General features: G+C 27.6%; 328 protein-coding genes, 20 tRNA genes, 3 rRNA genes, 1 other RNA gene, 25 pseudogenes and 1 riboswitch. Of the genes and pseudogenes, 177 read left to right on the forward strand and 200 right to left on the reverse strand.

Going from position 1 to position 370,606, the window contains the following annotated elements; all coding sequences use genetic code 11:
- Positions 1-18: 18 nt before the first annotated feature.
- Both QN326_RS02210 and QN326_RS02215 read right to left on the reverse strand, forming a co-directional pair.
- On the reverse strand, positions 19-1,233 hold the full coding sequence (locus QN326_RS02210; RefSeq protein WP_342386358.1) for a hypothetical protein: 1,215 nt from the start codon (positions 1,231-1,233) through the stop codon (positions 19-21).
- A gap of 92 nt (positions 1,234-1,325) precedes the next feature.
- Positions 1,326-2,270 carry a hypothetical protein gene (locus tag QN326_RS02215; protein ID WP_342386359.1) on the reverse strand — a complete coding sequence of 315 codons (945 nt, stop codon included), beginning with the start codon at positions 2,268-2,270 and terminating at the stop codon, positions 1,326-1,328.
- 621 nt (positions 2,271-2,891) lie between these two features.
- On the opposite strand from QN326_RS02215, the gene pepV reads away from it, so the two are divergent.
- The 7 genes from pepV (at position 2,892) to QN326_RS02250 (ending at position 7,986) form a co-directional block, all read left to right on the forward strand.
- Positions 2,892-4,268 (forward strand): dipeptidase PepV, encoded by a 1,377-nt coding sequence (gene pepV / locus QN326_RS02220; protein ID WP_034172418.1) that lies wholly within the window; start codon positions 2,892-2,894, stop codon positions 4,266-4,268.
- Between the two features lie 33 nt (positions 4,269-4,301).
- Positions 4,302-4,763, forward strand: coding sequence for a hypothetical protein (locus QN326_RS02225; protein WP_342386360.1), 462 nt, complete (start codon positions 4,302-4,304; stop codon positions 4,761-4,763).
- 49 nt (positions 4,764-4,812) lie between these two features.
- Positions 4,813-5,253, forward strand: coding sequence for a hypothetical protein (locus QN326_RS02230; RefSeq protein ID WP_342386361.1), 441 nt, complete (start codon positions 4,813-4,815; stop codon positions 5,251-5,253).
- 47 nt (positions 5,254-5,300) lie between these two features.
- Entirely contained in the window at positions 5,301-6,167 is an 867-nt protein-coding gene (locus QN326_RS02235) for a thymidylate synthase (protein WP_034172298.1), read from the forward strand.
- The gene (locus tag QN326_RS02240) at positions 6,164-6,655 is read left to right on the forward strand and encodes a dihydrofolate reductase (RefSeq protein WP_011160668.1); all 492 of its coding nucleotides are present in this window, start codon (positions 6,164-6,166) and stop codon (positions 6,653-6,655) included. The genes QN326_RS02235 and QN326_RS02240 overlap by 4 nt, the downstream gene beginning before the upstream one ends.
- Entirely contained in the window at positions 6,649-7,458 is an 810-nt protein-coding gene (locus tag QN326_RS02245; RefSeq protein WP_342386362.1) for a lysophospholipid acyltransferase family protein, read from the forward strand. The genes QN326_RS02240 and QN326_RS02245 overlap by 7 nt, the downstream gene beginning before the upstream one ends.
- A 99-nt stretch (positions 7,459-7,557) precedes the next feature.
- Positions 7,558-7,986, forward strand: a complete 429-nt coding sequence (locus QN326_RS02250) for an OsmC family protein (RefSeq protein WP_034172296.1) — start codon at positions 7,558-7,560, stop codon at positions 7,984-7,986.
- Between the two features lie 88 nt (positions 7,987-8,074).
- On the opposite strand, the gene QN326_RS02255 is transcribed toward QN326_RS02250, so the two are convergent.
- The 10 genes from QN326_RS02255 to alaS all read right to left on the reverse strand — a co-directional run bounded on the left by QN326_RS02255 (position 8,075) and on the right by alaS (position 14,903).
- Positions 8,075-8,422: a super-infection exclusion protein B gene (locus QN326_RS02255; protein WP_011160671.1), complete on the reverse strand. Its 348-nt coding sequence runs from the start codon at positions 8,420-8,422 to the stop codon at positions 8,075-8,077.
- A gap of 4 nt (positions 8,423-8,426) precedes the next feature.
- Positions 8,427-8,642, reverse strand: coding sequence for a YneF family protein (locus tag QN326_RS02260; RefSeq protein WP_011160672.1), 216 nt, complete (start codon positions 8,640-8,642; stop codon positions 8,427-8,429).
- 53 nt (positions 8,643-8,695) lie between these two features.
- The gene (gene rsmD / locus QN326_RS02265) at positions 8,696-9,256 is read right to left on the reverse strand and encodes a 16S rRNA (guanine(966)-N(2))-methyltransferase RsmD (protein WP_342386363.1); all 561 of its coding nucleotides are present in this window, start codon (positions 9,254-9,256) and stop codon (positions 8,696-8,698) included.
- Positions 9,253-9,831, reverse strand: coding sequence for a bis(5'-nucleosyl)-tetraphosphatase (symmetrical) YqeK (gene yqeK / locus QN326_RS02270; RefSeq protein WP_034172294.1), 579 nt, complete (start codon positions 9,829-9,831; stop codon positions 9,253-9,255). Before yqeK ends, rsmD begins: the two co-directional genes overlap by 4 nt.
- A 7-nt stretch (positions 9,832-9,838) precedes the next feature.
- Positions 9,839-10,408, reverse strand: coding sequence for a YqeG family HAD IIIA-type phosphatase (locus tag QN326_RS02275; protein WP_011160675.1), 570 nt, complete (start codon positions 10,406-10,408; stop codon positions 9,839-9,841).
- Complete coding sequence (greA, locus tag QN326_RS02280; protein ID WP_034172300.1) at positions 10,398-10,868, reverse strand: transcription elongation factor GreA; 471 nt, start codon at positions 10,866-10,868, stop codon at positions 10,398-10,400. The genes QN326_RS02275 and greA overlap by 11 nt, the downstream gene beginning before the upstream one ends.
- A gap of 52 nt (positions 10,869-10,920) precedes the next feature.
- Positions 10,921-11,505 (reverse strand): O-methyltransferase, encoded by a 585-nt coding sequence (locus QN326_RS02285; protein WP_034172293.1) that lies wholly within the window; start codon positions 11,503-11,505, stop codon positions 10,921-10,923.
- A gap of 1 nt (position 11,506) precedes the next feature.
- Positions 11,507-11,962 carry a Holliday junction resolvase RuvX gene (gene ruvX / locus QN326_RS02290; RefSeq protein WP_011160678.1) on the reverse strand — a complete coding sequence of 152 codons (456 nt, stop codon included), beginning with the start codon at positions 11,960-11,962 and terminating at the stop codon, positions 11,507-11,509.
- Complete coding sequence (locus QN326_RS02295) at positions 11,956-12,198, reverse strand: hypothetical protein (protein ID WP_034172292.1); 243 nt, start codon at positions 12,196-12,198, stop codon at positions 11,956-11,958. The genes ruvX and QN326_RS02295 overlap by 7 nt, the downstream gene beginning before the upstream one ends.
- Before the next feature lie 110 nt (positions 12,199-12,308).
- Complete coding sequence (gene alaS / locus QN326_RS02300; RefSeq protein WP_342386364.1) at positions 12,309-14,903, reverse strand: alanine--tRNA ligase; 2,595 nt, start codon at positions 14,901-14,903, stop codon at positions 12,309-12,311.
- A 618-nt stretch (positions 14,904-15,521) separates the two neighbouring features.
- Here alaS and QN326_RS02305 point away from each other — a divergent pair.
- Positions 15,522-16,733 carry a methyltransferase domain-containing protein gene (locus QN326_RS02305; RefSeq protein WP_342386365.1) on the forward strand — a complete coding sequence of 404 codons (1,212 nt, stop codon included), beginning with the start codon at positions 15,522-15,524 and terminating at the stop codon, positions 16,731-16,733.
- A 71-nt stretch (positions 16,734-16,804) separates the two neighbouring features.
- Here the strand turns inward: QN326_RS02305 and QN326_RS02310 are convergent, their stop codons facing one another.
- From QN326_RS02310 to QN326_RS02320, 3 genes are all read right to left on the reverse strand, one after another.
- Positions 16,805-18,058: an AAA family ATPase gene (locus QN326_RS02310; protein WP_342386366.1), complete on the reverse strand. Its 1,254-nt coding sequence runs from the start codon at positions 18,056-18,058 to the stop codon at positions 16,805-16,807.
- Positions 18,059-18,203: 145 nt separating this feature from the next.
- Complete coding sequence (locus QN326_RS02315) at positions 18,204-18,887, reverse strand: ECF transporter S component (protein ID WP_034172407.1); 684 nt, start codon at positions 18,885-18,887, stop codon at positions 18,204-18,206.
- 125 nt (positions 18,888-19,012) lie between these two features.
- Positions 19,013-20,029: a lipoate--protein ligase gene (locus QN326_RS02320; protein ID WP_034172406.1), complete on the reverse strand. Its 1,017-nt coding sequence runs from the start codon at positions 20,027-20,029 to the stop codon at positions 19,013-19,015.
- A 701-nt stretch (positions 20,030-20,730) separates the two neighbouring features.
- On the opposite strand from QN326_RS02320, the gene QN326_RS02325 reads away from it, so the two are divergent.
- From QN326_RS02325 to QN326_RS02340, 4 genes are all read left to right on the forward strand, one after another.
- On the forward strand, positions 20,731-21,291 hold the full coding sequence (locus tag QN326_RS02325) for a hypothetical protein (protein ID WP_342386367.1): 561 nt from the start codon (positions 20,731-20,733) through the stop codon (positions 21,289-21,291).
- A gap of 34 nt (positions 21,292-21,325) precedes the next feature.
- Complete coding sequence (locus tag QN326_RS02330) at positions 21,326-23,629, forward strand: hypothetical protein (RefSeq protein WP_342386368.1); 2,304 nt, start codon at positions 21,326-21,328, stop codon at positions 23,627-23,629.
- A gap of 83 nt (positions 23,630-23,712) precedes the next feature.
- On the forward strand, positions 23,713-24,615 hold the full coding sequence (locus QN326_RS02335; protein WP_342386369.1) for a hypothetical protein: 903 nt from the start codon (positions 23,713-23,715) through the stop codon (positions 24,613-24,615).
- Positions 24,616-24,746: 131 nt separating this feature from the next.
- Complete coding sequence (locus QN326_RS02340) at positions 24,747-25,991, forward strand: replication-associated recombination protein A (protein ID WP_425323424.1); 1,245 nt, start codon at positions 24,747-24,749, stop codon at positions 25,989-25,991.
- A gap of 734 nt (positions 25,992-26,725) precedes the next feature.
- Here QN326_RS02340 and QN326_RS02345 read toward each other — a convergent pair.
- The 23 genes from QN326_RS02345 to QN326_RS02455 form a co-directional block, all read right to left on the reverse strand.
- The gene (locus QN326_RS02345) at positions 26,726-27,691 is read right to left on the reverse strand and encodes an IS3 family transposase (RefSeq protein ID WP_342386371.1); all 966 of its coding nucleotides are present in this window, start codon (positions 27,689-27,691) and stop codon (positions 26,726-26,728) included.
- Positions 27,692-28,188: 497 nt separating this feature from the next.
- Positions 28,189-28,827 carry a hypothetical protein gene (locus tag QN326_RS02350; protein WP_342386372.1) on the reverse strand — a complete coding sequence of 213 codons (639 nt, stop codon included), beginning with the start codon at positions 28,825-28,827 and terminating at the stop codon, positions 28,189-28,191.
- Positions 28,828-28,985: 158 nt separating this feature from the next.
- A complete protein-coding gene (locus tag QN326_RS02355) occupies positions 28,986-30,311 on the reverse strand; it encodes a toprim domain-containing protein (protein WP_342386373.1) in 1,326 nt (441 codons plus the stop codon).
- 406 nt (positions 30,312-30,717) lie between these two features.
- The gene (locus QN326_RS02360) at positions 30,718-31,131 is read right to left on the reverse strand and encodes a hypothetical protein (protein ID WP_342386374.1); all 414 of its coding nucleotides are present in this window, start codon (positions 31,129-31,131) and stop codon (positions 30,718-30,720) included.
- A gap of 242 nt (positions 31,132-31,373) precedes the next feature.
- Positions 31,374-31,520 carry a hypothetical protein gene (locus QN326_RS02365; protein WP_342386375.1) on the reverse strand — a complete coding sequence of 49 codons (147 nt, stop codon included), beginning with the start codon at positions 31,518-31,520 and terminating at the stop codon, positions 31,374-31,376.
- Positions 31,521-31,675: 155 nt separating this feature from the next.
- Positions 31,676-32,437, reverse strand: coding sequence for a hypothetical protein (locus QN326_RS02370; protein ID WP_342386376.1), 762 nt, complete (start codon positions 32,435-32,437; stop codon positions 31,676-31,678).
- Positions 32,438-32,721: 284 nt separating this feature from the next.
- On the reverse strand, positions 32,722-34,218 hold the full coding sequence (locus tag QN326_RS02375) for a replicative DNA helicase (RefSeq protein WP_342386377.1): 1,497 nt from the start codon (positions 34,216-34,218) through the stop codon (positions 32,722-32,724).
- 19 nt (positions 34,219-34,237) lie between these two features.
- A complete protein-coding gene (locus tag QN326_RS02380) occupies positions 34,238-34,849 on the reverse strand; it encodes a hypothetical protein (RefSeq protein WP_024563623.1) in 612 nt (203 codons plus the stop codon).
- 32 nt (positions 34,850-34,881) lie between these two features.
- Positions 34,882-35,028, reverse strand: coding sequence for a hypothetical protein (locus QN326_RS02385; protein ID WP_342386378.1), 147 nt, complete (start codon positions 35,026-35,028; stop codon positions 34,882-34,884).
- 1 nt (position 35,029) lies between these two features.
- Positions 35,030-35,644 carry a dTMP kinase gene (gene tmk / locus QN326_RS02390; protein ID WP_342386379.1) on the reverse strand — a complete coding sequence of 205 codons (615 nt, stop codon included), beginning with the start codon at positions 35,642-35,644 and terminating at the stop codon, positions 35,030-35,032.
- 56 nt (positions 35,645-35,700) lie between these two features.
- On the reverse strand, positions 35,701-36,339 hold the full coding sequence (locus tag QN326_RS02395; RefSeq protein ID WP_342386380.1) for a YqaJ viral recombinase family protein: 639 nt from the start codon (positions 36,337-36,339) through the stop codon (positions 35,701-35,703).
- Between the two features lie 218 nt (positions 36,340-36,557).
- A complete protein-coding gene (locus QN326_RS02400; protein WP_342386381.1) occupies positions 36,558-37,463 on the reverse strand; it encodes a hypothetical protein in 906 nt (301 codons plus the stop codon).
- A gap of 83 nt (positions 37,464-37,546) precedes the next feature.
- Entirely contained in the window at positions 37,547-39,802 is a 2,256-nt protein-coding gene (locus QN326_RS02405; protein ID WP_342386382.1) for a hypothetical protein, read from the reverse strand.
- A gap of 65 nt (positions 39,803-39,867) precedes the next feature.
- Entirely contained in the window at positions 39,868-40,725 is an 858-nt protein-coding gene (locus QN326_RS02410) for a hypothetical protein (protein ID WP_342386383.1), read from the reverse strand.
- Positions 40,726-40,731: 6 nt separating this feature from the next.
- Positions 40,732-40,995: a hypothetical protein gene (locus QN326_RS02415; RefSeq protein ID WP_342386384.1), complete on the reverse strand. Its 264-nt coding sequence runs from the start codon at positions 40,993-40,995 to the stop codon at positions 40,732-40,734.
- 109 nt (positions 40,996-41,104) lie between these two features.
- On the reverse strand, positions 41,105-43,207 hold the full coding sequence (locus QN326_RS02420; protein WP_342386385.1) for an ATP-binding protein: 2,103 nt from the start codon (positions 43,205-43,207) through the stop codon (positions 41,105-41,107).
- Positions 43,208-43,231: 24 nt separating this feature from the next.
- The gene (locus QN326_RS02425) at positions 43,232-44,014 is read right to left on the reverse strand and encodes a hypothetical protein (protein ID WP_342386386.1); all 783 of its coding nucleotides are present in this window, start codon (positions 44,012-44,014) and stop codon (positions 43,232-43,234) included.
- Positions 44,015-44,162: 148 nt separating this feature from the next.
- On the reverse strand, positions 44,163-44,975 hold the full coding sequence (locus QN326_RS02430) for a hypothetical protein (RefSeq protein ID WP_342386387.1): 813 nt from the start codon (positions 44,973-44,975) through the stop codon (positions 44,163-44,165).
- Positions 44,976-45,272: 297 nt separating this feature from the next.
- Complete coding sequence (locus QN326_RS02435) at positions 45,273-45,713, reverse strand: hypothetical protein (protein WP_342386388.1); 441 nt, start codon at positions 45,711-45,713, stop codon at positions 45,273-45,275.
- Positions 45,714-45,750: 37 nt separating this feature from the next.
- Positions 45,751-45,894 carry a hypothetical protein gene (locus QN326_RS02440; RefSeq protein ID WP_172642356.1) on the reverse strand — a complete coding sequence of 48 codons (144 nt, stop codon included), beginning with the start codon at positions 45,892-45,894 and terminating at the stop codon, positions 45,751-45,753.
- Positions 45,895-45,907: 13 nt separating this feature from the next.
- Complete coding sequence (locus tag QN326_RS02445) at positions 45,908-46,240, reverse strand: HU family DNA-binding protein (RefSeq protein ID WP_342386389.1); 333 nt, start codon at positions 46,238-46,240, stop codon at positions 45,908-45,910.
- A 60-nt stretch (positions 46,241-46,300) separates the two neighbouring features.
- Positions 46,301-46,615 (reverse strand): single-stranded DNA-binding protein, encoded by a 315-nt coding sequence (locus QN326_RS02450; protein ID WP_342386390.1) that lies wholly within the window; start codon positions 46,613-46,615, stop codon positions 46,301-46,303.
- Position 46,616: 1 nt separating this feature from the next.
- The gene (locus QN326_RS02455; RefSeq protein ID WP_342386391.1) at positions 46,617-47,243 is read right to left on the reverse strand and encodes a sigma-70 family RNA polymerase sigma factor; all 627 of its coding nucleotides are present in this window, start codon (positions 47,241-47,243) and stop codon (positions 46,617-46,619) included.
- A 141-nt stretch (positions 47,244-47,384) separates the two neighbouring features.
- On the opposite strand from QN326_RS02455, the gene QN326_RS02460 reads away from it, so the two are divergent.
- Positions 47,385-47,672, forward strand: a complete 288-nt coding sequence (locus QN326_RS02460) for a hypothetical protein (protein ID WP_342386392.1) — start codon at positions 47,385-47,387, stop codon at positions 47,670-47,672.
- A gap of 468 nt (positions 47,673-48,140) precedes the next feature.
- Here QN326_RS02460 and uvrB read toward each other — a convergent pair whose 3' ends face one another.
- Together uvrB and uvrC are read right to left on the reverse strand one after the other, a co-directional pair.
- Complete coding sequence (gene uvrB / locus QN326_RS02465) at positions 48,141-50,159, reverse strand: excinuclease ABC subunit UvrB (protein WP_342386393.1); 2,019 nt, start codon at positions 50,157-50,159, stop codon at positions 48,141-48,143.
- Between the two features lie 143 nt (positions 50,160-50,302).
- On the reverse strand, positions 50,303-52,072 hold the full coding sequence (uvrC, locus tag QN326_RS02470; protein ID WP_342386394.1) for an excinuclease ABC subunit UvrC: 1,770 nt from the start codon (positions 52,070-52,072) through the stop codon (positions 50,303-50,305).
- A 407-nt stretch (positions 52,073-52,479) separates the two neighbouring features.
- Between uvrC and pdxY the strand changes: the two genes are divergently transcribed.
- On the forward strand, positions 52,480-53,346 hold the full coding sequence (gene pdxY / locus QN326_RS02475) for a pyridoxal kinase (protein ID WP_011160784.1): 867 nt from the start codon (positions 52,480-52,482) through the stop codon (positions 53,344-53,346).
- Between the two features lie 123 nt (positions 53,347-53,469).
- Here the strand turns inward: pdxY and QN326_RS02480 are convergent, their stop codons facing one another.
- A complete protein-coding gene (locus QN326_RS02480) occupies positions 53,470-54,075 on the reverse strand; it encodes a nitroreductase family protein (protein ID WP_342386395.1) in 606 nt (201 codons plus the stop codon).
- 645 nt (positions 54,076-54,720) lie between these two features.
- Here QN326_RS02480 and plsY point away from each other — a divergent pair.
- The 9 genes from plsY (at position 54,721) to lepA (ending at position 65,394) form a co-directional block, all read left to right on the forward strand.
- Positions 54,721-55,476, forward strand: coding sequence for a glycerol-3-phosphate 1-O-acyltransferase PlsY (plsY, locus tag QN326_RS02485; RefSeq protein ID WP_342386396.1), 756 nt, complete (start codon positions 54,721-54,723; stop codon positions 55,474-55,476).
- Positions 55,477-55,560: 84 nt separating this feature from the next.
- Complete coding sequence (gene ligA, locus QN326_RS02490; protein ID WP_342386397.1) at positions 55,561-57,576, forward strand: NAD-dependent DNA ligase LigA; 2,016 nt, start codon at positions 55,561-55,563, stop codon at positions 57,574-57,576.
- A gap of 80 nt (positions 57,577-57,656) precedes the next feature.
- Positions 57,657-58,721, forward strand: coding sequence for a DNA-binding protein WhiA (whiA, locus tag QN326_RS02495; RefSeq protein WP_342386398.1), 1,065 nt, complete (start codon positions 57,657-57,659; stop codon positions 58,719-58,721).
- Positions 58,693-59,076 carry a holo-ACP synthase gene (gene acpS / locus QN326_RS02500; protein ID WP_011160790.1) on the forward strand — a complete coding sequence of 128 codons (384 nt, stop codon included), beginning with the start codon at positions 58,693-58,695 and terminating at the stop codon, positions 59,074-59,076. The genes whiA and acpS overlap by 29 nt, the downstream gene beginning before the upstream one ends.
- Positions 59,077-59,220: 144 nt before the next feature.
- Entirely contained in the window at positions 59,221-60,564 is a 1,344-nt protein-coding gene (locus tag QN326_RS02505) for an FAD-dependent oxidoreductase (protein WP_342386399.1), read from the forward strand.
- A gap of 188 nt (positions 60,565-60,752) precedes the next feature.
- Positions 60,753-61,361, forward strand: a complete 609-nt coding sequence (locus tag QN326_RS02510) for a superoxide dismutase (protein WP_011160792.1) — start codon at positions 60,753-60,755, stop codon at positions 61,359-61,361.
- Between the two features lie 6 nt (positions 61,362-61,367).
- Positions 61,368-61,817 carry a transcription antitermination protein NusB gene (locus QN326_RS02515; protein ID WP_034172178.1) on the forward strand — a complete coding sequence of 150 codons (450 nt, stop codon included), beginning with the start codon at positions 61,368-61,370 and terminating at the stop codon, positions 61,815-61,817.
- 441 nt (positions 61,818-62,258) lie between these two features.
- Positions 62,259-63,044, forward strand: a complete 786-nt coding sequence (locus QN326_RS02520; RefSeq protein ID WP_342386400.1) for a hypothetical protein — start codon at positions 62,259-62,261, stop codon at positions 63,042-63,044.
- A 532-nt stretch (positions 63,045-63,576) separates the two neighbouring features.
- Positions 63,577-65,394, forward strand: a complete 1,818-nt coding sequence (gene lepA, locus QN326_RS02525) for a translation elongation factor 4 (protein WP_342386401.1) — start codon at positions 63,577-63,579, stop codon at positions 65,392-65,394.
- 105 nt (positions 65,395-65,499) lie between these two features.
- Here the strand turns inward: lepA and QN326_RS02530 are convergent, their stop codons facing one another.
- On the reverse strand, positions 65,500-65,910 hold the full coding sequence (locus QN326_RS02530) for a hypothetical protein (protein WP_034172481.1): 411 nt from the start codon (positions 65,908-65,910) through the stop codon (positions 65,500-65,502).
- 310 nt (positions 65,911-66,220) lie between these two features.
- On the opposite strand from QN326_RS02530, the gene QN326_RS02535 reads away from it, so the two are divergent.
- Together QN326_RS02535 and QN326_RS02540 are read left to right on the forward strand one after the other, a co-directional pair.
- Entirely contained in the window at positions 66,221-67,600 is a 1,380-nt protein-coding gene (locus tag QN326_RS02535; RefSeq protein ID WP_342386402.1) for a TldD/PmbA family protein, read from the forward strand.
- Positions 67,597-68,973 (forward strand): TldD/PmbA family protein, encoded by a 1,377-nt coding sequence (locus tag QN326_RS02540; protein WP_342386403.1) that lies wholly within the window; start codon positions 67,597-67,599, stop codon positions 68,971-68,973. Before QN326_RS02535 ends, QN326_RS02540 begins: the two co-directional genes overlap by 4 nt.
- 154 nt (positions 68,974-69,127) lie before the next feature.
- Here the strand turns inward: QN326_RS02540 and lon are convergent, their stop codons facing one another.
- From lon to uvrA, 3 genes are all read right to left on the reverse strand, one after another.
- Positions 69,128-71,503, reverse strand: coding sequence for an endopeptidase La (gene lon / locus QN326_RS02545; RefSeq protein ID WP_342386404.1), 2,376 nt, complete (start codon positions 71,501-71,503; stop codon positions 69,128-69,130).
- An 86-nt stretch (positions 71,504-71,589) separates the two neighbouring features.
- Complete coding sequence (gene tig / locus QN326_RS02550) at positions 71,590-72,882, reverse strand: trigger factor (protein ID WP_034172465.1); 1,293 nt, start codon at positions 72,880-72,882, stop codon at positions 71,590-71,592.
- A 745-nt stretch (positions 72,883-73,627) separates the two neighbouring features.
- Positions 73,628-76,546, reverse strand: a complete 2,919-nt coding sequence (gene uvrA / locus QN326_RS02555; RefSeq protein WP_342386405.1) for an excinuclease ABC subunit UvrA — start codon at positions 76,544-76,546, stop codon at positions 73,628-73,630.
- Positions 76,547-77,016: 470 nt separating this feature from the next.
- Between uvrA and QN326_RS02560 the strand changes: the two genes are divergently transcribed.
- Genes QN326_RS02560 through QN326_RS02575 form a run of 4 tightly spaced genes read left to right on the forward strand, consistent with a single transcriptional unit; the run spans position 77,017 to position 78,275 of the window.
- Entirely contained in the window at positions 77,017-77,265 is a 249-nt protein-coding gene (locus QN326_RS02560) for a hypothetical protein (protein WP_034172467.1), read from the forward strand.
- A gap of 29 nt (positions 77,266-77,294) precedes the next feature.
- Positions 77,295-77,465, forward strand: coding sequence for a hypothetical protein (locus QN326_RS02565; RefSeq protein WP_156956364.1), 171 nt, complete (start codon positions 77,295-77,297; stop codon positions 77,463-77,465).
- Positions 77,466-77,516: 51 nt separating this feature from the next.
- On the forward strand, positions 77,517-77,870 hold the full coding sequence (locus QN326_RS02570; protein WP_342386406.1) for a hypothetical protein: 354 nt from the start codon (positions 77,517-77,519) through the stop codon (positions 77,868-77,870).
- Between the two features lie 6 nt (positions 77,871-77,876).
- The gene (locus QN326_RS02575) at positions 77,877-78,275 is read left to right on the forward strand and encodes a hypothetical protein (RefSeq protein ID WP_342386407.1); all 399 of its coding nucleotides are present in this window, start codon (positions 77,877-77,879) and stop codon (positions 78,273-78,275) included.
- A gap of 89 nt (positions 78,276-78,364) precedes the next feature.
- On the opposite strand, the gene QN326_RS02580 is transcribed toward QN326_RS02575, so the two are convergent.
- Complete coding sequence (locus QN326_RS02580) at positions 78,365-78,616, reverse strand: hypothetical protein (RefSeq protein ID WP_034172470.1); 252 nt, start codon at positions 78,614-78,616, stop codon at positions 78,365-78,367.
- Positions 78,617-78,800: 184 nt separating this feature from the next.
- Between QN326_RS02580 and QN326_RS02585 the strand changes: the two genes are divergently transcribed.
- The 8 genes from QN326_RS02585 (at position 78,801) to QN326_RS02620 (ending at position 91,473) form a co-directional block, all read left to right on the forward strand.
- On the forward strand, positions 78,801-80,303 hold the full coding sequence (locus QN326_RS02585) for a DEAD/DEAH box helicase (protein WP_342386408.1): 1,503 nt from the start codon (positions 78,801-78,803) through the stop codon (positions 80,301-80,303).
- Between the two features lie 92 nt (positions 80,304-80,395).
- Entirely contained in the window at positions 80,396-81,274 is an 879-nt protein-coding gene (locus QN326_RS02590) for a deoxyribonuclease IV (RefSeq protein WP_011160805.1), read from the forward strand.
- A gap of 893 nt (positions 81,275-82,167) precedes the next feature.
- Positions 82,168-83,841: an arginine--tRNA ligase gene (gene argS / locus QN326_RS02595; RefSeq protein WP_342386409.1), complete on the forward strand. Its 1,674-nt coding sequence runs from the start codon at positions 82,168-82,170 to the stop codon at positions 83,839-83,841.
- Positions 83,842-84,028: 187 nt separating this feature from the next.
- The gene (locus tag QN326_RS02600) at positions 84,029-85,888 is read left to right on the forward strand and encodes a transporter substrate-binding domain-containing protein (RefSeq protein ID WP_342386410.1); all 1,860 of its coding nucleotides are present in this window, start codon (positions 84,029-84,031) and stop codon (positions 85,886-85,888) included.
- Between the two features lie 145 nt (positions 85,889-86,033).
- Positions 86,034-87,740 carry a transporter substrate-binding domain-containing protein gene (locus QN326_RS02605; protein ID WP_342386411.1) on the forward strand — a complete coding sequence of 569 codons (1,707 nt, stop codon included), beginning with the start codon at positions 86,034-86,036 and terminating at the stop codon, positions 87,738-87,740.
- Between the two features lie 896 nt (positions 87,741-88,636).
- Positions 88,637-89,572 carry a substrate-binding periplasmic protein gene (locus QN326_RS02610; RefSeq protein ID WP_342386412.1) on the forward strand — a complete coding sequence of 312 codons (936 nt, stop codon included), beginning with the start codon at positions 88,637-88,639 and terminating at the stop codon, positions 89,570-89,572.
- A 376-nt stretch (positions 89,573-89,948) separates the two neighbouring features.
- Positions 89,949-90,437 carry an ABC transporter permease subunit gene (locus tag QN326_RS02615; RefSeq protein ID WP_342386413.1) on the forward strand — a complete coding sequence of 163 codons (489 nt, stop codon included), beginning with the start codon at positions 89,949-89,951 and terminating at the stop codon, positions 90,435-90,437.
- Positions 90,438-91,143: 706 nt separating this feature from the next.
- Positions 91,144-91,473 carry a transporter substrate-binding domain-containing protein gene (locus tag QN326_RS02620; protein ID WP_342386414.1) on the forward strand — a complete coding sequence of 110 codons (330 nt, stop codon included), beginning with the start codon at positions 91,144-91,146 and terminating at the stop codon, positions 91,471-91,473.
- A gap of 272 nt (positions 91,474-91,745) precedes the next feature.
- On the opposite strand, the gene QN326_RS02625 is transcribed toward QN326_RS02620, so the two are convergent.
- The 21 genes from QN326_RS02625 to QN326_RS02725 all read right to left on the reverse strand — a co-directional run bounded on the left by QN326_RS02625 (position 91,746) and on the right by QN326_RS02725 (position 107,455).
- Positions 91,746-92,711 (reverse strand): IS3 family transposase, encoded by a 966-nt coding sequence (locus QN326_RS02625; RefSeq protein WP_342386415.1) that lies wholly within the window; start codon positions 92,709-92,711, stop codon positions 91,746-91,748.
- Positions 92,712-93,186: 475 nt separating this feature from the next.
- Positions 93,187-93,822, reverse strand: coding sequence for a hypothetical protein (locus tag QN326_RS02630; RefSeq protein WP_342386416.1), 636 nt, complete (start codon positions 93,820-93,822; stop codon positions 93,187-93,189).
- Positions 93,823-93,981: 159 nt separating this feature from the next.
- Positions 93,982-95,307, reverse strand: coding sequence for a toprim domain-containing protein (locus tag QN326_RS02635; protein WP_342386417.1), 1,326 nt, complete (start codon positions 95,305-95,307; stop codon positions 93,982-93,984).
- A 25-nt stretch (positions 95,308-95,332) separates the two neighbouring features.
- Positions 95,333-96,829, reverse strand: a complete 1,497-nt coding sequence (locus QN326_RS02640; RefSeq protein WP_342386418.1) for a replicative DNA helicase — start codon at positions 96,827-96,829, stop codon at positions 95,333-95,335.
- A gap of 20 nt (positions 96,830-96,849) precedes the next feature.
- Complete coding sequence (locus tag QN326_RS02645; protein WP_011412462.1) at positions 96,850-97,461, reverse strand: hypothetical protein; 612 nt, start codon at positions 97,459-97,461, stop codon at positions 96,850-96,852.
- A gap of 39 nt (positions 97,462-97,500) precedes the next feature.
- The gene (locus tag QN326_RS02650) at positions 97,501-97,644 is read right to left on the reverse strand and encodes a hypothetical protein (protein ID WP_187321648.1); all 144 of its coding nucleotides are present in this window, start codon (positions 97,642-97,644) and stop codon (positions 97,501-97,503) included.
- Positions 97,628-98,260, reverse strand: a complete 633-nt coding sequence (tmk, locus tag QN326_RS02655; protein ID WP_342386419.1) for a dTMP kinase — start codon at positions 98,258-98,260, stop codon at positions 97,628-97,630. Before tmk (QN326_RS02655) ends, QN326_RS02650 begins: the two co-directional genes overlap by 17 nt.
- 342 nt (positions 98,261-98,602) lie before the next feature.
- The gene (locus QN326_RS02660) at positions 98,603-99,250 is read right to left on the reverse strand and encodes a lambda-exonuclease family protein (protein ID WP_342386784.1); all 648 of its coding nucleotides are present in this window, start codon (positions 99,248-99,250) and stop codon (positions 98,603-98,605) included.
- Positions 99,251-99,255: 5 nt separating this feature from the next.
- Complete coding sequence (locus QN326_RS02665; RefSeq protein WP_342386420.1) at positions 99,256-99,504, reverse strand: hypothetical protein; 249 nt, start codon at positions 99,502-99,504, stop codon at positions 99,256-99,258.
- A complete protein-coding gene (locus tag QN326_RS02670; RefSeq protein WP_342386421.1) occupies positions 99,488-99,706 on the reverse strand; it encodes a hypothetical protein in 219 nt (72 codons plus the stop codon). Before QN326_RS02670 ends, QN326_RS02665 begins: the two co-directional genes overlap by 17 nt.
- A gap of 96 nt (positions 99,707-99,802) precedes the next feature.
- Complete coding sequence (locus QN326_RS02675) at positions 99,803-99,985, reverse strand: hypothetical protein (RefSeq protein ID WP_342386791.1); 183 nt, start codon at positions 99,983-99,985, stop codon at positions 99,803-99,805.
- 13 nt (positions 99,986-99,998) lie between these two features.
- Positions 99,999-100,079, reverse strand: a complete 81-nt coding sequence (locus QN326_RS02680; RefSeq protein ID WP_425323429.1) for an SVM family protein — start codon at positions 100,077-100,079, stop codon at positions 99,999-100,001.
- A gap of 66 nt (positions 100,080-100,145) precedes the next feature.
- A complete protein-coding gene (locus QN326_RS02685) occupies positions 100,146-100,493 on the reverse strand; it encodes an SVM family protein (RefSeq protein WP_342386422.1) in 348 nt (115 codons plus the stop codon).
- Positions 100,494-100,528: 35 nt separating this feature from the next.
- The gene (locus QN326_RS02690) at positions 100,529-101,404 is read right to left on the reverse strand and encodes a hypothetical protein (RefSeq protein WP_342386423.1); all 876 of its coding nucleotides are present in this window, start codon (positions 101,402-101,404) and stop codon (positions 100,529-100,531) included.
- A 71-nt stretch (positions 101,405-101,475) separates the two neighbouring features.
- Positions 101,476-102,459 (reverse strand): hypothetical protein, encoded by a 984-nt coding sequence (locus QN326_RS02695; RefSeq protein WP_342386424.1) that lies wholly within the window; start codon positions 102,457-102,459, stop codon positions 101,476-101,478.
- Between the two features lie 115 nt (positions 102,460-102,574).
- Complete coding sequence (locus tag QN326_RS02700) at positions 102,575-103,414, reverse strand: hypothetical protein (RefSeq protein ID WP_342386425.1); 840 nt, start codon at positions 103,412-103,414, stop codon at positions 102,575-102,577.
- A 4-nt stretch (positions 103,415-103,418) separates the two neighbouring features.
- Positions 103,419-103,691 (reverse strand): hypothetical protein, encoded by a 273-nt coding sequence (locus QN326_RS02705; protein ID WP_342386426.1) that lies wholly within the window; start codon positions 103,689-103,691, stop codon positions 103,419-103,421.
- 85 nt (positions 103,692-103,776) lie between these two features.
- Positions 103,777-106,077, reverse strand: a complete 2,301-nt coding sequence (locus QN326_RS02710) for an AAA family ATPase (RefSeq protein WP_342386427.1) — start codon at positions 106,075-106,077, stop codon at positions 103,777-103,779.
- A gap of 42 nt (positions 106,078-106,119) precedes the next feature.
- A complete protein-coding gene (locus tag QN326_RS02715) occupies positions 106,120-106,452 on the reverse strand; it encodes an HU family DNA-binding protein (protein WP_017193043.1) in 333 nt (110 codons plus the stop codon).
- Between the two features lie 60 nt (positions 106,453-106,512).
- Positions 106,513-106,827 (reverse strand): single-stranded DNA-binding protein, encoded by a 315-nt coding sequence (locus tag QN326_RS02720; protein ID WP_017193042.1) that lies wholly within the window; start codon positions 106,825-106,827, stop codon positions 106,513-106,515.
- 1 nt (position 106,828) lies between these two features.
- Positions 106,829-107,455, reverse strand: coding sequence for a sigma-70 family RNA polymerase sigma factor (locus QN326_RS02725; protein WP_342386428.1), 627 nt, complete (start codon positions 107,453-107,455; stop codon positions 106,829-106,831).
- A gap of 162 nt (positions 107,456-107,617) precedes the next feature.
- Here QN326_RS02725 and QN326_RS02730 point away from each other — a divergent pair, with 162 nt between their 5' ends.
- The 6 genes from QN326_RS02730 to trpS all read left to right on the forward strand — a co-directional run bounded on the left by QN326_RS02730 (position 107,618) and on the right by trpS (position 115,408).
- On the forward strand, positions 107,618-108,166 hold the full coding sequence (locus tag QN326_RS02730) for a hypothetical protein (protein WP_342386429.1): 549 nt from the start codon (positions 107,618-107,620) through the stop codon (positions 108,164-108,166).
- A gap of 365 nt (positions 108,167-108,531) precedes the next feature.
- The gene (locus tag QN326_RS02735; protein ID WP_052177948.1) at positions 108,532-108,918 is read left to right on the forward strand and encodes an ABC transporter permease subunit; all 387 of its coding nucleotides are present in this window, start codon (positions 108,532-108,534) and stop codon (positions 108,916-108,918) included.
- A complete protein-coding gene (locus QN326_RS02740; protein WP_052177947.1) occupies positions 108,915-109,127 on the forward strand; it encodes a hypothetical protein in 213 nt (70 codons plus the stop codon). The genes QN326_RS02735 and QN326_RS02740 overlap by 4 nt, the downstream gene beginning before the upstream one ends.
- Positions 109,128-109,326: 199 nt before the next feature.
- Positions 109,327-109,411 (forward strand) — tRNA-Leu (locus tag QN326_RS02745).
- Positions 109,412-109,576: 165 nt separating this feature from the next.
- Positions 109,577-114,292, forward strand: coding sequence for a PolC-type DNA polymerase III (locus QN326_RS02750; RefSeq protein WP_425323425.1), 4,716 nt, complete (start codon positions 109,577-109,579; stop codon positions 114,290-114,292).
- A gap of 111 nt (positions 114,293-114,403) precedes the next feature.
- Complete coding sequence (trpS, locus tag QN326_RS02755; RefSeq protein WP_342386785.1) at positions 114,404-115,408, forward strand: tryptophan--tRNA ligase; 1,005 nt, start codon at positions 114,404-114,406, stop codon at positions 115,406-115,408.
- 53 nt (positions 115,409-115,461) lie between these two features.
- Here trpS and sufU read toward each other — a convergent pair whose 3' ends face one another.
- From sufU to QN326_RS02800, 9 genes are all read right to left on the reverse strand, one after another.
- Positions 115,462-115,905 carry a Fe-S cluster assembly sulfur transfer protein SufU gene (gene sufU / locus QN326_RS02760; protein ID WP_011160818.1) on the reverse strand — a complete coding sequence of 148 codons (444 nt, stop codon included), beginning with the start codon at positions 115,903-115,905 and terminating at the stop codon, positions 115,462-115,464.
- A gap of 14 nt (positions 115,906-115,919) precedes the next feature.
- Positions 115,920-117,125 (reverse strand): aminotransferase class V-fold PLP-dependent enzyme, encoded by a 1,206-nt coding sequence (locus QN326_RS02765; protein ID WP_342386431.1) that lies wholly within the window; start codon positions 117,123-117,125, stop codon positions 115,920-115,922.
- 76 nt (positions 117,126-117,201) lie between these two features.
- Positions 117,202-118,443, reverse strand: coding sequence for a tyrosine--tRNA ligase (gene tyrS / locus QN326_RS02770; protein WP_011160820.1), 1,242 nt, complete (start codon positions 118,441-118,443; stop codon positions 117,202-117,204).
- Between the two features lie 184 nt (positions 118,444-118,627).
- On the reverse strand, positions 118,628-118,984 hold the full coding sequence (rplS, locus tag QN326_RS02775) for a 50S ribosomal protein L19 (protein ID WP_011160821.1): 357 nt from the start codon (positions 118,982-118,984) through the stop codon (positions 118,628-118,630).
- A gap of 41 nt (positions 118,985-119,025) precedes the next feature.
- Positions 119,026-119,754, reverse strand: a complete 729-nt coding sequence (trmD, locus tag QN326_RS02780) for a tRNA (guanosine(37)-N1)-methyltransferase TrmD (protein ID WP_071345634.1) — start codon at positions 119,752-119,754, stop codon at positions 119,026-119,028.
- A gap of 59 nt (positions 119,755-119,813) precedes the next feature.
- On the reverse strand, positions 119,814-120,077 hold the full coding sequence (gene rpsP, locus QN326_RS02785) for a 30S ribosomal protein S16 (protein ID WP_011160823.1): 264 nt from the start codon (positions 120,075-120,077) through the stop codon (positions 119,814-119,816).
- A 447-nt stretch (positions 120,078-120,524) separates the two neighbouring features.
- The gene (gene prfB, locus QN326_RS02790; protein ID WP_034171982.1) at positions 120,525-121,637 is read right to left on the reverse strand and encodes a peptide chain release factor 2; all 1,113 of its coding nucleotides are present in this window, start codon (positions 121,635-121,637) and stop codon (positions 120,525-120,527) included.
- A 3-nt stretch (positions 121,638-121,640) separates the two neighbouring features.
- On the reverse strand, positions 121,641-124,148 hold the full coding sequence (gene secA, locus QN326_RS02795) for a preprotein translocase subunit SecA (protein WP_342386432.1): 2,508 nt from the start codon (positions 124,146-124,148) through the stop codon (positions 121,641-121,643).
- Positions 124,149-124,748: 600 nt separating this feature from the next.
- Entirely contained in the window at positions 124,749-125,240 is a 492-nt protein-coding gene (locus QN326_RS02800) for an NUDIX hydrolase (RefSeq protein ID WP_342386433.1), read from the reverse strand.
- A 940-nt stretch (positions 125,241-126,180) separates the two neighbouring features.
- Between QN326_RS02800 and QN326_RS02805 the strand changes: the two are divergent.
- From QN326_RS02805 to QN326_RS02890, 18 genes and pseudogenes are all read left to right on the forward strand, one after another.
- Positions 126,181-126,309 (forward strand): annotated as a pseudogene (locus tag QN326_RS02805) (endonuclease); the annotation flags it as partial.
- A 512-nt stretch (positions 126,310-126,821) separates the two neighbouring features.
- Positions 126,822-127,448: a sigma-70 family RNA polymerase sigma factor gene (locus QN326_RS02810; protein ID WP_342386434.1), complete on the forward strand. Its 627-nt coding sequence runs from the start codon at positions 126,822-126,824 to the stop codon at positions 127,446-127,448.
- A 1-nt stretch (position 127,449) separates the two neighbouring features.
- The gene (locus QN326_RS02815; RefSeq protein WP_342386435.1) at positions 127,450-127,764 is read left to right on the forward strand and encodes a single-stranded DNA-binding protein; all 315 of its coding nucleotides are present in this window, start codon (positions 127,450-127,452) and stop codon (positions 127,762-127,764) included.
- 60 nt (positions 127,765-127,824) lie between these two features.
- Entirely contained in the window at positions 127,825-128,115 is a 291-nt protein-coding gene (locus QN326_RS02820; protein WP_342386436.1) for an HU family DNA-binding protein, read from the forward strand.
- Positions 128,116-128,144: 29 nt separating this feature from the next.
- Positions 128,145-128,423 carry a hypothetical protein gene (locus tag QN326_RS02825; RefSeq protein WP_342386437.1) on the forward strand — a complete coding sequence of 93 codons (279 nt, stop codon included), beginning with the start codon at positions 128,145-128,147 and terminating at the stop codon, positions 128,421-128,423.
- 1 nt (position 128,424) lies between these two features.
- Complete coding sequence (locus QN326_RS02830) at positions 128,425-129,039, forward strand: hypothetical protein (RefSeq protein ID WP_342386438.1); 615 nt, start codon at positions 128,425-128,427, stop codon at positions 129,037-129,039.
- Between the two features lie 130 nt (positions 129,040-129,169).
- Positions 129,170-130,345 (forward strand): AAA family ATPase, encoded by a 1,176-nt coding sequence (locus QN326_RS02835; protein ID WP_425323430.1) that lies wholly within the window; start codon positions 129,170-129,172, stop codon positions 130,343-130,345.
- A gap of 700 nt (positions 130,346-131,045) precedes the next feature.
- On the forward strand, positions 131,046-131,669 hold the full coding sequence (locus QN326_RS02840) for a DNA double-strand break repair protein Rad50 (protein WP_342386440.1): 624 nt from the start codon (positions 131,046-131,048) through the stop codon (positions 131,667-131,669).
- A gap of 171 nt (positions 131,670-131,840) precedes the next feature.
- Complete coding sequence (locus QN326_RS02845) at positions 131,841-131,969, forward strand: hypothetical protein (protein ID WP_342386441.1); 129 nt, start codon at positions 131,841-131,843, stop codon at positions 131,967-131,969.
- Positions 131,970-132,069: 100 nt separating this feature from the next.
- Positions 132,070-132,864: a hypothetical protein gene (locus QN326_RS02850; protein WP_342386442.1), complete on the forward strand. Its 795-nt coding sequence runs from the start codon at positions 132,070-132,072 to the stop codon at positions 132,862-132,864.
- Positions 132,865-132,890: 26 nt separating this feature from the next.
- Positions 132,891-133,355 carry an SVM family protein gene (locus QN326_RS02855; RefSeq protein WP_342386443.1) on the forward strand — a complete coding sequence of 155 codons (465 nt, stop codon included), beginning with the start codon at positions 132,891-132,893 and terminating at the stop codon, positions 133,353-133,355.
- 757 nt (positions 133,356-134,112) lie between these two features.
- Positions 134,113-134,940, forward strand: coding sequence for a hypothetical protein (locus tag QN326_RS02860; RefSeq protein ID WP_342386444.1), 828 nt, complete (start codon positions 134,113-134,115; stop codon positions 134,938-134,940).
- A gap of 77 nt (positions 134,941-135,017) precedes the next feature.
- Positions 135,018-135,233: a hypothetical protein gene (locus QN326_RS02865; RefSeq protein ID WP_342386445.1), complete on the forward strand. Its 216-nt coding sequence runs from the start codon at positions 135,018-135,020 to the stop codon at positions 135,231-135,233.
- Entirely contained in the window at positions 135,217-135,474 is a 258-nt protein-coding gene (locus QN326_RS02870; RefSeq protein ID WP_342386446.1) for a hypothetical protein, read from the forward strand. Before QN326_RS02865 ends, QN326_RS02870 begins: the two co-directional genes overlap by 17 nt.
- A 2-nt stretch (positions 135,475-135,476) precedes the next feature.
- A pseudogene (locus QN326_RS02875) lies at positions 135,477-136,116 on the forward strand (YqaJ viral recombinase family protein).
- Between the two features lie 70 nt (positions 136,117-136,186).
- Positions 136,187-136,606: a dTMP kinase gene (locus QN326_RS02880; protein WP_342386447.1), complete on the forward strand. Its 420-nt coding sequence runs from the start codon at positions 136,187-136,189 to the stop codon at positions 136,604-136,606.
- 194 nt (positions 136,607-136,800) lie between these two features.
- Positions 136,801-136,950 (forward strand): hypothetical protein, encoded by a 150-nt coding sequence (locus QN326_RS02885; RefSeq protein WP_342386448.1) that lies wholly within the window; start codon positions 136,801-136,803, stop codon positions 136,948-136,950.
- A gap of 38 nt (positions 136,951-136,988) precedes the next feature.
- Positions 136,989-137,495, forward strand: a complete 507-nt coding sequence (locus QN326_RS02890) for a hypothetical protein (RefSeq protein ID WP_342386449.1) — start codon at positions 136,989-136,991, stop codon at positions 137,493-137,495.
- Between the two features lie 182 nt (positions 137,496-137,677).
- On the opposite strand, the pseudogene QN326_RS02895 reads toward QN326_RS02890, so the two are convergent.
- Positions 137,678-137,956 (reverse strand): annotated as a pseudogene (locus QN326_RS02895) (IS3 family transposase); the annotation flags it as partial.
- A 603-nt stretch (positions 137,957-138,559) separates the two neighbouring features.
- On the opposite strand from QN326_RS02895, the gene QN326_RS02900 reads away from it, so the two are divergent.
- Together QN326_RS02900 and QN326_RS02905 are read left to right on the forward strand one after the other, a co-directional pair.
- Positions 138,560-139,231, forward strand: a complete 672-nt coding sequence (locus QN326_RS02900) for a hypothetical protein (protein WP_240992311.1) — start codon at positions 138,560-138,562, stop codon at positions 139,229-139,231.
- Between the two features lie 654 nt (positions 139,232-139,885).
- Positions 139,886-140,317, forward strand: coding sequence for a hypothetical protein (locus tag QN326_RS02905; RefSeq protein ID WP_342386450.1), 432 nt, complete (start codon positions 139,886-139,888; stop codon positions 140,315-140,317).
- Between the two features lie 106 nt (positions 140,318-140,423).
- Here QN326_RS02905 and QN326_RS02910 read toward each other — a convergent pair whose 3' ends face one another.
- Positions 140,424-140,870, reverse strand: a complete 447-nt coding sequence (locus QN326_RS02910) for a hypothetical protein (RefSeq protein ID WP_342386451.1) — start codon at positions 140,868-140,870, stop codon at positions 140,424-140,426.
- A gap of 644 nt (positions 140,871-141,514) precedes the next feature.
- On the opposite strand from QN326_RS02910, the pseudogene QN326_RS04165 reads away from it, so the two are divergent.
- The 4 genes and pseudogenes from QN326_RS04165 to QN326_RS02930 form a co-directional block, all read left to right on the forward strand.
- Positions 141,515-141,884: pseudogene (locus QN326_RS04165) on the forward strand (sigma-70 family RNA polymerase sigma factor); the annotation flags it as partial.
- A 25-nt stretch (positions 141,885-141,909) separates the two neighbouring features.
- A complete protein-coding gene (locus QN326_RS02920; RefSeq protein WP_238568768.1) occupies positions 141,910-142,080 on the forward strand; it encodes a hypothetical protein in 171 nt (56 codons plus the stop codon).
- Between the two features lie 352 nt (positions 142,081-142,432).
- The gene (locus QN326_RS02925) at positions 142,433-143,398 is read left to right on the forward strand and encodes an IS3 family transposase (protein WP_342386452.1); all 966 of its coding nucleotides are present in this window, start codon (positions 142,433-142,435) and stop codon (positions 143,396-143,398) included.
- 985 nt (positions 143,399-144,383) lie between these two features.
- A complete protein-coding gene (locus tag QN326_RS02930; RefSeq protein WP_238568763.1) occupies positions 144,384-145,097 on the forward strand; it encodes a DUF2963 domain-containing protein in 714 nt (237 codons plus the stop codon).
- A 144-nt stretch (positions 145,098-145,241) separates the two neighbouring features.
- Here the strand turns inward: QN326_RS02930 and QN326_RS02935 are convergent, their stop codons facing one another.
- Together QN326_RS02935 and QN326_RS02940 are read right to left on the reverse strand one after the other, a co-directional pair.
- Positions 145,242-145,754: a hypothetical protein gene (locus QN326_RS02935; protein WP_034172034.1), complete on the reverse strand. Its 513-nt coding sequence runs from the start codon at positions 145,752-145,754 to the stop codon at positions 145,242-145,244.
- A gap of 864 nt (positions 145,755-146,618) precedes the next feature.
- Complete coding sequence (locus QN326_RS02940) at positions 146,619-146,831, reverse strand: hypothetical protein (protein ID WP_011160837.1); 213 nt, start codon at positions 146,829-146,831, stop codon at positions 146,619-146,621.
- Between the two features lie 390 nt (positions 146,832-147,221).
- Here QN326_RS02940 and QN326_RS02945 point away from each other — a divergent pair, with 390 nt between their 5' ends.
- The 7 genes from QN326_RS02945 (at position 147,222) to QN326_RS02970 (ending at position 152,643) form a co-directional block, all read left to right on the forward strand.
- Positions 147,222-147,797: a hypothetical protein gene (locus tag QN326_RS02945; RefSeq protein WP_342386453.1), complete on the forward strand. Its 576-nt coding sequence runs from the start codon at positions 147,222-147,224 to the stop codon at positions 147,795-147,797.
- 393 nt (positions 147,798-148,190) lie between these two features.
- Positions 148,191-148,889, forward strand: a complete 699-nt coding sequence (locus QN326_RS02950; RefSeq protein WP_034172021.1) for an ABC transporter permease subunit — start codon at positions 148,191-148,193, stop codon at positions 148,887-148,889.
- Entirely contained in the window at positions 148,882-149,628 is a 747-nt protein-coding gene (locus QN326_RS02955; protein ID WP_342386454.1) for an amino acid ABC transporter ATP-binding protein, read from the forward strand. Before QN326_RS02950 ends, QN326_RS02955 begins: the two co-directional genes overlap by 8 nt.
- 202 nt (positions 149,629-149,830) lie before the next feature.
- Entirely contained in the window at positions 149,831-150,793 is a 963-nt protein-coding gene (locus QN326_RS02960) for a transporter substrate-binding domain-containing protein (protein WP_342386455.1), read from the forward strand.
- A gap of 2 nt (positions 150,794-150,795) precedes the next feature.
- Positions 150,796-151,530 carry an ABC transporter permease subunit gene (locus tag QN326_RS02965; RefSeq protein WP_034172061.1) on the forward strand — a complete coding sequence of 245 codons (735 nt, stop codon included), beginning with the start codon at positions 150,796-150,798 and terminating at the stop codon, positions 151,528-151,530.
- A gap of 230 nt (positions 151,531-151,760) precedes the next feature.
- Positions 151,761-152,120 (forward strand): restriction endonuclease subunit S, encoded by a 360-nt coding sequence (locus QN326_RS04170; RefSeq protein WP_425319135.1) that lies wholly within the window; start codon positions 151,761-151,763, stop codon positions 152,118-152,120.
- A 337-nt stretch (positions 152,121-152,457) separates the two neighbouring features.
- Positions 152,458-152,643 (forward strand): hypothetical protein, encoded by a 186-nt coding sequence (locus QN326_RS02970; RefSeq protein ID WP_342386456.1) that lies wholly within the window; start codon positions 152,458-152,460, stop codon positions 152,641-152,643.
- A gap of 217 nt (positions 152,644-152,860) precedes the next feature.
- On the opposite strand, the gene QN326_RS02975 is transcribed toward QN326_RS02970, so the two are convergent.
- The 18 genes from QN326_RS02975 to QN326_RS03060 form a co-directional block, all read right to left on the reverse strand.
- Positions 152,861-152,936, reverse strand: a tRNA-Phe gene (locus QN326_RS02975).
- A 2-nt stretch (positions 152,937-152,938) separates the two neighbouring features.
- Positions 152,939-153,014 (reverse strand) — tRNA-Asp (locus QN326_RS02980).
- Between the two features lie 5 nt (positions 153,015-153,019).
- A tRNA-Met gene (locus QN326_RS02985) sits at positions 153,020-153,096 on the reverse strand.
- 17 nt (positions 153,097-153,113) lie between these two features.
- A tRNA-Ser gene (locus QN326_RS02990) sits at positions 153,114-153,204 on the reverse strand.
- Positions 153,205-153,211: 7 nt separating this feature from the next.
- Positions 153,212-153,288: transfer RNA gene (locus QN326_RS02995), tRNA-Ile, on the reverse strand.
- Between the two features lies 1 nt (position 153,289).
- Positions 153,290-153,366, reverse strand: a tRNA-Met gene (locus QN326_RS03000).
- 38 nt (positions 153,367-153,404) lie between these two features.
- Positions 153,405-153,480: transfer RNA gene (locus QN326_RS03005), tRNA-Ala, on the reverse strand.
- A 4-nt stretch (positions 153,481-153,484) separates the two neighbouring features.
- Positions 153,485-153,570 (reverse strand) — tRNA-Leu (locus QN326_RS03010).
- 72 nt (positions 153,571-153,642) lie between these two features.
- Positions 153,643-153,718, reverse strand: a tRNA-Lys gene (locus QN326_RS03015).
- A 7-nt stretch (positions 153,719-153,725) separates the two neighbouring features.
- Positions 153,726-153,801, reverse strand: a tRNA-Thr gene (locus tag QN326_RS03020).
- A 52-nt stretch (positions 153,802-153,853) separates the two neighbouring features.
- Positions 153,854-153,929 (reverse strand) — tRNA-Val (locus tag QN326_RS03025).
- 25 nt (positions 153,930-153,954) lie between these two features.
- Positions 153,955-154,063: ribosomal RNA gene (rrf, locus tag QN326_RS03030) — 5S ribosomal RNA — on the reverse strand.
- A 35-nt stretch (positions 154,064-154,098) separates the two neighbouring features.
- Positions 154,099-156,963 (reverse strand): 23S ribosomal RNA (locus QN326_RS03035).
- Positions 156,964-157,026: 63 nt separating this feature from the next.
- Positions 157,027-157,103, reverse strand: a tRNA-Ile gene (locus QN326_RS03040).
- Between the two features lie 105 nt (positions 157,104-157,208).
- Positions 157,209-158,741: ribosomal RNA gene (locus QN326_RS03045) — 16S ribosomal RNA — on the reverse strand.
- Together the 16S, 23S and 5S rRNA genes with 12 tRNA genes alongside form the textbook arrangement of a ribosomal RNA operon.
- A 733-nt stretch (positions 158,742-159,474) precedes the next feature.
- Positions 159,475-160,059 (reverse strand): hypothetical protein, encoded by a 585-nt coding sequence (locus tag QN326_RS03050; protein WP_342386457.1) that lies wholly within the window; start codon positions 160,057-160,059, stop codon positions 159,475-159,477.
- A gap of 155 nt (positions 160,060-160,214) precedes the next feature.
- Positions 160,215-161,987, reverse strand: coding sequence for a transporter substrate-binding domain-containing protein (locus tag QN326_RS03055; RefSeq protein WP_342386458.1), 1,773 nt, complete (start codon positions 161,985-161,987; stop codon positions 160,215-160,217).
- Between the two features lie 454 nt (positions 161,988-162,441).
- A complete protein-coding gene (locus QN326_RS03060; RefSeq protein WP_342386459.1) occupies positions 162,442-164,172 on the reverse strand; it encodes a transporter substrate-binding domain-containing protein in 1,731 nt (576 codons plus the stop codon).
- Between the two features lie 735 nt (positions 164,173-164,907).
- On the opposite strand from QN326_RS03060, the pseudogene QN326_RS04175 reads away from it, so the two are divergent.
- The 3 genes and pseudogenes from QN326_RS04175 to QN326_RS03075 all read left to right on the forward strand — a co-directional run.
- Positions 164,908-165,277: pseudogene (locus QN326_RS04175) on the forward strand (sigma-70 family RNA polymerase sigma factor); the annotation flags it as partial.
- A gap of 25 nt (positions 165,278-165,302) precedes the next feature.
- Entirely contained in the window at positions 165,303-165,473 is a 171-nt protein-coding gene (locus QN326_RS03070; RefSeq protein WP_238568768.1) for a hypothetical protein, read from the forward strand.
- 352 nt (positions 165,474-165,825) lie between these two features.
- Complete coding sequence (locus tag QN326_RS03075) at positions 165,826-166,791, forward strand: IS3 family transposase (RefSeq protein ID WP_342386452.1); 966 nt, start codon at positions 165,826-165,828, stop codon at positions 166,789-166,791.
- Between the two features lie 271 nt (positions 166,792-167,062).
- On the opposite strand, the gene QN326_RS03080 is transcribed toward QN326_RS03075, so the two are convergent.
- The 4 genes from QN326_RS03080 to QN326_RS03095 all read right to left on the reverse strand — a co-directional run bounded on the left by QN326_RS03080 (position 167,063) and on the right by QN326_RS03095 (position 170,129).
- A complete protein-coding gene (locus tag QN326_RS03080; RefSeq protein WP_342386460.1) occupies positions 167,063-167,965 on the reverse strand; it encodes a hypothetical protein in 903 nt (300 codons plus the stop codon).
- Positions 167,922-168,722 (reverse strand): hypothetical protein, encoded by an 801-nt coding sequence (locus QN326_RS03085; protein ID WP_342386461.1) that lies wholly within the window; start codon positions 168,720-168,722, stop codon positions 167,922-167,924. Before QN326_RS03085 ends, QN326_RS03080 begins: the two co-directional genes overlap by 44 nt.
- Before the next feature lie 390 nt (positions 168,723-169,112).
- Positions 169,113-169,676, reverse strand: coding sequence for a hypothetical protein (locus QN326_RS03090; RefSeq protein ID WP_342386462.1), 564 nt, complete (start codon positions 169,674-169,676; stop codon positions 169,113-169,115).
- Between the two features lie 309 nt (positions 169,677-169,985).
- Complete coding sequence (locus tag QN326_RS03095) at positions 169,986-170,129, reverse strand: hypothetical protein (protein WP_342386463.1); 144 nt, start codon at positions 170,127-170,129, stop codon at positions 169,986-169,988.
- A gap of 392 nt (positions 170,130-170,521) precedes the next feature.
- Here QN326_RS03095 and QN326_RS03100 point away from each other — a divergent pair, with 392 nt between their 5' ends.
- The 10 genes and pseudogenes from QN326_RS03100 to QN326_RS03145 all read left to right on the forward strand — a co-directional run bounded on the left by QN326_RS03100 (position 170,522) and on the right by QN326_RS03145 (position 181,499).
- Positions 170,522-172,537, forward strand: a complete 2,016-nt coding sequence (locus QN326_RS03100; RefSeq protein ID WP_034172212.1) for a DNA topoisomerase subunit B — start codon at positions 170,522-170,524, stop codon at positions 172,535-172,537.
- Between the two features lie 84 nt (positions 172,538-172,621).
- Positions 172,622-175,129 (forward strand): DNA gyrase subunit A, encoded by a 2,508-nt coding sequence (gene gyrA, locus QN326_RS03105; RefSeq protein WP_034172213.1) that lies wholly within the window; start codon positions 172,622-172,624, stop codon positions 175,127-175,129.
- A gap of 94 nt (positions 175,130-175,223) precedes the next feature.
- Positions 175,224-175,724 carry a tRNA (adenosine(37)-N6)-threonylcarbamoyltransferase complex ATPase subunit type 1 TsaE gene (tsaE, locus tag QN326_RS03110; protein WP_342386464.1) on the forward strand — a complete coding sequence of 167 codons (501 nt, stop codon included), beginning with the start codon at positions 175,224-175,226 and terminating at the stop codon, positions 175,722-175,724.
- A gap of 80 nt (positions 175,725-175,804) precedes the next feature.
- Complete coding sequence (tsaB, locus tag QN326_RS03115; RefSeq protein WP_052177939.1) at positions 175,805-176,434, forward strand: tRNA (adenosine(37)-N6)-threonylcarbamoyltransferase complex dimerization subunit type 1 TsaB; 630 nt, start codon at positions 175,805-175,807, stop codon at positions 176,432-176,434.
- A 354-nt stretch (positions 176,435-176,788) separates the two neighbouring features.
- A complete protein-coding gene (locus QN326_RS03120; RefSeq protein WP_342386465.1) occupies positions 176,789-178,243 on the forward strand; it encodes a hypothetical protein in 1,455 nt (484 codons plus the stop codon).
- A gap of 179 nt (positions 178,244-178,422) precedes the next feature.
- A pseudogene (locus QN326_RS04180) lies at positions 178,423-178,792 on the forward strand (sigma-70 family RNA polymerase sigma factor); the annotation flags it as partial.
- A 25-nt stretch (positions 178,793-178,817) separates the two neighbouring features.
- Entirely contained in the window at positions 178,818-178,988 is a 171-nt protein-coding gene (locus QN326_RS03130) for a hypothetical protein (RefSeq protein WP_238568768.1), read from the forward strand.
- 352 nt (positions 178,989-179,340) lie between these two features.
- Positions 179,341-180,309: pseudogene (locus QN326_RS03135) on the forward strand (IS3 family transposase).
- 360 nt (positions 180,310-180,669) lie between these two features.
- Positions 180,670-181,005: a hypothetical protein gene (locus QN326_RS03140; RefSeq protein ID WP_342386466.1), complete on the forward strand. Its 336-nt coding sequence runs from the start codon at positions 180,670-180,672 to the stop codon at positions 181,003-181,005.
- A gap of 41 nt (positions 181,006-181,046) precedes the next feature.
- Entirely contained in the window at positions 181,047-181,499 is a 453-nt protein-coding gene (locus QN326_RS03145; protein WP_238568824.1) for a hypothetical protein, read from the forward strand.
- Positions 181,500-181,570: 71 nt separating this feature from the next.
- On the opposite strand, the gene tsaD is transcribed toward QN326_RS03145, so the two are convergent.
- The 8 genes from tsaD to rpsD all read right to left on the reverse strand — a co-directional run bounded on the left by tsaD (position 181,571) and on the right by rpsD (position 191,061).
- Positions 181,571-182,557, reverse strand: coding sequence for a tRNA (adenosine(37)-N6)-threonylcarbamoyltransferase complex transferase subunit TsaD (gene tsaD / locus QN326_RS03150; RefSeq protein ID WP_342386467.1), 987 nt, complete (start codon positions 182,555-182,557; stop codon positions 181,571-181,573).
- Positions 182,558-182,644: 87 nt separating this feature from the next.
- Positions 182,645-183,160, reverse strand: a complete 516-nt coding sequence (gene folK, locus QN326_RS03155; RefSeq protein WP_034172045.1) for a 2-amino-4-hydroxy-6-hydroxymethyldihydropteridine diphosphokinase — start codon at positions 183,158-183,160, stop codon at positions 182,645-182,647.
- Between the two features lie 209 nt (positions 183,161-183,369).
- On the reverse strand, positions 183,370-184,251 hold the full coding sequence (gene folP, locus QN326_RS03160) for a dihydropteroate synthase (protein WP_011160930.1): 882 nt from the start codon (positions 184,249-184,251) through the stop codon (positions 183,370-183,372).
- A gap of 370 nt (positions 184,252-184,621) precedes the next feature.
- On the reverse strand, positions 184,622-185,215 hold the full coding sequence (locus tag QN326_RS03165; protein ID WP_342386786.1) for a hypothetical protein: 594 nt from the start codon (positions 185,213-185,215) through the stop codon (positions 184,622-184,624).
- A 224-nt stretch (positions 185,216-185,439) separates the two neighbouring features.
- Positions 185,440-186,306, reverse strand: coding sequence for a DegV family protein (locus tag QN326_RS03170; RefSeq protein WP_342386468.1), 867 nt, complete (start codon positions 186,304-186,306; stop codon positions 185,440-185,442).
- 128 nt (positions 186,307-186,434) lie between these two features.
- Positions 186,435-187,226 (reverse strand): diadenylate cyclase, encoded by a 792-nt coding sequence (locus QN326_RS03175; protein ID WP_425323426.1) that lies wholly within the window; start codon positions 187,224-187,226, stop codon positions 186,435-186,437.
- 189 nt (positions 187,227-187,415) lie between these two features.
- Positions 187,416-190,085, reverse strand: a complete 2,670-nt coding sequence (gene mgtA, locus QN326_RS03180; protein WP_342386470.1) for a magnesium-translocating P-type ATPase — start codon at positions 190,083-190,085, stop codon at positions 187,416-187,418.
- A gap of 379 nt (positions 190,086-190,464) precedes the next feature.
- Complete coding sequence (rpsD, locus tag QN326_RS03185; protein ID WP_034172419.1) at positions 190,465-191,061, reverse strand: 30S ribosomal protein S4; 597 nt, start codon at positions 191,059-191,061, stop codon at positions 190,465-190,467.
- Positions 191,062-191,775: 714 nt separating this feature from the next.
- Between rpsD and QN326_RS03190 the strand changes: the two genes are divergently transcribed.
- On the forward strand, positions 191,776-192,075 hold the full coding sequence (locus QN326_RS03190) for a hypothetical protein (RefSeq protein WP_342386471.1): 300 nt from the start codon (positions 191,776-191,778) through the stop codon (positions 192,073-192,075).
- Positions 192,076-192,240: 165 nt separating this feature from the next.
- On the opposite strand, the gene QN326_RS03195 is transcribed toward QN326_RS03190, so the two are convergent.
- Complete coding sequence (locus tag QN326_RS03195) at positions 192,241-193,947, reverse strand: ABC transporter permease subunit (RefSeq protein WP_342386472.1); 1,707 nt, start codon at positions 193,945-193,947, stop codon at positions 192,241-192,243.
- A 55-nt stretch (positions 193,948-194,002) separates the two neighbouring features.
- A riboswitch (Lysine riboswitch) is annotated at positions 194,003-194,173 on the reverse strand.
- Between the two features lie 829 nt (positions 194,174-195,002).
- Here QN326_RS03195 and QN326_RS03200 point away from each other — a divergent pair.
- The 19 genes and pseudogenes from QN326_RS03200 to QN326_RS03290 all read left to right on the forward strand — a co-directional run bounded on the left by QN326_RS03200 (position 195,003) and on the right by QN326_RS03290 (position 217,373).
- Positions 195,003-195,185: a hypothetical protein gene (locus QN326_RS03200; protein WP_034172386.1), complete on the forward strand. Its 183-nt coding sequence runs from the start codon at positions 195,003-195,005 to the stop codon at positions 195,183-195,185.
- Between the two features lie 418 nt (positions 195,186-195,603).
- On the forward strand, positions 195,604-197,139 hold the full coding sequence (gene lysS, locus QN326_RS03205; protein WP_011160938.1) for a lysine--tRNA ligase: 1,536 nt from the start codon (positions 195,604-195,606) through the stop codon (positions 197,137-197,139).
- Positions 197,140-197,574: 435 nt separating this feature from the next.
- Positions 197,575-197,928 carry a hypothetical protein gene (locus tag QN326_RS03210; protein WP_034172383.1) on the forward strand — a complete coding sequence of 118 codons (354 nt, stop codon included), beginning with the start codon at positions 197,575-197,577 and terminating at the stop codon, positions 197,926-197,928.
- A 115-nt stretch (positions 197,929-198,043) separates the two neighbouring features.
- Entirely contained in the window at positions 198,044-200,794 is a 2,751-nt protein-coding gene (dnaE, locus tag QN326_RS03215) for a DNA polymerase III subunit alpha (protein WP_342386473.1), read from the forward strand.
- 203 nt (positions 200,795-200,997) lie between these two features.
- Positions 200,998-201,288: a hypothetical protein gene (locus QN326_RS03220; RefSeq protein WP_034172368.1), complete on the forward strand. Its 291-nt coding sequence runs from the start codon at positions 200,998-201,000 to the stop codon at positions 201,286-201,288.
- Complete coding sequence (locus QN326_RS03225) at positions 201,254-201,775, forward strand: hypothetical protein (RefSeq protein WP_342386474.1); 522 nt, start codon at positions 201,254-201,256, stop codon at positions 201,773-201,775. Before QN326_RS03220 ends, QN326_RS03225 begins: the two co-directional genes overlap by 35 nt.
- A gap of 114 nt (positions 201,776-201,889) precedes the next feature.
- Positions 201,890-202,669, forward strand: a pseudogene (locus QN326_RS03230) (HAD-IIB family hydrolase).
- 58 nt (positions 202,670-202,727) lie between these two features.
- Positions 202,728-204,403 (forward strand): annotated as a pseudogene (asnB, locus tag QN326_RS03235) (asparagine synthase B).
- A gap of 203 nt (positions 204,404-204,606) precedes the next feature.
- Positions 204,607-204,960 carry a hypothetical protein gene (locus QN326_RS03240; RefSeq protein WP_034172371.1) on the forward strand — a complete coding sequence of 118 codons (354 nt, stop codon included), beginning with the start codon at positions 204,607-204,609 and terminating at the stop codon, positions 204,958-204,960.
- A gap of 65 nt (positions 204,961-205,025) precedes the next feature.
- Positions 205,026-206,060, forward strand: coding sequence for a phenylalanine--tRNA ligase subunit alpha (pheS, locus tag QN326_RS03245; protein WP_342386476.1), 1,035 nt, complete (start codon positions 205,026-205,028; stop codon positions 206,058-206,060).
- A complete protein-coding gene (gene pheT, locus QN326_RS03250) occupies positions 206,047-208,515 on the forward strand; it encodes a phenylalanine--tRNA ligase subunit beta (RefSeq protein ID WP_342386477.1) in 2,469 nt (822 codons plus the stop codon). The genes pheS and pheT overlap by 14 nt, the downstream gene beginning before the upstream one ends.
- A gap of 188 nt (positions 208,516-208,703) precedes the next feature.
- Complete coding sequence (locus QN326_RS03255; protein ID WP_034172374.1) at positions 208,704-210,332, forward strand: ABC transporter ATP-binding protein; 1,629 nt, start codon at positions 208,704-208,706, stop codon at positions 210,330-210,332.
- 224 nt (positions 210,333-210,556) lie between these two features.
- Positions 210,557-211,648: a pyruvate dehydrogenase (acetyl-transferring) E1 component subunit alpha gene (pdhA, locus tag QN326_RS03260; RefSeq protein ID WP_011160949.1), complete on the forward strand. Its 1,092-nt coding sequence runs from the start codon at positions 210,557-210,559 to the stop codon at positions 211,646-211,648.
- A 2-nt stretch (positions 211,649-211,650) separates the two neighbouring features.
- On the forward strand, positions 211,651-212,625 hold the full coding sequence (locus tag QN326_RS03265; RefSeq protein ID WP_011160950.1) for an alpha-ketoacid dehydrogenase subunit beta: 975 nt from the start codon (positions 211,651-211,653) through the stop codon (positions 212,623-212,625).
- A 251-nt stretch (positions 212,626-212,876) separates the two neighbouring features.
- Entirely contained in the window at positions 212,877-214,148 is a 1,272-nt protein-coding gene (locus QN326_RS03270) for a dihydrolipoamide acetyltransferase family protein (protein WP_342386478.1), read from the forward strand.
- Positions 214,149-214,169: 21 nt separating this feature from the next.
- Positions 214,170-215,543: a dihydrolipoyl dehydrogenase gene (lpdA, locus tag QN326_RS03275; protein ID WP_342386479.1), complete on the forward strand. Its 1,374-nt coding sequence runs from the start codon at positions 214,170-214,172 to the stop codon at positions 215,541-215,543.
- Between the two features lie 190 nt (positions 215,544-215,733).
- Positions 215,734-215,925, forward strand: coding sequence for a hypothetical protein (locus QN326_RS03280; RefSeq protein WP_034172377.1), 192 nt, complete (start codon positions 215,734-215,736; stop codon positions 215,923-215,925).
- A gap of 16 nt (positions 215,926-215,941) precedes the next feature.
- Positions 215,942-216,322: a hypothetical protein gene (locus tag QN326_RS03285; RefSeq protein WP_342386480.1), complete on the forward strand. Its 381-nt coding sequence runs from the start codon at positions 215,942-215,944 to the stop codon at positions 216,320-216,322.
- 283 nt (positions 216,323-216,605) lie between these two features.
- Entirely contained in the window at positions 216,606-217,373 is a 768-nt protein-coding gene (locus QN326_RS03290; protein WP_034172379.1) for a TatD family hydrolase, read from the forward strand.
- Positions 217,374-217,467: 94 nt separating this feature from the next.
- Here the strand turns inward: QN326_RS03290 and QN326_RS03295 are convergent, their stop codons facing one another.
- On the reverse strand, positions 217,468-217,794 hold the full coding sequence (locus QN326_RS03295) for a hypothetical protein (protein WP_034172381.1): 327 nt from the start codon (positions 217,792-217,794) through the stop codon (positions 217,468-217,470).
- 691 nt (positions 217,795-218,485) lie between these two features.
- Here QN326_RS03295 and plsX point away from each other — a divergent pair.
- The 4 genes from plsX (at position 218,486) to QN326_RS03315 (ending at position 221,533) form a co-directional block, all read left to right on the forward strand.
- Positions 218,486-219,601, forward strand: a complete 1,116-nt coding sequence (gene plsX / locus QN326_RS03300) for a phosphate acyltransferase PlsX (protein ID WP_034172224.1) — start codon at positions 218,486-218,488, stop codon at positions 219,599-219,601.
- Positions 219,598-220,314 (forward strand): ribonuclease III, encoded by a 717-nt coding sequence (rnc, locus tag QN326_RS03305; RefSeq protein ID WP_342386481.1) that lies wholly within the window; start codon positions 219,598-219,600, stop codon positions 220,312-220,314. Before plsX ends, rnc begins: the two co-directional genes overlap by 4 nt.
- A 4-nt stretch (positions 220,315-220,318) precedes the next feature.
- Positions 220,319-220,939, forward strand: coding sequence for a DnaD domain protein (locus QN326_RS03310; RefSeq protein ID WP_173401683.1), 621 nt, complete (start codon positions 220,319-220,321; stop codon positions 220,937-220,939).
- Between the two features lie 126 nt (positions 220,940-221,065).
- Positions 221,066-221,533: a hypothetical protein gene (locus QN326_RS03315; RefSeq protein ID WP_342386482.1), complete on the forward strand. Its 468-nt coding sequence runs from the start codon at positions 221,066-221,068 to the stop codon at positions 221,531-221,533.
- A gap of 79 nt (positions 221,534-221,612) precedes the next feature.
- Here the strand turns inward: QN326_RS03315 and QN326_RS03320 are convergent, their stop codons facing one another.
- The 6 genes from QN326_RS03320 to dnaX all read right to left on the reverse strand — a co-directional run bounded on the left by QN326_RS03320 (position 221,613) and on the right by dnaX (position 228,061).
- Positions 221,613-223,235: a CTP synthase gene (locus QN326_RS03320; protein ID WP_034172218.1), complete on the reverse strand. Its 1,623-nt coding sequence runs from the start codon at positions 223,233-223,235 to the stop codon at positions 221,613-221,615.
- A gap of 4 nt (positions 223,236-223,239) precedes the next feature.
- The gene (locus QN326_RS03325; protein WP_034172219.1) at positions 223,240-224,226 is read right to left on the reverse strand and encodes a phosphatidylserine decarboxylase; all 987 of its coding nucleotides are present in this window, start codon (positions 224,224-224,226) and stop codon (positions 223,240-223,242) included.
- Between the two features lie 12 nt (positions 224,227-224,238).
- Positions 224,239-224,973: a CDP-alcohol phosphatidyltransferase family protein gene (locus QN326_RS03330; RefSeq protein WP_342386483.1), complete on the reverse strand. Its 735-nt coding sequence runs from the start codon at positions 224,971-224,973 to the stop codon at positions 224,239-224,241.
- Positions 224,974-225,148: 175 nt separating this feature from the next.
- Positions 225,149-225,658, reverse strand: a complete 510-nt coding sequence (gene rpoE, locus QN326_RS03335) for a DNA-directed RNA polymerase subunit delta (protein ID WP_034172221.1) — start codon at positions 225,656-225,658, stop codon at positions 225,149-225,151.
- A 123-nt stretch (positions 225,659-225,781) separates the two neighbouring features.
- Complete coding sequence (locus tag QN326_RS03340) at positions 225,782-226,066, reverse strand: YbaB/EbfC family nucleoid-associated protein (protein ID WP_034172222.1); 285 nt, start codon at positions 226,064-226,066, stop codon at positions 225,782-225,784.
- Positions 226,067-226,078: 12 nt separating this feature from the next.
- Entirely contained in the window at positions 226,079-228,061 is a 1,983-nt protein-coding gene (gene dnaX / locus QN326_RS03345; protein ID WP_342386484.1) for a DNA polymerase III subunit gamma/tau, read from the reverse strand.
- A 958-nt stretch (positions 228,062-229,019) separates the two neighbouring features.
- On the opposite strand from dnaX, the gene QN326_RS03350 reads away from it, so the two are divergent.
- The 18 genes and pseudogenes from QN326_RS03350 (at position 229,020) to QN326_RS03435 (ending at position 246,805) form a co-directional block, all read left to right on the forward strand.
- Positions 229,020-229,283 (forward strand): hypothetical protein, encoded by a 264-nt coding sequence (locus QN326_RS03350; protein WP_050707731.1) that lies wholly within the window; start codon positions 229,020-229,022, stop codon positions 229,281-229,283.
- A gap of 31 nt (positions 229,284-229,314) precedes the next feature.
- Positions 229,315-229,980, forward strand: coding sequence for a type I restriction endonuclease (locus QN326_RS03355; RefSeq protein WP_342386787.1), 666 nt, complete (start codon positions 229,315-229,317; stop codon positions 229,978-229,980).
- Positions 229,981-230,000: 20 nt separating this feature from the next.
- Complete coding sequence (locus tag QN326_RS03360) at positions 230,001-230,744, forward strand: DEAD/DEAH box helicase family protein (protein ID WP_342386485.1); 744 nt, start codon at positions 230,001-230,003, stop codon at positions 230,742-230,744.
- Positions 230,687-231,940, forward strand: a complete 1,254-nt coding sequence (locus QN326_RS03365) for a type I restriction endonuclease subunit R, EcoR124 family (RefSeq protein WP_425323431.1) — start codon at positions 230,687-230,689, stop codon at positions 231,938-231,940. Before QN326_RS03360 ends, QN326_RS03365 begins: the two co-directional genes overlap by 58 nt.
- A gap of 58 nt (positions 231,941-231,998) precedes the next feature.
- Positions 231,999-232,388: a type I restriction-modification system subunit M N-terminal domain-containing protein gene (locus QN326_RS03370; RefSeq protein ID WP_342386487.1), complete on the forward strand. Its 390-nt coding sequence runs from the start codon at positions 231,999-232,001 to the stop codon at positions 232,386-232,388.
- A 129-nt stretch (positions 232,389-232,517) separates the two neighbouring features.
- Positions 232,518-233,408 (forward strand): annotated as a pseudogene (locus QN326_RS03375) (HsdM family class I SAM-dependent methyltransferase); the annotation flags it as partial.
- A gap of 252 nt (positions 233,409-233,660) precedes the next feature.
- Complete coding sequence (locus QN326_RS03380; RefSeq protein WP_041624842.1) at positions 233,661-234,107, forward strand: restriction endonuclease subunit S; 447 nt, start codon at positions 233,661-233,663, stop codon at positions 234,105-234,107.
- Positions 234,108-234,538: 431 nt separating this feature from the next.
- Positions 234,539-236,248, forward strand: coding sequence for a glutamine--tRNA ligase (gene glnS / locus QN326_RS03385; RefSeq protein ID WP_034172133.1), 1,710 nt, complete (start codon positions 234,539-234,541; stop codon positions 236,246-236,248).
- 119 nt (positions 236,249-236,367) lie between these two features.
- Positions 236,368-238,611 (forward strand): ATP-dependent helicase, encoded by a 2,244-nt coding sequence (locus tag QN326_RS03390; protein WP_342386488.1) that lies wholly within the window; start codon positions 236,368-236,370, stop codon positions 238,609-238,611.
- 117 nt (positions 238,612-238,728) lie between these two features.
- On the forward strand, positions 238,729-238,941 hold the full coding sequence (locus tag QN326_RS03395) for a hypothetical protein (RefSeq protein ID WP_034172127.1): 213 nt from the start codon (positions 238,729-238,731) through the stop codon (positions 238,939-238,941).
- Positions 238,942-238,951: 10 nt separating this feature from the next.
- Entirely contained in the window at positions 238,952-239,530 is a 579-nt protein-coding gene (locus QN326_RS03400) for a YqaJ viral recombinase family protein (protein WP_011160971.1), read from the forward strand.
- A 228-nt stretch (positions 239,531-239,758) separates the two neighbouring features.
- A complete protein-coding gene (gene rpsU, locus QN326_RS03405; protein WP_011160972.1) occupies positions 239,759-239,932 on the forward strand; it encodes a 30S ribosomal protein S21 in 174 nt (57 codons plus the stop codon).
- Between the two features lie 221 nt (positions 239,933-240,153).
- A complete protein-coding gene (ybeY, locus tag QN326_RS03410; protein WP_011160973.1) occupies positions 240,154-240,594 on the forward strand; it encodes an rRNA maturation RNase YbeY in 441 nt (146 codons plus the stop codon).
- 127 nt (positions 240,595-240,721) lie between these two features.
- On the forward strand, positions 240,722-241,597 hold the full coding sequence (era, locus tag QN326_RS03415; protein ID WP_238568780.1) for a GTPase Era: 876 nt from the start codon (positions 240,722-240,724) through the stop codon (positions 241,595-241,597).
- A gap of 100 nt (positions 241,598-241,697) precedes the next feature.
- Complete coding sequence (locus QN326_RS03420) at positions 241,698-243,056, forward strand: glycine--tRNA ligase (protein ID WP_342386489.1); 1,359 nt, start codon at positions 241,698-241,700, stop codon at positions 243,054-243,056.
- A 9-nt stretch (positions 243,057-243,065) separates the two neighbouring features.
- Positions 243,066-244,880, forward strand: coding sequence for a DNA primase (gene dnaG / locus QN326_RS03425; RefSeq protein WP_342386490.1), 1,815 nt, complete (start codon positions 243,066-243,068; stop codon positions 244,878-244,880).
- 82 nt (positions 244,881-244,962) lie between these two features.
- On the forward strand, positions 244,963-246,360 hold the full coding sequence (gene rpoD / locus QN326_RS03430; RefSeq protein WP_342386491.1) for an RNA polymerase sigma factor RpoD: 1,398 nt from the start codon (positions 244,963-244,965) through the stop codon (positions 246,358-246,360).
- A gap of 1 nt (position 246,361) precedes the next feature.
- Positions 246,362-246,805: a class I SAM-dependent methyltransferase gene (locus QN326_RS03435; protein ID WP_342386492.1), complete on the forward strand. Its 444-nt coding sequence runs from the start codon at positions 246,362-246,364 to the stop codon at positions 246,803-246,805.
- 272 nt (positions 246,806-247,077) lie between these two features.
- Here the strand turns inward: QN326_RS03435 and QN326_RS03440 are convergent, their stop codons facing one another.
- From QN326_RS03440 to QN326_RS03455, 4 genes are all read right to left on the reverse strand, one after another.
- A complete protein-coding gene (locus QN326_RS03440; RefSeq protein ID WP_034171969.1) occupies positions 247,078-247,497 on the reverse strand; it encodes an HIT family protein in 420 nt (139 codons plus the stop codon).
- A gap of 63 nt (positions 247,498-247,560) precedes the next feature.
- A complete protein-coding gene (gene rnhC, locus QN326_RS03445; RefSeq protein WP_342386493.1) occupies positions 247,561-248,550 on the reverse strand; it encodes a ribonuclease HIII in 990 nt (329 codons plus the stop codon).
- A gap of 555 nt (positions 248,551-249,105) precedes the next feature.
- Positions 249,106-249,411: a Spx/MgsR family RNA polymerase-binding regulatory protein gene (locus QN326_RS03450; protein ID WP_225904421.1), complete on the reverse strand. Its 306-nt coding sequence runs from the start codon at positions 249,409-249,411 to the stop codon at positions 249,106-249,108.
- Between the two features lie 605 nt (positions 249,412-250,016).
- Positions 250,017-251,708, reverse strand: a complete 1,692-nt coding sequence (locus tag QN326_RS03455; protein ID WP_342386494.1) for a ribonuclease J — start codon at positions 251,706-251,708, stop codon at positions 250,017-250,019.
- Positions 251,709-251,900: 192 nt separating this feature from the next.
- Between QN326_RS03455 and QN326_RS03460 the strand changes: the two genes are divergently transcribed.
- The gene (locus tag QN326_RS03460; protein WP_342386495.1) at positions 251,901-252,707 is read left to right on the forward strand and encodes an HAD-IIB family hydrolase; all 807 of its coding nucleotides are present in this window, start codon (positions 251,901-251,903) and stop codon (positions 252,705-252,707) included.
- A gap of 147 nt (positions 252,708-252,854) precedes the next feature.
- On the opposite strand, the gene QN326_RS03465 is transcribed toward QN326_RS03460, so the two are convergent.
- From QN326_RS03465 to QN326_RS03525, 13 genes and pseudogenes are all read right to left on the reverse strand, one after another.
- Positions 252,855-252,929: transfer RNA gene (locus tag QN326_RS03465), tRNA-Gly, on the reverse strand.
- Between the two features lie 20 nt (positions 252,930-252,949).
- Positions 252,950-253,026 (reverse strand) — tRNA-Pro (locus QN326_RS03470).
- Between the two features lie 24 nt (positions 253,027-253,050).
- A tRNA-Arg gene (locus tag QN326_RS03475) sits at positions 253,051-253,127 on the reverse strand.
- Between the two features lie 13 nt (positions 253,128-253,140).
- Positions 253,141-253,216, reverse strand: a tRNA-Glu gene (locus tag QN326_RS03480).
- Between the two features lie 322 nt (positions 253,217-253,538).
- Positions 253,539-254,402 (reverse strand): DegV family protein, encoded by an 864-nt coding sequence (locus tag QN326_RS03485; protein WP_034172012.1) that lies wholly within the window; start codon positions 254,400-254,402, stop codon positions 253,539-253,541.
- Positions 254,403-254,737: 335 nt separating this feature from the next.
- Positions 254,738-256,426 carry a ribonuclease J gene (locus tag QN326_RS03490; protein ID WP_238568761.1) on the reverse strand — a complete coding sequence of 563 codons (1,689 nt, stop codon included), beginning with the start codon at positions 256,424-256,426 and terminating at the stop codon, positions 254,738-254,740.
- 1,292 nt (positions 256,427-257,718) lie between these two features.
- Positions 257,719-258,288 carry an ABC transporter permease subunit gene (locus QN326_RS03495; protein ID WP_342386496.1) on the reverse strand — a complete coding sequence of 190 codons (570 nt, stop codon included), beginning with the start codon at positions 258,286-258,288 and terminating at the stop codon, positions 257,719-257,721.
- 113 nt (positions 258,289-258,401) lie between these two features.
- Entirely contained in the window at positions 258,402-258,704 is a 303-nt protein-coding gene (locus QN326_RS03500) for a hypothetical protein (protein WP_342386497.1), read from the reverse strand.
- Between the two features lie 96 nt (positions 258,705-258,800).
- Positions 258,801-259,604, reverse strand: coding sequence for a transporter substrate-binding domain-containing protein (locus QN326_RS03505; protein ID WP_342386498.1), 804 nt, complete (start codon positions 259,602-259,604; stop codon positions 258,801-258,803).
- Positions 259,576-259,968, reverse strand: a pseudogene (locus QN326_RS03510) (transporter substrate-binding domain-containing protein); the annotation flags it as partial. The gene QN326_RS03505 and the pseudogene QN326_RS03510, both read right to left, overlap by 29 nt.
- Before the next feature lie 364 nt (positions 259,969-260,332).
- On the reverse strand, positions 260,333-261,268 hold the full coding sequence (locus tag QN326_RS03515; protein WP_342386499.1) for an IS3 family transposase: 936 nt from the start codon (positions 261,266-261,268) through the stop codon (positions 260,333-260,335).
- Between the two features lie 430 nt (positions 261,269-261,698).
- Entirely contained in the window at positions 261,699-262,325 is a 627-nt protein-coding gene (locus QN326_RS03520; protein ID WP_342386500.1) for a phase variable surface lipoprotein, read from the reverse strand.
- Positions 262,326-262,465: 140 nt separating this feature from the next.
- Positions 262,466-262,811, reverse strand: a pseudogene (locus QN326_RS03525) (toprim domain-containing protein); the annotation flags it as partial.
- A gap of 29 nt (positions 262,812-262,840) precedes the next feature.
- On the opposite strand from QN326_RS03525, the gene QN326_RS03530 reads away from it, so the two are divergent.
- Positions 262,841-263,008: a hypothetical protein gene (locus QN326_RS03530; RefSeq protein WP_342386501.1), complete on the forward strand. Its 168-nt coding sequence runs from the start codon at positions 262,841-262,843 to the stop codon at positions 263,006-263,008.
- A gap of 1,119 nt (positions 263,009-264,127) precedes the next feature.
- On the opposite strand, the gene QN326_RS03535 is transcribed toward QN326_RS03530, so the two are convergent.
- A complete protein-coding gene (locus tag QN326_RS03535; protein ID WP_342386502.1) occupies positions 264,128-265,924 on the reverse strand; it encodes an AAA family ATPase in 1,797 nt (598 codons plus the stop codon).
- 661 nt (positions 265,925-266,585) lie between these two features.
- On the opposite strand from QN326_RS03535, the gene QN326_RS03540 reads away from it, so the two are divergent.
- Genes QN326_RS03540 through QN326_RS03555 form a run of 4 tightly spaced genes read left to right on the forward strand, consistent with a single transcriptional unit; the run spans position 266,586 to position 270,898 of the window.
- Positions 266,586-267,839, forward strand: coding sequence for an ABC transporter ATP-binding protein (locus tag QN326_RS03540; RefSeq protein ID WP_011161003.1), 1,254 nt, complete (start codon positions 266,586-266,588; stop codon positions 267,837-267,839).
- Complete coding sequence (locus QN326_RS03545; protein WP_342386503.1) at positions 267,833-268,681, forward strand: ABC transporter permease; 849 nt, start codon at positions 267,833-267,835, stop codon at positions 268,679-268,681. Before QN326_RS03540 ends, QN326_RS03545 begins: the two co-directional genes overlap by 7 nt.
- A complete protein-coding gene (locus QN326_RS03550; protein ID WP_342386504.1) occupies positions 268,671-269,675 on the forward strand; it encodes an ABC transporter permease in 1,005 nt (334 codons plus the stop codon). Before QN326_RS03545 ends, QN326_RS03550 begins: the two co-directional genes overlap by 11 nt.
- On the forward strand, positions 269,672-270,898 hold the full coding sequence (locus QN326_RS03555) for an ABC transporter substrate-binding protein (protein WP_342386505.1): 1,227 nt from the start codon (positions 269,672-269,674) through the stop codon (positions 270,896-270,898). The genes QN326_RS03550 and QN326_RS03555 overlap by 4 nt, the downstream gene beginning before the upstream one ends.
- A 103-nt stretch (positions 270,899-271,001) precedes the next feature.
- Here the strand turns inward: QN326_RS03555 and QN326_RS03560 are convergent, their stop codons facing one another.
- From QN326_RS03560 to QN326_RS03570, 3 genes are all read right to left on the reverse strand, one after another.
- On the reverse strand, positions 271,002-272,105 hold the full coding sequence (locus QN326_RS03560) for a hypothetical protein (protein ID WP_342386506.1): 1,104 nt from the start codon (positions 272,103-272,105) through the stop codon (positions 271,002-271,004).
- Positions 272,106-272,331: 226 nt separating this feature from the next.
- Entirely contained in the window at positions 272,332-272,469 is a 138-nt protein-coding gene (locus tag QN326_RS03565; protein WP_156956338.1) for a hypothetical protein, read from the reverse strand.
- A gap of 95 nt (positions 272,470-272,564) precedes the next feature.
- Positions 272,565-273,008, reverse strand: a complete 444-nt coding sequence (locus QN326_RS03570; RefSeq protein ID WP_342386507.1) for an ATP-binding protein — start codon at positions 273,006-273,008, stop codon at positions 272,565-272,567.
- 895 nt (positions 273,009-273,903) lie between these two features.
- On the opposite strand from QN326_RS03570, the gene QN326_RS03575 reads away from it, so the two are divergent.
- Both QN326_RS03575 and QN326_RS03580 read left to right on the forward strand, forming a co-directional pair.
- Entirely contained in the window at positions 273,904-275,619 is a 1,716-nt protein-coding gene (locus QN326_RS03575) for a DAK2 domain-containing protein (RefSeq protein ID WP_342386508.1), read from the forward strand.
- Positions 275,620-275,647: 28 nt separating this feature from the next.
- Positions 275,648-275,733 (forward strand) — tRNA-Leu (locus QN326_RS03580).
- 675 nt (positions 275,734-276,408) lie between these two features.
- Here the strand turns inward: QN326_RS03580 and QN326_RS03585 are convergent.
- Positions 276,409-277,347: an IS3 family transposase gene (locus QN326_RS03585; RefSeq protein WP_342386509.1), complete on the reverse strand. Its 939-nt coding sequence runs from the start codon at positions 277,345-277,347 to the stop codon at positions 276,409-276,411.
- Between the two features lie 582 nt (positions 277,348-277,929).
- On the opposite strand from QN326_RS03585, the gene QN326_RS03590 reads away from it, so the two are divergent.
- Together QN326_RS03590 and QN326_RS03595 are read left to right on the forward strand one after the other, a co-directional pair.
- On the forward strand, positions 277,930-279,060 hold the full coding sequence (locus QN326_RS03590; RefSeq protein WP_342386510.1) for a Rep family protein: 1,131 nt from the start codon (positions 277,930-277,932) through the stop codon (positions 279,058-279,060).
- A 23-nt stretch (positions 279,061-279,083) separates the two neighbouring features.
- Positions 279,084-279,443, forward strand: a complete 360-nt coding sequence (locus QN326_RS03595; RefSeq protein ID WP_342386511.1) for a hypothetical protein — start codon at positions 279,084-279,086, stop codon at positions 279,441-279,443.
- A gap of 98 nt (positions 279,444-279,541) precedes the next feature.
- Here QN326_RS03595 and QN326_RS03600 read toward each other — a convergent pair whose 3' ends face one another.
- From QN326_RS03600 to QN326_RS03610, 3 genes are all read right to left on the reverse strand, one after another.
- Positions 279,542-280,549, reverse strand: a complete 1,008-nt coding sequence (locus QN326_RS03600; RefSeq protein ID WP_342386512.1) for a hypothetical protein — start codon at positions 280,547-280,549, stop codon at positions 279,542-279,544.
- A gap of 779 nt (positions 280,550-281,328) precedes the next feature.
- Positions 281,329-281,403: transfer RNA gene (locus QN326_RS03605), tRNA-Gly, on the reverse strand.
- A gap of 19 nt (positions 281,404-281,422) precedes the next feature.
- Positions 281,423-281,496: transfer RNA gene (locus QN326_RS03610), tRNA-Thr, on the reverse strand.
- A 191-nt stretch (positions 281,497-281,687) separates the two neighbouring features.
- On the opposite strand from QN326_RS03610, the gene QN326_RS03615 reads away from it, so the two are divergent.
- Together QN326_RS03615 and ssrA are read left to right on the forward strand one after the other, a co-directional pair.
- On the forward strand, positions 281,688-281,909 hold the full coding sequence (locus tag QN326_RS03615) for a cold-shock protein (RefSeq protein ID WP_342386513.1): 222 nt from the start codon (positions 281,688-281,690) through the stop codon (positions 281,907-281,909).
- Between the two features lie 279 nt (positions 281,910-282,188).
- Positions 282,189-282,613: a transfer-messenger RNA gene (gene ssrA / locus QN326_RS03620) on the forward strand.
- An 86-nt stretch (positions 282,614-282,699) separates the two neighbouring features.
- Here ssrA and QN326_RS03625 read toward each other — a convergent pair.
- The 14 genes and pseudogenes from QN326_RS03625 to hrcA all read right to left on the reverse strand — a co-directional run bounded on the left by QN326_RS03625 (position 282,700) and on the right by hrcA (position 299,013).
- Entirely contained in the window at positions 282,700-283,518 is an 819-nt protein-coding gene (locus tag QN326_RS03625; protein WP_034172194.1) for an ATP-binding protein, read from the reverse strand.
- Between the two features lie 82 nt (positions 283,519-283,600).
- Positions 283,601-284,794 (reverse strand): DnaD domain protein, encoded by a 1,194-nt coding sequence (locus QN326_RS03630; RefSeq protein WP_342386514.1) that lies wholly within the window; start codon positions 284,792-284,794, stop codon positions 283,601-283,603.
- A gap of 54 nt (positions 284,795-284,848) precedes the next feature.
- The gene (gene mutM, locus QN326_RS03635; RefSeq protein WP_034172196.1) at positions 284,849-285,679 is read right to left on the reverse strand and encodes a DNA-formamidopyrimidine glycosylase; all 831 of its coding nucleotides are present in this window, start codon (positions 285,677-285,679) and stop codon (positions 284,849-284,851) included.
- Between the two features lie 156 nt (positions 285,680-285,835).
- On the reverse strand, positions 285,836-288,349 hold the full coding sequence (locus QN326_RS03640) for a 5'-3' exonuclease H3TH domain-containing protein (RefSeq protein ID WP_342386515.1): 2,514 nt from the start codon (positions 288,347-288,349) through the stop codon (positions 285,836-285,838).
- Between the two features lie 228 nt (positions 288,350-288,577).
- Positions 288,578-289,408: pseudogene (locus QN326_RS03645) on the reverse strand (AAA family ATPase).
- A 32-nt stretch (positions 289,409-289,440) separates the two neighbouring features.
- Positions 289,441-289,680 carry a hypothetical protein gene (locus QN326_RS03650; protein ID WP_342386516.1) on the reverse strand — a complete coding sequence of 80 codons (240 nt, stop codon included), beginning with the start codon at positions 289,678-289,680 and terminating at the stop codon, positions 289,441-289,443.
- 76 nt (positions 289,681-289,756) lie between these two features.
- Positions 289,757-291,124, reverse strand: coding sequence for a signal recognition particle protein (ffh, locus tag QN326_RS03655; RefSeq protein ID WP_342386517.1), 1,368 nt, complete (start codon positions 291,122-291,124; stop codon positions 289,757-289,759).
- Between the two features lie 175 nt (positions 291,125-291,299).
- Entirely contained in the window at positions 291,300-292,355 is a 1,056-nt protein-coding gene (ftsY, locus tag QN326_RS03660) for a signal recognition particle-docking protein FtsY (RefSeq protein WP_342386518.1), read from the reverse strand.
- Positions 292,356-292,693: 338 nt separating this feature from the next.
- Entirely contained in the window at positions 292,694-293,221 is a 528-nt protein-coding gene (locus tag QN326_RS03665) for a hypothetical protein (protein WP_342386519.1), read from the reverse strand.
- Positions 293,222-293,362: 141 nt separating this feature from the next.
- Positions 293,363-293,557 (reverse strand): hypothetical protein, encoded by a 195-nt coding sequence (locus tag QN326_RS03670; RefSeq protein WP_041624881.1) that lies wholly within the window; start codon positions 293,555-293,557, stop codon positions 293,363-293,365.
- Between the two features lie 417 nt (positions 293,558-293,974).
- Entirely contained in the window at positions 293,975-295,042 is a 1,068-nt protein-coding gene (dnaJ, locus tag QN326_RS03675) for a molecular chaperone DnaJ (protein WP_342386520.1), read from the reverse strand.
- A gap of 164 nt (positions 295,043-295,206) precedes the next feature.
- Positions 295,207-297,051 carry a molecular chaperone DnaK gene (gene dnaK / locus QN326_RS03680; RefSeq protein ID WP_034172305.1) on the reverse strand — a complete coding sequence of 615 codons (1,845 nt, stop codon included), beginning with the start codon at positions 297,049-297,051 and terminating at the stop codon, positions 295,207-295,209.
- The gene (locus QN326_RS03685) at positions 297,035-297,769 is read right to left on the reverse strand and encodes a nucleotide exchange factor GrpE (RefSeq protein ID WP_342386521.1); all 735 of its coding nucleotides are present in this window, start codon (positions 297,767-297,769) and stop codon (positions 297,035-297,037) included. Before QN326_RS03685 ends, dnaK begins: the two co-directional genes overlap by 17 nt.
- Positions 297,770-297,978: 209 nt before the next feature.
- Positions 297,979-299,013 (reverse strand): heat-inducible transcriptional repressor HrcA, encoded by a 1,035-nt coding sequence (gene hrcA, locus QN326_RS03690; protein WP_342386522.1) that lies wholly within the window; start codon positions 299,011-299,013, stop codon positions 297,979-297,981.
- A 420-nt stretch (positions 299,014-299,433) separates the two neighbouring features.
- Between hrcA and QN326_RS03695 the strand changes: the two genes are divergently transcribed.
- The 13 genes from QN326_RS03695 (at position 299,434) to QN326_RS03755 (ending at position 308,427) form a co-directional block, all read left to right on the forward strand.
- Positions 299,434-299,601 carry a hypothetical protein gene (locus QN326_RS03695; RefSeq protein WP_342386523.1) on the forward strand — a complete coding sequence of 56 codons (168 nt, stop codon included), beginning with the start codon at positions 299,434-299,436 and terminating at the stop codon, positions 299,599-299,601.
- A 42-nt stretch (positions 299,602-299,643) separates the two neighbouring features.
- Complete coding sequence (locus tag QN326_RS03700; protein WP_156956361.1) at positions 299,644-299,820, forward strand: hypothetical protein; 177 nt, start codon at positions 299,644-299,646, stop codon at positions 299,818-299,820.
- A gap of 350 nt (positions 299,821-300,170) precedes the next feature.
- Complete coding sequence (locus tag QN326_RS03705) at positions 300,171-300,509, forward strand: hypothetical protein (protein WP_342386524.1); 339 nt, start codon at positions 300,171-300,173, stop codon at positions 300,507-300,509.
- A 273-nt stretch (positions 300,510-300,782) separates the two neighbouring features.
- Positions 300,783-301,436 carry a hypothetical protein gene (locus QN326_RS03710; protein ID WP_342386525.1) on the forward strand — a complete coding sequence of 218 codons (654 nt, stop codon included), beginning with the start codon at positions 300,783-300,785 and terminating at the stop codon, positions 301,434-301,436.
- A gap of 186 nt (positions 301,437-301,622) precedes the next feature.
- Complete coding sequence (locus tag QN326_RS03715; protein WP_034172416.1) at positions 301,623-301,919, forward strand: hypothetical protein; 297 nt, start codon at positions 301,623-301,625, stop codon at positions 301,917-301,919.
- Between the two features lie 113 nt (positions 301,920-302,032).
- On the forward strand, positions 302,033-302,371 hold the full coding sequence (locus QN326_RS03720) for a hypothetical protein (RefSeq protein WP_034172417.1): 339 nt from the start codon (positions 302,033-302,035) through the stop codon (positions 302,369-302,371).
- 187 nt (positions 302,372-302,558) lie between these two features.
- Positions 302,559-302,759: a hypothetical protein gene (locus QN326_RS03725; protein WP_342386526.1), complete on the forward strand. Its 201-nt coding sequence runs from the start codon at positions 302,559-302,561 to the stop codon at positions 302,757-302,759.
- A gap of 73 nt (positions 302,760-302,832) precedes the next feature.
- A complete protein-coding gene (locus QN326_RS03730) occupies positions 302,833-303,261 on the forward strand; it encodes a hypothetical protein (protein ID WP_342386527.1) in 429 nt (142 codons plus the stop codon).
- 371 nt (positions 303,262-303,632) lie between these two features.
- Positions 303,633-304,058, forward strand: a complete 426-nt coding sequence (locus QN326_RS03735) for a hypothetical protein (protein ID WP_342386528.1) — start codon at positions 303,633-303,635, stop codon at positions 304,056-304,058.
- Between the two features lie 284 nt (positions 304,059-304,342).
- The gene (locus QN326_RS03740; RefSeq protein ID WP_342386529.1) at positions 304,343-304,474 is read left to right on the forward strand and encodes a hypothetical protein; all 132 of its coding nucleotides are present in this window, start codon (positions 304,343-304,345) and stop codon (positions 304,472-304,474) included.
- A gap of 343 nt (positions 304,475-304,817) precedes the next feature.
- Complete coding sequence (locus QN326_RS03745; protein WP_342386530.1) at positions 304,818-305,027, forward strand: hypothetical protein; 210 nt, start codon at positions 304,818-304,820, stop codon at positions 305,025-305,027.
- On the forward strand, positions 305,008-306,102 hold the full coding sequence (locus tag QN326_RS03750; protein WP_342386531.1) for an ATP-dependent metallopeptidase FtsH/Yme1/Tma family protein: 1,095 nt from the start codon (positions 305,008-305,010) through the stop codon (positions 306,100-306,102). Before QN326_RS03745 ends, QN326_RS03750 begins: the two co-directional genes overlap by 20 nt.
- Positions 306,103-306,768: 666 nt before the next feature.
- Entirely contained in the window at positions 306,769-308,427 is a 1,659-nt protein-coding gene (locus QN326_RS03755) for a DEAD/DEAH box helicase (protein ID WP_034172270.1), read from the forward strand.
- A 131-nt stretch (positions 308,428-308,558) separates the two neighbouring features.
- Here the strand turns inward: QN326_RS03755 and recA are convergent.
- The 4 genes and pseudogenes from recA to QN326_RS03790 form a co-directional block, all read right to left on the reverse strand.
- Positions 308,559-309,553: pseudogene (gene recA / locus QN326_RS04185) on the reverse strand (recombinase RecA).
- Between the two features lie 253 nt (positions 309,554-309,806).
- The gene (pgsA, locus tag QN326_RS03780; RefSeq protein WP_011161060.1) at positions 309,807-310,466 is read right to left on the reverse strand and encodes a CDP-diacylglycerol--glycerol-3-phosphate 3-phosphatidyltransferase; all 660 of its coding nucleotides are present in this window, start codon (positions 310,464-310,466) and stop codon (positions 309,807-309,809) included.
- Between the two features lie 617 nt (positions 310,467-311,083).
- Positions 311,084-312,622 carry a 2-hydroxycarboxylate transporter family protein gene (locus tag QN326_RS03785; protein WP_342386533.1) on the reverse strand — a complete coding sequence of 513 codons (1,539 nt, stop codon included), beginning with the start codon at positions 312,620-312,622 and terminating at the stop codon, positions 311,084-311,086.
- A complete protein-coding gene (locus QN326_RS03790) occupies positions 312,619-313,791 on the reverse strand; it encodes an NAD(P)-dependent malic enzyme (RefSeq protein ID WP_011161063.1) in 1,173 nt (390 codons plus the stop codon). Before QN326_RS03790 ends, QN326_RS03785 begins: the two co-directional genes overlap by 4 nt.
- A gap of 306 nt (positions 313,792-314,097) precedes the next feature.
- Here QN326_RS03790 and QN326_RS03795 point away from each other — a divergent pair, with 306 nt between their 5' ends.
- Together QN326_RS03795 and QN326_RS03800 are read left to right on the forward strand one after the other, a co-directional pair.
- On the forward strand, positions 314,098-314,391 hold the full coding sequence (locus QN326_RS03795) for a hypothetical protein (protein WP_041624891.1): 294 nt from the start codon (positions 314,098-314,100) through the stop codon (positions 314,389-314,391).
- Positions 314,355-314,525, forward strand: coding sequence for a hypothetical protein (locus tag QN326_RS03800; RefSeq protein ID WP_011161064.1), 171 nt, complete (start codon positions 314,355-314,357; stop codon positions 314,523-314,525). The genes QN326_RS03795 and QN326_RS03800 overlap by 37 nt, the downstream gene beginning before the upstream one ends.
- Positions 314,526-314,748: 223 nt before the next feature.
- Here the strand turns inward: QN326_RS03800 and gtfA are convergent.
- Both gtfA and QN326_RS03810 read right to left on the reverse strand, forming a co-directional pair.
- Positions 314,749-315,905: pseudogene (gene gtfA / locus QN326_RS03805) on the reverse strand (sucrose phosphorylase); the annotation flags it as partial.
- Positions 315,906-316,250: 345 nt separating this feature from the next.
- Positions 316,251-316,951: pseudogene (locus tag QN326_RS03810) on the reverse strand (IS3 family transposase); the annotation flags it as partial.
- 2 nt (positions 316,952-316,953) lie between these two features.
- On the opposite strand from QN326_RS03810, the pseudogene QN326_RS03815 reads away from it, so the two are divergent.
- The 7 genes and pseudogenes from QN326_RS03815 to QN326_RS03845 all read left to right on the forward strand — a co-directional run.
- Positions 316,954-317,208: pseudogene (locus tag QN326_RS03815) on the forward strand (sigma-70 family RNA polymerase sigma factor); the annotation flags it as partial.
- A gap of 262 nt (positions 317,209-317,470) precedes the next feature.
- Complete coding sequence (locus QN326_RS03820; protein ID WP_342386535.1) at positions 317,471-317,800, forward strand: single-stranded DNA-binding protein; 330 nt, start codon at positions 317,471-317,473, stop codon at positions 317,798-317,800.
- A gap of 134 nt (positions 317,801-317,934) precedes the next feature.
- Positions 317,935-318,225, forward strand: a complete 291-nt coding sequence (locus QN326_RS03825) for an HU family DNA-binding protein (protein WP_034172489.1) — start codon at positions 317,935-317,937, stop codon at positions 318,223-318,225.
- Between the two features lie 42 nt (positions 318,226-318,267).
- Entirely contained in the window at positions 318,268-320,592 is a 2,325-nt protein-coding gene (locus tag QN326_RS03830; RefSeq protein WP_342386536.1) for an ATP-binding protein, read from the forward strand.
- Between the two features lie 34 nt (positions 320,593-320,626).
- Positions 320,627-321,103 carry an SVM family protein gene (locus tag QN326_RS03835; RefSeq protein WP_342386537.1) on the forward strand — a complete coding sequence of 159 codons (477 nt, stop codon included), beginning with the start codon at positions 320,627-320,629 and terminating at the stop codon, positions 321,101-321,103.
- 90 nt (positions 321,104-321,193) lie between these two features.
- The gene (locus QN326_RS03840) at positions 321,194-321,412 is read left to right on the forward strand and encodes a hypothetical protein (RefSeq protein ID WP_342386538.1); all 219 of its coding nucleotides are present in this window, start codon (positions 321,194-321,196) and stop codon (positions 321,410-321,412) included.
- A complete protein-coding gene (locus QN326_RS03845; RefSeq protein ID WP_342386539.1) occupies positions 321,396-321,644 on the forward strand; it encodes a hypothetical protein in 249 nt (82 codons plus the stop codon). Before QN326_RS03840 ends, QN326_RS03845 begins: the two co-directional genes overlap by 17 nt.
- Positions 321,645-322,023: 379 nt before the next feature.
- On the opposite strand, the pseudogene QN326_RS03850 reads toward QN326_RS03845, so the two are convergent.
- The 4 genes and pseudogenes from QN326_RS03850 to QN326_RS03865 form a co-directional block, all read right to left on the reverse strand.
- Positions 322,024-322,922, reverse strand: a pseudogene (locus tag QN326_RS03850) (IS3 family transposase).
- 484 nt (positions 322,923-323,406) lie between these two features.
- Positions 323,407-324,033 (reverse strand): hypothetical protein, encoded by a 627-nt coding sequence (locus tag QN326_RS03855; protein WP_342386540.1) that lies wholly within the window; start codon positions 324,031-324,033, stop codon positions 323,407-323,409.
- Positions 324,034-324,192: 159 nt separating this feature from the next.
- Positions 324,193-324,999 (reverse strand): annotated as a pseudogene (locus QN326_RS03860) (toprim domain-containing protein); the annotation flags it as partial.
- Positions 325,000-325,009: 10 nt separating this feature from the next.
- Positions 325,010-325,201: pseudogene (locus QN326_RS03865) on the reverse strand (sigma factor); the annotation flags it as partial.
- Between the two features lie 56 nt (positions 325,202-325,257).
- Here QN326_RS03865 and QN326_RS03870 point away from each other — a divergent pair.
- A complete protein-coding gene (locus QN326_RS03870; protein ID WP_342386541.1) occupies positions 325,258-325,491 on the forward strand; it encodes a hypothetical protein in 234 nt (77 codons plus the stop codon).
- Between the two features lie 274 nt (positions 325,492-325,765).
- Here QN326_RS03870 and QN326_RS03875 read toward each other — a convergent pair whose 3' ends face one another.
- The 3 genes from QN326_RS03875 to QN326_RS03885 all read right to left on the reverse strand — a co-directional run bounded on the left by QN326_RS03875 (position 325,766) and on the right by QN326_RS03885 (position 328,265).
- Positions 325,766-326,002, reverse strand: a complete 237-nt coding sequence (locus tag QN326_RS03875) for a hypothetical protein (protein WP_342386542.1) — start codon at positions 326,000-326,002, stop codon at positions 325,766-325,768.
- A 654-nt stretch (positions 326,003-326,656) separates the two neighbouring features.
- On the reverse strand, positions 326,657-327,340 hold the full coding sequence (locus QN326_RS03880; protein ID WP_342386543.1) for a hypothetical protein: 684 nt from the start codon (positions 327,338-327,340) through the stop codon (positions 326,657-326,659).
- Positions 327,341-327,998: 658 nt separating this feature from the next.
- A complete protein-coding gene (locus tag QN326_RS03885) occupies positions 327,999-328,265 on the reverse strand; it encodes a hypothetical protein (RefSeq protein ID WP_342386544.1) in 267 nt (88 codons plus the stop codon).
- A 289-nt stretch (positions 328,266-328,554) separates the two neighbouring features.
- On the opposite strand from QN326_RS03885, the gene QN326_RS03890 reads away from it, so the two are divergent.
- The 7 genes and pseudogenes from QN326_RS03890 to QN326_RS03920 all read left to right on the forward strand — a co-directional run bounded on the left by QN326_RS03890 (position 328,555) and on the right by QN326_RS03920 (position 333,493).
- Positions 328,555-329,190 (forward strand): sigma-70 family RNA polymerase sigma factor, encoded by a 636-nt coding sequence (locus tag QN326_RS03890; RefSeq protein WP_342386545.1) that lies wholly within the window; start codon positions 328,555-328,557, stop codon positions 329,188-329,190.
- On the forward strand, positions 329,184-329,498 hold the full coding sequence (locus tag QN326_RS03895; RefSeq protein ID WP_342386546.1) for a single-stranded DNA-binding protein: 315 nt from the start codon (positions 329,184-329,186) through the stop codon (positions 329,496-329,498). The genes QN326_RS03890 and QN326_RS03895 overlap by 7 nt, the downstream gene beginning before the upstream one ends.
- Positions 329,499-329,555: 57 nt before the next feature.
- Positions 329,556-329,888, forward strand: a complete 333-nt coding sequence (locus QN326_RS03900; RefSeq protein WP_011160777.1) for an HU family DNA-binding protein — start codon at positions 329,556-329,558, stop codon at positions 329,886-329,888.
- A 13-nt stretch (positions 329,889-329,901) separates the two neighbouring features.
- Positions 329,902-330,045, forward strand: coding sequence for a hypothetical protein (locus tag QN326_RS03905; protein WP_172642368.1), 144 nt, complete (start codon positions 329,902-329,904; stop codon positions 330,043-330,045).
- 37 nt (positions 330,046-330,082) lie between these two features.
- Positions 330,083-330,352 (forward strand): annotated as a pseudogene (locus QN326_RS03910) (hypothetical protein); the annotation flags it as partial.
- A pseudogene (locus tag QN326_RS03915) lies at positions 330,337-330,540 on the forward strand (IS3 family transposase); the annotation flags it as partial. The pseudogenes QN326_RS03910 and QN326_RS03915, both read left to right, overlap by 16 nt.
- A 310-nt stretch (positions 330,541-330,850) precedes the next feature.
- The gene (locus QN326_RS03920; RefSeq protein ID WP_342386548.1) at positions 330,851-333,493 is read left to right on the forward strand and encodes a hypothetical protein; all 2,643 of its coding nucleotides are present in this window, start codon (positions 330,851-330,853) and stop codon (positions 333,491-333,493) included.
- Between the two features lie 152 nt (positions 333,494-333,645).
- Here the strand turns inward: QN326_RS03920 and QN326_RS03925 are convergent, their stop codons facing one another.
- The 10 genes and pseudogenes from QN326_RS03925 to QN326_RS03970 form a co-directional block, all read right to left on the reverse strand.
- Positions 333,646-333,798 (reverse strand): DEAD/DEAH box helicase family protein, encoded by a 153-nt coding sequence (locus tag QN326_RS03925; RefSeq protein ID WP_342386549.1) that lies wholly within the window; start codon positions 333,796-333,798, stop codon positions 333,646-333,648.
- A gap of 269 nt (positions 333,799-334,067) precedes the next feature.
- Positions 334,068-334,317: pseudogene (locus QN326_RS03930) on the reverse strand (IS3 family transposase); the annotation flags it as partial.
- A gap of 330 nt (positions 334,318-334,647) precedes the next feature.
- Positions 334,648-334,953: pseudogene (locus tag QN326_RS03935) on the reverse strand (transposase); the annotation flags it as partial.
- Positions 334,954-335,211: 258 nt separating this feature from the next.
- Positions 335,212-335,502, reverse strand: a complete 291-nt coding sequence (locus tag QN326_RS03940) for an HU family DNA-binding protein (protein ID WP_342386550.1) — start codon at positions 335,500-335,502, stop codon at positions 335,212-335,214.
- Between the two features lie 39 nt (positions 335,503-335,541).
- The gene (locus QN326_RS03945; RefSeq protein WP_342386551.1) at positions 335,542-335,760 is read right to left on the reverse strand and encodes a DUF2963 domain-containing protein; all 219 of its coding nucleotides are present in this window, start codon (positions 335,758-335,760) and stop codon (positions 335,542-335,544) included.
- A gap of 243 nt (positions 335,761-336,003) precedes the next feature.
- Positions 336,004-336,222, reverse strand: a complete 219-nt coding sequence (locus tag QN326_RS03950) for a DUF2963 domain-containing protein (protein WP_342386552.1) — start codon at positions 336,220-336,222, stop codon at positions 336,004-336,006.
- A 1-nt stretch (position 336,223) separates the two neighbouring features.
- Positions 336,224-336,694, reverse strand: a complete 471-nt coding sequence (locus tag QN326_RS03955) for a hypothetical protein (protein WP_342386553.1) — start codon at positions 336,692-336,694, stop codon at positions 336,224-336,226.
- 31 nt (positions 336,695-336,725) lie between these two features.
- On the reverse strand, positions 336,726-337,370 hold the full coding sequence (gene tmk, locus QN326_RS03960; RefSeq protein ID WP_342386554.1) for a dTMP kinase: 645 nt from the start codon (positions 337,368-337,370) through the stop codon (positions 336,726-336,728).
- The gene (locus QN326_RS03965) at positions 337,360-337,992 is read right to left on the reverse strand and encodes a hypothetical protein (RefSeq protein ID WP_342386555.1); all 633 of its coding nucleotides are present in this window, start codon (positions 337,990-337,992) and stop codon (positions 337,360-337,362) included. The genes tmk (QN326_RS03960) and QN326_RS03965 overlap by 11 nt, the downstream gene beginning before the upstream one ends.
- 16 nt (positions 337,993-338,008) lie before the next feature.
- A pseudogene (locus QN326_RS03970) lies at positions 338,009-339,297 on the reverse strand (replicative DNA helicase).
- A gap of 169 nt (positions 339,298-339,466) precedes the next feature.
- Here QN326_RS03970 and QN326_RS03975 point away from each other — a divergent pair.
- From QN326_RS03975 to QN326_RS04000, 6 genes are all read left to right on the forward strand, one after another.
- The gene (locus tag QN326_RS03975; RefSeq protein ID WP_342386556.1) at positions 339,467-340,051 is read left to right on the forward strand and encodes a restriction endonuclease subunit S; all 585 of its coding nucleotides are present in this window, start codon (positions 339,467-339,469) and stop codon (positions 340,049-340,051) included.
- A gap of 396 nt (positions 340,052-340,447) precedes the next feature.
- The gene (locus QN326_RS03980) at positions 340,448-341,044 is read left to right on the forward strand and encodes a phosphate propanoyltransferase (RefSeq protein WP_011161071.1); all 597 of its coding nucleotides are present in this window, start codon (positions 340,448-340,450) and stop codon (positions 341,042-341,044) included.
- 306 nt (positions 341,045-341,350) lie between these two features.
- Positions 341,351-342,604 carry an HD domain-containing protein gene (locus QN326_RS03985; protein WP_034172174.1) on the forward strand — a complete coding sequence of 418 codons (1,254 nt, stop codon included), beginning with the start codon at positions 341,351-341,353 and terminating at the stop codon, positions 342,602-342,604.
- Between the two features lie 106 nt (positions 342,605-342,710).
- On the forward strand, positions 342,711-343,517 hold the full coding sequence (rsmA, locus tag QN326_RS03990; protein ID WP_342386557.1) for a 16S rRNA (adenine(1518)-N(6)/adenine(1519)-N(6))-dimethyltransferase RsmA: 807 nt from the start codon (positions 342,711-342,713) through the stop codon (positions 343,515-343,517).
- 275 nt (positions 343,518-343,792) lie between these two features.
- Positions 343,793-344,092 (forward strand): septation regulator SpoVG, encoded by a 300-nt coding sequence (spoVG, locus tag QN326_RS03995; protein WP_034172172.1) that lies wholly within the window; start codon positions 343,793-343,795, stop codon positions 344,090-344,092.
- A 220-nt stretch (positions 344,093-344,312) separates the two neighbouring features.
- Positions 344,313-346,313, forward strand: a complete 2,001-nt coding sequence (locus QN326_RS04000) for a heavy metal translocating P-type ATPase (protein ID WP_342386558.1) — start codon at positions 344,313-344,315, stop codon at positions 346,311-346,313.
- A gap of 199 nt (positions 346,314-346,512) precedes the next feature.
- On the opposite strand, the gene QN326_RS04005 is transcribed toward QN326_RS04000, so the two are convergent.
- The 20 genes from QN326_RS04005 to asnS form a co-directional block, all read right to left on the reverse strand.
- Positions 346,513-347,973, reverse strand: a complete 1,461-nt coding sequence (locus QN326_RS04005; protein WP_034172170.1) for an MATE family efflux transporter — start codon at positions 347,971-347,973, stop codon at positions 346,513-346,515.
- A gap of 161 nt (positions 347,974-348,134) precedes the next feature.
- Complete coding sequence (gene rsmH, locus QN326_RS04010; RefSeq protein ID WP_342386559.1) at positions 348,135-349,049, reverse strand: 16S rRNA (cytosine(1402)-N(4))-methyltransferase RsmH; 915 nt, start codon at positions 349,047-349,049, stop codon at positions 348,135-348,137.
- Positions 349,050-349,218: 169 nt separating this feature from the next.
- Positions 349,219-349,464 carry a DNA-directed RNA polymerase subunit omega gene (locus tag QN326_RS04015; protein WP_342386560.1) on the reverse strand — a complete coding sequence of 82 codons (246 nt, stop codon included), beginning with the start codon at positions 349,462-349,464 and terminating at the stop codon, positions 349,219-349,221.
- Positions 349,445-350,083, reverse strand: a complete 639-nt coding sequence (gene gmk / locus QN326_RS04020) for a guanylate kinase (RefSeq protein ID WP_034172168.1) — start codon at positions 350,081-350,083, stop codon at positions 349,445-349,447. The genes QN326_RS04015 and gmk overlap by 20 nt, the downstream gene beginning before the upstream one ends.
- A gap of 150 nt (positions 350,084-350,233) precedes the next feature.
- Positions 350,234-352,699, reverse strand: a complete 2,466-nt coding sequence (leuS, locus tag QN326_RS04025) for a leucine--tRNA ligase (RefSeq protein ID WP_034172167.1) — start codon at positions 352,697-352,699, stop codon at positions 350,234-350,236.
- Between the two features lie 103 nt (positions 352,700-352,802).
- Complete coding sequence (gene acpP, locus QN326_RS04030; protein ID WP_011161081.1) at positions 352,803-353,033, reverse strand: acyl carrier protein; 231 nt, start codon at positions 353,031-353,033, stop codon at positions 352,803-352,805.
- Positions 353,034-353,303: 270 nt separating this feature from the next.
- Positions 353,304-354,362: a M42 family metallopeptidase gene (locus tag QN326_RS04035; protein WP_034172166.1), complete on the reverse strand. Its 1,059-nt coding sequence runs from the start codon at positions 354,360-354,362 to the stop codon at positions 353,304-353,306.
- Positions 354,355-354,984 (reverse strand): hypothetical protein, encoded by a 630-nt coding sequence (locus QN326_RS04040; RefSeq protein WP_342386561.1) that lies wholly within the window; start codon positions 354,982-354,984, stop codon positions 354,355-354,357. The genes QN326_RS04035 and QN326_RS04040 overlap by 8 nt, the downstream gene beginning before the upstream one ends.
- A 139-nt stretch (positions 354,985-355,123) precedes the next feature.
- Positions 355,124-356,122 (reverse strand): 50S ribosomal protein L20, encoded by a 999-nt coding sequence (rplT, locus tag QN326_RS04190; protein ID WP_425323427.1) that lies wholly within the window; start codon positions 356,120-356,122, stop codon positions 355,124-355,126.
- A 14-nt stretch (positions 356,123-356,136) separates the two neighbouring features.
- Positions 356,137-356,343: a 50S ribosomal protein L35 gene (gene rpmI / locus QN326_RS04055; RefSeq protein ID WP_011161085.1), complete on the reverse strand. Its 207-nt coding sequence runs from the start codon at positions 356,341-356,343 to the stop codon at positions 356,137-356,139.
- Between the two features lie 132 nt (positions 356,344-356,475).
- A complete protein-coding gene (gene infC, locus QN326_RS04060; protein ID WP_342386562.1) occupies positions 356,476-357,129 on the reverse strand; it encodes a translation initiation factor IF-3 in 654 nt (217 codons plus the stop codon).
- Positions 357,130-357,414: 285 nt separating this feature from the next.
- Positions 357,415-359,340 (reverse strand): threonine--tRNA ligase, encoded by a 1,926-nt coding sequence (gene thrS, locus QN326_RS04065; protein WP_034172163.1) that lies wholly within the window; start codon positions 359,338-359,340, stop codon positions 357,415-357,417.
- Between the two features lie 248 nt (positions 359,341-359,588).
- Positions 359,589-360,527 carry a DHH family phosphoesterase gene (locus tag QN326_RS04070; protein WP_011161088.1) on the reverse strand — a complete coding sequence of 313 codons (939 nt, stop codon included), beginning with the start codon at positions 360,525-360,527 and terminating at the stop codon, positions 359,589-359,591.
- A gap of 98 nt (positions 360,528-360,625) precedes the next feature.
- Positions 360,626-362,008 (reverse strand): tRNA uridine-5-carboxymethylaminomethyl(34) synthesis GTPase MnmE, encoded by a 1,383-nt coding sequence (mnmE, locus tag QN326_RS04075; RefSeq protein WP_011161089.1) that lies wholly within the window; start codon positions 362,006-362,008, stop codon positions 360,626-360,628.
- Between the two features lie 219 nt (positions 362,009-362,227).
- Positions 362,228-363,196 carry a DHH family phosphoesterase gene (locus QN326_RS04080; RefSeq protein ID WP_011161090.1) on the reverse strand — a complete coding sequence of 323 codons (969 nt, stop codon included), beginning with the start codon at positions 363,194-363,196 and terminating at the stop codon, positions 362,228-362,230.
- 34 nt (positions 363,197-363,230) lie between these two features.
- Positions 363,231-364,853: an extracellular solute-binding protein gene (locus QN326_RS04085; RefSeq protein WP_011161091.1), complete on the reverse strand. Its 1,623-nt coding sequence runs from the start codon at positions 364,851-364,853 to the stop codon at positions 363,231-363,233.
- Positions 364,837-365,724, reverse strand: coding sequence for a carbohydrate ABC transporter permease (locus QN326_RS04090; RefSeq protein WP_342386563.1), 888 nt, complete (start codon positions 365,722-365,724; stop codon positions 364,837-364,839). The genes QN326_RS04085 and QN326_RS04090 overlap by 17 nt, the downstream gene beginning before the upstream one ends.
- 35 nt (positions 365,725-365,759) lie before the next feature.
- Complete coding sequence (locus QN326_RS04095) at positions 365,760-366,701, reverse strand: carbohydrate ABC transporter permease (protein ID WP_034172160.1); 942 nt, start codon at positions 366,699-366,701, stop codon at positions 365,760-365,762.
- Positions 366,702-367,808, reverse strand: coding sequence for an ABC transporter ATP-binding protein (locus tag QN326_RS04100; RefSeq protein ID WP_034172159.1), 1,107 nt, complete (start codon positions 367,806-367,808; stop codon positions 366,702-366,704).
- Positions 367,809-368,271: 463 nt separating this feature from the next.
- Positions 368,272-369,792, reverse strand: a complete 1,521-nt coding sequence (gene asnS, locus QN326_RS04105; RefSeq protein ID WP_034172028.1) for an asparagine--tRNA ligase — start codon at positions 369,790-369,792, stop codon at positions 368,272-368,274.
- Positions 369,793-370,606: the final 814 nt, after the last annotated feature.

Consider the following 370,606-nt stretch of genomic DNA (forward strand, 5'->3'; position numbering starts at 1 on the left):
AATCTACTGTTTATTTTTTTAAATTTTGTAATAAAGTGTTTTTGATTGTCCTGTGTGTTTAGAATATACATTAATTTTTCTAAGACTTTTGATATGAGTATTTGATAATAAACCTTCTATTTTGTAGTTATAAAAAGGAAATTTTAACTCTAAATCTAGTCCATCAAGTGAACAAGGCACTTCAATTTTACATTTAACAGGAAAAGTGGCAATAATTTCATTGGTGTTAATATTTTTTAAAGCAATGTGTTTGACATTCAAATAAGAAGGTCCACCTAAAAAAGATCCTTTTTCATAAATAAGGTCAGTGCAAAAGTTGTTTTGAATAAAGTTTTTGTCATTAAAAGGACTTTCATCTTGCCAAAGAATATACATATTTTGAGCACCATTACCTAAAGTTTTTAATGCCTCCAAAGAATAACAATTATTAGCTTTATCTCTTGTGCCTCCATCAAAATAAACTAATAAAAGGTTTTTGGGTGGTGGTTCTTTGATGCGTGAATCAAAAAAAACTGTGGATTGGATAATTTGAGAATTATACAAACCATAAGAAAAGTTAATTTGATAATGTTGATTAGAAAAGTTTTTTCGTAACCATTCTAACGCCATATCTTTATCGCTTTTTTTCCCTAAATATACATTATAAATGTTCATTCCTTGGATTTGAGATTCCAATTGAGGTTTAATTTGATCACTAAATTGATTATCTAGTTCTTTGGGTTTGTTTTTTTCATTTTCCAAAAGTAAGATTTGTTCTTTTAAATCAATAATTTTTTGGTTTTGGTAAACTAGTTTTTTTTGCATCACTTTTCTTTTATTTTTGGCTTTTTGTAAATGAGGATTTTTTTTGATAGTTTGTGTGTTGTTGTTTTGGTTAGGTTTGGGAGTTGCTTTTGGTCTGTATTTGGGTGTTTCTTTTATTTCTTCATTTTCTTCAATTTCTGTTATTTGTGGATACAATGTTTTTTTTCCTTTTTGATTGGGATTATCTAAATTGTTTTCTTTTGATTCTGGAGCTTGTTCTTCGATTTTTTCATTTTGGTTTTTTGGTAAATCTTGTAAATCATTATAATTAAAATTTTTAGAGGATAAAGAAGTATTTTTAGTAGAATTTTGTGAAGCTTCTAAAGCAAAAAAGTTATTTTGCCATCCTAACCAACCAAATATTATTAAAAGTATAGAAAAGATTATTATTACAATAATTATGTTTTTTTTAAAAGATGGTATTTTCACTTATCTTTTTTTCCAACATTTCTATTTTATTTTTTATAAATTTATAAATATAAAATAAAAAAGAGGCTATAAACCTCTTTGATATTTTTTAATTATGATTGAGTATTTCTTTTTTTAAAAATAACAAAAAGCAAACTTAAAAAAGTGATGGAAATTAATATAATGCAAGCAATAACAATATAAAATCCATAATTTGTATTTTCGTTATTATCTGTTTTTTCGCTTGTTATTTTAGGAGATAATATTGTTTGTGAGTTGTTTTGCAACTCTTCTTTATTGGACATAGAAGTTGTTAATGTTTCAGATAAAGTATTGCCATCATTTAATAAAAGTTCGACTGCTTCTTGAACTTTTTGCATAACTAAGTCTTTAGTTGAATCTGGGTTTCCTACTTCTTCTGCAATTACATTTTCAATTGTTTCATCTAATTGACTTTGTTTTATGGGTGAGTCAAATGGAATATTATATTTTTTTTTAACTTCCGCAATAAACTCTTCTTTATTTATTTTTTTAATTTGATAAGTTAATTTAGCTTTTCCTTTATATTTAGGAGATTTATCCAATGCTTCAATGGTTATATAACCTTTTGAGCGATCTTTTTTAGGAAAATAAATATCTTCTTTTGTAATTACTAAACCATTATTTTTACTTTCAATGGCATTTAATAAATCCTCATTAGAAATCAATGCTTCACTGTGAATTTTATTTAATTCTATATCCCCTAAAGCTTTATTTTGAATTAAAACATTTAGGTCTTCTTTGACATTAAAAATAACTTCTACTTGACCTTTAATTTTTTTAGAATTTTCTTTTGCTTTGACAGTTGCTTTGTTATTGTTTATCAAAACAACTTCTAAATCGTCTCCAATAGAAAGACCACTTATATTTTTTTGATTTTTTACAATTTTTTCAATGATTTTTTTGTCATTTGGTGCACTTTCAAAAGATCCTATATTTTTTTCAATAGTGCTGATATCTATTATTTCTGTTGGAGAAGCTTTTAAAGTGTAATTAAAACTTATTACAAATAAGATCAAAAGTAATAATGCACTTAAACAATAAATAAACCTTTGTTTTAAACAAGGTTTTTTTTGGTAAATATTTTTCAATGATTTTATTTTTGCTTTCTAATATCTTAATCTTTGCAAAATCCAAATGTACAAATTTGTAAAATGCAAAAAGTTTAAGATGAACTAAAGAATTTTAAACGAATTTATTACTAGCGGTTTTTTAAAATTTCTCGAATTCCTTTAAAATCCACTAATATTATAACTGAATCAAAACGAAAAAGAAACACTTTTTTTATTTTTTATAAAAAAAATATTTTTCTTCTTTTAAATGCTAAAATAATGTTAAAATTTAAGTATTAAGATGTAGATAAAGTATAAAAATAAATGTAGAATTAATATTTTGTTTTCCGCCTTTCCCTCTTATTTTTGCTCAAATATCTGCTTATTATATGGATTAATATTGATTATTATGACCGAAATTAAAAAATACCTTATCTACGCTTACATTTTATTTTGTGTTTGTGTTTTTGATTTTGCAAGTGTTTCCAACAAAATATACAAACAAAAAACAACACAATCAACAAACAAAAAAATTAAAATTAACAAAATTAACAAAAAAAATAAAAATAATAAAAAAGAGGTTAGAAAATGATTGATTTTAAAAAAGAGGTTTTAAAAAGAAAAGACGCCTTAATTGAGGCTTTGCAAACATTATTAAAAATTAACACTGAACTTACCACCTTTGATCCTAATAGAACAGGCGCTCCTTTTGGCGAAGGAAATCAACAAGCCCTTGATTTTATGCTTGATTTAGGCTCCCAAAGCGGCTTTAAAACCCTGAATTTAGAAGGATACGCTGGTCATATTGAATACGGCAACCAAAAAGAATGGGTTGGTATGATTGGTCATTTGGATGTAGTGCCAGCAGGAACTGGTTGGGACTATCCACCTTATGCGGCTTTAATTGTTGATGGCACGCTTTATGGCAGAGGAACCCAAGACGATAAAGGTCCTACAATGGCAGCTTTCTGGGCTTTGAAAATATTGCACGAACTAAATTTGCCGCTTTCCAAAAGAATTAAATTAATTTTGGGTGTCGATGAAGAAACTGGATTTCGTTGTATGAAACACTATTTTAAACAAATCCCTGAATTACCTGTATCTGGTTTTGTTCCTGACAGCCATTTTCCTGCTATTTATTGCGAAAAAGGAATTGGGGGTTTTACTTTTGAAGGCACAGTTTTAGATAATAGAATTGTAAGTATTCAAAGCGGGCAAGCCTCTAATGTTGTTCCTGATTTGGCACAAGCAGTTCTAAAATTTGATCCTAACTACTCAGATTTATTCCATAATTTTGTTAAAACCAACAGCATCAAAGCCACTTTAGAACCACAAGGCGATTTGTTAAAGCTTGAAGTTCACGGCGTTTCTGCGCATGGTTCGACTCCTGAAACAGGAAAAAATGCCCTTTATGATTTGATGAAAGTTCTTAAAGCATTGGGAATTACAAATACTTTGGTTGATTTTTTTGATCAATATTTGGTAGATAGTTTGGATGGAAAAAAATTAGGCATTAATCACTTTGATGAAGAAACTTATAATTTGGTTTGTTTTTCTGGAGTTTTAAAATTAGAAAATAATCAAGCTTTTTTCACTCTTAATTTAAGATATCCTAAAGGAATTACATTTGAAAAAATCCTTTTTCAATTGGAAAAAGCAGCCAAGAGCCAACATTTTTGCCTCAAAACTACCCTTCATCATCCCATTATGTATGTTGATCCTAAAAGTGAATTAATGCAAACATTATTAAAAGTTTATCAAAAACATACTAATGATTTAGTTTCCAAACCTATGTGTGTGGGTGGTGGTTCTTTTGCAAAATGCGCCCCTAATTTAGTACCTTTTGGACCTACTTTTGTCGATGAAGTTTCTTTAATTCATCAAAAAAATGAATCTATTTCAATTGATAAATTAATTACCTTAACTGCCATTTACACAGAAGCTTTATATGAATTAGCAAAATAAAATTAACAACCTATTTTTTTTAAAACCAGACATTTGGCATCCAACTTAATTTTGGGTGTGGATGAAGAAACTGGATTTCGTTGTATGAAACATTATTTTAGTAAATTGCCTGAAGTGCCTGTTTCTGTTTTTGTTCCTGATAGTCGTTTTCCTGCTGTTTACTGTGAAAAAGGTCTTTGTGATTTTTCTTTGCAAGGTGTGGTATTAGATGACAGAATTATAAGTATTAAAAGTGGTAAAGCAACAAATGTAGTTCCTGATTTGGTACAAGCAGTTCTAAAATTTGATCCCTCTTATAAAACTTTATTTAATAATTATTTGCCTAAAAACGATACTAAAGCCACTTTAGAACCGCAAGGAGATTTGTTAAAAATAACTGTTTATGGAAAATCAGTACACGGTTCGACTCCAGAAAGAGGCAAACACGCCCTTTATGATTTGATGAAAGTTCTCAAAGCGTTAGGCATTACTAATAATTTAGTAATTTTTTTTTAACGATTATTTAGTAGATAGCTTAGATGGTCATAAAATAGGAATTTTTCACTTGGATGAAAAAACCACAAATTTAACTTGTCAATCAGGTTTTTTGATATTAGAAAAACAACAAGCTTTTTTTACTCTTAATTTAAGATATCCTAAAGGAATTACATTTGAAAAAATCCTTTTTCAATTGGAAAAAGCAGCCAAAAAGAATCAATTTCTTTTAAAAACTGATTTTCATTATCATATTATGTATATCAATCCCAATAGCGAATTAATAACAACTTTAGTAAATATTTATCAAAAACATACTCATGATTTTTTAACTGCGCCTTTGTGTAGTGGTGGTAGAACTTATGCTAAATGTGCCCCTAATTTAGTTCCTTTCGGACCTGTTTTCCCCAATCAAAAGTCTTTAGCTCATCAAGTGGATGAATCTATTTCAATTGACCAATTAATTACCTTAACTGCCATTTACACAGAAGTTTTATATCTTTTGTCCTGATAAACATCAAACATTTATTCAATTAAAAAACAAGGAGTTATACAATTATGAATACTTATTTAGATTTATGTCGTTTTATTTTGCAAAAAGGCAGTTTTAGAAACGACCGCACTAATACAGGTACCAAAAGTGTTTTTGGCTACCAAATGCGCTTTAATCTTGAAGAAGGTTTTCCTTTGTTAACTACTAAAAAAATGAATCTTAGATCAATTATCCACGAACTTTTATGGTTTTTAAAAGGGGATACTAATATTTGTTATTTGGTACAAAACAATGTTAATATTTGGAATGAATGGCCTTATCAAAAATATCAACAATCAGCTTTTTTTCAAAATGAAACATTGAAAGAATTTGTAGAAAAAATCAAAAATGATCCTCTTTTTGCCATAAAGCACGGTAATTTAGGTCCTGTTTATGGTAAACAATGGCGCGATTTTAATGGCGTTGATCAAATCAAATTTTTAATTTCTGAAATCAAAACCAATCCCAATTCCAGACGTTTGATTCTTAATTCTTGGAATCCGCCCTTATTAAACCAAATGGCATTGCCACCTTGTCATGTCTTAATTCAATTCTACGTTCATCAAGGAAAACTCTCCTTGCAACTATATCAACGTAGTGGAGATGTTTTTTTGGGAATACCTTTTAATATCGCTTCTTATTCTTTATTACTTATGATGGTCGCACAAGTAACTAACTTACAACCTTACGAATTTATCCATACTTTAGGAGATGCCCACATTTATTCCAATCACCTTGCACAAGTTCAGACCCAAATTCAAAGAACTCCTAAAAAATTACCTCAAATGATTTTAAATCCTGACATCAAAAATATTGATGATTTTAAATTTAGTGATTTTACTTTGCAAAATTATCAATGTGATGGCATTTTGAAAGGCGATATTGCTGTATGATTAATTTAATTACTGCCTTTGACGGCAATTATTTGATTGGCAAAGACAACAAACTACCTTGGCATTATTCCCAAGATTTACAATATTTTAAAAAAATTACCCTTAATCAAAATGTTTTAATGGGGTATGAAACTTATAAATCCTTAAAAAATTATTTCAAAAATAAGCCCTTTAATTTTAAAAAAACTTATGTAGCATCTTTAAAACATGATTTGGAATTGCCTAATTGTACTGTTGTTTCTGATTTGCAATCCTTCATGGCAAGTGATGCTGCCCAAGATATTTTTATTATTGGTGGAGGAAAAATCTATCAACAAACCCTACCTTGGGTAACAACTTTATACATCACCCACATTTTACAAAGACATCAAGGAAATGTTTTTTTTCCCAAAATTGACTTATCACAATACCAATTAATCCAAAAAGAAATTCACCCACAATTAATTTTTGCCATTTATCAAAAGAAATTAGATACGCCCAAATGTTAACTTTTATTTTTGTTGTCGTTTGGCTAACATTTGTTTTTTTGCAAACTTCCAAAACTATGCTAGTTGATTTTTCTTTTTGCTACAAACTGCCAGTTAATTTAATTTTGGGCTTGTTGTTGGCTTTTTTAATAACGTTTATAATTTTGGTTTTTTGCCTCGTTTTAATGACTTTTTCCCCCCCTAATCATTATTTTAAAGGATTTGTTTCGCGTAGTTTGTCGCGTTTTGTCAACCGTTTTTTAAGAATTAAAGTAGTAGTTCAAAATCCTCATTTAATCCCTTCAAAAGAAAATGTTGTTATTTATGCCAATCACAAGTCATACACCGATCCTTTTGTTATTACAAGCGTTATTCCAAGAACTTTATCATTTGCTCCCAAACAAAATTTTAATTGTTTTTTTGGAACTGCATGGTTTTTAAAATTAGCTTTTTTATCTTTGGATTGTATGGTAATCTCAAGGGATGATATCAGAAAAACTGCCCAAAATTTAATAAAGGCAGTGCCTAAAGTTAAAAATGGTATGGCAATGGTAGTTTTTCCTGAGGGAGGCATTAAAGATAGAAATAACGAACAAGCAATGCCACTTTTAGGAGGGGCTTTTAAAATTGCTTGCAAAAGTAAATCTTCTATTTTGCCTTTAACTATCAAAGGAGCCAGTCAAATCAAAAATAATCGTTTTTGGCAAAAAAAAGTAGTAGAAATAATTATTCATCCTCCTTTAAAATACGATCATTATTGCAATACAAATATGCATCAAGTAGCTATTGATGTGCAAAATATTATCAACTCTAGTTTTAATTAAAATAATTATATTTTAACTTATTTTGATGTTATAATAAAATAGATGCTTAAAGAAATGCATAAAAAAGAAATATTTTTTAATAAAGAAAGGTTTTATAATATGATTATTTTTAAAACAACTGCTTATTTTAATCCCCATTTAGATGATTTATGTTTTTTTGAAGAAAAAGAAGGAATCACTAAAAAATTAGTTTCAGCTTTAGAACCAAGTAACAAACAATCAGGACCTGTTGATTTATTTTGTCTTTCTTGGGCAATTTGTTTTTATAAAACTTCTAAAAAGATTTTAGCAGAACAAGACTATACAAATAAAGATTTAAAAGTAAAAGTAACTTTAGAAATGCAAAAAGATGATAAAGGTTTTTATTTTAAACCTACTGCTATTTTAGGAATTCAAGATATGACGCTGGAACAAACTGAAATAATCGCAGATGCAACTCATAAAAGATGCCCTATTTCTCGTTTAATTAGTGCTGATGAAAATGTTTCTGTTAAAGTTTCAAATTACAATGAATTGATTACAGAATAAAATTTTTCATGATATAATAAAAAAACACCTTTTAAAGGTGTTTTTTTATTATATAACTTTGAAATTATAAATGTTTAAATGATCAAAATTATTCATGGTAAATTTTTTTTAAATCTTTATTTTTGTGAATAATTTTTTTTATTAAAGGGTTAAAAACATAATTATTATATTTAGCATCCGAAACTATTTCTTTTAAAAAAATGATATTCAATTGTAATAAATTTTTGGTAATGTTGGCATCTTTTGTCAAGGGAAAAGTTTTGTGAGGATTTTGCAAAAAACTTTTTAATATTTCTTGTTCTAAATTGCTACAAGACAATAAATAATTTATAATTTTGTTTTTAACATTTTTGCGATAAAAATAATTCATTATAAAAATAACTAAAAGACAAATAAAAACAATAAAAATAAATTTAAAAAAGATACTTTCAAACATTATTTTATTTGCCTTGTTTCATGCTGTTCATAATTTGACGAATTTGTTTTTCAGAAGGGGTACGACCCATTTGGCGAAACATTTCTTTGATTTGTTTTTCACTGATGGGAGGATTTTGTTGTAAATGTTTTTTAAACCAATGAAACATTAAAAAAGCTCCTAAAACCCCGCCTAATAAAAATCCTATAATTGGATTTACATATAACCAAATATTGTTCATTTTGAACTCCTTTTTTCTTTTTCTTTTTTGTTTTTTCTTTCCTTGGTGAAAGTCTAAATTTTTTGATAAAATTGAATTTTTTTATTACCGTATTGTTTTTCTTTTTGTAAAACAAATTCTTTAATTTGTGTAGGCAAAACAATTTTGCGATGTAATTCACAAATAATAATGCTATTTTGATGTGTTAATTTGTCTAAATATTCAAAAGCAGGTAAATAAAAATCTTTAAAATAAGGAGGGTCTAAAATAATAAAATCAAAAATCAAGTTGGCTTTTTGGAATTTTTTTAAAGCTTGAATAAAATGACCATAAAAAATAATGCTTTGTTCTAAATCCAGTTTTAATTTTTGGTGGTTTTCTTTTAAGGTTTGAAAAGCTTTTAATGAAGCATCCACAAAATAGGCTTGTTTAGCATCTCTGCTTAAAGCCTCAAAACCATAAGAACCGTTGCCTGCAAATAAATCTAAAAAGATTTTGTTTTGGAATGAGGCTCCCAAAGTATTAAAAATAGATTCTTTGACCAAAGAGCTAGTGGCTTTGGTTTGAGGTGATGGCACTAGTTTGATTTTGTGTCCTTTGAATTTTCCTCCGATGATAATTGTTGTCTTTGTCATGAAAATATTTTTCTTTTGATGGAGTTTTTCAAAGAGGATAAAATTTCTTGGTAATTGTAAGGCAAAGGGGATCCTTTTTGGCTGAAATAATCAAAATTACTTTTAAGAAGTTCATATATGGCTTGATTGAGGTTAAAGTAGGCTAGCTTTTGAAAATATTTTATTTGGGAAAAATTTCGTTGAGGTTCTAATTTGTCACTTAACAATACAATTTTATCGCAATAATTCATTTTTTTATCACCCCAAACATGTTTTTTGATGGCATTAAGAATAGTGACATTTGTGATGCCAAATTCTTTTTTTAAGATGTTTGCAGCAGATAGAGCGTGAAAAATAGCAGGCGTTTTGCTGTATTTTTGGATATTGGCTTGAGTAAGATAGGGTTTTTGTTGTTCTAAGGTGTCGTTTTTGGTGTAATCATGAAATAAAGCTGCAATTTGAATAGGCAACAAAGGTTTGTTATAATGTCTTGCCATTTTGGTAGCAGTGCGATAAACTCTTATAGTGTGTTCTAACAGCAAAGGATAGTTTTTTAATTTAGTTTCGACAGCTTGACGAATTTTGTGTAACAACATATTATTTTCATTTTTCTTCAAAGTCTTGAAATTTTTTTTTCCAAAGGTGATAATCTTGTTTTTTGAGATTGGTTAAAAACTTTTTTTCACGATAAAAACGATTGAATTTGGTAAACGCGCTTTCTTGAAAGCGATTTAGGGGTTTTACCAATAAAGAACAAAAACCTGCTTGATTAGCTCCTTTGATATCTGTTTGAAGTTGGTCTCCTATCATCAACATTTGTGTGGTTTCCAATTTGAGAAGTTGGCATGCTTTTTGAAAAGCTGTAGGGGATGGTTTTTTGTTTAATAAATTTAAATATATAAAAGTAAAATCATTTTTTAAAACTTTGTGGAGGCGTTTTTTAGAGGCATTAGAAAGAATAACGACTTTGAAAATAAGAGATAATTTAGTTAAAAGGTTTTTAATTTGTTCATCTAAAATATCTTTGTTGCATTCAATTAAAGTATTGTCTAGATCAAAAATTAACGCTTTAATGCCTTGTTTTTGAAACAACTCAAAAGGAATTTGCAAGACACAAGGAAAATAGTGTTGAGGGATAAAAAGTTTGTTGGGGCAAGTCATTTTATTGGACATCTACAATTTTGACTCTAAAAGTGTTTCCAGTTTCGCCGGTAACAAAAACAACATCTCCTATTTGGTGCCCTTTGATATTTTGTCCTAAAGGAGATTCAATCGAAATTTTGTTGTTAAAAGGATCTGCTTCCAAGGTGCTTACTAATTCAATTTCTTGTTGTTGTTTGGTGTGTAAAAGCTCCAAAGATACTTTTTTGCCAATACTTACTTCTCTTTCTTTGGAAACTTTAACTACGCGGACATTTTTTAAAATATTTTGGATTTCTGAGATGCGATGTTCTATTAAAGCTTGTTCGTTTCTAGCAGCATCATAATCAGCGTTTTCGGATAAATCTCCTTGTTCGCGCGCTTCTTTTAAAGCTTCTAAATTTTCTTTTCTTTTAACTTCTTTTAAAAAAGTTAATTCTTTTTTTAATTTTTCTATTCCTGATTGGGTAAGTTCATAAATTTTATTATTCATAAATAAAAGACCTTCTTTTTTTATTTTTTGATGGTTTTTCAAAATTCCTAAATTATTTTTTGAGATAAGAAATAATCAACCCATCACCTACATCTTGAAAAGTGGTGCAAAAATCTGGGTGATTTGTTAAAAAAGTTTTAAAATTATGCATTTTTTTGAAAATTCCTTGATTATTTTTAGTCGTTTTGGCTTTTTTAAAACAACTTAAATTAAGGTTATCAAAAACGATAATGCCTTGTTTTTTGAGTAAAGGAGCATATTTGCAAAATAACTTTTGATATTGGGCTTTGGCAGCATCAATAAAAATTAAATCATATTTTTTTAAATTGCAAGTAGGATAAATTAACGCCTCTTGCCAAATGACATTTATGTGATAGGGAGTTTCTTTTAAAAAGTTTTTAGCTAAATTATAATTTATAAAATCTCTTTCTAAAGTATCAATTTTAGTGCTAAGAGAGCTCATAGCCAAAGCGCTATATCCAATGGCAGTTCCGATTTCTAAAATATTTGTGATTTTGTTTTGTGAAATTACATCAAGTAACAAAGCTAATCCTTGGTCTTGGATAATGGGGATTTTGTTTTCTTGGGCGTATTTTTTTAATTTTTGTAAGTTTTTTTCTTTGTTAAAATCAAACATTTCAATGCTCTTTGTTTGTGTGTAATTTGATATAATCGAGATAATTTTGTAAAATGATGGTTGCTGCAATTTCGTCTTTCATTTGTAAAATTTTGCCCTTTTTTTTGTTATTGGTTTTTAACATTTGGATTGCTTGTACGGTAGATAAACGTTCATCCCATAAAATTACTTTTACTTGCTCAAACTTGTTTTCTAGCGTTTTTTTAAAATCACTACTTATTTTGGCTTTAATTCCTATGTCGTTGTTCATGTGTTTGGGGTATCCCAAAACAATTGTTTTAATTTGATATTGAAAAATGATTTCTTGTAAAGGTGCAATCAATCGATCGTATTTGTGGGTGGCAAAAAAAATAGTTTTGAGGTTTTGGGCAATAATTCCTGTTTGTGATAAAGCAATTCCTAAAGTTTTTTCACCTAAATCCAACCCCAAAGATGCATTATTTTGGCATTTTAACATAATAAAACATTCTCATTTGTCAAAAAATGGTTTGAATGATAAAAATTATTCTTTTTTTCTTGGTTTTGGTTCAACTTCATTTTATCAATTTTTTTGTGTTTTTGGGCAAATAATTTTATTAATAATTGTTTAAAAGATTTGAAAAATAGTGGGTTTGGGGTTTTAAAAGGGTTTAATTTTAATTTTTCTTCCGCTTTGATTATTTTTTTCTTTTTTATTTTGTTGTTTTTTGTCATTTCGAACACCTTTTAACAATTTTTAGGAATTTTTAGGAATTTTGATTATTTTTAATAATTTTAGGAATTTTTTCCTTGAGGATTTTTTTATTATAAATTTTTTAAACAGTTTAATTTATTTCTAATTTGGTTTTTACAAAATTAATTACTTGTTCTAAATTTTTAGTTTTTTTGGTGCCCCCTTGAGCTAAACTAGCATTGCCACCACCAGAACCACAAACCAAGGATACAGCTTCTTTAATCAAATTACCTGCATGTAGAGTTTTGCTTTTGCATAAAAAAACAATTTTTTCAGGTTGCACATAAGATAAAAATAAAACTTCTAAATGGTATTTATCAAAAATATGATTCATAAAAAATTTGAGAACTTCTAAAGGTTTTTCTTCTTCAATGGTTAACATCATTTTTTTGGTAATTTGTGGTGGTAAAAAATTAGATTCTGCTTGTACCATATTTTTTTGATGATATTCTAAAACTTTTTTTTCAAAAAGAACTAAGGCTTGTTGTTGTGCTTTGATATGTTTTTGATAATTGAGAATATCTTGATAACTTTGGGTTATTGGAGGAAAATTTTTAACATCAAAAATGAGGTTTTGCGTTTGTAAGGATTTTGCTTTTTGGGTTAGTTGGTGCAAGTCGTTTTGGTAAGGAACTAATTTGGCGTTGAGACTTTCTTGGCAATTGTTATTACAAACTGCCTCAATGCGGTAGATACCAGAGCTAATGCTTTCGCATGACAAAATAGTAAAATGTTCTAAATCTTTAGTATTTGTGGCATGTGTTCCTCCGCATAAATCCACTGAAAAATTATCAATACTTACGATTCTTACTTTGTCTTTGTATTTGGCTTTTTGATTTTGTTCTAGAAGAGTGGCGTATTTTTTTTGGGCGTCTGGGATTGAAAGTTGTTCAATTTTGACTGGAACACTTTTTTGAATTAGTTGGTTTACTTCTTTTTCTATTTGTAATAAAGTTTGGGGAGTAATTTTTTCAAAATGATTAAAATCATAACGTAAAGAGCTAAATCCCACTGATGAACCTTGTTTTTTGAGGTGGCTGCCTAATTGTTTTTGCAAAACTGCTTCTAAAAGATGTGTTGCTGTGTGATGATAAGAAATTTGATTGCGTTTAGTCTTTTCAATGCAGGCATAAACTTCTTGACCTTCGCAAAAGTTTCCTTGAACTTCGTGCAAAATTTGTCCGTTTGGTAGTTTAGTTATTTTGGTAACTTTGGTGTTGTCAATCCAACCTTCATCTTCTATTTGTCCTCCCATATTAGCATAAAAAGGTGTTTTTTCAAGCACTATTCCTTTGTCAAAAACTTTGATTACTTTGGTTTTGCAAGTAAAATTTGTATAACCTATAAATTCGCTGGGAGTTAAAAATTGGAGAAATGCTTCTTCTTGTTTATTCATGTGTATTTGCGATGTTTGATTTTGTTTACTTAAATTTTGGTGGTCGTGGAGTAATTCTTGGAATTTTTGGTAGTCTGTTGTAATGTTTTTCTTTTTAGCATAATCCAAAATTAAATCTTCAGGAATGCCGTAAGTGTCGTATAATTTGAAAAAGTTTTGTCCTGATAAAGTGTTTTGGGTGAGATGTTGTAAAAAAGTTTTTTCGGCAGTTTTGAGAGTTTGTTCAAAAATATTTTCTTGTTGCAATAGCACTTTGGCAATAATTTCTTGGTTGGTGCATAGTTCTTTGTAAAAATCTTTCATCATTGCAACTGTTGGAGGCACTAATTGATGTAAAAAAGGTTTGTCTAAACCTAGTTTTTTGCCTTCGTTAGCAGCTCTTCGTAATAATTTTTTTAAGACATAGCCCCTTTTTTCGTTAGTGAGGACTGCTCCGTCATTGATTGCAAAAACCAAAGTTTTTAAGTGATCTGCAATAATTTTAAAACTTTCTTGTCCTGTGTATTTGATTTGTGTCATTTTTTCCAAAGCTTTTATTAAAGGAAAGAAAAGGTCTGTTTCAAAATTGGTTTTGGTGTTTTGCAAAATACAGGCTAAACGTTCTAAACCAGCCCCAGTATCAATGTTTTTGCTTGGTAGTTCTTGATATTTTTCGATAGGTAATTTAGGGTCGCAATTATATTGAGAAAAAACAATATTCCAAATTTCGATAAAGCGGTCGTTTTCTAAATCTTGGATAATTAGTTCTTTGTTGCGAGGGTCAAAAGTTTTTCCTCTGTCAAAAAAAATCTCGGTGCAAGGACCAGAAGGACCAGGACCTATTTGCCAAAAATTGCTCTTTAAAGGAATAAGGTGGTTTTTTTCTACTCCTAAGTCAAGCCAATATTGATAAGTATCTTGGTCTTGAAAAAAATAAGTGATGTAGAGTTTTTCTAAGGGAAAAGCAAACCATTTAGGCGAAGTTAACAACTCAAAGGCGTAGTGGATAGCTTCTTTTTTAAAATAATTTCCGATAGAAAAATTGCCTAACATTTCAAAAAAAGTATGATGGCGCGAGGTTTTTCCTACGTTTTTGATGTCGTTGGTACGAATACATTTTTGCACGTTAGTAATGCGTCTAAAAGGAGGTGTTTGTGTGCCATCAAAATATTTTTTTAAAGGGGTAATGCCTGCATTAACCCATAATAAGTTAGCTTCGTTTCGTGGTATCAAAGAAGATGATTTTGCGATGTGATGGTTTTTGCTTGCAAAAAATTTGAGCCACATTTGTCTAATTTCAAAAGATGTCATTATAAAAACTCCTTTAATTGGGTGAAATTTGGGGTGATATTTGATATTAATTTGGTCTTTGATTTGTTCTTTTGTGATACAAATAATAATTAGTTTATTAAAATGCGTTTTGAATTAATTTTGATTTGTGATATATAATTGATATCTAACATGTGTATAAAATTAAAAAACCGATCAAACTTAATTTTAACATTTTTTTATGGCTTTTCGTTATTTTTTTGCATTTTTTCGTTATTTTTTTGACTTATTTTGGTTTTGCAAAAGCTAAAAATATTATTTTTTAATTGTTGATAATTATAAAAAGGATTGTTTTAAAAAATGATATAATTTAATTGTTGTTTTAAAATAACAAAATAATTTTAATTTAACATTTTTTATTAATTTATTTCGATTTTTTATTAATTTAATTTTTTTCTTTTTTGAGTCAAAAACAAATAATTATAATCATACAAAAAACAAAAAGTGAAGGTATCAAAAGTGAAAATCACATCTTTTTACAAATTTTTTAATTCTTCATTTTTTTCAATTTATTTTATTAAAATTAAAAAAAATTTAAGCTCGTTATTGTTAGTGATTTTTTCTTCAATAATTTTAATTTGGGGGCTTTTTGATAGTTGTTTGCAAACGCATCTAGACTCATTTGCTTATTGTAAAAATATTTTTCATTATACAAGACAAAGTATTTTTTTAATTTTGGTAGTTGCAATAATTGCTTTAACTAAATATAGAACTACTAAATTTTATCAAATATTAAGTTTTGTTGCTTTGGTAAATATTTTAATTATAAGTTTGGTTTTTTGTGATTTTATTGAAGACCACAAACAGCATTTTATTTCTGCAAATTGGCAAATGCAGCTAATTCCTTATTATTTGCAATATGTTTTTGCCCCTTTGATTTATTGTTTTTATGTGTGGAAACGACCAATTACTTTTTTGGGTTGGAAAAAAGTATGGATAGTTTTTGTTCATCCTTTTTGCTATTTTTTGTTATCTGCTATTATTTTTGGTTTTAAAGCGGATTTGAAATCGCATTTTATTAATCCTTATTACCAAAACAATTTAACAGTAGCTTATTTTAAACTTTTTGTCTCTTTTTTGCTTTTGGCAATGGGTTTAATCGGAGTGCAAAAAATAAAAATTCATCCTTTTTATAAAGGTGCACTTTTAGTGCTAGGAGCATTTTTGATTTGTGTTATTCCTAGGGAAACAAGTGATTGGAATCATGCCAAAGAATTGGTGTTTTACCCTCAACAAATGGGTTCTTCTCTTTTTCCTGAATCACAAGATATTGCTAAACAATTAAGTAATTTAGTGCTTGAATTTGAAGGAAAACAAGACACAGGTTTAAAAACAGGTGAAAAAATTTTGGAACTAGGAGCAGGCAGTGGTAATGTTACTAAATATTTAGTACAAAAGTTTGGAGCCCAAAATGTTATTGCTTTGGAATATGATAAAGAATTATGTAATGTTTTGAGAAATAAATTTCCAGGTTTAACAGTTATCGAAGGAGATGCTTGTAATTTTATTGAATTGTTAAAGAAGCAAATTGATGAAACTCAAATAAAACAAATAAAAGGGATAGTATCTACTTTGCCTTTGAGTATTTTTTCTCAAGAACAATTGCAAGAACTAAATAAAAACCTTGCCACAGTAATTAAACAAAATAAGATTAGGTTTGTTGAATATCGCTTTTTGCTATTTTTACGTGAAAAACACATTATTGGAGATGGTGTAGAAGAAATTCAAGATACTAAAAATCAAATTTTTGTTTCTAGTGCAATTTTACCAACCAAAGTTTTTATTTTTGCTGCTATTGATGTTACAAAATAATATCATTTTATAAAATAAAAAAGTTAACTTATTTTAAGTTAACTTTTTTATATTTTAGGGATTTGGCAATATTAATTTAATATGCGTTTAATTGCTTGTTCTAAAAAATGTTTATCGATTTGGTCTTTGTTATTTCTGATAGCCAAAATTAAAGCCTCATTGAGAATGGCTGCAAGTTGGGCACCTGATGCACCTTCAGTAATTAAAGCTAATTTGTAAAAATCAACATCCAAAGAAATATTTTTATTTTTAGCATGAACTTTTAGAATAGCTTCTCTAGCTTTTAGATTAGGTAAATTAATTTTGATTTTACGGTCAAATCTACCTGGACGAATCAAAGCAGGATCTAGCATATCTATTCTATTAGTAGCAGCAATAATGATGATTTGTGAAAGTTTAAAAAAACCATCCATTTCTAATAAAAGTTGGTTTAGGCATTGGTCGTGTTCTCGTGATTCTATGATGGAGTTGTTTTTTCTTTTGGCTCCTAAAGCATCTATTTCATCAATAAAAATAATGCAAGGAGTAGTTCTTTTGGCTTTTTGAAATAAATCTCTTATTCTAGAAGCTCCAACGCCTACATAAACTTCGACAAATTCAGAACCAGAAACAGCATAAAAAGGAATTTTGACCTCATTAGCTAATGCTTTTGCAAGTAAGGTTTTTCCTGTTCCTGGAGGTCCTTCTAATAATACTCCTTTAGGAATTTCAAAGCCCATTTTATGATATTTTTGAGGATGTTTTAAGAAATCTATTAATTCTTGGATTTCTTTTTTTTCTTCTTCAAGACCTGCTACATCTGCAAAAGTTATTTTGTCTTTGGAAGAATCAATGTTTGTATTAAATTTATTTATTTTGTTTGATAACATTTGTTTAAGATGAATTAAAATATAAAATCCAAAAATAAAAGAAACAAGATAACTTATAAATTTGAAATATAATTCTAAAAAATTAAATTGGATATTTTCTTTGACTTCTACCAAAACATCTTTATATGAATAAAAAGCATATACTAAATAATCATAATTGGAGGCTGCCATTTTACAATAATATTTTTGATTATCAAAACTTTCTGCTTGGATTAAATAATGTTCTTTGTTCCAAATGCTGTATTGGCTTTTATAAGTATAATGAATTTTTTTAATTTCGTTGGCTTTAAATTTTGCAAATAGTTCGTATATATTTATTAAAGAAGCGTTTTTTAATTGATTTTTTTCTATCCAAAAATATGATAATTCTAGACTAATTAAAAATAATAAAATTAAAGATAATGGCAAAATAAAGCAGATAATAATTTTGTTTTTGTTAAAAAGTTTGAAAAACACTAAGTAAGTCTCCATGATGAAATTTATAAAAGAAAAGGTTATAAAAAAATTATTTTAATTAAATTTGTGTGTAATTAAATTAATAAAAGTGAATAGCGCACAAAAATTTATGTTGTTTGGGTTTGAAAAAAAGATTTTCCAAAATTTAATTTTCCTTGGAAAAACCATATAAAAATTCCATATTATCTTTAAGACGTAAATTAATTAAATAAAATAAAGCTCCTATGATGGTATTACTTACAATAACTGATGAAAAACTATAAATAAGATTAAGCGACCAAGAATAAGAAGGACTTGGGATGAACAACTTTAAAAAAGTTTTTTTGGCAAAGTTTTCTTGTAATAAATTAATAAATAAAATGCTTGAAATAATTTGAACTACACTAATTAATACTAAAGTTATTATAATAGGTGTTTTTTTGGTGAGATGATTTAAGTTTTTTTGATAAAATAAGCCCGAAAAAGAGCAGACAATATAGGGAAGAAAAAATCTGTAAAGGAAAATAAGGGCTTTGCTTGCATGTTCGTTTTCGTGGTCATGACTGTGATTATGATTTTCGTGTGTATGGTGTAATAACACTTCCATAAAAGAAAATTCCAAAACATAATGAATTAAAAGATAAAATAAACTAGCCCAAAATCCGTATTTAGGTCCAAAAAGATAACCTATTAAAATGATAAAAATTAATTCAATGCGAAAAAAAGCATAATTGCAAGGGATTGTTGCATTAATAGTATAACGAGAAAGAAGTTCCAAGCCAAAAGCCAAAAATAATAAGAAAGAAATGGCAATGATCTTTCTTAAAACATTTTTTTGATTATTTAACATAAATATACCTTCGATTTTATTTTCATATTTTATTTTGCTAGTTTTTTGTGTAGTTTTTTCGTTGTTTATCTTTTTTTTGATAGTCTATATAAAAATTTTTCAATTTAGAACTATTTTAGTAATTGCTAATAATTTAAATTTTTAAGTTTTTCTTCTAAAATACCTTCTTTAAGTAAGCTTAAAAAATCATCATTAGTAGCATCCAAAATATAAAAACCGATGTTTGTTTTTTCCAAAACTTCTTGTATTTTTTCAGTTTGATAAGTTATTCCTTCAAAAAGTTTGCTAAATTGTTCTAAATTATCTTCTTTGTGAAAAAAATCTCCAATCAAAGTCATTTTTTCAATTAAACCAAATCTAATATCTAAAAAAATTTCTAATCCTCCCCAAGAAAAACGTTTTTTAAGTATTTTGGTGTGATGGGGTTGGGTTAAGAATAAAAATTCATTGGAAGCAAATTGGAGAGAATCTTTTTCTATTGATTTTATTTCTTGGTCACTAAGTACATAAGTTTGGTCAGTTAAAGCCTCAGTTAAATACTGCATTAACTTTTCTTGTGACATATCTGGAAGATAGCCTTTGAGGTTAGTTACTCGGGAACGCACACTTGCAATTCCTTTAGAAATTAATTTTTGGTCGTTTGGAGTAATTGTGTTTATCATAGTTTGAAAATCGCAATTATAAAGAAGTGTTCCATGAGTTACCATGCCATTTTGGTTTTGCATAAAGGCATTTCCAGAAATTTTTTTGCCTTCTAGTAAAATGTCGTTTCTGCCACTAAATTCAACATTAAGTCCTAATTTTTGTAATGCAACGACAATTTTAGCTAAAAAAGGTTTAAAACTGAAATTTTTTTCTTTTTTGGCAATAATGCTAAAAAGAGGAGTTTGAGGATCATTATAAACACATCCTCCGCCAGTAGGTCTTCTAAATAAAGGAATTTTATGTTCTTTGAGGTAATCTAAATTAACTTCGTTTTCAATTATTTGATTTTTCCCAACTACAACTCCTTTGATTTTCCAAATAAAAAAGAAGCTTTTTTCAGGGTTTTGCTTTAATAAATGATTAAGGGCGTATTGTTCTAGGGCGTAATAAAAATAAGGTTTAAGGTCGCAGATGCGATTAATTTGAATCAAAATCATAATAAAATCCCCTTTTAAAGTATTATTAAAGTATTATTAAAGTATTATTAAAGTATTATTAAAGTATTATTAAAGTATTATTAAAGTATTATTAAAGTATTATAAATGTTTTTTCCAGTAATATTATATCATTTATCAGTTATGTAGACTCATATTAATCTTTTTTATATTTTTTCTCTAACTCCAAAATCAAATCATTTAAATTTTTTCCCTCTATTTTCCACCAAAACTAAATTATAAATTATAGATTAAAAAAACATAATTTTTGCCATTTATAAATGTTATTTTAGTCAAAAAAATATAAATTTATCCCAAATTAGAACTGCTATAAATTAAATAAAATTATTGAGAGGCTCAAAAAAGCCTCTTTTTTTAATATATAAAATTGCAAGGAAAAAAATCATTATATAAAGATTAGTGAGCAAAAAACTTGTTTTTTTTGTGATAAAATGATATTAATAGCAAGTTTTTTATTTTTAAATTGCTGTTAAAAAATTTTTAAAATAAGGGGGTCATTTATCATAAAAAAATAATAGTGTAGATTTTTCCATTTTAGGAATATTAATTTTATTTCTTATTTCGTTTTTTATTCTTTTCTTATTTCGTTATTTTTTAAGTTTTTTTGCGTATTTGTATATTTGTATATTTTTTTATTTATTTTGTAAAGTTTTTAAAATTATCAAATATTTAATTATAAGTGTTTGGGATACATTTTATTACTAATCACAATAATTGGAGGGGTAATATGGTTAATAATTTCTAAATTCTTCCCTGAATCAGCAGCTAAAATTGGACCAATAGCTAAAGCTGCTTGGGAAAAAACCAAAGATTTGGCTCATTATATAAATGAACGCGGTAAGAATTTTTTAGAATGGCTAGGATTCCCTTTGAAACTAATTCCTTACATATTTAATAGTATTATTATTGCATTTGGCCTCATTTTGGGTTTATCTTGTCTTGGAATACCAGTTATAGGACCTTGCATAGGTTTAACAATATTAATTGCAACAGCTATTTATACAGGAATAATTTGGTATTTTAACGAACCAACCCCCAAAGCCAAAACTCCACCCCCAAATTTAGTAGAAGTTTATGATTTAGATGCTATCAAAGCAGCAGAAGAGACAAAACTAAAAAAAGAGTTAACAGAATACGCAACAAAACTTTCTCAAGAAGGAAAAACCCCAAAAGAAATTGAACAAAAAATTAACGAAAGAATAGAAAAAACCAAAGAATTAAAAAAAAACAACAAAATCAACTGAATTAAACAATAACACTGAAACCCCTCAACTAACTATGCAACAACCAACCCACAAACAAAAAGAAAAAAATACAAAAAGTTTATTAAATCCTGAACTTCAACAACAAATAGAAAAAATAATTCAACAAGAAAAAGAAAAACAAAAGATTTTAGAAACCGAAAAGGGATATTTAAACATCAACCTTCAAGCTCAACAACTAGAAAAATTATCCCTTGAAGGAAAAATAATTGAATTACAATCTCAACTTAAAACTAAAGAAACAACACTCCAACAAACTAAAGATTTATCTGATGAAGAAAAAAATAAATTACAATCAGAAATCGAAGTAATAAAAAATAATATTACAAACCAGAATGAATTAATAGTAAAAAAAGACAACGAGTTGATTTTATCAAAAGAAAAAATAACAACTTTAGAAAAGCAATTGGCTTCAAATATTAAAGATGTAAATCAATTAAAAACTGAAATTGAACAAAAACAAACAGAATTAGAAAACAAAGAACAAAAATTAATAGACCAAAAAAACTTATCAACAAATGAAATCAAACAATTAAATGTTGAAATTAATAATTTAAGAAATAACATTGAACAAAGTCAAATCAATTATCAAGCTCAATTATTACTTAAAGAAGAAGAAATCAAACAATTAAAACAAAATGAAGATAAACTAAAACAACAATTAACCCAAAAACAAGAAGAAACCACAAACTTAAGAGAACAACATTTAAAAACTTTGGAAGAAATCCAAAAACAAATTGCAAATTATAAAAACATGGTTTCTGAACTCGAACAAGAAACCAACAACCTGAAAGAACAAATTGCAAAAAACAACGAAAACGCAAATAAACTACGTGAAGAATTATTAACTAAACAAACACAAATCAACAAAATAAACCAAGAATTAGTTAGCCTTTCAAATCAACAAATTTCTTCACAACAAGAATTAAATAATTTAACACAACTTTTTGATGAATGGGAAAAGAACTGTGAAATTAAAGCTAATGAAATAGCATCAAACCTAGATTTAGAAAATGTCAAAAAAGTTATTGACCGAAAAATATATTATTCTACAGAGCCTTTTACAGTTGAATTAAAACCATTTAAACTTAACCAACCCCCAAACAACGAAAATAAACAAACAATAAATAGCCTAGAAATAAAAATTAACAATGTCAAGTATTACTATATTCAATTTGATTTTTGGAATGATTTTTTCTACATAAAAGACAAAGACCTAAATGTAATACACCGAATATACAATACCACAAAAAGTCCAACAGATTGGATGTTTCAATTTAGTCATAACGTAAGCGAAACTCCACCACCAACTAAACTCAATAATTATAAATCCCTATTAGAACAAAAAACTAATGAATTATCTGAAATTACACAAAAATTAACAAACAAACAACAAGATTTAAATAAATGTCAACAAGAAATAACTGATTTAATTAATAATCAAAAACCTGATGATACTCTACAACAAGAACTAAACAATAAAGAAACTCACATCAAAACCTTAAAAGATGAAATGAAACAGTTAGAAACAAAAGAAAAAGGTTTTAGAAGTGAAATAGATACTTTGAAATTAGAAAACAAAAACCTTAAAGAAAAATATACTAACGATTTAAACAAAATCAAACAAGAACTAAACACATCTAAAATTGAAAACGAAAAACTTGAAAAAGAAATGAAAGAAATACAAGATGAATTAGTTAAAAACAATAATGCTGATGAAGTTTTGGTTAAACAATTAAACACAAAACAATCACAAATAAAAGAGTTAAAAGGAAAAATAAATACCTTAGAAACTAATGAAACTCAATTACAAACCATTATCCAACAAAAAGATGAAGAAATAACTCAACTACAACAAACTATCCAACAACAAACTCAAGAAATCCAAAGATTAACAATTCAATTAGAACAACAAATAAATCTTTTCGCTGAACAAGGTAAAAAGATTTTACAATTAGAAGGAACAATTAAAGGTTTAGAAGCAGCCAATAGTGGATTAAGTGAAAACAACAAAGAATTACAACATGAAATTGATAAATTAAAAAATGAATTAGAATTAGCAAAAACAGCCCACACAACAATGAAAAAAAAATTAGAACTCGAAATTGCTAAATTAGAAGCTGATAAACTAGATTTAACCACCAAACAAGAAGAACTAGAAACCCAAAACGATGAATGGCAAACTAAATCAAATTTCATCAAAGCAACAACTACGATAGGCGCCTTAGGTGGACCCGCAGGCATGGTTGTAGGTGCAGCTACTGGTTTGGTTGTTAACGAAGTAATAGATGCATGGAAAGCTCTAAAACGTTGGTGGTAACAATAATGCATATTTTTTGCATTATTGTTCTGTTTATGTTAAAATGATAATGAGTTAAATTAAAAAAAGGAAGTATTTTTAATATGGAATTATTTTATAAATTAATCATTATAGGATTTTTGCTCTTTCTTTTTGTTGTTACAATCCCTTTGTGTATGTATTTTTATCAAACTCAACAAAATAAAAAAAGAATTACAAAAATCAATTTAAAATCAACAATATTTTTTTATTATATTAAATTATTTTTGAGCGCAGTTGTAATTGGAATAATTACTTTCATTTGGTATATAAAAGTCAATACAGCAAACCAAAGTGATCCAAACACAATTAAAACCCCCAAAATAGAAACAAATGATGAATGGTTTCAAAGCAAAAATAAGCAAAAAGAAAGTGAAAGTTATTACGATTCATATAGAATTGATTATAGCGAAAAAAACAAAGAAGTAATACAAACACTAAAAGCAAGTGAAATAACTCATCTTGAAATGGTTGGCTCCGATGGTTCTAAAACTAAAATCGAAGGAACACCAATGATTAAAAGAACCTACACCTTCTACGGACTCGCTGGCCTAGGACGCGGACAACACCAAGAATACGAACCAACCGACCTACCTATTTACATCAAAGACCTTCATCCTTTTGATAAATGGAATGAACCCCTTTCTAACAGACCTGGCCATTATTTCAATTATTTCCACACAAAAAATAAACATAAAGACTCACAATTTGACAACCATATGGGAGTAAGGGAACACAGTATAGAACTCAACTACGAAGGCCCCAAATACCTTCTAGAAGAAGATAAAGACTTTTTTATGGATGAAGTTAATTGTCCTACAAACAAAAAAGACGAAGATAATCATGTTATACGTAAAACCTACTGCCTCCACTTCAACCCAGTCAAACAATACATCACCCTTTATACTAAGAAATTTAATACTAAATCACCAGAAGAAAAAACTAAATCAAGATCAAGAAGCATTTAAAAACACAATTAATAAAAACCCTAATGCCCCTTAAACACATTATTTTGCCCCTTAAAGACGTTTAAAATAATTATTTGAAGTACTCATAAAAAAAATTTAATTAAAATCTAAATATACAAAGGAAAGAAAAAATGTTCAAAAAACCATTAGCATTTGCTTTGCGTCCGTCAACAATAACTGATATCATTGGACAAAGTCATCTTATTAATGATCAAAATGGTATTATTTCGAGAATGTTAAAAAATAATTACGCTAGTTCTTTAATTTTTTATGGTGTTCCAGGTATTGGAAAAAGTAGCCTTGCCCAGGTATTAGCTAATGATTTACAAATTAAGTATGATATTTTTAATGCTGCAATTGATAAAAAATCTAAGTTAGAAAAAATTATTCAACAAGCATTAAATTTTAAAAAATTTATTCTTATTATAGAAGAAATCCATAGAATGAATAAAGATCGTCAAGATATTTTATTGCAATACTTAGAAAACGGTCATTTAATTATGTTTGCTTGCACTACTGAAAACCCATATTTTGTAATTAATCCGAGTATTCGTTCAAGAGTTAACATCATTAAATTAGAAAGAATTACGACCGAAGAAATGTTAACAGGATTAAATAAGTTAATCGTTAATAAAAAACTACCATTAAATATTCTACAAGATGCTTTATTATTGATTTGTCAATTGTCTAGTGGGGATTTACGTATTGCCATTAATATGTTAGAATTGTGTTTACATTTATATCCTGGAGAAGAAATTACAAAAAAAATTATTAAAAAAATTTCTTCATCAGCTAATTTAATAAATTTTAAAGATAACGATGAGCATCACAATTTAAAGTCAGCATTACAAAAATCTATTAGAGGTAGTGATGTTGATGCAGCTTTACATTATTTTGCAAGATTATTAGCAAGTGGTGATCATGAAGCGTTAATAAGAAGAATGTTAATTACCGCTTATGAAGATATTGGATTAGCTAATCCAATGATTATTATACATGTAAAAACAGCGATTGATGCTTTTCGTCAAATTGGATTACCAGAAGGACGTATTCCTTTAGGATTGGCAATTATTGAAATGTGTTTAAGCGAAAAATCAAATAGTGCTTATTTAGCGACTAATAAAGCTTATGAAGATGTTCTGCAAGGTAATGTTTTTAATATACCAAAACATTTACAAGATACTAGTTATAATTCAGCAAGTAAATTAGGTATTGGTTTTGATTATAAATATCCTCATAATTTTCCAAATAATTATGTTAATCAACAATATTTACCACAAGAAATAAAAGAATTGATTTATTATATACCTAAATTACACAGCGAGTATGAAAAAAAAATTAATAAAATACATGAAAAATTTAAACAAAATATATAATGTTTTAAAATTTTTTAATAATTCCGAACAAGGTTTCTGATTATAATGGTTATCTTTGGTAACAAAATTTACAAAAAAAGTTTTTAATTAGTATCTCTCGTACTAGTTGTCTCAATTATAATTAGATGAACTAATATTAATTTAGCAATTTAAAATAGTATTTTCAAGAATTTAAACGTTTTTATAATCAAAAATGGTTAATTAAAAAAACTTAATTAACAAAACTCCTTAATTTTTTTAAAAAATCAAACTATTAATAATAAAATAAAGATTTAATTAAATAGATTATATTTTATCTATTTATAGTTATTAAATAAGCGCTTTAGCGCGCTAATCTTTTTGTTTAATATATAATAATCAATACTTGGTAAGGCAATTAATTTAAAAAATTAAAGTTGTGCGCTGTTCCGTTTTTTTAGACAAATTTTGTCTTTAAAATTGTTCTTTAAGACTTAAAAATAATTAGATAATTTCATATCTTTTCAAACTAAGGAAATATTTTTTTTAAATTTCAAAAAGTTTCTAAAACTTTTAATAATTCATTAGTTTCAAAAGATATTTTTATTAAATATTTTATCTTTACACTATATAGTTAGGTAAAAAAAGTTAAAAAAGTGGTAAGAAAATGAAATTATAATTATTTTTTTACGTAATTATGTTATTTTAATTAAAAAAATGTGCAAAAAGGTAACCTCTTTTTCAAGGCTAAACATTAAAATAAATTAAAAAATAATTTATATAAGATTTTGGGAATATTGAGAAGGTGATGAATAATTTAATTTAGCTAAAATCCATTGATTGTTCCAAAATTTAGGGAAATAATTGATTATTTTTTTAACTTTTTCAGGTGATTTTTGAAATAAAAAAGGATGTTGATGTTGTAAGATAGTTTTCATTTGGCCGAAAAAGTTTTCAATTACAGCGTTATCACGTGGAGTAGCTTTTCTCGACATGCTGATTAAAAAACCTTTTTTAATTAGTGTTTGTTGGACTTTTTGTGATTGATAAACTGTGCCTTGGTCGGAATGAATGATACAAGGTTCTTTTAATAGAGGTAATTTTTGGATGGTGTTTAAAACTAATTCTTTATTTTGATGTTTGGAAGTGTGGGAAGCGATAATTTGGTTGTTGAAAGAATCAATAATACAAGAAAAATATAAAAATCCTTGGGGAGTTTTGAAATAAGTTATGTCGGTAAATAGTTTTTTCATGGGTTTAGTTGATATAAAGTCTTGATTAATTAAATTGTCTACCACTTTTAATTTAGCTTTTAAATTATTTTTATAATAATATTTATTTTTTTTAATTCTTAAACGACAAAAAATACCGTTTTCTTTCATAATAGTATAAATTTTTTTCTTGGTAATGTTTTCGTTAAAGGTTTTTTGGTATAAATCAGTGATTTTACGATGACCGTAAAAATATTGTTGGTGTAAACACAAAGCTTTGATGCGATTTTGTTGTAATAAGTATTTTTCTTTTTTGGCTTTTATTTTATTTTTGACTTTCAACCAATAATAATAAGTGCTTCTTTTGGTTTTGATAGTTTTTAAAATGGTTGTTAAATTTAGTTTTTGATTAAATTGTTTAACTAATTCGAAAACAGTTTTTTTATCAGTTTTTTGGTTTTTTTTCATTAGAGTTTGTAATAATTTATTTTTTTGTTTCTCTTTTTCTATTATTTTAGCTATTTTTTTCATGATTTAAATATTGTTTCCTTTTTTTATATCATATACATAACCATTATAACTCTGAATGATTATATTTATTTAAAAAAGGGGGTAGCGCGCAACTGGGGGATTTTTATTTTTCTTCTTCTTTTATTTATGTGTACTTATGATTGTTATTAGTGCTTCAGCGCGTTAGGGTATTGTGTTTGGATAATTTTAAACAACTCTTTTAATAATGGAAAGGAAAAATAGGGAGTTATTTATATATCGAAAAATAATAATGATAGATAAAAGATACAACGATAATATCAAATATCGAATATCATTATCATTATCGATATAATATATAAAATATCACTCCTTAAAAATGTTTTGTTTTGACAAGGAAATTAAAGGGGTCAAATGATGATAAAATGATGAGTGTATGATGATAAAATGATGAGTGTATGATGATAAAATGATGAGTGTATGATGATAAAATGATGAGTGTATGATGATAAAGTGATGAGTTAAATAATTTATTTATTTTATGATTTTTCTTTTGTTAAATATCTTTTATAATCAGGACGCATTTTTTTAACCCGATAGCCTTGTTTATTTTTGGTTAAAAATAATTTGATGTGTTTTAAATCTTCCAATTGATAATAAATAACATTTAATCCTTTTTTATAATTTGTTTTTATAGGATTGTTATATTTATCTACTTTTTTGTCATCTAATTTATATAATTTTAAAGTGTCTAGTTTGTCTATGGTTATCTTACTTATTAATTCTTTAATATAGTCTTTTTGTTCGTTGAGATAATTAATTTGGAAGATAGGGAAATGTGTTTTAAGGGTATTGTTTTGGCATTTTGGGGGTGATATGGGGTTGGTTAGGGTTTGATTATTATTATTATTGTTTTCGGTAGAGTGAGTTTTGATTATTTCTATTCTATACTTTTTCATTTCATCTAAGATTTGTGGGTCTACAAATAGAGTTTGGTTTTTTGGGCGGTAGTTTGCTTGTTGATAGGAATTTTTCTTTTTAGAATGAGAAACAATTGTAATATTTAATAATTCTCCTTTTAATATTTGTAAAAAGTTTTTGATTTGAACTAAGTCGTTGGGGGTTGATTTTGTTTCCCAACCGCCCCTAATGATTCCTTGATTTGTTTCGTTTTTCATTTTTTTCTCCTTTTTATTTGGTTTTTTGTTATAAAAATAAAAATCCCCTAAGTTGCGAAAATAAAATCGCAAAATTTAGGGGTATATGCGTGTGTTTGGGGGTATGTTAATGTTATTATACATGTAAGGTTTAATATATTAGTTAAAAAGCAATAATTTTAATCAATTATTTCTACTTTGTCTTTTCCAAAAAAATAAATAGCTAAATCGACTATGATTTTATTTTTGGCCTCTTCATAAGTAATGTATGGGTCTAAAAAACATTTTTGATATGCTTCTTTTCCGAATTGGCGTAATAAATCATCAACATCTTTACAAGTTTTATCATAAGGTGGTAAAATGCGTCTAATTTCGTAAATAATATTTTCTTCTTTAAGTTGTTCTCCTAAGGCTTCACTGCGTTTTTGACCTGTTTCATCGTTATCTAAAGCGATAATGACTTTGATTTTTTCTTTTTTAAGAATTTCTATTTGTGATTTAGAAAGTAGTTGAGTGACACAAATGAGACCGACAACGTTTTTAATCCCGTTTTGCCAACAACTAATGACATCGAAAAAACCTTCATGAATAATGATGGTTTTCGTTTGTTTAATAGAAGGTAACGCTTCAAAAAAACGATAACTGAAATGAAAAGTAGGTGTTTGACTAAAATTATTGAGTGATTTATATTTAGGTTGGAAATAAGAAACTTCGCGAAAGTTATTTTGATAAAAATGAAATGTTTTATTATATCCGTTTTCAATGGGGATAATGATGGAACCATGAAAAGTATCGTGATAATATGTTTTATTTTGTTGATTGGTTTTATCTTTGATAAAACAATATTCGATTAATTTTGTTGTATCGATATTTTGCTTTTTACAATAATTTACTAAACGAAAAGATAAAGGTTTATCAGATAATGGTGCATAACCTAGTTTAAATTCTTTAATAGTTTCTAGAGTTAATTTTCTTTTTTGGGTTAAATATTCTAATCCTAGGTGAGATTCATTATTTCGGTTAGTGGTTAATAAATAATGATAATAATCTCTAATTTGGTTAAATAAAGGTGATATTTCTTTAAATAATTGTGTTTTTGTAGCGTTAATTTCTTTTTCATCAATTGGGTTGTTGATTTTATTGTGGTGGAATTGATATTTAAAAGGTTCGCAAGAAATATTAGGGGTTAAATTTTGTTGCTCGATTAAGATTTTAAATTCTTGAGTTTTCATAAAGTTATTGATTTTTTCAAGAGCGTTATTGAAGGTTTTAATTCCTCTTATTTCCATATAAACATCAATAATATCGTAATCTTTACAACATTTCCAACAATGAATTTTATTATCTGAAGTTAAATGGCAACAAGTTGGGTTTTGTCCCTGATGGATGGGACAAGGGAAACGATATTTGGTATTGAAGTTTGGGGGTATAATGTTTAGTTTTTTTAATAAAACAGTCATAGGGAAATTAGTTTGGATGTGTTTTATTTTTTCTTGATAATTCATTTATTTTAACTCCTTAATAAATTTTATTATTATTGTTCATAAACAAAAGAAAAACTGAAAGCATAAGGGTTCATTTGAATATAAAAAAAGACCTTCAATTTTGAAGGTCTTATAATATAAAAATAAAATTTAAAATTATATAATTATTTACAATTTTTTTCTAAAACTATATTTATTTTTTATTTCTAATTCTTTTTTATCTTTAAAAGAATATTTTTTATTAAATTGTTATTTCTTTTTTTTAATTAAAATTTGAATATAAAAAAACCTTCAAATTAAAGGCATTAATTATATTAATTTTATCATAATTATTTTTTTGACAATTAAATTAAATTTAGCTAATAATATTAATAAAAACCAAATTCAATTAAATTAGTTTAACATTTTTTTTATTTCAAACTTATTTTTAATTTAAAAAGTTTTTGTTTTTTATTTGTGAATAAAATTGATCCAAAAAAAATTGTAGTTCGTTGGAACTCAGAACTTTAAGATTTTGTTGATTTGCTACTTTTTTTAATTCTTTCATTTTATATTCACTATAATAATCGCCATCACAAATGAATAAAATCATTATATTTTTATTATATTTTTGGGTGTCAGTTTTGGCTTCTTCAATAGATATTTTTACATCATTTTTTTGATTATCTTGCGAGCCGCCAGATTCTTTGGTATATTTGTGAAAAACATAAAAAATAATTTCTAAATCTTTATATTTAAAAGAAAAATCAATTGACTTACCTTTTGATGAGATATACTGATTTATTTCTTTTTTTTGAACTATTTCTTGTTTTTTTATAAAAATACTTTTAGGTTTACACACTTCGGATATATTATTTATATCATTTTTTAAAAATTCACCAAATACTTTTTCATAAAAGTTTTGTTTTAAAGGTTCTAAAATAAACCAAGCTTTTAAAAAATTATTATGTTTAATTGATGTTTCTACTTCTTCTTGAATAAAATTAAATTTTTCACAAAATTTTTTAATTTTTTTTAAAGTTTTTTTTATCTTTAATATTGAAATTTTCCAAATTTTGTTTTAATTGTTCTTTATATTTTGTTTTATAATTTATCTTTTTCATAAATACTATCCTCATTTATATTATTACAACAATCAATAAAAGCCTTTGTTAAAATATTTCTAGCTAAATGAAAATCTAACCTACGTCTACGTTGATTATCTTTGTTATTTCCTTTGAATGGAGACAACAAAACATCCTTAGTTTTTGTTCTAAATGTATTTAAAATTTGATTTGCGTTAATAATTATTTTTTCAATTTTTGAATCATCTAAATATTTAAATTCTTCACTGTTAACTATAGTAATCGCACGAGACGAAATTTTTATATTTGAAATATTATATTTTAATTTATTTTTATGAATGAATTTAATTTTTTTTCAGGATTTGTGGAATCTACACCCAACAACGCAATAAATCCATTAACATCGTTAAATCGTAATTTTTTTAAAAACTCACTTTTTTCTTTAACAAAAATTTTTAATTTTTTTAATTCTTGTAAAGAACCAATTTTATCATCATTTTTATAAATAATTTGTTTTTCTAATTTGGCGCCATTAAAACAAACAATACAAATAGGTACGGTAGTATCTTCAAAAGGATTGGGTTCAATGATAATAATTCTGTTAACATTGGTTTTATCAAATTTTGAATTAATAAAAGTTTCTGGGACAATTGCAAAACCTGGTTGATTTGTGGATATCATCTTACTTAAAGCTAATAAATAAAGATCAGCAAAATTAGATGTTTTAAAATAGTCTTTATAAGTTTGTGTATATTTTTTACGATAACAACTATTCTTTGCTAAATACGGAGGATTTGTTGATATAAAATATTTATGTTTTTTTTCATAAGGTATATTTTTTAAAGAATCATTCATTTTATATTTAACAAATTTCTTATCAATGTCATACCCTATAAAATTTAAATTATTAATTTTATTTTTAAAATAATATTTTAAAAAATTTAAAATATCCCCTTCGCCAGCGAAGGGATCTAAGATAATATGATTTTCTTTTAAATTATCAAAAATAAATTCTTCTAATGGTTTTGTGAACCAATTTTGTTTTTTAGTAAAAAATTGACCGAATTGAATTTTATTTGTCAATTGAAAAACCTATCTTTCTTTTTTTAATTGTTTTTTTCCAATAAAAATAACTAACAATAACACAAGAAGAATTATTTTTTAATTCATTATTATAAGTATAATAATTTAAGTATTGTATTTTATTGTGATTTAGTTCATATTTATATATTTATTTTATTTCTATTCTTTTTCATTATATATTTAACACATTTTTTATGATTATTATTTTTTTAGAGTTGATTTAGTGTTATTTTATAATTTGTTTGGAATTATTTTTCATTTATTTTAACTCCTAGTTTTTTTGATTAATAATAAGTTTCTATTTTATAAGGCAAAACATAACCGATTTCTTGGAAGGTTTGAGTGGTCATTTCAAAGTGATAAACTAAGGTTTTTTTGGTACCACTTCTATTTTTTTTGATACATACTTCGATTATTTTTTGATTTTCATTGTCATTATAATCTGAATATAGATCTTCTAAGGTTGAATTATATATATTTATGGGTTTTTCTTTGTCTTTGGATAATTTGGGTTGGAATTCAGACATCATTAAGACGATATCGGAGTTAGTTTCAATTCCACCACTGCCTTTTAAAGCTGTTATTTCTGGTGATTTACCTTGATAATTGCTGTATGTATCTCTTGAAAATTGAGATAAAATGATAATAACAATGTTTAATTCAATGGCTATTTTTTTTAATTTAGTCATGATTTCGTCAATGGCTAGACGGTCATTTTCTAAGTGATTTGTGGTTTTGGTGATTTGAAGGTGGTCAATGACGATAATTTCTGCTTGTTTTTCTAAATAAAGGCGATAAACTAAATCGATTACATAATCAATATTTTTGCTTTTATCATAACTAAATGATAAATTTATGTTGGCGAAAAATTGTTTTGCTATTTTCATCCTTTCCGTGTATTTGAGAGGTGTGATATTGGTATCTTCAAAATTTTTATCTAAAATAACATCTAGAGGAATTTGAGTTTGGTGGGCTAATAAACGATTTAAATTTTCTTCTAAGGTCATTTCATAAGAAAATACCAAAATATGAGGATAATGAGATATTTCTTTGTGTTTGGTTTTTGCTATATCTAAAAGAAGATTATAGACAAAAGTTGTTTTACCTAATCCAGTATACCCCCCAATAGTTATGATTTGACCTTTTTTGAATCCTTTTGTGGATTGGTTGAGTCCTTTAAAAGTTTCTGATAAGCGGTAATATTCTTCTTGGATTTTTTGTCTTGATTGTTGATCGGTATCAAAAAATTCAGGATGTAAAGAGGCCATTTGATTTAAAGTTAATAAGGTTTGGTCGGATTTGTGGGGGATTGAAGAGATAAAATTTCTTAATTTATCAAATATTTCTTGGTAATATAAATTTTTGTGGTAAGGGTCTTGGTTTTCGTATGTTGGGCTAATGATTTTTATTAATTGTTGAAATAGTTTTTCTTGGGTGTAGGTATGTTTTAGATTGTCTAAAAAATGATTATTATTTTGGTTATTAAAATCATCATTTAAATAATTTAAAGAATCTAAAGTAAAATTATATTGTGGGAAATTAGTTTGTAAATATATTAATAACTCTTTGATAATAATGGATTTTGTAGTGGGTTTGTCCCACGGATGAGATATTTGTTTTTCTAAAAATAAATATTTTAAAGCTGTAAATATTTTTGTATTTTTGGGGTCAAGTAAATTTTTGGGGTTGATTATTTGGCAATAAAGGTTTAACTTTTCCCATTGGCTTTGTTCGATATAATTTATTAATTGTTTTAACGCTTTTTGTTCACTGGTTAACATTTTATATTAACTCCTTTTTTTAATTCTTAATTATATTAATATTAGAAAAGGGGATGAATTTGGTGGTAATTAAGTTTTGTAAGAAATTATTGGCTGCATTGGAAAATAAGTTAATTACTTTATTAATACCTTGTACTTTTCCTTGATTGATTTTATTGTTTAGTCTTTGAGTTTCTGTTTCGTTGTTATTTAATAAATAGAACTCAAAACGCGTGTCTAATTTTTTTAATTGTTGTCCCTCTACCATGGCTTGTTTATAGCGGTCTCGGAGACAGGTTTTGAAATTAAACGCCATTATTCGTTTGGTTTCTGTGAATAAAACTAAATCAAATTTAATGTCTGGGATGAAGAATAAATAAGCCTGGGGATATAAATTGATGATTCCTTTGTTTTGAAAATATAATAAAATGAAATATTCATTGATTTTACCACGGATTACTTTTTGACTTTGAGAATTGTGTTGTTTATTATTAAGATATTCGTTTAGAAGGTTATGGGTTTTTATCATATATTCGTTAAATGGTTTGTTGAATAAAGATGGTTGGATTATTTGTTTAGTGATGTTAACACACAAAGATTGGTGGTTAAAAACATTAATGTTGTTGAAATGAAAATTAGTTAATTGATTCATTTGATTATTCCTTTCTAAATAAAAAAAGACTCTTAATTAGAGTCTTTTTGGGTTTTAAATTTAATTTTTTTGGTACGCCATCGAATGGTTCCGTCTTTTTTAATAGTTTTGATTTTGCCGTTGCTATAATGGATATATAAATTGCCATTTTGGCATTTTTTCTTAATTATTATTGCCATTTTATATTTCTCCGATTTTTTTGATAATGTATTGTTGATTAAATTTAGCATCTTTATAATTCATATTATTTAAGATAATTTTAGTTCCTAGGTTTGGTTTTTTCAAAAATTCATAATATCCTTTTTCTACTTGTTGAAAATAAGTTAAGGAACTAGTTTCAATCACATCTAATTGATGATTCTTTTGATTTATTTTACGTTCCAAACCTAATTGAGGATTAATTTTTAGATAAATAGTGATATCAGGTTTGATGAATTTTTTACTCAAATTGTTAAAAATGTGATAATTTTTGTCAATTTTTGAAGGATATACGCGATAGGCGAAATTAGAGCCTAACCATCTATCTACAAAAATGATTTTGTTTGTTTTTAAGTGAGGTTTGATGAGTTCTTCTTGGGTTTGAATCATGTTGGCAAAACTTAAAAAATATCTAGTTAAATTATGCAAAGTATTGTGGGTTAAAAACGTTTCACGTATAGAATTACCAATTGTAGAGCTACCTAATCCGCGAATAACCATCACTTCATTACTTTGTTTTGTTAATTCTTGTTGAACGCTTTTTATTAGACTTGTTTTTCCGCTACCGTCGAGTCCTTCGAATATAATTAATTTCATTTTATGCTCCTTTTTAAAAATTTGGGTATAAAAAAAAGACTCTCGTGATGAGAGTCTTAGTTAAAATTTATTTTGTTTAATTGTTTTAAAAAAGTTGTTTGTGATAATTCTTGTTTTGCTTTGTGTAGTAATTCTAAATATTTTTTACCATCTGCAATCATTTTATTAATGAAGTTGTTGTCTTGGCAAATTCGCACTACATGATAATTAGTATCATTGAAATAAACCAAAAAGTAAGCGAAGTTCGCTTGACTACAATAAAGTTGACATTGAACTTGGGACCAATAGTTAATAGGGACTTCTTGATGGGAAAAGAAACCATTCCAAGATGGTGATATGTTGTTGTTTTCGTTAACATAAGGGCATTTGATTTCTAATAAAGTGTTGGTTTTAGAATTATATCCATCAAGTGAGGCAGAAAACATTTGGACTTCATCATCCGTAAAGATTGTATCAGGGAAGTTTAATTTAGTTGTTTTTTCAAAGAAACTGCGTGCTAGTGGTTCAGTTTTATTGCCGTGTTCAGTGTATTTATTGCTTGTGAAAGTAGTTCCAAAGAGTTTATCATGGACTAATTGTTCTAAGGTTCGGAATTTATCATTTCCAGTGATACTACCTATTTCTGATGCATTAATGTATTTTTGTCGATGTTGGTACCATTGCGAGGTTCTTTGGTTTAGATTGGTTATTTGCATTTTATTGCTCCTTTATTCTAAATTTAGTTATAAAAAAAGACCTTCAATTTGAAGGTCTTAGTTGTATTTTATTTTACTGATTTTTTTAAATCAAAATATTGGCCTTTAAAACGTTTTAAAAATATAGTTTGATATCAACTTCAAATAATTATTTTAAACGTCTTTAAGGGTCAAAATAATGCGTTTAAATGGCATTAGGGTTTTTATAAATTGTGTTTTTAAATGCTTCTTGATCTCGATTTAGTTTTTTCTTCTGGTGATTTAGTATTGAATTTCTTAGTATAAAGGGTGAGGTATTGTTTGACTGGATTGAAGTGGAGGTAATAGGTTTTGCATTTAATATGATTATCTTCGTCTTTTTTGTTTGTAGGACAATTAACTTCATCCATGAAAAAGTCTTTATCTTCTTCTAGAAGGTATTTGGGGCCTTTGTAGTTGAGTTCTATGTAGTGATTTGATGGATCTACTATCATTTGGTCATTAAATTGTGAGTCTTTGTGTTTGTGTTTTGTGTGGAAATAATTGAAATCTTCTCCTGGGTCAAAAGATAAACTTAAGATGTGCCATTTATTGAATGGGTTTTTGGCGTATGGGGGGAGGTCGGTTGGTTCGTATTCTTGGTGTTGTCCGCGTCCTAGGCCAGCGAGTCCGTAGAAGGTGTAGGTTCTTTTAATCATTGGTGTTCCTTCGATTTTAGTTTTAGAACCATCGGAGCCAACCATTTCAAGATGAGTTATTTCACTTGCTTTTAGTGTTTGTATTACTTCTTTGTTTTTTTCGCTATAATCAATTCTGTATGAATCGTAATAACTTTCACTTTCTTTTTGCTTATTTTTGCTTTGAAACCATTCATCATTTGTTTCTATTTTGGGGGTTTTAATTGTGTTTGAATCACTTTGGTTTGCTGTATTGACTTTTATATACCAAATGAAAGTAATTATTCCAATTACCACTGCGCTCAAAATTAATTTAATATAATAAAAAAATATTGTTGATTTTAAATTGGTTTTTGTAATTCTATTTTTATTTTGTTGAGTTTGATAAAAATAAATACACAAAGGAATTATAAAAACAAAAAGAAGAAATAAAAATCCTATAATAGTTAATTTTTGAAATAATGCCATATTAAAAATACTTCCTTTTTTTAATTTAACTCATTATCATTTTAACATAAACAGAACAATAATGCAAAAAATATGCATTATTGTTACCACCAACGTTTTAGAGCTTTCCATGCATCTATTACTTCGTTAACAACCAAACCAGTAGCTGCACCTACAACCATGCCTGCGGGGCCACCTAAGGCGCCTATCGTAGTTGTTGTTTTGATGATATTTGTTTTGTTTTTCCATTCTTTGTTTTGGGTTTCTAGTTCTTCTTTTTTGGTGGTTAATTTTTGGGATTCGGTTTCTAAATCAAAGATTTGTTTGTCTAATTTCTCTTTCATTGTTGTGTGGGCTTTTTTTGCTAATGTTAATTCATTGTTTAATTTATCAATTTGATGTTGTAATTCTTTGTTGGTTTCACCTAATCCACTATTGGCTGATTCTAACCCTTTAATTGTTCCTTCTAATTGTAAAATCTTTTTACCTTGTTCAGCGAAAAGATTTATTTGTTGTTCTAATTGAATTGTCAATCTTTGGATTTCTTGGTTTTTTTGTTGAATAGTTTGTTGTAGTTGAGTTATTTCTTCATCTTTTTGTTGGATAATGGTTTGTAATTGAGTTTCGTTGGTTTCTAAGGTATTTATTTTTCCTTTTAACTCTTTTATTTGTGATTGTTTTGTATTTAATTGTTTAACCAAAACTTCATCAGCATTATTGTTTTTAACTAATTCATCTTGTATTTCTTGCATTTCTTTTTCAAGTTTTTCGTTTTCGATTTTAGATGTGTTTAGTTCTTGTTGGATTTTGTTTAAATCGTTAGTATATTTTTCTTTAAGGTTTTTGTTTTCTAATTTCAAAGTATCTATTTCGTTTTTAAAACCTTGTTCTTTAATTTCTAATTGTTGCATTTCATTTTTTAATGTTTTGATGTGGGTTTCTTTATTTTTTAGTTCTTGTTGTAGAGTGTCATCAGGTTTTTGGTTGATAATTAAATCAGTGCATTCTTGTTGATATTTATTTAATTCTTGTTGTTTTTTGGTTATTTTTTGTGTAATTTCAGATAATTCATTAGTTTTTTGTTGTAATATGGATTTATAATTATTGAGTTTAGTTGGTGGTGGAGTTTCGCTTACGTTATGACTAAATTGAAACATCCAATCTGTTGGACTTTTTGTGGTATTGTATATTCGGTGTATTACATTTAGGTCTTTGTCTTTTATGTAGAAAAAATTAGAGTGAAAATCAAATTGAATATAGTAATACTTGACATTGTTAATTTTTATTTCTAGGCTATTTATTGTTTGTTTATTTTCGTTTTTTTGGGGTTGGTTAGGGTTGAATGGTTTTAATTCAACTGTAAAAGGCTCGGTAGAATAATATATTTCTTGGTCAATAACTCTTTTGACATTTTTTAAATCTAGGTTTGATGCTATTTCATTGGCTTTAATTTCACAGTTCTTTTCCCATTCATCAAGTGGTTGTGTTAAATTATTTAATTCTTGTTGTAAAGAAATTTGTTGATTTGAAAGACTAACTAATTCTTGGTTTATTTTGTTGATTTGTGTTTGTTTAGTTAATAATTCTTCACGTAGTTTATTTGCGTTTTCGTTGTTTTTTGCAATTTGTTCTTTCAGGTTGTTGGTTTCTTGTTCGAGTTCAGAAACCATGTTTTTATAATTTGCAATTTGTTTTTGGATTTCTTCCAAAGTTTTTAAATGTTGTTCTCTTAAGTTTGTGGTTTCTTCTTGTTTTTGAGTTAATTGTTGTTTTAGTTTATCTTCATTTTGTTTTAATTGTTTTATTTCTTCTTCTTTAAGTAATAATTGAGCTTGATAATTGATTTGACTTTTTTCAATGTTGCTTCTTAAATTATTAATTTCAACATTTAATTGTTTGATTTCGTTTGTTGATAAGTTTTTCTGGTCTATTAATTTTTGTTCTTTGATTTCTAATTCTGTTTGTTTTTGTTCAATTTCAGTTTTTAATTGATTTACATCTTTAATATTTGAAGCCAATTGTTTTTCTAAAGTTGTTATTTTTTCTTTTGATAAAATCAACTCGTTGTCTTTTTTTACTATTAATTCATTCTGGTTTGTAATATTATTTTTTATTACTTCGATTTCTGATTGTAATTTATTTTTTTCTTCATCAGATAAATCTTTAGTTTGTTGGAGTGTTGTTTCTTTAGTTTTAAGTTGAGATTGTAATTCAATTATTTTTCCTTCAAGGGATAATTTTTCTAGTTGTTGGGCTTGAAGGTTAATGTTTAAATATCCCTTTTCAGTTTCTAAAATCTTTTGTTTTTCTCTTTCTTGTTTAATTATTTCTTCTATTTGTTTTTGAAGTTCAGGATTCAATAAACTTTTTGTAGTTTTTTCTTTTTGTTTATGGATTGGTTGTTGAGGGGTTTGTTTAGAATCCCTTAATTCAGTTGTTTTTTTTTTAATTCTTTGGTTTTTTCTATTCTTTCGTTAATTTTTTGTTCAATTTCTTTTGGGGTTTTTCCTTCTTGAGAAAGTTTTGTTGCGTATTCTGTTAACTCTTTTTTTAGTTTTGTCTCTTCTGCTGCTTTGATAGCATCTAAATCATAAACTTCTACTAAATTTGGGGGTGGTGTTTCACCTTTGGGGGTTGGTTCGTTAAAATAAAAAACTATTCCTGCATAAATAGCTGTTGTAATTAATATTGTTCCGCCTAAAAAAGGTCCTATAACTGGAATTCCAAGACAAGATAAGCCAAAAATAAAGCCAATTGCAATAATAATACTATTAAATATGTAAGGAATTAGTTTTAAAGGGAATCCTAGCCATTCTAAAAAATTCTTACCGCGTTCATTTATATAATAAGCCAAATCTTTGGTTTTTTCCCAAATAACTTTAGCCACTGGTCCAATTTTGGCTGCTGATTCAGGGAAGAATTTAGAAATTATTAACCATATTGCCCCTCCAATTATTGTGATTAGTAATAAAGTAAGGATTGGTTTTGTTATTTTTTTGATTATTTTTACAAACCAATTATCTTGCTTTTGTTGGGTTTCAACAATTATTTTTGGGAGTTTTGGATTGTTTTTGGTAATTTGTTTTGAAGGTTTTTTGATTATAGGTGATTTTGTAATTGTTTTTATTTGAGGTTGATTTATTTTTAATTTTTTTATAGGTATTTTGGTTGGTTTTTGAGTTGTTGGTTGTTTAATAAGGGATTTTGTTTTGGTTTTTTTTACATTGGGTTTATTTGGTGGTTTTGGTTGGGTTTTTTTGGTGATAATTATTTTTTTAGCCATATGATTTTACTCGCTTTCTTGATTGGATTTATTTTGATTTATTATCATTTCTTCTAATTTATCTATTTTTTCATTAATTTTTTTAAAATTACTTTGGGTTTCTTGTTGGAATTCGTCCATTTCCTTTTCAATAAGGTTAATTTTTTCTTTTAAATGATTGTTTTGAAGGTTAATATGTTTTTCTAAATTATTATTTATATCTTTAAAATATTGTTTCGTTTCTTTTTGAAAATCAACTAAACTATATTCTATTTTATTTATATTATTCATAATAAAATAGAATGAACCTAATATTATAATGATAGAAAATAACATCAGAATAAATGGAAAAATTGCTTTTTGTTTGGTTTGTTGTTTCATTTTTCAAGTTCTCCTTATTTTATTTATTTATATTTTCTTGAGTATTAAATTTCTTAGTATAAAGGGTGAGGTATTGTTTGACTGGATTGAAGTGGAGGTAGCTAATATTTAAGATTGTATGTCCATCTTGATCTTCTTTGTTAGTGGGATATTGAACTTCATCCATGAAAAAGTCTTTATCTTCTTCTAGAAGGTATTTGGGGCCTTTGTAGTTGAGTTCTATGTAGTGATTTGATGGATCTACTATCATTTGGTCATTAAATTGTGAGTCTTTGTGTTTGTGTTTTGTGTGGAAATAATTGAAATCTTCTCCTGGGTCAAAAGATAAACTTAAGATGTGCCATTTATTGAATGGGTTTTTGGCGTATGGGGGGAGGTCGGTTGGTTCGTATTCTTGGTGTTGTCCGCGTCCTAGGCCAGCGAGTCCGTAGAAGGTGTATTTTTTGTTTACTTGAGTATTATCTTTAGGTGGATTTAAGTATTTTAATAATCCTTGCTTCCATTCTACATATTGGTCTTCGCATTCTTTTCTTCTAGCTTTTTTTTCAGTGTCAGAAATTTTAACGTTTTGGAAAGTATTAATAGCTTCATCTAGGTCTGAAGGCAACATGACTTCGTGGTTGGGGTTTTTACGTTTGTGTTTTTTGGCTTTAATATAAGCGCTATCAATTATTTTTTCTTTTAAATTTCTAGTAGAATAATTTTTGCCTTTACATTTGTTAGAGATTTCTTTTAAATAAAGATAAGTGTGATAACTAATTTGATAATCAGATACCAAAAATTGTAAAAATCCTTCAATTTCATCATCTTTTAATAAATCAATTTTAATTTCTTTGCTAAATCTACTTCTTAAAGCGGTATCAATTTTATCTAAATGATTGGTAGCTCCCATTAAGACAATTTTTTTATCACTTCTTTTAAATCCATCTAATTTAGTTAATAAATTATTAACAATGTTGATGTTTGTTTTGTTAGATTGATTATCTTCACGATTAGCTAGTCCGCTAATTTCATCAATAAAGATAATGGTTTTTTCGTGTGATTCTGCTTCTTTCCATATTTTTTCCAATTCTTCATTTCCTTCACCAACATAAGTCTTATCAAATCTTGATGGCTCTAATTCAATATAGTGTATACCTAATTCATTACATAAAGCTTTAATTAAAAAACTTTTTCCTGTTCCTGGGGGTCCGTACAGTAAATAACCTCTAGGGATTAATTTATCAAAATTAACCATATCAAAATTATCATCTTGAAAATATTCAATCAAATCTTCTAATTCTTCTTTTTCTTGTTTCATGCCGTATATATCAGAAAACATAATTTTTTGGTTTTTAGGTTGATAAGAATTATTGTTTTGTAAAGATTTGATTTCTTCTTGTAATTGTTTAATTTGTTTATCAAAATGTATTAATTGACCATCTAAGAACAAATCATAAGTTTTTAATTTTTGGAATTCTTCAGCATTATCTTTGTTTTGAATCATTAAGTCTTTAATTATATTCTTATTAGCGTAATTCAAAGCCATCGCTTCTTGTAAAGTTTGAATTTTTTGGGAAATAAATAAATTATTGCTAGTTTTGATAATTTGAGAAGTGGTTGTTTTAATTTGTTCTTGAGATTTTGATTTTGTAGTTAATAATTGTTTTTTTTGTTCTATTAATTCCAAAGTTTGTTTATGAATTGGTTCTTTTTTGTCGTTAATTTCTTGTATTTTTTCGTTTAAAGTTACTAATTCTTGTTGTAATTGGGGCTTTTCTTCTTCTTTTAAGTCTTTATTTTGGAGGTTGTTTTCTTTATCTTCTTTAGTGGTTGTTAATTTTTTAAGTTCAATATTGAAATTACTTATTAACTCTAAATTTAATTTAATTTGTTGAGTTAATTGTTCTATTTGTTGATTTCTTTGGTTATTTTCGTTAATTTGAGCTTCGTTAGTTTTTTTTAATTCTTCGAGATATTTTGATATTTCTTCAAAAGATTGGTTTTGTTCGGTTGGTGGATGGTTATTTTGAAATAAATTATTATTGTTATATTTTTTTAGAAAAAATCCATAAATCCATAAACCTAAAATGGCAAAACCAAATAAAACTAACAAATTTAAATAAATTTGTTTTGATTTCATATTAGTTCCTTTCTTGTATTTTTTTTATTCAACATCATAATATAAAGTGCGATTTTGTCCAGAGCGTTTTTCATATAAATCAATTTTTTTTAAAGATTTAATATGACTATTCGACCACAACATTCCTTCTTGAATATAATTATAAAAAGGAAATTTTAAAACAAAATCATAATTATGAATGTAAAAAGGTTCTTCAATTTTTTGATTAATTGGGTAAACAGCTACAATTTTATCTTTTTGAATATCTTTAATAATGATTTTATCTATTGCTAAATAACTAGGACCACCATAATTAGTTCCTTTATCATATATTATTTCTAAATGATAATTTTCGGGAGTAAAAGAAGTTGATTCTGGTATATAAGGTCTGTTATTACTCCAAAAAAAATACAAATCAGAAGCGCCGTTACCCATTTGAGTTAAAGTATCTAAATTATAAAGATTATTTTTTCCATCTCTGGTTCCTCCATCAAAATAAGCTAATAAAAAATCTTTAGGAGGGGGTTCTTTAATGCGGTATTGAAAATCAATTTCATTATTTAAAGAATTATTATTGTAAAGAGCATAACTAAAATTACTTTTAAAATTTTTATTAGGAAAATGATAATGAAGCCATCCTAAGGCGTCTTTGATATTGCTGTTTTCGCCTAAATGAACATTATAACATTTCATATTATCTATTTCTTTTTCTTTTATGGGGATGATTTTATCATAAAAATAATTATCTATTTCTTTAGATGAGAGTTTAAAAGCAGAATTAAATTTTTTTAATTCCGTATTTTTATTTGATGATTGTTCAACAGACAAAAAAACATTGTTTTTGTCTGTTGAATTAACAGGTTGGATAAAGTCATTTTTTGGAGGTTGATAAATAATATTTGCAAATCCAAATCAGATAAAAACACAAAGAAAACAAATAAAGATTTTTTCAATAAGTGTTAATGTAATCATTGTTTTATTGGTTTTCTAAATTAGTTATTTGTTTTTCGGTATTTTCTTTATATTTAATTAAATATTGTTTTAATTCAGAAGAAATTTGAGGGTCTTGCAATTCTTGTTCGATGACATTCTTTTTTGTTTTTAAATTAATGAGATTAACTTTTTTAGTTATTTGTTCATTAATGTTTTTTATATTGTTTTGATTTTGTGTTTTTTGGTTTTCTAAAGCAGTTTTAGTTGCACTATTTAAATCAGGTTGCACTAATTTTTGGTCTAATTGTGTAATATTAACAATATTTAATTCTTTATCTTTTAATAATTTTTGATATTTAATAATTTCTTTTTCTTTAAGTAATTTTGTTTCTGTAAGCGAATGTTTTTCCTCTAATTGATTTGTTGTTTTGATTTTATTATCAATTTCTAAAATTTCTTCTTCAGATTTTTTTAATAATTTTTTTAAGAATAAATCAATTTGTAATTCTTTTTTTTGTTGGGTTTTTAATTTGACGATTTGTTCTATTACTTGTTTTTCTTGAGGAGACAAACTAGGCTCTTTTAATTCTTCATTTTTAATAGTTATTTCTTCATTTAATTGTTTAATTTTGTCGTTATAATCATCAAAACAATCATTATTATTGGTTTGAAATATAGTGTTTTTGTTGACAATAATTTCATAAACAGGTTTTTTTAGATTTTTAAAAAAATAATAACCAATTCCTCCTGTAGTTGCAATTATCATTGTTAAAAGTAAAAAGAGATTGAAAAAATATCTTTTAGTTAGGATATTTTTTTTATTAATAATATTTTTTGGGTTTTTTTGAATTTTCATTTGAATTAATTTTCCTTTCTTTTTTAATTATTTTCTTGATTTATTAAGGTTTCTAATGGGGTATTTTCCTTATATTCTTGTTGGTTTGAAAATTTTTCATCGATATCCTTTTTTAAATCTTTTATATTTTTTTGATTAATTGGTTTTGAGGTTTCATTTTCTTTTGTTTTTCTTTTAATTGGGTAAGTATCGTTGGGATTGAATAGTTGAAGAAAACTGAAAAAGAGATATTTAAATACAAAACATAAACCAGTAACAAATAATGCCCCCGATACAAAACCAATAGTAAAATTTGAATCAGTTATTTTGATTTTCCTTTCCGATTGGTGTATGTGTTTTTTGAGATTTTAACAATCTTTTTCTTTCTTTTTTAGATTGCCAAATAGCTACTTTATGTTTTTGTTGTTCTATTTGGGATAATATTTCTTCTTGCGAAGTCTTTATTTGTTCTAGTTTTTGAAGTAATAATTGTTCTTGTTGTTCTTGTTTAGCATTTTTTATTTCTAAAGTTTGAAGTTTTTTATTAGGAAAAAATAGGTTTAGAATAGTTTGTTTAATAAAAACAATTGGTTTTTTAATTAATTTAAAAATAGGTTTAAAACCAGTAACTATTAATATTGTAAATAGAGTTGTTTGGATTCCATCCAATCTTCTTTCCATGATTTCAGCAGCAGTAAATCCTTTAGTGTAATTTAATATAAAATTGCTAATTATTGTAAATATTGAAAAAATCCACATTATTTCCTACTTTCTTAATAATTTTTATAAAATTTATTCATTTGGTTTTAGGTAATTTCTTTTTATTTTTAAAGGTTTTGTTGGAATGATGTAAATTTATCCTTTTATCTTTGGGGGTTTTGGTGGTTGAACGGTCTTTAAAGTAAGTTCCTTGGTATGTTTCGGTCATTGCATCGCTCATATTGTTTCTCCTTTTATTTTAATTGAAGTTTTTTGACTTCATCTTTAATTGGTTTTGACATTTTAAAACTAACAACCGTTTTTGCGGGTATTTTTAAGTTTTTACCAGTTCTTTTTCCTGTTTTTTTGCCTGTTTGTTTATTGATGATGAATTTAGTTTCGGGGGTTGTGTGGGTTTTTCTAGTTTTTAAGATGAATTTACCAATTTTAGAGGATAAAACCACTTCTTCATTTGATGTGATTGCTTTAATTAGAGCATTCTCAAATGAGTTGTAAAACTCTTCGGTTTGGGTTATTGAGGTTTTATTTACCTCAGCTATTGATTTAATTAATTCTTTTTTATTCATATTTTTTTCTCCTTTTGGTTTATAAAAAAAGTCCCTTTTGGGGACTTAATTTTTTAAATATTATTTAGTTTTGTTGTCTAAAAAGATGACGTTTTGGATAATTACTTTGGTGGTGGTTCGCGTTTTACCTTCGTTGGTGGTATATTTTTGGATGGATAATGCGCCTTCTGCATATATTTTTGAACCTTTATTTAAATATGTAATCATGTTTTCAGCTTGATTTCTAAAAACGACACAAGGGATGTATTGCACTTTATCTTTATTGTTAATTGCTAAATTGAAATCTATTTTAGGGATTTGTTCGTTGTTGCTATTGATATATTGTTTTTCTAGGTTATGAGCGATATTACCGATTAATTGGACTTTATTTAACATTTTATTTCTCCTTATTTTTATAATTTGGGTTTAGTTTTTTGATGGCGTCTTTTTTTAAGTTTTCTATTTGTTTTAAAGTTAAATTTAGTTTTTGGGCGATTGCATGATTGGATAGGGGTTGTTGATTAGGTTTAATGTTGTTTTCTAATGAGATGCCAAAATTTAAACAAATAACATTGAATTCATTTTTACTTAGTTTAGTTTTTAGTTTTTTTATTAATAATTCATGTTTTACTTGTTTTAGCCATAATTGATGTGGATTAAGGATTTTATCCCAATTAGGTTGTTTGTATTGTTCTTCTTTAAAACTGATATTGTTTGGTTTGGTTGTTTTTTGGGGAATTGAAGGTGAATGGCTTTTTCTTATTAGTTCATTGATTGCTGATTTTATTGTTGGTGTTGCATAGGCGATAAAGTCATAACCTAAATCTTGGTAATTATTTAGAGCTTTGATTAATCCTAAAATTCCTTCTTGATATAAATCTTCTTTAGTTAAAACTCGAGGATAATATTTAAATTGATAAGCTAGTTTTTTTACTAAAGGTAAATGAAGTTCGATTAATTGATTACGAATTTCTAAATTCTTTTTATTTTTTAAAAAATCTTTAAATAATTTTTGTCTTAACATTTAATTCCTTTCTAAAAACATTTTTTTTAGAAAAGATATGAAATTATTTTTTAGTCTTGAAACAAAAAAAGACTAACTTAATAGTTAGCCTTAAAGAATTTTTAAAAAGTAAAAAGTGTCTAAACTTTTGGAACACCTCAGATGCAAGATTTAGAAGAATCAATTGACAAAGTTTATATGGGTCCTGCCAAAAAATCTCTCAAAATCGATGATAAAGAAAGAAAAATGACAGCTTATCACGAAGCAGGGCATGCTGTAATTGTAATGAAACACCCTCATTCAGATGCTAAAGTAAGAACTCTTACAATTACTCCAAGAGGAGGGGCTCTAGGTTATATGTGGCCTACTTCTGATAAAGAATTTTTTTGTCATACCGAAGATCAACTCAAATATGAAATAGTTGTTTCTTTGGGAGCAGCAGATGCCTAAGAGCTTTTTTGCAAAACTAGAACTAATGGCGTTTACAGCGATTTAAAAAAAGTTACAGGAGTTGCTTTTGGCATGGTTGCTTATTCGGGGATGAGTCCTTTAGGATATATTAATTTTGAAAAAAGTTCTGGACAAACTCGTTATCAAGTAGACCAAGAAGTTAAAAAAATAGTTGATTAATGTTATAAAACAGCTAAGGAACTTTTAACAACTAATAAAGTTTTAGTAGAAAAACTAACTAAAGCTTTAATGTAAAAAAATACCCTAAACCAAAGTGAAGTTTATGCTTTAGATGAAGAAGCTCAAACAGAAACAAAAGGAAAAGGTAAGCCAGAAAAAGAAAAACAAGCTGTTGAAAATGAAAAAGAACAAAATGAAAAAGATCAAAATACAAAAGAACAAACCACTAAATCAACTAAATAAAAAGTAAAAAGATAAAGAGCTCTTTTGGGAGCTCTTTTTTTTATTTTAATTGTTATCTTTTTTGCCTTTTTTCTCTAACTCCAAAATCAAATCTCTTAATGTAGCTGCTTTTTCAAAATCAAGGGTTTTGGCAGCTTCTTTCATCATTTTTTGTAAACGTTTAATTTCTTTATTTTTAGCTGTAATATTTGTATGTGTTTGCAACTTTTTTTGTCCCTTAACTTTACCATTTTCATTTTCATTTTGCGCACTTTCTTTTTGTTTGATTGAAATTGTTTCTAAAATAGTTTTGTTAAGAGCAGTTGGTGTTACTTTCATTGTTTCGTTGTATTGTTGTTGGATTTTTCTTCTACGATAAGTTTCTTCAATAGCAATTTGCATAGCAGGAGAAATACAATCAGCATACATAATAGCTTTGCCTGTAATGTTTCTAGCTGCTCTTCCAATAGTTTGGATAAGGCTTCTTTCGTTTCTTAAAAAACCTTGTTTGTCGGCATCCAAAATAGCTACTAAAGCTACTTCAGGTAAGTCAAGTCCTTCCCTCAAAAGATTAACTCCCACCAAACAATCGTATTTTCCCAACCTTAGATCTTTTAAAATTTCAAGTCTTTGTAAAGATTTAATTTCACTGTGTAAATAAGCTACTTTGATGCATAAATTTTTTAAATAAGCAGTTAGGTCCTCGCTCATATTAATAGTTAAAGTAGTTATCAAAATTCTTTGATTATTTTTAGTTTGGTGTTTAATTTCAAAGTAAAGGTCATCCATTTGGTTGTGGGTTGGTCTTATTTCAATTTCTGGATCAAGGACAAAAGTAGGTCTTATAATTTGTTCTACAATGGGGATTTTTTTAGTTAATTCATAGTTGCCAGGAGTAGCTGAAAGATAGATAACTTTATTCATTTTGGCTTGGAATTCATGGAATTTTAAAGGTCTGTTATCAAGGGCACTTGGTAGTCTGAAACCGAAATTTACTAAGTTGGTTTTACGAGAAAAATCACCAAAATACATTCCTTTAATTTGGGGAATAGTTACATGAGATTCGTCAATAATGGTTAAAAATTCATTTCCAAAAAAATCAATTAAAGTTGATGGTGCCTCGCCTTTTTCTTTGAGTGCTAAATGTCTTGAATAATTTTCAACACCATTGCAATTGCCTATTTGTTCTAACATTTCTAAATCATGTAAAGTGCGCATTTTAATTTTTTGGGCTGCTAAAAGTTGGTTAGTTTTTTCAAAATGATTAATTTGTTCCTTTAATTCTTGGCGAATTCTTTTGATACCTTCTTGTAATTTTTGGGTATTTGTAGCATATAGACTAGCAGGAAAAAGAGTAATTAATTTAAGATTCGTAATTGCTTTGCCATTTAAAACATCAAAATTTTGAATATTTTCAATTTCATTGCCAAAAAAAATAATGCGGATACCAATTTCTTTGCTAGATGAGGCAATAATTTCTATAATGTCACCTCTTACTCGAAAAGTTCCTCTTTGAAAATTAATTTCATTTCTTTGATATTTTAATTCTATTAACTTGTTAATTAATGCTTGCCTTTCGTACTTATCTCCAATTTGTAAATGTAGTGTTGATTTTTGATAATCTTTAAGGTCGCCTACTCCATAAATGCACGAAACCGAAGCAACTACAATTACATCATCGCGGTTAAGTAATGAACCTGCGGCACTATGACGCAACTGATCAATTTCATCGTTGATTTTGGAGTCTTTTTCAATGTAAGTGTCGCTTGATGCTACATATGCTTCTGGTTGGTAGTAATCATAATAAGAAATAAAATATTCTACGCGATTGTTGGGAAACATGGCTTTTAATTCGTTGTAGAGTTGTCCTGCTAATGTTTTGTTGTGAGCAATAACCAAAGTTTTTTGTTGTAAATGTTGAATAATATTTGCAATGGTAAAAGTTTTTCCAGTGCCAGTAGCTCCCAAAAGAATTTGTTCTTGTAAACCTTGTTTAAAATTATTAACCAATTTTTGAATTGCTTGGGGTTGGTCGCCACTTGGTTTTAAAGAACTTTGCAATTTAAATAAATTTGTTAAACTCATTTGTTGCTCCTTGCGTTTGTTTTTTTATTTTGGTGATTTTTTGGTTTTTAATTTCAAAATATTTAGATGGTTGTTTTTCTGTGTTCCAAAATTTTTGTCCATGTTTTTATCAATATTTTTAATAAATGTCTATTTGCCCACTTTTATAAACTCTTTTTAATTAACAAAAACAACTTTTGATTAATTCCTATTTTTTGAAAATCTTGCAAAGTGGCTTTTTTGATGGCTTCTAAACTTTCAAAATGATTTAAGATGGCTTTTTTTCTAACAGCGCCAACTCCTTTTATATTTGATAAAGTAGTTTTATAATCTAGTTTTTTTTTGGTTTTGCGGTGAAAAGCAACAGTGAAACGATGGACTTCTTCGCTTAAACTTTTTAAAAAATAAAATAAATTAGGGCTTTGTTCCAACATTAATTTTTCTTGCAAAGTTACAAGATGAGTTAATTGATGTTTGTTATTTTTTTGCAATGCTCCTAAAGGAATTTCATAGCCTAGTTTCTTTAAAGTTTTTTGGCTTTGTCTTAACTGTCCTAAACTGCCATCAACCAAAATTAAATCTGGTGAATCATTTTTAACTTCCTTGTCTTTGTTATAACAACGTGTAAGTGTTTCTTCAAAAGCTTGATATTCGTTAGGAAATTTGCCTTTAATGTGAAAAGTTCGATAAAGTTTTTTGTCAAATTCAAAATGATTAAATACAATTCTTGCTGCCACAAAGGCTTGTCCAAATAGTTGAGAATTATCAAAAACATCAATTCTTTTAATATCTTTATTAAAAATAATTGCCAATTTGTCTAAGGATTCTTGGATTTTTTGGTCTTTGGATTGATAGATTAAATTATTGTTAGCTAAATCATTTTGGGTGTTTTTTAAGGCTAGCAAATAAAGTTTCTTTTTGTCTCCTTTATGAGCAATATTTACTTTGGTTTGCAAGATTTGTTCCAATAAAGTTTGGTTAGTTATCATTTGTTGCAAAATAGTTTCATCTTGGCTTTTGCCTGTAATAATTATGTCTGGTTTAAGGTTTTTTTGATAATAACAATTAAGATAAGTTAAAATGTTTTCCCACACAAAGCCCACATATGAAAAAACGCTATGATAAGAATCAACGATATTTCCTTGGCGCATTTTTAAAATTTGAATTGATATTTGGTCTTGATTAAATGCATAGGCAAAAATATCGCAATTTTTGAGTTTTTGATTGCTGATAAGTTGTTTTTTGGTAGTCTGTTTGATTGCATAGATAATATCTCGGTATTCTTGGGCTTTTTCATAAAACATTTTTTCGCTATCTGTTTGCATTAAATGGTGTAATTTTTTTAAAATATCTTTGATATTTCCTTTTAAAAATTTAGTAATTGCCTCAATGTTGGGTTTATAATTAATTGTTTTTCCTGCGCAAGCACCGAGGCATTGATTGATGTGAAAATGAAGACACGGTTTTTTTGATGCTAACGGACATCTTCTTAAAGGATACAAAAGATGCAACAATTTTAAGGTTTCTTTGGTGTTTTTAAGATTGGGATAAGGACCAAAAATTATTTTTCCTGGAGGAATTTGTTTGAATCGCGAAATTTTTAATTGTGGGTGCTTTTCTTTAGTAATTTCAATATAAGGGTAAGTTTTGTCATCCAAAAGTTTGAAATTATATTTAGGAGTGTGTTTTTTGATTAAGTTAGCTTCCAAAATTAAGGCTTCTTGTTCGTTGTTAGTAATAATGTAGAAAAAATCTTGGGTTTCTTCAATTAGCATCGTTGTTTTTAAGTTGTTGCTTTTGGTAAAATAACTTTGGACGCGTTTTTTTAAATTTTTGGCTTTGCCAACATAAATGATGGTATCATTTTTGTTTTGGAAAAGATAACAACCAGGATTGGGCGGTAAAGTTTTTATTTTTTCTAAAAGAATTGACATTTTAAATTACTTCCGTTTATTGAATTGTTTTTTTGATTTTTTACCCAATTTAAGGGTTGTTTTATTTTCTGGTTTGGTTTTGGCGTTTTTTTTATTTTGCTTATTTTTATTTTGCTTATTTTTATTTTGCTTCTTTTTTTATTTATTTTTCGTTTGTTTTCATTAACTTTATTATATCAAAATTACCATTCTTTTTTTGAAATGATTAAAAAAAATTGAATTATTTTTGATAATAAACTGATTTTTTCCAAACTAAAATAATAATTCATAAATAAATTGCAAAATAAGTTTATTTTTGATTTAGAATAGAAGTATAGTTTTAGATTATAAAATAGTAAAATGAAAAAATCAAAACTAAAAGACTTTAAAAACAACCAAATACCAACCAAATAAAGGAGAGTTCCAAAATGAATATACCCACCAAACCCAAAAGTATTCTTTCTATCCAATCTCATGTAGTATATGGCTATGTTGGAAATAAAGAAGCAGTTTATCCTTTGCAAAATATGAATTTCGATGTTTGGCCTATCAATACAGTTCAATTTTCCAATCATACAGGTTATCAAAAGTGGCAAGGACAAATTTTTAACAAACAAAATATAGTTGATTTGGTAGAAGGTCTTTTTGCTCTTGGAGTAGAAAAACAGTGTCAAGCTATTTTAACAGGATATATGGGATCTTTAGATATTTGCGAAGCTGTTTTGGAAATTGTTGCAAGATTTAAACGAACGAACCCTGATATTTTATATTTATGTGACCCTGTAATGGGCAATAACAGATGTTTTGTTAAGCCTGAAATAACTTCTTTTTTTAAAAATAATTTGCAAGCAGATATTATTACTCCTAATCAATTTGAAGCTGAATTTTTGTCTGGTATTAAAATAAATAATGTCTCGGATGCTATTAAAGTAGCAAAGCATTTCCATAATTTAGGAGTTAAAATTGTAATTATTACAGGTATTAATTTTCAAGATGAAAAATATTTTCAAGTGTTTGCATCAAATGCTACAAAAAAATATTTGGTGCAGGCTCACAACAAAGAAAAAAACATTGATATTGCAGGTACAGGAGATTTATTTGCTAGTCTTTTTTTGGGTTTTTATTTGAAATATGAAAGAAATATTAAAAATGCTTTGGCTCATGCTGTTTTTTATCTTAATAAAGTTGTTCAAAATACTTTGTTATCACAGCAAAAAGAATTGCAATGTTTATCTGTTTTATATAAACAAGTTAATTTAGCAAAATTGCCTCAAGTCATGGAAATTAACGATTAAATTATTGATTAAAAAAATGCCTTTTTAATAAAAAAGACCAACTTTTTAAGTCAGTCATAATGTTATTTTTGGAAATATTTTATTTTTTTATTATTTGAACGCAGTTATTTTTTACAACTTCAACTACATCCAAAAAGTAAAATCTTTGCAATCCATTCGAAAAGCTTTATTTTTGGGTTTTTCTTTTGATTTCCCAATAGCAACTAATAATACAGGCAAATATCGAACATCAATATTTAATCCTTCATTGATTTTTTTTGCGTTAAATCCTCCCATAGGGCAAACATCATAATCATATTTTTTAGCAGCTAACATCAATTGCAACGCTCCGATGCCGCCTTCTAAAAATAACTCATTTTGCAGTTTTACTTGGGAAATTTGTTTGTAATAATCATCAATTTTTGTAATTACTTGTAATTTGGTTGCATCAGATATTTTTTTTTGTAAAACTTCTTGTTGATAAATTTTTTCAGCTAAGACACTTTTTTGAGCATCGCAACACAACAAAATCATAGTAGAACAAGTTTCTAATTGAGTTTTGTTGCCATATAAAAAAGGAGCTATTTTTTGTTTGCTCTTTTCGCCTTTAAAAACAAAAAAACGCCATGGTTGCAAATTAAAAGCAGAGGGCGCTTGGAAAACTGTAGCCAAAATTGCTTCTAAAATATCATTTGGTATTTCATGATTGGCGCAAAATTGGCGCACACTTTTAATTTTTAAAAAATCCATAAAAAGCTCCTAAGATTTTGTTAATTTCAATTTGATTATTATATTTAGTTAAAATAATTTTAATATTGCATCGTTTTAAAATTTTTTAAGTTAGTATTTGTAATTTTGGAAAGACAACAATTTAAACAGCAAAAAATTATTTTTTCAAAGTTTGCATTTGTGTTTCTTATTTTGTTTTTTGTTTTCAAAAAACTCCTCTAATCCAATTTATCCAAATTATCAAATATATTATAACATTTTTTATTATTAAAATACTAACTTTTTCATTTATTTAGACAACTTAATATTTTAATATAACATTTAAGACCAACTTAACTGAAACGCTCCAATAATTTGCCCCAAGTAAAGAATGAATAATTTTAGTCTAAAACTGTTTATGCAGTTTGGGGGGGTTTTTGTTTATCTGACAATTTTATTTAATTTTGACAATCAAAAACCTCATTATATTAAAAGAAAAGTAAGGTTTGTGGTAAAATTATATAGTAAATTATTTATTTTATAAACGCATAATTATTAAATTTTTTATGAAACAAAAAAACTAAATTAACAACAAACACAACTAATAATTACAACAATAATCACAACTTAACAATTCATTAAATAAATGATAAAGTTTTGAAACAATAAATGAAATGAAGGTGCAAAATGGAAAACTTATCGTTTTTATTCTTATTCTTGTTTTTTTATATTTTGGGGTCAATTCCTACAGGCTTAGTTATTGGCAAATTGGTGCAACAAAAAGATTTACGCAACACAGGTTCTGGAAATATTGGAGCAACTAATGCTTTGAGAGTTTTAGGGAAAAAATGGGGAATATTAGTATTTTTGTTAGATTTTTGCAAAGGATTTGTGCCACTTACAATTTGTTTGCATTTCTCAAAATTTTGGCTAACAGAACCATCCACAAAAACTTTTTTACAACCAAACCCCACAATAAAAATCTCCCTTTTGGCAATATCTCCTATTTTAGGACACATGTTTTCTTTATTCAATAAATTCAAAGGCGGGAAGGCAATTGCAACTTCGGTAGGTATTATCACTGCTTTTAATCCTTTGATTGGTATTTCTGGTATCATTTTTTTTGCTATTTTTTTAAGACTTTTTGGTTATGCTTCGTTAGCTTCAATTATTGCAAGCACTTTAGTTAATGTTTTTTTATGGCTAAATTATTTGTATTGTGGCAATTTTGGAACTTTGGGACCAATTAAAAACCAGATTCCAAAAACAGAATTATTTTACTTTTCGATCAATTTTGCTACCTTAATTATTATAGCTAAACATTATTCTAATATTTTGCGCCTTATTAATGGAACAGAAAATAAATTTAATTTCAAAAAAAGAAAAATAAACAGCATCAACACAAAATATTTTAAAAAAACAAACCCCAAAACCAAAACCTAAAAAAATCAAACCTAAACTCAAAAATCCTAAATCAAAAACTCTCAAACCCAAAAACATTTTTATTTATAAAAAAGGTGCAAAGCAATGCAAAATTTTGATCTAATTAAACAAAAAATTAAATCCTTGGTAAAACAACTCACCAAAGCCAATTACCAATACTATAATCTAAGCAATCCCGATCTAAGCGACCAACAATACGATGCTTTACTCAAAGAACTAATCAATTTAGAAACCCGCTATCCCCAGTTCAAACTTCCTTATAGCCCCACTTTAAAAATTGGTGGTTTTGTAGAAAAAAAATTTAGCACCATTAAGCACAAAACTCCAATGATGTCTTTGGGAAATGTTTTTAATCTTGAAGAAATCAAAGCTTTTTATGACCGTATTGTCAAAAAAATTCCTACTTTTTCTTTGTTAACTGAATTAAAAATTGACGGCGTAGCGATAAGTTTAAAATATCAAAAAGGCATTTTAGTGCAAGCTTTAACAAGAGGAAACGGCATTTGGGGAGAAGACATTACCAAAAATGCCCAGACCATTAAAACCATTCCTTTAAGATTAAAAGAAGATCTCGATTTAGAAGTTAGGGGAGAAATTTATTTATCCCATCCCGCTTTTGAAAAACTCAACGCCCAAAGAAAACAAGAAAACAAACCCCTTTTTTCCAATCCCAGAAATGCTGCTTCAGGAACTTTAAGACAACTTAATTCAGCAATTGTGGCTCAAAGAAATTTGTCTATTTTTGTCTATGGCATTTCAGATCCTTATTTGACTAAACCTACCCAAAAAGAGACTTTGGTTTTTTTAACTGCTTTAGGATTTACCACAAATCCCCATTATTATTGCGTCTCTAATTTTGAAAATTTGCTTAGTGTAATTGAAAAATACAAAACCATTAAGGAACAACTTACCTACGATACTGATGGAATTGTCATTAAAATTAACGAGCTTGCCTTTCATTCTTTAATTGGTGCCACTGCCAAAGCTCCCAGATGGGCAACTGCTTACAAATTTGCAACTATTACAAGCCAAAGCATAGTTCAAAACATCATTTTTCAAGTGGGACGCACTGGTGTTATAACTCCAGTTTGCAAAATTATGCCTGTTATGGTAGATGGAAGTTTGGTCTCAAAAGTGGTTTTACATAATTATGACTACATTTGCAAAAAAGATATCAGAATAAAAGACCATGTCATAGTTCATAAAGCAGGCTCGGTTATTCCTGAAATTTTAGAAGTTATCAAAAGTAAAAGAACTGATTTGCAAAAACCCACTTTAATGATTGAAAAATGTCCTGCTTGTCAAACAATTTTAGAAAAACAACCAGGTGAAGTTGATTATTTTTGCCTCAACCCAAATTGTCGCGAGCAAAAAATCCAAAAACTCATTCATTTTGTATCCAAAAATGCTATGGATATCAACGTTTTAGGAGAACAGACCATCATTGCTTTTTTTGATAAAAACCTAATTGCCAAACCTTCTGACCTTTATTTATTAAAAAAACACAAGCATATTTTGCAAGAAATGCCAGGCTTTGGCGCTAAAAAAATTACTAAAATTTTGGATGCTATCGAAGCAAGCAAGCAAAAAGGATTTGAAGATGTTTTATTTGCTTTGGGGATCAAACATATTGGCAAAAAAGTATCTCAAGTTTTGGCAAAACATTTTCAAACTATCGAAAACCTCCAACAAGCCACACCAGAATTAATTACTCAAATAAGAGAAATAGGAATCAAAATTGCCCAAAGCATCCAACAATACTTTTCCAATTCTTGTAATTTAGAAGAGGTTTCCAAACTCAAAACACTAGGAGTTTCTTTTCAAAGCACTAACCCCCAAAATCCAACTACCCAAACTATTTTTACCAACAAAAAAATTGTTTTAACAGGAACTCTCCAAAAATATTCCCGTCTTCAAATCCAACAAATCTTAGAACAAATGGGAGCAATTATAACTAACAGTTTATCTTTACAAAACAATTATTTAATAGTTGGCATCAATGCTGGTTCTAAACTAACCAAAGCCCAAAAACTCCAAATTCCTATTATCGAAGAAAAAGAATTACAACAAATTATAGAAAATAGCCAAATTAAATTATAAAAAATCACCGTTATTTTGCCTAAAACTCCTCACTGAACCCCAAACCCCCAAAACAAATAAAAAAATCCAAGAAGGTGCCAATGTCTTTTAACATTAAAATTAAAGAAGAAATTGCTTGTCAAAAATTCTTACCCATAGAAAATTTTTTTGAATTGACAGCTTTATTACATTTTGGCTGTGAATTAGAAAAAAACCACCAAAAAACTTTATTGTGGTTCCAAACCAAAAGTATCAAAATTGCTAGGCGTTTCCTTATTTTAATCAAAACTTTTTATCCTAATACCAACTCTTTTTTGATGACTAGCAAAGAATATAATTTACCACATTTAAAAAGCATTCATGTAGGAATTGAAAAAGACATTCCCTTAATTTTAGAAAAACATCATTTTTTTACTCAAACTCCAAGCGATTTTTTACCTTTGCTCAAAAGCCAAAAAGCCAAAAAAGCATTTTTAAGAGGTATTTTTTTATGCATAGGTTTTGTAAACGACCCCAAAAAAACTAATTATCATCTAGAATTTTTTCACAAAGACCGCCACAAAATTGAATTAATTAAAACTTTGATGCTTCATTTCAGCCTTAACGCCAAAAAAATTAATCACAAAAAAGGTTTTTTAGTTTATTTGAAAGAATCTCAAATGATTATTGATTTTTTAAGGTTAATCGGCGCTTTGGAAATAGTTTTTCAATACGAAAAAACAATAATTCAAAAAGACTTAAACCACATTATTAAATCCTCTATTAATTTTGAAATTTCAAATGAAAAAAAAATTCTTACTTCTGCCAATTTACAATTACAACAAATTAATTTGATTGAAAAACACTTTCAAACCCCAAATCTCAAACCCAAAAACACGAACTTAAAAATGAAAAATCCCAAAAATGAAAAATCCCAAAAACAACTTCCCAACCTTGAACATAAATTATTGCAAATTATGTTATTAAGAAAAGAAAACCCTGATGCAAGTTTACAAGAATTAACTCAAAAATATTACCACAAACACAAGCAACAAATCACTAAATCAGGACTAAATTATTATTTTCAAAAAATCAAAAAACTAGCTTGTGAAATTGAAACTCCCCAAATTTTGGCACCATCTAAGGAAAAAAATAAATATGGAAAATATCGGCATAGATTTAGTTGAAATTAAAAAAATTAAAAAAATAGGCAAAGACATTTTAGCAGCAAGGATTTTATCCTCAGAAGAACACCAAATTTATCAAATCATTCAAAATCCCCAAAGCCAACTTACCTTTTTAGCAGGAAGGTGGGCTTCTAAAGAAGCTCTTTTTAAAGCTTTTCAAACACCCCAAAAAATCGACCCTACTTGCCAAAACTATTGCAACTGGTCTATTCTTAACGACAAAAAAGGCGCTCCTTATGTGAAAAACAACACATGCACCACTTTTTTCAACCCCATTTTAATTTCTATCACTCACACCGATAATTACGCCTTAGCCCTTGTTATTGTAAAAAAGTTGCCACAAAGCACGTCATAATCAAATTCGTTTTATTTTTTTTGATTATCCTACAATTTTATTTATTTTGTCAAGTGTTTTTTAGGTATAATTAAAAGTGTATAGCAAAAATAAAATTAAATAAAAAAAACAAAGAAAAAATCCAAAGGAGTTAATAACAAAAATATGAAAGTTATCGTTGTTGGTTGTACTCATGCAGGAACTGCTGCAGTAAAAACAATTAAAAAAAACAATCCCCAAGCTGATGTTGTTGTATATGAAAGAAACGATAATATCTCTTTTCTTTCTTGTGGAATTGCCTTGTATGTTGGAGGAGTTATCAAAGACAGTCTAGGACTTTTTTATTCAAATCCTGATGAACTTGTAAGTATGGATGTTTGTACCAAACTTAAACATGAAGTATTAAAACTAAATTTTGACAAAAAAGAAGTTTTAGTTCAAAGTTTAGAAACTGGCAAACAGTTTAAAGACAACTACGATAAATTAGTAATTGCAACTGGTTCTTGGCCTGTTATTCCTCCTATTAAAGGAATTGATTGCAAAAATGTTTTAATGTCTAAAAACTTTGATCATGCCAAAGATATTATTAATTACAGCAAAAACGTTAATAAAATCACAATAGTAGGCGCTGGCTATATCGGAATTGAGTTAGCTGAAGCATTTGCGGTACAAAAAAAAGAAGTAGTTTTAGTAGACGCAGAAGATAGAATTATGTCTAAATATTTAGACAAAGAATTTACAGATGTAGCTCAAAAAACCTTAACTGACCACGGAGTTACACTAGCATTAGGACAAAAAATAGCAGGATTCGAAACTAAGGACGGCTTAGTGACTCATGTAAAAACTGATAAAAACACCTTTGAGACCGAAATGGTAATTATGTGTATCAGCTTTAAACCCAACACTCAATTATTTGCTCATCATCTCGAAACATCCTTTAATGGTGCTTTAGTTGTTAACGAATATATGCAAACTTCAGACCCTGATGTTTATGCTTGTGGCGATTGTGTTAACGTTTATTACAACCCTACCCAAGAAGTAAAATACATGCCTTTAGCAACTAATGCTATTAGAATGGGAACACTTGTAGGACTTAACATTGAAAAACCTTGCGTAAAATATTTAGGAACTCAAGGAACAAGTGGCATTAAAATTATTGATTTGAGTATTTCTTCAACAGGACTTACTGAAAATGTAGCCAAAACTTTAGGTAAAAACTATGGTACTGTTACAATCAAAGATGCTAATAGACCTGAATTTATGCCTGATTATGATGCTGTAATGTTAAAGCTTGTTTTTGACAAAGAAACTCGTAAAATTTTGGGAGGACAAATTGTTTCTCGCGTTGATTTAACTGAAAAAATGAATACTTTAAGTGTTTGTATGCAAAACCAAATGACAGTAGAACAACTTGCTTTTGTTGACTTTTTCTTCCAACCCCATTTCAACAAACCTTGGGGATTACTCAATTTAGCAGGACTTAAGGCTTTAGAAGTTAAATCTCAATAACTATTTGCAAACTACCAAATGCGCGACAAAATAAATTAGATAAAAAAACACAAAAGACAAAAACACAATAAAACATTGTTTGTTATAATTACAAACAGTGTTTTTTATTCCATTTTATCACAATTAACCCCTCATTACAACACTACCCCCCAAAAAATCTTTTCATTAACCATTAAAGGAGCAAACAAATGAACTTTACTCTACTTTCTCTTCCTTATCAATATGATGCTTTAGAACCTTTTTTTGATACTCAAACTATGCAATTACATCATCTCAAACACCATCAAACATACATTAATAACCTTAATGATGCTCTCAAAAAACACCCTCAACTAAATTTATCTTTGGAACAAATGCTAACTGATTTATCGTTAGTACCACAAGATATTAGACAAACAGTTAGAAATAATGGTGGCGGACATTTTAATCATTCTTTTTTTTGGAACATTCTAAAAGTAAATAATGGCAATACTCCTCAAGGATTATTAAAAGAAATGATTGACTGCGAATTTGGTTCTATAGATTCTTTCAAAGACAAATTTGCTAATGCTGCTAAAACCATTTTTGGAAGCGGTTGGGCTTGGCTTGTATTAACTCCACAACAAAAACTTGCAATTACTTTTACTCCTAATCAAGATGTAGTTCTAAACCAAGGAACTCCTCTTTTGGGTCTAGATGTTTGGGAACATGCTTATTATTTAAGTTATCAAAATCGTAGAGTTGATTATATTGAAGCTTTTTTTAGTGTCTTAGACTGGGAAAAAGTACAAAATAACCTTACTCAAACATTAAAATAATTTACCATGAAACATCCTCAAAATAAAAAAGAATCACGGTTATTACGAATTGAAGTGATGAAATTATTATATCAATATGATTTTTACCAAAATAATTTGACTTTGTCACAAACAAATCCCAATCCCATTTTTACTTTTTTTCAAAAAATCATCACCAATCTTAAATTTATTGATGAAATCATCACAAAAAGTTTATATGATTATAAAATAAATCGCCTTAACAAAGTAGACAGAGCAATCATTCGCTTAGCTACTTATGAATTGTTAGAAACAAACATTTCTCATGCCATTATAATCGACGAGGCAATAGAACTTACCAAACAATTCTGCAATTTAAACGATGAAAAACAACATAAATTCAACAATAAATTATTAGATCAAATATATCAACAATTACAAATGTATAAAAAAACTTATTACCTAATTGAATTAAAAAACTACCCAAATAATAAATAATTTTTTAAAGACTTTTCTAATTGAAAGGTCTTTTTTTATTTTATTTGATAGCATACCTTAAATAATTATGAAAAATTTACAATAATTCTATACCAAAAAAATAAAAACAACAACAATAAAATAATTAACATCTCAGCAAAAACAAAACACAAATTTTAGATCGTTTTAAAAAAATTTTAAAATAACAAGTTTAGTAAAAATTCTTTTTTCTTTAGAAAGCATAATTAATGGCTCATTTTTATAATAATTTTTTTGATTTGATAACAGTAGCAAAAAACAAACTTGCCAAATTAAAAAAATATAGATATCCTCCTTAAATCTTTTTAATTACAGAAACATTCAAAAAACTTTAGCTTGAGCAGTTAAAAAAAATACAATAAAATAATTATTTAATATTCATTTAACCCTATTATTTTATTTTTTATTAAGGAAACAAATATTTTGAATATTAAATTATTTAATCAAAAATATAAATTAGTGTCTTTTTTATGTGTTATTTCATCAATAATATTAGTATTATTGTTATTAATATTAAGTTTACAAAAAAGACATTCAACCTTTAGATCATCAGAAAAAATACAATTAACTAATAACCAAACCCAAAAACCCAATCAACAAAATTTCGTCAAAACTCCCAATTTGACAAAACCAAAAACACAAGAATTACAACAAAAAAAAGAAACACTACCTCTTTATATTCAAACAGTAAATGACAAAAAACATTATCATTTTATAGTGCCTGATAGTGAATTTATGCAAGATGGCACACTTAAAAATTCTGAAACCCATGTTTATATGGAAAATCTAAAACCTACTTTAATGCATAAAATTATCTACAAAATACAACCTCAATATGATGGTTGGGTAGCTTGTTTCCCTTCATTTAATGGACAAGATCTTGCAGGCGCTTTTTTATATAGTGTTATGACAGGAATCAAAACTCCTCCTTTAGATTTAGTAGGGATTTATTTTGAATCTCCTTTTGATAAGTTTGATATTAGTGATTGGAACAAATACACTTTAGATGATATTTTACAAATGAAAAATGAAAGCCAAAATATTTATTTTTTTTGGAGAAGCCCAAAAATGACTAACATTTACAAAAAATACCATCCTACACTTAACAAACCTATAAGTCCTCAAAATGCCTTAATGCTTACCGAAGAATTTATAGATAAATTCATCCCCAATTCACCTTCAAAAAATTCCAAAGAAACTGAACAATAAATTATTTAGTTAGTTCCAATACTTTTCAAAATATTTAAAACTTGCCATATTTTCAAATTAAAAACAAATTCAGATCGACTTTAAGTTGGTCTTTTTTGCTAATTATTTATTATAATTTTGCTTGCTATAATACTTATTTATTCTTATTTTATAATTTTTTTGTCAAAATAAAAATGTGATTTAATTGGATTTTAACATAATTTATAACTTTAATAACTTTAAAATTACAAAAAAACACTAATTTTGCACCTAGAAACTATTTTTTTGTTATAATAACTTTTGAATTAGATATTAAATAATTTAACTTTACAATGATTTATAATAGTTATTTTAAAAAACTTAAAAAAGAATAAAACAACCTTAACAAACTACCAAACCCAATAACCAAAAAAATAATAACTATAAAATATCATTTCACAATTAAAAACCAATAAAAATCATAAAAATTAATTCTACCAAGCACAAACCACATTAAAACCCACAAAAACAAACTAAAACCAACCAACCAAAATATAAAGGAAATAAACAAAAAATGAACATAGAACAATTAAAAGAAAGGCAAAAACGCATACGTAATTTTTCCATTATCGCCCACATTGACCACGGTAAATCAACTTTGGCCGACCGTATTTTAGAATTTACAGGCACAATTGACAAAAGAATAATGAAAGAACAAATTTTGGATTCCATGGACTTAGAACGCGAGCGCGGAATTACTATTAAATTAAATGCTGTAGAAATTAACTACAAGTCCAAAGATGGCAAAAATTATATTATGCATTTGATTGACACACCCGGACACGTTGATTTTAGTTATGAAGTATCGCGTTCTTTGGCAGCTTGCGAAGGTGCTATTTTAATTATTGATGCTGCCCAAGGCATTCAAGCCCAAACTCTTGCCAACGTTTATTTAGCTGTTGATAACAATTTAACCCTTATTCCTGTTTTGAATAAAGTGGATTTGCCAAGCGCAGATGTTCCTAAAGTTAAAGAAGAAATTAAAGAAACTTTGGGACTTGACCCTGAACAAGCCTTAATTGCAAGTGGAAAAACAGGGCTTGGAGTCATTGATATTTTGGAACAAATAGTAACTAGAATATCACCTCCTCAAGGAGACATTCAAAAGCCCTTGCAAGCCTTAATTTTTGATTCTTATTTTGATTCTTATAAAGGAGTTGTGCCTTCCATTAGAATCGTCAATGGCACAGTTAAAAAAGGCGATCAAATTCGTTTTATGGCAAGTAATAGTGTTTATGAAGTAGTTGAAGTAGGAGTTTATAATCCCAAACAAATTGTAAAAGATTTTTTGGCACCAGGTGATGTAGGTTATCTTACTGCTGCTATTAAAAGTATTAATCATGTAAGAGTTGGAGACACCATTACTTCGCAAACCAATCAAGCTTTGCTACCTTTACCGGGATACAAACAAATGAATTCAGTAGTTTTTTGTGGACTTTATCCTGTCGAAACCAATAAATATGACATCCTTAAAGAAGCTTTGGAAAAACTAAAACTCAACGATTCTTCCTTAATTTTTGAACCTGAAAGTTCTAATGCTTTGGGACTTGGTTTTAGAACTGGGTTTTTGGGACTTTTGCATATGGAAATTATTCAAGAAAGAATTAGTCGCGAATTTGGAGTAGAAGTAATTGCTACTGCTCCTTCTGTTATTTATCATGTTTATTCTATCAAAGGAGAAAAACTTTTAGTTGATAATCCTTCCAAACTTCCATCCACTCAAATGATTGACCACATTGAAGAACCCTTCATTAAAGCTACTATTATGTGTCCTGAAATCTATATTGGTAAAGTAATGGAGCTTTCCCAAAACAAAAGAGGAGCCCTTCAAAATATTGAATATATTGATAGCCAAAGAGTAATGATTAATTATTTGCTGCCTTTTTCAGAAATTATTTATAGTTATTTTGATAAGTTAAAATCATTAACCAAAGGCTATGCTTCTTTTGATTATGAAATAGATAAATATCGTGTTTCTAAATTACAAAAAATGGATATTTTATTAAATGGAGAAATTGTTGATGCTCTATCTTTAATTGTTCATCATGATTTTGCCTATGAAAGAGGAAAGGCTATTTGTGAGACTTTAAAAGAGTTTATTCCTAAACAAATGTTTGAAATTCCTATTCAAGCAGCTTTGGGTAAAAAAATTATTGCCAGACAAACTATCAAAGCTATGCGTAAAGATGTAACAGCTAAACTTTATGGAGGCGATGTTACTCGTAAAAAGAAATTATTAGAGAAACAAAAAAAAGGTAAAAAGAAAATGAAAACATTAGGAAAAGTGCAATTACCTCAAAAAGCCTTTCTTGCTATTCTTGCTACTAAATAATTATTTGTTTCAAAGATATAAAAGAATATTGAAAAAACTCCTTATAATATATAAGATATAAGGAGTTTTTGTTTTATTTATTGTTGACATTTATATTTATTTTTGTTATTTTTTGGGGGTATTTGTATTATTTTTGGATTGATTATTTTTACCATTAGGAGCAATTTGTGGTTTTGAATATATTTTACTTAAAATGAATTGGCTAAATGTTCTTCCTTTCATACTATCTACACCCATCAAAAAAAACGAGCAAAAAACAAATGGAAGGGATAAAAGTGCACATATCCAAAAAAATAATTTCACCATAATAAGAAAATTTTTCATTAAAGGGTGTAATGTGGTATTTTGTTTTAAAATACTATCTATATGAAATGAAATAAACCCCGAAGATAACAAAATTACCAAAAAGAAAAGGAAATTAAAAATATTTCTAATTTGAGTTTTCCAAAAATCTATTTGCTTTCTTCCTTGTTTATCTAATTCTGGTTTAAAAATAATAAATTTGATTCTAAACATTTACTTGCCTCTTTTCTTTTTATAATATTATAATGATTTTAAAAATAAATATTTATATTATATCAAGTTTTTTAAGTTAATATTTTGATGATGAAATGCAATAAACGAATTAAAAATACTTATTTCAACGTTTTTATGCTTTTATATGCTACTCTTTAATTGTGTATTTTATTATAACATATAAAAACAAACAAATTAACAAAACAATAATAAATTCATTTGGAAAACTTTTATATAATATGATTAAAAAGCTTAAAAAAATGATAAAATAAAAGAGATTTACAAACAATATAAAGGAGAATATTATTTGATGTTAAATAAAGAAGATATTCAAAAAATTCTAAATTTATCTTTAGATAAGGGAGCTGATTTTGCAGAATTATTTTTTGAAAATGCTTATTCTCATACCCTTAAAGTAATTGGCAAAGATGTAGTTTCTGCTGATACTTCTAATACTTTTGGAGTAGGAATTCGCTTATTAAAAGGCTTTGATGAAGTTTATGGATATACCAATAAAACTGATTATCAAAATGTTTTATCCTTGCTTTTAAAATTAAAAAAATCTTTTCAAGGAAAAGCAAATAAAGTTATTACCTTGCAAACCGAAAAACCCCTAAAAAATACTATCCAAAAACCTTATAACAGCATGACTCAAGAACAAAAAGCCCAAAAATTACTTAAATTATCGGCTATTATTCAAAATTATGATCCTCAAATTATTCAATCCATCACCTCTTTAAGCCAAAAAGAACAACATGTTTTAATTGCTAATACTTTAGGAGTTTATCAAAATGACACACGCAATTATATTAGATGTGGGCTTGTAGGAGTTGCACAAAGAGGACAAGAAATGCAAGAAGCCTTTGAAGGTCCTGGACGCGCAATGGGATTGGAATTCTTGGATGTAATTGATTTAGAAACAATTGCCAAACAAGTAGCAAAACAAGCAGTTGCTTTATTAGATGCTAAATATTTAAAACCTCAAACTATGCCAGTTGTAATTAATCATGGTTTTGGAGGCGTTATTTTCCATGAGGCTTGCGGACATCCCCTTGAAGCTACTGCAGTTGCTAAAGGCCTTTCTCCTTTTTGTAATAAATTAAATCAAAAAGTTGCTTCTGAAGTTGTAACTGCTTATGATGATGGAACTATTAAAGCGTCTTGGGGCAGTCTTAATTTTGATGACGAGGGAAATCCCACCCAAAAAAATCTTTTAATTGAAAAAGGTATCCTTAAAGGTTATTTAATTGATTTTAGAAACGGACGCAAAATGAAGATGCAATCTACCGGTTCTTCACGTAGACAATCTTATAAATACTCTCCTACTTCGCGCATGAATTCCACCTACATCGAAAAAGGCACAGAAACGCCCGAACAAATTATTGCAGATACTCCTTACGGTCTTTATGCTAAAAGTCTAGGTGGTGGAACAGTTGTTCCTGCTACTGGAGAATTTAATTTTGTAGTTAATGAAGGCTATTTAATCGAAAATGGTAAATTAACAACCCATGTTAAAGGAGCGATGTTAATTGGTCATGGAGCAGATATTTTATTTAAAATTGACCGTGTTGCCAATGATTTAGTTTTAGGTCAAGGAATGTGTGGTTCTTGTTCTGGTTCTCTACCAGTTGATGTAGGACAACCCACTATTAGAGTAAAAGAAATGATTGTAGGAGGAAATCAAAAATGATAAACGACGTAACAAAAACCCCAAAACTCCAAAGCCAAACCACTCACACAAACCCCACTCCTAACAATTATCAAAAATGGTTAGAAAAAGGAATGCAACAAGGTTTTGAAGCATTAGAAATTGCAATTCATGAAAGTCAAACTTTTAAACTATCTTTGGATAAAGGCAAAATAGATGCTTGTGTTTGGAGCGATGTTGCTTCTGCAGTTATAAGAGGTATTTTTGCCAATAAAAAAACTTCTATTGCTTTAGAACAATTAACTGACAGCGCTTTTGATAATGCTTTTGAAACCCTCAAAGAAAATTGCCAAACAATTACTTCTAAAGAACCTGCTCTTATTTTTGAAGGATCTTCCAGTTATCCTGAAGTATTGGAAAATAACTTTGATTTTGGGCAAGTTCCATTAGAACAAAAACAAAGTTTGTTGTTGCAGTTAGAAAAAACAATGTTGCAAAGTTCCCATTTGCAAGCTACTAATGGCATTATTTACCAAGAAGTTTGTCATAAAAAAACATTATTAAATTCCAAAGGGCTCAATTTATCGCACCAAAACAGCTTTGCTTATTTGTATGCTTCTGCGGTTTTTCAAAAAGAAGGCGAAATTGAAAGTTATGGCAAAAGTATTTTAGCTAAGGATTTTGTAACCTTCAATCCTGTTAAATTAGGTACTGAAATTGTTGAGATGGGCGAAAAAAAATTAGGAGCTAAATCTTTGGTATCTCAAAAATATCCAGTTGTTTTTTCTAATGAAATGTTTGCAGACCTTTTGGAAAGTTTCAGCGATATTTTTACTGGTACAAGTGCTTATCGCAACTTAACTAAATTAAAAGATAAAGTTAATTGTTTAATTGCTTCTGAAAAAGTTAGTATTATTGATGATCCTTTAAACGATGGGGCTTATTTTAAAGAAAAATTTGATGATGAAGGAGTAGCTTGCCAAACCAAACCCATTATTACTAAAGGAGTTTTTCAAGGATTTATCCACAACTTAAAAACTGCTCGCATTTTTAAACAAGCTCCAACTGGAAACGGTTTTGATGGCAGTACTTCTATGATTAATTGTTATTTGGTGCCTGGCAAAAAAAGTTTTTCAGAAATGATTGAACCTATTCAAAATGGTATTTATATTACTGATTTAGTAGGGATGCATGCAGGAATTAAAACTGTTAGTGGAGATTTTAGCCTACAAGCTAGTGGTTTTAGAATTGAAAAAGGTAAAGTTACAACTCCTGTTAAAATGATTGTTGTTTCTGGTAATTTTTTTGATATTCTTAAAAATGTAGACACCATTGCTAATGATTTTGAATTTCAAACTTCAGGATTTGGTAGTTCTAGCGTTTATGTAGGGGATTTAAATATTGGAGGAAAGTAAATTTTTCTTTGTAAATGATTTTTTGCCCCTTTATTCTTTTGTAATTTTTATCGAAAAAAATAAATATTAAATAATAATTGAAGTTTTGAAAACTTTTTAATTATGTATAAAAACAAAAAACACCATCTTAAAGATGGTGTTTTTTATATCTTAATCAAACAAATACTTGCGAAAAAACATCAGAAATGTTTGATACAGGAATAATATTTAATTTAGTTCTTACTTCTTCAGGAATATCTTCAATATCTTTGATATTTTCTTGAGGAATAAAAATAGTGTCAAGACCGCTACGATTAGCAGCAATAGCTTTTTCTTTTAAGCCTCCGATAGCTAAAATATTGCCTCGTAAAGTAATTTCTCCTGTCATTCCCAAACCTTTTTTAACATATTTTTGCGTAATTGCAGAGAAAAGGGAAGTAGCAATAGTAATTCCAGCTGAAGGACCATCTTTAGGAATGGCTGTTTCTGGAAGATGAATGTGAAAATCGTTTTCTGCAAAAATATTGGCATCAATTCCTAAATTTTGACAGTTAGCTTTGATGAAACTTAAAGCAGTATAAGCACTTTCTTTAAGGACTTCTCCTAATTTACCTGTAAGGACTAATTGTCCTTTACCTTTGTAATAAGTAACTTCTACTGGAAGCAAATCGCCTCCAAAATAAGTATAGGCAAGTCCGTTAGTGGAGCCTATTTTTTCTTTTTGTTCATCTAAAAGATGTAGGTATTTTTCTTTACCTAAGTATTTAGTAACGTTTTGAGGAGTAATAATTACTTGTTCTTTTTTGGTAATTAAACATTCTTTAACTGTTTTTCTAGCTAGTTCTGCAAGGATTCTATCTAACTCTCTTACTCCTGCTTCTTTGGTGTAATGTCTAATTAAATAAAGGATAGTATCATTGTCAATAACTAAATTTGTGTCAGTGATTCCGTGATTTTTGAGTTGTTTTTTTAAAAGATATTTAGAAGCGATGTTAATTTTATCTTTTTCAGTGTAAGAACTTACTTCGATAATTTCCATACGGTCTTTTAAAGCTTCGGGAACATTGTCAAGGTAATTGGCAGTGGTGATAAATAATACTTGGGATAAATCAAATGGTTCGGATAAAAAATGATCCATAAAATTAATATTTTGTTGTGGGTCAAGGACTTCTAATAAAGCTGATGCAGGATCAAAGTTATAATTGGCTACTAGTTTGTCAATTTCGTCTAATAAAAAGACAGGATTAATTGTTTTGACGTCTCTAATGCCTGCAAGAATGCGTCCAGGCATAGCTCCAATATAAGTTCTTCTGTGGCCTCTAATTTCTGATTCTTCTTTTAAACCGCCTAAGGATTGTCTGACAAATTGGCGTCCTAAAGCTTTGGCAATAGAAGAAGCAAGTGAGGTTTTCCCCACTCCTGGAGGACCTACAAGACATAAAATATTTTGAGGGTTTTTCTTAGTCATTATTTTGACTGCTGCATATTCTAAAATACGTTCTTTGACTTTTTCAAGTCCGTAATGTTGGTTATTTAAGGTTTTTTCAATGGCAACTAAATCGTTTTCATCTTGGCTGGTTTTGCCCCAAGGTAATTCCAGTAAAAAATCAAGATAATTTTTAATTACAAAAGATTCTGCCATTAAAGATGATGATGATTGGTAACGTGATAATTCTTGTAAAGCTTTTTTTTTGATTTCAGGAGGTAAAGGAGTTTTTTTGATTTTATTGCGCAATTCTGCAATTTCTTCTTCCTTTTTGGCTTTTTCCCCTAATTCTAGTTGAATCACTTTCATTTTTTCTCTTAAATAAAATTCTTTTTGGTTTTCATCAATACTTTGTTTTACTTTTTCATTGATTTTTTGTTCTAAATCAAGTCCTATAAGTAAACTTTGGATGTCTTGAAGAATATAAAAAATTCTTTTATTAAGGTGAGCTTCTTTAAGGTATTTATATTTATCTAAATCATCGATTTTTAAATTAAAAACAATGATATCAGTGATATTTTCTGTTTCTGGTTCTGTTTTGATGATATCTAAAAAATTATTGGTGTTTTGAACAAGCAGTTGAAAAGGTTTGTCCATAATTTTTTCTATAACTAGCTTGATTAAGGCTTTTTCTTCTTCAACGTTTCCATAAATGGTGTTGACTTTTTCATATGAGGCTTTTAAAAAAGGTTCTTTTTGCAAAAATTTATCAATTTTTACTCTTTGTAAAATGCGAAATCTCACTTTAAAATCGCCGTGAGGGATTTTTACTTTGGTAATTATTTGTGCCAATACACCGTAACGTTGAAGGTTAGTTAGTTTGGGTTTGTTGGGTGATAAATCTTTTTGAGTTAAAAGAATAACAAAAGAATTTGCGTTAGTTTCTGACTCTTTTAAAGCTTTTAAATAAGAATTGTCTGATACTTCAATACGAAAATCAACATTTGGAATAGGCATTACTTCGCTGATAACTACAACTGGAATTTGTTCAGGAATTTCTTGAAAAATATCTTCAAATGCATCCATAGAAAGATCGGATTTTAATTTTTTGTTTTTGGTTTTCATATATTTTCATCCTTTCGATATTTTTTTAACTTTTAAACTTTTTCATTTTTAAGTTGTGGAGTGATTTTTTGGTGGGGTGATAAATTTTATTTAGCAACAACAGCTTTATTAATAACAAGTTCTAAGGCTTCACCCATCAAAAGAGAATGTTTTAGGTTTTTTTCAGGAAGGTTTTGTTTGATTTGATTAACTGGAACTTTGTAATGGTTACTTAAGTTTTGGTATTTTTGTTCGATTTTTTCTTGGGAAATAGTTAGTTTTTCTTGGGCTGCAACTTGTTCCATAATAAGTTGATATTGGATGTTTTTTTGTGCTTGTTGGCTGAATTCTTTTTCCATTTTTTCATCATCAATACCTAAATATTGTTTGTATTGTTCCAAAGTTAAATTTTGTTGTTTTAATTGTGCTTCAAATTCTTTTTGGAGGCGGATTTGTTCTTGGGAAACAATTTCTTGAGGAATTTCTAATTCGGAATTTTTAACTAATTGTTCTATTACTTGTTTTTCAACGTTTTCTTTGTCTTTGTGTTTTTTTTGAGCTAAAAGAGTTTGTTTAGTGTTGTTTTTTAATTCTTCTACGGTTGAAGCATTGACAAGTTTAAGTGATTTTACCAAATTATCTGTTAGTTGAGGTATTTTTTTAGTTTTGATTTGGTGTAGAGTTACTTTAAAAACAGCTTTTTGATTAACTAAACTTTTTTGGTGGTAATCGCTTGGAAAAGTGATATTAATGTCTTTGGTTTGTCCTTGTTTCATCCCTAACATTTGGTCTTCAAAACCAGGTACAAATTGACCAGAGCCAATTTCTAAACTAAAATCTTTGGCAGTGCCACCTTCAAAAGGTTTGTCATCAACAAAGCCTTCAAAATCAAAAATAGCAATGTCTGTTAATTCCAAAAAGTCGTTTTGGGTTTTGGATTCCAAAGTTGTTTGTTTTTCTAATAAGGAATTTATTTTTTCTTCCACTTCATAATCTGTTACTTCAAGATCGTCTTTTGTAATTTCTAACCCTAAATATTTTTTTAAAGTAACTTTAGGTTTAACGATAAATTCCAGTCCGAAAGTAAAATTTTGATTATCTTTAAGTTTTTTTTCGTCTAAATCAATTACTTGAGGCATTCCCATACTTTCGAAATCTTTTTTTTGTAGGACTTCTTGATATTTGGTTTGCACGATATTTTCTAATGCATCGGAGTATAAATTGTCTTTACCGAAACGATTTTCAAAAATTTTTCTTGGAACGTGCCCTTTTCTAAAACCTTTAATTTCTACTTTTGGTTTAATTTTTTCATAAGCACTAGCCAGTTGGGTTTCTAATTCCTTTGAAGAAACTTCAAAAAAATATTGTACTTTTTGATCGTTGATTTTTTTAATTTCCATTTTTAATACCTTTTTCTTTTTGGTTTGTTGGGGTTTTTTTTATGTTTTGGGGTGTTATTTATTTTGATTATGAAGCATCAATAAAAACTAAAAAATATTGTTGTTGGGGGGTTATTTGGTTTAATTGGTGCAAATAGTTGCAAATAATTATGAGTTTTTTCATTTATATATTGATTATATAAGCAAATTCCAATTAAATTAGTGTTAATTGTTTTTTGGGGAAACAAGTTGGGTTTTTGCATTTTTGTTTTACAATTTGGCAACTAATTTATAATTAAGTTTTTTTAACTAAATTAAAAGTTGTTTTTTGGGTTCGCGGGTTTATTTAGTTTAATTTTTTAGCTTTTTTTAATTCATTTAATCTTTTTTATAAATATTTTGTGGTAGAAAAATAATTGTCATTTATAAATTTTGTAATTGTGTAAATTACTTTTCTTTCCTACTATTTATTATACCATAATAACTAAATATTTCTTGAAATTATTAGTAATTTTTGCTTTCTGATTAAATGGTTTTTTGGTGAGGTTACAATTAAAATATTTTTTTGTAGAAGGATAAAATATTTCCTAAAATTGTTTGGTTGGTGTGAGTTTAAAAGTGGTTTTTGTTTTTGCCCATTTTGCAATTTTTTTTAAATATTAGTTTTTTAAATTGTTAAATTGATTTTAATTAGTCCAATGTTTGGGATGTAGTTAGTTGGGATTTATCTAAATTCAAAGTTTGATTGCATCTTTAAATTTTGGATTTATTTTTTTTCGTTAAGAATCTTTTTTAAATATTTACCAGTATAACTTTTTTCATTTTGGCTTACTTGTTCTGGGGTTCCTGTTGCAACTACATATCCGCCACAAGCTCCTCCTTCAGGACCTAAATCAATGATATAATCAGCATTTTTAATTACATCTAAATTATGTTCAATTACAACAATAGTAGCTTTTTGATCTGTCATTTGATGAAGAACTTTAAGCAATTGTCTAACATCTTCTGAATGAAGTCCTGTGGTAGGTTCATCTAAAATATACAAAGCACCTGGAAAAACTTTTTTGTGTAGTTCGCTTGCTAATTTAACTCGTTGGGCTTCTCCTCCGGATAAAGTTGGCGAGGACTGTCCTAATTTAATGTAGCCGAGCCCTACATTTTGTAAAATTTCTAATTGATGTTTAATTTTGGGATGATTTTGGAAAAATAAAACCCCTTCTTCAACACTCATAGCAAGAATATCTGCAATAGTTTTATCTTTGTATTTGATGCTTAAAGTTTCTTTTTGATAACGAGTTCCTTTACAAGCTTCGCACATAACATAGACATCTGGTAAAAAATGCATAGATATTTTTTTAACTCCATCGCCACTACAAGCCTCACATCTACCGCCTTTAACGTTAAAAGAAAAACGCCCTTTTTGATAACCTTTCATTTGGGCTTCTTTAGTTTTGGAGTAAAGTTCTCTAATTTCATCAAAAACACCAGTATAAGTAAGGGGATTACTGCGAGGAGTTTTACCAATTGGGTCTTGTGAAATTTCAACTATTTTTTTGACTTTGTTAAAATCGTTTACTAAATGACTAAAATCTTTTTGTTGAGTTTTGTTTTTTTTGCTGTATTTTTGTTGTAAACAATCAAGTAAAACATCATTTACTAAAGTAGATTTTCCCGAACCAGAAACGCCTGTAACTACAATTAATTGTTGCATAGGAAAACAAACATCAATTGATTTAAGATTATTTTTAGAAGCTTTGGTAACTAAAATATGATCTTTATTGCCTTTTCTTCTAGTTTTGGGAAATGTAATTTGGATTTGTTTAGATAAGTATTTTCCTGTAAGGCTGTTTTTGTTTTGCATTACTTCTTGGGGTGTGCCAAAAGCTTGTACTTTCCCTCCCAAAATGCCTGCTTGAGGACCAATATCAATTAAATAATCAGAGGCAAGCATTGTATCATGATCGTGTTCTACTACAATTAAAGAATTGCCTAAATCTCGCATTTTTTGAAGTGATTTAATTAAAAGATCGTTGTCTTTTTGGTGCAATCCAATGGAAGGTTCATCAAGGACATAAAGTACTCCTGAAAGTTGGGAGCCAATTTGAGTAGCAAGTCTAATTCTTTGTGCTTCTCCTCCCGAAAGAGTTGCTCCACTGCGCGATAAAGAAAGATATCCTAACCCAATTTCTTGTAAAAAAGTAAGACGATTAATAACTTCTTTGAGAGCTAAATTAATAATTTTTGTCTCTTCGTTGGACAATTCTAAATTTTGGAAAAAAGCAAGGGTTTGTTCAATTGATAAATCAGTTATTTCATAAATATTTTTATTATTAATTTTAAAAAGTAAAGCCCCTTGATTAAGTCTTTGTCCTTGGCATGTTTTGCATTTTTTTTCCATCATATAATTAAAAATCCATTTTCTGATCCATTCGCTGGTTGTTTCTTCAAAACGTCTTTTAAGCATAGAAGCTATACCTTCAAAAAAATCATATTTAGGAGTTTTGGTGGTGGTATTTTTGGAAAAACGAGAAAAACGCAAAGGAGGCGTTAAAGGAATTTGGTCAGGTGAACCATAAAGAATAATATTTAGTTTTTGGGGATCTATTTTTTTTAAAGGAACAGTCATATCAATTTGATAATGATTGCATACAGCTTTTAATTCTTGTTCTTTGCTAGCAAAATTATTATATTCATTATTACTTTTAAAAATTAAAATTGCACCTTTATTTAATGGTTTTTCATAATCTAGAATCATATCGCAATCAATTTCTGCTGTTTTTCCAATCCCTTTACAACTTTGGCAAGCTCCTAAAGGAGTATTAAATGAAAAAAGTCTTGATTCGCGCAAGGGAATATCAAAATTAATGCCTTCTAAATGATAATTGCAATTTAGTTTTAATATTTGATGGTTTTTATTGTTGTTTTCATTCTTATTACTATCATTACTATTTTTACTTTGATAATTCATAATAAAAACTTTTCCTTGAGCTAAATTTAGAGCTTGTTCTAAGGCTTCAAAAAGACGAGTTTGATTATCTGAATTAACTTCAAAACGATCAATTACTACATAAATATTATGATATTGATTTTTTGATAAAGAAGGAATATCATCCATTAAATAAATAGTATCATTAATCATTACTCTATTAAAACCATCTTTGGCAAGAGCTTCTAAGGTTTTTTGATGGGTACCTTTTTTTCTTTCAATTATAGGAGCAAGAATTAATATTAGTTGCTTGGAAAATATTTGATTAGTTTTAGTAATCATTTGTTCTTTGGTTTGTTTTTCTAAGACAATATTTTTTTCAGGATGAAAAGGAACTGCAATATTGGCATAAATTAATCTTAAATAATCATATATTTCTGTAATAGTTCCCACAGTAGAACGAGGATTATTAGAAGTTGTTTTTTGGTCAATACTAATAGAAGGACTCAAACCTTCAATACTATCTACATCAGGTTTTTCAAAACTACCTAAAAATTGTCTAGCATAAGCACTTAATGATTCTACATACCTTCTTTTTCCTTCTTGATATAAAGTATCAAAAGCTAAAGAAGATTTGCCAGAACCTGATAATCCTGTTATAATAACTAATTTATTTTTGGGAATATCAATATTAATATTTTTTAAATTATTTTGACGAGCTCCGCGAACTTTAATAAATTGATGTTTATTGGTTTTCATTTTAATTCCTTTTTTAATATATTCCTTTATATTTATATCGGCTTATATATATTATTTATAAATAATAATTTCTTTGTTAATTATAACAAAAAAGATTAGCAAAAAGTAAGAAAAGATAAGAAAATGATATAAAAGATGAGAAAAGTAATGGAAAATGAGCAAAAAACTTGCAAAAAAAAGAGTAAAATAAAGGTAAGGGAGTTTTTTATTCCCTGAAAACTAAAAGGAGAGTAAAGGAATGTTTTTTTGGAATCCATTTATTAAAGATAAAAAAAGTAAATAAACCTGTAGTTGTAATTGCAATTGTATTTTTTGTTATTTGTTTTATATTCACATCAATCGAAGAGTTTCAAAAAAACAAAACACAAAGTAAAAAAGTAGAAGAGTCAAATGAATAAGCAAAAAAATTAATAGGTAAAATAGATGATGAAATTGAACGCAATAATGAAATGATATCAGGCAGACCGAAAATGACAAAAAAACAACTTATGCTAGAACAAATTAATTCCCAACAAATATCATTAAAACTAAGATTATCACAAATTAAAAAACCATTAAAAGATTCTGAAAATGATTTCGAAACTGCAATATCAAATTCAGACGGTAAAAAAGCAAAAGAAATAAAAGAACTTCAAGAAAGATTAATAAAAGAAGTTAATGATATTTTAGAAGAATTGGAAAAACTTAGAGAAAAAGAGAAATTACTTAATTCAATATAACTAATAAATTAAATAAAAAGGAATTGAAAATGCATTTACAACAAAAAAATAATAAAAATTTTATAATATTAACAGTAGCATTTACAGTATTAATGTTAGGATTAATTTTAGGTATTTGTTGGGTTTTAAAATCTAAACAAGAACCTGCCAAAGAAGACACAAGCAAAACAACTACAAGCACAACAGGAAGTAATAACTAACTGTTTCATTTATTTAGACAACTTAATTCTAAATTTGAATTTGAATACTATATGGCAAATGCACCTTTAGATATTAAAAATAAAATGGATGACATAAAACAAGAAATCGAAAGAAAAGGAATTGAACCAACCCAAGAAGACGGTTTAAACTTCGTGAAACACATAATGCAATCTTTTTTACTACCTAAACTAAAAAATAAATTATCACCAAAAGCATATAACGAATATAAACAACAGATTAATGAAGCATTAGAACGCATTAAAGCTGCAACTTTTCAAAACCAACAATTACCAGAAATGATTAAAATAGATGGTGGAATTAAACACAATAACGACTTAATTAACAACATAGATAAAGATAAATCATTCATTGATAAAGGAAAAAATGAATCAGAAAATAACTAAACAAGCTTGGACCGCAACAAAATTAATGAATTAAAAGAAATAAAAAAAGAGATTGAAGATTATCATATAAAAATTGAACAATTACAAAGAAAAATCGCTACTAAAGAAAAAGACCCCAAAATAGAACAATATCAAAAGGAATATGATGAACATATTAAAAATTTTAATTTATATCAGCAACAAATGAGGGGAATAACACCAGAAAAGGAATTACAAACTAAAATCGAAGCCGAGTTAGCTGCAAAACAAAAAGCAATTAAGGCAAAAAATAATCTAGAAACTGAAATTAAAAGAGACAAGATAAAATTAGATTATGCCTTAAAAGAACAACAAAATCTTTATAATGTAATATACAAAGAATTATCTCCCAAAGGAAAAGAAGAATTAGACAAAAATACTAAATAACAATTGATTAACTAAACAATCCATATATAAAGATAAAAACTATTTTCATTAAGAAAATAGTTTTTTTTATATCTTAGATTAAATTTTAATTATTTCTTTATTTGTTCCCAAACAGTAGCAGATATATAATATAAAGGAATTGAACACAAACAAACAACAACACCCCAAGATAATAAATTAGAAAAACTAAAGTTAAAACCTTTTTTATTTGATTTAATATTTTTATTATCTTTGGTTAATTTCGTTTTATTATTATATTTCTTACTTTGTTTTAAATCATTATTGTTTTGTTTTTTCTTTTTCTTATTATCATTATTCTTATTATTTTTATTTGTTTTCATTACCCTATTTTCTTTCCTTAATATATGTCATTATAATTTATAATCAAGTCAAAGACTTACTTATATTTTAACTGGAAATAAGTTTTTTTCAACAATTTATTGCAACAAAATTAATTTATTACTAAAATACTTCCAAATTACCAAAATACTGGTATAATATATATGATTTAAGGAGGTTTTTAACTTGCAAAACTATATTAAAAAAAAAATATTACAACTTCAATTCCAAACTTTAACTCCCATCCAAAAAGAAGTCTTTTCACAATTTGAAAAACCAGGTAATCTAGTAGGAATTGCTCCTACAGGAACAGGCAAAACCCATGCTTATCTTTTACCGATATTAAGTAAAATTGATTTCCAAAAACCATTTACTCAAGCAATTATTTTAGTCCCTACCAATGATTTAGTATTTCAAGTATGGGAAATGTTTAAACAAATTGAAAAAACTAATTTTACCAAAATTCTTTACGGAGGAATGGATAAACAAAAAGCAATTGCTACTTTTGAAAAAAAACAACCTCCATTAATTATTGCAACTCCCGATAAGTTATTAGAATACGCGTTTAAACTAAAAAAAATTAACTTAAAATATGTATCTTATTTAGTCCTTGATGAAGCTGATATGATGTTTGATGAGGTATTTTTAACTTCCCTAGACCCTTTAATTAATCATCTTAAAGCCAAAATTTTATTATTTTCAGCTACCATTACCGAACAATTAAAACCTTTTATTAATCGTTATTTTGGTAAATCTACTTTTATTGATGTTTATAAACAAAGTAATCTTAATCGTACTTTTTATTTATTAGAAACAACTACAAGCAGAATGCAGACCTTAATTCATCTTACCAAAGTCCTTAATCCTTATTTAGCACTCGTATTTGTCAATGAAAAAAAAGAACAAGAATTAGTATTTCAAACTTTACAAAATGACAGTCTCAAATTGCTTAATTACAACTCTGCTTTATCAGTTAAACAAAGAAAACAAAGCCTTAAAGCTATCCATAAATTAAAATATCAGTACGTAATTGCATCAGATCTTGCAGCTAGAGGAATTGATTTTGATGCTTCTTGTGTTATTCACTACAACTTACCTTCACACCTTGAATTTTTTTTCCACAGAAGTGGTAGAACATCAAGAATGGGCAAAAAAGGTGAAATCATTGTTTTGTACGACCCCCAAGACATTAAACAAAAAGACAAAATTAATAAATTAATTCAATTAGGAATTACTTTTCATCAAGCCTCTTTAAATAAAGATGGTTTTATAAGAACTCAAAATTACAAAACTATTACAACTACCAAAACTGATAAGCCAAATAAAAACAATAAAAATACCAAAAACATTCAAAAAAATCAAAACAATCAAACTAACCAAAAAAACAATTACAACCAATCTAGCCAATCTAGCCAAAAACAATTTTTCAAACAAAACAAATTTACCAAAGAATCCAAACTTCCTAAAAAAGAAAATAATAAAGATTATACTTTGGAAACACCAAATAAAACTCAAAACACAGTCCAAGAAACAAACAACAACAAAAAAACTAAAAGCAAACAAGTAAAACCCAATTATAAGAAAAAGAACCAAAAAGAAAACCAATCCCCCAAAAGCAAAAGTACTTTTTTGCAAACAAAATTCAAACCAAAAGCCAAATACAAATCACAAAAACCATCAAAAAAATAAATTAACGAATTACAAAACTAATTATCAAGAAAAAACTAAACTAATTTATAACTAATAAATCAAAAAAACAAACCAATAAAGGAGCTTTTATCATGTTATTTTTGGGAAGCCATGTTGCTATGAAAAAACCACATAATTTTCAAGGAGCCATCCAAACTGCCATTTCTTATGGTGCTAATGCTTTGATGGTTTATAGCGGTGCTCCACAAAATACGATAAGAACCAAAACCGAAGAATTAAAAATTAAACAAGCCTTAGAAATTGTCCAAAACAACAATTTATCTTTAAATAATTTGGTAGGGCACGCTCCTTATATTATCAATCTTGCTAATCCCGACGAGACTAAAAGGGCTTTTGCAATTGATTTTTTATCCCAAGAATTAGAACGTTTTGCAGCAATGAAAATTAATAAAATGGTTTTACATCCAGGAAACTATCTCAAAACAAACCCCCAAGAAGGAATTAGTTTAATTGCTCAAAGCCTTGATTTAATTTTTGAAAAAACCAAACATTTAAAAACCCAAGTTGCCTTAGAAACTATGGCAGGCAAGGGAACTGAAATTGGGAAAAACCTAGAAGAATTGCAACAAATAAGAACCCAAGTTAAAAACAACACAAGAGTTTCTTTTTGTCTTGATACTTGTCATCTTTTTGATGCTGGCTATGATTTAAAAGAAAACTTAGAAGAAATTATCCAAAAGATAGATTCCATTTTAGGATTTCAAAATATCTCTGTAATTCATATTAACGACTCTAAAAACGAATGTAATAGTCACAAAGACCGCCATGAAAACATCGGTTTTGGCAAAATCGGTTTTGAAACTTTACTCAAAATTATCTATCATCGTGCTTTTGCTTGTATCCCTAAAATTTTAGAAACTCCCTATATCAATGACAAAGCACCTTATAAACGCGAAATTGAAATGATTAAAGCCAAAGCTTTTAACCCCGAATTAAAAAAATTATTTTAAAAAACAAACTAATCATTAAAACAAGTTTGAAAAAATCCAAAATCACTTATAATTAATATTGGTGTTTATTGTTTATTAAAATATTTTCTAAAACTATTTTAGACTTTCAATATAGCATTTTAATAATGTTGAACATCGAAAAATACAATTATTAGTGAGGTTTTAAAATCATCGATAAAAAACAAATTATAAGCAATACATTTTCTTTTTGGAACACATTAAATCCCAATTATCAAATGATAATTATTGCTTTTATCATCGGATTATTTTTTTTCTTTTTACATAGTATCATCAAAATAATTATTGGTATTATTTTATTAATTTTAATATTAAAATTTGGTTTAAAAGTTGATTTTTTAAGAAATATTAACTAACCTTACCAAACTAGATAAAATATTTACTTTCTAATTAAAAAAATAATTTATTATTTAACAACTCTTTTGCAAATTAAAGGGTTGTTTTTTTAATTTTAATTAGGAATACCAAAATATAAAAAGAGTACTTTTTAACATTTAGGCTATTTTTTAATATTATTTAATAAAAATTTATGAATAAAAAAATGCATAAATGCATTTAAAAACATTTTATTACTAAAATTAACCCAAACCAAACCCAACAACAAAAATTTTTTTGCAATTCTTAATATTTTTCTATCTAATTTACAAATACCAAAATAAGTATCTTAACTTTTTTCAAACAAAAATTATAAAAAATGCTATAATAGTTTTATAAAATATGTTTATATATCTTAAAATATCAAAAATGTTTATCAAAAAATTAACGAGACAAATTTTAGGTAAAAAGTTTTTAATAATTTCATTATTTTATCATTTATTGTCATCATTCAGGAATCATTTTTTATTTTACAATCCAAAAAGAAAGGAACTGCAATCATGAATTTACAAACCACTAAAAGCAAAATCCAAAATGCAATCCAAAAAGTTTTATTAGAAGAATTAATTTTACAAGAACAACTGGAAAATGACAAATTTGATTTTTCTTTACCTTTGTTTGCTTATGCCAAAAAAACAAAAACTAACCCTCATATTATTTTTGAAAATATCAAAAAAAACCTTGTCAAAATAAACGAAATCCAAGAATTAATGTTTTTAAACGGTTTTTTAAATATCAAACTTAAAAGAGCTTCATTAGCTTACGAAATATTACTCAAAATCAACGAATTACAAGCTAATTATGGCAATTTTCCCAATCAAAATCAAATCATAGTTATTGATTATTCTTCTCCTAATATTGCTAAAAACTTTTCTGTTGGTCATCTGCGTTCTACTGTTATTGGAAACGCTCTCAAAAATATTTATCAAAAATTAGGTTTTGAGGTAGTAGGAATCAATCACTTAGGAGACTGGGGAACCCAATTTGGTAAAATGATTGTAGCTTATCAAAAATGGGGCAACAAAGAAAAAATCCTAAAAGACCCAATTAACGAACTACAAAAATTATATGTTTTTTTTCATCAACAAGCCAAAACCAATCCTGAATTAAACGAACAAGCCAATTTTGCTTTTTTACAATTAGAACAACAAAACCAAAAATATCTCGATTTGTGGAAATGGTTCCGCGAAGTGTCTTTACAAGAATTTTGCAAAATTTATGATATTTTGGGGATTTCATTTGATTTTTTCTTGGGAGAATCTTTTTATAATGACAAAATCGCTCCTCTTTTTGAAGAATTAGAACAAAAAAAACTTTTAAAAGAAGAAGACCAAGTTTTGCTTATAGAACTTGATAATTTACCTCCTGGTTTAGTGAAAAAAACTAATGGCAGCACCTTGTATTTAACAAGAGATCTAACTACTTTTAAATATCGTTTTAACACTTTTAATTGTCAAAATGTTTTATATGTTGTAGGCAACGAACAAAAACTTTACTTTAAACAATTAGCCCAAATAATTGAAAAAATGGGATACTGTGACACTAAAATAAAACACATTAATTTTGGTTTAGTTTTGATGGATGGCAAAAAAATTTCTACTAGACATCACAAATTTACTACCTTAATTGAAGTAATTAATCAAGCTACTATTTTAGCCCAAAAAATCATTGAAGAAAAAAATCCTCATTTATCAAATCTTAACCAAACTGCACGCAAAATCGCTGTAGGAGCCATCATTTTTAACGACCTTAAAAACGATAGACATCTAGATATTGATTTTAATTTAGAAACTATTTTACAATTTAAAGGACAAACAGGACCTTATCTTCAATACACAGCAGCACGTCTAAATTCCCTTTTAAACAAAGAAAAACTAGACACAAACTTAATTGACAAAACCATTTATCAAAAAGACCATTATTTTATTTTAGTAAAATTATTAGACCAGTTTCCTTTAATTTTGCAAAAAGCCCAAAAAGACAATATGCCAAGTATTTTGGCAAGATATATGTTAAAAATAACTCAAAATGTTAACTTTTTATATTCACAAGAAAAGATTTTAACAGATGATAAAACCACTACAAACACTAATCTTTTATTAATCCAAGCAGTTTTTATCACTCTTAAAGAAAGTTTAAGAATTTTAGGGGTTCCTTTTTTAGAAAATATGTAGTAATTTTTAAAAAATACCTTATTTTTCATAAAACAATTAAATCCCAAAGAAAAGTCTGCAAAGACTTTTTTTATTTTGTTAAAATTAAATATTTTTATTTTGGCTTGGAAAATCAAATCCACAAATCCAAAACTAAAAAACTAAAAAAAGAAAACCCAAACAACCACCCAATAATTAAAAGAAGGAAGTGATTATTTTCATTAATAAAAAACATTTTTTTAAAAACATTTTCCAAAATACCAATAAAACCCAAATGTTAAAAATTACTGCATTATTAATTAGTTTTTTATTTTTAATATGGCTGAATTTATCCATATTTGGATATTTCCATATAAAAAATAATTCCAAAAAGAAAACCATTTTAAAAGTAGGAGTTAACAACAATTCTGCTCCTAATGTTTTTAAAGTTTTAGAACAAAATGAGGGAAAGAAGGCCAAAAAAGCTGTAAACGGTGAATATATAGCGGGTTTTGATATTGATTTAATCAATAATATAGCTGATAAACTAGATTTAGAATTAGAATTTCATGTCTTTGATTTTGCAGGACTTCTTAATGCCTTAGAACAAGAAACAATTGACATCGCAGCTGCGTCTTTGAGTATTACAGACAAAAGAAAAGAAAAATACGATGTTTCTAAAGCCTATATGCAAACTGGAACCAGCATAGTAGTAAGAAACAAAAGATTTGATGATTTATTGGATAATTTAAGAAAACAACAAGAGCCAAACAATAACAAAGAAATAAAAATAAATTATAATGAATTTTGCCAAAAATTAAAAGATTTAGGAAAAGAAAAACCCATTAAATTTATAACATTTCTAAATACTGTTGCAATCCCAGTAATTGAAAAAATCAAATCAGATACTAATAAAGAAAAAGAATATGTCATCAAAAATAAAGAATTAACAAGTTCATCTGCATGTTTTACTGATATTTTACAAGGAAAATCAGATATGTTTATAACAGATAATTGTTTAGCTAGATGGGCTTATGAAATAAATCAAGATTTGACATATTTTGATGTGCATTCTGATAACTTAGAACATTCTACTTGTCCCCAAGGTTTAGGAATATTTTTTCCTAAAAAAAATGATGAAGATAGAAGAATACCAAATTTACAAGAAAAGATAAATGCAGCGTTGGTAAAATTGGATTTAGTTAAAAAAGATGAAAAAGGCGAATTCCAAGACATCATAGACTTAAAGAAAAAAAATCATGAATTAAAAGAAACTAGTAAAGAAGAAGTTAGTTCAGAAGATAAAAATAAAATAGAAGAAATAGAAAAAAAAGTAAAAAAACGACTAGATGAAGTCTTTAATGAAAACAAAGAAACAATTGAACTACCAACAAAAAAGATTTTCATCCAAGCCCAAAAAACCATTCCATCTTATCTAAAAGGACTCAAAACTACTTTAATTTTAGCTATTGACAGTCTTATTGTTGGCTTTTTATTAGCTATTATATGCACTTTAATTAAAAATATAAAATTAGATTATCACAAAAATAATTTCTTGATAGTTGCTATAATAAAAATATTAAATACTTCCATAAATGCTTTGTTTTTTGTCTTAAAGGGCATTCCTGTAGCCGCTCAAGCAATGTTTATTTATTACAGTATTACTTTTCTTTTTAAAGGAAATTTTAATCCTTTACACGCAGGAATTTTTGTTTTAATACTTAATTCTTTAGCAAGTATTACAATGATTTTGATGCAAAATATTAAATTCTTAGATAAAGGACAAATTGAAGCTGCTCATTCTTTGGGGATGAACCAAAAGCAAGTTTTTCTCTCTATTGTCTTTCCTCAAACTTTAAAAAGGTCAGTTCCTTTTATTTTGCAACAATTAATCACAAACATTAAGGATAGTTCTTTTTTTGCCATTATAGGAGTTGCCGAACTTTCTTGGAAAGCACAAAGCAATATGGGAGCTACCTTAAATCCAATCTTGCCTTTTGTAATGATATCTTGTTTTTATTTAATAATTATTAGTATGACTGTTTTTTTAAGCAAAATGTTAGAAAAAAATATTAAATTGAAAAAATAAAAGAAAAAGAATAGAAAAGGAAGTGAACAATTTCATTAATTTAATTAATAAAAACTCATTTTTAAAAAATATTTTCCAAAAGAAAAATAATATAAAAATATTCAAAATTATTACATTATCAATTAGCTCTATATTGTTGGTATGGTTGCATTTTTCAGTATTTGGATGGCATTTTTCAACCAAAACAAAAAAACAAAATCTTCAAAAATATTCCAAAACTTTAAAAGTAGCAATGACTAATAGTTCTATTCCCAATACTTTTAAAGCTACAAATCAAAAAAACGCTATAAAAGCTACAAATGGCGAATATATAGCAGGATTCGATATAGATTTAATCAAGGATGTAGCTGAAAGATTAGAGTATAATTTAGAAATTCATGTCTTTGATTTTGCAGGAGTTCTAACTGCCTTAGAGCAAGGAACTGTAGATTTGGCAATTACAACTTTAAGTATTACAGACCAAAGAAAAGAAAATTTCATAGTTTCTAAAGCATACACACAAACTGCAACAAGCATGGTAGTAAGAAAAAAAGATGACAGATTCAAAGAAATAGTTGAAAATAAAAAAATAGAATATAAGGATTTTTGCCAAAAATTAAAAGAAAAAGGTGCACCTCAAAAACCAATTAAATTTGTAACAGTTACTAGCACTGCTGCAATCAAAATGATTGAAGATGAAATAACAAATAAAGATGATATCAAATCACATGTTAAAAAAAACAACGAATTAACTAGTCCTCCTGCATGTTTTCAAGATGTTTTACAAGGAAAATCAGATATTTTTGTAATAGATAGTTATTTGGCTAGATGTGCTTGTCAAAAAGAAGATGACTTAGTATATTTTGATATGACCTCAGATGATTCAAAATATTCTGTTTGTCCTCAAGGTTTAGGGATATTTTTGCCTAAAGGAGAAAAAGAAATCCGAAGCCTAGAATTAAAAGAAAAAATGGATAAAATTTTATGCGATTTAAAATTAGTTACAAAAGATGAAAACCAAAGTTTACAAGACATTATAGATTTAAAGGAAAAACGTAAAAATTTAACAAAAGACAACGATAAATACAACCAAATAGACAATAAAATAAAAAAAATAGAAAGTGAATCAGAAACAAGATTAAAAACAGTTTTTGACAACCACAAAGACATGCTTTCTAAAAGCACTACTTGGCATCAAATCAAAGAAACTTTTCCATCTTATCTAGAAGGACTCAAAACCACTTTAATTTTAGCTATTGATGGTCTTATTATTGGTTTTTTATTTGCAACTTCATATACTTTAATTAAAAACTCTCAATCCCATAATAAAATAATATTAAATATTAACAAAGGAACAACTTATTTTTTAGATACTTTTTTTTTTATTTTAAAAGGAATTCCTGTAGCTGCCCAAGCAATGCTTGTTTTTTATGGTATTGGTTATCTTTGCAAAGATCTTTTTGAAATTAAACGTTTGTATGCAGGTCTTTTTGTTTTAGTACTTAATTCTTTGGCAAACATTAATGTAATTTTAATGCAAAATATTAAATTCTTAGATAAAGGACAAATTGAAGCCGCTCATTCTTTAGGGATGAACCAAAAGCAAGTTTTTTTCTCTATTATCTTCCCCCAAACTTTAAAAAGATCAGTGCCTTTTATTATCCAACAATTCATCACAAACATTAAGGATAGTTCTTTTTTTGCCATTATAGGAATTGCCGAACTTTCTTGGCAAGCACAAAGCAATATGGGCTCTACCTTTAATCCGATTCTGCCTTTTGTAATGATATCTTGTTTTTATTTAAGCATCATTAGTATTGCTAATTTATTAGATAAAATATTTTCCAAAAATATCATTAATTTAAATAAGTAAAAATAGCTGTAAATTAAATATTACTCTAAAAAGATCATTTATAATGGTCTTTTTTTATTTGCCAAAAAAACTCTATAAGTATAAAAAATAAATGAATTTTAAAAAAATACACTTTTTTTATTTTATTTGATATAATATAAATAAGTATAAATATTTAAGAGTAATTTTAAATATTTAATAAATTAATGTCGGGAGATAAAAACAATGTTTTGCAATTTTAAATATAAATTACATGTTTATTTTCAAATAGTTGTTTTTATTGTTGTTTGAAACTCAAATCTTATTATATCAGGAGCCTAAAATGGACGTTAATGTTAAATATAAATCTAAATATATGTTTAGATATAAGTCAAACTTATATCAGATAATAAAAAATAACAAATCTCTAAATTATCAATAAAATAAACATAAATAACGCATTTATTATTTTAAAAATAAATAAATTATAATCTAGCTATAACAAAATAACTGGCATTTTTTTTGCCCTTTTTTAAACGTAAATATATTTATAAATATAAAAAATATCTTTTAAATATTTAGATATTATAATTTGTTATGCAAAAAAACATTTAATCATCATTTAAACACTATCAAAACTAAAAAACTTATAATTTTTTTACCCCAAAACATTAATTAAACATTATCATTTTTTATTATTCTTAGAAAACCAAAAATAACATCACAAAAATAATATGATAAGGAAGGAAAAACTTTAATTCATTATTTATTTTTTGAATTATTCCAAACTAAAATCCCAAAATAAAAAAGGAATCAAATAAAGTGATTTATATAAAACGGTTTTTTCAAATCTTTGCAAAAATAAAAAAAATATTGAAATATTAAAAATTTCTACATTATTAATTGGTATTGTAATTATATTCTGGTCGCATTGTGAAGTGTTTGGTTGGTTTAAAAAAGAAAAGATAAATCAAGAACAAAGACAATCAGAATCAAACATTTCAGAAAAAACAACTACAAACAACAAAGACGAAAGCATTTTAAAAGTTGGAGTAATGAATAATGTTGCTCCTAATGTTTTTAAAGTTTTAGAAACTCACAAAGATACTATCAAATCTCAAAACACTGGTGAATACGTAGCAGGTTTCGATATTGATTTAATCAAAGAAATAGCAGAAAATTTAGAACTGAAATTAGAAATCTATGTCTTTGATTTTAAAGGTATTTTAGGCGCTTTAAATCAAAATAAAATTGATTTATCAATTACTTCTATGAGCATTACAGAAGAAAGGGCAAAAACTCTTGACGTTTCTAAAGCTTATACACAGACAGAAACAAGCATGGTAGTAAGAAAAAGCGACAAAAGATTTGATGATTTAAGAAAAACTAAAGAAATAGATTATGACTCATTTTGTGACAAATTAAAAGATTTAGGAAGAGAAAAACCCATTTCATTTATAACATTTCAAAATACTACTGCTATCCCCATAATTGACAAAATACAAAAACAAGTTAATGAAGACCAAATAATACGCATCAAAAAAGACAATGAATTAGATAGTCATACTGCATGTTTTCAAAATATTAAATTAAAAAAATCTGATATTTTCATTATAGATAGTTATTTGGCGATGGTAGCTTGTAAAATAAATGATGATCTAGATTATTTTTATATGACTTCAAATAACTTAGAAAATTCCGCTTGTACTCAAGGTTTGGGAATATTTTTCCCCAAAGAAGAAAAAAATGATGAAGATAGAAGAATACCAAATTTAAAAAAAAGCATAAATGAATCGTTGGTAAAATTGAATTTAGTTAAAAAAGATGATAAAGGCAAATTCCAAGACATCATAGATTTAAAAAAAACAACTTAATGAATTAAATGAAGATGCAAAAAACCCCAATACAGAAGAAGATAAAGAAAAAATAGAACAAAAAATAAAAGAAATAAAAGAAAACACTAAACAAAGATTAGAAAAAATCTTTACCCAAAACAAAAAATATTTCCAAAAACAAGGTACTTATTATCAAATCAAAAAAACTCTACCCTCTTATCTAAAAGGACTCCAAATTACTTTAGTCCTTGCACTTGATAGCCTTATTGTAGGTTTTTTATTAGCTTCTTTGTATACTTTAATGAAAAAACACCAAAGCCAATAATCCAATAATATTTCATATAAATAATAGTTTTATTCATTTGATAGATATTTTTTTCATCATTTTAAAGGTATTCCTATAGCCGCCCAAGCAATGCTTATTTATTATGGAGTTGGCTATATATGTAAAGATATTTTTGAAATTACTCCTTTTAGTGTAGGACTTATAGTTTTAATCCTTAATTCTTTAGCAAGAATTACGATGATTTTGATGCAAAATATCAATTTTTTGGATAAAGGACAAATTGAAGCTGCCCTTTCTTTAGGAATGAATTCAAAACAAGTTTTTATCTATATTACTTGCCCCCAAGCCTTAAAAAGATCAGTGCCTTTTATTATGCAACAATTAATTACCAACATTAAGGATAGTTATTTTTTTGCCATTATAGGAGTTGCCGAACTTTCTTGGCAAGCACAAAGCAATATGGGCTCTACCTTTAATCCGATTCTACCTTTTGTTACAATATCTTGTTTTTACTTAATCATTATCAGCATTACTAATTTATCAAACAAATTATTAGAAAAAAAATTAAATTATTACAACCAAAAGCATAATGAAATATTTAAAAAATCAACACTATAAGAAAGACCATTAATAATGTGGTCTTTTTTTATACGATTTTTAGCTATTTTTGTGTATAATAAAAATAAGTGTAAATATTTAATTTTTCCCAAATAAATATTCCAAATATCAAAAACGTCAGGAGATAAAAGCAATGAATGTTAATTTCAAATATAAAACTACATATTTGTATCAACTTTATTGCTTTTATTATTGTTTACAACTCAAATTTTAATTATATTAGGAGATAACGATGGACGTTAATGTTAGATACAAGACTAAATACTTATATCAATTTTAGCATATATAAATAGCAAAATATTTAAAAAAGAAAACCAAAGAAACAAAGACACAAAAAAGACAAATACAATCCAAAAAAGAACAAAACAATCAAAAAATTATTATAAAAAACAGACTAAAACTATCATTACTATCATTTTTTATTTTTTATCATTTTTTATTTATTACAATTAACTTTTATCATTTAATTTATTTAATTATCAAAATTAACAGTAAAAAAGGATGTAAAAAAACATGAATACAAAACGGTATTTTTTTCAATGTTTTATCAAATTTTTTTAAAAACGTTTTCAAAAGTAAAAAAAATATAAAGATATTTAAAATTTCTACATTATTAATTAGTTTTATAATTCTAATTTGGTTGCATTTCCAAGTTTTTGGAATTAACATTCACCAAGCAAAAAAATCATCCAAACCCAAATTAATAGTGGCAACAACTAACGATTCTGCTCCTAATGTTTTTGGGTTATTAAATCGTACATCAGATTCTTTGAAAGCCAAAAATAAAGAAAATATAGCAGGGTTTGAGATAAGTTTAATCAAAAAAATAGCTGATAAACTAAATTTGGAATTAGAAATCAATGTTTTAGATTTTGAAGGAGTTTTAGCTGCTTTAAACCAAGAAAAAATTGATGTAGCAATTACATGCATGAGCATTACAGAAGAAAGAAGCAAAAAACTTGATCATTCTAAGGCTTATGCGCTGTTCCGTTTTTTTAGACAAATTTTGTCTTTAAAATTGTTCTTTAAGACTTAAAATTAAGTAGATAATTTCATATCTTTTCAAACTAAGGAAATATTTTTTTTAAATTTCAAAAAGTTTCTAAAACTTTTAATAATTCATTAGTTTCAAAAGATATTTTTATTAAATATTTTATCTTTACACTATATAGTTAGGTAAAAAAAGTTAAAAAAGTGGTAAGAAAATGAAATTATAATTATTTTTTTACGTAATTATGTTATTTTGATTAAAAAAATGCGCAAAAAGATAACCTTTTTCAAGGTTGAAAATTTGAAATAAAAAAATTATTATCTAAAATTTTGACAATATTGAGAAGGTGATGAATAATTTAATTTAGCTAAAATCCATTGATTGTTCCAAAATTTAGGGAAATAATTGATTATTTTTTTAACTTTTTCAGGTGATTTTTGAAATAAAAAAGGATGTTGATGTTGTAAGATAGTTTTCATTTGGCCGAAAAAGTTTTCAATTACAGCGTTATCACGTGGAGTAGCTTTTCTCGACATGCTGATTAAAAAACCTTTTTTAATTAGTGTTTGTTGGACTTTTTGTGATTGATAAACTGTGCCTTGGTCGGAATGAATGATACAAGGTTCTTTTAATAGAGGTAATTTTTGGATGGTGTTTAAAACTAATTCTTTATTTTGATGTTTGGAAGTGTGGGAAGCGATAATTTGGTTGTTGAAAGAATCAATAATACAAGAAAAATATAAAAATCCTTGGGGAGTTTTGAAATAAGTTATGTCGGTAAATAGTTTTTTCATGGGTTTAGTTGATATAAAGTCTTGATTAATTAAATTGTCTACCACTTTTAATTTAGCTTTTAAATTATTTTTATAATAATATTTATTTTTTTTAATTCTTAAACGACAAAAAATACCGTTTTCTTTCATAATAGTATAAATTTTTTTCTTGGTAATGTTTTCGTTAAAAGTTTTTTGGTATAAATCAGTGATTTTACGATGACCGCAAAAATATTTTTCTTGTAAACATAAAGCTTTGATGCGATTTTGTTGTAATAAGTATTTTTCTTTTTTGGCTTTTATTTTATTTTTGACTTTCAACCAATAATAATAAGTGCTTCTTTTGGTTTTGATAGTTTTTAAAATGGTTGTTAAATTTAGTTTTTGATTAAATTGTTTAACTAATTCGAAAACAGTTTTTTTATCAGTTTTTTGGTTTTTTTTCATTAGAGTTTGTAATAATTTATTTTTTTGTTTCTCTTTTTCTATTATTTTAGCTATTTTTTTCATGATTTAAATATTGTTTCCTTTTTTTATATCATATACATAACCATTATAACTCTGAATGATTATATTTATTTAAAAAAGGGGGTAGCGCGCAACTGGGGGATTTTTATTTTTCTTCTTCTTTTATTTATGTGTACTTATGATTGTTATTAGCGCTTCAGCGCGTTAGGGTATTGTGTTTGGATAATTTTAAACAACTCTTTTAATAATGGAAAGGAAAAATAGGGAGTTATTTATATATCGAAAAATAATAATGATAGATAAAAGATATAACGATAATATCAAATATCGAGTATCATTATCATTATCGATATAATATATAAAATATCACTCCTTAAAAATGTTTGGTTTTGACAAGGAAATTAAAGGGGTCAAATGATGATAAAATGATGAGTGTATGATGATAAAATGATAAGTGTATGATGATAAAATGATGAGTGTATGATGATAAAGTGATGAGTTAAATAATTTATTTATTTTATGATTTTTCTTTTGTTAAATATCTTTTATAATCAGGACGCATTTTTTTAACCCGATAGCCTTGTTTATTTTTGGTTAAAAATAATTTGATGTGTTTTAAATCTTCCAATTGATAATAAATAACATTTAATCCTTTTTTATAATTTGTTTTTATAGGATTGTTATATTTATCTACTTTTTTGTCATCTAATTTATATAATTTTAAAGTGTCTAGTTTGTCTATGGTTATCTTACTTATTAATTCTTTAATATAGTCTTTTTGTTCGTTGAGATAATTAATTTGGAAGATAGGGAAATGTGTTTTAAGGGTATTGTTTTGGCATTTTGGGGGTGATATGGGGTTGGTTAGGGTTTGATTATTATTGTTGTTTTCGGTAGAGTGAGTTTTGATTATTTCTATTCTATACTTTTTCATTTCATCTAAGATTTGTGGGTCTACAAATAGAGTTTGGTTTTTTGGGCGGTAGTTTGCTTGTTGATAGGAATTTTTCTTTTTAGAATGAGAAACAATTGTAATATTTAATAATTCTCCTTTTAATATTTGTAAAAAGTTTTTGATTTGAACTAAGTCGTTGGGGGTTGATTTTGTTTCCCAACCGCCCCTAATGATTCCTTGATTTGTTTCGTTTTTCATTTTTTTCTCCTTTTTATTTGGTTTTTTGTTATAAAAATAAAAATCCCCAAATTTGCGAAAAATAAAATCGCAAAATTTAGGGTATATGCGTGTGTTTGGGGGTATTTTAATGTTATTATACATGTAAAGGTTTAATATATTAGTTAAAAAGCAATAATTTTAATCAATTATTTCTACTTTGTCTTTTCCAAAAAAATAAATAGCTAAATCGACTATGATTTTATTTTTAGCCTCTTCATAAGTAATGTATGGGTCTAAAAAACATTTTTGATATGCTTCTTTTCCGAATTGGCGTAATAAATCATCAACATCTTTACAAGTTTTATCATAAGGTGGTAAAATGCGTCTAATTTCGTATAAAATTTTTGCTTCTTTAAGTTGTTCACCTAAGGCTTCACTGCGTTTTCCCCCTGTTTCGTCGTTATCTAAGGCGATAATGACTTTGATATTTTCTTTTTTAAGAATTTCTATTTGTGATTTAGAAAGTAGTTGAGCGACACAAATGAGACCGACAACGTTTTTAATCCCGTTTTGCCAACAACTAATGACATCGAAAAAACCTTCATGAATAATGATGGTTTTCGTTTGTTTAATAGAAGGTAACGCTTCAAAAAAACGATAACTGAAATGAAAAGTAGGTGTTTGACTAAAATTATTGAGTGATTTATATTTAGGTTGGAAATAAGAAACTTCGCGAAAGTTATTTTGATAAAAATGAAATGTTTTATTATATCCGTTTTCAATGGGGATAATGATGGAACCATGAAAAGTATCGTGATAATATGTTTTATTTTGTTGATTGGTTTTATCTTTGATAAAACCATATTCGATTAATTTTGTTGTATCGATATTTTGCTTTTTACAATAATTTACTAAACGAAAAGATAAAGGTTTATCAGATAATGGGGCATAACCTAGTTTAAATTCTTTAATAGTTTCTAGAGTTAATTTTCTTTTTTGGGTTAAATATTCTAATCCTAGGTGAGATTCATTATTTCGGTTAGTGGTTAATAAATAATGATAATAATCTCTAATTTGGTTAAATAAAGGTGATATTTCTTTAAATAATTGTGTTTTTGTAGCGTTAATTTCTTTTTCATCAATTGGGTTGTTGATTTTATTGTGGTGGAATTGATATTTAAAAGGTTCGCAAGAAATATTAGGGGTTAAATTTTGTTGCTCGATTAAGATTTTAAATTCTTGAGTTTTCATAAAGTTATTGATTTTTTCAAGAGCGTTATTGAAGGTTTTAATTCCTCTTATTTCCATATAAACATCAATAATATCGTAATCTTTACAACATTTCCAACAATGAATTTTATTATCTGAAGTTAAATGGCAACAAGTTGGGTTTTGTCCTTGATGAATGGGACAAGGAAAACGATATTTGGGATTGAATTTTGGTGGTATTATATTTAATTTTTTTAATAAAACTGACATAGGAAAGTTGATTTGAATATTTTTTATTTTTTCTTGAAAATTCATTTATTTTAACTCCTAGTTTTTTTGATTAATAATAAGTTTCTATTTTATAAGGTAAAACATAACCGATTTCTTGGAAGGTTTGAGTGGTCATTTCAAAGTGATAAATTAAGGTTTTTTTGGTACCACTTCTATTTTTTTTGATACATACTTCGATTATTTTTTGATTTTCATTGTCATTATAGTCTGAATATAGTTCTTCTAAGGTTGAATTATATATATTTATGGGCTTTTCTTTGTCTTTGGATAGTTTGGGTTTGAATTCAGACATCATTAAGACGATATCTGAGTTAGTTTCAATTCCGCCACTTCCTTTTAAAGCTGTTATTTCTGGTGATTTACCTTGATAATTGCTGTATATATCTCTTGAAAATTGAGATAAAATGATAATAACAATGTTTAATTCAATGGCTAATTTTTTTAATTTAGTCATGATTTCATCAATTGCTAGACGGTCATTTTCTAAGTGGTTTGTGGTTTTGGTTATTTGAAGGTGGTCAATTACGATAATTTCTGCTTGTTTTTCTAAATAAAAACGATAAACTAAATCAATTACATAATCAATATTTTTGCTTTTATCATAACTAAATGATAAATTTATGTTTGCAAAAAATTGTTTTGCTATTTTCATCCTTTCCGTGTATTTGAGAGGTGTGATATTGGCATCTTCAAAATTTTTATCTAAAATAACATCTAGAGGAATTTGAGTTTGGTGGGCTAATAAACGATTTAAATTTTCTTCTAAGGTCATTTCATAAGAAAATACCAAAATATGAGGATAATGAGATATTTCTTTGTGTTTGGTTTTGGCTATATCTAAAAGAAGATTGTAGACAAAAGTTGTTTTACCTAATCCAGTATACCCCCCAATAGTGATTATTTGGCCTTTTTTGAATCCTTTTGTGGATTGGTTGAGTCCTTTAAAAGTTTCGGATAAACGGCAATATTCTTCTTGTATTTTTTGTTTTGATTGATTATCTGTGTCAAAAAATTCAGGATGCAAAGAGGCCATTTGGTTTAAAGTAAAGTGTGTTTTATCGTTTTTATGGGGGATTGAAGAGATAAAATTTCTTAATTTATCAAATATTTCTTGGTAATATAAATTTTTGTGGTAGGGGTCTTGGTTTTCATATGTGGGGCTAATGATTTTTATTAATTGTTGAAATAGTTTTTCTTGGGTATAGGTATGTTTTAGATTATCTAAAACATGATTATTATTTTGGTTATTAAAATCATCATTTAAATAATTTAAAGAATCTAAAGTAAAATTATATTGTGGGAAATTAGTTTGTAAATATATTAATAACTCTTTGATAATAATGGATTTTGTAGTGGGTTTGTCCCATGGATGAGATGTTTGTTTTTCTAAAAATAAATATTTTAAAGCTGTAAATATTTTTGTATTTTTGGGGTTAAGTAGATTTTTGGGGTTGATTATTTGGCAGTAAAGGTTTAACTTTTCCCATTGGCCTTGTTCGATATAATTTATTAATTGTTTTAACGCTTTTTGTTCGTTGGTTAACATTTTAATATTAACTCCTTTTTTTATTTTTTAATTATATTGATATTAGAAAAAGGGATGAATTTGGCGGTAATTAAGTTTTGTAAGAAATTATTGGCTGAATTGGAAAATAAGTTAATTACTTGATTAATGCCTTGTACTTTTCCTTGATTAATTTTATTGTTTAGTCTTTGAGTTTCTGTTTCATTGTTAGTTAATAAATAAAACTCAAAACGTGTGTCTAATTTTTTTAATTGTTGTCCTTCTACCATGGCTTGTTTATAGCGGTCTCGGAGACAGGTTTTGAAATTAAACGCCATTATTCGTTTAGTTTCTGTGAATAAAACTAAATCAAATTTAATGTCTGGGATGAAGAATAAATAAGCCTGTGGGTATAAATTGATGATTCCTTTGTTTTGAAAATATAATAAAATGAGGTATTCATTGATTTTACCACGGATTACTTTTTGGCTTTGAGAGTTATGTTGTTTATTATTAAGATATTCGTTTAGGAGTTTGTGGGTTTTTATCATATATTCGTTAAATGGTTTGTTGAATAAAGATGTTTGGATTATTTGTTTCGTGATGTTAACACACAAAGATTGTTGATTCAAAATATTGATATTTTTAAAATGTAAATTAGTTAATTGGTTCATGTAAGCAAATTCCTTTCTAAATAAAAAAAAGACTCTTAATTAGAGTCTTTTTAGGGTTTTAAATTTAATTTTTTTGGTACGCCATTGAATAGTTCCATCTTTTTTAATAGTTTTGATTTTGCCGTTGCTATAATGGATATATAAATTGCCGTTTTGACATTTTTTCTTAATTATTATTGCCATTCTTTATTTCTCCTATTTTTTTGATAATGTATTGTTGATTAAATTTAGCATCTTTATCATTCATATTGTTTAAAATAATTTTAGTTCCTATGTTTTGTTTTTTCAAAAATTCAAAATATCCCTTTTCTACTTGTTGAAAATAAGTTAAGGAACTAGTTTCAATCACATCTAATTGATGATTCTTTTGATTTATTTTGCGTTCCAAACCTAATTGAGGATGAATTTTTAGATAAATAGTGATATCAGGTTTGATGAATTTTTTACTCAAATTGTTAAAAATGTGATAATTTTTGTCAATTTTTGAAGGATATACACGATAGGCAAAATTAGAACCTAACCAACGGTCAACTAAAATGATTTTGTTTGTTTTTAATTGGGGTTTGATACATTCTTCTTGGGTTTGAATCATGTTGGCAAAACTTAAAAAATATCTAGTTAAATTATGTAAATTATTGTGGGTTAAAAACGTTTCACGTATAGAATTCCCGATTGTAGAACTTCCTAATCCGCGAATAACAATTACTTCGTTACTTTGTTTTGCTAATTCTTGTTGAACGCTTTTTATTAGACTTGTTTTTCCGCTACCGTCAAGTCCTTCGAAGATAATTAATTTCATTTTATGCTCCTTTTAAAAATTTTGGGTATAAAAAAAGACTCTCGTGATGAGAGTCTTAATTAAGATTTATTTTTTTTAATTTTTTTAAATTGTTACTATACTAAAAATCAACATTAATCAAACACCTGTAAAAAATAAAATAAATTATTTTATATATATAATGAGAGAAATAAAATGTACAAAATAAGTGTAAAAATAAAGAAGAAATATGCGATGACAAAATACAAAAAAGAATACAAAATGACAAAGATTTAAAAAACAAAGATAATATTTTTATTAATAATTTCATATTTTTTTCCTTTCGTGAAAATGGTATAAAAAAAGACCTTCAAATTGAAGGTTTTAGTTGTATTTTATTTTGATTAATTGTTTTAAACAAGTTGTTTGTGATAATTCTTTTTTTGCTTTGTGTAGTAATTCTAAATATTTTTTACCATCTGCAATCATTTTATTAATAAAGTTATTGTCTTGATAAATTCGTACCACATGATAGTTTTGGTCGTTAAAATAAACCAAAAAGTAAGCAAATTTAGCTTGACTACAATAAAGTTGACATTGAACTTGGGCCCAGTAGTATTGAGGAATATTTTCTAAATGAGGATTGGTTAAAAAACTAGTCCAAGTGGATGAGACTTCTTGGTTTTCATTAACAAAAGGACATTTAATTTCTAAAACAGCTTGATGTTGTTCGTTGTAACCATCTAAAGATGCTGAAAAAAGGTTAACTTTATCATCAGTGAAAATGGTGTCTTCGAAAATTAAATTGGTTTTTTGTATGAAAAACTGTCGCGCGATGGGCTCCATTTTTTGACCATGAAGGGTATATTGATTAGAGGTAAAAGCGGTGCCAAAGAGTTTATCATGAACTAATTGTTCCATGGAACGAAAGGGGTCTAACCCTGTAATGGAAGCGATTTCCGAAGCGTTGATGTATTTTTTTCGATGTTGGTACCATAATTTAGTGCGTTGATTTAAGTTTTTAATTCTCATAATAATCATTCTTTCTTAAATATTTTCTTTAATAATAATAAAAGATATTTTCCTAAATAATAAAAAAACCGTAGAATGTGATAAAGACATTTAAAAAGAAAATCAATTAAATATAAAAGATGGGGGATAAATAATAAGATAATCGTTAATAAACCTAAGTTTAACCATTGATTTTGATAAGTAAAGAAATAATCACTTATAGTTTTAAGCATGTTATTTAGTTTAGTTAACCAAGTATTAATTAAATTCCACATGATGATTTGGTTGCTTCGTGGTTAAATATTGATAAAATTTAACCGCTATTCCTTGTTTTAATTGGTGAATACTTAGTTTGACGGTGAAAAGATAGAACTTAACGACATAATAAATGATTATAAACGGAATAAATGAAAGTAAGGTGATGATGAAAAAGATGAGATTACTAGGTAGAGATTGAAAGATTTTTTTAATTAACATAATTTTTGTTTCCTTTCCAAGGTTGTAGTTGTTGTTGTTAAATAAAAAAAAGACCCTTGAGGGTCTTTTAATTAAAATAATAAATTTTATATTAAATTATTTGATTGAATTAATTATATTTATTTGTTTTGCCATATCTTCTAATGATAAATTTTTATTACTAACATAGTAACTAACTTTCATAGGTTTAATTTTAGTAGGTTTATTTTGGTTTATTCTATCATTGTTTGTTTTAATACTATAAATTGTTTGAATAGATTTATTGTTTTCTATAGCCATAATTTGAACATTATTATTTATTAAAAATAATCCCAAATAAATAAATAAATAAATAAATACTTATTATTTTAAATTGATTTTTTAATTTAAACATTAATTAAAACTCCTTTTTATTTCTTTAAATTTAACATATTTAATATTATTTAATGTTTTCTTAGAATTATTCGATTGGCCTTTGAATGTTTTGGGTTTCTTGTGTTTGGGGTTGTTGTATGATATCTCGCATTTGAATCTGTTGCATTATCATATATATTTCCATATTTATTTTAACAATTTCCGTTCTAACATGACATAATCTTTCAATATTTGCATTATTTCTTGGTTCTCGAGATAGCACTATTTCTTGTGACTTTAGTTCATTTTTTCTTTCTTCTAATCGGATCTTTTGTGTTTCTAAAGTTATTCCAGGGAAAGCATACAAACATTTAGTATTAAAAATTAAAAAAAATCCTAATAAAACAAATAAACAAATACTTATTATTTTAAATTGATTTTTTAATTTAAACATTAATTAAAACTCCTTTTATTTTTATTCTTTTTTTATCACCAGTCATCGCTGGTTCTTTTATTATTTTCGGCTTCTTGGACTTTATCGTTATTGTGTTTATCTTGATAAAGAGATAAAGTTTTTCTTTTTGGGTTGAAGTGGAGGTGGAAATGGGTTAATTTGAAATTAGCATCGTCAACGAAAGCATCACCAAGGTAATAGTCTTTGTCGTCTTCTAAGAAGTGTTTAGGTCCTTTGTATTTAACGATTAAGCAATTACCACCTGGGCCTTTGTGTTGTTGTTTTTCGAATTTTAGATATAAATATAATTGACTATCATCTTTTTTATCAAAAGAAGCGTCATCGAATCCGTCTAAAGTAGTGTGGTTATAAGTATCACCATTTTTATTCCAACGGTCGAAAGGATGACGGTCTTTGATGTAACAAACTAAGTTAGAGGGTTCTTTTTGGTTTTCTAGTCGGTCTAATATTAATTTTTTATTTATTTTGATTAGTTCATCGCGATTTTTACTGATTTTTTGTGATAAATTATCTAATTCAGGATTATTAGGTGAGCGATTCATATCTATGGCTTTATCATTTAAATAAATTTGTAGGTTTTTTTCTTTAGCTTGTTTTTCTAATGATTCTCGTTCGCGAAATAATTGTTCTGCCTTAAGTTTTTGTTGTTCATAATAACCGATGCCATTAAGGCCATCAAAAGTATAATGGACTTCAATCATGTCGCATTTTCGTTCATCGTCATACCAATTATTAATTTCTTTGACTTGGGTTTCTTTTAAAATAGGAATTTCTTCTTTCGATAATTTAATGATTTCCATTTCGGTTAAAACAATCCAACCAATCAATAAAAAAAGAAATACCCCTAAAATAATAAAAAACCATTTGATTATTTTTTTAATTTTGATCATAGGTTCTTTTTCCTTTTTAATATTTTTTTGAATATATCAATATTTTAACACATTTGACTTTTTAATTTTAATTAAAACCATTTTTTAAACCAAGAAGTTACTTTTTCGACTTTTTTGTTTACATCGTCTTTAATTTTTGCAGTAAAGGGTTTAATTGAACCTTTCCAGGTTTTTTGGTTTTTTATGGTTTTTTTAATTTGTTCGTATTCTGTTGTTTTTTGTATTAAATTATCACTTTTTTCTTTTAAGGTTATTTTAGTTGTTTCATGAGCTTTTTGTTCTTCTTTTATTTTTTCTTTAAGTTTATTGATTTCATGACGGAGTTCGGCGTTTTCTTCAAGATATTTACCAGAGACGTTTTCTAAAGCTTTAATAGTTCCTTCGAGCGCTTCAATGTGAAGGCCTTGTTGCACCCATTTATCGATTTGTTGTTCTAATTCCTCGCTTAAACGGTTAATTTCATTGGCTTGTTCATTGATGATTTGGTTTAATTGTGTGATTTCTTGGTCTTTTTGGTAGATAGTTGCTTGATATTCTTTTTCTTTTTGTTGAAAATTAGTAGTTAATTGATTGATTTCCTGTTGGAGTGCTTGTTTGTCTTGTTGAGATAAAGCTTGATTAGTTATTAATTCTTGGTTTTTAGTTTCAATTAGGGATTTTTGTTCTTGGAGTTGGTTTTGGAGTTGTTCGGTCATTTGGTTTTGTTCGTTAATTTGATTGATTAATTGATTAATTTGTTTTTCTTTTTCGGTGTTGATGGTTTTTTCTTGGTGAAGATCAGTTTCTAATTGATTAATCTTTTGATCTTGGGTAAAGATTTCATTTTCTTTAGAACGAATTTTGTCAGTTTGTTGATTGATTTCCTTTTGAAGTTCTTGTTTTTCTTGTTCAGAAAGTTTTTGATTGTTTTCTAATTCTTCTTGTTTTTGAGTTAAATCATGTTCTAAATTGGTTTTTTGGGTTTCTAAAGTTAAGCTATTAATTTTTTCTTGTTGGAGTTGGATTTCTAATAAGTTTTTGGCTTTGATGATTTCTTCAGGAGTTAGTTGTTGCATTTCCGTTGTTTGGTTAGTTTCTTTTAATTCCTCACCAATTAGTGGTGGTGTGTTGTGATGTAGTTGTTCTTGTTGTAATAAGGTAGATTCAGTTGTTGATTCAACTGAACCTTTATCAGGGATTGTTAAGGTTACCAGTTTTACTTTCTTCTTGAGTTATTTCTTCTTGGGTTATTTCTTCTTGAATTGGATTAACTATAGTTGGTAATTCATTGTTGGGTTGTTGTTGAATAGGTGGTGCTTGTAAGATTGTTGTTGGGGGATTTTCCATTTTATGGGTTAATTGTTGTGGAGGATTAGGGATTTTGGTTTCTTCTTGATAAAATTGGTAAAGTTCATAAGCAGTTGAAGCTAAAGAAACCCAAAATAAAGCTTTACTACCAATTTTAAGGATTTTACCACCGACATTCGCTATTTTGGAAGTAGCTTTTTTTTGAATGATAGTTTTAGTTCCTTTTTTAATGGTTTTTTTTGTTCCACCTTTTAACCAATTACCGATTTTTCCAATTCCGAAACAAATCCCGATGACACTTAAAGTAGTTGCTAGATAATAACTTAATTTATTTTGCGGTGAAGGATTATGATTAGGATCTTTATCGTTGCCTGTTAGTTTATTATAGATATATTCAACAAAAGTGCGAATTGGTTGTGTGGCTTTATCGTATAATATTTTTATTTTAGCCGCGGTGTTGTTCGTAAAAGCGTTGATTTGGTTTAAAACTTCAGGAAAGAATTTGAAAAGGGTCCAATAAAACGCCCCACCAATTAATAATAATGGGATGCACCATTTGAAGATGTTAAAGAAAGTTTTAATGATTTTAAACAACCAGTTTTCTTTTTTAGTTTGAGTTTCGATAATTATTTTAGGAGTTGGATTTTTTCTTTTGATAATTATTTCGTTAGATTTATTGTTTTTGGATTGATTTTTACTGTTTTTATTTGTTTTTTTTGACATATTTTTACTCGCTTTCTTGATTGGATTTATTTTGATTTATTATCATTTCTTCTAATTTATCTATTTTTTCATTAATTTTTTTAAAATTACTTTGGGTTTCTTGTTGGAATTCGTCCATTTCCTTTTCAATAAGGTTAATTTTTTCTTTTAAATGATTGTTTTGAAGGTTAATATGTTTTTCTAAATTATTATGGTTAACAAAGTTATAAGTTGTAATGATTGATGTGACAACAATTATTAAATAAATATAAATAAAATGTTTTTTTTGCATTTCCATTTTGTTTTCTCACTTTCTTTTTGTTTTTTAAAGTTTTTTTAAAATAAAAAAGACTCTCATTTAGAGTCTTTTAATGTTGGTGAAATTATTTTTGATTGTTGTTTTGAGGTCCTGCATGATGTTTATCTTGGTAAAGAGATAAAGTTTGACGGACAGGGTTGAAGTGGAGGTGGAAATGGGTTAATTTGAAATTAGCATCGTCAACGAAAGCATCACCAAGGTAATAGTCTTTGTCGTCTTCTAAGAAGTGTTTAGGTCCTTTGTATTTAACGATTAAGCAATTACCACCTGGGCCTTTGTGTTGTTGTTTTTCGAATTTTAGATATAAATATAATTGACTATCATCTTTTTTATCAAAAGAAGCGTCATCGAATCCGTCTAAAGTAGTGTGGTTATAAGTATCACCATTTTTATTCCAACGGTCGAAAGGATGACGGTCTTTGATGTAACAAACTAAGTTAGAGGGTTCTTTTTGAAGTTCACGACGATTTTCGACTAGCTTTAATTCTTTTCTTAAATTTTCCTCTTTAGTTTGAAGAGTTTTAAGTTTGTTTTTAATATCGATGATTTCTTGATTTTTATCTTTAATGGTTTGTTCATATTTGTCAGGCGTTTGGTTTAAAGTGACTAATTCTTGTTCTAATTGGGAGATTTTGTTTTCTTGGTGGATTTTAGTTAATTGCTGATTAATATTATTTAATTCAGCTTGGATTTGAGAATAGCGACGATTGTAATAGTTAATTCCGTTTAAACCATCAAAGGTAAATTTGGTTTCTATTTTGGTTTCGTCTTTAGGTTTAACTAAATATTGATTGAACCCTTGACGCCATTGGGCGTATTGATTTTCACAAGCTTCTCTTCTTTTTTTAACCTGACTATAATCAGGTTTTGTTTTTAATTTTAGTTGTAAGACTTCTTCGATATCCGAAGGTAACATGACTTCATGGGTTTGAGGGTTTTGTTGAGCCCATTTAGCCGTTTTTTTGTAAGCTTCTTCGATGATGGTCGTTAAATCACGGTTAGAGAGGTTTTTGCCTTGACATAATTGGGTAATATCTTTTAAAGCTAAGAAAGTATGATAACTAATTTGATAAGGGGTGATAATATGTTTTAAATAACCTTCAATTTCATGATCTTTTAAATGACCGATATAGATTTCTTTACTGAAACGACTGCGTAAAGCGGTATCAATTTTATGAAGATTATTAGTCGCTCCCATTAAGACAATTTTTTTATTACTACTATTAAACCCATCTAATTTATCTAATAAAGTATTAATCACATTGACTCCTCCTGAAGAAATGTTAGAATCATTACGATTTTCTAATCCTTCGATTTCATCAATAAAGATAATGGTTTTATCATGATTTTCGGCTTCTTGCCACACTTTATCAACTTCTTTTTCCCCTTCGCCGATGTATTTTTGTCGGAATTTAGAAGGAATTAAGTTAATAAAGTGCACGTTCGCTTCTCCACAAAGAGCTTTAATTAAAAAGGTTTTCCCTGTTCCTGGCGGTCCATAAAGTAAATAACCTTTGGGGCGGACTTGATCGAAGTTAATTAAGGATTGGTTTGTGCGAAAATAAGTTAATAAGTCTTCTAATTCTTCTTTTTCACTTTCCATGCCGTAAACGTCTTTAAATGTCACTTGTTTTTTAGTATGAGGAAGAGGTTTATTTTCTTTTAAATGATTTAATTGGATAGTTAAATTTTTCTTTTGTTTTTCAAAAGCTAATTTTTGATCGGTTAAGAACAGTTGAAAATCATTTAGATTTTTTAATTCAGTTTGATTTTTTCGATATTCTTTTTGCGTTTTTAATTCTTCAATTCTTTTTTGATTAGCTTCCACATAATTAAGGGCTTGGTTTAATTGGAAAATTTGTTGTTGAAGGTTTTCTTGGGTTTGAAGTTGAGCTTTTTCTTGGGCTAATTTTTCTAGTTCTTCTTGTTTTTCTTTTTGATTTTGGTTTAAGGCTTTTCTTTGTTCTATTAAATTATTTACTAAGGTTTGTTGAGTTTGTTGTTGGTTTTTCAGTTCTGTTAATTGTTGTTGTTTTTGGGTTTTCGTGTTTGTGGGTAATTGTGGGTTATTAGTTAATTCGGTTTGTAGAGTTTTAATTTTAGTAATAATGTCGGTTAAAGTTTTAACATTTTCATCAATTTGGGTTTTTAAGGTGCGATCTTGTTGTTGGAGTTCTTGGATTTTGGCTTGTTCTAATTTGATTTGGTGGTCGATCTCTTGTTGTTGTGTTGATGAGGGTTGTTTAGTTAATGATGGGTTTTGAGTTGGTGGACGAGAATGGGTGATGCCAAAGATTAATAAAATCAATAAACCTAAACTCAATAATCCGATAAAACTCAAATAAATTTTTTTGTTTAAGATCATAGAGAACCTCCTTTCTTAGGTGTTTAAAAGAAAATAATTGGATTATTTTAAAATTAAAGTTTTCACTTGGTCTTTGATTGGTTTTGACATTTTAAAACTAACAACCGTTTTTGCAGGAATTTTTAAGTTTTTACCAGTTCTTTTGCCTGTTTTTTTGCCTGTTTGTTTATTGATGATGAATTTAGTTTCGGGTGTTGTGTGGGCTTTTCTAGTTTTTAAGATGAATTTGCCAATTTTAGAGGATAAAACTACTTCTTCATTTGATGTAATTGCTTTAATTAGAGCATTCTCAAATGAATTGTAAAACTCTTCGGTTTGGGTTATTGAGGTTTTATTTACCTCAGCTATTGATTTAATTAATTCTTTTTTATTCATATTTTTTTCTCCTTTTGGTTTATAAAAAAAGTCCCTTTTGGGGACTTAATTTTTTGAATATTATTTGGTTTTGTTATCTAAAAAGATGACGTTTTGGATAATTACTTTGATGGTGGTTCGCGTTTTACCTTCGTTTGTGGTATATTTTTGGATGGATAATGTGCCTTCTGCATATATTTTTGAACCTTTATGTAAATACATACTCATGTTTTCAGCTTGATTACGAAACACTACACAAGGGATGTATTGCACTTTATCCTTGTTGTTAATTGCTAAATTGAAATCTATTTTTGGGATTTGTTCGTTGTTGCTATTGATATATTGTTTTTCTAGGTTATGGGCGATATTACCGATTAATTGGACTTTATTTAACATTTTATTTCTCCTTATTTTTATAATTTGGGTTTAGTTTTTTGATGGCGTCTTTTTTTAAGTTTTCTATTTGTTTTAAAGTTAAATTTAGTTTTTGGGCGATTGCATGATTGGTTAGAGGTTGTTGATTAGGTTCGTTGTTGTTTTCTAGTGAGATACCAAAACTTAAACAAATAACATTGAATTCATTTTTACTTAGTTTAGTTTTTAGTTTTTTTATTAATAATTCATGTTTTACTTGTTTTAACCATAATTGATGTGGATTAAGGATTTTATCCCAATTAGGTTGTTTGTGTTTTTCTTCTTTAAAACTGATATTGTTTGATTTGGTTGTTTTTTGGGGAATTGAAGGTGAATGGCTTTTTCTTATTAGTTCATTGATTGCTGATTTTATTGTTGGTGTTGCATAGGCGATAAAGTCATAACCTAAATCTTGGTAATTATTTAGAGCTTTGATTAATCCTAAAATCCCTTCTTGATACAAATCCTCCTTAGTTAAAACTTTAGGGTAATATTTAAAATGATAAGCTAGTTTTTTTACTAAAGGTAAATGAAGTTCGATTAATTGATTACGAATTTCTAAATTCTTTTTATTTTTTAAAAAATCTTTAAATAATTTTTGTCTTAACATTCAATTCCTTTCTAAAAACATTTTTTTTAGAAAAGATATGAAATTATTTTTTAGTCTTGAAACAAAAAAAGACTAACTTAATAGTTAGCCTTAAAGAATTTTTAAAAAGTAAAAAGTGTCTAAACTTTTGGAACACCTCATTATATCCAAGCCCAAACTAGCATGATAGTAAGAAGGAATGACAAAAGATTTGAAGGTTTAATCCAAAAAGAAGAAATAAATTTTGAAGGTTTTTGCGATGAATTAAAAAAAATAGCAACTCCAAACGAACCAATTCAATTTGTAACATTCCAAAATACTGCTGCAATCCCAGTAATTAAAAAAATAGTAGCGCAAACAAATATGCAAGAATCACAGCCACTTGTTAAAAAAAACAACGAATTAAGTAGTCCTCCTGCATGCTTTCAGGATGTTTCACAAAAGAAATCCGATATTTTTGTAATAGATAGTTTTATGGCTAGATGGGCTTGTGCCTCAGATAATAATTTAGCTTTTTTTAACATGAATTCCAAAAATTTAAGTCATTCTGCTTGCCCTCAAGGTTTGGGAATGTTTTTGCCTAAAAAAAATGATAAAGATAGAAGAATACCAAATTTACAAGAAAAGATAAATACCGTATTATTGGAATTGGGATTAGTAAAACAAGAAGAAGGCAAATTCCTAGATATTATAGATTTAAAAAATAAACTTAATAGCTTGGAAAAAAATTAGAAAGATTAGCAAATCCAGAAACACAAATTACACATGAAAATGAAGAAATAAAAATAACAACAAAACAAATAGAACAATTAGGAAAAATAACAGATATTGAAACACTAAAAGCAAAACTTAAGGAACTTACAAATCCATTAGAACAAAATAAATCAATTTTAAGTGATAATGAAAAACAAAACTTAATAAATGAAATTGCAAAAACAAAAAAACAAATTACAAACATATAAAAAATAACCAAAAAATGGGTAGACGATATTTTTGAAAACCATCAAGAAACAATTAATCTAGCAAAAAATAATACTTGGTCACAAATTAGAAAAACTTTTCCATCTTATAAAGAAGGACTTAAAACTACTTTAATTTTGGCTATTGATGGTCTTTTTTTAGGCTTTTTATTAGCTATTTTATGCACCTTAATGAAAAATGCCCAATCCAATAATCCTTATATATTAAAAATTAGCAAAGGAATAAGTTGGATCTTTGATATTTTATTTTTCATTTTAAAAACGATGCCAACAGCAGACCAAGCAATGCTTGTTTATTATGGCATTGGAAACCTTTGTAATAAAGGTGTTATTACTTCTCTTAATGCAGGACTTTTGGTTTTGAGTCTTAATTCTTTAGCAAACATTAATGTAATTTTAATGCAGAATATCAAATTTTTAGATAAAGGACAAATTGAAGCGGCATTGAGTTTGGGAATGAGCCAAAGACAAGTTTTTTCTCTATTGTTTTTCCCCAAGCTTTGAAAAGATCAGTGCCTTTTATTATCCAACAATTCATCACAAACATTAAAGATAGTTCTTTTTTTGCTATGATAGGCGTCTCTGAGTTAACTTTAGTAGCTAAAAATAATACTGGAGTGACTTTTAATCCGATCTTGCCTTTTGCTATGATAACTGGTTTTTACTTAAGTATCATTGTTATTACTAATTTATTAAACAAAAATATTTACTAAAAATATCCTTCATAAATAAATAATTTTTCAAAGTTTTAACACCGAAACCTGATAAAAGGCCATTAGCTAATGTGGTCTTTTTTTGGGTGGCGGGCATGTAAATATTATTTTGGTTTATGATTTTGAGGAAAAAAAACAAAAATCAAAATAAAACTGATATAATATATAAGTATGATATTTTTATCATTTAAAACAAAAAGCTGATGTGGCGGAATGGTAGACGCACTTGACTCAAAATCAAGCGAGCAATACTCATGTCGGTTCGAGTCCGACCATCAGTACCATTAATTTATTTTTATTTATAATTGCATCTATGAAAAGAAATAACAAATAAAAAATTGCATGAATTTCATGTGTTTTTTTATTTGTTTTATTTTTTAAAAAACGATTTGAAACAACAATTTTGATTTCTTGCCTCTTTCTTGCCTCTTTTCCCAATCAACTATTAGGTGGTATTTATTGTGTCTACTCATTCATTTAAAAAATTTATCGAACAAAAAGGTTTTTGCAAAAAATATTTTCAAAATCCTCAAGTAAAAAAAATATCAGTTTGCCAAAAAAGCCCAAAATGGGTTTTACAAATCACATTTAAACATTTACCTTTAGTTTGTGATTTAGCATTTTTTTTAGAACAATTACTCCAAGAATTAACTATTTTATGGAAAAACCAAGCGCAAACCAAGCCTAATTTGCCCCAAATTGAATACCACATCGATTTTGAAAATTGGGATTATCTAGAATCTTTGGCAGAAAGTTATTTTAATTATATTATAACCCAAGCCAGTTTAATAAAAAAATATCATGATTTAGATTATTTTGCAATTCAAAATCACCAAGTAAATTTTCAAAACGGAAAATTTATCATTTTTGTAAATCCTAATGCATTTAAATGTTTAAATAAAAAAATGGGACTTCTTCAAGATTTTTTTTCTAAATTTTATGGTTTTAAAAATGAATTTATCTTATCAACAGATAGAAAAATTGATATCAATAGAAAAAAATCCACAAATATTGAAATCAAAGAATTGCAACAAAATCCGAATCATCAAACCAACTCCAACGAACAAAATCAAGAAAAAAATCCAAATAACAAATCAAATCCAACTTCTCAAACCGATCAAACAAAACAAGCAAAAACAACACCCCAAGCAAAAGCATATAATCATAATAAAGGAGCTTATAATAGCAATTCTAAAATGACAACTAAAGATACAAAAATAAAAGATCTTCCTAAAAATAAACAAGAGCTGGAAGAATTCAACCGTCAAAATCCCAATACTTATGTAATTGTTGAAGGTTTTTTGGCTCATCCTATCAAAGAAGCTAATTTTCAGTATTCTTATTTAAAATTTGTTATAGAAGAAAACGACAATGATTTTTCTATCGAAAATAAAGATGCTATTTTAATTCAAAAAAAAGTGTCCAAAGATGAAAAAGAACAATTTTTAAAAGCCAATTACCAAACTGGACAATTATTTAGAATCACAGCTCGAATTAATTATAGTGCTTGGGACGATGTTCATTTAATGATGACACAATACGAAAACCTAGAATCAGATTCAATTTCGCCTTCATTAATCCGCCAAGACTTGGGTTTTCAAGGCAAAAAAAGAATTGAATTTCACACTCACACTAAAATGTCTAATTTAGACGCCATTAACAGTGCCAAAGAATATTTACAAATAGCAGAATCATGGGGACACGAAGCGATTGCTTTTACGGATCATGACGGCATTTATGCTTACCCTGAAATTAACGAACATGCCAAAAATAAAAAAATCAAACCTATTTATGGAGTGGAAGTTGATTTTATTGAAGAAAAACCTATTTATATCACCAATCAAAAAGAAGATAATTTAGAAAAAGATTTTGTTTTAAAAGAAGCTACTTATGTGGTTTTTGACTTGGAAACTACTGGATTATCTAATGTTCGTGACAAAATTATTGAAATCGCTGGAGTAAAAATTAAAAAAGGAAACAAAATAGGAGAGTTTCAAAAATTTATCGACCCGCAACAAAAATTAACCAAAACTATCACCGATATTACCAATATTACGGATGAAATGCTTCAAGGACAACAAACAATTGACCAAGTTTTACCACAATTTTTAGCTTTTGCCAAAGACTGTGTTTTAGTGGCTCACAACGCTTCTTTTGATATTAATTTTTTAAAAGAAAAAGCAAAAGAACTCAAAATATCTTTGGAACCACAACCCATTATTGATACCATGGCGTTGTCTCAACGTTATTTCAGTAATCTTTTAAAATATTTTTCTTTAAAAAGATTGGCAACTTTTTTCAAAGTCAAATTAGAAGACCATCACCGTGCACTTGCGGATGCCACTGCCACAGCAGAAATTTTTATCAAAATGATTGATCAATTGGCAGATCCAACCAAAGATCCCAAAGACGAACAAGTAATTACTTTTTTTGACTTACAAGAAAAAATCGATCCCAAATACGAAAGACCTTATCACATCAATATTTTAGTGGCTAATCAAACCGGTTATCGCAATCTTTTTGAACTTTTAAGCAACGCTTTAACTAAGGATTTTAACAAAAGCCCTCGTGTTTTAAAATCTAATTTAGCTAATTTAAGACAAGGTCTTTTAGTGGGTAGTGGTTGCATGAATAGCAATATTTTTGAAATAGCTCTCAATCAAAACATTTCCAAATTGAAAAAAGCTATTTCTTTTTACGATTACATCGAAGTGCAACCTCCCCAAGCTTATAAACATTTAATTCATGATTTAGGCAAAAACGGGCTTCAAATCATTGAAACTACTCTCAAAACCATCATAAAAGAATCCCAAAAACAAGCAAAAATAGTAATTGCCACTGGGGACGTTCATTATATTCATCCTTGGGAAAAAGATTATCGCGAAATTTATATTAGTGCCAAAATGGTAGGAGGCGGCTTACACAAATTATCTAGATACGAAAATAAAAACTTGCCAGAAAATCACCTTTTAACCACCCAAGAAATGATAGATGCATTTGCCTTTTTACAAGATGAAAAATTAATTTATGAAATTGTAATTGAAAATACTCATTTGCTTAATTCCAAAATTGAAAAAATCAAAGCTTTTTCTTCGGAACTATTTTCTTTCAAAGACGACGCTTTCAAAGCCAACTTACAAATACCAAGCATCAAAGAAGAAATTAAGCGTTTGGTTGATACAAAAGTTAAACAAATGTACGGCGCAACTCCCCACCCTTTAATTAAAGAAAGATTAGATCAAGAGTTAAAAAGTATTATCGGAGAGACAAAAAACGAAAAATCTAATCAAAATATTGCTCCTGTTTATTATTTATCACATTTATTAGTTAAAAATTCTTTGGAAAAAGGTTATTTAGTAGGCTCACGTGGTTCGATTGGTTCTTCTTTAGTAGCAACTATGTTAGAAATTACCGAAGTAAATCCGTTAAAACCACATTATTATTGTCCAAAATGCAACTACACTATTGTCCAATTAAAACCACAAGAAAAAGAACAATATTACAACTCAGAAGAAGAAAAATACCACAAAGAACTTGATAAGGTTTTTTCGGGATACGATTTGCCAAACATGCCTTGTCCCAAATGCGACACTCAGTTCAAAAAAGACGGTCATGACATTCCTTTTGAAACTTTTCTAGGCTTTGAAGGCAACAAAACTCCTGATATTGATCTAAATTTTGCAGGTGATTACCAAAGCCAAGCCCACAATTACATTAAAGAATTATTAGGAGAAAAACACGCTTTTAGAGCAGGAACCATCCAGACTGTTGCCCAAAGAAACGCTTATGGCTATACGATGGGTTTTGTAGAAGAAAAACAAAAACAATGGCGCAAACAAAAAGTAGCCCAAATTGCCAACAAAATCGAAGGAGTTAAACGTTCTAATGGCCAGCATCCAGGAGGAATTGTTGTTGTGCCGCCCGATCGCAGTATTTATGAAGTAACTCCTGTCCAATATCCAGCTAATGACACCAATTGGAAAACCACTCATTTTGATTATCATTCCTTTGAGCAAAATCTTTTTAAATTAGACATTTTAGGACATGATGATCCTATGATGATTAAATTTTTGATGGATTATGTTAAAGAAAATCGAAGAATTTTCCCTTTCACAAGAGCCCAAGATATTCCTGTAGATGATCCCGAAGTTTATAAATTGTTTTCCAACGAATTCAAAATTGATTCTTCTGTAAATCCAGGAAATAAAATCACTATTGATTCTTTGGGTATTCCTGAATTTGGAACTATTTTTGTCAAACAAATGTTAAAAGATTTAACAACCGCTAAAAAAAATTCACAAAAACAAGCAATTAAAATTAATTTTGCTGCTTTAGTAAAAATCTCAGGACTTTCACATGGAACTGATGTTTGGAACCAAAACGCCAGAGATGCTATCAACAAAACAGGCGAATTTGAAAAATACAAAAATAAAACAATTTCTTTTGATGATATAATTGGTTGTCGTGATGATATTATGTTACAACTACAAGAAAAAGGGCTTGATCCTTTAAAAGCTTTTGATATTATGGAATTTATCCGTAAAGGCAAACCCCAAGATGATTTTCAAACATGGAACAAATACAAACAAGAAATAAAAGACAAAGTAGAAGCTTGGTATATTGATTCTGCTGCTAAAATTAAATATTTATTCCCTAAAGCGCATGCCACTGCTTATGTTATTATGGCTTTGAGGATTGCGTGGTTTAAAATGCATGCACCATTAGCTTTTTATAGTGGTTATTTTTCTAAAAGAACAGAACAATTCGACCACCAAACCATGATTAGTAACGATATAAAAATTATTAAAGAAAAATTAAATAAGCTTGCAGAATTGAAAAAAAGTAAAAAAATCAAAGCCAAAGAAGATGCTTTAATAAATACTTTAAAAATTGCCGAAGAAATGGTACATCGTGGTTTTAAATTTTTAACTGTTGATTTTAATAAATCAGATGTTAGTGTTTTAAAAATAGAAGATGGTGGTTTTTTAAGGATGCCACTGCTTTCGCTTGATGGTCTAGGTTTGATTGCTGCTAATAAAATTGTAGAGGCGCGCCAAGAAAAACCATTTACTAAAGATGATTTTGCCACTCGTTCTAAAATTAATAAAACCATTTTAGCCAAAGCAAAACAAGAAAACCTTTTAGATTCTTTAGAAGATGAATGAAATTAAAAAAACAAATAATAAATAAATTTGGTTAAATCCACAAAAATATTAAAGATGATTTTGCTATAATAAATCATTTTGCAAAAAATAAAAAAGGAGGTGATAAAATTGATACCAAATAAAAGATTAGTGTCAGGGATCAAACCAACGGGCGATCTTACTTTAGGAAATTATATTGGGGTTTTAAAACCTTTGCTATATTTGCAACAAAACTTAAAAAATTTTGATTTTTATCTTTTTATAGCTGACTTGCACGCCCTTACTTTTTATCAAGAACCCCAAACACTAAAACAACAAATCAAAAAAATAGCAGCTCTTTATTTGGCAACAGGGCTTGATCCTGAAAAAATAAATTTGTTTGTTCAATCTGAAGTAACACAACATACTTATTTGGGTTATCTCTTGGAATGCAATTCTTATTTTTCTGAACTACAAAGAATGATTCAATATAAGGAAAAAAGCAAAATTAATGCAGAAGGAATAAGGACTTCTTTATTTACTTACCCCACATTGATGGCAGCTGATATTTTGATTTATGATGCAAATTTAGTGCCTATTGGCAAAGATCAAAAACAACATTTAGAATTAACTAAAAACTTGGCTACAAGATTTAACAATTTATATGGCAATACTTTTGTTGTTCCGGAACCTTTTTTTAATCCTTTGGGTTCGAAAATAAAATCTTTGCAAAACCCTTTGAAAAAAATGAGTAAAAGTGATACGGAAAATCCTAAAAGCTATATTTTACTTTTGGATGATCCTCAAATAATTAAAAGTAAAATTACCCAAACTGTTACAGATTCCCAAAAAATAATTAAATATGATCCAGAAAATAAACCTGGAATTTCTAATCTTTTAACCATTTATGCTTCTTTAAAGCAAATTAGTATTTTTGAAAGTGAAAAACTTTTTCAAAAAAGTAATTATAAAGAGTTAAAAAATAAAGTCGGTGAAGAAATAATTAATTTTGTTGTACCTTTGCAACAAAAATTTTATCAATTAATTAATAGTGCAAAATTGGATGATATTTTAAATAAAGGAGCCCAAAAAGCTTCCTTGATTGCAGAGAAAAAAATCCAACAGGTACGAAAAAAATTAGGTATTTCAAGGTTTTGATGTATAATATTTATAAATAAAAAAGACAACCTTTTTAGGGTTGTCTTTTTTATTTAATAACTTTTTTTATTGTGTGCTTTAATTACTTGTTGTAAAGCTTTCCAAGGAAGGCTTATACAAGCGACTCTTCCAGGAAAATTAATAAAATGTTTAAATAATAGTAATTCTTTGTCAAGTTGAGTTTCATCATATATTTGATTATTAATCATAGCTAAAAAATGATTTATTTTTTCTAATGTTTGTTGAATTTCTAGATTCTTAAGATGTATAGACATCAAACTTGCTGAAGCGCGACAAATAGCACAAGCTTGAGTTTCGTATTTAATATCTATTAATTTTTGATTTGAGATTTTGATTTGTAATGAAATAGAATCACCACAAGAAACATTTTTATTAGTTATGTTTATAAAATCAGGGTCTTGGGAAAGTCCCCAATTTTGAGGTTCTTGATAATGTTTAATGATTAAATCACGATATAATTTATTTATTTCTAACATTTTAATGCCTTGAGTTATTTATTAAATTTGGAGAAAAAAGTTTGCGTTTTTTTTAAGTTTTTAATTAAAATATCAATGTCTTCTTGATTGTTGTGAATGCCTATAGAAACTCTAATTATACTTGTTTGTTTTAGTTTTTGAGTAGCTAAAAAAGCACAACATCTACCAGTTCTTACATAAATATTTTCCTGAGCTAAAAAAGCTTCTGCATCATGGGCATGAATTTGATTAAAGTTAAAAGTAATGATATTAGAAAAAGCTTGAGGATTATAAATTGTGATTTTAGGAATTTGTTTTAATTCTTTCATTATATTTTGATAAATCTTTTTTTCATGTTTTTGGATGTTTTCAAAACCAATTTCTTCAACAAATTCCAAAGCTTTTTTAAAAGCAAGAATTCCTGAAATATTAGGAGTTCCTGATTCAAATTTATTAGGACCTTCGTTGAGTAAAAAATGTTTTAAAGAAAATTCTTTAATGGAAGTTCCTCCAAATGAAGGAGGTTGTAATTGTTCTAATAAATGATTTTTGCCAAACAAAATCCCTATTCCAAAAGGACCGTATAATTTGTGGGATGAAAATGCTAAAAAATCTACATCTAAAAATTTAACATCTATGGGTAGGTGACTTGATGATTGGGCAGAATCTAAAATAACTAAAGCGTTTTTTTTGTGAGCTAAAGTTGTTATTTCTTTAATGGGAGTTTCGTACCCTAGTAAATTAGAAACATGAGTTAAAACAACTATTTTAGTTTTGTTTGTTAAAACCTTAGCAAAATTTTCTACAGTTATTTGATTCTGTTCGTTTAGGGGAACAAAAATTAATTTTGCTTTTTTTAGTTTGGCTTGTTTAAACCAAGGAAGCACGGAAGAATTATGTTCTAATTCTGATGTAATAATTTCGTCACCTTCTTGAAGGGTTTCTCCTAAGCTTTGAGCTAATATATTTAAAGAATCAGTAGTTCCTTTAGTAAAAATAATTTCTTCTGGTTTGGAATTAATAAAATTAGCTGTTTTAATTCTTGTTTCGTTCATTAGTAAAGTGTTTTGATGAGACAAAACGCCAAAAGATTTGGTATTGAGTCCATTTGTGTTATAAAATCTAGTCAATTCATCTATTACTTTTTGAGGTTTTAAAGAAGTAGCAGCATTATCAAAGTAAACAATCTTGGGGTTGGTTTTGAAAATTGGGAAAAGACATCGAAAAGGATTATTTTGCATTTTGGAAACCTCTTAATTTGTTAAGACATATTTTTTCATAAATGAATTAATAAAATAAATAAAAAGTTATTAATAATTAAAAGACTATTAAAGCGTTGTTTTTTTTGCCTTTTTTCAAAAGGACATATTTATCAAATAAAGTGTTTTTTTTGGTTATTGCAAAATCAAGGGATTTGATTTTTTGATTAAATAATTTAATAGTGTTGTCTTTGATAAATTCACGAGCTTCACTTTTAGAAGTTGCCAGTTTTGTTTGAACTAAAGCATCAACTAATAAAATATCTTCTTTTGTGGAATGACAAAACAAAGTTTTTTGCAATAAAATAAAATCTTTTTCTTGGAAAGATTCTTTTTTAGCATTAGAAAATAAAATTTGGTTAGTTTTTATACATTCTTGCAAAATATCTGAGGAATGAATTAAAGTAATAATGTTTTGGGTAAGAGCTTTTTGAGCTAATCTTTGTTGGGGGTTTTCCAAGGTGTTTTTTTCTAATTCCAAAATTTCTTGCTTGGGAATTAAAGTAAGCATTTTTAGATAATTGATTACTTCTTTATCAGAAACATTTAAAAAATATTGATAAATTTCATAAGGGGAAGTCATTGAAGGATTTACCCATAAAACCCCTTTTTCGCTTTTGCCAAATTTCGTTCCATCTGAATTTAACAAAAGAGGAGTGCTAATTCCTAGTGCATCGGATTTTTTTTCTAATTTTCTGATGAGTTCTAGTCCGCTTGTGATATTTCCCCACTGATCAGAACCGCCTAATTGTAATCTAACTTTATGATTTTTGTATAAATGATGAAAATCTAAAGATTGTAAAATCATATAAGAAAATTCAGTAAAAGAGATGCCAGAAGCAAGTCTTTTGGCTACTGCGTGTTTGGAAAGCATATAGTTAATGTTAAAAAGTTTTCCGTAGTTTCTGAGGAAAGAAATGATATCTATTTGAGAAAGCCATTGATAATTATTAACAAATTCTACTTGTTTGTTTAACAATATGTTTTTAAGTTGACATTCAATACTTTTAGCATTTTGCAATGAATTTTCTAAAGATAATAATTTTCTTTCTTCAGTTTCTTTGGGATCTCCTATTAAACCTGTAGCCCCACCTACTAAAATAACGGGTAGATGTCCTTGTCTTTGCATTAATAAAATCATTGTTATTTGAACTAAATGACCCACTGTTAAAGAATGAGAAGTAGGATCAAACCCACAGTAAAACTTAACTTGGTTGTTGTCTAATAATTCTTTAACTTGTGTTTCGTTACTACAATCTTTAATTAAATTACGCCATTTTAATTCTTCATAAAAAGACATTTTGGGCTCCTATTTTATTTTTAGAAATAATTTTCTTGGTTTTGAGAAAAATCATTAAAATAGGGTTGTTTTTAATAATTTTCTAAATTTTGTTTATTAAAAAAAGGGGGAAAAATATATTTAAAAAATGTTATTAAAAGTTTTTTATTATAAAAAAATGTATTTCTTTAAACAAAAAAACAATTTATCTTTGTTCTTTAATACGAGAAGCTTTAGAAGAAAGGTTGCGAACATAATGCAATTTGGCGCGACGAACAATACCACGACGAACTACTTCTATTTTCTCGTTAGTAGGGGAATGTACTGGGAAAGTTAATTCAATTCCTACACCAGCAAATATTTTTCTTACAGTAAAAGTTTCTGTAACTAATCTTCCTTGGCGTTTAATAACTAAACCTTCAAAAATTTGAACCCTTTTGCGGTTTCCTTCATCAATTTTGATAAATACTTTAACTGTATCACCAGGTTTGAAAAAAGGGACATCTTTAAGTTGGTGCTGGTTAACTGATTCTATTAAATTTTGTCCTTTTAATTGAGACATAATTTTGCTCCTTTGTTGAATTCAAATAAATAATTCTTGAATTATTTTTGTAATTCTTGTTTAATTTCTGTTAAAAGTTTGGTTTGTTCTAAAGTTAATTTTTTATTTTCCAAAAGATCAGGTCTTTTTTGTAAAGTTGCCTTCAAGCTTTCTTTTTGGCGCCAACATCTTATTTTGGCATGGTTTCCAGATAACAAAACAGCAGGCACTTCGTGATTCAAATAACTTTGCGGGCGGGTGTATTGAGGATATTTAAGCAAACCTTGTTGATGGGAATCTTCAAGATAAGATTGTTCTTTGATAACTTCTGGAAGCAGTCTTGTAATTGCATCAACCAAAACAGTAGCAGCGATTTCTCCTCCTGTCAAAACATAATCACCTATGGAAATTTCTGCATCAATATATTGCAATATTCTTGCATCAACCCCTTCATAATTACCGCATAAAATAATTAAATGAGTTTCTTTTTGAGCAAAATTAGTGGCATGTATTTGATTAAAAATTTGTCCTTGAGGAGATAATAAAATAACTTTGCTTTGGGGAGTTTTTATTTTTTGTAGACAATCAAAAAAAGGAGGGAAAGAAAGCAACATTCCAACTCCTCCTCCATAAACGCTATCATCTACTTGATTATGTTTATTTTTGCTATAAGTTCTTAAATCATGAAGTTTTATTTGAACTTTTTTTTGTTCTAAAGCTCTTTTAATAATGGAAGTTTCACAAAAACTTTTAAAAAAAAGCGGAAAAATAGTGATAATTTCAATAATCATAAAATTTAGTTTTTAACCGTTAAAGGCGCTTTCATTTATTTTTGAAATTGAGAAAAAAATTATTTTTCAACTTTAGTGTTAGTTTTTGCAACAAATTTACTTTTTTTAAATACTTTTTTGACTGTTTTAGTTGGTTGAGCGCCATTGGATAACCATTTTTGTACTTTGTTGTGGTCTAATTCAACAATATCTAAAATAGTGTCATAAGTTCCTAAAATTTCTAAAAATTTACCATCTCTAGCATTTTTAGATTCGCTTGCAACTACTCTGTAAAAAGGTCTTTTATGCACTCCGAAACGTTGTAAACGCATTTTTATTGCCATAATAAAAACCCACTTTCTATTTTTTTATTAATCGTTTAATCGTAAATTAAAAAGTTCATCCTAAATATTATCACATAAAATAACTGAATTGTCAAGTGTTTTTGATAAAAAAGATGAGAAAAATGTTTTTTGATGAATTCTTAAAAAATAAAATCTTTTGAAGATTTTAATTAAGGTGAAAGACATTTCAGTACATTAAAAAATGTTTAAAAATCAAAAACAATAAATAATAAAGGGAGTGATTTTAATGAAAAATAGTGTTCTTTGTTGCTTTAAAAAAATAAAATATTAAAATTGTTCTAAGACAAGACAAAAAGAAAACCCAAAACAAATACTTTGGGAAATTATTTATTCTTTGAAATGCCTTTTTATCTTGGCTTTTCCTATAATTATTTTTTTTATATTGGTTATTGATTAAAAAAATAATTAACTTTGTATTTTTATTTTTTATTCATGAGGAGAACTAATAGGTATTTTGGTTAAATATCCATTGATAAATTCGTCGATGTTTCCATCCATTACTTGTTCTAATTGAAAAATTTCTTGATTAGTGCGGTGATCTTTAACCATTTTGTAAGGATGAAAAACATAGCTTCTAATTTGAGAACCCCAACCATTTTCTTTTTGGTCGCTTTGAAATTTTTTAGCATTTTCTTCTTTTTGTTGTTTTGATGCTAATTGAAATAACTTGGTTTTTAGCATTTGCAAAGCTTTTTCTTTGTTTTTGATCTGACTACGTTCATTTTGACAACCCACTACTAATCCTGTTGGCAAATGAGTTATTCTTACTGCTGAATCAGTAGTATTTACGTGTTGTCCGCCTGCACCACTACTTCTAAAAACATCGATTTTAAGATCTTCTGTTTTTAAATTAATTTTGATTTCTTCATTAATTTCTGGCAAAACATCGCAAGCTACAAAAGAAGTATGTCTTTTGGAATTAGCATCAAAAGGAGAAATTCTTACCAAACGATGAACTCCTTTTTCAGCTTTTAGATAACCATAAGCATAAGTTCCTTTAATTAATAAGGTAGCTGATTTGATTCCTGCTCCTTCACCTGGTTGATAATCAAGAATTTCGGTTTTAAAATTCTTTTTTTGAGCATATTTTTGATACATACGGAAAAGCATTTCGCACCAATCTTGCGATTCAGTACCTCCTGCTCCTGGATGGAATAATAAAATAGCATTGTTAATATCATAAGGTTGATTCAAAAAAATTTTAATTTTGAAATCAAAAACGGCTTTAGTAAGGTTTTTTAATTCTTCTTCTAATAAAGCAGAAGTTTCATTTGGGCTTTCATTTAAATTAAATAAAGTTTCTAGATCCAAATAATTTTGTTCTAAAGTTTCTAAAGTAGTTTTTTTGTCTTGCAAGTCGTTGAATTGTTGGCTTATTGTAACAGCTTTTTGGGGGTCTTGCCAAAAATCTTCTTTTTGCATGGCGCAATTTAATTTTTCAATTGTTTGATTGGTTTTTTTTAAATCAAGGGCTTGTTTTAAATCTTGAAGGTTTTGATGCAAGTTTTGTAAAATTTGATTAATTTCGTATTTTTCCACAAATTAATTCCAAGGTTTTTTAGAAGTTCTTACTTTTCTAGTTCTTCTTTTTTTAGAAGATTCATCATCGCTTGAATCATTGTTTAAAAAAACTTTTTGTTTGGGAGGCGTTTTAAAACTATCTGCGAAAGAAAACTTTAAAATAGTAGCAGTAATGTCGTTTGCAATTTTTGCAATCATGTTATTGAATAAAACTTGTCCTTCTTTTTGATATTCAATAAAAGAATCTTGTTGTCCGTAACTTACAAATCCAATTCCTTGTCTTAAAGAACTCATGTCATTGATGTGGCGTTGGTAGTAATTATCAATTATTTTTAATGTAATCCATTTAAGACCTTTTGCAAAATATTGAGATTTAGAAGGGTCTTTTTCAAAAAAATCTTTTTGAGATTGTAAAGTGGCTTTTACTTTTTGCAATAAATGTTGTTGAAAAGAATCAAGGGAGTTTGTTTTAGGGTTATTGCATAATTCTTGTACTTCTTCTAAATCAAAGGTTTGTTTAGGGAAAAATTTATTTTCTAAAAAAGTAATTAAAGTTTGGGTTTGACATTGGGTAGGGTTGTTAGTAAAATGTGGCAAAATAGCTTTATTAAGGGTCTTTTGCATTAAATCTTGAACGATTTGTTCTACTCTATTGCTAACTAGAATTTCTTTTCTTTGGTTATAGATAATTTCTCTTTGAATACGTAAAATATCATCATATTTTAAGAGGTATTTACGATAGTCAAAATTGGAAGATTCTACTTTTTTTTGTATTTTGGTAAAAAATTTAGTCACCATTTTAGATGAAGTTTTAGTTTCGGAATCGCTTATTTTTTGGAGCAAAGAAATAATTTTTTCTATTCTAGTGCCACCAAATCTTTGGGCAAGTTCATCTTCGCTAGAAATAAAAAAACGTGAATAACCAGGGTCGCCTTGACGTCCAGCACGTCCTCTTAATTGGTTATCAATTCTTCGTGATTCGTGTCTTTCAGTACCTAAAACAGCAAGTCCGCCTAATTCTTTAACCCCTTCGCCTAAACGAATATCAGTTCCACGTCCTGCCATATTAGTAGCAATAGTAACTGCATTTTTAAGTCCTGCCTTAGCAATGATGTCTGCTTCTTTAGAGTGGTTTTTGGCATTTAGAATTTCGTGTTTAATGGAATGTTTTTTTAATTTTTTAGAAATAATTTCAGAAACTTCTACTGTAGTTGTCCCAATTAAAATGGGTTGTCTTTTTTTGTGGCGAGAAGTTATTTCTTCAATTAAAGCGTCGTATTTTTCTTTTAAAGAAACAAAAATAAAATCGGGATCGTCAATTCTTATCATAGGAACATTGGTAGGAATTTCGATAACTTCCATGTTATAAATGTCTCTAAATTCATCTTCTTCGGTTTTGGCAGTTCCTGTCATCCCTGATAATTTGTGATAAAGACGGAAAAAATTTTGATAAGTAATAGTAGCTCCAATGGAAGTTTCTTCTTTAATTAATACTCCTTCTTTGGCTTCTAATGCTTGGTGAAGACCGTCGCTAAATTGGCGTCCTGGCAAAGCACGTCCAGTAAATTGATCAATAATTAGAACTTGTCCATCTTTGTAATCAACTAAGTAATCTTTGTCTTTGTGCATCGTAAAAGCTGCTTTAAGGGCGTTTTTGACATGGTGGAGCAAAGAGGCGTGTTCTACGTTGTATAAATTATCAATTTGGAAAAAGTTTTCAGCTTTGGTAATTCCTTCTTCGGTAAGTTCAATTGTTTTAGTTTCTAATTCAATAAGATAATGTCTATTTTTAAGGGTGCGAACAAAACGTTGTGCTTCTTTGTATAAATTCTTAGTTTCTTTGACACTTTGGGAAATAATTAAAGGCGTTCTTGCCTCATCAATTAAAATAGAGTCTACTTCATCAACAATAGCATAACTGTAAGGGCGTTTCATTACCAAATTGGAAGCTTCAATTTCCATGTTGTCTCTTAAATAATCAAACCCTAATTCACTGTTAGTAGTGTAGAGAATATCACATAAATAGGCTTGTTGTTTTTGTGCGTGGTCTTTGTCTTTGGTATTAAGTCCTACTGTCATTCCCAAAAAGCGAAAAACATCACCGATGCTACCTTCAAATTCTCTTTTAGCTAGGTATTCATTGACTGTAACAATGTGAACAGGGTTACCACTTAAAGCGTTAAGATAAGCAGGCATGATGGCAGTAAGGGTTTTTCCTTCCCCAGTTTTCATCTCAGAAATATTTCCTTGATGCAAAATTACAGCGCCCAAAATTTGAACGTAATAAGGAGTAAGTCCTGTTACTCTTTTGGTAGCTTCTTTGGCAAGAGCATAGGCTTCGGGCAGCAGTTGGTTAAGGGTTTTTCCTTCTTGAAAGAGTTTTTTTAATTCTGCGGTTTTTGTGGCAAAATCTTTGTCATCTAATAAAGCCATTTGGGCTTCTAAATTTTGTACTTTATTAGCTATGGTTCTAGCTTTTCTTAAAGCTTTTTTGGAAGAATTAAATATTTTTTTTAAAAAATTTAACATAATCGTTTAAATCCTTTATATTTTTTAGTTTTTGAATTTGTAATTGCGGGTTGTTGGTTCGTATTTCAATAATTCTTACTTTGGTTCAATATTAAAAAATGAAAATAAAATAATGTTAATTTTTATCAAAAACCTGAGTGAAAAAACAAAAATTAACAATTTTAGGGGGAAACCAAAGTAATTGGAGGGAAAAATGAAAATAATTGGGGTGGTATTTTGGGTAGCAAAAGCCCTTATTTGCAATCCCATTATTATTTATTTTAACATATATTTAGTGGTTTGTTGACATCATTTAATTATTTTTTGCTGTTTGTGGCTTTATTTGCGGATTTGATGGTGGTGGTGAAAAAAAGCAAAAAGCGCGCGAGGAAAAAATGAAAAAAAGACTACCGCAATTAGATAGTCTTTTTTTAGTTAAAACAATTTATTTTGTGTTTTTAAAAATTGCTTTAAAAATTTGAACAATAAATGCTACCTAGAGAATTTTTTAATAATTTGCATTAATAATTATTTCAATTTATAATTATTTCAATTTATAATTATTTTGAATGTAATAATTTGGAATATATTTTAATTTTTTTCTTAGCAAAGACATTTTGCCTAACAAAATTTAGTTTTGTATGTTTGAGGTTGGGTTTGGTTTTTGTGTTGTAAAAAATCTTTTAAAAAGGTTTTGTCAATTTCCATCATAGCATCTATTGGCAAAGAGGCCTCATCAAACCATTTTAGTTCAGCAACTTCATCATCTTGTGGGCTTAATTTTCCTTGTGTTTTAGTTACTACAAAAGCCATAACAACTGGATAGACAACATCTCCGTTAGGATAATTGATAACAAAATGTTTTCCACAATAGGTACGAAAGGGATGAATTTCTAAAGCTTTAAGACCTGTTTCTTCTTCTAGTTCTCTTACGCAAACATCAGCTCCAGTTTCTCCTAATTCCATTGCTCCACCATGAAGTCCCCAAACATTAAAATCTTTGCGGAATTGCAATAAATATTTATTATTTTCATAAACAATAACGGAAGCCCCAGGAGAAAATAAAGGGTCTTTCCCAATTTTTTGGCGCAATTTGTTGATATAGTTGCTCATTTAAAAAACCTTTTTCCATTCTTTCTTTTTTAATTTATTTTTTTAATTTTAGCTTTTTTAATTTTAATATTGTTAATATTGTCAAAAAGTTATTTTTGAATTAAGAAATAAATATTTTTGGTAAAATTAGTAAAAAGTGTAGATAGCATAGATAGCAAATAAATGAAAATGCAAATAATAAGTTTTTTGTAAAAAATATTTCAAATTATTATTTGATTTATTATAAATAGTTGTTTAATTGATGGCTAAAATTTTGATAATATTTTTCCTCCCAATATTTTTTTGGATAACTTTTATTTCTGTATTTGTTGGATGGCACAATTTATGGCTTTAATTTTTTTATTTTTTAAATCAAACTTTACAAATGAAAGTAAACTTTTAAAATTAAAAGCTTAGTGAAATAGGGCTTTAACAACCAAAATAAAAGATGACAAAACTAAAAAAAATTATACTTACTATTTTATTTTAGCATTTTTTTTAATATTATGTTATTTTTTGCTAACTTTTTTTTATTTTTTTGTTGTTTTGTAATTTGAAAAAGGCAATTTTTAGTAATTTGTTAATTTGAGCTACTAAAAATACTTGATTATTCAAAAATATTGACTTTTATATTAGTTGTAAAAAGTGCAAAAATATTATAATAACTCAAAAAGGAAGCCCTTCAACAAAAGGGCTTTTTTATTTCAAACATTTTATTATTAGAAAATTATAAATCTTATTTATTGTAACTTTTTTTAAAGGATATTTTTTAGTAATTTCATCTAAATCTTTTTGAGATAAAGTTTTTTTAATTAATAATTTACGGGCTATTTCATCTAAGGCATCTTTATTATTTTATAATAAATGTTCTGTTTTTTGTAAAAAGGCATTAAAATCTTTTTGAGGATAAGGAGAGAATTTATTTAAGTTATGTTTAGCACTATTATGGTCAGAACTTTAACAAAACAATAACTTCATTAATAAAATGATTGTAGATGGTAAAAAATATTTAGAATTACTACACAAAACAAAAAAAGAATTATCACAAACAACTTATTTAAAACAATTAAGCAAAATAAAATACAACTAAGACCTTCAAATCGAAGGTCTTTTTTTTATATCCAATTTTCTTGAAAGGAAAAAAATATGAAATTATTAATAAAAATATTATCTTTGTTTTTTAAATCTTTGTCATTTTGTATTATTTTTTATATTTTGTCATCACATATTTCTTCTTTATTTTTACACTTATTTTGTACATTTTATATCTCTCATTTTATAAATAAAATAATTGATTTTATTTTTTTACAGGTGTTTGCTTAATATTAATTTTTAGGATAGCAACATTTTAAGAAAATTAAACAAAATAAATTTTAACTAAGACTCTCATCACGAGAGTCTTTTTTTATACCCAATTTTTTAAAAAGGAGCATAAAATGAAATTAATTATATTCGAAGGACTTGAGGTGTTCCAAAAGTTTAGACACTTTTTACTTTTTAAAAATTCTTTAAGGCTAACTATTAAGTTAGTCTTTTTTTGTTTCAAGACTAAAAAATAATTTCATATCTTTTCTAAAAAAAATGTTTTTAGAAAGGAATTGAATGTTAAGACAAAAATTATTTAAAGATTTTTTAAAAAATAAAAAGAATTTAGAAATTCGTAATCAATTAATCGAACTTCATTTACCTTTAGTAAAAAAACTAGCTTATCATTTTAAATATTACCCTAAAGTTTTAACTAAGGAGGATTTGTATCAAGAAGGGATTTTAGGATTAATCAAAGCTCTAAATAATTACCAAGATTTAGGTTATGACTTTATCGCCTATGCAACACCAACAATAAAATCAGCAATCAATGAACTAATAAGAAAAAGCCATTCACCTTCAATTCCCCAAAAAACAACCAAACCAAACAATATCAGTTTTAAAGAAGAACAATACAAACAACCTAATTGGGATAAAATCCTTAATCCGCATCAATTATGGCTAAAACAAGTAAAACATGAATTATTAATAAAAAAACTAAAAACTAAACTAAGTAAAAATGAATTCAATGTTATTTGTTTAAATTTTGGTATCTCATTAGAAAACAACAACAAACCTAATCAACAACCCCTATCCAATCATGCAATCGCCCAAAAACTAAATTTAACTTTAAAACAAATAGAAAACTTAAAAAAAGACGCCATCAAAAAACTAAACCCAAATTATAAAAATAAGGAGAAATAAAATGTTAAATAAAGTCCAATTAATCGGTAATATCGCCCATAACCTAGAAAAACAATATATCAATAGCAACAACAACCAAATCCCAAAAATAGATTTCAATTTAGCAATTAACAACAAGGATAAAGTGCAATACATCCCTTGTGTAGTGTTTCGTAATCAAGCTGAAAACATGAGTATGTATTTACATAAAGGTTCAAAAATATATGCAGAAGGTGCATTATTAATCCAAAAATATACCACCAACGAAGGTAAAACACGAACCACCACCAAAGTAATTATCCAAAACGTCATCTTTTTAGACAACAAATCCAAATAATATTCATACAATTAAGTCCCCAAAATGGACTTTTTTTATAAACCAAAAGGAGAAAAAAATATGAATAAAAAAGAATTAATTAAATCAATAGCTGAGGTAAATAAAACCTCAATAACCCAAACCGAAGAGTTTTACAATTCATTTGAGAATGCTCTAATTAAAGCAATTACATCAAATGAAGAAGTAGTTTTATCCTCTAAAATTGGCAAATTCATCTTAAAAACTAGAAAAGCCTACATCGGTAGAAACCCTAAAACAAAGAAAAAACTAAATATCCCTGCCAAAACCATAGTAACTTTCAAACTTTCTAAAACCATTAAAGACAAAGTGAAAGATTTAACATTAGAATAAACCAATATCAAACAAAAGGAGAAAAAAATATGAATAAAATCATTAAGAAAAAAACAAAACCCAATACTAACGAAACAAATCAAAACCAAGAAATAAAAACAATGACTAACCCCAAACAAGAAAATATAACTATTATCCCAACAAAAAAACGCAATTTATTAAAAAAAATCACTTACATAACTATTATTTTACATTTTATTTTACAAGTCATTATTATTTACTATGATAATAAAATTCCTTGGTTAACAACAGGCATTAATAATCTTATAAACTTAATCAAATCTCTTGTTACAGGAGGAATTAAATAATATGAATAAAAACACAAAAATTCAAAACAAAAATAAAACATTAACTATTATCACAATTTTTATCGTTATCTTTTTCGCTACCGCATCAATTTTCGCTTTAACTAATTACTTTTCTAAACAAAGAAAAGAAAAAATTCAATTAATGACAGATATTCCTCTATTCAACGTGGAAAGAGTAGGCGGCAATAACGAAGATAAAACCCTTTTACCAATCCTTATTCCTAACTTAAACCAACAAAAATACAATCACTTAATTACGATCGAACACAAAGCAACTCTAAACTCCAACGGAATGGATATTAATGTTCCTTTATATTTGAAAATATCAACTAAATATGACACGCTTCAAACTTTTACCAATACTGACAAATATTTAAATGTTGGTTTAAAAGTGGATAACAATGATTACGATGATACTAAACGCCCACAAATGATCTTTAACGAAAAAGGCTTAGGACAACTTAACATCCAAATCAACATTGAGCAAAAAGAAATCATTAACACTAATAACCCTCAATTAGAATTAATTTGTGATTACGAATTAGTTGACGCCCAAGGAAAAAGTTTCAGTAGCGGTAGTCAAACCATCAAAAACAAAATCACTCAATTAGCGTAATTTATCAATAAAGACCAAGTTTTTGATTGGTATTTATTTATTGAGAAAGGAAGAAAAAATGAATAATTCAAAAGAAAAAATTATAAAAAACAAGCAAAATAAAATAAAACCATTATCAAAACATTTGATAATAACTATCATCCTCTTATTTTTTTCTTTTTGTCTAGGGACTTATGTATGGATTCACCATCAAACTTTAACCGAAACTGAAAAACAAATTACCAATCATCATAAAAGGCTAGAAAATCAAAACTTGAACTTGCAAGAAATCAAAAAACATTTTCAACAAAACCAAAATGAATTAAACGAAAAAATACAAACTCAAAACCACGAATTCATAAATGAATTTCAAACTCAATTACAACCTAAATTAGAGGCATTAACAACATTATCTCAAAAAAATAACGAAGAAGAATTCCTTTTTAAACCATCTAATCCTCAAAAATTCTTATCTTTTGATAAGTTAATTGGTTTTAAAGAAGAATTAAAAGTGGTAGAAGGATTCATAGATTATCTTAAAAACAAAGATAACTATCAAGGGATTGGCGAAGTGGAACCGCCATTAGGAATTTTAATGCATGGTTGTCCAGGAACAGGTAAAACTACTTTAGCTAGAGCTTTAGCTAAAGAAACTCATTTACCTTTCTTTGAAGTTTCTAGTTCTTTATTCTCACAAAAATATAAAGGATTAGCGCCTCAAATGGTTAAAGATTTATTTGAATCAGCCAGAAAAGAAGCAGATAAAAAGAACGGCGCCATTATCTTTTTAGATGAATGTGAGACCATTTTTACTGATTTAGGAACATTAAAAGCTGGTTCAGAAATCGCCAATGTGGTAAACCAATTCAAAACCGAAATGACATCATTTGAAAATAATCCTGAAAAACCTATTTTCATTATTGGCGCTACAAACCACATCGACCAAATTGATGAAGCCATCAAATCCCGATTTACTTATAACATCGAAGTTAAACCAGGTAATAAAGAAGAAAGAAAACAATTTTTAGAATTCATGATTAAAAAACGTCAAAACCCATATAGCGATGAAGCTAAAAAATACTTATTTGAAGTTATCAATGAGGCTTTAGAATTTTTACCACATAATCATCAATTCTCAAAAGCCAATCGTACTTTAGAAAACCTTTTAAAAACAACTGTTAACATTTTCGCACGCAATCGCGGAACTGACGAAAATAAAAGAAACGAAATCAATTCTGAAGACTTAAAACAAACTTACCAAATGATCATTTCTCAAAACACAGAAGTATTAGATCAAATCAAAAACCAGAAGAAAGGAGGTGAATAATAATGTTATCACCCTTAGACTTATTTAAAAGTTATTTTACTTTTCGTTCTTATTTCACTTTGTTTTTGCTATCTAGTATTCTTTTTGGTGGTTTTCTTTTCATTAAAAAAAATATTATTATACACATACCACCAATTGGAAAGGTTATTTAACTTATTTTTTAATTATTATTGGATGTTTAAGTTTCATTTATCTCTCTTTCTTTCATCAACCAAAAGAACCATCCTCTAAATATGTTTGTCAATTAATAAATGAAATCGACAAAGCCATTGAAAAATATGACCAAACTATTAACGATTACAAAGGTCTCAAAACCGATTGGGAAGGTGAATTAAAAAAATGTGAAAAAGAATTAAAAACATTATATGAAAAACAAGAAATTACCCAAGAACAAAAAGAAAACATCAAAAAACTTTTAGATCAAGCTGAATCCAAAATAAATGATATCAAAATTCAACAACAAGAAACTGAAAATAATATTAATATTTTAAAAGAAAAACTAAAAGAAAAAGAGCAAGAATTAAAAGATAAAGAAAAAGTAAAAAAACTAACCGAAAAACAAATAGCTAATTCTAAAAATTTAACCGAAATTGAAAAATTAAATATAAAACTAGACCAAATAAATGAAGAAATACAAGCATTAATTGGTCAAATATCAGAACTTAATTCTCAAATCGAAATATTAGAATCCAAACAAGAAATGTACGAAGGAATGTTATCCAACGCCATCAAATTAAGAGATTCCTTACAACGAGATTATGATAAATTAACTTCTGGAGAACAAAAATTATTCGCAGAAATCAAATCCGCGGAAGAACGTAAAGCCGAAATTAACAAAAACATCGAAGAAATCAACCAAAAAATAGCTGAAATTGAATTTGAACAAGGTTTATATAGAACCTTAAAAGAAAAATACCGAGCAATGCACAACCGTATGATAACTTATGAAAAAGAAAATGAATTTTCTTTCGGTAATGTTTTTAAATTTGGTTTCAAAGCTTTCGATCGAGTTTCTGATTTAATTCCTGCTAAATACGGACTTTCAATAATCGGAAAAACTATGAAGTTCACTCAAAAATTTGGACAAGGAGTAGCGAAAACTACTTTAATTCTTCATGAAGGCCACCGTTTATGGCATATGTATAACGAAGTAGTCAACGAAAACAAAGAATCAGCACCAATGATTACCAAAGAAACCTTAGAAATGTATACCAAAGACATCGACCGCGACTTAGCTAAACTAGATGCTGACAAAAAAGACTACGAAAAGAAAATAGAAGGATATAAAACTCGTCGTGATAATAATGATCTTTTAAACGATTAAGTTTTAGAGGAAACAATTCAAGATGAAAAAAGAAAATCAAAACAAAGAATTGTAATCGACGAATATAAAAAAATTATTTTCGAATTAAATGTTAAGAGAAAAGAAATAAAAGATATTGATGAATTATGTGATAAAAAAAATGAATTAGCAACACACAAATTAGAACCTTTGTTGGAAGATAGAAAAACAATAAAAGAAGAAATCCGTCAACAAAATCCTAACTATACTCGTGCCCAACAAAGATTTCATAAAAACCGTCAAACTAAAATACCTGAAATGATTATAATTCCTAATAAATAAAAATTTTTAAAAATATCATAAATAAAATTGTTATAATGGTAATATATTCAAATTTAAATATTTGATAATAATTACTATTATCAGAAGGGAAATGAAATTGATGAATACTAGAAATTTTTTCAAAAAAAATTTAGTAACTATTATTATCACTTCTCTTATTGGAATCGCCATTATTATTAGTTTTTATCAAGGAAGAAACAATGCCAAAAAAGAAAAAGAAGAATTATTTTTACCAAAAGAAGAAATAGATAATTATGATTCGAAATTTAATTCTTCTAGACCTAAACGAGAAACTGAAAAACCTAAATTCACAATCACTAAAGCTCGTTTTGACCAAATAAAATATTATGTATTTTTGGTAAACAACGATCAAACTTTATTACCAAATGATCTTTCTGAAATAGAAAAAACTGAAATTGAAAAAATAAGAGAATGCCGAAAACAAACTTTAGGTTTTGTAAAGAGACACAAAGATAAAATTAATGAATATCAACAAGAATGCGATAATTTAAAAAATCAACTGCAACCACTATATCCTCAAATTGAAGAATTAAAGAAACAATTAACTCCATTAGAATTAGAAAAAAATCATAAAATAAAACAAAGAGATCAATTAAGAAATGTTGGGGCAATTTATGAAAATCATCCACAAAATCTTGAACTAGTCCAAATAAGTGAAGAAATACAAGCATTAATTGGTCAAATATCAGAACTTAATTCTCAAATCGGAATATTAGAATCCAAACGAGAAATGTATGAAGGAATGTTATCCAACGTTATCAAATTAAGAGATTCCTTACAACGTGATTATGATAAAAGCGAAAAAGAATATCAGAACCAAATTGAATCTTTGCTTAACTCTCTTTACGAAATTATTCCCTCGGCTGAGGAATAAATAAACCAAAAGGAGATTTTTAATTAATGGTTAAAATCAAACATCATTTATTATTCTTAAATATATTTTTATTTATTGTTTTAGGATTATTTTTAATTACTAATCATTATCAAGTAATGGCTGCAAATGATTTAAATGATGAATATTCAATAAATAATGAAATTAATAAACTTTGTTCAGAAAAAAATCTATTAGCTATTAAAATTTCTTATCTTCAGAAATATGATTTAGAAACAAAAATATATCAAAAAAAATTAAATATTTTGAATCAAAAAATTCAAAATCTTTCACAAAGGCTTTCAAATATTAAAGTTTTAAATTTTACAAACGAAAAAATTTGGGATTATTCATATGAACGAAATCAAGTAGTAATTAAATCATTTGAACACCCCGAAATACAAGAATTTAGAGAAGACCATCGAAAATTAATTGAAAAAATTAATAATCTGCAACAAAAATATATTAATTTAAAATATAAATTAGATGAATAAAATAATTTCAATACAAAGACCCTTTAGGGTCTTTTTTTATTTTTACACACAACTTTGTTCACTAGCAAAGAAAAAACAAAATAACTAACTGGACAGAGGGCCATAAAAAACTAGACAATATATTCATTAAAATTTTGAATAAAACTGTCTCTTAAAAAACTATTTTTCCATACACATTAAATTAGGAGGTAACCAACAATGTCAAAATTAACTAAAATTCCCTTTATTTAAGATTATTATTATCTTTTTCTTCATCATTCGTTTTCATTTCTCTTCTTCTATTTCCGCTTATTCTTTCTTTCATCGTCAAACCAAATCAGCTATTAAATTATCAGACTACCAAACCCTTCAACAAGAATGGTTAAATACTCAACCTCCATTCAAAAGATACGACATCAACGTTATAGAGAAAGAAGATATCCCTAATATATTAGAATATTTCAATATCCAAACTTCCACCTATAATCTCGAAGAACCCTCATACAACCCTTATGGACGTAAATTTTTCTTCAACAAATTCCAAAACCCTCCTTCAGGTCTCTTAGGAGTCTATTTTAAACATCGCCCTAATCCTTTTAATATCCAATACCCCGATTATGAAGATTACGAATACTCCTTAGAAAACCTTTTAAAATACGAAATCGCCATTGAAGAAGCTTTTGTCTTTTGGGACGTCCAAGAAAAACCTCCTCAAGAAAATCAATCTCAAATAAATTTAGTAGTTATTAACGTCTTCGCTGATCAAAACAAAGAAGAAGTGATTAATCATTATTTAATGGAAAATAACATCATCAAAGAACCAAAATTGATTAAATTAGGTTGTTATAACGCCACTCCTCATACTGGTTTGGTCTTATCCTTACCATCAAAAACTTTCCATGAAATTGATATTGACACCATTTATTTTGATGATGGAATTCGAATTATTCCTGAAAACCAATGTTACGCCATCGAAGATTTATTAAAACTATCAAACGGCGCTAAAAATATTTATCTCTTTACTTTTAACGTCCAAAAAAGAAAAAAGATTATATCATTGCCTGATTCTTTAGATCCTTATCAAACCATCCGTGATTGGAAACGTGAAAATAATTTATATACTTTTCCACCATTAATCAAAGAAGATGAATATGAAGAAGAAATTAAAGAAGCTGAAACTTATTTTGAAGTCACTTCTCCTTCCAATAAAAAATTTAATATTCCTTTTAAAGTTAAAATCATTTCCCATCTTTTCGAAACTGATAATACAATTTATTTAATTTTTTGTAACGATTATTCTTTAAAAATTAAATTAGTTGAAGAATACAAAACTAATTATATAAATTGGTTAAATCAATGTTATATCAAATATGGTCATTATTATTCAGGTGAAGAAGTTCGTAATAAATTAGGCCGTTATTCACGCTGGCTTTATAATGAAAACGGAACTAGTTATTATTATAAATATGTAGATGGTATCTTTTTTGATGATTGGTATATCGACGGAAACGATTGTTGTTCTGGTGGTGATCGTTGGCAAAAAAGAACTTATTATCAATTTTTAGACACAACCCGACCACCTAAAAAACCAAAAGAATTAGATTAATCTTTAATCACAAACCAAGACCCTTCAGGGTCTTTTTTTATTTAACAACACACAACCTTGGAAAGGAAACAAAAACTATGTTAATTAAAAAAATCTTTCAATCTTTACCTAGTAATCTCATCTTTTTCATCATCACTCTACTTTCATTTATTCCAATTATCACCATTTATTATGTCATTAAATTCTATCTTTTCGATGTCAAACTAAGTCTTCACCAATTAAAAAAAGGAATAGTGGTTCAATTTTATCAATATTTAACCACGAAGCAACCCAATCATGTGGAAATTAATTAATACTTGGTTAACTAAGTTAAACAACAACCTTAAAACTATAAGTGATTATTTCTTTACTTATCAAAATCAATGGTTAAACTTAGGTTTATTAACAATTATTTTATTATTTCTTCCCCATCTTTTATATCTAATTGATTTTCTTTTTAAATGTCTTTATCACATTCTACGGTTTATTTATTATTTAGGAAAATATCTTTTTTCATTATTACAATTAAAGAAAATTTTTAAGAAAGGTAAATAACCATGCAAATCAAACTATCACAACGTACCAAAGAATGGTATCAACACCGAAAAAAATACATCAACGCTTCCGAAATTGCTGCGATTACAGGTTTAGATCCGTTCCGTTCCATGACACAATTAGTTCATGATAAACTCTTTGGCACCACTTTTACCGCTAATCAATATACCCTTCATGGACAAAAGATGGAACCTATCGCGCGACAGTTTTTCATACAAAAAACTAATTTAATTTTTGAAGACACCATTTTCACTGATGATCAAGTTAACCTTTTTTCTGCTTCTATTAGACGGATATAACGAACAACATCAAGCCGTTTTAGAAATTAAATGTCCTTATGTTAATAAAAATCAAGAAGTCTCATCCACTTGGACTAGTTTTTTAACTAATCCTCAACTAGAAAATATCCCTCAATACTACTGGGCCCAAGTTCAATGTCAACTCTATTGTAGTCAAGCGAACTTCGCTTACTTTTTAGTCTATTTTAACAACCAAAGTTATCATGTTGTTCGGATTTATCAAGATAAAACATTTATCACTAAAATGATTAAAGATAGTCAAAAATATTTAGAATTACTACACAAAACAAAACAAGAATTATTACAAACAACTTATTTAAAACAATTAAGTAAAATTAAATAATTAATATTTTTAGACCTTCAATTTGAAGGTCTTTTTTTTATGCCCAAATTAAAAATCAAAGGAGAAAAAAATGAAGAAATTAATCGTTTTTGAAGGACTCGACGGGAGTGGAAAAACTTCTCTTATCAATTCTCTTCAACCCCAATTAAAAACCCCTCATCAACTTTATCAAGGTTTAGGGAGCAGTTCTATTGGGAAGGAAATTAGAGATTTATTTTTAAATTTTCAACAAGTAGATTATCTCACTCGTTTTTATTTAAGTCTCGCGAATATGGCTCAAATCCAAGCGGAATTATTTAAAAACAACCAATTAATCATCTTAGACCGTTGGTTACCATCCGCTTATGCTTATCAATTATTTCCTTTTTCCAAGGAAAAGAAACAACTTCCCCCTTTAAAAAAGATCTTTAAGTTGAAACATGAAACTATCTTAAAAAAACCCCGATTTATTAATTTATTTAGATATCGATCCTCTCATCGGAAGAACTAGAAAGAAAAAACAAAAAAACCATCAAAGAGATCTCATTGAAAGACAATCATTAACTTATTTTCAAACCGTTCGTCAAGGATACAATCATTATCTCACTCATTATACTAGTGGAGTTAATAAATTAATTTTAAACGGAAGTGATTCTATCAAATCCAATGTCAAACAAATTATTAAACAAATAGGAGTACTATCAAATGGCGATCATAACTAAAAAGACCTGTCAAAACAGCAATACTTACATCTATTTTTCTAATGGAAAAATCAAAACCATTCATAAAGATGGCACCATTACCTGGAAAACAAAAAGAATTTTTAAAACTAAAAAAACCAACAAAAGACCTTAATTTAAAGGTCTTTTTTTATTTAAAGAAAGGAATATCAAATGTTAAATAACCAAGATTTTTTTAATATTCAACAATTTAATACTAATATCCAAACTGTGGAAATCTTAAAATGTTTTTTTAACAAAGATACCTTTAATCTTTCTATTAACGAATATATGAAAACCAATTACCAACAATTAAACCATTATTTTAACCAAAATAACATCAACTCTCAAAGTCAAAAAGTAATCCGTGGTAAAATTAATGAATATTTCATTTTATTATATTTTCAAAACAAAGGAATCATCAATTTATACCCCCAGGCTTATTTATTCTTCATTCCAGACATAAAATTTGATTTAGTTTTATTCACAGAAACCAAACGAATAATGGCGTTTAATTTCAAAACCTGTCTCCGAGACCGCTATAAACAAGCCATGGTAGAGGGACAACAATTAAAAAAATTAGACACGCGTTTTGAGTTCTATTTATTAAATGCGCTGTTCCGTTTTTTTAGACAACTTTTGTCTCTAAAATTATTCTTAAAATTATTCTTTAAGACTTAAAAATAAGTAGATAATTTCATATCTTTTCAAACTAAGGAAATATTTTTTTAAATTTCAAAAAAGTTTCTAAAACTTTTAATAATTCTTTAGTTTCAAAAGATATTTTTTTAATATTTTATCTTTACACTATATATTTAAGTAAAAAAAGTTAAAATTCCGTTAAGAAAATGAAATTATAATTATTTTTTTAAGTAAATGAATTCATTAAAAGTTTTTTGGTATAAATCAGTGATTTTCCGATGACCGTAAAAATATTGTTGATGTAAACATAAAACTTTAATGCGATTTTGTTGTAATAAGTGTTTTTCTTTTTTGGCTTTGATTTTATTTTCGACTTTCAACCAATAATAAGTGCTTCTTTTTGTTCGGATAGTTTTTAAAATGGTTGTTAAATTTAGTTTTTGATTAAATTGTTTAACTAATTCAAAAACTGTTTTTTTGTCAGTTTTTTTATTTTTCATGATTTAAATATCGTTTCCTTTTTTTATATCACTTGACACCTGGAAAAGTTTAATTATACCTTTTTCTTTAAAAAAAAGTAAATTCTTGGTTCAAAAAATGGTTTTAATTAAAATTAAAAGATAAATGTGTTAAAATGTTAGTATATTAAAAAAATCATTCGAAAGGAACAAGAACCTATGAATTTCTGATATAAATTTTTAAAGTATATAAGTGAACAAATTTGTTATTATTCATATTAACAAAAAATTCACATTATCATCCCCCAACTTCTTTTACTAAACTTAAATTACCTTAGTTGAGGGATAAAATAATAAAGAAGATTTAATTAATGATTAATTTACAAAAACAATTTAAAATAATAAGTATTTATTTTAAATATAAAGACTAAAATTATTTTTTTATAAAAAATATAAAAATTTAAAAATAAAAAAATATTATAGAAAATTTTTGTTTTTAGTTTTATACTTATTAAAAAAAGAGGAAAATAAAGTTTTATGACAATGAAAAGTTTAATTAATTTTAATCAATTTAAAAAAAAAATATTTTTAATTTTATTTTTTTTATTATTTTTTAATTTTATTTATAATAAAAAAAATTTTGTAATGGCTATGGAAACAAAACAAAATTCAAATAGCAAAAGTGTTATTCATTTCAACTTAGATGATGAACTACAAGAATCTGAAATATTTCAATTTAATAATGCTTTTAGTGATATGGATGTTTTAAATAAAACATTAAAAAAATTTAAAATTAAATTAAATAATGAATTAAATATAAATTCTTTAAGAGAAATAAAAGAAAAATTTAACGGTTTTCGAATAAACTTTTTCATTAAATTAAATTTTTTATGGTATATATATTCCAACAATGAAAATCATGCTCATATATTGTATACTAATTATGCTTCGGACGTAGATAATATAGGTAATTTAGTTCTTATACCTTCTTTTCAACGTAATCATTACATAAGTTTGAATGAAAAAATAAAATTAATAGGCGATACATTCATGATTCAAAATAACGATAGAATAGAAATTTATCGTAATAGTTTTGATACTAAAAATCAAAGAGAAAACACTTTAGAATATTTAAATCCTATTTATTCAGACAATTTATTTCAAATTTTTTTGGATTTTGATATAAAAGAAGAACATGATGGTTTGTATATGTATTTCGATTTATATAAACATGGATTTACAGAATTAAATAATTATTGTTTTAAAATAGATTTTTCTTTAGATCGAAAAATTGATTTTATTAAAAATATAAATTAATATTAAGAACTTATTTTTATATTTTTAACATTAAAAAAACAACAACCAAAATCCTTTAAAAAAAAGGAATATTAAAATATTTTTTTTAAAAAAGATTTAATTTTTTTCAATATTTCTTTAGTTTGAAAAGATATGAAATTATCTACTTAATTTTTAGTTTTAAAGAGCAATTTTTAAATCAAAATTTGTCTAAAAAAAGGGAACAGCGCAATTCTTTGACATTGAAGGTTTTCATCCCAAAATTGAAAATGCTCGTGATATCGAAAAATCAATTAACTATATTAAAAAAGATGGCGACTTCATTGAAGAAGGCACCCCTAGACATAAAAAATACGTTCGTCAAAATCAAAAAGAAGAACGTAAACAATTAATTTATGATGAAATAGATAGATTAAGAAATCAATATTATCATGATGATAAATTAACTTTATTTCAAGTTAAAAAAACTCTAGATGAATTTATAATTAATCTTGATCGTGATTTTTATTACGAAAAAATAGATTTTGTAGAACAAGTTTTAAATAAAAAATTCACTAAAAAAAAGAAGAGTTAGAAGATGAAGAAGAATTTTTCAAACCTGATTATTCTTTCAATTCATTTAAATCTAACTCTAAAACTAATGAGATAATTGCTGCGATTGAAACACAATTATCAGTGCAATCATTAGGTGAACGCCCTAAATCCATTGTGATTGAAGGCTTTAGTAGACTCGGTAAAACCGAGTTTATATTAAGCTACTTAACTCACAAAAACCTTCACTATAATTATACCAGAGGAGACTTTGATTTTAGTAAACAAAGTCATAAAAACGCTTATAAAATAAATATTTTTGATGACATAAGCATTCCCCAAATTAGAAAAGAAGGTTTATTTAAACAGATTATAGGCGGTCAAAAAGGTTTTAAACATAATGTCAAATATGCTCCTAAAAGAACCATAGCTGGAAAGAAATTATCTATCTTTTTAGTTAACCCTGATATCTCATTTGAAAATTATTGTGAATGGTCTGAGAATAACGGTCATAAGTTTCATCAATATTTAGAAGACAATTGTATTTTTATATATGTTTCTGATAAGTTATATTAATTTAATAAGAGAATTTTTTTATAAAAATTAATTATCCAAAATATATTAAAAAAACTAATGTATATACATTAGTTTTTTAATTATTATTAAATTTTTTTATTTTATATTAAAAATCAAAAAATTTTTTAACTAATTCGTTTCTATTTTCGAAAGTTAATTTATAAATATGATCTAAAATTTCTTCTCCAAATTGTAACATTTGTTTAGCGTCAGGATTATTAGGATCTCTAATTGGATCTAAAAATTGTGTTATAACATTTTGTCTTAGAATTGAATCTGATACATCTAAAATTCTCTTTTTAAAAAAATTATAATCAACATCATCATTTGTTGATTTTATATTTTCATTATTGATTTCTATTTTTTCTAAAATTTTTGAAATTTCATCTTTCTTTTGTGTTAATTTTGGTTCTGTTTCTTCATTTTTTTCATTTATTGTTGTTGCTTCTAAAGCATAAACATTAGATTTAAAAATAATCATTAAAGATAACAAGAAAAAAGGAACTAAAATTTTTAGAAAATTAAATCTATGTTTTTTATTAGAAAAATTCATTTTTAAAAACTCCTCTTTATTTTTATATTTAACATTTTGTTTTTTTGTACTAAAAAATTATATTATAATAAAAAAATAGTTATATAAATAATATATTTAATCAAGAATAACAAAAAGATTTAAATATATAACTAATTATATAGAAAGGTTGCATTTAAAGTGCAAATTTTCAATCAAAACACAGATTAATTTATTATTAAATTTTTTTCTGTGCTATCTTTATTATATCATTCATTATAATTATTTTAATAATATAATTTAAATTCAAAAATATATTTTTTTTAATATTTTATCTTATATTTACCCTAGTATTAATTTCTAATCCCTTTATTTTAAGTCTAAAAGTATTCAAAGACGAGCAGAGCGAACTAGGCGGCCAGCCGAAGTACAACCAAATTAACTCTTACCCTCCTCCTATAAAGTCCCCTTTGGGGATTTAGGGGTTGGTTTTTTTTATATCCAAATTCGCTAGTGTTTACGTTAGGGGGGGTAACTCTATAATATTGAGGTGTTCCAAAAGTTTAGACACTTTTTGCTTTTTAAAAACTCTTTAAGGCTAACTATTAAGTTAGTCTTTTTTTATTTTCAAAGATTAAAAAAATAATTTCATATCTTTTCTAAAGATGTTTTTAGAAAGGAATTAAATGTTAAGAGAAAAATTATTTAAAGATTTTTTAAAAAATAAAAAGAATTTAGAAATTCGAGATCAATTAATCGAACTTCATTTACCTTTAGTAAAAAAACTAGTTTATCAATTTAAATATTACCCTAAATTTTTAACTAAAGAGGATTTATACCAAGAAGGGGTTTTAGGATTAATAAAATCATTAGCTAATTACGAAGATTTAGGTTATGATTTTATCGCCTACGCAAATCCTCACCAACCCCATAACACCCCCAAAAAGCCAAAATAATACCTTTAAAACGCATTTCCCTATCTTCCAAATTAATTATCTTAACGAACAAAAAGACTATATTAAAGAATTGATTAGCAAAATAAACATAGACAAGTTAGATACTTTAAAATTATATAAATTAGATGACAAAAAAAGTAGATAATTATAACAACCCTATAAAAACAAACTATAACAAAGAAGCAAACATTATTTATTATCAATTAGAAGATTTAAAACACATCAAAGCATTTTTAATCAAAAGAAAAGTAGGTTATTGGGTTAAAAAACACATCCTAATTATAAAAGTAATTTAACAAAATAAAAAACATAAAATAAATAAACTTATTTTAACTCATCGTTTTACTATCATTTGATTTATTAATTTTAATTATCGTTGTATCTTTTATCTATCATTATTATTTTTCGATATATAAATAACTCTCTATTTTCCCTTTCCATTATTAAAGAGAGATGTTTTAAAAATTAACCAAACAACATCCCTAACGCGCTGAAGCGCTAACAAAAATTATAAGCAAACAAAAACAAAAGAAGAAGAAAAATAAAAATCCCCCAGTTGCGCGAGACCCCCTTTTTTAAATAAATATAATCATTTAAAGTTATAATGATTATGTATATGATATAAAAAAGGGAAACGATATTTAAATCATGAAAAAAATAGAAAAAATAATAGAAAAAGAAATCCACAAAAATAAATTATTACAAGCTCTAATGAAAAAAAATCAAAAAACTGATAAAAAAACAGTTTTTGAATTAGTTAAACAATTTAATCAAAAACTAAATTTAACAACCATTTTAAAAACTATCCGAACAAAAAGAAGCACTTATTATTATTGGTTGAAAGCAGAAAACAAAATCAAAGCCAAAAAAGAAAAATATTTATTACAACAAAATCGCATTAAAGCTTTGTGTTTACACCAACAATATTTTTACGGTCATCGTAAAATCACTGATTTATATCAAAAAACCTTTAACGAGTTTATCACCAAGAAAAAAGTTTACACCATTATGAAAAAAAACGACATTAACTGTCGTTTAAGAATTAAAAAAAATAAATATAATTATAAAAATAATTTAAAAACTAAATTAAAAGTAGTAGATAATTTAATTAATCAAGATTTTATATCAATAGCCCCTTTACAAAAACTCTTTACAGATATCACTTATTTCAAAACTCCACAAGGATTTTTATATTTTTCTTGTATTATTGATTCTTTCAACAACCAAATTATCGCTTCCCACACTTCCAAACATCAAAATAAAGAATTAGTTTTAAACACCATCCAAAAATTACCTCTATTAAAAGAACCTTGTATTATTCACTCAGATCAAGGAACAGTTTATCAATCACAAAAAGTCCAACAAACTTTAACGAAAAAAGGTTTTTTAATCAGTATGTCAAGAAAAGCAACTCCACGCGATAACGCTGTAATTGAAAACTTTTTCGGCCAAATGAAAACTATCTTACAACATCAACATCCTTTTTTATTTCAAAAATCAACCAAAAAATTAAAAAAAATAATCAATCATTTTCCGAAATTTTGGAACAATCAATGGATTTTAGCTAAATTAAATTATTCATCTCCTTCTCAATATTCCCAAAATCTTATATAAATTTATTTTTTAATTTATTTTAATGTTTTAGCCTTGAAAAAGAGGTTCTCTTTTTGCACATTTTTTTGACCAAAATAACATAATTACGTAAAAAAATAATTATATTTTTATTTTCTTAACGGAATTTTAACTTTTTTTACCTAACTATATAGTGTAAAGATAAAATATTAAAAAAATATCTTTTGAAACTAAAGAATTATCAAAAAAATTTTAGACACTTTTTTGAATGAAAACAATATTTCTTTAGTTTGAAAAGATATGAAATTATCTATTAATTTTTAGTCTTAAAGAATAATTTTAGAGACAAAAGTTGTCTAAAAAAATGCAACAGCGCACAGTTTCCAAAAGATAAACAATTTAAAATGTTTAAAAACTTATAAAGCTCAATTTAGCTATTTTTGCAGCATTTGGAAAAACTTAGATATTATGCAAGCCAGTTTGTAAATTAATATAGTGAAATTATTACTTTTACATAAAAAAACCCTTTCTTTTATTTTTGTTGTATATTAAGTATTGATAACTTAACAATTTGCAAATATTAATTATAATTATAAAATTACTTATAAATATACTTATATCTATTAATTTATAAATATACAATTACAAATAATATTTTTAATCTAATTTTTAACAAATAACAAATAAGGAAAAAACAAATTGTTAATTAACTATATTTTAACATCAAAAAAAAACAACAAATATGCTTATTTATTTTAAATATTTGTATTTTTCCATCAATTTACAAATAAAAACTGCTAAAATATTAAAATATTGAGTAATTTTAAAAATATTGATGCAAATAACAATATATGTTGTATAATAAGAGTACTTATTTGTAATCTATGATTTGTGCTTTTGGTTTTAAGATTTAAAGATTTAGCAATGATAATTTGGCAATTTAGCAATTTTATAATTTATAATTTTATAAATAAGTTGTAGCATAAATGGGGTTTGATAAGTTATAACAAAAAAGAAAAGTAATTTTATGAAATTTGTAAAAAAAGAAACAAAATACCAAAAAGACACAACAAATCCCAAAGAACACAAAGACAAACACAAACAAAAAAAGCATAAATGGCAATTAATTCACATATTGTGCCTTATTTTAATGGTTATTATAATGTTTTTAAGTAGTTTTATTTTATATAACAAAGAACGCAAAGATAAAATATTTACTCAAAAAAAAGAATCAACAAAACTACCAAATCCGATTATCCAAGAAAATAAACCAAATAAAGAAAATAATAATGAAATAGTTAACCAAATTAAATTAATTTCAAACGAAAATAATTTAATTGTTACAAACTCAAACGAAAATACCCAAATGATAAATATATACGATTCAATAACAAACAATTTAATCAAAAAAACTACTTTTTACCCCAATCAAAAAACTATTAATTTCATTGAAAAATACAACCCCCAAACTAAAAAATGCCTCCAAATAAAACACTTTACACAACAAGGAACTTTATTTTGTGTCATATATCTTGATCAAAATACTAAAAAAATAACAAAAATAATTTATTACCAAGACAATAACAAAATAGACAATGAAGCTAAATATAGCCTTCAAACTGGAAAAAAGATTTCTCATACTTACTATCTTAAAAACGGCATTGATATTGATTACATAGATAAATACAACGAAAAAGAAGAAATTTCAGAAACAATCCATTATATTGTTACAAAATACTAAACTAGTTTTGTTCCTTGAAAAAGCCCCAAAATAAAAAAAGACCAACTTTGAAGTTGGTCTTTATATTATCATAAATATTTAGTTTTGGGAAATTTAGTCTTGATTTTAGTAAAAATAATATTTATAATTTTAAAAAACTAATTGTTATTTTGTGTTTGCAAAATTTTGAAAAATAAAATACAATATCAAAACAACAAATAATAAAATAAATATTACAAAGAAAAAAAATAAAAAACTATTGGTTACATTATAATTATTATTTTGAAAAGTATCAGAAGAACCGGAAACACCTGAAGGAGTTAAAGGACTTTGATCTTTTAAAATATTAAATTGAGTATTTAATTGATCTACATGAACTTTTTGATCTTTTAATTTGTTAATTCCACCCAATTGGTCTAAAGCTTCTTGTACTTTTGCATCTAAATTAGATGATTCATCAGAAACACTGCTTTTTGAATCTTGTTCATATATTTCATCATTTAATGTGGATATTGATTTCATATATGAAAAAATATTTGTAATTTTGTCTAAAACATTATCGTACTCTTTAGAAACTTCTCTAAATTTTAATGTTTTTGCTGTCAATATTTCAAATGATGTTAAAATACTATTAACATCTGTATTTAATTTTTGTACCCAAATATATATTTGTTCCAAATAATCAATTACTTGTTGTTGGGCTCCTACTTCTTTTTTTTTAATTAAATCTAGGATATTTATAAAAATGGGATCATTTAAATATTTTTGAATTTCTGTTTGATTATTAACTGCTAATTTATTAATTTCAGTTTTGATTTGAGTAATTATCGCGATAGAAACAAAACGCCTTAATTATTAGCTAATAATTAGGTTTTTTTGAGCCTCGCACAACACCGTACAAGCAAGTTTCCAAGCATACAGCGTTTATATAAAATATATTTCTTCTTTCGCCTTGTATTTGGTTTTCCCAAATTCCTTGGTAAGTCAGTCCACTTATGCATTCCAGCTAAGCTTTGAATTTCTTACGACTACTACGATTCTGCTTTTTCCTTGAGCCTAAACACTTAAGTTTATTTTAGATGCTTTTATACTTTTATCAAATAACTTTCTTTTAGCAAATAACTTTTAGGAAGATAGAAGTTACTCTAATTTCTTACCTTAATAGTTTTAGGAGAGATAACCACAATTAATATACAAAAATAAAAAAATTATGTGGTTGTGGTGGTTTTAGGTTTAGCAATTTTGCTTGCCACTTAAATCAATAAGTGTTAGTAAATTTTATATACGCAAAAAATATATAAACTGCCCTAAAATATAAGGTATCAACTGTTTTTCCTTATAGCTACTGCCCGTTTTTTTCTCTTAGGCTTATTGCAAAGCTTTTCCATGACTATTTTCAACTCGCAAATCCAAACGATAAACAGTTTCTCGTTTTTTTGCTTTTATTTTCTGCTATAATCTATCTTGCTTTCACAAAATAGACCAAAAATATGTTGTACTGCATTACTAATTGCAGTTGTAAGTGGTTAATTTACTAAGAAATTAGGCATCTTTCTCGCCCTTTTGCAATAAATCTTGACATTGTATTTTTATTTGTTCTGTTTGATTCTCTTTAGTTTCAATTAGAGTTATCACGTTTTCAATATCATCATCTTGGTCAGCAAAAATTAAATAATTGTGATTTAAAAATAGCAAAATAGCCCAAAAGCCAGCAAATATTAACAGTTTTGCTTTATGTTTTTTGAGTTTTACCATAATTTATATATCACCTGCTTTCTTTATATGATTTTATTTCCAACTTAACATTGAAATAAAATTTAAAAAATTAAAAAGGCAAATACAAAAATAGAAAATAAATAAATTTTAAAAATCATCTTTGTAGAATCATCAAAAAATGTATTTATTCTCATGCTAATTATAACACAAATTAAAGTTAAAAAATGTAATATTATAATAAAATCACTGCATTTTATTCAATTTTAACAAACTAAATCTCGATTAAAATTAATTAAATATTAAAAGAATAATTAATTCAGGTCATTTTAAAACGGTTTTTTAGATACAAAACATTTAAATTATGATATAATAAACCTACAGGATGATAGTTACTTTAAGTTTGTATATTTTAATTAGGAGGTTTTATAATTGTTAAAAAAATCAGTTAAAAACAATTATTTAATTTTCTTGATAGTAATTACATTTGTGTTTATTTCATGTTTCTTATCAGCATTTATTCCAAGTGCTTTTGCAGATGACAAAAAAGATCCAAAAGAAAAAACAACTCCTGTATCTGAATCACCACAATCACAAGGACCAAAATTAGAGGTAGTAGATTATGATTTAGTTCAAAGCTTTCAAGATTCTTTAAATACAAAAACATCATTATCATGTTCTTGCGTGGCTTACAAAATGAAATTATATTTAAAAGCCAAAAATCCTAAATCTCAATCTGAAGTTGGAACACTTGTAGAGTTTCTATATTCTAGCGTTCTAGGAGTTGATTATTGGGAAAATATAGAAGTAGACAATTTTGATAAATGCACATATGATGATGATAATACAAAAGCAAATTTAATAAGCATATTAACAATGATTTTTAAAGAAGCTAAAACACTTTTATCCAATGTAGATGAATCTTGTCTTCTTTTAGTAGAACAATTAAATGATAAACTTTTTGCAAGTTGGATACAAGATACAGTAAAGAGTCTTTGGGTCAAATAAAGCTTAATAAAAAAATATTAAAATTATAAATTAAATTATTGAAAACAACCATTTACGGCATTCCCGTAAATGGTTTTTATTTTATCAATTTCATTGCACAAAAATATCAAAAAACAATAATTATGTAAAAAAAACACCATCACCAAACAAATAATGTGTTATAATAAAGACATTAAAACTTAAATGAAATATTTTTTCTTTTGAAAAACATTAATAAATTAAATAACTATTAAATTAACTAATTCACAAAGTGAATTTTAAAAAATATTATGAAATTTATTATCTTACATCAAAACCAAAGAAAATAACAAATAATTTAAGTAAAATTGTATAAAATTATATCAAAAAATACAATTAAATATACAAAAAAGGAAGAAACTGTGGAACGATCCTATGAAAAACTGCTATAATTTATTTATAAATAATCTACCCTCATATTGGAATGTAATTTGTACTACTATAAGCCTTGCTTTTTTAGGAACATTAGGGGCTTTTTTGTTATCTTTATGGCTCCTTTATATCAAAGGAATCAGAAAAAAGAAACGAATAAGATTTTATGAGAGATATTTTTACAAAACAATAGATATTATCTTATATTTTTATATCTTTTTTGTTAAAAGTGTCCCTATGATGTTACAAGCAATGCTTGTTTTTTATGGACTTAGAAGAATTGGTTATTTTGAATGGTTAGAACCTTTTCAAGCCGCACTATTTATCCTTATTTTTAATTCTTGCGCTATGTTAGCAGAATTTATGATTAAAAATATGTCCTTTTTTGACCCTGGTCAAATTGAGGCATCCCTAGCTTTAGGAATGACTCGCAAGCAAGCTTTTAAACGCGTTATATGTCCTCAAGTAATCCATCAATCTTTACTGCGAATTATCAATGAATTTATTCTAAATATCAAAGATATTTGTGTTTTTTATGTAATTACAGTTGTAGATATTTTTACTTTTAGCAAAAACAATTATAGAACATCAAATAATTTTGGTTTTTTAATCAACGCATCTTTAATATATATAATTTTAATTTTCATCTCTTCTTATCTTTTAAAAAAATTAGAAACCAAATTAGGTAATAAAAATGCATAATATCATCGAAATTACAAATCTCCAAAAAAAATATGGCACTAAAGTTGTTTTAAAAGACATTAATTTAAAAATCAAACAAAACGAAATTATTACTTTAATAGGGCCTTCAGGAGCTGGTAAATCTTCTCTTTTAAGATGTCTTAATTTATTGGAAGAACCTGATTTTGGCACTATTTTATTTGAAGGCACAAATATCTTAAATCCAAAATATAATGTGTATAATTTAAGAAAAAAAATTGGCATGGTTTTTCAACATTTCAATTTATTTGCCAACAAAAATGTCTTGAATAATTGCACTTTGGCAATCACAGAAGTATTTAAAAAAAGCAAAGAAGAAGCACAAACAATAGCACGCGAAAAATTACAAAAAGTAGGACTCTTAGATGTAGCATCTCAAAGCATTCAAACACTTTCAGGAGGACAAAAACAACGGGTTGCAATTGCAAGAGCCTTATGTATGAATCCAGAAATAATTTTATTTGATGAACCTACCGCTTCTTTGGATCCACAATTAACTAAAGAAGTTCTTGATATTATGACTAATTTAACTCATGAAAAAATAACTATTATTTTAGTAACTCATGAAATTGCATTTGCTCAAAAAATTTCTGATAGAATTGTTTTTATGGCAGATGGCATAATTTTAGAAGAAGGAACTCCACAACAAATCCTTAACAACCCTCAAAGTGATAAATTAAAAACTTTTCTCAAAGATGCTTCTTTTAATAAATACAAATGATTCAAAAATAATAAATTTAAAATAGGCAAGCCAAAAAGAAAAACTATAATCAAAAAAAATATTAAATAAGGCGTTTTAATAAAAACGAGCAAATAACAAAAGTGATAATTTTATAATTGACTAAATAAATATTATAAGTATAATTTTTTTAATTACAAAAACTTTTATTAATAAAAAATATAATCCCAAAAGAGGTAATAAAATGAAACAGAATAAAAATTTAATTATTAGTTTAGTTGTTGGTGCTTTTGTAATTTTAGGCATAATAGGAGGAATTGTATGGTGGCAACTAACAAAAGATAAAACAACTACTCAAACCACCCCAACCGAAGAAATTGCATTAAATGGCGATTTAGTAGTAGGAATGGAACTTGAATACGCTCCTTTAGAATGGGTTACTATGGGAAACAACGAACAATACAAAGACCAAATACATCCTATTCAAGGAAAAAAAAATGGATTTGCTTGTGGTTATAATGTAGCAATTGCTAAAAAATTAGCTAAAAAGTTAAGTAAAAAATTAATTATTAAAAAAATAGATTTTGATGGATTATTTAATGCTTTAACAAGTAATGAAGTAGATTTAGTTATTGCAGGACATACCAAAACCCCTGAAAGAGAAGAAACAGTTGCTTTTTCAGACCCTTATCATTTTGGATCAGTTAAAGTTATCTTACACAAAGATTTAGAAGTAAACAATCTTGCAGATTTAAAAGAAAAAAAAATAGCTTACCAAAAAGATTCTGCACACGAAAAAAAAGCAAAAATGATAAGCGATCATCCTCAAGAATTACAAGATTTAAATGCTTTTAATTTAGGATTGCTAGCAAAAACAATTGATGGTTATATTTTAGAATCTGATTTTGCAGAATTATTTATATCAAAAAATCCAAAATTAGCAAAATCAGTTCCAAACATCGATAACCAATTAATGGAAAAAATCCAAGAATATTATGACTCAAACCCTCAACTTACAAAAGAAGAATGCCAAACTTTCCAAAACACCAAACAATCACATATAGCAATCAAAAAAGAAAATGAAAAATTAACAAAAGAGGTCAATAAAGCATTAGAAGAACTACATTTTACACAAGATAACCAAACAACTCAAGCATTAAAATTAAAAGCTGTTCAATATGCAAAAGATGAAAATGCTAATTTATAATAATGTCAAATATTTTTAATTGGTTTAATTTATTAAAAAGATTATTAAAAATATATTATCCATTATATAAAGAAGGCTTTGAAACCACATTTAAAATTGCTTTCTTTGGTACCATAGGAGCTTTTATAGTATCTTTATGTGTGCTTTATATTAAAGGAATCATAACTCTTAATAAACATACAAAAATGAGTTTAAAAAAACAATATTTCTTTAAAATACTTGATAAAAGCATTAATGTTTATATTTTTATTATTAAAAGTATTCCTATGATGTTGCAAGCAATGTTTTTTCATTTCGGACTCAAAGGAACTGGTTATTTTAAATGGTTAACTCCATTGCAATCTGGTTTATTTGTAATTATTTTTAACTCAGCTGCTTATCTTGCTGAAGTTATGATTAAAAATATGGAATTTTTTGACTCTGGACAAATTGAAGCATCATTATCTTTGGGGATGACACAAACACAAACCTTTAAAAAGGTTGTGTGTCCCCAAGTTGTCCGTAAATCTTTATTAAGAATTTCTAATGAATTTATTGTTAATATCAAAGATAGTAGTGTTTTTGGAGTTATTGGCATAAATGAACTTTATAATGCAGGAAGCACAGTAAACGCATCTGTTGCAAGTGCAAATGCAAAAATATTGGCTTTAATAGTGCCTGTCTTTGTTTATTTAGTTTTGGTGTTATTAGTTTCTTTGTTATTGAAAAAAATAGAAAAAATAAATGATAGAAAATAAAATTATGTACAAAAACATAATTTTATTTTTCCATTTGTTTATATAATATTAATAGTGAAAGTGTAATTTAAAAAAGTATATAAATATTATTAAATATTTTGCTTTAATAAAACAAAGATAAAAAAAGATAAAATATTTAATAATGTAGATATATTTATAAAAAGTTCAATCATAAAAGAGAGGTAAAAAATGTCTTCTAATAAAACAAATATAAAAAAAAATTCATAAAAATTGATTCTGGAGAGAAAAAACCTCCTAAAAGTCCAAATGGTAAATACCCAATAATAGGAGGAAATAAAAAAACATATTCAAAAGGTAAAAGTGAAAGAGCAAATCAAAACGCAGGAACTATAACCATAGGAAGAGATAGCGGATATGTTCATTATCACGAAAAAACTTTTTGGGCATTGAGTAATTGTTTTATTATAAATACAAAAAATATAAAAGATTTAGAATATCAAACTTTATATAAATTATTACAAAAAAATCAAAAAGGCATTAAAAATTTAAAAAACTTAAATAAAAAAGGTAAAAATATTAAAACCAAAGATTTAGAATTTTTTTTGAACAATATATTAAATTTTTTTTAAGTAACATTTCTTTGCAAAAATATTTTACAATTAAAAATATTCACGGAGAACATCAAAAAACTGAACCATCTGGCAAATACTTATGGACCCATGGAGGAAAAGGACAAAAAAAGGAATATTGTAATAAATATAATACAGGATCTTATAGCGTAACAATTACAAGAGGAGGAAAACAAAAAAATATTTGTTATCACAATGAACCTATTTTTGCCACTAATAATTGTTGTGTAATGATGTGTAAACCGAAACTATATGTAACCATTTATATAACTTTCTAATACAAAAGCAAGAAGAAATTAATAATTTTAGTTGTGTCCTGAATGCAAATCCATATTATATGGGAAGTAAAAATGATCTGCTTTTTTATCTACAAGATTTTCCTTCATATTTGGAAAATTTAGAAAAACAAACCAAAGAACCTAAGACTAAAGAAATAATAGAAAAAACAATCAAACAAATAGATAAAATAAAAAATGAACTTTTAGGACATTCGGAACAAATCAAAAATGTAGACGAATGTTAATTTTAAGTTGTATTTATAATTTATATTAATAAAAAAACCACCCCAAAAGGTGGTTTTAATTTTATATTCTGTAGTCTCATATGGAAATAATTTTAAAATAGTTATAATATTTAATAAAAGACAATATAAAAAGATAAAAGTAGCCTTTTTGGGGCTACTCATTTGTTTATTTGGCTTAAGAAAGATATAGTTAAAAAAATAAAATCAGAAAATAATATGGTGGCTCCGGACAGAATCGAACTGTCGACACGAGGCTCTTCAGGCCACTGCTCTACCGACTGAGCTACAGAGCCTATGGCGGTCCGGACGGGACTTGAACCCGCGATCTCCTGCGTGACAGGCAAGCATGTTAACCACTACACCACCGGACCAATTTTGGTTGCGGGGATAGGATTCGAACCTATGACCTTCGGATTATGAGCCCGACGAGCTACCAAACTGCTCTACCCCGCGGTATAATATTTAATTGATGGCGGAGGAAGAGGGATTCGAACCCCCGCGTCCTTTCGGACCTCTCAGTTTTCAAGACTGACCCCTTCAACCGGACTTGGGTATTCCTCCAAAAAAATGGTGGACCCGGTAGGATTCGAACCTACGACCAACCGGTTATGAGCCGGTAGCTCTGACCAGCTGAGCTACAGGTCCATGGTAGCGGCAGAGGGATTCGAACCCTCGACCTCACGGGTATGAACCGTACACTCTCGCCAGCTGAGCTACACCGCCATCATTTTAAGATTAATATATTAATGTTAATGTTTTTATGGTGGAGCTTAGCGGGATCGAACCGCTGACCTTCTGTGTGCAAGACAGATGCTCTTCCAGCTGAGCTAAAGCCCCAAAATGGTACCTGGAGTCGGACTTGAACCGACACGGCTATAAACCATGGGATTTTAAGTCCCACGTGTCTACCGATTCCACCATCCAGGCAAACATATAAACATTTTTCGTATTTTGTATAAAAATAAAAAAAGAAAAAGAAAAAGAAAGATTAATAAAAAGTGGTATCCCGTGAAGGAGTCGAACCTTCGACACCTTGATTAAAAGTCAAGTGCTCTACCAGCTGAGCTAACGGGACAATAAAGTGGTGCCAAAAACAGGAATCGAACCCGTAACCTACTGATTACAAATCAGTTGCTCTACCTATTGAGCTATTTTGGCAATAAAATTATTGTTTTTCTATAAAAAAAGAATAAAAAAGATAGTAATTGTTTGGTAGAGGATGAGGGACTTGAACCCCCGACATTCTGCTTGTAAGGCAGACGCTCTCCCAACTGAGCTAATCCTCTTTTTTATTCTTTTTTATAAAGCAAACCTTGGCACTCCCTATCTTCGCTCAATAAAGAACTATTGTCAGTACTAAGGACTTAACTGCTGTGTTCGGGATGGGAACAGGTGTTGCCCCTTAGTTTTATGCACCAAGGATCTTTCAAAACTAGATAAACGTTGGTATTTAAAAAATCAAAGTCAATGGGTCTATTAGTACTAGTCAGCTGAAAAGATCACTCTTCTTACACCTCTAGCCTATCAACCTGATAGTCTTTCAGGGACCTCATAGGGAAATCTCATCTTAAGGGAGGCTTCACACTTAGATGCTTTCAGTGTTTATCCCTTCTATACATAGCTACTCAGCTGTGGCTCTGGCGAACCAACTGAAACACCAGCGGTATATCCATCCCGGTCTTCTCATACTAGGGACAGTTCCTTTCAAATTTCCAACGCCCACGACGGATAGAGACCGAACTGTCTCACGACGTTCTGAACCCAGCTCGCGTTCCGCTTTAATGGGCGAACAGCCCAACCCTTGGAACCTTCTCCAGCTCCAGGATGCGATGAGCCGACATCGAGGTGCCAAACCGCTTCGTCGCTGTGAACGCTTGGAAGCGATAAGCCTGTTATCCCCAGGGTAGCTTTTATCCGTTGAGTCACGGCCCTTCCATTCGGTACCGTAAGATCACTAAGTCCGACTTTCGTCCCTGCTCGACTTGTAAGTCTTGCAGTCAAGCTCCCTTGTGCCTTTATGCTCTACAAATGATTTCCAACCATTTTGAGGGAACCTTCGAACGCCTCCGTTACTCTTTAGGAGGCGACCGCCCCAGTCAAACTGCCCACCAAACACTGTCCCTCACATTACACATGTGCAGGTTAGAAACTAAAAATAACAAGGGTGGTATCCCAAGGACAACTCCAGAAAAACTAGCGTTTTTCTCTCACAGTTTCCCACCTATCCTGTACATCTTATTTCCAATTTCAATATTAAGTTGCAGTAAAGCTCCATGGGGTCTTTTCGTCCTGTCGCGGGTAACCGGCATTTTCACCGGTAATTTGATTTCACCGAGGCTCTTGTTGAGACAGCGCCCAAATCGTTATGCCTTTCGTGCGGGTCGGAACTTACCCGACAAGGAATTTCGCTACCTTAGGACCGTTATAGTTACGGCCGCCGTTTACTGGGACTTCAATTCAATGCTTCGTTGCCTGACATCTCCTTTTAATCTTCCAGCACCGGGCAGGCATCAGCCCCTATACATCACCTTGCGGTTTAGCAGAGACCTATGTTTTTGATAAACAGTCGCTTGGGCCTATTCTCTGCGGCTTTTAGTTTTAATAAAAGCTCTCCTTATCCCTAAGTTACGGAGTAATTTTGCCGAGTTCCTTAACAAGAGTTTGCTCGCGCGTCTTAGTATACTCTACCTACCCACCTGTGTCGGTTTGCGGTACGGGTAGTTAATCAATTAGCCCTAGAAGCTTTTCTTGAAAGTATGACATCAATCACTTTACTTTCAAACCTTGTCTTTAAATGAGAAAATGGATTTGCCTGTCTTCTCAGACTTAGTTTTTCTACCCCAATCCAATAAGGGGCGTGTTTAGCCTGCTTTGTCCCTCCGTCAGTTGATTAACTAGTGCAGGAATCTCAGCCTGCTTGCCATCGATTACGGATTTCTCCCTCACCTTAGGACCCGACTAACCCAGGGAGGACGAACCTGGCCCTGGAAACCTTGGGTTTTTGACGGATAGGATTCTCACCTATCTTTTCGTTACTTACACCGGCATTCTCACTTCTGACCTCTCCACCACTGCTTCCGCTATGGCTTCACTGATGTCAGAACGCTTCCCCTACCATTCAAATAACTAAGAAGTTATTTCAATCCGTAGCTTCGGTATGATGTTTTAGCCCCGGTACATTTTCGGCGCAGAGTCATTCGACTAGTGAGCTATTACGCACTCTTTAAAGGATGGCTGCTTCTAAGCCAACCTCCTAGTTGTTTAAACGTCTTCACTTCCTTTGCCACTTAACATCAATTTTGGGACCTTAGCTGACGGTCTGGGCTCTTTCCCTTTTGACCATGGACCTTATCACCCACAGTCTGACTGCTGATTTTATTTGGTAACATTCGGAGTTTGATTGAGTTCGGTACCCCGAGGTGAAGCCCTTACTCATTCAGTGCTCTACCTTCACCAAATTACTAAATCAACGCTAGCCCTAAAGCTATTTCGGGGAGAACCAGCTATCTCTGAGTTCGATTGGAATTTCACCCCTAGCCACAAGTCATCCAAACACTTTTCAACGTGTCCTGGTTCGGTCCTCCATTTAGTTTTACCTAAACTTCAACCTGCTCATGGCTAGCTCACTTCAGTTTCGGGTCTATGACATGCAACTAAACGCCCTATTAAGACTCGCTTTCGCTACGGCTCCGTTCCTTAAAACTTAACCTTGCTCCATATCATAACTCGCCGGTTCATTCTGCAAAAGGCAAGCCATCACACATTAACGTGCTTTGACTAATTGTAGGCACACAGTTTCAGGATCTATTTCACTCCCCTTTCGGGGTTCTTTTCACCTTTCCCTCACGGTACTAGTTCACTATCGGTCACTAAGAAGTATTTAGCCTTAGGAGATGGTCCTCCCATCTTCCGACAAGATTTCTCGTGTCTCGCCGTACTTATTGATACCCTAGATTTTAACTTACGTTTACGGGACTGTCACCTTCTTTGGTGCTTCTTTCCAAAAGCTTCTACTTCGTTAAAATTTTGTAACTAGAAATGGTATCAGGCTGTTCCGGGTTCGCTCGTCACTACTACCAGAATCGTTATTACTTTCTTTTCCTGCGGTTACTTAGATATTTCAGTTCGCCGCGTTTCCTTTCTTCTAACAAGATAAATCGCATTAGAAGAATATTACATCTTCAATGTAATGGGTTTTCCCATTCGGAGACCCACGGATCTTCACTTATTTACAGCTTCCCGTGGCGTTTCGCCGTTAATTGCGTCCTTCATCGGCTCTTAGTGCCAAGGCATCCACTGTGCGCCCTTAGTTCCTTTGATTTTTTAACCTTCGTTTATCTACTTTTCAAAGAGCTTTTTTAAGATTTTGCCTATTTGTGGTTATGGTGGGCCTAAATGGACTTGAACCACCGACCTCACGCTTATCAGGCGTGTGCTCTAACCAACTGAGCTATAGGCCCTTAATCTTAAAAAGATTAAAATGTTGCAAATACAATTTGCAAGCAAGTGACAATGAAAAACTTTCTTAAGTCTCTCAAAACTGAAGATGATAATTGTTTCCTTAGAAAGGAGGTGATCCATCCCCACCTTCCGGTAGGGATACCTTGTTACGACTTAACCCCAATCATCGACCCTACCTTAGACGGTTCCCTCTTCTTGCGAAGTTAGGCCACCGGCTTTGGGTATTGCCAACTTTCGTGGTTTGACGGGCGGTGTGTACAAACCCCGAGAACGTATTCACCGCGACATGCTGATTCGCGATTACTAGCGATTCCAACTTCATGAAGTCGAGTTGCAGACTTCAATCCGAACTGAGACTGTTTTTTTGAGATTCGCCAAAAACTTGCGCTTCAGCTACCCTTTGTAACAGCCATTGTATCACGTTTGTAGCCCAGGTCATAAGGGGCATGATGATTTGACGTCGTCCCCACCTTCCTCCAATTTATCACTGGCAGTCTTGCTAAAGTCCCCACCATTACGTGCTGGTAACTAACAATAAGGGTTGCGCTCGTTGCGGGACTTAACCCAACATCTCACGACACGAGCTGACGACAACCATGCACCACCTGTGCAACTGATAACCTCCACTGTGTTTCTACAGCTTTGCAGAAGCATGTCAAGACCTGGTGAGGTTTTTCGGGTACCTTCGAATTAAACAACATGATCCACCGCTTGTGCGGAGTCCCGTCAATTCCTTTAAGTTTCATACTTGCGTACGTACTACTCAGGCGGAGTACTTAATGTGTTAACTTCAACACTGGTTTTACCCAACGTTTAGTACTCATCGTTTACGGCGTGGACTACCAGGGTATCTAATCCTGTTTGCTCCCCACGCTTTCGTGCCTCAGCGTCAGTAAAGACCCAGCAAGCCGCCTTCGCTACTGGTGTTCCTCCATATATTTACGCATTTTACCACTACACATGGAATTCCACTTGCCTCTATCTTACTCTAGCTAAACAGTTTTTATAGCATCACAATGTTGAGCATTGCACTTAGACCATAAACTTATTTAACCGCCTACGCACCCTTTACGCCCAATAATTCCGGATAACGCTTGCCCCCTATGTATTACCGCGGCTGCTGGCACATAGTTAGCCGGGGCTTATTCATTAGGTACCGTCAGAATGATTTTTCCATCATTTATTCTTCCCTAATAAAAGAACTTTACGTACCGAAATACTTCATCGTTCACGCGGCGTTGCTCGGTCAGAGTTTCCTCCATTGCCGAAAATTCCCTACTGCTGCCTCCCGTAGGAGTTTGGGCCGTGTCTCAGTCCCAATGTGGCCGTTCAACCTCTCAGCCCGGCTACACATCATAGTCTTGGTAGGCCTTTACCCCACCAACTAACTAATGTGACGCAAGCTCCTCCCTAAGCATACCTATTGCTAGGTCTTTTAAAAACAAGAAGATGCCTTCTTGTCTCCTATCCAGTCTTAGCAGTCGTTTCCAACTGTTATCCTCGTCTTAGGGGCAGATTGCTTACGCGTTACTCACCCGTTCGCCACTAAAGTTTAATTGCTTAAACTTCCGTTCGACTTGCATGTATTAGGCACGCCGCCAGCGTTAATCCTGAGCCAGGATCAAACTCTTCGTATGTTACAAAATTGATGCATCAAAAATTGCTTTTTGGTGTCAATTTTAAGGTGTTAAAAAATAATTAAAAATATTCGTTAATTATCATCTTCAGTTTTCAAAGATTAAGGTAGTTTTGGTAAAAATTTGTGAAAAAATAAATTAAGAATAAATAATCAAAATATGCAATTTAGCAAGTTACAAATAATTAAAAAATAATTAAAAGTTGTTGTTTTTGCTTTCAAAAAATGTTTTCAAAGCAAATAAAATCGCAATACCTTTTTTATTATATCACATAAAAAAACAAATAGCAAATGTTTTGTTGCTTTTTTTTCAAAATTAAAAAAATAATTGAAATTTGGCAAAATAATTGCTAAAATAAATGGCAAATGTTTGGATGGTTTTAAGATTGAATTCCGGCAAATTTGGTCTGTCGAAATTGCGCTTCAAAAACGCACAACATAATTACTATAATATTATAACAAACATTTTAGGATTTGGCAAGTAAAAAAATACTTTTGTTAAATTTTGTGCAAAATTATATTTTTTTGTAAATGTTTTGGGATATCGATGAAAAATTTGTTATTAAAAAAAGATCAAAAAGGAGATGGTATATTTTTAAATAAAACTTTGAGAACCACTAAAAGCGTTTTGTTCGTTTTGTTGTTGTCTAACTGTTGCGTTGCGTTTCTTTAAACAAATAAAAAACCTTAAAAATAAAAAAAAATCCATTGATGGATTGTTGCTATTTGAAAGTCTATATTCGTTTTAATTGTTTTTGGAAATAGCTTTTTACTTCTTCCATATTGAGTTGTTTAGGTTTGAGGTTCCCTTTTTCGTTGGCTTGCATAAAGGTTTGTTTGTACCACAATAATAACTTTTGATAGATACAAAAATCTAGATAATAATTAGTGGATGGAGTTGGTACAAAGTTGGGGTGGGGGTTGGTTTGGGATTTGGGTTCTTGTTGTTGTTGTTCTAAACATTTTAATGCCACCAAAAACCAAGATAAAGAAGTGTTGTAAGGCATAAATCCTTTTATTTCCCATTGAATACAACACTCCAATATCAAGATAAAATCAGTGTTAATAAGGGAATATTTGTGTTTATTGGCATAAAACAAATGAAAACTATTAATATAATGCTTTCTTTGTTGCATCTCTAATACCCATAAATCAAATGATAAATAAAAATAATTTCTTTTCATATCTAAAAACGGTTGCATAGCTTTATTATTTTTGCAAGTATTTAAACAATGATCATACATACCAAATTCTTTTCTTAAAGCACATAAAGCAAGATCAGAGGCATAAGGATAAAGTTCATAAGGTATAATTCTCAATTTTAATATCTCCTTATTTTTAAATACTTTCTTAATAGTAAAAGTTAATTGTTTTGTTGGTTGTGTGGTTTGGTTGTTTGGTGGTTTTTTGATTTTAATTTATAAAAGAAGTAAAATAAATATTTATTAAAATGTTAAAAAATGCTTTTTTCTTATTATATCATTTTCTTTTTAGTTTTTTTATCTAAATAATTTGTCATTCTTACTAAAAATAAATAAATGATACTTACAATAAAATAAGGAGTAATTTGATCATAATCAAATACTTTATTTCTATCTGCTTGCCAAATAAAGCCCATAAATCCAACAACAGAAAATAATGCAGTATCTTTAATATTTAGAATAAATTGTTGCCAAATAAAAGGTTTAGTTCTTTGTAATCCTTGTTCAAATAAAATATATTTAAAGACTTGTTTTTGATTCATTCCTAATGAATAAGCAGCCTCAATTTGTCCTTTATCCAACATTTTAATATTATGCATGAATAAATTAGTTAAATTAGCAATAGTATTTAGAGAAATAACTAATAAAGTAGTAATAAAAGGAGTAGCTAAAAAAGGATAAGGAGGATTTTTTAAATAACCAAATAAGGATAATAAATTCCAACATAACAATGCTTGAACCATAATAGGAACAGCATTTAGAAAAATAAATAACTCATCAATTAATTTAGATAGCCCTTTATAAAGATAAAAAGCTAATAAAGAATTATTTTTTTTATTTTGTTTTTCTGCATAAATCTTAATTTTAACAAAAAGCAAAGTAATTAAAAATCCTACAATAACACTATCAATAGCCACCATAAAAGAAAAAACAAACGGTTTTTTATAAGTTGGTAATGTTTTCCAAACTTTTTGCCAAAAAGTAATTTCAGTTTTTTTATCACCATTAGAATTATTTGATTGTTTTATTTGTATATAATCTTGGGTAGCTGGTTTTAAAAAATTCTCATTATAATATTTTGTTTGTTCTGACTGATCAGAACTTTCATAAACAGCTTTAACAGCTTGTTGGAATTTTTCTTCTGATACTTTAGGATTGTGTTGTGCTTGTCTAATGAAAAAACCAAAAGGCTCAAAGGCAGGTTCTGCAAATTCATTATCTACAAATTCTAAAGTGGTAAGTTCGCCTGTTGTATCACTATTAGCAATACCTTGAGCAACTGGAGTATCAGTAATAAAACCATCTACTATGCCATCTTTAACTGCATTAACACAAACAGCAGAATCTGGATTAGTTAGTACTTTGGGGTCTGCTTCAGTACCTTCATATTTAAAATTATTTTTATGGTTTATTAGATGGTCTTTTTCTATTTGTATATGAAAAACAGCCCCTTCCATAAGCATTAATTTTATTTTTTCATTGTCTTGTAATTCAACATTATTGTTTTTTAAAGTTATCAATTCTTGATTGGGTAATTTAAATTTTTGAAAAAATTCTTTTTTATTCTTTTTAATTAAAATACTTGCTGTTGCTTTTAAATAATCAATTCCTTTAACAACTTCATTACGTCTAGGAGTATTATTCATAGAACCAATTATAAAATCTACTTGTCCACTTGTTAGAGCATTTAGTACTCCTGTAAAACTACTATAAACTTTAATATCTAATTTATAACCTAGTTTATCTGCTAAAGCTTTACAAAATAAAACATCAGAACCGTTAACATATTGTCCATCTACAGTTTTTAAACTACCTCCAACACCTTCCTTACCATCAAAAGCTAAAGGAGGCATAATATTAATAGTTCCTAAAACTAAAGTATCTGTTTTGTCACTTGTATTATCATTAGTTACTTTTTTTTCAAAGACCCCAAAAACATAAAGATGCATTAAAGTTAATAATACTACACTCCAAAAAAGTAAGTTAAATTTAAAAATATGTTTCTTATTTTGATAAAAATAGCTCATAATTTTGGTGTTTTTCATATAAATATCACATACCTCTTTTTTCTTTTTTGTTCTTTTAGTTGTTAATAAATAGCAAATAGTACAAGAAATATTGAATTATTACAAATAATATTGTAAAATTGTATCATATAAAATGATTATATATCATTAAATATTGGAGTGATAATAATTTTTGATGAGTATTGAGTTATATTTTATTTTATTTAATTATATTTATTTAATTATTAAAAGTTTTATTAAGCTTATTAAAATATTTATATTTAATGATTTTATTTATTATATATTATTTAATTATATTTATTGATGTTTATTATTATATTAAAGTTATTTAGTTATTTTATTTATTATAACATTTTATTTATATTATTAATAATTGTTGTATTTTATCTTTATTTATTATAATTTATTAATTTAATGTTATTTATGTTATTTTTTAATTATATTTTATATCTATTATATTTAATTATAATATTTATTTTATCTTATTAGTCTTTTTACTGATGAATTGAATACTTTTAACTAAGATTAAATAAACAACACTAACAATAAAATAAGGAGTTAGAGTATCATAATCAATTGAAGCATTATCTTTGGCTTGTTTAATTAAACTTACAAAAGTAATTAAGGAAAATAATGCAGTATCTTTAATATTAAAGATAAATTGTTGCCAAATAAAGGGTTTAGTTAATTGTAATCCTTGTTCAAATAAAATATATTTAAAGACTTGTTTTTGATTCATTCCTAATGAATAAGCAGCCTCAATTTGTCCTTTATCTAATGTTTCGATATTATGCATCATCAAAGTAGTAATACTTGCAATAGTATTAAGAGAAATAACAATTAAAGTAGTAATAAAGGGAGTATAATTATTATTTTTAAAGATATCAAAATTAGAAAGAGCAAAATAAAATAATAAAGCTTGTACTGCAATAGGAATAGCATTAAGTACTGAAATTAATTCATCAATTAAACGCGAACAACTTTTATAAAAATAAAAAGTAATAGTATCATTATTTTTCTTAGTAGATTGTTTAGCAAAAATTTTAACTTTTACACAAAGAAGAGTAATTCCAAAACCTAAAATCAAACTGTCTAAAGCAACTATAAAAGAACTAATAAAAGGTCTAATATAAGAAGGTAGAGTTATTATAATTTTACTCCAAAAAGTTTGTCCTTTTAATTCTTGTTGGATTTCTTTGTATTCTATTATAGCTGGTGATAGATAATTTGTTCTATAATTATTACTTTGTTCGTCTAATTTATCACTTTTTAAAACTGCTTTAACTTTTTCTTCAAATTCTTCTTTCGATACTTTAGGATTTGGATCACCTTTTTTAATGAAAAAACCAAAAGGAGGAAAATGAGGACGTTCTTGAGATTCTGTAAATTCATTATCTACAAATTCCATTGCTACTAATTGATCTGAATCATTTTCTGCAATTCCTTTAGCAATAGGAGTATCAGTAATAAAACCAGTTGAAATACCTTTTTTAACATTTAAAACACATACATCAGAGGATTCTGTATTATCTACTTTAGGTTTATCGCCATCTAATTTATATTTAAAATATTTTTTATAATCATTTATAAAATAATCATTTTCTATAGTATAGACAAAAATTCCTCCTTGTTGTACTATTAAGTTTATTTTATTATTTTCTGCTAGTGAAATATCTTTATTTTTAAAAGATATCTTTCCTTTGTCTTTTCCCTCTTCTTGAATTTGAAATTGTTTAAAGAGTTTTTCATTATTCTTTTTAATTAAAATACTTGCTGTTGCTTTTAAATAATTAATTACATCAAAATTTTTTTGACGTTTTTCAGTATTATTCATAGAACCAATTATAAAATCTACTTGTTTTTTATTTAGAGCTGTTGTTAACCCTTCAACTCCATCATAGACTTTAATATCTAATTTATAACCTAGTTCTTTTGCTAATTCTTTACAAAATGCCATATCAGAACCAATAGTACCATCTTTTCCTTGAAAAGATAAAGGAGGCATATTCATAGTTCCTACAGTAAGTGTTTCTTTGTAATTATCTTCTTTTGTTTCTTTATTTTTAGTGTTATTAAAATCTATTAATCCAAAAATATAAAGATGCATTAATACCCACGACCAAAAGCAAATATGAATTAAATTAAATCTTAGAATGTGTTTTTTATTTTTTCGTATATATCCAATAATATTGCTATCTTGCATAAACGAGATACCATAAATCCTTTACTTTTATTTTTTTATATAACAAATTTAATTTACCATTAACTATAATATAACATAAAAAAGATGCTTAAATAAACTTATTTAATAAATAAATTTTTTGCCTTTAAAATACCTTGCAAAACTGTTAAATTAATTTATTTAAATATTTTTTTATTCACCAAACTTATAAAAATAGAAAACTACCAAATGGTAGCTTTCTATTATAAAGATATTAAATTATTATTTATTTTGTTTTTTAACGTAAAGAACTGTTCCTACAGTTGAGAAAAGAACAAGTAATACTAAACAAACATATACTAAAACTTCTTTTGTATTAGTGCCTTTAGTTTCTTTTTCTTCAGTTGTGGTTTGTGTAGGTTTAGGAGTTTCTTTTTGTGTAGAGTTTTGAGTAGTTTGAGCTTGAGCTTCAGTTTCAGCATCAACTGTTTCTTTAGCAGTTTGAACTGTTTTTTCAAGATTTTCAGTAAGTTTTTCTTTGTTTAAAGTTTCGGTTAATTCAGTTTCAACTTGAGTTTTTTCAGCTGGAGTTAATTCTAATTTATCAACTTCAGCTTTAAGTAAATCTTCAACTACTTGAGGTGTTCCAAAAGTTTAGACACTTTTTGCTTTTTAAAAACTCTTTAAGGCTAACTATTAAGTTAGTCTTTTTTTATTTTCAAAGATTAAAAAAATAATTTCATATCTTTTCTAAAGATGTTTTTAGAAAGGAATTAAATGTTAAGAGAAAAATTATTTAAAGATTTTTTAAAAAATAAAAAGAATTTAGAAATTCGAGATCAATTAATCGAACTTCATTTACCTTTAGTAAAAAAACTAGTTTATCAATTTAAATATTACCCTAAATTTTTAACTAAAGAGGATTTATACCAAGAAGGGGTTTTAGGATTAATAAAATCATTAGCTAATTACGAAGATTTAGGTTATGATTTTATCGCCTACGCAAATCCTCACCAACCCCATAACACCCCCAAAAAGCCAAAATAATACCTTTAAAACGCATTTCCCTATCTTCCAAATTAATTATCTTAACGAACAAAAAGACTATATTAAAGAATTGATTAGCAAAATAAACATAGACAAGTTAGATACTTTAAAATTATATAAATTAGATGACAAAAAAAGTAGATAATTATAACAACCCTATAAAAACAAACTATAACAAAGAAGCAAACATTATTTATTATCAATTAGAAGATTTAAAACACATCAAAGCATTTTTAATCAAAAGAAAAGTAGGTTATTGGGTTAAAAAACACATCCTAATTATAAAAGTAATTTAACAAAATAAAAAACATAAAATAAATAAACTTATTTTAACTCATCGTTTTACTATCATTTGATTTATTAATTTTAATTATCGTTGTATCTTTCATCTATCATTATTATTTTTCGATATATAAATAACTCTCTATTTTCCCTTTCCATTATTAAAGAGAGATGTTTTAAAAATTAACCAAACAACATCCCTAACGCGCTGAAGCGCTAACAAAAATTATAAGCAAACAAAAACAAAAGAAGAAGAAAAATAAAAATCCCCCAGTTGCGCGAGACCCCCTTTTTTAAATAAATATAATCATTTAAAGTTATAATGATTATGTATATGATATAAAAAAGGGAAACGATATTTAAATCATGAAAAAAATAGAAAAAATAATAGAAAAAGAAATCCACAAAAATAAATTATTACAAGCTCTAATGAAAAAAAATCAAAAAACTGATAAAAAAACAGTTTTTGAATTAGTTAAACAATTTAATCAAAAACTAAATTTAACAACCATTTTAAAAACTATCCGAACAAAAAGAAGCACTTATTATTATTGGTTGAAAGCAGAAAACAAAATCAAAGCCAAAAAAGAAAAATATTTATTACAACAAAATCGCATTAAAGCTTTGTGTTTACACCAACAATATTTTTACGGTCATCGTAAAATCACTGATTTATATCAAAAAACCTTTAACGAGTTCATCACCAAGAAAAAAGTTTACACCATTATGAAAAAAAACGACATTAACTGTCGTTTAAGAATTAAAAAAAATAAATATAATTATAAAAATAATTTAAAAACTAAATTAAAAGTAGTAGATAATTTAATTAATCAAGATTTTATATCAATAGCCCCTTTACAAAAACTCTTTACAGATATCACTTATTTCAAAACTCCACAAGGATTTTTATATTTTTCTTGTATTATTGATTCTTTCAACAACCAAATTATCGCTTCCCACACTTCCAAACATCAAAATAAAGAATTAGTTTTAAACACCATCCAAAAATTACCTCTATTAAAAGAACCTTGTATTATTCACTCAGATCAAGGAACAGTTTATCAATCACAAAAAGTCCAACAAACTTTAACGAAAAAAGGTTTTTTAATCAGTATGTCAAGAAAAGCAACTCCACGCGATAACGCTGTAATTGAAAACTTTTTCGGCCAAATGAAAACTATCTTACAACATCAACATCCTTTTTTATTTCAAAAATCAACCAAAAAATTAAAAAAAATAATCAATCATTTTCCGAAATTTTGGAACAATCAATGGATTTTAGCTAAATTAAATTATTCATCTCCTTCTCAATATTCCCAAAATCTTATATAAATTTATTTTTTAATTTATTTTAATGTTTTAGCCTTGAAAAAGAGGTTCTCTTTTTGCACATTTTTTTGACCAAAATAACATAATTACGTAAAAAAATAATTATATTTTTATTTTCTTAACGGAATTTTAACTTTTTTTACCTAACTATATAGTGTAAAGATAAAATATTAAAAAAATATCTTTTGAAACTAAAGAATTATCAAAAAAATTTTAGACACTTTTTTGAATGAAAACAATATTTCTTTAGTTTGAAAAGATATGAAATTATCTATTAATTTTTAGTCTTAAAGAATAATTTTAGAGACAAAAGTTGTCTAAAAAAATGCAACAGCGCAACTTCTTTAACCTCATCATCAAGTTTTTTTGTAAAATGTGCTTCTTTTTCCAAAGTTTCTTTTAATTTAGCAACAAATGCTTCTTTATCTGTTTGTTGTACAAATAAATCTGCTTTGCTTTCACACACAACTGTTAAAAATTGGTCCAAATTAACAAAATCATTTAAAATACCTAAAACATCTGAATTAACGTCGTTGTTTTTGAGTAATTGAATTAATTTTTCCTTAACTGTTGCTTTATCAAATGTTGCTCCAAGTGTATTTACTGCGTCTTGAAACTTGGAAACTGTTGCTAATTGAGTTGCTAATTTGTTTTTGTCTAAATTAGTTACTCCAGACATTTCCCCAAATTTATTAGTAACATATAATGAGTCTGATTGTTCAAAAAATAAAGTTGGTGTATGGTCTAATAATTCTTGAGTGAATTCTTTAAAAGCGGCTTGAACTTCATCAGCTTTTACTAATGTAACTGTTGGTTTGTCAGTTTCTTTAGTTTCTACTTTAGTTACTTCGTTATCAACTTTAGTTGTAACAGTTGTTTTTGCACCTTCAACTTGAGTTTCTACTACTTCGGTTTTAACAACTGTAATGCCATCAGCTCCAAAAGTTTGAACTGTTACTTTGTTAAGTGGTGGTTCAGTAGTTGTTGTAGTTTTAACGCCGTTTTTAGTTACTGTTACAACTTCTTTAGTAACTACAACGTCTTTTTTAGTGGTTGTTACAGCTGTTGGAAAAGTATTGCCTCCTTCGGTAAGAGTTCCTTGAGTTTGAAAAACGCTTACTTCATTTTCAACTTTATTTTTTTGAAGCTTGGACTTCTTCTTCAAGTGTTTTTTCAAATTTTTTGTTACTATCAAAAGTTTTCATTGCTTCTGCAACAACTTTAGCTTGTTTATCTGTATCTTGCTGAAATTGTTTTTTGGCTTCTTCTTCCAATAATTCTTTAACAGCAGCTTTAACTGCTTCTGCCACATTTCCAAATGGTTTTTTGTCAGTTACAACTGAAAGTGTTTTTGTCACCATCTTTTTAGCAACTGCTTCTTTAAATACATCTTGTGTAACATATAAAGCTGATTTATCTTTATAGAAAAAATTCATAAAATTTTCATCCCCAAAAAGATTATTTGTTACAAAAGTGGAAAGAGTCGCGCTTTGGGTGGGATTTAATTTGTATTCGTTCAATTTGCCTTTAAATTTTGCATGAAGACCCTGCGCTCCATCTAGTTCGTAGTTTGTTGTTTCTGTAAGAGAGTCTACATAAGTTTTAAATGATCCAAAATCTTTTAATAAATAATTTACCAATTGGACTTTGTGATTAGTAGGAACAGAAGGACCTTGTCCTGAAGTCGATGTTAAAGTAAAAGTTTTATCAAAAGCCTCATTTTGGTCTTGTTCATTACCAAAATATTTAGCTGCTGGTTCTTTTGCTAAATCATGAGCTAATTTATCAAAGGCTTTTTCAACTGCCTCTGTTTTGGAGTATTTTTCTCCCCAAACAATATTACTATTCATCATATTAAAAGTAAAAAATAAACTTAATAAAGATAATACATATACTAAACGATTTGTTTTTTTATTGACTGTGTCTGTTGGCATTTTTGTTATTATGCACCTTTCTTTCTTTTTTCTTTCTTTATTTTTATACAAATATACAAAAAATAGCATATTATTAATGAGAGTGAATTTTGAAGAATTAATAAAATGCTATTAATTATATTATACCTCACAAAAAAAGAAAATAAAAATGCAAAAATTTTGAAGATAGTTTTAATATGTGAAATATAATAAAAAACTACCTAAATTAGGTAGTTCTTTTAGTTTAAAATATATTTAATTATTTAATGTTTTTATTTAATGATTGAAAAATAAATTAAAGGTTTATTTTTTGCAATCTAAAATATTTTGAATTTGTTGAGGTAATTGTTTATAGATATTTGTCCAATTTTCATTAAACATTTTTTGACATTTACGAATTTTGGATTTTAATTATGACATTATATTTTTAACTTGATCTTGATTGGATTCATTTAAAATTAATGTGTTTTTTATATTTTCAGATTCTTCATTAGTTGTTAAAAGTCTTAAATTAGTATAAATTAAATGTTTTATTTTGTTAATATTAACTTTTTTTGGATTGGTTTTCATAGAATATAAAAAATGGAATTTATCATATCCAATAGGACAACAAACACCTTTTTCATCAATGAAAAAAAATATTCTTTCAATATTGTTAATTCTTATTTGGTAAACTCGTTGTTCATCCATAATTTTTTGATAAAAATATTTACAAACATGTTTTATACGAATTTCTGAAATAGAATGGAAACTATTGGAGTTTTTATTTTCTATAATTTGGCGCCAAGTATTTTTTTTATATTTTTCTAAAGAATCAAAAATATTAGAAATAGTTTTTAAAGGAAAATTATTAAAATCGAATTCAAATTTTTTAATAAAATTACTCTTTAGAAAAATATAATTAAAATTTTTATCTAAATGTTGTTCTAAATTTAGATCTATATTATCATTGATTTTATTATTATCTAATTTCATTTTCAGAATAAAAATAATAAATTTCTTGATCGCTTATTTCATTTTCATGAAAAAAATTATTTTCATTGTAAGAGTTGCGCCAAGGATCTTCCATATGAGTTTTTTCAGCTAATTGCCATGCTTTTAAATTACCATATATATCAAGGATATGATTTATTGATTCTAAGTGTTTTGGTAGGAGTGCCTTCTACTGTAGTTGTTTCGGTTTTAACTCCGTTTGCAGTTTGAGTAACAACTGTTTTGGTAGGTTGGTTGGGTTGTTGTTTGTGTAGTTTTGTTGTCTTCTTTAACTGTTGTAACTTTTTTAGTTTAAGTTTCTTTTTCAGTTGTTGTTTCAGTTGTTAGTTCTGCTCCAACTGTTTGATAAGTATTAAATAAAGAAATAAAAAGTACACTAAATAAAAATAAACTAAAAAATAAAGATTTTTTCTTGCCTAAGCTTACTATTTGCATTTATGCTTGTCCTTCCTTTTACAATATTAATATAGCAAAACAAAATTGCTATTACTTCTAATATAACTCAAAAAGCCAATTTAGAGTATTTTTTACTCAATAATTGTAAAAACCACAAAATAACTAGTTTTTATGTTATAATATGTTGTGATTAAGTTGTATAAAATATCATCTTTTTATCCAAATTATCAAAAACAATAATAAATATTTTACCAAAAATAATGAATTAAAAAATAATTGGTAAATGTTTTTCATAATTAATATTTTGCTATTTGCAAAGTTTTTTTATTTATCTTTTTACATGTTTTTCATGTTTTACAATTTTATTTTTATTCTTTATTCTTTAATCTATTTTTAATATTTTATAAATTTACAAAAAAGGAGCTATTCTTTTGAAAAATTACAATGCCGATAGTATTCAAATTTTAGAAGGTTTGGAAGCAGTTCGCAAACGACCAGGAATGTATATTGGTTCAACTGCTCAAAAAGGACTTCATCATTTAGTCTGGGAAATCGTTGATAATTCCATTGATGAAGCTTTAGCAGGACACGCTAACAACATTACTTTAGAAATCCTACCTGGAGAAATTATTAGTGTTTCTGACAACGGTAGAGGAATCCCAGTTGATATTCACCCCAAAACAGGAAAACCAGCAGTAGAAACAATTCTAACTACTCTTCATGCTGGAGGAAAATTTGACAGTTCTTCTTACAAAGTTTCAGGAGGACTTCATGGTGTAGGAGCCTCTGTGGTAAATGCTCTTTCTACTTGGTTTACTGTAGAAATTCATCTCAATAAGCAAATCTATTTTCAAAAATACGAAAAAGGAATTGCAGTTTCGCCTTTGGAAGTAATTGGAAAAACTAACAAACGAGGAACTACTATCCAATTTTTAGCAGACCCTGAAATTTTCCAAGAAACTACCATTTATAAATTTGATACTCTCAAAGAAAGAATGCAACAATTATCTTTTTTAAACAAAGGTCTTAAATTAAACATTGCTGACAAAAGATACGAAAAAGAAACTTTTTTTAACTTTTGCCATGAAAAAGGTTTGCAAGACTACCTAAATTTTATTAACACTAGTCACAAACAAACTCCTTTTCACGAAATTTTTTATCTGGAAAAAGAATCCCAAAAACTAGCTTTTGAAATTGTCTTTGAATACACTACCAAAATTCGTCCCCCTAAAAAAGATGCACAAGGAAACGAAATAGAAGAAAAAGAAGGCAAAGATGCTATTCCTAACTACACCCAAAGCCAAAAAATCTTTTCTTTTGTTAACAATATTCCTACTCATGAAGGAGGAACTCACGAAGAAGGCTTTAAACTAGCCCTAAACCGTGTTATTTCTAAATATGCTAAGGAATTCAATCTTTTAAAAAAAGACGAACATTTATTAAGTGAAGACATCTTAGAAGGAATTACTGCTATTATTTCTTTAAAACATCAAGACCCTCAATTTGAAGGACAAACTAAAGCCAAACTAGCAAATACTGAAGTAAGACAAATTACATCCCAATTATTTGGCGAATTTTTAGAAAAATATTTATTAGAACATCCCCAAGATTCAAGAAAAATAATTGATAAATGTCTTCTTTCTGCAAATGCCCGTCTAGCTGCTAAACGTGCTCGTGAAGTAGTAAGAAACAAACCCCTTGATTCTTTAGGTTTTGCCTCCAAATTAGCTGATTGTAGAAGTAAAGACCCTCATATTTCTGAACTCTACATTGTCGAAGGAGATTCAGCGGGCGGTTCTGCTAAACAAGGAAGAGACTCACGTTTTCAAGCTATACTTCCTTTACGTGGTAAAGTCCTTAATGTAGAAAAAAGTCTAGATGCCAAAATTCTTACCAATAAAGAAATTAAATCCTTAATACAAGCAATTGGTGCAGGAATTAACATTGGTAAAGGCAAAGACTTTAATATGGATAAAATCCGTTATCACAAAATTATCATTATGACAGATGCCGATGTTGATGGAGCTCACATAAGAACTTTACTATTAACTTTCTTTTTCAGACATTTCCGTAAATTAATTGAAAAAGGCTACATCTATTTTGCTCGTCCTCCTTTATACAAATACCAAAAAGGAAAAGGCGCTCCAAAATATTTTTATGATGAAAAAGCCAAACAAACTTTTGCAACTAAAAACAACTTAAAAGATGGTTTCCAAAGATACAAAGGACTTGGAGAAATGAATCCTAATCAACTTTGGGAAACAACTATGGACCCAGAAACTCGTACTCTTCTCAAAGCAAGCCTCAAAGATGCCCTTAATGCTTTAAGTGATGAAGAAGCCTTAATGGAAGCAGACCAAACTTTTAACATGTTAATGGGAGAAAAAGTCTTACCAAGAAAAAACTTCATCTTAGAAAAAGCCTTAGAAGCTGATTTAGACGTTTAATTATAAATAATTATTTTATACAACTAAAACTAACAAAATATAACATTAAATAACAACTAATATATATTTAAAAAGAGGTTAAAAATGAGCGACCAAAAAACTCAAAACAATGAAGCCAACAACCACAAAGACCACGATCATGGCAACATTCAAGAAGTAAACTTAAGCGAGGAGATGAAAAAATCCTTCTTAAGTTATGCAATGAGCGTAATTGTATCAAGAGCTTTACCAGACATTAAAGATGGCTTAAAACCAGTCCAAAGACGTATTTTATATAGTATGAAAGAATTAGGCGTCTACAGTCACGCAAGCTACAAAAAAGCAGCTCGTGTAGTTGGGGATGTTATGGGTAAATACCATCCTCATGGAGATTCAAGCATTTATGAGGCAATGGTAAGAATGGCTCAAGATTTTAGTTACCGTTATCCTTTAGTAGACGGTCATGGAAACTTTGGTTCAATTGATGGCGACAAAGCAGCAGCTATGCGTTATACTGAAGTTAAAATGGCAAAAATGGCAATGGAACTAATCAAAAACATTGACAAAGACACAATTGATTTTGTTGATAATTACGATGGTACTGAAAAAGAACCATTAGTACTTCCAACAGCTCTTCCCAACTTATTAATTAACGGAGCTACAGGAATTGCAGTAGGAATGGCAACCAAAATCCCTACTCATAATTTAGGCGAAGTCATTGATGGTTTAATTCACTACATTAATAATAAAGACATTTCCATTGATGAATTAATGCAACACATCAAAGGACCTGATTTTCCTACTGGTGGCGAACTTTTAGGCTTACAAAGTTTAAAAAGCGCTTATCACACCGGACAAGGAGCTGTTATCTTAAAGGCTAAAAGTCACGTTTCGGAAGAAAGAGGAAAAACTTCAATCATTGTTACAGAAATTCCTTATCAAGTCAAAAAAACTGATCTAATTGAAAAAATTGCTTTTCTAGTTAAAAACAAAATAGTAGAAGGAATCACAGACCTTAGAGACGAATCCAGTCGCAAAGGAATGAAAATTGTAATCGAACTTAAAAGAGACGCAAACAGTAAAATTATTCTTAACAAGCTTTACAAACATTCCCAATTAAGAATTTCTTTTGGTATCAATATGGTTGCCTTAGTTGGAAAAACTCCCCAATTAGTTTCTTTAAAACAAATCTTAGAAGCTTTTTTCAATTTCCGCATCGAAGTTATTAACCGCCAAAAAAGCTTTGAACTCAAAAAAGCAAGCGCAAGAAAACATTTAGTAACAGCTCTTATCACTATTTTAGAAGACATCGAAACTGCTATTAAACTCATCAAAACTTCTACAGATGTCAAAGAAGCCCAAAGCAAATTAATGCAAAGATACAATTTTGATGAAATACAAAGCAAAGCCATTTTAGAAATGAGCCTCCAAAGACTTGCTAACCAAGAAACTCAAAAACTTATCACTGAAGAAAAAAACCTCACTCAAGAAATTTTAGAATGCCAAAGTATCATTGATTCCCAAAAGAAAAAAGAACGCATTTTAGAAAAAGAACTTCTAGAAATGAAGAAAAAATACCAAGATGACAGAAAAACTACCCTCAATTTTGATGCTCCCCTAAACTTTGAAGACGAAGACTTAATCGAAGAAAAACCTATCATTATTACAATTACTAACAAAGGCTACATCAAAAGCATGGATATTGATACTTACAAACAACAAAAAAGAGGTGGGCAAGGCGTTTCTGGTATGAAAATCTACGAAGAAGACTTTATTGAACATCTAGCAATTACTTCTACTCACGATTATCACTTATTTTTTACTAACAAAGGCAAAGTCTATCAACTCAAAGGCTACGAAATTCCTTTAGGTCAAAGACAATCCAAAGGAAGCCATCTTGTTAATTTCTTACCATTCGAAAAAGACGAATTTTTAACTTCTTTCACCAGTGTTAAAAACTTTGATCAATCCCAAGATTACTTATTCTTTGCTACCAAAAAAGGCATAGTCAAAAAAACACCTCTCAAAGAATACAGCCACATTTCCAAAAGAGGTCTTATTGCAATTAGGTTAAAAGAAAACGATGAAGTCCTTACAGTAAACAAAACCACAGGCACTAAAAATATCATTCTAGCATCTAACAATGGCAATGCTATTTGTTTTTGTGAAACCAAAATTAAAAGTATTAGTCGCAACAGCATGGGTGTAATTGGAATGCGTCTTGGAAGTGATGAATTCTTAGTAGGAGCTGCTTTAATTGACACTGGTTCCAAAGAACAAAACATTTTAGTAATGACTGAAAACGGCTTTGGAAAAATCACCAATGTCAACCAATACCGCATTCAAGCACGTAGTGGCAAAGGCTCTAAAACTATCAAAGTAAACGACCAAAAAGGAAGGCTTATTACCCTACAAGTTGTCCTCCCTACAGATGATCTTATTGTTTCTTCTGACAAAGGACAAGTAGTAAGAGTAGCAATTGACCAAATTACCAAAACCAAAAACAAAGCTACCCAAGGAACGCGCATCATCAAATTAAAAACAGGTCATAAAGCAGTTTCAGTAGCAGTTGTCAAAAAAGAAGTACTTGATGTAGATGGCGTAGAAAATTAATTTTAAACCAACAACAAAAGACAAAACACCAAAGGAAAAAGAACAAAGGTCTTATCATATTATTTTAATCTCATAATTAAAGGTCTAAACGCATATGAAAACCAAAATATATTTAGAAACAATTACTAATACCCCAAAAGAAACCCAAATATTAGGTTACAATTTAGGAAAAAAACTCATCAATCAAAAAAAAAACACTCCCAAAGAAAAACAAAGCAAAACAATCATTTTATTACAAGGCTCTTTGGGTTGTGGAAAAACTATCTTTACTAAGGGTTTTATTAAAAGTTTTGCCATCCTTCAAAATGTTTGTAGTCCTACTTTTGTCATTTCTAAAACCTACAAGAACAAATTGCACACTATTTATCATCTTGATTTATATCGCACAGACCTTGAGACTGAATTTTTAGAAGAACTATTAGAAGACCTTACTTATCAAGATTTTGTTATAGTAGAATATTTTCAAAATTGCAGTTACCTTTTTCCTGATTTTGCTTTTTTAGTAGAAATGACATTTTTAAATGAAAATCAAAGAAAAATTACTATCTATCAAAATAGCAACCTTGATAATAAAAATAAAAGTGGATCAAAATGATATTCAAAATACTTATTCCAAAATCAACCTTTAAATTTTTTTTGCAAATCTCTAACCAAACTTTTGAAAGCGATACGACAATGAATCACAAAAACATTTTAATTCTAGATACTGCCACCAAAAGCCAAATAGTTATTTTAGTTATCCAAGGAAAAATTACTACTTTCAAATCCCGCCTTGGCAAAAACGATTATGTTCCTTGCATGATTCCTTTAATTGAAAGTGTCTTACAAGAAAATAATTTAGGTCTAAACAACTTAGATGCTTTAATAGTTGGTGTGGGTCCTGGTTCTTATACTGGCACTCGTGTAGCAGTTCTTACAGCCAAAATGTTATCCTTCAACTTACAAATCCCTTTATACCAAATAAGCAGTCTATTACTTTTATCTAGTGGTTATTCTTATGCTTCACTTACTCCTTTAATTGATGTTAGAAGTAATGCTTTTTTTGCTTTAAGCCTCAAAGAAAACCACATTTACTTAAACGAAGATAGATTTGAAAGCAGTTTCTTGCAATCTTTTCCTAATCATTTATTAATTGAACCAACTACTATCAAAATAGATTTTTGCACCATCAAACAATTTGCAAAAATTGTTTCCAATTGCCATTTATTAGTTCCTAACTACTTAACCAAAACCCAGGCAGAACGCAATTTAGAAAAAAATCGATTGACAAAAAAAATAAAAATATTTTTAAAAAAAATTAAATAATCCCAAAAAGAGACTTTTGAAGTCTCTTTTTTTTATATATAAAATTGCAAGGAAAGCACTCATGATATACAGATTAGTGAGCAAAAAACTTGTTGTTTGTTTTTTTTTTGTGATAAAATGACATTAATAGCAAGTTTTTTATTTTTTGAACTGCTGTGGCAAATTTGTAAAAAGATGGGGTTAAAAAAAATGTAAAAATGTACATACAAAATAACAATTATTTTTTCATTTCAATATTTACTTTTTGGTTTTAAAAAAATATATATTATTATTTAATTTTTTTAGTTTTAATGATTACAATTATTTTTATTTTTTTTAAAAAACATAAAATAAAAAAGGATCTATATTATAAAAATGAATAATGCAAAAAGAAAAAAATCATTTTATTTAAAAGTATCTAAATTATATTTATTAATTTCTTTATTATTTTTTATATTAAATATTACTTATGTTTTTGCAACAACTAATAAGGAAACACAAACATACACTTCATCCAGTAGAGCATATAAACCTCATAATGAAGGCGAAGAAAAACAATTAGACTGGGAAAATCCTAATACTTGGGATAAAGTTTATGATTCTAATAATAAACAAATTTCAAAAAGATATTTTAAAGAAGGCAGCGACGAAGATAACAAACAAGTTAATTGGGATCACGATAAAACTTGGGATAAAACGTATTATGATGGCAACTTTGCAGAAGAAGTTCAAGCTGAAGAATATATATTAACTGAAAGGCATTACACATCAAATAGCAAAGAATATAAAAAAATAGTTAATTGGAATCACGATAAAACTTATGATATAGAATTAAAAATTATTAATAATAGACCTTATAAATTAAATAAAAGAAGTTATCTCAATGACAATAAAGAAATAAATTGGAAAAGCCCTAATACTTGGAATAGAACTTTAGATGATAATAGTGGACATACATTAGAACAAAGACATTTTAAAACCTCAGAAGATGATATTTATTGGGAACATAAAGAAACTTGGAATAAAGAATATCAAGATAATGAAATGACAAAACAAACATTTTTTAATTCAGATGGAAGCGAAAAGACAACCAGTTATAGTTCAAGTTCCGAAGATGATGATAGTTCTATGAATGTGGATCTTGCAGATGGCGATGCTTCTATGGATGTGAATTCTGAAGATGATGGTGGCTTTGTACCTTTGTATTCTTTTGGTAATAAGGATGATAATGTGGTAATTACATTTGTAGATGATTCTAAAAAAGAAGTTTTGGAACAAGATGAAAATAACAATATAAAAAAACAAATACGTTATACAATAGAAGATGATAAAAAAGTAGATTGGGAAAATGATGAAACTTATGATGCCGAATATGATGAAAATAATATAAAAATATCTGAAACACATTATTTAAGAGACAGCGAAAATGAAGATGAACAAAAACCAATTGATTATAAAAAAAGTTGGTTCTTCATACCAAAATCAGCAACTACAACAATAGAAGAAACCATAGAAGAAGGAAACCCAACTGTAACTTTAATAACAGTTAATAATTTAATAACTAAAAAAACAACTAAAACAACTATTGTAGGTGATGAAGTTCGACAATCTGAAATAACAAAAGAAGAAGATGAAACAACTGAAGTAGATAAAAAAGATGAAACAACTGAAGAAAATAACGAACCAGTAGTGCCAGCAAATACTCAATCCCCAGAAAAAGAACCACAAACAAAACTTACCCCCAAAATTGTTATGGGTGTTTTAGTAACCACTATTGTTGTTTCTTTGATTTATGTATATGTCAAAAGAGAACAACTTTTTAAAAAATAATGTTTAAAATATTTTTATTATTATAATTTTTGATATAAATGAGGTGTTCCAAAAGTTTAGACACTTTTTGCTTTTTAAAAACTCTTTAAGGCTAACTATTAAGTTAGTCTTTTTTTATTTTCAAAGATTAAAAAAATAATTTCATATCTTTTCTAAAGATGTTTTTAGAAAGGAATTAAATGTTAAGAGAAAAATTATTTAAAGATTTTTTAAAAAATAAAAAGAATTTAGAAATTCGAGATCAATTAATCGAACTTCATTTACCTTTATTAAAAAAACTAGTTTATCAATTTAAATATTACCCTAAATTTTTAACTAAAGAGGATTTATACCAAGAAGGGGTTTTAGGATTAATAAAATCATTAGCTAATTACGAAGATTTAGGTTATGATTTTATCGCCTACGCAAATCCTCACCAACCCCATAACACCCCCAAAAAGCCAAAATAATACCTTTAAAACGCATTTCCCTATCTTCCAAATTAATTATCTTAACGAACAAAAAGACTATATTAAAGAATTGATTAGCAAAATAAACATAGACAAGTTAGATAATTTAAAATTATATAAATTAGATGACAAAAAAAGTAGATAATTATAACAACCCTATAAAAACAAACTATAACAAAGAAGCAAACATTATTTATTATCAATTAGAAGATTTAAAACACATCAAAGCATTTTTAATCAAAAGAAAAGTAGGTTATTGGGTTAAAAAACACATCCTAATTATAAAAGTAATTTAACAAAATAAAAAACATAAAATAAATAAACTTATTTTAACTCATCGTTTTACTATCATTTGATTTATTAATTTTAATTATCGTTGTATCTTTTATCTATCATTATTATTTTTCGATATATAAATAACTCCCTTTTTCCCTTTCCATTATTAAAGAGAGATGTTTTAAAAATTAACCAACACCATCCCCTAACGCGCTGAAGCGCTAACAAAAATTAAAAGCAAGCACAAACAAAAGAAAAAGAAAAATAAAAATCCCCCAGTTGCGCGAGACCCCCTTTTTTAAATAAATATAATCATTCAGAGTTATAATGGTTATGTATATGATATAAAAAAGGGGAAACGATATTTAAATCATGAAAAAAATAGAAAAAATAATAGAAAAAGAAATCCACAAAAATAAATTATTACAAGCTCTAATGAAAAAAAATCAAAAAACTGATAAAAAAACAGTTTTTGAATTAGTTAAACAATTTAATCAAAAACTAAATTTAACAACCATTTTAAAAACTATCCGAACAAAAAGAAGCACTTATTATTATTTATTGGTTGAAAGTCGAAAATCAAATCAAAGCAAAAAAAGAAAAATATTTATTACAACAAAATCGCATTAAAGCTTTGTGTTTACACCAACAATATTTTTACGGTCATCGTAAAATCACTGATTTATATCAAAAAACCTTTAACGAGTTCATCACCAAGAAAAAAGTTTACACCATTATGAAAAAAACGACATTAACTGTCGTTTAAGAATTAAAAAAAATAAATATAATTATAAAAATAATTTAAAAACTAAATTAAAAGTAGTAGATAATTTAATTAATCAAGATTTTATATCAATAGCCCCTTTACAAAAACTCTTTACAGATATCACTTATTTCAAAACTCCACAAGGATTTTTATATTTTTCTTGTATTATTGACTCTTTTAACAACCAAATTATCGCTTCCCACACTTCCAAACATCAAAATAAAGAATTAGTTTTAAACACCATCCAAAAATTACCTCTATTAAAAGAACCTTGTATTATTCACTCAGACCAAGGAACAGTTTATCAATCACAAAAAGTCCAACAAACTTTAACGAAAAAAGGTTTTTTAATCAGTATGTCAAGAAAAGCCACTCCACGTGATAACGCCGTAATTGAAAACTTTTTCGGCCAAATGAAAACTATCTTACAACATCAACATCCTTTTTTATTTCAAAAATCAACCAAAAAATTAAAAAAAATAATCAATCATTTTCCGAAATTTTGGAATAATCAATGGATTTTAGCTAAATTAAATTATTCATCTCCTTCTCAATATATTCAAAATCTGAGATAAATTTATTTTTTAATTTATTTTAATGTTTTAGCCTTGAAAAAGAGGTTCTCTTTTTGCACATTTTTTTGACCAAAATAACATAATTACGTAAAAAAATAATTATATTTTTATTTTCTTAACGGAATTTTAACTTTTTTTACCTAACTATATAGTGTAAAGATAAAATATTAAAAAAATATCTTTTGAAACTAAAGAATTATCAAAAAAATTTTAGACACTTTTTTGAATGAAAACAATATTTCTTTAGTTTGAAAAGATATGAAATTATCTATTAATTTTTAGCCTTAAAGAACAATTTTAAAGACAAAAGTTGTCTAAAAAAATGCAACAGCGCAGTTTGACCGCAAAGTAACTGTTGGCTTGCCTGATTTAGAAGCAAGAGAAGCTATCTTAAAAATACATACCAAAAAGAAAAAAATAGCTACTGATGTTGATTTATTACAAATAGCTAAAAGAACTCCCGGTATGTCAGGCACAGAACTTGCAGCTATTGTAAATGAAGCTACCATCTTAGCTACTAAAAATAAACAATTAGAAATTAATATGAAAGATTTAGAAGAATCCATTGACAAAGTGAGTATAGGTCCTGCCAAAAAATCACGCAAAACTGAAGAAAAAGAAAAAATCATGACAGCTTATCACGAAGCAGGGCATGCCGTTATTGTAATGAAACACCCTATTCAGAATCCAAAGTAAGAACCATTATAATTACTCCAAGAGGAGGAGCTCTAGGTTATGTGTGGCACACTTCTGATAAAGAATATTTTAGTCAAACCGAAGATAAATTAAAATATGCTATAGTTTGCTCTCTAGGGGGAGCAGCAGCCGAAGAACTTTTTTGTAAATCTAGAACAAATGGAGTTTATTCAGATCTAAAATCAGTTACTCGTATTGCTTTTGGGATGGTTGCTTATTCTGGAATGAGTCCTTTAGGATATATTAATTTTGAACATTGTTCAGAACAAACTCGTTATCAAGTAGACCAAGAAGTTAAAAAAATAGTTGATGAATGTTATAAAACATCCAAAGAACTTTTAATAACTAATAAAACATTAGTTGAAAAAATAACCAAAGCTTTATTAGAAAAAGACACCCTCAACCAAAAAGAAGTTTATGCTTTAGATGAAAAAAATCAAACTCCAACAAAATCCAAAGCAAAAAGTAAACCAAAAAGAACAACAACCAAATAAAAAATAAAAGAGTCCTTTTGGGACTCTTTTTTTTATATATTATATAAAAAAAAGGGGGGTATTATCAAAAATCAAAAAAACAAATTAGGATTTGCTGTAAGATCATATTTTTTAGAAGCTTTAGTAATTTGGTTCTGATAATACGCTGCAATACCTATCATAGCAGCTTGATCAGTACAATATTGCAAACTAGGAAAAATAACTTCCAAGTTAGCAAAAGATGTCATAAACTTTTGTCTTAAACCAGAATTAGAAGCAACTCCACCAGTAACAATTAATTGTTTAGCACGATATTTGGTTAAAGCTCTTTTAGTTTTTTCATATAAAACATCAATAACACTAGCTTGAAAAGAAGCGCACAAATCAGGAATGTTGATATCTTTTAGGTTTTGTTTCATCACTAAATTTACCAAAGTGCTTTTGAGTCCTGAAAAACTAAAATTCAGATTATCATTTTTTAAATAAGGGCGCACCAAATGATAAGTGTCTTTTCCTTGTTGGGCTAATTGATCAATCAAAGGTCCTCCAGGATAAGGCAGATTGAGGTTTTTAGCAATTTTATCATAAACTTCTCCTACCGCATCATCAAGAGTAGTGCCAAGAGGTTTGATTTGGAGGTGGTCCGTAAGATAAAAAAGATCGGTGTGTCCTCCAGAAACTAAAAGTACTAAGGCAGGAAAATTAATTTCATGTTCAATTTGAGCAGAATAGATATGCCCTAATAAATGATTTACTCCCAAAAGAGGCTTTTGATAAGTGTAGGCAAAAACATTAGCGGCGTTAATGCCAACTAGCAACGAACCTACCAAACCAGGTCCTTGGGTAACTGCTACTAAATCAATTTCTTGGGGGGTAAGGTTCGCTTCTTTAAGGGCTTGTTGTAATACCAAAGTCATAAATTGAATATGTTTTCTAGAAGCTATTTCAGGGACTACTCCACCAAAAATTTGATGATCTTTAATTTGGGAAAAAACTACATTAGAAAGCACTTTTTTACCATTTTGAGTAACTGCACAACTCGTTTCATCACAACTAGTTTCGATTGATAAAATATTCATATAATTTCCTTTTTATAATTTTATTTTTACATTAATAAATATAGTTTAAAATAATTAAGTTATCTAAAAATGAAACAGTTAGGTTTTTTAAAAAGAAGGTTGATACCATTGATTATTTTCAATTATTTTAACTGCATTTTGATCTAATTGGTTTTTCCATTCTAAAATAGTTTTGGTTTGTATTATTTGGTTAGGTAAAATATCTGCTAAGGGAGCAAGGACAAAAATTCTTTCTAACATATAGGGATGAGGAATAGTTAATTTAGGAGTTTTGCAAGTATGATTACCCAAAAACAAAATATCTAAATCAATAGTACGCGGTCCCCATAATTCTAATCGTTTTCTTTTGAGTTTCATTTCTACAGATAATAAAAAATCTAAAAAAAGTAAGGGAGGTAGGAAAGTTTTGATAAGAGCAGCAGCGTTTAAAAATAAAGGTTGGTCTGTTTTTCCCCAAGGAAGAGTTGCATACAAAGGAGAAACTTTCAAAACTTCGCATTGAGGATGCAAATTAATCATTTTTAAAGCAGTTTGTAAATTATTCTTTTTAGCTCCCAGATTACTACCAAGTCCTATGGCTGCTACATTGTTATTAAGTTTCATTGTTTTATACGTTCTTTACTTGGGTATAGTTATAAAAAATAGAAAAATGTTTGCAAAATATTTGTTTTTAGAAAAATATTTGATAAGTTTGACAAGTCATAAATTCTTTTTTAAAAATGTGTTTTATTTGCGTTTTTTATGTTGCAAAAATTAATGTTTTTCATTATTTTAAAAGGGATAATTTTAAAATATATTTAGGATAACAATATTTATATTTTTTTCATTAAAGTATCTGCTAAAAGCAAACTATTTTTATTCATTTTGACATTATGCACTCGAAAAATCGAAGCTCCTTTAGTTCTTAACAAAAAATTAGCAGTAGCAGTAATGGCATCTAATGATTCTACTTGCAAAAGGCTTTCAGTTGGAATTATTGCTTTAAGAAATCTTTTACGTGAAAGACCTACCAATATGGGTAGTTCCATTTTAGTTAATTGCTCAAATTCTTTTATAATATCAAAGTTTTCATCAATGTTTTTTTCAAAACCAAACCCAGGGTCAATTACTATTGCCTCTGTTGCAATTTGGGCTTGTTTGGCAATTTCTAAGGAATGATTTAAAAAATAAAATTGGTCTTGCAAGGCATTAGAAAGTTTTTTGCGATTTCTGCCTGTATGCATAATACAAACACCTGCATTTAATGAGGCAATTGTTTGTGCCATTTGAGGATTTTGTTGCAAGCCACAAACATCATTGATAATATGAGCTCCAGCTTTAATGGCTAATTTAGCGGTTTGAAAATGATAAGTATCAACAGAAATAATGGCTTTAGGATGACGTGATAATTCTTTAATAACAGGCAAAATGCGTTTTTGTTCTTCTAAAGGAGTAATTGGGATTGCTCCTGGACGAGTAGATTCGCCTCCAATATCAATGATATCAACACCTTCTTTGAGACAACGAAGAGCATGATTAACTGCTTTTTGAGTAGTAAAATGTTGGTTTCCATCTGAAAAAGAATCAGGAGTAACATTAATAATTGCCATAATTAAGGCTTTATGAGAAATTTCAATTTGGCGGTTGTGAGCCAGTTTCCATATTTTAGGGTGTTTGGAATATAAATTAATTGTTTGATTGTTAAGTCCCATCATAAACTTGGTTACCTTTATATCTATGTTTTATAATTTTAAGAATTGGAATAAAGTTATTTTGCCAAAAGATGTTTATTATTAAAGAGGGTTGCCAAAAGACACAAAAAATGTTTTTTCATAAATTCATTTTAGAAAAAAATAATAAGGCTAGGGGGGTTATTAAAATAGATATTTTTATAACAAATTAATCTTTTTCTAAAATAAATGTCAAGGAAAAAAAGAAAAGACCGTGCTGATACGGTCTTCGCTTATTTGAAAATTAAGTATTGAAATAAATAAGCAATTTATATAATTTAAAATTTTAAAGGAGCTTAAAATTAAAAATAGTTGTTACTTGCAAATCACAAATAATAAAAATAGCAAAACAATATTATGGTTTTTGTATGTTATATTTTATCTGTAATTGTTTTTCTTTAGTTTGGAATCCAGAAGGAAAAACTTTAGAAGCATAAATGGTAAATTGAACAATAATTTTTTTTAAATTACCGTTTTTATCAATAATAACTGGTTTATTTTTATTGTCATAAGAAACAAAACTTTGTTGAGGTTGTTCTTTGTATTTCCATAAAATCTGAACATTAAAAAAATCTTTTAATTGTTCGTTTAAATCAAGGTTTTCAAAAAAATAATTAATATCTAGTTTGGTATTTTTTCCGTTTATAAAAGTTAATTTGTCATTTTGAGTTTTTAGAGTAGCTTCTTGTTCAAAAATAACTCTATCTGTTTGTTCTGTTGTCATTAAAAAACTATGTTCTGTAGGAACTAAAAATTTTTTATTGGTGTCGTGAAGATCTGCGGGTTGGGAAACTGACAATTCTGCAGGAGCAGCAATTTTTAATCCAAAATTACTATCCTTTTTCAATTTATGCCAATCTTCTATAGCATAAGCGATGGTTGTAATAAAAAAAATTAATACTAAAACCAAAAGTATTTTGAAAAAAAGTTTTTTTCTTTGGTAAAACATAGACACTTATTTGGTTCTTTCTAACATCAAGGATATAAAAATATAATGTAACTAAAATATAGCTACAATTTTATTGTATCTTAAAATAGCCAAAAAGAAAATCAAAAAGATTGTTTAAGTGTTTTTTAAAGGTGGGTTTTAAAAGTTTTTGGGATAAAAAGTTTTGACTGTTCTAAAACTTTAAACAAAATCAGGGATTAAAAAATAATGCATTCCATTATAAGTTAATCTGTAATTTCGTTAAGATAAAATCCAAATCCTTTATAGCCAATATGAGCTGCTACTACAGGAGAAATAGCACCATAAAGAGTAGCTTTAATTTGGGGGTTAGCTAATTTTTTGATTTGTGCTAAAAGTTCTTTGGCATCTTTGTCATCATCTACATAAATAACTTGAATATCAAGTTTATTATTTGCAGTTTTGTGTTCTAATATTTTTTTAAGACAATAATTAAAACAGTTTTTTAAGTTTCTTACTTTTTTTTCAATTGATAACACTCCTTGTTGAAATTTTAAAATAGGATGTATTTTCAAAAGATTGCCAATTAAAAATCTAAATTTGGAGATACGTCCATTATAAGCTAATATTTTTAAATTATTAACAGTGCATAACAAAAAGCCTTTTAGTTTTTCTTCATTGATTTTATCAGTGATTGTTTGAGGGCAAACATCAGGGTTTTGAGTAAGCCAATCATTGATTCTTTGTAAGAAAAAATAAACTCCAGGACCAATATTTTGAGTATCAATAACAGTAATATTAGGATTGTTAAGCGTTTTTTTAGCTAAAAGAGCACTATTATGAGTACCACTTAGTTTACTGGATAAAGTTAAACAAATAACGTGTTTATATCCTAAGTCAAATTGTTCCTTGAAAGCTTTAATAAAAAGCTCTGGATTGGGTTGGCTGGTAGTTACTTTTTGTTTGTTTTCAATAAAATTTAGTAAAGTGGTATTGTAAATGGCACCATCAATATAGCTAGTTTCTCCAACAATTAATGTTAAAGGCACTACTGAAATATCTTCAAAAAAGTTTTTGCCATAAGTATTTCCGCAAGTAGAATCAACTACAATGCCTAATTTTCGTTTATTCATTTATTTGTTTCCTTTTCTTCTTTGATTGGTATATTTGGTTTGGGGGTTGAGGTTAGTTGGGATTGTTTTATTTTATAAAATGGGGTTGTATTTTATTTATTTTGTATTTTGAAGAATTTTTATTTTAATTAATTCATAAAAATAGCTAAATATTCTTTAAGTTTTTCTTGTTCGTTAGTTTGAAACATCATCCCTTCTAAAGCAATAGAAATATTTCCTGTTTCCTCAGAGACAACAATTGTCATACTATCTGTAGTTTCGCTAATCCCTAAAGCTGCACGGTGACGCGAACCAGTTTTTTTGTCTAAGGAATCAGCTGATGAAGACAAGGTAAAATAGGCACTAGCGCACAAAATTTTATCTCCTCTAATAATAACTGCTCCATCGTGTAAAGGTGTGTTGAGAGCAAAGATGTTTAATAACAATTCTTTAGAAACATTACCATCAATTAAGATAGCTTTTTGGGCGTATTGTTCCAAAGTATTATTTTTTTCAATCGTAATTAAGGCTCCTATTTTACGAGAAGCAAGTTCTAAAGTAGCTTTAATAATTTCTTTTTGGGTATTATCTCCACCCATAAAAAAGTTTTGTCGTTTGATGTTCCAATGCTTAGACCAATTATTAAAAGCAACTCTTAAAGAAGGAGCTTTGATGATGATGATACTAGTTAGAATAAAATTTAATAAACAATCATAAATGTTTTCAGAAATATCTAAACTAAGATATCTTTTAAAAATAGGTTCAACAAAAGTATAATGGTAGCTTTTCAAACAATAAACAAGGGAAAATAACAGCAAAAATAAAAATACCATATTTAAAACTTGATATTTGCGTAAGAAAAAATGAAAAACAATAAAGATACACAAAAACAAAAAAACTGTCCATAAAGGAGAAGTGCCAAACATAGAAATTCCTTTCAAAAATGATTATGATTGATAAATTGAAAAATTTGGGAGGCGAAAAAAGGGGCGATATTAGAAAGCAAAACAATCAATTTATAATTAATTTTTAGCAAGCAAAAACCAAAGCAAACCATTTTATTTTGAAATAATAAATTTTGAAATAATAAAATAATAAAAGGATAAAATAACGAAATTAGTTAATACAATTTATAATAATTGTTTGTGTTTTTGAATAAAGATTTTTTTAGCCCATATCATAACTAATGAATAAATAACTACTAAAAATAACAAAAAGGAAAAAATTGTAGGTTTTTCAAAAATTGATTTATCTAAATTAAGGGCTTGACTTACAATAGGCATTAAAGGAAGGAAAGTAGTAATTACCAAACCTAAACAACAACATGACATAATAAGGAAAGAAGGAAGGTTTTTTTGATTGTTTTTAGCAATAATTTTGTCAGTTCGCAGTAAGAAAAGGGTTAATGTTTGTGACCACATTGAAAAAATAAACCAACTAGTTTGAAATAATTGTGGACTTTGGGATAAGTTTTTTAAAATAAATTTCATTCCAATTAAAAAAGCCACATCCAATAAGAAAGAAAAAAAACCAAACCATAACATAAAACTTTTAATACTTGCAAAATCCCATTTGCGTGGTTTTTGTAAATAAATATCATCAACATTATCAAAAGGAATAGCAAAACAAATCAAATCATAGATAAGGTCTAAAAATAAAACTTGTAAAACTATCATAGGTTGAAAATTAAGACATAAACTAGCAAGCAAAATACTGAGGGAATTGGCAAAATTAGAAGATAGAGTAAATTTAATGTATTTAAGGGCGTTAGTATAGGTTTTTCTTCCTTCTACAACTCCTTGTTCTAAAACGATAAGTTGTTTTTCTAACAAAATAATATCTGCAATTTCTTTAGTAATTTCAGCACCACTATCAACACAAATACCTAAATTAGCTTGTTTCATAGCAGAAGCATCGTTAATTCCGTCACCCATAAAAGCAACGATATTGCCTTTTTGTTTAAAAACAGATACAATTCTTGCTTTTTGTTCGGGGGATAATTTAGTAAAAAGATTAGTTTTTTGAGAAGCTTCGTAAAGAGCATCATCACTTAAATTATCGATGATACTTCCTTGAAGACAATAAGTTGTTTGAATATTTAATTTTTGGGCAATAGCTTTGGTAAGAATATCGTTGTCTCCTGTAAGGATTTTAACAATAATACCTTTTTGTTGCAAAGAGGCAATAGTTTGGGTTGAACTTTCTTTAATAGGGTCTAAAAAAGTAAGCAATCCGATTAGAACCATTGATTTTTCTTCAATTTGTCCAGGAGTAAAACAGGGTTGTTGTTTGGGATTTGAGATAAGTTTTTGGGCTACTCCAACTACGCGATAACCTTTTTGATTATAAGTTATGGTTTGTTGCAGGACTATTTGTTTGCTTTGGTCACTTAAAGGAACAACTTTGCCTTCAAGTTCTACATGATCACAAATAGCAAGTATTTCTTCAATTGCTCCTTTAGTAATCATTTGTTGTTTTTGGGAAACATCTTGTATTACTACACTCATTTTTCTTCTTTTAAAATCAAAAGGAATTTCATCAATTTTGGTAAATTGCTCGGTGATTCCTTGTAAAGAAGGATGTAGAGTTTGGGCATTATTTGTTTTGGTAATAATGGCTTTATCAATTAAACTTTTAAGCCCTGTTTGAAAAAAACTATTCAGATAGGCATGACGCAAAACACGGATATCTTCGTTGCCATTAAGGTCTAAGAAATTTTCCAAAAAGATTTGGTCTTCGGTAAGGGTTCCTGTTTTGTCAGTAAATAAAATATTCATTGCTCCAAAACTAGAAATAGCATTTAGGTTTTTAACAATTACTTTGCGCTTGGATAAAGCAACAATTCCTTTAGAAAAAGAAGTAGCAACAATTAAGGGAAGCATTTTAGGAGTAAGTCCAAAGGCAATAGTAAGAGCAAAAAGAAATGATTGTAATAAAGTATTTTGAGGTTTTTTAAAGTTGAATAAAAATACTAAAGGCGCCATTAAACAAATACATATCATAAGTAATTTAGCAATGGTATTAATACTTTGATCTAAGTGTGAAAGGGATTTTTTTTTAGTAATTTCCTGGCTGATATTACCTAAATAAGTATCTTTTCCGGTGACTAAAACAATACCTGTAGCATAACCAGAAATAACAGTTGAACCTGCTAAAACTAATTTAGGATCGTCTAAAATAGTTTCACTTTGTAAAAAAGCACACGCCATTTTTTCTACTGGTTCTGATTCACCAGTAAAAGTAGTAGTTTTTACAAAAAAATCTTTAGTTTCTAATAATTTAATATCAGCTGGAATAATATCTCCTGCCGAAAGAATAACAATATCTCCTCTTACTACTTCTTCTAAAGCGATTTCCAATTTAGAATTATTTCGTTTAACTGCAGTTGTATTTTGTACCAAAGTTTTTAATTGAGAAGTAATTTTTAAATGTTTACTTTCTTGACTAAATTGGACAATGACAGAACCCAAAAACATTAAAATAGTAGTTATAATAGTAGCATAACTTCTATTTTCTGGACTGGGAGTAAGAACATCATTAACCAAAGAAATAAGAGTTAAAATTAATAAAACAATATTAAAAGGAGTAATTGCAATTTGGAGTAATTGTTTAGTAAAAATGGTTTTGATTTCTTGGGATAAAATATTTTTACCATACAAACTTTGATGCAACATTACTTGATTTTGATCTAATCCTTGAAAAGAAGAATTAAGGGTTTGTAGAGTTTGTTCTTGGGATTTTTGACTCATAGTTTTTAAAAAATCAATTGTTTCTTGGCGTTTTAAATTTACTTTTTTCATATTAATCAATTCCTTTTTTGATATTTTTAAAAGTTAAAAGTTAATCAAAAACAATTAAAAACTGAAACTTTAATAATTGATAATTAGGGTAAAATGTTAAATAAATGATATTAGTTTACAAAAATATTATAATATAAAAAGCTATGTTTATTATAGACAATAAGTTTTTTTGGTAGTTTTTTGGGTGGGGGGGTGTTAGTTTATATATACTATTATATTTGTTTTATAATTATTATTTTATGTAATTAGTTATCTTAATTATGGATTATTAATAAATAAATTATTTTTGGTTGTTTTTTATTATACAATGACAACTAATTAACTACTATTTTATATATTCCAAATACACAAAAAAACACCCTATTAAAGGGCGTTTAAGTTATCTATTATAATATTCAACTATTAATTGTTCGTTAATATCTGGTAAAAATTCGTTTCTTTGAGGGTATCTTACATATTTACCCACCAATTCTTTATCTAAAGAAACATAATCTGCGCGAACAAACTTACTATTTACAGCTTCTTGGACAATATTTAGATTTTTAGATTTTTCTCTTAAAGTAACTGTTTGCCCTGGTTTTAAACGATAAGAAGCAATATCTACTTTTTTTCCATCTACTAAAATATGACCGTGATTAGCTAATTGTCTTGCTTGAGCTCTTGTTTTGGCAAATCCTAAACGATAAACTACATTATCAAGACGAGATTCTAATAGTACTAAAAACATTTCACCATGAATCCCTTTTAGTTTGCTTGCATTATCAAAAGTTTTGCGAAATTGCTTTTCTGATACGCCGTAAGTAAAACGTAATTTTTGTTTTTCTTGCAATTGAAGCCCATAATCACTTAATTTAACTTTTTTTTGACCGTGTTGTCCTGGACCATAAGCTCTTTTGCGTAATTCTTTTCCAGTTTCTGAAACCGAATAATTAAGGCGTCTTGAAACTTTCCAAAGTGAACCTGTATAACGTGACATTTGTAAACTCTCCTTTTTTAAGGTAAGTTTGTGTAACCAAATAATTAATAATCGCCTGCTTTCTTTTCTTTCTTAAACAGCAAAGAATTACTTAGAAAAGCCTCTAAAAGGCAAGGGATTAGTTTAATTATTTTAGCTACATCTGTTTTACCATCACTAATATTTTATAAAAAAAAGATGAAATAGTCAAGTATTTTAGTGATTTTCTTTTAATTTTAGTTAATTTGGAAGATGTTTTTTTATTTATAGTTAGTTATTTGGATATAAAAACCCCAAACTAAGTAAATAGTTTGAGGTTGTAATTATAAATGATGTTTTATTATTTTGCAGTTAATGAATTATTTTTTATATTTTGTTTTGATTCTAATTGTTCTTCTAATAATATTTTTTCTTTTAACAATTTATTATTAGGTAAATAAACAAATAGCAAATAGCAACTAACTATCAATACAAAAAGAATAAAATCATAATAAATCAATAAATAATTTATCTTGGGAAATATTTAATGTTTATGATGAACCTTTATTAGAAGGCACAATATATAATTATATAAGAGGATATGGAACACATTTTATTTCTGTATTTTTTTCTATTATTACATTGTTTTTATTTGGATTACTTATGTTAAGGCAAGAATTACTTTTTAAATGTTTGTTTGTGGCTTGCTATTTTGTTATAGGTTTATTGACTTTTAGGATATATGTAGCTGTAGAAATGTTTGAACATAAACGCTATTATCCTTTAAAAAAAGAAGAAATAAAAAAATTACAAATAATAGGTGTTTTGCCAAAAGATATTAATCAAATTTTAAAAAAGACTTTATTATTCAATTTTGATAAATTGGAAATAATTGGAGAAGCTATAATTAATTCTATATTTTATATCATTTTACTTTGGCTTTTTTTATTTATACCTAAAAATATAAAATGGTTTACAAATATATCTGATTTTTTTTATTATTTATCTTTAATAATAATATCTGTTGTTTGGGCTGTTATCATTAGATATTTATGAAACAAAACAATTATTAATAAATTTATGAAATTATATCAAAAACAATTATTTAAATAATCATTTATCATATCTTAAATTTCAATCAATAATGAAGGCTAACTTTTTGAAAGTTAGCCTTTTAATAATAACAAATAAATTATAACTAAATATCTTATATTATATAGTTTAAACTTGTCTTACTTTTTCCATTTTTTTCAAAAAGAAAATAACAGTTCCTACAATAATCAAATAAATAATAGAAGAAATATAATAAGGTTTAGGGCTTGCAACACTACTATACAAAGCATTAGAAGCACAAGCAATATCAATAATTCCACCTAACATACTAAAAACAACACAATCTTTTAAATTAATAATAAACTCATTTAAAATAGGAGTTTGTGATCTTTTAATAGCTTGGGGCAAAACAATATAGCGCATTGTTTGAGTATGTGTCATTCCCAAAGACAAGGAAGCCTCAATTTGTCCTTTATCCAAAAAGGAAATATTTTTAGTAATAATTTCTGAAATATAGCCCATAGTATTTAAAATAATTACCATATAAGCAGCAAACATTGGAGTATACCAAGTAGCATTTTGGAAAAAAGCAAACTCTTTTAAGAAAAAATAACTCACAAAAGCTTGCACTAACATAGGAGTACTTTTAATAATCCATATATAAAAATTAATAATTCTACATCCTATTTGATGCAAATAATAAATTAAAAAATGACTTTTCTTTTTGGTAATATTTAACACTTGGAAAAGAACTAACAATAAAGATAAGACAAATCCTCCAAAAGTGCCATAAATCCCAAATTTAAGAGTTGTTAAAATCCCTCTTTTATAAAGAGAAAAGTTATTTTTAAAAATAGACCATATATTTAATGTATCTTTTTCTGAGGTTTGTTTATACATGAATTCTTTTCTTTTATCTGAGGTAAGTTCTTTTGTTAAAAAATCTTCAATGTCTTCTTTGGTAATTTGTTTGTTGTTAATAAATTCTTTGTTAATGTCTTTTTGTTTTTGAAATCCAATAGCAAGTATTCCAGCGGCTTGTTTTATTTCTTTATATAAAGCTGTTTCTTTATCTTTTTCGATGATTTGAGCTTGTTTTATTTTATTATCTAAAATTATTTCTTTTTTCATTTCTATTTTATCTAAATTATTATGAGTTTGTAAATGTTTTTGGGCAACAGTTGCATCAGCTAAATAAAAATATTTGGAATCTGTTTGAACTTTTTGAGCTTGAACATCAAAATTGTCAATTCCTTCTACTTCATTTCCTTTTAATGTTTTTGCTATTTGTTCGTAAAAAGTTCCTCGTTGATATAACATTTTTCCAGGTAATTGAATTTTGTCATTAACTATAAATTCACCCTTATTAGGATTATTTTTATTTATAATAATAACATAAAATTGATCTTCATCATAATAAGAATTATCAGTAAAATCAATTTGGTCTTGTCTTTCTTTTGTTTTACTCATCCCTGCAATAATTAAATCAATATCTCCATTTTGACAAGCAGGAATTAAACTATCAAAATCTATTTTTTTAATTACTAATTTAATTTTTTTATCATACTTTGCATTTAAATAATCAACTAATTCTTTAGCTACTAAAACATCATATCCAGCAACTAAAATATCACTTTCTTTACCATTTATTGTTAAAGGATGCAAGTCTTTTTTATCTTTATTATTAGAAAGATAATTATAAGGTTTATAATTGCATTCCATTCCTACAACTAAAGTATTTTCATCTTTGTTTTTAGTATTTTGAGGATAAAAATCATCATATAATAAAAAAGATACAATAATAGTTAAAATTGTTAAAAAAAGATATTTAGCTTTAAAATAATTATTAATTCTTGAAAAAGATAACGTTAGCAAATGATTTTCCTTCCTATAAAACAAAAAACCTTCTTAAAAGAAGGTTTGAGAGAGACTTGATTAAAGCGCCTTTACTGTTAAAACAGCAAGAATATTATAGATATTTTCTATAATCTCATAATAAATTATTGCCATAATTATTATTCGGCGATGGTTACCTTTCTTATGCTTCACAGAATGCCTTCTTCACATAATACTCTTTTACACCGCTACCTCTTTTTGATTTTATATAAAATTTTATTTAGTAATCGAAACATATAATAAAAATTTATTATATAGTAAATTATAACATAATTTTTTAAACTGTTTCATTTATTTAGACAACTTAATATTTTAAGATGATGTAGTTTCTATTTTCATTTCATCTGCAATTGTAATTTTTTCATAATCACTTTTAGCAAATTCAATTTCATATTTAATATCAAAAACACCATCTTTTAAGATTTTATCTATTTTAATAAAGGTAATATTTTCATCTTTAATATCTTCTATATTGATATTTTGATTATGTTTTGTTTGTAATTCTTTTGGATGTGCTCCATTATGCTGGTATTATTATTTTTATTGTTTTTAGTTTTCATGTTTTTCATATTTTGTTCTTTTCCTTTGTTTTTTTACTATAATAAAACTTACTATACTAAAACTTTTACAAATAAAACAGTTTTACGACATGCCAAGGTCAAAAGAAACAAAAGAAACATAAAGCAAAAACACAAGGAAAATTAAGGACTTGATTGCTTTGTGACTTATGGCAAAATAATTAAAATGCGATTTACAACAATTTGCACTAATCCTATTTTAACACATTTTGACAAAATATCCAAATTAAGGAATAACATAAACTAAATTTGGAATCCCATTATAAATATTTTCATAATCTTAATAAACTTATATATCACTTTACAAATTTATCATATAACTATTTAAATTTATTCATTTTGTTCCATTTTTGCATAAAAAAGTTCAAAAAAATCAATTTTTTTCACAAAAAGCAATTTTTGCTGTTGTTTTTTTAGTAAAATATTTTATCTTAAAAAAACAAATGGAGGTTTAAAATGTATAACGAAGGAATGTTTGATGCTTCATCAGGAATGATGACAGGATTAATTGTATTTTTAGTAGCTTTAGCAGTTTTCTTTATTGTCCTTTTTTACAAATGGGGATATAGTTGCGGAATGAATAGCAAAAGCATTGTATTGCCTTTAATAGTTACTTTTTTATTAGGCGGTATTCTTTGATTTCTTATCGGTTATTTGGTTGGAACTAATAAAAAAACACCACCAAAACCACGATATAAATAATTTTTAATATTTACTTATTTTGTTAAAAACATCCTTTTAAAAATTATCTTTTTTGCAAATCATCTCTTTTAAAACTATTTTGATTTCAAATTTTAATTCATCAATCAAAAACAAAAAGCAATTTTAATTTTGTAAAATTCAATTACCAACCCAAAGGCATTCTTTATGGGTGTCTTTTTTTATTTTATCCAAACTAATTAACTTTTTTTGCTTTTTCAAACCACAAAATAAAAAAAATTGCATTTCCCCACAAAAAAATCCCCAACCCTTCCAAAAACATCACCAAAACCAAAGTTTTTTTGATATAATAAAGGTTAAATGTTTAAAAAAATTAAATGATGCAAGGAGCATATAAATGGCAACAAAATTAAGCGAACAAGAAATTATTAGACATCAAAAAATGAATGAATTAAAAAAAATAAACATCGATCCTTTTGGAAAAAAATTTGTCCCTTCTCATTCCATCGAACAAATTCTTTTGCAATACCAAAAAGCAGATAGTCTAGCTCTCGAACAATCACAAATCCATGTTTGTGTAGCTGGCAGAATCGTTTTAAAAAGAGGACAAGGCAAAGCAGGTTTTTTGCATTTACAAGATTTTAATTTCCGAATGCAAGCATATATAAAACTGGATTTAGTGGGCAAAGATGCTTTTCAGATTTATCAAAATTGTGATTTAGGAGATATCATAGGCATCAAAGGTTTTTTATTTAAAACCAAAACGCAAGAATTAACCATTAAAGCCTTGGAATTTATTCATCTTACCAAAGCCCTAAAACCTTTACCTGACAAATTTCATGGCTTGCAAAACCGCGAAGAGATGAGAAAAAATCGCTATGTTGATCTAATCGTAAACGAAAAAACAAGACAAGTATTTTTAACTCGCAGTTTGATTATGAAATACATTAGAAATTTTTTTGATAATCAGGGCTTTTTAGAAGTAGAAACTCCTATTTTACAACCAACTTTGGGAGGCGCTTCTGCCAAACCTTTTATCACTCATCACAACGCTCTTAATTGTGATTTTTACTTGAGAATTGCTACCGAATTACCCCTTAAAAAATTAATTGTTGGTGGAATGAATAAAGTCTATGAAATCGGACGTCTTTTCAGAAATGAAGGAATTGATGCCACACATAATCCCGAATTTAGCACTATTGAGGCTTACTTGGCTTATGCTGATATGCAAGATATTATGGACTTAACAAAGCAATGCTTGCAAGAATTGGCCCAAAAATTGTTTGGCAAGTTGCAATTTACTTACCAAAACCAAGAAATTGATTTTTCCCATTTTGCAAAAGTAAGTATGGTTGCATCAATCAAGGAAAAAACAGGAATTGATTTTACAGATAATTTTACCTTGGAACAATGCCTTTCTTTGGCAAAAAAACACCAAATTGAAGTTATGCCCCATTTTAGTCAAGGACATATCATTGAGGCTTTTTTTGGAAAATACGTAGAAAACACTCTCATTCAGCCTACTTTTGTCTACGGACATCCACTGGAAATAAGTCCTTTGGCAAAACAAAACGAAGCTGATCCTCGCTTTACTGACCGTTTTGAACTTTTTATTGTAGGTAAGGAATTTGCTAATGCTTTTAGCGAACTTAACGACCCTATCGAACAAGAAAAACGTTTTTTAAATCAATTACAACAAAAACAATTAGGCAACGACGAAGCCAATGACATGGACTATGATTTCCTAAACGCCCTTAATTATGGCATGCCTCCAACTGGTGGTCTTGGAATGGGACTTGATCGTTTGGTTATGCTTTTAACCGATACTGCAAATATTCGTGATGTTATTTTATTTCCACATTGTAAAAATCAAAATAAATTTAGTCAAAACAAAACAGCAAATAAAGTCCTAACGAATAACGATAACGAATAAAGCAAGCAAAAACCAACAAGCCAAAAATAAATTATTCCCAAAAGCAAAAATCTCCAAATCACCAAAGCCCAAAAATCCGAAAATAAAAAAAGGTCAAAAATATTTTATATAAAATGGGTTAATGATAATTAAATATTTTGTGTTGCAAAAACAACCGAAGGGAGCAAAAAAATTAAACAAAAGACAATTATAATTATTTTAGGAGCAATTTTTACATTTTTTTCCTTAATTTTAATTTGTGGAGTTTATTTTTTAACTAACTTTACTTTTGCCAAAATACCAAACTCAAATCATAATGCAACATTCCCAAAACCCAAAGTTCACGATATTTATCTAGATTCAGCCGAACAAGTCCAAAATTATATCAAAGAAAAATTCCCCGATTCTTTTCCTGTTTGCATTAACTACCCTTCTTTTTGTTATTATTTGTGTTCTTTGCAAAATTTAAAAAAACCTTTTTGCATCAAAAATGCCCCAAAGAAATTAATATATGTCTATCAAAAAGACATTGATTTATCCAAATACGGCTATGGCAATAACACTCATAGCATCGAAGATTTAAAAAATTCTCGATTAGGTATTAAAAATTTATACCTTTTTTGGTTAAAAGATGGTTCGCAAGCAGAACCAAAACAAAGAGATGCAATAATAAATTCGTCGTCATCAAGAACTAGACAGAAAAACTGGGATGGTTCGCCAAATTTGCAAAATTGGCAAAGCCAAAATTGGGAAGACGAATTAGAAGAAAATTGGGAAAAAGAGTTCCAAACAGATTGGGAAGATGAATAAAGTTTTTGCAAATCACAAAAAATAAATAAAATTAGAAAATCCAAACAAACATCCAAACAAACAAACATCCAAAACAACAATACTTTTATTTTTCAGCCAGCAAGGAAGTGCAATTATGAGAGGCGTTTTTTATTTGCAAAGTTTTTATAGCTTATTACAAAGTCTTAATTCTTTAGAAACTTTGGTACAAAAAGCCAAAGAAAATGATTATGATTTTGTTGCTTTGAGCGATGATAATTTATATGGCATGCCAACTTTTTTAAAATTATGCCATAACTATCAAATCAAATCTATTTTAGGACTAAAAATAAATTTTTTGCACAACAATCAACTAGCAACACTTTTAATTTATGCCAAAAACGACCAAGGAATCAAAAATTTAATTCAAATTTCAACTATTATTAAAAATGAAGAAACACCCCAAATTACATTAAATCAAATTGCTCATTTAGGTAAAGATTTGTTTGCTTTGATTCCTGGAGAAAATCCCTTTTTTGATGATATGTTTTTTCGCGACCAAAAAGATAAATTTTTTCAAATAGCTAATCAATTACAAAAAATATTTGACGAACTTGTATTAGGTATTTCTTATCAAAACTCCTTTTTGGAATTACTTTCTGAAAACATCATTGATTTTGCAAACCACTTCCAAATTCCTTATGTACCAATTAACAAAACTTGCTATGATACTTTTCAAGCCCAACCAACCTATCAAATACTTGCACAAATGGAAAATAAAAAAAACGACGACCAAACTGATTTATCTTTTTTAACCAAAGATAATTTTGATAGCGCCTACAACGCCCAAACACATAAAGCAATGTTTGCTTATTTAAAAAAATTAATCTTTTCTATTAAATATCAAAATTATTTACCACAAAAAATGTTGTTGCCTTCCTTTGTTGATTTTTTACAACCCCAAAAAATAACTGCCAAAGAGTACTTAAAACAAATTTCTTATGAAGGTTTGCGCCAATACATCGATTTTAAAAACCCTAAATATACCAAATACCAACAAAGGCTAGATCAAGAATTACAAATTATAGCTGATATGGAATATGACAATTATTTTTTAATTGTAGGTGATGTTGTAAGATACGCCAAAAAACAAGGTATTTTAGTAGGTCCTGGTAGAGGCTCTTCTTCGGGTTCTTTGGTGTGTTTTTGTTTACAAATTACAGAGATTGACCCTTTACAATATGACCTTATTTTTGAGCGTTTTTTAAATCCTCAAAGAAAAACTATGCCAGATATTGACCTTGATTTTCCAGAAAATACAAGAGATTTAATTATTCAATATGTTTGTCAAAAGTACGGCACCAAACACGTAGCAAGTATTATTACTTTTGGTAGATTTGTAAGCCAAAAAGCCATTATCAATGAATTAGTTAAATTTATGCCCACAGTAAAGGAATTCCAAACTAAACGCGTTTTGGCATATTTGGATAAAAAAAGCACTTATCAAAAAGAAACTTTGGATTTGCAAATGAAAAAATTACTTACAATGGCATCTTATATCGAAGGAATACCACGGTTTACAGGAACCCATCCAGCAGGAATTATTTTAAGCCAAATGCCCCTTGATCAAATTATTCCCTTACAAAAAGGCACTCATAATAACTTACAACAAACCCAATGGGAAGCTTCTTTCCTGGAATCAATCGGACTTCTCAAAATAGATTTTTTAGGATTAAGAAGTCTTACTTTGATGAATAAAATGGTTTTAGCCATTCAAAAAACTAATCCCCATTTTGGTCTTTTTAAAATCCCTTTAAACGACACAAAAACTTTCGAGCTGTTGCAACAAGGAAAAACAATAGGGATTTTTCAATTAGAATCTTATAACGCCAAAATCTTTTTACAAAAAATGATGCCCCAAAAGTTCGAAGACCTAATTGCCTTACTTGCCTTAAATAGACCAGGACCCATCGATTCTTTTAATATGTTTTTAAAAAACCGCCATCAAAAAACTACCACTTTTTTTAGCCCCTTAATTGATTTTATCCTCCAACCTACTTATGGCATTATTCTTTATCAAGAACAAATTATGCAAATTGTAGCTGTCTTTGCCAAATACAGTCTTGCCCAAGCAGACCTTTTTAGAAGAGCTATTAGCAAAAAGGAAAAAGATTTATTATTGCAAGAAAAAAACAACTTCATTGCCCAAAGCAAAGAACAAGGACGCAACCTTACAATAGCTAACAAACTTTATGATTATATTTTAAAATTTGCCAATTACGGTTTTAACAAAAGTCACAGTGTCGCTTATTCTTTAATTAGTTATCGTATGGCTTATTTGAAAGCTAATCATTTTCTTGCTTTTGTAATTACTTTATTAAATGATGCTATTGGAGATGCAACCCAGACAGAAATTTTGCTCAAAGAAGTTATCCAAAAAGGTATCATTATAGAACCACCCCATATATTTAGTAGCCAAGATAAATATTATTTCAAAGACAATAAATTATTTTTGCCTCTAACTATTATTAAAGGAATAAATGTTGCTTTTTGCCAAGAATTAATGAAAGAACAAAAAAAATTAATTAAAGAACACCAAAAATTAACTAAAACTGCCCAAATGCCCCTTTATTATTCTTTTAAAACCTTTAAACAACAATTGTTTCCTTTCCTCACCGAACCTTTATTAACTAATTTAATTTTTGCAGGCACCCTTGATAAAATGGGCCTAAACCGCAATACTTTAGAACAAAACAAAGATTTAAAAGAAGTTAAATATTATCCATATTCGGATTACGAACCTAAAATACACCCCGAATTACCTTTAAAAGAACTTGTCATTAAACAAAAAAAAACATTAGGCTTTGGACTTCATAATTTATTAATTAATCAAAAAAATAAATCTTAAATATTATTTTATTATTCAAAATTATTGTAAATACAAACACATTATTAAATTATTTAAAATTATTATATTTCTATATTTTGCTCCTTTTGCCTTTTTCATATTTTTTGCTTTGCTTTGCTTTTCATTTTTTTGTTTATTAATTTGATTAAATCTGTTTTTTAAACAATTACACAATCAATAAAAATAAATAAAAGAGGATAAAAATGAATAAATTATTAATTGTAACAATATTAGTAATCATTTTTTGCGCAATACATTTTAAACAAAAAGTCAACATCAAAAAAAATATTGTCTTTTTATCAGAAAAAATCAGTTTATGGATGCAAACATTTTATTTTTATCATGCCATTTATTGTGAATTAAAAAAAATAAATAATTTCTTTTTGATGAAATTTCTTTGGAACTCCAATCGTAAATGCAACAATATATTAAAACATTTACAAGACATTCACACCATTTTTGATAAATTACAACAAGACCAAAAAAATAACTGATATTGAAATTATGATGCTTTTAACATACGATCAATCAGTAACTTTTTTTAAAACAAAATACGGTTTAGTAAGTGGCTCTTATTTTATGGATGCAAGTTTTACTCAAACTAACCCAAATATCAAAAAAACAGCTGAAGGCTTAGAAATACACCACATAAAAGAATATCAAGCAAGAGGATTATCAAATCCCAAATACGCCAAACACCACCCTTTTGAATACCAAAAAGGCATTAATTTGGTGTATTGTAATTTATTAGAACATTTTCTTTTGAATTTAAAAATTTGTGATTATTCCAAAAACCCTTTACATCCTGAAGTTGGCAAAAAGGGAGCAAAAATTATTTTTCATCGTTTAGCTAAAATCTTTTTTGACAATCCTTTTGAATATCAAAAAAACAAATGCATATCAGCCCAAAAAATTTATTATCAAAAAAGTGATTTTTGGAAATGCTTTTATTTATACCAAAGTTTAAAAGTTTATTTATGACAAAATAAAAATATTTGATTTGTATAATATTTTATGTCATTTATTTTTTTCTTTAATTTTTGCATTAATTAGTTATCTTTTGATTATAATATATCAAGGAATAAAGGAACAAATATGAAAAAACTATTCTTTTTTGATATTGACCAAACTTTATACAACGTCAAAACCAAAGAAATTCCTTCACAAACCACAAAACTTTTACAAACCCTAGCGCAAAACCCCAATAATATTTTAGGAATTGCTACAGGAAGAAACTACAAAGGTTAAAGCGTTTTAAAAGAACTTACTTCTTTATTTAAGTATTTTGTTGTTCTAAATGGAGCTATTACTTGGAAAGCCACAAATATCGTCCAACAAACTTGCATCCCCCAAGAACTTGTAATTAAACTAAATTGCCAAGCCCAAAAAAAAGGAATCATAGTTCTCAATGTCAGTTTAGAAGAAAAGGGCATAACCCAAACAACAGATCCTGATTCTAAAAGTTTGTTTGATAATGTAATGTTGAAAAAAAATCCCATAAAAAGCAATCTTCATTTAGAAAAACCTATTTACAAAATTAATTTATTTCATCCAAATACCTCCCTTGTTGTTGATTTTTTAAAAGATTTTGAACAACTCCACGCTTATTATTGGAAAAATGGTGTTGTAAGTTTAAGTGCCAAACAAGTTAATAAAGCTTATGTTATCCAAGCAATTATGAAAGAACACAAAGACTGCCAATTAATTTGCATGGGAGATGGTTGCAGCGATTTTGAAATGCTTCAATTTGCAGATATAGGAATCGTCATGGCAAATACTCATTATGAAACTCTTCACAAAGTTGCCAATTTAACTGCTCCTCACATCGAAAAAAACGCTTTATATGATTTTTTTAAAGATTATAATTTGTTATGAAGTTGTTTATCGAAGAAAAAATAAAATGTGTTTTCAATGCGTTTAAAAGGAGAATAAAATGTGTTCAATTTTTGGAATACTAAATATTAAAACCGATCCACAAATGTTGCGTGACCAAGCTCTTAAACTTTCCAGTTTGATGCGTCATCGAGGACCTGATTGGTCAGGAATTTTTGCCTCTCAAAAAGCCATTTTAGCACACGAAAGACTATCAATTGTAGATGTTAATGCTGAAGCTCAACCACTTTATAATAAAACCAAAACCTTAGTACTTGCAGTAAATGGAGAAATTTATAACCACCTAGATTTACGCCAACAATACAAAGATAAATACGAATTTCAAACAGAATCAGATTGTGAAGTTATTATAGCACTATATCAAGAAAAAGGTGTTAATTTTTTAGATGAATTACAAGGAATGTTTGCATTTATTTTATATGATCTTACAAAAAACACCTATCTTATAGGACGCGATCATATGGGAATAATTCCACTTTATATGGGATATGACCTTAACCAAAATTTTTATATAGCTTCTGAAATGAAAGCCTTAATTCCCATTTGCCAAACCCTTTCTATTTTTCCTCCAGGAAATTATTTATCTAGTGAATCTGGCAAAATGGTGAAATATTATAAACGTAATTGGATGGATTATCAAAATGTTTACAACAACCAAACCAACACAACCCAATTACGCAATTTTCTTGAAGCATCAGTAAAAAAACATTTAATGTCTGATGTTCCTTATGGCGTACTTTTATCTGTTGGTCTTGACTCTTCTATTATTTCTGGAATCACTAAAAAATTTGCCAAACACCGCATAGAAGAATCAAGTAAAAAAGAGGCTTGGTTTCCTTCACTTCATTCTTTTGCTGTAGGTCTTAAAGGCGCTCCTGATCTCAAAGCTGCCAAAGAAGTAGCCAATCATTTAGGAACAGTCCATCATGAAATTAATTTTACTATTCAAGAAGGCATAGATGCTTTAAAAGATGTTATTTATCACATTGAAACGTATGATATTACAACTATTCGCGCATCAATTCCTATTTATTTAATGGCTCGCAAAATTAAAGCTATGGGCATCAAAATGGTTCTTTCTGGTGAAGGTGCTGATGAGATTTTTGGAGGTTATCTATATTTTCATAAAGCCCCTAATGCTCAAGAATTCCACAAAGAAACAGTCCGTAAATTAGCTTCATTACATTTATATGATTGTGCACGAGCAAACAAAGCAATGAGTGCTTGGGGAGTAGAGGCGCGAGTGCATTTCTTAGACAAAAACTTTTTAGATGTTGCTATGAGAATTAATCCCAAAGATAAAATGTGTGGCACAAATGGCAAAATAGAAAAACATATTCTACGACAAACATTTGAATCTTATTTACCCAAAAAGATTGTATGGCGCCAAAAAGAACAATTTTCTGATGGAGTAGGCTACAGTTGGATTGATGCTTTAAAACAACTTGCCCAAACCAAAATCACAGATACACAATTAAAAAATGCTTATGTTCGTTTACCTTACAATACTCCTACAAACAAAGAAGGCTACATGTATCGCGAAATTTTTGAAACCTTATTTCCTTTGCCAAGTGAAATAAGTCTTGTTCCTGGTGGTCCTTCAATTGCTTGCTGTACTGCAAAAGCTATCGAATGGGACAAAGCTTTTAACAAATAAACGACCCTTCAGGACGCGCTGCATTAGGAGTGCATAATGAAGCTTATAAGGACAAATAAATTTTATTCAACAATCCCCAACTTAACTTAACTTTATTTTTTGCTTTTAATTGTTTTGTGCGAACCAAATAATAAAAAACAAATAATAAAATAAAAAAACTAATCCAAAATCACAAATCACAAATTATATTTTTTGCAAACATTTCTAACACCCATTTTGCAACTCCAAATTTTTACAACTTTATCCCAGAAAGGATATTTATATGAACCAAAAACCAAGAAAAGCCTTAATTAAAAAAAACAATTTGCCCCAAACCAACACACCCAAAAAACCTTTTTTAAGTAGCAAACTATTAAGCAATTGCATTATTTTTAACTCTATTGTCATTGTTGTATTAGCAATTTATTTAAGTAAACCTACTCAAACAGATATTTACCAAAAAACCACACAACTACATTTAACAGCAATGGTAGCAGGAATGTTTTTAGGAGGTACTATTTTAGGATTAAAAAAAGGATCTTTTGGCGTTTCTTTAGGAGTTTTATTAGGAGCTACCTTAGGAATGTGGCTATCGTTACTTACTAAAGGAAACATTATTTTGATAATTCAAATGTAGTTTTTAATTTTAACCCCAACCCCAATATTTTTCATTTCCAAAATAAAGAAAGTGTTATCATTTTTATGCAAACCAAAATCAAAAATCTAACCGCACAATTTCACACCAGTTTACAAAAAAACAAACATGATTTAGACCAATTAATGACCTTAGACAAAGAATTTTTAGGCAAAAAGGGCATCTTGTTTGAACTTACCCAAGAGCTAAAAAGCCTTCCTCATGCCCAAAAAGCAGTTGCAGGCAAATTAATTAACGTTTTAAAAAAAGAAATTATTTTCACTTTACAAAAAGAAAAAGAAATTTTACAAAGAAACCAACTAAACGCCAAATTGCTCCAAGAAGAAATTGATCCTACTTTACCAGGATTGAAATTTTTCCAAGGAAGCACCCACCCCCTTAATCAAATCATTGAACAAATTGAAGATTTATTTTTATCTTTAGGCTATGAAATTAAAGAAGGCAACGAAATTGAAACTGATTTTTATAATTTTGAAATGCTCAACATGGGCAAAGGCCACCCCGCAAGAGCAATGCAAGACTCTTTTTATATCGACCCCCAAAAACTTTTGCGCACCCACACTTCCAACGTCCAAGTCAAAGAAATGAAAGCTCGCCAAGGAGGACCCCTCAAAATTATTTCTCCTGGAAAAGTTTACCGCAAAGACGATGATGACGCCACTCATAGCCATCAATTTATGCAACTCGAAGGACTTGTTATTGACAAAAACATTAATTTTTCCCATCTCAAAGAAACTCTTTTACTCATTACCAAAGAATTATTTGGCACTTCCCAAGAAATTCATTTAAGACCGTCTTATTTTCCCTTTACCGAACCTAGCATTGAAGTTGATTTAGTAATTACCAAAAAAGATGGCACCAAAGAATATTTAGAAATTTTAGGAGCTGGTTTAGTGCATCCCCAAGTTCTTAAAAACGCTAATTATGACCCTGAAAAATATCAAGGTTTTGCCTTTGGAATAGGTATTGAAAGAATTGCTATGATTAAATATCAAATTGACAATATTAGACATTTTTATACTAATGATATTCGCTTTTTAAAACAATTTGCAAGGAACACCGCCAACAATGAAAATTATTGAAAATATTTTAAAAAACCATTTTTCGCAACCCCTTTCCCAAAATATTTCTGCCTTAACTAACAATTATATTACCGAAGTGCAAAATTTTTTCCCCCTATCCAAAAACACTAATTTAGTGGTGGGGCAAATTCTTAACTTTCAAAAAATTAAAGGTTCCCAAAAATTAAATTTAGTAGAAGTTAACACTGGCACAAAAGTAGTCAAAATTGTTTGTGGAGCTTCTAATTTACAAAATGGCAAAAAAGTTATTGTAGCTTCAGAAGGTTCTTTTTTGGAAGGCATCAACGCCACCCTTAAAAACAAAAAAATTTATGGAGTTTTTTCAGAAGGAATGCTTTGTGCTTTGGAAGAATTGGGAATTAGTACCAAATTTTTAACTCCCCAAGAACAAGAAGGAATTTATCTTTTTGATGACCCCAACGACCAAATTGCTTTGGGAAGTAATGCTTTAATTCCTTTAGGACTTGATTGTTTTATCTTAGAATTAGGGCTTACACCCAATCGTGGTGACCTTTTATCTCACCTAGGTTTTGCCAAAGATCTCAAAGCAGTTTTGTCTTCTCAAAGTTCCAATAACAATCAAGAAACAAAAGCAACCAACTACAAAACACAAAACAGCGAAGACCAAACAACCCCAAAAACGCTCCCCCAATTAAACCCCGATTTTTTTGCAAACTTGCCTCAATCTCCTTTAAAAGTCCAAATTGAAAACGACAGTTGTTATGAATACAACGCTTGTATCCTGGAAAACATCAAAATCAAACCTTCTCCTTTATGGTTGCGAAACGCCCTCTTACAATCAGGCATCAACCCAATCAACAATGTTGTTGACATCACTAATTTAATTTTAATCGAATACGGTATTCCCCTACAAGCTTTTGATTCTGAAAACATCAAACAAATCAAAGTTAGAAAAGCCTTACCACAAGAAAATATTACAACTCTTAACCAAAATGATTTTGTTTTAGATGAAAATGATTTAGTTATTACAGATGGCAAAAAAGCCATTGCTCTAGCTGGTATTGTAGGACTTTTAGAAAGCAGCATTAAACCTACAACTACTAAAATTATTCTTGAAGCTGCTTATTTTTCGCCCCAAACTATTGCCCAAACTTGTCAAAAACTCAAAACCAAAACTGAAAGTTCCCTACGTTTTGAAAGAGGCATTGACCAAAGTCTTATTCCTTTAGCTTTTCAAAAAGCATGCCAACTTTTAGTCACTTTAGCAGATGGCAAAATTACTTACCAACCTATAATTACAAAACAAAAAAACCGTACCAATCCTACTATTTCTTTGAATCTTGATTTTGTTACAAGAAAAATTGGCGTTTCTTTGTGCCCTACTCAAATCAAAAATTGGTTATTAAACCTAGATTATCAGATACATACATCCAAACATTTAGGACCACAGAACAAAAACGAACAATTAAACCTCCAAGCTCCTTTACGTCGTTATGATATCAAAATTAAAGAAGATGTCATTTCTGATTTAACTAGACTTTATGGTTGCCATAAATTACCTCCCCAAACAATTCAAATCCCTACTCAAGGAAAATTAACCTTAAAACAAAAAAATATTAGAGAATTGCGCAAACTCTTAGTTAATTTAGGATTTTATGAAACTATTACTTACAGTTTAATTAGCTCTGAGATGTTTGAAGTTTTTACTCCTCAAAAACCCTTTATCAAAATAATGAATCCTTTGTCACAAGACAAAATGATTTTAAGACAAAGTTTGCTAAGTAGTTTAGTAGAAGTTTTAAGCTATCAGCACAAACGACAAACTTTTGATACTGCTTTTTTTGAAATTGGAAAAACTTATTTTCCCAACCAAGAAACATTAAGTCTTGCTTTTGCTTTGAGTGGTCATTTCTTAAATTCCTTGTGGTACAAACAAGATGTTTCAAGTTCTTTTTTTGTTACCAAAGGCATCCTTGAAAAAATTAGTGCTTTTCTAGGCATTAACCTTACTTATCAAAAAACACAACAACATAGTAATTTTCATCCAGGAATGCAAGCCAATTTGTTATTTAACAATCAAATAATAGGAGTTATCGGAAAAACACATCCCCAACTTAATACCAAATACCACTTAAAAGAAAGTTTTCTTTGTGAACTTTTTTTAACGGATGAAATTCTTAACACTACAAAAACGTTTACCTTCCAACCAATTCCTAAATTTCCTACTGTTATTCGTGATTTAGCCTTTTTAGTAGATACCAAATATTCCTTTTATCAAATCGAACAAACCATTAAACAAACTACCCCTTTTGATTTAATCAAATGTGAATTATTTGATGTTTATCAAATACCTAAAACCAAAGAAAAACATTCTCTTGCCCTTAGACTTTTTTTCCATAACTTAGATAAAAACTTAGAAAAACAAGATGTAGAACATTGTATGGAAAAAATTACTTCTAATTTGATTAAACACTTTCATATTGAAATTAGATAAAAATAGATAAAAAAAATATTGCTTTTTAAGTGTATATGCAAATATAATATTTGTGGTAAAATAAGTAAAATAATAGGGTAGTTAAATTAGTTTTTTTACCCTTTTTATCTTTTTGCCTTTTTACATTTGTATAATTATAAATTTTTTTAATCAATAAAACAACAAAAAAACTAAAGGAGTCTTTAAAAATGTTTAATGTCAACCATTTAAGCAAAAATTACGTTACTAAACGCGGTAATATGACGATGTCCTTACAAGACGTTTCTTTAAAATTACCTGATAAAGGTATGGTTTTTATCTTAGGTAAATCAGGTTCTGGTAAATCTACTTTATTAAATGTTTTAACAGGCATTGATGTTGCAAACGGCGGCGTAGTTGAAGTATGCAAAGTTCCTATTACAACTTTTAATCAAAAATATTTAGATAATTATCGTAATGGAATGATTGGTTTTATTTTCCAAGAATTCAACTTAATAGAAGATATGAATGTATTTGAAAATATTGTCTTAGCATTACAATTACAAAATAAAAAACCAGATGTTGCCTTAATTAATGATTTAATGAATCAAGTAGGATTGGATGTTTCATTCCTAAATAGAAGAGTTAATGAACTTTCAGGAGGACAAAAACAACGTGTTGCTATTGTTCGTGCTTTGGTGAAAAATCCTAAAATGGTCTTTGCTGATGAGCCTACAGGAAATCTAGATTCAGAAACAGGAACCCAAGTTTTTGATTTACTTCAAAATTTAAGTAAAGAAAAATTAGTAGTTATTGTATCTCATGATAGCGAAAGTGCTTATAAATATGCTGATCGTATTTTAGAATGTAAAGATGGTAAAGTCATATCAGATATGACAAGAAAAAAAGACACTACTAAAAAAAGCAAAGACAAAAAACAAGTATTTAAAGAAGGTCAAGTTCTTACAGCTGAAATGATTGCAAACTTAACTAACTTAACTAAAAATCCTGCTTTAGAAAACTTTGATAAAACTGATGAGACTAAAGTATTACAACAAGATACTGATTTTGTATCTTTTCCTAGTTGTTTGCCTTTTTCGTTTGTTGCTAAGGCTGCTTTAAAGAGTTTTAAAAATAAAAAGTTTTTCTTGGCATTGACTGTTTTAGTAACTGCTATTGCAACTTTTATTTTTATGTTTTTTGCTTTTACATTTTTGAGTTATAAATGGTTCGGAATCTGTGATAAAATATATCAAATGTATGAATTATTTGAAGGATATAAAGGATATGTAGAATTATATTTGTTTGTTGGTGTTGTGCAAATAGCTGTTAAAATTATTCAAATTATAAGTAGCCCTATGTTCTGGGTTTGGATTTTATCTGTTCCAGGTGCTATGATTATGCTTTATTTTTCTATGAGTGCCAAACTTCAAAATAAAAAAATGGGTATTCTAAGAGCTTTAGGTTCTAATGGTGTTAATGTTGGTAAAATCTTTTTAGTTGAAGCATTCTTTTTTGCTTTATTCCAAATGGTTTTAACTTTTGTATTATTATTAAGTATTTTACTTTGGTTTAAAGATGCATCTATATTATTTTCATCTTTCGATATGAAACCGTTGCCCAATTTTGAAAGTGAAAATGACATTATGGTTTTCGATAATTCTTTAGTAAATTCGAAAAATAAAGGCATTTTATTATGGTTTACATCACCATATTTAGCTTTCAATCCTTTTGTAAGAGTCCTTTTATTTAATTTATTATCATTTAGTTATGTCTTTTTAATGACTCTACTATTTATATCTTTCATTATTTATAAATGGTCTAACAAAAAACCAGTTGACATCATCAACAATAAATAAATATTAATTGAAATACCATATATTATAATATATGGTATTTTTTTTATCTCTTAAACTTGCAATTTTCATTATTTTGTTTCATCATTTGTCTTAATTTCAAGTACAATTTAAGTGTAGATGTATATTATCAAATAACACTAAATTAATTATATTTAGTAACACAATAAAGGTATAATACATTTAATCAAAAACAAACTAATATAAATAAAATAAGGAGTATTACAATGTTAACGAATGTGTACGACCCCCTAAAAGGTAAACAATTCCAAATACTTGACGAAAATGGCAACCTTGTTCAACCTGAATTAGAACCAAAATTATCTAAAGATGTTTTATTAAAAATGTATAAAACAATGGTTTTAGGTAGACAAGCTGATTTAGCAGCCTTAAAATATCAACGCCAGGGACGTATGGGAAACTATTTACTTAACTCAGGGCAAGAAGCATCTCAAGTAGGTGTCGCTGCTGCCTTAGAACCCCAAGATTGGGTATCACCTTATTATCGTGATGCAGGAATTTTTCTTTACCGTGGAGTTTCTTTAGAACAATTTTATCTTTACTGGTATGGCAATGAAAAAGGCTCTCAACTAGACCCTAAGTTGCGTATTTTACCAGCTAACATTATTATTGGCTCTAGTGTTAATTTAGGAGCAGGACTTGCCTTAGCAAGCAAAATGCAAAATAAAAAAGAAGTAACTATTGCAACTATTGGAGACGGAGGAACTGCACACGAAGAGTTTAATGCAGGTCTTAACTATGCTGCTGTTTTTGGAGTACCATTAGTAGTATTTATTCAAAATAACCAGTATTCTATTTCTAATCCTCGTAACAAAGTATCCAAAGCTAAAACTTTAGCTCAAAAATGTTATGCTTGTGGAATTCCTGGCATGCAAGTAGACGGCAACGACATTTTAGCTGTTTATGTAGCAGCCCAAGAAGCCTTTAACGAAGCGCGAAAAGGAAACGGACCTACTTTAATTGAAAATGTTTCTTATCGTCTAGAAGCACACTCCACTAATGATAATGCTTCTGTTTACCGTAGCAAAGAAGAAGAATTAGAGTGGCGCAAAAAAGACCCAATTGTACGTTTTCAAAAATACTTGATGAATAAAGGTTATCTAACTCAAAAACAAGTAGAACAATTTGAAAAAGAAGCCCAAGAAGAAGTTGTTTTAGCACACCAAAAAGTAGAACAAACAGGCAACAACATCGATATTAAAGATATTTTTGCATACACTTATGAAAAAATGACTCCTCAATTAGAAGAACAATACGAAGAATGCAAAGCTTTTTTCAACACAAAGGAAGGTAAATAATAATGGCTTCAATGACATTACTAGATGCAATTAATCAAACTTTAGATAGCAAGTTAGCAAAAGATCCTCGAGTAGTTCTTTTTGGACAAGATGTAGGAAAATTAGGCGGCGTTTTCCGCGTAACTAAAGGCCTACAAGACAAACACGGAGAAACTCGCGTTTTTAATGCCCCTATTGCTGAATCTTCTATTATCGGAAGTGCTATCGGACTTGCAATTAACGGCATGCGACCAGTTGCAGAAATCCAATTTGATGGTTTTATTTTTGTAGGACTAGAAGACCTATTTGCCCACGCAGCCCGTTTGCGTAACCGTAGTCGTGGTAATTACACAGTACCTATGGTAGTAAGAGTCCCAGTTGGTGGAGGGGTAAAATCCTTAGAACATCACTCCGAATCATTAGAAGTAATTTTGGGCTCTGTTCCTGGTCTTAAAGTAGTTATTCCATCTAATCCTTACGACGCTAAAGGTTTATTAATGGCTGCTATTAACGACCCTGATCCAGTAGTCTACATGGAACCTAAAAGAATTTATCGTGGTTTCCGTCAAGAAGTTCCCGAAACAGATTACGAAGTCCAAATCGGTAAAGCCAAAGTCGTTCAAGAAGGCACAGACATTACAGTTGTAGCTTGGGGAGCAATGGTACCAGAAACACTATTAGCCCTTAAACAACTTGATCCTAATGTTTCCGTAGAACTAATTGATTTAAGAACTATTAATCCTATTGACAGAGAAACTGTAATTACATCTGTTAAAAAAACTGGACGCTTTTTAGTAGTTCATGAAGCATGTAAAACTTACGGACCTGCAGGAGAATTAATGGCTTTAGTTAACGAACAAGCTTTCTTATACCTAGATGCAGCTCCTGCCAGAGTTACTGGAAATGATATCACAATGCCTTTAGCCAAAGCAGAACATTATCAGTTTTTAAGCCCTGAAAAAATAGCTGATGCTATTAAAAAAGTGGTTTGCGAATAAGATAACAAAAAGATATAAGGATATAAAAATATAAAGGCAAAACAACCCTTTTCTTTTGTCCCGAAAAACAACACATTAAAACTACTTCCAAATCAAATTAAAAACTCAAAATATCTAAATAAAACTAAAAACCACAATCATAACCATAACCACCAACCAAAACACATACCAAAATAAAAATTAAAAACTAAAAAAGCAAACAACAAAACCCCAACCAAACTAAACTGCATTATAATCAAGGAGATAAAAATATGTTTGAATTTAAATTTGCTGATGTCGGCGAAGGCATTCATGAAGGTACAATTACAAGATGGTTTTTTAAAGTGGGCGACCAAGTAAAAGAAGGTGATGTTTTAGTTAAAGTTGAAACTGACAAATTAGACGTTGAACTAACTTCTCCTGTAGCAGGAAAAATCTTAAAAAGAGACCTTAATGAAGGTGAAGTTATTTGCGTAGGAGATACTATCGTTTTAATCCAAGAACCAGGTGACACTGATGCAGATGTTAAAAAGTTTTCTTCTCAAAACCCTAATGAAACTGCTGCTACAGAAAAAAACGACACCCAACAAGCACAAACATCCGCACAAACCTCTTTACCACCTCAAAAAGTACTTGCTACTCCATTAGTAAAAAGTCTAGCCAAAGAACTAGGACTTGACCTTTCAACCATTAAAGGAACAGGTGTAAATGGAAAAATCTTAAAAGTAGATGTACAAAACGCAACTAACCCTTTACAAACTCAACCACAACCACAAACACCACAACCAACAACCCCTTTTGTCCAAGAACAACCAACCCCCACCCCAACTTTTGCCACATCTAGCCAAGAAACAGAAGTAGTAAAAATTTCTCGCCTCAGAAAAGCCATCGCCCAAAAAATGGTTCTTTCCAAAGGCAAAATCCCAGAAACTACTCTAATGGACGAAGTAAACATTACTGCTTTAGTAACACTACGCAAACAAGCCAAAGATCAAGCACAATCCCAAGGAATCAAATTAACTTTTATGGCTTTTATCATGAAAGCAGTAGCGATTGCCTTACAAGAATTCCCATTATTTAACGCTAGTTATGATGACGTTAAAGAAGAAGTTACTTACAAAAAATTCATTAATTTAGGAGTAGCAGTTGATACCAAAGACGGTCTAATCGTTCCTAACATCAAAGATGCTAACAAATTAACTCTTTTAGAAATGGCACAACAACTACAACAAGTAGCCAAAGCCACTACCGAAAGAAAAGTAGAATTAAATCAGCTTCAAAACGGAACTTTTACTATCACTAATTTTGGTTCTATCGATATTACTTACGGCACTCCAGTTATCAATTACCCTGAATTAGCTATTTTAGGAGTAGGAAAAATCACCAAAAAACCTGTAGTTGAAAACAGTCAAATTGTAATTGCAGACATGCTTCCTCTTTCCTTAGCAATTGACCACCGTATTATTGATGGTGCTGATGGCGGTAGATTTTTAAAACGCGTTAAAGAATTGCTAAATAATACTACTTTATTGCTTTTATCCTAACAGAAAGACCAAGGGCAAATTATGAAAAATTATGATGTTTTAGTGATTGGTGGAGGTCCTGGTGGATACGTTGCTGCCATTAAAGCTGCTCAAATGGGTGCTAAAGTTGCTTTAGTAGAAAAACATAAATTAGGTGGTATTTGTCTTAATTATGGCTGTATTCCTACCAAAGCTTATTTAAAAAGTGCCAAAATGTATAAAGATATCAAACGTTGTGCTGATTTTGGAATTAAAGTACAAAACGGCGTTTCTTTTGATTGGTCCTCCATTTTATCACGCAAAAATAAAATTGTTGCTCAACTTACTACAGGTATATCTTTTCTCCTGAAAAAAAATAAAATTGATTTTTACCATGGTTTTGCAAGTGTTCTTTCTCCTTGCGAAGTCCAAGTAGACACTAACTTATTGCACACCCAAAAATTAATTATTGCAACAGGCAGTACCGCTTTTGTTCCTCCTATTCCAGGTGCCCAAGAAGCTTATCAAAAAGGCATTCTTAAAACTAGTAAAGAATTACTACAACTAGAAAGCTATCCTTCCAAAGTTACTATTGTAGGAGGCGGTGTTATTGGAGTAGAATTTGCAACTATTTTTAATTCTTTTGGTAGTGAAGTGACTATTTTAGAAAGACAAGACACTATTCTAAATGGTATGGATAGGGAAGTTGTTGTTGCATACACTAAAAAACTTCAAGCAGACGGCATCCAAATTTTGAATCAAGTAGAAGTAACTAAAATTAATGACAATCAAACTACCTACACTCAAAAAGGCAATGCCAAAACAATTACTTCGGATGTTATTTTAATGGCTGTAGGCACCAAAGCCAATCTTGCAGGCTTAGAAAAATTAAATTTAGCCCTCAACCGCAATAGCGTCCAAACTGATAATTTTTGTCAAACTTCAATTCCTGGAGTATATGCTATTGGTGATGTAAACGGCAAACACATGTTAGCTCACGTGGCAAGTCATGAAGGTATTGTAGCTGTGACTCACGCTTTAGAACAAAAAGCACATCCCATTAATTATGACCGTGTTCCTGCTTGTATTTATGGTTTTCCTGAAATTGCTTCTATTGGCATGACCGAACAACAAGCCAAAGAAAAACAAATGGATTATAAAGCTTCTAAAATATCTCTGGGAGCTGTTGGCAAATCTTTAGCTGATGGCGAAAAAGAAGGTTTTGCTAAATTAATTGTTTGCAAAAAACATTTAGAAATTTTAGGAATGCATATTTATGCTTACAATGCTACTGAATTAATTAGTGAAATGGCTGTAGGAATGGAACTTGAAGGAACTGCTTACGAACTATCTCAAGCAATTCATCCTCATCCTACCTTATCAGAACTTACTTTTGAAGCTCTTTTAGGAGCCGTTGACAAACCAATTCATGCATAATTATTATTTGATCTTTTAACAAAAAAAGAACCTTTAATAGGTTCTTTTTCCTTAAATTGGTGATGCAATTATGAAAACCCAAAAAAGAAAAAGAAAACGAAGCGAAATAAAACAACAAAAATAAAATAAAGATAAAGCACAACATTAAATATTAAATCCTCAAATATTTTTGAATAAAAGGAGATGATAAATGATTACTAAATATACAATTAGAAAAGTTTTATTTTTTATCTTATTATTTGCAGATTTTACCATAGCTTTTCTCGAAAAAGCCAAAATATTTACAATCCCAGATAAATATTGGGCATTAAGTTTACCTTTTATTTATTTGTTGCCATTTTTGACTCTTTCTGGCATTCCTTTTTATATTGGATTTAAATGATCCCAAGGTAAAGAATTTGTTTAATAAAGACCCTAACAAGGGGGGAACACTTCAAAATATTGATTTTGGTGAATCTATTAGGCCAGATTTTAAAGCATGCATGTATGATGGCAATATAGGTTTTAATTCTAAAGAGAAAAAAACTAAAATAGTTTGTTGCTCTTTTGTTTTAGCTGTTATACTAATGATTTTATCACTATTTTTTAGTGTGGAATTAAAAAAAGAAACATTGGCAAAATTTTTATTTTATATTTCTTTAACTTATTTTATTTGTTTTTATATCTATTTTACTTTATATTCATATAGTGTTTTATGGTTTTTATATGTTAAATTTTTTAAATGGTTAGATTTTGCTTATTTTGAAAAAGATTTTATCCAAACTATCAAAAAAACATAATTTATTTGCTATTAGTATTTTTTATTATGAAAACCAAAAAAAGAATAAGAAAAATAAAGATTAAAAGCCCAACATTTATTAAATAAATTTTTGTTTTGCTTTCTTATGTATCTAATTATAAATTATTATTACTTTTAACCTTGCAAAATAATTTACCCTATGAAATTAACAAATCTAAAATCACTTCTTTAATCTTTTATATTTACCATTTTTTAAAACTTATAAATAACAACAAAATAACCATTTTCCAACCCCTTAAAATCAAAAAAAGGAATACATTAAAATGTTAATAGACACTCACGCTCATCTCAATCTTAAAACATATAAAAATAAATTAGATGATGTTTTTCAAAAAGCTTGGAATAATGACGTCAAAAAAATGATTGTTATAGGCATGGATGAAAAAACTAACCAAAAAGCATATGAAATCGCTAATAAATATAAAGAAGTAATGGTAGCTTTTGGGATTCATCCTTGTTCTGATTTTTCCCAAGAAACTCCCGAAAGCATCATCAAATACCTCAATCATCCGCAAACAGTTGCTATAGGAGAAATTGGCCTTGATCTTCATCACAGACAAGATAATTTAGCTGTCCAAAAAAAGTTTTTTCAAGCCCAAGTTAAAATTGCTATCCAATATAACTTACCTATTATTATTCATGCACGCAAATCTTTTGAAGAAATTTATCAACTTTTACTACCTTATCGCAATCAAGTTAGAGGAGTTTTTCATTGTTTAGTTTTTAGTTTAGAAGAAGCCAAAAAAGCTTTGGAACTAGGTTTTTACATTGGAATTGGAGGAGTTGTTACTTATCCTCATGCCCAAGTTGCCCACGAAATTGCAAAAACTATTCCCCTAGATAAAATTTTATTAGAAACTGATTGTCCTTATTTAACTCCTTATCCGTTTCAAAATGAAACCAATGAGCCTTATCATATCAAATTAATTGCCCAAAAAATTGCTCAATTAAGAAATATTTCTTTGCAATGTGTTGCTACTCAAACAAGCAATAATGTAGCTAAGTTGTTTTTAAATAAAAATTCTTTTTAATCTTTTTGGCATATCAAAAAAATATTTGAAATATAGAATAATTCAAAATCACACCCAAAAAACATCCCTTATATAATAAAAAAATCAACTCCGCTTATACGAAGTTGATTTTGCTTTTTTCTTCTTCATCAGTTTGGCGAAAACTATCTACATCTAACCAAACTTCAGAAACAGTACCACATTTACTTTGCTTAACTTTTCCTTCTAACACTTTAATAACTTGTCCGGGTTGCAAAAAAAACTCAGGATTATCAGCGTCAATATGAGTAAAATTCATAAGAACTTCATCATATTTTTGTTTACAATTATCAGTTCCTACACAAATATTAGTAGCAAACCATTGTCTTTTTGAACTACCATTTTGTTTTAAATATCTAACTTTTACTTCTAAATAAAAATTTTTAACGATTGCTTGTTGCATGCATTCCATTTTCTAACACTTCCTTTTACAATTTTTTGTTGATAAAATCGTTACTTTTCAAGTTTAATTCATTACTTAAAAACTTAAAATAATGAAATTATCTCCTAATATGATAAAATAATATTGAACTGTTTAATGTAGTTTTTTTATTTAACATTTCATTTACTATTATAGCAAATTATTATAAATTTTATTTTGATAAAAAAATATTTGTAATAAATTTATCATTAATTTGTTCTAAATTATCTTTTTGTTTCTATAATTATTTGTCAACCAATCTTTTGATATCATTATTTGCCTCTTTATTTTTTTTATTTTTGCCACATTTTTGCCAAGACTTATTAATTGCAACTTGAAAATTATTTTGATAATGCTTTTTCTGAAATTTCTTTTAATTGCAAATGCTTTGAAATTTTAACTCAAAAAGGCTAGAAGATAATTATTATCAAAGTAATTTATTATGATGGATTATAATTTTTCAACACTTCACAAAAGAAACAATCAAATTATGATTTAGCCCTATTTTTATTTTTTGCCTCTATATTTCGATTTGGTAAAAATAAAATACTTTTTAATGAACCCCAAACTTAAAAAACCTCAAACGTTTTATTTACCAACAAAACAATTTAATCTAAAAAACAAAAACAAAATCAAATTTCAAAAACAATACACAAAAGAAAGGAGCTTTTTTATGATTAAAATAGCAATAGATGCCATGGGAGGCGATTTTGCCCCATTAGAAATTGTCAAAGGAACCTTGCTTGCCTTAAATAAAAATAAAGAACTTCACGTCGTTTTATATGGCAATCAAAAATTAATAACTCCACTTATTGAAAAAACTCCTTTTTTTGGCAACAACCAAATTACTATCAAACACACCCCTTATTTTTTAAGATCAGCCGACAAAAATATAAGAGACCAATTAAAAGCCACTCCCAACGCTTCTTTATTTTTAGCGCTTGAAGCAGCCAAACAAGATGAGGTTCAAGGAGTAGTTTCGGCAGGCGCTACCCAAATTTTGGTCTTAGCAAGTCATCTTATTCTTAAAAAAATGCCTTTAATGCAAAGAATTGCCATTGCCCCTATGTTTAATTCCTTTGATAATCGAACAAGAATTTTGTTAGATGCAGGCGCTAACACCGAACTAAAACCCCAGCATTTGCACACTTTTGCAAATTATGCCACCATTATTGCCAAAGAAATTTTAGAAATTCCAAATCCCCAAATAAAACTACTTAACATCGGAACAGAGCCTACCAAAGGAAGAGCTTTGGAACTTGAAACTTACCAACTTTTATCCCAAGACTCCAATCTTAATTTTGGCGGTAACGAAGAACCTCAAAACCTTCTTACTACTTCAGCAGACATTTTATTAAGTGATGGATTTACTGCCAACATCGCCTTAAAAACTTATGAAGGCACAATTCTTAATTTCATGAACCACTTAAAAACTATCCTTACTAAAAATCTTATCAAAAAAATGGCCACTAAAACTTTATTTAAAAAACCACTACAACAATTAAAAAACCAACTAGACCCACGCCAAATTGGAGGAGCTATGCTTTTAGGACTTAACAAAATTGTCATTAAAGCTCACGGCTCTTCCCAAGCTTACGCTTTTTGCCAAGCTATTTTACAAGCTCAAAAACTAATTAAAGCCCAAGTAAATCAAAAAATTGCTCATTCTTTAGAAAGTGCAAAAAACAAAGAAACCCAAAGTAAACAAACATCAACAACAAACACAGCTCCCAAAACCTCTGAAACTCCCAAAAATTCTGAAACCACCAAAGAAAGCCAACCCCTATGAAAAACATCCAAACTCTTTTTCAAACCCTCAATATCACTCCCCAAAACCTTGCCCTTTACAAACAAGCTCTTACCCACAGCTCTTATTCTAACGAACAAAACCCACCCCAAGAAGACAACGAAAGACTTGAATTTTTAGGAGATGCCATCGTAGGCTTACTTATGGCTGACTATCTTTATTCCCAATCCAAAGAAGACGAAGGCATTATGACTAAAAAAAGAGCTCAAGCGGTGTGTGAAAGGTCACTTACCATCTACGCTCAAAACATTGAATTGCAAAATTATCTTCTTTTAGGCAAAGGCGAAAAAAACAAAGATTTTAATGCTAAAAGTATTATGGCAGATACTTTTGAAGCCTTATTTGGTGCTATTTATCTTGATTTAGGATATTTGACAGCCAAAAAAGTTTTTCATAATATTGTCTTACCTCACTTAGCCAAAACTATCTATATTATTGATTTTAAAACTCAATTACAAGAAATAGTTCAGTCAGAAAAAAAAACTATCCAATATAAAATAGTCCAAGAGCAAGGACCTGCTCATTCTAAAAATTTTGTAGCAGAAGTTTATTTAGAAAAAAATCTTTTAGGAACAGGTGAAGGCAGCACTAAAAAAGCCGCTGAGCAAAAAGCAGCCCAACAAGCATTATCAAAAGTTGCCAAGCCCAAAGAACTACTCAACAACAAAGGCGGCAAAGAAAAGGAGCTTCAATAATAATATGGTTATGTTTCAAAAAATTTACGAAGATGGTTTTTTACAAGTAGAAAAAATGTTAATTCAAGAATACCAAAAATTAGGATTAACCTACCCTGAACTAACTATTTTGCTATTCTTACTAGATTTTTCCAAAAAACGCGTCTTTTCGTCCAACGCCTTAGCCAAAAAAGCAGGAATCACTAAAAAAGAAGTAGAACATATTTTAGAACAATTAATGTCAAAGGATTTTTTTGACCTTTCCCAAGAAACTAAAAACCATAAAATTATTGAAGTTTTTTCACTACACCCCACTTTTGCCAAGCTAGAAAAAATCTATCAAGACCAAATTCGCGAATCCAAACGCCAAAACCAACTTACCTTAATCCAACAAACTATTGAATATTTAGAACACAACAAAGGACAAACTCTTACATCTAACGAATTAGACTTAGTTAGAAATTGGTATCAAGACCAAGAATTTAGTCATGAAGAAATTAAAAACACAATTGAAGAAGCTCTTTGTGTTAAAAAAACCTCTGTTTTTTACATCAACACTTTGCTTGGCAAAAAGAAATTTTTGACAGTTATACCCGATGAAAAAGCAGACAAAGCCTTAGCAAAACTTTTTAAAAAAATAAAATAACACTCAGTTTGGGCAAACAAAAAGTCAAGCTTACTCTTTTTATGTGTTATAATTACTTATGTAATTATTTTTTTAGTATTTCAATTATTTTATTTATGAAAAATAACTAGTAAAGGAATTAAAAAGATGAAATTTTTAGCAACTAAACGAGGAAAAATGATTACTGGCATTATTTTTATTACTGTTACTCTTTATGTAGGTTTAGGTTTTTATATTTCTTTTAATCCTGTTAACTGGCTTTCTCCTAAAAAAGTTTGGGCAAAACAAGCAGCTCAAAATTTGTATAATTCAGTTGAAAAGTTAACAAAAGAAGAAAATAAAGGCAATGTTAATTCCAAACTTGCCAGCATTAAAACTAATTTAGAAGCAGTAAATAAACACGTAATTGCATATTATAAAGAATCAACTAGCAATGAATACGAAGTAGTAAAAGACCTATACGAAAAAATTGTTAAAGCAAAAGACGATGCTTATGATTATTTAAAAAAAAACGATAATAAAGCAGATGATACAATTTTTTCAAATATAAAAAAATTATTTAAAAACGATAATGCCAAAAACCTCCAAGAAAAAGTTAATAATTTAACCAAATAAAAACACCCTTATTAAGGGTGTTTTTTATTATACATATAAAAAAAACTACCTTAAAAAGGTAGTTTTTTTCATTTATAAATTATTTATTTTTTTGATTTAATAAAGACGCTTCAACAAACCCTTTAAATAAAGGATGTGGTTTTAATGGTCTTGACAAAAACTCAGGATGAAATTGTACTGCAATAAACCAAGGATGGCTTTTTAACTCAATAATTTCACAAAGCTTTTGTTCTTGATTTATTCCAGAAACAACAAAATCATTATTTTTTTCAAATAAAGCAACATAATGAGGATTCATCTCAAAACGATGACGATGTCTTTCATAAATTATTTCTTGATTATAAATAGCTTTACTTTTGGTGTTGGCTTTAAGATGGCACGGATAAGAACCTAATCGCAGGGTTCCTCCTAAATTGCTGTCAACTATTTTTTTAGTAATTACAGGATGCGGCGTCTTTTCGTCAACTTCCAAAGAATTGGCACCTTGTAAATGTAGCACATTGCGGGCATATTCAATAACTGCTAACTGCATACCTAGACAAATCCCAAAGAAAGGAATATTGTTAGTTCTTGCATAATTAATGGCTAAAATTTTGCCTTCAATAGCGCGATTGCCAAAACCATAAGGAACTAAAATACCATCATAGTCTTCAAGCAAAGAAGAAATATTGTCTGGCGTTACTTTTTCAGCATCTATCCATTTAATTTCCAGTTTACAATTATATTGATAAGAAGCATGTTTAAGAGCTTCTATGATTGATAAATAAGCATCATGTAAAACAATGTATTTACCCACTAGAGCAATGACTACTTTTTTTTCTAAATTTTGGATGCGTGTAATTAGTTGTTGCCAGGCTTGCAAATCGGCGTTTGAAAAATTAGTAAGTTTTAAATGTTGTAAAATAAAATCATCGATTCCTTGATGATGCAAGTTAAGAATCATTTGATATAAAATATCAACATCTAAGGCTTCAAAAATAGCTTGTGGATTGATGTCACATAAAGCAGCAATTTTATTTTTGGTTTCTTGGTTGATAGGAACTTCACTACGTAAGACCAAAATTTGAGGTTGTATTCCTAAAGCACGTAATTCTTTAACGCTGTGTTGGGTAGGTTTTGTTTTGATTTCTTGAGCTTTTTTTAAATAAGGAACTAAAGTGGTATGAAGATACAAAACATTGTGATAACCAAAATCAAAGCGCACTTGTCTGATGGCTTCTAAAAAAGGCGATGATTCAATGTCTCCTACGGTGCCTCCAATTTCTACAATAACAACATCTGATTTGTGAAAAAGAGCAGCATCAATTAGTTTTTGTTTGATTTCTTCAGTGATGTGTGGAATAACTTGAACGGTTTTACCTAAGTATTTGCCTTCGCGTTCTTTATTGATCACACTTTGATAAATTTGCCCTGCAGTGACATTTGACTTTTTGCTCATGTTTTCATCTAAAAATCTTTCATAATGACCCAAATCAAGATCAGTTTCAGCGCCATCATCAGTGACAAAGACCTCACCGTGTTGATAAGGGCTCATTGTTCCAGGATCAATATTAATATAAGGATCTAGTTTTTGAATACTTACTTTAAGACCTCTATTTTTTAAAATTTGTCCAATAGAAGCAGCAGTGATGCCTTTTCCTAGGCTTGAAACGACTCCTCCAGTAATAAAAATAAATTTGGTTTTTAAATCTTTATTATTCAAGTTTTTATACTTCGCTTTCTTTATGATTGGCTTGTGTGGTGCAATTGGAGTTTTGATTTGATTTTGGTTGGGGTGTAATGGGTTCAGAGAAGGATTTATAAGTGATTGGATGGGGCTTTGTAGGAGTTATTTTTTTACCAATAACAGTTAAAATAGGGATTTGGGTTTCATATCTTTTTTGGGTGTGTTCTAAAATACGAGGATCAAATGAAACTATATTTTTTTTAACTAAGATAATAATAGTTGAACCTCCTGTATCAAAATAGCCTTTTTCTTGACCTTTTGAAAACGTTTGCAAAGGATGATTTTGGATTTTTCCTACCAATGTGGCTCCTACTTCTATTTGAACTATTTTACCAAAATTTTTGGTTTGTAAGATACTATATTCGCGAGTGTTTGTTTTAAACACATCAAAACTTTCAAAGGCAATGGGATTTACTGTATGTAATTTTCCTTTGATTTTGCAAGGAAACATTTGAAAAAAACCTTCGTCTACAAAAAGATAACGGTGATAATCATGGGGTTCTAAGCGGAAAATAAGCAAATAGCCTTCCTCGTATTCTTGAGCTAATGTGGGATTTTGCAACAAATCAACTAAACTGTAATTGGTTTCTTTGATGCAATAGAGTGCTTTTTTGGTGATAGGATAAATGCTTAATTTGGATTCACAAGGACTGATAAAAGCAAAGTTGTCTTGAGGAATAGCAAGTTCTTTGTATTTTCTTGTAAAAAAATCATTATAAGAACTAAATTTTTGTTTTTCAAATAAGCTTAAATCAATTTGGTGTTGTTCGATGATTTTCAAAGCGTATTGGCGTGACCAAGGAGAATAAAAATACAGATTAACTAACCAAGAAATAGGTTTAGTGATCAAAATTTTGAGAAGGCATCTTTTCCAAAAGTTTTTTTCTAAGTTTGTGTATAAAAATTTTTGCAGGCGACTTGCTGGGTCTTGACAAATAATTTTTCCTTCTAAATTAACTATTTTCATATTGTAAATCGCTCACTTTGTAATTGCCATTGGTAACAAATATTTTAATAAGATTTTAAGCAACATAAATAGGATAAAATTTAGTGCTAATAATAAAATAATTGTTATTGTAGTTTTGGCTTTTGGCTTGGGGAAATGGATTTTTTTACAAAGAAATAAAAAAGTTAAAAGTAATATGCAGGCAAAATGAAACCAAAAAAAAGTAGGTCTTTGTTCGATAAATCCTAAACTTTTGAAATCCCAAGTTTTGCAAATAAACTTAGCTAAAAATAAAAAAGGAAATAAAATAGCAGCTGCAGTTACGGGCAAACCTGTAAAATAAGAAGGGCTTTGAGAGTCGTATTTTTGGGTTTCAGCTAAAACATTATAATAAGCAAGTCTAATTAAGGCTGCCAAAAGATAAAAGCCCCAAACTAGCCAAACAAGTGCAAATAGCCAAAATTCTTCTTTTAGGGTTGAAGTTTCACCTTTGAAACTCAAAGAATAGTTAATAAAAATAGGAAGGACGCCAAAGCTTATTATATCGGCTAAAGAATCAATTTGAATGCCATAGCTTTTTTCTGTATGACTGCGATTTTTTTTGGTTCGGCTTACCACACCATCAAACATATCACAAACGCCTGATATTAATAGGCAGATTAAAGCAGAAGTGTATTTGCCGCAAGCACCAAAGCCAATGCCACAAAAACCACTCATTAAATTTAGGTAAGTTAAATAAGTTGTATAATTGTAAAAACCTAAAAACATATTATTTAACCTCGTTTTACTAATGTTTTTTCTTAAACCATTTTTGGTTGTTTAGAGTTGGGGGAAATAAAAAAGGAAAAATCCCTTATCAATCAAGAATAAAGGATATTAATGAACTTAAAAAACTTGATAATTATTGATTGGTTGTTTGTAAATGCAAATTGTAAAGTAGTAATTATTTTTCATAAAGATGTTCGTATTCTTCTTCTAATGGATCTTCATAATCATCTTTGTCTTCTAAAACAATATCATCTTCAATTTTGTCATCGTCTTTGTTTTGTTCTTCTGAAGGTTTGTCTTCTAAATCAAGCAAATCATCTTGTAGAGGGTCAGTTTGGACAGTGTCTTTGTCAGAAAGGAAATCCTCAAAATCTAATTCTTGTAAATTAGTATCTTCGTCTAGAGGTTCGTCGTTTGAAATTTGAGTTTTTTCAAAAAAATCTTTATCCCAAAAAAGTTTATTATTTTCTTTAATAATTAATTGATTGTCTTCACAAAAAACAAATTTTCCGCTCAAAGCGATGTCTAAATAAAGCTGATTAGCTACATTGGGGTTGTTATTTGGGATTTGGTGTTTTTGCAATGTTTGTTTTAATAAATCATAGACTGAAACAGGATTGTGATGTTTTTTCATAATGTCATAAGCAGTTTCCAAAAGTGATTTTGGAGTTTTGGTTTTTTTCATAAAATACCTCCTTTTAATGTAATAATGTTTGGGATTTGGGAAATAATGATAAGTGATAAAATAAAAAGAAAAGAAAAGGGCTAAATAAAATAAAGAAATGCAAAATATGGGGGGGTAAAAATTTTAGAATTCTATCAAATATCCAGATGCTTTTTGCATGAGTTCTTTGGATTTTCTTTCTAACTTTTTTAAAGCAGCATTAAAAGCCAACAAAACGCTTTCTTGGAGAATTGCTTTGCTGTGAATTTGAGAAATAATAACATCTACGACTTGTTTGGTGCCTTGTAAAACAATTTCTACATCCCCTGCTTTGCCAATAAATTCTTGTAATTCTAATTGTTGTTGGGCGTTTTCAATTGCTTCTTGCATTTTTTTTAATTTTTCAAACATATTAGATTGTGTTTTCATAATTTTTTGCTCCTAGTTAATTATTTCTACTATATCTTTACCAAAAAAATCATAAGCTAGTTGGATAATAGCAGGCTTGGTTGGTTGGGTCGCTTTGATTTGATATAAGTCAAGATCAAAATTGCAAGTAGCTGTGAATTTTGCAATTGATGCCTGGTTTGGATGAGGATGATTTTTGTTGTAAAAAGTTTCTAAGGCTTGCCAATCTTGTTTTAAAAAAGCAATGTAGTCTGTAATTGCAAAAGTGTCGTTATTCAAAATTTCTAAAGCTTTTTGTTTGATGTTTTTTTGTAAAACAAGTTCAAAGGCATCTTCATCTTCAAAAACTAAAATCATTTGTTGGGATTGACTCAAAGCAACTATTTTTCCTCTATCCAAAATTTCGGATACATTTTTATAATAACTGTGAGTAGAATAGCGATTTTTTAAATTTGTCCAAAAATTTGTTATTTTGTTTTTGGTTGGCTCGTCTTGATTAGATAAAATATTAATTGCAAATGATATCAAATCACAAAGAGAAGAATTGGAAAAATAAGGGTTTTTTTTTGTTGGGGATTTGGTTTCTTGTGAGTTTTGGGAAGGCAAGTTATTTTGTTGAGTCAATTCGGAGGTAGTAGAATTGTTAGGTGTTTTTTGTGAAAAATTATTTTGAGACTGTAAATCTTGGACTGGATGCAGATATTCTGTTTTTGGTGCTTTTGGTGGTTTTTCGTTTGCTATTGACGCAAGTTTAGTTAGTTTGATTTTTTCTGTTTTGTCAAAGGTTTTTTTTTCTGTATTGTTTTGGGTAAGCTTTGTTGGTTCATAATTTTCTTTGGCATTTGTTTCATCTAATGCAAGTGATGCTTGCTCATTATTGTAAATATTTGTTTTATTTGTTACAAATTGTTGGGTTTCTTGTAAATTGGCTTGAAATTGAAAAGAATGTAGAGAGCATATTTGCAAAAAGGCAATTTCTACCAAAGATTTTTTTTGATCGCTTTTTTTGAGGTCTTGTTGTAATTTAATTAAGATTCTTAAAAAATGATCAATGTGGTTTGTTTCTTCAAGCAATAATATTTTTTGGTCTTGGGAAAGTGGCGATGTTTTGGAATCTTTTTTATTTTTGGCATTCCAAATTAAATAATCTTTGATAGCATCAATTAAATCTAAAATTAAAAGGTCGATGTTTTTGCCTGAATCAATTACTTTGTGCAAAAGTTGCAATGCTTTGATCGCTTCTTTTTTTAGTAGATTTTGGAACATTTTTTTGATAATGCTGGCAGACACCGTACCTTTAATATTTGCAACATCTTCTGAAGTAATCAAATTATTTTGATAAGCGCTTACCTGATCTAACAAACTAAGGGCGTTTCGCATTCCACCTTCCGAATGGCAAGCAATGCTTTTGATGGCATCTTCAGTGATAAACATATTTTCCAAAGCAGCAATTTTGGTTAATTGTGCAGTGATGTTTTTGAGGTTCAAATTTTCAAAGGCAAAACTTTGGGCGCGCGAAAAAATGGTGTCAGGGATTTTATAAATTTCGGTAGTAATCAAGATGAAAACTACATGTTCGGGCGGTTCTTCTAAAATTTTTAACAAAGCGTTAAAAGCGTTTGGCGTAAGGACGTGAACTTCGTCAATAATATAGACTTTGTATTTGCCTGTGTGAGCTTTGTATTGGGCTTTATCCTGTAATTCTCTGATTTCGTCAACCCCATTATAAGAAGCGCCATCAATTTCTGTGATGTCTGTGTTTGCTTTGGTAAAGTTTTGGCAATAATGACAAGAAAAACACACATCTCCTTGATTGGGCAACAAGCAATTAATGGCTTTGGCAAAAATTTTGGCTAAAGTAGTTTTTCCAGTACCTTTGTTGCCGCTAAAAAGATAACAATGATTAATTTTTTGGTATCTGATGGCATTTTTTAAAGTTTGGATAATAATTTCTTGACCGACAACATCTGCAAAAGTTTGTGGTCTGTATTTTCTGTATAAAACTAAATAAGACACTAAAAACTCCTTTGATTAAATTATGCCCAAACCACAACAATACATCTAGATAAATTAGAACATAAATAATTTTTTATATACAAAAAAATCTCCTAAATATTATAACATATTATTAGATGAAAATAGAAGTTTATTTTGCAAATTTGCAAATGAATTATTTGTTTATTGTAATTAAAAATATTGATCTATTCTATGGTTAGAATACGATTAGATTGAATTAATTTTACATTTATTATTTTTGTATTTTTTTCCCTTTGCGTCATAATAAATAAGAGTTCCATCTTTCAATTCTTTTTTATTCATTTTGCCATTCTTTTTATAAAATTCTATTTGCCCATTTTTGCGGTTTATTTTTTCTATTGTCTCGCATTTTCTGAAAAATACTTTGTCGCCATTTTTATTTTCTATATCGCCATTGTTTTGAACAAAATATTTTTCACCATTTTGAGTATATATTTTTTCTATTTCTTTGGTTTTGCTAAAAACAATATACTCGATAACTGATTAAAATTATAAAAGCTATTTGTCTATAAATAAAATAATTAACATAATAAATAATAATCTAAAATAAACTAAATTGCTTATGACTTTATTATAACCCAAAAAATATCAAAATAATAATTTATAATCGTTTTAAAATAAAATTAATTCCCACCCATAAAGAAAAAATAAAAGCCAAAAAGACATAAAAAATGGTTAAAATAACGAATTATATTGTTGTTTTTTTTGATAAAATATAGTTAATAACGTTTATCAAGCGACGTTTAAATATTAAATATAAATCAACGACCTAATATACAAAAGACAAATTATCTAATTATTTTTTTTCATTTTAAATATTTTCTAAAATAGTTAATGAGAGTGGAGAATTAACAAATATGTGTTTAAATAATAAAAAACAAAAAAATAAAAAGGAAGAGGCGATATTAAGAAAAAGCATTATTAACAAATTAAAAAAATGGGTTATGCAGAAGTTAGCATCAAAACACAAGAAAAATTAGAGGATAATTTTAAAAGACAATTTATAGAATATAACAGTAGGTATGGTCCTGACACTTCTTTTCAAGAGAAGGGGAAGGAGGAGCTGAATGAATACTGGTTTTCTACAATTAATAGTGAATTGCTTACCAATGAAAAAATGGATGTTATCGACATTTATAAATATTTAAGAAAAGAAATAAAAATTCCAAAAAAAGACAAAAAAAGACTATTTTTATTTTAATTTTTTTAATAAAGAAAATTGGTGTAAAAATATTTTTCAAGTAGCACAAAACGTTCCTGCTCAAAATTCATATAAAAACGAGTCAAAATCAGCTGAGTATGATATAGTAATATTAATTAATGGCATACCGCTGGTATTAATAGAATTAAAAAAAAGAAGTTTGGATAAAGGGCTTGACAAAGCTTTTAAACAAGTAGAAGACTATTTCCCTAAATTAAAACAACAAGGTTTATTTAAATGTATAGAACTTTTTATAATTTCAAATGGAACCGATACTCAATATTTTTCAAATCAAGACGCAGGAAAAAGCAAGGAATTAAATAAATTCTGTTTTGGATGGAGTGATGAAAACAATAATAAAAGAAATGAAATCATGGAATTTATTCCAGAATTTTTACAACGTTGCCATTTAGCATTGTTTCTATTTTTCTTTTTGGTGCATCATGAAAAAAATCAAAAATTAATGGTTGCTAAACCTCATCAATTTCACACTATAAAAAAAATTGTTGAATTCACAAAAAAAGAAATAACTCAAGAAAGTCCTTTAAATGTTACAAATAACATTAAAAAAAAAAATAGTCATATTTGGCATACCACAGGTTCAGGTAAAACTTTAACTGCTTTTTTACTTTGTCGTTATTTGAAAAAATTTATATCCATTAATGAAACTCAAAAAAATATTATTGTTTTTTTATAGTTGACCGCATAGAACTAGATTTGCAAACTCTTCAAGAATTTAATAGTTTTGAAAAAGTTTCAACTCAAGAAATATTAAAGGTAGAAAATCTTAAAGAAATAATGCAAAATAAAAACAATGCTAGTGGAAAAATAATTGTAACGACTTTAAAAAAAATACATTCATTAATAAAAAAATATAAAAATGAAGATTTTTTAAAAAAATATAAAAATGAAAAAATGTTTTTTATCATAGATGAATGCCATAGATCGCAAAAAGGAGAAATGCATGAAAATATGATTAAATATTTTTATGGATCTTATTTTTTTGGGTTTACAGGGACGCCTATTTTCGAAAAAAATAAACTTAGTAAAAATGCTAAAACAACAAAAGAACTTTTTAATAAATGTATACATGAATATCGTTTTTCCAATGCTCTAAAAGATAAATTTGTTATTGATTATAATGTGGAATATTATAGAAAAACAAAAAATAATTCAACTTGTAAAGAAGAAGTAGTAAAAAAGATTCTAAATTCTTATCATGATTTAACACAAAATAAAAAATATAATGCCTTATTTGCTGTTTCTAATATTGATGATTTAATAGAATATTATAACATATTTAAAAACAAGGAAAATGAACATGATTTAAAAATAGCAGCTATTTGTTCTGAACATTTTAACTCTGAAAATGAAAAAAATGACGATAAAAGGGAGGCTTTTAAATCAATAAAAGTGATTTTTATAAAAATTTTAGCAAAAAAACAAAAAATCAATTTGTAGATGATAAAACGCCTTTTGTTAATGAAAAAAGATATCATGAACAAATATTAGAAAAAATGAAAACTGATAATAAAAATCAAAAAATAGATTTACTTTTGGTAGTCAACATGTTTTTAACTGGTTTTGATTCTCCTCTATTAAATACCTTATACTTAGACAAAGAGTTGAAATACCATAATTTAATCCAAGCATTTTCTAGAACAATTAGAAAACATGATAAAAGCAAAAAATACGGTAATATTTATTGTTTTCAAACGAAGAAAAAGGACAACGACCAAGCTTTATTATTTAATGAAGCAATGGGTTTATTTGATCCAGAACACACAATCAAAAAGAAAAAAAGTTATGAAGAATTAAAACTAGAATATAAAGATTACTTAAAACAAATAAGAAAATTAGCTCCTAATGTAAAATATATTGAAAAAAATATTATGGGTTATACAGAAAAAGAAAAAAAATTCATAGATATTTTTGATAAATATTCTAAAATAAGAAATATTATTAGGATAAAAACAGAGTTTGAAGAAAAATATTTTAAAAATGAAATAGACAAGGAAGAGTTCTTAGATTATAAAAACAAAAGAGATAAAATTAAATCAGGAACACCACAAAACACGTCGAATCCAAAAGATGAAATAAAACACGTTGGTAGCGCATTTATTAATTTAGATTATATAAACAAATTAATATCATCATTTGAAAAAACTGAACAAAAAATACATAAAAGCATTTCATCACAACAAAACAAAAATTTTAATAAAGAAATAAAAAATATTTTGGACGAAAATAATAATGATGTGACTAAAGAACAGCAAGAATTTTTTTTAAATAAAATTGAAGATGATAAAATTTTTTCTACAATAACACAAAATGCTCAACAAGGGGGGGCTATAAGAAATATTTTATCTAATTTGTGGAAGAATTTTGTTAAAGATTTAATTAAAGAACAAGAAAGCAAAAGAGAAATAGAGGTAAAAAGCAAAGAATTTTGTTTTGAAAATAGTAAAGATTTGGAAAAATTAATTAATGCTTATTTTGATTATAAAAAAAATGATCTGGGTTTTAAAGATTTTATTCTAAGAGAACATATCAGCAAAAATGAAAACCAAATAAAAGAATATATGGATAAAAATAAAGGGCAAAAGAGCGAAGTTTTGCCTTATCTTTATGCATTTAAATTAAGAGATGAAATTTAAGATTGATGCAGTAATTATAAAGATATCCAAAAATGACAAAATTAAGGAAAATTATAATATGAAAAATGACAAAAATCAAAATGTTCAAATTTGTAAACAAAAATTATGGAATTTGATTAATAACACTTTAAGAAATTCTGTGGATACAACTATTTTTAAAGATTATATTTTACCTCTTTTAAGTTTCCGTTATTTATCTATAAAATTTGAAAAAGATATTTGTAAAACTACAATATTGGGATCCTTTGAGAAATATAAACAAGCATGGGATAAATGGGATTCGAATGAAAAATCAAGATTTAAAAACAATATAAAAGGTTTTTGTGGATTTCACATTGAACCTCAGTATTTATGGGCTAATTTAAATAATTCTATTAATCAAGATAATTTTAGTTTTGTTGCAATAGATAAAGCTTTAAAATCTATTGAGTCACATTGTTTTAAATGATTATTTGAAAATTTTGATTTAACCGAAAAATCCAAATTAGGCAACGAGGAAGAAAAAAATACAAAATTAAAAACCCTTATTACAGGCATCGACAATATTTTTTCAGGTAATGAATTTTGTGAAGATGCAATGGGTGAAATTTATATGTATTTAATTGAAACATTTGTTAGCGATAACATTACTAAAAAACAAAAATCTGGAGAATTTTTTACACCACCCTCTGTTTCTGAACTTTTATCACAAATCATTTGTCATAAAACAAAAAATAAAAATATTACAAAAATATATGATCCTTTTTTTGGTAGCGGATCTTTACTTTTAAAAATTATAAATCATATAAATAATAATAAAGATTTTAGCGGTCAAAAATAAAAAAATGATATACCTTATTATAATTTAAAGATTGAAAATGGGGATACTTTATTATTCCCACATCAAAGCCATTTAGAACAAAAATACAACATTATCATCGCTAATCCTCCTTTTGGCACTCCATAGTATACCAATAATAAAGAAAAAAATAAAGAAAATTGCGACAGATTTTATTTAAAAGGCAAATCAATTCCTAAAAAAAGAGGAGAACTAGCTTTTATAATGCATATGTTACATCTCTTAGAAGAAGATGGCACTTTAGGTGTTATTTTACCATCTGGAGTTTTATGCGCTTCTACACCCGGAGTAATAGAATTTAGAAAATTTTTAGTAGAAAATAAATATATTGATACAATTATACAATTACCCCTAAATATTTTCCCTTATGTATCTGAAACAACCATTACTTATATTTTAATTATACAAAAATGTGTAGAAAATCAAAAACATCAAATTCGTTTTATTGATGCATCAGAAATGCATGAAAGAATTAAAAGTGGTATTTCTCTAAGACAATTAGGCAAAAAAAATATTAAAGATATAATGGAAATGGTGTCACAAAATAAAAAAAATGACAAAATGTCAATAGCAAATATAGAGCAAATTAGAAAAAATAATTATGTTTTAACCACAAACTTATATTGTTCAAATCATTTACAAGAAAACAAAGAGGTAAATATAAAAAATATTGCGATTTTCAAAAGAGAAATAGAATTATTAGAAACTAAAAAAAATAATTTATCTCAAAAAATACAACAAATAGAAAAAGAGATTGAATTATTTTTCGAAAATTCTAAAGAAAGAAAAGAAATAGCAATTAAAGATATAATACAAGAAATAACAAAAACAAATAAAGATAGCTTCCCTTATGATATTTGTAGTCTAGATTGTAAAAAAGGTTTGATTTTAAGAGATAATAACAAACAATTTAAAAAAAACATTAAAAATTATAGAATAGCATATCCCAACAATATTGTTATGAACAACAGAGATTTCTTAAAACATAAATCAATTGCTTATAATATTTATAATAAACCAGTATTGATTTCTAATATTTATTCAGTTTTTGAAGTTAAAGAGGGGTTTGATGCTAATTTTATATTGAATTTTTTAAAAAATTCTCAAGTTCATAAAAAATTAAAGGTTATTGGAAAACAAGGGGTAATATCCGAAATTGATAAAAATGTTTTTTATCAACTAACTTTTAAATTACCCGCTTTAAAAGAACAAAAACAAATAAATGTTTTTTTCAATAATTTATCTAAATTATTAAATGATATTGAAAATATTTCCATAGAAATACGCCAACTTCAAAAAGAAAAACAAGAATATTATTATTTATTATAATTATATAATTTATTCCTTACTTTTTCTTGCTTTTATTCTCCATTTTTTTAAAATACAAAAGACATTCATTAAATGAATGTCTTTTTTTGTAAATTGATATATGCTTAATGCAAATCTAAATTTAATATAAACCCTAACCCACTTTCACCAACTTCCAACTGTTAAAATGAAAAATATTTTCAAAATGCTAGTATAATATAATAGAGTGTTTTGATTAAAATATATGAAGGATATGATATTGACAGCGATATTTAGAAGTCTATTTTTTCAAAATCCTAAATTATATTTCTAATCATAAATAAAATACATAAATTAACTAATAAAAATTGGAGACCAAAACTAAGATTCCCAAACAAATTTTTTCACAAACAAAACCACCCAAAAAGCCCAAACCCCAAATAAACCAAATAAAAAGAAAAAGGACTTATAAAATGCAAAAACAATCAAATTTCATCAAAACCATCATTCAAAAAGACCTCCAAAGCGGAAAATGCAGCCAAATCATTACACGTTTCCCGCCCGAACCCAATGGTTTTTTACATTTAGGACACGCCAGAGCCATCATTATTAATTTTGAATTGGCACATTTTTTTGAAGGCAAAACCCTTTTACGTTATGATGACACCAACCCTTCCAAAGAAAAACAAATTTATGTTAATGCCATCCTCAATGACATCAAATGGCTGGGATACACTCCTTACAAAATCACTTTTGCCTCAGATTATTTCCCTCAAATGTATCAAATGGCATTTTTTTTAATCAAACAAGGAAAAGCCTATGTTGATGACCAAACCGCTGAACAAATTGCCCAAAGTCGCGGTAATTTAACCCAAAAAGGTACCAATTCTCCTTATCGCAATCGTAGTATTGAAGAAAATATCTTGCTATTTGAACAAATGAAAAAAGGAAAATTTGTAGAAGGTAGCAAAGTTTTGCGTGCCAAAATTGATATGCAAAGCCCTAACCTTAATTTGAGAGACCCTATTTTGTACCGTATTCTTTCTGCTTTTACTTTAAAACAAAAACATTGGCATATTTTCCCTACCTATGATTACGCTCATCCATTGGAAGATTCCTTTGAAAACATCACACATTCTTTGTGTTCTTTGGAATTCGAAGACCACAGACCTTTATATGATTGGATAATCAAAGAAACAAAAGCCAAACATACTCCACGCCAAATTGAATTTGGAAGACTTAATCTTACCCAAACTTTGATGAGCAAAAGACATCTTAATAATTTGGTAGAAAAAAACTTAGTAACAGGTTGGGATGACCCTAGAATGCCAACTTTATCAGGCATCCGCAAAAAAGGCTACACTCCTGAAGCTATCAAAAATTTTGTCCTTGAAACAGGCTTATCCAAAGTAAATTCACAAGTTAAACAAGAAATGTTAGAATCTTTTGTAAGAGATGACCTTAAAGGAAAATCCTTGCCTCGCATGGCAGTTATAAACCCCCTCAAACTTACTATTACTAACTTTCCTGAAAACCAAATAGAAAATCTAAAAGCTCCTTGGACTAATAATTTTCATACTTGTAAATGTTGCAACACATCTCAAACCCAAGGAAAAACCCCAGAACAAAATCAAGAACAAACAAAAGGAAAAGAACAAACCCAAGAAAGAGAAATTTATTTTTCCCGCCATCTCTACATTGAAAAAGACGATTTTGCACTCCAAAAACCAGATAAAAATTATAAAAGATTAACTTTGGGCGAAGAAGTAAGATTATTTCATGCTTATTTTGTTAAAGCTTACGATGTTGTCAAAAACAACAAAGGAGAAATAACAGAAATTCTTGCAACATACGACCCCCAAACCAAAAGCGGCAGCGGCTTTAAAGATAGAAAACCAAACGGAACTATTCATTTTGTAGAAGCAAAGACTGCTTGCAAAGCCACTTTTAATTTTTTTGCTCCACTACTTTGCACAAATGGCAATTTCAACTATAAATCCTGGCATATCAAAAAAGGTTTTGTAGAATCAAGTTTACAAAAAAGCTGTTGTTGCAAAAACCATTTGCAATTTCTAAGACAAGGTTATTTTGCAGCAGACAAAATCACAAAAGACACAAATGGAAAAACGCAAGAACTTAATTTCAATGAAGTAGTAAGCTTAAAATCAAATCCTCAAAAATAAATTTGTTCTACTAAAAAAATAAAAACTAATAAATCCCATCAAATCACCCAACCAAAAAACACTCCCAGAAAAAACACCACAAAACAAAAAGGATAAACAACGAAATAAAAGGTATAAAAATGTTTTCCAATAAAACCAATTTTTTAGAAAAATTAAATAAACCCCAACTTGCAGCAGTCACAAGCAATGCTAAATCTTTTTATCTAGCAGCAGGAGCAGGCACTGGTAAAACCACCACTTTAAATGCTAAAATTGCTTATTTAATCGAACAAAAAAACTTACCAAGCAACCAAATTTTAGCCCTTACTTTCACCAACAAAGCTGCCAAACAAATGCAAGAAAAACTTGCCAAAATGATCGGTCAAGAAAAAACCAAAGGCATTACTATTTGCACTTTTCACTCTTTGGGAAACCAAATTTTGAGAAAATTTATCCCCTTTTTACCATTTTCATATCGCACCAATTTTAAAATTTTAGATGACAACGACTGCAAAAAAATCATCAAAGACATTTTAAAAGAAATGAATATCGACCCCAAAAGAATAAAAATTAGCGAATTAAGAAAAAACATTTCTGCTATCAAAAGAAAACACGAACCACAAAACAAAGACACTTTGCAACACGCAACCCAAAAAGAACACAATTTTCAACGTGAAAACAGATACGAATTCGAAATGCCAATCAAAGCTAAATATCAAATTTTTTTGCAAAACAATAATTTAGTTGATTTTGATGACCTTATTTTATATACGCACCAACTGCTCCAAGAAAATGCCGATGTAAGGGCTTTTTATCAACAAAAATTCCAATATTTATTAGTTGATGAATTCCAAGATACTGATTTTTTCCAATACCAAATTTTGACTCTTTTAGCCCAAAACCACCAAAATATTTTTGTAGTAGGAGACCCTGACCAAAACATTTATTCTTTTCGAGGAGCCAGATTTGAAAACAGCCAATTGTTCTTAAATAAATTTAGTCCTCAATTAGCTTTTTTGGAACAAAATTACCGTTCTTCTAAAAACATCCTAGACAAAGCCAACCTTTTGATTAAACACAACGAAGACCATCCTTTTAAAAAAAATCTCAAAAGCACTAAAAGCGGAGGCGAACCTGTTATTTACAAGTTTTTTTCAGATTATAAAGAAGAGACAGACTACATCACAAAAACCATCCAAAACCTTGTTTTACAAGGTATTTGCAGCTATAAAGATTTTACTATTTTATATCGCACTAACATTTTGGGACGCCCTTTGGAAGAAAAATTCTTAGCAAACAGCATTCCTTATCAAGTTTTTGGAGGTATTTCATTTTACCAAAGCAAAGTAGTCAAAGATTTTTTAGCTTATCTCAATGTTATTGCAAATCCCTCACAAGATTTTGATTTCAAACGCATCATTAACACCCCTAAAAGAGGAATTGGAACAACTTCACTTGCACATCTAGAACAACTTGCCCAAGAAAAAAACTTAGCTCTTTTTGACGCCCTTAACTACCTAGACCAAACTCCAATTCAACCAAATACCAAAACTAAACTAAACGAATTTAAAAAATTAATTACAGCTTTACGCCAAGAACTAATTAATGATTCTTTTGACTGTCTTAGTGATATAATTACTCATATTGATGAAAAAATTAAGTATTGTCACAAAAACGATGAAACTTACAAAATGCAATCAATAAAAGATTCTGAGACTGCTTTACATTACATCGAAGAATTAAAATCAGTTTTTATGCAAGCAGAAAAAAATTTGGAAGGAAACATTTTTGAAAAACTAACCCAACTTTTAGATCAAATATCTTTGTATAGCGAAATTAACGAACAAACCGAACAAGACCCCAAAACCCCAAGCAAAAACGATCGCGTTAAACTTTCTACTATTCACAAAGTCAAAGGTTTAGAATTTAGAGTGGTTTTTATAGCTGCTTTTGAAGATATTTTTTTTGATTGCAACCAAAAAGAAAAAAGCGATTTAGAAGAATCAAGACGTCTAGCTTATGTAGCAATTACAAGAGCCGAAGAAAAGTTATTTTTAACTGGGGCTTATCAAAGAGTTTCATATGGCAAACAAATAGACAGTCAACCTTCACGCTTTTTACAAGAAATGGGCTTTTTTTCAAAAGAAACCCAAAGACCAAATTATTTTTCCCCACATTTATTTCAACCAAACCAATCAAACCAAGTATCTTGCACTAATGAAAATGGCTTTTTTCAAAAAGGAGACAAAGTCAAACACAAAACTCTCGGCTTGGGCGTAGTGGAAGCCATCATGCAAGATTTAATCCAAGTACGCTTTATAAATTCCCAAAATATAAAAATATTTGAAAATACAACTGCTTGTCTTGCTAAAATAAAAGAGTAAGTAAATTTTAAACATTTATCAAAAAACGAATCATCAATCATTATTTTATTAAATCGATTAGAAATTTAAAAACAACAAAACAACAAAATCAAATTACCAAAATCAAAGGAGATTTTTATGAATTATACCGTTTTTTTTGTAACTATTTGTACTTTTATCATTTTAAGTACTTTATTTTTAGCAGATAGCAACGACAGCTTTTCTTTGGGAAATTCTTTTTCCGAACAAAAACAAGGACGCAAAATCAAAGGCGAACAATTCTTCTTAAACTGCTTTCTTACTGTTTTAACCATGGCTTTTTTTGGACTTTCCTTTTGGTGCCAACAATAGTTGATGCCATATGCAATTAGAACAAAATACCTTAGCTTGGCACAATCATCGCAAAAAATACATTAATGCTTCCGAAGTAGCAGCTATCATGGGCTTAAATCCATTTGAAACCAAAGAGCAATTATTAAAAAGAAAAGTTTTTGGCACTCCAATCGAAGACAACGAAGCAATGAAACGCGGACGAATTTTGGAACCCCAAGCAAGAAATTTTTTCAACCAAACACAAAAAATGCAATTCGAACCCAAAGTCTTTGTCAAAGATTTCATGTCTGCTTCTTTGGATGGATGGGACGCCCAATCCCAAAGCCTCTTAGAAATCAAATGCCCCATTTCTTTTGCCTCTTATACTTGGCAATCCTTTTTAAATGAAGGAAAAATGCCTACTATCTATTATGCCCAACTCCAAGCCCAAATTTATTGTTCTCAATCAATTAAAGCTTACTTTTTAGTCTATCAAAACGACCAAACCAACAAAAATATCGAAGTCAAAGAAGACCCGAATTTTATCACAAACATGCTTGAACAGTGCAGTCATTTTTTTCAATTATACTTAAAAACTAAACAATTACAAAAACAACTTCAAATTTAAAATTACTCATTTATATAAATATAAAAATACATTATTACTATTGCATTTCATTTAACCGTATTTATGACAAATTTCACCATAAAAAACGACCATAAACAAAAGACAAAACCACTTACAAAAATATTTAATTATTTTTTTGCTTTTTCTTATTGACAAACAACAAAAAAAGAGATACAATATAATTAGTATTGCTAATTTTTAATTTGAGATTACGGAAAGGAGATATTAATGCCAAAAACTGTTTTTCGTAAAGGAGAAACTATCGAAGAAACGCTACGTCGTTTTAAAAGAGAAGTTTCTAAATCTGGTGTCCTAGCAGAAGCGCGTCGCAAAGAACATTATATTAAACCAAGCGTACAAAAGAAAAATCGCCAAAAAAATATGCGTAGTAAAAAGCGTTAATGTTTTAATCAATTAAAAGCTACTTGAAATAAGTTGCTTTTTTTATTTTATATTTTCTTATATTTGCTTAAGTTTTTTTTGCAAATGTCTTTTTATTTTATTCGTTCAAATGTTCGCTCAAATCATCAAAAAATAATCTCATTATTAAAAATTACCAAAAAAACAACTCAATTGCAACCAAAACTACAACCACCACCCAAACCCCAAATAGGAAATGCTAAATGATCATTAAAATCCACAATCAAACTTCTTTTTGCATCACACCTTTTAAATCTTTATTAATTAAAATGTTTTTACCCATCAAAGAAAAAAAATTAATGCATCTCATTTTTGTTACCAACGAAAAAATTCAAGAACTTAATTCCTTTTATCGCCAAAAAAATTATCCCACAGATGTTTTGTCTTTTCCTAATGATTTAACTTTTTTTGCAGGCTTAGAAGACAATTCTTTAGGCGATGTTTTTATTTCTTTTTCCAAAGCCCAAGTCCAAGCACAAACAGCCAAGCACAGTTTAGAACGCGAAATTGCTTTTTTAGCAGTGCATGGTTTTTTGCATCTTAAGGGTTATCAACACCGCACCGAAGAAGAGTTTCAAATAATGCTTGCTTTACAAGAAAAAATTTTACAAAACGTAGGTCTAAATTTAGACAAAACCACATAAAACAGCAGCAGCAGCCCCAAATCCCATAAAAACCAAAAAAAAGAAACAAACCAAAATAAAAAAACCCGCACAAGCAACAACAAGGAAAAAGAAAAACAAAAAAATAACTAAGAAATTGAGGACTTACATGGATTTTAAATCTGGTTTTATTGCTATTTTGGGACGCCCAAACGTCGGCAAATCAACTCTTCTAAACGCATTAACCCAACAAAAAGTTGCCATCACAAGCGCCAAACCCCAAACAACACGCCACAAAATTATTGGCATTTGCCACGAACCTAACGCCCAATATATTTTTGTAGACACCCCAGGAATTAACCAATATAAACATTTATTGAACCAAAAAATGAACAACATCGCTTTTCAAAGCATCAAAGATGTTGATTTAATTCTCTTTTTAACAGATTCCTTTTATCATCCCAAAGAAGAAACTTTGTTAAAAATGATTTTCCAAACCAAAAAACCAGTTTTTTTAGTCATCAATAAAATTGACCGTTTAAAGAGCAAAAGCCAAATTGATGCTATTATTTTAAGCTATTTAAACCATTTTTCTTTTCAAACAGTAATCCCACTTTCTGCTATCAAAGCCAAAAACACCACTTTTTTAAAAGAAAATATCTATCAAAATATCAAACCAGGGGTCGCTTACTATCCGCAAGACATGATTACTGATCAAAAAAAAGAACTTTGGATAGCAGAAATAATCCGCGAAAAAGTCCTTTATTATGTCCACGAAGAAATCCCTCACGCCTCAGCTGTAATAATTGAAAAAATGGAACAAAAAGAACATTTATTAGAAATTTGGGGCTTGATTTTGGTAGAAAGAAGCTCTCAAAAACAAATCTTAATTGGCAAGGCAGGCTCCAAACTCAAACAAATAGGAACACATGTTCGCCAAGACCTCAATTGCCATTTGCAAATCAAAACTCACATTAATTTATGGGTCAAGGTGTATCCTAATTGGCGCAACCAAAAAGATTTATTAAGTCGCTTTGGATATTAAATAATTATAATTGAAAAAACTCAAAAAAACAAAATCAAAAAAAAAAAAAAACAACGCAAAAATCAAAACCTCAACACCAACAACAAAAAGGAGCTTTGGGATGCAACATTTAGACAAAGTTATTTCATTAGCCAAACAAACAGGATTTGTATTTGCAGGCAGTGAAATTTATGGAGGACTTGCCAATAGTTGGGATTATGGTCCTTTAGGCAGTTTATTAAAAAACAACATTAAAAAAGCTTGGTTGCAAAAATTTGTCCAAGAACAACCCAATAATGTTTTGTTAGATGGATCCATTTTACTTAATTCTACCGTATGGAAAGCCTCAGGTCATCTGGATTCTTTTTCGGATCCCCTTACCGAAAATCAAGACACCAACAAGAGATTTCGTGCTGATAAACTCATCGAAAGCCACAATCCACAGTTAGATATTAGCGGTTGGTCCTACGAACAAATGCATGACTATTTAGTCAAAAACCAAGTCTTAGGAACTTCCAACTGGACACCCATCAGACCTTTTAACATGCTTTTTAAAACCCATCAAGGAGTCATTTTGGAAAACTCCAAACCTCTATATTTAAGACCTGAAACAGCACAAGGAATTTTTATCCAATTTAAAAACATTTTAAAAACTACCAGAAAAAAACTTCCCTTTGGAGTCTGCCAAATTGGAAAAGTATTCCGCAACGAAGTGACACCTGGCAACTTTATTTTCCGTACTTGTGAATTTGAACAAATGGAACTAGAATTTTTTTGCCAACCAGGCACCGAAGCCCATTGGTTTAACCACTGGAAAAACTTAATGTATGATTTTTTAATTACTTTGGGTATGAACCCGCAAAATTTAACATTTAAAGATCACAAAAAAGAAAACCTCAGCCATTATTCACAACAAACTTGCGATATTTTATTCAAATTTCCTTGGGGTTTTGATGAACTTTGGGGGATTGCTTCCAGAACAAACTTCGACTTGAAAACCCACCAACAACACTCCAAAAAAGATCTTACTTATTTTGACGAAACTACCAAACAAAAAATTTTACCCTACGTTATCGAACCTTCTTTAGGAATAGAAAGACTATTTTTTGCTTTTCTAATTAACAATTACCACGAAGAAAGCACCTCCAACGAAACAAGGCAAATCCTTACTTTTCACCCTTTTTTAGCACCTTACAAAGTAGCTGTTTTGCCATTAATCAAAAAAACACACAGCGCCAAAGCCCAAGAAATCCACCAGTATTTAGCCAAACATTTTGATGTTTGTTACGATGAGACCCAAAGTATTGGCAAAAGATACCGCAGACAAGATATGATTGGTACTCCTTTTTGTCTCACTGTAGACGACCAAACCCTTACCCACAACACAGTGACTTTAAGAAACCGTGACACAGCCCAACAACAAACCTTTTTACTAGCAGAAGCCAAAAAATACATCCAAGAAAAAATTATTTTAAAATAACGGATCAAAATGCAAGATAACAAACAATTAATTGATCAAATCAATGAAAAAATGCCTATCCTTGATTTAGTTCAAGAATTTGTACAATTAAAAAAATCAGGCAAAAATTACATGGGGTTGTGCCCTTTTCACGATGAAAAAACGCCTTCTTTTTCTGTGTCTCCTGAAAGAAATATAGGAGTTTGTATGTCTTGTAAAAAAGGCGGTAATCCTGTTTTTTTTTACAAAAGCATCAAAAACATCCCTTTAAATCAAGCCATTTTTGAACTGGCAACCCGCTTGGGCATTGCTACTTCCCTACCCCAACAAAGCACCCATCAATACCAAAAATTCTACAACATCATGCAAGAAGCAGCAGATTTTTATTCCCATCAATTAAAACACAACAAACAAGTCCTCAATTATTTAGAAAAAAGAGGCTTTGACAATGACATAATAAAACATTTTAAATTAGGTTATGCTCCCAAAGCTTCCCATTTATCACGTTATTTAATGGAAGGTACCAAATTTGACCCTGATGACCTCAAAAAATTAAGTCTCATCAATCAAGACGACAAAACCGGCAACTTTTATGATTTTTTCAAAAACCGACTCATTTTTCCCATTACTAACAAATCAGGCCAAATTGTTGCTTTTTCCAGCCGCAGTCTAGATGATCAAATGCCTAAATATCTCAACAGTCCCGAAACAATAATTTTCAAAAAAGGCGAAACTTTGTATCAATACTACGAAACCCAAGCTGAAATCAGAAAAAAACAAAAAGTCATTTTGCATGAAGGTTTTTTTGATGTTATGGCATCTTTCAAAGCCCAATTCAAAAACGTAGTTGCTACCATGGGAACCAACCTTACTTTGGATCATGCCAAACTATTAAAAAAAATCACCGACAAAATAATTATTGCCTATGACGGCGACAAAGCAGGAAAAACCGCTACTTTAGAAATTGGAACCTTTCTCCAAAAAAACCACTTCAAAGTCCAAATAGTAGATTTTCCCAATAATCTAGACCCCGATGAATACATCAAAACTGAAGGACCCGAAAAATACCAACACCTTCTAAATGATAATTTAAAGGATTTTTTAGCTTTGAAAGTGGATTTGATTTGCCAACAAATGGATTCTTACAACAAAGCCCAAACCAAAAAAGAATTACAAGAACTATTCCAATCCTCAAGCTTTGAAATCAAAATGCTTTATCAAGAATACTTACAAAAAACATATCAACTAACAGTTAACCTTAATTCTCAAGTCTCCATTAACAAAGCCCCAAAACCTCCTTACATTGCTCATAACAAACAACAATTAAATTTAACCAAATTTGACATTAAAATAGAAATCATCATAGAATTGCTTTTAAATGCTGCTTTTTTCAAAACCCAAAACCCCAAAACATTTGCCACCATCAAAAAAACCCCCGGTTTTGATGACTTGCAATGCAGTTGTCTGCTAAACTATATTAAAAATTATTACAAGAAAAATCCTAAACAAACTTGTATTCCTTGGGAAGAAATCAAAAAAACCGCATTTAAAGAAAATATTGATGATTTATTAACATCTATCGAAAAACATCATTTTTTTAAAATGGAAAAGCGCCCTCTTTTACAAGATAAAGAAGGCAAAATATTTAACAATTATATAAAAGAATTAGAAATCCGCGACAAAATAGAACAAAAACAACAAAAAATAAATGAGTTAAATGATAAATTACTTCCAATAGATAACACTGAAAAAAACAAATTACAAAAAAAGAAAGACAAGCTCAAAAAAGAAAGAAGACAATTACAACAACAATTAAGCGAATTAGTAAATGATATATTTTGTTAAAAAACAAATCATCCAAAAAACCAAAATCAAAACAAGTTCATAGCCAAATTTTAATTAAAAAAAGAAAAAAGGGAGTTAATAAATGGAATTCGATAACATAATCAAAACTTTAAATGAGCAAGCTGGAAGCGAACAAAAACTAACATCTCAATTAATTATGTCTTTTTTGCAAAATAAAAACATAAAAATACCATATCAACAAATAGCACAAAACCTAAAAGAACAAGGGATTCAAATTATTTCTTGCGAAACACAAGTAGCTCCATCTCTAAATGAAAACCCCAATCAAAATGATACGCACCCCCAAACAAACACCACCAATGATGATTTTACTGACCTTGATTCCGAATTAACAAATGCAAACTTAGAAAACACAGATGACAACAAAGATGAAGACAACACACAAGACTCAGAAGAAGACATCCAAGATTTTGACATTTCTGAAGAGGACTTAATATCAGATGAAAAACTCATAGAATTAGAAGAAGACGAAGATGAAAAAATTTCTAAAGAAGAAATTTCTAAAATCCATTCTGATATTAAAATGGATGACTCAGTTCGCATGTATTTAAAAGAAATTGGTCAAATCCCTTTGCTTTCGATAGCAGAAGAACAAAAAAAATCCATTTTAGTTTTTTTAGGAAAACAAGCCAAACAAAAGCTTGCCAAGCACAAAACCAAAGAAATTGAATTATCCGAAGAACAACTCCAAGAAGCACATGACCAAATCGAACAAGCAAGGCGCGCCAAAGATATTTTGGTAGAATCCAATTATAGATTAGTAGTTTCCATTGCCAAACGATATATTGGAAGAGGCATTTTGTTTCTTGATTTAATCCAAGAAGGCAACATGGGCTTAATGCGTGCAGTAGATAAATTCGATTATCAAAAAGGATTTAAATTTTCTACCTATGCTACTTGGTGGATTAGACAAGCCATCACAAGAGCGATTGCCGATCAAGCAAGAACTATCCGAATTCCTGTCCACATCGTAGAAACTATTAATAAAATGGCACTTTGCACTCGCAAATTAACTCAAAAACTTAAGAAAAAACCTACAGTTGAAGAGTTAGCCGACAAAATGAATATTTCTGCTGAAAAAATTCGCAGCATCCAATATATTGAAAAAAAACCCATCTCTTTGGAAGCTCCCGCAAGAGAAAACGAAGAAGACGAAACTTCTTTGGGGGATTTTATCTCAGATCCCAACATTTTATCCCCCCACGAATACATGATGAAAGAAGTAACTCAAAAGCTTTTAGATGAAGTCCTAGAAAATACCTTAACTGACCGCGAGGAAAAAGTATTAAAAATGCGCTATGGTCTTTTAGATGGCAAAACCCACACTTTAGAAGAAGTAGGCACTTTATTTGGAGTTACTAGAGAAAGAATCCGCCAAATTGAATCCAAAGCTCTAAGACGACTCAGAACTCCAGCTAAACAAAGCAAATTAAAAAGTTTGTACCACAACCACAAATAAAATGAAACGAATCCCTTTTATTGTGTCTCTTACTAAAAATTATGACACCGTTGTAGACATCGGAACAGATCATGGTTTAGTACTCAAAAAGGCTTTTCAACAAGGCTATATCAAACAAGCAATTGCAGCAGATATAAGATTAAAACCTTTATTTCAAGCCCAAAAAAACCTTGCTTGCTATCCAGTTACTTTTTGTTTAAGTGACGGATTCCAAAACATTTGCCAAGATTTTGATCTTGCCCTAATTTGTGGTATGGGAACTTATGCTATTACTAAAATACTTGAAAAAAGTCCTGATAAAAGCAAACATTTTATATTAGGATCACAAAGCAATCAAGATTATCTTCAAGAATGGCTATTAAAAAACGATTTTCAAATTTTAGAAGAATATCATTTATTTGACAAATTTTTTTATCATTTCTTAAAAGTAACTCGCAAAAGATAATTTTTGCTTCCAATTACATATCTATGATTAAACCAAACTATTTTAATAGTTTGGTTTTTTTATTATAAGTTAATAATTGTGCCATTTTATAAACAAAAAAGACCAACGATTAAGCTGGTCTTAAATGTTATATTAAAATATTAAGTTGTCTAAATAAATGAAACAGTTAGAAAAGACCCATAAAAACCCATATAAATATTTTGTAAAGGTTTTATATCAAAAAAAGCAAGACAGCAATATATTTATTTTATGTTTCCTTAACAATATATTTTTTATTTATTCAAATGCGCTAAAATAGCTTTTTGAACTTTTTCATAATCTTGAGGAAACATCAAAGAAGCATTATTTTTAAAAACCAAATTAATTTCTTTTTCATCAAAACGAGGAATCAAATGCACATGATAATGAAAAACAGTCTGCCCTGCTACTTTGCCATTATTATTTAATAAATTGATTCCCTGAGCTTGAAAAACATCCATTAATACTTTGCTTATTTGATGTACCACTTTAAACAAATGGGCAAAAACATCTTCGGGCATCATCAAAATATCACGATATTCTTGTTTAGGCACCACCAAAGTGTGTCCTTTGGTCGCTTGGGTAATATCTAAAAAAGCAACTACTAAATTATCCTCATAAAGTAGATAACCAGGAACTTGTTTTTTGATAATTTTAGTAAAAATAGTTGACATAAAAACTCCTTTAAATGTGTTTTTGGATAAATAAACTTGCAATTAAGCACCAATATTATAAATTTATTCCATTTTGCGCACAATATTTTTAAAATTACACTTAGCAATTTGAGGCAAAATCTCTAATCCGTGTTGTTTTACTATCAAATCAATTTGCAAATCTACCAATTTGCCTGCTCCTAATTGCAATTTGGAATTAATTTGCTTAGAAAGTTTTGCTATTTGTGTTAAAAAAAGATATCTAGCAATAACAGAAGCCACAGCAACACTAAAATAAGAACTATCAGCCTTAGTTTCAAAAATAATCTTTGTATAAAACTCATTTTGGGCTTTTTGGTCTTGCAAATAATTAAAATAATTTTTAGGAAAACAAAACTGATCCAAAATGACAGGAACATTTGGAGAAGCTTTTAAAACGGTTTGCTTAATTGCTTCGTTATGCATTAAAGCCTTAATTTTGTTGAGATTACATTGTTTGATTGTTTGATTGTATTCTAAAGGCATCATTATTTTAACAGAATAAATAACTTCTTTCATAATTAAAGGAGCTAGCTGCATTATTTTTTCATCTGAGATTTTTTTGGATTCGGCAATAGTTCCTAATTTTTGCAAAAAAACAATATTTTTAGCAGTCAAGTAAACACAACAAACAATAACAGGACCAAAAACATCTCCTGTACCTACTTCATCAGAACCAATGGATGGAAGATAATAAGTTTTTTTGTTATAAAGTGGCAAAAATGAATTTGTCCCTGCATTGCTTTTAGTTTTTAACGTTGGGACTTGTTTGACTAATGAATGGCTAACTTCTTTTATTTCGCTATTATCGCTAACTGTTTTCATTTGCAATATTTTTTTAATAAAAGCAACGATAGATAAGGTATTTTTTCCTTGCACTAACAAAGTTCCGTTATTATAAACTGTTATTTTAGCCAAAGAATCATCTATAACAAAAGCAACCGTTTTATTAGGTGATAATTTTAATTGTTTGTAGTAGAATTTTTTAATTGTTGCTACTTGATTGTTGTTCAATTTGAAACTATAATTTGACATCACTTAATACCTCCTTAATATTTCTTGCATTTTGGCAGTTTTTGTTGTCTTTGGTTTTGCAAAAAAGACCAAAATTTGTCATCACTTCTTTTATTATATATCACAATAAACTGAAAAAAGATAAAATAACAAGCTAATATTTGCAATTTATATAAAAAAAATTAGAATATTTGAAAAACATTCTAACTTTGAATTGAAAATTATTTTTGCAAAATTATTTTTGATTAAAATTGCTTTTTGAAAGTCTTGCAACTTGCAACTTAGTTTATTTTTTTAATTACATCTTTTATAAATAGCCAATTTATAAATGGAAAGGGGCAAATATTGTTTTTAAACTTGAGTTTGTTTATGATAAAAGAAACTTTGCAAATGATAAGAGACTTTTTGCAACAAAAATATTGCTCTTCATTATTTATGGTTTTTAAAAAAGTTTTGCAATACTGTTTCATATTGATTATTTTCTTTATCTTTATAAAAATTAACATTATTTTCCATCAAGTAATAACGCAGTTTTTTGGGAATAAAAATACGAATTTCTTCTTCATTATACCCAATTTAAATTTTTTGATCTTTAATAATGATAGGTCTTTTTAAAATTTCAGGATTTTCAATAATAATTTTTTTGATGTTATCGGTGTTGATAGTTTCCAAATCTATTTGTTTTTCTTTAAAAATTTTGGAACGTCGCGAAATAATATCATCAAACCCATAATCACAATTTTTTAAAATTAAATCCAGATCTTGTGGTTGCATTTTATAATTTAACAAATTACGCTCTTCGTATCTTACCCCATGAGCTTTTAACCATTTTTTAACTTTTTTACAAGAAACACAACTAAAACTCGTATAAACAATTACCATAATTATTTATGCAATTCTCCTTTGATAAAATAAATTAATGAATGAATTTTGGCGTGCAAAAATGCGATATTCATATATTAAAAATATTATATTTTATTTTTAAAATGTAATAGTGCTATTAAAAATTTTAAATTATAATTAATTTGAGTTATAAAATGTAGAAGGTTTGTTTTTTAGTTAAATAATGGTTTAATTTTGAAAAATATTTATAATCCTAAGGCAAATCCAAAGGCAAAATGTTTTTTAATGCAACATCTGCATATACTAAAAGGAAAAACAAAAGGAAAATCAATGCAAGAAAAGAAAAAAGAATAAAAAGGGTAAAAAGTTATTAAAATGATCCCAAAATATTTAAAAAAGAGACCGTTTTATTTTTTAAAAAAGTTATTTATTGTTGTTCAATAAAAAATTTTAATATTAAAAAACGGTGTTAATATAAAAATCGAAATAAATTTGGAATAAAAAAATAATTCGATAAATAATAAAATAAATTTGGTGCACTATTTGCAAAAAAAGATATCATTGTAAAAAATCAAATAGTTTTGAAAATGGTTTTTTAAAATAATGGAAATAAGAAAATAATGAAAAAATGCTATAAACTACTTTTAAACTGTCAAAATAATAGGAATAATAATTGGATTTCTCAAAGTAATTCCGTATATTTTAGAGGCAAGATAATCAACGATAATTTTGTTTAAAGTCTCTTTTTGCACTTCATCTTGTTTAATAGCAGTTTCAATACTATTTTTAATATCATAAGAAATTTGTTTAATCATTTCTTGATTATCTTTCATATAAATAAAGCCACGAGAAACAATTGTTGGTAAATTAAGGACTTTTTTTCTTTTTAAATCAATACTCATAACAACAGAAAATAAGCCTTTTTCACTCAGACTACGACGTTCTTTTAGGATGGCATTGCCCACATCGTCTATTCCAGAAGCATCGATAAAGACGTTGCCTACATTCATTTTTTGGGTAATGGCAGCTTTTTCAGGAGCTAAGTTTACCATTTGTCCGTTTTCCAAAATAAAAATATTACTTTCTGGAATACCACATTCTAGAGCTAAATTTTTGTGTGCAATTAACATGCGATGTTCGCCGTGAACTGGAATAAAATATTTAGGCTTGGTAAGCGAAAGCATCAATTTCAGGTCATTTTGGTTACCGTGTCCTGATACGTGAGTGTTAATTAAAGGTCCGTGAGTGATGACGTTAACATTTTTTTTGAAAAGTAAATCAAAAATTTTATTAATGTTTTCTTGGTTGCCAGGAATGGGAGAAGAAGAAAAAATGATAGTATCTTTGGGACTTAACTTAATTTGTCTGTGAGTGTTGTTAGCAATTCTGCTTAAAGCTGCTAAGGGCTCTCCTTGTGAGCCGGTGCAAAGCAAGATAATATCGCGATATTTGTGAATGTTATTACTTGTGACAAGGGTGCCTTCAGGAATGTTAAGATAGCCATGTTTTTTGCCAATTTCCAAAGCTTTTTCCATGCTGCGCCCAAACACTGCAACTTTTCTTTTAGTCTGAATAGCAGCTTCTACAATTTGTTTGATGCGGTAAAAATTAGAAGCAAAAGTAACAATAATGATGCGGTCTGCAATATTTACAAAAAGTTCATTAATGGAAGCCCCAATAGTACTTTCGGATTGGACCAACCCAGATTGCTCGGCATTAGTAGAATCAGAAAGCAGGCACAAAACGCCTTCTTGTTTAATCTTGATTAATTTATCATATTGCGCTTCTGGACCTACTGGAGTATAATCAATTTTAAAATCCCCAGTATAAAAAATATTGCCGTATTTGGTGTTAAAAACGATCCCAAAAGTGTCAGGAATAGAGTGGTTAAGTCTGATGAAAGACACATTTACTTGATGGCTAAATTCGTATTTGGTATCATGGCTGTATTTTTCTATTTTGGGCAGGGCGCCAATTTCTTTATGCTCTGCTAATTTATGTTCTAACAAATAATATGCAATCCCTGAGACAAAAATTTTAGGAATACGCACTTTTTTAAGCAAATAAGGAATGCCTCCAATATGATCTTCATGTCCGTGAGTAACAAAAAGCCCTACAATACGCGATTCGTTTTTCAATAAATAATCATAATCGGGAATGACGTAATTGACTCCTAACAAAAAATCATCTGAAAACAAAATCCCTGAATCTACAATAAAAATTTGCTTGTGAATTTCAAAAACATACATGTTTTTCCCAACTTCGCCAAGCCCTCCCAAAGCAAAGAAAGAAACATCGGAATTATAGTTATTAATCTTTGGGTCTAAATTATTCATAAAAATTATTCTCCTTTAAATCTCATTAAAATCAATAAAAAACTTTTAAGGTTTCCTATTTTAACGATTATTACTACCTATATTATAGTATAATATAAGCAATAATTGTAATTAATTATTGTATAAAATTGATATTTTTAGCAAAAAAGACATTATAAATTATATTCATAAAGAAAATAGGTAATAAAGTTTATGAAAAAACTAATTTTTTTTGATATTGACGGCACTTTAAGAAGTAATAAAAATAAAGCTATTTTGCCTCAGACAAAAGCGTTAATCAAAGAGCTTTCACAAGGTCCTAATGTAGTTTTAGGAATTGCTACAGGCAGAAGTTATGCTAGATTAGGAGTTTTAAAAGAATTAAGACCTTTATTTAAATATTTAGTTTTGTGCAACGGCGCTCTTACAATGCAATCACAAAAGACGCAAGAAGAAAAAGTCCTTAATGAGGTTTGTTTTGACCAAAAAGATGTTATGCAAGTAAAAAAAGCAGCTGCTACAAATGGAGTTGCTTTAACTCTTTTTACCTTGGACCAAATTTTTGCCATAGATTTACAAAACGACCAAACACTCAACAATATTAACAGTTTTAAAGGGGAACAAAAACTAGTTCTAAATGATGCTTTTTTTGAGCAACAAAAAGTTTATCAAATGGTATTATTACATGAAAAAGAAAACGATAAAGAAAAGATACAACAATTTTTAAAAGATATGCCCCAATTAAAAGCTTACTTTTGGGATAGTGGTTTTGTTGATATAATGTATCAAAAAATAGACAAATCATACGGAATTAAGCAAATTAAGGCTCTTTATCCCGATCATCAATTAATTTGTATGGGAGACGGTCCCAACGACTTTGAAATGCTTAAATTAGCTGATGTGGCAATTACTATGGGAAATACCAAAATAGAAGATTTAAAAAATATTGCTAATTTTGTAAGCCCTCATATTGATGAAGACCGCATGTATGATTTTTTTAAGACTAAAAAAATAATTTAATAGTTTGAAAGAAAAGTTGTAACAATTTGTTGCAGCTTTTTTTGTTGTGTTAATATATAATAAAAGTTAAACCGCTTATCTCATCAATAAGCGGTTTAACTTTTTAGTTTATAGTTTTATTTTATATTTATTATGGGGAATAATAAATGGAGCGGGCGATGGGAATCGAACCCACGTCTTTAGCTTGGAAGGCTAAGGTAATGGCCATTATACGACGCCCGCATAGATAGTTAATTAAGGAATGGTCGGGAAGGCAGGATTTGAACCCGCGACCTCCTGGTCCCAAACCAGGCGCTATACCAAGCTAAGCTACTTCCCGTTAATTGCATTTATGATGTTTTAATGGCACACCCAAGAGGATTTGAACCCCTAGCCTTCTGATCCGTAGTCAGATGCTCTATCCAATTGAGCTATGGGTGCTTTTTTATCAAATTGGTGACCCGTACGGGATTTGAACCCGTGAATGCATGCGTGAAAGGCATGTGAGTTAACCGTTTCTCCAACGGGCCTAATATTTTTTATTTATACCTTGGAATAAATCATAAAGCACAAATAAAAATAATCTCTTAAAGTGGCATCAAAATAAAATAAGTTATTCAAAAGTTTTTTTAATTTTAACCAATAATTATTATACCAACATTGAGCCAAAAAGTCAAATAATAAAATTGTTTTATGAAAAATATTTGCAAAATATGTATTATTGCGATATTTTGGTGTAGAAATACAGTCGTGCAGGAACCCAAAAAATACATTTTGCAAGAATTAAGGAGCAAGAATTAATATTTATACTATTTTTCAATTTTGCAAAAACTATAATAATGGAAAATGGTACTATTTTTGAAATTTAGGTTTTCTAATAATTCCTACTCCAATAGCGCTGTCTCCTACATGACACCCAACAACAGGAGTTAAAGGGATTTGTACTAAATTTTTTAAGCCTAATTGGGTTTCTAAAACTTGTTGAAACTCGTTTTTTAATTCAGGGTGCCCTGTAAAAATTAAATGGATTTGATAATCATGATTTTGGGTATATTCTTTGATTTTAGAAGTTATGGCTAAAAGTGCTTTGTGGGAACTTAAAGTCTTTTTAATTAAGGCAATTTTGCCATCTTGTTGAACTTGCAAAATGGGATTTATTCTCAAAAGGCGCCCCAAAAAACTTTTTACTCCTACTAAACGTCCATTTTTAATTAATTGTGTAAGCTTTTTGGTCATAAAAAAAATGGTATTATTTTCTTTAATGAAATCTAAATGCTTAACAACTTGTTCTAGGGATTTGCCTTCTGCAAATAAACGATAAGCTTCTAGGGCAAAAAAACCTTCACAAAAACAGACAGTTTTAGTGTCATAACAGTGTACCTCAATTTTATCTGATACCATTTTTCCTGCTTGAATAATAGCATTATAAGTGCCGCTTAAAGCAGAAGATAGCGTAGTTACAAAAACTTTTTGATAACCTTGTAAAGCTAACTTTTCAAAATAAACTACCATTTCGCCAACCGATACTTGCGAAGTTTTAGGCATAAAATCAGGGTTGTTTTTAAACATTTGATAAAATTGATCGTATTTCATGGTTTTACCATCAATATATTCTTGATCGTCGATTAAAATTTTGATTCTAAAAATGTCAATATCACAAGAATGCGAGTAATAATCGAGACAACTAGTAGAAGTGGTTGCAACTTTTATTTTCACATCATTCTCCTTTAATTTGCTTTAGGGATGCCAATTATTTGCCATATAAAGGTTTTTGGTAATGAAAAATATTTGGAATATAATTAAAATATCAAAAGAAATTAGTATTAAAAATAGATGTTAGTTGGTTGTAATTAGGGTTTATTTGGGGTGAAGTAGTGCAAAAATGAAAAATACAAAAATAAATTGTCAGATTGGTCAAATTGAAAAAACAAAAGAGCAAAAAACAAAAGGAAGGCACAACAACAATAAATTAACTTTTTTATATTGAATTATTGTTTTTTGACAACTTTCTTATTATTTTGTATCGTATTTATTTGTATTTATTATTCGTTTTATTCACTTTTAACACTAATGAAAATAGGAATAACAATAGGTCTTTTTTTAGTTTCTTTGAATAAAAATTTAACTAATGATTCTCTAATATTTTTTTTGAAATCATTCCATTTAAGATACTTTTTTTTCAAAAAAATTTCACTTTTTTCATCAAAAATAGCTTTTAACTTAGGAAAAATATGACTAGTTTCAGAATCTGCCAAAAAGCCTTTACTTACTAATTGTGGAGCACCTACTATTTTTTTGTGTTTAGCATTAACATTGGCAACAACAATTACAACTCCATCCGCTGCTAAAAGTTCACGGTCTTTCATAATAAAATCTTGCCCACCAATAACGGGAGTACCATCAATTAAAATTTCTGTAAGAACGCCAGTATTAGATTCGGCAAAGGCATCTTTTTGTGGGTCACAATGCCAAATACTGCCATTTTCTAACAAGAAAGTTTGGTTGAGTTTGAATCCTAAACTTTGGGCAATTTTTTGCACTTGATATTGATGACGATATTCACCCATAACAGGAATAATGTATTGAGGTTTTAAAAAATTAAGCATCAATTTGAGGGTTTTTTCATAATCATTGGAACAAGCGTCTAGGTCTTTTACCAAAACATGGGCTTGAATATTGTGGCGTGACAAAAGATCTAGGGTTTGAGATTGCATTTTGGCAATTCCTGCCATTTCTTTGGACATTAACAACACTAAATCTTGGGGCGTTAAATGAATTAAAGTGTCTGTTTTTTGACACATTTTTTGCAAATGAAACAAAGATTCAAAATGTTTACCTAGCACAAAGACAACTAATTTTGGATGTTTTTTGGAGTCTTCTAGTGTTTTTAATTCCACTAAATTGAAGGAAGGCACTTTTAAAAAACCTTTTTTCAAAGCAATATCAATAATTTTTTCACTTTTTCTACCTAAAAAAGTTATTTTAAAATTAAGTCTACATGCCAAATCCACTATGGATTGAATTTTTAACAAATCAGGCATCAAAGAAGGAATAACAATAATACCTTCGGATTTAAGCAAGTGATTGCTAAAATAGTTATTCAATTTGTGCTCAAAACTCGATGCATCATTATTATGCGCAGATGTGCTAAAAGCCCCACGACAAGAAGGCAAAAAGGCAAGTACTTTGGGTTGTGCTAATTGAGCTAATCTTGTAAAATTAGTTTGAAAAAATTTATTTTTAGAATGCAATAATTTAAGGTCGCCAGAGTAAACGATGCTACCTCGTTTAGTTTGAAAAACCATTCCCAATGTTTCAGGAATCAATTGCGATGTAGCAAAAAAAGCCACTGCCACATCATCAAAAATAAGTCTTTCATCGCTTTTAACGATTTGTAGATTAAAATTGCGGTAATTAATTTTATGACTTTGAAAATGCGCTTTTAGAACTTGCATCGTAAAATAAGAAGCATAAACAGGGATATCAAAATCTTTCATCAAGTAAGGCAAGGCACCCAAATTGGTTTCAAAAGCTGATGATAAAAAAACGCCTTTAATCTTGTCTTTGATATCTTGTAATTTGTAATAATCAGCAATCATAGAATCGATGCCATAAAGAGCGGTATTGGGATATTTTAGTCCAGCATCAAGTAAAAAATAAGATTCGTTAATTTGCAAGACGTAAAAATTTTTTCCACTTTCGCCCAGTCCTCCTAAAGCAAAAAATTTAATGTCATTCACTTGGAACCTCCAGTTTGTAATTTGGAAATTATTCATAATTAAAGATGAAAATAATTTCTTGAAATGTTTTGAAAATTAAAAAAATAAAAATTAGGATTGAATTGGGATTTCAAATCCGGAATTGAGCATTGAAAAATATATTTAGGTTTGGTTCTTGGTTGTTGTTGGCATTGTTGAATTATTTAGTAAATATTTTTTCGTTTTGTCAATTTAGATGTTTTTGCAAAAGCGGGATTGGGATACGATAATGCCGCATTTATTTAATTTATCAATAAAAGACTTGCAAAATGCCCAAAATAAAAATCAAACAACAATTGCAATTCAATAAATTAAATGCAATAAAAGACTTGCAACAAATGCACGAAAACTTTTAGGAAACTTGCTTGTATTTTATTGTAGCAAAAATGTTATTTATTAGGTTAAAAGTATTTTATAAGAGTCAAAATCAAATTTTGAATAATTAAAAATATTATCCAGAAAGGAAAAAGAAAAGAAATATAATAAAAAATATTAGGTGGATTATTGATGGTTTTGGGCAATTTGATAATAATTTTAAATCATTAACAAAAAATATTTTTTCAGTTTTCTTTGGTTTTTTCAAATATTGCATTTTTTATTGGATATGAAAATCTCCAAAAGCAATTTTTTATTGATAAATATTTTTAATAATTTTCAAAATCATAAATAATTGAAAAAATAATTGACTTTGGGGTAAAACAGTTTTTTGAATTATTTATAATTTTTAAACTTGGCTTATATTTTTTTGCCAAAGAAATTGATTTTGAGGCGGGTTGTAAAAAATAAATTTTTTGCAAATATTTAGTTTTAGATTTAGATTTGATATTAAAATCTAGATTATAACTTTTTTACAAATTAATTTTAATATTATTGTTAGTATTAATTTGGTTTTTAAAATAAGCTGAATTATTGCTTTTGATTTGAATCATTATTTTTGATTTAAAAATTTAAACACCCAATAAAAATACTAAATATTATCTAATATACCTATATTATACTAAAAAAATAATTTTTAAAAACGCATTTTTGCCTTAAAGTTGACAAAAGAAATTATTTATGTAGTAAAACCCTCAATAAAGTGCGTAATTACTATTTGTTTATTTGTTACAATTTTGACTCAAATAATGAAGACCCACTAAAAAGCGGGTCTAGTTTTTGAAAATTGACAAAAATCTCAATTTTGTAATGATAAGAATAGTTGTTTTGCAACTTGTAATTTTAATATTATTAAATATTATATTTAATTTATAATTATTATATCATCATTTAAAAATTTAAACACTAATCACAGGTCTAAAAGAAGGGTTTAATTTTTTTTCTAAATATTTAGCCAAAGTATTATTACACTGAATTAAAACCAAATAAATTATGGAAAGAAGGACAAAAGGAGTTATGACATCAGCAGTAATTCCCATATTTCGGTTAGCAATCCAGCCCATTTCAACAAGCCCAATAAAAGCAAAAAAGGTACAATCTTTAATATTGGTAATAAATTGAGTCATGACAAAAGGAACTGATTTTTTTAATGCTTGCGGAAAAATAATATTGTAAAAAGTTTGTCTTTGAGTCATTCCCAAAGAAAAAGCAGCCTCAATTTGTCCTTTATCAACAAATTTAATATTTTGCATTAAAATCATAGTAAGACTTGCACCAGCATTAAGAGTAATTACAAATAATGCAGCATGTATTTGATTAATTTGGGGAAATCCATCAGGAAATAAATCAGGCATAAGGCCTTTACTAGGCCACCACAAACTAGTAGAAAACCATACTAACATTACTTGAGCTGCAATTGGCACTTCTTTTAATAACCAAATATAAGTATCAACACATTTAGAAATCATTTTATAACATGCTTTTACAAAAGTGTTATTAGTTCTTGTATTTGTTACTTTAGTCTTTGTGACTACTAAAAATAAAACTAATAAAAAACCTATTAATAAGCCATCAATACTAATTAATAAGGTATTATATAACCCTTTTTATAAGATGGGAAATTATAACACATTTTTTGCCACAAACCTAAATTTTTAATATTTCTCATTTTATAAGTAGCATTATAAACTCTATCTTCAAATTCTTTTAATTTGTCTCTAATGCTATTAAGTTTTTTTTCTAAACGAATTATTTCGCTTGTTTCTTTTGTATTGTCTTGTTCGTTGCTACTTCTTGTAGTTGTTTCTAAATTATTAAATTCTTTTTCTTGTGCTTGTTTTTCTTGAGCTTTTTTCTTGTAATTTTGTGTATCTATCTTTAACATTTTGTAATTTGGTTTGGTCTTTGTCTAAACATTGTTCCAAAGTATCAAATTCTAATTTTATTTCTTCAAATTGATTTTTTAATGAAATGTGTGCGGCTATGGTTTTTTATTTTTCTGTATCATCTTCAAAAGCAAAGGCACATTTTTTAAAACTCTAAATTTTTGTTCTTCTTGGGTTCTTTGGTTTAAGTTTTGATTGTTTTTTTGAGTTTTAGAATTATATGCCTTTTTATTTTTTAATTGGTCGTGTTCTTCTTTTATTTCTTTTCTTTTGCCGTCTAAACATTTTTCCAAAATATCAAATTCTAATTTAATCTCTTTTAATGCATCAAATCTTTCTTGGGCTTCATCAATTTTTTGTAGATTTCCAAGAATAAATTTATCTAAAACTTTAAATAAAGTACTAAATTCTTTTTCTTCTTCTGGTTTTCTTGTATTTTTGCCTTTTAAATCTTTGTATCTAGTTTCTTGGTCCTTTGTTCTTTTCTCTTTCTTTAATTCATGCAATCTTGTAAGAATATATTTAAGATCTTCAATAACATCTGTATCTTTTCCATCTTTGTCTTTTACATATTCTAAATTAAATATTTTCCTCAAAGCATCATTAACTTCTTTTTGTCTTTTGGTATCACCTTTTTTAAAAACAACTCCTACACCATTAGGACCTGATTGCAATTGAGGATCAGTTGAATCAAGAATAAAATACTTTAAATCTTTGTCTCCTTCAGTATTATAATGTGCTATTACATCATCAACTACAAAAATATCTGCTTTATTATTTCTAATAAATTCTAAATTAGGTCCAATATCATCTGAAGAAGTTTCTTTTTTGATAATATCTCTATTGTTTAATAATTTTTTAATATAACCTTTACCTAAAAAAATCTGTATCAGTAGCACTAGCAGTAACAGCTATAAAAGTAAATGATTTTTCTTTGCCTTCCTTTTTGGCATTTTCATATAAATTGTCTAAGTGATCAAATAAATCTTTATCTTTGACTCTTGCGTTGTGTGCAAAAAGATTAGATTCAAAATCTTTATTGTCCCTTCTTACTACAAATCCATTCATAGGAACATTATATGCAATACTAAAATCAACTTTGGCTTTTCTATCCTCAGTAATAGCAAGACATGAAGCAGTTATATCGGCTTTACCTGTTTCAATATCGCCTAATAATACTGCAAAAGTATTAATTGTTAATTCTAATTCTTTACCTTGTTGTTTGGCAATTTCTTTCAATAACAAAACTTCAAATCCAGTTAAACGTTCATCTTCTAAAGTAAGATGGCTATCTGTGCGCTGTTCCGTTTTTTAAGATAACTTTTTATTTTGAAATTGTGCTTTCAGACTAAAATCAAGTTGATAATTTCCTCTCTTTTTCAACAAAAGAAATATTTTATTGCATGAAAAAGTGTCTAAACTTTTTTTCATAATTCTTTAGTTTCAAAAGATATTTTTTTTAATATTTATCTTTACACTATCTAGTTAGGTAAAAAAAATGAAAAACTCGTTAACAAAATGAAAAGAAAATAATCTTTGGTATCAATTTAACATTTTTCTTAAAAAAAGGCGCACTAAAGTAACCTTTTTCAAGGTTATATTATTTGATGTTAAATCAACTAAAAATTTATCTCAGATTTTGAATATATTGAGATGGAGTTGAATAGTTTAATTTACTTAAAATCCATTGATTATTCCAAAATTGAGGAAAATGATTAATTAATTTTTTTATTTTATCAGGAGATTTTTGAAATAAAAATGGATTTTGATGTTGTAAGATTGTTTTCATTTGGCCGAAAAAGTTTTCAATTACGGCGTTATCACGAGGAGTAGCTTTTCTTGACATGCTAATTAAAAAACCTTTTTTTATTAAAGTTTGTTGAATTTTGAGTGATTGATAAACTTTTCCTTGATCGGAGTGAATAATACAAGGTTCTTTTAATGAAGGTAATTTTTTGATGGTGTTTAAAACTAAATCTTTATTTTGTTGGTTTGAAACATGTGAAGTGATGATTTGGTTATTAAAAGAGTCAATAATACAAGAAAAATAGAGAAAACCTTGATTAGTTTGAAAATAAGTAATATCAGTAAAGAGTTTTTGGAGGGGTTTGGTAGACATAAAATCTTGATTGATTAAATTAGGAATTATTTGGAGATTATTTTTTAAATTACGATAAGTAAAATTTTTTTTGATTCTTAAACGACAACTAATGTCGTTTTTTTTCATGATAGTATAAACTTTTTTCTTGGTAATGAATTCGTTAAAAGTTTTTTGGTATAAATCAGTGATTTTCCGATGACCGTAAAAATATTGATAATGGAGACATAAAGCTTTAATTCTTTTTTGTTGTAACAGGTATTTTTCTTCTTTTTCTTTTAGTTTAGTTTTAACTTTCAACCAATAATAAGTACTTCTTTTAATTTGAATTGTTTTTAAAATAGTGGTTAAATTCAGAGTTTGATTAAATTGGTTGACTAAATGAAAAACTATTTTTTTATCAATTTTTTTAATCTTTTCAATGATTTTTTGTAATAATTTAATTTTTTGTTTTAATTTTTGCATCTTAATACCAATTATCTTTATAAATTATTTTGAAATATATCAACTATTATACTTTAAAAGATGTTTTATTGGATAAATAAGCGCTTCAGCGCGTTCATCTTTTTATTTCATAGATAATATTCAATACTTGGTAAGGCAATTAATTTAAAAAATTAAAGTTGATTTAATAAGTTGATTTAATAATTAAAAAAAATTAAAAAAAATAAAATTACCTCAAAAAGAGGTTTTTATGATATCGACAAATAATAATGATATGAAAAATGATAATTCGATAATATCAAATATCGAGTATCATTATCATTATCGATATAAAATATCAAATATCACTCTTTAAATGAGTTAATATTTGTATAGGTTATTTTAAAAGTCAAACTGTTATAAAACTGTTAGTGAAGTGTTATAAAGTTGTTAGTGAAGTGTTATAAAGTTGTTAGTTTTCTTTTTTAATTAGATATTTATACATAGGATGTAATTTTTTCACCCGATAACCTTGTTTATCTTTTGTCAAAAAAGATTGAATGTATTTTAAATCTTCTTCTCGATAATAGATGATATTTAACCCTTTTTTATAGTTAGTTTTCATAGGATTATGGTATTTATCTCGCTTTTGAGGGTCTAATTGATATAATTGTAAAGTTTCTAATTGATTGACATCAATTTTCCCAATCAATTCTTTAAGCTTATTTTTAGTTTCATTTTGATAATTGATTTGAAATAGAGGATAGAGGTTTTTAAGGGGGTTATTTTGGCTTTTAAGAGGGGTTAAATCTGAAAGTAATAGTTTGCTATTACTAGAAGAGAAATTATCATTAATTAAGGTTAATTTCGTTTGTTTCATTTCTTCTAAGATTTGAGGGTCAACGAAGAGAGTTTGGTTTTTCGGGCGGTAATTGGCTTCTTGGTAGGTATTTTTCTTTTTAGAATGAGCGATAATAGTGAGATTGACCAAATCTTCTTTTAATATTTGTAAAAAGTTTTTAATTTGAGTTAAATCGTTAGGAGTGGTTTTCGTGTGCCAACCTCCAATTCTAATTTCTTGACTAATGTCGTTTTTCATCTTTTTTCTCCTTTTAAGATTGTTCGTTAGATAAAAAATAAAAACCCTAAATAGTTAAATTTATGGTATATTTACTTTTATGAGAGTGTATTAATGTTTTATATGTGTAGATGTTATATATTTTGGTGTAAAAAAATAATTTAATTAATTGCTTCTACTTTGTCTTCGCCAAAGAAATGAACCGCTAAATCAACGATGATTTTCTTTTGGGCCTCTTTATAACTGATGTATGGATCTAAAAAACATTTTTAGTAAGCTTCTTTTCCGTATTGACGTTAAATCATCGACATCTTTACAAGTTTGATCATAAGGGGGTAAAATGCGTCTAATTTCGTATAAAATTTTTGCTTCTTTAAGTTGTTCACCTAAGGCTTCACTGCGTTTTCCCCCTGTTTCGTCGTTATCTAAGGCGATAATGACTTTGATATTTTCTTTTTTGAGAATTTCTAATTGAGATTGGGACAGTAATTGGGCGACACAAATGAGACTGCCCTGTTCCAAAAGTTTAGACACTTTTGGAACAGTTCACTGAAACCGAATCATCCTCATCAGATTGCACACAAACAGGACCCATTCCTACAAAAATACCTCCTTTAAGAGCATTAGGATTGGAATGTTTCTTAGCAAAAACTTTAATATGCAACCACAATAACAAAAAAATACAAACAGCTACCAAAAAATAATTAAAATACCAAAATACCTTATTTTTAATTAAATATTGCTTTACTTTCGACAAAAAAGATTTTACCTTATTAAAAAAATTAATACAAATATCACTAATATCGCTAATCATAAGTCAAGTTAATTATCTCCTTTTATACGGTTTTATATGTTTTTTTATGTTTTGAAAATATCTTTATATTTTTAAATATACAATCATTTTAAATAACTATTAATAATTTTCTTTTTGCTATATTGCTATGTTGGTTTTCTTTTTTTCTTGTGTTTTTGGGTTGGTATTTATTTATAGATAAAAAAAATAGCATAACAACGACAACAAATAAATGGTTTTGTTAAATAGTTTTTAAAATAAAACTAAAATAGACAAAATGAAAAATTGGAAAAATAAACAAAAAAGTAAGTTAGGAAAAAATATAAAAAATAATTAAAAATCTAATAAATTAAAAATAAAACAGTTGTAAATATAAAAAAGATTGTGAAATGAAATAATAAATGAATAAATATTTAGATTTCCCAAAATAAGTAAAAAAATGCAAATAATGAAAATCAACATTAAAATAAAAAAATTAAATAAAATAAATTGATATTATAAATAAATGTTATAAAAATAGCCAATTGATAAATGGCTTTTGGGCTTTATTAAAATAGTATCATAATTATAAATAATTACTTACTAAACAAATGAATTTATATAATTATCTAATAATTAATTTATAAGACCGTATAATCGATAATTAATCATTGATAAAAAGATTTTGAATTTAATGTTTTTACGCAATTTATTGCTCCCTAAAGCTTTTTAATATCATATAAGCGATTGTTGGGGGTTTTGTTGTCATAATTATGATAAATGTATCAAAAAAGATAAATATTTTTGAAATTGTTTTTAAAATAAATGATTATTGTTATTTCTACAAATCATCAAAGTATTTATTACTAGATACTATACAATGATTTTTGTCTTTTTGCAAATATTAATTAATTAATTATGCAGTTTTAAGGGATATAAAAAAATAAAAAATATAAAGTAAACAAAATAAAAAAACCCATCAATTAAGACGGGTTTATTAGGGTATTAAATTGTAAAAAATTATATAAAAGATTTGTTTTTTGTAATGTAATTATTGATTATTATCACTAGGGGAAGTTGGTTGTGGAGTTGGAGTTTCTTCAGGTCTTTGAGTAAATTTTTTATCTTCTAATTTTATTTTGTATTCTTTTTTCTTATTTGATTGTGTTTCTTGAACTTCATCAATTGAAATTGTTGTTGTATAAAAATATTTACTTTCTTCAGCAACAAAAGCATCTTTTCCTAAATTTTGTGTAGCAAGTTTTTCACTTAAATGTTTCCATTGTAAATTAGGAGTTTTGTTATCTTTATCATTTGGATCTTCTTTATATTTTTCAATAATTTCTTTAGCTGCATTATAACTAGCTTGAATAATTGCATTAATTTCTTTAGCTTGAGTATCATTATCCAAACTAAAATCCATACTTTCCGAACCTAATGACATTCCAAACTCTTTTACCATTTTAGTAGCAATAGTACGCACCTTTTTCAAATCATCAAAACAACCAACACTAACACTAGTTTCAAATACTTCTTCAGCTGCATGTCCTGCCAAAGCAGTAATCATTTGTTTTAATAAATCTTGTTTAGTTAAAAGTTGATCGGCTTGTTCGCCTTCATTACTAGCAGAAAAAAAGATAGTATATCCTCCTGCTTGTCCTCTTGGTTTAGCAGTTACACGATGCACATCAAACCCTAGAGCATGAGCTACTATGGCATGTCCTAATTCATGATTAATAACTCTTTTTTTATCTGCTTTAGAGATACTTTGTTTTAATTCAGGACCCATTAAAATTAAATCCATAGCATCATAGATATGCAAAGGTGTAATTTTGTTTGGGGAATTAGTATCTTTGGATGCTATCTTTTTAGCTTCTTTCACTAAAGAATTAATATCTGCAGGAGTAAATTTAGATCCGTGCAAAGTTTTTGCCACTTGTTTTAATTCATCATCTGAAGGATAATTTGTTTTTTCAATGTTTTCGCGTTTCATAAAAGCTATAAGTAAGGCTTGGGTTGTTTTTAAATCTGGAGTGCCTAAATAAATGTGCTTCCCTAAACGCCCTTCTCTAATTAAGGCATCATCTAAAAAATCTTTACGATTAGTTGCTCCAATAACAATAGCTTGCGGAGTTTTTTCATCTGAATCTACTCCATCAAGTTGAGTTAACAAAGCATTAAGAGTACCTGAATGTTCTTGAGCGCTTTTTTCTTTGCTTCTTTCAGCTCCAATAGCATCAATTTCATCAATAAAGATAAAATAATAACTCTGTCCACGTTGTTTGGCAGTTTCTTGAGCTACTTTAAACAATCCTCTTACACGAGCTGCTCCAACTCCTATATATTTTTCGACAAAATCAGAGCCAGTAGTAACAAAAAAAGGAGCTTTACCTTTAACAGAACCCACTAAACATTTAGCTAAATAAGTTTTTCCTGTTCCTGGAGGACCGTACAATAAAACTCCTCTTGGTAAATCTTTACGAGGCAAAGGGTTCATTTCATTTGCATCATCATTTACTGCTGAAATATATTCTCTTAACTCGTCTTTGACTTCATCATATCCAGAAAAGCTATCAATATTAAGATTGCCTTTGGGTCTGTATTCTTTTTCTTGTGCCCACATAGTATCTTCTTGGGTGTCTTTTCCCATAGTCTTAGAAAAATTTTCAGATCCTTTAATTAAAACAAACAGAAAGAAAATCACCATAATATTTACAATAATAGTACTTACATTAGTAGCAATTGCAAAATAATTTTTAGGTTTTTTGGGCGGAATTGGATAATTTGGCGGATTTTGCGGTTGATTATCTGGTTCAGGATATTCAAATCTTTGCGGTTCCCATTTCATAATATACCTTCCTTTATATTTTTATATATTAATTAGTTAGTTTAATTGGGTTTATTTTTTTAGTGCATTTTTTTAGTGCATTTTTTTAGTAAATTAATTTGAAATGATAAAAAAATTCCAACATAAAATTTTAATGAAAATAAACAAATTGACAAATACCAAAAAATAAACATAATAAGAATCTTTATAATCATTTATCCAACAATTTTTAATTATTTGAATCAATATTTGCAAAAAATCATTTTACTATAATTTTCTTAACACATTTATTTTAACAAAATTTATAGATATTATAACAATATCAGCAAAAAAAGCACTTTTTATGATTGCAATTTATTAATTTTATGATAAGCTAAAATTAGCAATAAATAAATTTGAAATATTAAGAGATTTTGGTCCTTTTTGATTGTTTATTGTTGTAATTTTAATTACTCCTTTTTTATTTTGTTATAAATTGATTATTTTGCTTTATAATTATTTTATTGACTAACTTATTACATTTAGTTTATCGACTATTTTTTTATATTTGATAATTGCTAATTAAACAACAATTTACAACTTAAACTTATAAATTATAAACTTAATTACAAATTACAATTGCAATTGCGATTATAATTATAATTATTAACTTTATTTCTCCAAAAAAGATAGGTATCAAACCATGAAAACATTAATTATTTTAAAAGATTTAACCAAAGTATTTGACAATCAATTAATTTTAAGAGGCATAAATTTAGAAATTAAACAAAATGAATTTGTCACTTTATTAGGTCCTTCAGGTTGTGGAAAAACTACTATTTTACGTATTTTAGGCGGTTTTGAAAACCCTAGTAGCGGAGAGGTTTTATTTCAAGAAAAAAGCATTTTAAATGTAGCTGCTCACAAAAGACCAATTAATACTGTTTTTCAAAAATACGCTTTATTCCCTCATTTAAATGTCTTTGAAAATGTAGCTTTTGGCTTACGTTTAAAAGATTTTAACTCCAAGATTAAAGCTAATTTATCTCTTAATAAAACTCATTATCAAACTAACAAAGCCAATTTATCAAAAACTTTTCATCAAGAATTAACCAAAGATTTAACGCAAGAAAAAACTACCCAAATTACACATAACTTTAACAATCAAATTGAAACTTTAACCAAAGATTTTGAAACAAAACAAACTGCTCTTAAATGCAAAAAAATAAACAAGAAAGAGCAAGAAGAACAAATCCAAAAAGAAGTATTAAAATACCTTAAAATTATGGGTTTACAAGGACTTGAAAAAAGAACCATTGAACAATTATCAGGCGGACAACAACAACGAGTAGCAATCGCAAGAGCTTTAATTAACAAACCCCAAGTTTTATTACTTGATGAGCCTTTATCTAATCTAGATTTAAAATTAAAACAAGAAATGCAATACGAACTTAAAGAAATCCAAAAAAACTCAGGAATTACTTTTTTATTTGTCACTCACGACCAAGAAGAAGCATTTACTATGAGCGATAAAGTAGTTGTCATGAATCATGGCGAAATTCAACAAATAGGAAGTCCTGAAGATATTTACAACGAACCTGCTAATCGTTTTGTAGCTCAATTTGTAGGAGAATCCAACTTAATTAAAGGAGTGATGAAAGATGATTTTTTAGTTCATTTTGACAATCAAACTTTTAATTGTGTAGATAAGGGTTTTCGCAAAGAAGAAAATGTAGATATTGTTATTCGTCCCGAAGACATTGATATTGTCTCCCAAGGAAAAGGCTTAATTACGGGTATAGTACAATCAATTATTTTTAAAGGCGTTCACTGGGAAATTGATGTTAAAACTGCCCAAAGAACCTACACTATTCATACTACTGACCATGTTGAATTAAACAAACAAGTAGATATTACTTTTAATCCTGAAGATATTCATGTAATGGAGATTTGGTAATGAAAAAAACCTATACTTGCAAGGACAATCAAAAACTATACAGACTATTAATTTCGCCTTATTATATTATTTTATTAGGATTAATTATTTTACCTATGGGTTTTATTTTATTTGATTCTTTTCAAGATACTAACCAACAAAACGCATTTTTTGCAACCCGTTTTACTTTACAACACCATCAAGAATTTTTATCCAATCAATCATTTTTATACGTCCTTGCTAGATCAATTGCAATTTCTATTATTGTTACTTTTTGTGTCTTTATCATTGTCTATCCTCTAGCCTATATGATTTCTCGCCTCAAAATGAAATGGCAAAGCTTTCTTGTCATTCTCATCAATGGCACTATGTGGATTAATATGATTATCAAAACCCAAGCATTAGTCCAAATATTTCATTTATTACAAAAAACTTTTAATATCAATCTTTTAGAAACTAATTTTGCTATGATTGTAGGACTTATTTATTTATTTTTGCCATTTATGTTTTTGCCTATCTACACTGCAATTATCAAAATAAATCCCCAACTTATTCAAGCCTCCAAAGATCTAGGAGCAAACGAATGGCAAATATTGCAAAAAATTATTTGGCCCTTATCACTTTCAGGAGTACTTGCAGGCATTTGTCTTGTCTTTTTACAAACAGCAACTAATATTGTAGCTCCACGTTATCTCGGAGCAACTACCCAAATTACTATTGCTGAATTAATCGAAAACAAAGCTTTATTAAGTGGCGAAATCAAACAAGCTTGTGCAATTGCTATTCATCTTTCTTTAACAATGTTTTTGATTTTTCAAATGTTTAAAAAATTAAGTTTAGGAGAAAGCAAAGATGTCAATTAAATTATCTGGGGCAACCCCCCCCCAAACTGCTTCTACCAAAATCCCAAAAAAACCCAAAAAAACCATTACTAACACCTTATATATCATTTTAGTGTTAAGCTTTATTTATATTCCTATTTTATCTTTAATTATTTTTTCTTTTAACAAAAGCGAAGGCAGAATTGCATCTTTAGTTAATTGGCAAGGTTTTAGTTTTGAATGGTATTCTAAACTTTGGACTGACCAAACAGTTAAAACTGCTATCAAAATAACTTTATACATTGCTTGCCTAACTACTTTAATTTCTACTTTTTTAGGTACTTTTGCAGCTATTAGTCTTGCTCAAAGTCTTAACAAAAAATGGCGCAACATTGTTCTTAATGTAAGTAATTTTTCTATTGTTATTCCTGAAATTATTACTGCTTTAGCATTATTTGTTGTCTTTGGTTTTATGGGTTTGGAATCTGGTTTTTGGAAAATGCTTTTAGCCCACATATCTTTTTGCACTCCTTTTGTAGTTATTACTGTCTATCCTAAAGTAATAAATCTTGACCCTCATTCTTTAGAAGCAGCCTATGATTTAGGAGCAACCCCACTCAAAGCTTTAACCAAAGTAATACTACCTCAACTTAAAGGAGCTATGCTTTTAGGAGCCACTCTTGCTTTTAGTCTTTCTTTTGATGACTTTATGATTTCTTATTTTGTAGGTGGTTCTGAATGCCAAAATATTTCTGCTTATATCTACAGCCTCAAAGGAACTATTAACCCAACTGTAAATGCTTTATCTACTATTTTAATTATTATTGCTAGTTCTAAAATTATCCTTAATTTAATCAAATACAACAACCAAAAACAAAACCAAAGGAAAAATGCCAAAATAGAAGCAGAGGCAAATAACAATGAAAATGAAAGTATAAATGGAGCTACAACAATAACTACAAACAAAACCACAACCACTAACACAAAAACAAGCGCAAAGACAAACACCAATGAAAACGAATTTAATACCAAATGAAAAAGACAATTAAAACTGTAGCAACAACATTGCTTTTCATTTTAACAACAACTTTTGTTATTCTTATTATTCTTAATCTTAAAAACAAAAATATACTTCCCCAACACCAAGAAGAACAAACATTAACATTATTTAATTGGGGCGAATACTTAGAACCTAGCATTATTGAAAAGTTTGAAAAAGAAACTCACATCAAAGTTAAACAAGTTCTTTTTTCTTCTAACGAACTTGCAGTTACCAAAATTAAAAGTAAAAACCAATATGATCTAGCTATTTTAAGTGAATATGCAATTGATCAATTAAGACAAAGCAAAATGTTAGAAACAATAGATGATGGTGAATTAATAAAAGATGATAAACATTATTATGAATTAAACAAAGACCCCCAAGACAAACTCCCTTCTGAATTTAACAATTACGCCGTTCCTTATTTTTGGGGCAAAGTAGTTATTCTTTATAATAAAAACAAAATAACTCAAGATCAAATTAATGAACTCAAAGATCAAAATAAAGGTTTTAAATATTTAAAAGACACCAATTTAAAAGTAGCTTTATGCAATAACGCTCGCGACGGTTTAATGGTAGGTCTAAAAGCTACTAAAGGAAAAATTGCAAACCCTTCCCCATATGAATTAAATGAAGCCAAAAAATGGCTCTTAGAACTAAAACAACAAAAACCTAACTTAGCTTTTATAAACGACCAATTAATGGACCGCATGAAAAATAAAAATAACGAATACTATGATATAGTTATTGCTTATTCAGGAGATGCTAATTTTTTAAAAGAACAAAATAATAATCTAGATTATTTTTCACCTACAGAAGGAACCAACGTTTGGGTTGATGCTTTGGTAATGCCTAAAGGAAGCAAAAAAACCCTAGCTTATAAGTTCATCAATTTTTTAAGACAAAAAGAAAATTACAAAAACAATTTAGCTTTTACTAAATATAATTCTCCTTATGTTGGATTAGAAACTTTTCCAGGAATTCGCCAAATAGAAATCAAAGGTAACGATGAAGTTTACAAATACGACCAAACCACCCAAAAAACCATCAATACTTATTGGAACGACATTATTGCTTTTCCCAGCCAAAAAGATTATTGGCTATTTATCTTAAGTTTTTTCATTTTTTTAGCTATTTTTATCATATATTTCCATCATAAATTCAAAAATAAATTACGTTTAGACCAATTGCCCCAAAAAATAAAAACTTTAATATAATTTGTTCTAACCCCAAATATTAATCAATTAATATTCAAAAAACCAACTTTTAAGTTGGTTTTTCCTTTATAAATGAAACAATTAAAACTAATTTGGTATTCAATTAATTATTTTTTTCAATTTTTTTTATATAAAGATAAATTGCAATAATAAAAACAGCCAACAACAAAATAAATAATATATAGGCAAATATTTTTATATTGTAAATGTGTGTGTCATAAGTTTGAGATTTTAAATCACCCACATCAGCTACTTTATTATTGGTGTGGGGCAAATAAACTTTATTTTTTTGAGTATTTTTATCCACTAAAACATTTGTAATAGGCAATATTGGTTCTACATTACTACTTTTACCCCAAGTATAACGATGTTGCCAATCAACTACTTTATTATTTTCGGTACTTGTTTCTAAATAATGTCTTTGGGATGTTTGTCTACCATTTTTATCATAAGTAGCATCCCAAGTATCATAATGTTGCCAATCAACTACTTTATTATTTTCGGTACTTGTTTCTAAATAATGTCTTTTAGAAGTTTGCTTTTGGTTTGCATCATAAGTAGCATCCCAAGTATCATTATTTTTCCAATCCACTAATTTATCTTTTTCAGTACTTCCTTGCAAATAATGCCTTTCTAATAATTGATTACCATTTTTATCATAGGTTTTATCACAAGTATCATGATGTTTGTAATTAACTAATTTATTATTTTCGGTGCTTTGAGCTAAAAAATATCTTTTAGATGTTTGTCTACCATTTTTATCATAAGTAGCATCCCAAGTATCAGGATTTTGCCAATCAACTAATTTATTATTTTCGGTGCTTTGAGCTAAAAAATATCTTTTAGATGTTTGTCTACCATTTTTATCATAAGTAGCATCCCAAACATTATAATGCGTCCAATCAACTACTTTATTATCTTGCGTACTTTCTAATTTGTAATGTCTTTGTGCTATTTGATTTCCGTTGGTATCATAAATTGCATCATAAGTATCAGGATTTTGCCAATCAACTAATTTATTATCTTGCGTGCTTTCTTCTAAATATTTTCTTTTTTCTATAACTCCATTAGCTAAATTTTCTTTTAATGGATTATTTGCCCAAACTGTAATTATATTTCCTAATAATACAATAAAAATCCATAATGCCAATAACAACAAGCACACCTTAGCCAATAAAAAATGCTTGGGTTGTTCTAAATTATTCACTTTGTAAAAAAACTCTTTTCTAATATGGCAATTATAAATAATTCCAACTTGAAAAAATTGCTATTATTTATTTTAATTATACAATTATCTCTTATTTTGTTTTTTATAATTGTAATAGTATTAAATACTATGTAAAATTATTATATCGCAAAATAGATAAAAATATACTTAATTTTTATTAATATTTCTTTGTTGTAATGCTTTATAAATTATTATATATATTATTTTATTGTGGGATAAAACCTAAAACTGATAAACAAACTTCTTTTAAGTCTTGAACTTCAATTTGTGTGTGTTTGTTTCTACACATATTAATACAAGCATCATTAACAAGTGTTTCGATGGTACGATTAGAACGCTTCATAATGTCATTTTAAATTGCATCATTAACATTTTGGGTGAGATAATTTAGTGCATCATCAGAAATTGGGTTTTTACAGATATTTTTAACTAAGAATTTCATAAAGTCTTTGCGTGGTTCTTTTTCGAGGGTTTAACTTCAATTTTGTAAGTAAATCTTGATTTAATGGCATCATCCATTTTATCTAAATAATTTGTAGCTGCAATTAAAAATATGGGCTTAGTTGGGTTATTTTTTTCGCTAGTTAATTCTTCTTTGAAAGCCGTAACAGCTTCACTTTGTCCTTTATGATGCTCACGTATTTGTGTAAGATCAACAAAAACATCTTCACATTCATCAACAAAAATGATAGCACCACCGTGTTCATCAGCAATTTTTCTTGCACTATCAAATAAAGAATGTACTGCCTTTACACTTTCTCCTACATATTTTTGAGCAAAATCAGCACCAGTACATTTAGCAACATATTTAAAATTAGTATCTTTCATAAAACAATTAGCAAAAAAAGTTTTTCCAGTGCCAGGAACTCCATATAATAACATTCCTTTGGGGGGATCTATTTTACCTTTACCTTAAAACATTTTGGCATTTGTAACAAAATCTAGTACTTTTTGAGCTGCCAATTTTTCTTCTTTCATTCCAAATAAATCATCCATATATTTTTTGTTAGGATTAAAATTGTTTAATTCAAATTGAACTGGCGCATGGAATGCATCTATAACACTCCATTTGGGAGTTGAAGGTGATTTTTCAGATAAAGATGGAGTTTGTGTTATGGTAGGTGGATTGTTGTTGGTTGTGGTTGAAATTGAGGTCTAAAAGCTAAAATTAAAGCTATTGCAACTAAAGAAAAAGCAATTCAAGTAATAGCAGTTTCGATTTTAAATGATTTATTCAAAAAATTTAAATTGAGATCTTTTTCTTGATTATCCATAAGATAATTTCTCACTTTCGTTTTATTTTGTTATTTTTAAAAGTTAGTTGGTTGTCAATAAATCAAACAATTATATTGTTATATCAAATTTATAAATCACTATTTTTATAACTTGCCTAAAACTTTATAAATGAATTAGTTTTTATTTTAATGAATTGATTATCACAAACAAAACTTTTTTAACAATTAATAATTATTTGATTATCTCTATTATATCTCTTTCAAAAAAAATAAAACAAATTTAAATAAAACAAATAACAAACTAAATAATTCTATCAATAATCTCATAATTTTACTTATAAGTCATAAAAAACTAAATTTTTGCTCCCTTAACTTCTTTGTTTTATAAGATAAAAATTAAAATATGTTATAATTAAAATAGGTTTTTATTTACCTTAAATAAAAAATCTTTCCTAATCATACCAAATTACGAAAAACAATATTCCATTCCTTATTATTATCTAATTATATTAAAGAAATTTTTTCGAAGAAAGGCAACCAAGATGAACAAAGATAAAGTTATTCAATTTATTGACGGACAATTATTTAAAAACATGATTACTAACGGAGCTATCAATTTACAAAACAACTACCAAACCATTGATAATTTAAATGTTTTTCCCGTACCAGATAGAGATACAGGAACTAATATGAAAATTACTATGATGTCAGGCGTTAAAGAAATTAGCAATTTAGAAACTCGTTCCATAGTAGAAGTATCCCAAGTTTTATCAAAAGCATTATTAATGGGTGCCAAAGGCAATTCAGGAGTTATTTTATCCCAATTTTTTGCAGGAATGGCACAAACTTACCAAAAACTCAATAAAGAAACTATCAATATTAATGATTTTATCCATTCACTTGAAGGAGGCTACCAAAAAGCTTACCAAGCTATTATAGAACCTCAAGAAGGCACTATTTTAACTGTTTTTCGTGAAGCTGTTAAACAAACTCTCAAAGCTAAATCCCAATTTAGTACTATTGAAGATGTTTTATCCAATTTCTTACAAAACGCCCAAAAAACTCTTTCCCAAACAACTGAATTATTAGAAGTCTTAAAACAAGCAGGAGTAGTTGATAGTGGAGGGGCTGGCTTTGTTGAAATCCTTAAAGGAATGTTATTATTTTTACAAGACCAAAAACTACTTCAAGTAAACCAAAATACCCAAACACACACAAATCCTGATAAAATACAAACGTTGGGACAAGTTAATATTAAATATACTTATTGCACTGAATACATTTTTCAAATCAAAGCATCCCAAGAAAAAAACCTTGATATGAAACAACTTAAACAAGCTTTATTACAAATAGGAGATTCTTTAGTTTTAGTTAAAGACCAAGAAATTCTAAAAATACATATCCATACCAACAAACCAGGACAAGTTTTAGAAAAACTCTTAACTTATGGCACATTAAAGGTAAGCAAAATTGACAACATGAAAGAACAACATCAATCAATTTTAGATCAAAAACACGACACATTTACCCCACAACAAGAACCTACCCCAGACCCAAAGTCACCTTCAAACTTACCTAACTCAAATAAAGATCAAAAATATTTTTTTATTGCATTTGTAAATGATACCAAAAGCCAAAAAGTCTTTGCTGACCTTAAAGTAAATCACATTATAAAACAATCTACTTTTAACCCTACTACTTTTGAAAAACTTCTCCAAACAAATACTTCCCAAAACATCATTATCCTACCTAATGACACATCTCTTTTAGAAAAGCTTACAACCCAACTAAAACAATTACAAGGAACCAATCAAGAAATTGTCCTTTTACAAACTAAAAACATCGCTCAAGGATACAGTGCTCTTTTAGCTTTTGATAAATCATTGGATTTAGTACAAAACAAAACTATCATGGAAGAAACTATCAAAAACATCCAAACAGGAAAAATTATCTATGCTGATAAAAAAGATGCTAAAAACATATCCAATCAAACTCTTTTAGAAAAAGAATATTTATCTGTTTGGGAAGAAAAAATAATAGCTACTAATAAAGATAAATATCGAGCATTAAAAACATTACTCCAAAAAATGATTAAACCTCATCAAACCTTTTTAACTGTTTTTTATAATCCTTCATGTACTGATGAAAAAGAATTAGAAAAACTAGAAACTTTCTTAGAAACTAATTACGACCACATTGAATTAGAAACCTTAGAAAGCCAAAATAACAACATTCCTTACATTGTTTCATTAGAATAACAAAAGTGATCTATAAGATCATTTTTAAGCGGATATGACGGAACGGTAGACGTGCATGCTTGAGGGGCATGTAAGAAATATCTTGTGTGAGTTCAAATCTCACTATCCGCACCATTAATTTATTTATTTTAATTAAAATCATTATATTATAATATTATATTAAAAACCCTTTTTTTATTAAGGGGGTTTTCTTATTAGATTTCATGTTATTAAGAAATATAAAAACAATAATAAAAGATACAATAATTAAAGTAATATAGATAAAATGTTTGTTTATTTGTTTCATTTTAAAATCAACTTTCTTATTTATTTAAAATATTTAATATCATTTTATTATTGTTATCTAAAATTACATAACTTGACTATATTATACATAATTTTAATAAAAAACAATTGCAAAGATATTTTATTATATTTATATTTTATACTGAAATTATTCCCACAATATGCACTGTTCCGTTTTTTTAGACATATTTTAATTTCAAAATTACTCTTTAAGACTTAAAATTAAATAGATAATTTCATATCTTTTCAAATTAACAAATAATTTCATTAAACTTAAAAAGTGTCTAATGTTTTTTAATAATTTGCTAGTTTCAAAAGATATTTTTTTAATATTTATCCTTACACTATATAGTTAGGGCAAAATAACAAAAAACTCACCATGAAAACGACATAGATTAAATTTTTTTACACAATAATTCGGAATTTATTGTTTTTGGTAGAAAAAAATGTATGAAAAAACAACCTTTTTCCAAAGGTTATAAATTTATATATTATTAACAAATATTATCTATTTTGCAAATACTGTAAGGGTGATAAATTATTTAATTTAGTTAATAACCATTTATTATTCCAAAAAGAAGGAAATTGATTGATAATTTTTTTGATTTTAGTTGAGGTTTTTTGAAATAAAAAAGGATGTTGGTTGAATAAAATACTTTTCATCTGGCCAAAAAGATTTTCAATGACAGCGTTATCACGTGGGTTTGCTTTGTGAGACATACTAATTAAAAACCCTTTTTTAGTTAATTTTTTTTGTACTTTTAGAGATTGATAAACTTTACCTTGGTCAGAATGAATAATACAAGGGTTTTTTAAAGTAGGAATTTTTTTGATTGTATTTAAAATTAATTCTTTATTTTGTCGGTTTGAAGTGTGGAAGGCAATAATTTGATTATTAAAAGAATCAATAATACACGAAAAATAAATAAATCCTTGGGGAGTGGGAAAATAAGTAACGTCGGTAAATAGTTTTTGCATGGGTTGGGAGGTAGTAAAGTTTTGATTAATTAAATTTGGGATTACTTTGAGGTTAGATTTTAAATTTTTATAATAATATTTATTTTTTTTAGGCCTTAACTTACAACAAATATTATTTTCTTTCATGATAAGATAAACTTTTTTCTTAGTAATAAATTCATTAAAAATTTCTTGGTATAAATCAGTAATTTTAAGATGACCGTAAAAATATTCATGTTGTAAACATAAAGTTTGAATACGTTGTTGTTGCAAAAAATATTTTGTTTCTTTTAATTTTAACTTTTTTTCAATTTTTAGCCAATAATAATAAGTACTTCGATTAATACGAATTGTTTTTAAAATGGTAGTTAAATTTAGGTCTTTAACAAATTGTTTAACCAATTGAAAAACTATTTTTTTATTAATAGTTTGAATGTGAGAAATCATATTTTGTAATAATTTTATTTTTGTCTTTAATTTTTGCATTATTAACACCAATTATCTTAATATTTTTTATTAATTCCAAAAATAATTATAACTAAAAAATGCATTAAAAATTAATTTTAAAATATATTTATTAAATTATTATATAATATGATTAGTATTCAAAGACGAGCAGATCGAACTAGGCGGCCAGCCGAAGTACAACCAAATTAATCTATTACACCCCTCCTATAAAGTCCCCTTTGGGGATTTAGGGGGTTTTTTTATACCCAAAATCGCTAGGTTTTTCCTTGATTTTTGTTAATTTGGCGCCATCCCCTGATAATATAGGTTGCAAAAGTTATAAAAACATCAGGATTTTACACACCATAAAGGGCTTGTCTTATGGTGTGTATCTTATGGTGTTTAATTGGTTGCACAAAAAAATAAAAAGATAAGGTTTTTACTAGGTTTTTATAGTTTTTTTATATTTGATTTACAACAAAAAAAGGTTAATATTTGTTGCAAAAGTTGCACAATTATGTTATAATAAAATTGGATATTTTATCGAGCGCCTTTGTCGTGTTAGACGATAAAGGAGTAGGTTGGAGAGTCTATAATTAAGCAATAAAGGAATCTAATAAAATGAAATTAAGAATTTGTGAACTTGTTATTAATAGTAATTTAATTAATCAACCAAAAATAGAAAATATTTTAGAAGCTAAAAAAAATGCCATTCAAAATTATGCTTTTATTTTACATGATAAAGATATTTATCAAAATGAAAAAGAAGCTCAATTGAATGGTAAAAAAATAGGAGATTTAAAAACTCCTCATTGGCATATATATTTAAGATTTAATAATGCATATGATGTAAAACATATTGCTCAATGGTTTAATACTGAAGAAAATTTTGTATCTAAAATTAAAGGTAGATTTAGTGATGCATTTATGTATATGATTCACGCTAATAGAACTGATAAACATCAATATGATGAAAGAGAAGTAGTTAGTGATTTCGATTGGAAATCTGAAGCACAACAAGATATTTTCCTTCGTAAATATAAAATAGATACTCGTTTAAAAGACATCTTAACTAAAATTCATTCAGGAGAAATAAAAGAGTACAACATCACTAACTACATTTCTATTATAGAACATAATATCTATTCTGCAGCAATAGAAAAAGCATTTAAGTATAGAACTAATACTTTGAAAGGAATTGAAAGAAACATGGAATGTGTTTTTATCACTGGTATGAGTGGTTCAGGTAAAACTACTCTTGCCAAAAAAATAGCCAAAGAGAAAAATTATCAAACTTATATTTCATCTGGTAGTAATGATGTTTTAGATGATTATCAAGGTCAAGAATGTATTATTTTAGATGATCTACGTTCTAATTGTTTAGGGTTAACAGATTTATTAAAAATGTTAGATAATAATACTTCATATAGTGTTAAATCTCGTTATAAAAATAAAGTATTAGAATGTAAATTAATTATTATTACTACTGTTAAAAGCATTGATGATTTCTTTGAAGATATTTTTAAAAAAGATGAAAGCATTATTCAATTAAAACGTCGTTGTAAATTACACATTAGTTTAGATTCTAAATATATTTCTTATAGCATGTGGAATCCAGTAAAAATGGAATATGAAAAACCTTTCAAAAAACCTAATAATTTATTAAACAAATTTCAAATAAAAGCATTAAGTAAAAAAGAACAAAAAGAGTTTATTAAAAAAATAACTAACATAGATTTAGATGAAGATTAAATTAAAGAAAAGAGTGTTATATTATGTTTTATAAATTATATCAAAAAAAATTATCTGATTTTAGTATAGAAGAAATAAGAGATTTATTTTTTAAATTATATAATAATGATGAAGTTCATACAATTTTATTAGGTGCTAATTCTTGCATTGAAAAACACCCTTGTATTTATCAAAGCAATTTGTCATTAGAATTACATCTTAACAATATAAGTGGTGATGATGATATAGATTTTAATAATGATGATTATAAAAAATTAAATTATAAATTTTATACTATTTTAGAATTATTACATTTAGGAAATATAGATTATATTTCACAAGGATGGAATAAATTAGGAGAAAATATAAAAACAGTAAAAGATGTTTTAGAAAAAATGGAATAAAATTTTCTTCCGCGGAATGTCAATTTAAAACATTTTATTAGATTTAAAACATATTTTAAACGCATTATTTTGCCTCTCTCGCTTTGATTTAATTACAATTAAGTTAATTCTATTTCTAAAACATAATTATAAGCTTCTTTTTTGTATACTTGTAATTTATCTTCCAACTCTCTTTCTTGTGATGAAATTTGTGTCCCTTCCAGATTTTGTGTGTTGCCTATTGCATCATAATTACAAGTATTTTCATTTTCCCAATTAATTTTGCCATCTTGGGTAAAATATCTCATATTTCTAGAACCATCATCATTGAATTTTTGATCAAAAGTTTTTTCACTTGCCCAATCCACTTGTATTTTGCCATTTTCTAATTTATAATGTCTATTCCTTGTCACAGAATGTAATTGTTTTCCTTGTTGATCATAAAAACAATAATAAGTGTAATCACTATCCCAATTAACTTGTTTGTCTTCTTCTGAATTACTATCTGATGTGTAAATTATAGATTTTATAATTCTCCCTAATTCATCGAATTCTCGATCCCAAGAATCCTCATCTTGCCAATTAACTTTGCCTTCACTTGTAAAATATCTTTGTTTAATTCTTATTTTTTGGGTTTTATCATAGCCAAACATACAACCCAAATAGTTTGGTTCTTGTTTTCCATAGTCTACATTTTGTAATCTATCATCTTCCGATGTTGTAGCTTCTTTAAAACCATACCTTTTTAAAACATTATAGTTGGAATCAAAAATCAAATCATAAGTTTGATAACTATCCCAAATAACTTTTCCACTTGCATCTAAAGCTCTATATTTAATTATATATTTATCATCTGGATTTATCGGATCTGGATTTATTTCTAATGCTTCTTGTAAAAATTTAACATCCGAATCTGTTATAGTTTGTTTATGTTGTGCTGAATTGAATATTTTTCCCCATAAAGTTTTGTTGTTGTCTCTTCTTTTTTGATATTCTTTTATTTGTTCATCCATATCAATTCCATCATTGCTAAAAACAGGAGTTAAAAATGAAGAAATAGTTATAATTAAAATAAATTTAATAAAAAAAGCAATTATTGTTTTTGGATATTTTTTAATATTTTGCATAATTTAAAAACCTTTCGTTTGTTTATATATGTATTCTAAATCAATATTTAGGTTATTTTGGATTAATCATCATTTAAAAAAATAGTTAAAATAATTATGATGCAAAAAAAAGCAAAGATATATTTTTAAAAAATAAAATATTTAAAAATAGTTAAATTAAAAAATAGTTAAAAAACTTGTAATCTTTTATATTATCGCGTAAAATTTTGCCGCAAAAATATTGGATATTTTTTATTAATCATTTAATATCTTTATACCTCTTTATCTTTTTTTACAACAGCAATTAAAAAAATAAAAAAATTGCTATTAATGTCATTCTATCACAAAAAAAAGGAATTTTTTGCTCACTCATCTTTATATAATGAGTTTTTTTATAATTTTATATATATAAAAAAGAGACTTAAAAAGTCTCTTTTTTAGAATTTGATTAAATTTTGGTATTTTTATTTAAATTATCTATTTATAAATTAATTTAACTTTGGATAAACATCTATTATTATAAATTACATACAGTTTTCTTAATAATTATTCATCAATTGCAATATTATAATAAAATTTTAATAATTTAGAAAATAAGCTATCAATATTTTATTATAATATTTTATACTGAAATTATGCCCATAATAAAATAAAAAGCAAGCTTTAATTAAAGATTGCTTTTATGATATCTATAATATATTATATTAATTTAACAATTAAACGCTGTTATTGGGGCAAAAAAAGCTAAATAATAAAGTTTTTTAATAAACAAATATAATACATCTAAATTATATAATGTATGGAGCGGGCGAGGGGAATCGAACCCCCGTCTCATGCTTGGCAAGCACGTATAATAACCACTATACGACGCCCACATCATCTTAATTTTGGTTTTGGTGCCCTTAACAAGAATTGAACTTGTATTTCAGCATTACCATTGCTACGTTCTGCCGTTAAACTATAAGGGCTTAACATATTTTATTATATCAAAAAAAATATCAAAATGCAAATTTTTGACGAAAAAAATGAAAATTTTACCAAAAAACGTCAAAAAAGTAAAAAAAAGTGTGTAAAAATGTTTGACTCTAAAAATAAATGAGTTATAATAGATAATAGGTTATGAAACCGAAATAATTTAAAAGAAGGAGTATTATTAATAATGCAAGACAAAAAACAACAGGGAACATGTAGATGGTTTTCTAAAGACAAAGGCTACGGATTTATCATTTCAGCTGATGGGAAAGATATTTTCGTACATTACAGTTCTATTCAAACTGAAGTCTTTGGAAGAAAAACACTTAATGAAAACGACAAGGTGGAATTCACTGTTAAAGAAGGCGACCTCGGAGCTCAAGCTGTAGATGTTGTTGTAGTTAACTAATAATTTCATTAATAATCGAACAAAGGAAGGGATGCAAATCCCTTTTTTGTTATATATATTGAGCTTTTTGTTTGCTTGTGTAATTTTGATTTGAGTTTAGTTTAAATTTAGATAATTTTATCTTTGGCGCTTTTACAAAATTTTAAATTTATTGGTTATAATTTTTGAGTAGGCAAAAAGAATAAATTAATCAAAAATATGATCCATTCCAAAAACACAAATAACAAATCTAAAAATAACTTGATTTAAAAAAGGTTTTTTGAGTTAAAATAAAAATATGGGGATGTTTTGGATTTGCCAAGGTCAACGAAATTTATATAGCATATCTTGGTTACGCAAGTAAAAACGTCGAGGTTATAATAACCGGAAATAACAAACAAACTGTAACAAATACACAAGATTTTGCTGGACAAACTCCAGTTTATCAAATGAATTTTGCAAACAGTTTTTCTTCACAATTAGCTTTTGCTTAAATAAATAAGCAAAACCCGCACTTAAATTAACTTACGATTTAAGGAAGGCAATAAGGTAAGTTTTGCTAATTGGGTTTGTCTTTGCTCTTTTAGCAAATATCAAAAAGACTAGTAATTTATGGATTTTGTTTGTTTTTTCATAAATTGCGAACTTACAAAATAAACTAAATATGTAGAATATATAAATTAAAGTGATTTTGTACATGGGTTCGACTCCCATCATCTCCACCAAAATAAATTATAAATTATTTGCTTGTGTTATTACGTTTTTCCCAAAAAGAATATTTTTAATCCTTGACCAAGTTCAAACTGTCTTATTAGGAATCTTGTTTTTCGGAAAAATCATAAAAGTGAGTAAGGGTACGAATTTTTTCAATAATTTTGTATACCTTAACTTCAATATTAGCATTTTCAGCTCCATGCAAATGCAATAAATAATTGTGCAGTTCATTAAAGGGCAAATTACTACTAATAAAAAGGGGCAACTTTTTTTCAGCTCTATCATACAACAAAGGAAGCAAAATTTCATCACGAAACCAAGGTGTCATATTTTCTGAACCTAGGTCATCCAAAATCAAACACTTAACATTTTTTAATTGTTGCAACCTTGTTTCTAAAGTATTATTATACAAAAAATTTCTAAATTTTCTAGTTATATCAGGCATAAAAAGAAAAATAACAGAAATTTGTTTTTGAATTAATTCATAAGCTATTTTTTTCAAAAAAATAGTTTTTCCAGTATTAAAAGAACCCGACAAATAAAAACCTTTGGTAGATTTTTCAAAATGTTTAATAATTTGTTTCATCTCTTTTAACGCTTTTTGCTTAGAATCATTATCCACTACAAATTGCCTCACTAAATGAGCATCGAAATTAATGCTACTATCAAACAATTCATTTTGCGATTGCCAATGTTCCTTAAAATAAAGAGCTTGAGATTTAACAGTAGGAACCCAAACAACTCTTAAAGGATTAGTTTTTATTTCTTGGCGATTCCCATATTCATTTTCTTGATCTTTGGTGAGCAAATAATGATAAATAACTGGCAGTTCATCATCAGAGATATCTAAATTTTTGGTTTCTTCGCACTGTGCAATCATTTTCCTAATTTTTATTTTTATATCTGAAAATTCCATAAATTCATTTTTCACCTCTTTTGCTTTTGTAAAATTTTATCAAATTGAATTGATTCCTTGTAATAATAAATCATCCAAAAAATTATGACTGTTTTTTCTTTTTAAAATCTTCTAACCATTTAGGAGAAATTTGTGGTTTTTTTAAATTAGATCTAAACTTAGTTTGGGATTGGTTTTTTTCTTGTTCCATATAAAAATCATATGCTGTTTCAGTATCAAAAATCCCTTTTTGCTCCCAAGATTTTAAGATTTTTTCCAAATAAACCACTGAGGGCACAAAGCCTTTTCGTTCCAAAATATAAGTTAAAAGCACATTGACTAGCCCCGGTTCTAAATTGTTTCTTTCCATAAATTGAAAAACAGTATCAGCCGCAGTGGCTTGCATATTTTTAGGACAATGATTTATAATAATTCTTTGAGTAGAATCTTTACGTTTGAGCAAAGCAATCGTATCTTGTTCATTATCTTGCGTTTTTTTCGCAAAAACCAAATTTTGATTTTGAGTATGCATCTGATAATATCTTTTTACACCTAGGCTTAATTTGGATAGTTCGATTTCGCTGGGCTTTGGAAAAGTTTTTTGATATATTTCCGAAAGTGTAGCTTCATCTAAATTATAAACTAAGCTTAATTTTTGAATAAAATCACTTGTTTGATTGCAAGTTAAAGATGGTTTTTTGAAACGTTGGGGCAATTTTTGCAAAAATAATTTATAATCAAAAGCGTTATTTAAAAACTGTCTTGGAGAAGAATTTGTTTGGTTATTGGGACAAGTAAAATCAGTTGGTAAATCCATTTTTTGCACTTGAAACAAATCATCAAATTTTTTACTAATGTCTTGAAAAGCGTCCCAATTATTTTTTTTAGTGGAAGCTTCTTTACTAAAATGATTTTGCAAACTCAAAAAAGTAGCCTCTCCCACTTCACTTAATAAAAAATTACTAAAAAGAGGGTCTTTAAAAAACTCTTGAGATCTGAATGGCAAATTAAGCCAATAAATTCTTTCTTGGGTTTCGGAATTGCAAAAAGTTTGGAGCAAATTAAGAGCTTCTAATTTTTCTTGTGCTTCTAAAAAATCATTTTTTGAAACCGCACTCAAATCAAATAAAAATTGATGTTGATAAAAAATATTAGGTTTTAGAGTTGCTAAAATATGATAAATACCAAGCGCATGAGTGCCTATTAGTGGTTGATAAAGCAAACTTAGGCTTTGATGGTCTTCAAGCGACAAAAAAACTGAATTTTTGATTTGAAATAAATTTAGATGACTAAGCATAAAAACCTCTTTTTTAAAAAATATTGATCTATTTTATAGTTGAAAATAAATCAATTATAATTCTTTATTAGGATTATGATTTTGACAAACAGGACAAAGATAAGTACCTCTGCCGCCAACTTTGATTTTGATAATTTTAGTTTGACAGTTAATACAAGGCTTATTAACTTTGCCATGAATTTGTAATTTGTTTTGAAAATAGCCTATAATACCTGGCTGAGATTCAAAAGTACTTACAGTAGTTCCGCCCAGTTTAATTGCTTTGGTAAGTACTTTTTGGGAAATTGTTACAATTTCTTGCACTTGTTCCAAAGACAGTTCGCAAGCTTTAGTTTCAGGATGCAATTTTACTAAAAACAAAACTTCATTAACATAAATATTGCCTAATCCAGAAATTATTTTTTGATTTAATAAAACTTTTTTCAAAGCGCTTTTGGTCTTTAATATTTTTTGATACAAAACAACTGGATTGATTTCAAAAGGATCTAAGGCTAGTTGATGCAAGGTAGTTTGGGTTAAAAAAATGTTCTGATTCTTAACTTCAAATCTACCAAATTTCCTAAAATCATAATATCTTAAAGAACTTTTATCCTCCAAAATAATTGCAAAATGTTCGTATTTGTGTTTAGGCTCATCGCAAGGTTTGATAAATAATTTTCCTTCCATTCTCAAATGCCCTATTAAAACTAATTCTTGAGTTAAAAAAAATAATAAAAATTTACCTTTTCTTTGAATATCCAAAATGGTAGTTTGTTCAATTTTTTGAAATTCTTTGGTATTTTTAACAGCAGGCTCATAAAATACCTTAGTTGCAACAATTTTTTTTCCTATTAACTGTGTTTTTAAAAAATCTACAATAATTTGGACTTCAGGTAATTCTGGCATGCATTTGCTCCTTTTTTATCTTTGTTTTTGGATTGCAATTGTTCTTTTGCTTTTTTAGTTTGCTTTTTTCTTTTGCTTTTTTATTGATTTGGATATTTAACATTTCTATTTTATAAATAAATTATAAATAAATTATAAATAATAAGATTTGTCCAATTAAATATTACCATTATCTAAAATAAAAAAATAATTCAAATGTTTAGAAATTAAATCTATGTTTTGTTGCAAATAATCATTTAAAGCAAAATAAGTAATTTTGGCAGTTTCATTGTTTCGTTCTAAATGGCGCAATAATTGCAATATGACAATTTTTTTCATATCTAAAATATTTTCTTGTAAAAAAACATATAATGTTTCTAAATCAAAATTCGGAGTTAATTTTTGATTACCAAAAAAAACTTTTCTTTTCAATAAAGTTAATGCATATTTTTTTTCTTTGATTTGTTGTAATAAACTTTGATAATAATTTATAATTTCATCATCCAAACTTAAATATTGATGGATAAAATCTTGGGCACAATTCGAAGAAATATTTAATTCAGGGATAATTTCTTTTGTCCACGCATCCACATCAAAATTCGTTGTTTCAGAAAGTTTTTGAGAGTCCTTTTTGATTTCTGATTTGGGCGCATTTACAAAAAATTGTAAGGTTTGTTCATCATTTAAAAGATGATTGTTTTCAATTTTAAAGTAATTTTTAATTTTTTGAATATTTCCTAAAGTAGCTAAAATTTTTAACGAAAAGCAAAAAAAATTATCATTAATTAAATAATTATAAGATTTTTTATTGTGTATTATATTTAAAAAACAACTATTTTGATACCCAAAAACATCTTTGAATGATTTTAATTGGTTGATGTGAGTTTCTTGTGCTTGTTCTTGTTCTTGCCCTTGATTTGTTTTTGGTATTTTTTCTTGTTGTGTCTCTATTTTTTCATCCGTATTTTTTTCTATTGGCTGTGCTTCTATTATTTGTTTTTGTTGTACTAAATTAGTTTCATATTCTAATTGGGCTAAAATATTTGATAAGGGAAGTTCTATTTCTTGAAACAAAAATAATTGGTTTTGAGCTTTTAAATGATGCAAAACGCTATTTTTGATGGCGTGTAATAAAAAAGCTTTAAAAGCTACTTTTTGCTCTAAAATAAAAATGTTTTGAGATAATTGGCTTACATAATTTGTGTTATTCAAAATATCTATTTTGGCTATAATATTACTAAATTCAAGATTTTTCAAAGGAAATAAAAGATAAGAAGCACAAACTAAATCAAAGATAACTCCGTTGAGTTCTTGATGTTTTGTTTTTAAAAAAAGTTGTGTTGCTTGATTGTGAAAAACAATTTTATAAAAATTAGCATCTTTTAGATAATTGCAAAAGTTATTATTATCAAAAGCCAAATTAGCATCTATAAAAAAATGTGTATTTTCATTGGAAAAACCAATTCCTTGCAAAAAAGTATTTGAGTCATTTTCTTTTTCTAACTCAAAAAAACAAGCCCAAATTTGGTGTGGTTGGATTTGAGCCAAAAAAGCATTTAGAGAGTTTTGGTCTTTGATAATTTGAAAATTAAAATTGTTTTGAGGTGGGTTGGCGCCTTGTTCTTGAACTTTTGGAGCGTTATTGTCATTATTGTTAGTGGTGTTGTTGTTGATAAGTCTGTTTTGATTTGTTTGGTTTAAATTATTATCATTTTCTAAATTGCTATATTTTTCTACTTCTTGCACTTCTTTGGATTTGGGGGATGCTTCCTTATTATTATAATTTGCATTTGTATTTATGGTATTTGTTTCTTTTTCAATTCTTGCATATTTGGTAATAGCTAAGCGTCTAAAATCCATTTCTTCATAAAAATTTTTAAGGTTTTGCGCCAAACGTATTTGTATTTCTGTTTGCATACAATCAAAGGGCAAGGGAACTTTAAGGTCAATTGCGGTAAGTATTTTGCTAAGTTCTAAATCAGCTTGGGAATTTTGGATTTTGGTTTTTAAAATAGGTTTAATGTTGTCTAAATTTTGCATCAAATTATCTAGGGAATCGTATTCTTGTAATAACTTTTGAGCAGTTTTAGGTCCTATTCCCAATACTCCTTTAATGTTATCAGAAGGATCGCCAATTAAACTTTTATAATCAATCATTTGATATTCTTTAAGACCGTATTCTTCAAACAAAGTAGGAGGTGTATAGCATTTAATTTCACGCAATCCTTTTTTAAGCAAACAAACAGTAATTTTTTCATCTACTAATTGCAATAAATCCTGATCACTTGAATAAATAGATACTGTCTTATTTTGATTGCTGGCTTCTTTGGCTAAAGTACCTATAATATCATCGGCTTCGTATTCGTCTTGGACATGATATTTAACGCCGATTAGGTCTAAATATTGTTTAATCAAAGGAATTTGACTAATCAATGCAGAAGGTGTTTTTGGTCTTCCTTGTTTGTAAGCATCGTATAATTGGTGTCTTTTGGTAGGTTTATGAGTATCAAAAGCTACTAAAATATAGCCTTTCGTTTCTTCTAAAATTTTTTCAAACATTCTAATAAAAGACAAAAGAGCATTAGTGTAGATCCCTTTTTTATTTTGCAAAAGAGGTTTATATTTGCTTGCAGTTGCGTGATATGCTCGAAATAAAAGCGAATTGCCATCAACTAAAACTAAATGTTTCATTGTTTCTCCTATTTATTTTATCGTTTAGCTAATAGCCAAAATTGGATTATAAGTTAATAATGATTGTGTTATTTATAAGGTACAAAAGGAAAATAATTAATATAATATTAAAAAAAGAAAGTTTGGAAAAACTTTCTTAGAATACAAGGTTTTGTTTGGGTTTTTATTTTATTGCGTTTATAAAAAGATTTTATAATTTTAATTATAATGAGTTTTTTAATGAAGTCTTTAAGGCAAATCAAATCCATAAATAACTTTAAAAGATTTTTTTAAGTCTTCAATTCTAATGTCACTTTGCCCTTGGGTTTCGTAGCGAGCATTGATAATTGCATCATCTAAAAGATATTCCATAGTGCGTTGTCCTGTTTTGGATTTATCAGTTAATTTTTCCAATGCATCATTAATTGTTGTTAATAAATATTCTTTTGCAGTTGAGGTGATTGGTGTTTTTCTTTTTGCAATTAAGAATTCTAAGAATTTTTTTCTACCATTTGTATCTAAGGGTTTAAATTCTATGTGGTAGTTGAGGCGTGATTTGATGGCATCGTCTATTTGATCTAAGTGATTAGTGGCTCCAATTACGAAAATAAAAGCATCAGGGTTGTGGGGGCGGTGGTTTCTTAATGAAGTAATTTCGGCTTTGAAGGCGTTTAAGATGTCTTTTATTTTTTGGTCTTCTTGGTTGATAAGTTCCATTTTTTCCCATACTTGGTCGCATTCATCGATGAAAATTACTCCCATACCATTATTTTTGTTTAGATGCCATTCAGCTCTAATGAAATCAAACATCGCTCTTATAATTTCGATTCCTTATTCGCGGGTTTTGGTGATAAAGTCGTAGGGGGTAAATTCAAAACAGCCTGCATCGGTGGAAGGGGAGGCTTGTCTTGCTTGTCTTGCTTGTGACATAAATGCTCTTGCTAATAATGTTTTACCTGTTCCTGGGACTCCGTGTAGTAGGAGTCTTTTTGGTTTATTGATTTTTCCTGCGTTTTGGAACCATTCAGGATGAGATACCATTGCTAAAATGCGATTACAAGTTTCTTTTTCAGTTTCCATGCCAATTATGTTTGCAAAACTTATATTGTTTACTATATCATCATTTGTTTCTTTACAACGTTGGGATAATAAAGGATGTGCGCTAAATTTAGTAGGAGGTTTTTGGCATCATATTGTTCCATTTGTTTTTGATATTCTTTAAATTTTTGTTGTTTGTATTGATGATATAAGTTATATGAAAAATAAATTGTTAAAGTGGTTGTTAAAATAAATAATAAAGTGCCAATAAAAATTTTAAAAAAGTTTTCTTTACTTTTAGTTAATAGGTTCATATTTGTATTCCTTTTGGATTTTATAAAAATATTAAAGGGTACAAAAATACTTAATAAAAAGATTTTATAATTTTAATTATTTATTATTCATATCACGAAAAAAAGCCATCGGATCATTTTGTAATTTATCAAGATCTTGATCATCAAAATGTTGCATTTGCTTAGCTAATTTTTTTTGTTGTTCTAAAAGGGTAATTAGCTTGTTAACATCACTTAATTGATTACCAGAACCTTTGGCAATTCTTTGTCTACGTCTACTGCTCAAAGCAATTAATTGAGGATTTTTCTTTTCTTGTTTAGTCATACTTTGAATTAAAACTTCAAATTTATTAAATCCATCATCACCTAAACTGGCAGAAAGTTGTTTCATCTTACAACCTAATCCAGGAATAAAACTTAACAATTTGCTGAAAGAACCCATTTTTTTTAATGTTTTTAATTGTTTTTGAAAATCATAATAATTATAACTATCATCAAATAATTTTTCCATCATTTGTTTACTTTGATGAGGATCAATTTTATCGGTAACTGTCTCAATTAAAGTTAAAATATCTCCCATTCCTAAAAGACGAGATGCCATTCTATCAGGATTAAAGGGCTCTAAACTGTCAATTGTCTCTGAAGAAGAAACAAATTTTAAAGGCAGATCTGTAATTGCTCTTACTGATAAAGCAGCTCCTCCTTTAGTATCTGCATCCATTTTGGTCAAAATAACTCCAGTTGCTCCTACTTGATTATGAAACGACTGAGCAGTATTAGCAGATTGTTGTCCTGAAAGACAATCCACAACTAACAAAATTTCTGAAGGATTGGCTTTGGCTTTAATTTGTTGCAATTCTTGCATCATTGTCTCATCAATATCAAGGCGCCCCGCAGTATCAATAATTACTGCATCATATCCTTCTTGCAAAGCATGTTTTAATCCTGCATCTACAATATCTAAAACAGCAGTGTCAGGTTTAGAAAAAACATCAATATTGATTTGTTTACCAATAACTTTTAATTGTTCTACTGCTCCTGGACGATAAATATCACAAGCTACAAGCAAAACTTTTTTACTATTTTTTTTACGCAACCAAAGAGCTAATTTTCCTACAGTAGTCGTTTTACCGCTTCCTTGCAACCCAATTAACATTAAAGTATCCAAATTACAATTAGGCTTAAAAGTAAGATCTGCACGAGTAGAACCCAAAATTTGAATTAGGGTTTCGTTTACGATTTTAATAATATGTTCTTTGGGGTTCAGTCCTTTTAAAACTTCTTGTTTCAAAGTCTTTTTTTCAATAATTTCATTAAACTTATCAATAACTTGTAAATGAACATCAGCTTCTACCAAAGAAACTTTAATATCTTGCATAATGTTTTGAATGTCTTGTTGTTCTAGGATTTTTTTTCCTCTAATTTTGTTAATAACTTTTTGTAAGCCTTCACCTAATATACTCATATTTTTATCTCCTTTTTGATGTTGTGAAATTTGTTTTTGTGGGGTTTAATTTTTTGTTGGGGCAATGTTTTTTAAATATTTTTGAATTCGTTATTTTTGATATAATAATTTTTATGTTTTTTTGTGTTTGTTTTTCGTTATTTGTTATTTGTTATTTTTTCTTTATAATTAGCAATTATAAAATATCTTCAGAAGTAAAAAAACCTTCAAATAAATTAAAAAGATAATTTTTAACATCAAAAGTAATTAAATCTTGGGATTTTTCGCCTACACCAATATATTTAGTGGGCAAATTGTATAAATATTTAATTGCAAAAACAATCCCTCCTTTGGAAGTGCCGTCAAGCTTGGTTAAAATGGCTCCTGAAAGTGGAGTTGCTTGATTGAACAAATCAACTTGATTAATAGCATTTTGCCCTGTAGTAGCATCCAAAACTAAAAAAGTTTGTAAATTGGAGGCGGGCAAATGTTTGCAAATAACACGATTAATTTTGGCTAATTCTTGCATTAAATTAGTTTTGTTTTGTAATCTTCCAGCAGTATCACACAAAATAATATCATAATTTTGACTTTTAGCAAGTTCGATGCCTTCAAAAATAACACTTGTAGGATGAGCTGGCAAAGGCTTGCAAAAAACTTCAACACCTACTCTTTTTGCCCAAATTTGGAGTTGTTCTACTGCACCTGCACGAAAAGTATCAGCAGCAATCAATAATACTTTTTTGCCTTCTTGTTTCAATGCTTCAGCCATTTTTCCAATAGTAGTTGTTTTTCCTACTCCGTTAACTCCTGTAAACAAATACATTTGAGGCAAGTTATTTTGAGATTGAAAAGTGTCTTTGGGATTTGTTGGATTGGAATCTTGATTTTGTTTTTCTTGTTCTTTGTCTTGTTCTTGCGGACTTTCTAATATGCCTTTCATAACTTTCATATTTTGATACAAATCAAGCATTTTAGAAACAACAACAGAAGGAAGCTTTTGAGGATTTTTAATTTGAAATTGATTAATTTCATCTTTGATAGCTTGCATCAAAAAAAGAGTGGTTTTAGTACCAAAATCAGCTTGAATTAAAAAACTTTCTAATGCTTGTAATAGGGTTTTTTCGATATTGTTAGATTGTTTCAAAAGAGTTTGAAAATCTAGAAAACTAGCTTTGGTTTTTTTAAGACCTAGTTGATATTTATCATTATTTTTATTTTTAAAAAATTTACTTTTCAACCATTTAAACATTTATAAACTCTCCTTTTTGAAAGTAATTAAGGTATCAAAATAAAAAACTTATACCCAATTATTATAACTAAAATACTTGCTTTTTGATTGAGTTTTTTAGGGTTTGGGGATTTTGTTATCATAAAATATTTAAGGATAAATTAAAAAAACCAAAACAAACAATAAAAAGAATTTTATTATAACCCCAATTAACAAATTTTATTTCAAATTCCAAAATTGACTAATTACAATATTATAAATAATAATTACAACATTATAAATAATAAATACTTCATAAAAACAAAAAAACAGAAATTAAAAATTAATTCCTGCTCTAAATTTATAAATAATATTAATTATTAATCCTCCTTTTTACAAAAGTTCCATAAAGCTTTAATAAGAGGCCAAAAAACTAACAGACATAAAGCAAAAGCCATAGATGCTTCATATTTTTTATCTACTTGTTTTTCAATAATATAACCAAAGACAACTAAAGCTCCTGCAATATAAACAGACGCCCATGAAATAAATAGACTTACAAATAGGAGCACTAACATAAAATAAGGGTCAAATAAGGATGAAAGTTGACTTAATTGCGAAACTGATGCCAACCAAAGGAAAGCAACCCCATAAAATAAAACAACATAAAACATAGTAATTACAAAGAAATTAAAAACTACAAAAGCAAATTTATTAATTAATTGTTGATTATTTTGTTTTTTAAACTTTTTATAATAAAGTAAAATAGTAATTGCAAAATTACTCATCAAAATAAAAATAAACGAAAGCAACATAGTTAGGCATAAATGTTTATGTATTAGTAATTTATCAGTCAAATCTAATGTATGTGATATATTCAAACGAACATATAAATAACCCATAAACATCCCTAAAAATATCCCCAAAGCAATAAGACAAACAGGAGCTGTTAATCGTGCTATACTTGAAGAAAAACAAGAAAATACAAAAGCAATAATACTTATAATAGCAGGCAGATACAAATATTTAAAAATAATTGTTTTTTTTATTTAACCTAAATTTGGGCAAAAAACTAATTCATGCCATACAACTGCATAAGAAAGTGCCAAAAATAAAAGCATTAAACTAATCCATAATAAAGTTTTTTGAATAACTCTTTTATGGTTTGCTCTACGATAAACTGCAACCGAACTTAATTTTTTATTATCTTTAATTTTTTCTTTAAGATTATCTAATAAAAACATGTTATTTCACCTCTTTATTAAATTGAATTATCAAATTAAATTTGTTAAAATTCTAAAGCCTCTAACTTAAATATAATAAAAGACTTTATGCCTTTATTATAACTCAAATATTTAATGAGTAGTTAATTTAATATGATAAATATTAATAAAATAGCAAATAACAAAACTATTTATCTACTATTAATTATAATATAACATAAAAACTATATTACAATTCAACATTTATATTAAAAAATATTAATTTATTATTCATCATAATACAATTAAAATTAACTATGTAAAACTCTAAAAACTTAAACATTAAATTGCTACATAACAAAAAACCAACTTTTAAGTTGGTCTCCTTATTATTTTATTATTTACTATTAATATTGTATTATTTGTATTAATATTTATTTACTTATATTATTACTTATATTAACTACGATATTGCAAATCTAATAATTTTTGATATAATCTTTTTTCTTCTAAACTTAATTGGTTAGGAGTTTTAATATGAACAACAACATACTGATCACCTTTACGATAAGAAGAATTAAGATGTGCAACTCCTTTATTTTTCATTCTTAATTTATTGCCTGATTGAATCCCTGCAGGAATTTTTAAAGCTACTTCACCATAAATAGTAGGAATCAAAATATTAGTTCCTAAAACAGCTTCTGGAAAAGTAATAAAGATTTCTAAAATAATATCATATTCACGTCTTACAAAAGATTCATGAGGACGCACTTTAAAAGTAATATATAGATCTCCTGCTTTTTGATTATTACTTAAAGGAATAAAATTTCCTTTCCCAGGAACTTGCAAAGACATTCCTTCTTGAATCCCTGCAGGAATATTAAAGGTAGCTGATTGCTTAACTTTTTGACGTTTTTGTCCGTGACAAGCATAACATTTATTTTTAATTTCTTGTCCTTTACCACTACAATTAGGACAAACTTGACGAGAACGAATATTACCTAAAAAAGTTCTTTGCTCAGTAATAATTTGTCCAGTTCCGCCACAACGTTTACAAGTAATAACATCTTGATTGGAAACTGCTCCTTTACCATGACAAACTCTACAATCAGCTTCTACAGTAATTTCAATAGTTTTGTTAGCTCCTAAAACAGCATCCATAAAACTTATAGTCATTTCTACTTTTTTATCATAAGAAGGTTTTTTAGTTTGTTGATTACCAAAAATATCTCCAAAGGAACTAAAAAAAGAATCCCCAAAAGAATCAAAACCATCAAAACCACCGCCACCAAAGCCAGAAAAACCGTTATCAGAAGCATCACCAAAACGATCATAATTACTTTTTTTAGAAGCATCTCCTAAAACACTATAAGCTTCTTGAACTTCTTTAAATTTGCTCTCGGCGTTAGCTTCTTTGGAAATATCAGGATGATATTTTTTAGCAAGACTACGATAAGCTTTTTTGATGTCCTCAGGACTTGCGTCTTTATCTAGACCCAAAATATGATAATAATCTTTTTTTGTCATTGTAGCTAACTTCTCCTAATAATAAAACTAAGGGGGCTTTTCCTTTGATTTCATTATTCTTTATAGTTTGTTTTTTTGTGGTTGTTTTTGTATTTGTATATTTTTTTGTATATTTTTTGTTTGTTTTTATGGTTGTTTTTGTTTAGTTTTGTTTTTATTATTGATTATTTTTGTTCTTCAAAATCAGCGTCTACTACTTCGTCTTGAGGTTTTTCATTTTTAGCAGTAGTGTTTTCTTGCGTACCTTTTTCTTGTACTTGTTTTTCTTGAGCTTTTTGGTAAGCTTTCATTGCAATTCCTTGAGATTCTTTAGTAAGACTTGCAGTTTTTTCTTTAATTAAAGCAGTATCGTCTCCTTTTAGAGCTTCTTCTAATTCTTTAATTTGAGTCTCAACTTTGTCTTTTTCTTCTGGTGTAACGTCAGCTTTTAGATCTTCTAAAGATTTTTTAGTGTGGAAAATCATATTTTCTGCTTCATTACGCGCATCAATACTTTCTTTTTTCACACGATCTACCTCAGCATTTTCTTCAGCTTCTCTAATCATTCTTTGAATTTCTTCTTCTTTAAGGGCACCACTTCCTGAAATAGTAATTTTTTGTTCTTTGTTGGTACCTAAATCTTTGGCTTTAACTGATACAATTCCGTTTGCATCAAGGTCAAAAGTAACTTCAATTTGAGGAATTCCGCGCGGTGCTGGTGGAATATCTGTTAATTGGAATCTTCCCAAAGTTTTATTATCAGCTGCTAAAGGGCGTTCTCCTTGTAAAACATGAATATCTACTGCTGGTTGATTGTCTGCGGCAGTTGAAAAGACTTGTTTTTTGGAAGTTGGAATGGTAGTGTTTCTTTCAATTAATTTAGTAAAGACATTACCCAAAGTCTCAATTCCTAAAGAAAGCGGAGTTACGTCTAACAGTAAAATATCTTTAACGTCTCCTGATAGAATTCCTCCTTGAATAGCAGCTCCAATAGCAACTACTTCATCAGGATTAATACTCTTATTAGGAGTTTTTTTCAATTCATTTTTAACTAAATCTTGTACTGCAGGAATACGAGTAGAACCACCCACTAAAAGCACTTGATCAATTTTTTCAATATCTAATTTGGCATCACTTAAAGCACGTTTTACAGGAGCCAAACAACGATCAATTAAATCTTTAGTAAGTTCATTGAATTTAGCACGAGTCATATTGTATTCTAAATGAAGTGGACCTGCTTCGCTCATTGTTAAGAAAGGCAAAGAAATTTGTGAAGAAGTAACACCACTTAATTCTTTTTTAGCTTTTTCAGCAGCATCTTTTAATCTTTGCATTGCCATTTTATCTTTGGAAAGATCAACACTATTTTCTTTTTTGAATTCTTTCACTAAGAAATCTACTATACGTAAGTCAAAATCATCGCCTCCCAAAGCATTGTCTCCAGAAGTAGAAAGCACTTCAAAAGTACCATCAACCAAAGTTAGAATAGAAACATCAAAAGTTCCTCCTCCTAAGTCAAACACTAAAATGGTCTGTTCTTTATCACCTTTGTCAACGCCATAAGAAAGAGCAGCTGCAGTTGGTTCATTAATAATACGTTTAACATTTAAGCCTGCAATTTTACCTGCATCTTTTGTAGCTTGTCTTTGAGCGTCATTAAAATAAGCAGGAACAGTAATTACTGCCTCACTTACTGGAGCTCCTAAATAATCTTCAGCAGTTTTTTTCAAATTTGCCAAAATCATTGCACTAATTTCTTGCGGAGTGTATTTTTTACCACCCACATTAACAGTATAATTAGCTTCTCCCATGTGTCTTTTGATAGAACTAATAGTATTAGGATTAGTAATTACTTGACGTTTGGCAATTTCTCCTACCATAATTTCATCACCTTTAAAAGAAACTACAGACGGAGTTGTTCTTCCACCTTCAGCATTAGGAATAACTTTTGCCTCGCCACCTTCCATTACAGCAACACAAGAGTTAGTTGTTCCTAAATCAATACCTATAATTTTATTCGTTTTTGTCATTTTTATCACTCCATTCATTTACTTTAACCAATGTTGGTCTTAAAATTCTTTTTTTATATAAATAACCTTTTTGTAAAACTGCTAAATTAGTTTTATCAGGTTTTTTAGGGTCGCACACTGTTTCTAAAGCGTGGTGCAAAGCAGGATCAAAAGGCTTATTAAGAGCCTTAATTTCTTCTACTCCTTCATCTTGCAACACTTTTTTTATTTGTTGTTGTAACAACTTAAATCCTAATAAATATTTTTGCAACAATTCATTTTGTGTAGGCATATCAATGACTTTTTCTAATTGTTCCAAGGGCATTAATAAATTAGTAATAAAATTACTTGATGCATATTTTAATTCATTTGCTTTTTGAGTTTGGGCTCTTTTCTTAAAGTTAATCAATTCTGCTTGATTTTTTAACAACTCTTCATCAAAGGCTTTTTTTTGTTGGGTAAGTTTTTGTTGTAATTCTTTAATTTGAGTTTGTAATTTAGTAATTTGCAGATGACTGTTTTCTTTTGATTGATGTTTTTGTTGTTTGGTATTTGTTTGTTTAGTTTGATTTGATTGATTTGATTGATTTTTAACAGTTTCATCTTCCTTTTGGTTGTCTTTATTTGTTGTTTTAGTTTCTTCTTTTTGACAATTTTTGCATTCTTTACAATCTTTATGCAATTCTTTTGCTTGTGTTTCTAAATTATCTAAGTTATCTTGGTCTTTTTCTAAAAACATCTTAAAACCTCTTTTCTTGATATAATTATGTTTTTATTACGTTACTTACAAGTATTTTGGCAGCCTGTTTAGTTATTTTTTTAATAAATTATAAATTATTTCATTATTACTTATTACTTATTATTTGTTATTTGTTATTTGTTGTAATTGTAATTATTACTTATATTTTATCTTACAATTATTTATTGTATTATTTATTCTTTTATTTGTTATTCTTGATCGTTTAATTTAGATAAATGAACTGCCAAATATTCCAAAATAGGAATAACTTTAGGATATTTCATCCACAAAGGTCCTACAACTGCAATTCTTCCTTTCTCATTAGGATTTACATCAAAAGGAATAGAAAGAATCATACAATCTTTTAAAGGGGTAAGTTGCAAGCCATCAGAAAATTTAAAAGACAAACTATCTTGATTTAACATAATTTTTAATAATTCTTTACGCTCTAAAAGACCCATAAATTTTTTAATAATTTCAGGATTACTTAATTCAGGTTTTTCAAGCATTTTAGAAACCCCCGAAAAATAAAGATTCTCTGAGGCAAAACTACTAAAAGCTTCCATAAACAAAGCAATTAATTGTTCTTGAAAACAAATATATTTAGCAATAGTTTGTTTAAAAAAATCACTTTGAATAATATTGGCTGCTTCTGATAAAAACTTATCTGTCAACAAATCATTTACTACTTGCACTACATCTTTAAGGTCATAAATGCTAATTTCTTTTGTTTGATCCAAAGAAATATTTTGATGTTGTACATTTCCTTTATCAGTAATAATCAAAATAACAGCTTGAGTACTATTTAAAGGAATAAAATCAATTTTAGTAATTTTACTATTATTAAAAATATCAGAACCAATTGCCATAGCAGTATAATTAGTTAAATTATTTAACAAATTAAGAGCTTCTTTAATTACTTGTCCTTTACAAAAACGCTTTTTTTGAATCACTTTGTCAATGCTTTCAAACATACAAGCAACATCATGATCACGTGTTAATAAATGGTTTAGATAGTAAGTATAGCCCTTAAAAGAAGGCACTCTACCACTAGAAGTATGATTTTTTTGTAAAAACCCTTCTTTTTCTAATTGCACCATATCATAACGAATAGTAGCACTTGCAAATTTAAGATAAGGCAAATGGGTAAGCAGTTTAGAACCTACGGGTTGTCCTTTTTGTGAATAGTTTTCCACTACAGCCTTTAAGATTAATTTTTTTCTATCTGAAAGCATATTCATCACCTCTTGGCACTCACATTAACGATTGCCAATAATATTGTATTACTTTTTTTGTTTAATGTCAACCCTATATTTTCATTTTGTTATATTTTTATTAATTTTATATTAATAATTATGTATTTTGTATTAATTTTAATGTGATTATAAATAATTAATAATAATATAAAAAAGAAAAAAAGCATCCTTAAATGGGGGTAAGTTTTAGTTTTATTTAATCAAAACACTAAACCTGATGACACACCAACATCCCCCAAACCCACACAATCTTACAAACCTGATTACATTAATAACGAAGGAATTTATACAGGAAGTCAAAGCAGCCAAAATCCTTACTTACCTTCTCAAACATTTACACCCACATCAAAACCACAAACAAAAAACGAAAAGAAATACGAATACGAAGGGGAACTTTATGATTTAGAAATGGTCCTTAACTTTAAAACCACTATTGAAGCAAGTATTAAAACCACCCAAGATTCAATTAAAAATTATCAAACTGAAAAAGAAAAAATCACCCAAATAAAACCACAACAACAAAGAGATGAAAAAACAACAAGTTTAAACGAACATAAAACCAAACTAACAAACTAACAAACACAAAAAAGCAAACCAAACCTAACCCCCGAACAAAAAATGGCAATTGAATTACAACTTGCCGAATCCAAAATTGAAATTGAAAATTTAGAACGCGAAATTGGTATATTAGATGGGCAAATTAAATCAGTTGAAATGTTTGAAACACAATTTAATAGAATAATAGAGCGTCTCCAAAATCCCTTTCCGACTACCAAAACAAACTATCCAAAATAAACGAACTACTCAAAAACTAAAACATACCCAAAATATTTTACCCTCCCAACATATTTTAGGCATAAAACCCACCCCCAACCAACCAATATACCTAAAATATAAAAGAAAGGAGGTATAACAATGAATTTAAACACAATCCCCCATCCCAAACTAACAAAAAATTACTTAAATAATATTAAGATTATCTTAAATGATAGTCTTTTTTTTTTTATATAATGACTTTTTACATAATAATAGTTATAATATAAATGTGGGGAAACACTTGTACCTTCAATATATAAAAGAAAAAGAAAATAAATAATTTGAAAATAAATATTAAAGTTTTATCATTCTTAGTAATTATAAGTATATTGTTATTAGGTTTAATTCTATATCCACATATACAACAAGAAATAACATTAGAAATAAACCAAGAAGAACCAAAAACACTCAATTTACAACTATCCAAAGAAAAAGAACTAAAATATCATCCTCAAATAAATTCTAATATTTTAATAAAGACAACAAGAAACAATTATGACTTAATAAAAAATGAAATACTCCATGATTTATTAACTAAAACTTGGAAAGATTGTAAAAGCAAATATAGTAATCATCCTACAACTCCACTTTTTGAAAAACAAGGATTAGGCTCTATTTATAATAGTTATTTAAATATCCAAAAAAAACCAAAAACACACAATAGATAAAATCCATTATACTCAACAATTTCAAGAAAAAATGTTAGAAATATACACCAAAGAACTAAATTTTATACTCAATTTACAATTATCAGACATTTATTTAATTACTGACAACCCCATATTTTAAAACATTAACTCATCTTTTTACAACCCGAAAAACTTTATAATATAAAAAAACTTTTAAAATAATAAATTATTAAAATAATAAAAAAATGATAAAATAAAATTAAGAACCAAAGATAAACAAAATAGCACTTTTTAAAATAGAAAGCAAACTAAATGACCCGCAACAAAAAATATATCCTTATTACAACTATCTTTTTAATTTTAATTGGAATTACAACTTTTTATTTCTTTGTAACACCTCAATTATTCACTTCTGATGCGATGTTATTAAAAACCTCATCACAAAATAACAATAAAACTGAAATAAATAATAAAATAGAAGTCTCACAAGAAAATTTTAACAAAAGACTAAAATATATTACCAATAATGAACTTAAAGAACTACCAAAAATTCTACCTATAAAAGCAAAAGAAAAAGAACTACGCAAACAATACCAACAACAACAAATGTCTTTCATGTCTAAAGACGAAAAAGAATCATACGAAAATATTTTAAAAATAAATAGCAAAATGGATGACATATCATTGAGCAGCAAAAAAATAAATAAAGATATAAAAGTTTTAGAAAGACAATACGAAGCAGCAAACGAACAAGAAAAACGAAAAATAGAAGATAAAATGAATCGCATTGTTGATACATTACAACAATTAAGTCAACAAAACAAACAATTAGAAAATGATCAAACTTTAGCAATTACAAGGCATAACAATTTATTTCAAAATTTACAAACTAAAAATAAATTTAGTCAAATAGACATCCAACCTTACCAAAATGCTTTAAAAGAAATATACAATATTAAAAATTAATCCAAATCAATAAGACTCTCAATAAATGAGAGTCTTTTTTTTATTATATAATTGAAATCACCTCCTTTAATATGGCAAAAAGTATCTTTTTTTTCACTTTTTTAACTGTTTTTGAGCGATTTTTACGCAAAAAAAAGAGTAAAATAAAGGTAAGGAGGTAAATTTATAATGAAAGGTAACTAAAAAATGAAAACCCTAAATAAAAAAAATATTACTATTACAATATCCATAATTACTGTTTTATCTATTTTAATAATTATTTGGAAATATTTGGACGCAAAACACAAAATAAAAATCAAAGAAGAAAATCAAAAATTAGAAAATAAAAATGAACTTGCATTTAATTCTTTTTTTGAAAAACCTCCAAATATAAAAGAACAAATTATAAATTCCGAAATGCCGAAACAAAATCCATCACAATTAAAAAAATATAATATTAATAAAATAACTGTTGCCCCTTATTTAATTTATCCAGATTTATAAAACAATATCATAAGAGAGTATTGTTTTTTTGAAGGAATGAATCCCACTCAAAAAGATATTAATGGAAAAATAAATTTCTTTGAAAAAAAGATTTTGAAACATTAAGTAAAATTTTGCCATCATATTATATCATTTGGACTGAAGGTAAAAATAATTTATATAATTTAGAATACGAAAATGCAAAACCTAAAGAAAAATATGGTTGTCAAATTTCTAAAGCTGACTATTCATTAATACAAACTAGCAAACCAGATGCCACTGATGAATTATTAAATACAAATTGTAACAATAATGATAATTACTATAATGAAAAATATTCTTTTATAAACACAATCAATAATATTGATATAAAAAAAATATTGAAAAATAGCAATATATCTTCTAAAACACCTTATATACGCTTTATAACTAAAAATTTAGAAATTAATTTATTGGTTAAGATTAATTTGTGAAACATTTAAAGATGAACTTCAATTTACTTCCCAAGCTCAAGAAAAAACATTACAATCCCAAGAAAATGCAATCAAAGCTCAAGAAAAAATAAAACAAAAGCAAGAAGGGCACCAATGGTACACCGAAAGAACAAAAGAATTTATAACAGGAGCCAAAGATAGACTTACTAGGGCACAAAATAATAATATGCCCATTTTTGATATAGATTTAAAATGCTACGAAGACAAAGTTCCTTATTTAAATTTTAAATACAACCAAAATGATTTTATTAATTTTATGAAAAAATTAAATATCCCTAAAGAGGATAAAAAATATGATATCCGAACTTTTATTATCTATAATTTAACAAATAATATTGTAGACCCTGAAAATAAATATGTCATATAAGAATAAATTTCAATATATTTTAAAAAAATAAATTTATGAATCAAAAAAAATATGAAAGGTTATTTTATACTATATGAATTTTTCTAAACAACAAATTAAAATTATATTATTTATTTTAATATTATCTTTATTAACTGGTTTTGCTTTTTATTTTACATACAAAAATTTAAATAAAGACTTAAATAAAAATGAAACCCAAAACCAAAAAACACCCCAAACAACAAAATATAAAGAACTTAGCAACCCACATCAAAAAATAAAAAATATTATTTCTAAAATTAATATTTTTATTTCTGAAAACGATCCCCAAATAAAAGAAGCAAAAACACAAAACACAAATCAAAGAATACAATATGAAGAATCAAATTACCCAAATAAAGTAGAAATTAATTTAATTAATAAAATTAAAGATTTATTTGAAAGTTTATCACTTTCTTTAACGGATGCATCAAATCCTTTTGAAATAACAGAAACCCTAAAATCAAATCCTCAATTTTTTTAATCCTGGATTTTATAAAAAATAAACAAATTACAGAAGACTTAAAAGCTGAAATACCTTCCACTTGGGAAACAATTTATACCAATAACATTGATTGTGCAAACTTATTCCACAAAGAAGAACAAATAAAATTAATTAATGATTTATTTAATTAATTTGAAACATTTAGAATTAACAATACACCACCCCAAAAAATAATAGAAGAAGAACAAGATAATAATGATGAAGTTAAAAAAGGAGCACAAAACATTAAATAATTATTTGACTCATTGTTAACAAATCAAAGTTTACATTATAATGTTTTCTTGTCAAACCTTTATAAAAGTATTAACGCAATTAAAGATTGTAATGAATTCAAAGATGTTTGCTCAAATTTGCCTATCAAAAGAGAAGCTCAATTCGCATTCCATAAAAACACAATAAAATTAAAATTCCAACCTTTATTAGATAAAATAAATAGTTTTTTACAAAATAATAAAAAAGAAATTATATTAATTCCTGAGACAATCAACCCAAATCAAACACAAAATGCAATGAGCAAAGAGCAATTTATAAATTTAATCAAAGGAAAATTAAATAATTTAGAATCAATTTTTAATCCTTATTATATAGTTCCTGAAGCTTTACCTTCAAATAATATTTTAGATATATTTGCAACTTTTAAAGAAACATATAATGGTTTTAATAATGGATTCCATATAGACAATTGTAATGAACAAGAATCTATAAACACTTTAGAAAATATGTTAATGAATTTTAAAAAAATAAAAAATTATCAAAACCCTTCTAATGAATTATAAACTAATTTTTTTCAATCTTATTTCAAACTTTTAAATGATATAGACCAAATCAAAAAAACATAATCAAGGATAAATAATAATATGAACATTTTGAAAAAATTTAATACTAAAAAAACATTACTTATAGTAATTATGTTTTGTAGCATTTGGTTTATATTTCTTTTATTATCAATTGCTCCTGTTTTTTAAGTGATGTTGTTTTTAAAAGTTCAGGAACTAAGATAAGTCATAATACTATAGATGAATACATTGATGAAGAAATACAAAATTTAAAAAGCTATAAAATGGTGCAAGAAGCATTAACCAAACTTAAAGCCAAAAAACAAATTAATTTTTCTGAAAAAGAAAATTTATTGCAAATCATTGAAAATAGCGATATATCGCAAGAAGATAAAAAAATCTTCAAACTGCTTTAGATTCAAATATAAGCTTTTCTGTAAATCCACAATCCAATGCATTATCAAAAGCAAATTTAATTATTTTAGAAAAAATAACAGATAAAAATACAAAAAAAATAAAAAACAATGAAATTAGTAAAATTAATTTTATCAAAAAAGAAAATGATTTTATTCATTCAGAACCTATTTATAAAATAGAAATTATAAAACAAAATGACACTTATTATTTAATTACAGATGACCGTTTTTTTAACAAAAAGAAAGATTTTTTAGAAGAAAACAAAATTAAAATCCCTTTTGAATACTACAAAAAACTAATTTATTAAGGGTTTTATTTGGTCCTATAGTATATCTACATTCTATGATTTTTATATTTTATATTATTCATGGACTACGTAGAAATTCTGGAAAATTAAAATCTAAGTCTAAAATTTCTTCTTCACAAAAATCTTTATTTAGTTTTAAAGATGTTGCAGGAAATGAAGAAGAAGAAAAAGAAGAAATGAAAGAATTGATTGATTTTTTAAAACAACCCCCAAAAATATGCTGTTATGGGAGTTTGCATTCCTAAAGGAGTATTATTATCGGGTCCTCCTGGTACTGGCAAAACCTTACTTGCAAAAGCTCTTGCAGGAGAAGCAGGAGTACCATTTTATGCAGTATCTGGTTCTGAATTTGTAGAAAGATATGTAGGAGTTGGGGCTTCTCGTGTAAGAGAATTATTTAAAGAAGCTAAATATAATGCTCCTTGTGTTTTATTTATTGATGAAATAGATGTTTTAGGAGGCAAAAGGGGTCATGATTCTAGAGGAGGGCAAGAAAAAGATCAAACTCTCAACCAATTATTAACTGAGATGGATGGGTTTACTAAATCACAAGGTATTATTGTGGTGGCTGCAACTAATAGAGCTGATATGCTAGATTCTGCCTTACTTCGTCCAGGAAGATTTTACAGACAATTTATTGTAGGTCTTCCTGATGTAAAAGCAAGAAAAGCAATTTTACAAGTTCATGCCAGAAATAAAAAAATTGATGTTAACATTGATTTTACTTCTATTGCTAAACAAACTCCAGGCATGTCAGGAGCACAACTTGGAGCTGTTCTAAATGAGGCTTCAATTTTGGCTGTAAGAAATAAAAAAAATGTAATTACTTTAGAAGAATTAGAAGAAGCAATTGACCGTGTTTTAATGGGTCCTGCCAAAAAATCAATCAAATACAACGAAGAAGAACGAAAAATGGTAGCTTATCATGAAGCAGGACATGCCGTTATTGGATTAAAACTTAAATACGCACAAAAGGTACAAAAAATAACTATTATTCCTCGAGGCTCTTCTGGTGGCTATAATTTAATAATGCCAGAAAAAGAAACTTTTTTTACTTCTGATAAAAAAATGCTAGCTCAAATTACATCTTATTTGGGCGGACGTGTAGCTGAAGAAATAATTTTTAATGAAGTTTATAATGGGGCTTATGATGATTTTAGACAAGTAACAAAAATAGCTCGTTTAATGGTTACTAAATATGGTATGAGTAGTTTAGGAGTGAGCCAGGATTCTGAGTTTTCCGATAAAACAGCAATAGATTTAGAAAACAAAAAAATTATTGCAAAATGTTATACTAAAGCAAAAGAAATTATTTCATAAAATAAAGACTTATTAGATCAAATTACTAATTTATTATTAGAACAAGAAACAATCACTAAAGAAGAAATAGATAAACTTTTATAATCAAATATACTAAATAAGACTCTCAATAAATGAGAGTCTTATTTTTATTTATTACCTCCAATATTTCAACAAATACATAATAAAAGCAACAAAAAGACACTTTTAATTCCAACATAGTTGTTTTTTTATTAATTTACAAGTATAATAAAGTATAATATTAAAGATGCAGTAAAAAATTATTAAATGTTACAAATCAAAAAACTATTATAAATTAGTGTAACTTTTTACTTTTGAACAATTATTTAACTTTATTTCACAAATAAAATTATTACTCCAACCATAATTGTTATAAAAGCAAAATACCAAAATACTTTTTATTAGGGTCTTAACTAAAAATATTAAGTCTTGCAACTTTTTTTACTGAAAGTAAAAATGACAGCAAATACACAGTTGATAGTTTTTAAAATGATTCCTTTTTTCAAGATTATTAATTATTTAGCAACTCCAAACAATAACTTGAAATCATAAAGGGTTTAAAAATATCTTATAAAAAGGGTTTAGTGTTTTTGTGCACTTAGCAAACATTTTATATTTATATCTGTATAATTTAATTTTTAAATTAAAAAGAAAGATGAGGAATTTATGAATACTTTATTCGAAGAATTACCTATTTTAGAGCAAACTAAAAAAGCTTTAAAAGAACTCAATTTTATTGATGCTACTCCAATTCAGGCCTTAGTAATTCCAGAAATTATAAAAGGACACGACGTAATTGGACAAGCTCAAACAGGAACAGGAAAAACTTTTGCTTTTGGTATTCCCATTATCGAAAAAATTGAACCAAAAATCCAAAAAACTCAAAGTTTAATTTTATGCCCCACTAGAGAATTAACTCTCCAAGTATACGAAGAATTAAAAAAATTACTAAGATTTTATCAAGAAATAAGAATCGCTGTTGTTTATGGTGGTGAATCTTACACCAAACAATTTAGAGCCCTAGAAGCTAAACCTCATTTAATTATTGCTACTCCTGGACGTGCAATTGACCATCTAGAAAGAGGTAAAATCGACCTCTCAGCACTAAAAATTCTAACTCTTGACGAAGCAGATGAAATGTTAAAAATGGGATTCCAAGAAGCCTTAGAAACAATCTTAAAAAAGATTCCAGAAGAAAGACAAACTGTTTTATTCTCAGCAACTCTACCTCCATTTATTAAAAAAATAGCAAGCAAATACCAAAAAGACACTAAAATCCTACAAGTTCCTGTTAAAAACATTGCAGTTAATGCAATCGAACAAAATTACTTTTTAGTAAAAGAAGTTGACAAAGCTAAATTATTAGTACGTTTACTAGACTTAAAAAAAGATTATTCAGCTATCTTATTTGCAAACACTAAAAAAGATGTTGACGAAATTACAGCCTACCTTCAAGACAAAGGCTTTTTAGCTGATGCAGTTCACGGCGATTTAAAACAAAATCAAAGACAATATGTAATGAATAATTTCCGTAAAGGCAAAATCAAAATCTTAATTGCAACTGATGTAGCTGCAAGAGGACTTGACATTTCTGACATCAAAATGGTAATTAACTATGACTTACCACACGAAGACGAAGTTTATGTTCACCGTATCGGAAGAACTGGAAGAGCTGGCAAAAAAGGTTTAGCTTACAGTTTAATTAGCCCAAGAAAAGTAAGCCAACTTAAAAAATTAGAATACTACTTAAAAGAAAAAATTACTTTACTAGATATTCCTTCTGTTCAAAGCATCAAATTACAAAATGCCAAAGATTTAGAAAAAAAGCTATTAAACATCATTGAAAAAAACAACGAAGACGCTACTCCAAATCAATTAGCACAAAAGTTATTAGAAACTTTTTCTTCTGAACAAATTATCCAAGGATTATTGAAAAAATTTTTACCAAAAGAAAGAAATTACACTGACATCCTTCCTCCAAAAATGACTACTAACAATTCTTTTACCAGATCACGTTTTGGTGGCGAATCTAGATTTGGTTCTTATGGTTCTAACAACTCTTACGGCAATAAATCTTACCAAAGAGCAAATAGCAACTTTATAGAAGTAGTTATTAATTTAGGCAAAAAAGACAATATTAATCCTCCAATATTATTAAAATTATTAAAAGACCATTTCCAAATTTATGGCAAAAATATTGGTAATATCAAACACTTAACTCACGAAACTATTTTTGAAGTAGCAAGTCGTTTTTGGAATCAAATGAAAAGCAAAACTAATATTCGTTTCCAAAACAAAACTTTAATTCTTAACAAAAAAGATTAAAAACTAATAAATTAACAAAATAATAATTTAATAATAACAAAAAAGCTAGCTTCAACAAGCTAGCTTTTTCTTATATTTGCATAATTTAAAATAAAAATAAAAAATCAATTAATTTCAATTAATAATTTAGATTAATTGCTAATATTATATCTTTTTTTAATTTCAGCAACCAAATGATTATAAATTTTAGGATTATTAGTTAAATATTTTTTAACATTTTCTGTTCCTTGACCAATTTTTTCATCTTTAAAACTATACCAAGAACCACTTTTTTGAATCAAATTAAGGTTAGTTGCTAAATCAATTACTTCTATCATTTTAGCAATACATTTACCATAAATAATATCAATAGTAGCAGTTTTAAGAGGAGATGAAAGTTTGGATTTAACTACTTTTACTTTGGAACGAATCCCTACAACTTGGTACCCTTGTTTAAGGGTTTATGATCTTCTAATGTCTAAACGCAAAGAAGCAAAAAATTTTAAGGCTTTACCACCTGGAGTTACTTCAGGATTACAAAAAACCATCCCTGTTTTTTCTCTAAGTTGATTAATATAGATAACAACTGTATCAGTTTTATTAATGATTCCTGACTGTTTACGCATGGATTGCCCCATCATTCGTGCTTGCAAACCTATAGCCATATTACCCATATCGCCTACTAATTCTGCCTCAGGAACTAATGCTGCTACAGAATCAACTACCAAAAGACTAATTTTGCCACTTGCAATTAATCTACAAACAATATCTAAAGCTTTTTCACATGAATCAGGTTATGAGATTAAAAGTTTATCAAGATTTACTCCAATAGCCTTTGCATAACTTGGGTCTAAGGCATGTTCTGCATCAATAAAAGCAACATTACCTCCCTTTTTTGAGCCTCTGAAATGGCATGCAAAGTTAAAGTAGTTTTGCCTGAACTTTCAGGACTATAAATTTCAATAATTCTTCCTTTAGCATAACCACCAATTTCTAAGGCAATATCCAACGACAAAGAACCAGTAGAAATAGATTCAATTCCTTTATGAGTTTTGGAGTTGAATTGCATAATGATACCTTTACCAAACTTTTTTTCAATATCCTTAATAGTGTCTTCTAAATCGTTTTTGTTTTGTGTATTTTGCATAAATAATTTTCCTTTGGTTTTTTTAGTTTTGATGAAATATAATTTTTAAATATTGTAATTAAAATAATAAAGATAAAAGAGCAAGATGAAAATAATTATTAAAGATAAATGTAAAAATTTAGAAACATATATAAAAGACAGATTTTAAAATATAATAAAAACAGCAGTAACAAAATAAAGATCTCGCTGAACCCCAAAAACTAGACAATAAATATTTTAAAAAATAGGGTACAGTGAGGATCAAAAAAATGAATTACTCAGGAGCAAAATTTTTACGAATAATTTTATAATTTTTAAAAAAATAATCAAAACCAGAAACAATAGTTAAAACAACTGAAACAAGCAGGCAAATATCACCTATATTACTTAGATATCCAAACCATTTTTTTAAATTTGCATCACAAGCAAAAGTAGAAGAAGTATACAACCCAAAAAAAAGGCAAATGATGGCAACGAATGTAAAAACGGTTTTGGCTTTGCCCCAAAAAGATGCACTAATAACAACTCCTTCTTTATTAGAAGCTACCAATCTTATTCCTGTTACTAAAAATTCTCTAATCACTATAATCATAATAACAGCAGTAAAAAATTTTTTAGGCATTTGAGTATCTGCAAATAAAAAAGTTCCTTGCGTAGCAGACAAACGACATTGACAAATATAAAAAAGTGTGATAATAACTAATAATTTATCGGCAATAGGATCAAAAAACTTACCAAAAACAGTTTGTTGTTGATATTTTTTAGCTATATAACCATCCAAATAATCAGTAATAGCAGCCACTATAAAGATAATTTGAAAAGTCAAAACATTAGCAAATTCAGGCTCACTTTCACTTACACACATCAAAGGCAAAAGAACAAACACTAAAACAATCCTAAAAACAGTAATTAAATTAGCCAACAAAGGAAACATACATTACTCCTGTAGTAATTTTGTAAAAAAACTCATATTTTTGTTTAATTAAATATGGTTCAAAAAGACAAATCATTTCTTTGAATATCAAAAAATAAAAATAGTAAATGTTTAAGGACAAAAATAAGATTTTCAAAACCTCTTATATACTATTATTATAACATTATTGATAAATGTTTTTAGTAAGTGTTTTTATATACATAACATAATTGTTATTATTTTGAGTAATTATTACAATTAAAAGATACATTATAAAAACTCTACATTTATCTACATTTAAAAAGTAAATTAAATTTGTTCTACATTTATAAATAAATTTTGTATAAAGAAAACATATTTAACTTAATTTTTAAATGTTTATAATACAAATAAATTAGCAAAATGTTTTTTATAGTTTTTTGTGTTTAAAAATCTCACGGAACCCAACTATTAGCATAAACAAATCGAAGGGCACCGCAATAGTTAAAAATGTTTTATAATTTTGATATAAATATGTTAGCTATTTTGCATTGCAATAATTTCAATCAAATCAAATAATAATAAAATACTAAAATAATATTAAATAATCATAAATACTTATGATAAATATTTTTCATATTTATATATATAAAATATAATTAATATAACAAAGGATAAGCAATACTAGCTACTACTACTACTAAAGCTCCACCAATACGAGTAGCTATTTGAGCAAAAGGCATTAATCCCATCAAATCAGAAGCTGATAAAATAGCAACATTACCAGCACCTCCAATACTATTGGTACAAAGCCCTGCAGTAATTGATGATTCTACTGGATAATAACCTAACTTTTTGCCTAAATACCCTGCTACTAAAGCAACTGATAATACACACATTATACATGTAAAGACAAATTTAACATTTAATTGTTTTAACATATCTTCCATTGGAATACTAGAACCTAAAATTACTAAAAAAGCAGATGTAAAATTAGTAGTAACAAATTTAGAAGCTTGATTAATACAACTATTATAATAATCAGATACTACATTAAATAATTTCATCAAAACAACTACAAACACTAAAAAAACAATATATTCTGGTAGGTATTTTTTAATATTTGGTAATAATAAAATTAAGGATTCTTTTATTAAAACACTCAATAAATATAAAGTAAAAATAGCAATTAAACCTGTAGTTATTTGAGGATAACTTAATTTTTCAGGAACTGATTTAGAAGTATTTTTATCTGGATTTTTTGGAGTTTCTTTAATTTCCAATTTACCATAACCACTATATTTAGTAGTTTTCAAAAATTTCTTAATAAGCCCAGAAGCAAAAATACTAAAGATTCCTCCTACTAATAAAGCAGGAGTCATATGAGACATAAAAGGTTCTTGCCAATCTAGATTCTGCCCAGCATAAGCATTTTTTAAAGGAGTAACTCCAGATGACATACCACCACTTGCTAAAGGAGCAAAAATATAAAAGACAGCATCTAAAAAGCCCCCTTTAGAAGTTTGAGAGGCATTTTCTAACCCTCCAATAGGATTTAATAAAGCCCCCAAAGTTCCTACAACTAAAGCACCAGTAAGCAAAGATACTAATATTAAAGGAATAAATTTTTTAAAAGAACTTTTTAATAACTTTTTATCCATACTTAAAAAACTACCAATAATTAAAGCAGAAACGAAAAAACTAGCAAAACCAATAGCTTTATAAGTATATTGAGTTTCTTTTACTTTTATAGACTCAGCATTTAAATGTTTCATAATACTTTGCATAAACTTTTGCATTTGCAAAAAGATAGAATCATCTTTAAAAAAAGGATAAGTAAACAAAATAGAAGGTACTAAAATACATAAAATAGAACCACCTCCAATATCTTTTAAGAGGGGAGTTTTAGCACCTATTTTTTGTAAAACAGCAGCTAAAAGCATAGCTATTAATAAAGGGGTAATTAATGGATGAAATGCAGGATTAAATTTCTTAGTAGTTTGAAAACTTACAAATCCCAAAACAAAAACTTGCACAAAAACTACTAAACTCATCAAACAAAAAAGAGGTACACTAAACCCTAAAATAGTTTTTTGAGGAGCAAAAATACTATTAACTTTTTTAGAGTCTTTATTATCTTTATTATTATTATTGTTTTCTTTATTATCCGGGGAACTTTGTTCCTGTTCTATACTCATTTTCTTACTACTCCAGTTTCTTTAGCTACTTTACAAACTGCCAAAGCAATTTGTTTAACTACTTCTTTATTAAAGGAAGTTGGTAAAATATTATTTTCATTTAAATCTTGTTCTTTAATGATGTTTTTTAGAGCATAAATAGCAGCTTTTTTCATCTCTTCGGTAATTTTAGTTGCTTTAGCATCTAATGCCCCACGGAAAACACCTGGAAAAGCAAGACAATTATTTACTTGATTAGGAAAATCAGATCTCCCAGTAGCAACAATTCTAGCCCCACCTTTTTTAGCTTCATCTGGCATAATTTCTGGTACTGGATTAGCTAGAGCAAAAACAATTGCATCTTTTGCCATAGTAGATACCATTTCAGCTGTAACAATACCAGGAGCAGATACACCAACAAAAATATCTTTTCCTTTAAGTACTTCTTTCAAAGTTCCTTTTTCTTGATATTTATTAGTTACTTCAACTAATTTTTTTTGCGGCTCATTAAGATTGGCTACTCCTTTATATAAAGCTCCTGTTTTATCAACTAAAACAATATTGTTAACTTTTAATAACAACAACATTTTAGCAATTGCCATCCCTGCAGAACCTGCTCCATTAATAACTACTTGAACATCTTCAATAGATTTTTTAACTACTTTTAAAGAATTTAGAATTCCTGCAGCAACTACAATAGCAGTACCATGTTGATCATCATGAAAAACAGGAATATCAAGTTTAGCTTCAAGAGCATCTTCAACTTCAATACATTGAGGCGACTTAATATCTTCTAAATTAATTGCTCCAAAAACAGTTGAAATTTTAGAAACAATATTTACTATTTCTTGAGAATCAGTAGAATCAATACAAATAGGAAAAGAATCAATACCTGCTAATTCCTTAAACAAAATAGCTTTTCCTTCCATCACTGGCAAAGAAGCTTTCGGACCAATATTACCCAATCCTAAAACTGCAGTCCCATTTGTAACAACACCTACCATATTACCTTTCATAGTATAACGATAAACATCACTAGGATTTTCCTTAATTTTTAAACAAGGCTCTGCTACTCCTGGAGTATAAGCTAATGCTAAATCATCTAAGTTTTGTACTTTTACTTTACTTACAATACCTACTTTACCTTTATTTTTTTCATGTATTTCTAATGCTTTTTCTTTGATGTTCATTTAACTGAAAATCTCCTTTTATATTTCTTTATGTATTTTATATATATTTTAAGGGTGATTTGATCTTGAAATTATTACCAAAAAATAATCATCCGTCTATATTTTATACCTTATTTAATAAAATAATTAATATTTTTTTTACTTTTTTAACATTTATTTAAATATTTAAACTTTAATACATTAAAAAAATAACAAAAAAATCAATAATTACATTATTTTTAACGTTTTTTACTCAAAAAAAAAAAAAGAGTAAAATAAAGGTAAGGGAGATTTTTTTGTGCCCTATTAAACCCAAAGGAGACACAAATGTATCAAAATAAAAAACAACCTAATTATACTTTATGGACTATTTTATTACTTATTTTTATTTCTACTGGAGTTGTTTGTGTAGTTGTTGCAGTAGCATTTAAAAACAGAAAAGAGCCCCAAGAAGAACAAATACCAACCCCAACCTCTTACAAACCTAACTATACCCCCAATAAAGGAACTTACACAGAAAATAAAGAAGAAGCTACCAACTCCCCCAACAAAGCACCCATCAATACCAAAAATTCTACAACATCATGCAAGAAGCAGCAGATTTTTATTCCCATCAATTAAAACACAACAAACAAGTCCTCAATTATTTAGAACAAAGAGGCTTTGACAATGACATAATAAAACATTTTAAATTAGGTTATGCTCCCAAAGCTTCCCATTTATCACGTTATTTAATGGAAGGTACCAAATTTTGACACTGATGACCTCAAAACATTAAGTCTCATCAATCAAGACGACAAAAACGCACTTTTTGTAAAAGATATGAAAGATTTGATCCAATCCACCCTTTCCGACAACAAAGAACTCCTTGCACAAAAAGAACAAGAACTAGCAAACTACCCCAATAAACCTTAAAACAATAAAGAACTCTATAAAATAGAGGTCTTTTCTTATTATATATTAACTTATATATTATAATTAATTACTAAATATTTGTTTATCATTTTCAACAATAACAAATTTTTTATTCATCAAATCAGCATCTAAAACAGCAACATTATTACCTAATTTATCTTTACGCAATATTTTAATTTTAGATGCATAAGCACTACATTCCATAACACCATCTAGATCAAAGGCATTAGATTTATTTCTCCAAGCCAACAACTTAAATAAATTAGCTACTACAGGACGTTTAACTTCTTCTTTTATTTCTTGTCTAGAATAATAATGACGATTAGTATTTCTTCCTTCTTTAGAAGATTCTAATAATTTAATATCATTTTCCCCAGCAAAAAGACAAACATAATAAACTTGAGGTATTCCTGGAGCAAAGATTTGAAAAGCTCTACTCAATAAATAAGCATCGTCATCATTTCCTAAAGCAGAATAATAAGTAAAATTAATTTGATAAATATCTAAATTATTATAAAGAGATGAAGAATATACTTTTTTAACATTAGCACCTTGTTTATATAATTGTTCAGAAGTATACTTAATTTCTTTATCAGTTAAAATATCATAAGCATCAATTACTCCAATACCATCATGAGTATCTAAGGTAGTAAATTGTTTCATTGGAGATTTTTTCAACCACTCCACTAAACGTTGAGGATTTTTAGAATAAAGAGTATAAAGAACAACAAGAGGAAGAGCAAAATCATAAATAAAGTATCCATGCTCACTAATCTTATGTGAAATACTATGATTTTCATGAATTTCTGGTAATAATTCTACATCCAAAGGCTTTAATACATCTCTTACTTCATCAAGTAATTGCCATATATCAGGTTCTACAAAAAAAACTAGTATCAGCTTTTTTACAAACATAAGCAAAAGCATCAAGACGAATAATACTTGCACCTTGTTTTACCATATTAGTTAAAGCAGTTTTAATAAATTCTTTAACAATAGGCTCTTTAACATTAAGATCAATTTGATCGGTGCCAAAAGTATTCCAAAGATGTTCAGTAGTGCCATCATCAAATTCAATTAAATGAGTAGGAGCTTTATCTTTACGTTTATAAATAGAATCTACATCTTGTTTGAGTTGGTCTATTAGGTCCTACTTGTTGCCAAAACTTTTCCCAACGTAGAAAAAAATCTTTATACTGAGAATTATTATGATTCTTTTTGTTTTGGTTCTAGTGCCCTGTTCCGTTTTTTCATAAAACTTTTTATTTTAAAATTGTTCTTTAAGACTAAAAAATTAATAGATAATTTCATATCTTTTCAAACTAAAGAAATATTTTTTCGTTTAAAAAAGTGTCTAAACTTTTTTCATAATTCTTTAGTTTCAAAAGATATTTTTTTTAATATTTATCTTTACACTATCTAGTTAGGTAAAAAAAATGAAAAACTCGTTAACAAAATGAAAAGAAAATAATCTTTGGTATCAATTTAACATTTTTCTTAAAAAAAGGCGCACTAAAGTAACCTTTTTCAAGATTATATTATCTGATGTTCATTCAACTCAAAATTTATCTCAGATTTTGAATATATTGAGATGGAGTTGAATAGTTTAATTTACTTAAAATCCATTGATTATTCCAAAATTTAAGAAAATGATTAATTAATTTTTTCATTTTATCAGGATATTTTTGAAATAAAAATGGATTTTGATGTTGTAAGATCGTTTTCATTTGGCCGAAAAAGTTTTCAATGATAGCGTTATCACGAGGAGTAGCTTTTCTTGACATGCTAATTAAAAAACCTTTTTTTATTAAAGTTTGTTGAATTTTGAGTGATTGATAAACTTTTCCTTGATCGGAGTGAATAATACAAGGTTCTTTTAATGAAGGTAATTTTTTGATGGTGTTTAAAACTAAATCTTTATTTTGTTGGTTTGAAACATGTGAAGTGATGATTTGGTTATTAAAAGAGTCAATAATACAAGAAAAATAGAGAAAACCTTGATTATTTTTAAAATAAGTAATATCAGTAAAGAGTTTTTGGAGGGGTTTGGTAGCCATAAAATCTTGATTGATTAAATTAGGAATTATTTGGAGATTATTTTTTAAATTACGATAAGTAAAATTTTTTTTGATTCTTAAACGACAACTAATGTCGTTTTTTTCATGATAGTGTAAACTTTTTTCTTGGTAATGAATTCGTTAAAAGTTTTTTGGTATAAATCATTGATTTTGCGATGACCGTAAAAATATTGATAATGGAGACATAAATCAAATAAATAAACTAAACCCCCATCAATTATGGTTAAAACAAGTTAATCATGAAATTTTTTTAAAAAAAATGAAAGTTAAGTTAAGCAAAACCGAATTCAAAATTATCCATTTAAGTTTTGGCGTTCCTTTAGGGAATATCAATGAAGATTATCAAAAATGTTATACCAACACCGAAATATCTGAAAAACTTAATTTATCTTTAAAACAAGTAGAAAATATTAAAAACATCGCTATCAAAAAATTAAAAAAATAAAAAAACGTTAAAACCTATCGTTCGTCCGTAATGACGTTAAACTATTAATTCAAAAAAATATTTCGTTTAAGTGATAAAAAAATAAAAATCAGATTACTTTAAAGTAATCTTTTTTTTATATCCAAATCAAGCATAAAACTTTTGAAACAATAGTAATAAAAGATTCCAAAACCAATAAATCAAATAGTCGTACAATACATTTTTTTCAAAAGTTTTATTAATGAAGAAATCAAATATATATCAAAAAAAGGAAAAATAAAATATGTTAAATAAAGTTCAATTAATCGGCCGTCTCAGCCATGATTTAGAAAAACAATATATCAATTCAAACAACGAACAAATCCCTAAAATCGATTTTCAATTAGCAGTTAACCTTAAAGAGATAACCAAATTCATCCCTTGTGTTGTTTTTCGAAAACAAGCTGACAACATGAAAAAATATTTACATAAAGGTTCAAAAATTTATCTTGAAGGGATTTTATCCATCCAAAAATACACGAATAATGAAGGTAAAACCAAAATCAATACTAAAGTTATTCTTCAAAACGTGATCTTTTTAGATAATAAACCTCAAGAAAATTTACCTTTTTAAAAAAATAGATTTAATAACAATCAAATAAACTATAATCATCTAACCCCTTTTGAAAAAAGGGTTTTTTTATTTGAAAAAAACACAACAAATTGGTAAGAACACCAAAAGAAATAAAAAAATAAAGGAGAAAAAATATGAATAAAAAAGAATTAATTAAAAAAATCGCTTTAGCCAACAAAACTTCCGTAACTAAAACCGAAGAGTTTTTTAACTCATTTGAGAATACTTTAATTGAAGCAATCACTACTAATGAAGAAGTAGTTTTATCACCTCAAATTGGTAAATTCAAACTAAAATCAAGAAAAGCCTACATCGGTAGAAACCCTAAAACAAAGAAAAAACTAAAAATTCCTGCCAAAACGGTAGTAACTTTCAAATTATCTAAAGCCATTAAAGATAAAGTGAAAGATTTAATTTTAAAATAACTAAATTATTTTATTTCAAAAACTTAAGAAAGGAGGTTATCTATGACATTAAATAAAAAAATTTATCTGAGTTTGATCGGATTATTAAGTTTAGGTTTTTTGGTTTTATTAATCTTTGGTATCACTCGTTCTCGCTCAACAACTAAAACTCCATCGTTAACTCAAAAACCTCCATCAACACAACAACAAGAGATCGACAACCAAATCAAATTAGAACAAGCCAAAATCCAAGAACTCCAACAACAAGATCAAACCTTAAAAACCCAAATTGATGAAAATGTTAAAACTTTAACCGACATTATTACTAAAATTAAAACTCTCCAAACTGAATTAACTAATAATACTCAATTACCTCCAAACATGAAAACCCAAAAACAACAACAATTAACAGAACTGAAAACTCAACAACAAACCCAACAAACTATAGTCAATAATTTAATAGAACAAAGAAAAGCTTTAAACCAAAATCAAAAAGAAAAACAAGAAGAATTAGAAAAATTAGCGCAAGAAAAAGCGCAACTGCAAACCCAAGAAAACCTCCAACAACAAATTTTTCAATTAAACCAAGCTCTTAATTATGTCGAAGCTAATCAAAAAAGAATTGAAGAATTAAAAACTCAAAAAGAATATCAAAAAAATCAAACTGAGTTAAAAAATTTCAAGGATTTTCAACTGTTCTTAACTGATCAAAAATTATCTTTTGAAAAACAAAAGAAAAATTTAACTACCCAATTAAATCATTTAAAAGAAAATAAACCGCTTCCTTATACTAAAAAACAAGTGAAATTCAAAGACGTTTACGGCATGGAAAGTGAAAAAGAAGAATTAGAAGACTTATTAACTTATTTTCGCACGAACCAATCTTTAATTAACTTCGATCAAGTCCGCCCCAAAGGTTATTTACTTTATGGACCCCCAGGAACAGGAAAAACCTTTTTAATCAAAGCTCTTTGTGGGGAAGCTAATGTTCACTTTATTAATTTAATTCCTTCAAAATTCCGACAAAAATACATCGGAGAAGGGGAAAAAGAAGTGGAGAAAGTTTGGCAAGAAGCCGAAAATCATGATAAAACCATTATCTTTATTGATGAAATTGAAGGTTTAGAAAATCGTAATGATTCCAACATTTCTTCAGGAGGAGTCAATGTGATTAATACTTTATTAGATAAATTAGATGGGTTTAATAGTAGTAATAAAAAAATTGTCTTAATGGGATCTACTAATAACCTTCATAAAATTGATACCGCTTTACGCAGTCGTTTTAGTAAAGAAATCTATATCGGTCATTTAAAAGATTCCGAAATTGAAGGTTATTTAAAAAATATTATTGTTCCTTATCAAATTAGTTATCATACTTTTTTAGCTTTAAAAGATATTACCCAATTATGTCAAGGTAAAAATCTTTCTAACCGCGATTTAACCACAATCATCGAAGAAGCTTACAAAAAAACCGCTAAATGGGCTCAACAAAACCCTCAAACTCACGAAGTCATGTTACCTTCGGATCTCGAAGAAGTCTTAAATTTGAAATTAAAAACAAAACCTGATCATCAACAAGTAAAACAACGTCGAGTAGCTTGTGAAAACCAATACGCTCAATGGCGTGAAGGAATCCTTCAATATTTATATAAACCCAAAGATGAAACTAAAATTGAATGTCACTATACCTTTGATGGTTTAAACGGCATTAACTATTACAATCGTCGCTATACTCAAATCCAATCGGAATTAACTAACATTAATCAGCAATTAACTAAAATCCGCCAAGAAAATAAAATTCCACAATTAGAACAAGAATTAGTAACCTTAAATCAAACGCCTGACAAATACGAACAAACCATTAAAGATAAAAACCAAGAAATCATCGACATTAAAAACGATCTTAAAACTCTTCCAACTCAAGAAGAAAGTTTAAGAAAAGAATTAAAGCTGGTCGAAAATCGTCGTGAACTTCAAAAAGAACCATCTAACCTCGCCAACTACATCAGAGAAGGTTATCCTTTCGACCGTTCGAATAACAGAGGATTTAATTATGAGAAAACCTCCGTGAACGGATTTGAATTTTCTAGTTTCGACATAAAAAATGAAAGTCAATTATTTGTATATGTAGACTTAGAAAAACAATTCAACGAAGACTCAGGCGGTAACTGTTTAATCCTTAAATACAAAGGCCCAAAAGACTTGATAGAAAAAGACAAAGACTACTACCTTGGAAGAGCACACATTTCCAACTCCAATTTCAAATTAACCAATTTCCATCTCCACTTCAACCCTGTCCGTAAAACTTTATCTCTTTATGAAGGTAAACACAATAACGATAAAGCCAAAGAAGCCGAAAATAATAAAAGAACCAACGATGACTGGTGATAAAAAAGAATAAAAATAAAAGGAGATTTAATTAATGTTTCAATTACAAAATCAATTTAAAATAATAAGTTTTTGTTTATTTATTTTCTTGGGATTATTTTTAATTACTAATAATTCAGTAATGGCGATGAATAATTTAAATGATGAAAATTCAATAAACAATGAAATTAATAAACTTTATTGGGAAAGAAAAAATTTAGCTACTAAAATTTCATATTTTCACATTCATCATCTAGATGATGATATAAATTTACAAAAAGAATTACATAATTTAGATCAAACAATTAAAAATCTTTATCAAAGGCTTTCTGATGTCAATAATTTAAAGTATATAAACGAAAAAATTTGGGATTATTCATATGAACGAAATCAAGTAGCTATTAAAATTTTAAGTCGTTCATATCAAGACCCTACAATGCAAGAACTTATTACAAATCATCAAGAATTAGTGAAAATAATTAAGAATTTAAACCAAAAATATATTAATTTACAATATAAATTAAACAAATAATTAAATTTTTTAATTACAAACCAAGACCCTTTTCAGGGTCTTTTTTTATTTAACAACTCACTCAACAATTAGAAAGAAAACCAAAAAACTATGTTCATTAAAAAAATCTTTACATCTTTACCTAGTAATCTCATCTTTTTCATCATCACTCTACTTTCATTTCTTCCAATTATCACCATTTATTACGTCATTAAGTTCTATCTTTTCACCGTCAAACTAAGTATTCACCAACTAAAACAAGGAATAGTGGCTAGGATGTATCAATATTTAACTACTAAGAAGACAAATCATCATGTGGCATTTCATTAATACTTGGTTAACCAAGCTAAATAATGGCCTTAAAACTATCAGTCATTATTTCTTTACTTATCAAAATCAATGGTTAAACTTAGGTTTATTAATAATTATTTTATTATTTCTTCCTCATTTCTTATATTTAATTGATTTTCTTTTTAAATGTCTTTATCACGTTCTACGGTTTATTTATTATTTAGGAAAATATCTTTTATTATTATTAAAAAAAATTTTTAAGAAAGAATAATTATTATGAGAATCAAAAACTTAAATCAACGCACCCAATTATGGTATCAATGAGATGTTCCGTTTTTTTAGACAAATTTTGTCTTTAAAATTGTTCTTTAAGACTTAAAATTAAGTAGATAATTTCATATCTTTTCAAACTAAGGAAATATTTTTTTTAAATTTCAAAAAGTTTCTAAAACTTTTAATAATTCATTAATTTCAAAAGATATTTTTATTAAATATTTTATCTTTACACTATATAGTTAGGTAAAAAAAGTTAAAATTCCGTTAAGAAAATGAAAACATAATTATTTTTTTGCGTAATTATGTTATTTTGATTAAAAAATGCGCAAAAAGATAACCTTTTTCAAAGTTGAAAATTTGAAATAAAAAAATTATTATCTAAAATTTTGACAATATTGAGAAGGTAATGAATAATTTAATTTAGCTAAAATCCATTGATTGTTCCAAAATTTAGGGAAATAATTGATTATTTTTTTAACTTTTTCAGGTGATTTTTGAAATAAAAAAGGATGTTGATGTTGTAAGATAGTTTTCATTTGGCCGAAAAAGTTTTCAATTACAGCGTTATCACGTGGAGTAGCTTTTCTCGATATGCTGATTAAAAAACCTTTTTTAATTAGTGTTTGTTGGACTTTTTGTGATTGATAAACTGTGCCTTGGTCGGAATGAATGATACAAGGTTCTTTTAATAGAGGTAATTTTTGGATGGTGTTTAAAACTAATTCTTTATTTTGATGTTTGGAAGTGTGGGAAGCGATAATTTGGTTGTTGAAAGAATCAATAATACAAGAAAAATATAAAAATACTTGGGGAGTTTTGAAATAAGTTATGTCGGTAAATAGTTTTTTCATGGGTTTAGTTGATATAAAGTCTTGATTAATTAAATTGTCTACCACTTTTAATTTAGCTTTTAAATTATTTTTATAATAATATTTATTTTTTTTAATTCTTAAACGACAAAAAATACCGTTTTCTTTCATAATAGTATAAATTTTTTTCTTGGTAATGTTTTCGTTAAAAGTTTTTTGGTATAAATCAGTGATTTTACGATGACCGCAAAAATATTTTTCTTGTAAACATAAAGCTTTGATGCGATTTTGTTGTAATAAGTATTTTTCTTTTTTTGGCTTTTATTTTATTTTTGACTTTCAACCAATAATAAGTGCTTCTTTTGGTTTGATAGTTTTTAAAATGGTTGTTAAATTTAGTTTTTGATTAAATTGTTTAACTAATTCGAAAACAGTTTTTTTATCAGTTTTTTGGTTTTTTTCATTAGAGTTTGTAATAATTTATTTTTTTGTTTCTCTTTTTCTATTATTTTAGCTATTTTTTCATGATTTAAATATTGTTTCCTTTTTTTATATCATATACATAACCATTATAACTCTGAATGATTATATTTATTTAAAAAAGGGGGTAGCGCGCAACTGGGGGATTTTTATTTTTCTTCTTCTTTTATTTATGTGTACTTATGATTGTTATTAGCGCTTCAGCGCGTTAGGGTATTGTGTTTGGATAATTTTAAACAACTCTTTTTAATAATGGAAAGGGAAAATAGGGAGTTATTTATATATCGAAAAATAATAATGATAGATAAAAGATACAACGATAATATCAAATATCGAGTATCATTATCATTATCGATATAATATATAAAATATCACTCCTTAAAAATGTTTGGTTTTGTCAAAGAATTTTAAATATTGAAAGTGTTATAAAACTGTTAGTGAAGTGTTATAAAACTGTTAGTTAAGTGTTTATTTGATTTTAGATATATATTTATACATGGGATGTATTTTTTTAACCCGATAGCCCTGTTTATTTTTGGTTAAAAATAATTTGATGTGTTTTAAATCTTCCGATTGATAATAAATAACATTTAATCCTTTTTTATAATTTGTTTTTATAGGATTGTTATATTTATCTACTTTTTTAGCATCTAATTTATATAATTTTAAAGTTTCTAGTTTGTCTATGATTATCTTACTTATTAATTCTTTAATATAATCTTTTTGTTCTTTAAGATAATTAATTTGGAAGATAGGGAAATGTGTTTTAAGGGTATTATTTTGGTGTTTTGGGGGTGTTATTGGGTTGGTAAGGGTTAGATTATTATCATTTTCGGAAGAGTGATTTTTGATTATTTCTATTCTATACTTTTTCATTTCATCTAAGATTTGAGGGTCTACAAATAGAGTTTGGTTTTTAGGGCGGTAGTTTGTTTGTTGATAGGAATTTTTCTTTTTAGAATGAGAAACAATTGTAATATTTAATAATTCTCCTTTTAATGTTTGTAAAAAGTTTTTGATTTGAACTAAGTCGTTGGGGGTTGATTTTGTTTCCCAACCGCCCCTAATGATTCCTTGATTTGTTTCTTTTTTCATATTTTTCTCCTTTTGTTTGGTTTTTTTTATAAAAATAAAAATCCCCGAATTTGTGAAAAATAAAATCGCAAAATTTAGGGGTATATGCGCGTGTTTGGGGGTATGTTAATGTTATTATACATGTAAGGTTTAATATATTAGTTAAAAAAAGCAATAATTTTAATCAATTATTTCTACTTTGTCTTTTCCAAAAAAATAAATAGCTAAATCGACTATGATTTTATTTTTGGCCTCTTCATAAGTAATGTATGGGTCTAAAAAACATTTTTGATATGCTTCTTTTCCGAATTGTCGCAATAAATCATCAACATCTTTACAAGTTTTATCATAAGGTGGTAAAATGCGTCTAATTTCGTAAATAATATTTTCTTCTTTAAGTTGTTCTCCTAAGGCTTCACTTCGTTTTTGACCTGTTTCATCATTATCTAAGGCAATAATTACTTTGATATTTTCTTTTTTTAGAATTTCTATTTGTGATTTAGAAAGTAGTTGAGTGACACAAATGAGACCGACAACGTTTTTAATATTGTTTTGCCAACAACTAATGACATCGAAAAAACCTTCATGAATAATAATGGTTTTCATTTGTTTAATATAAGGTAACGCTTCAAAAAAACGATAACTGAAATGAAAAGTAGGTGTTTGACTAAAATTATTGAGGGATTTATATTTAGGTTGGAAATAAGAAACTTCGCGAAAGTTATTTTGATAAAAATGAAATGTTTTATTGTATCCATTTTCAATGGGGATAATGATGGAACCATGAAAAGTATCGTGATAATATGTTTTATTTTGTTGATTGGTTTTATCTTTAATAAAACCATATTCAATTAATTTTATTGTATCGATATTTTGCTTTTTACAATAATTTAATAAACGAAAAGATAAAGGTTTATCAGATAATGGGGCATAACCTAGTTTAAATTCTTTAATAGTTTCTATAGTTAATTTTCTTTTTTGGGTTAAATTCTTGTTAATTATTTAGGGATTTGATTAATCCTAAAACCCCTTTTTGGCATAAATCCTCTTTAGTTAAAACTCGCGGATAATATTTAAATTGATAAGCTAGTTTTTTTACTAAAGGTAAATGAAGTTCGATTAATTGATTACGAATTTCTAAATTCTTTTTATTTTTTAAAAAATCTTTAAATAATTTTTGTCTTAACATTCAATTCCTCTCTAAAAACATTTTTTAGAAAAGATATGAAATTATTTTTTTAGTCTTTGAAACAAAAAAAGACTAACTTAATAGTTAGTCTTAAAGAATTTTTAAAAAACAAAAAAGTGTCTAAACTTTTGGAACACCTCAATGCTCCTAAAAGAAGATTATCTGGTAATAAATTATCAATCTTTTTATGTAATGAAGATATTAGTTTTTCAGAATGGTGTAAACTAGAAGAATCTTGTGGTGGTCAAGAACATAAATATATTAGAAAAAATTGTATCTTTATAAATTGAAAAAAATATAATAATTATAAATATTTCATTAGTTAAAAAATATGGTTTAATTAATCTAAATCTATATTTAAATCTTTTTTAATACAATCCTCCCCTTTGGCTTCTTGTTTATTTAATTCTTTTATTTGAAATATGATTTAATAAATTATTAGTTTTTTCTATTAAATCATATTTCATTTTAATTGGATTCCAAACAATATAAGAAATATATTTTGAATTTAAACTAATATGATAAGTACAACGACGTTTTAATTGAATAATGCTTTCATCTTTTTTAAAATATCCTCAAAAGAAAATCATCAATACTTTTAACAGTAGTAATAATAATTAATTTACATTCTAAAACTTTATTTTTATAATGAGACTTAACAGAAGTTGAAGCATTATTATCTAACATTTTTAATAAATCCGATAAACCTAAACAATTAGAACGAAAATCTTCTAAAACATCATTACTACCAGATGAAATATAAGTTTGATAATTTTTATCTTTGGCTGTTTTTTTTGGCAAGAGTAGTTTTACCTGAACCACTCATACCAGTGATAAAAACACATTTCATTGTTCTTCCCATTCCTTTCAAAGTGTTAGTTGTACATTTAAATAATTTTTCTATTTCAACAGAATAAATATTATGTTCTATAATATTAATGTAGAGTTAGTGATGTTGTACTAAAATATTTAAAAAAAATATTTCTTTAGTTTGAAAAGATATGAAATTATCTACTTAACTTTTAATTTTAAAAAATAATTTTAAAATTAAAAGTTATATTTAAAAAACGGAACAATACAAACGTGTTAAATATTTAATTGATAAATTAGGGATTTCTTTGAATAATATTTTAATTTTATCTTTTAGCAAAAGTAAGGTAAATAGAATTACAAAACGCTTTTATACAGATATCAAAATTATTTCAGTCTTAAAGAATTTTAAAAAAGAAAAAGTTATATAAAGTTTTGGGGAACCCCACCTTTTGTATATTTTTCTATTGATAAATAACCTTTTGAAGCAAATACAAACAATAACGATAATACAAAAAGCGAGTCTCATAAAGATAAAAACAAAAAACTAATCTTTTTTTTAGAAAGATTAGTTTTTAAATTTATAAAAAAGAAAGGAAGAAAAAAGAAATTCTAAACTAAACAATATTTAAAAAAAATTATTTTTTATTTTTTTATAAAGTGAATATTATCTATTACAAAACCAATATCAAAAAATAAATTATCTGATGTACAAGAAAATGTTTTAAAGATTAAACTTATTGGAATATCATTATTTATAGGAGATTTAGTTATTTCTATATCTACAATAAAATCAAGTACATTATCAGCATTCCATCTTTCATTTTTGTTAGAGCCTATATAATTATGACTTTCGGTATCGTAACAAAAAGTATACATTATTCTTTTTTGTATTTTATCTTTTTTTAATCTTAATTTTTTATTAAAAAAGCCTTCTTCTTCTTCAAGTATTTCTTCAAAATCTTCTAAAGATATATAAAATGATTGTAGATCGCTTTGTTGTTCACATATTTTAAAGTTTTGAAAACCTTCTATAGTTGGAAAAGAACCATAAAATTTAAATGAAGGTGCAAAATTGATTAAAATATCTGAAAATTTATATTTTATTTCTTCTAAAGAAGAAACTCCTAAATGACTAGGTCTAGTTAAATCCAAATTCAAACTTTTTAAAATATTATAATAAGATAAATTTGGTGTATTTGATTTTTTATTATTTACTTCTTTCAAAGTTACGTAACTTTTTGAACTATGTGTTAAACTTAATTTTTTTGATTTATTCAAATGGTTTCTATTTGATGTTGAAGAAGAAGCAATATCTTCTTTTTCCATAGCAAATATGTGGTTTTGATTAAATTTATTAAATAATAAAATAAACAAAAAAAATACAAATGTAAATTTAAAATATTTTTTATTAAAAAAATAATTTTTTTTAATATCTAATTTCATTATTTTATATACCTCATTTTTATTTTTTTATATTAAACTAACAAAAAAAAAATTATCAACACTTTTCAAACTAAGAAAATATTTTCTTAGTTTGAAAAGATATGACATTATCTAATTAATTTTTAGTTTTAAAAAACAATTTTAAAACTAAAAATTATATTTAAAAATGGAACATCGTAATTAAATTTAACAATAGACCATTTTATTTTAAAGATAAATGGACTATATGCTATTATTATTATTATATCATTACTTAAAAACAATTTCAACAACATAATTGACATTAAAGATGTTTATTTTCATTTAGGCAATTTATTAAACAGTACAGGAACAATAATTAGTTTCATTTTATCTCTTTTTTTACATTTTAATCTTTATTACCTTTTTAGTTTTTTTAGGTTATATCTTTAACATTATAAAAACAATCATAAAATGGATTTTATTCCCATTTAAATTATTAATTATAGGATTTATAAAAATTAATTAAAACTATAATTTTTATAAAACTTACCACCCAATTGCGCGCACTTTTTTTAATAAATTACGTTTTTTCAAGAGCGTTATTGAAGGTTTTAATTCCTCTTATTTCCATATAAACATCAATAATATCGTAATCTTTACAACATTTCCAACAATGAATTTTATTATCTGAAGTTAAATGGCAACAAGTTGGGTTTTGTCCTTGATGAATGGGACAAGGAAAACGATATTTGGGATTGAATTTTGGTGGTATTATATTTAATTTTTTTAATAAAACTGACATAGGGAAGTTGATTTGAATATTTTTTATTTTTTCTTGAAAATTCATTTATTTTAACTCCTAGTTTTTTTGATTAATAATAAGTTTCTATTTTATAAGGTAAAACATAACCGATTTCTTGGAAGGTTTGAGTGGTCATTTCAAAGTGATAAATTAAGGTTTTTTTGGTACCACTTCTATTTTTTTTTGATACATATGAGGTGTTCCAAAAGTTTAGACACTTTTTTGTTTTTTAAAAATTCTTTAAGACTAACTATTAAGTTAGTCTTTTTTTTGTTTCAAAGACTAAAAAAATAATTTCATATCTTTTCTAAAAATGTTTTTAGAGAGGAATTGAATGTTAAGACAAAAATTATTTAAAGATTTTTTAAAAAATAAAAAGAATTTAGAAATTCGCAATCAATTAATCGAACTTCATTTACCTTTAGTAAAAAAACTAGCTTATCAATTTAAATATTATCCTCGAGTTTTAACTAAAGAAGATTTATATCAAGAAGGGATTTTAGGATTAATCAAAGCCCTTAATAATTACCAAGATTTAGGCTATGACTTTGTTACTTATGCAACTCCAAAAATAAAATTTGCAATCAATGAACTAATAAGAAAAAGCCATTCACCTTCAATCCCCCAAAAAACAAACAAACCAAACAATATCAGTTTTAAAGAAGAACAATACAAACAACCTAATTGGGATAAAATCCTTAATCCACATCAATTATGGCTAAAACAAGTAAAACATGAATTATTAATAAAAAAACTAAAAACTAAACTAAGTAAAAATGAATTCAATGTTATTTGTTTAAATTTTGGCATCTCATTAGAAAAAAACAATGAACCTAATCAACAACCCCTATCCAATCATGCCATCGCCCAAAAACTAAATTTAACTTTAAAACAAATAGAAAACTTAAAAAAAGACGCCATCAAAAAACTAAACCCAAATTATAAAAATAAGGAGAATAAAATATGTTAAATAAAGTTCAATTAATCGGTAATATCGCTCATAACCTAGAAAAACAATATATCAATAGCAACAACGAACAAATACCTAAAATAGATTTCAATTTAGCAATTAACAATAAAGATAAAGTTCAATACATCCCTTGTGTCGTTTTTAGAAATCAAGCTGAAACCATGAGTACATATTTAAATAAAGGTTCAAAAATATATGCAGAAGGCGCATTATCCATCCAAAAATATACCACCAACGAAGGTAAAACGCGAACCACATCCAAAGTAATTATTCAAAATGTCATTTTTTTAGATAACAAAACCAAATAATATTTAAAAAATTAAGTCCCCAAAAGGGACTTTTTTTATAAAAAAAGGAGAAAAAATATGAATAAAAAAGAATTAATTAAATCAATAGCTGAGGTAAATAAAACCTCAATAACCCAAACCGAAGAGTTTTACAACTCATTTGAGAATGCTCTAATTAAAGCAATCACATCAAATGAAGAAGTGGTTTTATCCTCTAAAATTGGTAAATTCATCTTAAAAACTAGAAAAGCCCACACAACTCCCGAAACTAAATTCATCATCAATAAACAAACAGGAAAAAAAACAGGAAAAAGAACTGGCAAAAACTTAAAAATACCCGCAAAAACGGTTGTTAGTTTTAAAATGTCAAAACCAATCAAAGATGAAGTCAAAAAACTACAATTAAAATAAAAGGAGAAATAATATGAGCGATGCAATGACCGAAGCATACCGAGGAACTTACTTTAAAGACCGTTCAACCACCAAAAACCACAAAGGTAAATGGATAAATTTGCATCATTCCAATAAAACCTTTAAAAATAAAAAGAAATTATCTAAAAATAAATGAATAAAATTTATAAAAATTATTAAGAAAGTAGGAAATAATGTGGATTTTTTCAATATTTACAATAATTAGCAATTTTATATTAAATTACACTAAAGGATTTACCGCTGCTGAAATCATGGAAAGAAGATTGGATGGAATACAAACAACTCTATTTACAATATTAATCATTACTGGTTTTAAACCTATTTTTAAATTAATTAAAAATACAATTGTTTTTATTAAACAAACTATTATAAACATATTTTTTCCTAATAAAAAACTTCAAACTTTAGAAATAAAAAACACTAAACAAGTATGTCAAGAAAAGTAACTCCACGCGATAACGCTGTAATTGAAAACTTTTTCGGCCAAATGAAAACTATCTTACAACATCAACATCCTTTTTTATTTCAAAAATCAACCAAAAAAGTAAAAAAAATAATCAATTATTTCCCTAAATTTTGGAACAATCAATGGATTTTAGCTAAATTAAATTATTTACTTAATTTTTTTTAGTCTTAAAGAACAATTTTAGAGACAAAAGTTGTCTAAAAAAAACGGAACAGCGCAAAATTTATTAAAAAATTTATTAAAAAAATAAATAAATTTAATTATAATAAATTAGGTAGTTAAAAAATAATAATTACCTTTATAAAAGATAATAATCAATTACATTATTTACAAAAAAATTTGTTCCTTTGTTCGGAAAATTAAATCCCCATTTTAAAAAACAACGAAAAACAAATCAAAGAAGTTTTCAATAATATTAAATTTTTTTTTATAATTTAAAAATAATAAGCACAACACTTTAGAAAGTATATACATCATGTTAAACATTTATAAAAATAAACATTATTTTTGTTCAATAATTGTTTGTTTATTTTCAATAATATTTTTTTTTATTTTCTTTTTTTGGATATCATATTTCGTATCTAAACAAAACATATTAAAGTTCCAAAAAACAAATAAAATATATGAACAAATTCAACAAATTAATTACGAAAGTGAATATAATCCAAAGATATATAATAAAAAAGAAAAAGAAAGATGCGAAAAACAAGTTCCTAGAACATGTCAAAAACCAATAATTCCTTTAGAAGAATATGATCCAATAAAAGAATTAAATATACGGAAATATATGTCTGACCCCGCAGTTGGAACAGTTATAATTGCTTTAAAAGATAAACATGAACAATTATATAAAAAATACATTTATGCTGAAAAATTGATTGATTTTTTAATAGCAAAAGATCAAACAATTGAAACTTTAAACACTAAATTAGAACAAACCGAACAACAATTAAGTAAAACAAATAATGAATTAGGTAAAACAAAAACTAAATTAGAACAAAATGAACAACAATTAAGTAAAACAAATAATGAATTAGGTGAAACAAAAACTAAATTAGAACAAAATGAACAACAATTAAGTAAAACAAAAACTAAATTAGAACAAACCGAACAACAATTAAGTAAAACAAATAATGAATTAGGTGAAACAAAAACTAAATTAGAACAAAATGAACAAAAATTAAGTAAAACAAAAACTATATCAGAACAAACAAATCAACAATTAAGTGAAACAAAAACTAAATTAGAACAAACCGAACAACAATTAAGTAAAACAAATAATGAATTAGGTAAAACAAAAACTAAATTAGAACAAACCGAACAACAATTAAGTAAAACAAATAATGAATTAGGTGAAACAAAAACTAAATTAGAACAAAATGAACAACAATTAAGTAAAACAAAAACTAAATTAGAACAAAATGAACAACAATTAAGTAAAACAAAAACTAAATTAGAACAAACCGAACAACAATTAAGTGAAACAAATAATGAATTAGGTAAAACAAAAACTAAATTAGAACAAAATGAACAACAATTAAGTAAAACAAAAACTAAATTAGAACAAACCGAACAACAATTAAGTGAAACAAATAATGAATTAGGTAAAACAAAAACTAAATTAGAACAAAATGAACAACAATTAAGTAAAACAAATAATGAATTAGGTGAAACAAAAACTAAATTAGAACAAACCGAACAACAATTAAGTAAAACAAATAATGAATTAGGTAAAACAAAAACTAAATTAGAACAAAATGAACAACAATTAAGTAAAACAAAAACTAAATTAGAACAAAATGAACAAAAATTAAGTAAAACAAAAACTATATCAGAACAAACAAATCAACAATTAAGTGAAACAAAAACTAAATTAGAACAAACCGAACAACAATTAAGTAAAACAAATAATGAATTAGGTGAAACAAAAACTAAATTAGAACAAAATGAACAACAATTAAGTGAAACAAAAACTAAATTAGAACAAAATGAACAACAATTAAGTAAAACAAAAACTAAATTAGAACAAACCGAACAACAATTAAGTGAAACAAATAATGAATTAGGTAAAACAAAAACTAAATTAGAACAAAATGAACAACAATTAAGTAAAACAAAAACTAAATTAGAACAAACCGAACAACAATTAAGTAAAACAAATAATGAATTAGGTGAAACAAAAACTAAATTAGAACAAACCGAACAACAATTAAGTAAAACAAATAATGAATTAGGTGAAACAAAAACTATATCAGAACAAACAAATCAACAATTAAGTGAAACAAAAACTAAATTAGAACAAACCGAACAACAATTAAGTAAAACAAATAATGAATTAGGTGAAACAAAAACTAAATTAGAACAAACCGAACAACAATTAAGTAAAACAAATAATGAATTAGGTAAAACAAAAACTAAATTAGAACAAAATGAACAACAATTAAGTAAAACAAATAATGAATTAGGTGAAACAAAAACTAAATTAGAACAAAATGAACAACAATTAAGTAAAACAAAAACTAAATTAGAACAAAATGAACAACAATTAAGTGAAACAAATAATGAATTAGGTAAAACAAAAACTAAATTAGAACAAAATGAACAACAATTAAGTGAAACAAAAACTAAATTAGAACAAACCGAACAACAATTAAGTAAAACAAATAATGAATTAGGTGAAACAAAAACTAAATTAGAACAAAATGAACAACAATTAAGTGAAACAAATAATGAATTAGGTAAAACAAAAACTAAATTAGAACAAAATGAACAACAATTAAGTAAAACAAATAATGAATTAGAACAAACCGAACAACAATTAAGTAAAACAAATAATGAATTAGGTGAAACAAAAACTAAATTAGAACAAAATGAACAACAATTAAGTGAAACAAATAATGAATTAGGTGAAACAAAAACTAAATTAGAACAAACCGAACAACAATTAAGTAAAACAAATAATGAATTAGGTGAAACAAAAGAAAAAAATAAACTAAATTATTTTCACAAAAATAAATTTTTTTTATTTATAATGTTAACTATAATAAATTTACTTTTTTTAAATGTTTTTATTTTATATAAAACATATAAATTTTATAGAGTAAATTATAAAGAATAAACTTAATTTTTATTTTATTTAAAATTTTTAAATAAAAAACTTTAAATTTATAAAAATTCGAATAATATTATTAAATAATGATAAATAATTAATCTATTTAATTGATGTTTAAGAAAATATTTTATTTATTTTTAATTAAAAATAAAAATTTTCTAAAGTTTTAGAACACAACAGTGTTTCAATATAAAAGATAACATAATGGTTTTACCAGAACCTGTAGGAGCAATAAAAAAAGATTTATTTCTTTGTTCTAAAACTTTAATTATTTTATCAACAAGTTGTTTTTGTCTTGGGCGTAATAACATTTTAATCCATCCTTATTTTTAATTTATTTAACCTTTATATTTATATATAACAAATATAAAAAAAAATACATAATAAAATAAACAAATTATTATATTTTTTTTAAATATATCATCATCAATTCAATACAACAATAACTTAACGCAAAATATTAACCCTCAATAATATGATAAGCTTTAAATAAATAAACCCATTGAAGAGAAACAATTTTGAAAAACAATATTATTAAAAAAATACTTAATATAAAAAATAAAAAAAGATGTTGGAATTATAAAATACTTTTCATTTTACCAAAGAAGTTTTCAATTACAGCGTTATCACGAGGGGTAGCTTTTCTTGACATAATTATTTAAAAACCTTTTTAATTAGTGTTTGTTGGATTTTTAAAGATTGATAAACTGTTCCTTTTGTTGTTTGGTTTGGTTATTAAAAGAATCAATAATACAAGAAAAATATAAAAATCCTTGTGGAGTTTTGAAATAAGTGATATCTGTAAAGAGTTTTTGTAAAGGGGCTGCGCTGTTCCGTTTTTTTAGACAAATTTTGTCTTTAAAATTGTTCTTTAAGACTTAAAATTAAGTAGATAATTTCATATCTTTTCAAACTAAGGAAATATTTTTTTTAAATTTCAAAAAGTTTCTAAAACTTTTAATAATTCATTAGTTTCAAAAGATATTTTTATTAAATATTTTTTCTTTACACTATATAGTTAGGTAAAAAAAGTTAAAAAAGTGGTAAGAAAATGAAATTATAATTATTTTTTTACATAATTATGTTATTTTAATTAAAAAAATGTGCAAAAAGGTAACCTCTTTTTCAAGGCTAAACATTAAAATAAATTAAAAAATAATTTATATAAGATTTTGACAATATTGAGAAGGTGATGAATAATTTAATTTAGCTAAAATCCATTGATTGTTCCAAAATTTAGGGAAATAATTGATTATTTTTTTAACTTTTTCAGGTGATTTTTGAAATAAAAAAGGATGTTGATGTTGTAAGATAGTTTTCATTTGGCCGAAAAAGTTTTCAATTACAGCGTTATCACGTGGAGTAGCTTTTCTTGACATACTGATTAAAAAACCTTTTTTAATTAGTGTTTGTTGGACTTTTTGTGATTGATAAACTGTGCCTTGGTCGGAATGAATGCACTGTTCCGTTTTTTTAGACATTTTTTTATTTTCTCCTTTTCGTAATTTTTTTCGTTATTTATCGGCTTCTGAATTATTTATTGTATATATAATAATGAAAATTGAACTTATTGTTAATGTGATTATTATAATACTTAAAGTTTTTGAACTTGGTTGAAAATAATTTAGTGCTTCATAGAATAAAATTGGAAGCGTTAAAAAATAATAAAGTTTGTAATATGGTTTTTACAATTATATTCATTTTTTTGGGTTCTCGTTATTTTTTTATTTTAATTTTAGATCTTTAATTTCATCTTTGATAGTTTTAGATAATTTGAAGGCAATAACTGTTTTGGCAGGTATTCTTAGTTTTTTGCCCGTTTGGGGGTTTCTCCCTACATAAGATTTTCTAGTTTTTAAGATAAATTTACCGATAGAAGGTGATAAAACCACTTCTTCATTGGATGTGATGGCTTCGATTAATGCAATTTCCAATGAGTTGTAAAATTCCTCAGTTTTTGTTATTGGGGTTTTATTAATTTCGGCGATTTTTTTAATTAATTCTTTTTTATTCATGTTTATTTTTCTCCTATTTTTTTGGGTTTGGTTTTTGTTTTATTCGTTGTCTTCGGTATTAAATTTAACTGTTCCATCGCGGTTGTAACTAGTGTATTTAGTTTGTTTGCCAGTTATTGGGCTATATTCTTCAATAAAGTGAATTGTTTTGTTATCTTCGTAATAACAAGTTTTTTTAATTAATTTATTGTTTCTTAATTCTTGAGTTACTCTTTGGGACCAATCGTTAATTATTTCTTTTATGGTTGATTTACTCATTTTGGTTGTTTCTCCTATTTTTTATTGGTTTGTTTGGTTCTATTGCTTGAATAAAATTACCGTTTTTGTCATATTCGTCGATGTAATCTATTGTTATGCCGTCGTCTTAGTTATAGTGTATTTCTTTGATTGTTGTTTTCATTTTTTTGTTCTCCTTATTTTGTTTTTTGGTTTTTTTGTTCGTTTTTTTAAGTAATCGCTGGTTGAGTAATGAGTTGTTAGATAATTTCCATTTTGGTTGTATTAGTCAATGAAATGGATTGTTTTGCCGTCGAGTTGGAAAAAGGTATCTTTTATTTGGTTTCCAGTTTGTGAGTTGTATTCGTAGATGGAGTAAATTGTTTTGCCATCATATCGAAACCATGTCGTTTTAGTTTTATTTCTTGTTTGGAGAGCGTATTCGGTGATTTTTTTAATTGTTTTGCCATCTGTACGGAAATGGGTTTGTTTTATTGTTTTCATTTTATTTATTCTCCTTATTATTTAATTTATTATGTTGTTTTACAATATTAATTGTTAAAGGATTTAATCCATATAAAAGGGATGAATCTAGATAAACACGTGAGAAAATATTAAGTTCAAAAATATTTTTACAAATGTGATTGTAAAGATGAATTGAGTCTATTTCATACAATCTTTGATATTGATTTAAAGAAATTAATTTTTCTTTCAATTTTTGAAAACCTACAATGTAGTATTTTTGGACTATTTCAATTGTGGATTGGAGTTCTTCGTTTATTTCGAAAAGGTCTTGAATATCTAGTTCTATTTCAAAATAAGTGTCCGAATAAGGATTTTTAGATGGTAAAAGGTTAAATAATTTATTGATTTTTATGTTGTTTTTATCAATTATCGTTTTTAAGAGTTTTATTTGTAATTTATGACGTTTGATAAATATATCGGTTTGTGATAAAAAAGTTAATGAGTTTTCCATTTATTTTACCTTCTTTTAAATATTTATATATTCATGTGTTTTTGATATTTAATATTTTAATTATTTGTTTTAAAATCTTATTTTTAGGTTGTGTAGCATTAATTAAAAAATAATTACAATTTTCGTGTTTGCAATTTTGGTTATTACAGTATTGATATTGATTTAAATAATTTTTACGAACATTTTGAAAGTAAGTTATGGGTTTTTGTTCGATAGTTTCTAATTTATGATTAAGTTGAGTTTGATTTCTTTTTAATCCTATTTTAGGGTCGATGTCTAGATAAAAGGTTAATTTAGGTTTAATTAGAAAATGATTGATGATTTTTGAAGTTAATATTTTGTCGCCAGAATCAAGGTTGATATCATCACTTTGATAAGCAAAAGTAGAATCATACCAACGATCAACTAAAACAATATAACCTTTTAATAAAGCAGGAATAACGAGTTCTTCTTGGGTTTGTGTCATGTTTGCTAAACTTATTAAATATCTTGTGTTGGGTGATAAATTTTCTTGATATAAAAATAATTTTCTAATTGGTTTACCGATTGAAGAACTTCCTAATCCTTGACAAATGATTATTTTTTTTTGATTTTTTAAATATTTTTTTAATTGTTTAATTAAAGTAGTTTTTCCGCTACCATCTATTCCTTCAAAAACGATTAATTTATTTGTCATTTGAGTGCACAACGCTTTTAATTAAATTAATTGGTGAAAAAGGAATGAAATTGTTTGTAAGTAAGTTTTGTAAAAATTGATTGGCTTTGTTAGAAAATAAATTAATGATTTGATTTATGCCTTGAACTTTGCCATTTATAATTTTATTGTTGAGTCTTTGGGTTTCTGTGGCGTTGTTAGTTAATAAATAAAATTCAAAACGGGCATCTAGTTTTTTAATTTGTTGAGCTTCGATGATTGTTTGTTTATAACGATCACGAAGGCATGTTTTGAAATTGAAGGCAATTATGCGCTTGGTTTGGGAGAATAATACTAAATCAAATTTAATATCTGGGATGAAAAATAAATAGGCTTGTGGATAAAGATTGGTTATTCCTTTTTGATGAAAATATAACAAAATGAGGTATTCATTGATTTTTCCACGGATTGCTTTTTGGCTTTGAGAGTTATAGTTGTTATCAGTTAAATATTTATTTAATTTAGCGTGAGATTCCAACATATATTCATCAAAGATTTTGTTAAAACAAGTTGGAAAAACTATATTTTTAGTGATGTTGACACACAAAGTTTTATGATTGAAAACATTAATATTTTTGAAATGTAAATTAGTTAATTGATTCATTTTATTATTTCCTTTTTTATTCTAAAACTTCAAATTTTTGGATTTGTTTATAAAAATTAAAATTACATTCACCTAGTTGTCCGCTGCGATTTTTGGCAATAATTAAATTAGTGTATGGGTTATTATCGGGTTTTTGGTAATAACTTTCGCGGTGCAAAAACATTACAACATCAGCGTCTTGTTCGATGGTTCCTGAATCTCTTAAATCTTTTAATTGTGGTAATTTAACTTCTCTTATGTTTGTTGCGCGATTCATTTGAATTAAAGCTATTATGGGAATATTAAGTTCACTTGCTAGTTTTTTGAGCTCTCTTCAAATTACTGCTGTTGCTTGATAAGTATTAAAATTTTGGTCTTCTTTTAATAAATGGAGGTAATCAATAAAAACAACATCAAGTCCTTTGGTGTATTTTATTTGTCTACATTTGTTTTTGATATCTTCAATTTTGTTGTTTCTGTCATCATCAATTAAAATATTTAATTTTGTTAAATCATTTTCTGCCATACCTAAAGCAAATCTATCTTCTTTGGTTAAGTTTTTATGTTGTAGTTTTTTTAAAGGGATTTGTGATGACGACGAAAGCATCCCAATACCCAATTCTTCTGCTGTCATTTCCAAACTAAAAATTACTGCTGTTTGGTTTTTTTATTTTTATCAAATATTTGCGTAATATTTGTAGCTAAATTTAACATGAAAGCGGTTTTACCCATACCTGTTTTAGCTCCTAAAATAATTAATTGTTTGGGTTTGAAACCAGAAACTAATTCATCAAGATTGTTAAACCCTGTTTTAATTCCTGTAAGTTGGTTATTGTTATCGTTAGTAATAATACTTTCTCGAATGTAAGGAATTAAGGTTTTAGTGGAAATAAATGGTGATTTAGTGCTTTGAATAAAGATTTCTACTTGATTTTTGACTGTTTGTAAATAATTATTAATATTTTTAGTTTTAGATAATTCAGTAGGTAATTGATGGATTAGATTTAACAAATCTCTTTTGAGCGATTTTTCCTTGATTAAATCAATATATGTTTCTAAATATTGATTTGAAGGAGGCATTTCAGGTAATTTGGTAAAATAATCAATACCTCCTATTTTGCTTAAGCTATTTTGATTTTGTAAAGTGGAACTAACTGAAACATAATCAATTTCTCGATTTAGAATTTTGAGTTGTTTCATTGTCTTAAATATATATCGATGTTTGGAATCATTAAAGTTATTAGTGTTAATTAAATTTACAACAGTATCAATCTTTTCTGGTTTTAAAAACAAAGCACCCAACAATGCGCGTTCAGCTTCTAACATCTTTTCTCCTTTTTGCATTTGGGTACAAAAAATACCCAAACTATTTATTTTTAATTAATAAATAATTTGGGTATTTTGTTGCTCTTAACCATTTCCATTTTTTTGGGGCAGTCTAATTAAAGATATATTTCAATTAAATACTCTACAAACACCTTCTTATAATTCTAATATGAACAATAAATATATTCTAGATACTAAAATTAAAGATGCAAATAACAATTTAGCAACTGTATTTATTGACGTCCAAGACAAAGAAACAATTGAACTACCACAAGAACCATATACTTTAGAACAATTATTACAAAATTGCACAACAGCTAAAAATATCTATATCTTTTGGAAATCTCCAAAACCACCAAAAGACATTACTCTTGATGATAGAACAGATTTACATATATCAGATTGTGAAAAAAATGGAGATTACGAAGTGTGGGGTGGAGGTATAAAACCCAAAGGATCTTATAACAAATCTAATACTCCTGAAAATACTATAACTATAACTAGTGTAGGTAGTTGTGGTTATATTCATTTCCATACTAAACCTTTTTGGGCTGCTCAAAATTTACAAATTTTAAAATCTAAAGATGATTCTTTTAATGTTTTGTATTTCTATTTTTATTTAAAACAAAAAGAAAATGAAATTCAAAAAAATTTAAAACAAGGACACATTCCCCATTTCACCCAAAAGATAATAAAAAAAATAAAAATAACTCTTCCCCCATTAGAAACACAAAATGAAATAGCCACTTTTTAAAATAAAACCTTAAAACAAATAGAAGAAAAAACAAATTTAATCAATTCTTTAATGAAAGATTTATTAAATAAAACTGATGAACAAAAACAATATTTATTTAATAAATTATTATTTTAACTTACAAACCTTTTAATTAATACCTTTAAACCCCAGACTCTTTTTACAAAGGGTCTTTTTATTTGTCATTAAATAAATATATCATAACAAAACAATAAAACAACAAAATAAACAAATTACCTTGAATATTTCTAATAATTCATGTTATAATAAATTAAATTACTAAAAATTATATACTATTTATGCACAAAAACTTTTTACCAATTCTTCAATAAAAAAATCAAAATATGTAGAAAATAAGAGGCATTTTATAATAAAAATGTTATAATAAAGCTGTAAATGCAAACAATGGAGGCAAACATGTATCACATTCCAATAGGAATCTCAGGAAGACACACTCACCTATCACAAGAAACACTAGATATTTTATTCGGTCAAAAAAATTATCAACTCACTTTTTTCAAACCCCTCAAACAAACAGGACAATTTGCAGCCCAAGAAAAAATTGATGTTATGAGTCCATCAGGAAAAATTCTTCCACAAGTTCGGATTTTAGGACCCACAAGACCTTTTGACCAAGTAGAAATTAGTCAAAGCGATGCTTTAAGACACGGATTTACAGCTCCTGTTAGATCTTCAGGCGATATTAAAGGTTCAGGCAAAGCCACTTTAATAGGTCTCAAAGGTCAAGTAGACATTGAAGAAGGTGTTATTATTGCCAACAGACATATTCATTTATCTACCCAAGATGCAAAAAATTTTGGCATTACTGACAAACAAATGGTAAGTATTGAAATTGAAGGCACTAAACCTGGCATCTTAAAACAAGTTTTGTGCAGAGTACACCACGATTTTAAACTTGAATGCCACTTAGATACCGATGACGGCAGTGCTTTTTTACTTAAAAATGGCGATACTGTTAAATTACTGAAATAAATCATTAAAAAATAAAAAAATAAATAATTTTGTCAACTTAAATTCTTGCGTTATAAGGATCTTGAAACTCACCCCAAAGACCTTATAACCTATATTTATTTTCAATCCTTAGCAAAACTAACAATATAACTAACAATTATTTTATTTTTTTATTGAACGAAAGACATAAATTTCCTTTCATTTGTGTCTTTCGCTCAATAAAAACTCTTCTTAAAAACGCAAACAACAAGAAGGAGGTAAAACGGATAAGGATAAAAATTACAAAAACCCAATAAACTTAATTAAAAATTATCCTCAATAAAATCAATGCAAACAACCAATCCATCTTTTAAAAAGTTTCTCAGATCTGAAGTTTTTCGTGACCCTATCTACGGTTATATTTATCTGGAATACGAATTGATTGAAAAATTAATTGATACTTCCGTTTTCCAAAGATTAAGACGTATAAAACAATTAAGCGGCGCTAACATCGTCTTTCATGGAGCAGAACATTCTCGTTTTACACACAGTTTAGGTGTTTATGAACTTGCAAGACGGTTTTTAAAAATCACAAATATTAAAAAACACTTTTCTGAAACCCAAAAATTAATTTTACTAGTATCTTCTTTGTTACATGATATTGGACACGGTGCTTATTCTCATTCTTTTGAAACCTTATTTGACGTAAACCACGAAACGCAAAGTGCACGCATCATCAAAAATAACAAAGAAATTGGGGCTTTATTAGACCAAATAAGCCCTGATTTCAAAAACGATGTAGCTAGTGTGATTGAAAAAACAAAGAAATTTCCCTTAATAGAACAAATTTTAACTAGTCAAATTGATATTGACAGACTAGATTATTTAGAACGAGATTCTTATTTTACAGGTGCCACTTATGGGCATATCGATTTAGAACGTTTAATGCGTAGCATGATAATTGAGCCTCATCCTAGCAAAAATAACGAAAAATGTATTGCCTTTAGACAAAGTGGTGTTTTTGCTATTGAAAATTATTTAATTAACCGCTATCATATGTTCTGGCAAGTTTATTATCATCCCAAAGTAAGAGCTTATAGCACTATTTTAGAAAAAATTTGTAAACGTTTATGTGATTTATTACAAAATAACTATCCTGTAGACCCATACATCCAACCTTTTTACAATTTTGTAAACAATCAAACTGACCTAGACAAATACTTAGCAATTGATGATTATTATATGAACGGTTTAATCCTACATCTTAAAAATAGTAAGGATACCATTTTAAAAAATTTATGTAATGATTTTCTCAATAGAAGTATTTGGCACATTTTAGATGATAACGACCAAAACCAAGAACAAATTGCACACATTAAGCAAAAATATCACAGCCAAAACCGCGATTATATTAAATATTATACTTCAAGTAATGCTGCTTTTCAAAATGCTTATTCCGAAAGTAAGCCTAAATTTGAAACCAAAATTTTAATTAAATCTAAGGGAGGACTCAAAAGTCTGAAAGAAGAATCCCCCATTATTAAAAGTTTAATCAAAAGTAGTCCTAAACAAGATAATAAATTTTTTTATCGCCCTTTATAAATCCAAAACTTCCCCTATAAACCCCTCCCAAACAACTTCCCCAATTCTCAACTAACAACAAATCCCAAAAGCCAACATCCATATCAATTTTATTTAAGGAAATCAAATGCATCATACAACCAAAAAAAAATACAGTCAAAATTTTTTAACAGATGTTAATTTATTAAACAAAATTGTAACTAAGGCTTCCATCACAGACAAAAATGTTTTAGAAATTGGACCTGGCAAAGGTGCTTTAACCAAAATTATTGTCCCTCAAGCTAAACATGTTTTAGCCTATGAAATTGATGCTACTCTCAAACCTTTTTTAAATTTTGAAAATCATAACAATGTTAATATCATTTATGATGATTTTTTAAAAAGAGATTTATTAAAAGATTTTGATCATTATTTTAGTCCTAACTCTCAATTAAGTTTAATTGGTAACTTACCTTATTATATTACCTCACCTATTCTTTTTAAAATTATTGACACTCCCCAAATTAATGATGCTACTATTATGATTCAAAAAGAAGTAGGAATGCGTTTACTGGCTCAACCCAATAACAAAAATTATAACGCTTTATCTGTAATTATTCAATTTCTATTTAGTATTGAAAAAATCCAAGAAGTTAAAAGACATATGTTTTTTCCTGCACCCAAAGTAGACAGTATTGTTATTAAACTTACTAAAAATAACAACATTTGCCCTACTTTATTGCAACAATTTATCAAGTTTGTAAAAGCTTCCTTTAAACAAAAAAGAAAAACTTTACTCAACAACTTATCTTGTCAATTTTTGTTATCCAAAGAAAACATTATTCCTTTTTTCTTACAACATCACATCCCTTTACAAATTAGAGCCGAACAGGTAACTTTAGAAACTTTTCAAAAATTAACTGTTAAATGGTTTATTTTTTTTAATATGTCATAAAATAATAAAACTTTTCATATTGAAAATAAATCACAAAGCTCATTAGGAAATGATTTTCCCTTTTTCCGATATTAAACATCAATATCAAAAAATTAAATATTAATCTTTTTTTAAATAAAAAAACCATTAAAATATTAACTGCATCCAATTATTATTTATATTTTATTTGTAATTTTTAATTTGTATCATTACACAAACCATAAATAATTCATAATAAATAACGAATAATAATTTAGCATTTAATATAAAATGAAGCAAAACTGGAGGCTTAAGAAATGAAAGTTACCGATGTAAAAATTAGAAAAATCAACGGTGAAAGTAGATTAAGAGGAGTTTCTTCAATCACTTTTGAAAACCAATTTGTAGTTAATGACATCAGAATTATAGAAGGAGAAAGAGGTATATTTATTGCTATGCCAAGTAGAAAAACTTCCAAAGGCAACTTTAGAGATATCGCTCATCCCATCAATTCAGAAACCCGTCAACTAATTGAAAATTGCATCAAAAACAAATACCAAGATTTGCTAGATAACCCTCCACAAGAAGAAGATTTTTCTCAAAATTCTGAAAATTAATAATTATTAACTTTAAAAAATTCCAGATTTTTTTGGAATTTTTTTTACATGTTTTGAATTCAAAACGCCATTTTATTAAAAAAATTTTGCAAATGCGAAACTAAAAACCCAAAACTAACAAACAACTCATCCATTAACACTTTTTCCAAACATACTTTACATTACTAAAATATTTACAATTATATTTATCCAAAAAAATTAAGCAAAGAGGTACAAAAATTTGTCTTGTTGCAGCAATTCTTCATCCATCCACAATCACGAACACAACGATAAAAAACCATTAATTTGTTTTGTTATAGGAACATTTTTATATAGTTTATTTGCTCTATATTTGCATTCTCACAATTGCACAAACACACTAGTATTAGTTCTTGTTTCTTTGTCACTTTTATTTTTAATCGGCTATCATGTTATTTTAGAAGGCTTTATAGAAACTTGGCAAGATACTTGCAAATTTAAAAAATTCACTCCCAACATTCATATTTTAATGACTTTAGCGGCTTTGGGAGCTTTATATTTGAAAAACTACAACGACGGCATTTTATTAATTGTCATATTTTCAGGAGCTTCTTTTTTAGAAGAATACGTTGAGGCAAAAAGTCAAAAAGAAATCAAAAATCTCTTAAAGCTTCAAGTAGCAGAAGCAAGATTACAAAAAGAAGACGGCAGTACTGAAATTATTCCTTCCAAACTACTCAAAATCAATGATTTAGTCTTAATTTTACCAGGCGACCAAATCCCTACTGACGGCGTCATTGTTTCGGGCAATCCCAACATTAACGAAGCTAACATTACAGGCGAAGGCATTCCTTGTGACAAACAACCAGGCGATTTTGTCTACGGCAGCACCATTAACGGCAGCAACCATTTTGTTATGCGTGTCACAGCTACTAACGAAAAGACTGTTTTTGCCCAAATTGTAAGATTAGTAAGCCAAACCCAAAACAATATTTCCAAAACTGCTACTTTAATTAAAAAAATAGAACCAATTTATGTAAAAACCGTTATGGCAACAGTTGTTGTTGTCCTTGGTCTTGCAGGAATACTACATTTTACTGGACCAAGTAATCCCAATTTCGAATTTAGCACTTGGCTACACAAAACAATGATTTTTTTAACTGTATCATCTCCATGTGCCCTAGCTGCAGCTGACATTCCTTCCACTCTTGCAGCTATTTCTAACCTCACTAAAAAAGGGATTTTATTCAAAAACGGCAGATCTTTGGAAAAAATGGCAGATATCAAAGCTTTTTCATGCGACAAAACAGGCACCCTTACCGAAGGCAAACCTCAAGTAACTGATGTTTATGTATCCCCCGAAATCTCTGAAGAAAAGTATCACAAATATTTAGATATATTATTAGGGATGGAACAAAAATCCAACCATCCTTTAGCACTAGCTATTAAAAACCATTTCCACCACAAATCTCACCTCCAAATGGAAATTACTAGCTCAGTTGGCATCGGCCTTGAAACTTTTTATCAAAACAATCATTATAAAATTGCCAAAGCTACTGCTTTTACCCAAACTCCAATCTGTGCATCTTTACAAGCCCAAACGCAAAAATTTTTATCCGAAGGCAAAACCATCGTTTATTTTAGTTGTAATAATCACATTGTTATGGCTTTAGCTCTTTTGGATAAATTACGTCCTCAAGCTTATCATTTAATGCAATACTTCAACCATAAAAACATCTATACTGCAGTAATTACAGGAGATACCCAACAAATCGCTTACATCTTACAAAAAAAACTTCATCTCAAAGCAGCTTGGGGAGATATTCTACCTGCCTATAAACTAGAAAAAGTTCAAGAACTACAAAAAGAAAAAGGCACTACAGTAATGGTAGGTGATGGTGTCAATGATGCTCCTGCCCTTACAGCTGCTGATGTAGGAATTGCGATGCAAAACGGTGCTGATGTGGCAATGGATGTAGCAGATGCAGTTTTAATGCAAAACGATTTATCAAAAATTATCTATACTCACCAAGTAGCTGTCAAACTACGCAAAATCATTTGGCAAAATATTATTTTTGCTATGGTAGTAGTTTGTATCTTGAATCTTTGTAATCTTTTTGGAGACATGAATTTACCTTGGGCAGTCACTTGCCATGAAGGAAGCACACTTTTAGTTATTTTCAATGGATTAAGACTTTTACAAAGTCCCAAAAACCCCAAACTAAAAGACAAAAAGAAAAACACAAAATCTTTTAATAAATAATTTACTTTATTAACCTCATTATAAAAGACAGCACAAAGACAAAAAAACCACCCTTTTAGGGTGGTTTTTTATTTACATATTGAGATTCAAAACATAATTTAAAAGAGTGTTAAATTTGGAAATATTTTATTTGAGTATAATAAAATCTCTTATTATTAAATAATTATCAATATAAAAGTTATTACAATATATAAAATATTTAATCTTGTTCAAATGTTTTATCACGTTTTAATTTAAGATAAAAAGTTGCAAAAATTAATAATGTAATGATAAAACAAATAAAATTACTAAGAAAAATACTCAAACCTACTCCCATTACACCTTGATTTAAAAAGTGTTTGGAAAAAAGAACAATAAAAAAGATACGAATTAAAGTTCTTAAAAAATTCAGATAAACCGAAGGTCCTACGCGTTTAAAAGCTAATAAAAAATTAAACATAATAATAGAACCACACGATAACCATAAGCTAGTAGTTTCAAAAAATAATAATGTACGGAAAGCATCTTGTTCCAAACTAGGAATCTTTTCCCAAGGACTATCATGAAATAATGGCAAAATTAACTTATAACCAAAAATATTAATCAAAGAACCTATTAAAGCCAAAATACACATACAAAAAATAATTTTTTTGAATGCTTCAAAGACTCTATTAAGATTGTTATGACCTAAATTTTGAGATATAATAGCATTTTGGGAATCAGAAAAAGAGTTAAGTGCATTATAAAAGACATTATTAATAGTTACTGCTAAGGCTAAATTAGCTCCAATTTGGGAACTACTAATTCCTTGAGGATCACCGTACCATTCTTTAACAATGATACTTACAATTAATTTGCCAACACTATAAATACTAATACTAGCACAAACAGGAATAGCTAATTTAGAAAGTTTTTTCAAAAATTCTTTATCAAAACTGATTTTGGATAAAATAATACGGAAGGGATTTTTGCTGTCAAAAAATAAAAACCACAAAGCAAATAAAGTAACAATTCCGTTAGAAATCAAAGTAGCCAAAGCCAAAGAAACCATGGAAGAATTCCAATAATGAAAAAGAACAAAAGAAAAAATAATTTTAGCAGAAGCGTTTAAAATATTTAAAAAAAGAGCAATTTTGTTATTACCTTTGGCACGCTCCAAACTTAAAAAAACTGTATTTATAATGATACAAACAAGCGACAATATAATAAGATTATAATATTTAATACCTTCATTGTTTTCAATTGCATTTTGACTAATTTTTAAAATATTAGTTGCAATGAAACTTTTAAAAACAAAAATGCATAAAAAGACCAAAATAAAGCCAGTTAAAATGGAAAGAACAAACGTTTTTGCCAAATAAAGGTGCATTTTATTAATATTATTTTGTCCATAAGCACGCCCTACTAAAATAACTCCTCCTGTGGCAATAGAAATACCAAAAGGAACAAGAATACCTTTAAATATATGTACGCGACTTACAAAGGTAAGTTGATTATCTGAAATTTGATTTCTTTTTAAAATAAAAAGATCAATAGCATCTGATGCATTTTGAAAAATCCAATAAATAATGATAGGAAAGGTAAAATAAAAAATTACTTTCCATAAGTTTCCTTCTAATAAAAATTTTCTATTTCTTTTTTCATTAATTAAAATTTGTGTTGTTGCTTTTGTTTTAACCACAAAAAACCTCCATCTAATGTTTTGGTTGGGGCAAACAACTTGAAAATATGTGTAAATAAAAGCTATAACACATATTATATTTTATCAAAATTAGAGGGGTTTTGGGAGGCAAAAGGTGATATTTAGAGGAGGCGCGCTAACTATTTCATTTATTTAGATAACTAACCATTTTTGACAGCTACCCTCAGTTTAGCAGAAATACTACGCGAATTATTTTGCATTTCTTCCTCACTTGGCAAAAAAGCTTTTTTAGTAATAATACTTAAAGGAGTTTGGGGCATAATTATAATAGGCAATTTTTTAGGCAAAACAAAAGTACTATGTTTTTTAAAAAAATGTTTAACAATGCGGTCTTCTAACGAATGAAAACTAATAACTACTATCCTGGCATTGGGTTTTAACAAATCAAGACTTTGTTCCAAGGCTTGTTTTAAAGATTCTAATTCTTGGTTAACTTCGATACGCAATGCTTGAAATATTTTTTTAGCACTATGTCCTTTTTGGCGATTGCAAAATCGATCAGTGATGGCAACCAAATCATAAGATGTGCACAAAGGTCTTTGTTTAATAATTTCTAAGGCAACCAAAGCAGCATTTTTAACTTCACCATAAACCTTAAAAATATTTTTTAATTGTACAAAGGAGTAATTATTTAAAATATATTGTGCAGTAATTGTTTGATTAACATTCATTCTCATATCTAAAGGAGTGTTGTGCAAATAGCTAAATCCTCTTTGGGGATTGTCAATTTGACAAGAAGATAGCCCTAAATCAAATAAAATACCATCTAATTGAAAAACATTTCGTTGTGCTAATTGGGTTTTTAAATGCGAAAAGTTGCTATGAATTATTTCAATTGGCAAATGTGGGGGCAAGATTTTTTTAGCGTTTGTGCAAGCTTCTACATCTTGGTCAAAAGAATATAAAAACCCTTGTTGCAAAAGATTTGCAATTTCTATAGTATGCCCACATTGTCCTAAAGTGGCATCTACATAAATACCTTCGGGCTTTATTTTTAAAAAATCTATGGCTTCTTGTTTGAGAACTGAAATGTGGTTAAAATGTGTTTTATTCATGGATTTTACCTCGCTTGCAAAGTTAAAAAATGTGATTAAAAATAATAAATGGTGGAAAAATAAAAGGAAGGTGAGATGAATTGCAATTATAAAAAAAATAGTTAAATTACACAATATTATTTGTAATTTAACTTATTTTATCAATTGTGAAATGGTACCTAAATATTAATTACTTAAAGACAAATTTAACTTTATCATTAATAATTTCTTCCAAAGCTTTACCAACTACTTTATTACACACAAGTTCAGGCAATTCTTTTTTTTGAGCTTCTATCACATGAGCAGTTTTGCTTGCAATATGAACTAATTTGTATTTGGAATTAATTTGATCCAACAATTTATCAATCGAAGGATAGATCAAACCTTCCTTATTGTATTTTTTTTTATTTGTTTTACTATTGTTCTGCATAACCATTATCCTCCAATATTTTTAAATAATTACGAATACTGCGTTTCGTTTTGGCATGTTCTGCTCTAATAATTGCAATAATACGGTCAGCAGCATTAGCCACTTCATCATTTACTACAATATAATCGTATTTGTGAGCTAAGTGAAACTCGTTATTGGCTTTGGCAATTCGTTTTGCAATATTTGCTTCTTGTTCAGTGCCGCGTTTTTTTAAACGATCGTAGAGAGCTTTTTTTTCAGGCGGAACCAAAAAAATAAAAACTGTGTTTGGCATACGCTTTTTTCTTAAATGAGTGGCTCCTTCAACTTCAATTTCTAAAAACACTTCTTTTCCTTGTTTTAAAAAATCTTGAATTTGCTTTTTAGGAGTTCCATAATAATGATCAATAAATTTAGCCCATTCTAAAAAACAATTATTTTCAATCCCTTTTTCAAATTCTTCTTTAGTTAGAAAATGGTAATCTTGACCGTCTTGTTCACCTGGTCGCGGTTTTCTGGTAGTAGCAGAAACAGAATACACAAAATTATGATTAGTCATTTCAAACAAAGCTTTTCTCACAGTGGCTTTGCCAACTCCTGAAGGTCCTGAAAGAACTATTAAAAGTCCTTTTTTATTTAATTTCATGTTAACTTACCTTTTTTATTAAATTTTGTGAAAGTGCTTAATAATATTAGTTGTGCTTAAATAATTTTAAAAATTGAAGATTAAAATTAAAAGTGGTTTTGATTAAAATAAACAATTGCCACCAAAAATTAATATTGATGTTAATATTGATTAATTAACAATAATATTTAATAATTTATTGGGAATATAAATCATATTTTGAATGTTTTTATGGCATACAAACTTATTAACTTTTGCATCTTGCAAAGCTAGAGTTTTAATTTGTTCTGAAGACAAATCACAAGGAAGTTCCAAAACAGCTCTTAATTTACTATTTACTTGAACAATAATTTTTACTTGCAGTTGTTCTAAATGAGTTTTATCATGCAAAGGCCAAGTTAAAGCAACTAGTTGGTTGTTATTTTTCAAAATAGTTTGATTAATTTCTTCTGTCAAGTGAGGAGCAATCGGATTTAATAGTTGCAAAAAGGTCTGTGCTTGTTTTTTGCCTATTTTTTGATGTTTATAAACTTGATTGACAAAAATCATTAATTGACTAATAACTTTATTGAATTTCAATTTTTCATAATCTTGGGTTGTTTGAAAAATGGTTTGATGATAAATAGCGTTTAGAGAAGTTTCAAAATCATTTGGCATTGCAAAAGAAAACATTTGATAAACTCTATTTAAAAAACGTTGTATTCCTTTGAAACCTTTTTCACACCAACTTTTAATATCTTCTAACGGACCCATAAACATGATATAAATTCGCAGTACATCAGCGCCGTAGCGTGCAAGCATTAAAGAAGAACTTACGCCGTTGCCTTTGGATTTAGACATTTTAGTGTGATCATTTCCCAAAATAATACCTTGATTAACTAATTTTTGAAAAGGTTCTTTGGTAGAAACTAAACCCAGATCGTATAAAAACTTATGCCAAAAACGTGCATAAAGTAAATGACCAACAGCGTGTTCTGTTCCTCCAATGTATAAGTCTACTGGCAAATAATAGTCAAGTAGTTCTTTTGCTTTGGTGGTATTTAATGGGATTAGACCCAAATAATTTTTCAAAATATAGCCAATATAGTACCAAGAACTACCTGCAAGTTGTGGCATAGTGTTAGAATCTCTGCGATATTTTTTGCCATCTTTTTCAAAATATAGCCAAAAATGGGCTTTGGAGAGAGGTGATTCGCCTGTGCCTGATGGTTTGATTTGTTCCAAAAAAGGAAGTTCTATGGGCAAGTTTGCGTCGCTATCAGTATAAATTTTATTGTTGGTGTCATCATAATAAATGGGGAAGGGTTCTGCCCAATATCGTTGGCGCGAAAAGACCCAATCACGCAATTTATAAGTATAATGAGAGTACCCTTGATTATTTTTTTCTAAAAATTGCAACATTTTAGTTTTGGCTTGTTCGTTATTAAGACCATTTAAAAAATCACTATTGATGTGGATGCCTTCTCCCGTATAAGCTTCAGTTAAGGGAGGGTTGGTTTGGTTGGCGGTAGGATTTTCCAAATCAGAAGACGGGGGAGTTATAACTTGAATCATTTTTAGACCATGTTTTTGAGCAAACTCAAAATCTCTTTGATCATGACAAGGAACAGACATTAAAGCACCTGTGCCATAATGAGGAAGGACATAATCAGCAATCCAGATAGGAATTTTGGTGTTATTGCAAGGATTAATTGCAAAACTACCCGTAAAAACACCTGTTTTGTCTTTATTGATGTCTCTTTCTAAGTCTTTTTTTTGTTTGGTTAATTCCAAATAATTGTTAACTGCTTGTTGGTATTCGGGTTTGGTGAGTTGTAAGGCTAATTCGTGTTCGGGCGCTATTACTAAAAAAGTTACACCAAAAAGAGTATCAGGGCGAGTGGTGAAAGTTTTTAAAGTTATTTTTTGATCAGAAACTGGAAAAGAGACGATTGCACCTTGATTTTTGCCAATCCAATTAGCTTGCATTTCTTTCACATTTAAAGGCCAATTAACTAAATTAAGGTCGTCTAAAAGTCTGTCTGCATATTGAGTTATTTTTAAAACCCATTGTTTCATCTTTTTTTTAACAACTGGATGATTGCCTCTTTCAGAAAACATCCCTTTTTCATTAGAAATTACTTCTTCATTAGCAAGCACTGTTCCTAAATTAGGGCAAAAATTTACTTCTGTATTTTTGAGAACTGCTAGTCCTTTTTCGTAAAGTTTTTTAAAAATCCATTGAGTCCAGGAATAAAAATAAGGATCTGAGGTGGCAAGTTCTCTATCCCAATCAACACTTTTACCAATACTTTGAATTTGTTTTTTAAAATTATTGATGTTTTCATAAGTAAAAGTGCGGGGGGGTTTGCCTGTTTGCAAAGCATATTGTTCGGCAGGCAGCCCAAATGAATCCCAACCAAAAGGATGCAAAACATTAAAACCTTGCATGCGTTTGAACCTACTCATAATATCGCTTGCAGTATAACCTTCAATATGGCCTACATGAAGCCCTTCAGAAGAAGGATAAGGAAACATATCAAGACAATAAAATTTCTTTTGTGAAAAGTTATCTTGAGTTTTGAACACCTTATTTTGTTGCCAATAAAGTTGCCATTTATGTTCTATTTGTTTAAAATCATAAATTAATTTTGTCATACTCGAAAGCCTTCTATATTTGTTTTAACTTTTATAATGTGTTATAATGTGGGAATAAATTTAAATTAATTGTGAAAATGATTGAAAAAGAAAATTAGTTAGTTTAAGGGGTGTTTTTGGTGATGTAAAAAACGATATCTTGAACGGTTTTAAAATTTTGTAAAGTTGCATCACTAATGTTGATTTGAAATGTTTTTTCTACTTCCATAACTAGTTCTAAAGCGTCTAGCGAATCAAGTCCTAAATCTTCTTTAAAACGAGTGTCTAAAGTAATTGTAGAAGCGTCTAAAGATAATTGGGTGGCAATTAAAGCTTTAATTTTTTCAAAAACCATTTTTTTATTTCTCCTTCAAAAAAGCAATAATTGCTTAATAATATTATACTAAAAAAATCTTTTTTTAATTGTTGCATTTGCCAAAATAAAAATAAAAGTAAATTATTTGCTTGTGGGTTGGTGTGTAAGTTTGCAAAATAAGGTGGTCTGAAATGGAGTTATTTTGATTGTAAGTTATAAAAAGGTGCCTATTTACAAGAAACAAACTAAAATATTTTATTCAAATAATTTAGTTTGCCAATGAGAAATTATTTAATTTTGGAAGTGTTTTTATTGAAATAAAATTTCGTTAACTTTTTTTTCGTCTAATTGATTTACTAACAAAGTTAAAAGTTTAACAGTGTTTATGATGTCTTGTTTGTGAACTACAGAAGTGTGGGAATGAATGTAGCGTACAGGAACGCCAAAAGATAAGGAAGCGGCTCCTTCGCGCACTAAATGCATAGTTGCAGCATCAGTTCTACCACCACTGCCACTTATTTCTTGCACAGGGATATTGTTTTGGGCAGCGATTTTAAGGACAAAATTACGCAATCCTTTGTGAGCGACTAAGCCCCCATCATAAACTAAAACTTGAGGACCTTTTCCTAGAGTGTGCCCTTCTTTTTCGCCCCCTGGAACATCATTTCCAATACCAGTATCAACAGCAATAGCAATTTGAGGGTGTACTTTGTGAGCACTGGTTTGAGCTCCGCGTAGTCCTACTTCTTCTTGGGTAGTAAAAACACCAAAAAATTGATTGGTAGTAGGATTGACATTTTCTAAAACTTGCATCACAATTGCAACTCCCACGCGATTATCTAAGGCTTTTGCAAGGAGATAATCAGAATTACCAAGCGTGCTGAATTCTATATAAGGAGTTACCATATCACCAACGCGAACGCCTAATTTTAAGGCTTCTTCTTTGTTGGCAACTCCAATATCTAAATACATAGAAGAAGTGTTGATAACTTGATTGCGCTCTTGAAAAGACATTACATGCGGAGGTTTGCAACCAGTAACTGCTTTAAGAACACCTTTATCGGTGTGAATTTGCCAAACTTGAGCAAGCATCACTTGAGAAAACCAACCACCAAGAGTTTGGAATTTGATAAAACCTTCTGGAGTAATTTGCTTAACTATTAAGCCTATTTCATCCAAATGTCCTGCAAACATAATGCGAGGTCCTGTTTTTCCTTTACAAGCAATCACAGAGCCTAAATTATCATATTCGATGGAGTCTACTTGGTTTTTGATTTTGTCAACTACATAATTAGCAACTGCTTTTTCTTGACCTGGAATACCATTTAACATTGTTAAATCTTTTAATAAAGAAACTAAATCACTCATTTTCATTCTCCTTTTTGGATTCGTGTAAACTAGCGGTTTGGAATTGTTTAATTCCTGTAAATGTAAGATAAATACTGTGCATTAAAGATAAAACAGCAAATGATTTTAAAATGATATCTTTTAAGTTTTCAAATAAATTGCTACCTAATCCGAAACAACCAAATCCAAACATTAAAAGATATAAAATGAAAAATGAAAAGTTTTGTTTCTTGAAATAATTAATATTTAAATTGATGAAGCTGTGAAGAACAAACATCAATGATAAACAATAGTTAAAAGTTAAAAGTTTACCAACTAAAGGGTTTTTGGTTTTTAAATCATCAATATTTAAAAAACCTAATCCTGGTAAAAAAAAGGCAGTAACAATGACAAAAACAAAGACAAAAGCTTCTAGGGCAAAGAAAAAACGAAGCTTGGATAAAGTTTTTTTGTATTTTTTAAAAACTACTAAATAAGTAAATAGCGATAAAAGGACACCTAAGAAAAATAATCCTAGTTGGAATTTCAGACTTCCAAGTTGGAAAGTTTGGTCAAAAAAACAACATCCAGCTACCAAAAGGAAAAAAGTTGCCAATAATAAAGAGTAAAATCCTTGTAAACGTTTTTGTTTCATTTGATTCATTATATTATATAACTCCTATTTTATTTTTTCTAATTATTGTAAAATGAAAAAATTAAAAAATAATTATTCATGAAAAAACATACAAATCAAGTTTAAAATTAAAAAATGAAAAATCATGAAAATACGTATTTTGAAATTTTTAAATTATTTTTTTAGCAAGAGCTTTTTTTAAAGCTGTAAGAATTTCGGCTTTTTTAAGTTTATGAAAATTAGGAACTTTGTGTTCTTTAGCTAATTTTTTTAACTCATGAAGCAACATTTTAGATAAATCTAAAGAAGGTTTTTTTGCTTTAACTTGGGTAGTTTGTGGTTTTGTTTCCAAAGTATCATCGCATTTTTCCTCAGAAAGTTCAGTAGATAAAACTTTTTCAGGTTGTAGAGAAGTTTTTTCTTCGGGTTGTGGTTGTGTTTCTTGTTGCAAAACTTCAACAGCTTTTACAGATTCAACTGTTTTTTCTTGTAAAGAAGGTTTAGCTTCTAAATTTTGAGTTTGTTCAGTTTGTTCTTTGGTTGGTTCTGTTTTTTCTTGTTGTAATTCTTGTGTTTGTTCTTGCTCTTTTGTTTGAGTGGGTTCTTTTTGTTCTAATTTAGGAGCATTTTCTTTTAATTCTTTTTTTTCTAATTTTGGCGAATTTGCTTCTTCTAATTTTTCTTGAGTGGTTTGTGTTTTTGGGGTTTTTTCAAGTTGAGATGGTTTTTCTTCTTTTTGTGCAAGTTGGTTTAATTGTTCTTCTTGTAATTTATTTACTTGTGCTTCTTTTTGTTTTAATGTTTGTTGAAATTGCACTAAGGCTTCTTTTGCTAATTGAACATATTGTGCGAAAGTTTCTGGGTGTAAGTGTGCTAAATCTGCTAATACTTTACGATTAACATCTACTTTTGCCAAAGCAAGTCCGTGCATTAAACGAGAATACTGCATGCCGCATAACATAGCACCAGCGTTAATACGGGAGATCCATAATTTACGAAAATCTCTTTTTCTTTGTTTGCGGTCTCTATAAGCGTATTGCAAAGAGCGCATTACTTGCTCGTGAGCTGTTTTGTAAAGAGTGCTTTTGGAACCAAAATATCCTTTTGCCATTTTTAAAACTTTTTTGCGACGACGGTGTCTTGCAGGAGTAAAACTAATTTTTGCCATATTCTTTTTCCTTTCTATAATCCTCTAATAAGAGTTTTGATTCTGTTGTAATCACAAAGTTTAACACAAGTAACTCCTCTTAGTTGGCGGTTTTGTTTAGTAGTTTTGGAAGCTGCAAGGTGATTTTTGTAGGCGTGGCCTCTTAATAATTTTTTCTTTTTAGAAATTTTAATTCGTTTTTTAAGCCCGCTGTGGGATTTTTTCTTAATCACTTTAATCATCCTTTCTTATTTTATTTATTTTTAATTTTTAATTGGGTGCAAAAAAATATTTTTGGTTTGTAAATTGGTTGAGTCGCGTTTTGTTTTGGGTAATTTTTCATCCATTCCAATACCATTCATAACCTTTAAGGGTTATTTTAAAGGGGACAGAACTGCTGTTAGTTGATTGCCTTGTAATTTTAAAGGAGTCTCAATTTGAGATAGGTTTTTCAAATCTTGCATAACTTGTTTAAAAACTGTTTCTCCTAATTGAAAATTATTAATCATACGACCACGAAAACGCATACTAACTTTTACTTTATCGCCTTGTTTTAAAAATTTTTGAGCTTGTTTAATTTTAGTATTTAGATCATTTTTATCAATGGTAGGATTGAGGCGAATTTCTTTTAAAACAATAATTTGGGTTTTCTTTTTGGCTTCACGAAGTTTTTTTTGTTGGTTATAACGATGTTTTTGATAATTCATTAGTCGCGCTACCATCGGTGAGGCATCTGCGTTTACCACTACAATATCAATTTCTTTTTGTTCTGATAATTTTAAAGCTTCTTTTTGGTCAAAAACACCTAATTGTTCGCCTTTTTCATCAATAATGAGGTATTTTCCTTGTGGGATATTTTCATTATATAAATCAGAATTGGAACTTTTTTTAAATTTGTTGATTTTAATATTTAAAACCTCCTTTAGGTTTAGGGTTATTTTGTAAAAATGAAATGAAATGAAATGACATAACATGAAAATGAAACAAGGCAAAAAGAGAAAATAAAATAAAAAAAGAGAAACGCCCAATGAACATTTCTCTTCTCTAAAATAACTAACACTAAATGTTTTTTGCATTTTTTTTACAAAAAAATTAAATGTTTATGTGCCATTTGCCTAAAAACTAATTGTTAATCAGGCGAGAGAAAACTCTTCTTTTCACGTTAATATCATAAGATTATTACAAAATCTTTGATAATTTTTATAATTGTATTTTGAATATTATAAAATAAAACAATAACAATACCGTAATAATTATATAATAAAAAGTGCGGTTTGTCAATAGTTTTTGGGGGGATTTTGGCAATTAAGATGTTATTTTTTTTGCAAAACTTGGTCTTTTAATAAAGAAACAAACTCATCAACTTTAATTGTGGTTTGTTGGTGAGAGCCATATTTTCTAAAAGTAATTAAATTGTTAGTCATTTCGTTGTCGCCAATTACAACTTGATAAGGAATTTTTAATTTTTGTGCTTCTCTAATTTTATAACCCAAAGTAGTATCTTTGGAATTAATTTCTACTCTGAAATTTTGTAATTGTAACATTTCTTTAATTTTTTGGCTAAATTCCAAATGTAGAGGAGCAGACACAGGAATTAAAAGCACTTGTACAGGAGCAAACCATAAAGGAAAAACACCCTTTGTTTCTTCTACTAAATGCGCTAAAAATCTTTCCATAGTAGAAACAACTGCGCGGTGAATGACAACAGGACGATGGTGTTTGTTGTCTTCTCCAATAAAAGTAAGATCAAATTTTTGAGGGAGCAAAAAATCAAGTTGTACTGTTGATAATGTTTCTTCGTTGCCTAGGGCAGTAAACACTTGCACATCTAATTTAGGACCATAAAAGGCAGCTTCTCCGATGGCTTCTTTAAAGGGTAGGCTCAATTCTTGAATAGTTTCTTTGAGGGTTTTTTCAGCGTGATGCCACATTTGATCGTCATTAAAATATTTTTCTGTGTCATTAGGGTCACGATAACTTAGGCGCAACTCATAATTTTTAATATTAAAATCACGATAAACTTCTAAAATTAAATTAATAATTTTTTTCATTTCTTCTTTGATTTGGTCAGGACAGGCAAAAATATGAGCGTCATTAAGAGTCATTTCTCTTACTCTTTGTAAACCAGAAACAGCTCCTGATTTTTCAAACCGATGCATCATTCCTAATTCAGCAATACGCAAAGGCAATTCCTTATAACTATGAGGAGTTTTTTTATAAATCATCATGTGATGGGGGCAATTCATTGGTCTTAAAACTAGTTTTTCACCATTTTCCAAAGTCATGATGGGAAACATATTAGAAGCATAATGGTCCAAATGTCCAGAAATACGGTAAAGTTCAGTATTTGCCATAATGGGCGTATAGACATGATGATAATCATAACTTAATTCTTTGTCAACAATATATCTTTCAACGATGCGCCTTACAGTAGCTCCTTTAGGAAGCCAAAAGGGAAGTCCCAAACCAACTTCTTTATTAAACATGAATAAATCTAGTTCTTTGTTAAGTTTTTTGTGGTCGCGCTCTTTTCTTTCTTCCAAAAGTTGCAAGTGGTCCGCAAGCGCTTTTTTTTTGAAAAAAGAAGTACCATAGATGCGAGTCAAAGTTTTGTTTTTGGCATCTCCTTGAAAATAAGCTCCTGATATTTTTAAAAGTTTAAAATGTTTAATAAGGCTTGTTTTGGTTACATGACCGCCGCGGCAAAGATCAAAAAATTCTCCTTGACGATAAATACTGATAGTCTGGTCGCGAAATTTTTCCAGCAAAACTTGTTTATAAGGGTTGCAAGCAAATAATTTTTGGGCTTGTTCGAAAGAAACTTCTTCTCTTGTAATGGGGTGGTTTTCCAAAGAAATTTGATGCATTACTTTTTCAATGGCAAGAAAACCTTTTTCCGAAATGGTGTGATTTTGAAAATCAATATCATAATAAAATCCTTCTTTAATGGCAGGTCCTACTGTAAAAAGGGCACCTGGATAAAGTCTTGCAACGGCTTGCGCCATAAGGTGAGAGGTGCTGTGATTAAGAACTTCCAAAGATTTAGGATCAGATTCGGTTAAAATTTCTAAATTGCCGTTTTCTTTCAAAGGAAAATCAAGTTCGATTGGTTGGTCGTTGAAAAGGGCTGCAACTGGTTTTTTGAAATGTGTAGATAAGTGTTTTTTCCAAATTGACAAAGGAGTTATACCTGAAATAAATTCTTGTATTTGGTTGTCAAAAAAGCTGATTTTAATCATAAAAACCCTTTCTTTTGTAGTTTTTATTTTTTTGATCTTTTAAAAAATTGGGGAAAAACAAAGATAATGGAGGATAAAAAATAATAAAGGGCAAAAAATTTTATATAAATAATAATGTGTGATATAATGTTTGTTTTATACTAAAAAATTAAATAACATATATCATAACTATAACACAAATCACAAGAAAAAGGGAGTCTTTTTTTAGTAATTAGTTGATTGGTATTTATTATTTGGAATCTAAATTTTTAAGTGGTTTTGAAAAAGGGTGCAATTTCTTTTTTTATTGTAGCAACAAAAGGCAAAATTTCTTTTTCGGATGGCAAAAACATACTGCAAGCTCTTAGGTGACCTTTACAACCATATTTTTGAACAATATGATATATTTGCGGTCCGTTAGAACAAATACGCACTTGAATTTTAGAATCAGGACGTTCAAAAAAAAGAGCATAAAAGGGAAAATTTTTAATATTAGATAAAATATTAATCGACAAAAAAACCTCTTCTAAAGTAATGTTGAATTGTTCAATGATTTGTTGATTCACATAAACATAGGCAAATCCGTCACAAGCAATAATATTTTGACATATATATCCTTGATATTTTAAAAAATTAAGTGTTACTTTATTGATATTTTGTTCCACCAAAGCAACATCAATACCATAATTAAGTAATTCTGAGGCAATTCTTAAAGTTTGGGCACTTACTCTATGATACCTAAAATTACCAGTATCTGTAATTAAACCAACATAAATAGCCAAAGCACCTTTAAAAGTTAGGTTTAAATTGAGTTTTTCTTTTAACAAGTAAATCATCTCGGAGCATGAACCAAAAGAATCATCAACCCATTGATAATTACCATAATTTTCGATTAAAATATGATGATCAATTCGAATAACGACTTTTCCCAATTTAAATCTTTGGTCACTGATGGCTTGAGTAGTACCGCAGTCAACTACAATTACTAAAGCATTTTGGTAAGTTTCATCTGGTATTTCATCCATTTGACCCAAAAAAGTTAAATGGTTTTTGGTTTGCCCCACCACATAAACATTTTTATGAGGAAAGGTATTTTGAATCATATTTTTTAAACCTAGTTGAGAACCATAACAATCACCATCAGGATTTTTATGTCCGTGAATAATGATAGTATCAAAGGTTTTAATTTGGGTTTCAATAAATTTCATATTTGTTCCTTTCTTTGTATTTGTTAAAATATTAGTTTAGTTAAAATGATGTTGGTTGGGGGGTTTTTCTTGATATTTTCTTATTTTTTGGGTTTCTTTTATTTTCCTAAACAAAATTTAGAAAACAATTCTTTAATTAAACTATTTTCTTGATTATCACCTATAATTTGTCCTAACGCTTGATAAGCTTTAGTAAGATCAATAGAATAAATATCGATTGGCATTGATTGCAAAAGGGCTTGTTGCAAATCTTGGAAAGATCGAAGAGCAATTTGGATTTGATTAATGTGTCTTGCATTAGAAAAATAATTAAAATCTTTGGGCTGGATATCATTTAATTGGAATTTTTTTAAAATTGTTTGTTGTAACTCTAAAAACCCTGTTTTATCCAAACTCGAAACTGAAATAATTTCTTGTGGGGCTAATTGGGAAGAGTTGTTGGAAAGAGAAGAAATTAATTTATCACTTTTCAAATCCGCTTTGTTTCCTATAATAATGCGCGGATGGTTTTTGGTTAATTGCAAAAGTTGGATATCTTCTTCTTGCAAATGATTGTTTTGATCTAAAACTAATAAAATTAATTCTGCTTGTAAAAGCATTTTTTCTGTTCTTAAAATTCCTATTTTTTCAATGGGATCATCAGTTTTACGAATGCCTGCAGTATCAATTAAATGAAGGGTGATACCTTGACAATTAAAATAAGCTTCAACAAAATCTCTGGTAGTGCCTGAAATATCAGAAACAATAGCTTTGGTTTCGTTTAAAAAAGCATTAAGAAGGCTTGATTTACCAACATTGGGACGTCCAACAATTAAAGTTTTTATTCCTTCTTTAAGATATCTATTTTTATGGGAGTGGTTCAAAATATTTTCTAATTGCTTGATTAAACTTTTAACTTCCAAAGCAATTTTTTGTTGGGTGATTTGAGGAATGTCATCATATTCAGGATAATCAATATTAACTTCAATTTGAGCAATTAAATTAAGGATTTGGTCGCGCAAAGAAGTCACTAATTGAGAAGTGTATTTTTGCAAACCAGAATGAGCAATTTTAATGGCATTTTCATTAGTCGCATGAATTAGGTCCATAATGGATTCAGCTTGAATGAGGTCCATTTTTCCATTAAGATAGGCTCTTTGGCTAAATTCGCCTGGAAAAGCCAACCTAATATCTAATGACAAAACTCTTTCTAAAACCATTTGCGTAATTAAAATACCGCCATGAGCATTAATTTCTACAACATTTTCGCCAGTAAAAGAATTAGGAGTTTTAAAAACAGAAATCAAAACTTCATCCAAAATAGTTTGGTTTTTGTTGAGGATAAAACCGTGAGTAATGGTGTGTGTTTTGGTTTTGGTAAGGTCTTTGCCTTTAAAAATTTTATTTATTTCTGCAATAGAATTGTTGCCAGAAACCCTAATTACACTAACTCCTCCTGTTCCTAAAGGAGTTGAAATAGCAGCAATAGTATCAAAAAACATTTATTGGGGGCTCCTTTCTTTATGATTTTTGTAATCTTTTCATTTATTGAATGTTGTTTTAAATTGATATTTATCATTTATAATATGAAAATAATTTACAACCGAAAGGAAAGGGAAAAAGAATTATCAAAATAAAAGTTTTATTTGGTTAATTTTATTATTGGTTATTGGAGATTTTTTTATATGTGTATTTATTGAATTTATTAATTTTATTGTTAATTAATTTTTAATTAGTTTTGGATTTTTGTCTTGGGATTTGGTTTCAAAAGCTTTAATTGAGTCTTTTATTTGAGCTATGAAAAAAGTCATTTCTTGATTGTTATTTAAAGTAGCGCCACAAGCTCTAAGGTGACCTCCGCCTTTAAATTGTCTAGCAATGGAGTTAATTTCAGGACCACGAGAACGAATGCGAGCTCTAATTGTTAAATCTGGTTGTTCTAAGAAAAAAGCCCAAACTGGATGATTTTCTAAATGACCCAAAATATTAACCAAACTTGCAGCAACGTCAATATGTAAGTTAAATTTTTTCAATGTTTCTTGAGAAATAAAAACGTAAGCAAATCCTTGGGAAGTAACTACATTTTGATAAATATAGGCTTTATATTGAAACAAGGTAAGAGTTTCTTTGTTAAGATGAAAAAAAATTTGTGATACATCAAGGTCAAAAGCAAGCAAGGAAGCAGCAGCTTTAAGAGTGTTTTGGTCAACTCTATCAAAACAAAAATTACCAGTATCAGTTACCATACCTACATACATAGCCAAAGCACCTTTATGAGTTAATTTCATATTGCATTTTTCTTTAAATTCAAAAATCATTTGAGAACAAGAAGAATAATTAGCATCTACCCATTGATAATTGCAGTAATTATCCATTAATAAATGATGATCAATTCTAATTGTATCTTTAGCTAATTTAAATCTTTGGTCACTAATTTTGTTTTCTTGACCGCAATCAACAACAATAGCAAGAGCGCTTTGGTACAAAGAATCACAAACTTCATCCATCACACCTACAAAAGATAAAGAATGATTTTGTTGTCCTACTGCATAGACTTTTTTTTGGGGAAAAGTTGCTGTAATTGCATCTTTTAAACCTAGTTGAGCGCCATAACAATCACCATCTGGATTGATGTGTCCGTGAATAATAATTGTTTCAAAAGCTTTAATTTTATTGTAAATAATTTTCATAATGTTCCTTTAATTTGTTAATTTTAATAAGTTTTTAGGAGTTTGCTTTTTGTTGGGCTTCATTAAATAATGTATCGATGTTTTTGTCTAAGTCTTTATCTAAAAAACAATCTATTACTAATTTTTCTACAACTATACGCGACATCTGGGATTTTCTAAAAGTGGGAGAAAAGAAATAAATGGGGTTACCTGTTTGAGATGATTCTTCATCTTCTTTTCTTTCACTTTTCATAAAGTCAAAAATATCTTTATTTATTTCTGGATTTTTAGAATTTTTGGAAGGATTTTCAGAATTTGTTTGTTCTGGTTGGGCGCTTTTATCATAACAAGGACGAGTAGGAAATTGACTAAGTTTTTGGAGTAATTTTTCGTTTGTTTCTTTAGAAGTTAAATGTTTTAAAAACAACCAAGAAGCAAGCACTTCATCTTTATCTTTTTTATAAAATAAATTAATATTAGAACCTTGTTGTAAAACTTTTCTTTTGCCTGACTCAGGACCTTGTTTTCCTTTTTTCCAATAAGGAACCGAAGTTATCCCTACTTTAAATGGAGCTTTGGAAACATATTCAAATCCATTAGAAGAAGAAATATCCATTAAAATTTTTTGATCCATAAATAAATGAGTAGTATAACTTTCACCAGATAATTTACGAGTAATTAAATATTTTTTATCATAAAATTTTTTAAAATCTTTAATCATTTTTTTAGCATCTGGATTATTAAAACGTACTCCTACTTCACGACTTGATGGATCTTTTTTAGTTGGTGAAGTTGTATATTCAATTCCTCTTTGTTCGGAAGATATAATAAATAAATTAGATTCAGAATCATAAGAAATAGGGATTTTTTCAGAGTCAACTTGTTTAATTACTTTGCATAACTTTTTCATTTGTTCCCATGTAATACCATCTTTAAGTTTGCCTTCAAAATTAGAGTTATCATAATTGTCAAAACAAGATTCAAAATCGGAATCGATTTCGATTTTTTGTTTTTGAATTTTGCCTTTTAATTGTTTAAAATAATCTTGATTATAATACATCAATTCAATAGATTTAGAAAATGGCAAGGAATACCATTTCCCTGGTTCTTTTTCATCACCCAAAGGCAATTGAGCCTCATTTTCAAAACTAGAATAAAAATATGTTTTTTCTGTTTGGGGATCTGTTGTACAAGGGTCTAATTTGATTTTTTCATTGGTGTGATCTTTAAATCCATCAAGGGGAACTAATTTACCTGATTCATAATAATTTACTAAATGATCAGCATAAGAAACAATTAAATGAGGTTCGTTGTTGGCTGGAAGAGCTACATTAATGTTTTTTACAATCCCACTCCAACTAGGTTTATATTCTGTTTTTACTTTGATTTTGGGATATTTTTCTCTAAATTCTTCAATAATTTCTTCTAAAGCAGTTTTTGGTTTTCCTTTTTCTTTTTCAGGATCTAAACGATGCCAAAAAACAATTTCGATGGGTTTTTCTAGAAATTTTTCCCATGCTTCGCTATCTTTATATTTGTTAAGCATTTCATTTAATTCTTGTTCATGGTTATTTCTTAAAGCATTAGAATCAATTTTAGGAAATAATACAATAAATGCTAAAATAACAAATAAGCAAGTAAAAAAATGAATGATTTTTAATTTATCCTTTGATACCACTGTTTAATTTTCCTTCTAAAACATATCTTTTACAAAAAATGAACAACAAAACTAAAGGTAATGTCATCAAAACAGTAGCTGCCATTTGTTGATTGACTAAATTTTGGTTTTTTTCAGAGTCAAAAATATTTCTAATCACATTAGTAAGCAATTTTCCGCCTACAAGTTCAGGCCACAAATAAGCATTCCAAGCAGCAACTGCTCTAAAAATAATGATATTAATGATGTTATCTCTTAAAAGCGGAGTTAAAATTTTGTATAAAAACTTCCAATCACTACTACCATCAACTTTGGCAGATAAATAGAGTTCTTTGGGAATTTTTTTGATATTTTGTATTAATAAAAAAATATGAAATACATTGATTAGAAAGGGAAGAATCATTGCTAAATAAATGCCACTAAAAACGCGCGTACCTTGACCAGAATCAACAAAACCTAGGCGTGCAACTGTTTGATAGTTAGTTAAAAACATACTTTCAGTAGTTATCATAGTGGTGATTAGAAAGACTCCTAATATAATTTTTTTAGTTCTAAATTCTAAAATACTAAGAGCAAAAGCAGTTATAACAGAGACAAAAATACCTAAAACAGTAGAGATAAAAACAACAGCAAGGGTTTTAAAAAAAGTCAAAAACAAGCTATAACGGGTAAATAGAAAAGAGAAGTTGTTCCACGTCAAATCTTTAGGAAAAAAACTAGGACAAGCAGGATTGTCTTGTAGAGCTAAATTTAGCATCCAATAAAAAGGGATAGCCAAAAAAAGAGCAAAAACAGACAAAAAAAAGTATTTGGTAAAAGTGGCACAAACTTTGGGTAAATGTTTTTTAAGTTTGGCAAAAATGATTTTTGTTTTATTATTTGAATTTGACATAATTATCAAGGTTCGATCCTTATTTATTATTTATTTTATTCATTTAATTTCTTTTCAAAAAAGAAAAAATTAATGGCAGTAAAAAGAATAGAAATTAAAAGCAAAATAACAGTGGCTGCAGCGCCTCTGGAATAAGAATCCATTAAAGTTCCTTCTAATTGTTGATAAATATAGCCTACCACAGTATTTACCTTAGTAATATCGGAATTACCAAAAACTCCAATAACAGATTCATATTCTTTAAAAACTTGAATTATTGCAATAATAAATTGATAAAAAATAGTAGGAGCAAGTAGAGGAAGAGTAATTTTTCTAAAAATAGTTATTTTAGAAGCGCCGTCAATTCTGGCAGCATCGTAATAATCTTTACTAATGTTTTTTAATCCCACACTAAAAATTAAAATTTGGAAGGGAAGGGATTTCCACACTACATAAAAAATTAAAACAAACATTTTATACGAATAAGGAGCTGAAATGTTAATCCAATCTTGTTGGAGCCCAAAAAAAGAATTAAAAAAACCTTCGGGGCGCGTTTGGATGCCAAAACTATTGTGATAAAAAAGGACTGCAAAAACCATTCCCATAATAACAGGATTTGTTAAATAAGGGAGGAAAAAAATGGTTTGAAAGATATTTTTTAAAAAACGATTATAAACACTGTTAAGTGCTAAGGCAATCATTAAAGACAAAAAAATAGAAATAGGAACAGCAACAAACACCAGTAAAAAAGTGTTAAAAAGAGCAGTTCTAAAATCAGGATCACAAAAAGTAGTAGTGTAATTGGAAAAATTAAACGAATAAGAAAATGTGTCTGCAAATTTATTATATCTACTATCCAAAGAAATAAAAAGTGTTTTTACCAAAGGATAAAAATTAAATAAAACCATAAGAATTAAGGCAGGCGCCAAATAATACCAATGATTATGTTTGGAATATTTAGTGGAATTGTGATGGAAAAGTTTTTTTAGCAATGACATTTAAAAAATCCTATTTTCGGTTTTTTTATCAAAAAGAAAACACTTATTTTCTTTAATTTGGAATCTAATTTTTTTCTTGGCAACAAATCCTTGGGGAAAAATAATATCTTTACTTTTTTCATCAAAGACAAGGTGGAAAGTGTTTTTAACAGCTTGCGGATGTCTTGCTAACATCATTAGGTTTCTTCCCATATTTTCTAAAAAGAGAGGTTCGATTTCAAAATTACCGTTTGTGTCAAACCAATAACCTTCGGGACGAATGGCTACATAGATTTCTTGATTTAGGTTTTTTAAAGTTTTGTTAGAAGAAAAATCAAAAAGAAGTGAATCTCCAATAGTTACTTTTCCAAAAGTAATTTTTCCTTCAAAAATAGAGATAAGCGGATTGCCTAAAAATTTGGCAACAAACAAGTTGTTAGGATTGGCATAAACTTCTTGAGGAGCGCCTTTTTGTTGGATTTGTCCTTTATTCATTAAGCAAATTTCATCACTAATAGACATTGCTTCTTCTTGGTCGTGTGTAACAAAAATAGCAGTGATTCCAGTTTTTCGTTGGATTCTTCTAATTTCTTCTCTAGTTTTGAGGCGTAACCCTGCATCTAAGTTGGATAAGGGCTCATCTAAAAGCAAAACTTGAGGTTCTTTTACTAAGGCTCTTGCAATTGCTACGCGTTGTTGTTGTCCGCCTGAAAGTTGCTGAGGTTTTTTGTCTAAATGATCGGCAATTCCCACTAACTTGGCAATTTCTTCTACTTTTTGCACAATAATGTCGCGCGCAAATTTTAGATTTTCCAGTGGAAAGGAAATATTTTGTCTAACTGTCATATGAGGATATAGAGCATAATTTTGGAAAACTAAACCAATACCTCTTTTTTCAATAGGCAGGTTAGTGACATCTTTGTCGCCAAAAAATATTTTTCCAGCCGAAATAGGATGAAGCCCTGCAATCATGTAAAGAGTAGTCGATTTGCCACAACCCGAAGGACCTAAAAGACTTACCAATTTTCCTTTAGGAATGTTGATGTCAATTTTTTTTACAGCATAAGTTTCTTTTTTAGTTTGTTTATCGATGAAAATTTTAGAAACTTGTTCTAATTTTATACCCATTTTTTTGTATTCCTTATTTTTAGCTTTTTGGCTTTTAATTTTGTGTTTGTGTTTGTGATTTTGGTTTGGTTTGATTTGGTTTTGGTTTTATTATTTTGATTTTATTATTTTTAACTTTTTTTATTGTTTTTGGTTTTTTGATTTTTGGTTTTTATCTTTTAGATGAATTTAATCATTTTTTAATTATTGGTGATTTTTTTATTTTTGGACTTTTGGTTGCTTTTTTGAATTTTATAAAATTTTATAAATGTTTAAAAAAATATTGACAATTAATAGTTAAAAAATATTAAATATGATTTTGTAATTTTTTTGTTTTTAAAAATAAGTAAAAACGAAATTCCCAACAAAAAATAAAAAAATGTTTTAGAAAAACATTTTAGAGTTAAAAAATATTTAAGAAAAGGTTAAAAAGTTTTAAAGTTCTTGTAAATTGATAAATAAAAAACGATACTATTAATTAAACTTAAAAAACTAAATTATGATAAGTTCTTGGAAAAGCAATTACATCACGAATATTATCTAATCCTGTTAAAAAAATTAGTAGTCTTTCAAATCCTAAGCCAAAACCTGAATGAATGCATCCCCCAAAACGGCGTAAATCTAAATACCATTCCAAATCTTTTTGAGGAATTTTCATTTGGTTCATTTTTTCAATTAAAACTGATAAATTTTCTTCTCTTTGCGATCCGCCAATTAATTCTCCAACACGAGGAACTAAAAGATCCATCGCAGCTACTGTTTTTTGATCGGGATTATTTTTCATATAAAAAGCTTTAATTTCTTTGGGCCAATCAACAATAAAAACTGGTTTTTTAAAATGTGTTTCGGTTAAATATTTTTCGTGTTCGGTTGCTAAATCAGCGCCATAAAAAAGGGGGTTTTCAAATTTGGTGTTGCTTTTTTGCAAAATTTCTAAAGCTTGTTCGTATTTTACTGTCAAAAATTCTTTTTCCTCAGCGATGTTTTTTAATTCTTCAATTAAACCGTTTTTTTCTGTCTTATCCAAAAATTCTATATCTTGATAATTTTGTTCTAAACATTTAGCAATAACAAATTGTAACATTTCTTGGGCGACTTTTAAATTTTGAGATAAATTGCAAAAAGCCATTTCAGGTTCTAACATCCAAAATTCAGCAGCATGTCTTGGAGTATTTGATTTTTCAGCTCTAAAAGTAGGACCAAAAGTATAGACTTTATTCAAACCCAAAGCCATCGCTTCTGCTTCTAGTTGACCTGTTACTGTTAAAAAAACTTTTTTGCCAAAAAAATCTTTTTGATAATCAATTTCATTTTTGCTGGTAGTCTCATCGGCAAGTTTGAAAGCGTTTGGAATGTTTTTTGTTTGTGGCAAAGCTTCTAAATTAAGGGTTGTAAGTTGAAATAATTCACCCGCGCCTTCGCCATCATTAGCAGTGATAATGGGGGTGTTGATGTGAAAAAAACCTTTTTTTTGAAAAAAACTGTGCAGGGCAAAAAAAGCGGTATTTCTAATGCGAAAAACTGCTCCAAAAAGTTTGGTGCGCACTCTTAGATGAGATATTTGTCTCAAAAAAGCCTTAGAATGTTTTTTGGGTTGAAGCGGATAAGAAAAATCACTTGCGCCTAAAAGAGAAACATTTTGGGCACTAATTTCAAAAGGCGTTTGGGGATTGTTGGTTGATTTTAGAATGCCTTCCACTTGCAAAGAAGCCCCAATTTGCAACATTTCTTTTAATTTTTCTAAATTAATGTTATTTGGAGATTCGTTGTTGGTGTTGACTTTTTGGTTTTCATGAAATTCGGTAATTTCGGCGGCGATTTCGATGTTTTTGGTTTTGGTTTCTTTACAAATAATTTGTAAATTTTCCAGAAAAGTACCATCATTTAAATCGATAAAAATTAATTTTTTTTGATAACGACAATTTCTAACCCAACCATTTAATACTATTTTTTTTTGATAAAATAACTCTGGTTTTTGGAAAATATCTTTGATAGAAATTTTCATTGTAATTTACTAATCCTTTGTTTTTATGTAATGTTGTAATATTTTGTTGTAAATAAAAAAGTGAAATGAAACGAATATGAATTAAAAAAATGTAAATGGAAATAGAAAAAAAAGGGGGGGATTAAAATAAGAATAAAAATAAATTTAAATAAAAAGAATCGGAGGAAAAAATAATAGCGAAGCAAAAAAGAAAAAAAGAGAGGCAAAAAGTATTAGAATTAGTAATATGAAAAATAATTTTTTTGTTTATTTTTTTAATTAAAATAGCGATATATAATAAAAACTTGAAAATTTTAAAAGTTTTAGGAAATTAATAGATCTTAATTAAAAAAGTAAAAAAAGATTATAAAAATTGTCCAAAAATAATAAAAATGTTTTAAAAAAGACACTCAAAATAAAAATAAACCAAAAAGAATTGAAAGAATTAAAAACAATTACAAATTTATTTTATCATTTTTAAGTTATATTTTGATATTTTTTTGAAAAAAAAGCAATAAATTAGAATAAAAAAACAATAACAAAGTAAAAATAAAATAAAAATAAAAGTTAGGAAAAAATAGGTTTAAATGTTCTTAAGTTTTAAAAAATGTTCCTAAGTTTTAAAAAAAATTAATTTTTAGTTGTAAAAAACTAACTTATAAAAAGATTAAAATAAAAGTTAATTTTTCCTAAAATTGTTCCTTCTTTTTTAAAAAAGAAGGTTTTTCAAAGTTAGGAAAAAGTTATTTTTTTGTTCCTAAAAACTGTGGCTTTTTATGTTATTATTTTATTGAATAATTTTATTTTTTCTAGAAAAAACGTGAAAGCAAAAAAG

It is taken from the genome of Candidatus Phytoplasma asteris (assembly GCF_038505995.1).
Lineage (GTDB): Bacteria > Bacillota_I > Bacilli_A > Acholeplasmatales > Acholeplasmataceae > Phytoplasma > Phytoplasma asteris.

Bases quoted from the DNA above. Each gene is read 5' to 3' on its own strand.
- pepV (WP_034172418.1), top strand. From the start codon at position 2,892: ATGATTGATTTTAAAAAAGAGGTTTTAAAAAGAAAAGACGCCTTAATT.
- QN326_RS02235 (WP_034172298.1), top strand. From the start codon at position 5,301: ATGAATACTTATTTAGATTTATGTCGTTTTATTTTGCAAAAAGGCAGT.
- QN326_RS02240 (WP_011160668.1), top strand. From the start codon at position 6,164: ATGATTAATTTAATTACTGCCTTTGACGGCAATTATTTGATTGGCAAA.
- QN326_RS02245 (WP_342386362.1), top strand. From the start codon at position 6,649: ATGTTAACTTTTATTTTTGTTGTCGTTTGGCTAACATTTGTTTTTTTG.
- QN326_RS02250 (WP_034172296.1), top strand. From the start codon at position 7,558: ATGATTATTTTTAAAACAACTGCTTATTTTAATCCCCATTTAGATGAT.
- QN326_RS02255 (WP_011160671.1), bottom strand. From the start codon at position 8,422: ATGTTTGAAAGTATCTTTTTTAAATTTATTTTTATTGTTTTTATTTGT.
- QN326_RS02260 (WP_011160672.1), bottom strand. From the start codon at position 8,642: ATGAACAATATTTGGTTATATGTAAATCCAATTATAGGATTTTTATTA.
- rsmD (WP_342386363.1), bottom strand. From the start codon at position 9,256: ATGACAAAGACAACAATTATCATCGGAGGAAAATTCAAAGGACACAAA.
- yqeK (WP_034172294.1), bottom strand. From the start codon at position 9,831: ATGTTGTTACACAAAATTCGTCAAGCTGTCGAAACTAAATTAAAAAAC.
- QN326_RS02275 (WP_011160675.1), bottom strand. From the start codon at position 10,408: ATGTCCAATAAAATGACTTGCCCCAACAAACTTTTTATCCCTCAACAC.
- greA (WP_034172300.1), bottom strand. From the start codon at position 10,868: ATGAATAATAAAATTTATGAACTTACCCAATCAGGAATAGAAAAATTA.
- QN326_RS02285 (WP_034172293.1), bottom strand. From the start codon at position 11,505: ATGTTTGATTTTAACAAAGAAAAAAACTTACAAAAATTAAAAAAATAC.
- ruvX (WP_011160678.1), bottom strand. From the start codon at position 11,962: ATGTTAAAATGCCAAAATAATGCATCTTTGGGGTTGGATTTAGGTGAA.
- QN326_RS02295 (WP_034172292.1), bottom strand. From the start codon at position 12,198: ATGACAAAAAACAACAAAATAAAAAAGAAAAAAATAATCAAAGCGGAA.
- alaS (WP_342386364.1), bottom strand. From the start codon at position 14,903: ATGACATCTTTTGAAATTAGACAAATGTGGCTCAAATTTTTTGCAAGC.
- QN326_RS02315 (WP_034172407.1), bottom strand. From the start codon at position 18,887: ATGTTAAATAATCAAAAAAATGTTTTAAGAAAGATCATTGCCATTTCT.
- QN326_RS02320 (WP_034172406.1), bottom strand. From the start codon at position 20,029: ATGATTTTGATTCAAATTAATCGCATCTGCGACCTTAAACCTTATTTT.
- QN326_RS02330 (WP_342386368.1), top strand. From the start codon at position 21,326: ATGCAACAACCAACCCACAAACAAAAAGAAAAAAATACAAAAAGTTTA.
- QN326_RS02335 (WP_342386369.1), top strand. From the start codon at position 23,713: ATGGAATTATTTTATAAATTAATCATTATAGGATTTTTGCTCTTTCTT.
- QN326_RS02340 (WP_425323424.1), top strand. From the start codon at position 24,747: ATGTTCAAAAAACCATTAGCATTTGCTTTGCGTCCGTCAACAATAACT.
- QN326_RS02345 (WP_342386371.1), bottom strand. From the start codon at position 27,691: ATGAAAAAAATAGCTAAAATAATAGAAAAAGAGAAACAAAAAAATAAA.
- QN326_RS02350 (WP_342386372.1), bottom strand. From the start codon at position 28,827: ATGAAAAACGAAACAAATCAAGGAATCATTAGGGGCGGTTGGGAAACA.
- QN326_RS02355 (WP_342386373.1), bottom strand. From the start codon at position 30,311: ATGAATTATCAAGAAAAAATAAAACACATCCAAACTAATTTCCCTATG.
- QN326_RS02375 (WP_342386377.1), bottom strand. From the start codon at position 34,218: ATGTTAACCAGTGAACAAAAAGCGTTAAAACAATTAATAAATTATATC.
- QN326_RS02380 (WP_024563623.1), bottom strand. From the start codon at position 34,849: ATGAATCAATTAACTAATTTTCATTTCAACAACATTAATGTTTTTAAC.
- QN326_RS02385 (WP_342386378.1), bottom strand. From the start codon at position 35,028: ATGGCAATAATAATTAAGAAAAAATGCCAAAATGGCAATTTATATATC.
- tmk (WP_342386379.1), bottom strand. From the start codon at position 35,644: ATGAAATTAATTATATTCGAAGGACTCGACGGTAGCGGAAAAACAAGT.
- QN326_RS02395 (WP_342386380.1), bottom strand. From the start codon at position 36,339: ATGCAAATAACCAATCTAAACCAAAGAACCTCGCAATGGTACCAACAT.
- QN326_RS02400 (WP_342386381.1), bottom strand. From the start codon at position 37,463: ATGGCATTATTTCAAAAATTAACTATTATAGGATTTTTATTTCTTCTT.
- QN326_RS02410 (WP_342386383.1), bottom strand. From the start codon at position 40,725: ATGGCTAAAAAAATAATTATCACCAAAAAAACCCAACCAAAACCACCA.
- QN326_RS02415 (WP_342386384.1), bottom strand. From the start codon at position 40,995: ATGAATAATATAAATAAAATAGAATATAGTTTAGTTGATTTTCAAAAA.
- QN326_RS02420 (WP_342386385.1), bottom strand. From the start codon at position 43,207: ATGAAATCAAAACAAATTTATTTAAATTTGTTAGTTTTATTTGGTTTT.
- QN326_RS02430 (WP_342386387.1), bottom strand. From the start codon at position 44,975: ATGAAAATTCAAAAAAACCCAAAAAATATTATTAATAAAAAAAATATC.
- QN326_RS02435 (WP_342386388.1), bottom strand. From the start codon at position 45,713: ATGTGGATTTTTTCAATATTTACAATAATTAGCAATTTTATATTAAAT.
- QN326_RS02440 (WP_172642356.1), bottom strand. From the start codon at position 45,894: ATGAGCGATGCAATGACCGAAACATACCAAGGAACTTACTTTAAAGAC.
- QN326_RS02445 (WP_342386389.1), bottom strand. From the start codon at position 46,240: ATGAATAAAAAAGAATTAATTAAATCAATAGCTGAGGTAAATAAAACC.
- QN326_RS02450 (WP_342386390.1), bottom strand. From the start codon at position 46,615: ATGTTAAATAAAGTCCAATTAATCGGTAATATCGCTCATAACCTAGAA.
- QN326_RS02455 (WP_342386391.1), bottom strand. From the start codon at position 47,243: ATGTTAAGACAAAAATTATTTAAAGATTTTTTAAAAAATAAAAAGAAT.
- QN326_RS02460 (WP_342386392.1), top strand. From the start codon at position 47,385: ATGCAAGATTTAGAAGAATCAATTGACAAAGTTTATATGGGTCCTGCC.
- uvrB (WP_342386393.1), bottom strand. From the start codon at position 50,159: ATGAGTTTAACAAATTTATTTAAATTGCAAAGTTCTTTAAAACCAAGT.
- uvrC (WP_342386394.1), bottom strand. From the start codon at position 52,072: ATGTCAATTCTTTTAGAAAAAATAAAAACTTTACCGCCCAATCCTGGT.
- pdxY (WP_011160784.1), top strand. From the start codon at position 52,480: ATGAATATACCCACCAAACCCAAAAGTATTCTTTCTATCCAATCTCAT.
- QN326_RS02480 (WP_342386395.1), bottom strand. From the start codon at position 54,075: ATGGATTTTTTAAAAATTAAAAGTGTGCGCCAATTTTGCGCCAATCAT.
- plsY (WP_342386396.1), top strand. From the start codon at position 54,721: ATGGAAAACTTATCGTTTTTATTCTTATTCTTGTTTTTTTATATTTTG.
- ligA (WP_342386397.1), top strand. From the start codon at position 55,561: ATGCAAAATTTTGATCTAATTAAACAAAAAATTAAATCCTTGGTAAAA.
- whiA (WP_342386398.1), top strand. From the start codon at position 57,657: ATGTCTTTTAACATTAAAATTAAAGAAGAAATTGCTTGTCAAAAATTC.
- acpS (WP_011160790.1), top strand. From the start codon at position 58,693: ATGGAAAATATCGGCATAGATTTAGTTGAAATTAAAAAAATTAAAAAA.
- QN326_RS02505 (WP_342386399.1), top strand. From the start codon at position 59,221: ATGAAAGTTATCGTTGTTGGTTGTACTCATGCAGGAACTGCTGCAGTA.
- QN326_RS02510 (WP_011160792.1), top strand. From the start codon at position 60,753: ATGAACTTTACTCTACTTTCTCTTCCTTATCAATATGATGCTTTAGAA.
- QN326_RS02515 (WP_034172178.1), top strand. From the start codon at position 61,368: ATGAAACATCCTCAAAATAAAAAAGAATCACGGTTATTACGAATTGAA.
- lepA (WP_342386401.1), top strand. From the start codon at position 63,577: ATGAACATAGAACAATTAAAAGAAAGGCAAAAACGCATACGTAATTTT.
- QN326_RS02530 (WP_034172481.1), bottom strand. From the start codon at position 65,910: ATGTTTAGAATCAAATTTATTATTTTTAAACCAGAATTAGATAAACAA.
- QN326_RS02535 (WP_342386402.1), top strand. From the start codon at position 66,221: ATGTTAAATAAAGAAGATATTCAAAAAATTCTAAATTTATCTTTAGAT.
- QN326_RS02540 (WP_342386403.1), top strand. From the start codon at position 67,597: ATGATAAACGACGTAACAAAAACCCCAAAACTCCAAAGCCAAACCACT.
- lon (WP_342386404.1), bottom strand. From the start codon at position 71,503: ATGAAAACCAAAAACAAAAAATTAAAATCCGATCTTTCTATGGATGCA.
- tig (WP_034172465.1), bottom strand. From the start codon at position 72,882: ATGGAAATTAAAAAAATCAACGATCAAAAAGTACAATATTTTTTTGAA.
- uvrA (WP_342386405.1), bottom strand. From the start codon at position 76,546: ATGAAAACCAATAAACATCAATTTATTAAAGTTCGCGGAGCTCGTCAA.
- QN326_RS02560 (WP_034172467.1), top strand. From the start codon at position 77,017: ATGACAAAAAAACAACTTATGCTAGAACAAATTAATTCCCAACAAATA.
- QN326_RS02565 (WP_156956364.1), top strand. From the start codon at position 77,295: ATGCATTTACAACAAAAAAATAATAAAAATTTTATAATATTAACAGTA.
- QN326_RS02570 (WP_342386406.1), top strand. From the start codon at position 77,517: ATGGCAAATGCACCTTTAGATATTAAAAATAAAATGGATGACATAAAA.
- QN326_RS02580 (WP_034172470.1), bottom strand. From the start codon at position 78,616: ATGAAAACAAATAAAAATAATAAGAATAATGATAATAAGAAAAAGAAA.
- QN326_RS02590 (WP_011160805.1), top strand. From the start codon at position 80,396: ATGTTATTTTTGGGAAGCCATGTTGCTATGAAAAAACCACATAATTTT.
- argS (WP_342386409.1), top strand. From the start codon at position 82,168: ATGAATTTACAAACCACTAAAAGCAAAATCCAAAATGCAATCCAAAAA.
- QN326_RS02615 (WP_342386413.1), top strand. From the start codon at position 89,949: ATGCTTATTTATTATGGAGTTGGCTATATATGTAAAGATATTTTTGAA.
- QN326_RS02625 (WP_342386415.1), bottom strand. From the start codon at position 92,711: ATGAAAAAAATAGCTAAAATAATAGAAAAAGAGAAACAAAAAAATAAA.
- QN326_RS02630 (WP_342386416.1), bottom strand. From the start codon at position 93,822: ATGAAAAACGAAACAAATCAAGGAATCATTAGGGGCGGTTGGGAAACA.
- QN326_RS02635 (WP_342386417.1), bottom strand. From the start codon at position 95,307: ATGAATTTTCAAGAAAAAATAAAAAATATTCAAATCAACTTTCCTATG.
- QN326_RS02640 (WP_342386418.1), bottom strand. From the start codon at position 96,829: ATGTTAACCAACGAACAAAAAGCGTTAAAACAATTAATAAATTATATC.
- QN326_RS02645 (WP_011412462.1), bottom strand. From the start codon at position 97,461: ATGAACCAATTAACTAATTTACATTTTAAAAATATCAATATTTTGAAT.
- QN326_RS02650 (WP_187321648.1), bottom strand. From the start codon at position 97,644: ATGGCAATAATAATTAAGAAAAAATGTCAAAACGGCAATTTATATATC.
- tmk (WP_342386419.1), bottom strand. From the start codon at position 98,260: ATGAAATTAATTATCTTCGAAGGACTTGACGGTAGCGGAAAAACAAGT.
- QN326_RS02660 (WP_342386784.1), bottom strand. From the start codon at position 99,250: ATGAGAATTAAAAACTTAAATCAACGCACTAAATTATGGTACCAACAT.
- QN326_RS02665 (WP_342386420.1), bottom strand. From the start codon at position 99,504: ATGTGGAATTTAATTAATACTTGGTTAACTAAACTAAATAACATGCTT.
- QN326_RS02670 (WP_342386421.1), bottom strand. From the start codon at position 99,706: ATGTTAATTAAAAAAATCTTTCAATCTCTACCTAGTAATCTCATCTTT.
- QN326_RS02675 (WP_342386791.1), bottom strand. From the start codon at position 99,985: ATGGCTATAGAAAACAATAAATCTATTCAAACAATTTATAGTATTAAA.
- QN326_RS02680 (WP_425323429.1), bottom strand. From the start codon at position 100,079: ATGTTTAAATTAAAAAATCAATTTAAAATAATAAGTATTTATTTATTT.
- QN326_RS02685 (WP_342386422.1), bottom strand. From the start codon at position 100,493: ATGTTTAAATTAAAAAATCAATTTAAAATAATAAGTATTTGTTTATTT.
- QN326_RS02690 (WP_342386423.1), bottom strand. From the start codon at position 101,404: ATGATCAAAATTAAAAAAATAATCAAATGGTTTTTTATTATTTTAGGG.
- QN326_RS02695 (WP_342386424.1), bottom strand. From the start codon at position 102,459: ATGCAACAACTAACTCCTGAAGAAATCATCAAAGCCAAAAACTTATTA.
- QN326_RS02700 (WP_342386425.1), bottom strand. From the start codon at position 103,414: ATGTCAAAAAAAACAAATAAAAACAGTAAAAATCAATCCAAAAACAAT.
- QN326_RS02705 (WP_342386426.1), bottom strand. From the start codon at position 103,691: ATGGAAATGCAAAAAAAACATTTTATTTATATTTATTTAATAATTGTT.
- QN326_RS02710 (WP_342386427.1), bottom strand. From the start codon at position 106,077: ATGATCTTAAACAAAAAAATTTATTTGAGTTTTATCGGATTATTGAGT.
- QN326_RS02715 (WP_017193043.1), bottom strand. From the start codon at position 106,452: ATGAATAAAAAAGAATTAATTAAATCAATAGCTGAGGTAAATAAAACC.
- QN326_RS02720 (WP_017193042.1), bottom strand. From the start codon at position 106,827: ATGTTAAATAAAGTCCAATTAATCGGTAATATCGCCCATAACCTAGAA.
- QN326_RS02725 (WP_342386428.1), bottom strand. From the start codon at position 107,455: ATGTTAAGACAAAAATTATTTAAAGATTTTTTAAAAAATAAAAAGAAT.
- QN326_RS02730 (WP_342386429.1), top strand. From the start codon at position 107,618: ATGATAGTAAGAAGGAATGACAAAAGATTTGAAGGTTTAATCCAAAAA.
- sufU (WP_011160818.1), bottom strand. From the start codon at position 115,905: ATGTTAGAAATAAATAAATTATATCGTGATTTAATCATTAAACATTAT.
- QN326_RS02765 (WP_342386431.1), bottom strand. From the start codon at position 117,125: ATGCAAAATAATCCTTTTCGATGTCTTTTCCCAATTTTCAAAACCAAC.
- tyrS (WP_011160820.1), bottom strand. From the start codon at position 118,443: ATGTCTTTTTATGAAGAATTAAAATGGCGTAATTTAATTAAAGATTGT.
- rplS (WP_011160821.1), bottom strand. From the start codon at position 118,984: ATGTCTCAATTAAAAGGACAAAATTTAATAGAATCAGTTAACCAGCAC.
- trmD (WP_071345634.1), bottom strand. From the start codon at position 119,754: ATGATTATTGAAATTATCACTATTTTTCCGCTTTTTTTTAAAAGTTTT.
- rpsP (WP_011160823.1), bottom strand. From the start codon at position 120,077: ATGGCAATAAAAATGCGTTTACAACGTTTCGGAGTGCATAAAAGACCT.
- secA (WP_342386432.1), bottom strand. From the start codon at position 124,148: ATGTTAAATTTTTTAAAAAAAATATTTAATTCTTCCAAAAAAGCTTTA.
- QN326_RS02800 (WP_342386433.1), bottom strand. From the start codon at position 125,240: ATGAGCAACTATATCAACAAATTGCGCCAAAAAATTGGGAAAGACCCT.
- QN326_RS02810 (WP_342386434.1), top strand. From the start codon at position 126,822: ATGTTAAGACAAAAATTATTTAAAGATTTTTTAAAAAATAAAAAGAAT.
- QN326_RS02815 (WP_342386435.1), top strand. From the start codon at position 127,450: ATGTTAAATAAAGTCCAATTAATCGGTAATATCGCCCATAACCTAGAA.
- QN326_RS02820 (WP_342386436.1), top strand. From the start codon at position 127,825: ATGAATAAAAAAGAATTAATTAAATCAATAGCTGAGGTAAATAAAACC.
- QN326_RS02825 (WP_342386437.1), top strand. From the start codon at position 128,145: ATGAATAAAATCATTAAGAAAAAAACAAAACCCAATACTAACGAAACA.
- QN326_RS02830 (WP_342386438.1), top strand. From the start codon at position 128,425: ATGAATAAAAACACAAAAATTCAAAACAAAAATAAAACATTAACTATT.
- QN326_RS02840 (WP_342386440.1), top strand. From the start codon at position 131,046: ATGTACGAAGGAATGTTATCCAACGCCATCAAATTAAGAGATTCCTTA.
- QN326_RS02850 (WP_342386442.1), top strand. From the start codon at position 132,070: ATGAATACTAGAAATTTTTTCAAAAAAAATTTAGTAACTATTATTATC.
- QN326_RS02855 (WP_342386443.1), top strand. From the start codon at position 132,891: ATGGTTAAAATCAAACATCATTTATTATTCTTAAATATATTTTTATTT.
- QN326_RS02865 (WP_342386445.1), top strand. From the start codon at position 135,018: ATGTTAATTAAAAAAATCTTTCAATCTTTACCTAGTAATCTCATCTTT.
- QN326_RS02870 (WP_342386446.1), top strand. From the start codon at position 135,217: ATGTGGAAATTAATTAATACTTGGTTAACTAAGTTAAACAACAACCTT.
- QN326_RS02880 (WP_342386447.1), top strand. From the start codon at position 136,187: ATGAAGAAATTAATCGTTTTTGAAGGACTCGACGGGAGTGGAAAAACT.
- QN326_RS02885 (WP_342386448.1), top strand. From the start codon at position 136,801: ATGGCGATCATAACTAAAAAGACCTGTCAAAACAGCAATACTTACATC.
- QN326_RS02890 (WP_342386449.1), top strand. From the start codon at position 136,989: ATGTTAAATAACCAAGATTTTTTTAATATTCAACAATTTAATACTAAT.
- QN326_RS02900 (WP_240992311.1), top strand. From the start codon at position 138,560: ATGGCTATGGAAACAAAACAAAATTCAAATAGCAAAAGTGTTATTCAT.
- QN326_RS02910 (WP_342386451.1), bottom strand. From the start codon at position 140,870: ATGAATTTTTCTAATAAAAAACATAGATTTAATTTTCTAAAAATTTTA.
- QN326_RS02920 (WP_238568768.1), top strand. From the start codon at position 141,910: ATGACAAAAAAAGTAGATAATTATAACAACCCTATAAAAACAAACTAT.
- QN326_RS02925 (WP_342386452.1), top strand. From the start codon at position 142,433: ATGAAAAAAATAGAAAAAATAATAGAAAAAGAAATCCACAAAAATAAA.
- QN326_RS02930 (WP_238568763.1), top strand. From the start codon at position 144,384: ATGAAATTTGTAAAAAAAGAAACAAAATACCAAAAAGACACAACAAAT.
- QN326_RS02940 (WP_011160837.1), bottom strand. From the start codon at position 146,831: ATGGTAAAACTCAAAAAACATAAAGCAAAACTGTTAATATTTGCTGGC.
- QN326_RS02950 (WP_034172021.1), top strand. From the start codon at position 148,191: ATGAAAAACTGCTATAATTTATTTATAAATAATCTACCCTCATATTGG.
- QN326_RS02955 (WP_342386454.1), top strand. From the start codon at position 148,882: ATGCATAATATCATCGAAATTACAAATCTCCAAAAAAAATATGGCACT.
- QN326_RS02960 (WP_342386455.1), top strand. From the start codon at position 149,831: ATGAAACAGAATAAAAATTTAATTATTAGTTTAGTTGTTGGTGCTTTT.
- QN326_RS02965 (WP_034172061.1), top strand. From the start codon at position 150,796: ATGTCAAATATTTTTAATTGGTTTAATTTATTAAAAAGATTATTAAAA.
- QN326_RS02970 (WP_342386456.1), top strand. From the start codon at position 152,458: ATGGGAAGTAAAAATGATCTGCTTTTTTATCTACAAGATTTTCCTTCA.
- QN326_RS03055 (WP_342386458.1), bottom strand. From the start codon at position 161,987: ATGAAAAACACCAAAATTATGAGCTATTTTTATCAAAATAAGAAACAT.
- QN326_RS03060 (WP_342386459.1), bottom strand. From the start codon at position 164,172: ATGCAAGATAGCAATATTATTGGATATATACGAAAAAATAAAAAACAC.
- QN326_RS03070 (WP_238568768.1), top strand. From the start codon at position 165,303: ATGACAAAAAAAGTAGATAATTATAACAACCCTATAAAAACAAACTAT.
- QN326_RS03075 (WP_342386452.1), top strand. From the start codon at position 165,826: ATGAAAAAAATAGAAAAAATAATAGAAAAAGAAATCCACAAAAATAAA.
- QN326_RS03085 (WP_342386461.1), bottom strand. From the start codon at position 168,722: ATGCCAACAGACACAGTCAATAAAAAAACAAATCGTTTAGTATATGTA.
- QN326_RS03090 (WP_342386462.1), bottom strand. From the start codon at position 169,676: ATGAAATTAGATAATAATAAAATCAATGATAATATAGATCTAAATTTA.
- QN326_RS03095 (WP_342386463.1), bottom strand. From the start codon at position 170,129: ATGCAAATAGTAAGCTTAGGCAAGAAAAAATCTTTATTTTTTAGTTTA.
- gyrA (WP_034172213.1), top strand. From the start codon at position 172,622: ATGAGCGACCAAAAAACTCAAAACAATGAAGCCAACAACCACAAAGAC.
- tsaE (WP_342386464.1), top strand. From the start codon at position 175,224: ATGAAAACCAAAATATATTTAGAAACAATTACTAATACCCCAAAAGAA.
- tsaB (WP_052177939.1), top strand. From the start codon at position 175,805: ATGAATCACAAAAACATTTTAATTCTAGATACTGCCACCAAAAGCCAA.
- QN326_RS03120 (WP_342386465.1), top strand. From the start codon at position 176,789: ATGAATAATGCAAAAAGAAAAAAATCATTTTATTTAAAAGTATCTAAA.
- QN326_RS03130 (WP_238568768.1), top strand. From the start codon at position 178,818: ATGACAAAAAAAGTAGATAATTATAACAACCCTATAAAAACAAACTAT.
- tsaD (WP_342386467.1), bottom strand. From the start codon at position 182,557: ATGAATATTTTATCAATCGAAACTAGTTGTGATGAAACGAGTTGTGCA.
- folK (WP_034172045.1), bottom strand. From the start codon at position 183,160: ATGAAACTTAATAACAATGTAGCAGCCATAGGACTTGGTAGTAATCTG.
- folP (WP_011160930.1), bottom strand. From the start codon at position 184,251: ATGATGGGACTTAACAATCAAACAATTAATTTATATTCCAAACACCCT.
- QN326_RS03165 (WP_342386786.1), bottom strand. From the start codon at position 185,215: ATGTTTTACCAAAGAAAAAAACTTTTTTTCAAAATACTTTTGGTTTTA.
- QN326_RS03170 (WP_342386468.1), bottom strand. From the start codon at position 186,306: ATGAATAAACGAAAATTAGGCATTGTAGTTGATTCTACTTGCGGAAAT.
- mgtA (WP_342386470.1), bottom strand. From the start codon at position 190,085: ATGAAAAAAGTAAATTTAAAACGCCAAGAAACAATTGATTTTTTAAAA.
- rpsD (WP_034172419.1), bottom strand. From the start codon at position 191,061: ATGTCACGTTATACAGGTTCACTTTGGAAAGTTTCAAGACGCCTTAAT.
- QN326_RS03190 (WP_342386471.1), top strand. From the start codon at position 191,776: ATGTTTGAACATAAACGCTATTATCCTTTAAAAAAAGAAGAAATAAAA.
- QN326_RS03200 (WP_034172386.1), top strand. From the start codon at position 195,003: ATGTATAACGAAGGAATGTTTGATGCTTCATCAGGAATGATGACAGGA.
- lysS (WP_011160938.1), top strand. From the start codon at position 195,604: ATGGCAACAAAATTAAGCGAACAAGAAATTATTAGACATCAAAAAATG.
- dnaE (WP_342386473.1), top strand. From the start codon at position 198,044: ATGAGAGGCGTTTTTTATTTGCAAAGTTTTTATAGCTTATTACAAAGT.
- QN326_RS03220 (WP_034172368.1), top strand. From the start codon at position 200,998: ATGAATAAATTATTAATTGTAACAATATTAGTAATCATTTTTTGCGCA.
- QN326_RS03240 (WP_034172371.1), top strand. From the start codon at position 204,607: ATGAACCAAAAACCAAGAAAAGCCTTAATTAAAAAAAACAATTTGCCC.
- pheS (WP_342386476.1), top strand. From the start codon at position 205,026: ATGCAAACCAAAATCAAAAATCTAACCGCACAATTTCACACCAGTTTA.
- pheT (WP_342386477.1), top strand. From the start codon at position 206,047: ATGAAAATTATTGAAAATATTTTAAAAAACCATTTTTCGCAACCCCTT.
- QN326_RS03255 (WP_034172374.1), top strand. From the start codon at position 208,704: ATGTTTAATGTCAACCATTTAAGCAAAAATTACGTTACTAAACGCGGT.
- pdhA (WP_011160949.1), top strand. From the start codon at position 210,557: ATGTTAACGAATGTGTACGACCCCCTAAAAGGTAAACAATTCCAAATA.
- QN326_RS03265 (WP_011160950.1), top strand. From the start codon at position 211,651: ATGGCTTCAATGACATTACTAGATGCAATTAATCAAACTTTAGATAGC.
- QN326_RS03270 (WP_342386478.1), top strand. From the start codon at position 212,877: ATGTTTGAATTTAAATTTGCTGATGTCGGCGAAGGCATTCATGAAGGT.
- lpdA (WP_342386479.1), top strand. From the start codon at position 214,170: ATGAAAAATTATGATGTTTTAGTGATTGGTGGAGGTCCTGGTGGATAC.
- QN326_RS03280 (WP_034172377.1), top strand. From the start codon at position 215,734: ATGATTACTAAATATACAATTAGAAAAGTTTTATTTTTTATCTTATTA.
- QN326_RS03290 (WP_034172379.1), top strand. From the start codon at position 216,606: ATGTTAATAGACACTCACGCTCATCTCAATCTTAAAACATATAAAAAT.
- QN326_RS03295 (WP_034172381.1), bottom strand. From the start codon at position 217,794: ATGCAACAAGCAATCGTTAAAAATTTTTATTTAGAAGTAAAAGTTAGA.
- plsX (WP_034172224.1), top strand. From the start codon at position 218,486: ATGATTAAAATAGCAATAGATGCCATGGGAGGCGATTTTGCCCCATTA.
- rnc (WP_342386481.1), top strand. From the start codon at position 219,598: ATGAAAAACATCCAAACTCTTTTTCAAACCCTCAATATCACTCCCCAA.
- QN326_RS03310 (WP_173401683.1), top strand. From the start codon at position 220,319: ATGGTTATGTTTCAAAAAATTTACGAAGATGGTTTTTTACAAGTAGAA.
- QN326_RS03315 (WP_342386482.1), top strand. From the start codon at position 221,066: ATGAAATTTTTAGCAACTAAACGAGGAAAAATGATTACTGGCATTATT.
- QN326_RS03325 (WP_034172219.1), bottom strand. From the start codon at position 224,226: ATGAAAATAGTTAATTTAGAAGGAAAAATTATTTGTCAAGACCCAGCA.
- QN326_RS03330 (WP_342386483.1), bottom strand. From the start codon at position 224,973: ATGTTTTTAGGTTTTTACAATTATACAACTTATTTAACTTACCTAAAT.
- rpoE (WP_034172221.1), bottom strand. From the start codon at position 225,658: ATGAAAAAAACCAAAACTCCAAAATCACTTTTGGAAACTGCTTATGAC.
- QN326_RS03340 (WP_034172222.1), bottom strand. From the start codon at position 226,066: ATGAAAACACAATCTAATATGTTTGAAAAATTAAAAAAAATGCAAGAA.
- QN326_RS03350 (WP_050707731.1), top strand. From the start codon at position 229,020: ATGGGTTATGCAGAAGTTAGCATCAAAACACAAGAAAAATTAGAGGAT.
- QN326_RS03370 (WP_342386487.1), top strand. From the start codon at position 231,999: ATGAAAAATGACAAAAATCAAAATGTTCAAATTTGTAAACAAAAATTA.
- glnS (WP_034172133.1), top strand. From the start codon at position 234,539: ATGCAAAAACAATCAAATTTCATCAAAACCATCATTCAAAAAGACCTC.
- QN326_RS03390 (WP_342386488.1), top strand. From the start codon at position 236,368: ATGTTTTCCAATAAAACCAATTTTTTAGAAAAATTAAATAAACCCCAA.
- QN326_RS03395 (WP_034172127.1), top strand. From the start codon at position 238,729: ATGAATTATACCGTTTTTTTTGTAACTATTTGTACTTTTATCATTTTA.
- QN326_RS03400 (WP_011160971.1), top strand. From the start codon at position 238,952: ATGCAATTAGAACAAAATACCTTAGCTTGGCACAATCATCGCAAAAAA.
- rpsU (WP_011160972.1), top strand. From the start codon at position 239,759: ATGCCAAAAACTGTTTTTCGTAAAGGAGAAACTATCGAAGAAACGCTA.
- ybeY (WP_011160973.1), top strand. From the start codon at position 240,154: ATGATCATTAAAATCCACAATCAAACTTCTTTTTGCATCACACCTTTT.
- era (WP_238568780.1), top strand. From the start codon at position 240,722: ATGGATTTTAAATCTGGTTTTATTGCTATTTTGGGACGCCCAAACGTC.
- QN326_RS03420 (WP_342386489.1), top strand. From the start codon at position 241,698: ATGCAACATTTAGACAAAGTTATTTCATTAGCCAAACAAACAGGATTT.
- dnaG (WP_342386490.1), top strand. From the start codon at position 243,066: ATGCAAGATAACAAACAATTAATTGATCAAATCAATGAAAAAATGCCT.
- rpoD (WP_342386491.1), top strand. From the start codon at position 244,963: ATGGAATTCGATAACATAATCAAAACTTTAAATGAGCAAGCTGGAAGC.
- QN326_RS03435 (WP_342386492.1), top strand. From the start codon at position 246,362: ATGAAACGAATCCCTTTTATTGTGTCTCTTACTAAAAATTATGACACC.
- QN326_RS03440 (WP_034171969.1), bottom strand. From the start codon at position 247,497: ATGTCAACTATTTTTACTAAAATTATCAAAAAACAAGTTCCTGGTTAT.
- rnhC (WP_342386493.1), bottom strand. From the start codon at position 248,550: ATGTCAAATTATAGTTTCAAATTGAACAACAATCAAGTAGCAACAATT.
- QN326_RS03450 (WP_225904421.1), bottom strand. From the start codon at position 249,411: ATGGTAATTGTTTATACGAGTTTTAGTTGTGTTTCTTGTAAAAAAGTT.
- QN326_RS03455 (WP_342386494.1), bottom strand. From the start codon at position 251,708: ATGAATAATTTAGACCCAAAGATTAATAACTATAATTCCGATGTTTCT.
- QN326_RS03460 (WP_342386495.1), top strand. From the start codon at position 251,901: ATGAAAAAACTAATTTTTTTTGATATTGACGGCACTTTAAGAAGTAAT.
- QN326_RS03495 (WP_342386496.1), bottom strand. From the start codon at position 258,288: ATGATTTCTAAATGTGTTGATACTTATATTTGGTTATTAAAAGAAGTG.
- QN326_RS03500 (WP_342386497.1), bottom strand. From the start codon at position 258,704: ATGTTAAAGATAGATACACAAAATTACAAGAAAAAAGCTCAAGAAAAA.
- QN326_RS03515 (WP_342386499.1), bottom strand. From the start codon at position 261,268: ATGCAAAAATTAAAACAAAAAATTAAATTATTACAAAAAATCATTGAA.
- QN326_RS03520 (WP_342386500.1), bottom strand. From the start codon at position 262,325: ATGAAAAACGACATTAGTCAAGAAATTAGAATTGGAGGTTGGCACACG.
- QN326_RS03535 (WP_342386502.1), bottom strand. From the start codon at position 265,924: ATGAAATGGGAACCGCAAAGATTTGAATATCCTGAACCAGATAATCAA.
- QN326_RS03540 (WP_011161003.1), top strand. From the start codon at position 266,586: ATGAAAACATTAATTATTTTAAAAGATTTAACCAAAGTATTTGACAAT.
- QN326_RS03550 (WP_342386504.1), top strand. From the start codon at position 268,671: ATGTCAATTAAATTATCTGGGGCAACCCCCCCCCAAACTGCTTCTACC.
- QN326_RS03555 (WP_342386505.1), top strand. From the start codon at position 269,672: ATGAAAAAGACAATTAAAACTGTAGCAACAACATTGCTTTTCATTTTA.
- QN326_RS03565 (WP_156956338.1), bottom strand. From the start codon at position 272,469: ATGAAGCGTTCTAATCGTACCATCGAAACACTTGTTAATGATGCTTGT.
- QN326_RS03570 (WP_342386507.1), bottom strand. From the start codon at position 273,008: ATGTTATTATATGGAGTTCCTGGCACTGGAAAAACTTTTTTTGCTAAT.
- QN326_RS03575 (WP_342386508.1), top strand. From the start codon at position 273,904: ATGAACAAAGATAAAGTTATTCAATTTATTGACGGACAATTATTTAAA.
- QN326_RS03585 (WP_342386509.1), bottom strand. From the start codon at position 277,347: ATGCAAAAATTAAAGACAAAAATAAAATTATTACAAAATATGATTTCT.
- QN326_RS03590 (WP_342386510.1), top strand. From the start codon at position 277,930: ATGAAATTAAGAATTTGTGAACTTGTTATTAATAGTAATTTAATTAAT.
- QN326_RS03595 (WP_342386511.1), top strand. From the start codon at position 279,084: ATGTTTTATAAATTATATCAAAAAAAATTATCTGATTTTAGTATAGAA.
- QN326_RS03600 (WP_342386512.1), bottom strand. From the start codon at position 280,549: ATGCAAAATATTAAAAAATATCCAAAAACAATAATTGCTTTTTTTATT.
- QN326_RS03615 (WP_342386513.1), top strand. From the start codon at position 281,688: ATGCAAGACAAAAAACAACAGGGAACATGTAGATGGTTTTCTAAAGAC.
- QN326_RS03625 (WP_034172194.1), bottom strand. From the start codon at position 283,518: ATGGAATTTTCAGATATAAAAATAAAAATTAGGAAAATGATTGCACAG.
- QN326_RS03630 (WP_342386514.1), bottom strand. From the start codon at position 284,794: ATGCTTAGTCATCTAAATTTATTTCAAATCAAAAATTCAGTTTTTTTG.
- mutM (WP_034172196.1), bottom strand. From the start codon at position 285,679: ATGCCAGAATTACCTGAAGTCCAAATTATTGTAGATTTTTTAAAAACA.
- QN326_RS03640 (WP_342386515.1), bottom strand. From the start codon at position 288,349: ATGAAACATTTAGTTTTAGTTGATGGCAATTCGCTTTTATTTCGAGCA.
- QN326_RS03650 (WP_342386516.1), bottom strand. From the start codon at position 289,680: ATGAACCTATTAACTAAAAGTAAAGAAAACTTTTTTAAAATTTTTATT.
- ffh (WP_342386517.1), bottom strand. From the start codon at position 291,124: ATGAGTATATTAGGTGAAGGCTTACAAAAAGTTATTAACAAAATTAGA.
- ftsY (WP_342386518.1), bottom strand. From the start codon at position 292,355: ATGTTTAAATGGTTGAAAAGTAAATTTTTTAAAAATAAAAATAATGAT.
- QN326_RS03665 (WP_342386519.1), bottom strand. From the start codon at position 293,221: ATGTTTATGGGTTATTTATATGTTCGTTTGAATATATCACATACATTA.
- QN326_RS03670 (WP_041624881.1), bottom strand. From the start codon at position 293,557: ATGTTTTTATTAGATAATCTTAAAGAAAAAATTAAAGATAATAAAAAA.
- dnaJ (WP_342386520.1), bottom strand. From the start codon at position 295,042: ATGACAAAAAAAGATTATTATCATATTTTGGGTCTAGATAAAGACGCA.
- dnaK (WP_034172305.1), bottom strand. From the start codon at position 297,051: ATGACAAAAACGAATAAAATTATAGGTATTGATTTAGGAACAACTAAC.
- QN326_RS03685 (WP_342386521.1), bottom strand. From the start codon at position 297,769: ATGTTTTTAGAAAAAGACCAAGATAACTTAGATAATTTAGAAACACAA.
- QN326_RS03695 (WP_342386523.1), top strand. From the start codon at position 299,434: ATGGTCCTTAACTTTAAAACCACTATTGAAGCAAGTATTAAAACCACC.
- QN326_RS03700 (WP_156956361.1), top strand. From the start codon at position 299,644: ATGGCAATTGAATTACAACTTGCCGAATCCAAAATTGAAATTGAAAAT.
- QN326_RS03710 (WP_342386525.1), top strand. From the start codon at position 300,783: ATGACCCGCAACAAAAAATATATCCTTATTACAACTATCTTTTTAATT.
- QN326_RS03715 (WP_034172416.1), top strand. From the start codon at position 301,623: ATGAAAACCCTAAATAAAAAAAATATTACTATTACAATATCCATAATT.
- QN326_RS03725 (WP_342386526.1), top strand. From the start codon at position 302,559: ATGCCCATTTTTGATATAGATTTAAAATGCTACGAAGACAAAGTTCCT.
- QN326_RS03730 (WP_342386527.1), top strand. From the start codon at position 302,833: ATGAATTTTTCTAAACAACAAATTAAAATTATATTATTTATTTTAATA.
- QN326_RS03740 (WP_342386529.1), top strand. From the start codon at position 304,343: ATGGTGCAAGAAGCATTAACCAAACTTAAAGCCAAAAAACAAATTAAT.
- QN326_RS03745 (WP_342386530.1), top strand. From the start codon at position 304,818: ATGATTTTTATATTTTATATTATTCATGGACTACGTAGAAATTCTGGA.
- QN326_RS03750 (WP_342386531.1), top strand. From the start codon at position 305,008: ATGGGAGTTTGCATTCCTAAAGGAGTATTATTATCGGGTCCTCCTGGT.
- QN326_RS03755 (WP_034172270.1), top strand. From the start codon at position 306,769: ATGAATACTTTATTCGAAGAATTACCTATTTTAGAGCAAACTAAAAAA.
- pgsA (WP_011161060.1), bottom strand. From the start codon at position 310,466: ATGTTTCCTTTGTTGGCTAATTTAATTACTGTTTTTAGGATTGTTTTA.
- QN326_RS03785 (WP_342386533.1), bottom strand. From the start codon at position 312,622: ATGAGTATAGAACAGGAACAAAGTTCCCCGGATAATAAAGAAAACAAT.
- QN326_RS03790 (WP_011161063.1), bottom strand. From the start codon at position 313,791: ATGAACATCAAAGAAAAAGCATTAGAAATACATGAAAAAAATAAAGGT.
- QN326_RS03795 (WP_041624891.1), top strand. From the start codon at position 314,098: ATGTATCAAAATAAAAAACAACCTAATTATACTTTATGGACTATTTTA.
- QN326_RS03800 (WP_011161064.1), top strand. From the start codon at position 314,355: ATGCAAGAAGCAGCAGATTTTTATTCCCATCAATTAAAACACAACAAA.
- QN326_RS03820 (WP_342386535.1), top strand. From the start codon at position 317,471: ATGTTAAATAAAGTTCAATTAATCGGCCGTCTCAGCCATGATTTAGAA.
- QN326_RS03825 (WP_034172489.1), top strand. From the start codon at position 317,935: ATGAATAAAAAAGAATTAATTAAAAAAATCGCTTTAGCCAACAAAACT.
- QN326_RS03830 (WP_342386536.1), top strand. From the start codon at position 318,268: ATGACATTAAATAAAAAAATTTATCTGAGTTTGATCGGATTATTAAGT.
- QN326_RS03835 (WP_342386537.1), top strand. From the start codon at position 320,627: ATGTTTCAATTACAAAATCAATTTAAAATAATAAGTTTTTGTTTATTT.
- QN326_RS03840 (WP_342386538.1), top strand. From the start codon at position 321,194: ATGTTCATTAAAAAAATCTTTACATCTTTACCTAGTAATCTCATCTTT.
- QN326_RS03845 (WP_342386539.1), top strand. From the start codon at position 321,396: ATGTGGCATTTCATTAATACTTGGTTAACCAAGCTAAATAATGGCCTT.
- QN326_RS03855 (WP_342386540.1), bottom strand. From the start codon at position 324,033: ATGAAAAAAGAAACAAATCAAGGAATCATTAGGGGCGGTTGGGAAACA.
- QN326_RS03880 (WP_342386543.1), bottom strand. From the start codon at position 327,340: ATGGAAAAAGAAGATATTGCTTCTTCTTCAACATCAAATAGAAACCAT.
- QN326_RS03885 (WP_342386544.1), bottom strand. From the start codon at position 328,265: ATGAATTTTCAAGAAAAAATAAAAAATATTCAAATCAACTTCCCTATG.
- QN326_RS03890 (WP_342386545.1), top strand. From the start codon at position 328,555: ATGTTAAGACAAAAATTATTTAAAGATTTTTTAAAAAATAAAAAGAAT.
- QN326_RS03895 (WP_342386546.1), top strand. From the start codon at position 329,184: ATGTTAAATAAAGTTCAATTAATCGGTAATATCGCTCATAACCTAGAA.
- QN326_RS03900 (WP_011160777.1), top strand. From the start codon at position 329,556: ATGAATAAAAAAGAATTAATTAAATCAATAGCTGAGGTAAATAAAACC.
- QN326_RS03905 (WP_172642368.1), top strand. From the start codon at position 329,902: ATGAGCGATGCAATGACCGAAGCATACCGAGGAACTTACTTTAAAGAC.
- QN326_RS03920 (WP_342386548.1), top strand. From the start codon at position 330,851: ATGTTAAACATTTATAAAAATAAACATTATTTTTGTTCAATAATTGTT.
- QN326_RS03925 (WP_342386549.1), bottom strand. From the start codon at position 333,798: ATGTTATTACGCCCAAGACAAAAACAACTTGTTGATAAAATAATTAAA.
- QN326_RS03940 (WP_342386550.1), bottom strand. From the start codon at position 335,502: ATGAATAAAAAAGAATTAATTAAAAAAATCGCCGAAATTAATAAAACC.
- QN326_RS03945 (WP_342386551.1), bottom strand. From the start codon at position 335,760: ATGAGTAAATCAACCATAAAAGAAATAATTAACGATTGGTCCCAAAGA.
- QN326_RS03950 (WP_342386552.1), bottom strand. From the start codon at position 336,222: ATGAAAACAATAAAACAAACCCATTTCCGTACAGATGGCAAAACAATT.
- QN326_RS03955 (WP_342386553.1), bottom strand. From the start codon at position 336,694: ATGGAAAACTCATTAACTTTTTTATCACAAACCGATATATTTATCAAA.
- tmk (WP_342386554.1), bottom strand. From the start codon at position 337,370: ATGACAAATAAATTAATCGTTTTTGAAGGAATAGATGGTAGCGGAAAA.
- QN326_RS03965 (WP_342386555.1), bottom strand. From the start codon at position 337,992: ATGAATCAATTAACTAATTTACATTTCAAAAATATTAATGTTTTCAAT.
- QN326_RS03975 (WP_342386556.1), top strand. From the start codon at position 339,467: ATGAACAATAAATATATTCTAGATACTAAAATTAAAGATGCAAATAAC.
- QN326_RS03980 (WP_011161071.1), top strand. From the start codon at position 340,448: ATGCAAACAATGGAGGCAAACATGTATCACATTCCAATAGGAATCTCA.
- QN326_RS03985 (WP_034172174.1), top strand. From the start codon at position 341,351: ATGCAAACAACCAATCCATCTTTTAAAAAGTTTCTCAGATCTGAAGTT.
- rsmA (WP_342386557.1), top strand. From the start codon at position 342,711: ATGCATCATACAACCAAAAAAAAATACAGTCAAAATTTTTTAACAGAT.
- spoVG (WP_034172172.1), top strand. From the start codon at position 343,793: ATGAAAGTTACCGATGTAAAAATTAGAAAAATCAACGGTGAAAGTAGA.
- rsmH (WP_342386559.1), bottom strand. From the start codon at position 349,049: ATGAATAAAACACATTTTAACCACATTTCAGTTCTCAAACAAGAAGCC.
- QN326_RS04015 (WP_342386560.1), bottom strand. From the start codon at position 349,464: ATGGTTATGCAGAACAATAGTAAAACAAATAAAAAAAAATACAATAAG.
- gmk (WP_034172168.1), bottom strand. From the start codon at position 350,083: ATGAAATTAAATAAAAAAGGACTTTTAATAGTTCTTTCAGGACCTTCA.
- leuS (WP_034172167.1), bottom strand. From the start codon at position 352,699: ATGACAAAATTAATTTATGATTTTAAACAAATAGAACATAAATGGCAA.
- acpP (WP_011161081.1), bottom strand. From the start codon at position 353,033: ATGGTTTTTGAAAAAATTAAAGCTTTAATTGCCACCCAATTATCTTTA.
- QN326_RS04035 (WP_034172166.1), bottom strand. From the start codon at position 354,362: ATGAGTGATTTAGTTTCTTTATTAAAAGATTTAACAATGTTAAATGGT.
- QN326_RS04040 (WP_342386561.1), bottom strand. From the start codon at position 354,984: ATGAATCAAATGAAACAAAAACGTTTACAAGGATTTTACTCTTTATTA.
- rplT (WP_425323427.1), bottom strand. From the start codon at position 356,122: ATGGCAAAAATTAGTTTTACTCCTGCAAGACACCGTCGTCGCAAAAAA.
- rpmI (WP_011161085.1), bottom strand. From the start codon at position 356,343: ATGATTAAAGTGATTAAGAAAAAATCCCACAGCGGGCTTAAAAAACGA.
- thrS (WP_034172163.1), bottom strand. From the start codon at position 359,340: ATGATTAAAATCAGCTTTTTTGACAACCAAATACAAGAATTTATTTCA.
- QN326_RS04070 (WP_011161088.1), bottom strand. From the start codon at position 360,527: ATGAAATTTATTGAAACCCAAATTAAAACCTTTGATACTATCATTATT.
- mnmE (WP_011161089.1), bottom strand. From the start codon at position 362,008: ATGTTTTTTGATACTATTGCTGCTATTTCAACTCCTTTAGGAACAGGA.
- QN326_RS04080 (WP_011161090.1), bottom strand. From the start codon at position 363,196: ATGAAAATTATTTACAATAAAATTAAAGCTTTTGAAACAATTATTATT.
- QN326_RS04090 (WP_342386563.1), bottom strand. From the start codon at position 365,724: ATGTCAAATTCAAATAATAAAACAAAAATCATTTTTGCCAAACTTAAA.
- QN326_RS04095 (WP_034172160.1), bottom strand. From the start codon at position 366,701: ATGTCATTGCTAAAAAAACTTTTCCATCACAATTCCACTAAATATTCC.
- QN326_RS04100 (WP_034172159.1), bottom strand. From the start codon at position 367,808: ATGGGTATAAAATTAGAACAAGTTTCTAAAATTTTCATCGATAAACAA.
- asnS (WP_034172028.1), bottom strand. From the start codon at position 369,792: ATGAAAATTTCTATCAAAGATATTTTCCAAAAACCAGAGTTATTTTAT.